This is a genomic window from Pseudomonas sp. B21-015 (assembly GCF_024749285.1).
Taxonomy (GTDB): Bacteria; Pseudomonadota; Gammaproteobacteria; order Pseudomonadales; family Pseudomonadaceae; genus Aquipseudomonas.
Genome location: NZ_CP087196.1, coordinates 1,662,406 through 2,113,684 on the forward strand (window position 1 = coordinate 1,662,406; position 451,279 = coordinate 2,113,684).

Below are 451,279 nucleotides of genomic sequence, written 5' to 3' on the forward strand. Positions count from 1 at the left end.
CCTGTCGCTGGAAGACGTGCTGTGGATTGGCCAAGGCAAGCCGCTGCTGCATGCCGACCGCTACGGCGCTGGCGATACATCCTTGACCGAGGAAGAGAGCAACGCACGATTCACCTATCAGCGCGAAGTGTTCGTACCATGGCTGATCAAGCAATTCAGCGCGCTGTACCCCGATGAAATGCAGAAGCCGGCGGACGAGGAAGGCTGCGACTACACCGACGAAAGCGTTTGGGGTTATTCCAACTGGCACTTCACCGCAAAAGGCCTGTACCTGGGACCGTACTTCGCCCGCATACAACGCAATTGCGATGATCCGGGCTGGTCAGTGCTGCCGTACGCCGTGGTCAAGCAACATCCCGGCGGCGTGGCTGTGCAACTTCCCTGAGGTTGGGTTACATAAGTATTGCGGACTTGGTGCGTATGGCTTCAAGCAGCACCTGGTCATCCCCCACGAGCATGTGCTCGTTTATACAAGGATGATGTTATGTTCAAAGGACTGTTTCGTCTGACCGGCATTGTCGCGCTGGCGTGCACAACTTTTTCTACCGCGCTGTGGGCTGAAAACGGTACTCAGGTCTACACCGGAACCGTGGGCAAATCGCCGATTGTGCTGGAGGTGAACGCCAACGGCGGTGAGGGGCGGTACTTTTATCAGAAGTACCGCAAGGACTTGGTGCTCACCGGCAAAAAAGAAGGCGAAATCCTGGTCCTTGACGAAGGAAACCAGCGGTATGGTGAGGATACAGCCCTCCCGCAAATTCGCTTGCAACCCAAGCCCAACGGCTGGTCCGGCGAATGGACCAGCCCTCAGGGCAAAGTCCTCAAGGTCGAGTTGCAGCAAGCCACTCTCCCGCCAGTGTCCGCCGACACCTTGCCTTATCTCGCAGCACTCCATGAAAACTCGCCTTACGAATATTTGCGGCTTCAAGGCATGAAGCTCAAACCAGGAAAGACTGAAACGTTCAACGGCTACTCACTGCAATGGTGGAGCGAGCCGCAAACAAAGACGACGCTGTTTGAAGTCGTTTCGGGCTACGCCACTGAAGAGCGTCAGCGCATCAATCAACAGTTGATGGGGCGCTTGTGGCAGGAAGTGGTGGGTTATTACGGATGTCTCGCTGGCGGTGGCGTGAACTTCTACTACCAAACGATCAAACCGGTGTTGATGACGCCTTCGGTCATCAGCGTGAACATTGGTACTGAGTACAACTGTGGCGGCGCTTACCCGGATCAGAACGATGTACCGCTTAACCTCGATGCCAAGACCGGCAAGCCCTTGGTGCTTGAGGATATTCTTTGGATAGGGGAGGGCAAACCCCTGCATTACGAAGAACTCTATGGAGAAAGCGACCAATCACCTGACACGTTCACCGCGTTTTCTGCGTACCGTTCCAACGAGCTCGCGCCATGGCTGGTGGCGCAGCTCAGTAAGCTTTATCCAGATCAAATGACCAGTGATGAGGATTGTGCCTACAGTGACGAAGACCGGTGGCGTTACCTGTCTTGGTACTTCACTGAAAACGGTATCAAGCTAGAGCCATCATTTGCTCATGTAGACGCTTCATGTGGGCATGTTGAATGGAGCGTCCTGCCTTACAACCTCATCAAACAACACCCCGGTGGTGTAGCGGTGCAACTGCCTTGAGGCTGGGTTACGTATGGCTTTCAAGCCGCACCTGGCTATCTCCCGCGAGCACGCGTTCATTTATACAAGGATGATTTGATGTTCAAGGGGCTGTGGCGTTTGATCGGCATTGTTGTGCTGGTGTGCTCAACCTTTTCTACTGCGCTGGGGGCCGACGGTGGCAAGCAGGTTTACATCGGAACGTTAGGCCAATCGCCGATAGTGTTGGAGATGAACACCCATAACCCTGATGGCGTGAGTGGGCGTTACTTCTACCAAAAATACCGCAAGGACTTAATGCTCAGTGGCAGTAAGGACGGCGAGACGCTGGTAGTCGATGAGGGTAACGATAGCGATCATGAGGACACGCCGCGCCCGAAAATTCGTCTTCGGCCCACGCCCAATGGCTTGTCTGGGGAATGGACCAGCCCCCAAGGCAAAGCCCTGAAGATAGAATTACTGCAAGCAAAACTACCACCGGTTCCTGCTGGTACTTTGCCTTATCTCGCTATGCTTCATGACGTGACGCCTTATGAGTACTTGCGCCTGCAAGGTATGAAACTCAAACAAGGCAAGACCGAAACCTTCATGGGCTACACACTGCAATGGTGGAGCGAGCCGCAATCCAGGATGTCGATGTTTGAAGTGGTCTCGGGTTACACCGCCGAAGAGCAGCAACGCATCAATCAGCAGTTGATGGGGCGTTTGTGGCAGCAAGTCGTCATCTTCCATGATTGCCTCACCCAGGTCGGCATGAACACCTATAGCCAAACGGCCGATCCGTTGTGGATGTCACCCTCGGTGATCAGCGTGAACATCAGGGCCGAGTCCAACTGTGGCGGGTCTTATTCCGATGAGGACGACATGCCATTCAATCTCGAAGCCAAGACCGGCAAGACCCTGGCGCTGGAAGATGTGCTTTGGATAGGACGGGGCGAGCCGAAGCATTACGAACTAAGCGAGCTCGACGACAAGGCGTCCTATGATGCTTATCTCGCCTATTCCGAATACCGCACCAAAGAATTGGCACCGTGGCTGGTGGGTCAATTGCGTACGCTCTATCCCGAGCAAGTCACCAGCTCGACTGATCGAAATGATGATTGCGTCTACGGTGAAGAGCAGTCGTGGATCTTCCCTTCCTGGTATTTCACCGACAAAGGCATCAAGTTGCTGCCTGCATTTGCCCACAACCAAGCCATGTGCCGAAACGTGGAATGGAGCATCCTGCCGTACAACCTGATCAAACAACACGCTGGGCATGTGGCATTGAAGTTGCCCTGACGCTGAATTACTTATCCGCCAACCCCGGCGCTTCCCGAATAATGAAGTGATCCAGGTTCTCGATATTGGCACTGAACACCCCGAACGTCTGTTCGGGGTTTTTCATGCTCGGCACCTGCTTCAACGCTCTTGTCCGCCGCCACCGTTGGGTTGGGCTGCTTTATTTACTCATACACCGTCACCCGATTGCGCCCGACCTTCTTCGACGCATACAGCGCGTGGTCCGCCCAGGTGATCAGGTCGGTGTAGTTGGTCGAGGGCTGACTCAGATCGGCCACCCCCAGGCTGATGGTGAAACGGATGCTCTGGCCGTTGTGCAGCACTTCCAGTTCTTCGATTGCCTTACGCAGACGCTCGGCGAAATCCCGTGCACCGCTCTTGTCGGTGTCTGAAAGCACCACGGCGAACTCTTCACCGCCATAACGCCCGGCCACATCGGTGTCGCGCACATGCTCACGGACCAGCCTGGCGACTTGCTCGATGACCTTGTCGCCCGCCTGGTGACCATAGGTGTCGTTGACCCGCTTGAAGTGGTCGATATCGAACATCACCAGGCTGGTGGCATTGCCATAGCGCTGGTGCCGGGCATAGGCGACTTTCAGGTTTTCTTCCCAATGACCACGGTTGTACAGCCCCGTCAGCCGATCAGTACTGGAGAGTTGTTGCAGTTGCGCATTGGCGGCCTGGAGCTGATGCCGGTTGGCGGCGACGTCGGTGACGTCATAGATCACCAGGCAGATATGGTTGATTTTGCTGTCGGTGGAGCGCAGCGGGAACAACGTGGTGTTCTGGTACATGAACGCTTCCTGGCCGGTGATCGGCTGGTAGTTCTTGAACCGCACCAAATACGGGCGCTGCTCCCAGACAGTGAACGCTGGCGTGCCCAGGGTCACGACGCTTTCCACCTTGCGGCGGAACCATTGGCGGTCGATTTCGGGAAACAGATTGAAGAAATACTGATTGTGAGCATCCTTGGGCTGTACCCCGGAGCGGTTCTCCATGAAGGCGTTCCAGACCTGCACGCAGTAGTCGCGGTCGAGCACCACCACACCGACGTCGATGCTCTGGACGATCGCCAGCAACCAGTGAAACTCGTTCAGATCGATAGGATCGTTCATGGCTCAATTCATCAAGTAGGCGAGTTTGTGGGTCAACCGCTCGATTGAGTCTTCCGTGAACAGCAACAATAGGTCGAAACGAATGTCATGCCCTTCCAGGCTATAGCTGATTTCCACCGCCAGGGTCTTTTTCCAGCGCTTGTGATTGACCCGGATCAGCTCATCGATGGCCGCGTGCTGGCCGAGGATCTGCGGGTGACCTTGAGAAAACGCCACATCGATCTGTTCGGCAATGCTGCTCAGGCAAGCACCGATCAGAACGCTGGAGAGGTCCAGCAGCATTTCCAGGTCTGAATAGTCGGCGCTCTGGCGTTGCATCAATTGCGCGATGTCAGCGATTTCCGAGTCGTGAAACATCAGCAGGGCTTCGCCGGCAATGCCACTGCCGATAAAACCCTGGCAGATGGCCGTGAGTTGCTTGCGACTGCTGGCATCGGTCAGCGCCATGTGCAACTCGCCGACCTCGAGGATGTTCACGTTCGGTACCGGCAACTGCACAAAGACGCCCAACACCTTGGCGATCAGGGCGGCCGCCCGGCCGATGGCAACGTTGACCGTTTCACGGAACACATCGTGAAAACTGATGACGGTGTTCGCCGCCGGACGACTCCCCAGCGACGCCTGGCCAGATTCCGTCAGTAGCCCTAGCTGACTGAGTGTCTGGCGCAGCTCGTGTTCGTCGAAAGGCTTTTTCAGAAACGCCAGCGCACCCAGCTCACGCACGCGACGCACCGCTTCTTCCTGAACGTCACCAGAGATCACGATGACGTGCGCCTTCAATCCTTCGGCGCGCAAGGCGCTCAACACCTGATAACCATCCATCTTCGGCATGGTCAGGTCGAGCAGCACCACCTGCCCCAACCCCCGGCGTATGGCCTCCATTGCCTGATGACCATTACCGGCCTCGGTGACCGACACCGGCCAATCCGCCGGCAGTGCCCGTAATACTTGCTTACGAGCCATGCTGGAGTCGTCACAGACCAGTAGGGGAATCACTGACACAGATAAGCCACTCATCAGGGAAAATACTAGCGGCATCATGTCACAAGCTTACAAAGGCCACCTAACAAACGAGGTCTTACTAAGGACGACGTCCGGCAGGGTGGGCGAATGACTATTTACTCGCCAACCCCGGCGCTTCACGAATGATGAAGTGGTCCAGGTTCTCGATATTGGCACTGAACACGCCGAACGTCTGCTCGGGGTTTTTCTTGCTCGGCACCTGCTTCAACTCCGGCGTCACGCCATAAAAGAAGCAATACAACTGCGCGTCACTGTCGACGGCGTGCTTGATCTCTTCCAGAAACGCTTTGCGCTTGCGGTAGTTGTCGATCAGCTTCTTGCTCAGATAAACGTTGACCGAATAAGGCTTCTTCTTCGCCTCGCCCGGTTGCTTGACCCAGACCTTTTGTTCGAAATCGATGCGAAAGCTCTGCGTGTAATCCTTGATCTCCTTGATCTTGCCCCAGTAAATCAGCCCCTTGTTGTCCTGCAGGTATTCGATCTTCTTGAAGAACGACCCATAAGGCGCCGTGTGCTCGCCAATCTTCAGCGGCATACGCTTGAGCAGATCCTTGTCCTCGAAGTTCGACACAAAACACTCCACCGGATGGGCGAAGACACTGGTCTTGTCCGGCGCCGACTCCCGGCTCGGATGCTCGACGTTACTGGCCGCTGAAGTGGGTGTTGGGTCATCCCGCATGACATCCGCCGCCACCGCCGGGTTGGACGGCTTGCGCACATACTCACGTCGAGTCAGCAACAACTCCGACGGGAAATGCTCCTCCCGACTGTCATCCGATTCCGCCCCGTCCGCCTCCAGGCCCGACGCCGGCGTTTTCAGGCTGACATAAGGACAACCCTCGACATGCCGGGTGCTGGGGATGTTCTTGAAGTGCGGCGTGCGTACGTAATTCACATTCTTGGCGTTGAATGTTCCCAGCACATTCGCCGCATCAAAGGCCGCCCTGCAATTGTCATTGGGGCACTGGAAATGCTCCTTGGCGGAATCGAACTCCATCGTCTCGTCGAAATTCAAATCACGCACGTCATAGATCGACAGCTTGTCGTCGAGGCTGAGGCAGTAGGCGAGGTCGAATTTCATGGTGGGGCTCTAAGTCCTTTAGGTAAGGCGTCTATTCGAGGTGGGTGGTGAGCATTTGAATTTTTTCTTTGATGCGGTCGAGGTCTTTTAACTCGCACTCCCAAATCACATCCACCCGCCAATCCATCAGCTTTAATCGGTTGATGCATCGCTCGTCACGGCTAGCGTTAGTTCCGAACTTCGTTGCCCAGTAATCGGGGCGGGTTTTAGGCGTCGATGTGTATTTGCACCCGTGTTGATGCCAAAAACAGCCATGAACAAAAAGACATAGCCGATATTTTGGGAACACTAGATCGGGTGTGCCTGGCAGATCTCGCCGATGAAGTCGAAACCTCAGCCCCATCGCGTGGCACAAGGACCGAACGACCATCTCTGGTTTCGTATTCTTGCTCTTTACCTGCGCCATGATCTTGGATCGCTGTTCTGGTGTGACTTTATCAGCGCACATTCAGATTTGCCCTCTCGACTGCCATGCATCTTGGGAGAGCATGCTAACGGTGTCACCGTTAGGTCAAGGCCAGTCTGGAAAACCGCTGGATAGCCTACTCACGAATGAGTCGGCCGATCTTCAAATACAGTGACTCGGTGTAGTCGTCTTTATCGGTCGCATGGTGACAGCGCTGATGGCAATTCGGGCACAGCGCAACAGCATTGGTGGTGCGGTCCGAACCTTTTTTCGCGAGAGGTTTGACGTGGTGGACTTCCAGATAAGGTAGTCCGAGTTTTTGAAACGGAGCGGGCCGATCACAGCCTTCACAATGGCCTTCGGCTACATTTCGAACCCAGGCTCTGACTTCGGGATCACGCACGTACACCGAACCTGAATTTGGAGCGCGTTTCGGTTTCAAAATGCCCTTTGGCGGTTGCTTCATCTTTTGCTTTTGAAGCGCAACGGCGCGGCGTTCTAGCGTGTCATCATCGGCGGTAGGAATGGATTCGTCGCCGGCGAGAATACCTCGGCTGGCAAGGACGTCGCGGATTGAGTTTTCGACATTCGAGCCGACATGAGGTGCTGACTTGTAGCCATTGATGCGCTGCTTGCCCATCCGCTCCAGCACAGTTGAGATGTTAAGCATCCGGAACTCGACGGAGCTTTCGGTGCGCCCAGCCAACGCGCCCGCTCGCAGAGTTCGATTTTCGTGGGCCTTGTTGAGTTTCTGCCCGTTCTCTTCGAGCTTCAGCATCTTCAGATAAGCGTCAACTGCTGCTTCGAGCTCAGTGACACTCCAATCGGTGTTGCTGGTTCCAATATCCATAAGATCGCCGAGGGTTGAAAACCCTCGGACGATACTGAGTGGCCACTACGAATGTCTACGAAATTTCCTACAGAATTAACCGACGCATCGCTCAGTCGATGCCTACGAAAGAGTAATGGCACTAACCCACCGAGTGCCTGGAAAACTGAAATATATCCAGTACTTTTCGCCACCAAGGCTTAACCGTCGGTACTCGCCGCCGCGTACGATTTGGCAGCAGATAAGGCATGTCACGCAATCGAATCCAGCCTTCATCTTGCCAATGCAACAGACTCAACGACATTTCTGGCCAATCCAACAAACTTAACATCGGTCGGTCAGCATTTTTTGACTGCACCGCATCGCGCAATGTTGGGACCACTTGATGGGTCAACCACTCGCGCAATAACCGATTACCCGGTGCGTAGTGGTAGACCAGCAACGCATAGGCTCCGGATTCGCTGAGCATTAGTCGCTTTTCTGATTTCCCATAGTATGTAATCAATAACGTATGTCGCTGATCCTCATCCAGTTTGCTGACAACGCGATCACTCAGATGGAATCCCATTAAGCGACCTAGATCTCGGGCGCAGAACCAAGGTTGGTTTTCCACAAGAAGCGCATGTAGGTGCAGATTTTGGCGTAGAAAAATTGTTGAAATGAAAGGTTCAGGGCCGACCTCCAAAAGTGGAAGGTGGTCATGCGGATTTAATGTGGGCATTTCTATTACCTCTACAGATAAATTTGTAGGAGGCCAGCACCCGACGTAGAGAATCTAAGAAATCCCAACAAGCAGTTTTTTCACCCACGTTTTGCGCATGTCTTTTAACGGCAGCACAAGTTGTATGTGTGAGGAACTCAGCTTTCTACGTTGGGCGTTTCTTAGGCACCTGCGAATAGCGTAGGGAAGCCTGGATACGTCGTCAATCGAGAAAAATCAGTATCTTATGTGAGAGGTTTCTAGTGTTTTTGATAGCTATTAAACGGCGTGTTAAAAAATCAAAAGGGGGAGGGTGGTATGCCCCTCCCCCAGACAAGAAATAACGTATTAGTTTTCTAAGAGTGTCTGTAGTGCTTTGTAGGCATTGTTTCTTATTTGGTTTACTTCAGAGTTGTCCGTTAGTACGCCATCTTCATGCACAATTCCGTTTATAGTGGACAGGTCTTTTTTGAATTTTCCTAATGACAGACTGGCAGCCCGTCTATGATCATTCGGAAGATTTTCTGTGTTTTGCAGTAACCACGTAATCATCTTCTGAAGATTGGGTGAGTAATCTTTTTTTTGCTTGTCAGTAAACGGTCTTCCAGCAAAGTCTTGCTCTGAAAAATATGATTCTTTGATTGTGTTGTAAAATTTATGTCTTATTGCAAACTCGCGTAGCGCACACTCGAATAAGACCCGTAACAGCACAATTGCCGTATATGGATGTTGTTTTATGGAAATCTCTTTCGCTTCCTGCAGTAGGGAGGTGGTGCGTGGCGATGTTGAAATTGTATTGATGTCATAGACGAGGTAGTCCATGTCATTTGTATGTAAGTTGTTTTTTTCATTGTTGGTCGTAACGCCAGCGCCTACTCCAGCGGCAGGTTTCCAATCATTGCTTTTCGGCTTAGAGTTCTGAGAGCCGGACAATGCACTAGGGTCTTTTGGTCGGATAATAGGAGTAGGGTTGGATGCTGGTGCAGCGGCTTTAGTCTTTCTGAGTTTACGGTTGTCGGTTCTGTAGCTGTCAGCAAGGCCTTTCAGTATGGGTAAGCTTTCTTCGTGCGCTTTATTGTTACTGTTTATGCCGGTTTTTTTACTGTCCCATGGTAATAAAGATGGGTCTTCACTTACGTAGTAAGCCCATCCTAGAAACCCATGATATTCATTGTGCCAACTAGTCGTCCAACCAGTGATTTTGGATTTATCTGCAACTAAAATTATTCTATCATTGCAGACAATATACCATCCATACTCTTTAGTTAGTTCGGGTATTCCAGATTTTAACTCCTGGTAGTCATTATCGACACTTCTGATTCGGTAGTCCTGGTGTAGGCCTGATTCCATATATATATTTACACGCGATTGAGAGAATAGCGTTCTCTCCCGCTTTCTTAAAAAAACCGGATCGCGTATTTCAGGGCCAAAGGTGCCAATTGGAACGTCGTTGATCAGGATTTTTAAGTTTTTACTTGTGAATATTCCATAACGCTTTCGAATTTCTTCTGTAGTGGATTTAAGCCAAATGGCAGAGCCCAAATCAGAATAAACCTCACTGTTTATGTCGCTTATTTTTATAAGGTTGAATTTTTTATTTGTTGTTTTTAGTTTAATTGCTTTAATTTCTAAGGTGTTCGCTACGGCTTTTCTAACTTCGCTTTCGGAAAATGTCAGAGAGAATTGGTCAGTTCCGTCGTCTGTTGTAAGGTGAACCCTTGCCCCGAGTTTGAAGATTGCTCGGTTTAAGCCTACGCCATAGTGTCCGATCCCGTAAGGGTGTTGAGAACGGCTTCCTATCGTGAAGGTCTTATTGGAAAGGGTTTGTTCGTCAATACCAGAACAATTATCCAGAATGGTGACGTTTTTATTGTCTATTGAAACTCTGATTTCATAACCGTTGTACGATGCGGGAAGTCCAAATTTATCTTTTTTTGTATCCGTCTTTAAAAGCGAGTTTCGTGCGGCATCTATCGAGTTGTCGATAAGGTCGTAGATGCACTCGATCGTCGTCACGTCAGAAGTTAGTCCTTTGATTACATAGTCAGGGTCGGACGAAAAGCTTACGCGGACTTCACCGGGCTCATTGACTTCATTGTCTATTTTTTTCATTTTATAATTCCGTCAGGCGGCGAGTTTTTGTTCGAGTTTTTTTCGAATGGCTGATAGTAGGCGCGCAGACATTACCGGGGATACGCTATTTCCGATCATTCTAAACGAATGCCAGATAGTTGGATGAAATAGAAACCAGTCCGGAAACCCTTGCAGTCGAGCTGCTTCTCTTACAGTAATAACTCTAGGCTCTATCGGATGTATCGGCCTCATTGCTTGATAGCTTCCCTTGTCGCTCCCAGTTCCCGCTCTAAGAGTCGGACAAAAGCCTTTTGGGTTCAGTCTAGGATATCGACTAATAGGCTCAATTTTTCCTTGTGTTGTATTCAGGAATCGGTCAATCACTATGTCGGTATGTCTGGTCCCCATTAGCCCAGAAACCTTGCCGTTACGTAGGTTTTCAATAGATATTTTGGCACCGAGCCCTGCTGGAGGTAGTTGTCTTAAATACTTTGCATAGTCTGAAATTTGATTTGATTCTGGGTATAGGGCCCACGTGTAGTCTGATTTTGACGCGGGCTTTGACAATATAGGAGAAGGCAAATCGTAAATTGCTTGCTCCACAGTCGTAGGTGGTCGATTTATTTCTTCTAATAACGATAGAAGCTCTATTTTTTCAACATGAGACGGGTCGTAGCCAATAATTACAATCCTCTTGCGGGAAGTTGCCGCGCCGCAGTCAAGAGCATTTATTCGCACAGGGCCCAGGACTATGTAGTTTTTTGGGACGGTTTCTAATCCCGCATAAAGGATTTCTCGATTTCCATCATCAAGTATTCCCTCCACATTTTCCATGATGAAGAAGTATGGTTTTAGCTCTATGACTTGGCGAAAAAAATGTCCGACTAAGTTGTTGCGAGGATCATTGGGCTGCCTCCGTCCTATCCTACTAAACCCCTGACAAGGTGGACCACCCACTATCCCGTCGGGACGTGTATCGCCGATTATTTCTTTCCAGGATTTTCGGTCAAGTAGCCCTACGTCGGCCTGAATAGTTTTGGTATTGGGGAAGTTTAAGCGATAGGCTGATTGAAGGTCTGAATCAATGTCGACAGCCGCTAGCGAGTGGAAACCGGCTAGCTCCGCGCCCAATCCAAGTCCGCCGCAGCCGCAGAATAAATCTATTATGGTTGGTTTTGTCGACAGCATGAATGTCCTTAGTTAGACCTTCGCTTGTTTAGAGTTTTTCTAAAGAAAGCTTTTTGAATATTAAAATCTAGATGTGCAAAGCCTCGCAATAGCGAGGCTTTTTATTTGGGGAAGGTTCAGCTAGGAGTCAATCCCAGCTCAAAGCCCCACCAGTCTGATACTCAATAACCCGAGTCTCAAAGAAATTCTTCTCTTTCTTCAAGTCCATAATTTCACTCATCCAAGGGAACGGGTTAGTCGTCCCTGGATACTCTTCCTTCAAACCAATCTGCGACAGACGACGGTTAGCGATGAACTTCAGATAATCCTCCATCATCGCCGCATTCATGCCCAACACGCCGCGTGGCATGGTATCCCGAGCGTATTCAATCTCCAGCTGAGTCCCCTGCAGAATCATCTGGCTCGCTTCTTCCTTCATTTCAGCGTCCCACAAATGCGGGTTTTCGATTTTGATCTGGTTGATCACGTCGATGCCGAAGTTCAGGTGCATGGATTCGTCGCGCAGGATGTACTGGAACTGCTCGGCGACGCCGGTCATTTTGTTGCGGCGGCCCATGGAGAGGATTTGGGTGAAGCCGCAGTAGAAGAAGATGCCTTCCAGAACGCAGTAGTAGGCGATCAGGTTGCGCAGCAGCTCTTTGTCGGTTTCGACGGTGCCGGTTTCGAACTTCGGATCGGAGATCGAACGGGTGTATTTCAGGCCCCAGGTGGCTTTTTTCGCGACCGATGGGATCTCGTGGTACATGTTGAAGATTTCGCCTTCATCCATGGCCAACGATTCGATGCAGTACTGGTAGGCGTGGGTGTGGATCGCCTCTTCGAAGGCCTGGCGCAGGATGTACTGGCGGCATTCCGGGTTGGTGATCAGGCGGTACACGGCCAGGACCAGGTTGTTGGCAACCAGGGAGTCGGCGGTGGAGAAGAAGCCGAGGTTGCGCATCACGATGCGGCGCTCGTCGTCGGTCAGGCCTTCCGGGTCTTTCCAGAGGGCGATGTCGGCGGTCATGTTGACTTCTTGCGGCATCCAGTGGTTTGCGCAACCGTCCAGGTACTTCTGCCAAGCCCAGTCGTATTTGAATGGCACGAGCTGGTTGAGGTCGGCGCGGCAGTTGATCATGCGCTTTTCATCGACGGCTACACGGGCAGAGGCGCCTTCCAGTTCGGCGAGGCCTTCGGCGACGTCGAGGGAATCCAGGGCAGCCTTGGCGCGGGCGATCGCGGCGGAGTCCGTCGCGGTCACGGCGCGGGCCTCTTGAGCGGCGGCACCACCGGCGCTGTCGAGGCGGTCCATGTTGGCTTCAGAAGCGTGGCCGGCATTGGCGCCTTTTACAGCGACTTCGCCGTCATCTTCTTTGTCGAATTCGTCCCAGCTCAGCATGACGTGTCGTCTCCTGCGTGAGGGCCAGATTGCCCGTGTGAAAACTGATAGGTTGGTTTTTCACACAGCCTTTTCTGGCCGCGTTGGATCTAAAGGAAATCGTTTGTTGCAGCAGTACAACGCAGGCAATAAACAGAATTTTGTACGGGTGTTCCGAAGCCACTGATGGGCGCAGAGAACGTGAGCCGCTCTGCGTGGGCTTCAGACTGGCTTTTCACCCCTGTAAGGGAATATTGCAGGCCCGTTTAAGTGCGCATTATAAGGAAATTTTCAGCCCCGTGGTGCGGCGAAATGGCACCTGGAGCGGTTGGCGAGGGGCGTTTTCTGGTTGGAGCGAGGGTTTACAGGGCTTTGGCGGAGGAAGTTTTTTTTTCGCCTGTTTTGGCTGGTTTTTGACGGTGAGGCCGGGGTGTTCGCGCCGTTACGGGCAGCTGTTGCGGCGCAAGCCAGGTGGGGCGGGGCTTGCAGGGCAATAGACGGGGTTTTGTGGGCGAGATTGTGTGCAATTCTGAGCTGCAAAGGGTCTTGAAAAGCGTTGCTCAAAAAACAACCAAAAAACCATATTTTTCACTACATGTTGTGGTTTTGGTCGATTTTTAACCACTCCAGACACAACTGAGCCCGACCGAAGTCGGGCTGTGAGGTCGCGCTGGGTGTTCAGCTGAAACGAGCGGCCCCCACGCGGTCGGAACCATCGGCAGCAACCTTGGCGGCGCCGGTGTGATCGGAGCCGTCAGCAGCGACTTTGGCAGCGCCGGTACGATCGAAACCGTCAGCCGCGAAAGAGGCAGAGCCGGTGTGGTCGTAACCGTCAGAAGCGACAGCCGCGTCGTTGAAAGCAGCCGAGCCTGTGCGGTCGTAGCCATCGGCGGCGAAGGTGTTGGCGGCCAGGACGGAAAGGGTCAGGGCGAGGATCAGTTTGGTTTTCATGGTAGTGGCTCCAGATTCGTTGGCGTGGTGTGCCTTGGGTGTGGAATTCATACTACGCCAGATAATTAGATTAAAAATCGCAAATAAATGCTTAAAACAATCGATTTCATCGATACAAGGCTCGGCGCTTCATCTGTCTTAAAAAAGGATGGGTCGAGCCTCGGGAGATAAAAGTGGGGGCGGATCAGCCGTTGGAGCAGCCGGTACCCATGACGCTGTAGCGCAGAATGTGCCGCTGGCCTTTGGAGTCGTCGTATTCCATTTTGGCCGGAACCACTTCGCAGACATTCGGGATTTCGCTAATCGAGATCACTTTGGCGATGTCCAGGTGGGTGGAGTAGGTGTATTCCTCGACGACGGGTTGTTGCTGTGCGACATCAGTCGGGACCTCGTCCGCCATGGCGGTTGCGCACAGACTGCTGAGGGCCAGAACTAACAAAGCTTTCATTTCAAATTTACCTTTCTGAGGTCGAATGGGGTCACGCAATCTTTTTGGGATTGCGTGTGGAGCTTTAATAAAGAGTCTTGGATTAACGGCCTTCGTGGGGGCTGCAACTGGGTTAATCACGTTGCCTTGTTGGCGAGACCGATTTTAGGCCTGGGGATGGCGTGCATATAGCCGTGCTTTTGATAAACACTTTTGGCAGATTTGGTAACAATCCTCCGTAAAGATCAAAAGATCGCAGGCTTCGCTAGCGCCTACGGGGGCCCGGAATAGCCGGGTTTGAGCGCCTTGTCGCGATATAGCTACATTCTGTAGGGGCTTGTTACTACCATCGTCGAATGGTTCTATAGGCGCCGCCCGGCTACAACTGGGCCATACAAAAACAACTATTCCACCGAGGTAAGAAAGATGAGTGCGGCTTCTTTGTATCCCGTTCGTCCCGAGGTAGCAGCCAATACGCTGACTGACGAGGCCACTTACAAGGCCATGTACCAGCAGTCGGTCGTCAACCCGGACGGCTTCTGGCGTGAACAAGCCAAGCGACTCGACTGGATCAAGCCTTTCACCACGGTGAAGCAGACGTCCTTCGACGATCACCATGTCGACATCAAGTGGTTCGCCGACGGCACGCTGAACGTTTCCTACAACTGCCTCGACCGTCATCTGGCCGAGCGCGGCGATCAAATCGCGATCATTTGGGAAGGGGATGACCCCGCCGAAAGCCGCAACATCACCTACCGCGAGTTGCATGAAGAAGTCTGCAAGTTCGCCAACGCCTTGCGCGGCCAGGATGTACACCGCGGCGATGTGGTGACGATCTATATGCCGATGATTCCCGAAGCCGTGGTTGCCATGCTGGCCTGCACCCGGATCGGCGCGATTCACTCGGTGGTGTTCGGTGGTTTCTCGCCGGAAGCTTTGGCTGGCCGCATCATCGACTGCAAATCCAAAGTGGTGATCACTGCCGACGAAGGTGTTCGTGCCGGCAAGAAGATCCCGCTCAAGTCCAACGTCGACGACGCGCTGACCAACCCGGAAACCAGCAGCATTCAGAAAGTCATCGTGTGCAAGCGCACCGGTGGCAACATCAAGTGGAACCAGCATCGCGACATCTGGTACGAAGACCTGATGAAAGTGGCGGGCAGTGTGTGCGCGCCGAAAGAAATGGGCGCCGAAGAAGCGCTGTTCATCCTTTATACCTCCGGCTCCACCGGCAAGCCGAAGGGTGTGCAGCACACCACCGGCGGTTACCTGCTGTATGCGGCGATGACCCACGAGCGCGTGTTCGACTACCGCCCGGGCGAGATCTACTGGTGCACCGCCGACGTCGGTTGGGTTACCGGCCACACCTACATCGTCTACGGCCCGCTGGCCAATGGCGCGACCACGTTGCTGTTCGAAGGCGTGCCGAACTACCCGGACATCACCCGGGTGGCGAAGATCGTCGACAAGCACAAGGTCAACATCCTCTACACTGCGCCGACCGCGATCCGCGCGATGATGGCGTCGGGTACCGCCGCTGTCGAAGGCGCCGATGGCAGCAGCCTGCGTCTGTTGGGCTCGGTCGGTGAGCCGATTAACCCGGAAGCGTGGGACTGGTACTACAAGAATGTCGGCCAATCCCGTTGCCCGATCGTGGATACCTGGTGGCAGACCGAAACAGGCGGCAACATGATGAGCCCGCTGCCGGGTGCTCATGGTCTGAAGCCTGGCTCTGCGGCACGGCCGTTTTTCGGCGTGGTGCCGGCGCTGGTGGACAACCTGGGCAACATCATCGAAGGCGTTGCCGAGGGCAACCTGGTGATTCTCGATTCGTGGCCAGGCCAGGCGCGCACGCTGTATGGCGACCATGATCGCTTCGTCGACACCTATTTCAAGACCTTCCGTGGCATGTATTTCACCGGTGACGGTGCGCGTCGTGACGCAGACGGTTACTACTGGATCACCGGTCGCGTGGATGACGTGCTCAACGTTTCCGGGCATCGCATGGGCACCGCCGAGATCGAAAGCGCGATGGTCGCTCACCCGAAAGTCGCTGAGGCGGCGGTGGTGGGTGTGCCGCACGACATTAAAGGGCAGGGCATTTATGTCTACGTCACGTTGATCGCTGGCGAAGAGCCGAGCGAGCAACTGCGCCTGGAGCTGAAGAACTGGGTGCGTAAAGAGATCGGCCCGATTGCCTCGCCGGATGTCATCCAGTGGGCGCCGGGCCTGCCGAAAACCCGTTCGGGCAAAATCATGCGCCGCATTCTGCGCAAGATTGCCACGGCGGAATACGACGGGTTGGGGGATATTTCGACCCTGGCCGATCCGGGTGTGGTGCAGCATTTGATTGATACGCACAAGACCATGAACGTCGCGTAAGCGCCGATTCCTGAGTCATCGAAGCCCCACCAGGTGTTGAGCTTGGTGGGGTTTTTTATGCTTTGGGTTTTTGTGTTGGCCGTTCTGGCCTCATCGCGAGCAGGCTCGCTCCCACATTTGGAATGCGTTCCCCTGTGGGAGCGAGCCTGCTCGCGAAGGCGATCTGACAGGCAACACATAAACAACTACCAATAATTATCGGCTTCCCCCGTCGGCGCTTTCCCAATGTTACCCATCACCCTTCAAGTAACTGAATGTGTAACCGCGCGCCCGACAACGAGGCATTGAGAAACGCTAAGCCCTGTTTCAGGGCCTCTCAACCCTGCCTGAAAAATAAGACACCACGCTGCGCTTGCTGGATTAGAAGGGTTTGCCAATAATGGGCCCGCAATTTGCAATATAGATCGGTTCAAAGTCTTTTGCTCTTGCATGAAATTGCAAGACTGTCAACGCGCTCAAGCGGCTTTTTCGGTGCATCTGTAATTTGTTGTCGCATTGAAGAAATATCGGCTTCGGGCCTGTCGTTAGAATGCCGATCACTCGCTCGTCGTTGTCTGCGTTGAAATCCATCGCAGTCATCCCAGGACGCAGCACCGCTTTCTGTTTAACCCATTCGCATATTGGGCTGTCGCTCACTCTGCCGTTTTTGCCCTTTACCGATGGAGTCCCAAGATGAAGAAACTCGTGCTGCTTGGCGCCCTGGCACTGTCCGTGCTGTCCCTGCCGACATTCGCCGATGAAAAACCTCTGAAAATCGGTATCGAGGCGGCTTACCCTCCGTTCGCCTCCAAAGCACCGGACGGCAGCATCGTGGGTTTCGACTACGACATCGGCAACGCCCTGTGTGAAGAGATGAAGGTCAAGTGCCAGTGGGTCGAGCAAGAGTTCGACGGCCTGATCCCGGCACTCAAGGTGCGCAAGATCGACGCGATTCTGTCGTCCATGTCGATCACAGAAGACCGCAAGAAGTCCGTGGACTTCACCAACAAGTACTACAACACCCCGGCGCGGCTGGCCATGAAGGCCGGCACTCAAGTCAGCGAAAGCCTGGCTGAGCTGAAGGGCAAGAACATCGGCGTGCAACGTGGTTCGATCCACGAGCGCTTCGCCCGCGAAGTCCTGGCCCCACTGGGTGCCGAGATCAAGCCTTACGGTTCGCAGAACGAAATCTACCTCGACGTGGCCGCCGGTCGCCTCGACGGCACCGTGGCAGACGCGACCCTGCTGGATGATGGCTTCCTGAAAACCGACGCCGGCAAAGGCTTCGCCTTCGTTGGCCCGGCGTTCACCGACGAGAAGTACTTCGGCGACGGCATCGGTATCGCCGTACGCAAAGGCGACGCCTTGAAAGACAAGATCAACACCGCGATCACTGCCATTCGCGCGAACGGCAAGTACAAGCAAATCCAGGACAAGTACTTCGCCTTCGATATCTACGGCAAGTAACCGTCCCCGCAACAAGTCCGAAATGGCGCAAGCAACAGGATCTCTGAGGTTTGCGCCATTTTTTCATCCCAACTTTCGAGGACCTGAATCATGTTGAAAGGCTACGGGGCTGTCATCCTCGATGGCGCATGGCTGACGCTTCAGCTCGCCTTGTCGTCCATGGCCCTGGCCATCGTTCTGGGGCTGATCGGCGTTGCGCTACGTCTGTCGCCGGTGCGCTGGCTGGCCTGGCTGGGCGATCTGTATTCCACGGTGATCCGCGGTATTCCCGATCTGGTGCTGATCCTGCTGATTTTCTACGGCGGCCAGGACCTGCTCAACCGCGTCGCGCCGATGCTCGGTTATGACGACTACATCGACCTGAACCCGCTGGCCGCCGGTATCGGCACCCTGGGCTTCATCTTCGGTGCGTACCTGTCCGAAACCTTTCGTGGTGCGTTCATGGCGATTCCCAAAGGCCAGGCAGAAGCCGGCATGGCGTACGGCATGAGCAGTTTCCAGGTGTTTTTCCGGGTGTTGGTACCGCAGATGATTCGCCTGGCGATTCCGGGCTTCACCAACAACTGGCTGGTATTGACCAAGGCGACCGCGCTGATTTCGGTGGTCGGTCTGCAAGACATGATGTTCAAGGCCAAGCAGGCGGCAGACGCTACCCGCGAGCCTTTCACCTTCTTCCTCGCAGTGGCGGCGATGTACCTGGTGATCACCAGTGTCTCGTTGCTGGCATTGCGTCACCTTGAGAAGCGCTACTCGGTAGGCGTAAGGGCGGCTGATCTATGATCTTCGACTACAACGTCATTTGGGAGGCCTTGCCGCTGTACTTCGGCGGCCTGGTGACCACCCTCAAACTGCTCGCACTGTCGCTGTTTTTCGGTCTGCTGGCGGCGTTGCCGCTGGGGCTGATGCGCGTCTCCAAGCAGCCGATCGTCAACATGAGTGCCTGGCTGTTCACCTACGTGATCCGCGGCACGCCGATGCTGGTGCAGCTGTTTTTGATCTACTACGGTCTGGCGCAATTCGAAGCTGTGCGGGAGAGCTTCCTCTGGCCGTGGCTGTCCAGCGCCACGTTCTGTGCGTGCCTGGCCTTCGCCATCAACACCAGCGCCTACACCGCCGAAATCATCGCCGGCAGCCTGCGCGCCACGCCGAACGGCGAGATCGAAGCAGCCAAGGCCATGGGCATGTCACGGATAAAGATGTATAAGCGGATTCTGCTGCCATCGGCCCTGCGCCGGGCACTGCCGCAGTACAGCAACGAAGTGATCATGATGCTGCAGACCACCAGCCTGGCGTCCATCGTGACCCTGATCGACATCACCGGTGCCGCGCGCACGGTCAACGCTCAGTTCTACTTGCCGTTCGAGGCCTACATCACCGCCGGCGTGTTCTACCTGTGCCTGACGTTCATTCTGGTGCGCCTGTTCAAAATGGCCGAACACCGTTGGCTGGGCTATCTGGCCCCGCGGAAGCACTGACATGGAACGCATCGATCATGCATTGCCGTGGAGCCACCTGGGCAGCGAACGCCGGATTTCGGTGTTCCGCTTCGGTGCTGGCGAGCGCAAGGCCTACATTCAGGCCAGCCTGCACGCCGATGAACTGCCGGGGATGCGCACGGCCTGGGAGCTGAAAAAGCGCCTGACCGAACTCGAAGCCCAAGGCTTGCTGAACGGTGTGATCGAATTGGTGCCAGTAGCCAATCCACTGGGCCTCGGCCAGCTGCTTCAGGGGAACCATCAGGGTCGTTTCGAGGCCGGCAGCGGCAAGAACTTCAACCGGGATTTCGTCGAGTTGAGCGAGCCCGTGGCCGCCGAACTCGATGGGCATCTGGGTGATGATCCGCATGCCAATATTCGACTCATCCGTCAGGCTATGAGCGATCACCTGGCGGCTTTGCCAGAGGCGAGCAGCCAGTTGCAAGGCATGCAGCGCATCTTGCTCAGCCATGCCTGCACCGCCGATGTGGTGCTGGATTTGCACTGCGATTGCGAAGCGGCGCTGCACATGTATGCCTTGCCGCAACACTGGCCGCATTGGCGTTCGTTAGCCGCCCACTTGAACGTCAAGGTCGGGCTGCTGGCGGAAGATTCCGGCGGCAGCTCCTTTGACGAAGCGTGTTCGCTGCCATGGTTGCGTCTGTCGCGGCTGTTCCCGGATGCCCAGATTCCATTGGCATGCCTGGCGACTACCATTGAATTGGGTGGTCAGTCGGATACCGGTCGCCCAGAGGCGGTGGCTCACGCCGAAGGCATTCTGGCGTTCCTTGCCGAGCAGGGTTTGATCGGCGGCGAATGGCCAAAGCCTGTGCAAGAGGCTTGCGAAGGCATGCCGTTCGAAGGCACCGAATTGCTGTTCGCGCCGCATCCTGGTGTGGTGAGTTTTCTGCGTAAACCCGGTGAGTGGATTGAAGCCGGCGATGAGATTTTTGAAGTGATCGATCCATTATCGGATCGGGTCAGCACGGTGTGTGCTGGTACGTCCGGGGTGCTGTTTGCCATTGAACGGCTGCGTTATGCCCAACCCGGTTTCTGGCTGGCCAAGGTGGCGGGGCGCGAAGCGCTGCGTCACGGGCGCTTGCTCAACGACTGACTGACTGTTTTTGTGAGAACCGACCGCATGTACAAACTTGAAGTCCAAGACCTGCATAAACGCTATGGCAGTCACGAAGTGCTCAAGGGCGTGTCCCTGAAGGCGGCGGCTGGCGATGTGATCAGCATCATCGGCTCCAGTGGCTCCGGCAAAAGTACCTTCCTGCGCTGCATCAACCTGCTCGAGCAGCCGCACGCGGGCAAGATTCTGCTCAACAACGAAGAGCTGAAACTGGTTGCCAACAAGGACGGTGCGCTCAAGGCCGCCGACCCGAAGCAGCTGCAACGCATGCGTTCGCGCCTGTCGATGGTGTTCCAGCATTTCAACCTGTGGTCGCACATGACCGCGCTGGAAAACATCATGGAAGCGCCGGTCCACGTGCTCGGCATGTCCAAGGCCGAAGCCCGCGAGAAGGCCGAGCACTACCTGAACAAGGTCGGTGTTGCTCATCGCAAAGACGCCTACCCTGGACACATGTCCGGTGGCGAGCAACAGCGTGTGGCGATTGCCCGTGCGCTGGCGATGGAGCCTGAGGTGATGCTGTTCGACGAACCGACCTCGGCCCTCGATCCGGAGCTGGTCGGTGACGTGCTGAAAGTCATGCAGGCCCTGGCGCAGGAAGGCCGGACCATGGTGGTGGTAACGCACGAAATGGGCTTTGCCCGTGAAGTGTCGAACCAACTGGTTTTTCTGCACAAAGGTGTCGTCGAAGAAAGCGGCAACCCGCGTGAAGTGCTGGTGAACCCGCAATCCGAACGTTTGCAACAATTCCTCTCCGGCAGCTTGAAGTAATCAGGACTGCCGTTGTGCACAGGGATAGTGCATGCTTCGCCATTTAGAGGCTGGCCCCGATCCCACATTTGATCTCTGCCGGTGTCGAGATTTGCGTTCATTTACGGGCTAGCATTGGCCCATGCCTTCATCACTGTTTTCGTTTCGGATTGCCCGCCATGACTGCCCATCGAATTGGTTTCCTGATTTGGCCCAGCACTAAAGCTCTGACGCTTGCGCTGGCCGAGGAGGCCTTGCGTGTTGCCCAGCGTGTGCACCCGGACGTTGTTTACGAACTGTCGTTTTTGCAAGCCGAACCGCCAACCGACGGCGCCTGGCAATTGCCGGGTGAGCCCTGGGCCGGCAAGCTCGAAAACTTCCAGAAGCTGTTCCTGCTCGCCGATGAGCCGCCGACCTCACTCGCACCGGCGCTCAGCAGTGCACTGAAACAACTGGTGCGAGCCGGTTGTGTGATCGGCGGTTTGTCGGCCGGTGTTTACCCGTTGGCGCAACTCGGTTTGCTCGACGGTTATCGCGCTGCCGTGCATTGGCGCTGGCAGGACGATTTCGCCGAGCGTTTCCCGAAAGTCATCGCCACCAGCCATCTGTTCGACTGGGATCGCGATCGCTTGAGCGCCTGTGGTGGCTTGTCGGTACTGGACTTGTTGCTGGCGGTGCTGGCCCGTGATCACGGCGCCGAACTGGCCGGTGCGGTGTCGGAAGAACTGGTGGTCGAACGCATTCGTGAAGGCGGCGAACGCCAGCGGATTCCGTTGCAGAACCGCTTGGGCTCCAGCCATCCGAAGCTCACCCAGGCGGTGTTGCTGATGGAAGCCAACATCGAAGAGCCGCTGACCACCGACGAAATCGCCCAGCATGTGTGCGTATCGCGTCGGCAGCTGGAGCGGATCTTCAAGCAGTACCTCAACCGCGTGCCGAGCCAGTATTACCTGGAGCTGCGCCTGAACAAGGCCCGGCAGATGTTGATGCAAACCAGCAAGTCGATCATCCAGATCGGCCTGTCCTGTGGCTTCTCTTCGGGGCCGCATTTCTCCAGCGCCTACCGCAACTTCTTCGGTGCCACGCCGCGGGAAGATCGCAACCAGCGGCGCAGCAGCAGTCCGTTCGAATTGTCGTCGGTGCCGCCCGAGCGCGGCTAGACGTATTGCGACCTTGGCGGTGGCGGCGGCTCATTGCCTATGGAAATGGATGAGACTTCGGGTTCCTCTTGCAGCCTTCGCTGTTCGCTCTGTGCGTTTTCCCTGGCAAGACGTTGACTCGTCACGCGCTGTTCGGCGGTGTCGGAGAGTGAGTTGTCACTGAAGTCGAATTCGGTTGTGCCGGTGCCCAGCAGCTCGATCGGCACCTCGACAATGGCGTTCCCGGAGAGGTCAACGGTTTCAAGCTGGCGGCAGTCGAACAAACCCGTCGGTACTTCACTGAGGCCCGTGTGGCTCAAGTCCAGCCAGGACAATGCGGCCATCTGACCCACATCGGGTGTGCGGCTCAGCGGGTTGCTCCGCAGAATCAGTCTGTTGAGGTTCTTCAGGGCGGCCAGTCCCTCCACCGTTTGTTGAGTCAGGCTGATATGGCAGTTGGGCAGGCTGAGTCTCTTGAGTTTGTCCATGGCCAGCACTGCTTGGGGGATGTCGTCCAGACGATAGCCCTGGATGGCAAGCACCTGCAGATTGGCAAAACGCTCGAGAAATTGACCGACACGCGGGGGCGTGGCGTTGCTGCTGGTCAGGTTCAGTGTCTGTATATGGCCGAAGTCAGCCGATAACGTCGGCAATGCACCCGTGATGGGCAGATCGCAAGTGAACTCGAATTCGCTCTGACCCTCTACGGCTATCCGGCGCCAGCAATATTCCAGAAGTTCTTTGAATTGTTCCCTGCGCTCTTGCTCCAGATGCAGGGAATCGGCGTCCAGTGGTGCGGGGACGTCGCTGTTGATCGGAGCTTCTTTTGTCCATGCTTCGAGATCACGAATCAAGGTCGCGAGCTCAGTCTGTCGACGCACGAGTTCAACTCGACCATCAGCCAGTGTCCCGGGCAAGCCATAGACAATATCGTTGATGTGCGTGTCGCTTGATTGCGGATAAAGCGTACGGGCCAGTTGACTGTCTTCGGGGCTGACCGAAACACCGAAATCTACGCCGCTCGCCTGGCGGTGGGTTTTGATCCGCTCCCGTGTGGTTGATGTCAGCGGGTTGTGGTCGAGGTCAACGCCGGTGCTGAGATCGGGGGGAAGTTGGAAAAGTTCTTCCGGCAGTACGCTGATACGGTTTTCACTGAACAGTGCAATTTTCAGATTGGGCAGTTCGTGCAAACCGGCTGGAAGATGATCGATCCCCGTTCTGGACAGGTCGATGAAGTCCAGTGCTTTCAGCGCTGTAATGTCCGGGACGCTGCCCAACGGGTTGTTGTACATATCCAGCCCGCTCAGTCGGGGCAGGGAGGACAGGGCAGCTTGTCCCGCTTCATCGAACAGGATGCCGCAGCTGCTGAGCACCAGTGTTTTGAGTCTGGTCATTCGGGAAACGGACGGAGGAAATTTGCCGAGGGCAAAGCGGCGCATTTCCAGGGCCTCCAGTCCGGTAAAACAATTCAGGAAGCCCTCGACGCTCGTGAGGAAATCGTTACCCTGCAGCGCCAACCGGGTGACATGACTGAAGTCAGCGGTCAGCGTTGGCAGCTCACCGATGATGGTCAGATCAATGCCTAGAGAATTGACTCTGAGTTCTGTCTTGCCGGTTTGTCTGCTGCGCCAGAACTGTTTCAGAGTGCGGCTGAAGGCTCTGCGGTTGAACCGCTGCGCAGCCCGGTCAACCGCGTTCATGTTCAGTCCTGTCGTGCCGGTCGGCACGCGCTCTGACCAGGCGGCGAGGTCGCTGACCATTTGTGTGATTTCTGTTTCCCAGCGCGCCAACTGAGCGCTGCCGTCTGCCAGCGTTCCTGGCAATCGATAGATCACATGGGTGGCATCTTCGATGTCCAGCTCCGGAAACAGTGTCTGCGCTTTGGTGATGTCGGCCTTGTCGGGCAGTACGCCGAAATCATTTCCAATGCTGGCGTAGTGCACCTTGATGCGATCACGAGCACTCGGGGACAAAGGGTTGTTCGCCAGATCAATGCCATCGGCCAGATCGATATCCACTGCAAAGAAATCTTCTGGCAGATCAGTGATGGCGTTGCCAGTGAGCTGTGCGCTTCTGAGGTTGGGATGCGTGGCAAGGCCATTGGGCAGGCTGGCGATGCCGGTGTTGTACAGGCGGATATCGTTCAGCGTTGGCATGGGTGTCAGATCGGGAATCAGCCCCAGTGGGTTGTTGCTCAGGTCCAGATGCTCAAGATCAGGGAGTGAATGCAGCAGGGTCTGGCCCTCGGCGGTGAGGGTGATGGCGCATCTACCCAGTGTCAGTTCCTTGAGTTCGGTCAGGCGCGCAAGGTTGGCGGGCACTTGGCCCAAGGCGAAGTCATGCATCTCCAGGACATGCAGCCGGGAAAACAATTCGATGAACGGGGCGATGTCACCAATCGCTGAGTTGCCGATGAGGTGCAGCCTTGAAACATGGCTGAAGTCCGCCGTCAGCCGTGGCATGTCCCCCACAAAGTTCAGGTTTGCAATGAAGTGATCATCGCGCATGCCGGACGTGCTCGATCGGCGTTGCCAGAAGCTCTGTAATTGCCGGGCAAATTCAGATCGGTCCTTGTTGTACATCGTGACGGCATCGTTCGCCTCGCCGGTCAGCGGGTCTTGATGCGGTACCTGAACTGCCCAGGTCTGCAGATCTTGCTTGAGTCTGTCGAGTTCCACTTTCCAGGCCTCAAGCTGTACCCGACCGTCCGCCAGGGTGCCGGGCAAGTCGTAAATGAGTTCGCTGGCCTCGACGGTATTCAGGCTAGGGAACAGTTCTCTGGCCAGGGCGATGTCCGCAGGGTCTGCCAGCACGTCGAAATCCTGCCCGGTTCTGCGGTAGTAGCTTTTAATCCGGTTGCGAGCGTCAGCTGAGAGACCCTGGTTGTCAGCCAGATCAATGCCGTCACTGCGCTCGGCCGGCAGATCAAAAAGCGCATCGGGTAGCTCGACGATGTTGTTTTCACTCAACAGCGCGGTTCCCGGATCGGGGCTCTCGGTGATTCCGGGGGGCAGTTCGCGAAGGCCAGTGGCAGACAGATCGAGGTATTCGAGCGAGGGCAGCAGATTCAGATCAAAAAATGATCCGAGAGGGTTGCCGCGCAATTCGAGTGTTTGCAGCTGCGGCATGGCGCAGAGCGCGGCCTGGTTTTCCGGGGTTATCATGACTCCGCAGTTCTTGAGTCGCAGTGTGAGCAGTTTCGTCGTGTTTATCGATGACAGCGTTGCAGGTTCCAGATCAAAAAAACTCAGCTCCAACAGGGTCAGGTCCTGAAACTGCTGCAGGAAGGGCAAGAGCGCCGAAACATGACGGTTGCCATCAAGGGCGATTTCTCGAACATGGCTGAAATCTGCACGCAGCAACGGCATGTCGCCGATGAACCCCACGGAGGCTTGCAGGCGGTTGCTTTGCAGTGTCGGGGGTAACGGCGGTCTTTGACGCCACAACTGTTCCACTTTGTTGCTGAAGGCTTGCCGGACAAGGCGTTCGTTCTCCTGCTCGTTGACAGTCAACAGCTCACCCGTCTCCGGGGAGCGCTCGGGGATGTTGTCGCTCCATTGTGCAAGGTCGTCATGGAGCCGACGGACTTCGGCTTCCCAAGCGGCGAGTTGGGCGCGGCCTTCGACCAGTGTTCCGGGCAGTTGATAAAGCAGATCAGTGGCTTGCTCGCTGTTGAGGCCTGGAAAGAGCTTGCTCGCCCGATTCATGTCCGCCGCTTCCGGCAGAACGCCAAAGTGCTTTCCGCTTCGCTTGTAGTAGACCTTCACCCGCTCCCGGCTGGTTGAGGAAAGGGGATTGTCGGCAAAACTGAAACCGTCACTGAGCGCAGGAGCCAGATCGAAAAACACCTCGGGAATGTCAATGATCTGATTGCCGGAGAATCGGCTCATGACCAGTTGTGGATGATCCAGCAGACCACCTGGCAGCATCGAGATGCCCGTATTGTCGAGATTGATGTAGCGCAACGAGGGCATTGCGTGAACATCGGGCGCCACCTCGAGGCGGTTGCCTTGCAGGTCCAGGAGCATGAGTTCGGACAAGGGCGCAAACATCGACCGGTTGTTGGCAGGCAGAACGAGACCGCAGTCGCGCATGACCAGATTTTGCAGCAGGGGCATTGAGGTAATGGCTGGCGGCAGGCTCGACAAGTTGAGGTTTTGCACGTCCAGGGATCGCAGTTGCGGGAACTGCTGCAAGAATCCATCGATGGCACCGGTATGAGGGCCGCCGTTGATGCCAAGTGAGGCGACGTGACTGAAGTCGGCATCCGGCACGGGCAGGTCACCGATGATCGGCTGTCTTACCTGAAGGGTGTAACCGGCGGAGCTGCGTATTTCCCTGCGCCAGCAGCGTTCGAGGTTTTTTCTGAGTGTTGCGCGGCTTTGCTTTGCCGCGCGAAGTTCAATGGCCGTCAAGGGCAATCCGCTAGCGGGATCGTTTGTGGGAACCTGGGTTTCCCAGAGACGCAGGTTATCCGTGAGGCGGGTGAGTTCGCTCCTCAGGCGCGCCAGTTCGTTTCTCATCGCCGCCGGGTCATTGCCAAATCTCACCGTAAAATCCCGGGCTTCCTGGGCGTTGTAGCCTCGATAGATCAATCGAACAGCATCCAGCGGCGCAGGAAGGGCAGTGGCAGGCGCATTTGTCTCGGGCAAACCGCTGGCCGGCCGGCCTCTGTGCGCCACCAGACGCAGGGTGTCTAGCTGTGGGGCCGGAGTGGAGGGCAGCGCAATCACCACACGTAGCTCATCTCGAGCCAGCGGTCGGGCGCGGATCGCGGTTTTCAGTTGTTCTGCCTGACCGATCTGCAGATTCAAGGCCTGGCGTTCGGCATCCGGCAGGGCGTACAGAATGCTGGAGTAAAAATCAGTAGCCGAATGCAGTTCCTGACCGCGCTCATCAAACGGCCGGTAGCGACCATCGCTCTGCCTGACCAGAACCTTTTGCGCTGGCGCATCGGCGCGACCCGTGCTGTCGAGCATTCTGCCTTCGTAACGCCCGTCGCGAATTTCCAGGTGCACGTCGCCAGTCCAGCCTGGCACGTACCTGAGGCTGTGCAGGGCCAGTGTGTCGGTGTCCGGATTGTTCAGCGAGTCCAGTTCCAGTCCTTCAAAAGCACGCGTGACCCGCACTTCTTCCCTGGCGAACTGAACGAGGGCCTGCTGACGCACCGGTAACTGCCCTTCGCTGATTTGCAGCAGCTCATCGCCGGTGGCGTTGTTGAGCAGTTCTTGAGTGACAGGTGTGGGCAATGACGGTTCGTGCTGTGCAATGCGGGTGATCAACGGGTCGCTGGCGCGGGGAATGGCCCGGTAGTGTGATTCAAACAGCGTGCCGCGCTGATTCTTGGCGTGTTGCAGCAGTTGCTGGCGCAAGTTGCGGGAGCGCACGTCCAATGGCAGGTCCGGACCCGCGAATGCTTCGCCCAGCAGCGCTTTGGCGTCCTGTTCGTTGAGTGCCTGCAGCAGCGTCTTGAGGAGGTCGACTTCGAGCAAATTGTCCAAATGAATATCGGTGACAGGCAGGGTTTCGCTGGCTGAAGACTGCCAGCTGACTTCGCCTCGTTGATCCAGCAGGCGTAGCCGTTTGCCGGCCGGCCAGCGCCCTTGCTCGGTAAGCAATTGCAACAGAATCATCGGGTCGGCGGCGCAATACTGTTCGGGCGACTCGCTGCCCAGTTGTTCGATGAACAGCTGCAAATCCTGATCGATTTTGAAGCGCACGATACTGTCGGCCAGCAATGGCGGCAGCGGTTCCTGGTCGGCATGCATCTGGCGCAAGGCATTGTCGTCGTAGCCGCTGATTTGAAGGAGGCGCTCGCGCTGTGCCGGCGTGAACGATTCGACCGAGTGGCCAATCCGTCGCAGCGTCGTGGGTGTATCCCATTCCAGCGGCTGTTCGAGTTCGCTGTGCCAGGCGCCATCGCCGTTGTGTCGCAGCACCGGTGTGTAGGCGTCCGGTCGGGTTGGGTGATCAATGGTGTACTGGCCCGGAATCCGGCTTTCGCTCACCGCGAAATGCGCGTCATCGAGGCGCAGCAGTTTTTTCCCCTGATGCTGGTGCAAGCCCAGTTCGTTCGGTTTGGACTGGGCGTCAGGTACGCTGTTCTGCTCGTATCGGGTCAGATCCGCTTGCCAATAGCGGGTCTGGCCGTCGGGCATGCGCACGGGATTGAAACGTTCGATAAAGGCGACGATTTCCTTGGGCAGGACTTTGCGGAACTCACCGACGACGATGGCGCCGCCAACGGCAAACCCTCCCAGTTGAATCAGTGAGTCGACGGTGCCGATCAGGTGTTGTATCGCCTCAGCGGTCTGCCCCAATGTCCAGTCGACGATGCCTTCGAACACTTCGTCGAGAAACTGATAGGCCATGTATGCCATTACCATTTCGCCGAGAACCGGGACGAAGGGCGCAATGACGAAGGCGGCGGTCTGTATGATCGTCGAGGCGATACCGACAAAGGAATCCCACAACGCCCAGCGCACCCTCGAATCGACTGTGGCGGTCGCGACGGCGATAACCCGGGCGTCATTCAGGATTTTGTTCAGCTTGCCCTGATAGAGGTGTTCCCACAGTTCACTGCGGATCGGTGTCGAGGCCAGTTGCAGGTCTGGCCGCTCGAATGGCTCTTCTCGCCATGGCGGTTGCGCGCTGCCTGTCACAGGCGCGTGCCAAGCCACGCGACTCAGGCGACTGTTCAGGCTGGAGAAGAAAAAACCGCGTTGCTCGTGATTGATGAAACGGCTGAAGAATTTCTGGTATTCGCCGGAACGCAATTGGCGGGTCAGTTCGACTTCCAGTTCGGTGGACGAGGCGTATTCCTTGATCGGATGCAGCGGGTCATCCGGTACATAGGCCACCACCCGGGCGGCGGTTCGCGGTTCATCCGCAGGCGGGGCGAAGACAATGATGTCGGTGAGGGGCGCGGACATCATCGTCAGGCTGTGGCACAGCAGTGGCTGGCCGTTGATCCGTAAATGCTGCATGCCTACGGCCAGTGCGGAGATCGTGCGGAAATAACCCTCACTGATATCGCCGCTCATGCGGGCAAGCTGCAGGGCGGCTTTCAGCGCAGCCTGCTGGCCTTTGTCGATCTTTTGCCGCAACTGCGCAGCCTTCGCCGGATCGGTAAAGCCGAGATGGTCTTTCAGATACGTCGTGTACTGCGCGCCGATATCCAGCTCTCGGCACAGCTGGGCAAATGCCGCGATGCTCAGCTTTTCCTTGATCGGCGGCAGCGTGTCGAACTGCCCGTTTGCCGAAGGTTGGGTGATGAAAGTCGAAGCGGCATCATAGGCATCGTCCTCGGTTTCCTTTTGCTCGAAGTTATGCAGCGCCGCCTCCAGCAAAGACACCGTCCAGGTGCGGGCGCCAGTCTTGATCGCAAACAGTGGGGTAGTGGTGGGCAGGTACAGGCGCAGGAACGTGGTCCTGACGTCCAGATCCAGATCGAAGCGGGTTTTCAGCGCGGCCTTCAGCAGGGGCTCGGCAAAGGCGCTGGCATCCTTGAAGTGCTCGAGTTGCCGGTCGACATCGTTTTGGGCATTCCAATGTGCGACGTTGAGGGTTTTCAGCAACTGATGCTGGCCCGCCGGCACGGACTGGAGCGTCAGCGGCAGCAAGGGCTGAGTGGCCTTCAACGCCTGGCGTCTGGCTGATGTGGCGTTGCCCAGCCACTGGGGCAGACTGGCCTGCAGATGCAAGTAGTGATCGTCGGGGCGCTGGCTGAGCGCGTCGGCAGTGATGGCAGGTTGCTGTTCTTCGTTGGGGGGCATCGGGCCAATCCTTGGGCGTCTGGAAAGTGCCCAGCAAATCAGAACGATGGGATGCAGGTGCGGTACATATTTATACCAGTGACGCCGACTTGAATTGATATCCTCTCGGGCCTGCCGCAAATCGGCGGCGGCAGTTTAAACTGCGCCTTTGCGACCCTATTTGTCGCATTGCCGTAAACCCGGGCAAAACCTGTGTTTGCGCTATAAGAAGTTGTCGCTTGGCGGCAAGGCCGGGCTGAAAACTGTCCTTACAATCCCCTCATCGCTCGCCAGTTTCAGGCGAGTGTTCCTCATCAGGAGACTCCGATGTCCGTTGAGCACGCTGCGGTAGAACGCGCTGATTTTGACCAGGTAATGGTTCCCAACTACGCGCCAGCCGCCTTCATTCCTGTGCGTGGCGCCGGTTCCCGTGTCTGGGACCAGTCTGGCCGCGAGCTGATCGACTTCGCCGGCGGGATTGCCGTTAACGTATTGGGCCATGCGCACCCGGCGTTGGTTGCTGCATTGACCGAGCAGGCGAACAAGCTGTGGCACGTATCCAACGTGTTCACCAATGAGCCGGCCTTGCGCCTGGCCCATAAGCTGGTCGACGCCACGTTTGCCGAGCGTGTGTTCTTCTGCAACTCCGGCGCCGAAGCCAACGAGGCCGCCTTCAAGCTGGCCCGTCGCGTGGCCCATGACCGTTTCGGTACCGAGAAGTACGAAATCGTCGCTGCGCTCAACAGCTTCCACGGCCGTACCCTGTTCACCGTGAACGTCGGTGGCCAGTCGAAGTACTCCGACGGCTTCGGTCCGAAAATCACCGGCATCACCCACGTGCCTTACAACGATCTGGCCGCGCTGAAAGCCGCTGTTTCCGACAAGACCTGCGCGGTGGTGCTGGAGCCGATCCAGGGTGAAGGCGGCGTACTGCCGGCCGAGCTGTCCTACCTGCAAGGTGCTCGTGAGCTGTGCGACGCGCACAATGCATTGCTGGTCTTCGACGAAGTCCAGACCGGTATGGGCCGTAGCGGCGAGCTGTTCGCCTACATGCATTACGGCGTGACCCCGGACATCCTGACCAGCGCCAAGAGCCTGGGCGGCGGTTTCCCGATCGCAGCGATGCTGACCACCGAAGACCTGGCCAAACACCTGGTCGTTGGCACCCACGGCACCACGTACGGTGGCAACCCGCTGGCGTGTGCTGTCGCTGAGGCAGTAATCGACGTGATCAACACGCCTGAAGTGCTGAACGGCGTCAAAGCCAAGCACGACAAGTTCAAGACCCGTCTTGAGCAGATTGGCGAGAAATACGGCCTCTTCACTCAGGTCCGTGGCCTGGGCCTGTTGCTCGGTTGCGTGCTGAGCGATGCCTGGAAGGGCAAGGCCAAGGACATCTTCAACGCCGCCGAGCGTGAAGGCCTGATGATTCTGCAAGCAGGCCCGGACGTGATTCGTTTCGCCCCAAGCCTGGTGGTTGAAGACGCCGATATCGATGCCGGTCTGGACCGTTTCGAACGCGCCGCGGCCAAGCTGACGCAAGCCTGATAGTCCCTTCGACGCCTGGACTGTTCAGGCGTCGAATCAATTTTTTTGTGCTGGGCACAATACGTGTGGGAGCGGGCTTACCCGCGATGAGGGCCTGACAGCCGACTTCATTGTTATCTGACAGGACGCTATCGCGGGCAAGCCCGCTTCCACATGAGCCGGGCATTTTTCTGATGAATTTTTTCGAGAAAGGAGTGACACCATGCTGGTGATGCGCCCCGCGCAAATGGCTGATCTGGGCGAGGTACAGCGTCTGGCTGCGGACAGCCCGATTGGTGTCACTTCCTTGCCGGATGACGTTGAACGCCTGAGCGACAAGATCGCAGCAAGCGAAGCCTCGTTCGCCGCCGAAGTGAGCTTCAACGGTGAAGAGAGCTATTTCTTCGTGCTCGAAGATACCGCCACCGGCAAGCTGGTCGGTTGTTCGGCCATCGTTGCCTCGGCCGGTTATTCCGAGCCGTTCTACAGCTTCCGTAATGAAACCTTCGTGCACGCTTCCCGCGAGCTGAAGATTCATAACAAGATTCACGTGCTCTCCCAGTGCCACGACCTGACCGGCAACAGCTTGCTGACCAGCTTCTACGTGCAGCGCGAGTTGGTGGGATCGCCTTGGGCTGAACTCAATTCCCGTGGCCGTCTGCTGTTCGTGGCCAGCCACCCGGAGCGCTTTGCCGATTCCGTGGTGACCGAGATCGTCGGCTACAGCGACGAAAATGGCGACTCGCCGTTCTGGGACGCCATCGGTCGCAACTTCTTCGACCTCAACTATGCCGCTGCCGAGCGTCTGTGCGGTCTGAAGAGCCGGACCTTCCTGGCCGAGCTGATGCCGCATTACCCGATCTACGTGCCGCTGCTGCCGGACTCCGCTCAAGAGGCGATGGGCCAGGTGCACCCACGGGCGCAAATCACGTTCGACATCCTGATGCGCGAAGGCTTCGAGACCGATCACTACATCGACATTTTCGACGGTGGCCCGACCCTGCATGCCCGCGTCTCGGGGATCCGTTCGATCGCCCAGAGCCGTGTGGTCCCGGTGAAGATCGGTGAGCCGGTCAAAGGCGCCGGTCGTCAGTACCTGGTGGCCAACGCCCAGTTGCAGGATTACCGCGCCGTTTTGCTCGAGCTCGATTACGCGCCAGGCAAACCCGTGACCCTGGATCTGGAAGCGGCCGAAGCCCTGGGCGTCGGTGAAGGTGCCAGCGTGCGCCTGGTGGCGGTTTAACGCCTGCTTTAATCCTGGAGAGCATCCTGGAAAGCAGCGAAGTTTCACGGGTGGCGTCTGCGGCCCGTTTGAGGAGATAGCATGATCGTTCGTCCCGTACGCAGCAGCGACTTACCCGCTCTGATCGACCTGGCCCGCAGCACCGGCACCGGCCTGACTACCTTGCCGGCCAACGAAGAACGTCTGGCCCATCGGGTCGGCTGGGCCGAGAAAGCCTTCCGCGGCGACGCCGGGCGGGGCGATGCGGACTACCTGTTCGTGCTCGAAGATGACAATGGCCGAGTGGTGGGCATTTCCGCCATTGCTGGCGCCGTCGGTCTGCGTGAGCCCTGGTACAACTTCCGGGTGGGCCTGACAGTCAGCGCCTCGCAAGAGCTGAACATCTACCGCGAAATTCCGACGCTGTTCCTGGCCAATGACCTGACCGGCAACTCTGAATTGTGCTCGTTGTTCCTGCACGCCGATTACCGCAGTGGCCTCAATGGCCGCATGCTGGCCAAGGCGCGTCTGCTGTTCATCGCCGAATTCCCGCAACTGTTCGGCAACAAGATCATCGCCGAGATGCGCGGCATGTCCGACGCAGCAGGGCGTTCGCCGTTCTGGGAAAGCCTGGGCCGGCACTTCTTCAAGATGGAATTCAGCCAGGCCGATTACCTCACTGGCGTAGGCAACAAGGCATTCATCGCCGAACTGATGCCGAAATTCCCGTTGTACACCTGCTTCCTGTCGGAAGATGCGCGCAACGTGATCGGCCAGGTTCATCCGGACACCGAGCCGGCCCTGGCGATGCTCAAGAGCGAAGGCTTCAGTTACCAAGGCTACGTCGACATTTTCGACGCAGGTCCCGCGGTGGAGTGCGAAACCACCAAGATCCGCGCGGTGCGCGACAGCCAGGCGCTGGTGCTGGCCATCGGCACTCCGGGTGATGACGCCACGCCGTTCCTGATTCATAACCGCAAGCGAGAAGACTGCCGGATCACTGCCGCGCCAGCACGCTTCGCTGCCGGTACTTTGGTGGTTGATCCGCTGACTGCCAAACGTCTTCAACTCAACGCTGGCGATCAAGTGCGCGCCGTTCCGTTGTCTGTAGCTCGGGAGTCGAAATAATGAATTCGCTATACATCGCCGGTGAATGGCTGGCCGGCCAGGGTGAAAACTTTCAATCGGTAAACCCGGTGACCCAGCAAGTGCTGTGGGCCGGCGAGGGCGCCACTACCGCTCAGGTCGAGTCGGCTGTGCGAGCCGCGCGTCAGGCGTTCCCGGGCTGGGCCCGTCGTACCCTGGAAGAGCGCATCAGCGTGCTGGAAGCCTTTGCCGCTGCACTGAAGAATCACGCTGACGAACTGGCTCGTACCATCGGTGAAGAAACCGGCAAACCCCTGTGGGAAGCGGCAACCGAAGTCACCAGCATGATCAACAAGATCGCGATCTCGGTGCAGAGCTACCGCGAACGGACTGGCGAGAAGAGCGGCCCGCTGGGCGACGCCACCGCTGTATTGCGTCACAAACCGCACGGCGTGGTGGCGGTGTTCGGTCCTTACAACTTCCCCGGTCACTTGCCGAACGGTCACATTGTGCCGGCGCTGCTGGCCGGCAACAGTGTGCTGTTCAAGCCAAGCGAACTGACCCCGAAAGTCGCCGAGCTGACGGTCAAGTGCTGGATCGAAGCCGGTCTGCCGGCCGGCGTGCTGAACCTGCTGCAAGGCGCTCGCGAAACCGGTATCGCCCTGGCGGCGAACCCGGGCATTGACGGTCTGTTCTTCACCGGTTCCAGCCGTACCGGCAATCACCTGCACAAGCAGTTTTCCGGCCGTCCAGACAAGATTCTCGCGCTGGAAATGGGTGGTAACAACCCGCTGGTGGTGGATCAGGTTGCGGATCTCGATGCTGCCGTTTACACCATCATTCAGTCGGCATTCATTTCTGCCGGCCAGCGTTGCACCTGCGCTCGTCGCTTGCTGGTGCCGCAAGGCGCCTGGGGCGATACGCTGCTGGCGCGTCTGGTGGCGGTCAGCTCGACCCTTTCAGTCGGTGCGTTCGACCAGCAACCGGCGCCGTTCATGGGCTCGGTGATTTCCCTCGGCGCCGCGAAAGCCCTGATGGAAGCGCAAGAACATCTGCTGGCCAACGGCGCAGTGGCGCTGTTGGAAATGACTCAGCCTCAGGCTCAGGCTGCCTTGCTGACCCCTGGCATTCTGGACGTGACAGCGGTTGCCGATCGTCCCGACGAAGAGCTGTTCGGTCCGCTGCTGCAAGTGATCCGCTACGCTGATTTTGAAGCGGCGATCGCTGAAGCCAACGACACCGCCTATGGCCTGGCGGCCGGTCTGCTGTCGGATTCCGAAGCGCGTTATCAGCAGTTCTGGCTGGAAAGCCGGGCCGGTATCGTCAACTGGAACAAGCAGTTGACTGGTGCGGCGAGCAGCGCGCCATTCGGCGGCGTCGGCGCCTCGGGCAACCACCGCGCCAGCGCCTACTACGCCGCAGATTACTGCGCGTACCCGGTGGCCTCGCTGGAGACCCCGAACTTGGTGTTGCCTGCTGCTTTGACGCCTGGCGTGAAGATGGCGTAACGCCAATCGCGGGCAAGCCCGCTCCCACAGGATTTGCGTCGGCCACAACATGTGTGAACACCACCGAACCTGTGGGAGCGGGCTTGCCCGCGAAGGCCGCGACGCGGTCTCAAAGAATAGTTACTGAAGCCTATAACAACAGATTCTCGTGGAGCCTCGCTGATGAAATCCTATGAAGTCAATTTTGACGGTCTAGTGGGGCCGACCCATAACTACGGCGGCCTGTCCTACGGCAACGTCGCGTCCCAGAGCAACAGCCAGCAATCTTCCAATCCGAAGGAAGCCGCGCTGCAAGGCCTGGCGAAGATGAAAGCGCTGATGGAAATGGGCTTTCAGCAAGGCGTGCTGGCACCACAGGAACGTCCGGATGTCGGGGCGCTGCGCCGCCTGGGTTTCAGCGGCACCGATGCGCAAGTGATCGAGCAAGCCGCCAAAGATGCGATGCCACTGCTGGTCGCCAGTTGCTCGGCGTCGAGCATGTGGGTGGCCAACGCCGCCACTGTCAGCCCGAGCGCCGACACCGCGGATGGCCGTGTGCATTTCACCGCCGCCAACCTCAACTGCAAATACCACCGCAGCATCGAACACCCGACCACCAGTCGCGTGCTGGGCGCGATGTTCGCTGACCAGAAACACTTCGCTCACCACGCCGCGTTGCCGGCCGTGGCGCAGTTCGGCGACGAAGGCGCTGCCAACCACACCCGCTTCTGCCGTGACTACGGTGAGGCCGGCGTCGAGTTTTTCGTGTTCGGTCGCAGCGCGTTCGACACCCGTTATCCGGCACCGCAGAAGTACCCGGCGCGCCAGACCCTCGAAGCGTCCCAGGCTGTCGCGCGTCTGCACGGCCTCAGTGATGACGGCGTGGTCTACGCCCAGCAGAATCCTTCGGTGATCGATCAGGGCGTGTTTCACAACGACGTGATCGCAGTGGGCAACGGCGAGGTGCTGTTCTATCACGAGGACGCCTTCCTCGACACCGACCAGATGCTCGCTGAGCTACAAGGCAAACTCGCAAAAGTCGGTGGGAAATTTCAGTCGATCTGCGTACCGCGTTCCGCGGTCACCGTGGAAGACGCCGTTCGTTCCTACCTGTTCAATAGCCAGCTGCTGTCGCGTCCTGACGGCTCCATGTTGTTGATCGTGCCGGAAGAATGCCGTGGCAACGAACGTGTCTGGCAGTACCTGCAAGGCCTGACCAGCTCTGGCGGCCTGATCCGCGAAGTGAAAGTTTTCGATCTCAAGCAGAGCATGCAGAACGGCGGCGGCCCGGCTTGCCTGCGGCTGCGCGTCGCACTCAACGAAACCGAACTGGCGGCCGTCAACCAAGGGGTTATCATGACGGCACCGTTGTACGGCACGTTGACCGAATGGGTCGACAAGCACTACCGCGACCGCATGACCGAAAACGATCTGGCGGACCCGCAATTGCTGCTTGAGTGCCGGACGGCACTGGATGAACTGACGCAAATCCTTAAACTGGGCGCGGTTTATCCATTCCAGATCAATTGATAGCCGGCGCGCCTTGGCTTTTTATATGAACGGCAAGCGCGCCGCTTAATCTCCAGACGAGAGCGTAAATACATGAGCGATACCCTGCAGCTGATCCTTGAAGACACCGATGGCACGCAACTGGAAACGTCCTGCACCCGCGTCGCGGTCATGTGGCAAGGCAAAGAGCTGTGGATCCAGCAGGACGGCCGCGGCCAGTTGCTGATCGGCGTGGACGTCGAAGAAGGTGATGCTGAATACGCCAACCTGCTGTTGCGCCCGTTGGCGACTAATCTGGTAAGTCTGCAACTGGAGATGGAACCGGCCGACCTCAGTGATGATGAGGACCACGTGCACGGCCCGGATTGCAATCACGACCACTAAGGAAACCGCTCTATGCTCGCCCTCGGTAAACTGCTTGAACTGACTCTCGCCGGCCGCGAACCGGCGGAGAAGACTCAACTGACTGTCGAAGGCGTGCGGATGCGCTGGTTGAGCGAAGGTGCGCTGGAAGTCCGGCCACCTGAAGCTCGCGACAACGGCCTGGACCTGCTGCTTTCGGCCGGCATCCATGGCAACGAAACAGCGCCGATCGAGCTGCTCGATCGCCTGTTGCATGACATCGCCCGCGGTGACTTGAAGCCGCGCGCACGTATTCTGTTCCTGTTCGGCAACCCGGAAGCGATTCGCAAAGGCGAGCGTTTCATCGAACAGGACGTCAACCGGCTGTTCAACGGCCGTCACGAACAAAGCAGTGGCTCAGAAGCCTTGCGCGCGTGTGAGCTGGAGCGGCTGGCGGCGAGTTTCTTCAGCCTCCCGGACCGCAACCGTCTGCACTACGACCTGCACACGGCGATTCGCGGCTCGAAGATTGAGCAATTCGCGTTGTACCCCTGGAAAGAAGATCGACAGCATTCCCGTCAGGAGCTGGCTCGCCTGCGTGCCGCTGGCATGGAAGCGGTGCTGCTGCAAAACAAGCCGTCCATCGTGTTCAGCTCGTATACCTATGACAAGCTCGGTGCCGAGTCCTTCACCCTCGAACTGGGCAAGGCAAGACCGTTCGGACAGAACGATGGGGTCAACGTCAGCCTGCTTGAAGCCCGCCTGAAGCAGATCATCGAAGGCACCGAGCCGCCAATGACCGATGAAGGGCTGGAAGGTTTGCAGCTGTTCAGCGTCGCGCGGGAAGTCATCAAGCACAGCGATAGCTTTCGCCTGAACCTGCCGGCGGATATCGAAAACTTTTCGGAGTTGAAGGTGGGGTATGTGCTGGCCGAGGACATCGCCAACACCCGCTGGGTCATCGAAGAGAAGGGCGCCCGGATCATCTTCCCGAACCCCAAGGTCAAGAACGGCCTGCGCGCCGGCATCCTGATCGTGCCGACCACCGACGAAAACCTGGCCTGACCCTGATCTCTGGCTCGACATAAATCCTTGTGGGAGCGGGCTTGCCCGCGATAACGGACTGTCAGTCGATAATTAGGGTGACTGACACACCGCTATCGCGGGCAAGCCCGCTCCCACAGGTTTTTTGTTTAAACGGCTACCGCGCGGGGTTCGCTGCGGCGCAATGCGCGGGTCTTGTGCAGCGTATCCGCGCAAGTCTTCGCCGCTTCCTGACCTTTATGCACGAAATGCTCGAAGAAGAACTTCTGATGTTCTTCGCCGGCATGGAAGTGGTGCGGGGTCAAAACCACTGAGAACACCGGCACTTCGGTTTCCAGCTGAACCTGCATCAGGCCGCTGATCACCGACTGGGCGACGAATTCGTGGCGATAGATGCCGCCGTCGACCACCAGGCCCGCCGCGACGATGCCGGCATAACGACCGGACTTGGCCAGCAGTTTGGCGTGCAGCGGAATTTCAAAGGCGCCGCCGACTTCGAAGAAATCGATGTCCGACTCCTGATAACCCTGGGCAATCATTTCGGTGACGAAGCCTTTACGGCTCTGGTCGACGATTTCCTTGTGCCAGCAGGCCTGGATGAACGCGACGCGCTCGCCCTGATGGTTTTTGCTTTTGCTATCGATTGCGGTGGGTTGCATGTTCTGACTCCTGTTTGTGTGAAAAACAGGGCGTTATGAATCGAATGGGATTTAAGGGTACGCAGGCACAGGTGCCTGCGGACGGCGCTTTGGTATAGAGCCCAGGCGGCGTCAATCCCGTTCTCTCTTCATCCGGACTATGACCGTCGGCCCCGGGATCACACCGGGTCTGCTGACCTTGCCGCCATCACAGCCATTGCCGTGCCTGACGCCAAGCGCTCGCGGGCTATGCGCATTGCGCGCAATTACCGCCGGTGGGGAATTACACCCCGCCCTGAGAACGTTTTGCCGCCCGTTTGTTTGGCGGCGAAGCGTTTTTAACACATATTTACGGGGCGTGCATGCCAATACCCGTCAATCAAAATGCAGAACCTGTGGGAGCGGGCTTGCCCGCGATAGCGAACTGTCAGTCGATAACCAAGGTGACTGACACAACGCTATCGCGGGCAAGCCCACTCCCACATGGATTGCGCTTTTTCGAAGACGTAAAGCGTCTTTTCCTCGCTCAAGGCTTGATTATTTGTCGGCATGACCGCAGTAATTCCATCCTGAAAGGGATTTTCCCTGCTAACCGAGGCCAGATTCATGAGTGTTATCGATCTTCGCAGCGACACCGTCACCCAACCGACCGCAGGGATGCTCGACGCGATGGCCAATGCGGTCACCGGTGACGACGTTTATGGCGAAGATCCGACGGTCAACCATCTGGAAGCCGAACTGGCAACTCGCCTGGGTTTTGCCGCGGCGCTGTTTGTCCCGACGGGCACCATGAGCAATCTTCTAGGCTTGATGGCTCATTGCGAGCGCGGCGACGAGTACATTGTCGGCCAGCAGGCCCATACCTATAAGTACGAAGGTGGCGGCGCGGCAGTGCTCGGTTCGATCCAACCGCAGCCACTGGAAGTACAAGCCGACGGTTCGCTGGACCTGGCGCAGGTCGCCGCCGCGATCAAACCGGATGACTTCCACTTCGCCCGCACCCGCTTGCTGGCACTGGAAAACACTATGCAGGGCAAGGTGCTGCCGTTGGAGTATCTGGCCCAGGCTCGCCGCTTCACTCGTGAGCATGGCTTGGCGCTGCATCTGGATGGCGCGCGGCTCTATAACGCAGCGGTCAAGCTGGGTGTCGATGCCCGGGAGATCACTCAGCATTTCGATTCGGTCTCGGTCTGCCTGTCCAAAGGCCTGGGCGCACCGATTGGTTCGGTCCTGTGCGGCTCGGTCGAGTTGATTGCCAAGGCACGACGTTTGCGCAAGATGGTCGGCGGCGGCATGCGTCAGGCCGGGATTCTCGCGGCGGCGGGGCTGTATGCGCTGGATAATAATGTTCAGCGCCTGGCCGACGACCACGCCAATGCACAGTTGCTGGCCGAAGGCCTGCGAGCGGCGGGCTATGAGGTCGAGCCGGTGCAGACCAACATGGTTTACGTGACAATGGGCGACAAGGCCGAAGCGATCAAGGCCTTCGCCGCGACACGCGGGATCAAACTCAGCGCTGCCGGTCGTCTGCGAATGGTCACGCACATGGACGTCAGCCGTGCGCAAATCGAGCAGGTCGTCGCTACATTCGTCGACTTTTCCCGCAACTGATCGCGTTAGCGGTCCAATTGACTGTTTCTATCGTATAAACACGCTGTACCCCGCGCGCAGGGCCGATATAATGCGGCCCTTTGCCGTCGCTTCGTCTGTTGACGTTTCGCACAGGCCTTTGGCCGCAGCCTCCGTGGAAGAACCTAATGAAAAGCGCAGAAATCCGTGAAGCCTTCCTTCGCTTCTTCGAAGAGCAAGGCCACACCCGTGTAGCCTCCAGCTCTTTGATTCCGGGCAACGACCCAACCCTGCTGTTCACTAACGCGGGGATGAACCAGTTCAAGGACTGCTTCCTGGGCCAGGAAAAGCGCGCGTACACCCGCGCCGTCAGCAGTCAGAAATGCGTGCGCGCCGGCGGCAAGCACAACGACCTGGAAAACGTCGGCTATACCGCCCGTCACCACACCTTCTTCGAAATGCTGGGTAACTTCAGCTTCGGTGATTATTTCAAGCGTGACGCCATCACCTACGCCTGGAACTTCCTGACCTGCGAGAAGTGGCTGAACCTGCCGAAAGAAAAGCTCTGGGTCACCGTCTACGCCAGCGATGACGAGGCGTACGACATCTGGACCAAGGAGATCGGCGTTCCGGCCGAGCGCATGGTTCGCATCGGCGACAACAAGGGTGCGCCATACGCTTCCGACAACTTCTGGACCATGGGCGATACCGGCCCGTGCGGTCCTTGCACCGAGATTTTCTACGATCACGGCGCCGACATCTGGGGTGGCCCGCCGGGCTCGCCGGAAGAAGACGGCGACCGTTACATCGAGATCTGGAACAACGTGTTCATGCAGTTCAACCGCACCGCCGATGGCGTGTTGCACCCGTTGCCTGCGCCGTCGGTGGACACCGGCATGGGCCTGGAGCGGATCAGTGCCGTGCTGCAGCACGTTCACTCGAACTATGAAATCGACCTGTTCCAGAGCCTGCTGAGTGCATCGGCCAAGGCCATCGGTTGCACCAACGACGCTCAGGCATCCCTGAAAGTCGTGGCCGACCACATCCGCTCCTGCGGCTTCCTGATTGCCGACGGCGTGCTGCCGTCCAACGAAGGCCGCGGTTATGTGCTGCGCCGGATCATTCGCCGCGCTTGCCGTCACGGCAACAAACTGGGTGCCAAGGGCAGCTTCTTCTACCAGATCGTTGCGGCGTTGGTCGCCGAGATGGGCGAAGCGTTCCCTGAGCTGAAATCCCAGCAGGCGCACATCGAGCGCGTGCTGAAAGCCGAAGAAGAGCAGTTCGCCAAAACCCTGGAACAGGGCCTGAAGATCCTCGAGCAGGATCTGGCCGAACTCAAAGGCGACGTGGTACCGGGCGACGTGGTGTTCAAGCTTTACGACACTTACGGCTTCCCGATGGACCTGACCGGCGACATCGCGCGTGAGCGCAGCCTGACCATCGACGAAGCAGGCTTTGAGCGCGAAATGGAAGCCCAGCGCGTCCGTGCCCGCTCCGCCAGCTCCTTTGGCATGGACTACAACAGCCTGGTCAAGGTTGATGTGGCCACCGAGTTCACCGGTTACACCGCTCACAGTGGTTCTGCCAAAATCGTTGCTCTCTATAAAGACGGGCAATCGGTTGACGTATTGAGCGAAGGCGAAGAGGGTGTGGTCGTTCTCGATCAGACGCCGTTCTATGCGGAATCCGGTGGTCAGATTGGTGATTGCGGCTTCCTGCAGGCTGGCGCTGCGCGTTTCGACGTACGCGACACCACCAAGACCGGCGGTGCGTTCCTGCACCACGGTGTGCTGGATTCGGGCAGCCTGATCGTGGGCACTCCGGTCGAGACTCATGTGGATGCCGAAGTGCGTCACGCGACTTCGCTGAACCACTCGGCGACTCACTTGCTGCACGCCGCATTGCGCCAGGTGCTGGGCGAGCATGTTCAGCAGAAAGGTTCGTTGGTCGACAGTCAGCGTCTACGCTTTGACTTCAGCCACTTTGAAGCGATCAAGCCTGAACAACTGAAAGCGCTGGAAGAAATCGTCAACGCCGAAATTCGCAAGAACTCCGAAGTTGAAACCGAAGAAACCGATATCGATACCGCCAAGCAAAAAGGCGCCATGGCGCTGTTCGGCGAGAAGTACGGCGATAGCGTGCGCGTACTGAGCATGGGTGACTTCTCTGTCGAGCTGTGCGGTGGTATCCATGCCAATCGCACCGGCGACATCGGCTTGCTGAAAATCATCAGCGAAGGCGGTGTGGCCTCCGGTGTGCGGCGTATCGAGGCTGTGACCGGCGCAGCAGCGCTGGCCTACTTGAACGCGGCTGAAGAACAACTCAAGGAAGCGGCCAACCTGGTCAAGGGCAGCCGCGATAACCTGATCGACAAGCTGTCGGCTGTGCTGGAGCGCAACCGTCTGCTGGAGAAGCAACTCGAGCAGTTGCAGGCTAAGGCGGCCAGCGCGGCGGGCGACGATCTGTCGGCTTCTGCTTTGGACGTCAAAGGCGTGAAAGTGCTGGCCGTGCGTCTGGACGGTCAGGACGGCAAGGCGCTGTTGGCGCTGGTCGATCAACTGAAAAACAAACTCGGCCGCGCAGTGATCCTGCTCGGCAGTGTCCATGAGGAAAAGGTCGTACTGGTTGCAGGCGTGACCAAAGACCTGACTGGCCAACTCAAAGCCGGTGATTTGATGAAGCAGGCTGCTGCGGCAGTGGGCGGGAAGGGCGGCGGTCGTCCAGATATGGCGCAGGGCGGTGGTACTGACGCTGGCGCACTGGATGCTGCATTGGCCCTGACTGTTCCATTTGTAGAGCAGGGTTTATAAGGCAGTGTGTATGGCCCGCGGTCTAGTGGCGGGCCAGAACGCTGTTTGAGTGATTATTGGGCGCCCTTCATGGGCAGAGGCGGCTTTGAAATGGCTTTGATCGTACAGAAATTTGGAGGCACCTCAGTCGGCACTGTCGAGAGAATCGAGCAGGTCGCCGACAAGGTTAAGAAATTCCGCGATGCGGGCGATGACCTGGTGGTTGTGCTGTCTGCAATGAGCGGCGAAACCAACCGTCTGATCGATCTGGCCAAGCAAATCAGTGGCGACGGCCAGCCGGTTCCTCGCGAACTGGATGTGATCGTTTCCACCGGTGAGCAGGTGACGATTGCACTGTTGGCCATGGCGCTGATCAAGCGCGGCGTGCCAGCGGTGTCGTACACCGGCAATCAGGTACGGATTCTGACGGATAGCGCGCACAATAAAGCGCGTATCTTGCAGATTGATGACCAGAAGATTCGCGGTGACCTGAAGGCCGGTCGTGTGGTGGTTGTCGCCGGTTTCCAGGGCGTCGACGAACACGGCAATATCACCACGCTCGGTCGTGGCGGTTCCGACACCACTGGCGTGGCGCTGGCGGCAGCCCTGAAGGCTGACGAGTGCCAGATCTACACCGACGTCGACGGCGTCTACACCACCGACCCGCGTGTGGTGTCCGTGGCTCAGCGTCTGGACAAGATCACCTTTGAAGAGATGCTGGAAATGGCCAGCCTCGGTTCCAAGGTATTGCAGATCCGTGCGGTCGAGTTCGCCGGCAAGTACAACGTTCCGCTGCGCGTACTGCACAGCTTCAAGGAGGGTCCGGGCACCCTCATTACTATTGATGAAGAGGAAACCATGGAACAGCCGATCATTTCCGGCATCGCTTTCAACCGCGATGAAGCCAAGCTGACCATCCGTGGCGTGCCAGACACCCCGGGTGTGGCGTTCAAGATTCTCGGCCCGATCAGTGCCGCGAACATCGAAGTCGATATGATCGTGCAGAACGTCGCGCACGATAACACCACCGACTTCACCTTCACTGTGCACCGCAACGACTACCAGGCGGCGCAAACCGTACTGGAAAACACCGCTCGCGAGATCGGTGCCCGTGAAGTCGTGGGCGACACCAAGATTGCCAAGGTCTCGATCGTCGGCGTCGGCATGCGCTCCCACGCGGGCGTGGCTAGCCGTATGTTCGAATCCCTGGCGAAAGAAAGCATCAACATCCAGATGATCTCGACCTCGGAAATCAAGGTGTCCGTGGTGATCGAAGAGAAGTACCTGGAACTGGCTGTGCGCGCGCTGCACACAGCTTTCGAACTGGACGCGCCGGCCCGACAGGGCGAGTGATGCGTTCCCCGAAGGGCGCGGTCTGACCGCGCCCTTCGTTTTTTGAATGGTGCGTACCAAAGCTGTTCTTTTGCTCGCGCTAGTCAATACTCAGGCATGTAGGGCTACGATCGTTCCGGTTGTAGGTCGAATGCCTTTTTTTTGCAGACTGTTGTCCCTGAAATGAAATGCGTGAGGAGAAAGGTATGCTGATTCTGACTCGTCGGTGCGCAGAAAGCCTGATTATTGGTGATGGCGAAATCACCGTGACCGTGCTCGGCGTTAAAGGAAATCAAGTGCGTATTGGTGTCAATGCCCCGAAAGAGGTTGCTGTGCACCGTGAAGAAATTTACCTGCGTATAAAGAAAGAGAAGGACGAAGAACCAAGCCATTAATTTTTATCGTTTTTTATGTTTGCAAACGGGGAAAAGGTTGGTTAAGATACGCCCCGTGTTGCGGAGAGCTGGCCGAGTGGCCGAAGGCGCTCCCCTGCTAAGGGAGTACACCTCAAAAGGGTGTCGGGGGTTCGAATCCCCCGTTCTCCGCCATTATTTGCTTAGTACGTTGTAATCTGGCTTTTTCGGTAAGTTGTTGAAATTACTAGAAAAAGTGCTTTACAAAAAGATTTAACGGCCTATAATGCGCGGCAACAAATGCACTCGTAGCTCAGCTGGATAGAGTACTCGGCTACGAACCGAGCGGTCACAGGTTCGAATCCTGTCGAGTGCACCATTTAAGAGTTGTTTGCAGCAATGTGAATAACTTGGCTCCAACCAGTTGTGATCTGGTATAAAAACACAAATGCACTCGTAGCTCAGCTGGATAGAGTACTCGGCTACGAACCGAGCGGTCACAGGTTCGAATCCTGTCGAGTGCACCAAACACCAAAAAGCCCGCGTTTAACGCGGGCTTTTTGCCGTCTGCGATTTGGCTTTCCCTTTGGTGCAACCCTTCTCATCGAACTCTACGTGAGCACTACGTCCTCGCTTGTTGTCGTAGCGGTAGCTCGTGGCTGAATTGCGGGTGCTGATCTTGTCGGGCTTGCCGAGAGCGCTTTCGACTTCTTGTTGAGTCATGCCGGCGACGACCCGCTGATTGATGATCGCTATGCGGCGTTCCTTCGCGCTGAGCAGATTTCCACATTTGCCCTCGGGCTGACCAACGACAGTCGGCTCTCTCCTTTGTATTTTCGTACCTGATGTTTCGCGAAACTCGGCTTCTGGCATCAGGGCTGTCGTGCTCCCGGGTATGAAGGTGTGAACGTCCTGAAGTGAAAGGTTTTCTCCGGCCGTACAGCTCAAGGTCGTGAAGGTGATGCGCCCATCAGGGGCTTCACACCGGTGAACGGTCGTAGCAAGCGCCCGGGGCGGCAGGCAGAGCAGGGCGGCAAGCAAAAAATAATGTGCATTCCATGGCATTCGGCGTCCTCCTTGACGGTCCTTATCAAGGGTAGCCGTTACATTTTTCGATGATGGTGTGTTTTCTTTTCAGGATAAGTCGTCGCAGTTCCATGGATCAGCACCGCGCTCAGGTTTGTCTCGCAAGCGCTTGTTTCAGCCGCGATTTTTTAACGTTTAAAACCATCAGGCGGTGTTATCATTGCGCCCGTCAGCCCCGCCGGGGCTTGTGGAATACCTCCATGGACTTACCCAGTAGTTACTCAGTACCCCGTTTTTACAATCATGAATTGACTGATTGATCCTTCCGGCGTGCCCCGCTGCTGGGAGTGGAGTTCGCCTATGTCTGAAGCTGAAGTAAAGAAAACGCAGGAAAGCTTGCAGGACCGCCTCGCTCAAGTCGTTGAGCTGCTGCAACGCCAGCGGGTGGTCGAAGACCTGACTCATCGCCAGGAAGGTCCGCATCACGACCGGGTCGAGAATCTGGTTCACCGGCAAAACCTTGTCGAGTTGCAACGCAAGCTCGATGATCTGCACTCCGCCGACGTTGCCTACATCCTTGAAGCCTTGCCGCTGGACGATCGTCTGACCGTCTGGCAATTGGTCAAGGCCGATCGCGACGGCGACATTCTGCTTGAAGTATCCGATTCGGTTCGTGAAACCCTGATCGCCGACATGGACGATCACGAGCTCCTGGCTGCGGCCAAGGACATGGATGCCGACGAACTGGCTGACCTGGCCTCCGAGCTGCCGCGAGACGTCGTCCACGAGCTGATGGAAACCCTCGATGGCCAACAACGTGAGCGCGTCCGCTCCGCGTTGTCCTATGACGAGGAGCAGGTCGGTGCGCTGATGGACTTCGAGATGGTGACCATCCGTGAGGATGTCAGTCTCGAAGTGGTTTTGCGTTACCTGCGTCGCCTCAAGGAGCTACCGGGTCACACCGACAAACTGTTCGTGGTCGATTACGACGGCGTGCTCAAGGGCGTGTTGCCGATCAAGCGTCTGCTGGTCAACGACCCGGAAAAACAGGTGTCGGAAGTCATGGCCAGCGACCCGGTGAGTTTTCATCCGGACGAAGACGCCTACGAGGCCGCTCAGGCGTTCGAGCGTTACGACTTGATCTCGGCGCCGGTGGTCGACAAGAACGGCAAGCTGATCGGTCGTCTGACCATCGATGAAATGGTCGACCTGATTCGTGAAGAGAGCGAAAACGAAGTTCTCAACATGGCGGGTCTGCGCGAAGAAGAAGATATTTTCGCGTCAGTCTGGAAATCCCTGCGCAACCGTTGGGCCTGGCTGGCGGTGAACCTGATTACCGCGTTCGTTGCATCCCGGGTGATCGGTCTGTTCGAAGGCTCCATTGAAAAACTGGTAGCACTCGCGGCATTGATGCCGATCGTGGCGGGTATCGGCGGCAACTCGGGTAACCAGACGATCACCATGATCGTTCGCGCCATGGCGCTGGATCAGGTCAGCACCGGCAATACGTCGCGGCTGATGCGCAAGGAGTTGGCGGTCGGCTTGATCAATGGCCTGGTCTGGGGTGGGGTGATTGGTGTGGTGTCCTATCTGCTTTATGGCAGTTGGTCCCTGGGCGTGGTAATGACTGCCGCCATGACGCTTAACCTGTTGCTTGCGGCATTAATGGGGGTTTTGATTCCGATGACCCTGGCGCGGCTTGGGCGCGACCCGGCAATGGGCGCCAGCGTGATGATCACTGCCATGACTGACAGTGGTGGCTTTTTCATCTTCCTCGGGTTGGCGACAATTTTCCTGCTCTGACGTCCTGCTTTAAAGGAACCCGCTCAATTGGCAAATGCCAGTCAGTCTAAGTCCTGCGCAAGACACAAGCGGGCTTAACTGACAGACATTAGCCTAATCGGCGGGTTTTTTTTGCCCGAATTTCAGGCAAAAAAAAGCCAGCAATTACGCTGGCTTGAGCTTTCGGGATGAATCAGGAAACGTCTGCGGCCATTTCGGCGTCATGGGCGATCAGCGAAACCAAAGCGTTTTGCTGGCGATGGGAGAGTTGACGGAAGCGTTGCAGCAGTTCACGTTCGTGCAATGACAGCTCGGGGCTGTCCAGGCGCATGCTTAATTCTTCGCCCAACGCGCCTTCCTGAATAAGACTCTGTTCAAGGCGCGCGATGATTTCGGAATTCATGCTGCGATGATGATTGCGAGCCACCTCGGCAATGCGTTCACGCATTCCGTCTGGCAGACGTACGACGAACTTGTCAGCCGTACGGCTGGAATAAATTGCCTGTTTCAATGGGCGCATAAATTTAACCGGTTAGTTCAGGGGAGCGGTTCTCGGGATTGGCCGCAGGATGTCAGATAGGACAAGCGCTCCGACCAAATGTTCAACCTGAATTGATAGAGGCGCGCATCATGCCTCAAATTAGCCAGATCATTGGCGTCAATTCTGTGACAAATATTGATCCGGGTAAAGGCTTAATGCCAGCACCTATTATCAGAAATGCGGACTGGTTTGAAAACAATCCATGAGTCCGTATCGCTGACCGCGTCCTCTTGCCCGACAGATGATGTCCGAAGACCCCTGAAGGTGCATGCTACGCGGATTCGATCCTTGTTCCTTGCCTTTATACAGGATAGTGGCAAATGGCCGATTTACTAGGGCAGACGGATGGTATGGAATGATTTCGGGATGGATGGCAGGCTGATTTACTTGATGGGGCCTTCCGGATCCGGCAAGGACAGCCTTATCGAAACCGCTCGTGAGCCCTTGCGGGCATGCAATTGCGAGGTGGTGCGCCGGGTTATTACGCGCTCGGCTGAGTCCGTGGGTGAAGACGCCATCGAGGTATCCCGCAAAGAGTTCGAACGACGCAGAAGCCAAGGGGATTTTGCGCTGTCGTGGCAAGCCAATGGGCTGGATTACGGTATTCCTGTGCGCATAGACCAATGGCTCAAGGACGGGCGAGATGTGTTGATCAACGGTTCGCGCGGACACCTGGCAGATGCGCAGCAGCGCTATCCCACGCTATTTCCGGTGCTGTTGACGGTCAAGGATGAAGTCCTGCGAGAGCGCCTGCTACGGCGGGGGCGTGAGAGCCCGGCAGAAATTGAAGCAAGACTGCGCCGCAATGCGCTGTTCACGGCTGGCGATTCAGTCGGTGATACGCGGATACATCGACTGGATAACTCCGGCGACCTTGCTGTCACCGTCGCCAATCTTCTGAAGCTGCTGAGCCTCAGCGCAAAACCGGATCGAACTTGATCTTGCGCCCGGCGATCAGCGCCAGCACGAACAGCGTACCAAACATGCCGCAGGCAATCAGGGGCAGGGTGACGACCGTGTCCTGGAACAATGACAGATGAAGAATGCCACTCAGTAAAGCGAGGACGAAAAATCCTGCGGCTGATTTGGACATGCTGTGCTCCTGATGGGGTGATTCAAAATACCAAGCGTTCGAAAGACTGTGTGCGCAGCTGAATACGCTCCTGGCTCACCTCTTGGCTGACAACATCGGGCTGATCGCTCATGACCGCCAATTGAGGCGCTTTTTGCAGCTGCAGGTAATGGGGTATGCGTTGGGCAACCGTCGCCGCATCGTTTTCGGGGAAGAATTGAAAACCCAACAGAACCACCAGGGCGACTGCATTCGCGACTAAAAGAGCGCTGTTCATGGGGCTGATCTCCCTCGTTCATTGAGAACAGTCGAAGCAGCCCGCATGCCAAAAGTTTAGCGGCTATTAAATCCTTTAAAAACAAAGAATTAAGATATTTTCACAAAATACCGGCGTTGCATTTTTACGGCGATGCAATTTGCACGGTAAACAAAGCCACGCTACCGTGAGGCGTCTGCCTACAGTTAAAAAGCCCTACGGATGACATGACAAACGCGGGCCTGCCCGTTAACATGCACGCCGTCCATCGCTGCGCATTCCTTTGCCGGCGACGTGTGTCTCAGTAGCTCAATTGGATAGAGCATCCCCCTCCTAAGGGGAAGGTTGGCAGTTCGAACCTGCCCTGGGACACCACATATTTGAAAGCCCCACACAGAGTGATCTGGTGGGGCTTTTTTGTGGCTGTCCATCGGTGGATAACTGACTAAAAGTTTTCAGCCCCACCTTCGGCCTTGCCAATCGATGTGCTCACTTGTGCGATATGTCGACGTCCGTTGACCGAATAACTGCGTTCCTGGTCTTCAGATCCCGGTTTGCGCAACGTCAGTAGTGCAAACAGTCCGTCCTTGTCGCCGTAGCTCCCGTACCAATTGATCAGTCTTGCGATGAAGCACTCATTCCCGATGACCACCGGCATATCGGCGACGGGTTCGACCGCGTAGTAACTCGCCCCGAAGCTGTAATAGTCATCACTGTCTTGTACTGAAGAGGGGATGGGGCAGATCGGAGTTTTCTGCCGGGCAGTCTCCAAAGCTTCACCTGCATTCACTTTGATCAAGGCTTTCGCGAGTGCCTTTTGCAGGGCGGGCTCCAGTTCGAAAGCGGTGGTGCCGTCCTCCAGATATTGAGTGTGGGGCACTGTCAGTTGATAGCCGTAGCGAACGGTCAGTGTAGGCACTTTGTTATTGATCTTCAGGGGATTGAGAAGAAAGACCTGGTCAACGCCGTAGCTACCGTTTCGGTAGGCGACGTACATTTTTCCGCGAGCCTTGATCCAGTTCACGGATTGGTTGGCGCCGCGTTCATTGGTATAGAAAAGTGGGCCGGATTCATGGGCAGGCCCCGATGTCCTGCTGATGAACCGGCCTTCACTGCGACGGTAGGTTTGCGTGTAACTGAACATCCCGGTGCCGCCGGAATAGGTTTCTACGATAAGGTCACGCTGTCCGTCGCCATCCATATCCATCAGCGTGTATGAGGTGTTCCCGGATTCAGCGGCGTCGTCGATGCCGGACGCTTTCAGCGCCTTCCACTCGTCCTCCGTGACATCTTGGGGAATACTCTTGGGAAAGAGGGATTGCTCATCTTCACCCGGGTCGCCAGGGAATGACGTTGTGCCGCTGTCGAACGCCATAGAGTTGAGTGCCCGCTCCAGCGCAAACTCCGGATTATCCTTGCTCAGGTCCTGGATGCGTTGTTGCAAATCCTCCATCACCTGTTTGTCGACGTCGTCGGGTTGATAGGCAACGGAGTCGACCCATTGCACGTGCAGTGCCTGCAAGCGTTCGCGATAGTGTTGGTCCAGGCAGGCGACGTCTTCGACGCATTCATTGCGCACTTTCAACCACTGGCGCTGAGATCTCTTCAGTTCAACCTGCGCCTGCGAAGCGGCGCTCATCAGCGTTCGATAGGTCGAACCCATTTGCGTATCCAGCTCATACAGCCCTTTGTTTGCGCAAATTGTATTTTCGACAGCGTTTGCCGCTTTTGTGCAGTCCATTCCGGTCGCCAGTGCGTGCTGGAAAAACAGCAGTGTGCAGGCAGATACGATGTAGCGTCCTTTGATGTACACGATGAAATCCTTTTCCAGGGTGGTGCACATTAAACTACGCAGCCCAGAGGTTCATCTAACGCGTTACATCCGCCGGTGAATCAACCAGTCAGGGGGCATGCAGCGTGAGCGAAGGAGTTGAGTAGCCAGATAATGGTTCGACCTGCCCTGGTCTCCACAATCATCAACTGCTCAACTCCAGCCCAATATCACGCCGTCAGCGTATGGTCGGCATCCCCGAACCAGGTGCGCACCAGATCGGGCCCAGGCGTACCCGTGTGGTCAAGCACCGCCACATCGACGAAGTTCTTGCCACTACTTGCACCATCGGTATCCACCTTCACGGTGAGGTCGCTGCCGGTCTGCACCACTTGGACAAAGTCCGACACCTGGCTGGTGCCACTGACAAAGTTGGCCTTGAGCAGTGCGGAGAGGTCGATTGTGTCCCCTTCGGCGAAGTTGTAGTCGAGGATATGGTCGCCGCCTTCATTCACGTTGAGGTAGGCGAACACATCGGCTCCCGCGCCACCGCTGAGGGTGTCTTCGCCGCCACGACCCACGATGATGTCGTTGCCGTCGCCGCCACTGATCGTGTCCGCGAGCATGCTGCCCACCAGCGTGCCGCTGGATTCACCGTGGTAACTGACCTGGGTGCCGGCCTGGCCGTCGTCGGTGACCTGGAAGTCTTCCACCGTGTAGTGCCCCAGCAGGTTAACCTCGGCTCGATGCGCACCGTCGTCCACTGTCAGCAGGCCGCCGGCGCCAGAGGCGTTGGCGTTGTAGCTGAGTTGGGTGTTGGCGCCGAAAGCGAGATCGCCGAACATCAGCAAGTCATTGCTTTCCAGACCGAGGATGCCGACCAGCGAGCCCGCTGTTTCGGCCTGTGCGATCACCAGCGTGCCCGCGCCTTCGCCGTGGAAGGCGACAGACCCGTGTGCGGCACCGGAGAAGGTCAGGGTCGCGTCGCCGTCGATGGTCGCGCTGCCGTCACCGGTCACGTCTGCCAGCAGGCGCAGGTCGCCACCGTTGGCCCACAAGTGGCCGGTGTTTTCGACCGTACTGGCAACCGTCATGCCGCCTGGGCCTGTGGACTCCAGCACCCCGCTGTTGGTGATGGTGTGGGTGCCGGTGTCGAGCACCAGGCTGTTCAGCCCGCTGGCCATGATCAGCCCCGCATTGATCAGCACCATCTGCCCGGCGCCCAACTGGCCGGCGCCGGAAATGCGGTTGTCGATGTTGGTCAGCACGGTGTCCGCACTGCCGCCGAAAATCACGTTTTGTGAGTTGTCGGATAGCAACACCTGGCCGCCACCGCTCAAGGTCGCGCCACGGAACAGAATCTCAAGGCTGGTCGTGCTGCCGGCGGAGCCGAGCTCGATGGTGCCGCTGTTATGGATGCTGCCACCGAACGGCATGATCGCGCCGTCGGCAATGGTTAGGGTACCGGTGTTATTGGTGAGCGGGTCGACATCGAACTGGAAGTTCGCTTCGCTCAAGTTCGCTGCATCGACACCTTTCAGGGTGATCGTCTGGCCGGTGCCTATGCTGACCAGTGCATTGCCGTTTGCGTCGTTAGTGATGCTCAAGTCAGCAAAGCCGGTGACGCCGGTGAAGCCGATCAGGTCGATCTTGTCCGCTGCGGCATCGAAGTTATAGATCTGGTTGTTACCGATCGGCTGGGCGAAGACGAAGGTGTCGGCACCGGACGAGCCGGTCAGGTTGTCGTTGAGGGACAAGGCGAAGATTGGTGAGCCTGGGGCGTAGGCCTCTACGTTGTTCGAGACGATGGCGCTTCCTGTCGTCCCGTCTGTATTGGTCCAGGTCTCCGTTACGAGCAACACCATGGCGCCGACGTAGCTTGCCGTCGTAGTGACGGTGAGTACCGAGGGATCGATAGTGGTGACCGACCAGCTGCCGTCGCCGAGATGCGTGGCGCCGTTCACTATCCAGTCCGCTGGAACACCGGTGATCGTTACCGTGACAGGAAGACTGTGATCCGCCGACGGGTTGGCCAGAGCCAAGTTGATCGGCTCGCCGGCGATGCCTGCCGGGTGGGTGACCGACCATATAACGCTGGTCGTGCTGAACGCGCTGGTACCCCCGCCTGAGCCAGGGTCGACCTTCGTCGCAAACGTGCCCGACGTCTGATCCCACGCCTTGTAGGTTAGATTACCCGCGTTTCCGTTACCGGTCATGCGTACTAAGTCGCCGCTACGCAGCAGCAGCGCCGAGCTCGTACTTACCGTGCCGACATCTGTCCACGTCGATCCACTGTCTGTTGAGTACTGCCACTTGCCATTAGAGCCATTTGTGCGGGTCGCAGCGGTGATCGCGATGCCCTTCAGTGCACCACTGTCCACATCCGTGGAACTCAGGAACGAACTCACCAATACCCCGCTGCTGACGTTGACCGACGTCGGAACTGTCCCGGACAGTACCGGCGCGTCATTGACCGCGGTGATGTTGATGTTGATCGTGTCGCTGTCGCTCAGTGCTCCACCAGTGCCCGTGTTGCCACCGTCATTGGTCAACATGGTCAGGGTGACCGTACCGTTGGCATTGGCAACCGGGGTGTAGGTCGGCTGGTTGGCGACCGTGGCCAGGTAAGTGTTGATGTTGGCGAGGGTACCCGTGAGCACGATGCTACTGGTGCCCGAGCCGCTGACCGTGACACTGCCTGCTGTAGCGGCCGTTAAGGAGCCGCTGCCGACCGTGAGCGTGACCGAGATGCTGCCAGCGCCAGCGTCGACGTCAGCCACCGACAAACCGCTGAGCTTGAATGCGGTGTCTTCATTCGTCGTGTAGCTTGCCGGCAGCGTGTTCACCGGTGTGTCGTTGAGCGCGGTGATGTTGATGTTGATCGTGTCGCTGTCGCTCAGTGCTCCACCAGTGCCCGTGTTGCCACCGTCATTGGTCAGCATGGTCAGGGTGACCGTACCGTTGGCATTGGCAGCCGGGGTGTAGGTCGGCTGGTTGGCGACCGTGGCCAGGTAAGTGTTGATGTTGGCGAGGGTACCCGTGAGCACGATGCTACTGGTGCCCGAGCCGCTGACCGTGACACTGCCTGCTGTAGCGGCCGTTAAGGAGCCGCTGCCGACCGTGAGCGTGACCGAGATGCTGCCAGCGCCAGCGTCGACGTCAGCCACCGACAAACCGCTGAGCTTGAATGCGGTGTCTTCATTCGTCGTGTAGCTTGCCGGCAGCGTGTTCACCGGTGTGTCGTTGAGCGCGGTGATGTTGATGTTGATCGTGTCGCTGTCGCTCAGTGCTCCACCAGTGCCCGTGTTGCCACCGTCATTGGTCAACATGGTCAGGGTGACCGTACCGTTGGCATTGGCAACCGGGGTGTAGGTCGGCTGGTTGGCGACCGTGGCCAGGTAAGTGTTGATGTTGGCGAGGGTACCCGTGAGCACGATGCTACTGGTGCCCGAGCCGCTGACCGTGACACTGCCTGCTGTAGCGGCCGTTAAGGAGCCGCTGCCGACCGTGAGCGTGACCGAGATGCTGCCAGCGCCAGCGTCGACGTCAGCCACCGACAAACCGCTGAGCTTGAATGCGGTGTCTTCATTCGTCGTGTAGCTTGCCGGCAACGTGTTCACCGGTGTGTCGTTGAGCGCGGTGATGCCGATGGTGACGCTGTGCGAGATACTGCTGTCGATGCCGTCGCTGACCAGAACGTTCACCGTCCGATCAGAAGTGGTCGGCGTATCGCTGGAGTTGTTGTAGAGGATACCGTCCAGAATCGTCTGGTAGGTGGCCTTGGTGGCCGAACCGGTGATCGACAGTACGCCGGTGCCGGTGGTGTAGCTGACTGTCAGGCCGGCCGCTGCCGTAGTGGCGCTCGCGTTAAGCGATAGCGACTCGCTGGCGTTGCCGTCGGGGCGCACCGTCAGCGTCGCCGTCATCGAGGTCAGGTTGGCCGAGTCGATGTCGGTGATGGTCGCCGACGGGGCGATCAGCACGGAGGTCTGTTCGGTGAAGGCCGCGGTTGCGTCGTTGCCGGCGCCTCCACCGTTCAGGTCGGTTACCGGTGCATCATTAGTGCCGTTGATGGTGACGCTGACCGAGGTCTCGGTGCCATCAGCACTGAATACCGCGAAGGTGTCGGCCAGGCTGTCACCGACATTGAGTGCGTCGAAGGCCGAATTGGCGGTATAGCTCCAGTTACCCGTGGTATCGATGGCGAAGATCCCGTTTGCGCTGGTGGTGCCAGACTGCGCCTGGAAGCTTTCCGGGCTGTCGATATCGCTGACGGTCAGGCTGCCACCGGTGGTCAGCGGAGCATTGGTTTCGGTCAGCGTGACGCTGGCCGAGGATAGCACTGCGGCGTCGTTGCTGCCGGTGACGGTGACGGTGACCAGTTGGGTGTCGACGCCGCCGAGGCCATCGCTGACCTGTACGCTGAACACTTCGTCGTGACTTTCGCCGGCCTTCAGTGATTGCACGGCACTGGCAACGCCATCGCTGCCATTGGCCAGGGTGTAGGTCCACTGGCCAGTGCTGTCGACGGCGATCGAGCCGTAGCTGCCAGTTGCCGAGCCATTGATGCTCCAGGTCGCGGTGGCATCGTGATCGATGTCGGCCGAACTGAACTGACCGCTGACGCTGAGCGTGCTGTCTTCCTGCACCGCGCCCACATCATTGCCGGTGGCGAAACTGAGCACCGGCGCGTCGTTGCTGCCGCTGACGGTGACGGTGACCAGTTGGGTATCCACGCCGCCGAGGCCGTCGCTGACCTGTACGCTGAACACTTCGTCGTGACTTTCGCCGGCCTTCAGTGACTGCACGGCACTGGCGATGCCATCGCTGCCGTTAGCCAGGGTGTAGGTCCACTGGCCGCTGCTGTCCACGGCGATCGAGCCATAGCTGCCGGTATTGGACCCGGCGATGCTCCAAGTGGCGGTGGCATCGTGGTCGATATCGGTCGAACTGAACTGGCCGCTGACGCTGAGGCTGGTGTCTTCCTGCACCGCGCCGACATCATTACCCGACGCGAAGCTGAGCACCGGCGCGTCGTTGCTGCCGGTGACGGTGATGGTCACGAGTTGGGTGTCCATGCCGCCGAGGCCGTCGCTGATCTGGACGCTGAACACTTCGTCGTGACTCTCGCCCGCCTTCAGTGACTGCACGGCACTGGCGATACCATCGCTGCCGTTGGCCAGGGTGTAGGTCCACTGGCCGCTGCTGTCCACGGTGATCGAGCCGTAGGTTCCAGTTGGCGAGCCATTGATGGACCAGCTGGCGGTGGCATCATGATCGATATCGGTCGAGTTGAACTGGCCGCTGATGCTGAGGCTGGTGTCTTCCTGCACGTTGCCGGCATCATTGCCGGTGGCGAAACTGAGCACCGGCGCGTCGTTGCTACCGGTGACGGTGATGGTCACCAGATGGGTATCCACGCCGCCGAGGCCGTCGCTGACCTGGACGCTGAACACTTCGTCGTGACTCTCGCCCGCCTTCAGTGACTGCACGGCACTGGCAACGCCATCGGTGCCATTGGCCAAGGTGTAGGTCCATTGGCCGCTGCTGTCGACGGCGATCGAGCCGTAACTGCCGGTATTGGACCCGGCAATGCTCCAAGTGGCGGTGGCATCGTGATCGATGTCGGCCGAACTGAACTGACCGCTGACGCTGAGCGTGCTGTCTTCCTGCACCGCGCCCACATCATTGCCGGTGGCGAAACTGAGCACCGGCGCGTCGTTGCTACCGGTGACGGTGATGGTCACCAGATGGGTATCCACGCCGCCGAGGCCGTCGCTGACCTGGACGCTGAACACTTCGTCGTGACTCTCGCCCGCCTTCAGTGACTGCACCGCACTGGCGATGCCATCGCTGCCGTTGGCCAAGGTGTAGGTCCATTGACCGCTGCTGTCGACGGCGATCGAGCCATAAGTGCCGGTATTGGACCCGGCAATGCTCCAGCTGGCGGTGGCATCGTGGTCGATATCGGTCGAACTGAACTGACCGCTGACGCTGAGCGTGCTGTCTTCCTGCACCACGCCCACATCATTGCCGGTGGCGAAACTGAGCACCGGCGCGTCGTTGCTGCCGGTGACGGTGATGGTCACCAGATGGGTATCCACGCCGCCGAGGCCGTCGCTGACCTGGACGCTGAACACTTCGTCGTGACTCTCGCCAGCTTTCAGCGACTGCACGGCACTGGCAACGCCATCGGTGCCATTGGCCAAGGTGTAGGTCCATTGGCCGCTGCTGTCCACGGCGATCGAGCCGTAACTGCCGGTATTGGACCCGGCAATGCTCCAAGTGGCGGTGGCATCGTGATCGATGTCGGCCGAACTGAACTGACCGCTGACGCTGAGCGTGCTGTCTTCCTGCACCGCGCCCACATCATTGCCGGTGGCGAAACTGAGCACCGGCGCGTCGTTGCTACCGGTGACGGTGATGGTCACCAGATGGGTATCCACGCCGCCGAGGCCGTCGCTGACCTGGACGCTGAACACTTCGTCGTGACTCTCGCCCGCCTTCAGTGACTGCACCGCACTGGCGATGCCATCGCTGCCGTTGGCCAAGGTGTAGGTCCATTGACCGCTGCTGTCGACGGCGATCGAGCCATAAGTGCCGGTATTGGACCCGGCAATGCTCCAGCTGGCGGTGGCGTCGTGGTCGATATCGGTCGAACTGAACTGACCGCTGACGCTGAGCGTGCTGTCTTCCTGCACCACGCCCACATCATTGCCGGTGGCGAAACTGAGCACCGGCGCGTCGTTGCTGCCGGTGACGGTGATGGTCACCAGATGGGTATCGACGCCACCGAGGCCATCGCTGACCTGCACACTGAACACTTCGTCGTGACTCTCGCCAGCTTTCAGCGACTGCACGGCACTGGCAACGCCATCGGTGCCATTGGCCAAGGTGTAGGTCCATTGGCCGCTGCTGTCGACGGCGATCGAGCCGTAACTGCCGGTATTGGACCCGGCAATGCTCCAAGTGGCGGTGGCATCGTGGTCGATATCGGTCGAACTGAACTGGCCGCTGACGCTGAGGCTGGTGTCTTCCTGCACCGCGCCGACATCATTACCCGACACGAAGCTGAGCACCGGTGCATCGTTGCTGCCGGTGACGGTGACGGTCACCAGTTGGGTGTCGACGCCGCCGAGGCCATCGCTGACCTGCACGCTGAATACTTCATCATGACTTTCGCCGGCCTTCAGTGATTGCACGGCACTGGCAACGCCATCGGTGCCATTGGCCAAGGTGTAGGTCCACTGGCCAGTGCTGTCGACGGCGATCGAGCCGTAGCTGCCGGTTGCCGAGCCATTGATGGACCAGCTGGCGGTGGCAGCATGATCGATGTCGGCCGAGCTGAACTGGCCACTGACGCTGAGGCTGCTGTCTTCCTGCACCGCGCCCACATCATTACCCGACGCGAAGCTGAGCACCGGGGCGTCGTTGCTGCCGCTGACGGTGACGGTCACCAGCTGGGTATCCACACCGCCGAGACCATCGCTGACCTGGACGCTGAACACCTCGTCGTGACTCTCGCCGGCCTTCAGTGATTGCACGGCACTGGCGATACCATCGCTGCCGTTGGCCAGGGTGTAGGTCCACTGGCCAGTGCTGTCCACGGCGATTGAGCCGTAGCTGCCAGTTGCCGAGCCATTGATGCTCCAGGTCGCGGTGGCATCGTGATCGATGTCGGCCGAGCTGAATTGGCCGCTGACGCTGAAGGTGGTGTCTTCCTGCACCACACCCACATCGTTGCCGGTGGCGAAGCTGAGCACGGGTGCATCATTGCTGCCGGTGACGGTAACGGTCACCAGCTGGGTGTCGACGCCGCCCAGGCCATCGCTGACCTGGACGCTGAACACCTCATCGTGACTCTCGCCGGCCTTCAGTGACTGCACGGCACTGGCGACACCATCAGTGCCATTGGCCAGGGTGTAGGTCCATTGGCCGCTACTGTCGACGGCGATCGAGCCGTAGCTGCCGGTATTGGTTCCGGCAATGCTCCAGGTGGCGGTGGCCGCGTGATCGATATCGGTCGAGTTGAACTGGCCGCTGACGCTGAGGCTGGTGTCTTCCTGCACCGCGCCGGCCTCGTTGCCCGACACGAAGCTGAGCACCGGCGCGTCGTTGCTGCCGGTGACGGTGATGGTCACCAGCTGGGTGTCGACGCTGCCGAGGCCATCGCTGACCTGCACACTGAACACCTCGTCGTGACTCTCGCCGGCTTTCAGCGATTGCACGGCACTGGCGATGCCATCGCTGTCGTTAGCCAGGGTGTAGGTCCACTGACCTGTGCCGTCCACGGCGATCGAACCATAGGCGCCGGTATTGGTTCCGGCAATGCTCCAGGTCGCCGTGGCATCGTGATCAATGTCGGTTGAGCTGAACTGGCCACTGACGCTGAGGCTGGTGTCTTCCTGCACCGCGCCCACATCATTACCCGACGCGAAGCTGAGCACCGGGGCGTCGTTGCTGCCGCTGACGGTGACGGTGACCAGTTGGGTATCCACGCCGCCGAGGCCATCGCTGACCTGCACGCTGAACACCTCGTCGTGACTTTCGCCGGCCTTCAGTGATTGCACGGCACTGGCGATACCATCGCTGCCGTTGGCCAAGGTGTAGGTCCATTGGCCGCTGCTGTCGACGGCGATCGAGCCATAGCTGCCGGTATTGGACCCGGCGATGCTCCAGGTGGCCGTGGCATCGTGATCGATGTCGGCCGAACTGAACTGGCCACTGACGCTGAGGCTGCTGTCTTCCTGCACTGCACCGGTATTGTTGCCGGTGGCGAAGCTGAGCACGGGGGCGTCGTTGCTGCCGCTGACGGTGATGGTGACCAGCTGGGTATCCACGCCGCCGAGGCCATCGCTGACCTGCACGCTGAACACTTCATCATGACTTTCGCCGGCTTTCAGCGATTGCACGGCACTGGCAACGCCATCGCTGCCGTTGGCCAGGGTGTAGGTCCATTGGCCAGTGCTGTCCACGGCGATCGAGCCGTAGATTCCAGTTGGCGAGCCATTGATGGACCAGCTGGCGGTGGCATCGTGGTCGATGTCGGTCGAGCTGAATTGGCCGCTGACGCTGAGGGTGGTGTCTTCCTGCACCGCGCCGGCCTCGTTGCCGGTCGCGAAACTGAGCACCGGTGCATCGTTGCTGCCGCTGACGGTGACAGTCACCAGCTGAGTGTTGACGCCGCCGAGGCCATCGCTGACCTGCACGCTGAACACCTCGTCATGACTCTCGCCGGCCTTCAGTGATTGCACGGCACTGGCGATACCATCGCTGCCGTTGGCCAGGGTGTAGGTCCATTGGCCGCTGCTGTCCACGGCAATCGAGCCGAAGGCGCCGGTATTGGTTCCGGCAATGCTCCAGGTGGCGGTGGCCGCGTGATCGATGTCGGTCGAACTGAACTGGCCGCTGACGCTGAGGGTGGTGTCTTCCTGCACCGCGCCGGCCTCGTTGCCGGTCGCGAAACTGAGCACCGGTGCATCGTTGCTGCCGCTGACGGTGACAGTCACCAGCTGAGTCTTGACGCCGCCGAGGCCATCGCTGACCTGCACGCTGAACACCTCGTCGTGACTCTCGCCGGCCTTCAGCGACTGCACGACACTGGCGATGCCATCGCTGCCGTTGGCCAGGGTGTAGGTCCACTGGCCAGTGCTGTCGACGGCGATCGAGCCGTAGGTTCCAGTTGGCGAACCATTGATGGACCAACTGGCGGTGGCATCGTGGTCGATGTCGGCCGAGCTGAATTGGCCGCTGACGCTGAAGGTGGTGTCTTCCTGCACCACACCCACATCGTTGCCGGTGGCGAAGCTGAGCACCGGTGCATCATTGCTGCCGGTGACGGTAACGGTGACCAGCTGGGTATCCACACCGCCGAGGCCATCGCTGACCTGCACGCTGAACACCTCGTCATGACTCTCGCCGGCCTTCAGTGATTGCACGGCACTGGCGATACCATCGCTGCCGTTGGCCAGGGTGTAGGTCCATTGGCCGCTGCTGTCCACGGCAATCGAGCCGAAGGCGCCGGTATTGGTTCCGGCAATGCTCCAGGTGGCCGTGGCATCGTGATCGATGTCGGCCGAGCTGAACTGGCCACTGACGCTGAGGCTGGTGTCTTCCTGCACCGCGCCCACATCATTGCCGGTCACAAAACTGAGCACCGGCGCGTCGTTGCTGCCGGTGACGGTGACGGTGACCAGCTGGGTATCGACGCCGCCGAGGCCATCGCTGACCTGCACACTGAACACTTCGTCGTGACTCTCGCCAGCCTTCAGCGATTGCACCGCACTGGCGATGCCATCGCTGCCGTTGGCCAGGGTGTAGGTCCATTGGCCAGTGCTGTCCACGGCGATAGAGCCGTAGATTCCAGTTGGCGAGCCATTGATGGACCAACTGGCGGTGGCATCGTGGTCGATGTCGGTCGAGCTGAATTGGCCGCTGACGCTGAGGGTGGTGTCTTCCTGCACCGCGCCGGCCTCGTTGCCGGTCGCGAAACTGAGCACCGGTGCATCGTTGCTGCCGCTGACGGTGACAGTCACCAGCTGAGTCTTGACGCCGCCGAGGCCATCGCTGACCTGCACGCTGAACACCTCGTCATGACTCTCGCCGGCCTTCAGTGATTGCACCGCACTGGCGATGCCATCGCTGCCGTTGGCCAGGGTGTAAGTCCACTGGCCGCTGCTGTCGACGGCGATCGAGCCATAGGTTCCAGTTGGCGAGCCATTGATGGTCCAGGTCGCCGTGGCCGCGTGATCGATATCGGTCGAGCTGAACTGGCCACTGACGCTGAGGCTGGTGTCTTCCTGCACCGCGCCCACATCATTGCCGGTCACAAAACTGAGCACCGGCGCGTCGTTGCTGCCGGTAATGGTGATGCTGACAGTCTGAGTCGCCGAGGCGGCGTTAGCCGCGCCGCTGTCGTCGGTGGCGACTACGGCGTAGGAGAAGGTGATGGTTTCACCCGCGCTGAGGAAATCGAGGTTCTGGCTGCTGCTGTAGTCCCAGCTGTCCTGATCGACCGAGAAACCGGCCACCAGTGCCGAGGCCACGCCCGCATTGAGCGTGCCGCCGCTCCAGGCGATGTCGTTGTTGGCGGTCTGCGACACGGTCACCGTGTCGGTGCTGTCCAGATCGGTAAAACTCAGGGCGCCGCTGTCGCTCAGCGTGGCCGTGCCGTTGCCTTCGTTCATCGCCCCGGTGCTGTCGGCAATCGTCAGCGTCGGCCGGTCGTTGGTACCGGTAATGGTGATGGTCACGGTCTGCACTGCGCCGTCGCCGATCGCCACGTTATAGGTCTGGATGCGGGTCTGGCCTTCGCCGAGGAACTGCAGGGCGGTGTTGTTTACCGCGAAGTTCCAGCCCAGTGAGCCGCTGCCCGTGCCGGTGCTGTCGCTCAGCGGGTTGGTGGTGAAGCTGCCCAGGTAGCCGGAAGCGCCCGGCGTGACGCTGACGCTGTGGGTGTCAATCAGGTCGACATCGGTGAAGGTGATGCTGCCGCTGGCCGCGTAGTCGCCGCTGTCTTCCTTGGCATCGCCGGCCTGTACGCCGCTGGTGATCTGCACCTGGTCGTTGGTGCCGGTAATGGTGATGGTCACGGTCTGCACCGTGCCGTCGCCGATCGCCACGTTATAGGTCTGGATGCGGGTCTGGCCTTCGCCGAGGAACTGCAGGGCGGTGTTGTTTACCGCGAAGTTCCAGCCCAGTGAACCGCTGCCCGTGCCGGTGCTGTCGCTCAGTGGGTTGGTGGTGAAGCTGCCCAGGTAGCCGGAAGCGCCCGGCGTGACGCTGACGCTGTGGGTGTCGATCAGGTCGACGTCGGTGAAGGTGATGCTGCCGCTGGCCGCGTAGTCGCCGCTGTCTTCCTTGGCATCGCCGGCCTGTACGCCGCTGGTGATCTGCACCTGGTCGTTGGTGCCGGTAATGGTGATGGTCACGGTCTGCACCGTGCCGTCGCCGATCGCCGCGTTATAGGTCTGGATGCGGGTCTGGCCTTCGCCGAGGAACTGCAGGGCGGTGTTGTTTACCGCGAAGTTCCAGCCCAGTGAGCCGCTGCCCGTGCCGGTGCTGTCGCTCAGCGGGTTGGTGGTGAAGCTGCCCAGGTAGCCGGAAGCGCCCGGCGTGACGCTGACGCTGTGGGTGTCAATCAGGTCGACATCGGTGAAGGTGATGCTGCCGCTGGCCGCGTAGTGGCCGCTGTCTTCCTCGACATTGCCGGCCTGTACGCCGCTGGTGATCTGTACCTGGTCGTTGGTGCCGGTGATAGTAATGGTCACGGTCTGTACCGTGCCGTCGCCGATCGCCACGTTATAGGTCTGGGTGAGGGTCTGGCCTTCGCCCAGGAACTGCAGGGCGGCGTTGTCTACCGCGAAGTGCCAGCCCAGCGAACCGCTGCCGGTTCCGGTGCTGTCGTGCAGTGGATCTGTAGTGAAGCTGCCCAGGTAGCCGGAAGCGCCCGGCGTGACGGTGACGCTGTGGGTGTCGATCAGGTCGGCGTCGGTGAAGGTGATGCTGCCATTGGCAGCGTAGTCGCCACTGTCTTCCTTGGCATCGCCGGCTTGCACGCCGCTGGTGATGTGCACCTGGTCGTTGGTACCGGTGATGGTGATGGTCACACTCTTCGTTGTCGACGAGCCATGCCCATCATTGACGGTGACCACATAGGTTTCGATAGCCGTCTGACCCTGGGCCAGGTACTGGGCTGCCGCATTATTCACGGTGTAAGTCCAGTTAACGGTGCCGTTGGCCGCATTGGCCGCTTCTATGACAGAGGCAAGGGCGAAGTTGCCCAGCGCTGTGGTATTGCCTCCTGCCGCCGCGAAAGAGGCGGTATGCGTGTCGCTCAGATCTACGTCGTTAAACGCAATCGTACCCGTCGTGCTCAGCGAGTCGGTCGTGCTCGGCGTCGTGGTCGCATCTTCGGTTACGGTGCCGGCCTGTGCGCCGAGGCTCATCGTCACGCTGTCATTCACACCCGCGAATTGCACCTGTGCAGTGGCCCAGCTGAGGGTGCCGTTGCCGAGACGAATCGCATACGTAAAGCTGTCCGTCAGGGACCCTCCAGCCGCAAGCGCCTGAAGTTGGGCCTTGAAAGTCGTCGACAACGTAGCGGCGTCGTAGCCGACCTTGCCATCCGACGTAATCCAGATCTTTGCCCCATTGAGGCTGGTGTCGGTACTCGTCGCCTCAATTCTGCTCGTGTCCTGGACCAGCAGATCGGCCGGAGCATAAACCTTGGTGGCGGTAGAAAGACTGGTCGCATTATCGAGTGACCAGAGTGTCTTTGCGTTGCCACCGAGGTCATTGGACATGACGTTCAGGTACACGACTCCCAGCAGGTTCTCAGTGATGGTCGCGCTGCCCGTGCCAATGACACCGGTAGTGAAAATGTCGTCCTTCGCCTGCGGTGTGTTGGAAAACGAAGTATCGGTGCCGCCGCAAGTTGTGGTGGTGGTAGCCATGTCTTTCTCCCGAGAATTTTTTTTATTTGAATCGCCAGGGACTGCAAACAGGACGAAGTCCCGTGCTTGTGCCGCTCAGGGTGTTCAGGAGCGGTGCGAGGCGACCGCCGGACATCGTCGGCCGTCCGGGCCCGACGGAATAGGCGCTGCGGGCAGAGGGACGCTGGTGTCGCGGGGGTGAAAAAGTTCGCCGCACTTGAGGAGCGAATCGCAGGAGCTGTTGGGCGACCGTGGGCCCAAGCCTGGGGTTGCGTTGCGCATGGCGCGCAATAATCTGAGAGTACCCATATGGCAGGGACCCCTGAAGTGATAGCTGGGTGAGGCCGTGTTTTGGTGCAGCACTGACTCAGGAATACGGCCTTATCTGATATCAGTTTGATGTGTGTTTAGTTGTGGGGTCAGGCTTTGTAAAGGTGTTAACTGAAGGTAACAGGATGAGGTGCCAATATTCCGACGGGTGGGTGTTTTGGTGTCAATATTATGTCGATTTGTTTTTGGCGAAGGGGGCATGGGCACTCAGCACTGGCGGGGCTTGAATGAGCTGAAACCCAAGCGGGGCATGGGCTGGCCGAGTCGCGGGGCTCTTGGAAATCATCAGATTTCAGCGCTCAGCTGTTAAAAGGCTTCGTCAGAGCGTTCTTTCTGGTGGGTTTTTTTCATGCCCGAACCACCCGACGACTGCATGGGAAGCCTGTGATGACAGCCAAATACGCGATTACACGCCCGCCGCTTCAAGGGAACGCGACTACTGGCCGATAACCCGAGCGGTCGTTGTGATTTTCGTCACTGGCGGCTGGCAATCGTCATCACGGGTTTGTGCGAAATTGCTTGATAGCCGATGGCCTCCCGCTATCATCTGCGCGCCAAAAGGACCGCGAAGCTGAGCTCGCCCGTGTCGTGCCTTTGGATTGTTCTTCTTAATTTGTCTGGAAATCTTCGATGCTGTCGTATCACCAAAAAAGCTTTCTGATCGTCGATGATTTCTCGGATTTCCGCAGTTCCGTCAGGTCCATGCTGCGGGAGCTGGGCGTCAAGGACGTCGACACCGCCGATACCGGCGAACAGGCGCTGCGCATGTGCTCGCAGAAGTCCTATGACTTCATTCTGCAGGATTTCCACCTGGGCGATGGCAAGAAGAACGGTCAGCAGGTGCTCGAAGACCTGATGATCGAGAAGCTGATCAGCCATGAAAGTGTGTTTGTCATGGTCACGGCAGAAACCAGCCAGGCCATGGTGCTCAGCGCGTTGGAGCACGAACCCGACGCATACCTGACCAAGCCGTTCAACCGTTCGGGCCTGGCCCAGCGCCTGGAACGACTGGAACAGCGCAAGACCTTGCTCAAACCGATCCTGCAAGCCCTTGACCGGGGCAAGCCGGTTGAAGTGCTCAATGCCTGTATTGCCCTGTGCAAACAGGACATTCGTTATTCGCCGTTGTGCCTGCGTTACCGCGCCGATGCGTTGCGCGACTTGAACCAGAACGAAGCGCTGGAGCGCTTGTACGACAGCATTCTGGCGGATCGTCCTTTGCCGTGGGCGTTTGCCGGGCTGGGCCAGTTGCTGTTCAAGCGCGGCCAGGTCAGCCAGGCCAAAGGCATCTACGAAAAAGCCTTGAAAGTCTTCCCGATGATGCCGGCCCTCTACGACGGCATGGCCGACGTGCTGGTCGCCGAAGGCGACACCAAAGCGGCGCAGAAAGTGTTGGAGGAGGCTATTCGCCTGTCGCCGCTGGCGGTGCGCCGGCAAGCGTTGCTGGGCAAACTGGCAATGACCAACGAAGATTTCGACACCGCCTCCAAAGCCTATCGCCAGGCCGTGAACCAAGGGGCGCAATCGCGTTTCAAGGATGCGGAAAGCAATCTCGGCCTGGCCCATGCCTTGATCAGCAAAGGCAGTGAGAAGGGCCTGGACACCCGGACCCGTCTTGAAATCAATACCACACTGAGTGCGGTGGCGAAGGAGAATCCTTCCGACCCCGGCTTGCAGATTCGTGCGCGCCTGATGAAGGCCACCAGCCTGCTGCTCAACGATGCCGAAACCGCCGAGAAGCTCACCGAGCAAGCGATGATGCGCCTCGATGGCATGGAGCAATTCATGAGTGCCGAAGCGGCGCTGCTGGTGGCCAAGCAGCTGCAAATGCTGGGGCAGGCGAGTGCCGGCGCCTCGATGCTGAAAAACTGCGCGGAAATCTACGGCGACGATCCGACTGTGATGAAGGGCATCGCCAAGCTGACCGACGACCCGACCATCCTCAATTCCGGTAATGCGGCTGCCGACCTCAACCGCCAGGGCGTGCGGGTGTACAAGACCGGCAACCTGGTGGAAGCCCGGGATGTGTTCCGCAAAGCCCTGGCGTTGCAGCCGAAGAACATCAGTATTGCCCTGAACATGGCGCAGTCGCTGCTGCATGGCACCGACACCAGCGTGCCGTCGGCGGAGCTGGAAGAATGCCGGGCATGCTTGAAAACGGTCGGCCTGATGCCCGATACCGACGCGCGTTATCCGCGCTACGAGAAACTGAAAATCAAGGCGTTCGGCGAATGATCGACAGCGAACCGTCACTCGACTTCTCCACGGTGATTGCCTCCACCGTGCATGATATGAAGAACTCTCTGGCCATGCTGATGCAGGCTCACAGCCAATGGCTGGCGCGTTTGCCCGACCCTGAGCGGCATACGCCGGAGCAGGGCGTCATCGAGTTCGAGTTCGCCCACCTCAATGGCATGTTGGTGCAGTTGCTGGGGCTGTACAAACTCGGCGTCAACCAGATGCCGTTGCAGCCGGCCTACCATGAGCTGGATGATTTCATCGAGGCGCAACTGGCGGCTCATCAAGAAGTGTTCGCCAGCCGCGGCATTATCGCGACCTATGAAGTAGACCCGTTGAGCCCGTTGGGTTTCTTCGATCGGGAGCTGATTGCCTCGGTGCTCGCCAACAGCATCAACAACGCCATTCGTTACGCCCGGCATGCCTTGTTGATCACCGTCAGCGATGAGGCGGGGCAACTGGTGCTGACCATCAACGACGATGGCGAGGGTTATCCACCCGAGATGATCGAGCGTCAGGCCGATTATGTGCAGGGCATCAACCACAGCAGTGGCAGCACCGGCCTGGGCCTGTACTTTGCCGGGCGGATTGCCGCCCTGCACCAGCGCAATGGCGTGGGCGGACGCACCGAAATCAGCAACGGCGGCCCATTGGGCGGCGGTGTGTTCAGCCTCTATCTCCCCTGAATCCCTGCGTACGCCATCCCTGACTAGGAATACGCCCCGTAGGAGCTGCCGAAGGCTGCGATCTTTTGACTTTGCTTTTTAAAGGCAAGATCAAAAGATCGCAGCCTTCGGCAGCTCCTGCGGGGGCCGTGTTGTCAGAGCAGATCGAGTTCCCACAGGAGCGCGGTTTTTTGTTGGATGCTGCTTGATATTCCGAACAGCCGGAGCCTATTTTGTACGGGTCGCCGTTCGCGGCTCGTACAACAACAAGGATTGCGTCATGACAACCGATGGCCATCGTTCACTCGCGCAGCGATTGACGGGCATTGATGAGATTGAATGTGTCACGCCGGACCTGAACGGCGTACCCCGCGGAAAGGTGATGACCGCCGAAGGTTTCCTCGAAGGGCGGCGTTTGCAGATGGCGCGGGGAGTGCTGCTGCAATGCATCATGGGCGGCTATCCGCCAGCGCACTTTTACGGCAGCGATGATGGCGACCTGGCGCTGGTGCCTGATCCCGCGCAGATCCATCGCTTGCCCTGGAGCACGCAGCCTCGGGCGCTGGCCATTTGCGATGCGCAGGAGCTGACCGGCGAGAGTTCACGTCTGTCGACCCGCGGCCAACTCAAAGCGGTGATCGCTCGCTACGCTGCCCTGGGGCTGGCGCCGGTGGTGGCGACTGAGTTGGAATTCTTCGTCTTCGCGCCCAATCCCGATCCGACGCAACCCTTTCAGCCGCCGGTAGGCCTGGACGGTCGTCGCGAGGACGGTCATTCGGCGTTCAGCATCAGCTCCAATAACGGCTTGCGGCCATTCTTCACAGAAGTCTACGCAGGCATGGCGGCGCTGGGATTGCCGCGTGATACCTTCATGCACGAGATGGGCGTCAGCCAGTTCGAGATCAACCTGCTGCATGGCGATCCGTTGCTGCTGGCCGACCAGACGTTGCTGTTCAAGCATCTGCTCAAAGAAGTGGCGCTCAAGCATGGCCTGACCGTGGTCTGCATGGCCAAGCCGTTGGCGCACACGCCGGGCAGTTCGATGCATATCCATCAGAGCATCGTTGAGATCGGCACCGGGCGTAACGTGTTCAGTGACAAGGCTGGCGAGCCGACCGCGACCTTCCGTCATTTCATCGGTGGCCAGCAGGCCGGCCTGGCGGATTTCACCGCGCTGTTTGCGCCGAACGTGAACTCTTATCAGCGCCTGTGCCATCCTTTTGCATCGCCGAATAATGCTTGCTGGTCCCACGACAATCGCGCCGCCGGACTGCGCATTCCGGCCAGCTCACCGGTCGCTCGTCGGGTCGAGAATCGCTTGCCGGGGGCCGATGCCAATCCGTATCTGGCGATCGCCGCGAGCCTGGCGTCGGGGCTGTATGGCATCGAGAACAAACTGGAGCCGGGCGAGGCAGTCCAGGGCGAATTCGTAGTGCCGGATAATCTTTCGCTGCCGTGTACCTTGCATGCCGCTCTTGAACGTCTGAAGCGTAGCCAATTGGCAAAGGAACTGTTCGGCAAGGAGTTCATCGAAGGCTACATCGCTTCGAAGACCATGGAATTGACCAGCTTCCTTGATGAAATTACTCCCTGGGAACGGCGTGTTCTAGCAGCCCAGGCCTGACGATCTGTCGCCATCGGGCTATCGTTTGTCGATAGCCCGATACTCACTGCAAGGAGCCGCTCGGAACGCCGATGCGCCAAATCCTGAAATCCTTCCGAGGACTTTATTTCGCCTCGCTGATGATGTTGATCGGCTCGGGCCTGTTGAGTACTTATCTCGCTCTGCGCCTGGCGGCCGATAAAGTCGACAGCCTGTGGGTCGGCGCGTTGATGGCGGCCAACTATTTCGGCCTGGTGCTGGGCGGCAAGATCGGCCATCGGCTGATTGCCCGGGTCGGGCATATTCGGGCCTATTCGGCCTGCGCCGGGATTGTCGGCGCGGCAGTGCTGGGCCATGGCCTGGTGGACTGGTTGCCTGCGTGGCTGTTTCTGCGGGTGATCGTTGGCCTGGGCATGATGTGCCAGTACATGGTGATCGAAAGCTGGCTCAATGAGCAGGCAGAAGCCAATAAACGTGGAGTGGTGTTCAGCGGTTACATGATCGCCTCGTATCTGGGGCTGGTGTTGGGTCAGTTGATTCTGGTCATGCACCCGGGGCTGGGCCTGGAACTGCTGATGCTGGTCGCATTGTGTTTCGCCCTGTGCCTGGTGCCGGTGGCCCTGACGCGGCGGATCCACCCGGCGCCTTTGCACCCGGCACCGATGGAACCGCGCTTCTTCATCAAGCGCGTGCCGCAGTCGCTGAGCACGGTGTTGGGGTCGGGACTGATCGTCGGTTCGTTCTACGGCCTGGCACCGCTGTATGCCTCGCAACAAGGATTGTCCACCGAGCAGGTCGGTCTGTTCATGGGTAGCTGCATTTTTGCGGGCCTGGTGGTGCAGTGGCCGTTGGGTTGGCTGTCGGACCGCTATGACCGGGCGCTGTTGATTCGCAGTTTTGCATTTTGCCTGGCGCTGGCTGCGTTGCCGCTGGCGATCATGCAGCAGGTGCCGCTGGAGGTGCTGTTTGTCGCCGGGTTCCTCTGTTCGTTGGTGCAGTTCTGCCTGTACCCGTTGGCGGTGGCGTTTTCCAATGACCACGTGGAGGGTGATCGCCGGGTGTCGCTGACGGCGATGCTGTTGGTGACCTACGGTGTCGGCGCGAGTATCGGGCCGCTGGTGGCCGGGGTGTTGATGAAGTTGTTCGGCAGTCAGATGCTCTATGCCTTCTTCAGCTTCTTCGCCTTGGTGCTGGTCTGGCGAATCCGTCCGAAAGCGGTCACCAACCTGCATCAGGTGGACGATGCCCCGCTGCATCACGTGGCCATGCCGGACAGTATGGCAAGTTCACCACTGGTCGCTTGCCTTGACCCGCGTGTCGATGAGCAGGTGGTGCATGACCAGATGCAGAATCCGGTCAATCCTGAGGCTGACTTCAATCCAGATGCCGAGCCGGAAACCGAAGCTGCAACAGATTCGGAATCGTCAGACCCTGACGCGGGGCGCGAGCAAAGTTTTACCGAAGCAAGGCCTTGATCAAGGCATAAAAAAACGGGCAGTCACCGCAAGGGACTGCCCGTTTTTTTGGGAATGGCGTATCAGAAGTCGTCTTTGTCGAAGCGACGCGCTTCGCGCTGAAGCTGATAGACGAACCGCTCGACTTGCCGCTGCACCAGGCCACTCATGTTGTGAAAACGCACGCCGGCAAAGGTGGTGTTGATCTTTTCTTCGAAGTGCAGGTAACGCAACTCGACCGGTGCCGTCATGCTGCCGAAGGGCAGGGCGGCGATGAAGCGGTCGTAGACCTGGCCCAGTTGCAGCCTGGTGGTGATGTCGCCTTCGAAGCGCAATTTGCAGCCAGTGGCGGAAATGTCCAGCAGCTTGCCGCCGATGGGCGACTTGAGTTTGTCCCCCCCCAGTTCGACATTCACCAGTTGTGCCAGCTTCAATGCGGCGCGGAAAGCATTGCGGCGCTGGTGGTAAACCACCTCATCGGGCAGTGCGCCACGGTAGCAGCGGCCATCGCCAGATTCGTCGATCGTCAGCGGGCCATTGCTTTCCCAAGCGATGCGCACACCTTCGTGGAAGCCTTCGACCTTGAACGGTTCGCCGGCCAGCAGAAAGCGTTCGCCGTCGCGGGGGATCATTTCGTCCAGGGCAATCATGTTGCTGTCACGGTCAACGTCCACCAGATAGCTCTGGAAGCGCTGGCTGCGCTCGTGGAACGTGATGATCAGCGGGTCATGGCTGTCTTGCAGCTGGCGCAGGTTGCCGGAGATTTCCAGGGGCGTAGTGAGCACCTTGGGTGGCTGCGGAGCATCTTCCGCGCTTAAGGCATTGGACACGGGGTATCAATCTCCAGACAAATATGACTACTGGCTGGCATTCTGCCAGCATGTTTCGCGTCTTGATAGGGCGTGCTCATTGAAAGGCTCAAGCCTGACTGAGCGGGCGTGGCTTGGCGAGCTTGGAGGTTGATCCGCGGGCATCGTAGAGCGCTGGCGGCTCGCCGCCGGTGAGGATTTTCAACTGGTTGGCCGTGGCGGCCTGCTGCACCAGAATCGACTGGCCATTGTTGGCATTGGCGGCCTGGCACTGGGCCAGGAGGTCGGTCAGCACGTCGCTCTGTCCCAGCAACCGTTCGCCAATGCTCGACTGGCTGGCGAGTTGCTCCAGGCCCTGGCGGTTGGTTGGCAGGTTGAGGCTGGCGAGGATTTCACTGCGCTTGCGGCCATGCTGTTCGAGCAAAATGATCAATGCCTGTTTATGCGCCAGAATTTCTTCGAGCAGTGGCATGTCGCGCCCGTGCAAGGCGAGGGACTCGGTTTGCAGGAGCTCCAGCAGTTGTTGTGCCGGGGCAAAGTCGTCGATGATCAATTGCAGTAAATGAGTGTCGTGCATGGCTGGCCTTGGGTTTTAAGCGTCCAAAAGCCTGGCGCGGGCCGTGGCCTAGCGCTGGGCTTCGAAGTTGAGCAGTTTGCTGGCTACACGGTTGCTGTCGACTTTATAGCTGCCATCGGCAATCGCTGCTTTCAACTCGGCCACGCGGGCGTTGTCGACGGCAGGCTGATCGCGCAGCTTGTCAGTGACCTTCTGCAACTGTTGAGCCTCATCACTGAGGTGTACCGATTCCCCGCTTTTGGTGGTACTGGCCTGTTCGGCCGGGGTATTCAGCGGCGTGGATTGGCCGGCTTCGACGGTTTCCTTCGCGGTGCTGGTACGCGTACTGCCCGTAAGTGACGAGGAGCTGTTTAAACGACTGAAATCGATGACCATGATAAAAAAACCTCTGGGAATTTGGACGCTTGCCATGTTTTCGGCGATTCCCCGAAAAACTTTAGGCCCATTTATCAATGAGCTTGCATGCGCCAGCGCGCGTCCTGCATGCGGCACAGTTTAGGCAACAGCTATGGTCAGCGCCACATCTTCACGAACAGAGAGCCCTGCATGGTCGCTCACATAGAAACCTCTACCTGACCGGGCGCGGTGACTTGCGCCTTGATGACCCGCTGGGAGTTAAGGTTCTTCACGCGAATCTGTTCGCGTAGACCGCCGTTGGACAGCGCTTCACCTGGCATGCGCACACTGAGCGTACCACTGCGGGCAGTAATCACCACCTGGTCGCCCTTGCGAATCACTTCCGCCTGTTCGAGGTGCACCAGGGTAATGATCTGATCGGCGACCATTGGTCGGGTAAGTCTTTGTCCGATCGCCTCATCGACAGAGGTCAGAAAACCCTGGTTTATCAGGCTGATATCGCGCTCGCGCAGGGTCACGTCCTGAGGTTCGATAATCCCTGTGCGCTTGAGCGGACGAGTGGTGGTCACGATGTCGCGAAACAGCTTTACTTGAGCGGGCACGAAGACTGTCCAGGGCGAGGCGCCCTCGCAGCGAACCTTGACCGTGACCCGGCCCAGAGGCCTTGCCGGGCTCTCGAGGGTGGCTGTCAATTCCCTGTCGCACATGGGCATGCGCAGGCGCGGATCGAGCTGGTTGACTTGGATTTCGTAGCGGCCTTGCGTTTGACTGGTAGCCAGATAGTCCTCTACGGTGAATTCAAGAAAGCCCTGAGTGACGCCGATAAGCATGTCAGGCAAGGTAACCGTATCAGCAAGGGCAGGGCTGCCAGCGTTGAACAGGCAAACGGCCGACATCGCACAGAGCAATCTGTGGCAGGTTGATGTCAGGCGTCGGAAAAATGTCGGTTCTGTGTTCATAAGAGTTAAAAAGCAAGCGCCGTGCCGTTTAGTGATGAATGGGCGTCGCAACACACTTAGCGTTGGTGTAGGAGTCTGGGCATGGCTGGTGTAATGGATTCGGTGAACCAGCGCACGCAACTGGTAGGGCAGAATCGCCTTGAGCTGTTGTTGTTCCGTCTCGACGGCCAGCAGCTGTATGGGATCAACGTATTCAAGGTTCGTGAGGTGCTGCAATGCCCCAAGCTGACCCTGATGCCCAAGTCCAGTCCTGTCGTGTGCGGTGTGGCGAATATTCGGGGGGCGACCATTCCGATTCTGGATCTGGCGATGGCGACCGGTTCCGGTCGGTTGCTGGATCAAAGCAATCCCTTCGTGATCATCACGGAGTACAACACCAAGACCCAGGGTTTCCTGGTTCGATCGGTGGAGCGCATCGTCAACATGAACTGGGAGGAGATTCATCCGCCACCCAAGGGTACGGGACGCGATCACTACCTGACCGCTGTGACTCGGGTCGACAATCAGTTAGTCGAAATCATCGACGTCGAGAAGGTGCTGGCGGAAGTGGCGCCGACACCGGAATCGATTTCGATGGGCGTGGTGGATGTCGAGACTCAGCACAAGGCATTGTCCTTGCGGGTGTTGACGGTCGATGACTCGTCGGTGGCGCGCAAGCAGGTATCCCGTTGCCTGCAAACGATCGGCGTCGAAGTGGTGGCGTTGAACGACGGTCGGCAAGCGCTGGATTACCTGCGCAAACTGGCTGACGAGGGCAAGAAGCCGGAAGACGAGTTCCTGATGATGATTTCCGACATCGAGATGCCGGAAATGGACGGGTACACCCTGACAGCCGAGATCCGCGCCGACCCGCGCATGCAGAAGCTTCATATCATCCTGCACACTTCGTTGTCGGGTGTGTTCAATCAGGCGATGGTCAAGAAAGTCGGTGCCGATGACTTCCTGGCCAAGTTCCGTCCTGATGACTTGGCATCCCGGGTGGTCGACCGGATCAAAGCAGCAGATATCAGCTAGGGGCGCTTTGCCCCTGGCGGTCAACACGATTTAAGAGGCCGCATCATTGTCTACGGGTAATTTGGATTTCGAACAGTTCCGGGTCTTCCTGGAAAAAGCCTGTGGCATTTTGCTTGGTGAAAACAAGCAATACCTGGTCTCGAGCCGTCTCAACAAACTGATGGAACAGCAGGGCATCAAATCGCTGAGTGAGCTGGTTCAGCGCATCCAGACCCAACCGCGCAGCGGTTTGCGCGAGATGGTGGTGGATGCCATGACCACCAACGAAACCCTGTGGTTTCGTGACACCTATCCGTTTGAAGTCTTGAAGAACAAGGTATTGCCTGAAGCGATCAAGGCAAGCCCCGGTCAACGCCTGAGGATCTGGTCGGCGGCGTGTTCGTCGGGTCAGGAACCGTATTCGCTGTCGATGTCCATCGATGAGTTCGAGCGAGTCAACATGGGCCAGTTGAAGGCGGGGGTGCAGATCGTTGCCACGGATCTGTCCGGCACCATGCTGACCAACTGCAAGACCGGCGAGTACGACAGCCTGGCCATCGGCCGCGGCCTGTCGCCCGAGCGCCTTCAGCGTTACTTCGACCCCAAAGGGCCGGGGCGCTGGGTTATCAAGGCGCCGATAAAGAGTCGGGTGGAGTTTCGCTCGTTCAACCTGCTGGACAGCTACGCGAGCCTGGGCAAGTTCGACATCGTGTTCTGCCGCAACGTACTGATCTACTTCTCCGCCGAGGTGAAGAAAGACATCCTGTTGCGCATTCACAGCACGCTCAAGCCCGGCGGTTATCTGTTCCTTGGCGCGTCCGAAGCGCTGAACGGTTTGCCGGATCATTATCAGATGGTCCAGTGCAGCCCGGGGATCATTTACAAGGCGAAGTGATTCGTTGACGGCATAAAAAAACGGGAGTCCTCAGGGGGCTCCCGTTTTTTTATGCCTGGGACATCACCACGATCCAGTGTGGGAGCGGGCTTGCTCGCGAAGGCGTCGTGTCAGTCGACATCTGCTTTGACTGACATACCGCATTCGCGAGCAAGCCCGCTTCCACAGGGGGATAAGTATTTCCCTTCAGAAGCGGCAGAAAAGCGGCAGGCGGCGGAAATCGGTTGCCGCTTTTCTGGCATTGCCGCCTTGCCTTTACCCGCAAAGCCCCGGTTTACGGGGATATTTGAATTGGCACGCCGCTTGCTATGTCCATCGTACGAAAAATCAGGTCACCCGAAGGTTTCCCGACATGAGCATCAGCTTCGATAAAGCGCTCGGTATCCACGAACAAGCCCTGGGCTTTCGCGCTCAGCGCGCCGAAGTCCTGGCCAACAACATCGCCAACGCCGACACCCCGAACTACAAGGCTCGGGATCTGGACTTCTCGAAAGTGCTCGCCGAGCAAAACGAGAAAACCAAAAACGGCAAGTTCGCCTTGAACATGACCAATAGCCGTCATATCGAAGCTGAAGGTCTGGGCAATGGCGACGAGTCGCTGATGTATCGCACGCCGATGCAGCCGTCGATCGACCAGAACACCGTGGACGCTCAACTGGAACAATCGAACTACGCGGAGAACGCGGTCAACTTCCAGGCCAGCTTCACCCTGCTCAACAGTAAATTCAAAGGGCTGGTGTCAGCCCTGCGCGGAGAGTAATCCATGTCTCTATCCAGTGTTTTCAACATTGCCGGTAGCGGCATGAGTGCCCAGACCACTCGCTTGAACACCGTCGCCAGTAACATCGCCAACGCCGAGACCGTTTCGTCGAGCATCGACCAGACCTACCGCGCCCGTCACCCGGTGTTCGCCACCATGTTCCAGGGCGGTCAGAGCGGCGGCAGTGATTCGCTGTTCCAGAACCAGGATGCGGCCGGTCAAGGCGTGCAAGTGCTGGGCGTGGTCGAAGACCAGAGCAACCTTGAAGCGCGCTACGAGCCGAACCATCCGGCCGCTGATGCCAAGGGCTACGTCTACTACCCGAACGTCAACGTCGTCGAAGAAATGGCCGACATGATTTCCGCGAGCCGTTCGTTCCAGACCAACGCCGAAATGATGAACACCGCCAAAACCATGATGCAGAAGGTCCTGACCCTCGGTCAGTGATAAGGGGCGATTCACATGAGCGTTACCGATACCACCAGTAGTTTGAGCCTCACTGACATCCTGGCCAACTCTTCGGTCAAGACCAGCAGCACCACCGATAGCCTGTCTTCTGCGACCAGTAGCGCGACGGGCAATCAGGCATTGGGCAAGGACGCGTTCCTGCAGTTGCTGGTGACACAGCTCAAGAACCAGAACCCGCTCGATCCTCAGGATAACACCGCGTTCGTGGCACAGCTGGCGCAGTTCAGCAGCCTGGAAGGCATTACCACGCTCAACGACACGGTCACCAGCCTTGCCAGCAGCTACAGCTCGTCGCAAGCCTTGCAGGCTTCTTCGCTGGTGGGCCGTTCGGTTATCGCGCAGACCGACACCGCCGTGGTCGATACCTCCAAGAGTCTCACCGGTACGGTCGTCGTGCCCTCGTCTGTGTCTGGGGTCACCATCAAAATCAACAACGCTGATGGTGAAACCGTTCGCACACTCGATCTGGGCAGCCAGAGTGCGGGCAATTCCAGCTTTACCTGGGACGGCAAGGACGATGCGGGCGCCGTGGCGACGGCGGGCACCTACACCTTCAGCGCGACGAGCACCATCGACAACACCAGCACCTCTCTGATTACTTACCTGCCGGCAACGGTTAACAGCGTGACCATCAGCCAGACCGGCGGTGAGTTGATGCTGAACCTGGCAGGCCTGGGCAGCGTTGCCCTGTCCAAAGTAGAAACCATTGGTATATAGAGCCGACTAACACGGCACAAAGGAGTGGAATATGTCTTTCAATATCGGCCTTAGCGGTCTCTATGCCGCCAACAAACAACTGGACGTGACCGGCAACAACATCGCCAACGTCGCGACCACCGGTTTCAAATCGTCCCGTGCAGAATTCGAAGACGTCTACTCGGCGACCAAACTGGGCACCGGTAGCAAGACCGTCGGCAATGGCGTGCGCCTGGCCAACGTTTCCCAGCAGTTCACCCAGGGCGACGTGAACAACACCGGCAACGTGCTGGACATGGGGATCCAGGGCTCGGGCTTTTTTGTACTGAGTAACAACGGTTCGTTGACCTATACCCGTGCTGGTACGTTCAAGACCGATAAGGATGGTTACATCACCAACAGCGACGGTACCGCTCGCCTGCAAGGTTATGGGGTGGATTCCAACGGCAAGATCGTCAACGGTGTGTTGACCGACCTGCGGATCGACACCTCCAACCTCTCGCCCAAGGCTACTACCGCGGTCAGTTCGACGATCAACCTGAATTCGACTGCGACAGATATCAATCAGGCTACTTCCCCATTCGATCCGACCGACGTTTCGACGTATACCAAGTCGTTCAGTACCTCTATCTATGATACCCAGGGCAACGCGCACACCATGGATCAGTACATGGTCAAGACGGCGGCCAATACCTGGCAGACCTACACCCTGGTCGACGGGCGTAACCCTGACGGTACCGCATACTCTGCGGCGACGCAGCCGTCAGCGACGATGACATTCAACTCCAGCGGCACGCTGACGGGTATCACTGTACCGGCTGCCAGCCCATTCACCGTCAGCGGCACGACGATTACCATGAAGGGGAGCGGGGCTGGCGCATGGGTTCCCGGTACTGTTACCAGTGGCGTGTGGACGGCAAACGGCGCAGCTGCAAACTCTGGGGGTATAGCGATCGATATGACGAATACTACCCAGTACAACGCCGATACCGCCCGTTCGCTGCCGACCCAGGATGGTTACGCCACTGGCCAGATCACCAACCTGACCATTGACGATACCGGTACCCTGTTCGCCAACTTCAGCAACAGCCAGAACAAGGCCATCGGTCAGGTCTCGCTGGCCAGCTTCACCAACGAACAAGGCTTGCAGGCAGTGGGTGGCACCAGCTGGAGGGAAACCTTCGCTTCGGGTATCCCGGGCTACGATGCACCGACTACCGGCACCCTGGGTTCGGTGGTTTCCAACTCTCTGGAAGAGTCCAACGTCAACCTGACCAACGAGCTGGTTGATTTGATCAAGGCCCAGAGTAACTACCAGGCCAACGCCAAGACCATCTCCACCCAGAGCACCATCATGCAGACCATCATTCAGATGACCTGATGCTTGATAGTGCTGCATAAGAAACCCCTCGCAAGAGGGGTTTTTTTGCCTTGCAGAATCAAGATAAAAGACCTTAAAGGCAGGCAAAAGAAAACCCCCGACAAGCCAGAGGCTCATCGGGGGTTTCAGGTAAGCGCCGTGGAGCGCCTACCGGCTCAGCTTACTGGCAAGCTTCGCAATCCGGCTCGTCGATGGCGCACGCCTTCGGCACTGGCGCCGGACCGGCAGGCGCTGCCAGAACCGAATCTTCGCCGTGGTTGCCGCCGCTGGAAACAGCGTTCAGCTTACCGGTGTTGATGGTCGACTTCTCGGTGCTGGTCGCGGCCAGGGCACGGAGGTAGTAAGTGGTTTTCAGGCCACGGTACCAAGCCATGCGGTAGGTCACGTCGAGTTTCTTGCCCGAAGCGCCGGCGATGTACAGGTTCAGGGACTGAGCCTGGTCGATCCACTTCTGACGACGGCTGGCGGCGTCGACGATCCACTTGGTGTCCACTTCGAACGCAGTCGCGTAGAGCTCTTTGAGTTCTTGCGGGATGCGCTCGATCTGCTGCACCGAACCGTCGTAGTACTTCAGGTCGTTGATCATGACCGCGTCCCACAGACCGCGAGCCTTCAGGTCGCGAACCAGGTACGGGTTGATCACGGTGAACTCGCCCGACAGGTTCGATTTCACATAGAGGTTCTGGTAGGTCGGTTCGATCGACTGCGACACGCCAGTGATGTTGGCGATGGTCGCGGTCGGTGCGATGGCCATGATGTTGGAGTTACGAATGCCTTTCTGTACACGGGCACGAACCGGTGCCCAGTCCAGGGTTTCGTTCAGGTCAACGTCGATGTACTTCTGGCCACGCTGCTCGATCAGGATCTGTTGCGAATCCAGCGGCAGGATGCCTTTGGACCACAGCGAACCGTTGAAGGTCTCGTACGAGCCACGCTCGTCAGCCAGGTCGCAGGACGCCTGGATCGCGTAGTAGCTGACCGCTTCCATGGACTTGTCGGCGAACTCGACGGCAGCATCGGAACCGTAAGGGATGTGCTGCAGGTACAAAGCGTCCTGGAAGCCCATGATGCCCAGACCGACCGGACGGTGCTTGAAGTTGGAGTTCTTCGCTTGTGGCACCGAGTAGTAGTTGATGTCGATCACGTTATCGAGCATGCGAACGGCGGTGTTCACGGTGCGTTGCAGCTTGGCGGTGTCCAGCTTGCCGTCGACGATGTGGTTCGGCAGGTTGATCGAGCCCAGGTTGCAAACGGCGATCTCGTCCTTGTTGGTGTTCAAGGTGATCTCGGTGCACAGGTTCGAGCTGTGAACCACGCCCACGTGCTGCTGCGGGCTGCGCAGGTTGCACGGGTCTTTGAAGGTCAGCCATGGGTGGCCGGTTTCAAACAGCATGGACAGCATTTTGCGCCACAGGTCTTTGGCCTGGATGGTCTTGAACAGCTTGATCTTGCCTGGGTACTCGGACAGGGCTTCGTAGTACTCGTAACGCTCTTCGAAGGCCTTGCCGGTCAGGTCGTGCAGGTCCGGCACTTCGGACGGCGAGAACAGGGTCCACTTGCCGTCATCGAAGACGCGCTTCATGAACAGGTCAGGGATCCAGTTGGCGGTGTTCATGTCGTGGGTACGACGGCGATCATCACCGGTGTTCTTGCGCAGTTCGATGAACTCTTCGATGTCCATGTGCCAGGTTTCCAGGTAGGCACAGACAGCGCCTTTGCGCTTGCCACCCTGGTTAACGGCGACGGCGGTGTCGTTCACTACTTTCAGGAACGGCACGACGCCCTGGGATTTGCCGTTGGTGCCCTTGATGTACGAGCCCAGCGCACGAACCGGCGTCCAGTCGTTGCCCAGGCCGCCCGCGAATTTGGACAGCATGGCGTTGTCGTGGATCGCGTGGTAGATGCCCGAAAGGTCATCCGGCACGGTGGTCAGGTAGCAGCTCGACAGCTGTGGACGCAGGGTGCCGGCGTTGAACAGGGTTGGAGTCGAAGACATGTAGTCGAAGGACGACAACAGGTTGTAGAACTCGATCGCACGGTCTTCTTTCTGCTTCTCTTCGATCGCCAGGCCCATGGCCACGCGCATGAAGAAAATCTGTGGCAGTTCGAAGCGGATACCGTCCTTGTGGATGAAGTAACGGTCGTACAGGGTTTGCAGGCCCAGGTAGGTGAACTGCTGATCGCGCTCGTGGTTGATCGCCTTGCCGAGTTTTTCCAGGTCGAAGGACGCCAGAACCGGGTTCAGCAATTCGAATTCGATACCTTTGGCGATGTACGCCGGCAGCGCCTTGGCGTACAGGTCGACCATTTCGTGGTGGGTCGCGCTCTCGGCGACGCCCAGGAAGTTCAGGCCTTCGGCACGCAGGGTGTCCATCAAAAGGCGGGCGGTCACGAACGAGTAGTTCGGCTCACGCTCGACCAGCGTACGGGCGGTCATCACCAGGGCGGTGTTGACGTCGGTCAGGGCCACGCCGTCGTACAGGTTTTTCAGGGTTTCGCGCTGGATCAGGTCGCCGTCGACTTCTTCCAGGCCTTCGCACGCTTCGGTGACGATGGTGTTCAGGCGGCCCATGTCCAGAGGTGCAAGGCTGCCATCGGCGCGGGTGATGCGGATCGACGGGTGAGCGTTGACCGCTTCTTCGGCCGGTGCGTGGGCTGCACGTTCTTTCGAACGACCGTCACGGTAGATCACGTAGTCGCGAGCCACTTTCTGCTCGCCGGCACGCATCAGGGCCAGTTCGACCTGGTCCTGGATTTCTTCGATGTGGATGGTGCCGCCCGATGGCATGCGACGCTTGAAGGTCGCGGTGACCTGTTCGGTCAGGCGGGCAACGGTATCGTGGATTCGCGACGAAGCGGCAGCGGTGCCGCCTTCAACTGCAAGAAACGCTTTGGTGATGGCGACGGTGATTTTGTCATCGGTGTAAGGAACGACAGTCCCGTTACGCTTGATCACGCGCAGCTGGCCAGGCGCGGTGGCGGACAGATCCGAATTCGAATCGGCGGCCTGCGGCAAGGTGCCCTGCGGGTTCTCGCGAGTTGTGTCGGTTTGCATGGGGGGTTGTCTCCACATTCTCTATGTTTGTTTGGGCACCATCACGGTGCCCACCGTTCTGTCCTGAAGCACTACAACCGGCGGGGGCCGGGCATACCAACTTCGGGACAGATCAGGAAGGGGCTATTGGGCGCCGCTTCCATGCCGAAGTCTTTGGTGTCACGCCTTGGGCCTGAAACCGAATTCCGTTTTGGGCGGCAGTAAATGACTGCAACACCCGTACCGTTATCGCCGTTTCGGGCTTAAAAACAGTAGCCATCCGCACGCGCGGTTTGGTCTTTCGAAAATACGTTTGGTTCAACCGGAAAGAGGCAATAAAAGCGCTTGAAATCGGTGTCCGGTTTGTGTTTGGTTTTTGGCATAAAACCCTACATGTAGGGTTTTTTTGGCGACGAGGTACAAGATAATGCGTTTTGGAGGGTGTTGCAATGTACTACCTGTGGATAAACCTGTGCGTAAATTGTGTGTGAAAGAGGGAACAGGCGTGTAGGCCGCGACCTGGCTGGAGCCGACTGTTTTTCACTGATTTTCAGCGACAGAAAACAGTCATCCGGATTTTTAAGGGCGCGAACCCTATCACAAAAAACCGTTGTGTCCGAACGTATTTACCGGCTTGTGTTCCCGCCGTGCGACGTTTATACAATCGGCCAATGCAGATGCATTCTTATCCTCCCCAATCATTACAAAAAGACGGGTGGATCCTTCCCTTTAAAGTGATGTTGGCAAGCAGAGGTCACCGTGGAGCAAGAAGTCTGGCAGGTATTGATTGTCGAGGACGACCAGCGTCTGGCCGAACTGACCCGCGACTACCTCGAAGCCAATGGCCTGCGTGTGTCGATCGAGGGCAACGGCGCCCTTGCCGCGGCACGCATCATCAAGGAGAAACCGGACCTGGTGATCCTCGATCTGATGCTCCCTGGCGAAGATGGCCTAAGCATTTGCCGCAAGGTTCGCGACAAGTATGACGGCCCGATCCTGATGCTCACCGCGCGCACCGATGACACCGATCAAATCCTCGGCCTCGACCTCGGCGCGGATGACTACGTCTGCAAACCGGTTCGCCCACGTCTGCTGCTGGCGCGCATCCAGGCCTTGTTACGGCGCAGTGAAACCCCTGAAACCGCTCCGGAAAAACAACGGCGTCTACAGTTCGGCCCGTTGGTGGTGGACAACGCGCTGCGTGAGGCCTGGCTGCATGACAAAGGCATCGAGTTGACCAGCGCCGAGTTCGATTTGCTCTGGCTGCTGGTGGCCAATGCCGGACGTATTCTGTCTCGCGAAGAAATTTTCACCGCGTTGCGCGGAATCGGTTATGACGGCCAGGACCGTTCCATCGACGTGCGCATTTCGCGCATCCGCCCCAAGATCGGCGATGACCCGGAGCATCCGCGGCTGATCAAAACCATCCGCAGCAAAGGCTATCTGTTCGTTCCCGAAGCCTGCGCAGACCTGTCGCTGTGAACTCGATCTTCCTGCGCATTTATGGCGGCATGTGCGCGGCGCTGATTCTGGTAGCCGTGCTCGGTGTGCTGGCCTTGCACCTGCTTAACCAGGTGCGCAGCGAGCAGTACCGCGAGCGCCTTGCCCACGGCACGTTCTCGCTGATGGCTGACAATCTGCAACCGATGAACGAAACCGAGCGCCACCGGGCCTTGCTAGTGTGGGGGCGCTTGCTCGGGATTCCGCTGGCGCTGAAGACGTTCCCCCAGACCGATCTCGACCTGACCCAGCGCACCCGCGTGCTGCGCGGCCAGGCACTGGTGGAGCAGACCGGCCCGCATGCGGCGAAGGTTTATCGCCTGGTCAGCGACAAGGAACAACTGGTGCTCACGGGGGAAGTCCAGCAGATCAGCGAACAACTGGCGCGGGCTACCATTTACCTGTTGGCCGATGAACTGGTGCGCTACCCGGTGGCCGAGCAGCCCAAGCGCCTGGCGCAGTTAAAGGAAGAGAAGGGGTTCGGCTTTGATCTGCGGCTGGTCACGGTCGATCAGGCCGACATGGACGAAGACCAGAGCCGCCGCGTGTCCGAAGGCGACACGGTGATGGCGCTGGGCAAGGGCGGCGATTCGATCCGGGTGTTTGCCGGCATGGTCGGTACGCCGTGGGTGCTGGAAATCGGCCCGCTGTATCAGATGAATCCTTACCCGCCCGAGTGGCTGGTGCTGATCGCGGCCCTGGGCCTGAGCCTGATCGGTTTGATTGTCTATCTGTTGGTACGGCAACTGGAGCGCCGTTTGCGCGGGCTGGAAGCCGCCGCCACACGCATCGCCAAGGGCAGCCTGGAAACCCGCGTACCGGCACGCGGCGCCGACTCGGTGGGGCGCCTGGCCTCGGCGTTCAACGGCATGGCCGAGCACTTGCAGCAATTGTTGGCGATTCAGCGAGAACTGGTGCGTGCCGTGTCCCATGAATTGCGCACACCGGTGGCGCGGCTGCGCTTTGGCCTGGAGATGATCGGCTCGGCCAGCACGCCTGAGGCGCTGGAGAAATACCGCGAAGGGATGGACCACGACATCGAGGACCTCGATCGGCTGGTCGATGAGATGCTCACTTATGCGCGGCTGGAGCAAGGCTCGCCGGCGCTGAATTTCCAGCGGATCGATCTGGATGCCTTGGTCCACCAGGTGATCGAGGAACTGGCGCCACTGCGCGCCGAGGTCACGGTGCAGCGCGGCTTGTGCCTGTCGGCCGCCGATTGCGACGGCGCCTGGGTCGAAGCCGAGCCGCGTTACCTGCACCGGGCGTTGCAGAACCTGGTGAGCAACGCGATGCGCCACGCCCAGTCACGGGTGACCGTCAGTTATCAGGTGGGGCAGCAGCGCTGTCGGGTGGATGTCGAGGATGACGGGCCGGGCGTGCCGGAAACGGCGTGGGAGAAAATCTTCACCCCGTTCCTGCGCCTCGATGACAGCCGCACCCGCGCCTCGGGTGGGCATGGGTTGGGGTTGTCGATCGTGCGGCGAATCATCCATTGGCATGACGGGCGAGCATTGATCGGCAAGAGCAAAAGCCTGGGCGGGGCCTGTTTCAGTTTGAGCTGGCCGAGGAGTCAGGAGCGGCGTTGAGATTGAGGGTGTCCTTTAGGGCGCCATCGCGGGCAAGCCCGACTCCCACAGGTTATTGGTGTTCTTTCGACTGATACATAACCTGTGGGAGCGGGCTTGCCCGCGATGGGGGCATCCCAAACACTGAAAGCCTTCAGGCCTTGATACTGACCAGACTCAACAAATGCCCATCCATCACTGCAAATTGCGCGTCCAGCTCAGTGCCGCTACGCCATTCACTGGACAGGTCAGTCAGTAACCGCAATCGCACGTCACCACCCTCGCTCCACTCCAGCACTTCGGCATGTTCGAAGTAGAAGCGCTTTTGGACGATCGGGTAGAGCGCCTTGAACAGGCTTTCCTTCACCGAAAACGTCAGCGTCACCCACATTGCCAGTTGATCGCGAGCCCCGACAGCCATGCGCTGCAACTCAGGCCCGGTGAGAATTTCCCCGGCCAGGCGTTCGGCCCGTTCCGCGTCGAGCAGGTTTTCCAGATCCATCCCCAAACCGCGCCAATGGGCCTTGTTCGCGACAATCGCCGCGGCCCGGCCGGTGCTGTGGGTGATCGAACCGGCGATATGCGCTGGCCACACCGGTGCACGGTCCTCACCAATGGCCGGAATGAAACTCAGCCGTTCCAGTTGTTGCAACGCGGCCCGAGCGCAAACCCGTCCGGCGAGAAACTCGGCCTGGCGCTTGGCCACCGAACGCTGGATGCTCGCGGGCGGCTCGATGGCACTGCGCTGAAAATCATCGCTGGCCAGTTGCTTGGGATCGAAGTGAGTCCCCAACAGGACTGTATCGGGCAGCACAAACGGCAGCGGCCAAAGGGCGTCGAGCGGGGTGCAGCAGGCGGGTAGGGCGGGGACGGGATTCATGACGGGCATTTTGCCGGGTTGCCTTGAGGCTGGGTAGTGGCTGAGGGCTTTTGTGGCGAGGGAGCTTGCTCCCGATCGGCTGCGAAGCAGTGGTAAAGGCGGCAAACGCGTTGTACCTGACGAAATACGGTTGCAGGTTTTGGGGGCGCTTCGCTGCCCAGCGGGAGCAAGCTCCCTCGCCACAGGGAGCAATGCTGTCGGTGTGTCAGCCAAAGATCTTCTTGAGAAACGCCTGCATGTCCGCCCACGACTGCTCATCCGCGGCCTTGTTGTAACCAATGTCCGGCCCGCCGTGGTCGCCATGGCTCAGACGATCCGCATCGGGATTGCTGAACCCATGCTTGGCGCCTTCGAGGCTGACAAATTTATAGTCGGCACCGGCCTTGTCCATTTCCGCCTTGAACGCCGCCACGTTATCCGCCGTGACCATGCTGTCCAGCGCGCCATGCTCCACCAGGATTTTCGCCTTCACACTGCCAGGCACAGCCGGCGTATTGGTTGCCAGTGCACCGTGGAAACTCACCACGCCCGCCAGCGGCAAGCCCTGACGTGCAGCATCCAGCACCACCTTGCCGCCGAAGCAATAACCGATGCCTGCCAGTTTGGCCGGATCGGTCTGTGGCTGTTTCTTCAGCAAATCGAGCCCGGCCTGAAACCGCGCGCTGGCTGCTGCGCTGTCCTTCAAGGCTGCTTGCATGAAGGCCATGGCGTCCTTGGCGTGTTCGGTGTTCTTGCCGTCGCCAAACATGTCGATCGCCAGCGCGCTGTAACCCAGACCCGCCAGATCACGGGCGCGACGCTTGGCGTAGTCGTTGAGGCCCCACCATTCATGCACCACCACCACACCCGGGCGTGGGCCTTTAATGGCGTCGTCGTAGGCGTAATAGCTGATCAGCTTCGTACCGTCGGCACTTTGATAGGGAATTTCCTGAGTCTTGATGGCGGCCTGGCTGAGACCGCTCAAGGCCAGCAACACGAGGGCGAGGAATGCGCGCATGGTTGAATCTCCTTATTAAAAAACGTCAAAGCAGCGTAGTCGATTTGATTCAGCTCAGGTTCAGAGTGCGTTCAGGGGCCGTACAGGGTGGGGTCAGTAACCTTGCCCCGTACCCAAAAAGCACATAGCGCATGAGGAAATTCCCCAATGACTACTTTGAAAAAACTGCTGCTGGCTTTCACCGTGATGGGCGCCAGTGTTGCCGCCCACGCCGACACCACCAATTTCGCCGGCCTGACCTTTGGCCAGACCAGCGACAAGGTTAAAAAATCCAACGCCCTGAACGACAACCTCAACCATCCGAACACCGATGGTGTGATCGGCAAGGACAACACCTGGGGCTTGCGTGTGGGCCAGCAAGACAGCCAGGGCCGCTACTACGCCACTTACGACAACGTGTCGGGTTCGCATAATGGCATTAAACTGCGTCAGGAAAACCTGCTGGGCAGCTACGATTTGTTTTACCCGGTGGGTGGCAGCACCAGACTGTTCGGCGGTGCCACCGCTGGTTTGACCAAAATGACCCAGGAATCGCCAGGCTTCAGCCGCGACAGCGACATCGGTTACGCCATCGGTGGCCAGGTCGGTGTATTGCAGCAAGTTTCGCAAAACACCTCGGTCGAGCTGGGTTACCGTTACCTGCGCAGCAATGCCAGCACCGAGATGAGCGAGCGCGGCGGCAGCAAACAGGGTTCGCTGGATTTGACCAGCAGCGCCCAGACGTACCTGTCCGCCAACTACGCTTTCTAAAAAGCGTTTCGCGAGGGTATGCGCCAGTCAGTTAAACGCAATTCCTGTGGGAGCGGGCTTGCCCGCGATAGCGATCTGTCTGACACATCGATGGTGAATGTGCTGCCGTCATCGCGGGCAAGCCCGCTCCCACAGGTTCCGCGGCTTAATTGACTGGCATCGCCCTGTCAGCCATCGAGGTTGTCTTTGGAGATTTTGATTTGCCCAGGAGAGCGTTATGAAATTGCTGGTCGTCGAAGATGAAGCGCTGTTGCGCCATCACCTGCAAACCCGCCTGACGGACAGCGGCCACGTGGTCGAGTCCGTGGCCAATGCCGAGGAGGCGTTGTATCAGGCCGGGCAGTTCAACCATGACCTGGCGGTGATCGACCTCGGTTTGCCGGGCATGGGCGGGCTCGACCTGATTCGTCAGTTGCGTTCCCAAGGCAAAACCTTTCCGATTCTGATCCTCACCGCGCGCGGCAACTGGCAAGACAAGGTCGAAGGCCTCGCCGCCGGCGCCGATGACTACGTGGTCAAGCCGTTCCAGTTCGAAGAGCTGGACGCCCGGCTCAATGCCTTGCTGCGCCGCTCCAGCGGCTTCACCCAGTCGACCATCGTCGCCGGTCCCTTGCTGCTGGACCTCAACCGCAAACAGGCGTCCCTCGATGAACAACCGCTGGCACTGACCGCCTACGAATACCGGATCCTCGAGTACCTGATGCGGCATCACCAGCAAGTGGTGGCCAAGGACCGTTTGATGGAGCAGCTCTACCCGGATGACGACGAGCGCGATCCGAATGTGATCGAAGTGCTGGTCGGCCGCCTGCGCCGCAAACTCGAAGGCCCGGCTGGCTTCAAACCAATCGATACCGTGCGTGGCCTCGGCTACCTGTTCAATGAGCGCTGCACTTGATTCGTTCCCTCCGTGTCCGTTTGATGCTCGCCGCCACGACCCTGGCGGTGTTGTTCATGCTGGCGTTGCTGCCGGCGATGCAGGGCGCGTTCAGCCTGGCGTTGCAGGATTCCATCGAACAGCGCCTGGCGTCGGACGTCACCACGCTGATCTCCGCTGCCCGGGTGGACAACAACAGCTTGCAGATGCCGGCGCAGTTGCCCGATGAGCGCTTCAACCTCACCGACAGCCGTTTGCTTGGCTACATCTATAACCGCGAAGGTCATCTGGTGTGGCGTTCGAAGGCCACCCAGGAAGAGAACATCAACTACAAGCCGCGTTACGACGGGCGCGGTAACGAGTTCGCGAGGATTCGCGAGGCCAATGGTGAAGAGTTCTTCGTTTATGACGTCGAGGTCAAACTGCTGGGCGGCAAAAGCGCGGCGTTCAGCATCGTCGCGCTGCAACCGGTGCGCGAATACGAAATCACCCTCGAAGGCCTGCGGGAAAACCTCTACCTTGGCTTCGGCGCGGCGTTACTGGTGTTGCTCGCCTTGCTGTGGATCGGCCTGACCTGGGGTTTGCAGGCGTTGCGCCGGCTGAGCCAGGAGTTGGACCAGATCGAGGGCGGTACGCGTGAAAGCCTGAGTGAAGAGCACCCTCGGGAACTGCTGCGCCTGACCGGCTCGCTCAACCGCTTGCTGCACAGCGAGCGTGAACAGCGCAGCCGTTATCGCGACTCCCTCGACGACTTGGCCCACAGCCTGAAAACCCCGTTGGCGGTGTTGCAAGGGGTCAGCGAAGACATGGCGCAAAAGCCGCAAGAGCGCGATCAGGCCTGGGTGCTGCAAACCCAGATCGAACGCATGAGCCAGCAGATCGGCTATCAACTGCAACGCGCCAGCCTGCGCAAAAGTGGCCTGGTGCGCCATCAGGTGCGCCTGCGCCCGGTGCTGCAAAGCCTCTGCGACACGCTGGACAAGGTCTACCGCGACAAACGTGTGCGTGTCGCGTTCGACCTGCCGGAGCCGTGCTACGTGCCGATCGAGCAAGGCGCCTTGCTGGAAATGATGGGCAACCTGCTGGAAAACGCCTATCGCCTGTGCCTGAGCGAAGTACGTATCAGCGTGCGCGAAACCCTCAGTGGCATTGAACTCTGCGTCGAAGATGACGGGCCGGGCGTGCCACCGGATCAGCGTGCACGGATTCTGCAGCGGGGCGAGCGGCTGGATCGCCAGCATCCGGGGCAGGGAATCGGGTTGGCGGTGGTCAAGGACATCATCGAAAGCTACAGCGCCAAGCTGACACTGGGGGATTCGCCGATGGGCGGGGCGGCGTTCCGGATTCATTTTCCGGTGGTTTGACCCCTGTCACCGATCGTTCCCACGCTCCGCGTGGGAATGCAGCCCGGGACGCTCCGCGTCCCTGCCGAAGCGGACGCGGAGTGTCCATTGAGGCATTCCCACGCAGAGCGTGGGAACGATCTTTAACAGCGGTGTTTAAAACACATCTCCAGACACTCACTCAGGCTACACATCCTTGCGCCGCTGCCTACGACTACGCCAGAATCCGCCGGCTTGTGCGCCTGGGGTGTGGGCTCTATCGTTTGCCGGTCGCTGACGAATCAGCGATCGGGTTTAGCGATCCGATCCCATACACAGACGCAAAAGCGCCCAAGTTTTGCTTGCAGTTCTTATTGCCTGCAATTCGCGTAATGGTGGCTGTGCGTGGGAGACCTTCGAGTCTACCCGGGGTTTCTGTGACCCGGATCGCTAACCTGCGTACAGCCGCCACCTTTACTTGTTTAGCGATAGGTCGTGGCGGCTCAACCAACCACGGAGCTTCACATGTTCAAGATCACGCCCAACCCACCGGAAACCGACGACGTTTCTCCGTACGAAACCCCCGACTCCAAAAAACTCAACGAAGCCGCCGACCGCGCCCTCGATTACTACCTCAAACCGGTCATTCCCAAAGAAACTCCGCGCAAACCCAGCACCATCTACCATGTCGGCGCCGAGGTCGATAACGAGACCCTGCTGGTCAACGCCTGCGAATCCCTGGCGTCAGCGAGCGTGATGCTCAGTGAGTTCGCCGGGTTGATGGACATACCCCATCGCAACATGATGTTGGGGATTCAACAGGTGGTCATGCTGGGTGAGTTGGCAGTCAATCGGGTGCTGGATAACTACGATCCACAAGGCTAGCGAAAAACCTGTAACCGATCGTTCCCACGCTCTGCGTGGGAATGCCTCAACGGACGCTCCGCGTTCGGCTCTAGATGGGACGCGGAGCGTCCCGGGCTGCATTCCTTTGCTGCGCGTGGGAACGATCAAAAAAATAGCGCTAGAACTCAACTCTCCTGAGCGCGATAGGCTCCCGGCGTCAACCCCGTCCACTTCTTGAACGCCCGGTGAAACGCCGACGGCTCGGAAAACCCCAGCTGCTCGGCAATCTGTTGCAACGACAGATCCGCGCGCCCCAGGTGATAAATCGCAATATCCCGCCGCAACTGGTCCTTCAACTCCTGAAAACTCGTGCCTTCTTCGCGCAAATGCCGACGCAAGGTTTGCGGGCTGATGTGCAGGTGCGCGGCCACCGCTTCCAGGTCCGGCCAGCGCGCACTGTCGCGGCTGAGCAAGCGCCGCAACTGGCTGCTCAGGCTGTCGCCTTCGTCGGGGCGCGATAACAGGTCGGCGGGGGAGCGCTCGAGAAAGTGCTTGAGGGTTCGTTCGTCCTGCAACAGCGGCATGTTCAGGTAGCGACTGTGAAATAACAGACTGCTCTGCGCCGTCGTGCTCTTTACGGTGGAAAAGCTCAGCGGGCAAGAAAACAGCAAATCGTATTCGGCCCCGTGTTCGGGTCTCGGGTAGCTGAACGTCGCCTGCTCCAGACGAATGCGCTGGCCAATCAGCCAGCTGCCGAACCGATGCCAGATCACCAACAGGCTTTCGCTGAGGAAATGGTCCGGGTCCCACAGCGGCGAATCGTCCAGGCTCAGGCGAACCCTGTCGCCTTCGCGGCTCAGCGTCAGACGCGGCGCGCCGGGGAACAGGCTGTAGAACAATAGGCCGCGATTGAGCGCTTTCTCCAGCGTGCGGCAGTGGATCACCGCGTGGCACATCATCGCGAAGCTGCCGGGTTTGCTCGGTGCCTGCCCGAAGCCCAGGTATTCGTCGTCCAGGGTCAGCCACAGTGCCTGGATCAATCGGGCGAATTGCTCAGGTGCGATTCGGGCGCGCGGCTCCTCGAGCAACTCGGGGCTGATCCCCTGTTGCAGTAAAAGACTCGAATAGTCATAGCCACGCCGACGCGCGCCACCGAGGGCGGCACGGGCGAAATGGCTGGCGATGGTGCGTTCGCGCATAGAGGGCAGGTCCGTCCACTGAGCAATGGATGGTAGCGGTGCCTGTCGAGAATCAACAAGGCGGATATCCGCCAAATTGCAGGACGAGGTTTGGCTGATGGGCGGAAATCCGCCACATCGATGTAGCGGGTCAGTGACCCAAAAAAACCTGTAACCCTTGATGTCACGAGGCTGGCAGGGTTTTTTTCGAAGGTGGCACGGGGCTTGCGATACAAGTCGCAGAGGTCTGCCATCGCGCAGCTCGACAAAACAAATCCCTCCAGTGCAGGAGGGTTCGCAAATGAGGTGTCAGGGGCAACAGTTGGATGTTGTTACTGAGGCACTCTTGAGGAACTTTGCAATGACGACTCGTCAGCCACTGTATAAATCCCTGTACTTCCAGGTGATCGTTGCCATCGCTATCGGCATCCTGCTCGGTCACTTCTACCCGCAGACCGGTGTAGCCCTCAAGCCGCTGGGTGACGGGTTCATCAAACTGATCAAAATGGTCATCGCACCGATCATCTTCTGTACCGTTGTCAGCGGCATCGCCGGCATGCAGAACATGAAATCGGTCGGCAAGACCGGCGGCTATGCGCTGCTGTACTTCGAAATCGTCTCCACCATTGCCTTGCTGATCGGTCTGGTCGTGGTCAACGTTGTGCAACCGGGCGCCGGCATGCACATCGACGTGACGACCCTGGACACCAGCAAAATCGCTGGCTTCATCTCGGCCGGCAAAGACCAGAGCATCATTGCCTTTGTCCTCAATGTAATCCCGAACACCATCGTCGGCGCGTTCGCCAACGGCGACATCCTGCAAGTGCTGATGTTCTCGGTGATCTTCGGTTTCGCCCTGCATCGCCTGGGTGCCTACGGCAAACCGGTGCTGGACTTCATCGATCGCTTCGCTCACGTGATGTTCAACATCATCAACATGATCATGAAGCTCGCTCCAGTCGGCGCGTTCGGTGCGATGGCCTTCACCATCGGCGCCTACGGTGTCGGTTCGCTGGTGCAACTCGGTCAGCTGATGATCTGCTTCTACATCACCTGCATCGTATTCGTCGTCGTGGTGTTGGGTGCGATCTGCCGCGCACACGGCTTCAGCGTGCTGAAACTGGTTCGCTACATCCGTGAAGAACTGCTGATCGTACTGGGCACTTCCTCGTCGGAATCGGCTCTGCCACGCATGCTGATCAAGATGGAACGCCTGGGTGCGGATAAATCGGTTGTGGGTCTGGTGATCCCGACTGGCTACTCGTTCAACCTCGACGGTACTTCGATCTACCTGACCATGGCGGCTGTGTTCATCGCTCAGGCGACTGATACCCCGATGGACCTCACTCACCAGATCACCTTGCTGCTGGTGCTGCTGTTGTCCTCCAAAGGTGCGGCGGGTGTGACCGGTAGTGGTTTCATCGTGCTGGCAGCCACCCTGTCGGCCGTGGGCACTCTGCCGGTGGCTGGCCTGGCGCTGATCCTCGGTATCGACCGCTTCATGTCCGAAGCCCGTGCGCTGACCAACCTTGTGGGTAACGCCGTGGCCACCCTCGTGGTCGCCAAGTGGGTGAAAGAGCTGGACGAAGACAAGCTGCAAGTCGAACTGGCTTCCGGCGGTCGCGGTATCTCCGACGAGCGCGAAGTAGACGACCTGGGCGTGGCTGAAGGCCCGGCCCCGGCCAGCGTCAAGTAAGCACTCTGGCTGCATGAAAAAACCCGCTTCGGCGGGTTTTTTCATGCCTGCAATTTGAGCGCAACGGTCACTGCCACTGACGCATCAGGTGATTGCTGCAATGTCCTCGGCTGCCTAGGCTTGGGGAATCGCACGGGAGAACGCTTATGCTCGGTCCACTGGCATCACTCAAGGTTCTGGATTTCTCGACACTGTTGCCGGGGCCGTTCGCCTCGTTGCTGCTGGCAGACATGGGCGCCGAGGTGTTGCGCATCGAATCGCCGACCCGCATGGACCTGCTGCGAGTATTGCCGCCGCACGATCAAGGCGTGTCGGCCAGCCACGCGTACCTCAATCGCAACAAGCGCAGCCTGGCCCTGGACCTCAAGCAGCCCGAGGCGCTGGAGGTGATCAAGCGATTGCTGCAGGATTACGACATCGTGCTGGAGCAGTTTCGTCCCGGCGTGATGGACCGGCTGGGTTTGGGCTATGAAGCCTTGAAGGCGATCAACCCGAAGCTGATTTATGTGTCGATCACCGGTTATGGTCAGACCGGCCCCTACAAGGATCGCGCCGGGCACGACATCAACTACCTGGCGTTGGCGGGCCTGGCGAGCTACACCGGCCGTGCCGACGGCGGCCCGTTGCCATTGGGCATGCAGGTGGCGGATGTCGCGGGTGGCTCGCTGCACGGGGTGATCGGCCTGCTGGCGGCGGTGATCGCGCGGCAGCAGACAGGGCAGGGGCAGCATCTGGATGTAAGCATGACCGATTGCGCTTTCAGCCTGAATGCCATGGCCGGTGCCGGATACCTGGCCTGTGGTGTGGCGCCGGGCAGGGAAGAGCAGATGCTCAATGGTGGCAGCTTCTACGACTACTACCGTTCACGCGATGGGCGCTGGTTGTCAGTGGGCAGCCTGGAGCCGGCGTTCATGCAGCAACTTTGCACGGCGCTGGGCCGGCCGGAATTGGCAGCTCAGGGGCTGTCACCCGAACCGGCCCGGCAACAGGTGCTCAAGGAAGCGTTGAAAGTTGAATTCGAAAAATACGACTTTGCCACGTTGTGTGAGCTGTTTGCCGGGGTCGATGCGTGCGTCGAACCGGTGTTGAGCCTGGGCGAAGCGGTGCGGCATCCGCAGTTGAAGGCACGGGAATTAGTGGTTGAAGTGCCGAGGGGCGATGGAACGACTCAGGCGCAGATGGCTTGTCCGTTGAAATTTTCGGATGGGTTGCCTGAGCCGCGGCATATCGGGGCGGGCTTGGGTGAGCATACCGATCAGGTGTTGGGGGAGTTGGGGTTTAGTGCGCAGCGCATCGAAGAGTTGCGTATGGCGAAAGTAGTGAGCTGATTGATCGTTCCCACGCTCCGCGTGGGAATGCCGCCATGGACGCTCCGCGTCCACTGTGACGCAGAGCGTCACGGGATGCATTCCCACGCGGAGCATGGGAACGATCATGGGGTTATTCGACCCGCATCTCGCCACTGAACACCAACGTACTGCGACAACGCCGGCACAGATACCGCCGCCCCTGTCTCACCAAACCATGACGCTGGGCCGAAAACGGGAAATCGCTGTCGGGGCACGGGCATTTGTAGATGTAGCGGGTCACGCTGCGGCGTTTGACGTCATAGGTATGGCAGCGGTTGGGCGGCAGTTCGTAGACGCCGCGCATGATCAGTTGCCACTCTTCGCCGTGAGGCTGGATGCGGTCGCCGAACAGTTGATGGGCGATCAGGTGCGCGACTTCATGCGCCACGGTCTGTTTGAGGAAGTCTTCGGTGTTTTCCCGGTACAGCTGCGGGTTGAAACGCAGCAGGTTCTCGTGCAGATGCGCGACACCGGCTTTTTGCCCGCGCAGCTTGAGGCTTACCACGGGGCGTTTGAAAGGTCGTTTGAAAAAGGATTCGGCTTGCAGGAAACAGTCTTCGACGCGGGTATTGAGTTGCTCGGGCATGCTTGATGGATCTCCAGAGGCGTCGAGTATGCCGCAACCCTGAGGACTTGCGAATCGCCGAGGGGCCGAATGGTCGTCGCCACGCTCTATTCTTAAGCGCTAGAAGGCCGCCTTGCGGCGGCCTGTATTGGCAAGTCCTGTTTTTGGCCGATGTGTTGCTAATTCGTATAGACCGGTCCCACGCCCAGGCCCCAGACAATCACGGTGAACGCCATGATGGCCACCAGCACCACCAGTCCGACGGCGAGTATCGAACTTGAAAACAGAAATCCCTCGTCCGACGGAATGTTCATGAAGGTCGGCAAGCCTACATACAGCAGGTACACCGTGTAACAGACGGCCGCGGTGCCGACGATCATCCCCAGCCACAGGTGCGGATACAGCGCCGCCAGGCCGCCGACGAACAGTGGGGTCGCGGTGTACGTGGCGAACGCGACACAGCGTGCCAGGTTTGGGTTGGCGTCATAGGTGCGCGCCATCCAGTGAATGAAGGCGCCCATCACCGCGACGCCGCCGAGCATCGCCACGTACGACATGATGGTCATCCACAGCGCGCTTTCCATGGTCAGCATCACCGGCGCTCGACTACCAATGACCCAGCCGACCTGCGTGGTGCCGATAAACGCGGAGACGGCGGGGATCGCCGCCAGAATCAGGGTGTGCGTCAGGTACATGTGGCTGATGCTTTCCTCCTGGTCGCCACGGATTTCCTTCCATTCCTGGTCAGGGTGGGTGAAAAGCCCCACTACGTGATGGATCATGCCAGTCACTCCTCTTGTTGTTGCCATCGCCCCCCAGCGGAGCGCTTACGGGCCAAAGTGGCCAGGTAAGTACAGGTCTGAATACGTGCGCGACCTTATGTCGCAGTATAGAAAGGAGTTACTGGCAATAGTGCGAGGGCTTTAGAGCAAATCGCGCTGTAAACAATCTTGTTAATCGCCGCCGGGTCTGTGCCGAATGAATCCTGTGGCGAGGGAGCAAGCTCCCTCGCCACAGGGGTATGCTCAAGTCATATAAAGCGCAGGCTTCGCCCCGCCAGGGTTTTTGCGTAAAATGCCGGCCTTTCGTCACACCTCACGGATTTCGCGTCATGGGCACTCTTACGGTCAACCAGAACAAACTGCAAAAGCGCCTTCGCCGCCAGGCCGGTGAGGCTGTCGCCGATTTCAACATGATTGAAGACGGCGACAAGGTCATGGTCTGCCTGTCCGGTGGCAAGGATAGCTACACCATGCTCGACGTGCTGATGCATTTGCAGAAGGTCGCCCCGATCAAGTTCGAGATCGTCGCCGTGAACATGGACCAGAAGCAACCGGGCTTCCCTGAGCATGTGCTGCCGGCTTACCTCAAAGAACTGGGCATCGAGTACCACATCGTCGAGAAAGACACCTACTCGGTGGTCAAGGAGCTTATTCCTGAGGGAAAAACCACCTGCTCGCTGTGCTCGCGCCTGCGTCGCGGCACCCTCTATACCTTTGCCGATGAAATCGGCGCGACCAAAATGGCCCTCGGTCACCACCGCGACGACATCGTCGAGACGTTCTTCCTGAACATGTTCTTCAACGGTTCGCTCAAGGCCATGCCGCCGAAACTGCGCGCCGACGACGGGCGCAACGTGGTGATCCGTCCGCTGGCGTACTGCAACGAAAAAGACATCCAGGCCTACTCGGACCTCAAGCAATTCCCGATCATCCCGTGCAACCTCTGCGGCTCCCAGGAAAACCTGCAACGCCAGGTGGTCAAGGAGATGTTGCAGGAGTGGGAACGCAAGACCCCGGGCCGTACCGAAAGCATTTTCCGCAGCTTGCAGAACGTGATCCCGTCGCAACTGGCGGACCGCAACCTGTTCGACTTCACCAGCCTCAAGATCGACGAAACGGCGGCTTCGCGCTTCGTCAACGTGGTCAATCTCTGACACAAATAGTGTGGGAGCGAGCCTGCTCGCGATAGCGTTCTGTCAGACACATCAGTGTTGACTGATACGGCGCCATCGCGAGCAGGCTCGCTCCCACAGTTGGTTTTTCGCTTCATTCCTCAGGAGAGGGCATGCGCGACTACAAGTGGCTGAACGAGTACTGCTTGAACCGCTTCGGTTCGGCGGCTGAACTGGAAGCCCATCTGCCCGTCCCCAAGACCCCGGCGCAATTGCGCAAGATCAGCGACGACCGCTACCTCTCGACCATGGCGTTGCGGGTATTCCGCGCCGGGCTCAAGCACAGCCTGGTGGATGCCAAGTGGCCGGCGTTCGAAGAAGTGTTCTTCAAATTCGACCCGGAAAAAGTCGTGTTGATGAGCGCCGAACATCTGGAGCGCTTGATGCAGGACGCGCGGATCATCCGCCACCTGGGCAAGCTCAAGAGCGTGCCGCGCAATGCGCAGTTCATTCTGGATGTCGCCCATGAGAAAGGCAGTTTTGGTGCCTTGATCGCCGAGTGGCCGGTGACCGATATCGTCGGTTTATGGACCTACCTGAAAAAACACGGCCATCAATTGGGCGGTTTGTCGGCGCCGCGATTCTTGCGAATGGTCGGCAAGGACACCTTCGTGCCGAGCTACGACGTGGTCGCGGCGCTGAGTGCGCAGCAGATCGTCGACAAGGTGCCGAGCAGTTTGCGGGATCTGGCCACAGTGCAGAATACGTTCAACCAGTGGCATGAAGAGAGCGGTGGACGGCCGATGAGCCAGATTTCGATGATGCTGGCGTATACCGTCAATCATTAAGACCGAGTCGCCCGCATCGCGAGCAGGCTCGCTCCCACATTGGATTGGTGTCGTTCACAAATCCCCTGTGGGAGCGAGCCTGCTCGCGATAGCGGTGTGTCAGGCTGCGCAAATCCCGCCTTCCCCCGCCAACTTGCGGTTCAACTGAAACCGCCACCGCACATACAGCAACGCCGAGCAGAACACCGCCAGGCTTGCGCCCATCTCCAGCAAACCGAACAGCTGCCGGTTCGGGTCATACGCGGCCAGTGCGCCCTTGATGAAATACAGGTTCACCACAAAACACATCCACGAATGCCCACGAGCGCTGCCGACAATCATCCCCGGCGCCAGTAACAGCAACGGCACCAGTTCGATCAGCAGAATCACCCACGGCCGCGCGCCATGCAGGTCGGCGAACACCAGGTAGTAGGCGCAAAGCAGCCCCGCCAGCCCGAAAAAGCACAGCAGGCTGATGACGCGCATCGCTCTGACTCGCGGTTCGAGCCATTCGATGGAAGGCAGAATCTTAGGCTTCTTAGCCACTGTGGCTCTCCAGCTTCTGCGCGGTTTTCGCCAGCCGCAGACCCAAAGCCCGGCATAGCGCGACTTCATGTTCATTCAAACCGCTTTTGCCATCGGCCCCGGCGTGATGGCTGGCGCCATACGGCGTGCCGCCGCCGCGGGTTTCCAGCAGCGCGGATTCGCTGTAGGGCAGGCCGGTGATCAACATGCCGTGGTGCAGCAACGGCAGCATCATCGACAGCAGGGTGGTTTCCTGGCCGCCGTGCAGGCTCGCGGTCGAGGTGAAGACCCCGGCCGGTTTGCCCACCAGGGCGCCGGTCAGCCACAGGTTGCTGGTGCCGTCGAGGAAGTACTTGAGCGGAGCGGCCATGTTGCCGAAGCGGGTCGGGCTGCCCAGGGCCAGGCCGGCGCAGTTCTTCAAATCGTCGAGGCTGGCGTACAGCGCGCCTTCATCGGGAATGTCCGGCGCCACGGCTTCGCATTCAGTGGAGATCGCCGGCACCGTGCGCAACCGGGCTTCAAGGCCGGCCTGCTCGACGCCACGGGCAATCTGTCGGGCCATTTCATTGGTCGAGCCGCTGCGGCTGTAATACAGCACCAGAATGTACGGCGCGCTCACGGCAGCAACTCCAGCACATTCTCCGGCGGACGGCCGATGATGGCTTTGTCGCCGACTTCGAGAATCGGGCGCTCCATGAGTTTGGGGTGCGCGGCGATGGCGGCGATCAATTGCGCCTCGCTCAAACCGCTGTCGGCCAGGTTGAGGGTTTTGTACTCCTCCTCGCCGGTGCGCAGCAGTTGTCGGGCGCTGATGCCGAGCTTGCTCAGCAGGCTCTGGATTTGCGCGGCGTCCAGCGGCGTTTCCAGGTAGCGGACCACCGTTGGGGCCAGGCCACGGGCTTCGAGCAGTTCGAGCGCACCGCGGGATTTCGAGCAGCGCGGGTTGTGATAAAGCGTCAGATCGGTCATGTGCGGGTCGCATCTTGCGTAAGGTGGCGGCTATTCTAACTGTGCGGCGCGTAATCCAGAACCTTGGGAGGCGATGGGTCGCAGGTGCATTCTATTTTTGACAAGGATCGAGACATGACAAGGCGACTGGCAGCGGCATTGGCGATCTTGGGGGCGTTATTGCTGGGGGGCTGCGGCAACGACTATGGGACCGACCAGAACGGTCACAAAATCGCCGCCGAACGTCTGGATAAACAATGGCTGGTGCTCAATTACTGGGCTGAATGGTGCGGCCCGTGCCGTACCGAAATCCCGGAGCTGAACGTGCTGGCCGAGCAGCTCAAGGGCAAGAAGATCGGTGTGTTCGGGGTCAACTTCGACAATGTGCAGGGCGAAGAGTTGAAAAGCGCCAGTGAGAAACTGGGGATCAAGTTCACTGTATTGGCCCAGGACCCGGCCGACCTTTTCGAATTGCCGCGCAGTGAAGCGCTGCCGGTGACTTACATCATCGATGACAAGGGCAAGGTGCGGGAACAGTTGATGGGCGAGCAGACGGCGGCGGGGGTGATGGCGAAGCTTGAGGCGTTGCAGGCGACCAACTGATCGAGCACCGACCTGTGGCGAGGGAGCTTGCTCCCGCTGGGCTGCGAAGCAGCCCTAAAACACGTTACCTCGGTTCTTCAGACAGACCGTATGGACCGGTTTACGACTGCTACGCAGCCGAGCGGGAGCAAGCTCCCTCGCCACAGTCATTCACTTGGCTACAACCGAGAGTAATCAACCCTCTTCAAGCCACCAACGCAACGGCTTGCCTTCTGCTGGCCAAAAGCGCATCTGATCGATCGGCGAGACGTCCCAGCGCTGGACGTTTTCCAACACCTGCAGGAAGCGTTTTTCCTGCTCCATCAGCGCCGGCGCACAGAGTTTACGGGTGCTGCCGATCTTGCCGAAGCTCAGCTTTTCGCCTTCCAGGGAATACGGCGCGAACCAGTGGTTGCAGCCACCATTGCCATAAGCCCGACCGTCTTCATCGAGGGTGATGGTCAGGTGGCTGTAGTCCATCAGCGGACGTTCGCCGATCCATTCCAGAATGTAACTGCGGTTCTGTTGCAACTTTACCGGCTCGGCGGCGCAGCCCAGCAGGCTGGCACCGACCATCGTGGTCAGAGCAAGGCGTTTCATCACGCAGGCTCCTGGCATTTCGGGCACAGGTGCTTCTCGGAGGCAGTGGTCCAGCCCAATTCGGCAATTCGCGCGGTGGCAGCCGGTTTTTCGGCCTTGTTGCCCAGCTTGGCGTCGACCGCGAACTCAAAGCTCAGTTCTTTGGCGCAGCTGTCGCAGTTGACTTGCCAGGTGTGAATCGCCAATTCGCCGAACACCGGACCACTGGCCACCGCGACCCATTGGCCGGGCGGGTTGATCAGGTGGCGAACCGTTTCGACGGTCAGGCGCATGGACAAGTCCTTGCTGCCTTTGAGGGTCACTACCAGCACGTCGTTATTACGAATCGAGCCGCCGTTGCCGGTGACTTGATAACGCCCCGGCACGAGGGCGCGGCATTCGGTGAGGGTGTGTTGCGGGTTCATCAGGCTGTAGCGGAAATCGTGTTCGACCATGGGTCCTCCAAATATGCGCGATATGCTAGCACGGGCTTGAACGCAGCATAGCGCGGGCATGTGACCTTCGATCTGGTTCAAATGACTCGCCAACTCATGGCACACTGCCGCTTTTGCATCTCTAAGGAATGGAAATGGCCTTAATCGAATGTTATGAATGCAAGCAGCGCATCAGCTCCACGGCGCCTGCTTGCATTCATTGCGGTGCACCTGCGGCAACGGTGCAAGCGGCCACTTCGACGGCAGCGCCTGTGGAAGCACCGCTTTCTTTCGGGCATTTACCGAGCAATGAGAGTGTGCCTCGGGTAACCCCGGCCGCGTTCGGGCGTAAACGAAAGACCGAAGTTCAGGCCGAGGTTCCGGCACCGGTGCTCAATGGGCCGCGTCCCGTGGAACTCTGGCTGAAACTCATGATTTTCTTTCTGCCGCCGTTTTTTGTCTGGTTCCTGCTGCGTCGCGGACATTCCCTTGGGCAGCGCTTGATCGGCTTCGGCTGGTTGGCGCTGATGATTATTTTGTCCAAGGCCTGAGCCGATCAGCTCTCGACCTGGTTCTGTGGCAAACCTGCCGCCCAGGCCGCGATGTTTTGCAGGGTGATCGCGGCAATCGCGCCCAGGGCTTCGCGGGTCAGGAAGGCCTGGTGCGCGGTGACGATCACGTTCGGAAAGGTCAGCAGGCGCGCCAGCACATCGTCTTGCAGCGGCAGGTCGGAGCGATCCTCGAAGAACAGTTGCGCCTCCTCTTCATACACGTCCAGCCCCAGATAACCCAACTGGCCGTTTTTCAACGCGTCGATCAGCGCCGGCGTGTCGACCAGACCGCCGCGCCCGGTGTTGATCAGCATTGCGCCGGGCTGCATGTGCGCCAGTGACTCGCGGTTGATCAAGTGTTTGCTCTGCTCGTTGAGCGGGCAGTGCAGGCTGATGATCTGCGACTCGGCCAGCAGTTGCGGCAGGCTCAGGTAGCGCGCGCCGAGGGCTTCGACCTGCGGGTTCGGATAAGGGTCATGGGCCAGCAACCGACAGCCGAAGCCGTGCATGATGTTCGCGAAGGTCGCGCCGATCTGCCCGGTGCCGACCACGCCGACGGTCTTGCCCACCAGGTCGAAACCGGTCAACCCGTGCAGGCTGAAGTCGCCTTCTCGCGTGCGGTTGTAGGCACGGTGCAGACGACGGTTGAGCGCCAGGATCAACGCCACCGCATGTTCGGCCACGGCATGAGGCGAGTAGGCCGGGACCCGCACGATCAGCAATCCCAGGCGCTTCGCCGCTGTCAGGTCGACATGGTTGTAACCGGCCGAGCGCAGGGCGATCAGGCGCGTGCCGCCTGCTGCCAGGCGTTCGAGCACCGGGGCGCTGAGGTCATCATTGATGAAGGCGCAGACCACTTCGTGATGTTCGGCCAGTGCCGCCGTGTCGAGACTCAGCCGGGCCGACTGGAACTGCAGCTCGATGCCGGCGGGCAGGTCGGCGGCAAGAAAACTGTCGCGGTCGTAGGTCTGGCTGCTGAAAAGAATCGTGCGCATGCTGTCCTCCTGGAAGTCTCAAACCCCGTAGCAGTCTTCGGCAGCTGCTACAGGCGTTGAGTTTAGCGTTCAGGGCGCTCGGCGTTATTGCGCTGCATCAGGCATTGATGCGCGCGTGGGCCGCGAGGCGATTGATGGCTCGTTCGAGTTCTTCCAGCGCGCCGGGGGCTTTCGGGTCTTGTTGCTTGAGCAGGGTTTCACTGCGCTGGCAGGCGGCGCGCAGTTGCGGTACGCCGCAATAACGGGTTGCCCCATGCAGGCGATGGACCCGCTCGATCAGGGCATTCTGGTCGTTGGCTTCACGGGCGACGCGGATGGCCTCGCGGTCGCCTTCCAGGGAGGCCAGCAACATTGCCAGCATGTCCGCCGCCAGATCGGCCTTGCCGGCCGCCAGGCGCAGGCCTTCTTCGTGATCGAGCACCTGCAACTCATTTCCGTTATGGCGGTCGCTGGAGCGCTCCGGCCCCAGATTACGCAACGCCAGGCCGGTCCATTTCAACACCACTTGCGCCAGTTGCCGTTCGCTGATGGGTTTGGTCAGGTAGTCATCCATGCCGCTTTGCAGCAACGCGCGTTTTTCGTTGGCCATCGCGTGGGCGGTAAGGGCAACGATCGGCAGTGGCGTGCAATGCCGTTCGCTTTCCCACTGGCGGATGGCTTCGGTGCTTTGACGGCCATCCATTCCGGGCATCTGCACGTCCATCAACACCAGGTCGAAGGTCTCGTTCTGCACGGCCTTGACCGCGGCGTAACCGCTTTCCACCGCGAGCACCTTGGCGCCCATGTCCTCGAGCAGGGTTTGCACCAACAGCAGGTTGGCCGGGTTGTCGTCCACGCAAAGGACCTTCGGCGCGCGACTGGAGACCGGCTCGCCGGGGTCGCTGCGTTGCTGGCGCGGGTTGACCAGATCGGACAGGGCCCGGCGCAATTTGCGGGTGCAGGCCGGTTTGGACTGGAGCTGGCTGTGGGGGTTGGGCACCGAGAGGTGGAACAGCGTCAGTTCGGTGGTCGGGCACAGCACCAACACTTTGCAACCCAGGTGTTCGAGGTCCCAGATATGCTGGTTGAGGCGCTCCGGTGGCATGTCGTTGCTGGTGATGCCGAGCACCGCCAGGCCGATCGCCTGATCAGTCTGATGGGCGCCGGTCACGCCATTGGCCAGGCTTTCCAGGGTGTTGAACGGCGTGACGGCCAAGCCGCAGTCTTCCAGTTGATGCTGCAATGCCTGACGGGCCAGTTCATGGTTTTCCAGGACCGCCACCCGATGCCCCAGCAGCGGTGGGCCGGGCAGGTCTTCGGCGTCGTCGCGGGTTTTGGGCAGGCTCAGGCTGATCCAGAATTCCGAGCCTTCGCCCGGTGTGCTGTCGACGCCGATCTCGCCGCCCATCTGCTCGATCAAGCGTTTGGAAATCACCAGCCCCAGGCCAGTGCCGCCAGGTTGCCGGGACAGCGAGTTATCAGCCTGGCTGAAGGCCTGGAACAAGGCGCGCACGTCCTGATTGGACAGACCGATGCCGGTGTCTTGAATACTGATGCGCAGTTGCACGCTGTCTTCATGCTCTTCTTCGAGCATCGCCCGGGCGACGATGGTGCCTTCGCGGGTGAACTTGATCGCATTGCTCACAAGGTTGGTGAGGATCTGCTTGAGTCGCAGCGGATCGCCCACCAGCGACAGTGGCGTATCGCGATAAACCAGGCTCACCAGCTCAAGCTCTTTGGCGTGGGCGGCCGGGGCGAGGATGGTCAAGGTGTCTTGCAGCAGGTCGCGCAGGTTGAACGGAATATGGTCGAGCACCAGTTTGCCGGCCTCGATTTTCGAGAAGTCGAGAATCTCGTTGATGATCCCCAGCAGGCTGTCGGCGGATTTTTCGATGGTGCCCAGGTAATCGAGCTGACGCGGGGTCAACTCGCTTTTTTGCAGCAAATGCGTGAAGCCGAGAATGCCGTTGAGCGGCGTGCGGATTTCATGGCTCATGTTGGCCAGGAATTCGGATTTGATCCGGCTCGCCTCCAGGGCTTCCTTGCGCGCCAGGTCCAGCTCGATGTTCTGGATTTCGATGGTTTCCAGGTTCTGACGCACGTCTTCGGTGGCCTGGTCGACGCTGTTCTGCAATTCTTCCTGAGCGTTCTGCAGGGTGCCGGCCATGCGGTTGATGCCGGACGCCAGTTCATCCAGCTCCTGGCTGCCGAGGGGCGGCAGACGGGTTTCCAGGTGACCGTCCTTGAGCTGCGCCACGGCTTGTTTGATCTGGCTCAGCGGCCGGTTGATGGTCCGGCCCATGCGCAACGCCAATAGCGCCGCACCGGCCAGGCCCCCTCCGATCAACAGCAGGCTGGCGAACAGGCTGCGGTAACCGCGCAGCAACATGCCGCTGTGGGACAGTTCGAGTTCGACCCAGCCCAGCAGGCGGTCGGCTTCACCGGGGATCAGGTCGCCAGCCAGGTTGCGGTGCTTGCCGAACACCGGCAGCAGGTAACGCGTGGCGTCATTGCCACTGCGGCGCAGCAGCTGCGAACCGTTGCCCAAGGGCGCCTGATTGAGCATGGTCGGGCCGGCATGGGCCAGCGTCGTGCGGTCGGGGGCGAGGAAGGTCACCGCGCGCACATCGGTTTGCTCCAGGGAGTGGGTGGCGATGCGCTCCAGCAGCTCGTTGTCTTTGCGGCCCATGGCGGGGGCCACCAATGGCGCCAGCTGTTCGGCGATCATTTCGCCGCGCTGCATGAGTTGGGCTTGCAAGTCCGATAGCTGCATCCAGGTGAAATAGCCGCCCAGGACCAGCGCCATCAGGGTGGTCGGCAACAGGGTCAGCAACAGCACGCGGCCTTTAATTCCCAGTTTCTTGAGCACGCAACTCTCCTGCATCCAGCTGTTTATTGACCTGCACATGCGTCCGGCACGCGCCACCTGCGCAGTGTAGCGATTTGCATGCGGGCAATCTTCGTAAAATTGATGTCGTCATTCGTCGGCCACTTCAGCGCTTTGGTCGCGGGGGGGGCAAACCTTGAGTTGCCCCTGGCGAGGCAATCTTGAATAATCGGCAACTGAGAATTATTTGCAGATACTTATGACTCCCATCTCTGTTGGCCATCCCCGAATTCTCTCCATCGAAGACGATCTGGTGCTCGGTGCTTATGTTCATGAGCATCTGGGGCGCTGCGGTTTTCAGGTGACCTGGTGCCAGAACGGGCGGGAAGGTCTGGCCATTGCGCGCCAACAAGCCTTCGATGTGGTGCTGATGGATATCCTGCTGCCGGGGCTCGATGGCCTGGCGGTGCTGACCCAATTGCGCCAGAGCCACTCCACGCCGGTGGTGCTGATGTCGGCGCTGGGGGCCGAGGCGGATCGCATCAGTGGCTTTCGCCTCGGGGCCGACGATTACTTGCCCAAACCCTTCAGCATCGCCGAGTTGCGGGTGCGCATCGAAGCGATCCTGCGGCGTGTGGCGCTCGATCGCCGACCGGTGCCCGCACCGGTTGCGCCTTCGGTGGGCAGCCTGCGTTTCGACGACGAACTCTGCGAGGTGTCCTTCGGCGAACACGCCGCCGGCCTGACCCGCAGCGAGTACCGATTGCTGGAAACGCTCAATCGCAACGGCGATGAAGTGCTGAGCAAAGCCTTCCTTTATCAGCAAGTCCTGCAACGCGGTTACGCCGCCCATGATCGCAGCCTCGACATGCACATCAGCCAGATCCGCCGCAAACTCAAGGCCATCGGCTACACCGAGCGCGAAGTGCGTACCGTTTGGGGCAAGGGGTATGTATTGAGTGCGGCCGATGAAATGGTCTGACGTACCGGGCAGGCATTCACTGTTCTGGAAGCTGGCTTGTTTGTTGGTGGCGTTCTGTCTGCTGATGATCTGGTTGAGCTGGTCCTGGGGCCGCTACATGGAAAAGCAGAACCTGTTCCTGTCCGACGAGGCCCGGGGCAGCCTGATGCGCTACGCCGCCGAGGCGGAGCAAGCGTGGAGTGAACGGCAGAGTATGGGCGTCGATGCCTGGTTGCGTCGTGTCGGCCATCACGAGACGACGTGGGTCGGTGTCATCGGCGGCGACTTGCAATCCCTGAGCAGTTATCCGCTGACGGAAAAGGAAGTTCAGCGACTGACCTTTTTGCGCGGCCTGGACTGGCCGGTGAGTCGTCGTAACAACGGCCTGCCCTGGCTGAAAATCCCATTCCCCAACGACCCGGCCGCCGGCAGTCTGGTGATCGAACTGCCTCAGCGTTTCATGCCCGGGCGCTACCGGGTGTTCTGGCGGGTGATCACCAATGGGGTGATTCCCGGGTTGCTCACACTGCTGGTGTGTGTGGGGCTGTATCGATTGCTGGTGGTCCCGCTGAACAGCCTGCGCGAACAGGCCAATACCTGGCGCGCTGACCAGCTGACTGTGTGCTTGTCGAGCCGCACCACCAATCGCCCGGATGAGTTGGGCGAACTGGGCAGGGCCTTCGATCACATGGCTGAGCGCCTGCAAAGCACGGTTGTGCTGCAACAGCAATTGCTGCGCGACCTGTCCCACGAAATGCGCACGCCGCTGAGCCGGCTGCGGGTGGCCAGCGAAAGCGAGCAGGAGCTGGGTCAATTGCGCGAACGCATTGGCCGCGAAGTCGACGGCATGCAGCGTCTGGTCGAGGACACCCTGCAACTGGCGTGGCTCGACACCGAGCGCGCGCCGTTGCCTGACGAAGCGATCCAGGTCCAGGCGTTGTGGGACATGCTCACGGAAAACGCCTGCTATGAAAGTGGCTGGCCGGCGAGTCAATTGCACTGTGCGGTGGATGAGTCCTGCTGGGTGCGGGGTCATCTCAATACCCTGGCTCAGGCGCTGGAAAACATTCTGCGCAATGCCATTCGTCATTCACCGAAGGACAGTGTTGTGACGCTCGGCGGTCGGCGCGATGGCGACTTCTGGCACCTTTGGCTGGAGGACGAGGGCGGTGGGGTGGCTGACGAGGCGCTTGAACGGATCTTCTCGCCGTTCATCCGGCTCGACGGTTCGCGGCCGGGGGACGGTGGATTCGGGCTGGGTTTGAGCATCGCGAGGAATGCGGTGCAGCGCCAGGGCGGGCGTCTGTGGGCTGAGAACAGTGGGGCAGGGTTGCGGCTGAATATGCGTCTAGTGGCTGATGAGGGTGGAGCCTGTCAGACCGCTTTGGCGAGCAAGCCCCACACACTGGATTTCGGCTGAACACACAGTTTGTGTACGCCGCAGATTAAATGTGGGAGCGGGCCTGCTCGCGAAGAGGCCCTCCCATCCACCACAAATCCCACCCTTATTCCTATAAGCAATAAGCCCCTTACTTTGCGTGATATGGCCTGCGCACGTTTGCCGGTATGATAGGCGCCCCCGCAGTCTGGATTGCGAATACGCCATGACCTTGCAGTACCCAACCATCGCCGATTGCGTCGGCAACACTCCGCTGGTCCGTTTGCAGCGCCTGCCTGGCGCCACCAGCAACACCCTTTTGCTCAAGCTCGAAGGGAACAACCCGGCGGGTTCGGTCAAGGACCGTCCGGCGCTGTCGATGATCACCCGTGCCGAGCTGCGCGGGCAGATCCACGCCGGCGATACGCTGATCGAAGCGACCTCGGGCAACACCGGGATCGCCCTGGCCATGGCCGCCGCGATCAAGGGTTACAAGATGATCCTGATCATGCCGGACAACTCCAGCGCCGAGCGCAAAGCCGCGATGACAGCCTATGGCGCCGAGCTGATTCTGGTCAGCCAGGAAGAAGGCATGGAAGGCGCTCGCGACCTCGCCCAGCGAATGGAAGCCGAAGGCCGTGGCAAGGTGCTGGATCAGTTCGCCAACGGTGACAACCCCGAGGCGCACTACACCACCACCGGTCCGGAAATCTGGCGCCAGACCCAAGGCACCATCACGCATTTCGTCAGCTCGATGGGCACCACCGGCACCATCATGGGTGTCTCGCGTTACCTGAAAGAACAGAACGACAACGTGCAGATCATCGGGCTGCAGCCGATGGAAGGCTCGGCGATTCCGGGCATCCGTCGCTGGCCGCAGGAATACCTGCCGAAGATTTATCAGGCCGATCGCGTGGACCGGATCGTCGACATGGCGCAGAGCGAAGCCGAAGACGTGACTCGTCGTCTGGCGCGCGAAGAAGGTATCTTCTGTGGCGTGTCTTCGGGCGGTGCCGTGGCGGCGATGCTGCGCCTGTCCAAAGAAGTTGAAAACGCGGTGATCGTCGCGATCATCTGCGACCGTGGCGACCGTTACCTGTCGACCGGCATTTTCGACGCGCCCAACTGATGGCTAGGCAAGAGAGAGGCCTGCGCTTCCAGCCCACGGGCGGCAGCAAGGCCCCGCAAGTCCCGACCGGCAAAAAGCAGCGCTTGACCATCGAGCGCCTGGCCAGTGACGGTCGCGGTATCGCGTTTTTCGAAGGTCGCACCTGGTTCGTCATCGGCGCATTGGCCGGTGAAGACGTCGAGGCGCGGGTCTTGGGTGCCCATGGCAAAGTGGTCGAGGCGCGCACCGAACGCGTGTTCCAGGCCAGTGAATTGCGCCGCCCGGCACCGTGCGCTCATGCTGCTCGCTGCGGCGGTTGCAGCGTGCAGCATTTGCCCCACAACGAACAGCTCGCCCTGAAACAGCGCATGCTCGCCGAGCAATTGTCGCGGGTTGCCGGTGTCGAACCTGATGAGTGGGCAGCGCCGTTGAGCGGTCCGGAATTCGGCTACCGTCGTCGCGCCCGAGTGGCGGTGCGTTGGGACATGAAAGCGAAAAAACTGGAAGTCGGCTTCCGCGCCGCCGGCAGTCAGGACATTGTCGCCATCAACGAATGCCCGGTGCTGGTACAGCCCTTGCAACCGATCATGACCCGCTTGCCGGAGATGCTCCGGCGCTTGAGCAAACCTCAGGCACTGGGGCATGTGGAGTTGTTCAGCGGTTCGTCATTGGCGGTATTGCTGCGGCACATGGTGCCGTTGTCCGAAGCCGACATGACGATCCTCAAGGATTTCTGCGCCTTCCATGAAGCCCAATTGTGGCTGCATGGGGAAGGCGAGCCGCAACCGGTCGAGGCCGATCAGTCGCTGGGCTACCGCCTTGAACAGTGGGACCTGAACCTGGCGTATCGGCCCGGAGATTTCATTCAGGTCAACGCCGGGGTCAACGAAGCGATGGTGGCCCAGGCGCTGGAGTGGTTGGCGCCGAAATCCGATGAGCGGGTTCTGGACCTGTTCTGTGGGCTGGGCAACTTTGCCTTGCCGCTGGCCAAAGCCGTGCGCGAAGTGGTGGCGGTCGAGGGTGTGCAGGCCATGGTCGAGCGGGCGGCCGCGAACGCTGCCAACAACAATTTGCATAATGCGAAGTTTTTTCAGGCCGATTTATCCCAGCCTTTGGCTGATGCCGAATGGGCCAGCGAAGGCTTTTGTGCGGTACTCTTGGACCCACCGCGTGACGGTGCTTTCGAGGTGGTGCGCAAGCTTGCATCCCTGGGTGCCGAACGATTGGTGTATGTGTCGTGCAACCCTGCAACGCTGGCGCGCGACACGGTCGAATTGATCAAGCAGGGCTACCGGTTAAAACGTGCCGGGATTCTCGATATGTTTCCTCAGACGGCACATGTCGAGGCCATGGCGTTATTTGAAGCGAGCTAGGATGGCTCGTCTGGTCCGACTGACCCGCTCGTGCAAAGCGCATTCGTCTTAGCCCCGCGAGTACACACGGGCAGCGAAGGTCAGCGATTTGACGCATTGAATCTGCGTCGTAGGGAAGGTAAAGCAAGATGGTACAGGTGAGAGCACACCAGCCGATCAACACTGACGGCAGTATCAATCTCGAGGCTTGGCTCGATCACGCGGTCAGTGTCGATGCGGCACTGGATCGCGAAGCCTTGAAAGAAGCCTGCGAGTTCGCTCGCGAGGCCGAACAACAAGCCAATGCGGCGAAGAATCTGTGGTCCGAAGGGACCTCGAGTTTCCGCACGGGCCTGGAGATCGCCGAGATTCTCGCCGACCTCAAACTCGATCAGGATTCGTTGGTCGCGGCGGTCTTGTACCGTGGCGTGCGTGAAGGCCAGATCCAATTGCCGGCAGTCAGCCAGCGCTTCGGTCCGGTGGTGGCCAAACTCATCGACGGCGTGCAACGCATGGCGGCGATCAGCGACAGCCTGAGCCCGCGTAAATCCATGGTGATGGGCACTCAGGGTCAGGTCGAAAACCTGCGCAAAATGCTCGTGGCCATGGTCGACGACGTGCGCGTTGCGCTGATCAAACTGGCCGAACGCACCTGCGCGATCCGCGCAGTGAAAACCGCTGACGACGAGAAGCGCAACCGCGTCGCCCGTGAAGTCTTCGACATTTACGCGCCGCTGGCCCACCGCCTCGGTATCGGTCATATCAAGTGGGAGCTGGAGGACTTGTCCTTCCGTTACCTCGAGCCCGACCAGTACAAGCAGATCGCCAAGTTGCTCCACGAGCGGCGGCTGGATCGCGAGCGCTTCATTGCCGACGTGATGAGCCAACTCAAGAACGAGTTGCAGGCCACCGGCGTCGATGCCGACATCAGTGGCCGGGCCAAACACATCTATTCGATCTGGCGCAAAATGCAGCGCAAGGGTCTGGAGTTCAGCCAGATCTACGACGTGCGCGCCGTTCGTGTGCTGGTGCCGGAAATGCGTGATTGCTACACCGCGCTCGGCATCGTCCACACCCTGTGGCGGCACATCCCGAAAGAGTTCGACGACTACATCGCCAACCCGAAAGAGAACGGCTACCGCTCGCTGCACACCGCGGTGATCGGCCCTGAAGGCAAGGTGCTGGAAGTGCAGATCCGCACCCACGCCATGCACGAAGAAGCCGAGTTGGGGGTTTGCGCGCACTGGAAATACAAGGGCACCGACGTCAAGTCCGGCTCGAACCACTACGAAGAGAAAATCTCCTGGCTGCGTCAGGTCCTCGAGTGGCACGAAGAGCTGGGCGATATCGGCGGCCTTGCCGAACAGCTGCGGGTCGATATCGAGCCGGACCGGGTTTATATCTTCACTCCCGACGGTCACGCCATCGACTTGCCGAAGGGTGCGACACCGCTGGACTTCGCCTATCGCGTGCACACCGAAATCGGTCACAACTGCCGCGGCGCCAAGATCAACGGGCGGATCGTGCCGCTCAACTACAGCCTGCAAACCGGTGAACAGGTCGAGATCATCACCAGCAAGCACGGCACCCCGAGCCGCGACTGGCTGAACCCGAACCTGGGTTACGTCACCACCTCGCGGGCGCGGGCGAAGATCGTTCACTGGTTCAAGTTGCAGGCCCGTGATCAGAACGTCGCGGCCGGTAAAACCTTGCTCGAGCGCGAACTCAATCGCCTCGGCCTGCCGCAGGTGGATTTCGACAAGCTGGCCGAAAAGGCCAACATGAAGACCGCCGAGGACATGTTTGCCGCGTTGGGTGCCGGCGATTTGCGTCTGGCACAACTGGTGAACCTGGCGCAGCAACTGGTCGAGCCGGAACGCGGCAACGAACAGCTGGAGCTGATCCCGCGCAAAGCCACCGGCTACAAACCGGGCAAGCGCGGCGATATCCAGATCCAGGGTGTCGGCAACCTGATGACCCAAATGGCCGGCTGCTGCCAGCCGTTGCCGGGGGACGCCATCGTCGGTTACATCACCCAGGGCCGTGGCGTGAGCATTCACCGTCAGGACTGCGCCTCGGTGCTGCAACTGGCCGGGCGCGAGCCGGAGCGGATCATCCAGGTCAGCTGGGGCCCGGTGCCGGTGCTCACCTATCCGGTGGACATCATCATCCGTGCCTACGACCGTTCCGGCCTGCTGCGCGACGTGTCGCAAGTGCTGCTCAACGAGCGGATCAACGTGCTGGCGGTCAACACCCGCTCGAACAAAGAGGACAACACGGCGCTGATGTCCCTGACCATCGAGATTCCGGGGCTGGATGCATTGGGGCGGTTGCTGGGGCGGATTTCCCAGTTGCCGAACATCATCGAAACCCGCCGTAACCGCACGCCTTGATCGCATGTTCAGCGCCGATCCACTGTGGGAGCGAGCCTGCTCGCGATTGCGATTCTTCAGTCGGCCTATGTGTTGCCTGGAAGTCCGCTATCGCGAGCAGGCTCGCTCCCACTAGGGATTTTGCCGTGAGAGAGATTGATGTATTCACTTGAAGACCTGCTGCACCTGATGAACCGCCTGCGCGACCCGCAATACGGTTGCCCGTGGGACATCAAGCAAACCTACGCCACCATCGTTCCACATACCCTGGAAGAAGCCTACGAAGTCGCCGACGCCATCGAGCGCGGCGATTTCGATCACTTGCAGGGTGAGTTGGGCGACTTGTTGTTCCAGGTGGTTTATTACAGCCAACTGGCCCGGGAAGAAGGGCGCTTCGAGTTCGCTGGCGTGGTCGACAGCATCACGCGCAAGTTGATCCGCCGTCATCCTCACGTGTTCCCCACCGGTGATCTGTACGCGCCGCTGGACGTCCCGCGTCTGAATGAAGAGCAGGTCAAGCAACGTTGGGAAGAGATCAAGGCTGAAGAGCGCGCCGAGAAGTCTTCGGCGCCGCAGCAGTTGTCCTTGCTCGATGACGTACCCGCGGCGCTGCCGGCACTGTCCCGTTCGGCAAAACTGCAAAAGCGCGCGGGGCAGGTCGGTTTCGACTGGCCGGACGCCTTGCCGGTGCTCGACAAGGTTCGCGAAGAGCTCGATGAAGTGCTCGAAGCCATGGCCGACAATGACTCGGCAGCGATTGCCGATGAAGTCGGCGACCTGCTGTTTTCCGTGGTCAATCTGGCGCGACACCTCAAGGTCGATCCGGAAACCGCGCTGCGCGGCGCGAACTCAAAATTTGAAAGGCGCTTCCGATTTATCGAACAGGCATTGCGCGACACCCACCGTCCCATAGAAGATTGCACCCTCGAAGAGTTGGACGCCTTATGGGGCGAAGCCAAACGTCAGGAAAAGAATTTGCCCAGCTGCGGCTGAGCTGTTGCCTAAGTGAGTAAGTACCATGAGCCTTTCCCTTCGCGACCAGTTGCTCAAAGCAGGGCTGGTCAACCAAAAGCAGGCCAAACAGGTCGGCAAAGAAAAACAGAAACAACAACGTTTGGCCCACAAAGGCCAGATCGAACTCGATGACTCCCAGCAGCGTGCGGCTCAGGAAGCCATGGCCGAGAAGGTCAAGCGTGACCAGGAACTCAACCGTCAGCAGCAGGAGAAGGCCGAGCAGAAGGCTCGTGCCGCCCAGGTCAAGCAATTGATCGAAGTAACGCGCCTGCCGAAGCTGACCACCGAGGACTACTACAACTTCGTCGACGATAAGAAGGTCAAACGCATCTCCGTCAACACCCTGATGCGCAACAAGCTCAGCAACGGTTCGCTGGCGATCGTGCATCACGCCGGCGGTTACGAAGTGATCCCTCGTGAGGCGGCCCTGAAGATTCAGGAGCGCGATCCACAGCGCATCGTGCAGCTGAATGTGAAGACAGAAGAAGTCAGCGTCGAAGACGATCCGTATGCGGCCTATCAGATCCCTGATGATCTGATGTGGTAAGCCGTTAGAGACTGCAACAACGACAAACCCCGCTCATGGCGGGGTTTGTCGTTTTCAATGCGGTCATTATGCAGAACGCGCTTCGCGTTGCTGCTCCAGTGTTTCCAGTTCGGCCTTGTATTGGTGGGCTTCGGTCTCGGAGTGGAACATCCCGACCAGCAGGTTTTGTTGATGTACATCCCAAATGCGGATACCGGCGGCGATGCCTTCGTGGGACATGTGTGAATCGTCGCGTTCAGTTACTTTTACAGTCATCTGCTAGCTCCAATCTCTGTTATCTGCAGCAAGGCGTGTGCAGGGCTTTGTTATAAGTTTGGTTAGCGGGCTAAGTAAACGACTGAATTCGGTAACGGACTTTTGCAAAATCGGAGAAAGTCCTGGAGGCCGCGAAATGCGCGACATTCGATCGCAGGCCGTTGAGTTCCATGACAAATGTTTCATGTTCGCGAGGAAGAAAACCGCGGTTCGAGCCTGATGGATTGAACACCACAATCCTTGTGGGCGCGGGCTTGCGCCTTAACTGGCTGCTTTATTCAGGCAAAAAAAACGCCCCGAACCAGTCGGGGCGTTTTTGTGTGCAGCGAAACGGCGAGGTATTACTTACCTGCCCAACGCTTCAGCACCAGCGTGGCGTTGGTGCCACCGAAGCCGAAGCTGTTGCTCATCACGGTGTCGATGGTGGCGTTTTCGCGAGTCTTGGTCAGGATTGGCATGTCTGCCACTTCCGGGTCCAGTTCGTCGATGTTGGCGGAACCGGCCATGAAGTTGCCTTCCATCATCAGCAGGCAGTAGATCGCTTCGTGAACACCAGCGGCGCCGAGGGAGTGACCCGACAGGCTCTTGGTGGAGCTGATGGCCGGGGCCTTGTCGCCGAACACTTCACGCACACCTTTCATTTCCATCACGTCGCCGACCGGAGTCGAAGTGCCGTGGGTGTTCAGGTAGTCGATCGGGGTATCAACGGTGGCCATGGCCATCTGCATGCAACGGATGGCGCCTTCACCGCTTGGGGCGACCATGTCGTAGCCGTCGGAGGTCGCGCCGTAGCCAACGATTTCCGCGTAGATCTTCGCGCCGCGGGCCAGAGCGTGTTCCAGCTCTTCGACCACGACCATGCCGCCACCGCCGGCGATGACGAAACCGTCACGCTTGGCGTCGTAGGCACGGGAAGCTTTTTCCGGGGTTTCGTTGTACTGGCTGGACAGGGCGCCCATGGCGTCGAACAGGAACGATTGGCTCCAGTGTTCTTCTTCACCGCCGCCGGCGAAGACGATGTCCTGTTTGCCCAACTGGATCTGCTCCACAGCGTTACCGATGCAGTGAGCACTGGTGGCGCACGCGGAGGAGATCGAGTAGTTCACGCCCTTGATCTTGAATGGCGTGGCCAGGCAGGCCGAAACGGTGCTGCCCATGGTCCGCGTGACGCGGTACGGGCCTACGCGTTTGACGCCTTTCTCGCGCAGGATGTCCAGCGCTTCCATCTGGTTCAAGGTCGACGCGCCACCGGAACCGGCGATCAGGCCGGTACGCACGTTGGAAACCTGCTCTTCGGTCAGACCGGAGTCTGCGATGGCATCTTTCATGGCCAGGTAGGCGTAAGCCGCCGCGTGGCCGACGAAGCGATAGATCTTGCGATCGATCAGTTCTTCGAGGGGAAGGTCAATGGAGCCGGAAACCTGGCTACGCAGACCCATTTCGGCATATTCCGGGTTGAACCGGATGCCAGGGCGGCTTGCACGCAGGTTAGCGGAGACGGTCTCTTTGTCATTGCCCAGGCACGAAACGATGCCCAGACCAGTGATAACGACGCGGCGCATGCGGATAACCCTTAGAAGTTGTCAGTGGAGGTGAAAACGCCGACCCGAAGGCCTTCGGCGGTATAGATTTCGCGGCCGTCGACGGTCACGGAACCATCGGCGATGGCCAGGTTCAGCTTGCCTTTGAGGACGCGCTTGATATGAATGTTATAGGTGACTTTCTTGGCGGTCGGCAGTACCTGGCCAAAGAATTTCACTTCGCCCGAACCCAGGGCGCGACCGCGGCCCGGCAGACCTTGCCAGCCGAGGAAGAAACCGACCAGTTGCCACATGGCGTCAAGGCCCAGGCAGCCCGGCATCACCGGATCACCTTCGAAATGGCAGGCGAAGAACCACAGGTCCGGAGTGATATCCAGCTCGGCGACCAATTCACCTTTGCCGTACTTGCCACCTTCTTCGCTGATCAGGGTGATGCGATCGACCATCAGCATGTTGGGGGCGGGCAGTTGCGCGTTACCTGGGCCGAACAGCTCACCGCGACTGCAGCGCAGCAGGTCTTCCCGAGTAAAGGCGTTTTGTTTGGTCATGCGAGCTCCTCAATAGTCCCATGCGGCAGGGTGGGGCGAATCTTCCCGGCCGATCGAAGCGTTCATGCCTCGAGTCAGCAGCCTACTCATAGACTATTGCGTTGTGGTGAAAGTCACAGCACCAAGGACATGAATGTACACTTGTGCACTGAAATTATTATTCAAGCCCCTTTTCGGGCCTGTTCGGGTGCCTAAGACTGCCGCACTTTCGTCGTTCACGCCAGTCGCAGATAGCCGAAAGGCCTGCACTACTGCACCCATCGCTGCAGAATTTGCTGCAGATCAGTGCGTTTAAAGGGCTTGGCCAGGTAATCGTTCATTCCCGCCGACAGACAGGCTTCGCGGTCGCCCTGCAAGGCGTTGGCCGTCAGGGCGATGATCGGCAAGTCAGCGCAGCCGGGCAGTTGACGGATCTGTCGGGTAGCCTCATAGCCATCGACGACCGGCAGTCGGCAGTCCATCAGAATCGCTTCGAAAATCAGGCTCTCGGCACTGCGCACCGCTTGTGCACCATCGGTGGCGACGCTGACAGTAAAGCCCAGACTGCGCAACATTGCTTCGACGACGGTGCGGTTGACCGGATTGTCCTCCACCAGCAGCACATTGCGACCTTCGCCGTGACCATTGCCGGTGTGTACTCGCGGCGTCAGCACTGGCAACGACTGTTCGTAGATCGCCAGGGGGATTTCCAGGGTGAACACCGAGCCAACGCCTTCTTCACTCTGAGCGCGCAAGGTGCCGCCCATTCGTTCTGCCAGGGTGCGGGCAATCGGCAGCCCCAGCCCGGTGCCACCGTAACGTCTTGAAATGGAACTGTCGGCCTGCTGGAACGCGTTGAACATCAATTCCAGGCTGTCGGCCGGGATGCCGATCCCGCTGTCGCGCACGGTGCAGGTGAACCACAGCAGTTCGTGGTCCAGGGATTGCCACTGCGGTTCGATCGTGACGCGACCCCGTTCGGTGAACTTCAGCGCATTGCCGACCAGATTGACCAGGATCTGCCGGATCCGCGTCGGATCGCCCTGAACCTGCAGCGCACGCATGTCTTCGGGGATCCGCAGTTGCAGGTCAAGCCCGCGTTGCACCGCGCTGTGCTGGAACGACTGAGCGCAACTGCCGATCAGGTCCGCGAGGTTGAACGCAATGTGCTCCAGCTCCAGTTCCGAGCGCTCGATGCGCGAGAAATCCAGAATGTCGTTGATGACTTTGAGCAGGTGTTCAGTGGATTCCGAGGCCAGTGCGGCGTACTCGATCTGCTCCTCGGTCATTTCGGTGGTTTCCAACAGTTGCAGCATCCCCAGCACGCCATTCATCGGCGTGCGCAGTTCATGGCTCATCATCGCCAGGAAATCGGATTTGGCGTTGTTGGCCTTTTCCGCTTCCTCGCGGGTCTGGATCAGTTGCGCCATGGCCTGATGCTGTTCGCGGCTGGCTTGTTCAAGGCCTTGGGCAAGGTTGTTGATGTGTTGCGACAGGGCGCCCAGTTCGGTGTCGTCGACAATCGGCAGGGGTGTTTTGTAGTCGCCTTCCTGGATCGCCTTGACCGCATTGCCGATGTCGTGGATCGGTTGCGACAGGCTGCCGGCCAGGCGCCGAGCCAGCAGAAAGGTAAACAACAGGGCAAACAAGGCCAGGATCCCGGCCTTGAACAGGATTTCTTGTTGGCGCTGATTGAAGGCGTCGTTGGACAGACCGACGATCACCCGGCCCAGATAATCCTCACCTGGCGCTGTGGGGACGGTACGGCTGTTCTGGAAAAAATCGTTGTTGAGCGCGATGCGTTGCAGCCGCACCGGTGCCTGGAACACTTCGACCTGGTGCGCGCGGTTGTGGGTTTGCGACGGTTGTTCGACGTACACCAGAATCCGGTTGGCGCTGTCCTGTACTTCCAGAAAGCGCACATTGGGCGTGGCCAGAGTGGCTTTGAGCAAGCTTTCGAGCACCTCGTTGTTGCCCGAAATCACTCCGTATTCAGTGGCCGGCGCCAGTTGGTTGGCGATCAGCTGACCGGTGTGGTTGAGCTCCTGGCGCAGGTCCTGGATTCGCACGAAGGTGAAGAAGCTGATCAGCAGCAACGTCAGCAGCAGCGCCGGGCCGAGGCTGATGATCTGGGTGCGGGTATTGATGTCCCAACCGCGACGGAAGGTCATGGGCGGTGTTCTCCTTCGGCCAGCCTTGTTGCGACAGAGGCTTCGTCCATCGGTTCAATACTTAATGAACGAGCCACTTGCGGGTTGCTCAAGACCTTGAAGTGCTGCGGATAAAGGGTGCGCGGCCAGGTGTTTGAGGGGCGGTCGAGCAGTTCGTCGAGAATCTTCAGCCAATCGCTCTGGTCGCTGTAGGTGCTGGCGAGGCTGCCGGCCCTGACGAAGGCGGCGTTGGGACCGATCAGCGCCAGTTGCCGGGCATAGCTGCTGAGCAGCAGGTTTTTCACGGTTTTCGGGTTATACAGATTAGGGTCGTCCAGGCCCAGCAGCACGTCACTGTTTTTCAGCAACGCCTGCAAGGGGCGGCTGTCATTGGTGTTGTCCCAACGTTCGGTGACCACTTCAAGGCCCAGGGGCAGGGCGGCCTGATGCAGTTCCTTCAACAGGAACTCACTGTGGCCGTCGAAAAGCACACCGACCCGTCGGACCTCAGGCAGAAGGAGTCGGGTCAGGCGCAATTGTCGATCCAGTGGCGGATCACTCCAGAGCAGGCTCAGATGCGGGGGCAGGTCATTGCCCAGGCGTTGTCGGGCTTGCAGGCGGCTGATGCGCAGCACCAGCGTCGCGGGACCCTGGGCGTCTTGCAGGCGCCACTCGAGGCTTGGCAGGTCGAGCAGAATCAAACGGGTGCCAGCGGGCAGTTGGCCGGGCGCCGGAAGGCTGGCGACAGGCTGGAAACGCACGCTGTCGGTGGGGCGCAACTCGCTCAGGGCCTGGACGAAAGATTGCACGCCGGGGCTGTCTTCGGCGCCGGTCAGCAAAATATCGGCGGCCCGTGCCGGCAGGCAGCACAGCAGTCCGGCAAACACCAGGCACAACCCGGCCAGCAGGCGGCCAAGGGTTGGCGTCTTCCGTGACCGGCGATGCAGCATCTTAAAACTCCAGCTCCGCGCTGAAGTAGAGCACCCGGCGCTCGTCGTAGTTGTTGTCGACGAAAGTGGTGGGCTGATTGTCGAGGCGTTGCTGGAGGATCCCGGCCAGCTCCAGATTGGCCTTGCCCAGGCCAATGCGTTTGGCGATGCGGGTATCGACCCGTTCGAAGCGGTAACCGTTGAGGGCGTCGGCGCCATAGTAGAAGAGCGCGCTGTTCCAGCCGTGGCCCCAGTTACGCAGCCAACCGGCGGAGCCGCTGTTGCGCGCCGTCTGTTGTGCATCCAACGGATTGCTCGCCTCGGCATCGACGTAGGCATAGGTCAGGCGCAGACGGTCAGCGCTGCTGACGCGCCAGTCCAGCTGGGTTTCAGTCCCGGAGTATCTGGAGCTGTTCGAGTTGCTGGCAATGTACTGATTGTTGCGCAGCGGTTCGCTGATCATGCCGTTGATTTCGTCGTAGAACAGCTTTACATCGACCGTCAGCCCCCGCTCTGCGAAGTAGCCGTTGTAGCCCAGCTCCCGGGAGCGCATGCGTTCCTGTTCGAGGTCGCCCGGGCCACGGGTCCTGACGAAATAGCGGGCGCTGGTCTGGCCGTAGGTACTTGGCTGCAGGTTGGTCACCTGGTAGCTCCAGTTGACGTTGTTCTCGAACATGTCTGGTGAGCGTATGGCTTCCGAATACACCGCGCGCAAACCGTGACGCGGGTTGATCAGGTAATTGACCGCCACCCGTGGGGTCAGCGAGCTACCGGTCAACTGCGTGTCTTCGAACATCGCACCGCCTTGCAGCAACCAGTGCTCGGTGGCGCGCCACTCGAGTTGGCCGAACGCTCGCCAGGTGGTGTCGTCGAGCTTGCCATTGAAGTAGGTCTCGGAATCTGCCCGGTCGTAACGATAGTTCATGCCGCTGACCAGCCGCAGACTGTCGGACAGGCTGAGCGTGTCTTGCAGTTCGAGGTCGTAGCGTGATTCCCGGGCGCTCTGGTCAATGTCGCCGCAGAGGGTTTGCCGGGCGCCGTTTTGCCATTGCCTCAGTACCTGATTGCCCAGCGCACGTTCAGCCGCAGTCCCTGCCGGTGCGCCGGAACCGGTGTAGCGCTCCATGTTGCGCGCCAGGCGTTCGGCGTAGTTCGGATTGAGTTGCCACAGTTCGGTCAGTTCCGGGCTGAACGAGACCTCGGCATCGCAGGCACGCCAGGTCTGCTGACGATCCCAGTGCTGCGCCGAGCCTTGAATATAAAGGCTGTGATCGGGATTGATGTCCAGGTTCCAGCGCATCGAGCCGGCGTAGTCCTTGGCGATGACGTCGGAATTATTCCCGGCGGCGGTAATCCCTGAGAATACCGGGCGGTAGGTATACGGCCGCTGGTTGGTCCCGTCCTTGGCATTCAGTTGCCAATCGACGCTCTGGTTTTCGTTGAGCGTCTGGCTGACGGCAAGGCTGAAGCGGTTCAAGCGGCGGCTGTCGCGGTAATCGGCGCCGGTGCGGTTCGAGTCGAAGCCATCATCTTGCTGGCCGGACAGCGACAGACGCAAGTCGCCGCTGCCCCAGCCCTTGCCCTGGCTGGCGTAGAAGTCGTTGATACCGCGCTGGCCACGGGTGAGTTTCAGCCGCGTGCCGTGGCTGTCGGCCGGCTTGCGGGTGATGATATTGACCACTGCCATCAGCGCGTTGGCGCCGTAGCTGACGGTGTTCGGGCCACGAAAAACCTCGATGCGCTCGATGTCTTCCATGGCCACCGGAATATCGCTCCAGTCCACCGTGGCCAGGCCTGCGCGGTACACCGAGCGGCCGTCGATCAGCACTTGCATGCGCCGGGCTTCACTGGCGTTGGTGCCGTGGTAGTTCACCGCCGCCTGATTGCCGCTGATATTGCCGACCATCATCCCCGGCACCAGCCGCAGCAATTCGCTGATGTCCCGCGCGCCACTGGCGGTGATCAGTTCGCTGTCGATCACCGTCATGCTGCCCGGCACCGCGGCCGGCGACTGTTTCAAGCGCGTTGCCGTCAGCACTTGCGGCAACGGATCGTTGTCGAGGAACAGGTCGTCGGCCAGCAATGGCGAGCTGAACATCAGCGCCAGAACCAGCGGCGAGCGAGAGGAGGGAGAGCCAAAAGACACGGCACAGCCTTGATAGTGATTAGTTGGCGCGCATGTTAACCGAGCACAACGACTTTTCCAGTCACGTTGTGGACATTTTCCTCGGTTTTGTTGGTCTTCTTCCTACAAGTGCCGGTATTTGATGCAGGGGCTGGCCGCCACTGGGCCGCTCCGTATAATGCCGGCATCGCCACTGGTATGGATTAACGGATTGCATATGACTGAACAGCGCCCAATTGCGGTCCTGGGAGGCGGAAGTTTTGGTACCGCCGTGGCTAATCTGCTGGCCGAGAACGGGCATCAGGTCCGACTGTGGATGCGTGACCCCGAGCAGGCGGAGGCCATTCGGGTCGATCGCGAGAACCCGCGTTACCTCAAAGGCATCAAGATTCTTGCGGCGGTGGAGGCGGTCACGGACCTGCAAGCCACCCTGGAGGCCTGTGACCTGTGCTTCGTCGCGCTGCCGTCCAGCGCGCTGCGTTCGGTGCTGGCACCCCACGCCCAGCTTTTGAGCGGAAAGCTGCTGGTGAGCCTGACCAAAGGCATCGAAGCCCACACGTTCAAGCTGATGAGCCAAATCCTTGAAGACATCGCCCCGCAAGCGCGCATTGGCGTGCTGTCCGGGCCGAACCTGGCCCGTGAAGTGGCCGAACACGCGCTGACCGCCACGGTGGTCGCCAGCGAAGACGAAGAGCTTTGCCAGCGGGTCCAGGCTGCGTTGCATGGCCGCACCTTTCGCGTGTACGCCAGCGCCGACCGCTTTGGCGTGGAGCTGGGCGGGGCGCTGAAAAACGTCTACGCAATCATCGCCGGCATGGCGGTGGCATTGGGGATGGGTGAAAACACCAAGAGCATGCTGATCACCCGGGCACTGGCGGAAATGACCCGGTTCGCGGTGAACCAGGGCGCGAATCCGATGACTTTCCTGGGCCTGGCGGGCGTCGGCGATTTGATCGTCACCTGCTCGTCGCCGAAAAGCCGCAATTATCAGGTCGGGTTTGCCCTCGGCCAGGGCTTGAGCCTGGAGGACGCGGTGACGCGTCTGGGCGAAGTCGCCGAAGGTGTGAACACCCTCAAGGTGCTCAAGGCCAAGGCGCAGGAAGTAGGTGTGTATATGCCGCTGGTCGCCGGATTGCACGCGATTCTGTTCGAAGGGCGCACGCTTGATCAGGTGATTGGGTTGTTGATGCGTGGTGAACCGAAAACCGACGTGGACTTTATTTCCACCAGTGGTTTCAACTGAGCACTTAACCGAGACGAGCAGGGAGCGAGACAGACATGAACGATCCAAAAGTAGAAGCCAAGTACGAATCCATCCTGCTGCGGGTGCTGTGGATGATTGTCTATGTGCTGGTCTGGCAAGTGGCGCAATTGATCCTCGGCGCAGTGGTGCTGGTGCAGCTGATCTATCGTTTGATATATGGCGCGCCGAGCGCCAGCCTGATGAATTTCGGCGACAGCCTGAGCCAGTTTCTGGCACAGATCGGTCGTTTCGGCAGCTTTCACAGCGACCAGAAGCCCTGGCCGTTCGCCGACTGGCCAGCGCCGCGTACACCGGAAGGTGAAGCCCCGCACGTTGTGGCGCCGACACCGCATCCGGCCCGAGATGAGGAACCGAAACTATGAAACTCTGGGTATTGCGTCATGGTGAAGCCGAACCTCACGGTACTCGCCCGGACTCCGAGCGGGCACTGACCGCCCACGGTCGTGAAGAGGTGTTGCGTGCCGCAGCCGAATTGATCGGCCAGCCGCTCACTGCCATTTATGCCAGCCCTTATCATCGAGCGCAGGAGACGGCAGAAATTGTGCGTACGGCGCTGAATTTCGCGCCGGAGATTCGCACGGTCGACTGGCTCAAGCCCGACAACTATCCGCAAGCGGTGGCGGAGCAGTTGGTGTCCGTGGATCACGCGCTGCTGGTCAGCCATAACCCGCTGGTCGGTAACCTGCTGGGCTATTTGCAGCATGGTCATGTGCAGGCCCCGGAGAAAGTCGGCACAGCCGGGCTGGCGGAGCTCGAGGGCGACGAACTGCTGGTCGGGGCGATGAAGCTCAACGGCATCAAACACCCGTAGACCCTGAAGAAACCGGGCTAATGTGGGAGCGGCTGTGGCTAGGGGCTCACCGAAGATGGCTTCCTGCGCACCGGTGACCAGGGCGAGGAAGATGCCGAAGGCAACCTGCGCCTGACCGGGCGCCTGAAGGAAATCTTCAAAACCAGCAAAGGCAAGTACGTCGCCCCGGTACCGATCGAGAATCGTCTGGCGGTGCACTCGCGGATCGAACAAGTGTGTGTGGTCGGCGATGGCCTGAGCGCACCGCTGGGGTTGTGCGTGTTGTCGACGGTCGGTCAGCGGGACGCCAGCGCAGCGACGAGGGCGGGCCTGCATTCAAGCCTGGAAAAGCTGCTGGAGGAGGTTAACGGCGCCCTTGATAAGCATGAGCGCTTGCACCGACTGGTGGTAGTCAAGGACAGTTGGGCGGTGGAGAACGGCTTCCTGACGCCGACCCTGAAGATCAAGCGCAACATGATCGAAGCCGCTTACGGCGCGCGGTTCGAAGAATGGAGCGAGCGTAGCGAAGCGGTGCTGTGGCAGGATTGAGCGACGAACAACACCCACAAAGGAACGCAACGATGAGTCTGTGGCGCACCATTCCCAACGTCGAGCAGTTGAACGCAATTCAGAAAAATACCATCGGCGAAGTGCTGGATATTCGCTTCGAAGCCTTCGATGACGAGTCCCTGACCGCGAGCATGGTCATCGACCATCGCACGCACCAGCCTTATGGCTTGTTGCATGGTGGTGCTTCGGTGGTGCTGGCCGAAACCGTCGGCTCGATGGCCAGTTATCTGTGCATCGACGCCAGCAAGTTTTATTGCGTAGGCCTGGAAATCAACGCCAACCATTTGCGCGGGCTGCGCAGCGGGCGAGTGACGGCAGTGGCCAAGGCGATTCACATTGGTCGCACCACCCATGTCTGGGATATCCGTTTGAGCAGCGATGAGGGCAAGGCCAGTTGCGTATCGCGGCTGACCATGGCGGTTGTTCCGTTGGGGGAACAACCGCCGTCTCGTTGATAGCGATACAGCCGCTGCGTTCACATGTGTGTCATCTGATGGGGCAGATTGGATCGTGAATAGCTGCGCTGCCTGCGCGTCGTCTCGCTGGTGACGTAGAAAATTTCGGTGGCTGCCGGGTCATCGGTCGCATTGCTTGAAACTGGCACGTTCTCTCGGGTGATACCGGCGCCGACCGTGTTCATTTCCAGATCCCAGGACGTTTGCCCCAGTTCTGCACTCAAGCCGGGTGTCGCGGTGGTCACGAAGGTCGATCGCAAGTCGCCGATGGCATTGCCGACCGCCCGCGTCATCGCAGCTTGAGTGTTTGCGTCCAATGCGCTGTATCCAGGAATCTGTGCGACGGCCAGATTGGCTAACTGTCCCAGGGAGGAAAAGAAATGCCGGCTGCTGAATCCGACGATGGCTTTGTTCGGGTCGAATGTCGGCCCACTGCCTTTGGACGGCTTGGTTGGCGTTCCACGCAATCCCCTCACGGCAGAGGCACCGGCCGCACCGACTGCCGTCGCAGTAGCACCGACCAGGGTCGACTGTAGGGCTTTACCCACGCTTTCATTCCCGAACAGCGTCGCGCCACCATACCCCACTGCTGCTCCGGCGGTGCCCACGGCGCCCATACTGGCCAGTCCGGTTACGAAGTCTGCACGGCCGACAGAGGGATTGCTCGGGCCGGCATTTGCAAAGTATTGGGATGACAGTTCGCGAAACACCGTCCCGAAAGCTCCGCCGATCTGAGCGGCAGCAGCTGTATTGCCTTTTGGATTGAGGGTTCCGAGCAAGGAAGGCGCAGCCCCCAGAGCTGCACCAAGGGCAGCGCCGCCGACTTTCGCCATGAGAGGCCCCCAGCTGGAGGGATCGTCGACGGAAACTCCGGATTGAGCCCAGTTAGCGCTCGCATACCCGCTGATGCCGCCTGAAATCGCGCCCGCTGTGGCGCCGGCAGCAGTCACTGCCACGTTCATGGGCGACATAAGCGTGGTCATTGCATATTGCACGGTGGCGGCGATCAAGGCGCTTGCAAGTTCTCGGGCCGCCGTCGCACCGGCCGCCATGGCGGTGTCGAGCCCAGCCAGGCCCTGAACATCGACAAACCTGACCGGATTGCCGTGCACCATGGCAAACAGATTCCAGCCATCGGCAGTGCCTGCCGGGTCGGGGTTGAGCCAGCGCCCCCACCAGTGGGCGTAGTAACGTTGTCCGTAGTAATACAGTCCGGTGGCATCACGTTCCTGGCCTGAGTATCGCCGGGTCTTATAGCTGGCCTGTACTTTGTCCGGGCCGGCCCACCATGAAGTGCCACCGTAGGGGTAGTACATTTCCTCGCTGATCAGTTCGGCGTGTTGACCGAGTTCCAATGTACTGGAGCCCAAATGATTGCTCAGGCTGTAACGATACTGATCGGCGTTGCCACTGCCTGGCTCCCAATGCAGAACCTGTACCGCGCAGCGTCCGGCCTGGACCAAAATGACATGTAGAACTTCTTCGGGAGATGTACGGATTTCCAGCCCTGGTAAATAGCGCACTTCATGCGTTCGCGTTGATGAACCGCCTTGAGTGACGCGAATTTTGCGCTTGCGCTGACCAGACTCGTCGTAAAGGTAGATTTCGCTGTCATTGGGTGCGTTCTCGCGCACCACTTGATCGACCTGCCGCAGACGGTTGTTCAGGCTCCAGGTCAGATTCTGGCCCGCCATCAACTCCCTTTTGTTGCCGTTGGCATCGAATCCGGCGGTGATTTCACTCTCGTCGGGCAGCCCGCCGTCAGCCTTTTGCGCCAGTCCCCGATTGCTGTATTTCGAAATCGCCGTCTGCTGTGTCCAGCTGTGGCTGGCAGCGTTGTGAACCAGTGTCGTGAGGTTGCCGGCACAATCGTAGGTATAGGTCTGGCGGTAATTTTCCAGCTGCCCCGGGTCGGGAGGGGAAACAAAGACCGGCTCCTGAGGACCGTTCTGGCTATTGACCCGCTGCCAGCCGTTTGCCTCTATCAGTTGATACAAACTGTTGTAGGTGAAAGTGTTGGTCGGTTCGATCTTCTGGTTGCGAAAAAACGGGTGCGCTGAGCCGCATCTTTGATGCTGAGGATATTGCCGGAGCGATTTGTCTTGCGATTGCCCGGCGAGCTTCAAGCGAACCTGACCGAGTTGGCCGGCGATGTTCAGATCTGAATACTGGACGTTGCCTTGTGCATCTTCCTGGCTGACCATGAGCCCCAGAGCATTGTAGAGGGTGCGGGTGGTCGCGCCGCTGCCGGGCTCGCTCAACCGGTTTCTTTCGGCTTCATCAATGGGCCAGTCCGGTTCGCCCAGCTCTTTGAGAAAATGTCGAGTCTGCGAGCTGACTCCGCCCGTCAGCGCGAAGTCAGTGAAGTGCACAGTGCCGGCGCTGTCGTCATGGCGGATCAATTGGCCGCATTGATTGCGCGAGGCAGATTCCGGAGTGTTGCCCCCATAGGTGTAAACCGAGCGGTTTCTTGCGGATGTGCCGTGAGCCTGTTCGACGGTTTTGACCGGGCGCAGCAACAGGTCGTATTCGGTTCGAACCTGAGTGAGCAGACTGTCCCAGCCGATGAGGTTTTGACCGGCTACACCGGTCAGGGTCAGCCGGCTTCCCGCATCCACGCTGTCACTGTAGAGGGGCGTACCCGTGAGGCTGAAAACTGTCGTCAGGTTTGGCCGGGCGTCTGGCTCGGCCTCAAGCAGCTTGAACAGACGAGGGTCGCGGCTGATCGTCGGGCGACCTGCGGCATTATAGGATTGACGGTAAATCCGAGGCTCTGCTGTCTTGCCGGGCGTGTCACGGTAGTAGGACACAGTGGCGACGTTGAGCCCTCGAGGATCTTTCACGGAGACTGTCGGGGTTTTTGTGTGCATGGGAGCAGTCTCCTGAAAGAGCTTCGAATCGGGCATAGTTATTCGTAGTTGCTCCTGAAGTATCAACTGTCAGAAATGACAGGTAAGTGAGGTGTTCGACGAATGCCAGGATTGTTTTTCATCGACGAAACGACGCTGTCATCATTCCTGTCAGTTACGGTCATTGCTGTAGGACACAGTCTTACGGACAATCACCCTCTGTTTTTTGCACATGGATCGCCGGTATGTCGCAACAGGTGTTTTTCGCTCACGCCAACGGTTTCCCTTCGGCCACGTACGGCAAGTTGTTTGCCGCGCTGGCGCCGGAGTACCAAGTGGCGCATTTGGAGCAGCACGCCCATGACCCGCGTTTTCCGGCGGACGACAACTGGAACAATCTGGTGGATGAGCTGATTCATCACCTCAAGCAGCAACCCGGGCCGGTCTGGGGCGTTGGCCACTCCTTCGGCGGCGTGCTGCACCTGCATGCCGCGTTGCGTTGCCCAGAGTTGTATCGCGGCGTGGTCATGCTCGATTCGCCGGTGCTGACCCGCGCCGATCAATGGGTGATCCGTGCCGCCAAACGCTTCGGTTTCATCGATCGCCTGACCCCGGCCGGTCGTACCCTGGGACGGCGGGAAGAGTTCGCCGATCTGGAGGCGGCCCGCCTGTATTTCGCTGGTAAAACCCTGTTTCGCGGCTTCGATCCGGAATGCTTCGAGGCCTATCTTCAACATGGTTTGCAAAAGGTCGGCGACAAGCTGCGTCTGCGGTTCGACCCGGCCACGGAAATCAGCATCTACCGTGGCGTGCCCCATACCAGCCCCGGCAGTGCGCGGCAGCTGAAAGTGCCACTGGCGGTGGTTCGCGGGCACAAGAGCCGCGTGGTGATGCGCCATCACGCCCGTTCTGTCGGGCGCATGCCTCTGGGCGAGTCCTTGACCCTGCCCGGCGGCCACATGTTTCCTCTCGAACGTCCACAGGACACGGCCATGCTGCTGAAGAATCTGTTCAGTCGCTGGGAAGGTCGCCGCCAACAGGAGTGCGCATGAGCAGTGTCGTTGAAGAAGTTCGCCTGAGCCTGCCGCATATCGAGTTGGCGGCGCACCTGTTCGGGCCCGAGGACGGCTTGCCGGTGATCGCCTTGCACGGCTGGCTGGACAACGCCAACAGCTTTGCCCGGCTGGCGCCGAAGCTCAAGGGCTTGCGCATCGTCGCGCTGGACATGGCCGGGCACGGTCACTCGGGGCATCGGCCGAACGGCGCCGGTTATGCGCTGTGGGACTACGCCCACGACGTGTTGCAAGTGGCCGAGCAGTTGGGATGGCAGCGTTTTGCGCTGCTGGGGCATTCCCTGGGGGCGATCGTCTCGCTGGTGGTGGCCGGGTCGTTGCCGGAGCGGGTGACTCACTTGGCGTTGATCGACGGCATCATTCCTCCTACGGACAAAGGCGAAAATGCCGCCGAGCGCATGGGCATGGCCCTGCAAGCGCAGCTGGATCTGCGGGAAAAACGCAAACCGGTCTACAACACCCTCGACCGGGCCATCGAAGCGCGCATGAAAGGCTTGGTGGCGGTCAGTCGCGAAGCCGCCGAATTGCTGGCTCAGCGCGGCTTGATGCCGGTGCCGGGCGGTTACACCTGGCGCACCGACAACCGCCTGACCCTTCCATCGCCGTTACGTCTGACCACTGAACAGGCGATGGCTTTCGTCCAGCGCGTCAGTTGTCCTGCACAGCTGGTGGTCGCGGCTGACGGCATGCTCGCCAAACACCCCGAGTTGCTGGAGCGTCTACCCTTTAGCCGTGAACAGTTGCCTGGCGGCCATCATTTGCACCTGAATGACGAACCCGGTGCCGACCTTGTCGCAGACTGTTTCAATCGGTTCTTCGCCGTTCCTTGACTTGCGCCGGGCAACTGTCGAGGCTGGGCGGGTTGAAATGGGAGACAACCATGATAGATCTGTACACCGCAGCGACCCCGAATGGCCACAAGGTCTCTATCGTGCTCGAGGAACTCGGCCTGCCCTACACGGTGCATGCCTTGAGTTTCGACAAAAAGGAACAGAAGTCCGAGGACTTCCTCAAGATCAATCCCAATGGCCGGATTCCGGCGATTGTCGACCGCGCCCATGGCGATTTCGCTGTGTTCGAATCCGGCGCAATTCTGATTTACCTCGCCGAGATGACCGGCAAACTGCTGCCCCAGGACCCGAAAGGGCGCTCGGTAGTGTTGCAGTGGCTGATGTTCCAGATGGGCGGCATCGGCCCGATGCAGGGCCAGGCCAACGTGTTTTTCCGCTATTTCCCGGAAAAACTCCAGGGTGCCATCGACCGTTATCAACATGAAACCCGGCGCTTGTATGAAGTGCTCGACACGCGTCTGCAAGCCGTGGAGTTTCTGGCGGGAGAGTACAGCATTGCCGACATCGCGACCTTTCCGTGGATCCGTGGCCACGACTGGTCCGGTGTCTCGGTGGACGGCTTGCCGGCCTTGCAACGCTGGATAGCCACCCTGGAGGCGCGCCCTGCGGTGCAGCGTGGTTTGCTGGTGCCCGAGCGCATCGATGATGCCAGCATCATCAAAGGTGCCCAGGCCATGTTGATCCGATGAGCCTATCCATGCGTTCACTCACTCTGCTGGCACTATGCACTTTCAGTCCCTGGTTATTGGCCGCTGATATCCCGGGCAGTCAGGATCTGCCGATCGTGCCGCGCATGACCGATGCACAGATCGTCGACTATCGCCCGACGGTTGAGCTCGAGCGGATTTACCCGCTGGGTTCGATCCGCAAGATCAGCGGTCAGTTGCGCTTCGACGGCCAGGTCACCGCTCGGGGGCAAACCACTTCGGTCACCTACGAATTGCCACCGGAGCATGCCTCCACTGAGGCCTTCACCGCCGCCCGCGAAGCCTTGCAGAAGCAGGGCGCCGAACTGTTGTTCTGGTGCCAGGCCCGGGATTGTGGCGAAAGCAGCCTGTGGGCCAATGAAGTCTTCGGCAACGCCAAGCTGTATGGCGCCGATAATGAACAGGCTTATTTGCTGCTGCGTCTGGCGGCCCCTCAAGACAACACACTGGTGGCGCTTTACAGCATCACTCGCGGTAATCGCAGGGCCTATCTGCACGTCGAGCAGTTCGACGCCGCCGCGCCGCTGGGTAATTTGTTGCCGACGTCCGCGACGTTGCTGCGCCAGCTCAAAAGCACCGGGAAACTCGATTTCCCCAAACTCGGCGGTGACCCTGACGACACCTGGCTGCGTTTGATTTCCCGGGGCCTGAACCTGGACACCACGTTGCGGGTCGGCGTTTCGGGGCCCAATGCCGAAGCCTGGCGCCAGGCGCTGATCGGCCAGGGCGTGCGCACGGCGCGGATGGAAACCGGCAGCGTCGAAGGCTCTGGCCTGCACTTCGAATTGTTGCGATAAGCTCATTCGGCGAACGCGTTCTGCGCGTTCGCCTACGCTTTGCTGACTGACTTTTTCGGCTGACTTTTTTCAGGATCTTACATGCTCAATAATGATCGGCTGTTGGTGCAGATCCTGCTCCTGGTGCTGTTTGGCGCGAGTTTATGGGTGATGGCGCCATTCTGGTCGGCGCTGTTCTGGGGCGCGGTGCTGGCGTTTGCCAGTTGGCCGCTGATGCGTCTGTTGACCCGTTGGCTCAATGGTCGTGAATCCCTGGCGGCGCTATTGCTGACGCTCGGCTGGATGATATTGGTGGCGGTACCGCTGGTATGGCTGGGGTTCAATCTGGCGGATCACGTGCGCGATGCCACGGCGTTCATCAAGGATGTGCAAGTCGATGGTCTGCCTGAAGCACCGGTCTGGCTGGGCGGTATTCCCCTGGTCGGCGAGCGGTTGGTGGGGATCTGGAACAGCATCGATCAGCAAGGCGCGGCGATGATGCTGGCGATCAAGCCTTATCTGGGGCAGGTCGGTAACTGGTTGCTGGCGCGCAGTGCGCAGATTGGCGGCGGGATTCTAGAGCTGACGCTGAGTATTGTTTTCGTGTTCTTTTTCTACCGGGACGGGCCGCGTCTGGCGGTGTTTGTCCATGGGTTGCTGGAGCGGCTGATTGGTGAGCGCGCCGGGTATTACATCGACCTGGTGGCGGGTACCGTGCAGCGGGTGGTCAATGGGGTGATCGGTACAGCGGCGGCTCAGGCGGTGCTGGCGTTGATCGGCTTCCTGATTGCCGGCGTGCCTGGGGCGTTGGTGCTGGGGATTGTGACGTTTTTGCTGAGCCTGATTCCGATGGGACCGCCGCTGGTGTGGATTCCGGCCACGGCCTGGTTGGCCTGGAAGGGCGAGTACGGCATGGCGGTGTTCCTCGGGATTTGGGGGACATTCATTATCAGCGGGGTCGACAACGTGCTTAAGCCGTACCTGATCAGTCGGGGCGGGAATTTGCCGTTGGTGATTGTGTTGCTCGGGGTGTTTGGCGGGTTGATTGCGTTTGGGTTTATCGGGTTGTTCATTGGTCCGACGTTGCTGGCCGTGGCTTACAGCCTGCTGACCGATTGGAGCAAGAGCCAGGCTCGGGTTGAAGATCGCCGGCCCTGAGGTTTTTTGTTGGGGTTTGCGGGCTCTTCGCGGGCAAGCCCGCTCCCACACTGGTTTTGGGTTGGTCACTAACAGTGTGATCAACGCCGATCAACGGTGGGAGCGGGCTTGCCCGCGAAACGGACGACACGGTCTGTCAGACTGAACGCCTGACTCAGGTCGCGACGTTCAGGTGTTTGCCCACGGTCGCCACGTTGTCGAGCGAGTACTGCTTGCTCAGGTTGGCGATCATTTTGTTCAGGGCTTCGGTCACGTTGAACGGGTCGGTGGAGCTGTCGGTGCTTTGCTCACGGCCGGCTTGCAAGGCGGCTTTCAGTTCATCGCTGCTGACGCCATCGCTGCTGTCGCTATCGAGCGCTTTGAGCAGCGCGGCGCTGGTGTCGGTGTTGGTGTTGGTCGATGAGGTGCTGTCGCTGGCCAGGGCGCTGCTCAGTTCCGTGGCCGTGACACTGCCATCGCTGTCGGCATCGAGTTGGCTGAACAGTTCTTCGCTGGACACCTGTTGAGGTGGCGGCGGCGGTGGGGTCAGGCTGGCGGCGAGTTCGTCCTGGCTGACGGTACCGTCTTCGTTCTTGTCCAGGGCCGAGAAGATTTCCGCGCTGTCGGCCGTACTGCCGGCGTTGGTCAGACCGCTGCTCAGTTCATCGCTGCTGATGGCGCCGTCACTGTCTGAGTCCAGGGCGCTGATCAGCGCATCGGCCAGTTCGGTGTTCGGTGCCTGATCGCCCGGCGGCGGTGGTGGAGGGGCCATCGCGGCCATTTCCTCGCTGCTCAGGCTGCCGCTTTCGTCGCTGTCCAGGTCACTGAAGTTCTTGCTCAGGGTGACCAGCAGACCGTCGTCGGATTTCTGTGACAGGGCGCTCTTGAGCTCGTCCTGGTCCACCGCGCCGTTACTGTTGCTGTCGAGTTTGGCGAGCAGTTCTTTCTGGAATTGCTGGCTGCGAGCGCTGTTGGTGGAGGTGGTGCTGCTGGTACTGGTATAGCTCGTGTAGTTGCTGACACTACCGATCATTGTGCTCACTCCTTGGAATGGGAAACCGGTGGGTGCACCGGCCTATGCAGCCTCAAGGGGCAAGTTATCGTGGGTATATGGGATTTGTACCGATTGGTACACACACAAATATCGGGCCGGCATCAAATCCTGTGGGAGTCGTTGTGGCTCAGAGGCGCGGCAGGCGGATGACCGCCGTGAGACCACCGCCGGGGGTTTCTTCCAGGCTCAATTGCCCTCCCAGACGCTCCGCTGCTTCCCTGGCGATGGTCATGCCCAGACCGACGCCGCCGGAGTTGCGATTGCGCGAGCCTTCCAGACGAAAGAACGGTTCGAACACCGCCTCACGTTTATCCGCCGCGATACCCGGGCCATGGTCGATGACCCGGATCACCAGCTCCTCGCGGCTGTCCTCAAGCGTAATCAGCGCGTCCCCGGCATAACGCAGAGCGTTATCCAGCAGGTTGTTGACGCACGAGCGCAAGGCCATCGGCTGCACCTGCAACGGGGCGCAATGACCGCTGCTCTGGACGTCGGCGCCCTGGTCCTGAGCGTTTTCGCTCAGGGATTCGACCAGCGCTTGCACGTCCATCCATTGTGGCGCTTCGCTGGTGCGCTGTTCGTGCAGGTAAGTGAGGGTGGAATCGAGCATGCCGATCATGTCGTCCAGGTCCTGACGCATCTGGCCTTGCAGCTTGTCGTCGTCGATCTGTTCCAGCCGCAGTTTGAGCCGCGACAGCGGCGTGCGCAGGTCATGGGACACTGCGCCGAGCATTCGCGAGCGCTGCTGCATCTGTTCCAGAATGCGTTTCTGCATCAGGTTGAAGGTGTGCGCCGCTTGGCGCGCTTCCCGTGGACCGGACTCATCCAGGGGCGGACTGTCGAGATTTTCACTCAGGCGTTCGGCGGCGTCGCTCAGGCGCTGAATCGGGCGGGTCAACAGCTTGGCGCCGTACCAGGCCGCGATGATCAGCGAGACAAGCTGAAAGGTCAGCGGCACGAGTGGCCCGCCGAACCATGGCCGTGGCGGCCGGTTGTCGAAGCGTGGGGCCATTGGCGGGCGTTGTCCGTCGAAGCGCTCGGAAAACTCCGACGGCGGTGGGGGAGGCGGAGGGGGTGGCCCATAATGTTTGAACCATAAAAACGCTAACAAATGCGCCAGTACGATCGCCAGCAGCAGCACGCCAAACAGGCGGCCGAACAGCGTATCGAAGCGCGCACGCATCAGCCGATGTCTCGTGCGTCGAACAGATAACCCTCGCCGCGAACGGTCTTGATCAGCTGTGGGGCTTTCGGGTCGTCACCGAGTTTCTGGCGCAGGCGCGACACCAGCAAATCGATGCTGCGATCAAACGCTTCGATCGAGCGACCACGAGCGGCGTCCAACAGCTGTTCGCGGCTGAGCACCCGGCGCGGACGTTCGATGAACACCCAGAGCAAGCGGAATTCGGCGTTGGACAGCGGCACCACCAGGCCATCAGCGGCGATCAACTGGCGCAGCACACTGTTCAGCCGCCAGGTGTCGAAGCGAATGTTCGCACGCTGTTCGGTGCGGTCGTCGCGCACCCGACGCAGAATGGTCTGAATCCGCGCGACCAGTTCCCGCGGTTCGAATGGCTTGGCCATGTAGTCGTCGGCACCCAGTTCCAGGCCGATGATCCGGTCGGTGGGTTCGCAGCGGGCGGTGAGCATCAGGATCGGGATGTCCGATTCAGCGCGCAGCCAGCGGCACAGCGACAAACCGTCTTCGCCGGGCAGCATCAGGTCGAGCACCACCACGTCGTAATGCTCGGCTTGCAGCGCCTGACGCATGGCGGCGCCATCGGTGACGCCGCTGGCGTGGATATTGAACCGGGCCAGGTAATCGATCATCAGCTCGCGGATCGGGACGTCATCGTCGACGATCAGGGCGCGAATGCTCCAGCGTTTATCATCGGCCGGCGCTTTTTGATCGTCGTTCAGAGGTGCTGGGGAGTTGTGCATGCGTGCGTTCATCTGCCAGGTAGGCTGCCAACCACAAAGATAGGCTGCGAGGTTGTGGCTTCAGCATAGGCGTCCGGCCGTGAGGCGGGAAGTGCTGTAGGACCTGTTGCGGCTGCCGAGGGTAGCGTTGAAGGGTGTTGTGGGCGTGTCGTGTATGTATCGGGCTCGACACAATTGGTGAAAGGACTAGTCTTGGCTGAGCCGACTCGACGATTTACCGATCATCGGGTCCCGCAGCGTCGCTGGTTCCGCTACAATGCGCGCCGATTTCGACTTGCCTGAGAGCCCACTCATGTCCGCCTGCCAGACGCCTATTATCGTCGCCCTGGATTTCCCCTCCCGTGACGCCGCACTGAAGCTGGCCGATCAACTGGACCCGAAGCTGTGCCGGGTCAAAGTCGGTAAAGAACTGTTCACCAGTTGCGCTTCGGAAATCGTCGGCACCTTGCGCGACAAGGGTTTCGAAGTGTTCCTGGACCTCAAGTTCCACGACATCCCGAACACCACCGCCATGGCCGTCAAGGCCTCCGCGGAAATGGGCGTGTGGATGGTCAACGTGCACTGCTCCGGCGGCCTGCGCATGATGGCTGCGTGCCGCGAGGTGCTCGATCAGCGCACCGGCCCGAAACCGCTGTTGATCGGCGTGACCGTGCTGACCAGTATGGAACGTGAGGATCTGGCGGGTATCGGCCTGGACATCGAGCCGCAGGAGCAGGTGCTGCGCCTGGCCGCGTTGGCAGAAAAAGCCGGGATGGACGGTCTGGTCTGCTCGGCCCTCGAAGCCCAGGCCTTGAAAGCCGCTCACCCGTCGCTGCAACTGGTGACCCCGGGGATTCGCCCGGCGGGCAGTGCTCAGGACGATCAGCGCCGCATCCTGACCCCGCGTCAGGCGCTGGATGCCGGTTCCGACTACCTGGTGATCGGTCGTCCGATCAGCCAGGCGGCGGATCCGGCGAAGGCGTTGGCCGCCGTCGTCGCAGAACTCGCTTAAACGCCACTAAACCTGTGGGAGCGGGCTTGCCCGCGATAGCGGTGTATCAGAAACATTAATGTTGACTGACACGCCCCTATCGCGGGCAAGCCCGCTCCCACAGGGTTTTGTGGTTTTTTCAGATATCGGGTTAAACCTTCAACACCAACTTCCCGAAATTCTCGCCGCTGAACAACTTCATCAGCGTCTCCGGGAAGGTTTCCAGCCCTTCGACGATGTCTTCCTTGCTCTTGAGCTGCCCCTTGGCCATCCAGCCGGCCATTTCCTGCCCGGCAGCGGCGAACTGCGCGGCGTAATCCATCACCACGAAACCTTCCATCCGCGCGCGGTTGACCAGCAACGCCAGGTAGTTGGCCGGGCCTTTGACCGCTTCCTTGTTGTTGTACTGGCTGATGGCGCCGCAAATCACTACCCGCGCCTTCAGGTTCAGACGGCTCAGCACGGCATCGAGAATATCGCCGCCGACGTTATCGAAATACACATCGACGCCTTTCGGGCACTCACGCTTGAGGCCGGCGTGTACGTCTTCGTTTTTGTAGTCGATGGCACCGTCAAAACCCAGCTCATCGATCAGGAACTTGCATTTGTCCGCGCCGCCGGCAATGCCGACCACCCGACAGCCTTTGATCTTGGCGATCTGCCCGGCGATGCTGCCCACCGCACCGGCCGCGCCCGACAGCACGACGGTGTCGCCGGCCTTTGGCGCACCGACATCGAGCAGGGCGAAGTAGGCGGTCATCCCGGTCATGCCGAGCGCGGATAAATAGCGCGGCAGCGGTGCCAGTTTCGGATCGACCTTGTAGAAACCTCGTGGCTCGCCGAGGAAGTAATCCTGCACACCCAAGGCACCGTTGACGTAGTCACCCACTGCAAAGCCCGGATTGTTCGAGGCGATGACTTTGCCGACACCCAATGCACGCATGACTTCGCCAATGCCGACTGGCGGGATGTAGGACTTGCCCTCGTTCATCCAGCCACGCATGGCCGGGTCCAGGGACAGGTATTCGTTCTTGACCAGGATCTGACCCGCCGCCGGTTCGCCGACCGGTACTTCTTGATAGGTGAATGTCTCACGGGTAGCCGCTCCCACGGGACGTTTGGCGAGCAGGAACTGGCGATTGGTCTGGGTAGTCATGACAGGCACTCAAGATGAATGAAGTCTTGTTGATAGACCTTCATGGGCGATGTCGCAAGGTTGGCTGACGCTGCGAATGCACATCGATCCAGTGCAGTGATAGTCAGGTCGCCCGTTCTATCACTGCGACTCATGGGGGCCCAACCGGCCTTTTGATAGTGCTGCCGTGCGACACGCCCCTGTGACTAGACTGGGCACACGCGATCCCCCGCATTCTTGCCTTCGAGGACATAACAATGAGCATGACGTTTTCCGGCCAGGTCGCCGTTGTGACGGGCGCGGCCAATGGTATTGGCCGCGCGACCGCTTTGGCGTTTGCCGCCGAAGGTTTGAAAGTGGTGGTGGCCGATCTGGACGCAGCCGGAGGTGAAGGCACTGTGGCGCTGATTCGCACCGCTGGCGGTGAAGCGACCTTCGTGCGCTGCAACGTCACTGTGGAAAGCGATGTAAAAAATCTGATGGACGAGGTGGTGAATACCTACGGCCGTCTCGATTATGCCTTCAACAATGCCGGCATCGAAATTGAGAAAGGCAAACTGGCCGAGGGTACGGTCGATGAGTTCGACGCGATCATGGGTGTCAACGTCAAAGGCGTCTGGTTGTGCATGAAGTATCAGTTGCCGTTGCTGCTGGCCCAGGGCGGTGGCGCGATCGTCAACACCGCTTCGGTCGCCGGCCTGGGGGCTGCGCCAAAGATGAGCATCTACGCCGCCTCGAAACACGCGGTGATCGGCCTGACCAAGTCGGCGGCCATTGAATACGCCAAGAAAAAGATTCGTGTGAATGCGGTGTGCCCGGCGGTGATCGACACCGACATGTTCCGTCGTGCCTATGAGGCGGACCCGAAGAAAGGCGAATTCGCCAATGCCATGCACCCGGTCGGGCGCATCGGCAAGGTCGAAGAAATTGCCAGCGCGGTGCTGTACCTGTGCAGCGACGGCGCGGCGTTCACCACCGGTCATTCGCTGGCGGTGGATGGGGGTGTTACCGCGTTTTAATGTTTTAGGTCGCGATGCCGGGACCCTGCCTCTTCAGGCATATCTACCTTTGTGGCGAGCGAGCTTGCTCGTGCTGGGCTGCGCAGCAGCCCCAAAGTTCTATGAGTGCTGCGCACTCAAGCGCGAGCAAGCTCCCTCGCCACAGGGGCATCGGTTCCCTGAAGACGCCGGGCAATGTGTTTCAAATGGTTAGAACCGACGGTTTTGGCGGTTTTGTCGCACATCCCCTCGAGCACTCCTGTGATTAACTGTTTCCCGCAAAACAGACAGGAGTTTGCTTGCTCATGGAGTTGAGAATCGATCGACAGGCATTGGTGCCGGTCGTGCAGCAAATCGTCGACGCGTTGGCCGACTGGCTCCGTTGTGACGAGGTGCCGCCGGGGACGCGTTTGCCGTCCGTTCGGCAAATCGCGCGGATCAATCTGCTTAGCCAATCCAGTGTCATCGAGGCTTGCGAACGGCTGGTGGCGCAAGGGGTGCTGGCGACGCGCAATGGGGCGGGTTTCTTTGTCGCGACAACGGCGCTGGCTGATCAGGGGCAACGGGATTTTCCCTGGTTCGAGGGGGCTGAGGAGAATCAGAGCGGCCACGTGGGCAACTGAAGCTGGGCTGCGGCGGCTTACCCGAAAGCTGGCGCGAAACTGACGACCTGAGCTATGCCATGCGCCAGGTCAGCCGCACCGACATGGCCGGACTGTTCAACTACAGCACGCCACTGGGCCTGCTTGCCCTGCGTCAGCAGATCCTCAAACGGTTGAAACAGCTGAATATCGCGGTGGACGAAAGTCGAATCCTGACCACGGCGGGAGCCACTCATGGGCTCGACCTGATCGTGCGCACTTTGTTTAACCCGGGCGATTGTGTGGTGGTAGAGAGCCCCGGTTATTCGATGCTGTTCGATCTGCTCAGGCTGCACGGGGTCAGCATGATCGAGGTGCCACGAACGCCTCACGGACCCGACACCGAAGCACTCCAGACACTGTTGTTGAAGTACAAACCCCGTGGCTTGTTCATCAACAGCTTTTATCACAACCCCACCGGCAGCTGTTTGACCTTGGGCGTGGCTCAGCAGGTTCTGCAACTGGCCAGAAAACATGGCGTGCTGGTGATCGAAGACGATGTCTATGCCGATTTGCACAGCGGCCCCGGTACGCGTCTCGCGGCATTGGGCATCGATGACAACGTGATCTATGTCGGCAGCTACTCCAAAACCCTCAGCAGTTCGTTGCGGGTCGGCTTTGTCGTGGCGGGTGCCGATGTCATATCGCGTCTGGCCAAGGTCAAGATGATCAGCAGCATGGGCGCTTCACGGTTTTGCGAATCGGTGCTGGCGCGTCTGTTGGCCAGCGGCGCCTATCGCAAACTGGTGCAGCGCCAGCGCCAGCGTTTGAGTACCGACAGAGAGGCGGCCTTGCAAGTGCTCGAGGACGCGGGCTGGGAGGTCTTCGGCAAACCTGTGGGTGGCCTGTTCATCTGGGCGCGATCGCGCAAGTCCGATCACACTCAGGTGCGGACACAGGCGCGGCGTTTCGGTGTCCTGCTGTCTTGCCCGACGGCATTCAGCCCCACCGGTGAAACCCATGACTGGCAGCGCATCAACGTTGCCTATGCTTGTGATCCTCGCGCCCGGGCATTTTTTCAGGCCACCGCTCGGGATCGACCTCAAACATTCTGAAAACGACGCGGGCGTAGCTTTTTGCCATTATTCCGACGCCAGAGACTTGTGTTGGCACAAGCCCATTGCGAATCTGCATCAACAGACAATGGCAGGGGACTAAGTGCAATGATTTCGGCCGTGCAAGGACGTTTTGCCAACCTCGGTATGGCGAAAAAACTGGGTGTCGGGTTTGTACTGGTGCTGCTGTTGACCGCCCTGGTGGCGGCCATTGGCGTATGGTCCCTGCAAACCATCAGTCATCGCTTCGACGGGCTCAAGCAGATGTCGTCGCTCAACAGCGGTTTGCTCAAGGTGCGCTTGCTGGAGCAGGACTACGCTTTGCGCGGTGACCCGAAAACCGCGGATGCCCTGCACGCGGGGGTGGACGCGCTGATCGCTCTGGCGACCGAGCTCCAGGCTCAGTCCTCCGCCAACGTGCCGGTCATGAATGACGTCGAACAGTCTCTGGGAGCCTATCGCAAGGCTTTTGACGAGTTCGTCTCGCTGAGCCAGGCCAAGGACCTGGCGCTGGAAATGGCCAGTTGGTCGGTGTCCAGCGTGGCCAATAATCTGGATGTGCTGCAGGCCGGGCTTGCCGACGATGGCGCCTATGCCTTGAAGGAGTCCGAGGGCAAGGACGGCGGGCAATTCATCGAACAGGCGAATCAGGTCAGCCAGGTCTCGCGGCTGATGTTGCAGGCCATGAACGAAGCGCGGGTACGCCTGGACCAGAGCCGCAAGGGCGACGACAGCGCCGGGCAGGGCAAGATCGAGCAGGCCGACCAGGCGTTGACCCAGGCCGAGCAGCTGAAAACCACGGTCAAGGATGAGGGTTACCAGACAGTCCTCAATGAAGTGTCCGGGCACATTGCCAGTTTCAGTGAAAAACTCGCCGAGTACACCGGCCTGTTGGCGCAGGAAAAGACCGTCTCCGAACAACTCCACCAGCGCGCCGCCCATGTGGTGGAGCGGGTGGATCAGGCCTACGTTGCCGAAGACCGGTCGATGCAGGCAGAGCTGAAAAAGAACTCGCTGTTGATCATTGGCTCTTCGGCACTGGCCTTGCTGGTCGGGCTGATTGCCGCGTGGGTGATTACCCGGTTGATCGTCGCACCGCTGCGCAGTGTGATCCGGGTCGCTCAGCAGATCGCCGCGGGCGATTTGAGCGCGACGATTGAAGTGACCCGTCGGGACGAGATCGGCCAGTTGATGCAAGCCATGCAGCAAATGGGCGCGGGCCTGAGCAGCATCGTCAGTGGTTTGCAGGCGGGTATCGAACAGCTGGCAAGCTCTGCTCAATCGCTGTCGGCGGTCACCGAGCAGACCAACCTTGAAGTCAGCAGCCAGAAGGAAGAAACCGAGCAGGTCGCCACCGCGATGAACCAGATGACGGCCACGGTGCATGACGTTGCACGCAACGCGGAGGAGGCCGCCCAGGCGGCGCAGACCGCCGACGGCAAGGTGGAAAGCGGTCAGCAGGTGGTGCGTCAGAGCATGGCGCGGATCGAACAGCTGGCGGATTCGGCGACGTCGGCCAGCTCCAGCATCGAAAGCCTCAGTGCGGAAATCCAGAACATCGGCACGGTGCTCAGCGTGATCAAAAGCGTGGCCGAGCAGACCAACCTGTTGGCGCTCAATGCGGCCATCGAGGCGGCGCGGGCCGGTGAGCAGGGCAGGGGCTTTGCGGTGGTGGCGGATGAGGTCAGGGCACTGGCCAAGCGAACTCAGCAATCGACAGAGGAAATCGAACGGCTGGTCAGCGCCTTGCGCTCGGCGGCGCAGTCGTCGGTGCAGCAGATTCAGAGCAGTGGCGAGTTGGTGAAGATGGCGGTGAGCGATGCGTTGCAGACCGAGAGTGCGTTGGGGAGCATTGCGGCGGCGGTGTCGTTGATTCAGCAGATGAACCAGCAGATTGCGGCGGCGGCCGAGGAGCAGAGTTCGGTGGCCGAGGAGATCAATCGCAGTGTCACCAGTATTCGGGCCAGCGCGGATCAGTCTTCGTTGGCGATGCAGGGGAATGCGGCTTCCAGTAATGAGCTGGCGCAGTTGGGGGTTGAGTTGAAGGGGATGGTGGGGCATTTCAGGCTGTAGAAACTGCCGAAGGCTGTGATCTTATGATCCTGGCGGCTGGATGTACTCGCCCGTCCATCAATCCCAACGCAAAAAAAAGCCACCTGATCCGGTTGATGCCAGTCAGTTAAACGCAATCCATGTGGGAGCGAGCAAGCCCGCTCCCACAGGTTTCGTTCCTTAACTGACAGACATAAACCTGACCCGGCGGCTTTTCAGCATTTGCATGATCAGTCGTAGATCACTTTCTTCTTCCAGTCGGCATCAGCTTCAACGTCTTTGAGGCCTTCAGTCAGTTGGTTCACCTCGCCTTCAACCGGCGCGATCTTGTCCATGACCTGGGCGTTGGCACGGGCCAGGAGTTTTTCCAGGTATTCGAGTTGTTCGCTGTAAACCTGAGGCTCCGGTTGTTTGCGCAGGTATTGCGCGCCGCGTTCGAAGGCCAGGCGGGCCTGGCCTGGCTGATTCTGTTGCAGGGCATGCTGGCCGAGGTTGTTGAAGAATTCGATGTGCAGCAGGACCAGGATGTGGCGCACTTCGCGGATCCAGCGCTTGGCTTCGTTGGGCGGCAGGAAACCGTCCTGTGCGGCGCGGGTGATCTGGCCATGCAGGGCTTCGAGCAGGAAGCGCACGTCTTTGGCTTTGGCTTCGGTCTGGATCGGTGCCGGCGGGTTGTTGACCGGGATCGATTCGCCCTGGGCGGCCAAGGTACTCAGTTCGGCAATCCGTGCCTTTAGCGTGGCGCTGGACTTTTCCAGGTTGAACAGGCGCTGGCAGACGTTCAGTTCCAGGCGGGTCAATAGCAGCTTGAGCGCGGGTGTCATGAACTGACCGGGGAAGGTCTCGGTGATTTCGCCGCAGCGACGCAAGCGGTCGTTGAGTTCAACCTTGGTGCGGGCCTTTTCCAGCTTGTTGTTTTCCACCACATGGTTCATGTAGCCAATGGCGATCAATAGTGCGATCCCGGCTACGACTAGCAGGGTGATCATGAGTGGTGTCACCGGTAAGACCTCTTTATAGGGTTCGCGTGCGAGTCGAGTGTAGTGGCTTGGCATTTGGGCGCATAGGGCCGCTCGACGAGTGAAACGGCTACAGCTCTGCTTATATCGGCCGCAATGCCGCATCTATAAGTAAATAGCGTGCGATGTGCACATTGCCATCATCTCGGCATGGACTATAGCGTCTCGGCGGATGCCAGAATATAGGCGCCAAAGGTCAGGCGACGGAAAAGCCTGAATCTCTGCCGAAAGCAGGGCGAAGTCATTGATTTAAATAAATTTATATCTGGGGGTTGACGACCCCTCAATCCATCCATAGAATGCGCGCCACTTACAGCGTAAAGCACACAGCGAAACGCGGTAGGGAGTGAATGTTGTACGTGTGTCCCCTTCGTCTAGTGGCCTAGGACACCGCCCTTTCACGGCGGTAACAGGGGTTCGAGTCCCCTAGGGGACGCCAATGCGGGAATAGCTCAGTTGGTAGAGCACGACCTTGCCAAGGTCGGGGTCGCGAGTTCGAGTCTCGTTTCCCGCTCCAATTTTAAACAGCGTTGCTTTCGGGCAAAGCTGAGTGAAACCAGAACCAAATCTTCGGATGCGGATCTGGGCACCGAAACACACACCATGTGTTCCGGGCAGCGTGTCCCCTTCGTCTAGTGGCCTAGGACACCGCCCTTTCACGGCGGTAACAGGGGTTCGAGTCCCCTAGGGGACGCCATTTGCGGGAATAGCTCAGTTGGTAGAGCACGACCTTGCCAAGGTCGGGGTCGCGAGTTCGAGTCTCGTTTCCCGCTCCAAATTCAAAAAACGCCGCTCATTTGAGCGGCGTTTTTTTATGCGCGTAAAAAATTGCCTCAATTCCCAAGGCTCTGCACCAGGCTCTCGAGCACGTCAGCGGTTGTATCCTCCATCGCCGGTTGCGCGGCTACCGCTCTGAGTTGGCAGGTCAAACGGTATTCGCTGGGCGTGCAGTTGACGAACTGTTTGAAGGCGCGAGCGAAGTAGGAAGGATCCTTGAAACCGGCCTCATAGCCGATACTGGTAATCGGCATTTGGCTGTTGTCGAGCAGTTGCTTGGCGAAGTTCATGCGCTTGTCCAGGATGTAATCGGTGAAACCAACGCCATTGGCTTCCTTGAACAGGCGGCTGAAGCGAAAGGTCGTCATGCCGCAGCGCTTGGCCAAATCCCTCTGATCGATGCTGTCCCGAAAGTGCTGATCGATGTACAGCATGATATTGCTCAGCGCCTGGTGTTTTTGGTGCCCCGAGGTCAGGCGGATGCTGTCCGGCAGGGTCGGAGAGTGATCGATCAGCGATGTCTGGCCTTGGCCGTTGATGTTTCGGCGCAACTCGCACAGCTGCACCACTGCCGTCAGGTAACGCTTTCTCTCAGTGCCTGAGAGCGGAAGCACCATGTATTCCCAGACACTGGAACGCATGGCCCAGACCGCCAATTCTTCGGAGTGCTGCACGGTGAACATGGTGATCGGGATGGTGGGAGTGGTGCGTTTGATCTCCAGCAACAACCTCAAGCCCGCTGTGTCGGGGCGGTCGAAGTGGATGCAGATCATGTCTGCCTGTTCCCCGTGGGGCAGCACGGAGTTTTTCGTCAATTTGCAGTCGCAGGTACCCTCGAACTGCGCGATGAGTTCCTTCGTGGAACGATCGTGAGTCAGATCGAACCACAGTAGCGATGGCCTTCTGGTCAAGTTGGACGTCATGTCTCTACTCTGCGGTTCTTCGTGCCCCTCTTCGCTGAGTAGTATTGCTAAGGTGCTATCGCTTTGCAGACTAAATGCTGATAAGAAAGTCGAAAGTTAGCTCTATTTGCTCTATGTGTTGCCTGAAGTCGGTCTAGGACAACTGTTTGTTGACGTGGTTTGGCACATGCGGCGTCAACCGCTCGTCGCTTGTGAAGCAATAGCAATCTCCTTTGCCTGCCACCCCTCGTTTTACCCCTCTTTATATCTCTTCAAAGGCCAATGACCCGTATTTGGCACCCCCGCAAAAAAGTCCTAGTGATGTGCAAAATCTTCCTAACGCCTATGCCTTGCCCCTGACTAGTGTTGCATCCAGGCAGAGCAGAACGCACTGCCTCCGAAAAAACAACATTCGAGTGAGGTGGGCAAAATGATCATGCAAACAATCAAGGCTTCGGTAGTGAAGTTCGCCAAAGACGAAGACGGCCTGACCATTGTGGAGTACGCGGTGGCAGGTGGGTTGATCACGGTAGCTGTTGTCGGGGCGTTCACGCTTCTCGGCGGGGTTGTGGATACCAGAATCAGGGCTATTTGTAACGCCATTGTTCCTGGTTCTTGCTAATAACAACTCTGTTAGGGAGATACGCAATGTCCATGGAACAGCTGGTTGCGACCGTTGTGCTGATAGGACTGCTGGGCGTGGCGGTGGTGAGCGACTTGCGTCGCCACCGCATTCCCAACCTGCTGATCCTGGTAGGTCTGGCCTTGGGATTGGCCGGCCAGACTTATTCAGGTGGGATCAACGGGATGGGGGATGGCCTGATGGGCCTCCTGATCGGTTTTGCGCTGTTCATGCCTATGTATGCCCTGGGTGGCATGGCGGCAGGCGACGTCAAGCTGATGGCCATGGTTGGCAGTTTCCTACCCCCCCATTACGCCTTGTGGGCTGTGTTCTTCAGTCTGCTATGGGGAGGCTTGTGCGGTTTCCTGATCGTGCTGATGCGCGGTCAATTATTGCAGACCCTGGGACGTTATCGGTTGATGCTTCGGGCGCGGTCCTATATGGCCCCGAGCTCGGACGAGGTGGCCGGTAAGCCCTTTCCTTATACGGTTGCGATCCTGCTCGGGACGTTGAACAGCGTCTACTGGCAACTCGTTGCCGGTGGATTTGGAGGTTAGTCATGCACGTCATCGTCGATAGTGATGCCTACCCCAGTGATCGAGAAGCGGTGCAACGACTGGCTCCTCAGCCGTGCAGTATTCGCGAAACTGGTCTGTCAGACAGTTTTCTCGGTGAGTTGGTGTGCAAGCATTTGTATGACGCCGGCGTGCTGGACATGCCGCGGCTGGTGGAGCGCCTGGCACTGACCGGCGCTGTACTTGAAGAAGTCCTGGCGTTCTTGCGCAAGGATGGTCGTGTCGAAGTGCTGGGCCAGATGGGGCCGCAAACGACGAGTGGGCAGATGTTGCGTTATGGCCTGACCGAGCGCGGTCGCAGTTCCGCCCGAGATGCCTTGTCGCGCAGTGGCTACATCGGCGCGGCACCCTTCCCGGTGAGTTCTTACCGTTCCTTGATCAAAATCCAGACCATTCACCATGGTCGCATCAACTCCAACGATATGCACAACGCCCTTGCTGGCGTGGTACTTGCCGAAGGGATGCTCGATCAGTTGGGCGTGGCGCTGAACTCCGGACGGGCAATCATGATTTATGGCCCTGCGGGTACCGGCAAGACGTATGTCAGCAGTCGGCTGATTCGTCTGTTCGCCGAGGCCATCTGGGTACCTCATGCCATCGTCATCAACGAATCGGTGATCGAGATCTACGATCCGCAGGTACATCAGCGGCTCGATGAAAGCAGTCAACAGAACAACCTGATGCTCAACGAAGGGATCGACCGTCGACTGCTGTGCTGCAAACGCCCGATCGTTATTACGGGTGGCGAGCTGAGCATGGAACAGCTGGACGTTCGCTATGACCCCTTCACCCGTCAGTACCAGGCCGCCTTGCAGCTCAAGGCCAGCAATGGCCTGTTCATCATCGACGACATGGGACGCCAGCGCATGGCACCCGCCGAGCTGTTGAACCGCTGGATCGTACCGATGGAAGAGAAACGCGACTTCCTCAATCTGGGCGGCGGTCGGCATTGCGAGCTGCCGTTCGATCTGATTCTGGTGTTCTCCACCAACCTCAATCCCCTGGAACTGGCCGATGAGGCCTTCCTCCGCCGGATTGGCTACAAGCTGCAGTTCGGTTACCTGAAGCCTGAGGAGTACGAAAAGATCTGGCGTCAGGAAAGCGAGCGCCTGGGCATTCCTTTTGACCCGCTGCTACTGCGTTATGTGCTGCAAAGGCTTTATGCAAGTGAAGGCATGCCCCTGGTGCCTTGCCATCCCCGCGATCTCCTGAACATGGCGCTCGATCGTCAGCGTTATATGGGTGGTTCCGGACCACTGTCACCGCAAGAGTTGGAATGGGCCTGGCACAACTACTTCGTCCAGCTCGACTTTCTTTGATACGGAGATACTGACATGAGCTCTCGTACTCTTACCCTGGTAGGCGTTTCCCTGGTCATGGGCCTTGGTGCTGCATGGATGGCCGACTCCTGGCTGAGCGCCCGGCTCAATGCCAGCCCGGATGATCACCTTCGAAGCGTGGTAGTCGCCACGGTCGAGATTCCATTCGGGCAGATGGTCGAGGCTCAACAAGTCACGACTATGCGCATGCCCATAGACACGATACCGGACGATGCTTTCGACTCCAGCGAAAAGGCAGTGGGCAAGATCGCAACGTTCGACATCCTGAAGGGCGACATCATGCGCGGCGCGCGTCTGAGTGAGCATTTGGGGGGCAGTACCCTGGCTTCTTTGATTGCGACAGACAAACGTGCCATATCGGTACGCGTGGACGATGTAGTCGGCGTGGGCGGGTTCCTGTTACCGGGTAATCGGGTCGATGTACTGGCAACCAAACGCACAGATGGCACAGGCAACAACGCCGTGTCCAAGACCATCCTCGAGAACTTGCGGGTGTTGGCAGTGGACCAGACCGCAGGTACCGACAAGACCCAGCCGGTGGTGGTGCGCGCAGTGACGCTGGAGATGACGACCGCAGAGGCTGAAACCCTGGTCACGGCGCAAACGGAAGGGAAATTGCAACTGACCCTGCGCAATCCGCTGAACGCCGAGAAAAAAATCGCGCCCGTTGCGCCTGCCGCACCGGTCATGGCGTTGGCTGCTGCCCCAGCGCCAAAACGCGTGGTGCGCCGCGGCAATGGCGAGGTTGGTGGGGTTGTCACCATTATCCGCGGGACCCAAACCAGTGTAGTCAAACGTTGACACGACGGTAAGGGTGCCTGGGCACCAAGATATTGGCGGAGCCGATCCGGATCAGTATCGGCAATGAGGGCTTGATGATGAATCTTCGTATTCGGCAGCCGTTCACTGCGACGCCAAGGCGCCAGGAAGGATCGGTGAGCGTGTTGATGGTAATCGCGTTGGCGGCGATTTTAGTGATGGCGGGTTTGGCGCTCGACGTGAGTCACATGTTGTTGAACAAGACCCGCCTGCAAAACGCTGTAGACGCCGCCGCTCTGAGTGGTGCCAAAACCCTGCTTCAGGTGGAAGGTGGTGTCAACATTGCCAGCGTAACACGCACTGCCGCACTCAATACGCTGACGCAAAATGCCAATGCCACGGGTAATAGCGAATTGGCCACGGCTATCGGTGGCAACGCAGGCACATTTGCGGTGGTGGAACTGGCAAGCAGCGTCTATGGCCCGTTCGCCTATCCTGGGCCGGCGAATGCCAAATACGTTCGGGTATCGGTACCAACCTATAGCCTGACGGGATTTTTCTGGAACTTCGTTCAGACCTTCGGCACTAGCGGCCTGGGGAACAAAGCGGTGTCGGCGATCGCCACCGCAGGCCCGAGCCCTACCAGCCCCTGTGATCTTGCACCTTTAATGGTCTGCGGCGACCCGACTAAATACGACCCGGCCGCCGGCATGTTCTGGGGTTTTCAGTTTGGTGATTTGCAGGTATTGAAGACGGCTGCCGGCAATTCCTCTCCCATTGGCCCTGGCAACTTCCAGTTGCTCGATTTTGGCTCGGGCGGCAGTACGGTCAGGGATGACCTGGCCGGAGGCGGCTCGGTCTGCCGCAATGTGGGAGACAACGTGCAGACCGCCCCTGGCAACAAGGTCGGCCCTACCTCTCAAGGCCTGAATACGCGCTTCGGCATCTACAACGGCCCGGTCAGTGCCTCGGACTATCCGCCAGACCTGGTGACCACGTCCAGCACCCCCGCGATCACTTACGACGCCTCAGTTACCCCGCCAACGAAGTACAAGGGGCAGCCCGTCACATCGAGCAACGGCAATCTCACCGCGGGCAGCAACGCGATACTTGACTACAACGACTGGCGTGCGAGCACTGCCGCGTGTGTGGCAGGCGGCAGTGGTTGCCAGAGCGGTGGGGTGTTCGAGCGCCGGATGCTGAAAATCGTGGTGGGCAACTGCACCGGTAAACAGGGCGGTACCACCTCGGTCCCCGTCCTGGGTTTTGGTTGCTATTTCGTGGTGCAACCAATGAGTAATGGCGGCACGGAAGCGCAGATCTTCGGCCAGTTCGTGAAAGAGTGCGAAGGCGACAACGTGCCCGGTCCTAATCCGACGAGCGATGTCGGCCCGCAGATCATTCAGCTCTACAAAACCTATCTCAACGGCAGCGGCACTCCGAGCACTGACTCATAGGAGGCGTCATGAGACTTCACACGTTTAAACATCCGCGGCGCCAGCAAGGCCTGGCCATGGTGGAGTTCACCCTCGCCCTGCCGGTGTTGCTGTTGCTGTTGCTGGCCTTCGGTGAGTTCGGCCGCATGCTCTATCAGTACAACGTCCTGCTACAGGCCAGTCGTGATGCCGACCGTTTCGTCGCCAGCCAGGCCTGGGACTCGACGCTCGGCGCCATCTCCCTGAGCAATACGCTGCAGACCCAGACGAAAAACGTTGCGGTCTACGGTGTGCCCAGCCAGAGCGGAGCTGCGGTGTTGTCAGGACTGACGGCCAACAACGTGGTCGTCGCCGCCGTGGGCACCGACCATGTGCGAGTCACCATCACTTTTACATTCTGCCCGGTGATTGGCGGTGGCAATTGCACCGGATCGCTTCCCGGGTTTTTCGGTAATCCGATTGCGCTGAGCATTCCGCTGGTCGCCACCACTGTCATGAGGGCACTGTGATGAATCGCAAACGCATGCAAGGCACCTATGTGGTGGAGTTCGCCATCATCGGCGCGCTGATATTCACGCTGTTGTTCGGCGCGTTGGAAATCGGCCGCCTGTACTTCACGATCAATGCGCTAGATGAAGTCGTGCGCCGTGGTGCGCGCCTGGCGTCGGTGTGCAATATCAGTGATCCGGTGGTGTTGCGGCGGGCGATCTTCAATGCCGCGACCGACGCCGGTGCGAGCCAGATCATCACCGATCTGGCCACCACCAACTTGACGTTGACCTATCTGGACGTAAACGGTGCTCAGGTGGCCAACCCCTCCGACACGAGTGGGGTCAACGGCTTTCGTGCCATCCGCTACGTCCGGTTGAGTCTGCAAAACTTCGTTTTCAATCTGTTTATTCCCGGGATTGGCGTGCCCATTACCCTGCCCACATTCAGGGCAACCTTGCCACGCGAAAGCCTCGGGCGTCATTCCGATTCCGGGGAGATCACACCATGCTGAATATGAAGGAAACGCCGGTGTCCAGTTCGACTGGCAAAGCCGGGCTCCGGTTGCTGATCAGCAGCCGTGATGCCACCTCTTTGCGCGATCTGCAGAGCGTCTGCCAACGCATGCCTTGCCTGGAGGTGAGCACTCGCCTGGTGAGTAACGGGCATGTCGACCCGCTCTACGGTCTGGACCGCATGCCCGATCTGTTGCTGTTACGCGTCAGCCACCTGTGGCGTGAGGAGTTGGCGGCGCTGTTGCTGCACCCAGCCCATGAGCGTCCGCCGATGTTGGTCTGCGGCCTGCTGAGCGATCAGGAAGGCATGAGAATGGCGATGCAGGCCGGCGCCCGTGACGTATTGCCCGAACCCATTGCCGAGACAGAACTGGTCGCCGCCTTGAATCGGCTGGTCATGGAGGTTCGGATCGGTAGCGGAGCAGAAGGCAAATTGATCGCCGTGATGAGCGCCAAGGGCGGCTCCGGCGGAACCCTGGTGGCCTGCAACCTGGCCCAGCAGCTCAGTGCCAAGGGCGGCAGTACCCTGTTGCTGGACATGGACCTGCAATTTGGCAGCGTGACGCATTATCTGGATGTGGCGCAGTCGCACAGCCATCTGGAGGTGTTGCACCAGATCGACGGCATGGACAGTGTCGCGCTACGCGGTTTTTGCAGTCACTTCAGCCCCACCTTGCATGTGCTGGGTGGTCGGGCCGGTGAGCTGTGTCTGCCGCAGGATGCCCAACCCGAACAACTTGACGCCCTGTTGAAGTTGGCCCGCGCCAGTTATGACTGGGTGGTGATCGACCTGCCGCGGCAAATCGACCACCTCACCGGCTCCGTGCTGGAACAGGTGGATCGGGTGTACGTGGTGGTGCAACAGAGCGTCAGCCATCTGCGCGATGCCAGCGCCCTGGTGCGGATTCTTCGCGATGACCTGGGCGTGCGCGGGGATCAATTGCAGATTGTGGTCAACCGCTATGACAAGGCGGGAGCGATCAGCCTCAAAGATATCGGCGAGGCGTTGCGCTGCACCAATCTGTCGAAATTACCCAACGACTTCAACCTGGTCAGCCAGAGTCAGAACACTGGCGTGCCGTTGGGGCTGCATGCGCCGAGGGCCGCGATTACTGCTGCCTTGCGCGACATGACCGAGGACCTGGTCGGTCAACACGTGGCCGGGAACAAAGGCTTACTCAAACGCGCCTTCAACCGTTTTTTCGGGGGATGACCCATGATCAGCGACTTTCGTAACCGCTTGCGCAAACAGTCCGGTAAACCCACCGCTGCCCAGCTGAGCGACGACCTGCTGGACCCGGCAGAAGAAATAATGGCGTGGGAGCGTGCAACACCGGACGTTCTTTACGAAACCAGAAGCCAGGTCACCCCGGTGGAAGCCGAATGGCGGGAAAAGATCTACCAGCAGTTGCTCAAGGTCATGGACCTGTCCTTGCTGGACTCCCTGGAACAGGCCGAGGCCACGCGGCAGATTCGCGATATTTGCCTGCGCCTGCTCGATGAGCATTCGGCGCCGGTGAGTACCGCCAGCCGCCAGTTGATCATCAAGCAGATCACTGATGAAGTGCTCGGTCTGGGGCCTCTGGAACCATTACTGGCCGACCACAGCGTGTCCGACATCCTGGTCAACGGCTATGCCTCGGTCTATGTCGAACGCTTCGGCAAACTGCAAAGGACCGATGTGCGTTTTCGCGATGATCAGCATTTGCTGAACATCATCGACCGCATCGTGTCCAGCCTGGGTCGGCGTATCGACGAGTCTTCACCGTTGGTGGACGCCCGGCTCAAGGACGGTTCGCGGGTCAACGCGATTATCCCGCCGCTGGCCATTGACGGTCCGAGCATGTCGATTCGCCGCTTTGCGGTGGACCTGCTCAATACCGACAGCCTGATCCAGGTGGGGACGTTGACTCCGGCCATTGCCCTGCTGCTCAAGGCGATTGTCCGCGGGCGCTTGAACGTGCTGATTTCCGGCGGTACCGGCAGCGGCAAGACCACCATGCTCAATGTGCTGTCCAGTTTCATCCCGCACAACGAGCGGATCGTCACCATCGAAGACTCGGCCGAGCTGCAACTGCAGCAACCTCATGTAGTGCGTCTGGAAACCCGGCCTTCGAATATCGAGGGGCGTGGCGAGGTGAGTCAGCGGGAGTTGGTGCGCAACAGCCTGCGGATGCGCCCGGACCGCATTGTGATCGGCGAAGTGCGCGGCGCCGAGGCGCTGGACATGCTGACCGCCATGAACACGGGCCACGATGGCTCGTTGACCACCATCCACGCCAACACCGCACGCGATGCGTTGGGGCGAATCGAGAACATGGTGTCGATGACCGGGGCGACCTTCCCGATCAAGGCCATGCGTCAGCAGATCGCTTCGGCCATTGATGTGGTGATTCAGCTGGAACGTCAGGAAGACGGCAAGCGTCGCCTGGTCAGCGTGCAGGAGATCAACGGCATGGAGGGCGAGATCATCACCATGACCGAAATCTTCTCTTTCGCGCGCCAAGGCATGGGCGAAAACGGCGAAGTGCTCGGCGACTATCGCCCCAGCGGCATGATCCCGGCTTTCCGTGATGTACTGGCCAAACGCGGCATCGAATTGCCGCTTAATATGTTCAGGCCTGAATGGATGGAGGCACGGCAGCCATGAACCACATTCCCAGTGAATTCATTCTGATGTTCCTCGGCATGGTGTTCATTGCCGTATTCCTCCTGTCCCAGGGCGTGGTGGTGCCGGTGTTCGGCGAGGCCGGCAAGATGCGCAAGCGCATCCGCGGCCGTTTGCATGTACTGGAGAAAGCCAACAATCTGCCCAACATGCAGACGGTGTTGCGGCAGAAATACCTGACACGTTTGTCGCCACTGGAGGCCTGGCTTGAACAGCTGCCCTTTATGGCGAACCTGACACAGATGATCGAGCAGGCTGGCCATGAATATCGTGCCTATCGGGTGATAGTGCTCGGGCTGTTCCTGGGTGCCTGTGCGGGCATCTCGATCTGGATGATTTCGTCGGTCTGGTGGATGGCGCTGCTGGTGGGCTTCGTAGTGTTCTGGGTACCCCTGCTGAAAATTTCTCGTGACCGTGGCAAACGTTTCGCCGAGTTTGAGGAAGGCCTGCCGGATGCACTGGATGCCATGTGCCGTGCCCTGCGCGCCGGGCACCCGTTCAATGAAACCCTGCGCCTGGTCGCCGAGGAACACAAAGGGCCAGTTGCCCATGAGTTCGGCCTGACCTTTGCCGATATCAACTATGGCAACGATGTGCGTCGGGCCATGCTCGGCCTGCTGGAGAGGATGCCGAGCATGACGGTGATGATGCTGGTGACCTCGATCCTTATTCATCGCGAGACCGGCGGTAATCTGACCGAAGTGCTGGAGCGTCTGAGTCGCCTGATCCGCGGGCGCTTTCGCTTCCAGCGCAAGGTCAAGACCCTGTCGGCCGAAGGGCGGATGTCGGCCTGGATACTGGTGGCCATTCCCTTCGTGCTGGCGGCAGTGATCGTGTTCACCAGCCCTAACTATTTGCCGCTGCTGCTCAATGACCCGATCGGCCATAAGCTTATATTCGGGGCTTTTGGTTCCATGTTGATCGGGATTTTCTGGATTCGCAAAATCATCCGGATACAGGTTTAAGCCTTATTCACCATGTGGAGGTGCAGGTCATGGACTATTTGCTGGGGTTGTTCAATCGAGTGACAGGCAATGAGGAGATGGCGCGCCTGTTGTTTGTCGGTGCGATGAGTCTGAGTGCAGTGCTCGCGATCGTTACCGTGGTGCTACTGCTGTTGGGGCTGCAGGACCCCGTACAGCGTCGTCTGGCGCTGATCAAACGCGGTCATTCAGGGAGTACAGCCGGGCAGGACGTACCGGGTAATCTGCAATTATTGCTGGAACGGGTCGGCCAACGCTTTGGCTCGACTGATGGGGCTCAAACGTCTGCCACCCAAACCCTGTTGACGCACGCTGGTTATCGCTCACAATCGGCTGTTCAAATGTACTGGGCGGTGCGTTTGCTGTTGCCATTGATATTGGTAGGCCTTGCGCTATTGGTGTTGCCGATAATCCCCAAACTTTCTCTGATTACGGGGTTGTTGCTAGTGTTAGCGGCTGCTGCTGTCGGTTGGCTGGCACCCGCGCTGTATGTTGGAAAACGCAAGCAGGCTAGACAGGGCAGACTGCGTGCGGCCTTTCCGGATGCCCTGGACCTGATGGTGGTCTGCGTGGAGTCGGGCCTGGCCTTGCCCCTTACGATCGAGCGGGTGGCTGAAGAGATGTCGGTCAGTCAGGTTGAACTGGCTGAAGAGCTGGCCCTGGTCAATGCGCAAATCCGTGCGGGTATTTCCAGTACCGAAGCGCTCAAACAACTGGCTGTGCGCACCGGTCTGGATGACGTCCAAGGGTTAGTCAGTCTATTGGCGCAGAGCATCCGCTTTGGTACCAGCGTGGCCGATACTCTGCGCATCTATGCCGATGAGTTCCGTGACCGGCGTACGCAGGCCGCCGAAGAGGCGGGGGCGAAAATTGGTACCAAACTTATATTCCCGCTGATTTTCTGTCTGTGGCCGAGCTTCTTTTTGATAGCCATAGGCCCCGCCATGATCGGAGTACTCAAGACGTTCGGGAAGTGAGCAGGCATGATTTGCTATTGAACGGGATGGCTGTACTGCATCAGTACGAGGTGGAGCAGGCGAGCGGAGGGGCATTCACTCCCATCGCCTGCTTCACCTCGTACTGATTTGTATTTTTCTGCACGCATGATTAAGCCTGGCTTATTAGCCAGGCCACTCTGGACTACGCCAGAGGCTGATCACCCATTGACGTATCTTAGTTGCTGCTGCTGGTGGCGTCGCCGCCTACATCCTGATCAAAAAACTCTGGAATCGGGTATAGGAAGCTGTTCAGCCAACGCTGCATGGCCAGGTCACGTTCGGTGGCCGAAGCGGTTTGCAGTATAGGGGAGGCAACCACACCACGAATCTGTAGCTGCATCCACTGTTCGGTGCCTTTTTGCGGCGCCGAGGAGGGACCCGGCTCAATAGCCCAGGCACTGGTGGACAGGCAAGCCATGCACACAATCAACAGCCTTTTGGTATTCATCTCGACTCCTCGTACGTTCTACTTGATCGCAGCGCCGGCTGAGGCATCGACGACTGCCTCAGTCTTGCGATTCCCCTCCGAAGCCACCGCTTTTTTGGCAGAGGCCTTGAGTTTTTCCGCGCGGTTTTGAGCCTCTGCGACTTGTTGGGGGCTCAAGCTGGCGCGGTTCGCGAGTTCGGCAGCCGCCTTCCAGTTATCCTGATAGATCAGCAGCGTCACCATATTGAGTGCCGCCAGTGAATCTGACTGCTTGAGCTCCATGGCCGTCATGAACTCGAAGCGTGCCTCAGGGATCCGTCGCTGATTGAGGTAGACCACCCCCAGGTCGTTGCGCATCCTGTCGTCGGTGGGGGCCATCTTCACTGCACGCTCAAGGTGAGTGGTAGCAGTGGCGTAATCATTTTTGGCCGCGGCCAACTGGCCCAGACCATGTTCCCCGTCAGCGGCCAGGCAGGTGCCGAGCAAGCTTTGATACAACGGCTCCGCGTCTTTACGTCCCATCAAGCGCAGTACCCGAGCCTTGCGCAGGCGAACCTGGACCAGGCTGTCGGGCAAACCTTCCAGATTCGCCAGGCTGGCATACAAACGGCCTTCGTTGACCATGTTGTCGGCCAGGTTCAAGGCCAACTCTTGATCCGAACCGGGCTTGGCACACTCAGCCGGTCGCGAAGACAGGCCATTAGTTGCACAACCTGTGAGCATTAATGTCGCTGCTATTGCAATGACTGCTTTCATCGAGTGTCCTCTGGCTACAACACGTTGAACGCCGGGCCAATGGCAGTAAAGCTGGCTTGGCAAGCGCTCAAGATCACCGTTACGAGTGAGGGCGAGGCAAGTCTGATTCAGGCTCTGGCTCATTGCGAGAGCCCGGAACGACTGTCGAAATCGCCATTTTCGAGGAAGAACATACGGTAGAAGTTCGGGTCGTAATTACGCAGCTGCTCGCCAGGCAATGACGGTAGTTGTGCATTGGCAGCCAAGGGCTGGACCAGATGTGGGGTGACGATCATCAGCAGTTCGCGCTCTTCACGGTTGATGGAGTTATCACGGAAGAACGCGCCCAGAATCGGGATATCGCCCAGCCCCGGAAACTTGTTCACCTGGGAATTGTTGCGGGTGCTGATCAGGCCGCTGATGACGAAGCTTTCGCCGTCGGCCAGGGAGATGCTGGTGTCGGTACGGCGTATGGTCAGCGCCGGGACTATGGTGCCGGCGATGCTCACAGCGTTGGTGAAGTCCAGTTCACTGACTTCCGGCGCCACCTTCAGCGCGATACGGTTTTTCCCGACGATGGTTGGCGTCAGGGTCAGGCGGATACCGAATTCCTTGTACTCGATGGACACGTTATCGCTGCCTGAACTGGGCACCGGAATCGGTACTTCACCGCCGGCCAGGAAGCTCGCACTCTGCCCGCTGAGCGCCACCAGGCTTGGCCGCGCCAGGGTATAGGCGAAACCGCTGCCTTCCAGCGCGTTGATCGCCACCAGGGTATTGCCCGTCGCAAAATTGAGGTTGAACGTGCCGTTGTCCACCGGCACCGACGGCGTGACAATGCCGCCGATGGTGGGCAAGGTTCTCGGCGAGCCGAACAGGAAGTTGCCGCGAGTGCCGAAAATAGACGCTGAGGCTTCCTTGAGTTTGGTCCGGCTGACTTCAACGAAGCGGATATCGGTCTGCACCTGGCTTGGCAGCAGCGGGTCTTCGGAAGGCCCCGTCGACACGCTGGTCAGCGCCGCAGTGGCCCGGCCCTTGACGAACACCATGCTTTGGCGCGGCGTTTTCGAACAGGCGGTCCAGACCATCAGGCTGGTGGCTCCCGGTGTCAGACCGGTGAGTATGAAGGCGTTGGTGTTGTTGCCGCTGGGTTGCACGTCGGCAATTTTCGGGTCGCCCACCGCCAGCTGCGTCACTGGAACAGGGGTGCGCAGTTCATTCTGAAGCCCCTGACCGACCTCGAACGTTGTCGGCAAACTGTCCATTTGCGAACAATTTGCCGGCGCGGCCTGAGCCGCATCCACGCTGAGGCCTATCCAGAACAGGCCATGGATAACTCGCTTGAAAGCGGGCACGGTACGATAGCTCATTAAGTGCATCCTCGCTGAATAGGCCATCTTTGAGGCTAACTGAGTTGCCTCGGATCACTACACGGGGCCTGGGTCGGCCCTCTACCCCGCCAGAGCAATGGATTCATGGCCCCGGCAACATTCTTTGGTGCTACGCACAAGCGGGTCCAATACGCTGGCCTGACTGCACAGCGAGCGACCTTCGCTAAAACGGTTTTTAGTGATCCAGATGCCTGGCTTGCCGAGCAGAGCGATAGCCTCGCCTCGACGGCAATAGCAGCTAAGGACGGCATTGTCCGCCGACCTGACTCCCCTAAAAAGCAACCGGCAATCTGCGCACAGCGCCGCAAAACGCTTGTCAGGACCATAGTGAGGTAACTCCTTTTGCCAATCCGCTATCTGATCGCTGAACCTAATGTGGAAATTCAAACTGTTATGACTTCTTCTTGCTTGAAAGGTAGTTCAACCGAAGCAAAGCGCCATGCTTCAAAAAAAACTTTCAGTCAACTACGGGGTTGTTTCTGAAAAAAAACGGGGGGAGGCGACGTAAACATTGGCATGACGCCCGGACGCTGTATGAAACAGTGGGCTATGTGTAGTGCTGCAAGTAATTCTGTGCAATTCATGCTGCATATCTCATCAACATGGCCGGTCATTGAGCGGCGTTCCTGCCTGTATGCCGGTTCGTACGTTTCCAAGGCTGCCCGTCTTGTGACACTTCGGGAGTAGCTGCAATCGATACAAATTTCCTACAGCGAAATAGTAAAAAACAGAAATGTCTGACTGCCAGGGAGCAGATTTTTTGGGATAAAGATGGGCTTGCCGATCTGCACTCTGGCAGTCGCCGGATCTGCAGAAAATCTTTCTAATCCCAAGGATATCCCTCCGATGTCTCACGATTTGCCGCCACGTTCGTTCGTTCAGGAAACCCGCTCCACCGCTGTTCTGGTTCTGCCGTTGGTGATGGGGCATGTGTCGACCGGATTGATTGCCTTCGTGGATAACATCATTGCCGGCCAACATGGAACCGATACGCTGGCAGCGGTCACCGTCGGCACTGCGTTGTTGTGGTTGCCGATGCTGGTGCCGATTGGCACGTTGATCGCCTTGACTGCTTACGTGGCCCGTTTGCACGGGGCCGGTCAATACGAGCAGGTCGGCCCCGTATTTCGCCAGGCAATCTGGCTGGCGCTTGGACTTGGCTTGATCATGTTCGTATTCCTCAGCGTAGTACCGACGTTGCTTGGCGTTGCGGGCATTGCAGAGGAGATCATTCCGGGGGCACAGGCATTTTTGCATGCGGTCCGCTGGGGCAGCCCGGCGCTGACAGTGTTCTTTTGCATGCGTTATCTATGCGAGGGCATGCACTGGATGCGGCCTACCATGCTCTTCGGGTTTGGTGGCCTGCTGGTGCTGGCTCCGTTGGGCTATGTCTTGACCAACGGCAAGCTGGGCTTTCCCGAACTCGGTGCACAGGGGCTGGGTATCGCTTCGGCGATTATGATGTGGCTGCAGGCGCTGGTTTTTGCGCTCTATCTTTGGCGAACGCCCCGCATGGCACATTTGCAATTGTTCGCTTGCTTCGAGCTGCCGAATCGGGCCGCTATCGGCGATTTGCTGAGAGTTGGGCTGCCGATCGGAATCTCGATTCTGATGCAGGGCAGCCTGTTCATTGTCACCTCCTTGCTTATCGGGCGCCTGGGCGCGGCTTCCCTGGCTGCACATCAGATAGCGATCAATGTGGCGCAGTTGTGTTTCATGATCCCGGTTGCCGTAGCGGAAGCAACCACCGTGCGTGTCGGTCATGCCTTGGGTCGTGGTGATCGGCATGGAGTAAGGCGAGCTGCATGGGCGGGGTATGTTCTGGTCGCATTCACTCAAACGTTGTCGACCTTGGCGCTACTGTTGGGACACGAAGCGATAGCCGGTCTTTACAGTCGGGACCTGGCCGTGACGGCGTTGGCCTCGACACTGCTTTTGTACGCCGCCGCACTGCAATTTCCCGATGGTTTGCAGATGCTTTCGGCAGGGGCGTTACGCGGTTTGCAAGATACCCGCGTGCCCATGATGCTGGCGATATTTTCCTACTGGGGGATCGGGCTGCCGCTGGGTGTCAGTTTGGGGTTTGGCCTGGGCTGGGGGCCACAGGGTGTATGGCTGGGGTTGATCACGGCGTTGACGGTTGCCACTCTGTTGATGGGTTGGCGCTTTATTCACAGGAGCAAGACCAACCTGGATCAAGGCGTTCCTTGAAAGGAGACGCGTGCAAAGGTCGAAGCTGTAGTTGAACGGGACGCGGTTGGCCGCTCAACTTGAGCCTGCGCGCATTTACAAAGCGCTATTCCACAAATCCGTTACCAGCATGCAGCCCGGAGCATGAGTGATGCACAAGGGCGGGCGCGAGGCTTGTACTACCGATTGAGGCGTCACGCCACAGGCCCAGAACACCGGAATTTCGTCGGCTTCGACTGGCACGGCATCACCGTAATCCGGTGCGTCCAGCGAGTGGATGCCGATCAGCGATGGGTCACCGATGTGCACGGGGGCGCCGTGGACGTTGGGCATGCGTGCGGTGATCTGAATCGCCTGAATCGCGGCGGCGGCTTTCATCGGCCGCATGCTCACCACCAGTTTGCCGCTCAGGCGAGCGGTAGGGCGGGTGTCTATGTTCGTCTGGTACATGGCGACATTGCGCCCCAGATCGATGTGCTTGAGGGCAATGCCGGCGTCCAGCAGGGGTTGTTCGAAGGAAAACGAGCAGCCGATGGCGAAGGCCACCAGGTCGTCCTGCCAAAGATGCTCGATATCCAGCGGTTCTTCGCTCAGTTCCCCATGGCGATAGACTCTGTATCGGGGCACATCATGGCGAATATCGATGGCGGTGCCGAGGTTGCGAAAAAACGGATCCCCAGGCTCGGTAACGTCGAGCAACGGGCAGGCCTGCCGATTGAGGGTGCAATACCGGAGGAACTCATTCGCCCAATCGTTGGGCAGAATCACGATGTTGGCTTGCACCCGGCCCTGGGCCAGGCCGCTGGTGTGGCCCTGATAGTGTCCGGCGGCGATGTGTTGGCGCAGGGCCTGAGGGGCGCGCTGCTGTAATTGTTCAAAGGACAGGGCTGACTGATTCATCACGGCATCTCCACAGGTTCGTGGGTTCTTTTTAAGAAACCGAGACGCTGGCGTCCAACAAGGAATGTTGTTACCCCCGGACAACTAAAAGTTATTCAAGAGACCGTCGGCCGTTGAGACCGGGTGCCGGAACCATTCGAAGCGGGCCGACATCCGCCGCATATTGGGAGACCACTTGGCGGCTCATGTCGACGATGCTCTCGATCAATTCCAGACCGACTCCGGTGCGCCACGAAGCCACGACATCCAGTTGCGGCAAGCGGGTGCCCGGTTCCAGCTGAATCAGCTCGCCGCTGGCCAAGGGCTTGGCCACCAGCGCGGCCGGCAAGGCACCAATACCGAAGCCGTCACGAATCAGCCGGGTCATGGCCGACACCGAGTTGACGCAACTGACCCGTGGCGTACTGATGCCATGGGCGTGCAGCAGGTTGAGTACGTCCTGATGCGGCCGGGAGTTTTTAACGAAGGTGATGATGCGCTCACTGGCCATGTCGGCCAGTGAGGCATAGGGGCGGGCATAGATCGAATTGCTGGCGGCAATCCAGTGCATGGGATAGTGCGCCAGTTCGAGGTTGCGCACACTTTCGTGGCGGATCAGGTCCGTCTGGAAAACGATGTCCAGATAGCCCTTTTGCAGCTGCTCGCACAGATTGCGTGCGGCGTCGGCCGTGATCTCGATTTCCACGGCGGGGAAGGTCTGCATCAAGGTCGACATCAACGGGCTGAGCCAGGTGTGGATCACCGTATCCATCACGCCGATGCGCACCAGGCCCTGTTGCGGATTGGTGTTGTCCAGCGAGTGTTTCAACGCTCTCTGGACCTCAAGCATCTGCTCGGCGTAGTCGAGCACCTTGAGACCTTCGAGCGTCAGCGACACCCCGCGCGAATCGCGCACGAACAAACGCAGGCCCAACTCTTCTTCCAGCGAGGCAATCCGGCTGGAGATAGCGGCCTGAGTGCTGAACATCTTCTCGGCGGTGAGGCTGAAGCTTTGCAGGCGGGCGACCCAGACGAAGGTTTCGAGGAATTTGAGGTTCATGGCGGTTCTCGTGGCGCTCGTGGAGAGGGGGGCACGGTTTTCCACAGAAAACCATGGTCGGCGCACTGCAATTGTTACTCCAGAGTTCGTCGCCGGGGGTATCAAATTTTCTTATGTATAACCTCGTTTTTTTCCCGTTTGACGCCGTTTGGCCTTGGCGCGAAGAATCCACTCCACGACGCAGCCACTGCGTCTGCCCCCCACGACAACGCCTTCACAAAAAAATAATGAGGCGTGTCCGTCATCTTCGCTTGCTGCCGCAGGAACCCCCATGGAAAAGACCATGACTGACCACGTGCTTTCAGGTTCGGGCCGCACCGGCCCGTTCAGTTGGTACGGCCCCCTGTCGAAAAATGAAAAGCGTACCTTCTGGAGTTGCAAGATCGGCTATGCCCTGGATGGCATGGACACCCAGATGCTGAGTTTCGTCATTCCTACCCTCATCGCCACCTGGGGCATCTCAAAGGGCGATGCCGGGATGATCGGCACCTGCACGCTGCTGGCCTCGGCGGCGGGTGGCTGGATCGCCGGAATACTGTCCGACCGCATCGGCCGGGTGCGCACCTTGCAACTGACGGTGCTGTGGTTCGCCTTCTTCACCTTCCTCTGCGGACTGGCACAGAACTACGAGCAACTGCTGGTGGCCCGGACCTTGATGGGGTTTGGATTCGGAGGTGAATGGACAGCGGGTGCGGTGCTGATCGGCGAGGTGATTCGCTCCCAGGATCGCGGCAAGGCAGTGGGCATGGTGCAGGCCGGATGGGCGCTGGGGTGGGGGCTTACGGCATTGCTCTATGCCGGGTTATTCAGTTTTCTGCCACCGGAAGAGGCCTGGCGGGCGTTGTTCATGATCGGGTTGGTACCAGCGCTGTTTGTATTGGTGGTTCGCCGACTGGTCAAGGAGTCGGACACCTTCGAGCAGGCCTGCATTGAGCGCAAGGCCAAGCCGGAGAAGGATTCGCGTTGGGCCTTCTTCGAAATCTTCGCGCCTCGGATGCTCAGTACCACCTTGCGCGCTTCGTTGCTGACCACGGGCGCGCTGGGTGGTTATTACGCGATCACCACGTGGTTGCCGACTTACCTGAAAACCGAGCGCGGCCTGAGCGTGCTCGGCACTGGCGGCTATCTGGCGATGGTGATCGTCGGCTCCTACATCGGCTATGTGACCAGTGCATTGCTGACCGATGCCATCGGCCGCAAGAAGAACTTCATCCTGTTTGCCATCGGCTCCATGGCGATCGTTCTGGCCTACACCCAACTGCCCATCGACAACACCTGGATGCTCTGGCTGGGCTTTCCGTTGGGTTTTTTCGCCTCGGGCATTTTTGCCGGTATGGGCGCTTTTCTGACCGAGTTGTTTCCGACCCGCATGCGCGGTTCGGGTCAGGGCTTTTGCTATAACGCCGGGCGCTCCATCGCGGCGCTGTTCCCGTTGTTCATTGGATTGTTGAGCGACAGGCTGCCGATGGGTACGGGGATCGGCATCTTCGCTGCCGGTGCCTACGGCGTGGTGATTCTGGCCGCGTTAAGCCTGCCGGAAACCCGTGGTCGACAACTCGAGTCCTGAGCCCCGACACGTCTGGGCAATTGTGCTCAGACGTCGCTGATCCATTGCTAATCGACAACAAACATCGGTTGCGATCGCAACGCCCCCGAGAGGGCTCGCTCGCGTCCGAAACAGGAGCATGGCATGAACTTTTTGTTTTCCACCCAACGGTTATACATCCCGATCGGCACATTGCTCGGCTTGAGCTTGCTCGGCGCACCGGCCGCTCAGGCGGATTTCATTGCTGACAGTAAGGGCAGCCTGGAGGCTCGCAACTTTTACTTCAATCGCGATTTTCGCCAGGAAGGGGCGCGAGACAAAGCCGAGGAATGGGCGCAGGGTTTCCTGTTGCGAATGGAGTCCGGGTATACCGCTGGCACGCTGGGGTTTGGTCTGGATGCACTGGGCATGGCCGGTTTTAAACTGGACTCCGGGGGCGGCACGGCGGGCACCAATCTGTTGCCGCCGGATTTGTCGGGCGGCTCTCAGGATCGCTATGGCGAGTTGGGCCTGACGGCCAAAGTGCGTTTGTCCAACAGCACCCTGAAGCTCGGCACTTTGCAGATCAAGGATCCGGTGGTGAACGCCAACGACACGCGCCTGTTGCCCGGAACGTTCAAGGGGGCACTGGTCAATGTTCAGGAAGTTGACCGATTGAAGCTGACGGCCGGGCAACTCACGCAGATCAACTTCGTCGATTCCACCGACTACCAGGACATGACCGCCAACCGTATCGGCGGGAAAAGCGACAAGTTCCAGTTCGCCGGGGCTGACTATCAGTTCCTGCCGAACCTGACAGCGCAGTACCGCTACGGCAAGCTGGAAAATATTTACCAGCAAAACTACCTGGGTTTGGTGCACCTGCTGGATCTGGGTTCTGGCCAGTCACTCAAGAGCGATGTGCGCTATGCGCGCAGCACCGAAGATGGCAACTTTCGTGCGCTCGATAACCAGGCTTTCGGTGCGTTATTTACCTACAGCCTCGGCGGTCATGCGCTAGGCTTCGGCTACCAGCGCATGAGCGGCGACGATCCGTTTCCGTACATCGGCCGCAGCGATCCGTACCTGGTCAACTTCGTGCAGATCGGGGACTTCGCCAACGTTGACGAACGCTCCTGGCAAACGCGCTATGACTATAACTTCGCTGCATTGGGTGTGCCGGGGTTGAGCTTTATGACCCGCTACATCTCGGGCGATAACGTGCAACGCAGTGCTCCGGGTGAAGGCAAGGAGTGGGAGCGCGACACCGATATCGCTTACGTGGTGCAGGACGGTACCTTGAAAGGCCTGGGCTTCAAATGGCGCAATGCGTCGGTGCGTTCGAACTTTGGCAATGATCTGGATGAGAATCGCTTGATCGTCAGCTATACCCTGGCGCTTTGGTAAAGGCCTGGGCTATCGAGCAATAAATGACACCGACGGCCCGCCAGTCAGACTGTGTGGGCCGTTTGTATTACATCGACAGAATCAACCGACCGGCGAACAGGATCAGAATCACCCCCATGGTTCGTTCGAACCAGTGCCCCATGCGCATGAACAGCAATCGCACCCGCGCGCTGGAAAAGAACAGCGCCACGATCACGAACCACAAGGCGTTCACGAAACACATCCATAGCCCGTACAGCGCCTGAATCTGCAGCGGTGTCGAGGCGCTGATGATGGTCGTGAAAATGGCCAGAAAAAACAGCGTGGCCTTGGGGTTGGTGGCGTTGGTCAGAAAGCCTGTGCTGAAGGCCTTGAACAGGGACTGCTGTTCAGTTGACGCTTCTGCATCCTTATCGCCTTCAATCGCCGATTTGGGTTTGCTGCGCAACAGGCTTACGCCGAGGTACAAGATGTAGGCACCCCCCACGACCTTGGCCGCCGTCAACAACCAGGGCGTGGTGTGCATCAACGCGCCGACGCCGAGCAAGGTGTAAAGCACATGCACGGAAATACCCGCGCCGATGCCCAGAGCCGTGCAGATACCCACCAACCGGCCGAAACGCACGCTTTGGCGGATGGTCACGGCGAAGTCCGGTCCAGGTGCGACTACGGCCAGGAAGTGGATGGTTGCCAGCGCCAGAAACTCGCCCAGATAATTCGAAAACATCTCAACTCCAGAAAGTAAGGGGTGAAGCATTGCCGCGATAGCCGACAAAGAAGGAAAGGCTCAATCGCGGATCGTCCACACCCGGCGTCACCGAGTGCATGCGGCGTGAGTTGAACATGATGAAATCACCCGGCTCAGGGCGAATCTCCAGGGTCGGAGGGCCGAGCAGGGCCGGATCGATGCCGTAACTGTCGCCGCGCATTTCGTCGAACTGGTCCGGGGTAATGTCGTGGTCCCACATCTGCAACGCGCCGCCCTCGGTTGGCATGTTCAGGTAAACATTGCAGGCGAATTGCGCTTCCAGGCTTTTGGCCTGGAAGCTGTCCGGGGCGTCCTTGGCGAAAATGTCGTGATGGGCGAGGAAGCACACCCCGGGTTTGACGACCCGGGACAGCCCCACATACATCTTGCGGCCATAGAGGTTTTCCAGGTGCGCGCCTGCCGGCCAGGACTCGTCGAGCATGCAGCGCAGGGTGTCGACAGGAGAGGAGTAGGGCGCGCAACGGCTGCGCAATTCGGCGATGTTGCCGGTGGCGCGCTCGAAATAGTCCTCGATCAGCAGCGGCTGGTTTTCCGCTTCATAAAACGCCATGCCGATGCGACCGATGCTCGGTGCATTGATGTAGCCTTCGAAGCCCGGGGCGAGAATCTTGTCGCCGATCTGGATCGCCAGCGGCTGAGGCAACAAGCCTTTGACGCGGATGGCGAGGACTTCTTCGTTGGCCAGTTTTTGTATGCACGTCTCATCGAGACGATTGACGTCAAGCATCATGTCTTAGGTCCATCTATCAGATAGTCAACAGAGCCCGCGAACGCAGGCTCCCCCGGCGTCAGGCGATGACGGGGTCGACATCGCCCAAATGCTCAATCCACGTGGTAGTGGACTGACAGCGTTCCCTTTTTCTGCGAAAGGGAAGCAATCGTGACGGTGCCCAAATCCTTCAGGCTCCGTACATGGGTGCCGCCACAGCCGTAGGCGGGCAATTCACCGAAACCGATTTCCCGGGCACCTTCGCGCAACGACGTCAGGCGCGGCAGGTCATGGGCGATCCATTGCTTGATGCCGTACTGAATCGTCTGGGCATCAACGTCCTGCGCACTTTCGCCCGGCTTGAACTGCACACGTCCTTCATCCGGCCAGTGATGGGCCTTGGTCGGCATCCAGCCCAGGGCCTGGACGAAGTGACCAATCAGGTGCCCCGCCGAATGCATGCGCGTATTGAACTGACGGCGTTGCTGATCGACCCGAATCTGGGTCATGCCGAGTCTTACCGGGTGATCGACGAAATGGATGATCCGGTCCGGATCCTGAACCACGCGCAGCACCTGGCTTTCGCCGATCCAGCCGGTATCACAGGGTTGCCCTCCGCCTTGGGGGTGAAACAGTGTGGCGCGCAGCACCACGGCGAACTCGTTCTCGTGGGGGGTGCAATCCAGAACTTCCACATTGGCCTTGAGGTCATCACTATGGAAAAAGAGGCGAAGCGTCATATTCCATGTCCTCATTAAAGTTTCTTTTTTTATTATATGAATCGTGGAATTGCGTGATAATCCGTTCAACCATCAAAGGACTGTTGCGCTGTGAGCATAAATCTTCCCCTGCCGCTGCTCGGTGAAATGGCGATTTTCGTCAAGGTTGTCGAGACCGGCAGTTTCTCCGAAGCCGCTCGCCAGTCAGGCTCTTCGCCCTCGGCGGTCAGTCGCAGCATTTCACGCCTGGAGAAGGCGCTCGCCATGCGTCTGTTGCAACGAACCACGCGCAAGCTGCGTCTGAGCGACGGTGGCGAAGAGGTGTTCAAGCGTTGCCAGGAAATGGTCAGCGCGGCGAAGTCGGTGATGGAAATCAGCGGTCAGTTCACCCAGGAAGCGGAAGGGCTGGTGCGCGTCAGCGTGCCTAAGGCTGTCGGACGGTTCGTGATTCATCCGCATATGCCGGAATTTCTGCGGCGTTATCCCAACGTGGATGTGGAGTTGTTACTCGAGGACCGCCAGGTGGATTTGATCGACGACAACGTCGACCTGGCGATCCGCATTACCGATCGCCCGCCCGCGGGACTGGTGGGGCGGCAGTTGCTGACCATCGATCATCTGCTCTGCGCAACGCCGCAGTATCTGGCCGAGCACGGCACACCGACTCATCCCCACGACTTGCTCAACCATAGCTGCATCTATCTGGGGGAAACCCCAAGCGATGCGCGCTGGAAATTCAAGAAAGGCACCAAAGCCGTGACCGTCGGTGTGCGCGGACGTTATGCCGCCAATCACACGGGTGTACGACTGGGCGCGGTATTGCAACACATCGGGATCGGCAGCCTGCCGTACTTCACCGCCCGTTATGCTCTGGAACAAGGGCTGATCGTGCAGGTACTGCCGGACTGGACCTTTCTGGCCTCCTATCACGGAGGCGCCTGGCTGCTGCATTCGCCAACCCGCTATCTACCACCCAAGTTGCGGGTATTCATCGACTATCTGGTGGAATGCCTGGAGAAGGAGCCGACCTTGAGCAAGCCGGGCAAGCCAAGTGATTCGGGCAAGGTCGCGGCGGAGTATGAGTTGCCCGAGAGTGATGGGTTGCTCTGAAGAGCCCTTTCGCGAGCAAGCCCGCTCCCACAGTGGATTTCTGCCATACACAGAATCTGTGTCCACTGAAGATCAAATGTGGGAGCGGGCTTGCTCGCGAAGACGGTGGCCCAAACACCCCATCACTCGGCAATTGCCACAAAAAAGGCCCGCATGATTAACCATGCGGGCCTTTTGCGTTACTGACCGGGGATCAGTGCTTGCTGTCCTGGTTCGACATCGCCAGCAGCTGTTTTTCCTGATTCCAGTCGAACGGTTCATCGTTCTGTTCGGCTTCGAAGCGACGTTCTTCCAGGGCCTGGTACAGGTCGATTTCATTATCGGGCATGTAATGCAGGCAGTCACCGGCGAAGTACCACAGCAGGTCGCGCGGAACCAGATGAGCGATTTGCGGATAGCGGGTGATGACCTGGCACAGAATGTCCTGGCCCAGGTATTGGCTTTCGATCGGGTCGACCGGCAGCAATGCACGCAGTTCGTCGAAGCGCTCCAGGAACAAGGCATGGCTTTCTTCGGGAACCTGTTCGGCCTCACCCACGGCGACCAGGATGCTGCGCAGGTGGTCGAGCAAGACGAGGTGATCGGCAACGACATTGGACACGAGATAAGTCCTCAAGAGCAAAACGGGCGCAGGAGTATAAAGCTCCTGCGTCCCTTTTACACATGGTAAAGAGCCCCGTGGAAGACCAGGGTACGCTGGATCAGCGGACCTTGCCTTTGCCCAGCACCAACACCTGTTTGTCGAAATCATCGACATCGATCACTTTGCGCCGCGCCACTTCTGCCTCGCGCAAGGTCTGGGCCTCAACCGGTTGCAAGACGCCAGCCTCCAGCGCGGCATCGATGACAGACTCCCCGACAGTGGGTTTGACCTGACGACTTCTCAGTGCCGTATTGAGTTTTTTCTGTAGCGGCTTGGCGGCGTTCAGCAAGTCGCAGGCGTGCTGCAGCGCGCCGACCGGATCCTCTGTCGATTGCGGGCGATAGCAGCCCGCCAATAACTCCTCAAGGGTTGGATCGCCCTTGGCGCGGCCGAGGACTGCGGCGACTTTGGCCGCCAGTCTGTCCGATGGGCCTCTGTGCCAGCGACCGAACGGGAACACCATCACCCGCAGCAGGCAGCCGAGTACCTTGTTCGGGAAGTTGGTCAGCAGTTCGTCCAGCGCACGTTCGGACTGGCCGAGGCTCTCTTCCATGGCCCAGGCGAACAGCGGACGCATATGCTCCGGCGAATCGAGATCGTGATAACGCTTGAGCGCCGCGGAGGCCAGATACAGGTAGCTGAGCACATCGCCCAGACGTGCGGACAAGCGTTCGCGGCGTTTCAGTTCGCCGCCCAGCAGCATCATGCACTGGTCTGCAAGCATGGCAAAAGCCGCGGCCTGCCGGTTGAGGGCACGCACGTAGCGTTGGCTGAGCTTGTCCCCGGGCACGTGTTCGAAATGCCCAAGGCCAAGGTTCAGCACCAGGGTGCTGGCGGCGTTGCTCACGGCAAAACCAATGTGTTTGAGCAGCAGGGCGTCGAATTCGATCAGCGCCTGTTGTTTGTCTTCGCGGTGCACAAGGGCCATTTCCTTGAGCACGAACGGATGGCAGCGAATAGCGCCCTGGCCGAAGATCATCAGGTTGCGTGTCAGGATGTTCGCACCTTCGACCGTGACGGAAATGGGCGCACCTTGCCAGCTACGCGCCAGGTAGTTGTTCGGGCCCATGATGATGGCCTTGCCACCGTGAACATCCATGGCGTGGCTGATGCACTCGCGACCGCGTTCGGAGAGGTGGTATTTGATGATGGCCGAGGGCACCGACGGCTTTTCGCCGAGGTCGACCGCGTTGGCGGTGAGCATTCGTGCGCTGTCCATCAGCCAGGTACTGCCGCCGATCCGCGCCAGTGCTTCCTGAATCCCTTCGAAGGCTGACAGCGGTGCGTTGAATTGCTCGCGAACCTGCGCATATTGGCCCGTCACCAGGCTGCTGAACTTGCCCGCGGCGGTACCGATGGCAGGCAGCGAAATGGAACGCCCGACCGACAGGCAGTTCATCAGCATCATCCAGCCTTCGCCGAGCATCTCCTGACCGCCGATGATGAACTCCAGCGGTATGAACACATCCTTGCCAGCGTTCGGGCCGTTCATGAAGGCGGCGCCCAGCGGCAGGTGACGGCGGCCGATTTCCACACCGGGGGTCTGGGTTGGAATCAGTGCGAGACTGATCCCCAGGTCGACTTTGTCACCCAATAGATGATCCGGGTCATAGGCCTTGAAGGCCAGGCCGATCAAGGTCGCCACCGGACCGAGGGTGATGTAGCGTTTTTCCCAGTTCAGGCGCAGGCCTAGGGTTTCCTTGCCTTCCCATTCACCTTTGCAGATCACTCCGGTGTCGGTCATCCCCCCGACGTTGGAACCCGCCATCGGGCCGGTCAGGGCAAAGCAGGGGATATCGTCGCCACGGGCCAGCCGTGGCAGGTAATGATTGCGTTGTTCGTCGGTGCCGTAATGCAGCAGCAGTTCCGCGGGGCCGAGGGAGTTGGGCACCATGACGGTGGAAGCCAGGTCGCCGCTGCGGGTCGCCAGTTTCATCGCTATCTGGGAGTGCGCATAAGCCGAGAAGCCCTTGCCGCCGTATTCCTTGGGAATGATCAGGGCAAAAAAGCCATGCCGTTTAATGTGATCCCAGGCCTGGGGCGGCAGGTCCATCAACTGGCTGATCTGCCAATCGGTGACCATCGCGCAGAGCTCTTCGGTCGGACCATCGATGAACGCCTGTTCCTCTTCGCTCAGTTGCGCTTTTGGATAGGCCAGCAGCTTGTTCCAGTCCGGACGGCCGGTGAACAGCTCTCCATCCCACCAGACTGTGCCGGCTTCAATGGCTTCACGCTCGGTTTGCGACATGGGCGGCAGGTTTTTTTGAAACCAGTTGAATATGGGCGCCGTGAAGAGTTTTCGGCGCAGGTCCGGCAGTAACAGGAAGGCGGCCACAGCCGCAAGCATCACCCAGAAAATCAGCAGCAGCCAGACGGGTGCATGGCTCGCATGTCTGAAGATGCCCATCGCCAGCAGATAGACAGCGATGATGCCCAAAGCGGGCAGAGGCGCGGTGCGGCGATGTGCCAGATAGGCAATCCCGACCAGCAGAACCAGTATCCACAACAGCAGCATATTCAATTCTCCGTCAAGCCAAGGGCCAAACCACTTTCAGAGCTTAGACGGCATCCATAAAAGTGGGTGGTCAGAGCGATCGGTTTGAGCTTGTAGGAAGCAACGGCTGAAATTCGTCAGTTATTTCGATGCGGACGGTTGAACGCTTCCGTCAACAGGGCGGCAAGCGCTGATATTTGGCCGAAACGTCGTTATCTCTATGCTGAAGGCATCGCTAGACTCGTGGCTTCCCTCAGGAGGTTGTTCTCATGCACGCATGTCTGAGCCCCGGCCGCTTCATCGACAGTGACCATCCCTCGGTGGTGGCGTTCGCCGAAAAACACCGGGGCGCCCGGCGCGATCCGCTTGAACAGGCGATCAATCTCTATTACGCGGTGCGCGAGGCCGTGCGCTACAACCCCTACACCTTCAGCCGTGATCCAGAGACCTTGCGCGGCAGCTATGCGCTGGCGGCAGGGGAGAGTTATTGCGTGCCCAAAGCCACGCTGCTGGCAGGTTGCGCCCGGCATTGCGCGATCCCGGCGCGTATCGGTCTGGCGGACGTGCGTAATCACCTGTCGACGCCGCGCCTGCTCGAACTGCTCAAGAGCGATGTGTTCGCCATGCACGGTTACACCGAGTTGTATCTGAACGATCGCTGGATCAAAGCCACGCCGGCCTTCAATCAACAACTCTGCGAACTGTTCAATGTCGCGCCGCTGGAGTTCGACGGGATCAACGACAGCGTGTTCCATCCCTACAACCGTGATGGCGAGCAATTGATGGAATACCTGGTCGATCATGGTCAGTTCACTGATGTGCCTGAAGCGTTCTTTTTCGAACACCTGGAAAAGTGCTATCCGCATCTGTTCGGCGAGCAATTGCCGCTGCAACTGGGTGACATGCAGAGCGATTTGAGTCGCGCCTGATCCGGCGTATGCTGCCTGCGCATTTATTCAAAAAGAGGCGGTCATGCTGAAGATCTGGGGTCGGAAAAACTCGTCGAATGTCAGAAAGCCGTTGTGGGCCGCCGAAGAACTGGGCCTGGCCTATGAAGCCATCGATGCCGGCGGTGCCTTTGGCGTGGTCGATACGCCTGAGTACCGTGCGATGAATCCCAACGGCCGCGTGCCGGTGATCGAAGACGACGGCTTCGTGCTGTGGGAATCCAACACGATCGTGCGTTACCTGATGGCCCGTCATGCCAGCGGCACTGCCTGGTATCCGACGGACCTGCAGGCCCGTGCTTGTGCCGAAAAGTGGATGGACTGGACCACTTCAAGTTTTGCCGCGCCGTTCCGCACCGTGTTCTGGGGCGTGTTGCGCACCCCGCAAGACCAGCAGGACTGGCCAGCCATCAAGGCCGCGATCAAGGAGTGTGACAACTTGCTGTCGATGGCCGATCAAGCGCTGGCGGCTAAACCGTACCTGTCCGGCGATGAGATCGGCATGGGCGACATTCCCTTGGGCAGTTTCATTTATGCCTGGTTCGAGATGCCGATCGAGCGCGCGTCACAGCCTCATCTCGAAGCCTGGTACGCGCGGTTGAAACAGCGTTCGGCCTATCGCAAAGCCGTCATGACCGCGTTGACTTAATACTCACTATCGACACGCTTGACTGTACTTGTGTGGCGGCGACAAGCACCATTGCGCTCATGCGCCGCGGTTGCATTGTTCGCCGCCCGCTCTTATTTATTCCTTTCTCCCTTCTTGGTGCGTAAATCCGATATGAGTTCCGCTCTGTCCATCCGGCAGCTAACCAAAACCTACGGCAACGGTTTCCAGGCCTTGAGTGGTATCGATCTGGACGTTGCCGAAGGTGACTTTTTCGCCTTGCTCGGCCCCAACGGCGCCGGCAAATCCACAACCATCGGCATTCTCTCGACCCTGGTGAACAAGACCAGCGGAACAGTGAATATCTTTGGTCACGACCTGGACAAGGAACCGGCGGCGCTCAAGCGCTGCATTGGTGTGGTGCCCCAGGAATTCAACTTCAACCAGTTCGAAAAGACGTTCGACATTGTCGTGACCCAGGCCGGTTACTACGGCATCCCGGCGAAAATCGCCAAGGAACGCGCCGAGCAGTACCTGACCCAACTGGGCCTGTGGGACAAGCGCGATGTGCCGTCGCGCTCCCTGTCCGGTGGCATGAAGCGCCGACTGATGATCGCCCGTGCGCTGGTTCACGAACCGCGCCTGCTGATCCTCGATGAACCGACGGCGGGGGTGGACATCGAATTGCGTCGCTCGATGTGGACCTTCCTCACTGAACTGAACAAGAAGGGCATCACCATCATCCTCACCACCCACTACCTGGAAGAGGCTGAGCAGTTGTGCCGCAATATCGGCATCATCGACCACGGCACCATTGTCGAGAACACCAGCATGAAGCAGTTGCTCAGCCAACTGCATGTCGAAACCTTCCTGCTGGATCTGAAGAACACGTTGCAAGTGGCGCCGCAGTTGCTCGGTTACCCGGCCAAACTGATCGACAGCCATACCCTGGAAGTCCAGGTCGACAAGGCCATGGGCATTACCGCGCTGTTTACCCAATTGGCGCAGCAGAACATCGAAGTGTTGAGCCTGCGTAACAAAACCAATCGCCTCGAGGAGTTGTTCGTGTCTCTGGTGGAGAAAAATCTGTCGAAGGTGGCGGTATGAGTTCCGAGCTGCAACCCAACCTCGTTGCCCTCAATACCATCGTTTACCGTGAGGTCAAACGCTTCACCCGGATCTGGCCGCAGACCCTGCTGCCGCCGGCCATCACCATGGTTCTGTACTTCGTGATCTTCGGCAATCTGATCGGTCGGCAGATCGGCGACATGGGTGGCTTCACTTATATGGAGTACATCGTGCCGGGGCTGATCATGATGTCGGTGATCACCAACTCCTACGGCAACGTGGTGTCGAGTTTCTTTGGCAGCAAGTTCCAGCGCTCCATCGAAGAATTGATGGTGTCGCCGGTGTCGCCGCATACGATTCTGATCGGCTACACCCTGGGCGGCGTGCTGCGGGGGTTGATGGTCGGGATCATCGTGACCCTGCTGTCGCTGTTCTTCACCAAGCTGCAGGTGCATCATCTGGGCGTGACCGTTCTGGTGGTGGTGCTGACGGCGACGATCTTCTCGCTGCTGGGCTTCATCAACGCGGTATTTGCGCGCAACTTCGATGACATCTCAATCATCCCGACCTTCGTGCTGACACCGCTGACCTACCTGGGCGGGGTGTTCTACTCGATCAGTTTGCTGCCACTGTTCTGGCAGACCGTGTCGCTGGCCAACCCGGTGCTGCACATGGTCAACGCCTTCCGTTACGGCATCCTCGGTGTGTCGGATATCAAGATCAGCGTGGCGATCACCTTCATGCTCATTGCGACCGTTGTGCTGTACATCGGTTGTGCGCGGCTGCTGGTGAGTGGGCGTGGGATGCGTACCTAGGAGCGACCGCGTCGCCTGCTTCGCGAGCAGGCTCGCTCCCACATTGGTTTTGTGTCGATCGCAAAATAGGTGGGCAACGCCAATCAGTGTGGGAGCGAGCCTGCTCGCGATGGCGTCAGCATAAACACCGCAAAAAGAAACGGCCTCCCAAGCGGAGGCCGTTTTGCTTTCTCACATTCGACTTTGCTTACGCCGCTTCCACTGCCGACTCACCCACCAGCGCCAATACATCATCACCAGGCAATAGGCCAGCGCCCCAAGCACCAACCCCGTTACCACCGAGCCAAGCAAGAACGGTTGCCACAGGCTCGAGAGTTCGCCGCTGATCCATTCCCAGGTCAGTTCGTCCGGCAGGCTCCTGGCGGGGACGTCCATCAGCCAGGCGCCAGTCTGGTATGTGCAGAAGAACACCGCCGGCATGGTGATCGGGTTGGTCAGCCAGACCAAGCTGACGGCAATCGGCATGTTGCCGCGCACCACGATGGAGAGGGTGGCCGCCAGCAGCATTTGCAGCGGGATGGGCAGGAACGCCGCGAACAGTCCGACCGCCATGGCCCGGGCCACGGAATGGCGATTGAGGTGCCAGAGGTTCGGGTCATGCAGCAGGGTGCCGAGAAAGCGTAAGGATTTGTGTTCCCTGATGCTGGTCGGGTCTGGCATGTAACGTTTGAATAAGCGCCGGGGCATAAGGCTTCTCGGTCGGTTAAGGCGGCAAGTATGTCTGGATTCTACGAACCGCCCATTCAGATTTTGTGACAATTGTTAACGACGTACGTGCGGCGCGCCGGCTAAGCCTAGGGAGGGGACTCTCAAGGACGGGCTTATGCGCACAGGGATGATGGCGCTGGCGTTGGGTTTGCTGGCCCTGCGTTTTTTACCGGCGTTACCGCCGGCAGGGTTGTGGCTGTTGTTGCCGGTAGTGGGATTGATGCTGCTGCCGTTTCGCACCTTTCCCCTGGCATTTTTGTTGTTCGGTTTCAGTTGGGCTTGCGCGAACGCCCAGTGGGCGCTGAATGATCGCCTGCCGCTGAATCTCGATGGCGAGACTCGCTGGGTCGAAGGCCGTGTGACGGGTTTGCCGCAGCAGGCCGAGGGCGTGGTGCGTTTCGAGCTGACGGACAGTCAGTCCCGTCGCACCAAGCTGCCTCGGCACCTGCGTCTGGCCTGGTATGGCGGGCCGCCCGTCAACAGTGGCGAGCATTGGCGGCTGGCCGTCAAATTGAAGCGTCCTGCCGGGTTGCTCAACCCGCGTGCGTTCGATTATGACGCCTGGTTACTGGCCCAACGCATCGGCGCCACCGGGACCGTCAAGGACGGCCAGAGGCTAAGGGAGGCGCAATGGGCCTGGCGCGATGGCATCCGTCAGCGCTTGCAAGCAGTGGATGCCCAAGGGCGAACGGGGGCGCTGACGGCGTTGGTGCTGGGGGATGGCGCCGGGCTGAGCCGCGAAGACTGGCAGGTGTTGCAAGACACCGGCACCGTGCATCTGCTGGTGATTTCCGGGCAACACATTGGTTTGCTGGCAGGGTTGGTGTATCTGCTGATCGCCGGGCTGGCTCGTTATGGTGCGTGGCCCAAGGGCTTGCCGTGGCTGCCATGGGCGTGCGGGCTGGCGTTCGTGGCGGCGCTCGGTTATGGGCTGCTGGCCGGCTTCGAGGTGCCGGTGCGTCGGGCCTGCCTGATGATCGGTCTGGTGCTGTTGTGGCGGCTACGGTTTCGTCACCTCGGCGCATGGTGGCCGCTGTTGCTGGCGCTTGACGGCGTTTTGCTGCTGGAGCCGCTGGCGAGCCTGCAACCGGGTTTCTGGTTGTCCTTCGCGGCAGTAGCGGTACTGATCTTCACCTTTGGCGGACGATTGGGGCCGTGGCGTTGGTGGCAAACCTGGACCCGCGCCCAATGGCTGATCGCGATCGGTCTGGGCCCGCTGCTGTTGGTGCTGGGGTTGCCGATCAGTCTCAGCGGGCCGCTGACGAACCTGTTGGCGGTGCCCTGGATCAGTCTGGTGGTGTTGCCGCCGGCCTTGCTCGGAACGCTGTTGTTGCCTGTTCCTTATGTGGGCGAAGGGTTGCTGTGGTTGGCCGGCGGTCTGATCGACCTTCTGTTCAGAGGGTTGGTGTTGGTGGCTGGGCAATTACCGGCGTGGGTGCCGGCGGCGGTCCCGTTGTGGGTATGGGCGCTCGGCACGCTGGGGGCGTTTCTTCTGTTGCTGCCCAGAGGCGTGCCGTTGCGCCCGTTGGGTTGGCCGATGCTGCTGTTGCTGGTTTTTCCGCCCCGGCACACGTTGCCTGAAGGCATGGCCGAGGTCTGGCAGCTGGATGTCGGCCAGGGATTGGCCATCCTGGTGCGTACTCGCGATCACACCCTGCTGTATGACGCCGGGCCACGGTTCGGCGATATCGACCTGGGGGAGCGGGTGGTGTTGCCATCATTGCGCAAACTGGGCGTGGACGGCCTAGATCTGATGCTGATCAGCCATGCCGATGCCGATCATGCCGGCGGTGCGCGAGCGATTGCCAACGCAATACCAGTGAAGCAAGTACTGAGTGGCGATCACCTGGCCCTGCCAGACGAACTGCACGCCGAGGGCTGCGAGAGCGGTCAGCAATGGGCCTGGGACGGCGTGAAGTTCCAACTCTGGCAGTGGCCGTCAGCCAGCGAGAGTAATCAGAAATCCTGCGTGCTGCAGATCGAAGCCAACGGCGAACGGCTGCTGCTGACCGGCGATATTGATAGCGCGGCCGAGCGGGCGCTGCTCGACAGTCCAATGGCGGTGCCGACGGATTGGTTGCAGGCACCGCACCATGGCAGTCGCAGTTCGTCGTCGACGGCATTGCTCAGCGCCTTGCAACCCAAAGCGGTGCTGATTTCCCGTGGCAACGGCAATTCTTTCGGCCATCCCCATCCCACGGTCGTGGCGCGGTATCAAAAGCGCGGTGTGGCGATCTACGACAGCGCTGTGCAGGGTGCCATTCGTCTACAACTGGGACGCTTCGCACCGCCGTGGACGATGCTTCAGGAACGGCGTTTCTGGCGCGATCCGCCACCATTGAGCCAGTAACCCGCGTTATTAAAGCCCGACCGGATGCGACATCGCGGTCTTCGGTGCGTCCACCCCCTATGTTAGAGTGGCGCACTTTTTCGAGGGGACTGTCACTGTGTGGGAATTGGTCAAATCCGGCGGCTGGATGATGCTGCCGATCATTCTGAGTTCCATCGCGGCCATGGCGATCGTCGCCGAGCGTCTGTGGACCCTGCGTGCCAGCCGCGTGACCCCGGAGCACTTGCTCGGGCAGGTGTGGGTCTGGATCAAAGACAAGCAACTCAATAAAGACAAACTCAAGGAACTGCGCGCCAACTCCCCGCTGGGCGAGATCCTGGCCGCCGGTCTGGCGAATTCCAGGCATGGTCGCGAGATCATGAAAGAGTGCATCGAAGAGGCCGCTGCGCGAGTGATCCATGAACTCGAACGCTACATCAATGCCCTCGGCACCATTGCCGCCATGGCCCCGTTGCTGGGTTTGCTGGGTACGGTACTGGGCATGATCGATATTTTCAGTGCGTTCATGGGCACGGGCATGGGCACTAACGCCGCGGTTCTGGCCGGTGGTATTTCCAAAGCGCTGATCACCACCGCTGCTGGCCTGATGGTCGGCATCCCGGCCGTGTTCTTCCACCGCTTCCTGCAACGCCGGATCGATGAGCTGGTGGTGGGCATGGAGCAGGAAGCGATCAAACTGGTCGAGGTAGTGCAGGGCGACCGCGACGTGGATCTGGCCGAGGGTAAAGCGTGAAATTCCGTCGTAAACCGCGGGAAACGGTAGACATCAACCTCGCGTCGCTGATCGACGTGGTGTTTATCCTGCTGCTGTTTTTCGTCGTGACCACCACCTTCACCCGTGAAACCCAAATGCGCGTCGACCTGCCGGAAGCGGTCAGCGGTTCCCCGGCCGAAGACCAGCAGCTCAAGCAACTGGATATCGCCATCAGCGCCGAGGGGGTGTTCTCGGTCAACAACCAGTTGTTACCGAAGAACGACCTGACCAGCCTGATGGAAGCGCTACAGAAAGAATCCAACGGCGACACCAACCTGCCGCTGTCCATCAGCGCCGATGGCAAGACTCCTCATCAGTCCGTCATCACTGCCATGGACGCTGCCGGCAAGCTCGGTTTCAGCCATTTGCGCATGACCACTGTCGAGGCGGCGCCAGCGTCCTGATGGCCATGTCCGACCGATTGCTCGCCGCGTGGTATGCCGGTCATCCGGCCTTGAAGCTTTTACAGCCGCTTGAATGGCTGTATCGGCGTGTGGTCACCGGCAAGCGCAATCGCTTCCTGGCCGGCGAGGGCGAGATCTACCAACCGCCGGTGCCGTTGATCGTGGTCGGCAACATCACGGTGGGCGGCACCGGCAAGACGCCGCTGATTCTGTGGATGATCCAGCATTGCCAGCGCAGTGGTCTGCGGGTCGGCGTGGTCAGCCGTGGCTATGGCGCCAAACCTGCGCAACTGCCGTGGCGGGTCGAGGCGGATCAAGGCGCGGACGTGGCGGGCGATGAGCCGCTGTTGATCGTCCAGCGCACCGGCGTGCCGCTGATGATCGACCCGGACCGCAGCCGTGCGGTCAAGGCCTTGTTGGCGAGTGAGCCGCTGGACCTGATTCTCTCCGACGACGGCATGCAGCATTACCGGTTGGCCCGGGACCTGGAGCTGGTGCTGATCGATGCGGCTCGAGGCCTGGGCAACCAGCGTTGCCTGCCGGCCGGGCCGTTACGCGAACCGATCGAGCGCCTGCAAAGCGTCGATGCAGTGCTGTACAACGGCGCTGTCAATGATCGTGAAGACGGCTTCGCCTTCCAGCTGCAACCCACGGCGCTGGTCAATCTGCACAGCGGCGAACGGCGTCCCCTCGACCACTTTCCTGCTGGCCAGGCCGTGCATGCCGTGGCCGGGATCGGCAACCCCAAGCGTTTCTTCACGACCCTCGAAACGCTACACTGGCGGCCAGTGCCCCATGCATTTGCCGACCACGCCGAGTACAGCGTGCAGGCCTTGAATTTCACACCGTCATTGCCAGTGGTGATGACGGAAAAGGACGCGGTGAAGTGCCGTGCCTTCGCCGCCGCCGATTGGTGGTACCTGGCGGTCGATGCTGTGCCATCGCCGGCCTTCGTGGCCTGGTTCGATACGCAGCTGATGCGCCTGTTGCCGGCTCGTCTTTTGCCTTAAATCCGTTTCTATCCAGGGAATGTTCATGGACACCAAATTGCTCGATATCCTCGCTTGCCCGGTCTGCAAAGGCCCGCTCAAGCTCAGCGCCGACAAAACCGAGCTGATCAGCAAGGGCGCCGGTCTCGCGTACCCGATTCGCGACGGCATCCCGGTGATGCTCGAAACTGAAGCGCGCACCCTGACCACCGACGAGCGTCTGGACAAATGACTACAGCCTTTACCGTTGTCATCCCATCACGTTTTGCCTCCACCCGCCTGCCGGGCAAACCGCTGCTGCTGATCGCCGGCAAGCCGATGATCCAGCACGTTTGGGAACAGGCGAGCAAAAGCAGCGCCCAGCGAATTGTTGTGGCTACCGACGATGCGCGTATCGTCGAGGTCTGCAAAGGTTTTGGTGCCGAAGTGGTGCTGACGCGCGAAGACCACAATTCCGGCACTGACCGTCTGGCCGAAGTCGCGGCGAAACTGGGCCTGGCCCCGGACGCCATTGTGGTCAACGTCCAGGGCGACGAGCCGTTGATTCCGCCGAGCGTGATCGATCAGGTCGCCGCCAACCTGGCCGCCCACACCGAAGCGCGCATGGCCACGTTGGCCGAGACGATCGAAGACGTGGAAACCCTGTTCAACCCCAACGTGGTCAAAGTGGTCAGTGACCTCAATGGCCTGGCACTGACCTTCAGTCGTGCCACCTTGCCATGGGCTCGGGACGCGTTCGCCAAAAGCCGCGAGCAAATGCCGGAAGGTGTGCCGTATCGCCGCCACATCGGCATTTACGCCTATCGCGCAGGTTTCCTGCAGGACTTCGTCACCTGGGGCCCGTGCTGGCTGGAAAACACCGAATCTCTGGAACAGCTGCGGGCGCTCTGGCACGGCGTGCGGATTCACGTCGCCGACGCGCTGATCGCACCACCCACCGGTGTCGATACGATTGAAGACCTCGAGCGCGTTCGTCGCCTGCTGGAGGCCTGATGCGGGTTCTGTTCGTCTGCCTGGGCAACATCTGCCGTTCCCCCACGGCCGAAGGCGTATTGCGGCACAAACTGCATGAGGCGGGGCTGGCCGGGCAAGTCGAAGTGGCTTCTGCCGGCACCGGTGACTGGCACGTCGGCAAGGCCCCGGACAAGCGCAGCCAGGCCGCGGCGAAACTGCGAGGCTACGACCTGTCCGCCCAGCGCGCTCAGCAAGTGACCCGCGCCGACTTCGCCACCTACGACCTGATTCTGGCGATGGACAACAGTAACCTGCGCCACCTCAAGGCCTTGCAACCAGCCAAGGGCAAGGCCGAGCTGGATTTGTTCCTGCGTCGCTATCAGTCGCAAATCGATGAAGTGCCGGATCCTTATTACGACGGCGACCAAGGCTTCGAACAGGTACTGGACCTGATCGAGCGCGCCAGCGATCTACTGGTGATCGAATTGAAGGGACGGTTATGAGTTTGCAGGTACAACCCCAGGTTTCGCTCAAGCCGTTCAACAGCTTTGGCGTGGACGTTCAGGCGCGGTTGTTTGCCGAGGCTCATAGCGACGCCGACGTGCGTGACGCTCTGGCCTATGGGGCGGAACATGAGGTCCCCGTGCTGGTGATCGGTGGCGGCAGCAATTTGCTGCTGACTGCTGATGTCCAGGCACTGGTACTGCGCATGGCCACACGGGGCATTCGTCTGCTGAGCGATGACGGCAATCAGGTGGTGATCGAAGCCGAGGCGGGCGAGCCGTGGCATCCGTTTGTACAACACACGTTGGCGCAAGGGTTGTCGGGACTGGAAAACCTAAGCCTGATTCCCGGCACCGTGGGCGCCGCACCGATGCAGAACATCGGCGCTTACGGCGTCGAGATAAAGGATATTTTTGCCGGCCTGACGGCCCTCGATCGCCAGACCGGCGAGCTGCGGGACTTCACGCTGGCCGAGTGCAACTTCGCCTACCGCGACAGCCTGTTCAAACAGGAACCGGGGCGGTGGGTGATTCTGCGGGTGCGTTTCACCCTCACGCGCACCGCGCACCTGCATCTGGAATACGGCCCGGTTCGCCAGCGCCTGACGTCGCTGGGCATCGATCACCCGACGCCCACCGATGTCAGCCAGGCCATTTGCAGCATTCGCAACGAAAAGCTCCCGGACCCGGCGGTGCTCGGTAATGCCGGCAGCTTCTTCAAGAATCCGTTGGTGTCAGCTGCACTCGTGGCGCGACTCAAGGGTGAATACCCGGATCTGGTGGCGTATGCGCAACCCGACGGGCAAATGAAACTGGCAGCGGGCTGGCTGATCGAGCGGGCCGGCTGGAAAGGCTTTCGCGACGGTGATGCCGGCGTGCATAAATTACAGGCGCTGGTGCTGGTCAACTACGGCACCGCAACGGGCCTGCAATTGCTGAATCTGGCGCAGCATATTCAAAAAGACATTTCAGAACGTTTCCACGTCGACCTGGAAATGGAGCCCAACCGGTATTGAGGCTACGCTTTCAAGGTTGATTCCAAAGCCCTGCACAACGTCCATTGTGCAGGGCTTTTTTGTTAATGCTGGGTTAACTTAGCGATCTAACGATGAAAGCATTTGCTCCACCAAAGGCCCGGTGCAGACGTCACCGTCCGCATAAGAGAGCCTGTTAGCCTGAGTCGATCTGCGTGTAGTGAACCGCCAACCCCAAGCGGCAGATTGCTCGACCCCATAACCTCTATAACTATGCGGGCGTGCCCATGATTACCCTGAAACTCAATGGTCAAGATCATCAACTCGATGTCACCGAGGACATGCCGCTGCTCTGGGCGATCCGTGACGTGGCCGGTTATAACGGCACCAAGTTCGGCTGCGGCATGGGGCTGTGCGGTGCCTGCACCATTCATATCGACGGCGCGCCGGCGCGCAGTTGCATCACACCAATCGGCTCGGTAGTCGGCCAGAACGTCAGCACCATCGACAACCTGCACGCCGACCCGGTTGGCAAAGTCGTCCAGCAGGCCTGGCTCGACAGCGCCGTGGCCCAGTGCGGTTACTGCCAGGGCGGGCAGATCATGTCGGCCACCGCGTTGCTGAAAACCAACCCGAACCCCAGCGACGAGCAGATTGAAGAGGCGATGGTCGGCAACATTTGCCGTTGCGGCACCTACAACCGGATCAAGACCGCCATTCGTCAGGCATCCACTCACCTGAAGGAGGCCAAGGCATGAACCCGCTACCGAATGATTTTGCACTGAGCAACCTCAGCCGCCGCGGTTTCCTGAAAGGTGTGGGCGCCACCGGTGCGCTGGTGCTGGCAGCCAGTTGGGGCTGGCAGGACGCGTTTGCCGCCGAGAAAGAGAAGAAGTTCGGCGCCGATGGCATGCCCAACGGCTGGATCGATGATCCTAAGGTTTACGTCAGCATCGCCGCCGATGGCAGTGTGACCGTGGTTTGCAACCGCTCGGAAATGGGCCAGGGCGTGCGCACCAGCTTGACCATGGTGGTGGCCGATGAGCTGGACGCCGACTGGGCGCAGGTGAAAGTGCAACAGGCACCAGGTGACGAAGTACGCTTCGGCAACCAGGATACCGACGGTTCGCGCAGCATGCGTCACTGGTACGAACCGATGCGCCGTTGTGGTGCTGCCGCACGGACCATGCTTGAGCAAGCCGCTGCCGAGCAATGGAAAGTGCCGGTCAGCGAGTGCCGTGCGCAACTGCATAAAGTCATTCACCAACCGACCGGTCGCGAACTGGGCTACGGCGCGTTGGCCGCCGCTGCCAGTGCGCTGGCGGTGCCGGCCCGCGATAGCCTGCGGCTCAAGCAGCCCTCGGAATTCCGTTACATCGGCAAAGAAGGCACCAAGGCCATCGACGGTGCGGACATCGTCAATGGTCGCGCGGTCTACGGCGCCGATGTGCGTTTCGACGGTATGCTCTTTGCCACCATCGCGCGTCCGGCGGTCTATGGCGGCAAGGTCAAATCCTTCGATGCCAGTGCCGCGATGAAAGTCCCGGGGGTGATCAAGGTCCTGCAAGTCGAAAGTCGTCCGCTGCCGTCCGAGTTTCAGCCCCTGGGTGGTGTGGCCGTGGTGGCCAGCAATACCTGGGCGGCGATCAAGGGCCGCGAAGCGTTGACAATCGAGTGGGATGACGGCCCTCACGCCAGTTACGACTCGATCGCCTACCGCAAGGAACTTGAGGCGGCGTCCCTTGAACCTGGCAAAGTGGTGCGCAACACCGGCAACATTGACCAGGCTTTGAGCGCTGCCGACAGTACCCTGGAAGCATCCTATTACCTGCCGCACCTGACGCAATCGCCGATGGAGCCGATGGTCGCCATTGCCCGTTTCAAGGACGGCGTATGCGAAGCCTGGGCCCCAAGCCAGGCGCCGCAGGTCACCCGCGAACGGATCGGCGAGCGCCTCGGCATTCCATTCGATAACGTCACGTTCAATGTCACCTTGCTCGGCGGCGGTTTCGGTCGCAAATCCAAGCCGGACTTCATCATCGAGGCGGCGATCCTGGCCAAGGAGTTCCCGGGTAAGGCGGTGCGGGTGCAATGGACCCGTGAAGACGACATCCACCACTCGTATTTCCACACCGTGTCTGCCGAGTACCTGAAGGCCAGCCTGAACAAGGACGGCCTGCCATCTGGCTGGCTGCACCGCACGGTGGCGCCGAGCATCACCGCGCTGTTCGCGCCGGGTATGAACCATGAGGCGGCTTTCGAGCTGGGCATGGGCTTTACCAACATGGCGTATGCGATCCCCAACGTGCGCCTGGAGAACCCTGAAGCGGCGGTCCACACGCGGGTCGGCTGGTATCGTTCGGTGTCGAACATTCCCCACGGCTTTGCGATTCAGAGCTTTGTCGATGAACTGGCCCACAAGGCTGGCCAGGATCCGCTCAAGTACCAGATCAAGTTGCTTGGCCCGGACCGTCAGATCGATCCGCGCACCTTGAGTGAAGAATGGAACTACGGCGAATCTCCCGAGCGTTATCCGATCGATACCGCACGGATGCGCACCGTGCTGGAAACTGCTGCCAAAGCCGCCGGTTGGGGGCGTGAGTTGCCCAAGGGGCGAGGCCTGGGCCTGGCGGTGCATTACAGCTTTGTCACTTATGTGGCGGCGGTGATCGAAGTCGAAGTCAAAGACGATGGCACCTTGATCGTGCACAAGGCCGACATCGCCGTGGACTGTGGCCCGCAGATCAATCCCGAGCGGATTCGCTCGCAGTTCGAAGGCGCCTGCGTCATGGGCCTGGGCAACGCGGTGTTGGGGGAAATCAGCTTCAAGGAGGGCAAGGTTCAGCAGGACAACTTCCACATGTACGAGGTGGCGCGCATGTCGCTGGCGCCGAAGGAAGTCGCCGTGCACCTGGTCACGCCACCGGGCAATGTACCGTTGGGCGGAGTCGGTGAGCCGGGCGTGCCGCCGATTGCGCCAGCGCTGTGCAACGCGATATTCGCTGCCACCGGCAAGCGCATCCGTAACCTGCCGGTGCGCTATCAGCTGCAAGGCTGGCAAAAGGCTGAAGCCTGATGGACAGCGTCGATCTGAACGTCCTGCGCAGCGTGCTGCAATGGCGCTGCGCCGGTCAGCGGGTGATGTTGTACAGCGTGGTCCAGACCTGGGGCACCGCGCCCCGGGCACCGGGTGCCATGCTGGCCTTGCGTGAAGACGGCGTGGTGATTGGTTCGGTGTCCGGTGGCTGTGTCGAGGATGACCTGATTGCCCGGCTGCACGATGGCCGTATCCCGGCCGATGGGCCGCCGGTGCAGTTGATTACTTATGGCGTCACCCGTGAGGAGGCTGCACGGTTTGGTTTGCCGTGTGGCGGCACGTTGCGCCTGACCGAGGAGCGCGTGGGCGATCCGGCGTGGGTCGCCGAATTGCTGACACGTTGTGAGGCGCATGAAATCGTTGCACGTGAGCTGAATCTGGCGACCGGTGACGTGGTTTTGCGGCCAGCGAGCAAGACTGATGCGCTGGTGTTTGACGGGAAGACCTTGCGCGCCATCTATGGTCCGCGCTGGCGGCTGTTGCTGATCGGCGCCGGCCAACTGTCGCGCTACGTTGCCGAAATGGCGCGGCTGCTGGATTTCGAAGTGCTGATCTGCGATCCGCGCACCGAGTTCGTCTATGGATGGGAAGAGCAACACGGTCGCTTCGTCCCGGGCATGCCCGACGAAGCGGTGCTGACCATCCAGACCGACGAGCGCACGGCCATTGTCGCCCTGACCCACGATCCACGCCTGGATGACATGGCGCTACTTACCGCGCTGGACTCCAAAGCGTTTTATGTCGGAGCGCTGGGTTCGCGGGTCAACAGCCAGAAGCGCCGGGACAACCTGGCTCAGCTAGGCTTGTCACAACAGGCCATTGAGCGCTTGCACGGGCCGATCGGTTTGCACATCGGCAGCCATACGCCAGCGGAAATCGCCTTGTCGCTGCTGGCCGAGATTGTGGCGATCAAGAACGGCGTCGAGCTGAAACTGAAGAGGCCGTTACAGGAGGACGTATGAGCGACCCCATCGGCGTTATCGTTCTGGCCGCTGGGCAGGGCAGTCGGTTTCGACAGGTAGCGGGTGACGACAAGGACAAACTGCTGGTGGACTGCACGGCCCGTGACGGCGTCACCGTGCATTCGATGATCGAACAGGTGCTGGTGAATCTGCCGGCCGCCCTTGAGAAGCGCGTGCTGGTGACCACGGCGGATCGCCCGCAAGTGATTCGCATGGCGCAGGCCTATGGTTGCGAGATCGTGCGGATCGAGTCGACGGGGCTGGGCGACAGCATTGCGGCGGGTGTGGCGGCATGCTCGCAACTCGATGGCTGGCTGATCATGCTGGGGGATATGCCGTTTATCCTGCCGTCCAGCATTGAGCAGGTTGTTGCGAATATTGCCGATGATGCCATCAGCGTGCCGGTACATGAGGGGCAATATGGGCACCCAGTGGGGTTCGGGCGAAGCTTCGGTCCGGAATTGATGGCGTTGACAGGTGATCAAGGCGCCAAGTCGCTATTCGTACAGGCGAGGGTGGTCGAGGTGGCGGTGGAGGATCCCGGGGTGTTATGGGATGTGGATGTGCCTGAGACGCTGGTTTTTCAATAACGGTTGTCAGCGGGATTGCATTCGCACTTTCCTCGGAATAATCGGCTCTTCCTTTCGCCCATTCGTATTTATCGATGGGTGCCAGATATAAAACTCGTTATTCAGCGGGTTCTATCCGACATACGATCATGTGGTGTGTGGTGTTCACAGTTGGGGTGAACATCCGGTCAGTACTCATTAGAAAAAGAGCCTAGATGATAAAGCACTATATGGATGCGTCGGTCAGTGTCAGTCCTTTGGAGCTGGACAGTGATATTCAGGAGTTGGGGGCATTGGAGCGGGCATTAAGTTCTGCAGATGTTTCTCAACCTGTTCCGCGTTATGTCAAAACACTTCGAGAACTTAGAAAAGCGTCGCAAACAATTAGTTGTCATCGCGACGAGATCAAGTTCGGGGTCACTTTTGGAGAACGTTTGAAAGAACTGGGTGACGACTTCGGTTTGTCCCCGAAGCACTTTTCGGTCAATACCAGTGGCTCACCGCTGCTCATCAAGGAGCAGGTCGGAGAACACCTGATTTCGCCCACTCATTTTGAAAACGGTGCGTATTTCAGCCACCCCCATGCCGATCATCAGCTCGATCACTCGGCGCAGGATTTGCCTTCGATCAAGATTGGACAGTATGTGCGTTTTGGTCGTAACGCTGCGGTCAATGCCGGCGGCGATGTGGATATAGGCGATGGTGTCTGGCTATCGCCGGGAAGTCAGTTACTGCGTCAGGACCATGACCCGTATGGTCGGCTCTCCATCGGCTCGCGGACTGTCGCGATGACGCGCCTGCCACCGGTGCGACTGTGCGATTACGCGTGGGTCGGGCGTGAAGCGATTGTGGGCTGGAACGCGGATTACCTGGGTAAGGCGAGCATCGTCGGAATCCGTTCCTTCCTCAATACATGGGTCGGCGATTATTCCATCGTTGGCGATCAGGGAAAGATCCTGCAATATCTGCCGTTCAAGGCTCACCTCATGGAAACCTACCAGCCGTCGATCGAGCAGGCGCTGCAAGTCAGCGATTGGGCCGCGATCAATTCGGACTGGTTGATGATCTACCGTGACAGCCCGAAGCGCGAGACGCCGACATTGCCGGCACCACTGGCGGAGTATCTCGACACGCCGGGCAAAAAGTCCGTATTGCTGATTGCCCCATCCGATAACGCTCAGCTTCAAGCGTTCGGCCAGCACAGCCTGGATGTCATTTCCAGTTCCCGGCAGCCGTTTGCCCATCACTTGCAGTGGGCTCAGGACTACGGCCATAAGCAGCTCAGGTTGCGCGCCGATCTGGATTTTTCGAGGTTGCCATTCGCCTCGGCCGGCGACTTTCACTATCGCCGTCGATTGGGTTACTCACTGATTGTCGCCAACAGTTCGCCTGTCGAGGCCGAGCCTTGCCGAGTCTATGTCAATGAACTGGCCCGGGTGCTGGCGACGCAGGCACTGTTGTTGGTGCCCATTACGGATGTGTTGCAGACGCAACTGTCTGTGTATCAAGACTTGTTCCATCTGCAAGGGGAAGTCGAGTTCGACGGAGCCTCTTTCATGTTAATGAAGAAGATCTAACGGAGGCGTCAATGCCGTACTTATTACTTTCACTCGCTGCCGTGTTCTGGGGCGGTAATTATGTCGTCGGCAAGTTGATGGTGGTGGACGTTGATCCGGTGCTGCTGTCGCAACTTCGATGGCTGATTACCAGCGCTTTACTACTGCTGGTTAACTATAAAGCCGTGATCGCCAGTTTGCCGGCCGCACGTAAGTCATGGTTGACCCTGGTTATGTTGGCGATCTGTGGCCAAGTTATATTTCCGCTGACCTTATATATCGGTTTGCAATACACCAGTTCGTTGAATGCGGCGATTTACCTGTCGGCCACGCCGTGTCTGGTACTGGCCCTCAACCGTTTCGTTTTCAGTGATTTCATCTCCAGGTCGAATATGCTTGGGGTGGTCATCAGTACGGTGGGTGTGTTCTGGCTGGTGACGATGGGGCATCTGTCCGATTTGAGCTTCCTGGAAGGCTTCAACAAAGGCGATTTCTGGACCATGGCCTCGGCTTCCAGTTGGGCTGTCTATTGCTCCTTTTTGCGGACGAAGCCAAAAAACATCGCCGGCAATGCGTTCGTGACGTATTGCGCGGTGGTGGGGGCGCTGTGCCTGATTCCGTTCAGCCTGGGTATTTGGGTGTTGCACCCTGATCTGACGTTCAACCTGGGGCAGGGCGCTGCACCGTGGCTGGGCCTGGCGTATCTGGTGATCTTCCCGTCCTGGCTGTCGTACTTGTTCTGGAGCAAAGGTATCGGTGAAATCGGTGCCACCCGTGGTGAGATCTTCACTCACTTGGTGCCACTGTCCGGTGGGCTGTTCAGTATCGTGTTCCTCGACGTGCAACTGCACGCCTATCACCTGGTCAGTCTGGTGCTGATTGTATTTGGGGTGATCCTCTGTTCCATTAAAAGGCGGGCACCGGTGGTACTGCGCACGGAGGCGGCTTGATGGACAGAATCATCGATTCGGTCGACCGTCACGGTGTGCGGTGGGTGGGGGTTGTGCAGGGCAAGGGGGCATCGGCTACGGTCTGGCAGGTCGAAGATGCCGAAAGTTCTCAGGTGTTGGCTGTGCGATTCATGCGTAGCAAGCAATCCTGGGAGCAATTCAAAAGCAATTTGTCCTTGGTAGCGGTGCCGCTTGAAGCGCTTTCATTGATGACCTTTAACGTGCCGCTGCGGCCCGCACGGGATGCCGTGTGCATGGTGAGCGGTTTTGGTTACACGCATCGCTCGGTCAATGGTCTGCCCATGCCCCAGAGGTCCTCGCCGGACTGGTACTACAAAGGTAACGGCAAAGGGTTGGTGGCCGCTTCCCGGGCGATCAAGTCACCGTGTCATGCCAGTGGCGCGGGAATCGAGATCGAGTATGCCTGTGTGTACCTCATCGACGACTGCCGAAATCCCCGCTATATCGGTTACACCTTGGCGGTGGACTTTTCTGACCCGGTGCTGCGTCACACTCAACCCGGGCTGGCTGGTCTCTCCAAGTTGCGCAATACCGCGTTGTGCCACGAGCTGGTGATCGCAGAACCACCGCGCTACTCAGTGGTGAGGAGTTCGATTGTCCGGCGTGGTGAAACCGTGTGGGACAAACAGTCGCTATTAGGGCTGGATCAGTTGATGTTTGCCAAACGTGAACTCGAAGCCCTGTTGTTCCAGCATGAAGAGCTTTGCGAGCCCGGTACGGTTCACTATGTTTTGCTCGGTGCCTCGTTAAGCACCGACAAGGATGCCTTCGAGTTGCAGCACGGTGACGTCATTCGGGCGAGCAGCCAGGAGGATGGACTGCAACTGTCCAACCTCTTCGAGGACGAGGTGGTGCGGCAATCGTGTAACTGCTGACGGGGGCCCGGCCCGTTACCTTTCCGTCAGCGGTAAGCGGGCCGGTTTTTCGAAGTCCAGCACCCATTGCGCAAGCGCTCTGGGGGCTGGTTTGCCAGGGTGATCGAAAAACACGAATTCGGTGGTCAGCGAGGCATATGAACCACTCAGGAAATATGTTTGCACCTGGTCACTGCGGCAGCACGAATCGACCAGTGACAACGGCACCAGGGCAACGCCCACGCCGTTGATCACATTAGAAAACAACAGCGGATAAGAGCCACACTCGATGATTTTTTCCGGGGTGATATTGCCCATCATGAATAGTTCGTCGAGATTACGTTGCGAAGCGCTGCGCCGGCTGTTGACCAGGAACACTTGGCCACTGAACGCTTTCAGGTCCTGGATGGCGGGGTGTGCTGCGCTGTAGATCAAGGCCAGCGGATCGTTGAACAGCGTTACCCGGCGATAATGCGAAGGTGCAAAGCCTGCGCCGACAATCACTGCGTCGAGCTTGCCGGCCTCAAGATCCTTGAGCAGCGACTGTGTATTTCCAATGCTGACATCCACTGCCAGCCCGTCGGGATTGGCAACGATGCTTTGCAACAGGCTCTGGCGAGTAATAGTGAGGTTTTCGATGACCCCCAAACGCACCCGTGTTTCGGTTTTTGTCTGGCTCAGGCTGGCTTGAGCGCGAGCAACCAGTTCGAGGATTTGTGAGGCGTAGGCATAGAGCTCCTTGCCTGGCGCCGTCATCGTGATACCGCGACCGGAGCGTTCAAACAGCTTGGTATCGAGCCGTGATTCGAGTGTCTTGATGCGGAAGGAAATACTGGATTGAGCGCGGTTTAACCTGATCGCTGCCTGTGTGACGCTGCCGTAGTCAACAATCGCTTTGAAAGCGTCCAGTTCAGCAATTTCCATAGTCACGCACTCTTTGCTCCATAACGGGCCGAAGGTTTTCGGGCCGTGGCAGGACCTGCTTTGAGCCCTGCACCGCTCTATTCTGCATGTTGTACGGCTATTTCGTAATACTTGCTTACAAGTATTTAAGCGGGTGTTTAGTGAGGAACGCAATCGCCTCGGCAATAAACCGTTGCCAGGTAGCGACAGGCTTCAATTTCTATAAGCAAAAAAAGCCCCGCCTGGATCACCAGGCGGGGCTTTTTAGTGGCCGATGGAATTAGACGAGGGGTTTAGGCTCGTGCTCTTTTTCCTGGGCTTGCTCGTGTTGCTCTACCGCTTCTTGAACGGAGCGCGGTGCTTCGTCGATCACGGATTCAGCCGGTTCGGCAGCGACTTCAGCGGCCGGGGCAGGGACTGCCTCGACGACTTCAGCAACAACCGGTGCTGGCTCGGCAGCGGCCGGAGCAGCAGCGGCAGCCAGTTCGGCTTCTTTCTGCAGACGCTCGGCTTCACGCTTGCGACGACGTACTTCACGCGGGTCGTTCGGCGCACGGCCACTTGGGGTCAGAGCGCTGACAGGGGCGGCTTCAGCCACCGGTGCAGCCTCTTCGGCAACAATCGGCGCTTCAACAACCGCTGGAGCAGGCTCGGCAGCAGCAGCCACAGGCTCGGAGACCATGGCTTCAGCAGCCGGAGCTTCAGCGACTGGCGCTGGAGCTTCGACCGCTACAGGTGGCTCGGCAACCCAGTTGAACGTGGTTTGTTCTTCGCGAGCTTCACGCACCGGTTCAGCCGGCGCTTCAACCACAGGCTCGGTAGCAGCCACTGGTTCAGCGACGACGGCCGGTGCAGCGGCAGCTTCAACTTCAACTTCAGGCTGTGCTTCACGAACCGGTGCCACTTCGATTTCCGGAGCGGCGGTGACGGCTACTGGCGTGGTCGCTTCAACCACTGGCGCTTCAACCGGAGCAGTTTCCAGTGTGGCGGCAGTGGCGCGTTCTGCTTGCTCGTTGGCTTGTGCTTCAGCAGGTGCGCTGATCACGGAGCTGGCAACGGCTGCGGTAACAGCCAGGCCGGCGGCCAGATCGGCAGCGCTTGGCGCTTCGGCGTTTTCAGCCGATTCGGACTCTTCCGAACCTTCGATCACGTTGCCATTGGCATCGCGTTGACGTTCACGACGGTTGCTGCGACGACGCTGGCCACGGGAGCGGCGGCGTGGACGATCGCCTTCGGCGCCTTCCTGACCGTCTTCCTGCAGTTGCTCTTCGTTGGCTGGCAACTCTTCTTCGGCAACGGCGGCAGCGGCTTGTTCGGTGCGTGGTTGACGTTCTTCACGCGGTGGGCGTGGAGCGCGTTCTTCGCGTGGCTGACGGGCCGGACGCTCTTCAGCGTTGGCAGCGGCGGCCGGAGCGGCATCCAGAGGCTCACGCAGTTCACGAACCGGGCGTTCTTCGCGCTCGCCACGAGGCTTGCGATCTTCACGCGGGGCGCGCGGTGCACGTTCTTCACGAGGGGCGCGTGGTGCACGCTCTTCACGTGGAGCGCGTTCTTCGCGGGCGACTGCCGGAGCTTCTTCGCGGGCTTCGCGCGGCTCACGTGGTGCGCGTTCTTCACGCGGTGCACGTTCCTCACGAGGCTTGCGTTCATCATCGCGGCGACCGTTACGGTTGCGGCTCTGCTGACGACCGTTGCGACGCTCTTCGTTGCGAGCAGGGCGTTCGGTGACTGGCTTTTCAACCACAACCGGCGCGGCAGGCTCTTCCTTGGTCGCGAACAGGCTGACCAGCGACTTCACCAGGCCTTTGAACAGGCTTGGCTCAGGCGCGGCGGCCGGTGCAGCCACCGGAGCGGCGACGACTTCGGTTGGAACCGGAGCGTTGGCGCGGGCCGGAGCGGTCTTGACCGCGGCTTCCTGGCGAACCAGGGTGCGGGTCGCGGCGGCTGGCTGGACTTCTTCGACTTCGGCAGCGGCGGCAGCGATTTCGTAGCTGGACTGGTTGATGCTGGCTTCCGGGCTGTCATCGCGCAGACGCTGAACTTCGAAGTGCGGCGTTTCGAGGTGATCGTTCGGCAGAATGACGATGCGGGCACGGGTGCGCAGTTCGATCTTGGTGATCGAGTTGCGTTTTTCGTTGAGCAGGAACGCAGCCACCGGGATTGGCACTTGTGCGCGAACTTCGGCGGTACGGTCTTTCAGGGCTTCTTCTTCGATCAGGCGCAGAATCGCCAGCGACAGCGATTCAACGTCGCGGATGATGCCGGTGCCGTTGCAACGCGGGCAGACGATGCCACTGCTTTCGCCCAGCGATGGACGCAGGCGCTGACGGGACATTTCCAGCAGGCCGAAGCGCGAGATGCGACCGACTTGCACGCGAGCGCGGTCGGCTTCCAGGCATTCGCGGACTTTCTCTTCCACGGCGCGCTGGTTCTTGGCAGGGGTCATGTCGATGAAGTCGATGACGATCAGGCCGCCGATGTCGCGCAGGCGCAACTGACGGGCGATTTCTTCGGCGGCTTCAAGGTTGGTCTGCAGGGCGGTTTCTTCGATGTCGCTGCCTTTGGTGGCGCGCGCCGAGTTGATGTCGATGGACACCAGGGCTTCAGTCGGATCGATGACGATGGAGCCGCCGGAAGGCAGTTCGACGACACGCTGGAAGGCGGTTTCGATCTGGCTTTCGATCTGGAAACGGTTGAACAGCGGAACGCTGTCTTCGTACAGCTTGATCTTGCTGGCGTACTGCGGCATCACCTGGCGAATGAAGGTCAGGGCTTCGTCCTGGGCTTCAACGCTGTCGATCAGCACTTCGCCGATGTCCTGGCGCAGGTAATCGCGGATGGCGCGGATGATCACGTTGCTTTCCTGGTAGATCAGGAATGGCGCGGAACGATCCAGCGAAGCTTCTTTGATGGCGGTCCACAGTTGCAGCAGGTAGTCGAGGTCCCACTGCATTTCTTCGCTGCTGCGGCCAAGGCCGGCAGTGCGAACGATCAGACCCATGTCGGCCGGGGCAACCAGGCCGTTCAGGGCTTCACGCAGTTCGTTGCGCTCTTCACCTTCGATGCGACGGGAGATACCGCCGGCACGCGGGTTGTTCGGCATCAGCACCAGGTAACGACCGGCCAGGCTGATGAAGGTGGTCAGGGCGGCGCCCTTGTTGCCACGTTCTTCTTTTTCGACCTGAACGATGACTTCCTGGCCTTCGCTCAGGACGTCCTTGATGTTGACGCGGCCTTCGGGGGCTTTCTTGAAGTATTCGCGGGAGATTTCTTTGAGGGGCAGGAAGCCGTGGCGCTCAGAGCCGAAATCGACAAAGGCAGCCTCGAGGCTTGGTTCGATGCGAGTAATCCGGCCTTTATAGATGTTGGCCTTCTTCTGCTCGCGTGCACCGGATTCGATGTCCAGGTCGTAGAGGCGCTGGCCATCTACCAGTGCAACACGCAACTCTTCGGGTTGAGTTGCGTTAATCAGCATTCTTTTCATGTAGTACCGTCGGTTTCCGGGCTGCCGGAAACGGCGTTCGGCACACACGACTTCTCACGGTCGGTGTCAGGTGCGTCAGGAGTGGTTGGCCACTCCAGTGTCTAGCGAACCCCGGCCAATTGGGCCGGTGTCGCGACGTACGCGTCCTGCTTGCTGTGGCTACTTAAGCACTCAGTCAGGAGGAGGAATCAACCGGCGGCTGTGGACGAGATGAAGCGTCTTGATAAAGCCTATTGCTACACAGTCCAGCGGTTGTGCATCTCCACCCTACACGTATCCCTGATAATTCGGGTGCTGCCGCGCGCAGAATCCGCAGCGGGTTGGCATTTACCGTGAGCTCCGAAAGGGGAGGTCACGCATCATGGCTAATTTAGGCGTTGTTTCCGAAGCCTTCGCTCGGGGTCGTTCGCAGCTGACTGCACTTTGTGAACTGGCCGTGAATATTTGCTCGGAAGGCGAGTGAAAACTCTGCTTTGCGGCATGATTCAGGCCTTATGTCACCTGCGCTTGTTACAACTGAAAACTCTGCCGTTACGTAGCGAAAGCCCCGTAGGACGGCCTCTCGTCCTCGTGAATTGCGTTGGTCAGGGCCGGTTTTTGACCGTTAGTCCGCTGTCCAGGCCACTTTTGGCGGCGTTCGCGACTATAGCAGCAATGATTAAGTGCTTCAATTCCATAAAAAATTGTTATCATCCGCGCCATGACGACTACTGCCCCTTCGACTCCAGGCGTACAACTGCTTGAGGTCTCGCCGGAATATGCCGGCCAACGTATTGATAATTTCCTTCTCGCTCGGCTCAAAGGCGTGCCCAAGACCTTGATTTACCGCATTTTGCGCAAAGGCGAAGTGCGGGTGAACAAAGGTCGGATCAAGCCCGAATACAAGCTGCAGGCGGGCGATATCGTGCGCGTGCCGCCGGTTCGCGTGCCTGAGCGCGACGAGCCTGTGCCGCTGGCCCAGGGGTTGCTGCAGCGGCTCGAGGCTTCGATTGTGTACGAAGACAAGGCGCTGATCGTGATCAACAAGCCTTGCGGCATCGCGGTTCATGGTGGTAGCGGCCTGACTTACGGGGTGATCGAAGCCTTTCGTCAGCTGCGTCCCGATTGCAAGGAGCTCGAACTGGTTCACCGTCTCGACCGTGATACGTCCGGCCTGTTGATGATCGCCAAGAAGCGCAGCATGTTGCGCCACTTGCACACGGCATTGCGCGGCGATGGCGTCGATAAGCGATATATGGCGCTAGTCCGTGGTAACTGGGCGGCCTCGATCAAGCAGGTCCGTGCGTCGCTGGGCAAGAGTAATCTGCGCTCCGGCGAGCGCATGGTCGAGGTCGACGAGGAGGAGGGGAAGGAGTCCGTGACCGTGTTCAAGGTCCTGCGCCGCTTCGGCGACTTTGCCACCATGGTCGAGGCCAAGCCGATTACCGGCCGGACTCACCAGATCCGCGTCCATACTCTACATGCCGGGCATTGCATTGCCGGTGATACCAAGTACGGCGATGAGGGCTTCAGCAAGGAGATTCGCGATCTGGGTGGCAAGCGCCTGTTCCTGCACGCCTACATGCTGACTGTACCGCTGCCGGACGGCGGAGAGCTGAAATTGCAGGCCCCTGTCGACGAGATGTGGGCCAGGACCGTGGAGCGATTGAGTGCACCCATCTGATTACAAACTGCTGATTTTCGATTGGGACGGTACGCTCGCAGACTCCATTGGTCGGATTGTCGAGGCAATGCACGTGGCGTCCGAGCGCTCCGGCTTCCCGTTACGCGATGATTTTGCCGTCAAAGGCATTATCGGACTCGGATTGCCGGAAGCGATTCGCACCTTGTATCCCGAGATCGGCGATGGCGAGCTGATGGCGTTCCGTGATTATTATGCGGAACACTACATTGCGGCGGAGGCTGTTCCTTCGCCGTTGTTCGAGGGCGTGCTCGAGTCGATGGAAGCGTTTCGTGCTGACGGCTATCACCTGGCGGTTGCCACCGGCAAGGCACGGCGTGGGCTGGACCGGGTGCTGAAAGCCCATGGCTGGGAAGATTATTTTGATGTCACCCGTGCGGCCGATGAAACGGCCAGCAAGCCCCATCCGTTGATGCTTGAGCAAATCCTCGCCCATTGCGAGGTTCGCCCGGAGCAGGCGCTGATGGTCGGGGATTCGTCCTTCGATCTGCAGATGGCGCGCAATGCCGGCATGGATTCGGTGGCGGTCAGCTATGGCGCGCAATCGATTGACGCGTTGAAACTGTTCGAGCCGCGACTGACCATTGATCGTTTTTCAGAATTGCATGCCTGGCTGAGTCAGCGGGCTTAACGGTTTTTTGCTGGGGTAAATGTCATGACCGACGAATGGAAAGCGCCCGCCAAAGCGAGCGCAGAGAGCGGTGAAGAGAAAAGCTGGAAGCTGCTGGAAAAGGCTCTGCTGGCCAGTGTGCAGGAGCATCGCCGGTCCCGTCGCTGGGGGATTTTCTTCAAGCTGCTGACCTTTGCATATGTGTTGGTTGCGTTGTTCTTGTTCACGCCGCTGATGGATGTGGAAAAAAGCGCTACTCGCGGTTCTGGTTACACGGCGCTGATCGATATAACCGGCATGATTGCCGAGAAAGAGCCGGCCAGTGCTGACAATATCGTCGGCAGTCTGCGTGCGGCCTTCGAGGACAAGAAGGTCAAGGGTGTGATCCTGCGGATCAACAGCCCGGGCGGCAGTCCGGTGCAGTCGGGTTATGTCTACGACGAGATCCGTCGTTTGCGCGGCCTGCATCCGGATACCAAGGTTTACGCGGTGATCTCGGATCTGGGGGCTTCCGGTGCCTATTACATCGCCAGCGCGGCGGATCAGATCTACGCCGACAAGGCGAGTCTGGTGGGTTCCATTGGTGTGACGGCGGCGGGTTACGGTTTTGTCGGCACCATGGAGAAGTTGGGTGTCGAGCGTCGTACCTACACCTCCGGTGAGCACAAATCGTTCCTCGATCCGTTCCAGCCTCAGAAACCTGCGGAAACCGAATTCTGGCAGGGCGTGCTCGATACCACTCATCAGCAGTTCATCAGTAGCGTCAAGAAGGGGCGTGGCGATCGTCTCAAGGACAAAGAGCATCCGGAGTTGTTCTCCGGGCTGGTCTGGTCGGGTGAGCAGGCATTGCCGCTTGGCTTGATCGATGGTCTGGGGAATGCCAGTTCGGTGGCGCGTGACGTGATTGGTGAGAAAGAGATGGTGGACTTTACTATCGAGGAGTCGCCGTTTGATCGCTTCTCGAAAAAGCTCGGTGCCAGCGTGGCTGAGCATTTGGCGATGTGGATGGGCTTCCAGGGGCCGTCGTTGCGTTGATCGCTTGGCTGCATATCGAAACCGGCCCTCGTGGCCGGTTTTTTGTGCGAGCGCCAGCTGCTACACGGATACGGTTCAGGGAATCTGCACGCCTTCGGCCAACAACATGTCGACCAGGCGAATCAGCGGCAGGCCGATCAGGCTCGTGGCGTCAGGGCCTTCGGTGTTTTGAAACAGGCTCACCCCCAAACCTTCGGCCTTGAAGCTGCCAGCGCAGTCGTAGGGCTGTTCGGCGCGCAGGTAGCGTTCGATGCGTGCCGGGTCGAGCGCGCGCATGTGCACGGTAAAGGGTACGCAATCGACCTGGCAGTCGCCTGTCTGGCTGTTGAGCAGTGCCAGGCCGGTCAGGAAGGTCACGCTGGCGCCGCTGGATGCCAGCAGTTGTTCGCGGGCCTTTTCGAAGGTGTGAGGTTTGCCGATGATCCGCTCGCCAAGTACTGCGACCTGGTCCGAGCCGATGATCAGATGGGCGGGATGGCTGGCTGCCAGTGCGCGGGCTTTTTCTTCGGCGAGGCGTTTTACCAGTTCGATGGCTGACTCGTCGGGGCGATGGCTTTCGTCGATATCCGGCGAGCTGCAAGTAAACGGCAGCTGCAAGCGGGCCAGCAATTCCCGGCGATAAACCGAGCTTGAAGCGAGTAATAAAGGCAGCATGCGCATCTCCAAAGGGCAGGGGCGAATTCTAGCGAGGCTTCCAAGTGACGGACAGGGCTGAATTTCCTTTGACATGGCCGGGGGCATCCCTATAATGCTGCGCCTATGTTGAATGACCCGATTCCACCTCACGTTGACCCGCGCAAATTGGCTGACCGTGGCACCACCCTTCAAGGTGAAATGCTGCTGGCCGATTTGGAGAGACTCTGCGACCCGCTTTCCGACAATGTCGGTACGGTGCAGGCTAAATTCGTTTTTGAACGAGATGAACGTAAGTCTGTGGTAATCCACAGCTTTATCGACACCGAAGTCAAAATGGTTTGCCAGCGTTGTCTTGAGCTGGTCACCCTGCCGATCCATAGCGAATGCAGTTATGCTGTGGTGAAGGAGGGTGCGAATACCCAGTCGTTGCCGAAAGGTTATGACGTGCTGGAACTGGGCGAAGATCCTTTGGATCTGCAGTCACTGATCGAGGAGGAGCTTCTGCTCGCCTTGCCCATTGTGCCTGCTCATCATCCGGAAGAATGCCAGCAGCCGGCGGGAGCAGATGAGCCCGAACCGAGCGAGGACGAGGTAACGCGGTCCAACCCGTTCAGTGTATTGGCGCAGTTAAAGCGTGACCCAAACGTTTAGGAGTTAATCAATTATGGCTGTTCAGCAGAACAAAAAATCCCGCTCTGCCCGTGACATGCGTCGTTCGCACGACGCTCTCGAGGCTAGCACCCTGTCTGTAGAAAAAACCACCGGTGAAGTTCACCTGCGTCACCACGTATCGCCAGAAGGCGTATACCGTGGCCGTAAAGTGATCGACAAGGGCGCTGACGAGTAATCCTTGTCCGCTCAAGTCATCGCGATTGACGCAATGGGCGGGGACTTCGGTCCCCGCAGCATTGTTCAGGCCAGCCTTGCTTGTCTGTCTGCTACGCCCTCGCTGCACCTGACCCTTGTCGGTCAACCCTCCCTTCTTGAAGAATTGATTGCCAGCCATTCGGCGGTGGATCGCGCGCGCCTGTCGATAGCGCCGGCGTCCGAAGTCATCACCATGGACGAAAAGCCAGCCCAGGCCTTGCGTGGCAAGCCCGACTCGTCAATGCGCGTGGCGCTGGAGTTGCTGCGCGATGGCAAGGTCCAGGCCTGCGTCAGTGCCGGCAATACAGGTGCGCTGATGGCGTTGTCACGGTTCGTGCTCAAGACCTTGCCGGGCATCGATAGGCCGGCGATGATCGCGGCCATACCGACGCAGAAAGGTTACTGCCAATTGCTCGATCTGGGTGCCAACGTTGATTGCAGTGCCGAGCATCTGTTGCAGTTTGCGGTGATGGGGTCGGTCGCGGCAGAAACCCTGGGCGTCGTTCGCCCGCGGGTCGCGCTGCTGAATATCGGCACCGAAGACATCAAAGGCAATCAACAGGTCAAGTTGGCGGCAACCTTGCTGCAGGGCGCACGCGGGCTCAACTACATCGGTTTTGTCGAAGGCGACGGTTTGTACCGTGGCGAGGCGGATGTGGTGGTGTGTGATGGCTTTGTCGGCAATATACTGCTCAAGTCCAGCGAAGGTCTGGCGACCATGATTGCCGGGCGCATCGAGGCCTTGTTCAAGAAAAATTTCGCCTCGAAAGTGGTTGGTGCTTTGGCGTTGCCGTTGATGAAGCGCTTGCAGGCCGAGCTGGCACCGGCGCGGCACAATGGTGCAAGTTTCCTCGGTTTGCAGGGAATTGTCGTGAAAAGTCACGGTTCGGCGGGGGTTCAAGGCTTCCAGAGTGCAATTCAGCGCGCCTTGATCGAGATCCAGGAAAACTTGCCGGAACGGCTTCATGGGCGCCTGGGGGATTTGTTGCCTTAGGCGTTTTCGTCGGACAATGCTTAAATGTGACCGCTCAGTTCAATTGGCCATCCAACTGTCAGTTTCTTGCGTTCCTCAAGCGGGACGTCAATTTTCCGACGACAAGATCATTAGGGGCTTGTTACATGTCTGCTTCCCTCGCATTCGTCTTTCCAGGACAGGGTTCGCAGTCCCTCGGCATGCTGGCCGAGTTGGGCGCGCAACATCCGGTGGTCCTCGAAACATTCAAAGAAGCTTCCGATGCTCTGGGTTACGACCTGTGGGCACTGACCCAGCAAGGGCCGGAAGAGCAACTCAATCAAACCGATAAAACCCAGCCGGCCATTCTGACCGCCTCGATCGCCTTGTGGCGTCTGTGGCTGGCTGAAGGCGGCGCGCGCCCGGCTTACGTTGCCGGTCACAGCCTGGGCGAGTACAGCGCCCTGGTGGCTGCGGGCAGCCTGAGCCTGGGCGACGCAGTGAAACTGGTAGAGCGTCGCGGTCAATTGATGCAGGAAGCCGTTCCGGCCGGGCAGGGTGGCATGGCCGCGATCCTCGGTCTGGACGATGCTGACGTGCTGGCAGCCTGTGCCGAAGCGGCGCAGGGCGAAGTGGTCAGCGCGGTCAACTTCAACTCCCCGGGTCAGGTAGTGATCGCCGGTGCCAAGGCTGCGGTCGAGCGCGCCATCGAAGGCTGCAAGGCTCGTGGTGCCAAGCGCGCCATGCCGTTGCCGGTCAGCGTGCCGTCCCACTGCGAGCTGATGCGCCCGGCCGCCGAGCGGTTCGCCGAGTCGATCGCAGCGATCGACTGGCAAGCGCCGCAGATCCCTGTGGTACAGAACGTCAGTGCTGACGTGCCGGCTGATCTGGAAACCCTCAAGCGCGATTTGCTTGAACAGCTCTACAAGCCTGTACGCTGGGTCGAGTCGGTCCAGGCGCTGGCTGCCAAGGGTGCGACCGAACTGGTCGAGTGCGGCCCTGGCAAAGTACTTGCCGGTCTGAACAAGCGTTGCGCCGAAGGCGTGTCGACCTCTAACCTCAATACCCCAGACGCTTTCGCTGCCGCCCGTGCAGCGCTGGCCTGAACAAGGAGAAGCTTGCATGAGTCTGCAAGGTAAAGTTGCACTGGTCACTGGTGCCAGTCGTGGTATCGGCCAGGCTATCGCCCTGGAGCTGGGTCGTCAGGGTGCCATCGTTGTCGGCACCGCGACCTCCGCTTCGGGTGCCGAGCGTATCGCCGCTACCCTGAAAGAAAACGGTATTCAGGGCACTGGCCTGGAACTCAATGTCACCAGCGACGAGTCCGTGGCGGCCGTACTGGCGAGCATTCAGGAGCAATTCGGTGCGCCGGCGATCCTGGTCAATAATGCCGGCATCACCCGCGATAACCTGATGATGCGGATGAAAGATGACGAATGGCATGACGTCGTCGATACCAACCTGAACAGTCTGTTCCGCCTGTCCAAGGGCGTCTTGCGCGGTATGACCAAAGCCCGTTGGGGACGAATTATCAGTATTGGCTCGGTTGTGGGTGCCATGGGCAACGCAGGCCAAGTAAACTACGCTGCCGCCAAGGCCGGTCTGGAAGGTTTCAGCCGTGCACTGGCGCGTGAAGTCGGTTCGCGTTCGATTACGGTAAACTCGGTGGCCCCAGGGTTCATCGACACCGATATGACCCGCGAACTGCCCGAGGCGCAGCGTGAAGCCTTGCAGTCGCAGATTCCGCTGGGTCGTCTGGGGCAAGCTCAAGAGATCGCGTCTGTGGTCGCTTTTCTTGCATCCGACGGTGCGGCTTACGTTACTGGGGCTACAATCCCGGTGAACGGCGGGATGTACATGAGTTAAATGTGACGGATTGCTTCAAAAAAATGTCATACGAGCTGTCTAAAATCCGTTATAAAGCTGCAATCTATTTATAGGCAGAGGGCCGCGGGGTTTGAGGAGTGAAGCTTTCAGTTGAAAAACTGAAAAGTCTTTCTATACACTTACCCACTGGCCAGCTGCCTGAATTTGTCCATTAGGAGTGAAAACAAGGTATGAGCACCATCGAAGAGCGCGTCAAGAAAATCGTTGCTGAGCAACTGGGCGTTAAAGAAGAAGAAGTGGTCAACACTGCTTCCTTCGTTGAAGACCTGGGTGCCGACTCCCTTGACACCGTTGAGCTGGTGATGGCTCTGGAAGAGGAATTCGAGACCGAAATCCCTGACGAAGAAGCTGAGAAGATCACTACTGTACAAGCAGCAATCGACTACGTTACCAGCCACCAGGCGTAATAGTTTTTAGTCGTCGCTCGCTGTCATGGAAAAACCGCACTGCCATCATGGCGTGCGGTTTTTTCTTTAGGCCTGATGCAAAGTCGTCATTTGAAAAAAGGAGAGTGCTGTGTCGCGTAGACGCGTCGTAGTCACCGGTATGGGTATGTTGTCGCCACTGGGCACGGATGTGCCGAGCAGCTGGCAGGGTATTCTGGCTGGCCGCAGTGGCATTGGTCTGATCGAACACACCGACCTTTCTGCCTATTCCACCCGTTTTGGCGGCTCGGTAAAGGGCTACAATGTCGAGGAATACCTGTCGGTCAAGGAAGCTCGCAAGCTCGACCTGTTTATTCAATACGGTCTGGCTGCAGGTTTTCAGGCTGTGCGTAACGCAGGTCTTGAAGTGACCGACGCCAATCGCGAGCGTATCGGCGTGGCCATGGGTTCGGGTATCGGCGGTCTGACCAATATCGAAGACACCAGCCGCACGCTGCATGATTCTGGCCCACGACGGATTTCTCCGTTTTTCGTGCCTGGCTCGATCATCAATATGATTTCCGGTTTCCTGTCCATCCACCTGGGTGCACAGGGGCCTAACTACGCCATCGCCACGGCGTGTACCACCGGTACGCACTGCATCGGCATGGCGGCACGCAATATCATGTACGACGAAGCCGACGTGATGATTGCCGGTGGTGCCGAAATGGCGGCTTGCGGCCTGGGCATGGGCGGCTTTGGTGCCTCCCGCGCACTGTCGACCCGCAACGACGAGCCGACCCGTGCGAGCCGTCCATGGGACAAGGGCCGTGATGGCTTCGTGCTGTCCGACGGTGCCGGCGCGCTGGTTCTCGAAGAACTGGAGCACGCCAAGGCCCGTGGCGCGACCATCTACGCCGAACTGATCGGTTTCGGCACCAGTGGCGACGCCTACCACATGACCTCGCCACCGGCCGATGGCGCGGGTGCTGCGCGTTGTATCACCAATGCCTTGCGCGATGCGAAGATCAATAGCGATCAGGTTCAGTACATCAACGCTCACGGTACCTCGACCTCGGCCGGTGACCTCGCCGAAGCCTGTGCGATCAAATCCGTGTTCGGCGATCACGCCTACAAGCTGGCAGTCAGTTCGACCAAGTCCATGACCGGTCACTTGCTGGGTGCGGCGGGCGCAGTCGAGGCGATTTTCAGCGTACTGGCCATCAACAGCCAGGTAGCTCCGCCGACCATCAACCTCGATGAGCCGGACGAAGGCTGCGACCTCGACTTCGTACCCCACACCGCGCGCGGCATGGATATCGACGTGGTGCTGTCCAACTCCTTCGGGTTTGGTGGTACCAACGGTTCGCTGGTGTTCCGTCGGTTCGCTGACTGATGGACAGCTGGGTCGACGGTCAACCGGCTGACGCTTTGTCGCTGAAGGATCGCGGCCTGGCTTATGGCGATGGTCTGTTCGAGACCCTCTTAGTCAAGGGCGGGCAACCGTTGCTGCTGGATCGACATCTGTCGCGTCTGGCCGAAGGTTGTTCGCGCCTGGCGATTACCATCGATCGTGAACTGATCCGCGCGGAACTGCTGGCCTATGCTGCCGCATTGGGTGAGGGCGTGCTCAAACTCATCCTCACCCGCGGCGACGGCCTGCGTGGTTACGCCCCCGACCCCTCGGCTCAGGCTCGACGCATTCTGCAAGGCAATCCTCCCGCTGCCTATCCGGTGGTTCATGCGAAGCAGGGCGTTCGTCTGTTTCCTTGTGCGACACGGCTTTCCAAACAGCCATTGCTCGCCGGTCTCAAGCATTTGAATCGTCTGGAGCAGGTCATCGCCCGTTCCGAATGGCAGGATACCGAGCATGCCGAAGGCTTGATGCTGGATCAGGCCGGGCGGGTGATCGAAGGCGTGTTCAGCAATCTGTTCCTGGTGCGCGATGGTGTGCTGGTTACGGCTGATCTCAAACGCTGTGGCGTGGCGGGCGTGATGCGCGCAGAATTATTGTTTCAAGCCGAGTCATTGGGAATTCCCACGCAAGTCACCGATATCACCCTCGATCAGCTGCAATGGGCTGATGAGGTCTTTGTCTGCAATAGCGTGTATGGCGTTTGGCCGGTGCGCGCCTATGCCGCGCTGAGCTGGCCGGTTGGCCCGCTCACCCGTAAACTCCAAACCATTGCCCGTGCGCTACTGGATGCTTGATTCGTGAGACGTAAATTCTTGCTGCTGCTGGAAACCGGGCTGGTTCTGGCGGGGCTGTTGGCGGGCGCTAGTGCCTGGAAAATTCATTCGGCGCTGGAACAGCCGCTGAACATCACCCAGGGAGAGCTGCTGGAAGTGCCCAGGGGCACTACACCGAACCGCACTTTCATTCGACTTGAAGCCGATGGCGTCATCAAGGACGCTTTCTGGCTGCGCGTGTACTGGCGCTTCAACCTGGCGGGTCAACCGCTGCACAGTGGCGAATACCGCATGGTTCCCGGCATGACCGTCAACGGGCTGATCGACCTGTGGAAGCGCGGGGAAATGGTGCAATACAGCCTGACGTTGGTCGAAGGCTGGAATTTCCATCAGGTTCGCGCGGCCCTGGCCAAGGATGAAAAACTCGAGCAGACCCTCAACGGGCTGAGCGACAGCCAAGTGATGGACAAGCTCGGGCACAGAGGGATTTTCCCCGAAGGGCGATTCTTCCCCGACACGTATCGTTTTGTGCGGGGCATGACCGACGTCGATCTGCTCAAGAAAGCCTACGACCGCCTCGACGAGGTCCTCGCCAAGGAATGGAACCAGCGCGCTGCCGATGTTCCCTACACCGAGCCCTATCAGGCACTGATCATGGCCTCGTTGGTGGAAAAGGAAACCGGTGTACCGCAGGAGCGTCGGCAGATTGCCGGTGTGTTCGTGCGGCGCATGGAGATGGGCATGCTGTTGCAGACCGATCCGACTGTGATTTATGGACTGGGTGATCGTTACAACGGCAAGTTGACCCGCGCTCATCTCAAGGAGCCGACGCCGTATAACACTTACATGATTGCTGGCCTGCCGCCCACACCCATCGCGATGGTGGGCCGCGAAGCGATCCATGCGGCATTGAATCCGGCGGACGGCAACAGCCTGTATTTTGTCGCGCGCGGTGATGGCAGCCACGTGTTCTCCGATGATCTGGACGCCCACAATAATGCGGTGCGCGAGTTCCAGATCAACCGACGTGCCGATTACCGTTCCAGCCCTGCGCCGACTGTTACGCCGCAAACGGAGGACGCTCAGGCGCCTATCCCGGCGGCTTCACCCGATACGGCGCCTGAAGACATGCCGCCCGTAGCGCCGCAAGATCCCGTGCAAGACTCTGTAGAAGAGCCTGCACAAGAACCTGCGCCAGCACCCGAAGCGGATGCGCCCGTGCCGCAAAGCCCGCAATGACTCTGACTAAGGACTGCCTGTGACTGGCTTGTTTGTTACCCTGGAAGGCCCGGAAGGTGCCGGCAAGAGCACCAACCGCGAATACCTGGCCGAGCGTCTGCGCGCTGCCGGGATCGAGGTGGTGTTGACCCGGGAGCCCGGCGGCACACCTCTGGCCGAACGGATCCGTGACGTGCTGTTGGCACCGGTCGATGAGGTCATGAACCCCGACACCGAGCTGCTGTTGGTGTTCGCCGCGCGAGCCCAGCATCTGGCCGAGGTGATCCGTCCGGCGCTGGCCCGTGGCGCGGTGGTCCTGTGCGATCGCTTTACCGATTCGACCTACGCTTATCAGGGCGGTGGTCGTGGATTGTCACTGGAGCGCATTGCGACCCTCGAAACGTTCGTCCAGGGTGATCTGCGCCCGGACTTGACGCTGATTTTCGATCTGCCGGTAGAAGTAGGGTTGGCCCGCGCCAGCGCCCGCGGTCGGCTGGACCGCTTCGAGCTCGAAGGCCGAGGTTTTTTTGATGCGGTGCGCACTGCCTTCCTCGAGCGCGCCAAAGCGGATCCTGCGCGTTATGTCTTGGTGGATGCCGCTCAGCCGCTGGCGCAGGTTCAGCAGTCTCTGGATGCCTTGCTGCCACGCCTGCTGGAGTTGACCCGTGGCTGAAGCCTATCCGTGGCAGGACAGTCTCTGGCAGCAATTGGCCGGCCGTGCCCAGCACGCCCACGCCTATTTGCTGCATGGCCCGGCCGGGATCGGCAAGCGTGCGCTGGCCGAGCGCTTGATGGCCAGTTTGTTGTGCCAGCGTCCGACCGCCCAGGATGCTTGCGGCGAGTGCAAGTCCTGCCTGCTGTTGAAGGCTGGCAGCCACCCCGACAACTACATTCTGGAGCCGGAAGAGGCGGACAAGGCGATCAAGGTCGATCAGGTGCGCGATCTGGTCAGCTTCGTGGTTCAGACCTCGCAGATGGGCGGTCGCAAAGTGGTGCTGATCGAGCCGGTCGAGTCGATGAACATCAACGCCGCCAACGCCTTGCTCAAAAGCCTTGAAGAGCCGTCCGGCGACACCGTACTGCTGTTGGTCAGCCACCAGACCAGCCGTCTGCTGCCGACCATCAAGAGTCGTTGCGTGCAGCAGGCCTGTCCATTGCCGAGCGAAGCCATGAGCCTGGCGTGGCTGGCCAAGGCGTTGCCGGACTGCTCGGAAGAGGAACGCATTGAACTGCTGACCCTCGCCGCCGGTTCGCCACTGGCCGCAGTCAAATTGCAGGCACAGGGCGTGCGTGAACAGCGGGCGCTGGTGGTCGAGGGCGTGAAGAAGTTGCTCAAGCAACAGCAATCGCCGACCCAGTTGGCCGAGGAGTGGAAAACCATTCCCATGTTGCTGCTGTTCGACTGGTTCTGTGACTGGTCGAGCCTGATTCTGCGTTATCAGTTGACTCAGGATGAAGCAGGGCTGGGGCTGGCGGACATGCGCAAGGTGATTCAATACCTGGCGCAAAAAGCCGCTCAGGATAAAGTCCTGAATATCCAGGACTGGATTCTCGCCCAGCGCCAGAAAGTCATGAGCAAAGCCAACCTCAATCCGGCGCTGTTGCTGGAGGCGCTGTTGGTGCAATGGGTATCCTTGCCTACCCAGAAGTGACCTAGACTCCGATCATCAGACAGTGGAGGTCAGCATGAACGAACCCGTCAGTCCGGGGCCAGGGCCGCGCAATGGTATTTTGTCCTTGACCATCAAGGACAGGTCCGTGCTCTATGCGGCCTACATGCCATTCATCAAGAACGGCGGCCTGTTTATCCCGACCAACAAGAGCTACAAGTTGGGCGATGAGGTCTTCATGTTGCTGCACCTGATGGACGAACCGGAAAAGATCCCGGTCGCCGGCAAGGTGACCTGGATCACCCCGAAAGGTGCCCAGGGCAACCGGGCCGCCGGGGTCGGCGTGCAGTTCAACGAAGGCGACAACACCGCGCGCAGTCGAATCGAAACCCATTTGGCCGGAGCCCTGAAGTCCGACCGTCCCACTCATACGATGTAAGTTGCAGCCCTTTTATGCTCGTAGATTCCCATTGCCACCTTGACCGCCTCGACCTCACCGCCCACGACGGCTCCCTGGATGCCGCGCTCGATGCGGCTCGCGAGCGTGGGGTAGGGCACTTTCTGTGCATTGGCGTCAGCGTCGAGAACGCCGCCGACGTCAAAGCCCTGGCCGAACGTTATGACGATGTCGATTGTTCGGTCGGTGTGCATCCACTCGATGTACAGCCGGGTGCCGCTCCGGCGCTGGACTGGCTGTTGCGCGAACTCAATCATCCGCGGGTGGTGGCGATCGGTGAAACCGGCCTGGATTACCACTACGAGCCAGAAGCGGCAGAGTTGCAGCAGGAATCGTTCCGTCTGCACCTGCAAGCGGCCGGGCAGACCGGAAAACCGGTGATCATCCATACCCGTGGCGCCCGGGCCGACACCCTTCAACTGTTACGCGAGGCGGCACTGCCTCAGGCGGGGGTGCTGCATTGCTTCACCGAAGACTGGGAGATGGCCAAGGCTGCGCTGGACATGGGGTATTACATTTCCTTGTCCGGTATTGTCACTTTTCGCAATGCCGATGCCCTGCGTGATGTGGCCAGCAGGGTGCCAGCTGACCGGTTGCTGGTAGAAACCGACTCACCTTACCTGGCGCCGATCCCTCATCGCGGCAAACCGAACCTGCCGCAATACGTGCGTGAGGTAGCGGAATTTCTGGCAATGTTGCGAGGAGAGTCCTACGAGCGATTTGCCGAGCAGACTACCGAGAATTTCAAGCGGTTATTTCCGTTGGCGCATGTCAGGACATCGGCGTAACGTTGGGAAAGATCGCAGCCTGCGGCAGCTCCTACGGGCTTTGGTCCTTGAATCGCAGGCAAAAAAAACCCGGGTTCTGGGGGGTGAATCCGGGTTAAGACCATTAGGAGTAAAACGAAAGGTACGCGGTCCTTTGGTACCTTCATCGGCGCGACACTTGGGGGAGATGTCTCGCCGACAGTTGAAGTATTGATCAGTATCGCGCCGAGTCCAGTTTAGCTGGTCGGGTTTTTAAACAAATTTGGAATACGGGCGCTTCGGTTGAGTTCTCATCAATCGGCGAGGCTGCGCGAATTCATCAAGAAACACATATATGGTCGGATGATCCGTGCATTTTTGCGCAAGTTAGGCATAATACGCGGCTTCGAATTTTGACCCCTACAGACCTTTTCTTATGCATAAAGAACCTCGTAAGGTCCGTGAGTTTCGTCGCCGCGAGCAAGAAATTCTCGATACCGCGCTCAAGCTGTTCCTCGAACAAGGTGAAGACAGTGTCACCGTCGAGATGATTGCTGATGCCGTAGGTATCGGCAAAGGCACGATCTACAAGCACTTCAAATCCAAGGCGGAGATCTATCTGCGCCTGATGCTCGATTACGAGCGCGATTTGAACGAGCTGTTGCATTCCGCCGATGTCGATAAGGACAAGGAAGCCCTGTCCCGGGCCTACTTCGAATTTCGCATGCGCGATCCGCAACGCTATCGGTTGTTCGATCGCCTGGAAGAGAAGGTGGTCAAGGGCAATCAGGTGCCGGAGATGGTCGAGGAACTGCACAAGATCCGCGCCTCGAACTTTGAACGCCTGACCCTGCTGATCAAGGGCCGGATCAGCGAAGGCAAGCTCGAAGACGTGCCGCCTTATTTCCATTACTGCGCGGCCTGGGCGCTGGTACACGGCGCCGTGGCGCTGTACCACTCGCCGTTCTGGAGCAATGTGCTGGAAGATCAGGAAGGTTTCTTCCAGTTCCTGATGGACATCGGCGTGCGCATGGGCAACAAGCGCAAACGCGATACCGACACGCCAAGCAGCTGAACCATTCAGTTGCCTTATTGCGCCATGATTTAGCTACATGGCGCAGTACCGCAGGAATATACTCAGGCATAGGGCTTGCTAAAACTTGATTTGTGAGTCAAGTTTTGCGCGTTCGAATCTTCTTTCGCCGGAGTGATCCATGATCGTTGACCGTCAAGGCAGGCGTTTTCGCAATTTGCGGATCAGTCTGACCTCCGCCTGCAACTACGCTTGTACCTACTGCGTGCCCAACGGCAAGCGGCTGGTGGCTGCGCAGGATGAGTTGTCGGCCGAGGCGATGGCACGCGGCGTGGCCTATCTGATCGAAGCGGCGGGGATCGAGCGCTTGCGCATAACCGGTGGCGAGCCACTGGTCAGCCCCAAACTCGAAGCCTTCATGACCGCTGTCGGGCAAATGGGCCTGGCGGACATCAGCTTGACCACCAATGGCCAGTTGTTGGCGAAGAAGCTGCCGCTGCTGGTGGATGCCGGTATTCGGCGCATCAACGTTTCCCTCGATACCCTGGATGCCGGTGCTTTCCGCAGCATTGCGCGGGGCGGTGATCTGGCGACCGTCCTCGACGGTATGGACCAGGCTGCGGCGGCCGGCATGAAGATCAAAGTCAATATGGTGCCGCTGCGTGGGCAGAACCTCGATCAGGTGATGCCGTTGCTCGACTATTGCCTGGAGCGCGGTTACGAGTTGCGCTTCATCGAGTTGATGCGCATGGGCCACCTAGCCAGCGATTCCAACGCTTTCCTGCAACAGTTCGTCAGCCTTCAGCAGTTGCTGAGCCTGATCGGCGAGCGCTACGAGTACCTTCAGGCCGATGCGCCGGTCGATGCCACGGCAGTGCGTTACGAGATTCCGGGGCTGGGCCACTTCGGCGTGATTGCCAACGAAAGCGTTCCGTTCTGTCGCACCTGCTCGCGTCTACGCTTGTCGTCCACTGGCTGGCTGCATGGCTGCCTTTCGTCGAGCAATCGCCACTACGTCGGCGACCTGTTGGACAAGCCCCGTCATCAGGCATTGCCGGCGTTGCAGCGACTGCTGGTCAAAGCGCTGGGGGACAAGCAGGAAGTGGCGTTTTCCGGTGGCGCGACTGTCATGAAGATTATTGGCGGCTGATCGGGCCCTGTGGTGAGGGGAGCTTGCTGTGGCGAGGGAGCTTGCTCCCGCTGGGGCGCGAAGCGGCCCTGAAATTATCAAGCGCATCGTATTCCTTGGAACTTACGACTGCTACGCAGCCGAGCGGGAGCAAGCTCCCTCGCCACAGGTCTGTATTCTCAGCCTGAAAATGCACATGGTCTGAGCTGGCGCGGAAGCTGCATCCAATGGCCATTCGCCGGTTTTCCGTCACCGGCTTCTGGAGGGTAGGATGCGTAGCCTGGTTTTGCTGCTGGCCGTTTTGGCGCTTGGTGGCTGCATGAATGTCAGCGATATGGCCGAAGAGACTCGCTACCACATGAGCGACGTGGGGCTGCTGGACCACAGCGACAGCCGTCGCGTGAATAACTTCCGCATTCAGCCCGACTCGTTCATCTACATCGCTCAGGGTTCTTTTGCACCGCCGGGCAGTGCCTACCCGCGACCTAACGTGGTGGCCGAAGAAGCCTTCAACGGCTTTATCGAATATTTCCCGATGGTTCGCCGCGCCCGCGTGCCGGAAGGCCTCGACGCTGCCATGGGTGAAGCCCGTGCCGCCGGTGCTCACTATCTGCTCTATACGCGTTTTGCCAAGGCCGACGACCGCATCGGCAACTCGGACGATTTGATAGACCAGGAGCGCGCGGATCGCTTCGGAATCGACAGTGGCGTAATTCAGATCATGTTAATCGAGACCAGCACCCAGTATTTGATCGATACTGCACGTATCAAGAGTCGTGGCGGTTTACTGACGTTCTACGACAACAGGCCAGAAGACCTGCTGGGCCCCCCGCTGGAGCAATACGCTCGTAGTCTGTTGGGGCTCCGCGACCAGTAATTCAAAGGAGAACGCCATGAGTGGCCCGCAAAAAGCCAACGACTTGTTGGGGCAAATCCCCAAAACCAAAGGCTTGCCGCCGGTCCACTTATGGAACCCCGACTTCTGCGGCGACATCGACATGCGCATCGCCCGCGACGGCACCTGGTATTACCTGGGCACGCCGATCGGGCGCAAGCCGATGGTCAAGCTGTTCTCCACCATCATTCGCCGTGACGGCGATGATTACTTTCTGATTACCCCGGTCGAAAAGGTGGGCATCAAGGTCGACGACGCGCCGTTCGTGGCGATTGCCGTGGAGGTTGAAGGCGAGGGCGAGGCCCAGGTCTTGCGCTTTACCACCAACGTCGACGAAACGGCCGATGCCGGCGCTGAGCACCCCATGCGGGTAGTGATCGATCCGGTGACTCAGGAGCCCGCGCCGTACGTGCATGTACGCACCAACCTTGAAGCATTGATTCACCGTAATGTGTTCTACCAACTGGTGGAGCTGGCGGTGACCCGTGAGATCGACGGGCAAAGTTGGCTGGGCGTGTGGAGCGGTGGCGAATTCTTCCCTATCGGGCTTGAGCCGTAACACGTTGTGCTTCTGTGCTGTGAAAAACGGCCCGTTATTTCAACGGGCCGTTTTTTATGGGCTTACAAACCCTTGCTCTTGAGCCGGGCGGCATGTTCAAGGTAGAGCCTGACCGGGCTCACGTTCCAACTGTTGATCCCGGCCATCTGATTGACTGCGTCAAAGTGGTCCATCGGGTAATCCGAGCGAATCACTTTCCCCAGGTGCGAGCTGTAGCGGCCAACCAGCCCATCGTTGGCGTGCTTCTCTTTATAAAATAACTGCGACAGCACTTTACAGTTCAAATGGGTCGGATCGAGGAGTTGCAGGCTTTGAAAGTTCTGCACGATCCCGCTCCAGGAGTAGTAATACACGCCGTTTTCAATTTCGTTGCCTTCACCACCCCAAACCTTCGGCACCCCTTGCGGGTACTTGCGGTTGAAGGCGGCCAAGCCTGCGCTGGTCAGCGATTCGAAAGCCGCTTGAGGATCCACGGGATTTTCCGGGTGGCCGCTGATCAACGAAATGAAGGTGCCAACGGCGCTTAGCAGGGCCAGTACAAACGCTTCGGGCAACTCTCCGGGTGTCAGCGCTTTGTGCAGTTGGTCGGCAATCTCGGAGCCGTGGTTGGGGCAACTGACCGAGGTGACCGACGCGACCTTTTCCGGGTGCAGGGCGGCTACGTAGCGTGCAGCCAGGGGACCTTGGCTATGGCCGATCAGATTGACCTTGGCGGCTCCCGTTTCCAGCAAAATGCGGTTGACGTGTTCGAGCAGTTTTTCACCGCGTTCCTCATTCCCGTTGACGGTTGGAATATTGACGGCAAACACCTGAGCGCCGGCGCGTTCCAGGACTTCCTCGATTTCGAAGAAGTAGGGATAACCGGCGATTTTATCGAAGCCGAAAAGACCGTGAACCAACACAATGGGGTACTGCGTAGACGCATCCATGTCCATGTTCATACCTGTCGATAGTGGATTTGAAGGGGAAACAGATTGCTGACGGCCTGATCTGTTGCGGCTAACCGTAGTTTACAAAGTGGATGGGCTCAAAGCTTCGAGCAGGATTCGGACGAACAGCCCTGTTCGTATTGGCAGGGCCTGCTAAAAATCCAATTGACACTCAATCGTATGATGATTAGCGTGGACATCCATCGCGAACGGCTTTGTGCCGTGTCGTTTTTTATCACCGTTCGACGAGGTACCCATGTCCAGCAGTTTCCATGCGTCGACGGTTGATTGGCTGGGGTGCTGGATTGCCGCTGGCCAGGTGAAGCCCGGCGAAACCATCAAGGTTGAAGCCGACCTGGGCGAGCAGCTCGGGGTCAGCCGTACGGTTATCCGTGAAGCCATCAAAACCCTGGTGGCCAAAGGCATGCTCGAAGTCGGGCCGAAGGTCGGCACACGGGTGTTGCCGGTGCGGCGCTGGAACCTTTTCGACCCGCAAGTCGTTGGCTGGCTGTCGCGTAGCGGATTGCCGGAAAATTTTGTCGACGACCTGCTCGACCTGCGTCGCACCATCGAACCCATGGCAGTGCGCTGGGCCTGCGAACGTGCGACGGTCGAGCAGGTTCAGGCCGTACTCCAGGCCTACAACGCGCTGGAACGAGCCGTGGACAGCGGCATCGATTACAACCGCGCCGACCAGTTCTTCCACGAATGCATCCTTGCCGCCAGCCACAATCAATTCATCGAACAAATGGTCCCGGCCCTCGGCGCACTGCTGGCAGTGTCTTTCGAAGTCTCTGCCGCCGACCCGGATGAACTGCGTCGAACGTTGCCGATTCACAAAGACATGGCCAACGCCATCGCCGCCCGGGATGCCGCGCGGGGTGTGTGGGCTTGCATGACTCTGATCGATAACGCGGACCTGGCCATCAAGCGCTTCTACCCCCAAGTCATGGCCGACAAGAAGGCCAGCTAACAATAAAGAACCCCTTGTGGGAGCGAGCCTGCTCGCGAAAGCGGTGGTTCAGTCGACATCTATGCCGAATGTGGCTCAGTCATCGCGAGCAGGCTCGCTCCCACACAAAGCAAAAAGGAGGCTTCATGACGTGGACAGCGGTTACCGGACACCGTGCGCAACTCGGCGAAGGCCCGTTCTGGGATGCACCGACCCAGGCGCTGTATTGGGTAGACATCGCGGGTAAACAAGCGCTGAGGCTGATCGGCGCCAATGTGGAAATCTGGCAGATGCCGGAGCACGTGTCCGCGTTCATCCCCTGCGAAAGCGGCGATGCCCTGGTGACATTGAGCAGCGGGGTTTATCGGTTGGACCTGGATTCCCCTGGCCTGGAACCTCGGTTGACCTTGCTCTGCGTGGCCGATCCGCAACCCGGCAATCGCGCCAACGAAGCCCGCTGTGATGCCCAGGGCCAGCTCTGGCTGGGCACCATGCAAAACAACATCGGTGAACAGGGCGAGGATCTACCCATCGTGCGCCGCTCCGGTGGCCTGTTTCGCATCGACCGCGATGCCCGGGTCACGCCGCTGCTTCGAGGGTTGGGCATCCCTAATACATTGCTGTGGAGCGACGACGGCACAACCCTGTATTTCGCCGACAGTCTCGACAGCACGCTTTACCGGCATTTCATCCATACCGACGGCAACCTCGACACCGCCTATGTCTGGTTTGGCCCCCATGAACGTGGCGGCCCCGACGGTTCGGCGATGGATGCCGAGGGCTATATATGGAACGCCCGCTGGGATGGCAGTTGTCTGCTCAGGTTGAGCCCGGACGGGCATGTTGATCGGGTGATCGAACTGCCGGTCAGCCGTCCCACCAGTTGCGTGTTCGGTGGCGAAGACTTCAAAACCCTGTACATCACCAGTGCTGCGAGCCCGCTCAACCACCCGCTGGATGGCGCGTTGTTGTCGGTTCGAGTCGATGTGCCTGGAAAACGCTGTCAGCGATTTGCCGGTTAAATCCCTAAATATGGGATGTAAAATTATATATTGAGATTGTTCGGCGGCCGGGTTTATAGTCGGCTCCATCAGTTACACGCACTCACACTTAAAAAAACAAAACAGGTGAAGTGATGCAGCGATATTCCACCGCACTCCCTTACGGAGTCAGCGCTTCAGGCCGCCTCGACGCCCGGGCGTTTTCACGTCTGCCTGCCTATTCTCAAAAGCCTTTTGACCGGACATCGACAGATGTCCGGTTTTCGTCGTGCCTTCGAACAGGAGTGTTGATCCATGGCTGAACCTCTTTCCTTGCCACCGGTACCCGAACCGCCCAAGGGTGAGCGCCTGAAAAACAAGGTCGTGCTGCTGACCGGCGCGGCTCAGGGTATTGGCGAAGCGATTGTCGCGACCTTCGCCTCCCAGCAGGCCAGGCTGATCATCAGCGATATCCAGGCCGAAAAAGTCGAAAAAGTCGCGGCGCATTGGCGCGAACAAGGTGCGGATGTCGTGGCGATCAAGGCCGACGTCTCGCGCCAGCAAGACCTGCACGCCATGGCCAAACTGGCCATTGAGCTTCATGGCCGGATCGACGTGCTGGTCAACTGCGCCGGGGTCAATGTGTTCCGCGATCCGCTGCAAATGACCGAGGAAGACTGGCGTCGCTGCTTCGCCATCGACCTGGACGGCGCCTGGTATGGCTGCAAAGCTGTGCTGCCGCAAATGATCGAGCAGGGCATCGGCAGCATCATCAACATCGCCTCGACCCATTCCACCCACATTATTCCAGGTTGCTTCCCTTATCCGGTGGCCAAGCATGGCTTGCTCGGGCTGACCCGTGCCTTGGGCATCGAATACGCACCCAAGGGCATTCGCGTTAACGCCATCGCGCCGGGCTACATCGAAACCCAACTGAACGTCGATTACTGGAACGGTTTTGCCGACCCCCACGCCGAACGTCAGCGCGCCTTCGACCTGCATCCACCACGACGCATCGGCCAGCCGATTGAAGTGGCGATGACGGCTGTGTTTCTGGCCAGCGATGAAGCACCGTTCATCAACGCCTCGTGCATCACCATCGATGGTGGGCGTTCGGTGATGTACCACGACTGAATAACGCGGGTTTCAGGCGCGAAACTACGTCTGAAATCCAATCATCATACGATATGACTATTGGCTGCATGCTTCGACCGCTGTATTGGCTTTCAAATAACGCTCAAAAAAAAATAACAAGGAGTCAGCTTATGAAACGTCGTCGTGGGATCCGTTCCCTGTGCTGTGCCGCTTTGGCGGTCACCGCGGTCAGCCTGAGCAGCACGTTACTGGCGGCCGAGGAAGTGAAGATCGGTTTTCTGGTCAAGCAAGCCGAAGAGCCCTGGTTCCAGACCGAATGGGCCTTCGCCGAAAAGGCCGGCAAAGACAAGGGCTTCACCGTCATCAAGATCGCCGTGCCTGACGGCGAGAAAACCCTTTCGGCCATCGACAGCCTGGCGGCCAACGGCGCCAAGGGCTTCGTGATCTGCCCGCCGGACGTATCCCTGGGGCCTGCGATCATGGCCAAGGCCAAGCTCAATGGTTTGAAAGTGATCGCCGTCGATGACCGCTTTGTCGATGCCGGCGGCAAGTTCATGGAAGATGTGCCGTACCTCGGCATGGCGGCCTTCGAAGTCGGCCAGAAGCAGGGCGCCGCCATGGCTGCCGAAGCGAAAAAACGCGGCTGGGACTGGAAAGAAACCTATGCGGTGATCAACACCTTCAACGAACTCGACACCGGCAAGAAACGCACCGACGGTTCGGTTAAAGCCCTGGAAGATGCCGGGATGCCGAAAGACCACATCCTGTTCTCGGCCCTCAAAACCCTCGACGTACCGGGCAGCATGGACGCCACCAACTCGGCGCTGGTGAAACTGCCGGGCGCGGCGAAAAACCTGATCATCGGCGGCATGAACGACAACACCGTGCTGGGTGGCGTGCGCGCCACCGAAAGCGCCGGTTTTGCCGCCGCCAACGTGATTGGCATCGGCATCAACGGCACCGATGCCATCGGCGAATTGAAAAAAGCCAACAGCGGCTTCTTCGGCTCGATGCTGCCGAGCCCGCACATCGAGGGTTACAACACCGCCAGCATGATGCATGAGTGGGTCACCACCGGCAAAGAACCGCCTAAATACACCGCCATGGACGACGTGACACTGATCACGCGTGACAACTTCAAGCAGGAACTGGAAAAGATCGGCCTGTGGAATTGAGGGTCGGTTGATTTCATCGGCGGCCCTGGCAACGGGGCTGCCTGATCGGTGTGAAGAGGTGGGTTATGCACGCACAAGTACAGACACACGGACACAGCGTTGGCGGCAGCTTGCGCTTCAACGGGATCGGCAAAACCTTTCCCGGGGTGAAGGCGCTGGACGGCATCAGCTTCGTCGCCCATCCGGGGCAGGTTCACGCCTTGATGGGTGAGAACGGCGCCGGTAAATCGACGTTGCTGAAAATCCTTGGCGGTGCTTACACGCCGAGCAGTGGTGACCTGCGGATCGGCGAGCAGACGAGGGTCTTCAAGTCCACTGCCGACAGCATTGGCAGCGGGGTCGCGGTGATTCATCAGGAGCTGCACCTGGTGCCGGAAATGACCGTGGCCGAGAACCTGTTTCTCGGCCATTTGCCGGCGAGTTTCGGCCTGATCAATCGCGGCGCTTTGCGTCAGCAAGCGCTGGCCTGCCTCAAAGGTCTGGCCGATGAAATCGATCCGCAAGAGAAGGTCGGGCGCTTGTCCCTCGGCCAGCGGCAACTGGTGGAAATCGCCAAGGCACTGTCCCGTGGCGCGCATGTGATCGCGTTCGACGAACCCACCAGCAGCCTGTCGGCGCGGGAGATCGATCGCTTGATGGCGATCATCGGTCGCCTGCGGGACGAAGGCAAAGTGGTGCTTTACGTCTCTCATCGCATGGAAGAAGTGTTCCGCATCTGCAACGCGGTGACGGTATTCAAGGACGGCCGCTTCGTGCGCACCTTCGAGGACATGAGCGCGCTGAGCCATGACCAGTTGGTGACGTGCATGGTCGGTCGCGACATTCAGGACATCTACGATTACCGCAGTCGTCCCCGTGGCGCGGTGGCGCTCAAGGTCGACGGTTTACTGGGGCCGGGCTTGCGTGAGCCGGTGAGTTTCGAGGTGCACAAGGGTGAAGTCCTCGGGCTGTTTGGCCTGGTCGGGGCCGGGCGCACCGAGCTGTTCCGGATGCTCAGCGGGCTTACGCGCAACACGGCGGGGCGCCTGGAACTGCGCGGTCATGAACTGAAATTGCACTCACCACGAGATGCCATCGCGGCGGGGATTCTGCTGTGCCCCGAGGACCGCAAGAAGGAGGGCATCCTGCCGCTCGCCAGCGTCGCCGAGAACATCAATATCAGCGCACGCGGCGCTCATTCCACCTTCGGTTGCCTGTTACGTGGGTTGTGGGAAAAGGGCAACGCCGACAAGCAGATCAAGGCGCTGAAGGTGAAGACGCCCAACGCGGCGCAGAAAATCATGTACCTGTCTGGTGGCAATCAGCAGAAGGCGATTCTCGGTCGCTGGCTGTCGATGCCGATGAAAGTCCTGCTGCTCGACGAGCCGACCCGGGGCATCGACATCGGCGCAAAAGCGGAGATCTACCAGATCATCCATAACCTGGCCGCCAGCGGCATCGCGGTGATTGTGGTGTCCAGCGACCTGATGGAAGTCATGGGCATTTCCGACCGCATCCTGGTGCTTTGCGAAGGCGTCATGCGCGGCGAACTGACCCGCGAACAAGCCAATGAATCCAACCTGCTGCAATTGGCGTTGCCACGCCAACGCGCTGCCGACGTGGCGAACTGAGAGGTGACTATGACCATCCAAAACAACGCTCTGCCAACCCCGCGCAAACCTCTGGACTTGCGGCGCTTTCTCGATGATTGGGTGATGCTGCTGGCGGCCATCGGGATCTTCGTGCTCTGCACCTTGCTGATCGATAACTTCCTTTCGCCGCTGAACATGCGTGGCCTGGGCCTGGCGATTTCCACCACCGGGATTGCCGCGTGCACCATGTTGTATTGCCTGGCGTCCGGGCATTTCGACTTGTCGGTGGGCTCGGTGATTGCTTGCGCCGGCGTGGTCGCGGCGGTGGTGATGCGTGACACCGACAGCGTGTTCCTTGGCGTGAGCGCGGCGCTGGTGATGGGGCTGATTGTCGGGCTGATCAACGGGATCGTGATCGCCAAGCTACGGGTCAATGCGTTGATCACCACGCTGGCGACGATGCAGATCGTTCGTGGCCTGGCTTACATTTTTGCTAACGGCAAAGCGGTGGGCGTGTCCCAGGAGCAGTTTTTCGTGTTCGGTAACGGCCAGTTGTTTGGGGTGCCGGTGCCGATTCTGATCACCATCGTCTGCTTCCTGTTTTTCGGTTGGTTGCTGAATTACACCACCTACGGGCGCAACACCATGGCCATCGGCGGCAACCAGGAAGCGGCGTTGCTGGCCGGGGTCAATGTTGACCGGACCAAGATCATCATCTTCGCCGTGCACGGTGTGATCGGTGCGTTGGCCGGGGTGATTCTGGCGTCGCGGATGACGTCCGGTCAGCCGATGATTGGCCAGGGTTTCGAGCTGACGGTGATCTCCGCTTGCGTGCTGGGTGGGGTGTCGCTGAGCGGCGGGATCGGGATGATTCGGCATGTGATTGCCGGGGTGCTGATTCTGGCGATCATCGAGAATGCGATGAACCTGAAGAACATCGATACGTTTTATCAGTACGTGATTCGCGGTTCGATCCTGTTGCTGGCGGTGGTGATCGACCGATTGAAACAACGCTGACTTACCCTTGTGGGAGCGAGCAAGCCCGCTCCCACAGTTGGTCTGTGTCGTCCTCGAGCTGTGTGTACGTGGAATCGAATGTGGCGATCCGACGATTGACCGCGCAGCGGTCGATGTTGAGCCCGCATCCTTCACCCACTTTCACAAAATATTCCTTGCTCGCCCCAACCCGTTTCAGCTATGACGGTACACCCGAGGTGTACATGATTAGACCGCTACGAATTGACAAGAAACAACAGGTGAGCGACGAGCTCATCCGGCGCATCGAAAGCGGCCTCATGGAGGACGGTATTCTATTGCCGGGCGAACATCGATTGGCTCAAGCCTTCAAGGTCAGCCACGGCACATTGCGTGAAGCGCTGGTCGAACTGAAACGACGCCACAACCTCGCCACGCAAAGCGCGGTGGGCTCCATCGTCACTTACGACGGGGTGGTGCTCGATCAACGCAACGGCTGGGGCAAGGCACTGGCCGACAGCGGGGCGTTGATCAACACTGAAGTGCTGCGGCTGGAGGCAGTGTCCCGTCCTGACCTGCTACCACGTTTGGGCATCGATCAGTTCATCACCCTCGACCGTCGCCGCCGCGGCACCGATGGCACGCTGGTGTCCCTTGAACGCTCATTGATGCCTGCCACCGGAGGCTTGGAAGGCCTGCCGCGAGTCGGTCTGATCGATGACTCCCTGACCATCACGTTGGCCGCCTACGGTTACATTGGCGACCACGGGGATCAATGGATCGGTGCCGAACCCTTGAATGCCGAAGATGCCAAGTTGCTCGGGCGCCCGGAGGGCACGGTGTTCCTCAAGGCCCTGCGCACCACTTACGACCGTCAGAACCGCTTCATGGAACAAGTCGAAAGCCTGCTCGATCCGGTGCATTTTCGTCTGCACCTGCAAATTGGAACTGCAAAATGATCGCGCTCGACCATGCCCTCGGCGCGTTTTACGGACTGGCCCTGGGTGATGCGTTGGGCATGCCGACACAATCCCTGAGCCGCGCCGAGATCAAGGCGCGCTTTGGCGAAATCACGGAGCTGCACGACGCAGGCCCCGATCAACCGATCGCCGCGAACATGCCCAAAGGCTCGATCACTGACGATACCGAACAGGCGATCCTGATCGGCCAGTTGTTGATTGACGGCGAGGGCCGGATCGAACCGACGGTGCTTGCCCAACGATTGATCGAATGGGAAGCCGGGATGCGGGCCAAGGGTTCGCAGGATTTACTCGGCCCCTCGACCAAGCGCGCGATCGAGATGATCCTCGCCGGCTACTCGCCAGAGGAGGCGGGACGCTACGGCACCACCAATGGCGCGGCAATGCGCATCACGCCGGTGGGGATTGCCGCCGATGTGACCGATCCCGAGCGTTTCATCCGCGCCGTGGTGCTAGCCTGTCAGGTCACCCACAACACCTCGCTGGGAATTTCCAGCGCGGCGGCGGTGGCGGCGGTGGTTTCTGCCGGGATCAACGGCATGGACCTGGGGGAGGCGTTGAACCTCGGCCAGCAGATTGCGCAGCAAGCCGAAGGTCATGGCCACTGGGTTGCCGGCGGGCGTATTGCCTCGCGCATCCGTTGGGCGCGCAGCATCAGCATCGACAGCGACAAGGCGTTGCTGGCGGACTTGCTCTACGATGTGATCGGCACTTCGGTGGCCTCACAGGAATCGGTGGTGGTGTCGTTTGCGCTGGCTCAGCAAGTAGCCATTGATGAGATGAGTGCCTTCGAAGCGTTGTGCATGGCGGCCAGTCTGGGCGGAGATACCGACACCATCGCGGCGATTCTCGGCGCCATGCTCGGCGCTTGTCTGGGGCTTGAGAGTTGGCCTGTGGCGATGATCGAGCAGGTTAAAGCGGTAAATGATTTGCAGCTGGAACCGTTGGTGCAGGGGCTGTTGGCTCTGCGTTGACTGGACTGGCGTCTTCGCGGGCAAGCCCGCTCCCACAGGGATAGTACAAACCTTGAGATGCACGCCGTACCTGTGGGAGCGGGCTTGCCCGCGATGGACGCATCACATACTTGAATTTTTCACTCGCAATGGAGCGCACAAACATGGCCAGGATCGCCGGAAAGTTATATCGACTTCCGAATTGCCCACAACTACAACAATGGCAACAGGAGCAGTTTTCATGAGTTCATCGAAAGCCGGGCAAAGTGCCGGGCAACTGGAAACCCGTGGCATCGAACCGGTGCCGGAAGGCGAGTGCAACGGTCATCCGCTGCAACTGTTCTGGGTCTGGTTCGCGGCGAACATTTCCATCCTCGGCCTGCCGTTGGGCGCCACGCTGGTGGCCTTCCGCGGCCTGGCGATCTGGCAGGCGATCATCGTCGCCATCCTCGGTGCCGCCGGTTCTTTCGCGGTGGTGGGGATCATCTCCATTGCCGGTCGTCGTGGTCGCGCACCGAGCCTGACGCTGTCGCGGGCGATCTTCGGTGTGCGCGGCAATATCGGCCCGACGCTGGTCTCGCTGATGTCGCGTCTGGGTTGGGAAACCGTTAACACCACCACCGCCGCATTCGTCTTGCTGTCGCTGTGCTCGATTTTGTTCGGCTCGCCGGTGGAAGCCAAAAGCGCGCCGCTGCTGACCTTGGTGTTCATCGCGATGTTCGTGCTGCTGACGTTGTCGGTGTCCGGCCTCGGTCACGCCACGTTGCTGGTGATCCAGAAATGGGCGACCTACGTGTTCGGTGCACTGAATATCCTGGTGGGCGGTTTCCTTTGCGCGACCATCGACTGGAGCGCCGTGTTCAACGCCACGCCAGCGCCCTTGAGCGCGATGATCATTGGCATCGGTACCATGGCCGCCGGCACCGGGATCGGTTGGGCCAACGCCGGTGCGGACATGTCGCGCTACCAGCACCGCAGTGTCAAAGCCGTGCGTCTGGTGGCGTCGGCGGCCTTCGGGGCGGGGATTCCGCTGGTGCTGCTGATCACCCTCGGCGGCCTGCTGTCAGTGGGCAACAATGATCTGGCCTCGGCCACTGACCCGATAGTCGCGATCCGCGACATGCTGCCAACCTGGATGGCCGTGCCGTACCTGATCACCGCGTTCGGCGGGCTGCTGCTGTCGAACAACCTGTCGGTGTACTCCGCCGGTTTGACCACCTTGACCCTCGGCCTGAAGGTCAAACGCGTGTATGCGGTGGTGGTCGATATCATTGCGATCTTTGCTGGTTCCATCTACTTCATGCTGATCGCCGAGAGCTTTTACGGCCCGTTTATCACCTTCATTTCCTTGCTGGCGGTGCCGATCACGGCGTGGGTCGGGATCTTCGTGGTCGACCTGATCCATCGTCATTACTACAGCCCCAAAGACCTGCTGGACGTCAGCCCGGGTAGCGCCTACTGGTATCGCGGTGGCGTCGAGTGGCGCGCGTTTGGTGCATGGGCGGTGGCGATTGTGCTGGGGTTCAGTTTCACCACCATTGGCACCACCGAACAGGATGTCTGGTTCCGGGGCTTTCTGTCCGACTCCTGGCTGGGGCACAACGGCCTGGGCTGGATCGTGACGTTCGTGGTGGCCGGTGGCATTTACCGGGTACTCGGCGGCGCCAGGGACCGCCGCGCCGCGTTGTTCGAGCCGGCTCATGCCTAAACTATTGCACACCGGCCAGGTCATCATCGACCTGGTCATGGCCGTGGATGAACTGCCTCATTCGGGTGGCGACGTGCTGGCGCAATCGGCCCGTTTCGAGGCCGGCGGCGGCTTCAATGTAATGGCTGCGGCCCAGCGAAATGGCTTGCCGGTGGTCTACCTCGGGCGCCATGGCAAGGGCCGTTTCGGCGACCTGGCCCGGGAGGCGATGAAGGCTGAAGGGATTCGGATTGGCCTCGATCAGAGCACCGAGCGCGACACCGGAGTGTGCGTCGCGCTGACCGAAGCCTCGGCCGAGCGCACGTTCATTTCCTACATCGGTGCCGAAGGCGAATTGACCGCTGAAGACCTGGCGAGTGTGCCGGCCGAGGCGGGTGACTTTGTCTATGTCAGCGGCTATAGCCTGCTGCAGGGCGGCAAGGCGCAGGTGCTGGTGGATTGGGTGGTGGCTTTGCCGGACGGGACCAAGGTGGTGTTCGATCCGGGCCCGCTGGTGGATTCGCCGGACGCGCCGCTGATGAAGGCGTTGTTGCCACGCATCGATCTGTGGACCAGCAACCGTGTCGAGGCGCTGCGGTTTACCGGGGCGAAGGATATCGACGAGGCATTGAATCGGCTGGCGGATCATCTGCCGACCGAGGTGTTGACGGTGGTACGCGATGGGCCGCAAGGGTGCTGGATCAGCCAGCGCGGCGATCACCAGCATGTGCCGGGATTCAAGGTCGTGGCGGTGGACAGCAACGGCGCAGGGGATGCTCACGCGGGAGTTTTTGTCACCGGGTTGGCGCACGGATTATCGGCAGTCGAAGCGGCTTTGCGGGCGAATGCGGCTGCGGCGTTGGCGGTCACTCGCTGGGGGCCGGCGACTTCGCCGGGGACGGCTGAGGTGGATGCGTTGATTCGCGAGACCTATGGCGCCTGATTGACCGCTATCGCGAGCAGGCTTGCTCCCACATTGGATATCTATGTCAGCCGACAATATCTCGGCCAACAGCGATCAACTGTGGGAGCGAGCCTGCTCGCGAAGGGGCCCTCAAACTCACCCTCAAATCCGGACGCTTATCCGGCCTTGCGCAACGCCTCGATCAACGCCTGCTTGCGCATGCTCGAGCGCCCCGGAATCTTCTTCGCCCGGGCTTCTTTCATCAGGCTGTCCACCGTCTGCGTCTCGCGCGAAGCCTTGCTGTTGCGCGGCTTGCCTTCACGGGTGGCCACCGCACGACGGGCTGATTCCTTGCGATCTGCAGACTTGGCGCTGGCCGGCTTCTTGCGCCCGGAACCGCCGGCGCGTTCACCGCCACCCGACTGCTTGTTCACCGTGGCCCAGGCGCGAGCTTCGGCTTCATCTTTGGACACGCCTTTGTGCTCGTAGCTCTCTTCGATGTGTTCGGCTTTGCGTTTTTGCTCGGCGGTGTATTTGTCTTTGCTTCCACGAGGCATGGGATTTCTCCTTGCTTCAGGTGTGTATCCGTAGGCGCTGGCGAAGGCTTGGGTCGCGTTCGGACGATCTTTTGATCTTCGAATCCAAAGATCGCAGCCTGCGGCAGCTCCTACACGGTCAGACGTCCAGCTTGCGCGCCGCCTCAACCCCTGCGGCGCTGAGTTTGATCGGCAGGTTCAGCGAGTGCTCGCCGGTTTCGTTGCAGATCACATGACCGTGCTGGATCAGCCCGCGCTCCTGCAGCGTGGCGAGGGTGCTGGCCACGACTTTCTCCCCCCGGTAATTGTCCAGAACCTCCTTGCCCAAGCCACTTGGGTGGGCGTGCAGCAGGCGGGTCAGGACTTCTTTCTCCAGGTTTTTATCGACGTTCATGGTTACCTCTTGGTTGGGATGGACGGGTATTGCACCAGGCTCGCATCGGCGAGCCCTTACCCGATATTGGTCCATCCCCGACCTGGATTGGTGCCTGAGGAACGACGAGCGGTGCCGTTCTGGCTGATCAGTCGACGCCTATTTCTTCTTTGAACTGCTCCATGAACCCCTTCAGACGCTGATGGCGAATCTGCGCCAGACGCTGGCCGGCGGTTGTCTGGAACCCGTCCGCCAGGTGCAGCAGCTTGGTCTGGAAATGATCCAGGCAAAAGCGTTTGTCGTCGTAGTCCCGTTCTTTTGCCTCTGGGTCCAAAGGGTCGTACAACGCACTGCCCATGCGCCCGGCGATGTAGAAGGTACGCGCCACACCGAGCATGCCAAGGGAGTCGAGGCGGTCGGCGTCCTGGATGATTTTCGCTTCGAGGGTGATGGGCGTGATGTTGGCGCTAAAGCTATGGGCTTCGATGGCATGGACGACCGCTGTGATTTTTGCGCCAGGCCAATCCATTGCCATCAGCACTGTCGACGCTTTCTGCGCCGCCAGCCGTGAAGCCTGGGAGCGCCGCGGCGAGTTCTTTTCCACCGCCACGCAATCGTGCAACAGCACGGCTGCCAGCAGCACCTCAAGATCACCACCTGCTTCGGCGTGAAGCGTGCGCACGTTGTGCCACACCCGCTGCAAGTGCGACAGATCATGAGCGCCGTCCTCGCCTGGTTCCAGCGCATGAGGCAGCAGTTCAGAAGCCAGATGGTGCAGAGGCGCGAAAGCAGTGGTGGTCATAAAAGTCCCTTAGTGTAGAAACGCTTTTGTGGCGAGGGAGCTTGCTCCCGCTGGGCTGCGCAGCAGCCCCGACTCCAGACGCCACGGTATTTCAGTTACAACAGCGTCGCCAGTTTTTACGACTGCTTTGCAGCCGAACGGGAGCAAGCTCCCTCGCCACATTGCTTTCAAATGTGACGAGCGCCGCGTGCGGACTTAGTATGGCGTTTTCAACTTTTGACAAGGCACGTCCATGACGATCGACATCCGCCCGGCGACCCCCAGCGATGCTCCGCAAATCCTCGCGTTCATCACTGAACTGGCCGACTTCGAACGTGCCCGTCACGAAGTCATCGCCAGCGTCGCCGACATCGAGCGCAGCCTGTTCAGCGAAGGCGCCACCGCCCATGGCCTGATCTGCCTGCGCGATGGCTTGCCGATCGGCTTTGCAGTGTTCTTCTTCAGCTATTCCACCTGGCTGGGCAGCAATTGCCTGTACCTCGAAGACCTCTATATCACCCCGGAGCAACGAGGCGGCGGGGCCGGTAAAACTTTACTGCGCCACCTGGCAAAAATCGCCTGCGCCAATGACTGCGGCCGTTTCGAATGGAGTGTGCTGGACTGGAACAAACCGGCGATCGAATTCTACAAATCCCTCGGCGCACAGCCACAGGAAGAGTGGGTGCGGTATCGGATGGATGGGGTGGTGTTGCGCGAGTTTGCCGAGGGACGTTGATCGCTGCTGGCAATCTGATACGAATCTGTTGTTCGCACCGCTCTAGTCCGGCATTCTGTGCGCCCTTTGCGCGCTCACGGACGACACCTGCAATGCCTTTGGCACTCTTTCTCCACGCCCGTGGAGCCTTCGCTGCGTCAATGAGTGGCCGGCGATGAGCGGACTTCGGGCGACTATGCGTTTGTATGGCCTGGTGAAAAACCTCGGCTCCACGGACGATCTCCATCGCCAATCGGTGGATATCCTTTGCACCCTCGACCGCGCGGGCGGTAAGGCGATCCGGGCGTTCGTTTCGCGTCTGGACGCCGAGTTGATGACGCGCGGTCGCGGTCTTGAGGAGTATCGCGTCGTACCGCTTCGCACGTTCGATCCGAATCCTTTTATCCAGGAGCATCAGGGCTGGCTGAAGCTGCATGTCTGCTGTGGCTTCGTTGTCCCGGCGGATCAATCGCTATTGAATGACGGCATGCTGTCGCCCATGGGTTGGTACGTCTATTCCGACATCGGCCAATGGACCGCAAAGCATTACATCGATTTCGGCCCGCAGATGGCCAGCCTGCTGCAAACGTCCTATGACCGGATCGGTCTGCGCGACTACAACGCCGTGCTCAACGACCTCGACAGCGCCTCGGATGCAGATCTGAAATGGCAAGTCGCCGAAGCCTGGCAAACCCTTCACACCGCTTCATCCCCCGACAGCCATGAGGATTGCCATGCGCTGTTCGACCCGGTCGATAACCGCTGGTGCTTAGTCGAGACCGACGTCGATATCTATCAGCCTCACCCTGAACCTCAGAAGCAAGGAGCTTTGAGTTGAGTGGAAAACCTGCTGCGCGCATCACCGACCCGACGGCGTGCCCGTTGCCAGGCCATGGCACCAACCCGATCGCATCCGGTTCCCCGGACGTGTTCTTCGACGGCCTCGGCGCTGCGCGCATGACGGACAAATCCGCCTGTGGCAGCCCGATCACCGGCGCCGTCTCTGGCACGGTATTTATCAATGGCCTCAACGCCGCAATGCTCGACAGTACGGGCGGTCACGGCAACGTGGTGGTTGGCGGCTCTGGAACCGTGATTATTGGTCAGAGTGGCGGAGGGGCGGCGTTTAGTGGGTTGTTGCCGATGCCGGTGCATTTTACGGACAGGTTGCAGGTGGTTAACGAGGCGACCGGAGAGCCTGTTCCCTATCACCCCTACACCATTCAGCGTGGTGACGGCAGCGAAGAGCATGGCATCACCGATGCGTCGGGGTTTACCCATACCGTCAGTTCTCATTTGGCTGAAACCATTAAATTGTTTGTGGAGTAATCAGGTATGGCTGATGAAGGCGCGACAGTAGAAGCACCCTTGGCGAAAAGAGAGGTGAAAACGCGTACGCTGACATGTAAGACGGATCAGTCCGTCAAGCAGGTTTCTGTTTCTCTACGAAATTTTGTTGTGTTTTTTATAGGTGGTGCTGGGGATCAGGAGAGCTACTATCTGAGTGGGCCGAATAATAATGTGGATGATGTGCGTGAGATATTTATAAGAGATGCAAAGCAGCTAGAATTTCCGAAAGGAAAGTTTGAGTCTTGGCCTCTTGGTTATAATGATTTTATTACTGACAAAGATTTATCAGAGCATGTGCTGAAAAAAATACCTGATTGCTCTACAGCGGTATATATCATCGGTCATAGTCTTGGGGGGTGGAATGGCGCGCACCTGTCCAGTGTTCTGACCGATAAAGGCTACAAGGTAAGAATGTTGATAACCATTGACCCGGTTGGTGAAGGTAAGGTTGTTTGGAGTATTTCGAATATATATAGATTGCAACCTAAGCCGAAAGCTGAGTACTGGGTTAATATTCGAGCTGCTGCTGCACCTGAAAAGCGCAATTTGTCTGACAGGGTCGCAGATTTTGGCGGGCAGTGGGAAGTTGTCGAAGGGCCGGATGTGATGGGGCGGGTTGACGTAAATCACGCCGATGCACATATCATGTACATTCGGCCATTGAATAATGGAAAAACAGCTCGGCAAATACTGAATGAGTCAATTTTGAACTATTTTAAGGAATAACATTTGATATTTCGATGCGTTTTATTGGTCGCTATTGCCTTGTGCGCTTCGTGTTCTCTGAATCACGGGAAGCCGATAGCGACGCTGATATATTCCGATGTTGAGGAGTTAAGAGATGCTGGGATATATCAGGTGCGCTTTACTTCGGATGTTGCGATTCTTGATCTATTCAAGTCCAGCATCGGTCAAGGATTGATCTGCGCAGTTGATGATGATCTCGATTTTGCCGTGGCTCATCAGATAAAACGTTCTGGCTATGGTCTGGTGGAACGCATTGAAGATGACTCGGTGTACAAATACAAGGCCGATGTTATTTTCAGGGAGTCAACTGGAGAAAAAGGCGCAGAGATTTTTCCGGAGGGCGAGGTGTTGAGTCGTTGGTTAACTAATCGAAGCTACATTTCCTGTGTGTTTCGGGTTCATACTACAACCTATAAGACTTATTTTTCAAATGTTATGCGTGTTCCAACAGGCGATTTGGTGCGAGCTATCGATAAAAAATAAAATCCAGCGCTTGGTGAGGCCTCTTGTCAGGAAACAAAGAGCCTCGGGACTTTTCATGTCTACTCCGTCGCTTTCCAATCACCGCTTAGCAAACCATCTAGAGCCTGCCTCACGGTTGGTGACACTGGACCCCGCTGGTAATGGAGCGATGGTGGGAGCTATTTCAAACATTTATCCAGAAAAACCAAAGCTAAAGCAGGGTTGGAAGAAGGGCCTAATGTGAATAGTAAAATGGATGTAAATCATGAAGAGACGGATGTTGTGTTTACGACGGTTTTGGCGGATGAGAAGTCTGCTCTTGCGTACGTGATTCAATCTATTAATAAACATTTCAGAGGTTGATGTGAATATCCCGAAATTTTTTTTGCTTGTCACTGTTTTTGTTTTGGGTGGGTGTTCCTTCAATCAAGATAAAGCCCTTGCTAATCTTGATTTCTCAAGAATAGCAAGGGTGCGCGATACACCTGTCTATAATCTATATTTTTCAGCAGATATCGATATTCTCGGTTCATACAAGTCGCGTGTTGGTGAAAAATTAATGTGTGCCTTGGCAGATGATGTCGATTTCAATCTGGATCATCGGATGAAGTATTTCGCTCAGGGTGCCGTTGCTCGGGATAAAACTCAACCAGGATTTAAGTTTGTCTCACAGATTATTTTTAATGAGTCTATTTCCGCTGGTGCTAGCGAGAGGGCTTTGGGGGTACCGGAATTGAAAGGTCTCCTGTCGAATAAAGAGTATGTGGCTTGTCGGTTTCTGGTTAGCGCAACGATGACGAATACCTATTTTTCGAATGTGATGTACGTCCCGGTTGTAAGAATAAAACAAGCCGTGGATGGTAAATGAGTCTGATGTCAAAGCATTTATTGTTTTGTAGTTGGATTTGCCATTGGCTAGTGTTGTTTTGTCGTTTTTTTTTATTTTTTGGGCGAAAAATGAAAAAGTTTCTGTTGGTTTTTGCGTTTTTTATGTGCTCGTCGTGCATGCATTTGGACGTGCCTGCACCACGAATCGAATTTGCATCAATTGAGTATGATTCAGGGCTCTATAACCTGCGCTTTAGGTCCGACAGAGATCTGGTTAATTTGTATAAGGCACATGGCATAAGCGCGCAGGTAGGGACTTGGCTGAACTGCTCTCTGGATGGGGACGTTGATTTTTCTATCCTGCATCATATTCAACTGTCAGGGCGTGCCGTTGTCGACGAAGTGCGCATTGTTGAGGGGGATCGTCGTTATGAATTCAACAGCAAATTGATGTTTGAAGAAGATGAAGATAAGGGGAGTAGTTCTCGGCCTATCCGCAAAGAAGTGTTGCTGTCGTTATTGAAAAAACAGGAATATATTCCGTGCAAGGCAACAGTTACCGCGTTTTTGTACAAGGCGTATTACTCCAAGGTTATGTACATTCCAACGTCACGGATTATTGTCGAAGTTGAGAAAGAGATTACGGCTCCTGAGTATGTGATTTTACCACCAGAAGATCGACAACTGTCATGGTTGCAATTTGAACAGATCTGCATCAACGAGACGCGCTACTACGCGGGCGAGATCATCGTTCATGGGGGAGTGTGCAGCGGTTTGCCCTACAGTGGGCTGTTGAGTTCATTCGCGCCGTTGAAAGGTAAATTTCGCATTGTGGACATCAAAACCATGCAGCCTAAAGCGAACGTCGGTTACACCATCAAGCGCGCCGATGGACGCGAAGAAGGCGGTTTAAGTGATGCTCGGGGCGAAACGCACATGTTCGGTGCGGAGCATTATGAAACCTTCAAGCTTTTTGTGTCTGAAGAGGGGGTTGGAGGTATTCCAATATAAAAGCGTTATAATCCCAAAATATGGGAAGCAAAATTACATATTGAGATCTTCCCTCTGGGAGGCCTATAGTCCAGCTCACTCACTGCCAAAAAACAAAACAGGTGAAGCGATGCTGGCGCAATTGATCGCGCTCGATTGGGGGACAACCTCATTACGTGCTTACAAACTCGGTTTCGGTGGCCAGGTGCTGGAACAGCGTGCGCTCTCGTCCGGGATCATGCAGCTGCCCAAGACGCCGCGAATCATCGCTGGCCAGGAATGTGCCGACGGTTTTGAATTGGCCTTCGATGAGGCGTGCGGTGACTGGCTCGACGCACAGCCTGATTTGCCGGTGATTGCTTGCGGCATGGTCGGCAGTGCTCAGGGCTGGCGCGAAGCGGCCTACTGCGACACGCCGGCGAACGTCGCCAATCTCGGAACTTCCCTACAAACCGTTCGCAGCCTTCGCGGTGTCGATGTGCACATCGTGCCGGGCGTGATTCAGCGTTCGCGCTTGCCGAACGTGATGCGTGGCGAGGAAACCCAGGTCCTCGGTGTGTTGCAGAATCTGCCGAGCGGGGCGGGCAACGATCTGTTGATCGGCTTGCCGGGCAGCCATTCGAAATGGGTGGAAGTGGCCGATGGCTGCATCGTGCATTTCGATACTTTCATGACCGGCGAAGTCTTCGCCGTGCTCAGCGAACACAGCATTCTCGGGCGCACTCAGCAGCGCGGTGCATCTTTTGATGGCGAAGCGTTTGACCGTGGCGTGCAAGTGGCGCTGTCGGCGGACGGCGAGATCGGGCCGCTGTCGACGCTGTTCAGTGCCCGCAGTCTGGGGCTGACCGGCGAACTGAGTTGCGCCGCGCAACCGGACTATCTGTCCGGCCTGTTGATCGGTCATGAACTGTCGGCCCTGGCCAATGTTCAGCGGCACCGGCACAACAGCGTGCACCTGCCTTCGATCATCCTCATCGGCAACGCCCAACTCTGCACCCGCTACAGCCGGGCACTCGAAGCCTGTGGTTTTGCCCGGGTGGCCCTGGCCGAACAGGCCACCGAGCGCGGGTTGTGGCAGTTGGCGGTCGCCGCCGGACTGATCACTGCAAACCCATCCCGTTAAACCTGACTGGAGGTCTGACATGTTCAAGCAAGCACTGGCACAAAACGGTCTGATCGCGATCCTGCGTGGCCTGCGCCCGCAAGAGGCGGCAGCCGTCGGCGAAGTCCTGTACTCGGCCGGATTTCGCGTCATCGAAGTGCCGCTTAATTCCCCCGAACCGTACGAGAGCATCCGCATCCTGCGCCGTACGTTACCCGCCGATTGCCTGATCGGTGCGGGCACGGTGTTGACGCCGGAACAGGTCGAGCAAGTGAAAGTGGCGGGCGGCCAAGTGATCGTCATGCCTCACAGCGATGCCAAGGTGTTGCGCGCGGCGAAGGCCGCCGGGCTGTTCCTGTCGCCGGGCGTGGCGACGCCGACCGAAGCCTTTGCGGCGCTCGCCGAAGGGGCGGATGTGCTGAAGATGTTCCCGGCCGAACAGATGGGCCCAGCCGTTGTGAAAGCCTGGTTGGCGGTATTGCCGGCGGGGACGGTGCTGGTGCCGGTGGGCGGGATTACGCCGGACAACATGCAGGTGTTTGTCGAGGCCGGCGTCAAAGGTTTCGGCCTCGGTTCCGGGTTGTTCAAACCGGGTATGACGGCTGACGAAGTAGCGGTGTGCGCCAAGGCGTATGTCGCTGCATGGAACGCTCTGCGTTAAGACTTTTTGGCGCCGAGCGCGCTACATCTATAAGAGAGATAAAAAGATGAAAATCACCAAACTCAGTACCTTCATCGTTCCGCCGCGCTGGTGCTTCCTCAAGGTCGAAACCGACGAGGGCGTGACCGGTTGGGGTGAGCCCGTGGTCGAAGGCCGCGCGCACACCGTCGCCGCTGCGGTTGAGGAATTGTCCGACTACCTGATCGGCAAAGACCCACGCAACATCGAAGACATCTGGACCGTGCTCTACCGTGGCGGTTTCTACCGGGGCGGGGCGATCCACATGAGTGCCCTGGCCGGTATCGACCAGGCGTTGTGGGACATCAAAGGCAAGGCCTTGGGTGTGTCGGTCAGCGACTTGCTGGGCGGCCAGGTGCGGGACAAGATCCGCGTCTACTCGTGGATCGGGGGTGATCGCCCGGCGGACGCCGCTCGCGCTGCGAAAGAAGCGGTCAGCCGTGGTTTCACGGCGGTGAAAATGAACGGCACCGAAGAACTGCAATTCCTCGATTCCTTCGAGAAGGTCGACCTGGCGCTGGCCAACGTTGCCGCCGTGCGCGATGCGGTCGGCCCGAATGTCGGCATCGGCGTGGACTTCCATGGTCGGGTGCACAAGCCCATGGCCAAGGTGCTGATGAAGGAACTCGACCCGTACAAACTGATGTTCATCGAAGAGCCGGTGCTCAGTGAAAACTACGAAGCGCTGAAAGAACTGGCTCCGCTGACCAGCACGCCGATTGCCCTCGGCGAGCGGTTGTTTTCGCGTTGGGACTTCAAGCGTGTGCTCAGCGAAGGCTACGTCGACATCATCCAGCCCGATGCCTCCCACGCTGGCGGCATCACCGAAACCCGCAAGATCGCCAACATGGCCGAAGCCTACGACGTGGCCCTGGCGCTGCATTGCCCGTTGGGCCCGATTGCCCTGGCGGCGTGCCTGCAACTGGACGCGGTTTGCTACAACGCGTTCATCCAGGAACAGAGCCTGGGCATCCATTACAACGAGAGCAACGACCTGCTCGATTATGTGAAAGATCCGCGGGTGTTCGACTACGACAAAGGCTTCGTGAAGATCCCCAATGGCCCGGGCCTGGGCATCGAGATCAACGAGGAATACGTGATCGAACGCGCGGCGGTCGGCCACCGCTGGCGCAACCCGATCTGGCGCCATGCCGATGGCAGCTTTGCCGAGTGGTGAGCTCCTCCTGACTCAACACAAATCCCTGTGGGAGCGGGCTTGCCCGCGATGGCGGCAGCCTATTCGGCATTGATGTGACTGACAGGGCGCTATCGCGGGCAAGCCCGCTCCCACAGGGTACAGCGCAAGTCTTCAACTTGACCTCAATAAACATAAGAAGAGGCACCCCCCAATGCAACCGCAAACCCTCACCGGGCAAGCATCGTTGGTGACGCCCAGTCGCAAGCGTTTTTTCATCATGGTCCTGTTGTTCATCACCGTGGTGATCAACTACCTCGACCGCAGCAACCTGTCGATTGCCGCCCCGGCGCTGACCAGCGATCTGGGCATCGATCCGATTCATGTGGGGCTGATCTTCTCCGCGTTCGGCTGGACCTACGCCGCCATGCAAATCCCCGGCGGCTGGTTGGTGGACCGGGTACCGCCGCGCATTCTCTATAGCGTCGCCTTGCTGCTGTGGTCGCTGGCCACGGTGATGCTCGGCTTCGCCGCCAGTTTCATCGCGCTGTTCGTGCTGCGCATGGCGGTCGGTGCCCTGGAGGCGCCGGCCTATCCGATCAACAGCCGCGTGGTGACGACCTGGTTCCCCGAGCGCGAACGCGCCACCGCCATTGGCTTCTACACCTCCGGGCAGTTCGTCGGCCTGGCGTTCCTGACGCCGGTACTCGCCTGGCTGCAACACCAATATGGCTGGCACATGGTGTTTGTCAGCACCGGCGTGGTGGGCATTATTTGGGCGGTGATCTGGTACGCGGTGTATCGCGAACCACGGGATTTCAAGGGCGCCAATGACGCTGAAATCGAGCTGATCCGCGAGGGCGGCGGGCTGGTGGATATCCAGGTTGAAACCGCGAAGGCCAAGGCGAAATTCAGCTGGGTCGATCTCGGGATTGTCCTGAGTAAACGCAAGTTGTGGGGCATTTACCTCGGCCAGTTTTGCCTCAATTCGACCTTGTGGTTTTTTCTGACGTGGTTCCCGACTTACTTGGTGAAATATCGCGGCATGGACTTCATCAAGTCTGGCTTGCTGGCGTCGCTACCGTTTCTGGCGGCTTTCGTTGGCGTGCTGTGTTCGGGGTTCTTCTCGGACTTTTTGATCCGTCGCGGCTATACGGTGGGTTTCGCCCGCAAGTTGCCGATCATTGGCGGCCTGCTGATTTCCACCTCGATCATCGGTGCCAACTTCGTCGAGTCGACGCCGCTGGTGATTGCCTTCCTCGCGCTGGCCTTCTTCGGCAATGGCCTGGCCTCGATCACCTGGTCGCTGGTGTCGACCCTGGCCCCGGCACGCTTGCTTGGATTGACCGGTGGCGTGTTCAATTTCATCGGTAACCTGGCGGCGATTACCACGCCCATCGTCATCGGTTTCCTCGCCTCCGGCGATTCGTTTGCCCCGGCGATCACCTATATCTCGGTGCTGGCGTTGCTGGGTGCGCTTTCCTATGTGTTGCTGGTGGGTAAGGTCGAGCGTATCAAGTTGTAGTCGCGGCCATCGGGCGACCATAATGCCGCCCGTTCACTCGCTCAACGGTAAAGGCTGGATATGCAGGAAGACGCCCCAAAAATCGCCAAGGACGCCGCACCGACCGGCACCCAGACACTGCTTCGTGGCCTGGGTGTGGTTCAGGCCGTGGCCAGTGGCGCCCGCGATCTCAAGGAAATCGCCCGGCTGATCGGCACGACGCGCAGCACCACTCATCGTCTGGCCAGTTGCCTGGTGGACGAGCGTTATCTGCGGGTGGTGCCGCAAGTTGGTTACCTACTGGGGCCGAAACTGATCGAGCTGGGTTTCCAGGCGCGGGAAGAACTGCCGCTGGTAACGTTGGCCGGGCCGTATCTGGATGAGTTGTCGGCGTTGACCGGCGACACCATTCACCTGGCGATTCGTGAGGGCGACGAGGTGCTGTACCTGCTCAAGAATCCAGGGCGCAACGGCCCGGAAATGCGCTCGCGGGTCGGCCATCGCATGCCATTGGCGCGTACCGGCATCGGTAAGGCGTTGATGCTCGATGACACGCAGGAAGAATGGCAACGGCTGTACGAAATCAGCTTGCCGGTGGGCGGGAAGAATCAGTTCTGGCCGCAGCACCCGGAGCAATCCTGGGAGCAGTTTCAGCAGCGCATGATCGAGTACGTGGCCGGCGGTTACGCCTTCGACCTGGAAGACAACGAACCGTCGATCCGCTGCGTGGCGGCGCCGATCCGCGATGCCAGCAAGCGCATCGTCGCCGGTATCAGCATCGCCAGCACCGTGCCGTACATGCCGCTGGAAAAAATGGCCGAGCTGATTCCCCTGATCAAAGGGGTCACAGCCCGGCTGTCGGCGGAGCTTGGCTTGAAGGTTTAAACCTTCAGCGTCGCCATATCGATCACGAAGCGGTACTTCACGTCACCGGCAATCATGCGGGTGTAAGCCTCGTTGATCTGGCGGATGTCGAGCATTTCGATGTCGCAGGTGATGCCGTGCTCGGCGCAGAAATCCAGCACTTCCTGGGTTTCGGCGATACCGCCAATCAGGGAGCCTGCCAACACGCGACGACCCAATACCAGTTTGGCAGCGTGGACCGGTGGATCGATCGGTTCAATCAGGCCCACCAGAATGTGTACGCCGTCGAAACGCAGCGTATCGAGGTAGGGATTGAGGTCGTGCTGCACCGGAATGGTGTCCAGCAGGAAGTCGAAATGTCCGGCGGCAGCTTTCATCTGTTCAGCATCGGTGGACACGATCACGTGGTCCGCGCCTTGACGACGACCTTCTTCAGCCTTGCTCGCCGAGCGGGTGAACAACGTCACTTCAGCGCCCATCGCCTTGGCGAACTTGATGCCCATGTGACCGAGGCCACCCATGCCGAGAATCCCGACCTTGTCGCCGGCCTTGACGCCGTAGTGCTTGAGCGGCGAGTAGGTGGTGATGCCGGCACATAGAATCGGTGCGGCGCTGGCCGGGTCGAGTTTCTCCGGGATACGCACGACAAAGTGCTCGCTGACCACGATGCTGTCGGAGTAACCGCCCATGGTGTTGCTGCCATCGACCCGGTCCGGGGTGGCGTACGTCATGGTCGGACCTTCGAGGCAGTATTGCTCCAGATCCGCTTGGCAGGCTTCGCAGTGGCGGCACGAGTCGACCATGCAGCCGACGCCGACCAGATCGCCGACTTTGTGTTGGGTAACATTCGCACCGACGGCGGTCACTTTTCCGACGATCTCGTGACCAGGCATCAGTGGGTAAACCGCAATGCCCCACTCGTTGCGTGCCTGATGGATGTCGGAATGGCAGACGCCGCAGTAGAGAATGTCGATCGCAACGTCGTCGGCGCGCGGGCTGCGGCGTTCGAATTTCATCGGGGCGAGGGGAGTGGTGGCTGACTGAGCGGCGTATCCGATGGCGGTGTACATGGTGAACCTCGCAAAAGCTGTGACGGGTGAGGCGAGCAATTCTGGGCGCCGCACGGGGCACCGGCCATGGCGATTCCTTCGGGTGTCATGCCTAATCCTCCGGCATGCGCCTTTGATGGGGCGCATTGGCGTTCAGACCTGCGATGATGCTTTCATCCCTTTTTCGCGACTTTTTTTGTGAAGAGCTCCTCATGTTGTTGACCCGTCATCTCGATGCCAATGCCACCCTGGTTTCGCTGATCCAGCCGCTGACTGTTCGCGATGGTTTCGCTCCCACCGCATTGCCAGGGGTACAGGTTTTGCGGGCCAGTTGTGATGTGGCCCGTGGCCCGCAAATCTACGAGCCAAGCCTGGTCATCATCGCCCAAGGCAGCAAGTTGGCGTATCTGGGCCCGCGTACGCTTGAGTATGGTGCCGGGCATTACCTGATTCAGGCGCTGCCGGTACCCTTCGAGTGCGAGACGTTTTCGGCTCCAGATGGCCCGATGCTGGGCGTTTCCATCGCCATTGACCGGGTGTTGCTCAGTGAGTTGGTGCTGGCCATGGGATTGTCGCCGGGGCGCACTGTTGCCGCGCAGACACCCGAATCCATGACCTCGGCGGTGCTCGACGATGCCATGCGCGGTTGTGTGGAACGGTTGTTGCGCTGCCTGCACGATCCGCTGGAATGTCAGGTCATGGGCCCGGCGCGCTTGCGTGAATTGTTGTTCGTGGCGTTGCGTGGGCCGCAAGCCGATGTATTGCGGGCGTTGGTGGAGCAACAGGGGCAGTTCGCCCGGATCGCGGCGTCCCTGAGCCATCTGCATGCGCATTACACCGAGCCGCTGAACGTCGAGACCCTGGCCAGTTGCGCGAACATGAGCGCGTCGACGTTTCATGAGCATTTCAAACGCAGCACCTTGTTGTCGCCGGTGCAGTATTTGAAGCGTTTGCGTTTGCTCAGGGCGCAGCAGTTGTTGCTGGGCGAAGGACTGGGCGTGGCTCAGGTGGCGCATCGGGTGGGGTATCAGAGCACGTCGCAGTTCAGCCGCGAGTACAAGCGCTACTTTGAGCGTAGTCCTGGGGATGAGCGCGCTGCTTGAGACAGCACCAATCCCTGTGGGAGCGGGCTTGCCCGCGATTGCGGTGGGTCAGTCGACTTTGATGTTGGATGATAAACCGTCATCGCGGGCAAGCCCGCTCCCACAGAGTTTTGTGTTGACGCTTGAATTGCAGGCAACAAAAAGGCCCCCATTTCGGGAGCCTTGATGTTCAGCGATTCGACTTACATGTTCGGATAAGTCGGGCCGCCAGAGCCTTCCGGCGCCACCCAGGTGATGTTCTGTGCAGGGTCCTTGATGTCGCAGGTCTTGCAGTGAACGCAGTTCTGGGCGTTGATCTGGAAGCGCTTCTCGCCGTCTTCCTGGGTTACCACTTCGTATACGCCGGCCGGGCAGTAACGCTGGGCGGGCTCATCGTACAGCGGCAGGTTCTTGCCGATCGGGATACTTGGATCGGTCAGCTTCAGGTGGCACGGCTGCTCTTCTTCGTGGTTGGTACCGGAGATGAACACCGAGCTGAGTTTGTCGAAGCTGATCTTGCCGTCCGGTTTCGGGTAGTCGATCTTCTTGCAGTCGGCCGCCAGTTTCAGGCAAGCATAATCCGGCTTGGTGTCGTGCAGGGTGAACGGCAGTTTGCCGCCGAACCAGTTCTGGTCGATGTAGTTGAACGCCGCGCCGAGTATCGGGCCGAATTTGTGCATCGCCGGGCCGAAGTTGCGGCTGGCGAACAGTTCGTCATAGAGCCAGCTCTTCTTGAAGGCGTCGACGTAAGTGGTCAGCTCTTGCGTGCCGTCCAGATCGGCGAACAGCGCGTCGGCCACGGCGTCAGCGGCGAGCATGCCGGACTTCATCGCGGTGTGGCTGCCCTTGATCTTGGCCACGTTCATGGTACCCAGGTCGCAACCGATCAGTGCACCACCCTTGAAGACCATCTTCGGCAGCGAATTGATACCACCCTTGGCCAATGCACGAGCGCCGTAGCTGATGCGCTTGCCGCCTTCCAGGTATTGCTTGAGCACCGGGTGATGCTTGAGGCGCTGGAACTCGTCGAACGGTGACAGGAAGGTGTTGCTGTAGGAAAGGTCGACGATCAGACCGACGACCACCTGGTTGTTTTCCAGGTGATAGAGGAACGAACCACCGGTGTTCTCGGTGCCCATGATGTCCAGCGGCCAGCCGGCGGTGTGGACCACCAGGCCTGGCTGATGCTTGGCCGGGTCGATTTCCCAGATTTCTTTCAGGCCGATGCCGTAATGCTGGGCGTCGGCCTCGCTGTCGAGGTTGAAGCGCTTGATCAGCTGCTTTCCGATGTGGCCGCGGCAACCTTCGGCGAACAGCGTGTACTTGGCACGCAGCTCCATGCCCGGGGTGTACAGGCCTTCTTTCGGATTGCCTTCGCGATCGACACCCAGGTCGCCGGTGATGATTCCGCGAACCACGCCGTTCTCGTCGAACAGCGCTTCCTGGGCGGCGAAGCCCGGGTAGATTTCCACGCCCAGGTTCTCGGCCTGCTGGGCCAGCCAGCGGCACAGGTTGCCCAGGGAGATGATGTAGTTGCCTTCGTTGTGCATGGTCTTGGGCACAAAGAGGTCAGGAATCTTCTGCGCGCTGTCGGCGTTTTTCAGAACGAAGATGTCATCGCGTGTGACGGGCGTATTCAGCGGTGCGCCGAGTTCTTTCCAGTCCGGGAACAGTTCGTTCAGCGCCCGTGGCTCGAACACCGCACCGGACAGGATGTGAGCGCCGACTTCGGAGCCTTTTTCGACCACGCAGACGCTGATTTCCTTACCGGCTTCGGCGGCCTTCTGCTTCAAACGGCAGGCGGCGGACAGGCCAGCGGGGCCGGCACCGACGATGACCACGTCGAATTCCATGTATTCGCGTTCCACAGGCTATCTCCTACTCAAGGCTCAACAGTTTTTTTCTAATTGGAGGTTTGGCGTTGCATCCATTATTTCCTTCGATCAGGCGTCGAAAGCGACAATGGATGACCCACCTTTCTCTCTAGGTGGCGCATTATATCTACACCACTCCTAGCGTCCAATACAAACGTTTGTTTGAATTGGCTCAAAGCCAGATAAATCAAAGTCACGCGGCTTATGACTGGCCATTTTGCCGTATTGACCGGAATAGGTGTTCCGGTCAAGATACGGGCGGTTTTGCGCTCGCCGTAGGCTGACTGTTGGTTTCAAGAGCACCTCTAAAGACAGGGCGATGGCAGTACCAGGTGATGCGCCGCGAAGGTTTGGCGCGCAGTTTACACGCCGCGATAATGAATGACTCGTCGGTCACCACTGACGAACGGTTATCTGCCTCGTGAGCAAGGCTCACCCGATACACCTGCCAGCGTTTTTAGAGGTGCCCTTGCGCCGATGAGCATCAACCGCCAGGTTCGCCTAGGCGACTTTCTTTTCACCGGAGAGTAACGAGGAATCCATGAAGGTTCTTGTAGCTGTCAAACGCGTTGTGGATTACAACGTCAAGGTTCGTGTCAAGGCGGACAATTCCGGCGTCGACCTCGCCAACGTCAAGATGTCGATGAACCCGTTCTGCGAAATCGCAGTGGAAGAAGCCGTACGTCTGAAAGAGAAAGGCGTTGCGACTGAAATCGTCGTCGTCTCCATCGGCCCGTCCACCGCTCAAGAGCAACTGCGCACCGCGCTGGCTCTGGGTGCCGACCGCGCCATCCTCGTCGAATCCGCTGAAGATCTGACTTCCCTGGCCGTTGCCAAATTGTTGAAAGCGGTTGTCGACAAGGAACAGCCTCAGCTGGTGATCCTCGGCAAACAAGCCATCGACAGCGACAACAACCAGACTGGCCAGATGCTTGCGGCATTGAGCGGCTACGGCCAGGGCACGTTCGCGTCCAAAGTCGAAGTGTCCGGCGACACGGTTGCCGTGACTCGCGAAATCGACGGCGGCGCGCAGACTGTTTCGCTGAAACTGCCGGCCATCGTCACCACCGACCTGCGTTTGAACGAGCCACGCTACGCGTCGCTGCCAAACATCATGAAAGCCAAGAAGAAGCCGCTTGAAGTGCTGACTCCGGACGCTTTGGGCGTTTCCACCGCCTCCACCAACAAGACCCTGAAAGTCGAAGCGCCAGCTGCACGCAGCGCGGGTATCAAGGTCAAGTCGGTGGCTGAACTGGTCGAGAAACTGAAAAACGAAGCGAAGGTAATCTAAATGACTATCTTGGTTATTGCTGAACACGACAACAAAGTACTGGCCCCGGCCACGCTGAATACTGTGGCTGCTGCTGCCAAGATCGGTGGCGACATCCACGTACTGGTTGCAGGTCAGGGCGCTGGCGCCGTGGCTGAAGCCGCTGCGAAAATCGCTGGCGTGGCGAAAGTGCTGCTGGCCGACAACGCCGCTTACGCTCATCAACTGCCGGAAAACGTTGCCCCACTGGTAACTGAGTTGGGCGCTGGCTACAGCCACATCCTGGCTGCCGCGACTTCCAACGGCAAAAACATCCTGCCGCGCGTTGCCGCGCAGCTGGACGTTGACCAGATCTCCGAGATCATCTCGGTCGAAAGCGCAGACACCTTCAAGCGCCCGATCTACGCCGGTAACGCCATCGCGACCGTTCAATCGAACGCTGCGGTCAAAGTGATCACCGTGCGTGCGACCGGTTTCGACCCGGTTGCCGCTGAAGGTGGTTCGGCATCGGTTGAAGCCGTTGCCGCTGCTCACGATGCGGGCACTTCCAGCTTCGTCGGTGAAGAACTGGCCAAGTCCGATCGTCCGGAACTGACCGCTGCCAAGATCGTCGTTTCCGGCGGTCGCGGCATGCAGAACGGCGACAACTTCAAACACCTGTACGCCCTGGCCGACAAGCTGGGCGCTGCCGTTGGTGCTTCCCGTGCCGCGGTCGACGCCGGTTTCGTACCCAACGACATGCAAGTCGGTCAGACCGGCAAGATCGTTGCGCCACAGCTGTACATCGCCGTCGGTATCTCTGGCGCGATCCAGCACCTGGCCGGCATGAAAGACTCCAAAGTGATCGTGGCGATCAACAAGGACGAAGAAGCACCGATCTTCCAGGTGGCCGATTACGGCCTGGTGGCGGATCTGTTCGAAGCCATCCCTGAGTTCGAGAAGCTGGTCTAATCCGGCGGCTTGACTTATAAAGAGCCCGGCCTTTTGGTCGGGCTTTTTTTTGTTCTGTATGGAGTCGCCATGGATTTGCGCCGCGTGTGTGGCTGGTCATTACTGCTGGGGCTGGCGCTGATGCCGGGGCTGTCTGCTGCCGCGGGCAAATGCGAGCGCTTGATCGTGACCGGCAGCCCGGACGCACCGCCGTACCTGTGGCAAGATCCGCAAAACCCCAAGTATCTGATTGGCGCCAGCGCCGACCTGTTGCAGCACGTGGCGGGGGAGTTGGGCATCAAGGTCGAGCTGCTTTACGCCGGCAAACGCTCCCAGGCCCTGGATGAGGTGCGCAGCGGGCGTATGGACATGCTGGCCGATGCGCCGTTGACGGTCAGAGAGTTGGAAAGTCTGGATTACATTCATCCACCGCTGCTGGAAAACGATTACCTGCTCTGGACCCGCAACGACTCGTTACTGGTCTACAACGAAGCGCAGGACCTTCACGGCCATTCCGGTGCCATGTCGGAAAAGGCTCGAGTGACCCTGTCATTTGGCACGTTCGCCGAGCAGCAATTGACCCTTGTGCGCACACCCAACCTGACCCAGGCCTTTCAGAAATTGCTGCTGGGCGAAGTGGAATTTGTCCTCGCCGGCCGCTACTCGGGCATGGCCATGGCGCAAACGCTGGGGATGGCCAATGACTTGATGGCCCACCCACAACCCGTCGACAAACCGGGTCTGTATCTCGCCATTTCCCATAACTCGGCCTGCAACGATCCCTGGTTGCGCGGACAGCTGGCCAAAAAGATGACAGAATTGCCCGCGTCCGGACTGACGGAAGCCGCGCTGCTGCGCAATATCGAGCGTTGGAAAGCGCAAAGCTCACAACCGCAGCAACAACCTGTCAGTACCCCAAATCAGTAGGGATTTTTAGTGAGTATTCGACCTCTTTTCGCTGCCCTGGCCGTTCTGGCTCTGGCGGGTTGTGCAGCCGATCCGGCGCCGAATGAACAAATGCGCCTGACCGAACAGGCCCTCGAGCAAGCCAAGGCCGTGGGTGCTACCGCCGATGAAGTGCCGGAGCTGAAACTGGCCCAGGACAAGTTCAACCGTGCCAAGGGCAACATGACCGACCAGTCCTTCAAGAACGCGCGCATGTGGGCCGAGCAGGCCGAGCTGGACGCGCGCCTGGCCGAAGCCCGGGTCCTGACCCTCAAGAGCGAGGAGCAGTTGAACGTGCTCAATACCCGCATCACTCGCCTGCGCAAGCAACTGGGAGATGCCCAATGAGCCTCAAGACCCAAGTACTCGGCGGCTTGATCCTGGCTGGTTGCGCAAGCCTTTATGGCTGCGCCGGTCAACACAGCGAAGCCGCGTTACAGCAGGCTGGCGTCGACTTCCAGAAGGTCAAGGAAGACTCCAATGTGCTGCGCATCGCGCCCAAAGACGTGATCCGTGCCGGTGAGTCCCTTGCCCGCGCCGATCGTTTGTCCAGTTACTGGGGCAGCGGTTCGGACGTGTTGCATTACGCTTACCTGAGCCAGCGCTACAGTGAAATCGCCCGGGAACACACCAACCAGGTGCTCAATGAGGAGCGCGCGGCGAAGCTCGAACTCGAGCGTCAGCGCCTGCAACTGGCCCTGCGTGAGTCCAAGTTGCTCAGCGTGCAGCAACAGGGCAAGTGGATCGAAGAGCAGATCGTGGCGTTGGCGACCACCCAGACCGACCGTGGTCTGGTGATGACCTTGGGCGATGTGTTGTTCGATACCGGTGAAGCGGAGCTGAAAACCTCGGCGAACCGCGTGGTGCTGAAGATCGTCCAGTTCCTGCAGCTCAACCCCAAGCGTGTGGTGCGGATTGAGGGCTACACCGACAGCACTGGCGGTAAACAGGAAAACCTCAAGCTGTCCCGTGACCGTGCGCAGTCGGTGGCTGACGTGCTGATGGACCTGGGCATCGACGACAAACGCATCCAGGTCGAAGGTTATGGCGATGAATACCCGGTGGACGCCAACGCGTCCGAGCGCGGTCGTGCACAGAACCGTCGGGTGGAAATTGTGTTCTCCGACGAAAAAGGCCAGCTTGGCGCCGCCCGCTAAGGGCTGCGTCACTGGATAAACGTCAGAAATCCTGTACAGCTCCTATGGCCCGGCCTGTTCAGCAGTGCCGGGTTTTTTGTGCTTGCCGTGCCAATAAAAGCAGTACAGTTTTTGCTGACACTGCACTGTATGGTCGACTATTGTAGTAACTGTCCCAGTACACTTCTAAACTGTTCCGGTATTGTTCCACACAAGAATAAAATGCCCGTGAAATCGAGTGCTGCGTCATGACCAATCTCTTGCTCTATCAACGTATTGCTCAGCAACTGGCCGAAGACATCCGCCGTGGTGTCTATCAACCGGGGGAGCGCGTGCCTTCGGTGCGCAAGATGAGCTCGCAGCTCAACGTCAGCCATGCGACGGTGTTGCAGGCCTATGCCAACCTTGAGGATCAGGGGCTGATCCGCGCCCGGCCGCAATCCGGTTATTACGTGCACCAGACGCCGGCCCTGACGGCGCCCACCCCGGACATCGCCCGGGTCGAGCGCCCCGGCCTTGTCACCCGCAGCAGCATCATTCAGCAAGTCCTGGTCGAATCCCGTCGCGAAGGTGTTTTTCCGTTGGGCGCGGCTGTGCCGAGTGTCGATTATCTGCCGGTGCGGGCGCTGCATCAGCAACTGGCCAAAGTCACTCGTTTCCATAGCCCGCGGGCATTCAGCTACATGTTCAGCCCCGGTTTCGAGCCGTTGCGTCGGCAAGTGGCGATCCGCATGCGCGATGCCGGCGTGGTGGTCGACCCGTCGGAAGTGGTCATCACCCACGGCTGTGTCGATGCGTTGCAGATGTCTTTGCGCGTGTTGACCCGGCCGGGCGATTTGATCGCCGCCGAATCGCCAACCTATTACGGTTTGCTGCAACTGGCCGACCTGCTGGGGTTGAAAGTCATCGAGATTCCCAGCGATCCGGCCACCGGCATGAGCCTCGAGGCTCTGCAACTGGCGGCCAACCAGTGGTCGATCAAGGCGTTGGTGCTGACCACGCGTCTGAGCAACCCCTTGGGCGGCACCATGCCCGAAGAACGGCAAAAACAATTGCTGCGTCTGGCCTCGGATTTCGATATCCAGGTCGTTGAAGACGATATTTACGGCGAACTGATGTTCGAACAGGGTCGCACCAAATCGCTCAAGGCCTACGACCGGCTGGATCGGGTGATCTATTGCTCCAGCTTCTCCAAAACCCTGTCACCGGGCGTGCGGATCGGCTGGATGATTGCCGGCAAGTACCAACAGGAAATCCAGCGCTTGCAGACCTTCAGCACGCATTCGGCTTGCAGCGTCACGCAAATGGGCATTGCGGCTTACCTGGAGAACGGTGGCTACGACCGGCATTTGCGCTATATCCGTCAGGAGTACCGCAAGAACCTCAGCGCTTTCCAGCTGGGGGTGCAGCAGTACTTCCCGGAAGGCACGCAGATGACCCGGCCCACTGGCGGTTTCATTCTGTGGGTCAGCCTGCCGGGGCGGGTCAACACGCAGGAGCTGCATGTGCGTGCATTGCAGCAGGGCATCAGCATTGCGCCGGGGCTGATTTTCAGTAACACCGAGCAGTTCAATCACTGCATTCGCCTGAACTGTGGCATCCCCTGGAACCGCGAGGCTGAGCGTGCATTGATGACGCTGGGGTTGCTGGCGACGCAACTTTGTCAGGAGACGGCGAGCGGTTTTTGACCTGCCGGGCAGTTGTGAACTGCCCGCTTGTCTTGTTGTCGCCAACAGGCGAGCATATGAGCCTCTGCCGTTCGTGTCGTTGGGTCCATGAAACCGATTTTTCCTGTCGCATGGCTGTTGATCTGCCTGTTGATGACCTGTCACGCGCAAGGTGTCATGGCGGCTTCCGTTCAGGAAAAAACGACAGCCAGCACAACCGCGAAAAAACCGGCCCCGGTCAAAAAAGCCGCACCGGTCAATAAGAAGGCTGCTGCGGTCAAAAAACGCCCCCCCATTGCTTCCAAGTCGAAACCGGCCAGTGAAGTCGTGAAAGCCAAACTCCCTCCCGCCAGTCTCGACTTGAGCTTGCCCAAGGACATGGTCGAAGAACTGAAACCGGTCGGCACAGTACCGTTGCCCCGACACGATGCGGTGTTGCCGCAAATGTTCGGTGACAAGAGCAGTCCGTTCCAGCTTAACGGTCGCCTGATCAGCAATGAAATGAAACTGCAACTGCGCAATGAAGAGCGCCGGGAAGTTGAAGGCGCGGCGCTGGAATTCGAATTCAAGCAGTAAATTTCCCCCATTCGTGACCCGCGGACCAGACGCTTTGTCGGAGACTGGCCAGTCACATTCGTTTGAGTGAAAAAACCCGGGCTCTGGTAATTTTAAACAGCCGTTTTAGCCGTTACTCTGTGCCACGTCCCTTTAACACATTGCCCGTCGCGAGGAGCTTGTCGTCATGAGATGCCGTGAAGGCTGTGGCGCCTGTTGCATTGCCCCTTCCATCAGTTCGCCGATTCCCGGCATGCCCAATGGCAAAGCCGCCGGAGAACGTTGCGTACAACTGTCTGCCGATAACCTGTGCAGTATTTTTGGCAAGCCGGAACGTCCTGCGGTGTGTTCAGCGTTTGAAGCCGATGTCGAGGTCTGTGGAAGCAGCCGCGACGAGGCGATCAAGTTGCTGGGCTGGTGGGAGAAAATGACGGTCGCGTGATGTGTTCAACGAACGGAACTTCAACAATAAGGAATAAGATTATGGGTTCGCTGCATCGTATGGCTGTGCTGTGTGGTTTGACTGTTTTGCTGGCCTCCACGGCTCAGGCCGAAGACTGGAAAACCGCCAAGGACGAAGACGGTATAAAAGTGTCCTTGAGTGAAGTGGCCGGTTCCCAATACAAGGCTTACCGCGGCGTAACCGTCATGAAGACCACCATGGCCAAACTGCGTGCATTGCAGGAAGACGTTCCAGGTGCCTGTGCCTGGATTCACGAGTGCAAGACCCAGAAGCTGCTCAAACACGAAGGCAATCAGAGTTGGACTTACACCCAGTTCAATACCCCCTGGCCGGTCACTGCTCGCGATTCGGTGATGCATGTCACCACCGTTGAAGGCGCCGATGGCAGTCTGACCCGCGAACTGGAAGGGCAGCCGAAGTACCTTGCGGAAGAAAAGGGCTTTGTACGGGTCGCCCAGGTCAAAGGTTTCTGGAAGCTCGTGCCTAAAGGCGATCAAGTTGAAGTGACTTATCAGGTTCACACCGATCCGGGCGGCAGCGTGCCGTCGTGGCTGGCCAACAAGTTCGTGGTCGACGCGCCGTTCAATACCCTTAAAGCCTTGAAAGAACGCGCCGAGAAGTAATCGCGTACTCTTTTGATACGGCCCGTTCAACAACGCCCCGACTGGTTCGGGGCGTTTGCGTTTCTTACTGAGGGCGGGGCGTTATTTTGTTACCGGATATGCGTTGCACGAAATTTTCACAAGGCCTCCAAGACAATTCACCCGCGCCCCAACGAGTCAACCCCGCAACTTTGCGCCACGCTGCTTGTCCCAGAGCGCTAAGTAATCAATGGTAATGCCGCGGTTGATCGTGCAACATTTGCGCACCGCGCACGCCCCGGGGCCGAGAATGGCCAACAGAGGGCAAGACGCCTAATGCCAGTTCAGTCAACCCCGCTCCCACAGGTTGACCGATCAGCATTAGGCAAGGCGCTGCTGTATTTTTGAAACTTCAACTTCCAATGGGTCCTAAAACGACATGGCAAACCCGGACGCCCTGAGTCAGCAGCGAGCTTCTAGTCGCCTGCTGCAACCGACCGTCAAATCGCATCTGGCCTACACGCTGTTGTGTGCCCTGATCATGATGGTCATGTTCAGCCTGCTGCGCGTCGCGCTGCTGGTCTACAACCGCTCGATGATCCTCGACACACCGGCTTCGACCTTCCTGGAAGCGTTCGCCAACGGCCTGCGTTTCGACTTGCGTCTGGTGGTTTACCTCAGCGTTCCGCTGCTGCTGGCCCTGTTCAGCGCCCGGGCCATGGCGGCCCGCGGGTTCTTCCGGTTCTGGCTGACCGTTGCCTCGAGCATCGCGCTGTTCCTCGGCCTGATGGAGATGGACTTCTACCGCGAGTTCCACCAGCGCCTCAACGGCCTGGTCTTCCAGTACGTGAAAGAAGACCCGAAAACCGTGATGAGCATGCTCTGGTATGGTTTTCCGGTGGTTCGCTATCTGTTGGCCTGGGCCGTGGGCACGCTGATTCTGACTCTCGCGCTCAAGGGCGCCGACCGCGCCACGCGTCCTCGCGGGCCGTTCAGCGGTGGCAGCATTGGCACGCGCCAGGTCGCGCCGTGGTATGCGCGCGGCGTGGTGTTCGTGGTCTGCCTGCTGGTCTGCGTGGTCGCGGCTCGTGGCACCCTGCGTCAGGGCCCGCCCCTGCGCTGGGGTGACGTTTACACCACCGACTCCAACTTCGCCAACCAGTTGGGCCTCAACGGTACGCTGTCGCTGATCGCGGCGGCCAAGAGCCGGATGTCCGAAGAACGCGACAATATCTGGAAAGCCACACTGGAACAGCCTCTGGCTCAGCAGACCGTGCGCGATATGTTGCTGACCCCGAGCGACAAGCTGGTCGATTCCGAGACCGCCGCGGTGCGCCGCAACTACAGCCCCGATACCAACAAGACACTGCCGATCAAGAACGTCGTGGTGATCCTGATGGAAAGCTTCGCCGGTCACTCGGTGGGCGCTCTGGGACGTCCGGGCGAGGTCACGCCGTACTTTGACAAACTGTCGAAAGAAGGCCTGTTGTTCGACCGTTTCTTCTCCAACGGTACCCATACCCACCAGGGCATGTTCGCTACCATGGCCTGCTTCCCGAACCTGCCAGGTTTCGAATACCTGATGCAGACCCCGGAAGGCAGCCACAAACTGTCCGGCCTGCCGCAGTTGCTCAGCGCTCGTGACTACGACGATGTGTACGTCTACAACGGCGACTTCTCTTGGGACAACCAGTCGGGCTTCTTCAGCAACCAGGGCATGACCAACTTCATCGGGCGCAATGACTTCGTCAACCCGGTGTTCTCCGACCCTACCTGGGGTGTGTCTGACCAGGACATGTTCAACCGTGGCCTGGAAGAACTGAAAACCCGTGACGGCAAGGACAAGAAACCGTTCTATGCCTTGCTGCAAACCCTGTCCAACCACACGCCATACGCCTTGCCGACGCCATTGCCGGTGGAGCGCGTGACCGATCGTGGCAGCCTCAATGAACACTTGACCGCCATGCGCTACTCCGACTGGGCGTTGGGTCAGTTCTTTGAAAAGGCCCGTAAAGAGCCGTATTTCAAGGAAACCCTGTTTGTGATCGTCGGCGACCACGGTTTTGGCAACGAACAGCAGATCACCGAAATGGACCTGGGCCGCTTCAACGTGCCGATGCTGATGATCGGCCCGGGCATCCAGGAAAAATTCGGTCAGGTCGACCACACCGTGGGCACCCAGATCGACATCGTGCCGACCATCATGGGCCGCATTGGTGGCGACGTGGTTCATCAATGCTGGGGGCGCGATTTGCTGAACCTGCCGGAAGGTGACAAAGGCTTCGGCATGATCAAGCCGTCAGGCAGCGATCAGACGGTCGCGTTGCTCACGGCTGATCGCGTGCTGGTACTGCCTAAAGAGATGCCGCCGAGGTTGTATCAATACGAACTGGGCGCTAACCCGAAAGGTGAATTGATCCCGGCATCGGCTGACGAAGCTGCGCTGAAGCAGAAGCTCGAGTCGTTCATCCAGACGGCCACCAAGAGCCTGCTGGACAACACCGCCGGTGTGGTTGACGGCAAGCCGGACTAAGTTCTCCGGACATAAAAAGAGGCCCTTCGCAGGGCCTCTTTTTTTTGCCGGTAAAATCTTTATATCTTGCCAAGCAGCAACAGGATCAACAACACCACCAACACTACGCCGATGATACCAGACGGGCCGTAACCCCAACTTCTGGAATGCGGGAAGACCGGCAAACCACCTATCAACAACAGAATAAGAATAACGATAAGAATTGTGCCCATGTCTATTTCCTTGTTGGAAGCGTTGTGGATTGACCTAGGGTTTTAGCCATCAGCTGGACTTGTATTAATCCTAGCTGCTTACAAAATCCGACTCATGGATATGAGAAAAAATTCCAGGTTTTTTTAATGTATTTGGAAAGCACGCTTATTTCTTTTACTGCGTCTCAAAGTTGAAACAGCCGTACCGCGCCGCGGTTCATCGTTGGCCATTCAGCACTCTGATGGAGCGTGGGTCGCGCATTATCCTTCGCTACACTCGGTGCATCTTCCCCGGAACAACAAGGCTGTTTGCTATGCAAAATCGCATGATGATCACTGGCGCGGGCTCAGGCCTGGGTCGCGAAGTCGCTCTGCGCTGGGCGCGTGAAGGCTGGCAGCTGGCCTTGTCGGATGTCAGTGAACCCGGCCTGCAAGAAACCCTGAAGCGGGTGCGCGAAGCCGGCGGCGACGGTTTCATCCTGCGTTGCGATGTGCGCGACTACAGTCAGCTGACCGCCTTCGCCCAAGCCTGCGAAGAGAAACTCGGCGGCATCGATGTCATCGTCAACAACGCGGGTGTGGCCTCGGGCGGTTTCTTCAGTGAACTGTCGCTGGAGGATTGGGACTGGCAGATCGCGATCAACCTGATGGGCGTGGTCAAGGGCTGCAAGGCCTTCCTGCCGCTGCTGGAGAAAAGTAAAGGCAAGATCATCAACATCGCCTCGATGGCGGCCCTGATGCAAGGCCCGGCCATGAGCAACTACAACGTGGCCAAGGCGGGCGTAGTGGCGTTGTCCGAAAGCCTGTTGATCGAACTGGCCCACGAGGAAGTCAGCGTGCATGTGGTCTGCCCGTCGTTCTTCCAGACCAACCTGCTGGACTCTTTCCGCGGCCCGACCCCGGCCATGAAAGCCCAGGTCGGCAAATTGCTGGAAAGCTCGCCGATTACCGCTGCCGACATTGCCGACTACATCTATCAGCAGGTCGCCGCCGGCGAATTCTTGATCCTGCCTCACGAACAGGGGCGCATGGCCTGGGCGATCAAGCAGAAAACCCCGCAATTGCTCTACAACGAAATGACCGTGATGGCCGACAAAATGCGCGCCAAGGCCAAACAAAACGCAAGCTGAACTTGCCCGTGCGCAACAGCGTCGTTAGGGTGGCCGCAACCGGCCATCCTCACGAGACCTCTGCATGCTCAATTACCTGTGGTTTTTCCTCGCCGCGCTGTTTGAAATCGCCGGCTGCTTCGCCTTCTGGATGTGGCTGCGCCAAGGTAAAAGCGTCTTGTGGGTCATTCCTGCGTTGCTCAGCCTGATCTTGTTCGCGGTGTTGCTGACCCGGGTCGAAGCGAGCTACGCCGGCCGCGCCTATGCCGCCTACGGTGGCATCTACATCATTGCGTCGATTGGCTGGCTGGCGGTGGTCGAGCGGATTCGTCCACTGGGCTCGGACTGGATTGGCGTGGCGCTGTGTGTGCTTGGGGCGAGTGTCATCCTGTTTGGTCCGCGCTTCTCTGCTTCCTGAAGGATCGGTCCTTCATTCAACCGGTTTGTCGGACGCGTCCGTCAGGGCGATGCATCTTGCGCTGTAGGGCGGGACTGTTTTGCTGCTGTTGCATTGAAGACCCGCCACGCGCCGGGCATCTTCAAGGGCCGGTCATCCAGAAGGACGAATGCCATGCTTGTACTCAGTCGCGTTGTGGGCGAGTTGATATCCATTGGTGACAACATTTCCGTGCGGGTTCTTGCCGTCAACGGAAGCAGCGTGCGCTTCGGTGTTGAAGCGCCGCAGCAGGTCAACGTACACCGCGCCGAAGTCTATGAGCGCATCCAGATCAAACAGGCAAAAGCCAAAGCTCGTTAGGGGGCGTTTTCAAGGGCCTCAGTCGAACAGGTGCTTGGGCACGTCGTGCTTGAGCATCAACTGGCATTGCTCGCTTTCCGGATCGAAGACGATCAGTGCCTGGCCCTTGGTCAATGCCTGACGGACACGCAAGACACGGGTTTCCAGCGGTGTGTCATCGCCGTTGTCCGTGCCGTCACGGGTCACGAAATCCTCGATCAGACGGGTCAGCGTATCGACTTCAAGTTGGTCGTGTGGGATCAGCATAGGCACCTCGGCTAAACAATGGCGCGATGCTACGGCGGTTATGAACGCATCACCAGTAGGAGCTGCCGAAGGCTGCGATCTTTTGATCTTTGCACCTGTTGCATCGCTGCAGATCAAGATTCAAAGATCGCAGCCTTCGGCAGCTCCTACAGTTCGCCTTAGCTGTCTGTGCGCTGCCCAATCAAACTATCGACCGACGGCACTCGTGTATCGCTTTCCATCTGTGTCTCGTGTTCTATCTGGTGACTGAACCGGTCCAGCGATCCCGTGGCCGGTTGTGCATCGCTGGCGAACACCGGTGGGCTGAGGATGTAGGCACCGAGCAAACGGCTGAGGGCGGCGAGGCTGTCGATGTGGGTGCGTTCATAGCCGTGGGTGGCGTCGCAACCGAAGGCCAGCAGGGCGGTGCGAATGTCGTGGCCGGCAGTGACGGCCGAGTGAGCATCGCTGAAGTAATAGCGGAACAGGTCCCGACGCGCCGGCAGTTCGTTGTCGCTGGCCAGACGCAGCAGGTGCCGCGACAGGTGATAGTCATAAGGCCCGCCGGAATCCTGCATCGCCACGCTCACCGCGTGTTCGCTGGAGTGTTGGCCGGGCGCGACCGGCGCAATGTCGATGCCGACGAATTCGCTGACGTCCCAGGGCAGGGCCGCCGCCGCACCGCTGCCGGTTTCTTCGGTGATGGTGAACAGCGGATGGCAGTCGATCATCAACTCTTCGCCGCTGTCGACAATCGCTTTCAGCGCCGCCAGCAGTGCGGCAACGCCGGCCTTGTCATCGAGGTGACGGGCGCTGATGTGGCCGCTTTCTGTGAACTCCGGCAACGGGTCGAAGGCGACGAAATCGCCGACGCTGATCCCCAGCGAGTCGCAATCGGCGCGGGTGGCGCAATAGGCGTCCAGGCGCAATTCGATGTGATCCCAGCTGATCGGCATTTCATCCACGGCGGTGTTGAATGCGTGCCCGGAGGCCATCAACGGCAACACGCTGCCGCGGATCACGCCGTTGTCGGTGAACAGACTGACGCGGCTGCCCTCGGCAAAACGGCTGGACCAGCAACCGACTGGCGCCAGGGTCAGGCGGCCGTTGTCCTTGATCGCGCGAACCGCCGCGCCAATGGTATCCAGGTGGGCGGAAACCGCGCGGTCCGGGCTGTTCTTCTTGCCCTTGAGGGTGGCACGGATGGTGCCGCGACGGGTCATTTCAAAGGGAATACCCAGCTCTTCAAGACGCTCGGCGACGTACCGCACAATGGTGTCGGTGAACCCGGTCGGGCTGGGAATGGCGAGCATTTCCAGCAGGACTTTTTGCAGGTAATTGAGATCTGGTTCGGGAATTTTGCGGGTCATGGAAACTCCTGATGAAGTGAGAGCATCGATGGTTTCGATGAAGGGGGAGAATCTACGTTGCCTGTCAGGCCGCCATCGCGGGCAAGCCCGCTCCCACAGGGCGCGCGGTCAACTGTGGGAGCGGGCTTGCCCGCGATGGCGTCAGATCAGGCTGCACACATTTATGAAACCGCCGGCTGACTATGCGGAAACAACAAATCCACAAACCGCTCGGCCGTCGGCTGCGGTTCATGGTTGGCCAGCCCCGCGCGCTCGTTGGCTTCGATAAACACATACTCCGGCTGGTCGGCGGCCGGCACCATCAGATCGAGCCCGACCATCGGAATATCCAGCGCCCGCGCCGCGCGCACTGCCGCGTCCACCAGGGTTGGATGCAGGATCGCCGTGACGTCTTCAAGAATGCCGCCGGTATGAAGGTTCGCCGTGCGCCGTACGAACAGATGCTCGCCGGCCGGCAGAATGCTGCTGTAGTCATAACCCGCCGCCTGCAACGTGCGCTGGGTCTCATGGTCCAGCGGGATTTTGCTTTCACCGCTGGTGGCGGCCTGACGGCGACGGCTCTGGGCCTCGATCAGCGCCCCGATGGAATACTGACCATCACCCACCACTTCCGCCGGCCGGCGAATGGCGGCCGCGACGACCTCGAATCCGATCACCAGAATCCGCAAATCGAGGCCTTCGTGAAAACTTTCCAGCAGCACTCGACTGTCGAATGCGCGGGCGTTTTCGATGGCTTGCTGGACCTCTTCGATGCTACGTAAATCCACCGCCACCCCTTGGCCCTGTTCACCGTCCAGCGGTTTGACCACCACCCGTTGGTGCTCGTCGAGAAACGCCAGATTGTCGTCCGCGCTCCCCGCCCGTTGTTGGGCTGGCAGTTTAAGACCGGCATTTTTCAGCGCCTTGTGGGTCAGGCTCTTGTCCTGACACAAGGTCATGCTGATGGCGCTCGTCAGATCGCTCAGGGATTCGCGACAACGCACGCGGCGAGTACCGTGCGTCAAGGTGAACAGACCGGCTTGCGCATCGTCCACTTGCACATCAATGCCGCGGCGATGAGCCTCCTCGACGATGATTCGCGCATACGGATTGAACTCGGCCTCGGGGCCCGGGCCAAGAAACAACGGCTGATTGATGCCGTTCTTGCGCTTGATGGCGAAGGTCGACAAGTTGCGAAAACCGAGCTTGGCGTAAAGACTTTTCGCCTGACGGTTGTCGTGCAACACGGACAGGTCCAGGTAGCTCAGGCCACGACTCATGAAGTGTTCGATCAAGTGCCGCACCAACACCTCACCGACACCTGGACGGGAGCATTGCGGATCGACCGCCAGGCACCAGAGGCTGCTGCCGTTTTCCGGGTCGTTGAATGCCTTGTGATGATTGAGGCCCATGACGCTGCCGATGATTGCGCCGCTGTCCTCATCTTCGGCCAGCCAATACACCGGGCCGCCCTGATGGCGTGGGGTCAGCAAGCTGGCGTCGATCGGCAGCATGCCGCGGGCCTGATACAGCTGATTGGTCGCCTGCCAGTCCGCCTCGCTTTGCGCCCGACGGATGCGGAAACCGCGAAATACCCGGGTGGCCTGTCGGTAATCGCTGAACCACAGGCGCAAGGTGTCGGACGGGTCGAGAAACAACTGGGCAGGCTCCAGCCCCAGCACTTGCTGGGGAGCGGCGACGTACAAGGCGATGTCCCGTTCACCGGGCTGCTCATTGAGCAACTCTTGGGCGAGGCTCGCGGCATCGGGAAAGGTATGGCCGATCAGCAACCGACCCCAACCGCAATGCACGGCTATCGGCGCAGCACCGAGTTCACTGCCGTCTTCGGCCAGGCGTGCCTGCAAGCGTTCGTAGGAGGGGGCCTGACCGCGCAACAAGCGTTGGCTGTAAGCCGTGGCGTTGGGTTTCATCGATCAGATTCCTTGTTCGCTGAGCCACAGGTTCAGGGCCGCCAATTGCCACAGCCTGGAGCCGCGCAACGGGGTCAGTTGACCTTGCGGATCGGTCAGCAGGCGGTCGAGCATGGCGGGGTTGAACAGGCCGCGATCCTGACTCGGGTCGAGCAGCAATTCACGCACCCAATTCAGCGTGTCGCCCAGCAAATGTTTGAGTCCCGGCACTGGGAAGTAGCCTTTTTTACGGTCGATCACCTCACTCGGAATGACCAGTCGCGCCGCCTCTTTCAACACCTGCTTGCCGCCATCTGGCAGTTTGAATTTACCCGGCACCCGCGCCGATAATTCCACCAGGCGATAGTCGAGAAACGGCGTACGCGCTTCCAGACCCCAGGCCATGGTCATGTTGTCGACCCGTTTGACCGGGTCGTCCACCAGCATCACGGTGCTGTCCAGACGCAGGGCTTTGTCCACCGCCGCGTCGGCACCGGGCTGGGCGAAATGTTCCTTCACGAAGTCACCGGCCGCGTCGTTGGCCGTCAGCCATTTCGGCTGCACCGTGGCGGTGTAGTCGGCGTAGCTGCGGTCAAAAAACGCATCGCGGTACGCTGTGTACGGATCGCTGGCGCCGTCCACCTGCGGATACCAGTGATAACCGGCGAACAACTCGTCCGCGCCCTGACCGCTCTGCACCACCTTGCAGTGCTTGGCCACTTCCCGGGACAGCAGGTAGAAGGCGATACAGTCGTGGCTGACCATCGGCTCGCTCATGGCGCGGAACGCTGCGGGCAGCTGATCGATGATCTCTTTTTCGTCGATGCGCAGTTGATGGTGCCGGGTGCCGTAGTGTTTGGCGATCAGGTCCGAATACTGGAACTCGTCACCGCGCTCGCCGCCAGCATCCTGAAAGCCGATGGAAAAGGTCGACAAGTCTTCGACCCCGACTTCGCGCAACAGCCCCACCAGCAAGCTCGAATCGACGCCACCCGAGAGCAGCACACCGACATCCACCGCTGCCCGTTGACGGATCGCCACCGCATCACGGGTGCTGTCGAGCACGCGATCGCGCCAGTCTTCGAGGGTCAGATTCAGCTCGTCGGCGTGTGGGCCGTAGGGCAGGGTCCACCAGGTTTTCTGCTCGGTGGTGCCGTCCGCTTCGATGCGCATCCAGCTCGCCGGGGGCAGTTTCTCGATGCCCGCCAACAAGGTGCGCGGGGCCGGGACCACTGCGTGGAAGTTCAGGTAATGATTGAGCGCCACCGGATCGAGGATCGGGTTGATGTCGCCGCCCTTGAGCAATGCCGGCAGGGCCGAGGCAAAGCGCAGGCGCTGGCCGGTACGCGACAGGTACAGCGGCTTCACGCCGAGACGGTCACGGGCAATGAACAGACGTTTGGCATCGCGCTCCCAAATGGCGAAGGCGAACATGCCGTTGAGCTTGGGCAACAGGGCTTCGCCCCAGGCGTGATAACCCTTGAGCAGCACTTCGGTGTCGCCACCGGAATAGAAGGTGTAACCGAGGCTTTCCAGCTCGGTACGCAGTTCCGGGAAGTTGTAGATCGCGCCGTTGAAAGCCAGGGACAGGCCCAACTGGTTGTCGATCATCGGCTGCGCCGAGCCGTCCGACAGGTCCATGATTTTCAGGCGCCGATGACCGAGGGCAATCGGGCCTTGGCTGTGGAAGCCCCACGCATCAGGGCCGCGAGGGGCCAGGTGATGGGTGATTCGTTCAATGGCTGCGAGGTCCGCAGGTTGATGGTCGAAACGTAATTCTCCAGCTAATCCGCACATAAGTCCTTACCGGTTTTTCCGTTGGGGAGGGTCAATCGATACCCGCCAAAAACGGCAGGTACTCAGAAACTGACCCGGCTGAATCCCCGGAGTTTTAGACCGATAAGTTATAAGCGGGCGCGTCAGACTTTTCCGCGGATCAACTGGCGCAACGCAAAACGGTTGGGATGGCAAGCCTCGGCCACCACTTTGGGCAAGGGCAGCGGCTCGTTCTCAAGCCATGCCGCCAACAGCTCGCCAGACAATGGCGCGGTGATCAAACCGCGAGAACCATGGCCGCTGTTGACGTAAAAACCCTCGAGCCATGGGCAGGGGACGTCGGGCACTTGCCGGGCATCTTTGCTCAGCGCGGCATAGGCAGTGGCGAAGGTGGCCTGGTCGGCCAGTGGTCCGACGATCGGCAGGTAGTCGGGGCTGGTGCAGCGGAACGCCGCGCGCCCTTCTAGCTGCAGCGGCTCCAGGTCTTGAACATGCAGACGGGCGACCAGGTCGGTGGATATTTCTTCGAGCAACGCCAGGTTGCCGAGGTGCTCGGCGACGGTCGGGGCCAGATCATCGCTCTTGAAATCGAAGCTGGCGCCAAGGGTGTGTTCGCCCAGACGCGCGGGCGCCACGTAGCCTTCGGCGCAGACGACGGTCGCCAGGCTCTGGCTTTCAGGGGTTTGCGCCAGTCGGGTGATCTGGCCGCGAATGCGTTTGAGGGGCAGCTCGGCGCTCTGGGGAAACCGCTTGATCTCGGCGGCGCCGGCCAGAATCACCACGGGCGCGCTGGCCAGCAGTGCATCGCCGTCCCAGGCCTGCCATTGTTCATCGACCTTGCGCAGTTCCAGCACCTCGCGATGGGGCAGCCACTGGATGTTCGTTGAAGACGCCTGCCACTGGCACAACGCAGGCGGATGAACCCAGCCACCTTCAGGGAAGAACAGGCCGCCGTGCTCCAGTTCGATGCCGGCCTGGGCCTGAGCCTGGAGTTGATCGAGCAGGTGCACCAGGCCTGGCGAAAAAGCTGCGGCCAACTGCGCCTGACGCTCGGCTTCCTTGGCATTGAAGGCCAATTGCAAGACCCCGCAATCGTCCCAGTCGACGCCGCGCTGTAAGTGTTCCAGCAGGCGTCGGGTGTAACCGAAACCGCTGACGATCAATTGCGACAACGCGGTGCCATGGGCCGAAAGCTTGAGGTAAAGCACGCCTTGAGGATTGCCCGAAGCTTCCTGCGCCAGTGCCTCGTGGCGTTCCAGCAGGCTCACTTGCCAGCCCCGTGCGGCGAGGCTGGCGGCACTGGCGCAACCGGCCAGCCCGGCGCCGATCACCAGGGCGCGGCGTTCGCCGGTCAGCGGTTGTGGGCGAGCGAACCAGGGTTTTGCCGAGACTGGTTTAGCAGCCTCTTCAGGCCAGCCGAGGAATGTGCCCCGTAGAATTTCCCACTTGTGGCCGATGCCGGGCGTGCGTTTCATCTTGAAGCCCGCCGCGTTCAGCAGGCGGCGCACCCAACCGGTGCTGGTGAAGGTGCTGATGGTCGAGCCGGGTGCCGCCAGGCGAGCCAGTTCGGCAAACAGTTCGGCGGTCCACATGTCGGGGTTTTTCGCCGGGGCGAAACCGTCGAGAAACCAGGCATCGATCTGCGCATCCAGTTGGGGCAACTGCTCCAGCGCATCGCCGACCAGTAAGGTCAGAGTGACGCGGCCATTGTCCAGCACCAGGCGCTGGAAACCTTGATGGATCGCCACGTATTGCGCCAGCAGTTGATCGGCGAACGGCTTGAGATCTGGCCATAACGCCAGGGCCCGTTGCAGGTCGGGGGCGCTCAGCGGGTACTTTTCGACACTGACAAAATGCAGCCGTGCACCGGTCACCGCGTGTTGTTCGAACAACTGCCAGGCACAGAGAAAATTCAGCCCGGTGCCGAACCCGGTCTCGCCAATCACCAGTCGACCATTCACCGGCAATGCGGCGAAACGGTCACGCAAATCGTTTTGCTCCAGAAACACGTAGCGAGTTTCTTCAAGGCCCGACTGGTCGGAAAAATACACATCATCGAACACCCGCGAGCGCGGGCGACCTTGGTCGTCCCAGTCGAGCTGGGCGTGGGGCAATACAGGTTTCATGGCAGGCTCGGCAACGGCAAGGAGGCCATTCTAGCCGATCGCCGCAGCGGTGCTTGATCCATGGCAAGACACGTTCGACCTGTCGCTGAAATTCTGTAGCAGCTGCCGAAGGCTGCGTTTGATCGCGAAGCGGTCGCAAAGTCAGACAACGTGGTTTTCCGGTAATGCATTGTCGCCGGTTTGGCGACCGCTTCGCGATCGAACGCAGGCTGCGCCAGCTGCTACAAGGCTGCGATCTTTTGATCTTTTTTTGCTTCACCGCAAACCCCCATCTTCCGCTAGTCTTGCTCAATCCTGGAAGGAGCCGCGCCATGTTCGAATCTGCCGAAATCGGTCATGTCATCGACAAAGAAACCTATGAAGCCGAAGTGCCGGCGTTGCGTGAAGCCTTGCTCGAAGCGCAGTTCGAACTTCGGCAGCAACACCGCTTTCCGGTCATCATTTTGATCAACGGCATCGAAGGGGCCGGCAAGGGCGAGACGGTCAAGTTGCTCAACGAATGGATGGACCCGCGCTTGATCGAGGTCCGCACCTTCGACCAGCAGACCGACGAAGAGCTGGCGCGACCGCCCGCCTGGCGTTACTGGCGGATGCTTCCGGCCAAGGGCCGCATGGGGATTTTCTTCGGCAACTGGTACAGCCAGATGCTGCAGGGACGGGTTCATGGCCTGTTCAAGGATCCGCGACTTGATCAAAGCATTAACGGGGCCGAGCGGTTGGAGAAGATGCTCTGCGACGAAGGCGCGCTGATCTTCAAGTTCTGGTTTCACCTCTCCAAAAAACAAATGAAAGCGCGGCTCAAGGCGCTGGCTGACGATCCGCTGCACAGTTGGCGCATCAGCCCGCTGGACTGGCAACAGTCCCAAACGTACGACAAGTTTGTGAAGTACGGCGAACGTGTATTGCGCCGCACCAGCCGCGACTATGCGCCATGGCATGTGATCGCTGGCGTGGACACGCACTACCGCAGTCTGACGGTTGGCAAGATCCTGCTCGAGGGCCTGCAGAGCGCGCTGAAGAGACCGAGGATTCACCCGCATAAAGTCAGCGCCGCGCCCTTGTTCCCCAGCGTCGATCAAGTGAATCTGCTCGATAGCCTGGACCTGACCCTGAACCTGGACAAGGACGATTACGAAGAGCAACTGATTACCGAGCAGGCGCGGTTTTCCGGGCTGATGCGCGACAAGCGAATGCGTCGCCACGCGTTGATCGCGTTGTTCGAAGGCAACGACGCGGCAGGCAAGGGCGGGGCAATTCGTCGGGTGGCCGCGGCGCTTGACCCACGCCAGTACGACATCGTGCCGATCGCCGCGCCTACCGAGGAAGAACGGGCGCAGCCGTATCTCTGGCGTTTCTGGCGGCATATTCCGGCGCGGGGCAAATTCACTGTGTTCGACCGCTCCTGGTATGGCCGGGTGTTGGTGGAGCGCGTCGAAGGTTTTTGCAGCAAGGCGGACTGGATGCGCGCCTATGGCGAGATCAACGACTTCGAAGAGCAGATCGCCGATGCCGGGGTGATCGTGGCCAAGTTCTGGCTGGCCATCGATAAACAGACTCAGATGGAACGCTTTCAGGAGCGCGAACAGATCCCCTTCAAGCGCTTCAAGATCACTGAAGATGACTGGCGCAATCGCGATAAATGGGATGACTATCGCACCGCCGTTGGCGACATGGTCGATCGCACCAGCACTGAGATATCGCCCTGGACCCTGGTGGAAGCCAACGACAAGCGCTGGGCGCGGGTCAAGGTCCTGCGCACCATTAACCATGCGCTGGAAGAAGCCTTCGAAAAGTCCGACAAACGCGAGAAGAAACTGCAGAAAAACAAGCGCTGAACCGATGGCTACGCATACGCGGGGTGAATGATTGTCGCGGTCAGTCATGGGCTGGACTTATGCTCGTTCCAACTCCTGACTGACAACAACAATGAGGTGTATGCCATGCGTGAAGTGGTGATCGTCGACAGCGTGCGGACCGGCCTGGCCAAATCCTTTCGCGGCAAGTTCAACATGACCCGTCCGGACGACATGGCGGCCCACTGCGTCAATGCGCTGCTCACGCGCAATGACGTCGACCCGGCCAGTGTCGAGGATTGCATCGTCGGCGCCGGCTCCAACGAAGGCGCCCAGGGCTACAACATCGGTCGCAACGTCGCGGTGCTCTCGCACTTGGGTATCGGCACGGGAGGCATGACCCTTAACCGCTTCTGTTCGTCGGGCTTGCAGGCCATTGCCATTGCCGCCAACCAGATCGCTTCGGGTTGCAGCGACATCATTGTCGCCGGTGGCGTCGAATCCATCAGCCTGACCATGAAAAGCGTCAACACCGACAACCTGATCAACCCGCTGCTGAAAGAACAGGTGCCGGGCATCTATTTCCCCATGGGCCAGACCGCCGAGATCGTCGCGCGTCGTTACAACGTCAGCCGCGAAGAGCAGGACTTGTATGCCCTGCAAAGCCAGCAGCGTACCGCCCAGGCGCAGGCCGCCGGGTTGTTCAACGATGAAATCGTGCCAATGGCAGTGAAGTATCGCGTTGAAGACAAGACCACCGCTCAGGTGCAGATCCTCGACGGCATCGTCGATCATGACGACTGCAACCGCCCCGACACCACCCTTCAAAGTCTGGCCGGATTGAAACCGGTGTTTGCCGAAGACGGCTCGGTAACCGCCGGCAACTCGTCGCAATTGTCCGACGGCGCCTCGATGACCCTGGTGATGAGCCTGGAAAAAGCCCTGGCGCTGGGGCTCAAGCCCAAAGCCTTCTTTCGCGGTTTCGCCGTGGCCGGGTGCCAGCCGGACGAGATGGGCATCGGCCCGGTGTTCTCGGTGCCGAAGTTGCTCAAGGCCAAGGGGTTGCAGATTGCCGACATTGATCTGTGGGAGCTCAACGAAGCGTTCGCGTCCCAGTGCTTGTACAGCCGCAATCGGCTGGAAATCGATAACGACAAATACAACGTCAATGGCGGCTCGATTTCCATCGGCCATCCGTTCGGCATGACGGGGTCGCGTCAGGTCGGGCACATCGTGCGTGAGTTGCAGCGGCGTAACCTGCGTTACGGCATCGTCACCATGTGCGTGGGGGGCGGGATGGGGGCTACGGGGTTGTTTGAGGCGGTGCGGTAAGTACCCTGATTATGTAGAGACTGTTGCATTGCTATCGCGGGCAAGCCCGCTCCCACAGTAATTGGCGGCGATCACAAATACAGCGAACGCCACAAACCCTGTGGGAGCGGGCTTGCCCGCGATGCAGGCGCCACGGTTTACCGGCTTATGCACAAGAACTGCATCCGCTCGACATACGCCTGAATTTCACGCATCGCTGCCTCCCGGTTTTCAAACGGCCCCTCCAGCGTGTGCTCCCGGGTGGTGAAATACAACTCGCCATTGACACGACACAACCGGTCACAGCGAAAGTGCGTGGCGGGGGCGTTGTCCTGGGCGCGCATGCCGTACATGAGCGATCTCCTGCGGATGTCGGTTTCAATGAGCTTATGCATGAACCACTTGCAACGCCTGGCCACCTGATCGACGGCATATCGTCAACGTTATGGTGCGACCTGCACAGTTTCATTTGCGGCCCGCCGGCAACGGTCCCTGTGTCGCGCTCTGGTCTGAGCCTAGAATGACCGTTCTTGCCAATGGGCTTCGGGGTCAGCATGCATATTTCATCGGGTCGCTGGGTGTACGGTTTGTTCCTGGCCTTGCTGACTGCGTTGCTGTGGGGAATCCTGCCGATCAAGCTCAAGCAAGTGCTGCTGGTGATGGACCCGGTGACGGTGACCTGGTTTCGCCTGCTGGTGTCCGGTGGTTGCCTGTTCGTTTATCTGGCGGCGACCAAACGCCTGCCGAGTCGCAAAGTGCTTGGCCCGCGCGGTGGCTGTCTGGTGTTGATGGCGGTACTCGGACTGGTCGGCAACTACGTGCTGTACCTGATGGGCTTGAACCTGCTCAGCCCCGGCACCGCGCAACTGGTGGTGCAGATGGGCCCGATCATGTTGTTGATCGCCAGTCTGTTCGTGTTCAAGGAGCGGTTCAGCGTGGGGCAGGGGATTGGCCTGTTGGTGCTGTTGATCGGCTTTGGGCTGTTCTTCAATCAGCGCTTGAGCGAGTTGCTCACCTCCCTCACCGATTACACCGCAGGCGTGCTGATGGTGCTGTTGGCGTCCACGGTCTGGACCTTCTATGCCTTGGGTCAGAAGCAGTTGCTCACGGTGTGGAATTCGTTGCAGGTAATGATGGTGATTTACCTGTTCTGCGCACTGTTGCTGACGCCGTGGGTGCATCCACTGAAAGCGCTGCAACTGAGCCCGCTGCAAGGCTGGCTGCTGCTGGCGTGCTGTTTGAACACGCTGATCGCTTACGGCGCCTTTGCCGAAGCGCTGGCCCATTGGGAGGCTTCGCGGGTCAGTGCGACGCTGGCGATCACGCCGCTGGTGACCTTTGCCGCTGTGGCTGTGGCCGCGTGGTTATGGCCGGAGTATGTGCATGCCGAGCAGATCAATGGCCTGGGTTATGGCGGGGCGGTGTTGGTAGTGGTGGGCTCGGCGCTGGTGGCGTTGGGGCCATCGTTGATGGCGGGGCTTCGTGCCAGAAAGACCAAAATGGCGGTTGAATGATCGTTCCCACGCTCTGCGTGGGAACGATCACGGGCGGTGGTGATTCACCCCTGCTTACCGGCCTCCAGCATATTCTCCGGCCTCACCCACGCATCGAACTCTTCATTGGTCAGATAGCCCAGCTGCAACGCCGCCTCACGCAAGGTCAGCCCCTCGCCATAAGCCTTCTTGGCAATCTCCGCCGATTTGTCGTAGCCGATATGCGGATTCAGCGCCGTCACCAGCATCAAGCCTCGTTCCAGATGCTCGGCCATTTTCTCGGCATCCGGTTCCAGCCCGGCGATGCAATGCTGTTGGAAGTTGCTACAGCCGTCGCCCAGCAAGCGGATTGATTGCAGCAGGTTGTGAATGATCACCGGTTTGAACACGTTCAATTGCAGGTGCCCCTGACTGGCGGCAAAACCGATGGCGACGTCGTTGCCCAACACCTGACAGGCCAGCATCGACAGCGCTTCGCATTGGGTCGGATTGACCTTGCCGGGCATGATCGAGCTGCCCGGCTCGTTGGCCGGCAGTTTCACTTCAGCGAACCCGGCTCGAGGTCCGGAGCCCAGCACGCGCAGGTCGTTGGCGATTTTCATCAGGGTCACGGCGAGGGTTTTCAGGGCGCCGGATAGGGTGACCAACGGCTCGTGACCGGCCAGGGCGGCGAATTTGTTGTGGGCGGTGACGAACGGCAGGCCGGAGAGGGCGGCCAGTTCGGCGGCGATCGCTTCGCCAAAACCGTGGGGCGAGTTCAACCCGGTGCCGACCGCGGTGCCGCCCTGAGCCAGTTCACAGACCGCCGGCAGTGCGCTGCGGATCGCCCGTTCGGCGTAATCCAGTTGTGCGATGAACGCCGAGAGTTCCTGGCCGAAGGTAATCGGCGTGGCGTCCATCATGTGGGTACGACCGGTCTTGACCAGTTTCATGTGCCGCGCGGACAGCTCCGCCAGCCCGCCAGACAACTCGCTGATCGCCGGCAGCAAATGCTGTTGCACCGCCTGAACCGTCGCGATGTGCATGGCCGTGGGGAAGCAGTCGTTGGAACTCTGGGAGCGATTGACGTGATCGTTGGGGTGCACCGGGGTCTTGCCGCCACGCGGGTTGCCGGCCAGTTCGTTGGCGCGACCGGCGATCACTTCGTTGACGTTCATGTTGCTCTGGGTGCCGCTGCCGGTCTGCCAGACCACCAGCGGGAACTGATCGTCATGGTTGCCGTCGAGCACTTCGTCGGCGGCCTGTTCGATCAGGCGGGCGATGTCGGCGGGCAGGTCGCCATTGCGATCATTGACGCGCGCCGCGGCTTTCTTGATCAGGGCCAGGGCGTGCAGCACCGCCAGCGGCATGCGTTCGTTGCCGATGGCGAAGTTGATCAGCGAGCGTTGTGTCTGAGCGCCCCAGTAAGCTTCGTCCGGGACTTCCACCTGGCCCAGGCTGTCGGTTTCGATACGGCTCATCATGCACACTCCTGTAGGTCGATAGCGCAGTTTAGGCCGTGATCGCCGGTCGTGGTTCCATCAGTCGATATTTTGACCGTTCAACCCCTCTAAATCAGGCCCGACAAGGCTTGGGGTTGAGCGACACACTTTTTTAGGCGCAGAATGGACGCCCTTGGGGTTTTACCTCGCCTGCTAGAAAAGGAAACTCGATGACTCGTCTTCGTGCCATCTGTACCGCGGTTGCACTGGTTTGCGCCAGCGGCCAGGTTTTTGCCGATACCGCCAGCCACAACGCCAGTGCCGAAGCTTTCCTGACCCTGGCGCACGCTGACAAACTGGGCACTCCGGTGTACATGCAAGTGCAGCAAATGTTCGCTCAGCGCTTTGAACAGACCAAAGCCCCTGAATCGAAAAAAGCCCTGCTGGAAACCTACCAGGCCAAGGCCAACGCCGCTCTGGACGCAGCCATTGGCTGGAACAAGCTGAAGCCGGACATGGTCAAGCTCTACACCACCAATTTCAGTGAATCCGAGCTCAAGGACCTGGTTGCGTTCTACAAGTCGCCACTGGGCAAGAAAGTCCTGGAAAAAATGCCGCAGCTGACTCAGCAATCGGCCCAGATGACTCAAGCCAAGCTGGAAAGCGCGGTGCCTGTGGTCAACAAACTGTTGGCTGACATGACCAACGAACTGGATCCTAAGGCTGCAGCTACTGCACCTGCTCCTGCCAAGAAAAAGCCTTAAGCGGAGTTCGGTATGACCATGCAACAACGCATCGAATCGACCCTGGGGCTGTTGCAGCCCGAGCATCTGCAAGTGCTGGATGAAAGCCACATGCACAGCCGTGGGTTGCAGACCCACTTCAAGGCGGTGGTGGTCAGCCAGCAGTTCGAAGGGCTCAATCGCGTCAAGCGTCACCAGAAGGTGTACGGCACTTTGGGCGAACTGATGGGCGAGTTCCATGCGTTGGCGCTGCATACCTACACGCCGCAAGAATGGGCACAGATCGACGCGGCTCCGGCTTCGCCGACCTGTGCTGGCGGCAGTAAGCATTAATGTGAAGGGCTGAAGCGCTGTTGTGGCGAGGGAGCTTGCTCCCGCTGGGCTGCGAAGCAGTCCCAAAACCTGCAACAGCGTTCTGTCTGAAAGAGTGCAGTCGCCAGCATTACGACTGCTTCGCAGCCGAGCGGGAGCAAGCTCCCTCGCCACAAAGGCATTCTCGCAGTCCTAAAATCACGCCGTTTTTGCTAGAATCCGCAACGCGCCGCTCACCCGGCGCGTTTTTTTTCGTATCCGGTTCACCCCTTACGAGGGTAGCCACCTGGAGAATTACCCATGACACAACAGATTGTCGTGGCGGCACTGTATAAGTTCGTCACCCTGGAAAATTACGTCGACCTGCGCGAGCCACTGCTGCAAGCGATGGTCGACAATGGCATCAAGGGCACCCTGCTGATCGCCGAAGAAGGCATCAACGGCACCGTGTCCGGCAGCCGCGAAGGCATTGACGGGCTGATGGCCTGGCTCAAGAACGACCCACGCATGGACGACATCGACCACAAAGAGTCGTACTGCGACGAGCAGCCGTTCTATCGCACCAAAGTCAAACTCAAAAAAGAGATCGTCACCCTCGGCGTCGAAGGCGTGGACCCGAACAAAAAAGTCGGCACTTACGTCGATCCAGAAAACTGGAACGCCCTGATCAGCGACCCGGAAGTACTGTTGATCGACACCCGCAACGACTATGAAGTCTCGATCGGCACCTTCGAAGGCGCCATCGATCCGAAGACCACCAGTTTTCGCGAATTCCCCGACTACATCAAAGCCAATTTCGACCCGGCCGTGCACAAGAAAGTCGCGATGTTCTGCACCGGCGGCATTCGCTGCGAGAAGGCCTCGAGCTACATGCTCAGCCAGGGTTTCGATGAGGTCTATCACCTCAAGGGTGGCATTCTGAAGTACCTCGAAGAGGTGCCGCAGGAAGAAACCAAATGGCAGGGCGACTGTTTCGTGTTCGATAACCGCGTGACCGTTCGTCACGACCTCAGCGAAGGCGACTACGATCAATGTCATGCCTGTCGTACGCCCGTCAGCGTGGAAGACCGCGCATCCGAGCACTATGTGGCCGGCATCAGTTGCCCGCATTGCTGGGATAAGCTGAGCGAGAAAACCCGTCGCAGTGCCATCGACCGGCAGAAGCAGATCGAACTGGCCAAGGCACGCAACATGCCGCACCCGATCGGTTACAACTACAAGCAATCCGCTTCCGAGGCTTGAACCATGTCTGCGCGCCTGCTCTATGTGATGGATCCGATGTGTTCCTGGTGCTGGGGCTTCGCTCCGGTAGCCAAAGCGCTGGTTGAGCAGGCGCAGGCAGCGGGTGTGGAGTTACATCTGGTGGTGGGTGGTTTGCGCACCGGCAGTGGCGCGGCACTGGAGCCGACCACCCGGCGCTACATCCTTGAGCACTGGCAGGCGGTCAGCGAGGCCACCGGCCAACCGTTCAAGTTTGAGGGCGCATTGCCCGACGGGCTTGTCTACGACACCGAGCCTGCCTGTCGGGCACTGGTGACCGCGCGCAGCCTGGCACCGGATTGCGCCTGGACACTGCTCGGGCTGATCCAGCAGGCGTTCTACGTCGAAGGTCGCGACGTCACCCACGCCAGCGTGTTGGTGGAGCTGGCGGAGCAGGCCGGTTTGCCGCGCATCGAGTTCGCCTCCGCGTTCGATCGTGCCGATCAGCACGCCGCGACCGCTGCCGATTTCACCTGGGTCCAGGACCTGGGCATTGCCGGTTTCCCGACCTTGCTGGCGGAGCGTGATGGTCAATTGGCGCTGCTGACCAATGGTTATCAGCCCCTGAGCGAGTTGTCACCGTTGCTCGGCCGCTGGCTGGAGCGCGCAGCCTGTGCATGATCTGCCCGATGATGCAGCGGCTCCCAAACGTGTCGATCGGCTGAGCTGGGCGGAAATCCGTCGTCTGGCCCTGCACCATAAAAAATCCCTGTGGATCGCCAATGGCGTAGCGGTATTGGCAACGCTGTGCAGCGTGCCGATCCCGTTGCTGTTGCCGTTGCTGGTGGACGAAGTGCTGCTGGGCCACGGTGACGCCGCACTGAAAATCATGAACCACGCGCTGCCCGAAGGCTGGCAGAAAGCCGCGGGTTACATTGGTCTGATGCTGCTGGTGACCCTGGTGCTGCGCTGCACCGCCTTGATGCTCAACGTGGTGCAGGCGAAATTGTTTGCGGCGCTGGCCAAGGACATCGTGTATCGGATTCGGGTGCGGCTGATCGAACGGCTCAAGCGCATCTCGCTGGGGGAATACGAAAGCCTGGGCAGCGGCACGGTGACCACTCACCTGGTCACTGACCTGGACACGCTGGACAAATTCGTCGGTGAAACCCTCAGTCGTTTCCTCGTGGCCATGCTGACGTTGGTGGGCACCGCCTCCATCCTGATGTGGATGCACTGGAAACTCGCGCTGCTGATTCTGTTGTTCAACCCGCTGGTGATCTACGCCACGGTGCAGCTGGGCAAGCGCGTCAAACATCTGAAGAAGCTCGAGAACGACAGCACCTCGCGTTTCACTCAGGCCTTGACCGAAACCCTGGACGCCATCCAGGAAGTGCGCGCCGGTAACCGTCAGGGTTTTTTCCTCGGACGGTTGGGGCAGCGAGCGCGGGAAGTACGCGATTACGCGGTGAACTCGCAGTGGAAAACCGATGCATCGAACCGGGCCAGCGGTTTGCTGTTCCAGTTCGGCATCGATATTTTTCGCGCCGCGGCCATGCTCACCGTGCTGTTTTCCGACCTGTCCATTGGCCAGATGCTGGCGGTGTTCAGTTACCTGTGGTTCATGATCGGTCCGGTGGAACAGCTGCTTAACCTGCAGTACGCCTTTTACGCCGCCGGCGGTGCGCTGTCGCGGATCAACGAGCTGCTGGCCCGTGCCGACGAGCCGCAATACACCGGCACTGTTGACCCGTTTCAGGGGCGCGACACGGTGGGCATCGAAGTTCAAGGGCTGAGTTTCGGCTACGGCGATGAACTGGTGCTGAACCAAATGAACCTGTCGATTGCCCCCGGTGAAAAAGTCGCGATTGTCGGCGCCAGCGGTGGTGGCAAAAGCACGCTGGTGCAGTTGCTGCTGGGCTTGTACACGCCGCTGGCCGGCACCATCCGTTTCGGTGGTTCGACTCAGCAAGAGATCGGCCTGGAAACCGTGCGTGAGAATGTCGCCGTGGTCTTGCAGCATCCCGCCCTGTTCAATGACACCGTGCGGGCTAACCTGACCATGGGCCGCGAACGCAGCGACGAAGCCTGCTGGCAGGCATTGGAAATTGCTCAGCTGCACCACACGGTGCGTGCATTGCCCAATGGCCTGGACAGCATCGTCGGGCGTTCCGGCGTGCGTTTATCCGGCGGGCAGCGTCAGCGTCTGGCCATTGCGCGGATGGTGCTGGCCGAACCCAAGGTGGTGATCCTCGACGAGGCCACGTCCGCCCTGGACGCCGCCACTGAATACAACCTGCACCAGGCGCTGGCGCGGTTCTTGAGCCATCGCACCACGTTGATCATTGCGCACCGGTTGTCGGCCGTGAAGCAGGCTGACCGGGTATTGGTATTCGACGGCGGGCAGGTTGCCGAGGATGGCGACCACCAGCAGCTGATTGCCGATGGTGGTTTGTACGCCAAGCTTTACGGGCATTTGCAGCAAATTCAACGACCTTGAACGTCGTGCGATTTACTGTACTTAGTGTTTGAGCTGTCCCGGGGGAAATCCGACATTGGCGTTTTCATGCTCTGTCTGATCAGACCATCGGGTTTTAGCTGCGTGCCCGATCATTCGAAGTGTCGAAAATTAGCCTAGTCTGTGCTGTCGGGTGCGGGACTTATTCGGGTGTTCATCAGGCTGTGCTGATGCAAGGGACCTCATGAAGCAAAAGCGGACTCTCGGAACGCCTCGGCTGTTGGGCATCGTCTGGCCATTTATCGCCGTCGTGTTGTTTCAGGCACTGTTGGGCGGCGTCAGTCTTTACGTTCTTTCGGCGGTTCGCGGCTACGTCGGCGGTGAAAGCCTGTGGTCCAAGGGCCAGAAAGACGCCATCTATTACCTCAATCTCTACGCCGACAGCCGCGACGAGACGATCTTTCTCAAATACCAGAATGCGATTGCCGTGCCTCAGGGTGGCCATGAGTTGCGTATGGCGCTGGATCATCAGCCACCGAATATCGAGGCCGCGCGGCTCGCGATTCTCAAAGGCGGCAATCACCCGGACGACGTCTCCAGCCTGATTTGGCTGTACCTCAATTTCCGGCACTTCAGTTACCTTGAAAAAGCCATCGAGCTCTGGACGGTCGGTGACGCGTACCTGGTGCGGCTCGATGATGTCGCGCGGGAGATGCATCAGCGTATTGTCGATGGCCAGGCCAGCGATGCCGACATCAAGCGCTGGAAGGAGCAGATTTTAGTCATCAACGATGGCGTGACGCCCCCTGCCAAAGCGTTCAGCGATGCCTTGGGCGAGGGCTCACGCATGATTCTCCGGCTGCTGCTGGTGACGAACCTCGCCACGGCGCTGGGCCTGATCGTGCTGGCCTTGCTGCGCACCCACAAGCTGCTCAAGCAGCGCCATGCTTTCGCCGATGCCTTGCAGTTGGAGAAAGACCGGGCGCAGATCACTTTGCAATCGATTGGCGACGGGGTGATCACCACGGACGTCGAGGGCGCGATCGCCTACATGAACCCGGCCGCCGAGGCCTTGACGCACTGGAAAGCCGAACAGGCGGCGGGGTTGCCATTGGCGGCGCTGTTCAACCTGCTGGACGAGAACGCTCAGGCCGACGGTTTTACCTTGATCGAGCACATTTTGAGCGGGCAGTTCAGCGGTGGCAGCGAACATTCCAGACTGATCCAGCGGCTGGATGGCAGTACGGTCTCGGTCACTCTGGTCGGCGCGCCGATCCGCAACACGGGTAAGGTCAGTGGCACCGTGCTGGTGCTGCATGACATGACCCAGGAGCGGCAGTACATCGCCAATCTGTCCTGGCAAGCGACCCATGACGCCTTGACCGGGCTGGCCAACCGCCGCGAATTCGAATATCGCCTGGAGCAAGCCCTGCATCACCTGACGCGACAGGTGGGGCGTCACGCCTTGATGTTCCTCGATCTGGATCAATTCAAGCTGGTCAACGATACCTGCGGTCATGCCGCGGGCGATGAGCTGTTGCGGCATATTTGTGCGTTGCTGCAATCAGGTTTGCGCGAAGGCGACACCCTGGCCCGGTTAGGGGGCGACGAGTTCGGTATTTTGCTGGAAAACTGTGCGCCGGAAGCGGCCGAGAAAATTGCCGAAGGCCTGCGGCTGACCGTGCAGAACCTGCATTTTGTCTGGAAAGGCCGGCCGTTCGTGACCACGGTGAGTATCGGTCTGGTGCATGTGGCCCAGAGTCCGGCCACCCTCGAGGCTTCGCTGCGTGCGGCTGACATGGCCTGTTATATGGCCAAGGAAAAGGGTCGCAACCGGGTTCAGGTCTATCACGCCGACGACTCGGAGCTGTCTCTGCGCTTTGGCGAGATGGCCTGGGTGCAGCGCTTGCACATGGCATTGGAAGAAGACCGCTTTTGCCTGTATGCCCAGGAAATCGCGCCCCTTGGCCCTGGCGAGCAGGGCGGCGGGCATATCGAAATCCTGCTGCGCCTGCATGACGAAGCCGGGCGCATGATTCTGCCGGACAGTTTCATTCCGGCCGCTGAGCGTTATGGTTTGATGACGTCGCTTGATCGCTGGGTGGTGGAGAACGTTTTCAAGGTCATTGCCCAAGCCATCACTGAAGAACGCCAAGGGCCGTTGGCCATGTGTGCGATAAATCTGTCAGGTATTACGATCGGAGACGAGGCGTTTCTGGACTTCCTTCGTGAACAGTTTGTTACCTATTCAATTCCGCCTGAAATGATTTGTTTTGAAATTACAGAAACCAGCGCGATTTCCAATTTAGGAAGCGCAATTAGATTTATCAATGAACTCAAAGGTTTAGGTTGCCACTTTTCATTAGATGACTTCTGCGCCGGTATGTCCTCATTCGCTTACTTGAAACATTTACCTGTAGACTTCCTGAAGATCGACGGGAGTTTCGTAAAGGATATGCTGGACGACCCGATTAACCGCGCCATGGTCGAAGTGATCAACCACATCGGCCATGTCATGGGTAAGCGCACGATTGCCGAGTTCGTTGAAACACCTCAGATCGAGCAGGCATTGCTGGAGATCGGGGTGGATTACGCTCAAGGGTATGTGATTGAACGCCCGCATCTGTTTACCTGCGATAGTTTGCAAAGTCGTCCTGCCAGGCCACAACCTTTGTTATTCAAGGCGCCCGGCACGTTCCGTTGAAATCTCTTGCTGATCTTAAAATCACAATCAAAAGGAGCCGACAGTGATCGACACATTCAACCGAACCGGACCACTCATGGAAGCTGCAAGTTACCCCGCCTGGGCTCAGCAATTGATTCAGGATTGCAGCGAGAGCAAGCGCCGGGTTGTCGAACACGAACTGTATCAGCGCATGCGTGATAACAGACTCAGCGCAAAAACCATGCGTCAGTACCTCATTGGTGGCTGGCCAGTGGTCGAACAGTTCGCGTTATACATGGCACAGAACCTGACAAAAACCCGATTTGCGCGCCACCCTGGCGAAGACATGGCGCGTCGTTGGCTGATGCGCAACATTCGCGTCGAATTGAACCATGCCGACTACTGGGTGCACTGGAGTCGTGCTCACGGCGTCAGCCTGGAAGATCTGCGAGCGCAGCAGGTTACCCCTGAACTTCACGCCTTGAGCCACTGGTGTTGGCACACCAGTTCGTCGGATTCGTTGATCGTGGCCATCGCCGCCACCAACTACGCCATCGAGGGTGCAACCGGGGAGTGGTCGGCAGTGGTCTGTTCCAATGGCGTCTATGCGGCCTCGTTTCCCGAGGAAGATCGCAAACGGGCCATGAAGTGGTTGAAGATGCACGCCCAGTACGACGATGCCCATCCATGGGAAGCGCTGGAAATCATCTGCACCCTGGCGGGCATGAACCCGAGCAAATCCCTTCAGGTGGAATTGCGCCAGGCTGTCTGCAAAAGTTACGACTACATGTACCTGTTCCTGGAACGTTGCATGCAGTTGGAACTGGCAGGAAGAACCCCGGTAGCCCGTGAGCGGATGGCGTTGGCCGAAAGCTGATCCTCTGTAAGCGACACAAACCAAATGTGGAAGCTGCTCGCGAAGACGGCTTAACATTCAACACAGATGCTGAATGTCAAACCGCTTTCGCGAGCAAACCCGCTCCTGCATGGGTTATGCAGTGTTGCTGAAATTTCAGCCAGCCATCGCCAACCGGTTACGCCCCTCGCGCTTGGCCACATACAGCGCACTGTCAGCCCGTCGTAACAGGCTTTCGGCAGACTCGCCGGGCAGCAGGGTCGAGCAACCCAGGCTGACCGTCAGCGCGATCACCTTGCCATCGGCCACATAGTCCTGAGTCTGCGCCGCAAAGCGCAGACGTTCACCGACCATGGCCGCGGCTTCCCGACTGGTGTTGGAGAGCAGGATCATGAATTCTTCGCCACCAAACCGGAACACCATGTCCACGTTGCGCAACTGGTTTTTGATCGAGGCTGCGACCGCCTTGAGTACTTCATCGCCAGCACTGTGCCCGTAGGTGTCGTTGATGTGTTTGAAGTGATCGATGTCCAGCATCAGCAGCGACAGAGGTTGCGAGTGTCGCCGTGACATCTCGATTTCCCGTTGCAGCGTCTGATCCATAGCGATGCGGTTGCCGGTATCGGTCAGCGGATCACGCAACGCACTTTGGGTCGCCGCTCGATAGAGCAGGGCGTTTCGCATGGGGAAGAGCAGGGTGGACAGCAGTGATTCCAGAGAGCCCTGTTCCTGCTCGCTGAAACGCTGATTGCGACGGAACACCAGTTCACCCAACGGCTCGCCTTCATGGCTGAGGTTGTAGGTGATTGAATGATGACCCCGCAGGCCGAATTGCAGGCGCAAGTCGCTGGGCTGATGCTCATAGCTCAAGGCATCCAGTGGCACAAGGCGCTGAATTTCGCGGAAGAAAAGCCCGAGAATGCGTTGCGGCTCAAGACTGGTTTGCAGCTTCAGGCCCAGCACCTGGCGCAACTGCGCAAGACTGACGGGCCGCCCCTGGAGAGGAGGCTGCTGACCAAAGCCCAGGCGTTGCAATTTGGCACTGTCGAAGTCAATTGCGTTGGTCTGGGGAGGTGATTTCATATGGCGTGAGCCCCTAAGCAGTAAGGCTGTCTTACAGGCTGGGTGAGAGCGGCTTTGGGCTGCGCGTCATACTGGTCCATCAGTCCCGTAGGACATTTGGCACGAGTTTAGTCCGCTTTACCGAAGATTAGTAACCTATCGGCTCACGCTCCGCCCCGTTTGCTTTCACTCGGCGTGTCTGAGCAAAATTAGAGCGAAAGTCGTGCCATTCGGTTCAGTTGGATAAAAAACGTTCTAAATCAAAAAGGTGAAAGGTTGTGCGAGAGGGGCTGCTGAGTGCGTTGACGTTTATTTGACTTGAAGTGGCTGCAATTAATACCTGTTTTGCGTGCCGCGTCGGGAAACCGTCGCGACACAAAAGCGATGCACGGGCATTACTGAGCGTTGAACGCCTGGCCATTGATGCCGGTGCTGTCCGGACCCATCAGGTAAAGGTAGACCGGCATGATTTCCTCGGGCGTCGGGTTGTTCAGCGGATTTTCCCCAGGGTAGGCCTGAGCGCGCATGCTGGTACGGGTGGCGCCGGGGTTGATGCTGTTGGAGCGCACCGGTGCCACGGTATCGACTTCGTCGGCCAGGGTTTGCATCAGGCCTTCGGTCGCAAACTTGGAAACGCCGTAAGCACCCCAGTACGCACGACCCTTGCGACCGACACTGCTGGAGGTGAACACCACCGAGGCGTCCTGCGACAGCTTGAGCAGCGGCAGCAGGGTGCTGGTGAGCATGAACATGGCGTTGACGTTGACGTGCATGACGCGCATGAAGTTCTCGCCGGACAACTGCTCGATGGGTGTGCGGGGACCGATGATCGACGCGTTGTGCAGCAGGCCATCGAGGTGGCCGAATTCGGTCTCGATCATGGCCGCCAGTTCATCGTATTGATGGGGCAGGGCGGTTTCCAGATTGAACGGGATCACGACCGGTTGTGGATGCCCGGCCGCTTCGATTTCGTCATAGGCCTGCGTCAGGTTGGCTTCGGTCTTGCCCAGCAACAGCACGGTGGCACCATGAGCGGCGTAGGCTTTTGCGGCGGCAGCACCGATGCCACGGCCAGCGCCGGTGACCAGTATGACCCGGTCCTTGAGCAATTCGGGGCGGGCGGAATAATCAAACATAAAAAACCTCACAAAAACAGAAGACAGATCGCGGCGCGGCCAATCGCGGGCAAGCCCGCTCCCACAAGGACTGAGAGTGTTCACACATTTTCTCCCGGCAACGTGATCCTGTGGGAGCGGGCTTGCCCGCGAAGGCGTCAGCATTCACGCCACATCCCCGGAGCCTGAAAACGGGTCTCAGCAGCTACAGAGGGCGCTATCCAGCACCTGGCGCAACTCCAGCGGATGATCGACCACCACATCCGCACCCCAATGCCGCGGGTTATCGTCCGGATGAATATAGCCATAGGTCACGGCGGCTGTTTTGGTGCCGGCATCTCGCCCGGACTCGATATCGCGCAGGTCATCGCCGACAAACAGCACACTGGCCGGGTCGAGGTCGAGCATCTTGCACGCCAGGATCAACGGCTCCGGGTCCGGCTTGCTGTTCTTCACATGATCCGGGCAGATCAGCAGCGCCGAACGCTCGGCCAGCCCCAGTTGCTGCATGATCGGTTCGGCGAAGCGCAGCGGTTTATTGGTGACCACGCCCCAGATCAGGTTGGCCTTCTCGATGTCGGCCAATAATTCGCCCATGCCGTCAAAGAGCTTGCTGTGCACCGCACAACCTTTGACATAGCGCTCCAGAAATTCCAGGCGCAGCGCTTCGAAGCCCGGCGATTCCGGGTCCATGGAAAAGGTCACAGCGACCATCGCCCTGGCGCCGCCGGAGATCTCGTCGCGGATGTGCTTGTCGTTCATTGGCGGCAAACCACGCTCGGCGCGCATCGCCTGGCAGATGGCAATGAAGTCCGGCGCGGTGTCGAGCAGGGTGCCGTCCATGTCGAAAAGAACTGCTCTGATACGCATCGGCTTACTCCTCGCGCAGGGTCTGGATCATGTAATTGACGTCGACATCGGCCGCCAGTTTGTAGTGCTTGGTCAGCGGGTTGTAGGTCAGGCCAATGATGTCCTTGACGGTCAGGCCGGCCATGCGGCTCCAGGCACCCAGCTCGGAAGGGCGGATGAATTTCTTGAAGTCGTGGGTGCCGCGCGGCAGCAGCTTCATGATGTATTCGGCGCCGACGATGGCGAACAGATAGGCCTTCGGGTTGCGGTTGATGGTGGAGAAGAACACCTGGCCGCCAGGTTTGACCATGCGGAAGCAGGCGCGGATGACCGAAGACGGATCCGGTACGTGTTCGAGCATTTCCAGGCAGGTGACCACATCGAACTGTTCAGGCAGTTCCTCGGCCAGTGCTTCGGCGGTGATTTGGCGATACTCGACATTCACGCCGGATTCCAGCTGATGCAACTGTGCGACCGCCAGTGGCGCTTCGCCCATGTCGATGCCCATGACGGTGGCGCCGCGCTGGGCCATGGCTTCGCTGAGGATGCCGCCGCCGCAACCGACGTCGAGAACTTTCTTGCCGGCCAGATTGACGCGCTCGTCGATCCAGTTGACCCGTAGCGGGTTGATGTCGTGCAGCGGTTTGAACTCGCTTTCGCGGTCCCACCAGCGATGGGCCAGGGCTTCGAATTTGGCGATTTCGGCGTGGTCGACGTTGCTCATGGTGTCAGTCCTCTAAAACTTGAAAAATCCTGTTGCCCCGGTTTTGGTCCAGGGTGCTTACGATTCGGTATGGCCGCTGATGCGCTGGCCCCAGGCCTTGGCCATGGCGCACAGTTGCGCTTCATCCAGGCGGGTCAGGCGGCCGTCGTCGAGCAGTTGCTTGCCAGCGACCCAAAGGTGTTTCGCGCAGTCGCGGCCAGTGGCATAAATCAGTTGCGAAACCGGGTCGTAGACCGGTTGCTGCGCCAGGCCCGACAGGTCGAACGCGACGATGTCCGCCGCTTTGCCGACTTCCAGCGAACCCGTTTCAGCTTCGATTCCCAGTGCGCGGGCGCCATTGAGCGTGGCCATGCGCAGGGCGCGATGGGCGTCCAGCGCGGTGGCCGAGCCGGCGACCGCTTTGGCCAGCAACGCGGCGGTGCGGGTTTCGCCGAGCAGGTCCAGGTCATTATTGCTGGCCGCGCCATCGGTGCCGACCGCCACATTGACCCCGGCCTGCCACAAGCGCTCGACCGGGCAGAAACCGCTGGCCAGCTTCAGGTTCGACTCCGGGCAATGAATCACATTGGTGTTACTTTCTACCAGCAGCGCCAGGTCTTCATCGCTGATCTGGGTCATGTGAACGGCCTGGAAGCGCGGCCCGAGCAGGCCCAGGCGGCCGAGGCGGGCCAGTGGCCGTTCGCCGCGTTGTTCCACTGATTGCTGCACTTCGAAGGCGGTTTCGTGGACGTGCATATGAATCGAGGCGTCCAGCTCTTCGGCGATCACCCGGATTTTTTCCAGGTTTTCGTCGCCCACGGTGTAGGGGGCATGGGGGCCGAAGGTGACTTTTATTCGCTCGTGATGCTTGAGATCGCCGAATAATTCGACGCCCTGACGAATGGCTTCATCCGCCGTGCTGGCGCCTGGAATCGGGAAATCGAGGATCGGAATGGCGATCTGGGCGCGAATGCCGCTGTTATGTACGCGTTCGCTGGCGACCTTCGGGAAGAAATACATGTCAGAGAAGCAGGTGATGCCACCTTTGATCTGCTCGGCGATGGCCAGGTCAGTGCCGTCGCGTACGAAAGCCTCGTCGACCCACTTCGCTTCAGCGGGCCAGATATGGTTTTCCAACCAGGTCATCAGCGGCAGATCGTCGGCCAGGCCGCGGAACAGCGTCATTGCCGCATGCCCGTGGGCATTGATCAGGCCGGGGCTGAGCAGCATGCCCGGCAATTCGCGGACTTCGGTTGCGTTAAGCTTCAAGGCTGCTGCGCGCGGGCCGATAAATACGATGCGACCGTCGCGGATGCCCAGGGCATGCTCTTTAAGGACCACGCCAGCCGGTTCGACGGGTACCAGCCAGGTCGGCAGCAATAATAGGTCGAGCGCAGCGGTGGGGGTCGGCATCGAGAGTCGGTTCCAGTGCTTTTGTAGAGGATGGCGAAGTATACCCGAGCGTCTTCGCGGGGGGATCGCTATAATCGGCGGCTTTTGTTCATGAGTGCGGGGTGTGGGGATGCGCGATCGACTGTTGGCTGCGGAGAAGGTGAAGGCCATCGATTGGCGTGATGGCGCACTGTACCTGCTGGATCAGCGTATTTTGCCGTTCGAGGAAACCTGGATCGCCTACACCAGCGCCGCGGGTGTGGCCGAAGCCATTCGCTCGATGGTGGTGCGCGGCGCGCCAGCGATTGGCATCAGTGCGGCGTATGCCATGGTGCTGTCAGCCCGCGCCCGAATTGCCGAGGGCGGTGACTGGCAGGCTGCGTGGGAAGAGGATTACGCGTTACTGGCCGATTCCCGTCCAACAGCGGTTAACCTGTTCTGGGCCTTGAGTCGCATGCGTGACCGCCTGGACCGTCTCAAGGAGGACGCAGACCCTCTGGCGGCACTGGAGGCGGAGGCTATCGCCATTCACGAAAGCGATCGCGAAGCCAACCTGACCATGGCCCAGCTGGGTGTCGATCTGATCCGCAAGCATCAGGGCAACGCCCAGGCGATCCTCACGCACTGCAACACCGGCGCACTGGCCACCGGTGGCTTCGGCACGGCGCTGGGGGTCATTCGCGGAGCCTTCATCGAAGGCATGGTCGAGCGCGTCTACGCCGACGAAACCCGACCATGGCTGCAAGGTTCGCGGTTGACCGCATGGGAATTGGCCAATGAAGGCATTCCCGTGACCCTCAATGCCGATTCCGCCGCCGCGCATATCATGAAAACCAAGGGCGTAACCTGGGTGATCGTCGGCGCCGACCGGATCACTGCCAATGGCGACGTGGCGAACAAGATCGGCACCTATCAATTGGCGGTCAACGCCATGCACCACGGCGTGCGCTTCATGGTGGTGGCGCCGAGTTCGACCATCGACATGAACCTGGCCAGTGGCGACGAGATTCCTATCGAAGAACGTGATGGTCGCGAGTTGCTGGAAGTCGGCGGCAAGCGGGTGGGGGCGGATGTCGATGCCTTCAACCCGGTGTTCGACGTGACCCCGGCCGATCTCATCGATGCAATCGTCACCGAAAAGGGCATTGTCGAGCGTCCGGATACGGCGAAAATGGCGCAGTTGATGTGCCGTAAGCGCTTGCATTGACGGTCTCTGGCGCCTGATCAATCGCTATCGCGGGCAAGCCCGCTCCCACAGGTTTTGTGAGCGCTGCAAAACTCTGTGGGAGCGGGCTTGCCCGTGATTAGGCCCTGAAAATCAATGAGGCAAGCTGAATCTGCCCTGAATTCTCCATTCAACACGGCTCTAAGCCCCTCTCGTCCCCTTTAAGCCTGTCACCGGTCAACTAACTATGCTCCATGCGCATCTGGGGGATAGGTGCGTGGCGGCTCTTGTGATAACATCCGGCGGTTTCCAGGGTAGCCTGATGTGGCTGCCTTTACTGCGCAGATCCATGGCATAACTCGTTGATTTGTCGTAAGTCGGTGCATGGCACTCAGTCTGCATCGGCGAGCTTCGTTCGTCCCATATGGATGTGACGAAGTTTCACCAAAAAAAGGAATCAGGCTTCTCATGGGCGAACTGGCCAAAGAAATCCTCCCGGTCAATATCGAAGACGAGCTGAAGCAGTCCTACCTCGACTACGCGATGAGCGTAATTGTCGGGCGGGCACTGCCGGATGCGCGCGATGGCTTGAAGCCCGTGCACCGGCGTGTGCTGTTCGCGATGAGCGAGCTGGGCAACGACTTCAACAAGCCGTACAAGAAATCTGCCCGTGTTGTCGGTGACGTGATCGGTAAGTATCACCCTCACGGTGATACCGCGGTGTACGACACCATCGTTCGGATGGCGCAGCCATTCTCGCTGCGTTACCTGCTGGTAGACGGTCAGGGCAACTTCGGTTCGGTGGACGGCGACAACGCCGCGGCCATGCGATACACCGAAGTGCGCATGACCAAGCTGGCACACGAGCTGCTGGCCGACCTGCACAAAGAAACCGTGGACTGGGTGCCGAACTACGACGGCACCGAAATGATCCCGGCGGTCATGCCGACCCGCATTCCCAACCTGCTGGTCAACGGCTCCAGCGGTATCGCCGTGGGCATGGCGACCAACATCCCGCCGCACAACCTCGGTGAAGTCATCGACGGTTGCCTGGCGCTCATCGACAACCCTGAGCTGACCGTCGATGAGCTGATGCAATACATCCCCGGTCCGGACTTCCCGACCGCCGCGATCATCAATGGTCGCGCCGGCATCATCGAAGCCTACCGCACTGGTCGTGGGCGCATTTACATGCGCGCCCGCTCGATGATCGAAGACATCGACAAGGTCGGTGGCCGTCAGCAGATCGTCATCACCGAACTCCCTTACCAGCTGAACAAGGCCCGTCTGATCGAGAAGATCGCCGAGCTGGTGAAAGAGAAGAAGCTCGAAGGCATCACCGAACTGCGTGACGAGTCCGACAAGGACGGTATGCGCGTCGTGATCGAACTGCGTCGCGGCGAAGTGCCTGAGGTCATCCTCAACAACCTCTACGCCCAGACTCAGCTGCAAGCGGTCTTCGGTATCAACATCGTCGCGCTGATCGACGGTCGTCCGCGGATCCTGAACCTCAAGGATCTGCTGGAAGCCTTCGTTCGTCACCGTCGCGAAGTCGTCACCCGTCGTACCGTGTTCGAGCTGCGTAAAGCGCGCGAGCGTGGTCACATTCTGGAAGGTCAAGCGGTTGCCCTGTCGAACATCGACCCGGTCATCGCTCTGATCAAGGCCTCGCCAACGCCGTCGGAAGCCAAGGAAGCGCTGATCAGCACGCCGTGGGAATCGACTGCCGTAGTGGCGATGGTCGAGCGTGCCGGTGCCGATTCGTGCCGTCCGGAAAACCTCGATCCGCAATACGGTCTGCGCGACGGCAAGTACTTCCTGTCGCCAGAGCAGGCACAAGCCATTCTGGAACTGCGTCTGCACCGTCTGACCGGTCTGGAGCACGAAAAGCTGCTGGCCGAGTATCAAGAGATCCTCAACCAGATCGGCGAGCTGATCCGCATCCTCAACAGCGCCACGCGCCTGATGGAAGTGATTCGCGAAGAGCTGGAAGTGATCCGTGCCGAATATGGCGATGTGCGCCGCACCGAGATTCTCGATGCCCGTCTCGACCTGACCCTGGGTGACATGATCCCGGAAGAAGAGCGCGTCGTGACTATTTCCCACGGTGGCTACGCCAAGACCCAGCCGTTGGCTGCGTACCAGGCTCAGCGTCGCGGCGGTAAAGGCAAGTCGGCCACCGGCGTCAAGGATGAGGACTACATCGCTCACCTGTTGGTCGCCAACAGCCACACCACGCTGTTGCTGTTCTCCAGCAAAGGTAAAGTGTACTGGCTGAAAACCTACGAAATTCCGGAAGCGTCCCGTGCTGCCCGTGGTCGTCCGCTGGTCAACCTGCTGCCGCTGGACAGTGATGAATACATCACCACCATGCTGCCGGTCGAGGAGTACACCGAAGGTCACTTCATCTTCATGGCCACTGCTAAAGGCACGGTGAAGAAGACCCCGCTGGAATCCTTCAGTCGTCAACGCAGTGTCGGTCTGATCGCGCTGGAGCTGGATGAAGGCGACGTACTGATCTCTGCCGCCATTACCGATGGCGAGCGCGAAGTCATGCTGTTCTCCGACGGCGGCAAGGTCACTCGCTTCAAGGAAACCGACGTTCGCGCCATGGGCCGTACCGCTCGCGGTGTCCGCGGCATGCGTCTGCCGGAAGGCCAGAAGCTGATTTCCATGCTGATCCCGGAAGAAGGCAGCCAGATCCTCACCGCTTCGGCGCGTGGTTTCGGCAAGCGCACCGCGATCACCGAGTTCCCTGAGTACAAGCGTGGCGGTCAGGGCGTTATCGCCATGGTCAGCAACGAGCGTAACGGCCGTCTGGTCGGCGCAGTCCAGGTGCTCGATGGCGAGGAAATCATGCTGATTTCCGACCAGGGTACTTTGGTTCGTACCCGTGTCGACGAAGTGTCCAGCCTGGGTCGTAACACCCAGGGCGTGACCCTGATCAAGCTGGCCAACGATGAAACGCTGGTGGGCCTGGAGCGGGTGCAGGAGCCGTCGGAAGTCGAGGGCGAAGAGCTTGAAGGTGAAGAGGGTGCAGTGTTCGACGGTGAAGTCGTGATCGACGACGTTGCCGACGACCAGCAACTCGACGCTGCCGCCGACGAAGAACCGCAAGAGTAAGCGGGCAAGCAGGGGGCGGATGAAGATTCGCCCCCTTGTTGTTTGTTCTGTTTGAAAATTTGCGACACTGCGCAGGATCGTTCCCACGCTCTGCGTGGGAATGCCGCTCGGGACGCTCCGCGTCCCATGACGCAGAGCGTCATTGGATGCATTCCCACGCAAAGCATGGGAACGATCATCCGCAGACCGAAAGATTTAAGTGACCACCAAATCAGAGCGAGATTGGATGTGAGCAAGAGAGCCTATAACTTCTGTGCCGGCCCTGCGGCGCTTCCCGAAGCTGTCCTGAAGCGCGCCCAGGCTGAACTCCTTGATTGGCATGGCAAGGGCCTGTCGGTCATGGAAATGAGCCATCGCAGCGATGAGTTCGTGTCCATTGCCACCAAGGCCGAGCAGGATCTGCGTGATCTGCTGAATATCCCCTCGAACTATAAAGTGCTGTTTCTGCAAGGTGGCGCGAGCCAGCAATTTGCTCAGATTCCTCTGAACCTGTTGCCGGAAAGCGGCACCGCCGACTATATCGACACCGGTATCTGGTCGCAGAAAGCTATCGAAGAAGCCTCGCGCTACGGCCACGTCAACGTTGCCGCCACCGCCAAGCCTTACGACTATTTCGCTATTCCCGGTCAGAACGAATGGAACCTGTCGAAAGACGCGGCCTACGTTCACTACGCGCCGAACGAAACCATTGGCGGCCTGGAATTCCAATGGATCCCGGAAACCGGTGATGTGCCGCTGGTCGCAGACATGTCCTCGGACATTCTTTCGCGCCCGGTGGACGTCTCGCGCTTCGGCATGATCTACGCCGGCGCCCAGAAAAACATCGGTCCGAGCGGCATCGTCGTGAACATCGTTCGCGAAGACCTGCTGGGTCATGCCCGTTCCATTTGCCCGACCATGCTCAACTACAAGGTCGCGGCCGATAATGGCTCGATGTACAACACTCCACCCACCCTGGCCTGGTACTTGTCCGGTCTGGTGTTCGAGTGGCTGAAAGAGCAGGGTGGCGTCGAAGCCATCGGCAAGCTCAATGACGTGAAGCAGCGCACGCTGTACGACTTCATCGACGCCAGCGGCTTGTATAGCAACCCGATCAACAAGTCGGACCGCTCGTGGATGAACGTGCCGTTCCGTCTGGCCGACGATCGTCTCGACAAGCCGTTCCTGGCCGGTGCCGACGAACGTGGCCTGCTGAACCTCAAAGGCCACCGTTCCGTGGGCGGCATGCGTGCCTCCATCTATAACGCCGTCGATATCGTTGGGGTCAACGCACTGGTTTCGTACATGGCAGAGTTCGAGAAGGAACACGGTTAATGTCTGAGCAAGAACTCAAGGCACTGCGCCTGCGCATTGACGCTCTGGACGAAAAAGTCCTGGAGCTGATCAGTGAGCGCGCACGCTGCGCCCAGGAAGTTGCGCGAGTAAAGATGGCCTCGCTGGCCGAAGGCGAAGTGCCGGTGTTCTATCGTCCTGAGCGTGAGGCTCAGGTGCTCAAGCGCGTGATGGAGCGTAACCAGGGGCCGCTGGGCAACGAAGAGATGGCGCGGCTGTTTCGCGAAATCATGTCCTCGTGCCTGGCGCTCGAGCAGCCGCTGAAGGTGGCTTACCTTGGCCCTGAAGGTACATTCACTCAGGCTGCGGCCATGAAACACTTCGGCCATGCGGTGATCAGCAAGCCGATGGCGGCGATCGACGAAGTGTTCCGTGAAGTGGCGGCTGGCGCGGTGAACTTTGGCGTGGTCCCGGTGGAAAACTCCACCGAGGGCGCGGTCAACCACACCCTCGACAGCTTCCTCGAACACGACATGGTGATCTGTGGCGAAGTCGAGTTGCGGATTCACCATCACCTGTTGGTCGGTGAAAACACCAAGACCGACAGTATCAGCCGCATCTATTCCCACGCTCAGTCCCTGGCCCAGTGCCGCAAGTGGCTGGACGCCCATTACCCGAATGTCGAGCGCGTGGCGGTGTCCAGCAACGCCGAAGCGGCCAAGCGGGTCAAGGGTGAGTGGAACTCGGCGGCGATTGCCGGCGACATGGCGGCAGGCTTGTACGGGTTGACCCGTCTGGCCGAGAAAATCGAGGATCGCCCGGACAACTCCACGCGATTCCTGATGATCGGCAGCCAGGAAGTGCCGCCAACCGGCGACGACAAGACCTCGATCATCGTTTCCATGAGCAACAAACCCGGCGCGCTCCACGAATTGCTGGTGCCGTTCCACGACAATGGCATCGATCTGACACGGATCGAGACCCGTCCGTCGCGCAGCGGTAAATGGACCTACGTGTTCTTCATCGACTTCGTCGGCCACCACCGCGACCCGCTGGTCAAAGGTGTGCTGGAAAAGATCAGTCAGGAAGCAGTGGCACTCAAAGTGCTGGGTTCCTACCCGAAAGCAGTTCTCTAAGGGCGGTAGCAAATGAGTGGCAACTTCCTCGCTCTGGCACAGCCGGGCGTGCAACAACTTTCGCCTTACGTTCCGGGCAAGCCTGTGGACGAACTGGCCCGTGAGCTGGACCTCGATCCGGCCAGCATCGTCAAACTGGCGAGCAACGAGAACCCGTTGGGCGCCAGTCCCAAGGCGCTGGCAGCGATTCGCGAAGCGCTGGCCGAGCTGACCCGCTATCCGGATGGCAATGGCTTTGCGCTCAAGACCCTGCTGGCCGAGCAGTGCCGCGTCGAGCTGAGCCAGGTGACGCTGGGCAACGGCTCCAACGACATTCTGGAGCTGGTGGCGCGTGCCTATCTGGCGCCGGGCCTGAACGCGGTGTTCAGCGAGCATGCGTTTGCGGTCTATCCGATCGTGACCCAGGCCGTTGGCGCCCAGGCAAAAGTGATTCCGGCCAAAGATTGGGGGCATGATCTGCCGGCCATGCTGGCCGCGATCGATGCCGATACCCGCGTGGTGTTCATCGCCAACCCGAACAACCCGACCGGGACCTGGTTCGACGCCGAAGCGCTGGATGAATTCCTGCAGGACGTACCGGAGCATGTGCTGGTGGTGCTGGACGAGGCCTACATCGAGTACGCCGAAGGCGGTGACTTGCCGGATGGTCTGGATTATCTGGCGGCCTATCCGAACCTGTTGGTGTCGCGCACCTTCTCCAAGGCCTATGGTCTGGCATCGCTGCGGGTCGGTTATGGCTTGTCCACTGTCGTGGTCGCGGATGTGCTGAATCGCGTGCGGCAGCCGTTCAACGTCAACAGCCTCGCATTGGCCGCTGCTTGCGCGGCGCTGCAAGACACCGATTACCTGGCAGAAAGCCGTCGTCTGAACGAATCCGGCATGCTGCAGCTGGAAGCGGGTTTCCGTGAGTTGGGGCTGAGCTGGATTCCATCCAGAGGCAACTTCATCTGTGTCGATCTGGGTCGCGTTGCTGCTCCGGTATTCCAGGGGTTGCTGCGTGAAGGTGTGATCGTGCGTCCGGTGGCCAACTATGGCATGCCGAACCACCTGCGCATCACCATCGGTTTGCCAGCGGAAAACAGCCGCTTCCTTGAGGCGCTGACCAAGGTTATGGCTCGTGGTTGATGTCACTGCACTGCAATCTGCTGAACCTATGATCGGTCGCCTGGTGGTGGTCGGTCTGGGGTTGATCGGCGGTTCGTTTGCCAAGGGCTTGCGCGAAAGCGGTTTGTGCCGCGAAGTGGTCGGGGTCGATCTCGACCCGCAGTCGCGCAAGCTGGCGGTCGAGTTGGGTGTGGTGGATCGCTGCGAAGATGATCTGGCGAAGGCTTGCCAGGGCGCTGATGTGATTCAGCTGGCGGTACCGATCCTGGCCATGGAGAAGTTGCTCGCGTTGTTGGCGGGCATGGATCTGGGGCAAGCGATTCTGACCGACGTCGGTAGCGCCAAGGGCAATGTGGTGCGCGCGGCGATCGAAGCGTTTGGCGGCATGCCGACGCGTTTCGTGCCGGGGCATCCGATTGCCGGTTCCGAGCAGAGCGGGGTGGAGGCCTCCAATGCCGAACTGTTCCGTCGCCATAAGGTGATTCTGACGCCGCTGGATCAGACTGATCCGGACGCCCTTGCCGTGGTCGACCGGCTGTGGCGCGAATTGGGTGCCGACGTCGAGCACATGCAGGTCGAGCGTCACGACGAAGTGTTGGCGGCAACCAGCCATTTGCCGCACTTGCTGGCGTTCGGTTTGGTCGATTCGTTGGCCAAACGCAATGAAAATCTTGAGATCTTCCGTTACGCTGCGGGCGGTTTCCGCGATTTCACAAGAATCGCCGGTAGCGACCCGGTCATGTGGCACGACATCTTCCTCGCCAACCGCGAAGCTGTCCTGCGCACACTCGATACATTTCGCAGCGACCTCGACGCCTTGCGCGACGCGGTCGATGCAGGGGATGGGCACCAATTGTTGGGCGTGTTCACACGCGCCCGGGTTGCCCGCGAGCATTTCAGTAAAATCCTGGCCCGCCGGGCCTATGTGGACGCTATGAATTCCAACGATCTGATTTTCCTGGCACAACCTGGTGGCCGCCTGACTGGGCGGATTCGTGTACCGGGCGACAAATCGATTTCCCACCGCTCGATCATGCTCGGTTCCCTGGCCGAAGGCGTCACCGAAGTGGAAGGTTTCCTCGAGGGCGAAGACGCCCTGGCGACCCTGCAAGCTTTCCGAGACATGGGCGTGGTCATCGAAGGTCCGCACCACGGTCGTGTGACCATTCACGGCGTCGGTCTGCATGGCCTGAAGCCTGCGCCGGGCCCAATCTATCTGGGCAACTCCGGCACCTCGATGCGTCTGCTGTCTGGCCTGTTGGCTGCGCAGAACTTCGACAGCACCCTGACTGGCGACGCATCGCTGTCCAACCGTCCGATGAATCGCGTGGCCAATCCGCTGCGTGAAATGGGTGCAGTCATCGAGACCGCCGCTGAAGGCCGTCCACCGATGACCATTCGTGGTGGCAACAAGCTCAAGGGGCTGACTTACACCATGCCGATGGCCAGTGCCCAGGTTAAATCCTGCCTGCTGCTGGCAGGTCTGTACGCCGAAGGCAAGACCACCGTCACCGAGCCGGCCCCGACCCGCGACCACACCGAGCGCATGCTGCGCGGCTTTGGCTACCCGGTGACCGTCAACGGCGCCACCGCCTCGGTCGAGTCCGGCCACAAGTTGACCGCGACCCACATTGAGGTGCCGGGCGATATCTCGTCGTCGGCGTTCTTCCTGGTGGCGGCGTCGATCGCCGAAGGTTCGGAACTGGTGCTTGAGCACGTCGGCATCAACCCGACCCGTACCGGCGTGATCGACATCCTGCGCCTGATGGGCGCTGACATCACCCTGGAAAACCAGCGTGAAGTGGGCGGCGAACCAGTAGCGGATCTGCGCGTACGGGCAGCTAAACTCAAAGGTATCGAGATCCCTGAGGCACTGGTGCCGCTGGCCATCGACGAATTCCCGGTGCTGTTCGTGGCCGCTGCGTGTGCCGAAGGGCGCACCGTGCTGCGTGGCGCCGAAGAGCTGCGCGTGAAGGAGTCGGACCGGATCCAGGTGATGGCGGATGGTTTGCTGGCGTTGGGCGTCAAGTGCGAGCCAACCCCGGATGGCATCATCATCGATGGCGGCCAGATCGGCGGCGGCGAAGTGCACGGTCACGGCGATCACCGGATTGCCATGGCCTTCAGTGTGGCTTCGCTGCGCGCGAGCGCACCGATTCGCATCCATGATTGCGCCAACGTTGCGACCTCGTTCCCGAACTTCCTCGCGCTGTGTGCGCAGGTCGGTATCCGTGTTGCACAAGAGGCTCAGTCGTGATCAGCATCGCACCGGTCATCACCATTGATGGGCCAAGCGGCTCTGGCAAGGGTACTGTCGCCGGGATGCTGGCCAAGCGCCTGGGTTGGAACCTGCTGGATTCCGGTGCGCTTTATCGATTGCTGGCTTTCGCGGCGCATAACCATGGCGTCGATCTGACCAATGAGGAATTGCTCAAGAAGCTCGCCGCTCATCTGGATGTGCAATTCATTGCGGCGACCGACGGTCAACTGCAGCGCATTATTCTGGAAGGTGATGAAGTCAGTGATGTCATTCGTACCGAAAGTATCGGCTCGGGTGCCTCGCAGGTCGCGGCGTTGCCCGCCGTTCGTGAGGCGTTGCTGCAGCGCCAGCGGGCCTTTCGAGAATCACCGGGTCTGGTGGCTGATGGCCGCGACATGGGTACGGTGGTATTTCCCGACGCGCCATTGAAGATTTTCCTCACGGCCAGTGCCGAGGAGCGTGCGCGCCGCCGATACTTGCAGTTGAAGGGCAAAGTCGATGGTGTTAGTCTGTCGAGTCTGCTAGATGAGATACGTGCGCGCGATGAGCGTGACACCCAGCGAGCGGTAGCCCCGCTCAAGCCGGCGGCTGACGCCATACAGCTGGATTCCACGGAATTGTCCATCGATCAGGTGCTGGAACGCATCATGAGCGAGATCGCCATTCGCGATATCGCCGGGTGACCAAGAAGCGACCCAGGGGACCAGTCATAGTCCTGCGTTGTTTCTTTAAATGAACGTAACCCACATCGTCTGGGATGTGGAGATGGGCGTATCCTTCGCCCTTATTCAACAGGAATTAAAATGAGCGAAAGCTTTGCGGAACTCTTTGAAGAAAGCCTAAAAACCCTGAACCTTCAGGCAGGCTCCATCATCACCGGTGTTATCGTTGATATCGATTACCAGGCTCGCTGGGTAACCGTTCACGCTGGCCTGAAGTCTGAAGCACTCATCCCGCTTGAGCAGTTCTACAACGACGCTGGCGATCTGACTATCAATGTCGGTGACGAAGTTCACGTTGCTCTGGACTCGGTTGAAGACGGCTTTGGTGAAACCAAGCTGTCCCGTGAAAAAGCCAAGCGCGCTGAATGCTGGATTGTTCTGGAAGCAGCCTTCGCAGCCGAAGAAGTGGTCAAGGGCGTTATCAACGGTAAGGTTAAAGGCGGCTTCACTGTCGACGTTAACGGCATCCGTGCGTTCCTGCCAGGTTCTCTGGTTGACGTCCGTCCAGTGCGCGACACCACGCACCTGGAAGGCAAAGAGCTGGAATTCAAGGTCATCAAACTCGACCAGAAACGCAACAACGTTGTCGTTTCCCGTCGCAGCGTCCTCGAAGCCGAGAACTCCGCCGAGCGTGAAGCTCTGCTGGAATCCCTGCAGGAAGGCCAACAAGTCAAAGGTATCGTCAAGAACCTCACCGATTACGGCGCATTCGTCGATCTGGGTGGCGTCGATGGCCTGCTGCACATTACCGACATGGCTTGGAAGCGTATCAAGCATCCTTCCGAAATCGTCAACGTTGGCGACGAGATCGATGTCAAGGTTCTGAAGTACGATCGCGAGCGCAATCGTGTTTCCCTGGGCCTCAAGCAGCTGGGCGAAGATCCATGGGTCGCTATCAAAGCCCGTTACCCAGAAAGCACTCGCGTTACCGCTCGTGTAACCAACCTGACCGACTACGGCTGCTTCGCTGAGCTGGAAGAAGGCGTTGAAGGTCTGGTACACGTTTCCGAAATGGACTGGACCAACAAGAACATCCACCCTTCGAAAGTCGTACAAGTCGGCGACGAAGTGGAAGTCATGGTTCTGGACATCGACGAAGAGCGTCGTCGTATCTCCCTCGGCATCAAGCAGTGCAAATCTAACCCATGGGAAGATTTCTCTGGCCAGTTCAACAAGGGCGATAAAATCTCCGGCACCATCAAGTCGATCACCGATTTCGGTATCTTCATTGGTCTGGACGGCGGCATCGACGGTCTGGTTCACCTGTCCGACATCTCCTGGAACGAAGTGGGCGAAGAAGCCGTTCGCCGCTTCAAGAAGGGCGACGAGCTGGACACCGTTATCCTGTCGGTTGACCCAGAGCGCGAGCGCATCTCCCTGGGTATCAAGCAACTGGAAAGCGATCCGTTCTCCGAGTACGTTCAAGAGAACGACAAAGGCGCCATCGTTAAAGGCATCGTGAAAGAAGTTGACGCTAAAGGCGCCATCATCACTCTGGCCGACGATATCGAAGCGACTCTGAAAGCCTCTGAAATCAGCCGTGACCGCGTTGAAGACGCGCGCAACGTTCTGAAAGAAGGCGAAGAAGTAGAAGCCAAGATCATCAGCGTTGACCGCAAGAGCCGCGTAATCCAGCTCTCGATCAAGTCGAAAGACGTTGAAGACGAGAAAGAAGCCATCCAGAGCTTGAAAGACAAGCCTTCGGATAGCATCGCTGCTGGTCCTACCACTCTGGGCGACCTGTTGCGTGCACAAATGGAAAAACAGAACTGAGTTCTGTCAGGCCATAGAAAAAGGGCGACTTCGGTCGCCCTTTTTTGTGTCTGTGATTTGGTTAATCCCAAGCTTGTTGATGCTGCAATATTTCTTCGTGAAACCAATGATATGCATGAGTTGTCTGTTTCTTTATACAGGTTAATCGTCTATTCAGGGCTAGGCTTAGTCTGAAGTGAACGACCGCTGGGTAATGCTCCCGGCATAAGGAAGTGAATGAACAAGCTCATTGTCGTGATAGCAGTAATGACATTGGCGGGCTGTACCACCAGCGCGAAGACTCATGCGGTGCGTGGCGTCAGTGGCATAGAGATCGATTGTTCGGGATTGGGCTCGGGATGGGAGAGGTGTCACAAGCGAGCGGCCAGGGAGTGCAAGGGCGCAGGTTATAAAGTCGTCGTAAGGTCCGATGATGCGAAGGAGGAGGATGAATTTCCTTTCGGCTTCAATCCCGCGGGTTATCTGACGCGCACCATGCTGGTTATCTGCAGGTGAATGCGGGGTTTGAGCGGTGTTCCGGTGCTCTGAAATTGGGCATCTCATTGCCGGGAAAGATATGTCAAGAACTCGGGCTGTTCAAATTCCTCCGGGCATGCTAAAACCTTTGAAGCGCTGATCTAGCTGCTTGAAAAAGAAGGGAAAAATATGACGAAGTCGGAGTTGATCGAACGAATTGTCACCCATCAAGGGCTACTCTCATCCAAGGATGTGGAGCTGGCCATCAAGACCATGCTTGAGCAAATGTCCCAATGTCTGGCCACTGGTGATCGAATCGAGATCCGTGGTTTTGGCAGCTTTTCCTTGCACTATCGCGCGCCGCGCGTAGGTCGCAATCCGAAAACCGGTCAGTCCGTCAGTCTCGACGGCAAGTTCGTACCTCATTTCAAGCCGGGCAAAGAACTGCGTGATCGCGTGAACGAGGAAGAGGAGGAGGGGTTTTGACAGCTGCTGCACTTCAAGGAGTCGCTGATGCGTAACCTCAAGCGCGTACTTCTCGCTATATTTGTCCTGTTGCTCGTTCTGGCGATCCTGGCGTTCGTTCTTGAGAACCAGCAAGGTGTGTCGCTGTTGTTCCTGGGGTGGTCGGGCCCACAGTTGCCGGTGTCGCTGATCATGGTGATCGCGCTGCTGGTCGGCATGGTGATCGGGCCGATTCTCGGCTGGTTTCTGGGGCGTACATCCAGAGCCTCACGCAAGCGCCTTACCTGATTGTGACAAACCCTTTGTGTGTATCGAATTTGTGTCGCAGCTTGTCCATATCCATTAGTAAAACCTTCATTAAGCTGTAAAATGCTGCGCTTGATCGATAGGGCATTCCCTAATCGGTTCAGACTGACTCTGTCAGAAGCCTCGGCGAACTTGATGGCTTTTGCATTCATGGATTCGACAGTGCGCGGTTGGCGGCCCTGTCAGTAACTTAAGGGTATGGTTTCGCGTGAAAATTCTAGTAACCGGCGGCGCCGGATTTATCGGCTCGGCAGTCATTCGTCATATCATCTCCAGCACTGCCGACTCTGTCGTTAACGTCGATAAACTGACTTATGCCGGTAACCTTGAGTCGCTGGCTGAAGTCAGCCAGAACTCGCGTTACGTGTTCGAGCGCGTCGACATCTGCGACCGTGATCAAGTGGACCGTGTCCTGCGTGAGCATCAACCGGATGCCATCATGCACCTGGCCGCAGAGTCCCACGTTGACCGCTCGATCTCCGGTCCGTCTGAATTCATCCAGACCAATATCATCGGTACTTACACCTTGCTGGAAGCTGCACGCCATTATTGGGCTGCACTGGATGATGCGCGTAAAGCCAACTTCCGCTTCCACCATATTTCCACCGACGAAGTCTACGGAGACCTCGAAGGTCCGGAAGACCTCTTCACCGAAACCACGCCGTATCAGCCAAGCTCGCCGTACTCGGCCAGCAAGGCCAGTTCCGATCACCTGGTTCGCGCCTGGGCTCGTACTTACGGCCTGCCGACCCTGGTCACCAATTGCTCGAACAACTATGGCCCATGCCATTTCCCTGAGAAGTTGATCCCGCTGATCATTCTCAATGCGCTGGAAGGCAAGCCGCTGCCGGTCTACGGCAAAGGTAACCAGGTCCGTGATTGGCTTTACGTCGAAGACCATGCCCGTGCACTGTACAAAGTCGTGACCGAAGGCGTGATCGGCGAGACCTACAACATCGGCGGCCATAATGAGAAGCAAAACATCGAAGTGGTGCATACCCTTTGCGCACTGCTCGACGAACTGCGTCCAGACTCCGCTCATCGTCCACACGCCAGCCTGATCACCTACGTTCAGGATCGCCCGGGCCACGACCAGCGTTACGCGATCGACGCCAGCAAAATCCAGCGCGAGCTGGGTTGGACACCGGAAGAGACCTTTGAAACCGGCATCCGCAAGACCGTCGAGTGGTACCTCAACAACACTGAGTGGGTGGCTCACGTGAAGAGCGGTAGCTACCAGCAATGGATCGACCAGAACTACGCGGATCGTTCGGACAACGCATGAAAATCCTCCTGTTGGGAAAAAACGGCCAGGTAGGCTGGGAGCTACAGCGCTCCCTGGCGCCGCTTGGCGAGTTGATCGCCCTGGACCGTCACTCGGTCGATGGTTTGAGCGGCGACCTGTCTGACCTTGATGCCTTGCGTGCGACGATTCGTCAGGTCAAGCCCGATGTCATCGTCAACGCTGCGGCCTACACTGCGGTCGATAAAGCTGAATCCGAGACTGAGCTGGCCGACCGCGTGAACGGTCAAGCCAGCCGGGTCATGGCTGAAGAGGCTGCATCCCTGGGTGCCTGGCTGATTCACTATTCGACCGACTACGTGTTCAGCGGTGAAGGCTTGAAACCATGGCAGGAGGCAGATGCTGTCGCCCCGGTGAATCACTACGGCGCCAGCAAACTGGCCGGCGAGCAAGCGATTACTACCTCGGGCTGCAAGCACCTGATCTTCCGTACCAGCTGGGTCTATGGCGCGCGCGGCAACAACTTTGCCAAGACCATGCTGCGTCTGGCCAAGGACCGCGACACCCTGAGCGTCATCGCCGACCAGATAGGCGCCCCGACCGGCGCAGATTTGATTGCCGATGTGACGGCGCTGGCCATTCAGCAAGTCATGCAGCGTCCTGCACTGGCGGGCCTGTATCACCTGGCAGCCGCTGGCGAAGTGTCCTGGCACGGCTATGCCAGTCATGTGATTGGTTTTGCCAAGGCCAGCGGTGAAGAGCTCGCCGTCACGACGATCAATCCGATAGACACAACCGCCTACCCAACACCGGCGCGCCGCCCTCTGAATTCCCGATTGAATACTCAGAAGCTGCGCGACAATTTTTCTCTACACTTGCCGGATTGGCAAAGTGGTGTCACCCGAATGCTTAGGGAAGTTCTGAATAAATGACCACGACAAATCGTAAAGGCATCATCCTCGCTGGTGGTTCGGGCACTCGTCTGCACCCGTTGACCCTCGGTGTGTCCAAGCAGATGCTGCCGATCTACGACAAGCCGATGATCTTCTATCCGCTGTCGGTGCTGATGCTCGCCGGTATGCGCGAAATCCTGATTATCTCCACCCCTGAAGACTTGCCGTGCTTCCGTAAGTTGTTGGGTGACGGCAGCCTGTACGGCATCAAGCTGACGTATGCCGAGCAGCCTAGCCCGGACGGCTTGGCACAAGCCTTCATCATTGGCGAAGAGTTCATTGGCAAGGATCCTTGCTGCCTGATCCTGGGCGACAACATCTTTTACGGTCAGCACTTCTCGGACAACCTGCGTTCCGCCAGTGCTCAAGAGCACGGCGCGACTGTATTTGGTTACCACGTGTCGGATCCGGAGCGTTTCGGTGTGGTTGAGTTCGACGCTTCCGGCCGTGCCTTGAGCATCGAGGAAAAGCCGCTGAAGCCTAAATCCAGCTATGCGGTGACTGGCTTGTACTTCTACGACAACCAGGTCGTCGAGATCGCCAAGAACATCAAGCCATCCGAACGTGGCGAGCTGGAAATCACTGACGTTAACCGCGCGTACCTTGAGCAGAAAACCCTCAACGTTGAAATGCTCGGCCGAGGCTTCGCCTGGCTGGATACCGGTACCCATGATTCACTGCTGGAAGCCAGTCACTTCGTGCATACCATTGAGCAGCGCCAAGGCCTGAAAGTGGCGTGCCTCGAAGAGATCGCCTATCACAATGGCTGGATCACAGCCGAGCAGTTGAGTACTCAGGCTGATGCCCTGAAGAAGACGGGCTACGGTCAGTATCTACAGAAACTCCTGGACTCGCCTTCCCACTGATTCGACGGCACAAACCTTTCGAACAGTAGCGATTAACCGGTTCAGGCAGGAATGGCATGCCAGTAAAACATCCCAAGGTTGCAGTTTTGCTGGCTGCCTACAATGGCATGCAGTGGATCGAGGAGCAGTTGGCCTCGATCCTCAGTCAGTCAGCTGTCGACGTAACCGTTCATATCAGTATCGACCCTTCCACCGATGGTACCGAGGCTTGGTGCGCGGCTTATGCCGCTCAGCACCCAAGCGTTATCGTGCTGCCCGCTGCTGGCACATTCGGTGGTGCTTCGCGCAACTTCTTCAGGTTGATCCGCGATGTTGATTTTGATGAGTACGAGTTTGTCGCCTTTGCCGATCAGGATGACGTATGGCACGCGGATAAGCTTCAGCGCGCGACCGATGCGATTCAGGCTCGTAAGGTAGATGCCTACTCCAGCAACGTCACCGCTTTTTGGTCGAACGGCAGGACACAGTTGCTGGACAAGGCTCAGCCTCAGGTTGCCTGGGACTTCTTGTTTGAAGCGGCTGGGCCAGGTTGCACGTATGTGATGAGCCAGAAAATGGTGGTGCTTTTAAAGGCGTCCATGTTGGTTAATTGGGCTGGCTTGCAAGGTGTGAGTTTGCATGACTGGTACTTCTATGCCTTTGCGCGCAGCCGTGGCTTCAAGTGGTTTATCGACCCGCAGCCGTCCATGCAATATCGCCAACACGAGCGAAATCAGGTTGGGGCCAACACGGGTCTCAGTCCTTTGATTGCACGCTACAAGACGATTCATGACGGCTGGTGGTTCTCCCAGGTCCGGCTAATTGCATGTCAGGTAGGGCTGGATGCTGATCCTTTCGTTCGGCGTTGGCTGCGTCTGGGGCGCAGGCAGTTATTGAGGCTCTCTTTAAGTGCCTGGAAGTGTCGCCGGCGCGCGCGGGATAAAGTGTTCTTCTTTTTGATTTGTTGGACTACTGCATTGATCGGAAGTAAATCCAAATGAGCGGTCCGCGGGTTTTAGTGACAGGCGCGACGGGGTTTGTCGGCGAGGCCGTGGTCTTCAGGTTGTTGCTCGATAAGAAGTTCACTCCCGTCGCCGCTGTTCGCGCAAGCACACGATTGAGCGGTTTGTGCCGGGTCGTTCCCTTCGATCTCGATCTGCCGACTGCTCTACCTGTACTGGAGGGCGTTGCTGTCGTCATTCATTGTGCGGCCAGAGTGCACGTCATGAGCGAAACGGCTGTGGACAGCCTCGCAGCGTTTCGTAAAGCCAACGTCGAGGGGACTGTCCGGCTGGCCAGGCGTGCGGCGGAGTCCGGCGTGAAACGTTTTATTTTTATCAGCTCGATCAAGGTGAGTGGCGAAAGTACAGGTCGCAACATGCCTTTCAAGGCGACGGATTTGCCTGCGCCAATCGATCCTTATGGGGTGTCCAAGCACGAGGCAGAGATTGCGTTACGGCAAATCAGCCTGGAAACCGGGATGGAGGTTGTTGTTATCCGTCCGCCTCTCGTTTACGGGCCGGGTGTCAAAGCCAATTTCCTCAGCATGATGCGTTGGCTGGATCGCGGCGTGCCTTTGCCATTGGGCGCCATTGATAATCAGCGCAGTTTGGTTGCACTCGGAAATCTCACGGACCTCGTGGTGGCCTGCATCGACAGCCCTGCCGCCGCCGGTCAGGTCTTTCTGGTTAGCGATGGCGAAGACCTGTCCACTACCCAGTTGCTGCGCCGTATGGCGTTTGCGTTGGGCAAAGTCGCGAGACTGCTGCCAGTGCCCGTGGGGTTGTTGAGAGTGGTGGCCTCGATGATGGGCAAGTCAGGGGTTGTCGAGCGGTTGTGTGGTTCTTTGCAGGTGGATATCCGGCACACGCGTGAGGTGCTTGGGTGGCATCCGCCTGTCAGTGCAGAAAGGGCTTTGCGTCAGGCGGCCGATCATTATCGGGATAAACAGACAAGATGATTTTTGCGTTATTGGTGGTGGTGTTTGCCGTTTCATGGGGGTTGACCCGGGTTTTGCGCCGGTATGCCTTGTCCCGAAGCCTCATGGATATTCCGAACGAGCGTAGTGCTCATTCGGTTCCCACGCCTCGCGGTGGCGGCGTATCAATCGTTGTCGCTTTTTTGCTCGCGCTTCCGGTCCTGTCGTTGTTGGGGGTGTTGCCCCTGCCTGCGCTGATGGCATTGGTTGGGGCGGGCGTTCTGATTGCGGTGATTGGTTTTGCCGACGACCATGGCCATATCGCTGCGAGGTGGCGGTTGCTGGGGCACTTTATCGCGGCGGCCTGGGTGTTGTTCTGGCTCAATGGGCTCGCACCCATTGCTTTGTTGGGCGTTTCGCTGGATCTGGGGTGGGTCGGTTCCATCCTCGGGGCGATTTATCTGGTCTGGATGCTCAATCTCTATAACTTCATGGACGGCATCGATGGTTTGGCAAGCGTTGAAGCCATCACCGTGTGCCTGGGAATATGTCTGGTTTATGGGGTTGCTGACGCGGCTGAGCTGGTATGGGCGCCGTTGATGCTGGTTGTGGCCGTTGCAGGCTTCCTGTGCTGGAATTTTCCACCTGCCCGGATCTTCATGGGCGATGCGGGGAGCGGCTTTCTCGGCATCATTCTCGGAGCAATGGCGCTTCAGGCGGCCTGGAGCAAGCCGGAACTGATCTGGAGCTGGTTGATTCTGCTGGGGGTTTTTATTGTCGATGCGACATGGACGCTCATTCGGCGCCTGATCGGCGGAGATAAGGTGTATCAGGCCCATAGCAGCCATGCCTATCAGAAAGCGGCACGTCGCTGGGGTCATAAAGCGGTGACGATAAGTGTGGCTGTCATCAATGTTGTTTTTCTGCTGCCGCTTTCGATCCTGGTTGTACTCGGTCATTTGAATGTCGTGGCGGGGATGTGTATGGCGTATGCGCCACTTGTTTGTGCTGCGTATTTGTTAAAGGCGGGCAGGGCGTAAGCATAGGTTATGCGGCGTATGGGTATTGTCTCATTAGTGATCGAGACGGATCAGAACTCGGCTCGTTAAAACGGGTGGGCTGGCGGGTTGGGGAGGGGATGGGCTTGGGAATTGCGAGCGGTGCAGGCTGATGAATAGTTCAGTCGTGTGGTCGGGATCCTCTGTATGGCAGGGTGTGATCATGCTCGCTTTTTGGGCAGTGTTTCCTTATACTCCCGCGCTTGTGAATATTTGAACTGGATATTTTTTGTATCCTTTTTTGGGGTTTTTATGAAGTTCGCAGAGTGCTTTAGGCTAGCATGGGATTTGGCAAGACGCGACTTGCAGGCTAAATACAAAAGATCTTTTCTGGGTATCTTTTGGATGGTTTTGACGCCGCTATGTTTGTTGTTTGTTTATACTGTTGTCTTTGGCGGCATATTAAAAGTAAGTTGGACTGAGCCTGGCTCTAATGTTTCTGTTGGTTTTGTATTGCCATTTTTTATTGGCTTGTCGATCTATTTGCTGATCTCCGATGTTGTCAATTCATCTACCGTGATTTACGCAAGTAAAAGAACTTATGTCGTCAAGTCACCCTTTCCTTTGTGGGTGCTCTGGCTTGCGAACCTCATGCGTGCCTATGTCCACGGTGTGATATACGCTGCAATGGTGCTGGTTTTGTGCTTGGCATTTTCTGTTGTCAGCTTGAACGGCGTCGCCTGGGCGGTGGTCTTGTTAGCGCTGTCGTTGGCTATTATTTCCGCGGTTTCTTTGATTTTATCGATGATTGGGCCTTTTATAGGGGATATTTCAGAGGCCGTAAGGCTGTTGATGCGCGTGCTTTTTTACGCTGCTCCTATCTCGTATCCAGTCAGTCTTGCACCTGAAGCGTATCGTTTCATTCTTTGGCTTAATCCGTTGACCGTTATAGTCGAACCCATAAGGGAAGCCTTGGTATTTGGTAAGGGGCCTTCTCTGGTTGTGTTTCTTTCTCTTATGTCGTCGGCGCTTGTTTTAAGTATGTTTTCTGTCTGGCTATTTAACAGAATCAAAGGGGTGGTCGCCGATGTCGTCTAATGTTGAGCGCAATCGCCTGCTTCTTGAAGCGTCAAACATAAGCAAAAGCTATGCAAGTTCCTTGCGCCCAATGGCTGTCTTTCTCGATGCGCTGCTGAAGCGAACGTCATCGGGGGTGGGTGGTAAAAAGGTTCTTGATGGCATTAGTCTCGATGTCCGCAGTGGCGAAACGGTGGGTATCATCGGGCGCAACGGTGCCGGCAAGTCGACGTTGCTTGGTATTTTGGGCAATGTGATCGAGCCCACTGAGGGGCAGGTATCCCGCTACGGCCGTATCGCCACATTGCTTGGCCTCACTGCCGGCTTTAACATGAGTTTTACCGGTAGAGAAAACGCCTATCTTTTTTGCAGTATTCAAGGCATCAACAAGCAAGGCACTGATCGCAGGATAGCTGACATCATAGCGTTTGCCGATTTGGGTGAGTACTTTGATCAGCCTATGCGAACCTATTCGTCTGGGATGCAGTCTCGCCTTGCTTTCGCTTGCGCGGTTCATGTTGATGCGGACCTGATCATTATCGATGAGACGTTGGCTGTCGGCGATGCAAACTTTCGTATGAAGTGCTATGACCGTATCAGGCAAATGCGTGATTCGGGTCAGACCTTCCTGCTGGTGACGCATAACCAGAATTTGCTAGCGAATTTTTGTACCCGGGCTGTCGTCATTGAGGGCGGTAAAAAAATCCACGATGGATCCGTCTTTGAGGCCATTGAGGTGTACAAGAGTGTGCGAAGCGAACAGCACCCGAAAGCTCGGCCGGTGGGCAAGTCGGCGAACAGCAAGGGCTCCTCGGCTCCTGAAATGATTAAGGATTTTTCCTTGGAATATAAGGCTCATACAAATCAGTATGTGTTCAAGGCTAAATTTTCAGCTACCAGCTCGGCGGAGTGTATAGCTTTTAACTTTGGTATCAGAAACAGTTCTGGTATTACTGTTTGTTCAATTGATGGGGCGGAGTGCGGTCCACTTCTGCGTGATGTGGTTGAAGGGGATGAGTACCACTTGGAGTTTTCATTTAATAACTACTTGCTCGGTGGGAAGTATTTCTTGAGCTATATTGTCAATGAAGTGGTAGGGGATGCCGCGGTGCCGCTAGAGATGTCGCAAAACTTTTTTAATTTCGATGTTGCTTCGGTGTCAGGCCAGACTGGCATCGTTGACTTGGGCTTGGCCCTTTCCAGTTCGAGGGTATAAAAATGTCCAATAACGGTACCGTGAAGAAAAAGAAGCTTAAATTCAATGCTTCGCTTGAGTTTCCGCATGTTCCGCCATTTCCCGATGTTTTTTTCGAGCGGGTTCCTGTGCTTCATGGCTTTCAAATAGCCATTGCCAATTTTCTCCGCAGTGAAAAGCAGAAAAAGAAAGGCAATCCCTGGGGTGATTTTTTCTGGAATAAAGGTGTCCGCAGGCTCTCCAGGTTCAATGCAGTGGAATGCGGTGTATTTACAGGTAGCAGCCTTGTGGCGTGCGCAAAATATGCGCATGAGAGCGGTATACCTTTTAAAATGCTGGGCCTGGATACATTCACCGGCCTGCCACCTCTTTCGGATCAAGACAAGCTGTTCGCGCCGACTGATGCGGGTTATCTGAATAAGACTGTATTTACCGAGACCTCTCTTGCCGGGGTTCAAGCTCTGATAGATCGGGCTGGCTTGGGGAGCTCCGTCGAGTTACACGAAGGCCTTTTCAGTCACTCACTGCCGTTGCTGGAAGAACAGCGATATCACTTCGTTAATATCGATTGTGATTTGTTCGAGCCACACATTGAGTGTTTGGAGTACTTCTACCCTCGTATGGTTCGGGGTGGCGTGATCTTTTTTGATGACTGCAACTCTGTAGAGTACCCGATGGCGGGCAAGGCTATCGATCAGTTTTTTAAAGATAAGCCTGAGACACTCGCTCAAATCCGATACGGGGATGATGCGCCAAACAGGACGAAAGCATACGTAGTAAAATATTGATGAACAGCATTCTGTCCAAGATAAGGCGGTTCTTTTCTTCCTCAAGTAAAATTGAGGAGGAAGCATCCGTCTCATTTGCTGAAGGTGTTCAGGTTGCGCCGGATGCTTTTTTTGACGGGTGCCTTTCAAATATCGTGATTGGAAAGAGGGTGGTCATAAAGTCCGGCGCGCGACTGATTTGCACCAACGCTGATTCAGCCATTGTTATAGGCGACGGAAGCATACTCCACCACGGCGCTATTCTGGACACCGGACCAGGGGGGCGAATAGAGTTGGGTAAATCCAATTCGGTTAACCCCTATTGCGTACTTTATGGCCATGGCGGGCTGAAAACCGGGGACTATGTGCGGATTGCCGCGCATACCGTTGTCATTCCTGCCAATCACATTTTTGACGATCCTACAGTGCCTATCGCCAAGCAGGGCCTCACTCGAAAAGGCATTCAGATGGGCAGTGACATATGGATCGGGACAGGGTGTCGTATTCTGGATGGGGTCACGGTTCATGATGGTTCCGTTATCGCTGCGGGATCGGTTGTCAATAAAACCGTTGATCGGGGGGCCATCGTGGGTGGTGTGCCTGCAAAAGTGATCAAATATCGTCCTGGCTTTGATAAGCCGGATTGACAAAAACTGTCAGCATCCCATAGGCCCCATCTATTCAAAAATAGTTGGTGTGCCACGTCAGGCTATACTGATGAGCAATTCCTCGGCCGCAAGGTTCCTGGTCTTCGGCCGACGCCGCCTATCGTGGGCGGTAAAAGGCGTGTCAGTCGCACATAGAGTTCTTGGTCGTTGGCTCTGGCCTTGTCGAGCAAGCTGGTCTGTTTGACGCATGTCATGATCTGCGGATGAATATCGTTCAGAATGCCTTGCGTCAAAAAAAGCCCGCGAATCGGTAGGTGTTCGGTAGAATGCGCGGTTATGACTCGCGTCCGGATTGAGCTTGCGCTGCATGGGCAGACCCTCTGATTCAGGTCGTGAGCGTGGCACTGCGGGCCCGTATTTATGCGTGGGCGCGGATAGCCGTGTCTCTTTTTCATCGGTTTTTTTGTTTTTATTTATTAGCCGGTCCGTTTGTTATTGCATTGACCGAAGGGCGGGGAAGTGTTCAGAGATGGGAAGTCTTATGGATAGACGTCAGATAAACGTGGGCTGGTGCGTTGCCTCACTGTCGCTCGACATGGCCAGTGTGCGCTACCGGGCATTGCTTCCTTTGTTGGCGCTCGAAGCGCAAGGCTTTATCTGCAGTCTGTTTACCAGTCGAGGTCCTGTCAATTTTGAAAGCCTTGATGCCCTTGTCGTCGTCAAAGCCTTTTCTCTTGAAAGCCTGGCATTGGTTCAGCGTGCCCGGGCACTGGACATGCCCGTCATCATCGATCTGTGTGACAACGTTTTTGTGCCTGGTTATGGCAAGGGGCCATTGGGCACGCATGGCGAAATGTTCACCAGAATGGCCCAACTCGCAACTGCCGTCGTGACAACCACCGAACCTTTGGCAGACGTTATAAGGGCTCATGTACCGGGCGTTGTCGTGCACGTCATTCCTGATGGTCTGGCTTCGGAAACGGTAACGGACGCAGGCAGCAAGCTCATCGAAGACGCCAGGGCGATTGAAAAATCCATGGCTTCATCCTTGTGGCGCAGCCGGTTGAAGAAGTTGTCGAATGAATTCAAGGATTCAGGAGTCATCTACACACTCAAGCGCTTGCTGGAAAAGCAACTGCAACGCGTCAGAAAAAAGCGTGGCAGGGATGGTTCGGTCGCGACGGTCATGGCCATCGCGGGGGCACTCTTGCGCCCGTTCCGGAAACAAATGGCCGGCTTAAAAAAGGCCCCGGTCGTCGCTGCTCCCGCGCTGCGCCCCGTCATTTCAGATGCGCTGCCCCGCGATCCGTCGAGCACCATGTATTTGCTGTGGTTCGGTAATCACGGCGCCGATTACGCCGACTTCGGCATGCTGGACTTGCTTCTCATCCAGGATGCACTGGAAGCAATCGCGCTGGAATATCCGGTTGAGCTTGTGGTGATCAGCAACAATGCTGCCAAGTACGAGCGCTTTATCAAGCCGATGGCAATTGCATCACGCTATGTGGAGTGGTCGATCAACGTTGTAGACGATTGGATGGCTGTTTCACGGGTTGTTCTGATCCCCAACTCTTGCGATCCATTCAGCGTCTGCAAGTCCGCCAATCGAACGGTTCATGCCCTGACCCAAGGCATTCCTGTCGTCGCTACCGCAACGCCTGCACTGTCGCCGCTGGCTGGCAGCATCATGACCGGTGATTTTTTGCAGGGGCTGCGTCGTTATCTGTCGAGCACCGAAAATGGTCGCAAGGACATAGCACTCGCAAGGACGCTGATTGAGCAGCACTTCAGCTCTGCTGTCATTGGCTCTCTGTGGCGGGATGCGCTGCAATCGGTCATCGCCCAAGGCTCTGGCGCAGCAGACGTCCACGAAGCGGAGGTCCTTGTGGTACTGCACCTGGTCCAGGATCTGGATCTTGCGCTGCCCATCATTCTTGAACTCAAACAGCGCGAGATAGCAGTACAAGTAGTGTGCAGCCACGCATTGCTCAAGGCTTCTCCGCGAGTAATGAAAACCCTGTCACTTCATCAGATCAATGTCCGGGTGGTGTCGGCTGCCGAGCCATTGTCTTCATTCCGCTTCGGTTCCCGGACCAGAGCGCTGCTGACGGTGTCGGAAACCAATCTCAGTCCTCATCTATTCAGTCGCACGCTTACCGAAGCGGCGAAGGCCGCCGGCATCATGACCGCGACCTTGCAACATGGGCTCGAGAATGTGGGGTTGACCTACAGCGACGAGATCCATTCGATAGACCGGATCAATTTCGCCGCCGACAGGATCTACCTTTGGGGCGGGCTGGACACGTTGCACGCAGATATCAGCGCAGCCACTCGCGCAAAATGCGTTGCGATAGGTTGCTCCAAGGTTGGCCGGGATGAACGCGCCGATCTGGATGCGTTGATCGCTCCCGAGGCCTGTGTGATCGGTGTCTTCGAAAACCTGCACTGGCATCGGTACTCTGAAGAGTATCGACAATTTTTTCTTGAGGGAGTGACCGCGCTGGCGGAGCAATTCCCTTCTGTCACCTTTTTGATCAAGCCTCATCATGCGGGCCTGTGGCTGACTTCCCGTTACAAAGGAGACAAGCCCGTCGGCTCGAACCTGATCATCGCCGATCCCAAGCAGGCTGAATGGGAGCGTTATACCGCTGGCGGCCTGTTGGGTCGAATGAAAGCGGTCATTACCAGCCCCTCTACCGTGGCCCTCGATGCTGCAGCGCGGGGGTTGCCGGTTGCGGTGGTCAAGGGAGATCTCGACACTGAAACCTATGCCCCGCTTTATACCATCGAGCAGATGGCGAACTGGTCCGCGTTCATCGAACGCGTTCTGGATGAAAGCCAAGCGCCAGAGCTCAAGCATCTTTCCGAGTGCTTTGTAAACCGTATGGTCTTGGAAGGCGATGCCGCCGCCCGATTGGTTGACGACTTGCTCTCTACGTCAATTCTTAATGAAGTCAGTTCTTGAAGGTAGCAGCCGATGCGCATCTCGGGAATAAATGACAGCTTCTATAAAATAACCGGACAACTTCGAGCCGGTGATATTCGCTATGCGTGCTCCAGCAACGTCACCCCTGCAGAGCCTTGGACCAGAGCTTCAAATGAGTATCCGGTCCGCTATAGGCATCTTGTACGATGGTCGATAGTTGATTTTCAGAGTGCTAACGTTTTAAGAGGAATTTCCCATGGTTGATGGTGACGAAGTAATACGGGTATATGTAGGTGTCGATCGTTCGCAATTGCTCGCCGTTCCTGTTCTTGAATACTCCATCAAACGCCACACGACTGCAAATGTTGAAGTCATTCCGATGTTGGATCTCCCGGTTCCCGAGCCACTGGATCCGCGCAATGGTCAACGTACCGGTTTTTCATTCAGTCGTTTCTGCATTCCAAAGCTTTGTGGCTACAAGGGCAAGGCCATCTACATGGACGCAGACATGTTGGTGTTTCGCGATATTCGTGAGTTGTGGAACATTCCGTTCGACGGTGCGAAAATTATAATCCAGCAAGAAGTCAAGTTTGCCGAAGCGTCGACCGACAAGGTCGGGGCGCCGAAAACTCGCAAGAAACAATGCGCCGTCATGCTGCTTGACTGCGAAAAGCTGGACTGGGAAATTGAAACCATCGTTCAAGAAATGGATGAGGGCAAGTACAATTATGACCAGCTAATGTGGGAGTTGATCATTCTCGAGGAAAAATACGTCAAGTATGGCGTGCCTTTTGAGTGGAACAGCCTCGAGCATTTGGATAAAGATACTCGGTTGATTCATTACACCGACGTTTATACTCAGCCTTGGTCTGCTTGTGCAAATAAAAATGCCTGGCCGTGGTTCGCGGAAGTTCGGTTGATGCTTAAAAATGGGGCGTTGACCGAGGCGGAAATCCAAAAAGAGATCGATCTTGGTTATTTCCGACCTTCATTGATTCGTGATATCAAATATCGTCATCTTATTCCCTCGTTTCTCCATAGTCTTTGGGATAAGAAGAATGCGGCTCGGGACAAGCTTGCCGGCTATGTTCCTCATAAAGCCGTTTACGAAGCCAAGCGGCGCCGTCAGCAGGTTATCAAGGACTACGAAGCCAGGCTCCCAGCCAGCGACTCTAACGGGCAAAAGGCTTCAAACGCATGATTACGTTGCTCAAGGCGCTTTTCAAAAAGCGCCATATCATCGCGCCGAATGAGTTTGATGTCCTCCTCGACGGGAACCCGAAGGGGAGGAATATTCTTATATTCACAGAGCAGGTGAATGCCACGTATTTCATTAGCTTTGATATCCCTCTGCGCGAGATGCATCAGCGAGGAGAGGTCAATGTCGCTGTGGTGTCGCAAAAACTGGTTTCGCAAAAGGGGGCTGGTTGCTGGGAACAGTGGAACGATAGCTTTAAACCTGAGCTGGTCATATTTACTCGATATGGTCAACCGTTTGGTGTGGATATACTCAAGTTCTTTAAAGCACTGAATGTTCCCGTTATCTATCACATTGATGATAACTTGCTTGAACTGCCCCCTTCTCTAGGGGCCGAAATTCAGAAACGTCAAGGCGCTAAAGACGTCATTGATGCGCGTCGAAATCTGCTGGCGCAATGTGACCTGATTTATGCGTCGACCCCTCACCTTGCCGAACTGCTCAAAAGTCTGTTTCCGATGCAGCATGTTTTTACTGGAGAATATTTTCCGTACATGGGGCAGCGGGTGACGGTTAATCGACAAGAGCGGCAGTACCAGACTATTGGGTATATGGGATCAAAAGGGCACCAGGAAGATCTGAATTTGGTGGTTCCGGTGCTGGAACGATTACTCGAAGAGCGGCCGGAATTGCACTTTGAAGTATTCGGGACGATACAGATGCCCGATCGTCTTTTGCGCTTTGGAGATAGGGTGAAAAGCCATAAAGTCAACAAGTCTTATACTGAGTTTTTATCAGTCCTGGCTGGGTTGAATTGGGATATCGGTCTCGCTCCATTGGTCAATGAGGAGTTCAACCTTTGCAAGGCTCCCACGAAGTTTCTTGAATACACTGCCGCCGGTATTCCCGTGGTGGCTTCGAACATTCCGGTTTACAGCATGATCATTCCGGAAGGTGCTGGGGTCTTGGTAAATGAAGATTGGTATTCAACGTTGGCACTCTATCTTGACTCGGAAGGCGCTAGAAAACGGGTGGTTGAGATAGCTCAGGCTTATTGTTCTGAGCGCTATTCGCTTCATAAGCTCGAACAACAATTAACCACGATTTTTGATACGGTCAGCGTATGTTGAGGTCTCATGGAATTTTTTGAGGCGGTTGCAGGCGTTGAATAGTTTTAGGGCGTAGGAATAATTGAGGCGCCGAATGGTTGAATTGGGGGTTTGGCGCCGCGTTGTATTGAGTGCTTTTTAATTTGTAGTTTTGCAAGGTGTTGTGAGAATGGGAAATCGGACCGCTGTCGCACCTGTACGGGTTTTTGTAGCCGCCACTCCGGCGGAATGGCTGCCAATGCGGGTGCTGGAATTCTCGATCCGGGAGCGGTCTTCCCTGCCGGTCGAACTGTCGGCGATTTATAGCCATCAGCGACCAATACCGCAGCCTAAAGGTACGGAAAACCGGGCGCGTACACCGTTTTCGTTTCAGCGGTTCCTTATCCCGGAGTTGTGTCAGTTCAAGGGGCGAGCCATTTACATGGACGCCGACATGCAAGTCTTTGAGGATATTGAAGGGCTTTGGAATCAGCCGTTCGGCGACAATCATCTGTTGACGGTGGCAAGCGGCACCCAGGGGCGCCGTTCGCAATTCAGCGTCATGGTCCTGGACTGTGAGCAGCTGGCCTGGAATATCGAAGACATCGTTGCGGATCTGGACAGCGGGGCGCTTGAGTACCGCTCATTGATGTTCGAGATGAGCGTCGCGAAACAGGTTGGCTACTCGGTGCCGGTGACGTGGAACTCTCTGGAGCACTACTCGGCCGGACAGACGTCATTGCTGCATTACACCGACATGAACACTCAGCCATGGGTGTCTCTTGAGAATCCCAATGGCCATGTCTGGATGGCATGCCTTAGAAGAGCCATCGCAAGCGGCTTTATCAGCCGTGCCGAGGTTGCCAGGGAGGTTGCCCAGCATCATGTAAGGCCTACGCTGTTGGCCCAGATCGACGCAGGCATGGATCGTACTTCTGAGTTGAGCGTCACTGCGGTGATTCGTGATCTTGCATTTCAGGCGCCTTATCACAAGTTGGGCAAGAAATGGCTGGGTCGACTCAGAACCCGCACGTTGTATTACGTACGTCTGTGCCGATACATCATTAAAAAATTGTAAGCAGTGCGGGCCGCGCTTTTTTGAAGAGGGCACCTTGTATCGGTGCCCTTTGTGTCGATTTAAATCTTGTTCAGGCCAATGGCCAGAATGAGGCTGATGTTGCCCGCCAGGGTCTGGCGATAAACACCTGATTTTTTCATGAGGCGAAACCTCTTGAAAATAGAGCTTTGACGCCCTTGTTTGAAGTCATTCAATGTCTGCCTATTCACCGGGGTCAGCTCCCCTTCAAGCAACTCAAGAATCTGCACATTCGAATCACTCCAGCGGCTGAAGCGTCCGTCGATCAACTTACCGATACGTATCATGCGTTCTTTGAAGCCGGAGTTGGCACCGATGACATTGCCACCGTGCTGGCGATAGTCCAGCGTCGGCTCTGAATCGTAGATGACGTTTCCACCACAGGCTGTCGTCAAAAGATAGGTAAGCCAGTCGTGCGCAACGATGGTCATGGCGCGTGGAATCTTGTTCAAGAGGTCCCGTGCTGCACCATTGAGGAGCATAGTATTGGCACCGGCGATGCTTTGGATCAGCGCATTCTGGAAGACCGGGGTTCGTTTGAAGTCGGGTGAAAAACCAATGATTTTCCGGTTTTCATCGATCAGGCGAGTGCGGGAGCAGTACAGGGCCGGCAGATGGGTGGGCAACGACTCCAATTGTCGGATGCTTCTTTCCAGCTTGTTATTGAACCAGATATCGTCCTGATCGCTGAATGCGAAAAAGTCTGCTTTTATATTCTCGTTTCTTACCAGCGACATGAAGTTTTCAGCAAAACCGGCGCGTGGACCGCTGAACACTTGTATGCGTTGCGTGTTGATCAGGTCCTGGTAATTTTCCAGCAGTGCAAGGGTTCCATCGGTAGAGCCATCATCAGAAATGTATAGCGTCCATTTTTGATGGGTCTGGGCAATGAAAGAATCAATTTGCTCTTTGAGAAATGTGTATCCGTTAAACGTGCACAGAAGTATCGCTACTTCAGGAGAGGTCGGTGAATTCCTTGAGTTTTCGACGAATAGCTCAGCGTCTGATCTACCGGACAGGGGCGGTTGCTGGTCCATGCGTCCTCGCATCGTGGGTTTAAAAATAGCATTGTCAATGTGTAAAAAAAGACTGATGCCTACTTGACATCATCCCGAGTGATAGAACCGGCATCGGGGATGCGTACAGGACGTGCATTTTATCTGTCTGGAAGGTTTAATCTCTACTCTTTTACGCTCTACTAGCGACTAGAGTGAATGCGCGAAGCGCGCCCGGGCACTTGGCGCCTGCTTCGCTTGTCGAAGGAATTGTTCTGTGACTGTGGTGCAATCCCTGCATGGTTTGGACTAACTGAGATCAAAAATGGAAGGAAGGGGAATGGACAGACTGCGGATATTCCTTTTGGGAATGCCTCGTCAGAGAAAGCGACTGATTCAGGTGATCATGGACGTGTTCCTGGTCTGGATCTCGCTGTGGGGTTCGTTCGTGGTTCGTTTGGGTATAGACGACCTGCTTGAGCCTCTGAGGGCTCACCTGTGGTTGTTTCTCAGCGCGCCGGTGATTGCGATTCCTCTGTTCATTCGGTTTGGCATGTATCGGGCAGTCATGCGCTACTTTGGCAATGATGCGCTGATTGCCATTATCAAGGCGGTCAGCCTTTCTGCGCTCATCCTGGCGGTGGTCGTTTTCTGGTATAGCAACCACCAGGCCGTCGTCCCGCGTTCCATCATCTTCAATTACTGGTGGTTAAGCCTCGTCATCATCGGCGGCCTGCGCCTGTGCATGCGCCAATACTTCATGGGCGACTGGTTCACCGCCGCCCAGCACGTACCGTTCACCAATCGCGAGGATGGTCTGACGAAAGTCGCCATCTATGGTGCGGGCGTCGCAGGTAACCAGCTCGTAGCGGCGCTTCGCATGGGCCGGGTGATGCGCCCAGTGGCCTTTATCGACGACGACCCCAGCATCGCTGATCGCTCTATTTCGGGTTTGCAAGTCTACAAACCCAGACACATCCAACAAATGATCGACGTCACCGGCGCCCAGGAAATCCTCTTGGCTCTGCCGTCATCTACCCGCGCACGACGCCGGGAAATTCTCAATCTGCTGGAGGCTTACCCCCTTCACGTGCGAAGTGTTCCGAACTTCACCGATCTGGCCAGCGGTCGGGTCAAGGTTGAAGACATTCAGGAAGTGGATATTGCCGATTTGCTGGGCCGGGATGCCGTGCCAGCCCAGGCCGATTTGCTCGAGCGCTGTATCAAAGGCAAGACAGTGATGGTCACTGGCGCTGGCGGATCGATCGGTTCGGAGCTGTGCCGGCAGATTTTCTCCCTTGGCCCGACCACGCTTATTCTGTTCGAACACGGCGAGTTCAACCTCTACAGCATCCTGTCGGAACTGGAGCAGCGCGGCTGCCGTGATTCGGTGTCGGTCAAGTTGCTGCCCATCCTCGGCTCCATCCGTCACCCGCACAAACTGCTCGATGTGATGAAGACCTGGCGCGTGGATACCGTTTATCACGCGGCCGCTTATAAACATGTGCCAATGGTCGAGCACAATATCGCTGAAGGCGTGCTCAACAATGTCATGGGTACCTTGAACACCGCTCAGGCTGCCTTGCAGTCGGGTGTGGCCAACTTCGTGCTGATCTCCACCGACAAGGCCGTACGCCCGACCAACATCATGGGCAGCACCAAGCGTCTGGCGGAGTTGACCCTTCAGGCCCTCAGTCGTGAAATCGCCCCGGTACTGTTCGGCGATAAGGCTAACGTATCCAGGGTCAACAAAACCCGTTTCACGATGGTCCGCTTTGGCAACGTGTTGGGATCGTCCGGTTCGGTGATCCCGTTGTTCCACAGCCAGATCAAGTCCGGTGGGCCATTGACGGTCACGCACCCGAAAATCACCCGCTACTTCATGACCATTCCCGAAGCCGCGCAGCTGGTGATCCAGGCCGGTTCCATGGGGCAGGGCGGCGACGTGTTCGTGCTGGACATGGGCGAACCGGTGAAGATTGTCGAACTGGCGGAGAAGATGATTCACCTGTCCGGTTTGAGCATCCGTTCCGAGCGAAATCCCCAAGGCGATATTTCGATCGAGTTTACGGGCCTGCGTCCGGGAGAGAAGCTCTACGAAGAGTTACTGATCGGCGATAACGTTGCGGCGACGCCACATCCGATGATCATGACCGCCAACGAAGACCATTTGCCCTGGGACGTGCTCAAGGGCCGTTTGACTGAGCTGTTGTTGGCTGTCGAGGAGGATGATTACTCCCGCGTGCGCCAGCTCCTGCGCGAAACGGTCAGCGGCTACACCCCCGACGGTGAGATCGTCGACTGGATCCACCAGCAACGTCGCCTCGAGCCCTGATTGTTTCACATCCTGTAACGGACACATTTTTGACAGCTCCATCACATCGCCTAAGTTTGGGAGGCAGCTTCGGAAAAGCTGCTTCTTCCAATTGATGTCATGGAGCTTCATTTATGCGTACTGGCTATTTCTACTCTCTGGTTTTTGCCCTGCTCACCAGCGCCTCCATTGCGGCCATCGCTGCGCCGACGGCTGCGCCAGAGGCTGCCAAGGCCCCCTTGATGCTGGACGTTGCCGCCAAGGCTCAAACCGCCAAGGTCGATCTCAATGGGGCCGATGCGTCGACCCTGCAACGTGAGTTGTCCGGGATCGGTGAGGCGAAGGCCAAGGCGATTGTTGCTTATCGTGAGAGTAATGGGCCATTTTCGTCTGTCGACGAATTGCTGGAAGTGAAAGGGATCGGCAAAGCCATTCTGGACAAGAATCGCGAGAGGCTGGAAGTGAACTAAGCTTGTAGATCCACACCAAGAGGCCGGTCATTGACCGGCCTTTTTGCATAGTGTCGTTGGGGGGATCCGGCACCTTTCATCGGGGAGGCAAAAAATTACGGCTATCATATGGCTCTTGAATTATGCCTATAATAAATTCGTCATTCGCTGAAGCGCCCTGACACTCGGCGCTCGCCTTCCTCAAGCATCCTCCCAGGAGCACTGTCATGAATGCTGTCCAGACCCAAGGTACGGCCCTTGTTACCGGCGCTTCTTCCGGCATCGGTGCGGTTTATGCGCAGCGCTTGGCGGCGCGTGGTTTTGATTTGTTGCTGGTGGCCCGTGATCAGGAACGACTGGAGGCCGCGGCGAGCAAGCTGCGCGCCGCGCATGGTGTTGTGGTGGAGGTGCTCAAGGCGGATCTGACGCAAAAGGATGATGTGCTGAAGATTGAGCAGCGTCTGCGCAGTGATTCGAGCATCAGCCTGTTGCTGAACAACGCCGGTATCGCGGCGGATGGTTTGCTCGCCAACGCCGACATGGATCAACTGGAGCGCCTGATTCAGCTGAACGTCACCACGGTGACGCGGCTGGCTTCGGCGGCGGCAGCCAGTTTTGCCAAGGCGGGTCGCGGGACGATCATCAATATTGCGTCGGTGGTGGCGTTGTTTCCTGAGCGATTCAATGCGACGTACAGCGCGAGCAAGGCTTATGTGTTGAGCCTGACTCAGTCGTTGAGCGCTGAGCTTGCGGGCACCGGGGTTCAGGTTCAAGCGGTGTTGCCGGGCGTAACACGCACCGAGATCTGGGAGCGTTCCGGTATCGATGCGTCCCAGATTCCGGCGGAGATGGTCATGGACGCGGGGGAGATGGTCGATGCGGCGTTGTCGGGGCTGGATCAGGGTGAGTTGATCACCATTCCTTCCTTGCCGAATCTCTCTGAGTGGGAGTCCTATGTAGCGGCGCGTCATGCGATGGCGCCGAATCTGTCCAGAAGCACCGCCGCCGCGCGTTACAAGTGAGGCGCCATGAATCGGCTTGAGGTATTCGCGTTATGAGTAATCGTCGAGTGGTGGTCACGGGCATGGGCCTGGTGTCGCCGTTGGGTAGTGGCGTCGAAGCAGTTTGGGCGCGTTTGCTGGCCGGGCGTTCGGGGTTGCGGGCGTTGCCGGACGAGGTGGTTGCTGATCTGTCGACCAAGGTCGGTGGCGCGGTGCAAACCCTGGCGGAAGATCCCGAGTCGGGTTTTGATCCGGACCGGGCGACGCCGCCCAAAGAGCAGAAGAAGATGGACCGCTTCATTCTGTTTGCCATGGAGGCGGCGCGGCAGGCACTGGAGCAGGCCGGTTGGCAACCGCAGGACGCCAATGCCCAGGAGCGCACGGCCACCATTATTGGCTCTGGCGTGGGTGGTTTCGGCGCGATTGCCGACGCGGTGCGTACCACCGACAGCCGTGGCCCGCGACGTTTGTCGCCGTTCACCATCCCTTCGTTTCTGGTCAACCTCGCGGCGGGGCATGTGTCGATCCAGCACGGTTTCAAAGGCCCGTTGGGGGCTCCGGTAACGGCGTGCGCGGCCGGGGTTCAGGCGATTGGTGACGCGGCGCGGTTGATTCGATGTGGCGAGGCGGACATTGCGGTGTGTGGCGGTGCGGAGGCGGCGATCGATCGTGTCAGCCTCGCCGGGTTTGCGGCGGCTCGAGCCTTGTCCAGCGGTTACAACGACACACCGGAGCGCGCCTCGCGGCCGTTCGACAGTGGCCGCGATGGCTTTGTGATGGGCGAGGGCTCGGGCCTTCTGGTGATCGAATCCCTGGAGCATGCCCTGGCGCGGGGGGCTCAGCCATTGGCCGAGCTGGTCGGTTACGGCACCAGCGCCGATGCCTATCACCTGACCGCGGGGCCGGAGGATGGCAGTGGCGCGCGTCGGGCGATGTCGCTGGCGTTGGCCCAGGCGGGCATTTCGCCGGCGCAGGTGCAGCATCTCAACGCTCATGCGACCTCGACCCCGGTTGGGGATTTGGGGGAGTTGGCGGCCATCAAGTCGTTGTTCGGCTCGGACAACAAGATAGCCGTGACGTCGACCAAGTCCGCGACCGGGCATTTGCTCGGCGCTGCTGGCGGGATCGAGGCGATCTTTACCCTGTTGGCGATCCGCGATCAGGTGGCGCCGGCGACGCTCAATTTCGATAACCCGGATCCGGCGGCGCTAGGGGTGGACATCGTTCACGGTCAGGCACGTCCGATGGCCATCGAGTACGCGTTGTCCAACGGCTTCGGATTTGGCGGCGTGAACGCCAGTGTGTTGTTCAAACGCTGGGAGGGCTAGTTCACAGGGATGGCACGAATAGTGATTACTCATTCGCTGACGATTGTTGAACAATCACGAGGCATTGAGTATGAGCAGCGGACTGTCCCTGGCCGACCACATCACATTGGAGTTACGCGCTGACATCATCGGTGGTCGTTTGCTGCCTGGCATGGCGCTGGTGGAAAACGATCTGGTGTCGGCTTATAACGCCTCGCGAAACACGATTCGCGAGGCGTTGCACCGTCTGGGGCAGGAAGGGCTGACCCGTTATGTCCGCAACAAGGGCGTGATGGTGCGCAGGCTGGGAGTCGATGATGTGCGCGATCTGTTCAAGGTCCGTCGCACTCTGGAACTGCAAGCCATCAGCGCCAGTCAGCCACTGCGTGAGTATCAGTCCGACCGGATGCTCGAAGCCCTGGAGGCCACCGAGCTGGCCCGGGAGCGTGAGGACTGGCGCGCCGTCGGCACCCACAGCCTGGCGTTTCATCAACACATCGTCGGGTTGCTGCGCAGCCCGTTGTTCGATGAGTTCTTCACCAACGTCGTTGCGCAATTGCGCCTGGTGTTTTGCACCGCTCCCGATGAATCACGTTTTCAAGCGCCCTGGCTGGCTCGCGACCGGCAAATACATGAGTTGCTGGCCGACGGCGATAAGCGCGCGGCCGGGGATGCCATGAGCCTGTATCTCGATGACTCCGAACACCTCCTGTTGCAGATGCTTGCCCCTTCTTCCCATCACTGATCGAGGATTTGTGCCATGTACAAAGACTATCCGGCGGCCTACCAAGTCAGCAAAGGCTCGGCCTTGCAGGTGGACACAGCCTTCTACGAAAGGATCCGCGACAAAACAGAGGGGCGCACGCTGATTGAGCAGTTTGAAGTGCCGATCCGCACCGGCCGCGCCTGGAATGTGCCGGCGGGGCATGCGTTCAGGGTCACGACCCCTGTCGGCCCGCAAGTCGGAGACTTCAATGTCTGGAATGCCCACGACCCGCGCGAACGCTTGTGGGCCGCGCGGACCCGGCAGTTGCAAGGGGCGCATGTCAGTACTCATGACCGGCTCTGGTCAAACCTGCCTTTCTTACGGCCGCTGGTGACCATTACCGACGACAGCCTGGCGGGTTACGGCATCGACGAACATGGTGGGCGTTTGCACGATTTGCTGGGGACGCGCTGCGATCCCTATGTGAACAAAATGCTCACGGGCGAGGATTTCCATCATCACTGCCACTCCAATCTGACTCGCGCAGTGTTGCCCCATGGCCTGACCGAGTTCGACGTGCATGATGTGCTGAACATTTTTCAGTGCACCGGCCTGAATCACGACGACATGTACTTCATGAAAGCCTGCCCGGCACAGAAGGGCGATTACCTGGAGTTCTTTGCCGAGATTGATTTGCTGTGCGCGCTCTCGACTTGCCCGGGTGGCGATTTGTCACTGGCCATGTGGGGACCGGATGCACAGGACCCGCTGAGCGTGTGTCGCCCGCTGGGGGTGGAGATTTATCGGTTGGAGGATTCGTTGCTTGAGGGCTGGAGCCAGCCGGAGCGTGCGGCTTACAAAGGGTTGCATGGCTTGCACATTGCCAAGGCCGATTGGGAAAAATAAGAGCTAATAGCAAGAGCAAAAAGATCGCAGCCTTCGGCAGCTCCTACAGGGAAACGCATATTCCGCGTAGGAGCTGCCGAAGGCTGCGATCTTTTGATCTAGCGGTCCTGCGCATCCTTGGCATCCGCTTCCGCGTTTCGTTCGGCGACGCGTTTACGTTGCTCTTCAGTCAATTCGACCTTGTCGGCGGTGTCGCGCAGCATCATCAAACCGCCAACGATCGAGCCTATGGCAACGATCAGAATCAACCAGGCATACCAAGGCATAGGAGTTCTCCTTAAGGGTAAACCGGTAGGCAAGGGTTTCGCCAACCGATCGTGCTTACCGCTTTTGAGCGATCAATTTTCGCAGTGGTTCCATTCTATGCCTGATATGCCGTAGCCGCAGCACAACCTTGACACGGCGACTGTTTAAAGTCCCGTCAACATCGCATCCGCCGGCGCATCGGCACGCAATTGCGCGGTGAGCATGAAGTACACGAAACCCACTGCCATGAAGCCGAGGAAGATCAACCCGATCAAAATGTTGAACCAGGCCATCGCCACCAGGCAAACCACCGCCAGCACCAGCGCAATGAGTGGCAGTAACGGGTAGCAGGGCGCGCGGAAAGTGCGTTCCAGGTTCGGTTCGGTTTTGCGCAGTTTGAACAGGCTGAGCATGCTCATGATGTACATCACGATCGCGCCGAATACCGCCATAGTGATCATCGCCGCCGTCAGCGTCATGCCGCCGAGGTTGATCAGGCCGTCGCTGTAGATCGCCGCGATGCCGATCACGCCACCGGCGATGATTGCCCGGTGCGGGGTCTGGAAGCGCGACAGTTTGGCCAGGGAGGCCGGCAGGTAACCGGCCCGGGCCAGCGCAAAGAACTGCCGCGAGTAGCCGAGGATGATCCCGTGGAAACTCGCCACCAGGCCAAACAGGCCGATCCACACCAGCATGTGCAACCAGCCGGAGCTTTCGCCGACCACGGCTTTCATGGCTTGTGGCAGCGGATCGTTGATGTTCGACAGGGTGCGCCAGTCGCCGACACCACCGGCAAAGAACATCACGCCCATCGCCAGTAGCACCAAAGTCAGAATGCCGCTGATGTAGGCCTTGGGAATTGTGCGTTTCGGGTCCTTGGCTTCTTCGGCGGCCATGGCGGCGCCTTCGATGGCCAGGAAGAACCAGATGGCAAACGGAATCGCCGCGAACATCCCGGCAATCGCTGGCGCACCGAACACATCAGAACCGGCCCAGCCGTTGAGGGCGAAGTTACTGAAGCTGAACGCCGGGGCGACCACGCCCATGAACACCAGCAATTCGGCGACCGCCAATACGCAGACCACCAGTTCGAAGGTCGCGGCCAGTTTCACGCCGAGGATGTTCAGGCCCATGAACACGATGTAGGCACCGACCGCCGCATGTTTCGGATCGAGGGCCGGAAACTGCACGTTCAGGTAGGCACCGATGGCCAGGGCAATCGCCGGTGGGGCGAAGACGAATTCAATCAGCGTCGCCAGCCCGGCAATCAATCCACCTTTTTCGCCAAAGGCGCGGCGGCTGTAGGCAAAGGGACCGCCGGCATGGGGGATCGCCGTGGTCAGTTCGGTGAAACTGAAGATGAAGCAGGTGTACATCGTGGCGACCATGAACGAGGTCACCAGAAAACCGAGTGTGCCGGCCACGCCCCAGCCGTAACTCCAGCCGAAGTACTCACCGGAAATCACCAGCCCGACCGCGATACCCCACAGGTGCAGCGTGCCCAGCGTGGGTTTGAGTTGTGTGTTCATGTGTTGCCCCCTGAACGGTTTGGAAAAGCTCGGGGGAGGGCGTGTGCAGCGGGCGTGCCATTTTTCAGATGGGCGTCGTAAAGCGCTGGAAGCTGTCGTATCGAGGATGTTCGCGGCTGGATGGGCGCTTTTTGTGCGCCAGTTGGGGGCGTTGTCGGCCGTTATGCCGTCTTCGCGGGCAAGCCCGCTCCCACAATGGAATGCGTTTGCCCGGAAATCACAAAAACCTGTGGGAGCGGGCTTGCCCGCGATGAGGCCCCCCCGGACACCGCTGTAACAAAGCCATAAAACCCACTCTTTACGCATTCTTTATGCCCCGTCACCTCCCTCGATCTCGCGCCTTTACAGCCTCCCTGCAGACAATCACTCCACACGCGGCAATACGCCGTAACACGGAGAACTTCCATGAGCGTTCTGGACGGGGTGTCACTGCTGTTGGCAGTGGGGCTGTTCATTTATCTATTGGTTGCGCTGTTGCGCGCGGACCGGAACTAGGAGCGGCTATGCACAGTTATGACTATTGGCTGATCCTCGCCTTCTTCGCCGTGGTGTTGATCCCGGCGCCGTTTCTGGGGCGCTTCTACTACAAGGTGATGGAAGGACAGCGCACCTGGCTTTCACCGATCCTCGGGCCGGTGGAGCGCGGTTGTTATCGGGCGGCCGGCGTCGATCCGCAGGTCGAACAGAGCTGGCAGAAATACACCCTGGCCTTGCTCGCGTTCAACCTCGCGGGCTTTTTGCTGTTGTTCGCGATCCTGCTGTTCCAGGACCACTTGCCGCTGAACCCGCAAAACCTGCCGGGTCAGGAATGGACGCAAGCGTTCAACACCGCCGTCAGCTTCATGACCAATACCAACTGGCAGTCCTACAGTGGCGAAGCATCCCTGAGCTACCTGAGTCAGATGGTCGGCCTCACCGTGCAGAACTTCGTCAGCGCCGCCACTGGTCTGGCGGTGTTGGTTGCGCTGTGTCGCGGCATCGGTCGCAAGTCGACCAAAACCCTGGGCAACTTCTGGGTCGACATGACTCGCGCCACTCTCTACGGGCTGTTGCCATTGTGCTTGCTGCTGGCGCTGTACCTGGTGTGGCAGGGTGTGCCGCAAACCTTCGCTCATTACGTGAATGCCGTGACCATGCAGGGCGTCGATCAGGTGATCCCGCTCGGCCCGGCTGCCAGCCAAATCGCGATCAAGCAACTGGGCACCAACGGCGGTGGCTTCTTCGGCGTCAACTCGGCGCACCCGTTCGAGAACCCGACGGCGTGGAGCAACCTGTTCGAAGTCGCCTCGATCATTCTGATCCCGGTGGCGCTGGTGTTCACTTTTGGCCATTACGTGAAAGACCTGCGTCAGAGCCGCGCGATCATCGCCTGCATGCTGGCGTTGTTTTTGATCGGCGGTGCGACGTCGTTGTGGGCTGAATATCAACCCAATCCGACCCTGGCCAACGTCGCCGTCGAACAGACCGCGCCGCTGGAAGGCAAGGAAGCGCGCTTTGGCACCACCGCCACCGTGCTGTGGTCGGTCACCACTACCGCGGCGTCGAACGGCTCGGTCAACGGCATGCACGACAGCCTCAACCCGCTGAGCGGCATGGTCGCGATGGTCAACATGATGGTCGGCGAAGTGATCTTCGGCGGCGTCGGCGCCGGGCTCTACGGCATGTTGCTTAACGTGCTGATCGCGGTGTTCCTCGCCGGGCTGATGATCGGCCGCACCCCGGAATACCTCGGCAAGAAACTGCAAGCGAAGGAAGTTCAGTTGCTGGTGGTGACCTTGCTGGTGATGCCGGTGGGCGTGCTGGTGCTGGGGGCGATTGCCGCCAGCTTGCCTGGCCCGGTGGCGGCGGTGAGCAACCCCGGCGCTCACGGTTTTAGCCAGTTGCTTTATGCCTACACCTCGGCCAGTGCCAACAACGGTTCGGCGTTTGGTGGCTTCGGGGCGAACACCGCGTTCCACAATCTGATGCTGGGGCTGGGCATGTTGATCGGGCGCTTCGGCTACATCCTTCCGGTACTGGCCCTGGCCGGCAGCCTGGCGATGAAGAAAACCGCCCCTATCGGTCAGAACAGCTTCCCGACCCATGGTCCGCTGTTCGTGACCTTGCTGACCGTGACCATTTTGCTGGTGGGTGGTTTGACCTTCCTGCCGACTTTGGCGCTGGGTCCTATTGCTGAACACCTGAGCCTGGGCTTCTAAGGAGTCAATGATGAATATGCCCGCAACGAAAGCCGCCGTCGTCAAGGCGCCGGAACAACCGAAAACTGCGATCTCGGCCCTCTGGCGCCCGGCGCTGGTGCAAGCGTTCGTCAAGCTCGACCCACGGCAATTGCAGCGTGCGCCGGTGATGCTGGTGGTGGAACTGACCGCGATCCTCACCACCGTGCTGTGCTTCATTCCCGACACCGCCGTGCCGACCTTCGTCGCCGCGCAAATCGCGTTGTGGCTGTGGTTCACCGTGCTGTTCGCCAACTTCGCCGAAGCACTGGCCGAAGGTCGCGGCAAGGCCCGCGCCGACAGCCTCAAGGCCGGCAGCGAAGGCTTGAGCGCCCGGCGCAAAAATGCCAATGGCAGCTTCCAGGTGGTGCCCGCCACCAGCCTGCGCAAGGGCGATGTGGTGCGCGTCGAAGCGGGGGAGATGATTCCCGGTGACGGCGAGGTGATCGAGGGCATCGCGGCGGTCAATGAAGCGGCGATTACCGGTGAATCGGCCCCCGTGATTCGCGAGTCCGGCGGCGACCGCTCGGCCGTCACCGGCAACACTCGATTGGTGTCCGATTGGCTGCTGGTGCGCATCACCGCTAACCCCGGTGAGTCGACCCTGGACCGCATGATCGCGCTGGTCGAAGGCGCCAAACGCCAGAAAACCCCGAACGAAGTGGCGCTGGATATCCTGCTGATCGGCCTGACCCTGATCTTTCTGCTGGTGGTAGTGACCCTGCAACCGTTCGCCCACTTCGCCAACGGCAACCTGCCGCTGGTGTTCCTGGTGGCGCTATTGGTGACGCTGATTCCGACCACCATCGGTGGCTTGCTGTCGGCCATCGGGATTGCCGGGATGGATCGCCTGGTGCGACTGAACGTGATCGCCAAATCCGGTCGCGCCGTGGAAGCGGCGGGTGACGTACACGTCCTGCTGCTGGACAAGACCGGCACCATCACCTTCGGCAATCGTCGCTGCTCCGCGGTCTATGCCGCGCCTGGCGTCAGCGCCAGGGAACTGGCCGAAGGCGCGTTGTTCGCTTCCCTGGCCGATGACACGGCTGAAGGCAAATCCATCGTCGACTACCTGCGCGGCCTTCACCCGCAACCCGAGCCGTCCGCCGAGCTGCTGACCGCTGTGCCGTTCAGCGCGGAAACCCGCCTGTCCGGTGTCGACTATCAGGGCCGGGTCTATCGCAAGGGCGCGGTGGATTCGCTGCTGGCCTTCGTCGGCCTGAAACGCGCCGATCTGGCAGCACCTCTGTCCCGGGAAATCGACAAGATCGCTCAGAGCGGTGGTACGCCGTTGCTGGTGTGCGCCGACGGCAAATTGCTCGGTGTCATTCACCTCAAGGACGTGGTTAAACCCGGTATTCGTGAGCGTTTCGCCGAGCTGCGCAAGCTGGGGATTCGCACCGTCATGGTGACCGGCGACAACCCGCTGACCGCCGCCGCGATTGCCGCCGAAGCGGGCGTGGATGATGTGCTGGCCGAAGCCACGCCGGAGAAAAAACTGGCGCGCATTCGCCATGAGCAGAACGACGGTCGGCTGGTTGCCATGTGCGGCGACGGCGCCAACGACGCCCCGGCCCTGGCCCAGGCGGACGTCGGTATGGCGATGAACGACGGTACGCAAGCGGCGCGCGAGGCGGCCAACATGGTCGACCTCGACAGCGACCCGACCAAGCTGCTGGATGTGGTGCAAATCGGCAAGGAGTTGCTGGTGACCCGCGGTGCGCTCACCACCTTTTCCATCGCCAACGATGTGGCCAAGTACTTCGCGATCCTGCCCGCGCTGTTCGCCTCGATCTATCCGCAACTGGGTGTGCTCAATGTCATGCACCTGAGCAGTCCGCAGAGCGCGATTCTCTCGGCGATTGTGTTCAACGCCTTGATCATCGTCGTGCTGATTCCATTGGCGCTGCGGGGGGTGCGAGTTCAAGCGGCGAGTGCGGCGGCGTTGCTGCGGCGCAATCTGCTGATCTATGGACTGGGCGGGATTCTGGTGCCGTTCGTGGGCATCAAGGCGATCGACATGCTGTTGACGGCGTTGCATCTGGTTTAGCGGTTGCTGCTCAGAGCAGAGGCTTTTGTGGCGAGGGAGCTTGCTCCCGCTGGGCTGCGAAGCGGCCCCACCTCAGGCCACCGTGTTTATTCAGGCACAGCGCATTCACCGGGTTTACGACTGCTGCGCAGCCGAGCGGGAGCAAGCTCCCTCGCCACAGGTGATGTGTGCCTTCCGAGTGATGAGTATTCTTCGAATCGAGGATTTTGAAATGTCCACACTGATACGTCCGGCCCTGAGCCTGCTAGTGCTGATGACCCTGATCACCGGCGTCGCCTATCCCTTGGTGGTGACCGGCGTCGCCCAGGTCGCCTTCCCGGACCAGGCCAATGGCAGCCTGGTGCGCGACGCTGACGGCAAGGTCCGCGGCTCGTCGCTGATCGCCCAGGATTTCGTCGGCGACGCCTGGTTCCATCCACGGCCATCGGCCGGTGCCTTTGCCACCGTGTCGAGCAGCGCCAGCAACTTCTCGCCGAGCAATCCGGCGCTGGCCACTCGGGTTATCGACGAGGCCAATAAATTGCAGGTGCCAGGGCAGGGCCCGGTGCCGTTGGCCTTGCTGACCACCTCCGGCAGCGGTCTCGATCCGCACTTGCCACCGGCCGCGATTGCCTATCAACTGGCGCGTGTCGCGGCGGCACGCAATCTGCCGGTGACTACGCTTGAACAACTGCTGGACGCGCACATCGAGCAGCCGTTGGTGGGGCCGCCGGTGGTGAATGTGCTTGAGTTGAATGCGGCGCTGGAAAAGCTGTAAATCGGTGGCGCTGCCAATCGCGGGCAAGCCCGCTCCCACAGGAGGCAATGGTGGATACAGAATTTGTGACCACCATCGATCCCTGTGGGAGCGGGCTTGCCCGCGAAGAGGCCCTGACAGTCACTGTATCAACATCAGAATGAGAGAGAGCTTCAAGCATGAGTGACTCCGGCCGCGCCGACGCGCTGTTAGCAGACCTGCCCCGCGATGGCCGTGGCCGGCTCAAGGTGTTCCTTGGCGCGGCCCCGGGCGTCGGCAAGACCTACGCCATGCTGCAAGCTGCCCACACTCAACTGCGTCAGGGCGTGAAAGTCATGGCCGGGGTGGTTGAAACCCACGGCCGCGCCGAAACCGAAGCGCTACTCGCGGGTTTACCGCAGCAACCGTTGGTGCGCTCGGAATACCGCGGTGTGATGCTCGAAGAAATGGACCTCGACGGCTTGCTCGCCGCCAAACCGAAACTGGTGCTGGTCGACGAACTGGCCCACAGCAATGCCCCCGGCAGTCGTCACACCAAACGCTGGCAAGACATCCAGGAGCTACTGGCCGCCGGCATCGACGTGTTCACCACGGTCAACGTCCAGCATCTGGAAAGCCTCAACGATCAGGTGCGCGGTATCACCGGCGTACAGGTGCGCGAAACCCTGCCGGACTGGGTGTTGCAAGAAGCCTACGAACTGCTGTTGATCGACCTGCCGCCGCGTGAGTTGCTGGAGCGTCTGCGCGACGGCAAAGTCTACGTGCCGGAGCAGGCGCGGGCGGCCATCGATGCATTCTTCACCCAGACCAACCTCACCGCCCTGCGCGAACTGGCGATGCAAACCGCTGCGGCTCAAGTCGATGACGATCTGGCCCAGGGTTATCGCCAGTTGGGGCAGGCCGCACCGGCCGTGCGCGGTCGTTTGCTGGTGGGGGTCGATGGCGATGCTCAGGCCGAGCGTCTGGTGCGTCACGCCAGTCGCGTCGCCCAGCGCCGGCATCTGCCGTGGAGCCTGGTGCATGTGGACAACGGCCGCGTGCGCGACGAGCAGTCGCGCCTGCGCCTGCAAAACGCTCAGCAACTGGCCGAACGCCTCGGGGGGGAAGTGGTGTTGCTGCGCGCCGGTGAGGTGGTGAAAACCTTGATCCAGCACGCCGCCGAACGTCGCGCCAGTCTGATATTGGTGGGGCAGTCACGCCAGCGTTTACGTCGACGGTTGTTCGGCGGCGGTCTGGCCTCACGTTTGCTGCGTGATGCCCGCGGGCTGGAAATCAACGTGCTCGACAGCGATCACGAACAGCATCAGCCACGCCAACGCTCGGCGCAATCGCTGGTCTGGTTCGACTACGCGTTGGCGCTGGTGGCGACGGTGCTCGCCAGTGCCCTGGCCTGGGCGGTGTCGAGCGTCTTGCCGTTGCCCAACATTTCGCTGGTGTTCCTCGCGGCGGTGTTGCTGGTGGCGGTGCGCAGCAGCCTCGGCCCGGCGCTGGCCTGCGCGGCGCTGTCGTTTCTGACCTATGACTTTCTGTTCATTCCACCGAAATTCTCATTTGCCATCCAGCGCGAAGAAGACGTGCTGACCTTGCTGTTCTTCCTGTTGATGGCGGCCCTCACCGGCAACCTGGCGGCGCGACAACGGCGGCAATTGCAGGCGTTGCGCGACACTCAGGAAGAAACCAGCGAACTGCTCGACCTGTCGCGCAAACTCACCGCCGCCACCGACCGTCAGGCGGTGGTCAGCGCTGCGGCGCAGCACCTCAATGGCTGGACCGACCTGAAACTGTGCCTGCTCAATCGCGATGGACAGAGCGGCTGGAAAGTCGAAACCGGTGGGCCGCTGGAGTTTTCCGAAGCCGAGCGCGCCGCCGCCGATTGGGCCTGGCAACACGACCAACCGGCCGGCGCGGGCACCGGCACATTGCCGTTCGGGCGCTGGTGGTGGTGGCCGTTGTCGGTGGACGACGGGCCGCTGGCGCTGCTCGGCGTGTGTGCCAAAGAGGGCCAGACCCTGAGTGGCCAGCGTCGGCGTTTGCTGACCGCGCTGAGCCAACCGCTGGCCCAGGCGTTGGCCCGGGCGCAACTGGCCGATGACCTTGAGGCGGCGCGCTTGCATGGCGAAACCGAGCAACTGCGCAGTGCGCTGCTGGCCTCGGTGTCCCACGATTTGCGTACACCGCTGACTTCCATGCGCGGCAGCATCGACAGCCTACTGGCGCTGGGCGAAGCGATTCCGCTTGCGGACCGCCGCGAACTGCTCGAAGGCACCCGCGATGAAGCCGAACGGCTGGATCGCTACATTCAAAACCTGCTGGACATGACTCGCCTCGGTCACGGCGCCCTGAAGCTGGCGCGGGACTGGGTGTCGCCGGCAGACATCGTCGGCAGTTCGCTCAATCGTCTGCGCGCGGTGCTGGCGTCGTTGCAAGTCATTACCGAAGTGCCGGCCGAGCTGCCGCTGCTCTATGTGCATGCCGCGTTGATCGAACAAGCACTGGTCAACGTGCTGGAAAACGCCGCGCGTTTCTCACCGCCCCACGGGCGTCTTGAATTGCGTGCCGGCACCACTGACAGCGAATTGTTTTTTTCGGTGAGCGATGAGGGGCCGGGGATTCCGGAGGAGGAACGGGCGAAGGTTTTCGACATGTTCTACACCGCCGCGCGCGGCGATCGCGGCGGGCAGGGCACCGGGCTGGGGCTGGCGATCTGTCAGGGCATGGTCGGTGCCCATGGCGGGCGGATCAGCATCGCCGACGGTATCGAAGGGCGCGGCACCTGCATCACGCTGCACCTGCCGTTGCAGACTCAGCCGGGATTGGACAGTGAAGCCTGAACCCGCCTGCGCTACTCTCTTGCCACCTCTTTGTGTTGATGTGAATTCATGAGCCAGACCGCGACCATTTTGGTCATCGACGACGAACCGCAGATCCGCAAATTCCTGCGCATCAGCCTGGCCTCCCAAGGCTACAAAGTGCTGGAAGCCGGCACCGGCACGGAAGGCCTGGCCCAGGCCGCGTTGAACAAACCCGACCTGCTGGTGCTCGACCTCGGCCTCCCGGACATGGACGGCCAACAGGTGCTGCGCGAGTTTCGCGAATGGTCGACGGTGCCGGTGCTGGTGCTCTCGGTGCGCGCCAGCGAAGGGCAGAAAGTCCAAGCGCTGGACGGTGGCGCCAACGACTACGTGACCAAGCCGTTCGGCATCCAGGAATTTCTGGCCCGAGTGCGCGCCTTGTTGCGTCAGGCACCGACGGGAGAGGCCCAGGAAGCGGCGCTCAATTTCGGCCCGCTCACCGTGGACCTGGCTTATCGCCGGGTGCTATTGGACGGCGCCGAAGTGGCGCTGACGCGCAAGGAATACGCCGTGCTGGCGCAACTGGCACGGCACCCGGGGCGGGTCATCACCCAGCAGCAATTGCTCAAGGACATCTGGGGGCCGACCCACACAGAAGACAGCCACTATCTGCGGATAGTGGTGGGGCACTTGCGACAGAAACTGGCGGACGATCCGACTCAGCCACGGTTCATCGTCACCGAGGCCGGGGTTGGGTATCGGTTGTTGAGTGAAGGCAGCCTTTAGGTTTTGTGATGCCTGATCCTGCGCCATCGCGGGCAAGCCCGCTCCCACAAGTTTTTGTGGCGGTCACATGATTTGTGAACACCCGGGACACTGTGGGAGCGGGCTTGCCCGCGATGGCGCAGGATCATTCACCGCCAATCTTCATTTCGCTCATTCTCATACCGATCCAGCGTATCGCGCGCGATCTCGCGCCCCAGCGCGATCAACTCCGGCGCCTTGTAAAACTCGAAAAACCGGCACACCCGCTTGGGCACGTTGATCAGGATATCCGGCGGATACCCGGCAATCTTGTACTGCGCCAATGACGTCTGCATCACCTCGAAACTCTGGTTGATCAGGTCCAGCAAGGACGCCGGCCCCACGTTGTCGATGATGATCGACCCGGTGGCGGACTTTGGTGCGCCATTGCTTTCCGGGGCCGCCGCCGGTTGCTGGGCTTGGGGCTCGGCGGATTCGATCCACGGGTTGATCTCGGCGGCTTCTGCCATCAACGCTTCCTTTTCCAGCAGCAGCAATTGTTCCGCCTGTTTGCGGCGGAAGGGCATTTTCGAGCCCAGCGAATTGATCAGGCTGTCGAACCGGGACCTGAACGCAGCCGGGCGCTGGATCACTGGCAGTTGATAATGACGCTGGTTGGTAGAGTTGAGGTTGACCGCGATGATCAGGTCGCAATGGCTCGACACCACCGGCACGATTGGCAACGGGTTGAGGATACCGCCGTCCACCAGCATTCGATTGCCCTGCATCACCGGCGTGAACAGGCTGGGGATCGCCGCCGAGGCGCGCATGGCCTGGTGCAGGCAACCTTCCTGGAACCAGATTTCCTGCTGGTTGGTCAGGTCTGTGGCCACGGCCGTGTAGGGGATGCGCAGGTCTTCGATATTGATCTCGCCGACGATCTTGCGGATCTGCCCGAAGACCTTCTCCCCGCGAATCGCGCCCAGGCGAAAGCTGACGTCTACGAGACGCAACACGTCGAGGTAATCCAGGCTCTCGATCCAGTCGCGATAATCGTTGAGTTTACCGGCGGCATAGATCCCGCCGACCACCGCGCCCATGGAACAACCGGCGATGCAGGCGATGTCGTAGCCGCGCCGTTCGATTTCTTCAATGACGCCAATATGGGCGTAGCCCCGGGCGCCACCCGAGCCCAACACCAGTGCGACACGCTTTTTCATGAATCGACCTCTCTGACAAGGCTCAACAATGCACCCATCGAGGGGCACGCTTCAATCGCTATGGTCGTTCGACAGGGCCAGTGCGTCGTTATTTGATACTCCGGGAAGGCGAATGGGTGTTCTCGCGAGCGCTATAGTTTCCACTACAGGTACAAGGCACTTTTCCCGCGCCAGAGCGGTCTTACCTGCACGACTGTTTACCTATTTTTGAGGTGTGAGTGATGAAAGCCTGGATCTGTGTGCCGATGATTGCCCTGGCACTGGCCGGTTGTGCCGGTAAGACCGCTTACCGTGACAGCTGCGGTAGCCAGCTCGACGCCGCCTGGCATGAACTGGACCTGGCCAAGGTCGAGGGCTTCGCCGGGACCGTCAGCTACTCCAAGGCGCTGTCGTTGCTGACCGGTGCCAAGACCCAGCAGCAATTCGAAGCCTACGAGGGCTGCTCCAGGAAGGCCGAGAAGGCCCGTTTCTACATTCGTGAGTCCCGCGCCGGCCGTTGAGGCATGATGGAGCGCACTTGGGGCAATTCGATTCAGGGAGCACGCGATGTCGGCCTTGGTTGATCGGTTGGTGGCTCATGTAGTGGGCCTGGAAGTCCGTTTGCTGGCCTGTCAGGCTCGCTTGAGTGTCCGTACCGACTCGGAAGCGCTGCACGACCTGCGCACCACTGTGCGCCGGTTGCGCAGCCTGCTGCGGCCCTTGCGCGGTTTGCCCGGGGTCGAACAGCTGGAGGCGGCGTCGTCCCGGGTCGGCCAACTGACCACACCGTTGCGCGATCGTGAAGTGCTGGCGGCGTACTTGCTCCAGCACGATCAACCCGAGGCTGCGCACCGGCGCATGGCGCGGATGGCCGAGGCTTATCCAGCAGTGGCGACGAGCCCGGAGCTGGCACAGTTGCTGATGATCCTTGACGCGTTTCCGCGTTTCCTGCGGGCCTCTCAGCGCCAGGGCTTGCTCAAGGGCTTGCGCAAACGCATCGAAAAACGCTTGGCCAAACAATGGAAGAAACTCGATCAGGCCCTGCATGACCCGGCCCATGACCGCCATCGTCTACGTCTGCTGATCAAGCGCGTGCGCTATGGCATCGAAGCCTACCCCGAACTGGATCGTTTGCCGGAAGCGGCCCTGCCCAGACTGAAGTCGGCCCAGGCGGCGTTGGGCGATTGGCACGACAGCTGGCAGTGGCTGGCCCGCGCCCGGGAAGAGCCCGATTTGCAGCCGTGTGTTGCTACCTGGAAAACCACCATGGCCAACGCCGAAGAGCGCGCCGACCGCGTCCTCGACAAACTCAGCGCCGCCTGCTTCAAATCCTGAAACCCCCACAAATCCAATGTGGGCTTGCTCGCGAAAGCGGTCTGACATTCAACATAGGCGTTGAATGTTGTGCCCTCTTCGCGAGCAAGCCCGCTTCCACATTAGTTTGTGTGTTCCTGCCAGGTACGGCTCATCTGTCAGTGATTTTGGCCGGAATAAGCGCTGTGCCTGCCTTGCGGGCTGGTTAAGATCGCTCCATCCATTTCCCTGTCTCTGAGGTTCCCATGCGCTTTTCCGATCTGCTCGACGCTGTTCGCAGCCAGCCGCAGGAAGTGTCTATTCCGGCCGAATGGGGCCAGGGGCGGGCGAGTTTTGGGGGGCTGATAGCCGCCTTGCAATACGAAGCCATGCGCGCAAAAGTCCCGGCGGATCGCCCGGTGCGCTCGCTGGCAATCACCTTTGTCGGCCCGGTCGAGCCCGATGTGCCGGTCAGTTTTGAAGTCGATGTATTGCGTGAAGGCAAAGCCGTCAGCCAGGTGCTGGGCCGGGCGCTGCAGAAGGGGCAAGTGGTGACGTTGGTCCAGGGTAGCTTCGGTGCCTCGCGACCGTCCGAAGTGGTCGTCACGGCCAACCCGGCTCCCGAGATGAAGCACTGGGACGACTGCCAGGAACTGCCGTACCTCAAAGGCGTGACCCCGGAATTCATGCGTTACCTGGCCATGCGCTGGAGTGTTGGTGGCATGCCGTTCACCGGTAACAAATCACGGGACATGGGGGGATGGGTGCGCTTGCGTGGGGATGGGGAGGGCGAGGCGGTCAGCGAGGCGCATATTCTTGTTCAGGACTGAGATAAATATCTAGGAATGGTTGAGATAATCATGGGATATGAGGGGCCATAGTGGGCGTTGCTGGGATCGAAACTGCAAAACCGTTGCACTCTATGCAACGGGATTGCGGGCCGAGTCAGTGGTCTGAATCCATTCTATGAGATCCTCAGCCAGTCCCAACAACTCACGCTGATCCCTCCCCTCGTAAAGCGTAGAAGCAATCTCCAGGCAGCGAAAACGAACAGACTCTTCGTTTTGTATGGCCTTCTTCCATTCGACCGAATCTTCAAGGTGTGGATACTTCATGGCCGCCATATACCGATGAAGTGACAACCTGGATACGGTATGACCTTGCTCTGCTAGCCAAGCTACGTGGTCATCTAGGCTCGAATACCGTTGCTCGAAATACTTCCTTGTCAGCTCGGTCAAAATGTCTTCGGGTAGCGCTTCCATAGTAGAGCGTGACACTGTGTTCTCCATTACGAGTCCGTTTGACCAAACATATCACCCTGACGGCGCGCTATCTCGTCCTTTCGAACTGCCTTGACGATCTTGTAGATCCACTGGAGCGACACGGCGTACTTGCGCGCCAGCTCGCTGTGGTTGGTGCCATTGAATTCGTCATAGATCTGGCGATCACGGCGGCTCAACTTTACCGATAGCCCCATCGGAAAATACAGGTTCTGGCCGCCCCAGTGCGCCGCCATGCGGTCAGAGACTTCCTGAGCAACATGGCGAGCGGCTGCTTCCTCCATCGACACCAGCTCAACGAGCGCAACCGCGATGTGCTCGGTGAGATCCGTCAGCAGTTCGGGGCCTTTGCTTCTGAACTCAGTCATATACCCTCCTTTGCGGTGGCAGGCGCCAGCTCGATACGTTGCTGCCATTGCTTCAGGTTTTCGATTACGCGACTTGCCTGCGAGCCCTTGAGCCATTGCAGCGCGGCGACACCAGTCATATTCAAAACGAACTTTGCCAGCGCCTCCTCGGACGGGTCGCGCACCGCACCGAGGTCGTGCAGGGTCAACCACATCGACCGGATCTTCCGCGACTGCCCGTCGGCCGCCTTCGGGCGCTGTTGCGCCTTATTTGGACGAACCGTGAAGCCGCGCAACTTGAGCTGTTCCAAAACCCGGTGCAGGTTTGGAACGCTCAAGTCAGCGGTGGACGTCACGCCGTCCAATCCCTTCATGCCGGCCAGCATCAGGCGGTAGGTGTCGTCATCCATGCGCAGCTCGCGCCGCGCAACGTGAATCAGCTTGATCAATGGCAGGCGGTTTGGGTTGGTAGGCGCTTTTTTCACTGGGCACCTCCAGACCGTGAGCGCGAGCCGACTTGCCGCTCATTCTGGGTCGCGTGGATCTGCTGCCGGATCTTGCTGCATTTCACATGGCTACCGACAACTCGCGGACGGTTGCATTGATCGCAAATCGCCTGGAACTCCAATACGCCGGATGTGAGCTTGCCTGTGCTGGTAGAGAGCGACGCCAGTACCTTCTTGTTCATGCCCATTGCATGCGCTCCATCAGATCGATAGCAGCCTGCTGCGGGTCTTCGAATCCACCCACGGATAGATCACGAATGAAGTTTTCAAGTTCGTTTCTATCGTCGAGGACATGACCCGAAGACCATGCGGCTACACGAAGTCCTCCAATTTCCCGAGGTATGGCGCCGGTCATGCCTTCAATAACAAGTGTGTCGAACTTGGTTTCAGCCCCTTGGCCGTTGTCCATCTCACTGCTCCTCCGGGGTGATTCGCCATTTGCTGTGCAAGCGGCCGATCTGCACGCACTCCAGACGTTCAATGCTCGCGGACCGGTCAGGGAACAACTTTTCAGCGAGGCGTTTAACCGGATACTCGTAATCATGGGTACAGGTCACACGTTTTCCACGCACAGTACTGGTGGCGTAACCATCGCCGTCCATGCGTACAGAAACCTCGACAGGCTCCAGTGGCTGCAACGACTGAACCGCGTACTTCACGCTGCCGACGAGGCCGCGCATTTTATATTCCACCGGACCGCCGGCCCTGAGAGTGGCCAGGTTGGTGACCGTCAGCCCGCGCCAGATATCGGTCTGATATGGCCAACTTTTGAGAACGACGCCGGCTTCGTCGACTGTCCAGATCAAGAAGTCCTGCTGGTGATCCTGAAATTCGATAAGGGTCTTGCTCATGTCACACCCCCGCTAAATCAAGGCTAATCGCTTCATAACGGTCGGTATCGCCAACGCGCTCGTACAGTCGGATATAGCTGCGGCTGCCCGCGACCTGGATCGCGTCGCCGATAGCCTCCATTGCCCGCTTCCAGCGCGAGTCATCAATGTCGTGGCGGCGTAGCGACAGGATTCGGGATGTCCGCAGTTCACCGTTGCGGTCGGCCCGGAATGCGTCATTGATCAGCACGCGGACGCCGGGGTGTGAGTTGGCCGTCCACTCATGGGCACACTCATCAAGCAGGGCCTTGGCGGACTGAAGGTGTTCGTTGAACTCAATCTGATCCTGGTTAGCGCGCATCAGCTTGTAGCGGCCGTCGTAACTGGTCAGGGTCAAATTGCCCTTCGTGCCCCGCGAGACAACGCCGTACTGCTCTTTGCTGATCTGTTCCAGGGCGTCGATATCGCCGAAAACGCGTTCTTTGAAATTGAGTAACATCGCGCTGATAGCCTTGGCCTGATCAATGGCCTCCATCACCAGTTTGTCGCGCAACAGATCCGTAGGCTTGATTGAGGCCTCGGGCACCATTCGGCCGAGCGCATCGACGCGGTAACCCGCCGGAACTTGCAGAATGTCATTGGTCGCCATTGGTTTTTCCCTCAAGTATTTGGCGGAGCTGTTGCGCAGCGCGCCGGCAAGTTTCGTCAGCGCCCAAGCCGCTGACCTGTAAAGACACGCGCTTGGCGCCGCCGGCCTTGTCGTAAATCGTGACTTCCCAATCGCTGATCCGGTTGTAGCCAATCTCCAGCAACAGAAAGGGCATCACCAACAGGGCTTGGTCGAAGGCATCTAATAGTTCAGCCTGTCGAACAACCCGTTCACCGGAACGAACATCGAGACAGATCAGCGCCCGCCGGAGATGGCGGCCCGCGTCGTGAAACCGGTTTTCAGCTATCGCGGCGCTGGCCGACGCCAAATGGTCAGAAGCCACGGATGGGCGGTGAACATGTTCAAGCACCACCGCCACATGCCTCATGGCATCGGCCCAAGACATGGTTGGCAGTTCGCACCAAACGGCGTCCTGCAGAGCTTCAATTGAGTTATCCAGTGGCTGGTTCATTTGTCCTGCTCCTTGACCAAGGTGAACCAGACGACGCCAACGCCCCGGATCGTCGCCGTGTTGCGGGCGAATCGCCCGTCAGCGCTGCAACGCATGCCGCGAAGCTCATGGCCAAACCGACGCGACAGCAGGTCGAGGCTGTGGTGGTCGACAAAGATTTTGTTGTCCGACAGCACCAACGCCTTGATGGCTATCCCCGCTTCACGCATGTCGCGGGTCAGGCCGTTGAAGGCTGCCAGTTTTTCCGGGAATTCCTCGGCGAGAATGCTCAAAGGCTGATCTGGCGGCGGTGCTACGAGATATAGACCGGCCATGTCACACCCCCTTGACTACGTCGGCGGTGACAATGGGTACGCCGAGGTGGGCGGCCAGATTCAGCGCCGCGATCATCAGGTTGCCGATGGCTAGCGGGTAAAGCAGCGACACGGTTTCGTCACGGCCGCCGCTACGTTTCGGCTGGGACAGGCGCGCAGCGAGTGCCTGAATACCGCCCTCGTCAATCACCTCGGCGAGCGCCTTGCCGGCCCGGTCGAAGCGGAATTTCAGGAACTCTTCCAGCCGGGAAGTTTCAATCGGGGTCAGCGTGACCCGCTCACAGCGCTGCACAACCTCGCGCACATCGGCGTTGCGCTCGCTCAGCTTCACGCCCAGCTCGGGCTGGCCGATCATGATGATGCTGACCAGTTTGGTGAAACCGACCTCCAGCTCCAGGATGCGCTTGAGGTGCTTGAGGGTAGGAATCGGTAGGCTGTGGGCCTCTTCAATGACGAGGCAGTGGCGATAGCCGGCCGCGTGCGATTCCTTCAGCGCCTTGTGCAACTGGGCAAACCGCGCCTCCGGGCTGCTTTTGGGTTTGGCGAGGGGCGCCACGGCGGCCATCATCGACTCGGCGATGTGCGTGCTTTTCAGCGATTTGCCCTTGGTATCGTTGTCCTCGGACGCCAGTACATAGGGCTCAATGATGATGACCGGGTCGTTGTTCTCGGCGAGTCGGTTCACCAGGTCGCGACGAAGCGTGCTTTTTCCGGCCCCTGATTCCCCCTCAACCGCAAGGAAGCCGCCGTGGCGTGCGGTCTGGTACATAACCTCGCGGACATAGCGAATATCAGGGCTTACCCACATGTCTTGGGCGCACTGCAACTCATCAAAGGGGTCGCGGAACAAGCCAAACGCTTTACGGGTATTTGGCTGAATAGTCTGTTTTGGCAGTAACATAGGTTCGTCCTCCCCGGACGGCTCTTTTTTAAGGGCCGGATCTGCCGTGTTGGCGCACGGCAGATCCACTTCTTCAAATGCGTTGGCGATATCGGCGTCATTGGCGCCGGACTCGGTCAGGAACACGCGAATGCGCCCCTGTAGTTCGTCACTGTCCAGGCTGCGCGGCCAATGGCCGTGGTTCAGCAGCTGGGCGACAGTGGCGCCGCTGAGACTCAGCGACTCGGCTAAGGCCGATTGCGGGCGGCCCACCTCCTGTAGAATTTTTTTCAGCTTCAACATCACTCACCTCCAACCGCAGCCAGCACCAGGCTGAACGGCTTGCGCATGACCTCAACAGGTCGTTTCAGCTCGGCCTCAACGGCGTCGAGCTGCTCTTCGGGAACTCCTTCCGGGTAACGCTGCTGCAGCCAGCCGAACGTTTCAGCCGTCCAGAGGTTGCCAAGGCGCGGGCGTAGCAGCTTCGCTGCTTCAACGTGACTGAGTGGGGCAAGCTCAACGGTTGGCGCGTTGACGTTAAGGCTGGTGCCGCGCCGTGGCAGGTAGGCCGGCAGCACGGTGTCGTTGACGTGTTTGTGCGGATCGATCAGGCCGCCGAATGGCACGGCCTTGGCCTTGCGGGCAACTTCCGCGTCCGCTTGATTGCTGGTTCCGGTCGCGATCTGTTCCAGCACTTTGCGCGACACTTGGGCCGGCGTTTCGGCGTGGCGTTTGTACTGCTCGCCGATGGTGGCGGAGGTTTCGGCAAAGCCAAACTCATCGACCCCGATTCGCTCGATGACGTGATAATTTTCACGCCCGTCGTCCCCCACCAACACTGCGATAGCTGCGTCCTTATCGCGCCAGCAATTGCGGGTGATCAGCAGCTTTTCACCGACCATCACGCCCGGTACCGAGCTGACGTCAAACTGCGCGCCCCGGAACGAAACCCGCAGTAGATTGCTGACTTTGCGGTATTCCGGCGTGCTGACCGCCAGTTCGCGGCAGACCTCAACGCTTGGCGCGAGGCGCAGTTGGGCCGGCTGGATCAATTGCCAAACGCCGTACCGGGTACGCCGGGTGCGGGTATGAATTGAGGTGGCATTGAAATAGCGCATCCACTTGCCGGCCCACGCGTTGATCTGTTCCAGGCTGTCCGCCGCCTGGAACTTGAGGGCACTTTCAAACTCCCGCTCAACGATGTTATGCGCCTGCTCAACCTGACCCTTCGCCCGGGCATTGCCGACCTGGTTGATGATCAGATCGATGGACATGGCGCGGCAAAGGTTGCGAAAGATGCCGCTGGTCATTGCCGCGCCGGGGTCCGTCATCAGCATCCAAGGCACCCCGTGGAACGGGTCGGATTCGCTGCGCTTCTGCATTGCATTGATCAAGACATTGCAAAGGTTTTCGGCGGACTCGGCGCCGAGGACGTACTCCACGTACAGCGTGCCGCTGGTATGGTCAGTGATCACGTACCGCCACAGCCGCTGACGCTCAATTTTCTTCAGGTTGCCGGGCTTGCCGTCGTAAAACTCGGCCTTGTTCATCATCCGCGCCCCGTCATCTGCCAGATAGAACTGAGTCGAGATCGACGCGTCCACCTGCCAAACGTGGTTGGGGTGCTTGCTGGCCAACGACACCGCCGGGGCGTCGTGCAGCAGCTGATCGGGATGCAATTTGTAGGCGCGCAGCGCCCGGCTGATTGCGCCGCTGGTCAACGGGCGGAACACCCCCGTTTGTTCATCCACGCGGCCGGCAACGATCATGTTGTTACTGCGCAGCCGCTCTAACGCCCGCTCGATGGTGGACAACTGTTTGTTGTTGGCGCGGATCGACTCCAGCAGCACGGCGGATATCTTCCGGGCTTCTTCAATTGGCAGCGCGCTGCACCCGGCGTCATTACGGCGCTTGCGGGGTTTCGCCACGCGGATCTCCTTCAGCTTGCGCTGCAGGGTTTGAAGGGACACACCCAGTTCGGCCGCGCCCGCTTGGTAGACGGCGGTACGCTGGCCGTGCGGGGCGTTTTCGGCGCGTTGGGCGATTTGAGCCAACTGCTGGATCTGTACCGGGTTCATGGCTTAGGCCTCGGCCGGCGTCATCCACACCGGGGCGCTGCCCTCAGCGTGTTCGGGCAGGTTGAATTCGCTGCGGACAGTGGCGAGGGTGACCTCTAATTGGCGGATCAGCTCCGCCTGATAACCCCGATGGTCTTCCCCGTTTGCGGCGCCGTGTTCGGCCATCTGAGAGAACCCATTACGCAGTTCGCCAAGGATCTTGGCCTCGACCTCAAACTGGATGCCCGCGACCTCAGCGCGCAGATCTTTGATGACATCGTCCGGGGTAGCGGCTTGGATGCGTTTGCGGTTTTTTTCCAGCTCCTGCTTGGCGGTGTCCAGCTCCTTGGTTTTCTTCGCCATGACTTCGCCCTGGGCTTCATAGTCGGCATTGACGTCGTCGAGCCGCTGAGTCAGCGCCTCTTTTTCCTTGGCGTTTTTTGAGATGATTTCTTCGGCGAGATCGAGAAATGCCTCTTTGTCGCCGGCCTTTGCAACTTCAATGAGCGCGGCTTGCTCGTCTTCTGGAAGGCGGCGATATTGGCGCAGCTCGCGGTAGCCGATGCCCATGCGAGACATTGAATCAAGCGCTTCCTCACCGAATGCCCGCAGGTTCGCAATGTCCCGGTCTACCTGATCAACCGAGCGGCCCAGCAAGGCGCAGAACTCGTCCCATGTGCCGTTCATTATTTCCGCACCGTGCGGACTTTTACGCCCGGCAATGGCCCGGTAAAGCTTGTTTTCTTTGACGAAAGCCAGTTTGGAAGTCCGCACCGTGCGGGAAAATTCCTCAAAGGCGCCGGCCATTTGAGCTTGGCCCAGCAACTGATTGACCATGTCCCGTTCATCGCTGTGGGACGCCTGGAGGGTGGCCATTGCGTTCTGGTTGGCGGTCAACATTTCGCCGTCCAGAACGGGCAACTCGGGGCCATCTGCGGGTTGGATTTTTGTACGTGCCATGGGGTTCTCCTTAGATCTGCGAGCCAGCGGCGACCCGCTGATTGATTTCATGTAGGCGCCCGGTCAGGCGGGCCATGTGTTCGGCGTGCGATTGGGCGATTTGCAGCATTGCGATGGAGTGGGCGAACCGGCCGTTATCCAGCTTCACCGCGAGGCCTTCCTCGATCAGGGTTTGCACCGCCCGAGTGACGTTGCTCGGGCTGTCCCCGGCCAGCTGAGCCAGCTCGGCATTGCTCAACCCCGTTACCGTATGGCCCTTCAATGCTTTGAGAACGCGCAGGACACGCCCCGCGCTTGATGCCGTGCGCGTCATGGCCGCTCCTCCAGTTCAAGTTGAGGGGTTTGGGTCTGGCTAACGTTGCCCCTGTGCCAGGCGAGGCCCTCCATTGCGGCCTGAATGGCGGCCAGGGTTTCCTCGGCTTCGCTGTTCTTGGCGTAGAAGGCCAGCAGCTTTCCGGCCGCCGTCGTAAGTAGCTCTTGCAGAGCCTGCATATCCTGCGCGGCGCAGTGCCGGCCGGTTGGGATATCAATGGTCAACCGGCCGGCACTCGCCGCTATCCAGCGGGTGACGTAATCGCAGCCGCAAGCGCGCTCATAAGGCCGAATCAGGTTGGCCGGCATGCGGCCAGTTTGTAACCATTTGTAGACTGACCAGTGATCCGCGACCCCCATTTCGTCCGCAATCCGATCCACACTTTTGTTGTGGATTTCCCTCGCAAAGTCCTTGCACAGCTCAAGGGCGTGGCGCAGGGACGTCGGCTGTAGGTTTTTCCAGCGGCGGCGGCTCATTGGAGTTCCTCGGCGCGGGCGTCTTCCAAACAAATGTCCGTTTTGCACATAGGCAAAAGGATTACTGCGGGTGCAATGTTTTCGGGTACATTCGCAAACTTGGACATGAGAAATGACCGACCGAATTGAAAGGCTGGAGGCACAAGTGAACGCGCTGGCACAGGGCTGGTTACGCCTTGCCGCGATTCTTGAGGTTGAGGGGCTTGTAGCGCCGGGGCGTATTGACCGAGCGTTAAAGCCCGTTCAATGGCCGGGTCAACCGATTGAGGCCGAGGCAACAAAAACACTTGCCTGGCTGTGTGATCAGTTGGCCGAAGCGCGTGATGCCCGCCGGACTTCCGCTGGAGGGTAACCATCACGCGGCCATCGCTGCTGATGGTTTAAGGCCGAGCTTTACGGCGATTTCATGCGCCTTGCCGTAGTTGGCTTTTGCTTGGCCATTGAGGACGCGGTACACCTCGTTACGGGTGTACCCGTTTTCGGTAGCCCATTCGGTGATGGTTTTTCCGACCTGACGAAAGTTTTCTTTCACCTGGTCGGAGGTTAGGGCTTTGGCATGGGTGGCCATGGTGGTGGCTCCTGTGATGCAAAGATAATTGCTGTATGTGCGAATGATTGTGTGATCTATAGATCACATAGTCAAGGATATTTTGTGATAGATAGATCACCTTTTTTGCGACTCAAAGAAGAGCGCAAACGCCTCAAGCTCACCCAGGCAGCGGCTAGCGCCATTGCAGGGGTTAGCCGTGAGACCTGGAGTCGATATGAAGGGGGGGCTGTATCTCCGGGAATGGAGGTGCTGGAAGCTTTCGCTTTAGCAGGCGCGGATGTTCAGTACGTCCTGACGGGACAACACGACTCCATTCCTCCGACAATGAAGGAGAGGTTGTTTCTGGATCAGTTCAGGCGTAGCACCGAGGCCCAGCAAGACGAAGCCTTGCGTGTACTTCTTGGTGGGAAAGAAACGACAGCGACACATACGTTCGAAGAGGTCGGCCAGTACATCCATGGATCGGTTAATCAGACGGGCCTCACGCTTAATGTCGGTGGCAGTAAAAGGAAGAAGTAACCATGAGTCAGGACTTCCATGGTGGTGTTGGCCAGGTGGCCGAAGGTGATATCAACAATTACGGCATCAATATCAATCTGACGGAGAAGCACGAGCCCAAGGGGTTGGTGTCAGCTCAGCGAATGGAGCTGCATGCACTACGTGCCAAATGCGAAGAACTGGGTGATGACCCCCGCGATGTTTGGCGAAGGGTGCACGCACAGCTTGGGGTGACGACGATTGGGGAAATCACCGCAGAGCAATTTACTCAGGCCCTCAACGTATTGCAGGCGCGACTTGAGCACCTTCAGGATGATGCCGATAAGCGCCGCCTGGTAGGCAAAGTGCTGCGAGCCGTGGCTGAGAAGGATGCGAAGGCTGAAATGAACAACTTTTGCGAGTTGGCTTTTGGCCGCACTCAGCTCAACAATCTTCAGAAGTCACAGCTCCAAAAGACCTTGGAGTTTATCCAGCGCTTTGAGCCAAATACGCAACTGGCGCAGTCTGCGCCCAGAGCCCTGACGCTTAAAGAGTTTCTGATGCTTCATCGACAGAACGCCGCCGCATTGTTCTTTCTCGGCGTGCTCATTGGCGGGATCTGCTTTTAGTCAAGGAGACTGAATTGAATACAAGGATTTTAGTTTTAGCGGGACTCTCTTTGCTGCATTTGACCGGCTGCGGAAAAGAAGCCCCGCCGTCAGTATTCACCGTGGCTTCCAACGTCGAATTAGTCGTAAAAACCTTACCGGCAATACGCGAAGCCTGCCCAGGCTTGGACAAATACGCTCATTCGCTTGAGAACGTTCGTGTCGGGGGGAATTTCCGAACGGCGATTCTGTTCGATGTTCCCGAATCGACCACAATTCCCGCAACCTATCAGGCCGGCGGACACACGTGCTATCTAGAAATTGATTCCGACGGGAAAACCATCTACGTCGAAAAGCTCGCCTGCAAGTCTATCTGCCTAGATCAGCTGAACACACCAGACGGCCAACTCAAAATCGGACTGGCTCAGGAGAACCGCTAATGAAACAAGAGTTTTATAACAGCGTCGGCCAGGTCGCTGGCGGCGATATTCACAATTACATGCTCAACGATCTCTCCAGCCAGAGTCGTGAAGAAATCGCCGCGCTGCTGGTACGTCTGCGTGGGCGGTTATCCGATGCGCGTAGACGAATTTTGATGAATCCCATTGTTGGCTGGATGGCCCTGGGCTTTCTTGCCTTTGTTATTGAGCTTATATCAGGCGTTGCCTTCAGCTACTCATGGCTGCTTTTTGCAACTCTATTTTTTGGCATCGTGGTGCCGTACCTGTTCTTTATCCCGATTCAAAAAAAGTACGGCCCTTTGGTGTATGTGTACCGGGAAAGCATCAGCACGGTCGAAATATTTCAACACAGCCGTGGCTGGAGCTGAGGGATTCATGGGGCATCAAGTATTTAACGGCAGTATCGGTCAGGTCGCAGGCAAGAACATCATCAACCACCCGAAATGGGATCAGCTCACCAGCGACGAACTGAAGCGGGTCATGACCGAGTACAAGAGAGAGCGGCGCGGCGCGTTCTTTAGGCAATGGATTAACTTAGCCGCACTGCTGCTCCTGCTGACCTGCACCGCATTTGGTGTCTGGGGCTGGTACATGCTCAGGATCGATGGCCTGAGTGGCGAAATCAGTATCGCCAAATGGGTTGTTTTTGGTTGTTTTGTAACGGTGATCAGCGGCTCCGCTTTGTGGTTGCACTTGATCAGGCAAACTGCAGCCACGACGATCTCCGAGTTGGATGCGGATCTAAAAGAAATCAGCAGCGTGCTACGTTTTAGAAAAGCCAAGCGCTAGAGTGGTTGATCTGGCTGTTCAAGGTGTATCCAGCTAGTCTCGGTTGTTTTGTACTGCTAACACTAAGAAAACTAAATACGGCCAATCACCGGGTGATAGAGCTAGGAGCGTTCAAAAATGAAACAAAACAATAATGATAATGGCCGAAAGTCCGGTGGAAGTGAAAAGCATCGGGTAACCAATGATCAAGGAAGTAAAAAGGGCGAAATTCACCGTAAGCCCGGCTTCCCTGGCGTAGTCGACACTGTTGCTCCACCTTCCAAGAAACCTGATAGCGGAGGTGGAAATAGTGAGCAATGCTGATCTCCAAACACGCTGGGAAAAAATGCTCTTCGGGGTTCGTAGATCCTCTCGTTACCATCAGTGCAGACGCGGCTTTTTTGATCGGATTGACCGACTCTCCAATATTGCGTCGTTAGTCTTTGGATCAGCTGCATTTTATGGTGTGCTTCAAGGGCCGGACACCAAAGTCCTTGCTCTTTGGACATCCGCTGGCGTCGCCTTTCTTGGGGTTGTAAATCTGGTGTGGGGTTGCGCAATTCGCGCTCGCGATCACAGCGACTTCATGCGTAGGTATGTAGCTCTTGAGCAGCGAATGTTGCAACCCGCCTCCGAAGACCTTTTGCTATCTATTACAGCTGACAGATTGAGTATCGAAGCGGACGAGCCACCCGCCCTACGTGTACTCGACTGCATCTGTCACAACGAACAAGTGCGGGCAGACGCTGGCCCTCCAGATGAGTACGTAACCATAGGATTTTTCCAACGATTGTTTTCTCCGTTTTTTGACTTTTTTGCACACTCGCTTAAGAAGGTCGGGGATAAACCCAAACCCTGATACTGACCTCTTTAAACTCGATTAAAAGCCCTCCTGTACCACGCCGCCCATGATGGCGGCGTGTGTATTTCTGGCGCCCGAAACCTGCGGCGCCGTTACAGGAGGCGCCCATGCGACCCGAAATCCCTCGCGGCATCCGCAACTTCAATCCCGGCAACATCCGTCATGCCAAGGGCGTGCGCTGGCAAGGCATGGCCGTTGCTCAGTCTGATACCAACTTCGTTCAGTTCAATGGCCCACGCTGGGGTATTCGGGCTATTGCCCGCGTTCTGATCACCTACCAGGACAAGCGTCTGGCCGCTGATGGCAGCCGGATCGACAGCGTGCGCGAAATCATTGAACGCTGGGCTCCAGCCTCTGAAAACAACACTGAGGCCTATACGCTCACCGTCGCCCGCGCCATGGGTCTTGATCCCGACTACGAAGGCTTGGACGTCTACCACTACGACACCATGCGCGTCCTGGTGATGGCGATCATTCGTCACGAAAACGGCCCAGGCCCATTGCCTGTTGGCCAGTGGTACGGCGAGTCGGTTATTGCCGATGGCTTGGCCCTGGCTGGCGTTGAACGTGGTGTCCAGCACGGCAAGGGTGAGGTGGCAGTATGAAGCTGATCTGTGATTGGCGGTGCTGCTACAGGCTCTACAGCGTCCAACTCGGCGTGCTGATTGCCTTGTTTGGCTTCGCTCAACTTGAGCTGCTGCCGATGTGGCAGGCACAGCTTTCGCCCAGGGCTTATGCCGCGCTCAATAGTGGTCTGGGCTTGCTGCTGTTTGTCGCTCGCCTGATCAAACAAGGTCCTGCTCAGGAGGTTCAGCCATGAGGTTGAACCTGTTTGGTAGCACCTTCACGGCGCTGATGGCGGGCTTGTTCGGGGTCTGGCGCTGGCCCATCCCCAGTACCGCCGCTGGTACCTGGATCAGATCCAGCGTCATGCCTCCTTGTAACCATGGCAAGACCGGCATCACAGCGGCCAAACGCCGCGCACGTAAATCACGCAATCGCTTGAGGCATCGTCATGGGCGCGCTTGAACAGCTCGTCTGGCCGATACCGGCCCGCCTGGCTGTGGTGGCCTTGGCTTGCATCCTCAGTGCAGCTGCAGCGGGTTCAGTGGCCTATGGCTTTGGTTTTCGGTACGCCGCATCACTGGGTGACACCGAATTGGCCAACCTCAAGGCCGAGCACGCGGAACAAGCGCGAATCGCCGAGAGTGCCAACCGCCTGCAGCTGCTGCAACAGGTCACCCGTGCCAATAAAACCGAGGATTTATTGCTCGATGTCATGACCCGTCACGCCGAAGAAAAACGCCAGCTCCAGGAGCGCATTCCCCATGTCACCACCCAATACATTGCAGCGCCTGGCGCTGCTGCTAAGCCTATCCCTCATTGCGTGTTCACTGCTGGTTGGTTGCGCGACTACAACACCGCCCTCGGTGTGCCCACCCCAAGACCAGGCACCGTTGCCCCCACTGCTGAAAAAGCGGCCTGGCCCGCCACCGGCACTGAAGCCGAGCTACTGGAAAGCGGCGTCACTCCGGCCGACATCCTTGCCCACGCCCAGGACTACGGCGTGTGGGCCCGATCCAACCTTGCCCAGCTCAATGCCCTGCTTGATCTCCAGGAAAAGGACTGACGCCCTATGGATGTAGCTGAACACGCTACAGATGAAGACGACGCTGATGAGGCAGTACTGCGCGCCCACACCAGCGGGTTGCAGCGGCGCTCAGGCCGCTCGGCCTATCGCTGTGAGGAATGCGGTGATGCCATTCCTGAAGATCGTCGCCAGGCCGAGCCTGGTACTGAACATTGTCTTGATTGCTTAGACGCCTTGGAATACTTGGCTACGCGGGGTTTTCAATGAACCTGAATGAAATGAACTTCGGCTTCCAGACCGTGCAGTGGCTGATCCTGACGGTACTCGGCATTTACACCTGGATGACCAAACGCCAAGCGGCGAGCGCCCAAGAGCTGCTGGAGCTGCGTACCCGGATTGTCGCCCTGGAGGAACACGTCCGGCACCTTCCAGACCAGACAGCCGTGACCGATCTGCTGGGCGATATGAAGGCCGTGCGCGCCGAACTATCGGGGGTCAAGGATGCGCTTGGCCCTTTAGCCCGTTCGCTGGATCGGATCAATGACTACCTGCTGCGAGAGAAGACATGACTCAATATTCCGATTTTCTGCGCCAAGACGTGCGGCTTGTGATCCTGCGCCTTCTGGTGGAAATGCCAGGCTACCGCGCCAATAGTTCGGTGCTGAACACTGCGCTTGATAACTTCGGCCATACCGCCAGCCGCGACCAGGTGAAAACCGAACTGCAATGGCTGGCTGAGCAAGGCGCCATCAGCATTTCTGACGTCGGCCCTGTGCTGGTAGCGACCCTCACCGAGCGCGGGCAAGACATCGCCGCCGGCCGCGCCCGCGTTCCCGGCATCAAACGGCCGGGGGCCTGACCATGGCGGGCAAGTCCTCTATCAACCGCCTGCCGCCGATGGTCAAGGCGTACATCCAGAAGTTGTTGCGCGATGACCGCATGACGCTTGACGACATGCTGGACGACATTCGGGCGCGCTTCCCCAACGAGAAAGCCCCGAGCCGCAGCGCCTTGGGCCGCTTCAAAGTGGGCTTCGATGAACTGATCGACAAGGCCCGCCAGCAGCGCGAAATGGCCGAGGCGTTTGTAGGCGCGCTCGGCGAGGACTCTTCGGACAAGACCGGCGCGTTGCTGGTGGAAGCCATATCGACGCTGACCTATCAGGCTGCCTTGGGCGCTCATGAAAAGGACGATGTCACCATTGCCGAAGTCAACGCACTTGCCCGCGCCGCCAAGGCCACCATGGAGGCCCGGACGATGAGCGTGAAGGAGCGCCAGACCATCGAGCGTGCCGCCCGCGAACGCCTGCTCCGCGAGCAAGCCGCCGAACTGGATAACGCTGTGAAAGCCAAAGGCATGACCGAAGATCAGGCCATGTTCTGGCGCCAGAAATTCCTGGGCGTGAAGCAATGAAACCCTCGTCCAGCACACTGCGCGTCGTCGAATGGGACGAACTTCCGCCGAGCGTTCGGCAGATCCCTGAGGGCTACAACCCCATTGCCGAAGGGATTCTAATGGCACACCAGGTGGACTGGCTGCGCATCCAGGCACAGATCAAGCTCTGCGAAAAAGGCCGTCGTACGGGTATCACTTTCGCTGAAGCTCTGGATTCCGTGATCACCGCTGCTTCGCAAAAGTCTGCGGGTGGTATGGACTGCTTTTACATCGGTGACACGAAGGAAAAAGGCCTGGAGTTCATTGGCTACTGCGCCAAGTTCAGTCGGGTTATGGCCGAGGCTCAGGCATCGGGCGTCAGCGAGATCGAGGAGTTTCTGTTCGAAGACCAGGACGACACGGGCAACACCCGGCAGATCAACGCCTACCGCATCCGTTACGCCTCCGGCTTCAAGATCGTTGCGTTGTCTAGTAACCCGGCCGGCGTTCGCGGCCTGCAGGGAAAGGTCATCATCGACGAAGCAGCGTTTCACCGAGATGTATCCGCCGTGCTCGATGCCGCTACCGCGCTCCTGATCTGGGGCGGTCGGATCGTCATCATCAGTACCCACAACGGCAAGGGCAACGCGTTCAACCAGATGGTCAACGACATCCGGGACAAACGTTACGGCGACAGCGCCGAAGTCTACCGGGCCACCTTTGACGACGCCGTGGCCAACGGTTTGTTTGAGCGCGTGTGCTTCATGGCCGGCAAGGAAGCCACCGCCGAGGACAAGGAAGCCTGGTACAAGAAGATCCGCAATGCCTACGGCCCCCGCAAGGCACAAATGCGGGAAGAATTGGACGCTGTTCCCCGCGACGGCAACGGCGTGTGCATCCCCGGCGTGTGGATCGATGAGGCCATGCGCCCCGGCCGAATCGTTCTGCGCCTGGCGCTGCAAGATGACTTTACCCAGCAACCCGTTCAACGCCGCGATGCCTATGTTGAGGACTGGATAGAGCGGAATCTGGCGCCGCTTGTAATCCAACTCGCTCCAGATCTGCGCCACTACCTGGGCATGGACTACGCCCGCCATCGTGACTTTTCCATCGCCTGCCCGATGTCGGTTGACCAGTCTCGTCACCGGGACGTGCCCTTTGTCATAGAGATGCACCGTGTCCCCGCACGTCAGCAGAAGCTGGTGTTGTTCTATACCCTGCGCCGGTTGCCTCGTTTTAGCGGCGCGGCGCTCGATGCCTCGGGCAACGGCGAAACGCTTGCCGAAGAGACCGCCGACGAGTTCGGCCACAACCTCATCAAACAGGTCAAAATCAGCCGGGCCTGGTACGGCGCCTGGATGCCGAAGTTCGTCGGATTGTTTGAAGACAACACCATCACCATGCCCCAGGACGACAACCTGCACCAGGACGTGCGCGCCATCGAGACAGTGGATGGCATCCCGATGATCGTGAAAGCCCGTTCACAAGACCTCAAAGACCCGGATCTCTACCGCCACGGTGACTTCGCGGGAGCTGGCGCACTGGCCAACTTCGCCACGCTGGAAGTCACCTCCGGCCCGGTATCGGTCAAATCACGCCGCCCTCGTCAGGGCAAACGAATGACTCAGGGGTACGCATGAACAAGAGAGGCCTGTGGGTCAGCCCCACCGAATTCGTCAGCTTTGCCGACGCCAAGCGCAGCTCCACACTTGACCAACACATTGCCACCCGTGGGCGCTCCAGCGCGAGCGGCTCTAGTGGCGTCAACCTGCCCAACCCAGACCCAATCCTCAAGGCTCAGGGCAAAGACATTACGGTCTACCGCGACCTGCGCAGTTCGGCATTGGTCGGCGGCAACGTTCGGCGCCGCAAGGCCTCGGTGCTGTCGCTGGAGCGCGGCATCAAGCGCGGCGACGCGTCCACCAAAGTCGAGCGCTTTATCCGTGATTGGCTGGCCGACCTCGATCTTGATCGCATCATTCGCGAGCTGCTCGATGCGCCGCTGTTTGGGTATCAACCCGTAGAGCTGATGTGGAAGCCGGTGGGCATGAATCTGACGCCGGAAGATCTGCTCGGCAAGCCGGCCGAATGGTTCTTTTACGACAAGGACAACGAACTGCGTTTTCGCTCCAAGGACGCGGGCCAAGACGGCGAGCTGTGCGACCCGCAGCGCTTTATCGTTGCCCGGCAGGACGCGACCTACGCCAACCCTTATGGCTTCCCGGACCTCAGCATGTGCTTCTGGCCGGCGACCTTCATGAAGGGCGGCCTGAAGTTTTGGGTTCAGTTCACCGAGAAGTACGGTAGCCCGTGGGTCATCGGCAAACACCCACGCGGCGCTACGGATGGCGAAACTGATTTGCTGCTCGATAGCCTTGAGGCCATGGTGCAAGACGCTGTGGCGGCCATCCCGGACGATTCCAGCGTGCAAATCATCGAAGCCGCCGGCAAAGCCGGCAGCGCCGAGGTGTACCGCGAGCTGTTGGAGTATTGCCGCAGCGAAATCAACGTCGCCATGCTCGGGCAAAACCAGACCACCGAAAAGGACAGCAATCGCGCCAGCGCGACAGCCGGCGCCGAAGTCACTAAGGACATTCGCGACGGCGATGCCGGCATTGTTGCCGCCTCATTAAATGCGTGCATTCGCCTGGTCGTCGATCTCAACTTCGGCACCGACGTCGTGGCGCCTCTGTACGAGTTGTGGGAACAGGAGGAAATCGACAAGACCCTGGCCCAGCGCGACAAGGCCCTGACCGAGTCCGGCGTGAAGTTCACTGACGCGTACTGGAAGCGCACCTACAACCTGCAGGACGGCGATCTCGCATCGGCGGCGGCCCCCGTCGATTCGCCAGAGTTCGCCGAGCCGACCGTGCGGCCACTGCTGGATCAGATCGCCCTCGACCAAGCCATCGACAGCTTGCCCGCCGAAGCGCTGCAACAACAGGCCGAGCAGGCCATGGCCCCGTTCATCGAAGCACTTCAACGCGCCCGCGATGACTCAGAGGCCCTCGGCCTGTTGGCCGAGGCGTTTCCGCAGATGGACGGCGAGGCGCTTCAGCAACAGCTCGCCAACCTGTTGTTCATCGCCGACACCTGGGGCCGGCTGAGCGCCAGCGCCGACCGGGAGGATTGATATGGCCGCCTCGGAAAAGCGCCTCAGCCCGACCGACCTCAAAGCCATCTTTGGCCTTGAGCCCGCGAAGGCCATCGCCTACCTCAAGTTCAAGGGCTACGCGGTCACCTGGAACTGGCAGGACATGCTCGACCAGGCGCACGACCAGGCTTTCACCGTCGCCAAGGCCATGCGCCTCGATCTGCTGTCTGATATTCGGGCGGCGCTGGAAACCGCGCTGCAGGACGGCCAAACGCTCAAGCAGTTCATCACGAACATGCAGCCGACGCTGGAAGCCCAAGGCTGGTGGGGGCAACAGGTCATTGTCGACAGCGAAGGCGTCGGCGAACTGGTGCAACTGGGAAGCCCGCGCCGGCTCAAGACGATCTATCAGACCAACCTGCAAAGCGCCTACATGGCTGGCCGTAAGGCCGAGATGGAACAAACCACCGAGACGCACCCGTACTGGATGTACGTGGCCATCCTGGACGGCAAGACGCGGCCGAGTCACCGTGCGCTCCACGGCCAGGTGTTCCGCCACGATGACCCCATCTGGTCGGCGATCTTCCCGCCCAACGGATTCAACTGCCGCTGCCGCGTAGTTGCGTTGAGTGAGGCGGCCGTCAAGCGCCGGGGCCTGACCGTCGTATCGAGCGCGGGGCGGTCGTTCACCGAAACCGTCGAGACTGGAACGGACAAGCGCACCGGCGAAATCAGAAAGGCCACGGTCACCGGCCTTCGCACCACCGATGCCGAAGGCCGGGCTATCACCTTCCGCACAGATCCGGGCTTCAATCACGCGCCAGGCACTGGCCTGGTCGAGGCGTTGAAACGCAAAGAGGCGGCCGCTTAGGAGGCGCACCATGTTCACCGTTGAAATGGATCACCAGCGTCTGCAGGACGCTTTGCGGAAAGTTGAGTGGGCCGTCGGAGATCTCGCACCGCTGATGCGCAGCACTGCCACCGAGTTGCTGAGCCAGACAGAAGAAAACTTCGAAAGTGAGGGGCGGCCCGACTGGACTGACCTATCCGATACCACGACGGAGCGACGGGAAAAAAGCGGCAACTGGCCCGGTCAGATATTGCAGATCAGTGCGGCGGGGCTGGCGGCCTCGGTCATCAGCCTTGCAACCGACAGCTCCGCGCTAGTCGGCAGTAACAAATCCTATGCGGCGATGATGCACTTCGGCGGGGAAAAATCGGAGTTCCCGCACCTGTGGGGTGATATTCCGAGCCGGCCGTGGTTGCCTATGGACGCCGAGGGTGTCATCCAGCCTGAAGCAGAGGAAGCAATTCTCGGGCTCGCGCTGCGTCACTTAGAAAAAGCCGCACGCCTGTAACCCCCTCAGAAGCGTTTGCATCGCCATTTGGCTGCGGTTCATCGAACCGCATTGGTCTCAAACGCTGTAAACGCTTTATAAAGCCGCCCAGCTATCCTGTCCGTGGGGATCTGGCTTACCAATCCCAATCATCATCATGATCTGGGTACTGGCCAAATGGATCGACGTCGTTACCCGTGTGCCCTTCGTCATCAAATTTATAATCGACTTCTTTGATCTTGTGCCGAACAAGAGTTTCAGGAACGTACTCAATACCACGAGTCGGTTTGTTCGGATCGTGTGGTGGCCGCAATACCTCGCCAGCCGATTCCATCGAGATCACATGAGCAAACAAAACAATGTTCAGCCCACCACTATTTTGAGCGGAAGAAAAGATCACTCCATCGAATCGAGGTGTGTGCTGCGTAGAGAGATACTCAGCGATCACTTGTGTCGTTAGATACTCATGCTCTTGGTTCGGTAGAACGGGGCTTTTAATTTTCTGGTGAAACGTGCGCAGAAACCTGCGGCGCTCCATTTTTAACCGGCACTCAGGGTCAAATAGGCTCAAGGGAGCATGTTCGTAAGCGTCCTCAAGTCGTTGGAAATCAAGAACCCTCAAGTCTCGCGTTAATCTGAACTGCCCACTTATGACACTTCCACCGATTGCTGGTCGCAGCTCTGCAACGCAGGTTTTCCGATCAAAGGCGCCGTAAAAAACTGGAACACCTTCGGGGTTCATTCGGCCCGCGCGCGCTTTCTCCTTTGGTGGGGCAGCTAACTTTTCAGCAGGATTGATTGCTATCACCCGTGCATCATCTAGTGACTTGCATTCGCGGGCACGAAACAGTTCTCTGCAATCACTAGCCTTGAGCGTACGCACCACAGCGTCTTCATTCAGGTCAGACGTCCTGAGGTTTCGGAACGAGTCAATACTCCCGAAAAGCCATTCCAAAAACTGTTTACCGCTCTGATTAAAGAAGCGGCTTTTGTGCATGATGCCGGTTCGAAAGTCTTGCCACTTGCGCTCGGCTTCTATCGGTCGTAACTGGCGGGGCATGTACAGACCGAACTCTTCAAATCGGGCTTCGCCGCCTTGCCTTATGTCCCAATGGGAACAAGTCACCAACTCACCACATACATCGCCGACCAAGGCGTCATCGGTGTCGTCGCAACCTAACATTTCAGCAACATGAAAATTGAGTTCGTCACCTCTCTCCCAAACGGAGGTGTTTTCGAAGAATGACCACATTGCATCGGCTACCCAATCTGAAAGCAGCTCTATCGTGATGGCTTTCCGTTTTTTCTTGCAGTAGAAGCATTTGGCCGAGGCCCCCTCATTTTTGATGAGTGCTTTCAGGTACTCATCGCCAACACATCCGTAACAAACCACTGCGTCCTGATCATCCATACCAAACCCCTGCTAACAGTGCGAAGCGTATTGAGCCTCCCCGGATCATCGCATTGGCGCCGGGCCGCTCCAAGCTTTGACGCCCGCACTCTTTAAACCCGATTAAAAGTCCTGGTCCACTCGTTGGCCCAGGCTGTGCGCATCACCTCCACGCAGCACACAGCCATGAAACCACTGCACATCTTCAAACCCGGCACGCATACCGCTATGAATGGCGTCAGTTTCGACTTTAGCGAGTCCGATCTGGCCGCCACAGTGAAAGCGTATGACCCGGCTCTGCACGAAGCCCCGATGGTCATCGGGCACCCCCAGCATGACGCCCCGGCCGCTGGCTGGGTCAAGTCACTGACGGCCACCGCCCAAGGCCTGATCGCCGAGCCGCAACAGGTCGATGTCTCGTTCGCCGAGCAGGTAGCCAAGGGCAGCTACAAGAAAATTTCCGCCTCCTTCTATCACCCCAGCGCCGCCAATAACCCGGTACCGGGCGTGTATTACCTGCGCCACGTTGGTTTCCTCGGCGCTCAGCCGCCAGCCGTGAAAGGCCTTCGGCCCATCGAACTGGCCGACGGCGAGGAAGGCGTTGTCGAGTTCGGCGACTACGGCCACGAACTCAACTCCGACATGTGGCGCCGTTTCCGTGAATGGCTCATCGGCAAATTCGATAAAGACACCGCCGACCAGGTGGTCCCGTCGTGGGCCATCGACAGCCTCGCCGAAATCGCCCGACAGCCCGAGCCGGGCAATCAACCCGCTTTCTCCGAACCCACCCGATCCACCGAGGTAACCAGCATGTCCGACAAAGACCCAGCCGCCCTTGAGGCGGAGAACAAACGCCTGAAGGCCGATATCGCCAAACGCGACAAAGCCGCTCGTACCGCCGCGCAGGAAGCCATCCACGGGGCGAACGTCGAGTTCGCCGAAAAGCTGGTGGCGGCGGGCATGAAGCCGGTGCACTCCCCGGCGGTGATTGCCGCGCTGGATTACGCCGACTCCAGCGAAACCCCGCTGGAGTTCGGCGAAGAAGACGCCCGCGAGCCGTTGAGCGACGGCCTGAAAGCGATCTTCAGTGACCTGGCCGGCGGCGTCAGCTTCGCGGAAGTCGCCACCAAAACCCGCGCCGGCAAGACCGTTCCCCAAACCACCAACCCACTGCTGGCGGACGCCGAAGCCCGCGCTAAACGATAGGAGGCCCCATGGCCACGTTTACTCAACCGAAAGATCCGGGCGACTTGCTGCTGGTCGAAGTCTGCCCCGGCTGGACGAAGGACAAAGTCACGCTGCTGGGCGGGGTGAATTACGCGTTCGGCCAGGTGCTGGCGAAAGTCTCCGGCAAGTACCAGGTGGTCGACCTCGCCGGCACCGGCGCGGCCAAAAAATCGGTAGCGGTTTTGATTGAAGCCGTGGACGCAACAGCCAGCGACCAGCCGGGTGTGGTGATCTCACGCGGCGCCGTCGTCGATCTCGCCGAATTGACCTGGCCGGTAGGCATCACCGAAGCCCAGAAGGCCACCGCCCTGGACGAACTCAACGCCCTGGGCATCGTTGCCCGTACGGCCCTCTGATCTGGAGTACTCCATGAATCTGCAAGACATGTTCAGCGTCGCCAACCTCACCGCCGCCGTGAACAAGCTCCCCGCAATTCCCGGCAAAGTCGGCGCGATGGGGCTGTTCGATGAAAAAGGCGTCACCAGCACCAGCGTCGTTATCGATGAACGCGAAGGCCGCCTGGTGCTGGTGCCCAACACCTCGCGCAATGACGACCCGGCCCCGATCAAGGGCAGCAAACGTAAACGCAAAACGTTTGAAACGCTGCACCTGCCGCTCAACCGTCCGATCCTGCCAAGCCAATTGCAGGGCGTTGCCGCGTTCGGCCAGGAGGACACCACCGCGCCTGTGGCGACGGTAATCAACGACAACCTGCAGGAGCTGAAAAACAGCATCGAAGCCACCCGTGAATTCCAGCGTGTGGGCGCTCTTCGCGGCAAGCTGCTGGATGCGGACGGTGAAATCATCACCGACCTATTCAAAGAGTTTGAAGTCACCCAGAAGAAAATCCCGGTGGCGCTGAGCAATGCCGGCACCAACGTACGCAAGGCCTGCCTCGACGCAAAACGCTATTCCGAATCCAAACTGGGCGGCGTGATGGTCACGGGTTTCCGCGCACTGTGCGGGCCGGATTGGTTCGACGCCTTTATCGACCATGAAAAAGTCAAAGCCGCATTTGCCAACTATCAAGAGGCGCAGGATCGCCTCGGCGGCGATGTGCGCTCGGGCTTCACCTTCGGCGGCATTGAGTTCATCGAGTACGACGTCACCGTCAGCGGGCAGCGTTTCATTCCGGCCGACATCGCCCAGGTGTTCCCGGTGGCCCGTGGCGTGTTCCGCATGTTCAATGCCCCGGCGAACTACAACGAAACCGTCAACACAATTGGCCAGCCGTTCTACAGCAAGGCCGAAGAACGGAAAATGGGCAAAGGCTGGGATCTGGAAGCCCAGGCGAACCCGTTGGCCATGTGCCTGTTCCCTGAAGCCCTGGTCGAGCTGAAGGCGGGTTAACCCATGCGCTACTGCACCCGTGCTGATATCGGCAATGCCATCCCGGAGATGACGCTGATCCAGCTCTCCAACGATGACCCCGCCGCCGGGCTGCCCAACGAGACCGTTATTGAGGACGGCGTGCGGCAGGCAGAAGAGTTGGTGGATGGCTACCTTCGCGGGCGGTACAACCTGCCGCTCGACCCGGTGCCGACCGTGCTGCGGGATGCTGTGGTGTATCTGGCGCGGCATTGGCTGTATCAGCGCCGGCCCGAGGGCGCGTTGCCTGATGCGGTGAAGGACAGCCGTAAGGACACCATCAAGCTGCTGGAAAGCATTCGCGACGGAGTGGTCACTCTGGGCATGCCCACAGGCCACGCCGCGCCCGAGCCGGGAGAGATCCGTGTGCGGGCACGTTCTCAACAGTTTGGCGCTGATACATGGGAGCGCTATTGATGAGCGTCGTCCTGCCTAAAACCCAAACCGAGCAACTGCTGGAGGCAACGTGTGCTCGTTTGCAGGAACACTTCAGCAAGGAATTGATGGTCGAGCTATTTCCCGAAAATCCAGCCGGGTACCGGCTCAACCATCCACGCGGTTCGATCTTGCTGGCATACGGAAAATCAACCTTTGGTGGTTCAGAGGCCGGCGATTCGATGTTCCAGGCGCGCAACATCGTTATCCGATTGACCCTGGTATTCCGCCAACTCAATGGCAAGGATGGCGTGATCAGCTACCTCGATCAGATCCGTGCATGCCTGACTGGCTGGTTTGCACCACATTGCGATCAGGCCTGCCGTCCCGTCGCAGAGCAGTTTATCGGGCAAATGACCGGCCTCTGGCAATACGGCCAGGACTTCGCACTTCGTGCCACTCAGATACAGGCCCCGCTCCCAAGCGGTCCACCTTTACCGCCCAATCTCCAATTTGAGGAAACCCCATGAAGCTCACCGGCTACACCTACACCTACACCTACACCGGCCCGCGAAGCGCTGCCTCTCTGCGGGTTGGCGAACCCCACGAATTGCTTGAAGTGCAGCTGCTCCCCGGTAAACCCGTCGAGCTGCCGGCCGATCACGAGTACACCCTGGTGTTGTTGGAACTCAAGCACCTGGTTTTATTGCCGTCTACCGCAAAATCCGCCGGTAAGACGCCAGTCGCGCCTCAGACAATTGAACAGGAGTGACGCCCGATGGCAGCTAACTATTTGCACGGTATTGAAACCACTGAGGTCGAGCGCGGCCCTCGGGCCATTCGGGTGGTCAAATCGGCGGTGATTGCTTTGGTAGGTACCGCACCTATTGGCCCGGTGAATGAGCTGACGTTGTGCTTAAACGATAAGGACGCGGCTCAGTTCGGCTCACATCTCACTGGCTTCAGCATTCCCGAAGCGCTGGAAGGTATTTACGACTTCGGCACCGGTACAGTGCTGGTGGTCAATGTACTCGATCCAGCCATCCACCGCACCAATGTGGCTGATCAAGCGAAACAGTTCGGGGATAACGACCTGCTTCAGCTGGAGCACGGCGCATTGCAACAGCTGCAGTTGAAGTCTGCGGATAGTGCGACTTCTTACGTGCTCGACACTGACTACACGGTGACCATGCTCACCGGTCGTGTGAAGCGCATGGCGATGGGTAGCATTCCTGCAAACGGCCAAGTGAAAGCCAGCTACACCCATGCCGATCCGAGCAAAGTCACGCCAGCCGACATAATTGGTGGGGTTACCGTCGCCGGACGTCGCACTGGTCTGAAAGCCTTCCAGGACAGCTACAACCTGCTGGGTTTTTTCCCGAAAATCTTCATCGCACCAGGCTTCAGCACTTTGAATTCTGTGAGTGTCGACTTAACGGCCTCGGCTACTCAGGTCGGTGCGGTTACATACGTTGATGCGCCCATCGGCACCACGGTGCAACAGGTAATCGCAGGGCGCGGGCCAGCCGGCGCAATCAACTTCAACACCAGCAGCGACCGCGTGCGTCTGTGCTATCCGCACGTGAAGGTGTATGACGCAGCAACCAACGGCGAGCGGCTGCAACCGCTCTCGATTCGAGCAGCAGGTCTGCGGGCCAAAGTCGACAACGACAAGGGCTATTGGTGGAGTAGCTCCAACCAGGAACTGGTGGGCGTGATCGGTCTGGAGCGGCCATTGACCGCTCGCGTGGACGATGCGAGTAGCGAGGTCAACCTGCTCAATGAAAACGGCATCACCACCGTCTTCAACTCCTTCGGTACCGGGCTGCGCCTGTGGGGCAACCGTACCGCCGCCTGGCCGACAGTGACGCACATGCGCAACTTTGAAAACGTGCGGCGCACCAAGGACGTGGTGGACGAATCAATTCGTTACAGCTCGCTGCAATTCGTCGACATGCCCTTCACCAGCTCGCTGATCACCAGCATCACGGAAAGCGTCAACCTGTTCCTGCGCAAGCTGATCGGCGACGGGGCGTTAATCGGCGGCGAGTGCTGGTACGACCCTGCACGTAACCCGCAGACGGAGCTGGAACAGGGCCATGCACTGTTCAACTACAAGCTGACGGTGCCGCTGCCATTTGAGCGAGGCACCTTCGAAACTGAAATCACCGGGGAATACCTGGTTAACCTGGGAGCCGCATAAATGGCAGGCTTTAGTGCACACCGCATTGCCAACGCCGCCATCTATCTGGATGGCGCAAGCTTCTTCGGCCGGGCCGAAGAGATCGATCTGGGCTCAATCAAAACCGTAACCAGTGACTTCCAGGGATTGGGCATGGTTGGCCTGATCGAACTGCCTGATGGAGTCGATAAGCTGGAAGGCAAAATCACCTGGAACAGTCTGTACTACGACGCGGCCGTCAAACTGGTCACGCCATTCAAAAGCGTTCAGTTGCAATGCCGCTCCAACGTCCAGGTCTTCAACAACGGCGGCTTGGTGAACGAAATCGCGTTGGTGACCATGATGACCATTACCGGCAAGGAATATCAGCTGGGCAGTCACAAGCCGCGAGATCCGACCAAGTACGAAACGCCATTCTCAGCGACGTATGTGCGGCAGGTGATTGATGGACAGGAGGTGGTTCTGCTGGATTACCTGGCCAACATTTTCCGCGTCGGCGGTGAGGATCAGTTGGCTAAGTACAGGCAGAACATTGGGCAAGCGTAATAAAAAAGGCCGCTGATCTCAGCGGCCTTTTTTTTGTTAGCGGTAGTAAAGAGAGGTAAGGCAGCGTGGGGTCGCGTTCATAAGGGTGAACGCTTTCTGTGTCAGCGTCACGTTACCAAAGCTACCAAACCTCTTGTTCGTTCCTCTCAGATACTCCTCTGTGTACAACCAAGTGACGCAATGGTCAAAAAACTTCTCGTCAGTGCTCGGCTCCTGTTCGGTTATCTGTCCCGCTCCGCCTATCGTCTCGGGTTCCGGCTGAGGGATTTCCTGAGTAGGACCGAGGTCCGACCAGGCTAAGTCCAACGGCTCTGGAAACGACTCCAATAACCGGGCAAAAATTGCACTAACAACGTCATCGAATTTTTTTGAGTTCGTGATCTGCATACTGGCTCATCCTTGTGAATCGATTGTTTGAAGGCATTAACAATTGAGTATCTGTAATCAATGGCTACAGATACTCCTGACATATGACCTCAGGTGAACCATCGCTGTGCTTTCGGAAGCATTCAGCTTCCCGTTCAGGACTGTCGACCGAGTCTCACCATTAGGCAAGTAGACAGTTAACGTGTCCCCATGCACAGCATATTGAGCGGTGTATTCGACACCATCATGCTGTATCGAAATTTCTTCTTCCATCGATGTACTCCCGATTCCACCTCAAAATACTCTCTTTAAACCCGATTAAAAGCCAGCGCTACGGCCGAATGCGATGCTCAGGGCTCTCTCATAGCAGTCGATCAGACCGACAACCTGGAGCAACGAAGATGGCCGAAGCAATCAGCTTGACCCTCAAATTCCCTTTCAAGAGTGCCAGCGGCGAGATGATCTCGAAGCTGCCTATCAAGCGCCTCAAACGCAAAGACATCAGCGCCGCGCAGGCCGTAACCAAAGACGAAGGCGCGCTGGAAGACATGCTGGTGGCCAAGATGCTGGGCATCACCCTGGAGGACCTCGGTGAGTTCGATATCGCTGACTCTAAGTCAGCCACCGAGGTGTTGCGGGAAATGTCCAATGGAGGAGACCTTGCTGCAGTCTTGGGACGAGGCACTGTTGCTCGTACTGAGGATGCAGCCGTCTGAGATCATCCGACTGGACATGGTGGACTACTGGCGGTGGGTTGAGACATGTAAGCGCGAGATCAATCGTCGTATCGAACTCGCCGAGCAGATGAATGGCTAATCACTGCCACTAGCCCGACCACCACTCCCGCCAACAACGCGCCGCCCGCTGCAATAGGGGCGGCCGCTAGGGCCAGCAACGGCAAGCCCAGGCAGAACATCAAAACCGCCGCCCACACTGGCAGGTTCGTCAGGCAGAGCCAGGCAAGCCAGATCACACCGACGCCTATGGTCAGTGCATAGAGGGTTTTAGCGGTGCGTAAAGCGGTCATCTCAAACATGCTCACAGCGTAGCAAATTATGGCTAATGAAGTTCTGGTTGGACTAAAGATCGGAGCCGCTGTTTCAGGCAGCCTGAGTGCTGCATTCGGTTCGGCCAAGTCGACCGTGCAGCAGCTTGGTCGTGCCACTGATGGATTGACGGCCAAACAGAAACTCATCGGCACCGAGCTTGCAACGTCCATAGCTCGCGGTGGTACCGGCATCGAGCGCATGCGTCGGCAGTACGACCAGGTCGGCCGTACGATTGATCAACTCAAGGTCAAGCAAGAGCGCCTCAACACCAGTATCGCCAGGGGCGAAACCCTCAAAAATAAACGTGGCGAGTTGCGTGGCCAGACCATGGAAACTGCCGGTACAACAGCTGTATTGGGCGCACCAATTGTCCAGTCGATGCGCACTGCTATCGACTTCAAAGACCAGACAAACGACATCGCCATTACGGGTGGCTTTGATGCTGCTGAAGAAGAGCAGCTCAGCAAGGTAATGCGTGGCTCGGCGCTGAAGTGGAATCAGACCCAAGCGGATGTGGCTAAAGGCACCGCGGTACTGATTGCGGGCGGGATCTCCAGTGCCAAGGAGTTGGCCGCCTATGCTCCCGTGATGTCCAAAACTGCTACAGCTACCCGGGCCAGCATGGACGATCTCGGTTCGGTGGCCATCGCACTGAATGACAACCTCGGTATCGGCGCTGCTGGGCTTGAACGCTCAATGAACATGCTGGCGTTCGCTGGCAAAAGTGGCCAGTTTGAATTGGCGGACATGGCCAAATGGTTGCCGCAGTTAACACCTCAGTTTGCAGCTTTGGGTGTCACCGGTGAGCGCGCCGTCGCTGAGATCGGGGCATCTTTGCAGATCGCCCGCCGTGGTGCCGGCAGCAACGACGAAGCTGCTAACAACTTCAAAAATTTCCTATCCAAACTTACCGCGAAGGACACCCTGAAGTCCTTTGAAGGCGCAGGGATCGACCTCACTACGTCGATGAAAAATCTCGTTGGAAAAGGTCTTACCCCGGTCCAGGCGATGCTGGAAGTCATCACCCAATATGTAGGAAGCAAGGGGCCGGAAGCTGCAGGCAAGTTCCAGAAAGCCATGGCCATCAAAGACGACGAGGAGCGCCAGATTGCCCTCAATCGTTTGAATGAAGCCTACAAGCTGGGCGAGTTGTTTGCGGATCAGCAAGTGCTGTCATTCGTTCGTCCGGCCATGGCGAACAGAAAGGATCTTGCCAGTATCCAAAAAGGCAGCATGGACGCAGCTGACAAAGGAGGGCTTGATACGGACTGGAAAAGGCGGATGGAGAGTCCTAAAGAGCAGTTAAAGTTACTGAATACCAACCTCGCCGATATTGGTTTAACAGTTGGTAGTTTTCTTATCCCAGCGCTCGTCGACGTAACGCAAGCCGTCATTCCAGTGATGCAATCATTCGCCACCTGGGCAGGTGAAAACCCCAGAATCATCAAGGGTGTCGTGGGCATGGTCGGTGGCCTATTACTTGGCAAGCTGGCCTTCATTGGCATCGCTTACGGCATCAACCTGGTGATGTCTCCCTTCGTGGCCCTGACCACCACCGTCACAACACTATCTTCAAAATGGACGTTGCTACGTGGGCTGTGGCAGATGGGCAAGTTCGCGCCACTGATCTCTGGTCTGTCCCGCATCGGCGCTGGCTTACTCACTGTTGCCAGGTACAGCGGCGTGTTCTTGCGCGGTGTAACCATGGCCCTGGGCGCCCCGTTGATGATGGTGGCGCGAGGCGGCTTGTTCCTGGGCAAGATCCTCGGTAGCACGTTGCTATTCGGGTTGAAACTTGCCGGGCAGGCCGTCCTCTGGCTCGGCAGGGCCTTGATGATGAACCCTATTGGCTTGCTGATCACCGGCATTGCACTGGCGGCGTACCTGATCTACCGCTACTGGGAACCCATCAAGGGATTCTTCAGCAGCCTTTGGACAGAGATCAAGACCGGTTTTAGTGGCGGGCTTTCAGGCATCGTCGCATTGATGGCCAACTTCTCACCGGTCGGTCTGTTCTACCGTGCGTTCGCTGCCGTGATGAGTTACTTCGGCGTCGAGCTGCCGGGCAAATTCAGCGAGTTCGGCGGCATGATTGTCACCGGCTTGGTCAACGGCATCAGCAACATGGCCAGCGCTTTGAAGGACAGCGTGATAGGCATCGGCTCATCGGTAAAAGGCTGGTTCACCGAGACACTTGGCATCCAGTCGCCAAGCCGGGTGTTCATAGGGTACGGCGCCAACATCAGCGAAGGCGCCGCCATCGGTATCAGCGCGCAGTCCGGCCTGGTTCGCAAAGCAGCGCTCGGTATGGCTGCACAATCGGGTGTGGATCTGGCGCCACCGAACCCGGCTGATGTCTCCAGGGCGAGCACGATAGGGAGTGTCGGAGGCGCCGCTGGCGGAATGGCTCCAGGCATGGGCGCGGGTCCAAGCTTCACTTTTTCACCTCAGATTACCGTACCCGGTGGGGCCGACATACAGCAGCAAGTTCAACAAGGATTGCAGGCTGGCTACGTGGAGTGGATGCGAATGATGGAGCGCTACATGCACGACAAGCGTCGTCGTAGCTATGGCCCCTCCGATGAGGGGGCTATCTGATGTTTGCGATCCTGGGCGATATCGAATTCACCGTCGCGGGCGGCATCAGCGGCATGGAACAAAGTGGTTCGGCCGACTGGGTAGAACACGCGCGCATCCAGGGCAAACCGTTGTTGGAGTGGATCGGTGAAGGGTTGGATCAATGCAATCTGACCATTGAACTGCATCCAGTATTGGGTGACCCCGAAGAGCGTTTGCGGGCACTGCGCCTGGCCAAAAGCAAGCACGAACCGTTGGCCTTTGTGATGGGTAGCGGCGAGTACCTGGGCGCCTACGTCATCAAAGACATCAGCAATAACATTCGCCGCTCTACCGCAACTGGGCAGATCAAGGCGGCTACCGTACAGGTCAGCCTCGCTGAATACACGGGGACCTTTACGCGCAAAGTTGTACGACCGGGCTTACTCGACTCAGCCGTTAGCGGCACGCCAGCCGCCACCTCGGGGTCGCCTGGGCTTGTTTCCCGGCTGACCCCATCGCCTAGCACGACTCAGATGGTCATCGGCCATGCCAAGACAGCCGGCAACATGCTGAAAGCCGGACAAAACCTCTACGAGACGATCAAAAGCGGCAATGCGTCAATGATCCTGGGGCAGGTTCCGCAGTTGCTAGGCATAACGGCGCGGGCCATCGAACCCTTGCAAGGATTGGCCACGGCCGCAGGGTTGCTCGACAACGGCTCAGATCTGGCACGCCTGGGCGAGGATGTGCTGGGTAACGTCATGGGAGCCCGTGCCAGTTTGAACCCGGTCGACCTGGGCAACATCGTCGACCGATTCTCTGCATCGCGGGACTCCCTTGATCAGGCGCTCACCAAGATGGACGGCGCCGGTACCCGCTTGGCCGGCCTGGCCGCGCAAGTCTTGACCAGGAGGGCTTGATGTTTATTCTCCATGTCACCACCGAAGGCGAGCGCTGGGATCAGTTGGCTTGGCGTTACTACGGTGACGCCCATCGGTATCTGCTCATCGTTGAAGCCAACAAGCATGTGCCGATTACCGCCGCGTTGCCTGCAGGATTGACCTTGGCCATCCCGATGCTGGAATCGGTGGCTACCACGGAGGATTTGCCGCCATGGATGCGATGACTCCAGCACGGGTACCGGAAGCGCGCTTCGTACTGACTTATCAACAGCGCAACATCACCCGCAATATCAGCGAGCATTTGCTCTCACTGACTTACTCGGACTTTCTGACCGGCGAGGCCGACAGCCTGGATGTCGAACTGGAGGATACCGAGGGCAAATGGCGCGATGCCTGGTATCCAGGGCATGGCGACTCATTGACCTTGGCTATCGGCTGGGAGGGAATGTCGCTACGAACCGTTGGCCGTTTTGAGATCGACGAGATCGAACTGAACTGCCCGCCGTCGACAATCAATATCCGTGCGCTCGCTACCGGCATCAACGCCGCCTTGCGCACGACTGAGCATCACGCCTATGAAAACACCACGCTCGACGCGGTAGCCAAACAGATCGCCACCCGACAGGGGCTGGAGTTGGTCGGCAGCATCGAGCCGATCAAGCTGGATCGATTGACGCAACAAGAGTCCGATCTGACCTTCCTGCGCAACCTTGCCGGTGAGTATGACTACGCGTTCAAGGTCACCGGCAATCGGTTGGTCTTCCATGCCATCAGCGAACTGGCCGACGGTGCTCCGGTCGCCACGCACGTGCTCCAGGACCTATCGAACGTCAGGCTCCGCGATCAGATCAGGGACGTACCAAAGGCCATCGAGGTCAAGCACAAAGACCCAGCGAAGAAAAAACTGGTCGCCTACAAGATTGAAAATGGCGAGACCGTTGCTGTGCCCAGCAGTGCCAGTAAGGCCACGACCAGCGGTGACACCAAGAAAAAACGCAAACGCAGTGCATCGGCGGAGGAGTCCAAAGCAAAAGCCAAGGCCGAGCTGGCCAAAGCCAATCGCGAGCGCACCCAGGGTAGTTGGACAGCCATGGGACGGCCTAACCTGGTTAGCGGAAATGTGGTGACTTTGTCAGCGGCCGGCAAGTTGGGCGGCAACTACTTGATCACATCATCCCAACATCGAATGACCCGGAGTGGCGGCTATATCGTGGATAAAACGCTCTGCCGCATCTCCGCGACCTCGATCTCCATGACCCTGGAAAACACCAAGCCAGACCTGGCTCTGTCGACTTACGGCATCCAGCATGAAGCGGTGGCCTGACAATGGAGATGAATGCATATGGGCGTTGAGCTGGAGTACGGGGACGTCAGCGCGGTGGATTACCAGACTTGTCGCATTCGGGTCAGGCTGGATGATCGGGACGGCGTCGAGAGCTACTGGCTCAACGTCCCGCAGCGCAACACACAGGGCACCCAGCGGCGACCGTTGATGCCCGAGCTAGGGGAGCAAGTCGCGGTGTTACTCGATTCTGATGGCGTTGGCGGTGTGTACCTGGGTGGGGTCTATTCATCAGCGGAGCCGCCGCCAGTAGTGGATGAGGATACGGATTATGTGCGGTTCAGCGATGGGACTGTTTCGACTTACGACCGTGCGGCCGGGGTGATGACGTTGGACTGCGTGGGGGCACTGCTTTTGAAGTGTGGCCGGAACATCACGGTTGAGGCGGGTGAGCCGGTGACGGTGAAGGCACCTTCAGCAATTTTGGATGTTCCACAGGTCACATTGAATGGAAATCTGCAGGTGAATGGAAATGTGAACGCAACAGGGACGGTGATGGATGCTCTTGGCAACTCAAACCATCATTCTCATTGAACGGGCATCAAGAGATCACGACACCAGTTCGACAACGAATGGCAAAACATCCTTCCATGGAGTTTCCCCCCACTATCGTTCTCTTCGGACCGATATCAAGTCCAATGCTCTTCGCCCGAAAGGTAACCTCCACGGCAGTAAGTGGTGTTTTGATTTGAAATAGCTCTTCAGGAGCCTCCGCATATTGCTTTCTGAGTGCTTCCTCGCTGGTCAACTCCAAGAACTTCACAGAGCAGGAGTCGCCATTAGGGTATTTCACGGAGAGCATTTTACCGGAGGGCGGACATTCAACATCCTCTTGGTTGCCGTGAACTGTCCAGAAACTCTCTTCCATTGAAAATCTTGGCTCACCGTCGACGGTTGTTTCGGCGACGTTAAGGAGAAGATATCCTTCATCGTCGCGACTAAGCCAAATCAGCGGATTACCTTGGTAACGTATTGCCTCATAGGTTTCCACAAAATAACTGCCACCAACGACCATCAACAACTCGTTTCTCATCCAGTTGAACCTTCCCTCAACGTGTCCTGTTCCCTCCTTTGGCTTCTTTAATTTTTTGAGCTGGTCAACGGTAAAGGCTCCCCCGTCTGCCTGAGCATGATGCTCAACACACAAAGCAATCATCCCTTCAGGGTTATGGTGATTCAGTTCACGCCAAGGGGGATCAAAGTGGTGCCACTCTAGAAAAGGGCTCCCGCAACCGAGTATAGGGCAGCCAAAGCCGACTTCTTTACGAAGTTGCCTACGCACGTCTATTTTGGGTTTCCTATCCATCTCTCATTTCCTCCAGTGTTAGGTTCGGCCTGTGCATCTTTAAACTCGATTAAAAGTCGAGCTTAGACTAAATCATCACCATGGGCGCATGACGACGCCCACTCCCTACACCAGCATCACCGCTGCCCACTGGCAGCCCGCCCTCGGTACATCCGGCGAGGTAGTCGAGGGTCTGCGCGACATCGACCAGGCCATCCGCATCGTCCTGACCACACCCAAAGGCAGCGACGCCCATCGGCCGGAGTTTGGTAGCGACATTCATTTGTACATCGACTGGCCCGTCAATCGTGTGACCCCGCACCTGGTGCGTGAAGCGGTCGACGCCATCCGTCGCTGGGAAACCCGAGTCTCGGTCGTCCAGGTGCTGGTGCTCATTGAGGACTCGCGCATCATTTTGCGCGTGCAGTGGCGTGTTGCGGATGGTGTCACCCAGTTGACCGAGGTGCCCTATGCGCGAGCTGCCTAAACCGGTATTCATCCAGATCGATCCGGCTGCCACTGAGGCGGATTTGATTGCTCGGTACGAGTCCAAGGCAAACAAAACCCTTTATCCAGCCCAAGTTGAGCGGCTGTATATCGACCAGATCGCCTACGCCGTGACCCGTCTGCAGATGGGTATTCAGAGCGCGGGTGAGCAGCTGTTGGTCCGGTTTGCGAAAGGGCCGATCCTCGACTATCTCGGTGAGTTGGTCGCCACTCCTAGGCTGTTGGCTGTTCCAGCGCGTTGCCCGCTTCGATTCAGCATGCCGATAGTGGTGCAGCAACCATTACTGATTCGGGCCGGAACTCGGGTCAGCACCCAAGACGCCAAGCTCACTTTTCTCACGGACCAAGACGCCATCATCCCGGCTGGCCAGACCCAGATGAACGTCCCAGCTACCTGTCTGATTGCTGGTGAGCTTGGCAACGGCTGGGCTGTTGGCCAGATCAGCAGCATTGGTAATCCGCCAGCAGCTGGCCTAACCGCGACAAATACCAGCATTACCGCTGATGGCGCCGAGGACGAAGAGGACGAGCGCTATCGCGAGCGGATCATCCTGGCACCTGAAGCCTTCAGCAATGCCGGTAGCCGTGGGGCCTATCGCTACCATGCTCTGGCAGTGCATCAGTCGATCATTGATGTCGCCGTACATGGACCGGACGAAGGGCAACCGGATGGCCACGTAGCACTGTTCCCGCTTACCAACACCGGATTGCCCTCGGAGGACCTGCTCCAGCAGGTCAAGAGCCGGGTCAGCGGTGAAAAGCTGCGTCCAATGTGCGACACCGTTCACGCCTATGCACCCACCGAAGTCATCTACCAGATCAAGGCACGCATCACCTTTTATGACACTGCAGATCGTGCTGAAGCCATGAAAGCGGTCGAGGCCGCAGCCGAGGCCTACGCCGTTGAACGGCGTGCGGGACTCGGTCGGGATCTGGTCCAGGAGCAACTGACCGCGCTGCTGCAGGTGAATGGCGTCTATCGGGCTGACCTGGAGTTCCCGAGCGCCCTACGTGAGCTGATCGGAAATGAGTGGGCCAACTGCACCTCAATCCAACTGGAAGATGCGGGTGTGGCTTATGGCTGATCAACAGCTACCGCCAGCCCTGGCGGGTGACGAACGTTTCGCATTGCTGTGCGAACTGCTCAACGAGACCCTGGACAGTCTCGATATCAACGCGATGTTGGTGTACCTGGTCGACCTGGTGAAGCCCCAGTTACTGCCGAACCTGGCTGACCAATTTTCGCTCCTCGATGAGGCGGCTTGGTTGTTGGCTGAGTCAGAGGACGCCAAACGCAACCTGATCAAGTACTCAGCCCAACTCCATCGCTACAAGGGCACGCCTTGGGCAATTCGTGAGGTCATTCGCCTACTTGGCTTCGGAGAAGTGGTACTCCAGGAGGGCCTGAACAACCAGGTACGTGACGGCTCGATCATTCGGGACGGAAATCACGTTCATGGAGACCCCAACGCTTGGCCGCTCTATCGAGTTTTTCTCAAGCGCGCCATCACCAATGATCAGGCAGCGCTTTTGCGCCGCCTTCTACTTTCCGTCGCACCGGCTCGATGCCGCTTGGTGTCACTCGACTATCAGTCAGTCGCCATCCGGCATAACGGGTTTGCACGTCGTGACGGCCAATTCAACCATGGGAGCAGCTAATGGCCGATCTACCCGAATTAAATGAATGGATAGAGGGCATCTACCAGCTTGAGACGTCCGACCCCGTATTGGGTGGTCCTGAGGGTATCGACAACCTGCAAGGTAAGCAGCTGGCGAGTCGAACGAAGTGGCTCAAGGGGGTGATAGACAAGATCATAGATGGCACGACCTCCATCGGTAAGGCTGCTCGGCTAGAGACCGCCCGCGCCGTGAAATTCAAGGGCGCGGCTACCGGCAGCGGCGATTTTGATGGGAGTGCTGATATAGATATCACCCTGGCCTTGGCAAACAGCGGCGTGGTCGCTGGTACCTTTGACAAGGTGACTGTGAATGCAAAAGGTCTAGTAACAGGAGGCAGCAATACTCCTGTTGTCGCAGTTTCAGCGTCCAGAACGTTGACTTCTGACGAGCTGGGATTAGTTCTGATCGACTCAAGCGCAGCACCGTTAACCATTCAACTACCACCAGCTAACTCTGCGTTGGGTGTATGCGATGTGATTGTTCGCCGCGCCGACAATAGTGGTAATCGCCTGGTGGTGAAGGCCGGAGGCACTGACAAAATCAAATTCCATACCCATCTACGGACAGAAGGTTATTCGTTCTTTGTACTGATGGGCGCAGGGGATTACTGGCATCTACGCAGCGACGGGGCAGGAAACTGGTTCCCCATTTCCCGTTGCGATAGCACACCGCTAGGTCGACCCGTTTTTGAAACCACAACGGCATTTTTCCCCGGAGGATGGGGTTCAATTAATAGTTGGGTGTACAACCGCGTCGAATGGCCGTGGCTCTGGGATCACGCGCAACAGTCGGGAATGCTGACCACCGAAGCGGCTCGGGTCGGAATGGAGGGTGGGTGGACATCTGGAGACGGCGTTTCGACGTTTCGCAGCCCTGAAGCTCGGGCCGAGTTCTTTCGGGTGCTTGATGAAAACCGGGGGGTCGATGTCAGTCGTGTGGCTGGTTCATGGGCTACCGACCTGATCAGAGCTCACAGCCATAACATCGACTCGCCAAGCAACCCGACCGGTTTGGGCACAGGGAAAATTGCTCGGGGTAATCGTTCCGACATTTCCGGGTTTCCTGGATCGGAACTATATGGCGGCGTTGAAACTCGCCCACGCAGCATTGCCTATCCAGGTCGTTTGAAACTTATCTGAGGTGTTCATGGCTACTTATTTAATTGACAGTGCGGGAGCGCTGAATGGCCCGGTCGAGCTTCCCGTAATTCCCGGATTGGGTGTGCAGCTACCCAGCAATTCAGTCGAACTGCCGAACGTGTTGCCTGCTCCAGGAGAAGACAGCACATGGACCTTAATCGATGGACAGCCTCGAAAAACACCGGACCATCGTGGAACTGTCTATCGAATTGACACTGGGGTATCTCTGGAGTGGACTGAGCTGGGAGCGCTTCCAGATGGTTACGTCGCTACTCCATGGCCAGGGGCTCACTACGTCTGGCTTGAAGGTGCGTGGAAGCTCGACGTATCGGCGCAACTCGCGGCCAAAGCGTTGGAGGTTCGTGATGAGCGAGATGTTCTTCTTCGGGAAGCAACCCTTCGTATTGCGCCGCTGCAGTACGCCCATGATGAAGGAGACTCGACCGAAGAAGAGGAAGTGGCTTTGATCGGTTGGAAGCGTTACAGCGTCGCTTTAAGTCGGATTGAGCAGCAAGCCGGTTACCCACAGGCCGTTGATTGGCCTGTACAACCCAACCGCGCTGAATAAAAGAAAGAGGGCTGTCAGCCAAAGTGTTGGAGCACTTGGGCTGACAACCTACCAGCAGACCTAGCTGCAAGTCGGCCAAGGCCCTCTGCTCACGCGCGAGCGGCAGGGAGCCTACCAGAAGCGCAAAAGGTTTGCAGATGATGCAAGAGATACGTTGTGGCCAGTGCGGCCGGAAACTAGCGGCTGTCCGTGGTTTCCTTGAGTTACAGATCAAGTGTCCGCGTTGCCGGACACTCAACCACCTGAAGGCCGAGAGCCTCCTGACATCGCCATCGAGCGCCACCAGCCATCAGGAGGCACCATGTCTGCGCAACCCATCATCCCATGGTTAGGGGGCAAACGCCGTCTTGCCGACCGCATCTTCCCTCTGTTTCCAGCCCATAGCTGCTACGTCGAACCTTTCGCGGGTGGTGCCGCGCTGTTCTTCCTTCGGCCGGTACCGGCCGAAGTGGAAGTGCTTAACGACGTGAACGGCGATCTGATCAACCTTTACCGGGTGGTGCAGAACCATCTGGAAGAGTTTGTCAGACAGTTCAAGTGGGCCCTATCGAGCCGACAGGTGTTCAAGTGGCTGCAGATGACTCGACCTGAGACACTCACCGATATTCAACGCGCTGCCAGGTTTTACTACCTACAGCAGTCCGCTTTTGGCGGGCGTGTTGATGGCCAGACCTTCGGTACTGCAACCACCACACCCCCAGGCCTCAATCTGCTGCGCTTGGAGGAAACACTCTCTGCAGCTCACCTGCGGCTCAGCAGCACTTACATAGAGCATCTTGGCTGGCAGGAGGTGATTAAGAAGTATGATCGCGAACATACGCTGTTCTACTGCGATCCCCCTTACTGGAAGACCGAAGGCTATGGTGTCCCGTTTGAGTTTGAGCAGTATGAAGCGATGGCCAAGCTACTGGGCGAGATCAAAGGTAAAGCCATCATCAGCCTGAATGATCACCCAGACATCCGCAGAGTGTTTGCCGGCTATCACATGGAGACCACTGACATTAAATACACGGTCGGTGGTGGGAAAGGGAGTGAGGCAAAGGAGGTGCTGATCTTCAGCTGGGATATTCAGGCCGAACCGGCCGGCCTGTTTTGATATTCTGTTGCAATGGATGCAAAAGAATCAAAAGCGATTTATCTCACATTTGGGCGCGGATTTTTCGCGCCCGGCATCATATTCTGGCGCTGGTAGACGCCTGGCCGCCGGCCTTGTTGTCGCACCTGAAGAAACCGGCGGCGGGCAGCACGCTGACCTGGACCATCGAATTCGTCCAGCCGTTGCTTGCGTTGAGCACGCTGGACTGGTGCAAGTACCTGGTGGACATCGAGCATGCCACAGACGGCTACGGACACGCCGCCGCGAAACTGTGGAGCGAAGACGGTCAGTTGATCGCCATGAGTCGGCAGACCGTCACGATTTTCGCCTGATCAGCGATGGCGACGGTGCCGCTCACGCCAGGCGCGCCACCAGCCGCCACTGAAGAAAAATCGTGGGAAGGTCAGGAACTGCTCGACCAGCAGGCGTGATACGGCGTCTTTGCGATCACTGAATGGTTCGGAGGCTTGCGCCTCCAGGCTGTGACCGTGACGCTGCAGGCCCAGGGCGGCGAGCAGGCCGATGACACCGATCGCGACGCTCGCCAGATCCAGGCTGAACACCCCCGAGACCATCAGCAAAAACGCCACGATGAACAACGGCACGGCAATCAGGTGCAACACCAGATTGGTCGGGTGCTGGTGATTGTGCGGGTACGCTCGCCATTGCCAGGCGGGAAGGTTGGGGTGACGTTTACCCATGATGCTTATCCTTGGTTCGTTGAGGCTCATGAACAAAGGATAGGTCGGGCGAAAGCCGTCGGCGAATCAAGGCTGGCTATCGAAGTGATAGGGGTCATGGTCAATATTGATGTTGACCGGGCTGACGCCTTCGCGGGCAAGCCCGCTCCCACAGGTAATGCGCAAATTTTGAAATAGCGCTAATCCTGTGGGAGCGGGCTTGCCCGCGATGGGGCCGTCACAGTTTCAGCTGCCCGATGGCCTTGCTCAATTCCCCGGCCAACATCGCCAACTCATTGCTGGTGATCGCCGAATTCACGGTCTGCTGCACGGTGTTCTCGGTCACGTCGCGAATGCTCACCACCGCCCGATTCATTTCTTCGGCCACATGACTCTGCTGCTCGGCCGCCACAGCGATCTGCGTATTGCTTTCACGCATCTGCGCCACCGCACCGGTGATTTCGGCCAGGGCCACACTGGCTTCCTGAGCCTGCTGCATGCAGTCGTCCGCCTTGTACGAACTTTCCTGCATAAAGTCCACTGCGTCCCGAGTGCCGGCCTGCAGCGCTGAAACCATGGTGGTGATCTCGTCGGTGGACGCCTGGACGCGTTTGGCCAGGTTGCGCACTTCATCGGCGACCACCGCAAAGCCGCGCCCCATCTCACCGGCCCGGGCCGCTTCGATGGCGGCGTTAAGGGCCAGCAGGTTGGTCTGTTCCGCGATGCTGTGGATCACGCTGACCACGCCGTTGATCTTCTGGCTGTCTTCGGCCAGTCGCTGAATCATCTCGGCCGTTTGCTGCACGCCGGTGGACAACCCGCCAATTGATTTCTGTACCCGCGTGACCACTTCCTGGCCGCTGCCGGCCAGGGTGTCGGCGGTTTGCGAGAGGTCGCGGGTGGCGCTGGCGTGCTGGGCGATGTGATGGACAGTGGCGGTCATTTCGTTGATCGCCGTGGCGGCTTGATCGGTTTCGCTTTGCTGACCGAGCATGCCGTGACGCACTTCGTTCATGCTCGAGGCCAGCCGCGCGGCGCCGACATCCAGTTGCCGGGCGGTGCTGGCGACGGTGTTGACCACTCGTTGGTAACCGGCCTGCATGGCATTGAAGGCGTTGGCCATCTGCCCGACTTCATCTTTGCAAGCCAGTGGCACACGGGCCGACAGGTCACCGCTTTTCTCGACGTGGAGCATCACGTCTTTCAAGGTGTTGAGCTGGCTGAGCAGGAAGCGGATCAACAGTTGCGACGCGCCGAGCATTGCCAGCATCAGGATGAACACCGCCACTGCGTAGTGAGTGAAGCGTTCGCTGAACACCTGGCTCAGGCTTGGACCGTAGGCAATCACCGCGACCTGTTGACCGTCGGGGCGAGTGAACACCTCGGCGCCCATCAACGGATTTTCCCCGAACAGCGGCATGGCATTGATCTCGACCCAACCGTGGGTATCGGTCAGCTCCAGCAGCGGTTGTCCGTTCAGCAACGGCGCCTGCCCGCGACTGAAAGCCAGCAGGTTGTCGGCCTTGGGCAGCGGCTGCCCGGCAGGCCAGGCGTTGAGCAATCGCGCTTGGGCCTGGGCCGAAGCCTGGGCGGCGTGGCTGCGGGCCTGTTGTTCGAGCTGCACGGCGTACAGCACCAGCAACAGGGTGGTGACGAAGGCGACGGCGTTGACCGCCCAGAATTTGTATTTCAGCGAGATATTGCTAAGCCAGGCACCCATGGAGGTCTTCTCTGATAGCGGAAACAGTTTTGGCAAGGTGCCATTATTGTGCCGCTACTCAGGGATTCAGATGTTGATGCAGGTCAACGAGCGCAGCCTATCCAAATGTGGGAGCGAGCCTGCTCGCGATAGCGGTCTGTCAGCAACATGAATGCTGCAGGTGCCACCATCGCGAGCAGGGGGATGTGTGGTTATTGGGGGATTGAGGGCAGACCGAAGAATGCTCGTGCACAGGCAGTACTGTGAGCAGCCAAATCTTCCACCGTTTCACCGCGATGCAACGCGACTTCACGCAACACTTCGGTCAGATACGCCGGCTCGTTGCGACCGTTCTTCGGCTTGGGTCGCAGACTGCGCGGCAGCAGATACGGCGCATCGCTCTCCAGCATCAAGCGCCCGCGTTTAATCTCTTTGACCAACGGATGCAGGTGCGTGCCCCGGCGCTCGTCGCAGATCCAGCCGGTGATGCCGACGTGCAAATCCAGGTCGAGATAGCTGAACAGCGCCTTTTTTTCGCCGGTGAAGCAGTGCACCACGGCAGCCGGCAATTGATCGCGATAGTCGCGCAGGATCTCCAGCAACCGTTGGCTGGCGTCGCGCTCGTGCAGGAACACCGGCAGTTGCAGCTCGACCGCCATCGCCAGATGCTCTTCGAGGACTTTTTCCTGCTGCGGGCGGGGCGAGAAATCACGATTGAAATCGAGGCCGCATTCACCCACGGCCACCATGTTCGGTTCCTTGAGCAAACTGCGCAGACGCTGGGCGCTGTCGGCGTTCCAGTCACTGGCCGAGTGTGGATGAATGCCGGCCGTGGCGAACAGCCGCTGAGCGCTTTCGTCCAGTTGCAGGCACAGCTCCAGGGCCTGTTCGCTGCCCTCGACGCTGGTCCCGGTGAGCACCAGTTGGCAGACCCCGGCAGCATAGGCGCGGTCGAGTACAGCCCGGTGTTTGTCGGCAAAACTGGGGTTGGTCAGGTTGACGCCGATATCGATGAGTTGCATGGTGCTACCTCGGACCAAAGGCCGGAAAGCATATCAGAGCTGTAGATTTATAAGAAAAACCAAGAACTACAACGAGTTAAAGCTGTCTGTTGAGGCCGCGAGACAGGTTGGGTTGGTAGAAATGCCATCACTGTGCCACTCTCTCGCACTTTGCCAGCGCTTCCAGCGCTCTGTTTCTGTCGCCCGACATCATGAAATCACCATGAAGTTGGCCAGTATTCTTTCCGGAGAGTGGATGACACGTCCCTCGGTTTTGCTACTGCTGTGTTGTTCGTTGCTGCTGCCGATGCCGGTGGTTGCGCGTCTGGCCGGGCCGTTGCAAGCCGTGCCCGCGGCCAAGGTCCGCGACCTGTCGGAGATTCGCAGCAGTCGCGTGCTGCGGGTACTGGTCAACCAGAGCCGCAACAGCTCCGGCGAAGTCCAGGGCCAGACCATCGGCGTCGAATACCATCGCCTGCGGGCTTTCGAGCAATACCTCAATGGCCATGCCCGTGACGGCCAGGAGATCACCCTCAAAATCATTCCCAAAGCCAAGGATCAACTGCTCGGCGCGTTGCAGCGCGGGGAGGGGGATCTGGTCGCGCCGGGGGAATTGCTCGATCCGCAATCAGGCCACGCGGTCAGCGCCAGTGAACCGATTGCCAGCAATGTGCCGTTGCTGTTGGTGGGGATCAAAGGCGAACGACATTACACCCGTCTCGAACAACTCTCGGGCAAAACCCTCGCGCTGCCCACCGGCAGTGCCGCCGGGGATGCGGTCAGTCAGATCAATCAGAAGCTCGCATTGCACAAATTGCCCCCGGTGAAGATCGAGTGGGTCGATCCAAGTCTGGCCGTCGAGGACGTGCTGGAAATGGTTCAGGGCGGAATCTTTCATCTGACCATCGTCGAGCAACCGATTGCCGAGCGCTGGGGCAAGATCCTGCCCAAGTTGCGCTTCGATCGACAGGTCCTCATCAGCGAGCCGGGCGAGGAATACTGGTTCGTGCGCCGCGATGCCTCAATGCTGCGGGCGAGCATCGATCGCTTCCTGACCACCTACAAGAAGCCGTCGGACCAGGATGCAGCGTTCCTGCGGATCTACCGGCGCCTGTATCAAGTGCACTATCCCCTGGCCAAGGCCGATCGGCAGCGTCTGGAGAAACTTCGACCGGTGCTGCAAAAGCACGCTGAAGCCGAGGGCATGGACTGGCTCAATCTGGCGGCGCTGGCCTTCAAGGAATCGGCGTTGCAACCCAACGCCAGAAGCGGCAGCGGCCCCACTGGCCTGATGCAAATCACCCCGTCCGCTGCCCAGCGGGTTGGCGTCAGTAACATCCAGAGTCTCGACGCCAATGTGCAGGCCGGGGCCAAGTACCTGGCGATGATTCGCCGCAAGTTTTTTGCCAGCCCCAAACTCAACGAGCGCGAGCGTATGGCGTTTGTGCTGGCGGCCTACAACATGGGGCCGGAGCGGGTCCAGGGCATGCGCGCCGAGGCTCGGCGGCGGGGCTTGAATCCTAACCAGTGGTTCTTCCAGGTCGAGCGTATTGCCATGGAGCAAGTGGGAATGGGCGCCGTCAGCTATGTTAATAGCGTGAACAAGTATTACCTGGCGTTCGATCGGGAGCGGGAGTCGTTGGAGCCCCAGGGGCAGAAAGTTGCCTCACGGAAATGATCGGCTAAACTGATTGTTATGGTGCGTTTTTTGCGCTTTTAACATGAAATTATCTGATTAATATGGCGGCCAACCAACACACACTCACAATGGATGACACAGCATGAGCACACTGATCAACAAGGTACTGTCTACCCGCGCGGGCTACGGCCTGACGATTCTGCGGATCTTCGTCGGCATCATCTTCGCGGCCCACGGCTCACAGAAACTCTTTGGCATGTTCGGCGGTTATGGCATTGCCGGTACCGCGCAGTACATGGAAAGCATCGGATTGGCGCCGGGTCACCTGATGGCGATCCTGGCGGGTGGTACCGAGTTCTTCGGTGGTCTGGCACTGATCATCGGCCTGCTGACGCGCCCGGCGGCGCTGGGGCTGAGCTTCCTCTCGCTGGTTGCGATCTTTTCGGTGCATATCAGCAACGGTCTGTTCATGGCCAACAACGGTTATGAATTCGCCCTGGCCTTGCTCGGCGGCAGCCTCGCGGTACTGATCGAAGGTGCAGGCAAGCTGTCGGTAGACCGCGCCATCACCAACTGACCGCTCTGGTTCAACGAAAAGGCCTGCATTGTGCGACGCACGTGCAGGCCTTTTTTGTTGCTGGTGATTCTTGACACTGTCCGGTCAGCTTCTCTAGGATGCTGCCCATGCGCCGATTTAAACAGCTACTTGCGGGGCGCCAGGTGACTCATTCAGTTGCCGATAGAAGCTTGGAACAGGCTTCGAAATACCGCTAAAGCGCTGGTTCGGTGTTGCCTCTCACCTGCCATGCAGACTTTTGAGGCAGAGACACGACACAATGAATGCATTAAGCCCTGTTGTACGCCCCGCGCCGATCACGGCACACCTCACCCAACGCAATCCAAAAATCCTGCTTGGCGGTAAACATCAGCCGACGCTGTTGCGTTACCTCGATGGCTGGCCACGTCGCACCGGCGGGCCCGCAGCCTTCCTCATTCAGTTTGTCGACGACGGCGAGTCACTGGCACGGTTTGCCAATGACAGCTTCGATCTGGCGGTGATTCAGGCGCCCAGCGCCGAAGATGCGCCTGAAGTGATCAGGCAGCTCACTCGCGTCGCGCGCCAAGGGCTGATTGCCCGCCGTTGAGGCTCAGAGCGCCGCGGCTCAAAAATACTCGATCGCCACGATATACACGCACTGCTCACCGGTTGGCGTCTGCACGCGCACTTCGGCGTCCAGCGCCTTGCCGATCAAGGCGCGGGCCAGCGGCGAGTCGATGCTGATCAGGTTCTGTTTCAAATCCAGCTCATCCGGGCCGACGATGCGATAGCGCGACTCTTTGCCGTCCTCATCTTCAATCGTGACCCAGGCGCCAAAGTAGACCTTGTTCGGATCGCTGGGCTTCTCGCTGACGACCTTGAGGGCTTCCAGGCGTTTGGTCAGAAAGCGCACGCGACTGTCGATCTCGCGCAACATCTTTTTGCCGTAGGTGTACTCGGCGTTTTCCGAGCGATCGCCCTGTGCCGCCGCCTCGCTGACCGACTGCGTCACTTGCGGTCGGCGTACATGCCATAGCTCATGAAACTCGGCCCGCATCCGCGCTTCACCTTCGGGGGTGATCAGCGCGGTGCCAGCGGTGCGGGGAGGGCGATAACGGCTCATGGCAACTTCTTGTGGTTGAGTACTTGGGTCTGAGTTTATCAACCCTCGCGCAAGACTGTCAGCGGGCTGGCGTTCAAGGCGCGGCGGGTGCCGAACACACCGGCACCGCCGATCAGCACGGCGCCGATCAGCGGCAACACCAACAGCCATGGATGCGGATGCCAGGGCAGGTCGAAGGCGTAGCGGTAGAGCACCAGGCTCACCAGTTCCGATCCCAGTGCAGCCAATAACCCGCTGACCGCGCCGAGCAAACCGAACTCGATCCTCCGGGCAGTGACCAGCAACTGCCGCTCGGCGCCTAGTGCTCGCAGCAACGCGCCTTGGCGAATGCGTTCATCGAGGGTTGCCTGCAAGCCGGAGAACAACACCGCCATCCCCGCCGCCAACACGAACAACAGCACGTATTCCACCGCCAGGGTCACTTGGGCGAGGATGCTTCGCAGCTGCTCCAGCAAGGCTTCGACTTGCAGAATGGTCACTGCCGGAAAGCTGCGGGACAGGTCGACGATCTGCTGATCGTGGCCGGCTGCCAGATAGAAGCTGGTCAGGTAGGTCGCCGGCAAGTCCTTCAGGGTGCCAGGCTGGAAAATCATGAAAAAGTTAGGCTGGAAGTTGTCCCAGTTGATCTCCCGCAGGCTGGTGACTTTCGCCTCCCGATTGACCCCGCCGACGGTAAACACCATGTGGTCGCCAAGCTTGAGTTTGAGGCTTTCGGCGACTTTACCTTCCACCGATACACCGGGTATTTCATCCGTCGGTTGCTGCTCCCACCAGTTGCCGGCGGTGAGTTTATTGCCGGCCGGCAGGTCTGCCGCCCAGGTCAGGCTCAGGTCGCGTTGAATGGCTCGATCACCGGCCGAGTCCTTGCTGACGATGTCTTGCACCGGTTCGCCATTGATGCTGATCAGCCGTCCCGGCACTACCGGGTACAGCGGCGCCGATTGGGCCGACAACGCCATCAGTCGATCGGTAAAGGCCTGTTTGTCCGCCGGCAGAATGTTCAGGGCGAAATAGTTCGGGGCATTTTTCGGCAACTGGTTTTGCCAGGTGTCGAGCAACTCGCCGCGCAGCAAAGCGATCAATGCCATGGACAGCAGAATCAAGCCGAAAGCCAGGGACTGACCCGCCGCCGCCAGTGGATGACGCAGCAATTGACCCAGCCCCAGACGCCATGGCAATGAGGCGCGCGCGAGCATCCGGCGCAGGCTCTTCAGTAGCAGCAAGAGCAAACCGCCCAGCACCAGCGCCGCGATCACACCGCCGCCCAGCAGGGCGAAGGTCAGTACCAGATCGAGGCTCAGGCGCCACATGATCAGGCCGAGGGCGCCCAATGCCGCGCCATAGACCATCCAGGTGCTGGACGGAATCGGCAGCATGTCGCGACGCAACACCCGTAACGGCGGCACTCGACCCAGAGCGGCGAGTGGCGGCAGGGCGAAACCGGCGAGCGCGACCAGCCCGGTGCCGATCCCGGCGATTGCGGGGAACAGGCCTCCCGGTGGAACATCGGTCGGTAGTAAATCACGTAGCAGCGCAAACAGCCCGAGCTGTGCCAGCCAGCCAAGCAGGGCGCCGCTGATGCTGGCGAGCAGTCCGAGTACCGTCAGTTGCAGGCTGAACAGCACCATGGTTTCCCGACGGGACAGGCCCAGGCAACGCAGCAACGCGCTGGCATCGAATCGGCGGGTGGCGAAGCGTGTCGCCGATAACGCTACCGCCACACCGGACAGCAGCACCGCCACCAGACTGGCCATGTTCAAATAACGTTCGGCCTTGCCCAGGGCGCCGCCGATCTGCCGATTGCCATCGCGGGCATCCTGGATGCGCTGGTTGGCGGCCAGGCCGGGCTTGATCAGTTGACGATAGGTTTCCAGCGCCTGGGCGTTGCCGCGCCAGAGTTCGCGGTAACTGACCCGGCTGCCGGGTTGCACCACGCCGGTCGCCTCAAGGTCGCTAAGGTTGATCAGCACCCGTGGCGTCAAACTGTAGAAGTTGCCGGCGCGATCCGGTTCGTAGGTCAGCACCCGCATCAGTTTCAGGGTTTTCATGCCAACGTCGATGCTGTCACCGATCTTCAAGTCCAGCGCGGTCAGCAGTCGTGCTTCGACCCAGGCTTCGCCGGGTTTCGGACCGCCACCGGGCTCTTGCGGCGCGAAGGGTGCGGGGGCGCTTTTCAGTTCGCCACGCAACGGGTAGACGTCGTCGGCGGCTTTGATGCTGGACAGCTGAATGCCGTTGTCGGTGGCGATGACGCTGGAAAACTCCACCACCTGAGCGTGCTCAAGGCCCAGCTCTGTGCCACTCCTTACCTGTTCCGGTCGTGCCGGTGAGCTGCCTTCGAGTACCAGGTCGGCACCGAGAAACTCGGTGGCGCGTAGCATCATCGCGCCGTTCAGGCGGGCACCGAAGTAACCGATGGCGGTACTCGCCGCCACGGCCACCAGCAAGGCGAAAAACAACACGCGCAACTCACCGGCGCGGGCATCGCGCAGCAGTTGGCGAATGGCGAGACTGAAAAGGCGCAACAGCGGCAAGCGTGCCATCAAGGCTCCAGAGGGGCGACCAGCAGGCCGGCTTCAAGGCGGATCAGGCGCCGGCAGCGATGAGCCAGGCGTTCGTCGTGGGTTACCAGCACCAGGGTCGTGCCGCTTTCCTGGTTGAGTTCGAACAGCAGATCGCTGATGCGCTCGCCGGTGTGGCTGTCGAGGTTGCCGGTGGGTTCATCGGCGAACAGCACGTCGGGTTCTGCGGCAAATGCACGGGCAATCGCTACGCGTTGCTGCTCGCCACCGGAGAGCTGGCGTGGCGAATGGGTAAGGCGTTGACCCAGGCCGACCCGTTGCAGCAGTTCGGTGGCGCGCTCACGGGCGTCTTTGCGGCCATCGAGTTCCAGCGGCAGCATGACGTTTTCCAGGGCGTTGAGGCTGTCGAGCAGTTGAAAGGACTGGAAGACAAAACCCACATGCTCGGCGCGGATGCGCGCGCGCTGGTCTTCGTCGAGATTGCTCAGGCCTTGGCCGGCGAGAGTGACTTCGCCGCTGCTCGGCAGGTCGAGACCGGCCAGCAGGCCGAGGAGGGTGGATTTGCCGGAACCGGAGGCGCCAACGATGGCCAGGCTGTCGCCCTTGTTCAGTTCCAGGCTGAGTTCGTGCAGGATAGTCAGTTCACCTTCCGCGCTGGGAACCACTTTGCTGAGGTTCTTCGCGGTGAGAATGCTTGCGCCCATGGAGAATCCGATGCGTGTGTGGTTTTTGAGTGCTGGCCTGGCCTTGATGTGCATGGCCCAGAGCGCAGCGGCGGGTACCGTCCTGATCGTTGGCGATAGTATCAGCGCCGGTTTCGGCCTGGATACCCGGGTGGGGTGGGTGTCGTTGCTCGAGCAACGGCTCAAGCGCGAAGGTTTCGACGATAAGGTGGTCAATGCGTCCATCAGCGGCGACACCAGTGCCGGAGGCCGGGCGCGCCTGCCGGCGCTGCTTGCAGAGCATAAGCCTGAGCTCGTTATCCTCGAATTGGGGGGCAACGATGGGCTGCGCGGAATGCTGCCAACACAATTGCAACAAAATCTTGCGTCGATGATCGACAGCTCCCGCGCCAGTGGCGCCAAGGTGTTGTTGCTCGGCATGCAATTGCCGCCCAATTACGGTGTGCGTTACACCCGGGCCTTTGCCGAGGCCTACACCAAAGTGGCCGACGAGAAAAAAATCCCGCTGGTGCCGTTTTTTCTCGACGGCGTGGGCGGTCATCCGGACCTGATGCAATCCGACGGCCTGCACCCGGCGGTGGGGGCTCAGGGCAAGTTGCTGGAAAATGTCTGGCCGACACTGAAACCGCTGCTTTGACGCTTTTCTAGCGGCGGTGTTTCGGCTAAGGTGGCGCCCCCGATTTGGAGCCCCCGATGCCGCGTCCTGCCTGGTCCCTTTTTGCTTATCAACTGATCGAGCCTGACGAACAGCTGGATCTGTTCGCCTGCCAGGAAGTGCGGGTACATCTGGTGACCCGTCAGCTGGAACTGGGCGGCTCGGCGGACCGAACCTTGTGCGGCAGCCTGTTGCCGGCGCAACCGCGCTGGTCGAGCGTCGACCGTACTGTGTTCCAGGACCAGCGCCTGTGCTCGCTGTGCCGGGCCATTCTGGAATCGCAAAAACGCGGCACCTCGCCGATCTGGCCTGAGTTGCGGTTCGAGCTTTAGGCCCTGTAGCGAGGGGGCTCCTGTGGCGAGGGAGCTTGCTCCCGCTGGACTGTGAAGCAGGCCTGAATTCCGATCACCGAGGTTCTACAGTAAAAACGCATTTACCGGTTTCACGACGGCTACGCCGCCGAACGGGAGCAAGCTCCCTCGCCACAGACAAGCCCCCCCCACAGGCAAGCCCCTCACCGCAGGTCCCCCAACCACAGGTCTTTACGTCTCCCCGAAATAACGGGCGGCGGTGTACAATCCTGTTTTTATACCCTTGTCGATCATGCGAAGGATTTTCCGGATGTTGCCGCGCTTTCCCGCCGTCACCCGCTGCCTGTCTCTTGCCGCCCTCTGCGTGGCGGGTCCCGTTGCAGCATTGGAGCTACCCCTGCCACCGCCCGGTGAAGACATCATCGGCCAGGTGCAAGTGATCAAGGCCAAGTACGAAGACACCTTCGCCGACCTTGGCACCACCTACGATCTGGGCTATTTGGAAATGGTCGCGGCCAACCCCGGTGTCGATCCATGGTTGCCGGGCGCAGGTACCGAAATCGTGCTGCCGACCCGCTTCATCCTGCCGCCGGGCCCCCGTGAAGGCATCGTCATCAACCTGGCTGAATACCGCCTCTACTACTACCCGAAAGGCCGGAACGTGGTGTACACCTTCCCGCTGGGTATCGGCCGTGAAGGCTGGGGTTCGCCGATTGCCCACACCAGTATCATCGCCAAGACGCCGAACCCGAGCTGGACACCTCCAGCGTCGATCAAGGCCGAGCACGCGGCCGATGGCGACCCACTGCCGAACGTGGTGCCGGCTGGCCCGGACAACCCGCTGGGGCCGTTCAAATTCACCCTGGGCACTCCCGGTTACCTGATCCACGGTTCGAACAAGAAATTCGGCATCGGTATGCGCACCAGCCACGGCTGCTTCCGCATGTTCAACAACAACGTGCTGGAAATGGCCAGCATGGTGCCGGTCGGGACGTCGGTGCGCATCCTCAGCGACCCGTACAAGTTTGGTCTCAGTGGCGGCAAGGTCTATCTGGAGGCGCACACACCGCTGGATGACAAGGGCAACCCGTCGGTGGTCGACAAGCACACCGCAGTGATCAATGCGATGCTCAAGCGTGAGGACATCACCAACAACTTGCGCATGAACTGGGATGTGGTGCGTGATGTGGTGGCCGCTGAAGATGGCCTGCCGGTGGAAATCGCCGTGCCGAATACGTCGGTACCGATGGTATCGAGCGCGCCAATCGACCTGCAGCAGTAACGTGTTAAAGCAACCCGCCGATGCAGGCCGCATCGGCGGGTTTTTTATGGCCGGCAGAAACTGCGGGCCATAAAAAAGCCGACCCATAAAATGGGTCGGCTTGATAACAATCCCGAAGGATTATTACTTGCGGCTAGCTTTTTCCAGCATGCGCAGAGCACGCTCGTTAGCTTCGTCAGCAGTCTGTTGTGCTTTTTGAGCAGCAGCCAGAGCTTCATCAGCTTTACGGTAAGCTTCGTCTGCACGAGCCTGGGAGCGAGCTGCTGCGTCTTCAGTAGCAGTCAGACGTGCTTCGGTTTCTTTCGATACGCTGCTGCAACCGGTAGCCAGAACTGCGGCCAGAGCCAGAGCAGAGAATTTCAGAACGTTGTTCATCGTGTTCCCCTTCAAGGACTTTCTATTAAGTAGCTATCTCCTCAGAGTGAGGAAATAGCCGGCGTACATACTACCCATTACTTGTAGTAAGTAAACTGACGTAGCGCAAGAAGCAAAAAAAATTGTAGGCGTTGATTCTTTTTCGAGCAACTTTTAACTGCATTGTATAAAAAATACCCAGCTGCGAGGCCCGAACTGAACGAGCCGCCGGGGAAAAGTTCCCCGCGTCGGCAGCTGTTTTTCAGTCTTGGCTAAAGTCTGTCTAGATGGAATCGTCCACACTTTTGTTCGAATTTTGCGCAGCCGCTCTCATATCTTTATCCATGTTGAGGTGACTTAAACAAAGGGCGCTCGTCTTAAGTCTCAATATCCGGCAATGTTCAGGCTTCGACCCGGCAAGACACCGGTCGAGTCGTCCCATCACCCGGAGCAGCACCCGCCTGCCAGCATGACGAGTGTCCCTTGAGCATTTCTGCCAATGGTGCCTACTATTTGATACGTGCCTGGTTGTGCGAGATTGGTGCGGCTTTTCTCGGTGTCCATTCAGGCACGGGGTGGCGTAGATGTTCCTTCGCCGGAAAAACATCGGTAAGGTAGGGGTCAGAATTAAAGACCCGCGAGGAGTAGTAATGAGCGAGGCGTTGTCCATCCACCATGACCAGGCTGGTCATCAGTTCGAGACCACTGTGGACGGTTATCGTGCCTACCTGACCTATATGGATCTGGGGAAACAGACCCTGGATATCTATCGCACCTTCGTGCCCAACGCACTGCGTGGTCGCGGCATTGCGGCGGCATTGACCGAACAGGCACTGCAATACGCTGATGAAATGGGCTACACCGTCATTCCATCGTGCTCCTACGTGGAGCGCTACATGGAGCGTCACCAGCGGCATGCCGCCAAGCTGTGAACAAAACGAACGCATAAAAAAACGCCAGGTTTAAGCCTGGCGTTTTTTTATGCGTGAAACGGCGATCAGCTGCGATTGCGTTTGGGCAGCACGTCCTTGAGCTTGGTGTGCATGCTGCGCAAGGTGTTTTCGGTGGCGGTCCAATCGATGCAGGCATCGGTGATCGATACGCCGTATTGCAGGTCGGCGAGGTCTTTAGGGATCGCCTGGCAGCCCCAGTTCAGGTGACTTTCGACCATCAGGCCGATGATCGACTGGTTGCCTTCGAGGATCTGGTTGGCGACGTTCTCCATCACCAGCGGTTGCAGGGCCGGGTCTTTGTTGGAGTTGGCGTGGCTGCAATCGACCATGATGTTCGGTTTGATCTTCGCCTTGTTCAGCGCTTGCTCGCAGAGGGCGACGCTGACCGAATCGTAGTTCGGCTTGCCGTTACCGCCACGCAATACCACGTGACCGTAGGCATTGCCCTTGGTGGTGACGATCGACACACCACCTTCCTGGTTGATGCCCAGGAAACGGTGCGGGCTGGAAACCGATTGCAGGGCGTTGATTGCCACCGTCAGGCCGCCATCGGTGCCGTTCTTGAAGCCGACGGCCGAGGACAGGCCGGAAGCCATTTCACGGTGAGTCTGGGATTCGGTGGTGCGCGCGCCAATCGCCGACCAACTGATCAGGTCCTGCAAGTATTGCGGGGAGATCGGATCGAGGGCTTCGGTGGCGGTTGGCAGGCCCATCTCGGCCAGGTCCAGCAGCAACTGACGACCGATGTGCAGGCCATCCTGAATCTTGAACGAGTCGTCCAGGTACGGATCGTTGATCAAGCCTTTCCAGCCGACGGTGGTGCGTGGCTTCTCGAAATACACGCGCATGACCAGATACAGGGTATCGGACACTTCGGCTGCGAGTACCTTCAGGCGTTCGGCGTATTCGTGGGCAGCCTTGATGTCATGGATCGAGCACGGCCCGATCACGACGAACAGGCGGTGGTCGGTGCCATCAAGAATGTTGCGAATGACTTCGCGGCCCTTGGTGACGGTGCGCAGGGCAGTGTCGCTCAGAGGGATATCACGCTTGAGCTGATCGGGAGTGATCAGGGTCTCGTTGGAGGCGACGTTAAGGTCGTTGATCGGTAAATCAGCCATCGTTTACTCGTCAGGTCACGGGTGCCGGCCGCCAGCGATCCCCGCGCGGCGGAGCACAGCAAATTTAAGCGCGTCGGGGAGTCGAACCTTAGCGCGTTACACCGTGGCTCGACAATGGGCAGACACTGGTTTAGGGGGCATTCTCAGTGAGTTTCCCCGCCGGGGAAACAAATTGAGAACGCCCCCTAACCCAGCACTGGCTGTGCAAATGCCTGGTGAACCGTGTCGTGGGAGAACTCGTCGGCGTGCTGCTGGACCCATTCGAGCGCCAGGCTCTCATTGCTCTGCTGTTCGCTTTGGAGTTCATGCTGACGGCAGTAACGTTCGATCTGGCAGACCTGTTCACCCATCCGCGCGCAAAATAGCGTCTGTTCGTCGATGAAGGCGATCCCCACCAGATAGCCGCGTTTTCGTCGCAGACACCACGCCACATAGCCCAGATAACAGACTGTGGTGCTCAGGGTCGGCATGCGCACTTCGAGTGCCGTACCCCGTCGCCACGCGCGGTGGTAATTGCAAGCCATGCCGCCGAGGCTGATAGTGTGCAGCTCTTGCCGCGAAATACACTCATGTTTGAGCAACGTTAATTCGACGGGCACATCGTCAGGATGAGGAAGATAACGTCTCATGAACACGGACTCCCTGTGTCGGCCATCTGACATCGTTTCTCCCAGTATAGTGGTCGAATCGGAACTGACCGATTTCGACGCCGACCAACGGTTGCTGGCGATGAGCGGCATTTCACTGGTGATTTTTACCAGCGTCGGCTGCGCCAGTTGCCGTTTTGCCCGTGAGCAGTTGCCCGGGCTCGATCTGATGGTCGATCGGCTGTGCTGGATCGATGCAGGGAACAATGGCGGGGTGGTCGAGCGTTATCGGGTCTTTCATTTGCCGGCGCTGTTTGTGGTGCGCGACGGTGAGTTCTTCGGGGCGCTACAGTCGCGTCTGACCCGCACGGCACTCAACGAGGCCCTGGGTCAGGCGCTGAGTCGACAAGCAGAGGAGTTGCCATGACAGGCACAGTGGCCAGGCCGACGATCGGCATTATCGGGACCGGCGCTATCGGTGGTTTCTACGGGCTGATGCTGGCGCGTGCCGGCTTCGATGTGCATTTTCTGTTGCGCAGTGAGTTTTCTGCGGTGGCCGAACGCGGCTTGCATCTCGACCATGCGTCGTTGGGCCCGCTGACCCTGAACCCGGTCCAGGCCTATTCGTCGGCTGCCGACATGCCGCCCTGTGACTGGCTGCTGGTGGGCGCCAAGACCACCAGCAATGCAGGCCTGGCGCCGGCCATTATTCAAGCCGCGGCGCCTGATGCCAAAGTGCTGCTGCTGCAAAATGGCCTGGAGGTCGAAGACAGCCTGCGTGCGTTGCTCCCCGATTCGCTGCACCTGCTCGGCGGACTTTGTCTGATCTGCGTGCATCGCGCCGGCCCTGGTGTCATCACCCATCAGGCGCTCGGTGCCGTGAATGTCGGCTACCACAGCGGCCCCGCCGCCAATGAACAGGCGCGCATGAGCATCGTCGAGGAGGGCGCCGGGTTGTTCCACGCTGCCGGCATCGACGCCCAGGCCATGCCGAACCTGCACCAGGCGCGCTGGCAGAAACTGGTCTGGAATATCCCCTACAACGGTCTGTCGGTGCTGCTCGGGGCCAGCACCACACCGTTGATGGCGGATGTCGGCAGCCGCGCGCTGATTCAGGCCTTGATGGCCGAAGTGGTTCAGGGGGCCAAGGCCTGCGGCCATGACATGCCGCCGGATTACGCCGACTATCTGTTCATGATGACCGAGAAAATGCCCGACTACTGGCCGAGCATGTACCACGACTTTTTGCACAAGCGGCCGCTGGAGCTGGACGCGATCTACGCTCGGCCACTGGCTGCGGCGAAGACGGCGGGATGCGAGTTGCCGCGAATCGAAGCTTTGTATCGCAGCTTGAGTTTTATCGACCGACGTAATCACTGAGTCGGTCAAAAGAAAGGGGAAGGGCATGGCAAATGTCATAGACGACAAACTGGTGCTGGCGATTTCTTCGCGAGCGCTGTTCGATTTGAGCGAGAGCCACAAGGTCTATCTGTCGAGCGGCGTCGAGGCCTATCGGCAGTACCAGATCGAACACGAAGACGAAATTCTCGAGCCCGGCGATGCATTCCCGTTGGTGGAAAAACTCCTGAACCTGAACGCCAGTCTCGGCCGTGCCCGGGTCGAGGTGATCCTGGTGTCGCGCAACAGCGCCGACACCGGCCTGCGGGTTTTCAACTCGATTCATCACTATGGCCTGGCGATCTCGCGCGCGGCATTTGTCGGCGGGCGCAGTCCTTATCCCTACCTCAAGGCCTTTGACTGCGACCTGTTTCTTTCGACCCACGCCGACGATGTGCGCAGTGCGCTGGATGCCGGTTTCGCCGCAGCGACTATTCTGTCGGGCGGTGCCAGTCGCGCCGCCAGCGATGAGCTGCGCATTGCTTTCGACGGTGACGCGGTGCTGTTTTCCGACGAGTCGGAGCGGGTTTATCAGTCGGGAGGTCTTGCGGCGTTTCAGGCGAGCGAGCGTGAGGCAGCCCGCGAGCCTTTGCGTGGAGGGCCGTTCAAAGGCTTCCTGGCAGCCCTCAATTTGTTGCAGCGCGAGTTTCCCGATGACGCCTGTCCGATCCGCACCGCACTGGTGACCGCACGATCAGCGCCGGCCCATGAACGGGTGATCCGTACCTTGCGCGAGTGGGACATCCGTCTGGACGAATCGCTGTTCCTCGGCGGCCTGACCAAATCGGCTTTTCTCGAAGCCTTTGCCGCCGACGTATTTTTCGACGATCAGGCCGGCCATTGCGAGCTGGCCCGCGAAGTGGTCGCCACCGGGCACGTGCCCCATGGCATCAGTAACGAACCGTCGGTTTAAAGCCCTTCGGTTCAATGGGTTTGCGCCGGGCGCCGCACTCGCCACGGCACTGCTAAGCTGAATCAATCTCCGCCATGTTGGCATTTGAGGAGGTCATATGATTCGTTCGATGCTGTACGCCACTGACTTGGGTCTGTACGCACCATTGGTGATGCAGCATGCCTTGGAACTGGCTCGAACATTCAATGCCGACTTGTACGTGGTGCACGCGGTAGAGCCTATGGGGCTGTTTGCTGAATCCGTGTTGCAGAGTTACCTCGACGAGAAGTCCTTGAACGAATTTCACAGTCAGGGTCTGAACACGGTGATCGCCAATATCCAGCAACGAGTGCTCGACAACTTTCGCGAAGAACTGGGGGATGAAGGAGAGCAGGATTTGCAGCGGATTCAAGCGGTGCGGGTGCTGCAGGGCGATCCGTCACAGGTGATTCTCGATCAGGCGCAGAAACTCTCTGTCGATTTGCTGATCGTAGGAAGCCACAGTCATGGCGCCGGGGCGGAAACACCGTTGGGCCGGACCGCTGCGCGCGTGTTGCAACTGGCCAGGGTGCCGGTCTATCTGGTGCCGCTGGTGGAGCGTCGCCGCAAAGAGGATCGCTAGAACTCGAATAATGGCATTTTGATAAAAAGTTCTAGATTTATTCATCAAACCATTAATATAGTTATATACCGTCGCTGATGCCCGTGGCGTCTACCTGCTTTGAGGGATTCATATGAAGCTTCAACAATTGCGCTACATCTGGGAAGTGGCGCACCACGACCTCAACGTTTCCGCTACAGCCCAAAGCCTCTACACCTCGCAACCGGGCATCAGCAAGCAGATCCGTCTGCTGGAAGACGAATTGGGGGTCGAGGTTTTCGCCCGCAGCGGTAAACACCTGACTCGTGTAACCCCGGCGGGTGAGCGCATCATCACCACCGCCGGTGAGATCCTGCGTAAGGTTGAAAGCATCAAGCAGATCGCCCAGGAGTTCTCCAACGAGAAAAAGGGCACTCTGTCGATCGCCACCACTCACACTCAGGCGCGTTATGCATTACCGCCGGTGATCAGCAATTTCATCAAGCAATATCCGGACGTTGCCCTGCACATGCACCAAGGGTCGCCGATGCAGATCGCCGAGATGGCCGCTGACGGCACCGTCGATTTCGCCATCGCCACCGAAGCCCTGGAGTTGTTCGGTGACCTGGTGATGATGCCGTGCTACCGCTGGAACCGCTGCGTGGTTGTGCCTCAGGGCCACCCGCTGACCAAGCTGTCGAAGCTGACCCTCGAAGCCCTGGCTGAATACCCGATCGTGACCTACGTGTTCGGTTTCACCGGCCGTTCGAAACTCGACGAAGCCTTCAGTCATCGCGGCCTGACACCAAAAGTGGTGTTCACCGCCGCCGACGCCGACGTGATCAAGACGTATGTTCGCCTGGGTCTGGGCGTGGGTATCGTGGCGAAAATGGCGGTCGACACCAAGCTCGATAGTGATCTGGTGGTGCTCGATGCCAGCGAGTTGTTCGAATCCAGCATTACCAAAATCGGTTTCCGTCGTGGCACGTTCCTGCGTGGCTTCATGTGCGACTTCATCGAGAAGTTCGCGCCGCACCTGACCCGCGAAGTCATGGCCAAGGCCATTCAGTGCCACAACAAGCAGGAACTGGAAGAACTGTTCGACGGTGTCGAACTGCCGGTCCATTAATCCTCAACAGACCTCGGTAACAGCAAATTGTTGCCGAGCGCCCGCCACCAGAATCTCCACTTCATCCCCTTCGAACTTGCCCAGCAGGCTTTTGCCCAGCGGCGAGCGAGGGGTGATGACGGTAATCAGTTGCCCCACCAGATCAACCTTCAGCCCGGCCGCGTCGGGGGCCAGGAACAGCCATTGTTCGCGACCCTTTTCGTCTTCCAGGCCGAGCAGGGCGCCGACTTCGATACCGCGCCGGTCGTCATAAGGCCGCAATGTCAGGTTCTGGCAAAGGCTCAATGACTGCCTGATTTCTTCCACCCGTCTGGCCTGTCCGGCCGCCAGATAAGACGCCTCCAGCCCCAGAGTGTCGTACTTGTTCTCGGCGATGTTTTCTTCGTGGGTCGCGGTTTCGTAAGCGGTTTGCGCGGCACGCTCGGCGATGTCGAGATCGATCCGCAGCTTGTCGATGATCAGTTGGTGGACGGTCGGCTTGTGCATAGAGAGCTTCATGATCAATCGCAGAATTGCACGACGTTGGCGCGGCTTTTTTCGCTCGGCGCGGTCTGGTCCTGTTGCAGCCAGAACTGGCATTTTGGATTGGCCAGATTGTGTTTGCTGCTTCTGGCCTGTTCCACCATTTGCTGCTGCTCGTTCCTGCGCAGGTGTTCCTCGTACTGTTCGAACATCGGGTTTTGCGGGGCGGGTTGCTCAATCACCGGCGGCTTGGCCAGTTGCTCCACCGCTTGGGCCAAGGGCGCCAATTGCTCGTTGAACAACAGGCGCCAGGCGAGCCAGCAAGTCAGTGCGATTGCGATGAATCCCAGCCACAAGCCAAGGGCAATGCTGCCGGTCAGTCGCAGCGCATTAAACTGGATCGGCAAGGGACGGCGCGGGTTGGGACGGTAGGGCATTACTGCCTCCTGGCGGGTGGTCGCGGGGGAGTGCGATTGTCGCACGAAGATTAATCGTCGTCGGCTCTTCTGCACGGGGTAATTTATGCGGACAATCGGCGCCTTTGCCAACGGGAGCCTGGAATGCCTGAAATGAAAACCCGCTGGGATATTTTTTGCACCGTGGTCGACAACTTTGGTGATATTGGTGTGACCTGGCGCCTGGCCCGACAATTGGTGGCCGAACATTCAGTGGCGGTACGCCTGTGGGTCGACGACCTGCGGGCCTTCGAACGGTTGTGTCCAGAAATCGACATCCACGCCGCGCAGCAGTGGCAGCAGGGTGTCGAGGTGCGACAGTGGTCAGCGGACTGGCAGCCCACCGAAGCCGCAGATGTCGTCATCGCCGCGTTCGCCTGCCAGTTGCCGAGTGTTTACATGGAGGCCATGGCCGAACGGGAAAAGCCGCCGCTGTGGATGAACCTCGATTATCTGAGCGCCGAAGACTGGGTCGTCGGTTGTCACGGCTTGCCGTCGGTGAAGTACAAGAATGTGCAGAAGTTCTTTTTCTTCCCGGGCTTTCGCAAGGGTACGGGTGGCTTGCTGCGTGAAAGCGGATTGCTCGAGCGGCGTCGGCAATTTCAGCAAAGTCCGCAAGCTCAGCGAGCATTCCTGCAAGGCTTGGGTATTGATCGCGCGTCAAACGCGCAGCTGATCTCGTTATTTGCCTACGAAAATACCGGGCTGGCCAGTTGGCTCGACGCCATGGCTGCCGATTCGGCGCCGACTCATCTGCTGGTGCCCGAAGGGCGGATTCTCGGCGACGTCGAACGCTGGCTCGGGGTCAACGGGCTGACAGTCGGTGCGGTGCATGTGCGCGATGCCTTGACCGTGCAAGTGCTGCCGTTCGTCCGACAGGATCAATACGACCTGCTGCTGTGGAGCTGCGATTTCAACGCTGTGCGCGGCGAAGATTCTTTTGTTCGCGCGCAATGGGCAGGCCGGCCACTGCTCTGGCACATCTATCAGCAGGACGAAGATATCCACCTGGACAAGCTCGACGCCTTCCTCAACCTGTACACCCAAGGCCTGTCCAAGCCTGCCGGCGAGGCGATCAGCGGTCTATGGCGGGCATGGAATGCAGGTGAGACAATGACCGAGCACTGGAAATCAACCCGCAAACACTGGCCGGAACTGGAAAAACATGCCGAGACATGGTGTCTGGAACAAGCCTTGCAGGCAGATCTTGCCGCAGCGCTGGTACAGTTTTACCTAAATTGGATATGATACGCGGCCTAGATTTTTGTAAATCCCATCCAAATTCGGATATTCGCAATGAAAACTGGTAAAGAACTGAAACCCGGGATGGTGATCCGTCTCGAAAACGATCCTTGGTTGGTTCAGAAAGCTGAATTCACCAAGTCGGGTCGTAACAGCGCGATCATGAAGACCAAGCTGAAGAACCTGCTGACCGGTTACAAGACCGAGATCGTTTACAGCGCCGACGACAAACTGGACGACGTAATCCTCGACCGCAAAGAAGCGACCCTGTCCTTCATCAGCGGCGACTCCTACACGTTCATGGACACCACCGACTACACCATGTACGAGCTGAACGCTGAAGACATCGAAGCCGTTCTGCCTTTCGTTGAAGAAGGCATGACCGATGTTTGCGAAGCGATCTTCTTCGAAGAGCGTCTGGTTTCCGTAGAACTGCCGACCACTATCGTGCGCGTAGTTGACTACACCGAAGGTTCCGCTCGCGGCGACACTTCCGGCAAGGTGATGAAGCCTGCCAAGCTGAGCAACGGTACTGAGATGCAAGTTGCTGACTTCATCGAGATCGGTGACAAGATCGAGATCGATACCCGCGAAGGCGGTTCCTACAAAGGCCGTGCTAAATAAGCACAGCCTCAGGAATGAAAAAGCCCGACCATTGAGTCGGGCTTTTTTGTGCCAGTTGAAATGCAGCTTCAAGAACAACGATGAACCCTTGTGGGAGCAAGCCTGCTCGCGATGGCGGCTTCACATTCAACAAAGATGTTGACTGATCTACCGCTACCGCTATCGCGAGCAGGCTCGCTCCCACAGGTTTTTTATTTCAAGTGTTGCTTGAGCTCTTCGGACGCTTGAAGCATCGCCGAACGCACCGCGGGCACCTGGCTCACCACGTTGAGCAAACCGTAGTCGTGGATCATGCCGTTGTAGCGAACCGCGGTGACTGGTACGCCAGCCTCGTCGAGTTTGCGGGCGTAAGCTTCACCTTCATCGCGCAAAACATCGGCGCTGGCCGTCTGCACCAGAGCGGGTGGCAGACCCTTGAGTTGCGTGGTGGTTGCCCGCAGCGGTGAGGCGTAGATCTCGTTCCGCTGTTTGGCATCAGTGGTGTAGTTGTCCCAGAACCACTTCATCATGTTTTTGGTGAGGAAATGCCCCTCGGCGAACTGGTTATAGGACGCCGTTTCAAAGCTGGCGTCAGTCACTGGCCACAACAACACCTGGAACCTGATCACCGGCGTGCCCTTGTCTTTGGCCATCAGGGCAACCACGGCCGCCATGTTGCCGCCGACGCTGTTGCCGGCCACGGCCAGGCGTTTGCCGTCGACGTTGATCTCTTTACCGTGCTCGGCCACCCACTTCGTCGCGGCGTAGGCCTGGTTGATCGCCACCGGGTAATGCGCCTCCGGCGACGGGGTGTAATTGACGAACACCGCCGCCGCGCCCGAACCCGTCACCAGGTCCCGCACCAGCCGTTCGTGGGTCGGGAAGTCCCCCAGCACCCAGCCACCGCCGTGGAAGAACATGAACACTGGCAGCTCGGCCTTGACCCCGGCCGGCCGAACGATGGTCAGGCTGATCGGTTGGCCGTCGACCTGGATGGTCTTCTCACGGACATCGGCTTTTGGCAGCGTCAGCTTCACCCCGGCCTGCGCACCCACCAATACCGCACGGGCATCGGCAGGGCTGAGCTGTTCCATCGGTTTGCCGGTGCCAGCATTCAACACGTCGAGGAACGCCTGGGTGTGGTGTTCAACCCCGTCGCTTGCAAACGCGCTGTTGATGGACAGGGCGAGAAGGGTGCCGGTCAATACTTTGCTCAAAGTGCTCACGTTCGTCTCCTGGTTCGGGCCTGGAAATCAGCGGTTAGACGGTAACGTGCAGGCGCACATCGACGTTGCCACGGGTGGCGTTGGAGTACGGGCAGACCTGATGGGCGGCTTCGACCAGGCTTTGTGCGTCGGCTTGTTCAAGACCCGGCAGGCTGATGTGCAAGTCGATGTCCAGACCGAAACCGCCAGGGATCTGGCCGATGCCGACATGGGCGGTGATCGAGGCGTCGTCCGGGATTTTGCGTTTGGTCTGGCTGGCGACGAATTTCAGTGCGCCGATGAAGCAAGCGGAGTAACCGGCGGCAAACAGTTGTTCAGGGTTGGTCGCCGCGCCGCCGGCACCACCGAGTTCTTTCGGGGTAGCGAGTTTGACGTCGAGGACGTTGTCGCTGGAGATTGCACGACCGTCACGGCCGCCGGTGGAGGTTGCGATTGCGGTATAGAGCGTTTGCATGGTGTGAGCCTCGTTCTGGATTTGAATTTTTGCGCTAAATGTTTGCGCGCTAAGTAAGTGCGAAGTGAATGTAGCTCGCAAATATTTAGTGCGCAATATAAATTTTGAAGAAAATTTGACCCGAAATAGGCGCGCGCGATTAAAAGTCTTGAGTTAGAGCTGTCGAGGCGGGATTTTTGCGGGGAATTTTTTTCGAGGACCGGGTTGGAGAAACGGATTTTTGAGAGCGCTACAAAACAAATGTGGGAGCGAGCCTGCTCGCGATAGCGGTGTGCCAATCAACATCAATGCTGAATGTCACTCCGCTATCGCGAGCAGGCTCGCTCCCACAAGGGGTTCGTGGTGTTTTGGAGGTTAGAGGCTGTCTTGCAGGTGATTGCGCAGCGCTTGAAGATCCGCTTGCAGCTTCTTCAACTGTTCCAGTGTTTGTCCGCTGGCACCGAGAATGCACTGGGGAATGCCACGGGCCTTGTCTCGCAACGCATGGCCTTGCTCGGTGAGCTCGACAATCACCACCCGTTCGTCTTCACGGCTGCGGGTGCGGCTCAGCAGGCCTTCGGCTTCCAGGCGCTTGAGCAACGGGGTGAGGGAGCCAGGATCGGTCAACAGCCGGGTGCTGATTTCGCCGACCGTCAACCCATCCTTTTCCCACAACACCATCATCGCCAGGTACTGCGGATACGTCAGGCCCAGCGCTTGCAGCAGCGGCTTGTAGACCTTGGTCATCAGCAGCGAGGTGGAGTGCAGGGCGAAGCAGACCTGATTGTCCAGCAGCAGGTCGTCACAGTTGTCCGGGTTGTTGCGCTCGGTGTTCATTTCAAAGCCTTGATCAGTGATCGTCATGAATCTAGCGGGCGAATCTTTAATGCGCCAGATAATTCTGGACTAGTGGCGGTCCAGATTGGTTTGCAGCGCCAGATCCCACGGTGGGATGGGGCTGAAACGGGTCTTCAGGTATTCCAGCAACAAGCGGCTGCGCGAACTGGGTTGCTGCTCCAGGCGCAACGCATAAATGCCGGTGCTTTCCGGTTTTGGCAGGCCGTTTTCGCAGAACAGCGGCAGCAGTTCGCCGCGTAATAAGTATTCGCTGGCCAGCCAGGTCGGCAGGTGCGCGATGCCCAACCCGGCCAGTGCGCCGCAGACCAGCGCCTCGGCATTGTTGGCGCTCATGCGGATTCGTGCAGGCCGGTGCAAGTGCATCTGCCCGTCCCGCTCGAAGCGCCAGGCGAACGGCGGAGCCAAGCCTTCCCAGTCGAGACCATCGTGGTCGACCAACTGCGCCGGATCGGTCGGCACCCCACGGCGTTGCAGATAATCGGGGCTGGCGCAGGCGATGCGCACCATGCTCGCCAGCGGGGTGGCCACCAGCCGAGTGTCGGCCATTTGCCCGGCACGCAGCACCAGATCGACCTTGCCCAGGTTCGAGCCCTGCATGTCGACAAAGCTGTCGATCAGGTGCAATTGCACGTCGAGCCCTGGGTAAAACGTCAGGAAATCGGCAATCGCCGGCGCCAGGTGTCGTCGTCCGAACGCTGCCGGTGCGTCAACCCGAATCAAGCCTTCCGGCGCGTTGCTCAGGGACACCGCTTCCGCCCGGGCCAGCCGCAGTTCTGCGACGATCCGCCGCGCGCGCTCGGCAAAGGCCAAACCGGCCGGAGTAGCCCGTACCGCGTGGGTGCTGCGAATGAACAACTGGCTGCCAACGGCGCTTTCCAGGCTGTCGATGCGTCGCGCCACCGCCGATGGCGTCAGTGGATGGCGGCGGGACGCGGCGGAAAAGCTGCCACTTTCCAGCACATCGAGAAACAGGCCGAGTTGTTCAGTCAATTGATTGGGATTCATGGCTTCGTCAACGCTTGTGCGAATTTGGCACAGCCATTGTGCGTTGCTGTGCGTTTCCCCGCCAGAGCCGACTGCGTAGGATGAACGGCCTGACAAGAGGAAAATCGCCTGTGATTGAGTTCGTGATGTATCTGGTTTTTGGTGCTGCCTTGGGAACCCTCGGCGGGCTCTTCGGCATTGGTGGCGGGTTGGTCGCAATCCCGCTGCTGGGTGTGTGGTGCGGTCTTGATCAACAGATTGCCCAAGGCACGGCGTTGGTGATGGTGGTGCCGAACGTGATGCTGGCGCTGTGGCGCTATCACCAGCGCAATCGCATCGAATTGCGGCATGCGCTGCCACTGGCCTCGATGGGGTTTTGCTTCGCCTGGATCGGTTCGATCTGGGCGGTGGGTATCGATGCGCAAACCATGCGCTTGGGCTTCGTCGCTTTCCTGATCGCTCTGTCCGCCTACAACCTGATGCGAATGTTCACCACCAACGCACCGGCCTCTTCGCAGATGCGCTATTCCTGGCCGTGGCTGGGCGTGCTCGGCGCGGCTTCCGGGACGATGGGCGGACTGTTTGGAGTGGGCGGGGCAGTGGTGGCAACGCCGGTGTTGACCAGCCTGTTTGGTACCACTCAAGTGGTTGCCCAGGGCTTGTCCCTGGCACTGGCATTGCCAAGTACGGGCGTCACCTTGATGACCTACGCGGTGCATCATCAGGTGAACTGGACGATCGGTCTGCCATTGGCGGTCGGCGGATTGATGAGCATCAGTTGGGGCGTGAGAATTGCCCACGCATTGCCGGAGCGGCTACTGCGCGGGCTGTTCTGTGGTTTTCTGGTGTTCTGTGCGGTGATGCTCGCTTTTAAAGTTTGAAACCTTCGACGATGTGCTCGGCCAGGCATTCGGTGATCGGCGAAGGGTTGTTCAGGTTGCGGATCAGCATGATGCTGCCTTCCGGCAACAGGGGCAGGCCCTGATCGGCGCCGAGGATGCGCATATCCGGCGTGATCAGGCTTTCCAGTTGCGCGGTGATGGCCAGGCCCGCGCTGACCACCGCCATCAATGCCGACAGGCTGGAGCTATTGTAGGCAATGCGGTAATCGCGGCCCATGGCGTCCAGAGCATTGCACGCCCAGGCGCGGCAGAAACAATCGCTGTTGAACATCGCCAGCGGCAACGGTGTTTGCTCGTGGGCGCTGAAGCATTGGGCCTCGGCCCAGACAAAACGCTCCTTGCGCAACAATTGGCCGATCTCGTTACCTGGTTCGCGGGTGACGATGGACAGGTCCAGGTCTTGGCGTTGCAACAGTTGCCGGGTCGATTCGCAATGAACTTCGATCTGGATCAGTGGGTAAAACTGCGCGAAGCGCGACAGGATGCCTGGCAGAAAGCGCATGACGTAATCGTCGGGGGTGCCGATTCGTACTGTGCCGACCATGTGCGGCTCGCGCAGGGTATTGAAGACTTCGCTGTGGAGTTTGAGGATACGCCGCGCATAGCCCAGCAATACCTGGCCTTCGGCGGTCAACTTGACCTGGCGTCCGTCGCGTTCGAACAGCTGGCGCTGCAATACGTCCTCTTCGAGGCGCTTCATCTGCATGCTCACCGCGGACTGGGTGCGGTTGACCATTTCACCAGCGCGGGTGAAGCCGCCCTGGTCGGCGATCGCGACGAAGGTGCGCAGAACATCGGTGTCGATACTGGGGTAAGCGGACATCCATCAATCTCCGAGATGTATTCCATCAGAAACATTCGTTGGATTGATCTTATCGCTAGCGCGAGACTTGAGCCATCCCTAAAGGAGGGCTACACGATGAAAGGTCACAATGAGCATGTAACGCAAGAAAAATTCTCAATCCACGCGGTATCCGATCTGCTGCACAAGTTTAGTCGCTGGTACGAACTTCACCGTGAACGTGAATTGCTGGCGGGCTTGAGCGACGAAGCACTGAAGGACATCGGCGTGACCCGTGCAGATGTTGAACATGAGGTGGTAAGACCATTCTGGGATGATCCGATGCATAAATGATCATTCCATCGCTACACAAACCGCTTCCGGGTGAGGTAGGTTGCGAGCAGACAAGGAGATGCTCATGCCCGCCACACTGTCCTTTTCCCTCAAACAGGCTCGGCGTCTGGCGCTGGCCGCCCAAGGGTTCAACGGGCGCCAGCCGCTGGCGGCGATCAAACCGGTTCAGCTCAACCGGTTGATCGAGCGCCTCGGCATTCTACAGATCGATTCGGTCAATGCGTTGGTGCGTTCGCACTACCTTCCGTTGTTTTCCCGTCTTGGCAATTACTCACCCGACTTGCTCGATCAGGCTGCCTGGAGTCAGGGGCGTCGGCGCACGTTATTCGAGTATTGGGGTCACGAAGCGTCGTTGCTGCCCTTGTCGATGTTTCCCCTGATGCGTTGGCGCATGCAGCGCGCGACCCGCGGCGAAGACATCTATCAGCAACTGGCGCGTTTCGGTCGTGAACGGCAGGACACGATTCGCCGCGTGCTGGCGTCGGTTCAGGAACTCGGTGCGCTGGGTGCGGGCAGTTTGTCGACCCGTCAGGAGCGGGCAGGGCCTTGGTGGGACTGGAGCGCCGAAAAGCATGCGCTGGAATGGCTGTTCGCCGCCGGCGAAGTGACCGTGGCCGGCCGGCGTGGGTTCGAACGGCTTTATGATTTGCCGGAGCGGGTCATTCCCTCGGCGATTCTCCAGCAGCCTTTGCTCAGTGAGGCGCAGGCCCAGCGCGGGCTGTTGCTGCATGCCGCCACGGCGTTGGGCGTCGGTACGGAAAAGGACCTGCGGGATTATTTTCGCTTTAGCCCGGCAGACAGCCGACCGCGGCTGGCGGAGTTGGTCGAGGAGGGCGATCTGCTGGTGTGTGAGGTTGAAGGCTGGCGGCAACCAGTCTATTGCCCGGCTGAGCCGAAGGTGCCGCGCAAGGTCGAGGCCAGTGCGCTGCTTTCACCGTTCGACTCGCTGATCTGGGAACGCAGCCGTACCGAGCGATTGTTCGATTTCCGTTATCGGCTGGAGATTTATACCCCGCAGCACAAGCGTATCTACGGCTATTACGTATTGCCGTTTTTGCACCATGAGCGGATTGCCGCACGGGTCGACTTGCGCGCCGAGCGAGCGTTGGGTCGGCTGGCGGTGCACGCCGTGCATGTGGAAGCGCCGGGGCTGGATGAGGCGGGGATGCTGGCGTTAGCGGTCAATCTGCGGCAGATGGCCGATTGGTTGGGGCTGGCGCAGGTTCAGTTGAATTGCCCGCGGGCGAGTGCGGCAAGATTGCGGGTGGCATTGGCACAGATTGAGGGCGATTGAACCGACGCTATCGCGGGCAAGCCCGCTCCCACAGGAGTCGCGCCAGACACATGATTTGTGAACGACGCGGTCATTGTGGGAGCGGGCTTGCCCGCGATGGTGGTCTGTCAGGCAATAAAAAACCTAATGACTCACCGCCGAACCTGCTTCAGGGTTTCAGCAATCAAAAACGCCAATTCCAGCGACTGATCGGCATTCATCCGTGGGTCGCAGTGGGTGTGGTAGCGATCTGACAACCCATCCTCGGTAATCGGCCGCGCGCCGCCGATGCATTCGGTGACGTTCTGCCCGGTCATTTCGATGTGGATGCCGCCGGCATAACTGCCTTCCGCTTCGTGAACCTGGAAGAACTGTTTCACCTCGCCAAGAATCTGCGCGAAGTCGCGGGTCTTGTAGCCGCTGCTGGCCTTGATGGTGTTGCCGTGCATCGGGTCGGAACTCCAAAGCACCTGCTTGCCTTCGCGTTGCACTGCGCGAATCAGTTGCGGCAAGTGATCGCCAACCTTGTTCGCCCCCATCCGCGCAATCAGGTTCAGGCGACCCGGGTCGTTGTCCGGGTTGAGCACGTCGATCAAACGAATCAGGTCTTCAGGGTTCGTGCTCGGACCGACCTTCACGCCGATCGGGTTGTGCACCCCGCGCAGGAATTCGACGTGAGCACCGTCCAGTTGACGGGTACGGTCGCCGATCCACAGCATGTGGGCCGAGCAGTCGTAGTAGTCGTTGGTCAGGCTGTCGCGACGTACGAAGGCTTCTTCGTAGTTCAGCAGCAACGCTTCGTGGGCGGTGAAGAAACTGGTTTCACGCAGTTGCGGCGAACTGTCCATGCCGCAGGCGCGCATGAAGGCCAGGGTTTCATCGATGCGATCAGCCAGGTGGCTGTATTTTTCGGCCAGCGCCGAGTTGGCGATGAAGTCCAGGTTCCACTTGTGCACCTGATGCAGGTCGGCAAAACCGCCCTGGGCAAAGGCGCGCAACAGGTTCAGGGTCGCGGTGGACTGGTGATAAGACTGCAACAGGCGGTCCGGGTCCGGCACACGGCTTTTTTCGTCGAACCCGATGCCGTTGACGATGTCGCCACGGTAGGCCGGCAGCGTCACGCCGTTGATGGTTTCATCGTTGGCCGAACGGGGTTTGGCGAACTGGCCGGCCATGCGTCCGACTTTGACCACCGGGCAACCGGCGGCGAAGGTCATGACGATCGCCATTTGCAGCAACACTTTAAACGTGTCGCGAATTTTCGCGGCGGAGAACTCGGCGAAGCTTTCGGCGCAGTCGCCGCCCTGTAACAGAAACGCCCGGCCCTGGGTCACTTCGGCAAACTGACGGCGCAACTCCCGGGCTTCACCGGCAAACACCAGCGGCGGATAGCTCGCCAGGGTTTGCTCGACGTGCAGCAAATGCGCCGCGTCGGGGTATTGAGGTTGTTGCTGGATCGGCAGGGCGCGCCAGCTGTCAGGGCTCCAGGGTTGGCTCATTGCAGTCTCTAGTGTTTTACGCTCGGACGGTTATGTTATCAGCAATTAGTGCGTGACCTGTTCCCGTCGCTTCGCGGACAATCGTGCCTTTGCCGCTTTATGTTGCGGTTTATTGCGTTGCCGGGGCCGGTAACGATCAGGAGACGAAATGACTGAGGAGCGCGTCGAGCATCTGCTCGCCGAGGTACAGGATGAGTTCGGCGTGATTCGCGTGCTGGAAGTGGCCGATTACCGTTTTCTGGAGTTCGGTGACGCCATCGAACAGAGCTGCGTGTTCACCGCCGACCCGAGCTGGCTCGAGTACGATTACACCCGGGCGATGCTGATTGGCGCGCTGTGCCACGAACAGCCGGACAGCGCGCTGTTCCTCGGGCTTGGCGCCGGCACACTGACCCAGGCCTGCCTGAAGTTCCTGCCGCTGGAAGATGTCGAAGCCATCGAGCTGCGTCCCGACGTGCCGCGGCTGGCCATCGAATACCTCGGCCTGGATGATGATCCGCGGCTGTATATCCGCGTCGGCGATGCGCTGGAGTTGCTCGATACGGCTGAACCGGCCGATCTGATTTTCGTCGATCTCTATACCGATGTCGGGCCCGGTGTCGGGCATCTGGCCTGGAGCTTTCTGGAAAACTGTCAGAAACGCTTGAATCCGGGTGGCTGGCTGGTGATCAACCAGTGGGCCACCGACGACGGCAAACCGCTGGGGGCGGCGTTGTTGCGCGGCCTCTATCATCGGCATTACTGGGAACTGCCGGTGAAGGAGGGCAACGTGATTCTGATCGTGCCATCGGAGCTGGACCAGGCGCTGGACATGGACGGGCTGATCGCTCGCGCTGAAGGTCTGGCGCCGCGATTGGGGTATTCGTTGCAGTCGTTGATCAAGGATATTCGGCCGGCGACATAAGGCGTTGCCTGTTCGGGCCCCTTCGCGAGCAAGTCCGCTCTCACAGTTGACCGAGTAGAAGCGCAAATTTGCGACCGACGAAGATCGAATGTGGGGGCGGGCTTGCTCGCGAAAGCATCCTGCTCGTCAATACATGCCTCAAAGCCCTTTGAATACGCCCGGCCGCTTCTCGATCATCGTACGCACACCCTCCTTGGCATCCTCGCTATTCAGCAGTTTCTTCACCAGCGCCGGCAATGCCTGGGCCGCCGCCGTCTCACCCTCATAGCGCGCCTGCCGGGCAGACATCAACGTTGCCTGAACCCCCAGCGGCGCCTGTCGGGCAATCCGCTCCGCCAACTCGACCGCCCGTGGCAACAAGCCCTCGCTGGCCATGACTTCCTGCACCAGGCCCAGATGCAAGGCGTCATGCGCGTCGAATTCATCGCCGGTCAGCAACCAGCGCATGGCATTGCCCCAGCCAGCGACCTGATGCAGACGCAAGGTGGCGCCACCGAACGGGAAGATCCCGCGCTGCACTTCCTTCTGGGCAAAGCGGGTGTTGCTGGCGCACAGGTTGATGTCGGAGGCCAGCATCAACTCGATACCTACGGTCAGGCAGTAGCCTTGCGCCGCGACAATCACCGGTTTGCTGGCTCGGGGGCCGGTGAACACGCCCCATGGATCGCAGCCACCGGGCGGTGGCTGCCAGCCTTCGGCCAGGGCCGTGCCGGTGCTGACCAGATCGAGCCCCGCAGTGAAATGCTCGCCATGGCCGAACACCACCGCCACCCGCGCTTCACTGTCAGCCTCGAACTCGCCATAGGCCAGGCTGAGTTCGTTGAGCAGGTCGAGGTCGAAGGCATTGCGTTTGGCCACCCGATCCAGGCCGATCATCAGGACATGACCGTGCCGTTCACGGGTTACACGACTGGGGCTGGGCTGATTCATGGAGCGTTTCCTCGGTGGGGAGGGGGGATATGAGACCGAAGGTCTGCGTCACCACGGTGAACCGTTTTAGCGCCATCGCCAGCAGGGCCGGGCCTTTGCAAAATGGACTGTCGCACGATAATCCGCAAAGCCTGTGACACAACGGTGTACGCGGGTTTTTTCCGATAAAAAAAGCTCCCTTTTTTGGCGAATTCCGGTATAGTGCGCGCCGGCCTTTAACCGGGCCGCGTTTAGGTAGCGCAATTCCCCGAAGCCAGCTTCGGCTGCACGTCCCCAGCGGACTCTTCCTTGACGATTCTTTTCATTCATTCGTTTTCGCAAATCCCCGCCGACAAAGCTGCCAGGGCGACTCTTGAGTCTCAACACGGCATGTGCAGCTTTGGAGCATGGGTCTTTGCGGATGCACTTAGAGGCAGACCCATGACCCAGGAAATCGGCGGCTTCGCCGCTCTTGAACTTCACCCTAATATTGTCGCTGCAGTAGTCGCTACCGGCTATGAAGAGCCTTCGGCCATTCAGCAGCAGTCGATCCCGATCATTCTCGCCGGTCACGATATGATTGGCCAGGCGCAAACCGGTACCGGTAAAACCGCTGCCTTTGCCCTGCCGATCCTGCACCGCATTGATCCGTCCAAGCGCGAGCCGCAAGCTCTGATCCTGGCCCCAACTCGTGAGTTGGCGCTACAAGTTGCAACCGCTTTCGAAACCTACGCCAAGCAAATGCCGGGTGTAACTGTTGTGGCTGTCTACGGCGGCGCGCCGATGGGCCCACAATTGAAAGCAATCCGTAATGGCGCACAGATCGTTGTCGCCACTCCGGGTCGTCTGTGCGACCACCTGCGTCGCGACGAAAAAGTCCTGGCTACCGTGAACCACCTGGTTCTCGACGAAGCGGACGAAATGCTCAAGCTGGGCTTCATGGACGACCTGGAAGTTATCTTCAAGGCCATGCCGGAAACCCGTCAGACCGTATTGTTCTCGGCCACCTTGCCGCAATCGATCCGTGCCATCGCCGAGCGCCACCTGCGCGATCCGAAGCACGTGAAGATCCAGAGCAAGACTCAGACCGTTACCGCGATCGAACAGGCTCACCTGTTGGTTCACGCTGACCAGAAGACCTCTGCCGTTCTCAGCTTGCTGGAAGTGGAAGATTTCGACGCCCTGATCATGTTCGTGCGCACCAAGCAAGCGACCCTGGACCTGGCCAGTGCCCTGGAAGCCAAAGGCTACAAAGCCGCTGCGCTGAACGGTGACATTGCTCAGAACCAGCGTGAGCGCGTGATCGAATCCCTCAAGGATGGCCGTCTGGACATCGTTGTGGCGACCGACGTTGCCGCTCGTGGCCTGGACGTTCCGCGTATCACTCACGTGTTCAACGTTGATATGCCGTACGACCCGGAATCCTACGTTCACCGTATCGGCCGTACCGGCCGTGCCGGTCGCGAAGGTCGCGCACTGCTGCTGGTGACTCCTCGTGAGCGCCGCATGCTGCAAGTGATCGAGCGTGTTACCGGTCAGAAAGTGGCCGAAGTTCGCCTGCCGGACGCTCAGGCCGTTCTCGATGCCCGCATCAAGAAACTGACCAACAGCCTGTCGCCACTGGTCGCTGATGCCGAATCGACTCACGGTGATCTGCTGGATCGTCTGACTGCCGACATCGGTTGCAGCCCGCGTGCCCTGGCCGCAGCCCTGCTGCGCAAGGCTACCAACGGTCAAGCGCTGACCCTGGCCGCGATCGAAAAAGAACGTCCACTGGTGCCGAACAATGCACCGCGTGGCGATCGTCCAGAGCGTTCCGGTGATCGTCCGGACCGTGGTGACCGCGAGCGTCGTGCTCCGATCCCGCTGGCTGAAGGCCGTGCTCGTTGCCGTACCGCGCTGGGTGCGCGTGATGGTATCGCTGCCAAGAACCTGCTGGGCGCCATCCTCAACGAAGGTGGTCTGGCGCGTGAAGCTATCGGTCGCATCCAGGTGCGTGACAGCTTCAGCCTCGTCGAGCTGCCGGAAGATGGTCTGGAGCGTCTGCTGACCAAGCTGAAGGACACTCGCGTTGCCGGTAAGCAGTTGAAGCTGCGTCGCTATCGCGAAGATTGATCCGCTCTCGGGCTGATTGATCGCACATAAAAAATCCCCGACAGGTTCGGGGATTTTTTTGTCTGCTGTTTTGTTCATGGCTGTTGAGCGGCGTCGTCCCCATCGCGAGCAGGCTCGCTCCCACAGGGAAACGCATTCCAATGTGGGAGCGAGCCTGCTCGCGATGAGGACGCCTCGGTCTACCTGTCAGCCAAAGCGATAAATGTCCATACCCAACGCCCCCATGGTGAACCCCTGATGCGCAATGCTGAACTCACCCCCGGCCGCGCGGGCAAAGTACAGCGGCAGCAGATGCTCGTCGCTCGGGTGGTTGCGCACAGCGTTCGGCGCTTGCTGACGATAGTCGTGCAACGCGGCTTCGTCGTTCGCTTCGAGTTTTTCGATCATCCAGTCGCGGAACGCCTTGGCCCAGGGTTCGACGCTTTCCGGGCCGGCGTGCCAGTCCAGTTCCCGCAGGTTGTGGGTGATGCTGCCGGAGCCGATCAACAGCACACCGTGTTCGCGCAGGCTGGCCAGGGCATGGCCGATGCGGGTTTGCAGGGCCGGGCCACCACGAGTGGGCAGTGAGACCTGCACCACCGGGATATCGGCCTGCGGATACATCAACGACAAGGGTACCCAAGCGCCATGGTCGAACGGTCGCTGGGTGTCGATGCGTGCAGGCAGGCCGTCGGCCTTCAGCAGCTCGACAACCTGCGCCGCCAGTTGTGGATTGCCGGGTGCCGGGTACTGCACCTCGAACAAGGCCTGGGGAAATCCGCCGAAGTCGTGCCAGGTTTCAGGCTGGGGATTGCCGCTGACCAACAGTTCGCTGCTTTCCCAGTGCGCGGAAACCATCACGATGGCCTTGGGTTTCGGCAATGCGACGGCCAGACGAGCGAGGGCCGGTCCGCTGGCGCCGGGTTCCAGGGCTAGCATGGGGGAGCCATGAGAGATATACAGACTGGGGAACATGAATGAGCTCCTGAGAGTAAGATGGCACCATCTTCAGTCAGATCATTGATCTAAATCTAATATAAGTTTTAGGGTCTTTTGATCGAGTTTTTCGGGGTTAATTATGCAGCCGGAGTTTTGGCACAAACGATGGGCGTCGAATCAGATCGGCTTTCATCTGCCGGAAGTGAATCCTTATCTGCAACGGTTCTGGCCAGCGTTGAGCCTGGAAGAGGGCGCTCGCGTGCTGGTGCCGCTGTGTGGGAAAAGTCTGGATCTGTTGTGGCTGGCGCACCGAGGTCATGAGGTCTTGGGGATTGAACTGTCGGAAAAGGCCGTGGAGGACTTCTTCAATGAGCATCAATTTGACCCGGACGTCAGTGAGCAGGGGCCGTTCAAGGTCTATCGGGCGGGGTCGATCGAGCTGTGGTGCGGTGATTTCTTCGAGTTGACGGCAGGCGATGTCGCCGATTGCAGCGCGCTGTACGACCGCGCGGCGTTGATCGCCTTGCCGCCGGCGATGCGTGAGCGATATGCCGAGCATCTGAAGCGGATTCTTCCGAAGGATTCTCTGGGGCTATTGATTACCCTGGATTACGACCAGACGCAGATGGATGGGCCGCCCTTCGCAGTGCTGGATGATGAGGTGCAACGGTTGTTCGGCGATGTGTGGGCGCTGAAGATTCTGGAAGACCAGGACGTCCTGGGTGAGAGCGGGAAGTTTCTCGACGCCGGTGTCACGCGGCTTGAAGAGCGGGTTTATCGGGTTTCCAGCCATTAAGGTGTGTTGAGTTTGTTGGCCTCTTCGCGGGCAAGCCCGCTCCCACAGTTACCGAGTGATCTGAATAGACGCGGTCCACTGTGGGAGCGAGGCTTGCCCGCGAAGAGGCCCTGATGAACACCGCATTAATCAAACAGAAAAAAAAGGCCCGCATTCACTGCGGGCCTTTTCTTTTAGTGCGGAGCCTGTCAGCCCCGACGACGCAGTGCGTCGATGCGTTCTTCCAGCGGTGGGTGGCTCATGAACATACGGGCAAACCCTTGTTTGAGGCCACCGTTGATGCCGAAGGCATTCAGGGTGTCCGGCATGTGCACCGGTAGCCCTTGCTCTGCACGCAGACGCTGCAGGGCACCGATCATTGCGCTGGTGCCGGCCAGGCTTGCGCCGGCTTCGTCGGCGCGGAATTCGCGTTTGCGCGAGAACCACATGACGATGGCGCTGGCCAGGATGCCCAGAACCAGTTCGGCGAAGATGGTCGCCACGTAATAGGCGATGCCCTGGCCTTCTTCGTTCTTGAAGATCACCTTGTCGACAAAGTTGCCGATGATCCGGGCGAAGAACATCACGAAGGTGTTCACCACGCCCTGGATCAACGCCAGGGTGACCATGTCGCCATTGGCCACATGGCCGATTTCGTGGGCCAGAACGGCTTTCACTTCATCCGGCGAGAAGCGCTCGAGCAAGCCCTGGCTGACTGCGACCAGTGCATCGTTCTTGTTCCAGCCGGTGGCGAAGGCATTGGCTTCATAGGCCGGGAAAATACCGACTTCGGGCATCTTGATTCCGGCTTCGCGGGACAGTTGCTCGACGGTTTGCAGCAGCCATTGCTCGTGCCGGGTGCGCGGCTGGCTGATGATCTGGGTGCTGGTACTCATCTTCGCCATCCACTTGGAGATGAACAGCGAGAACAGGGAACCGGCGAAACCAAAGACCGCACAGAAAATCAGCAGCTGATTGAGGTTGAGATCAACCCCGTTGGCCGCCATGAACCCGTTGAAGCCGAAAAGGCTCAGGGTGATGCTGGCAATCAGCACGACCGCCAGGTTAGTGGCCAAAAACAGCAAAATGCGCATCATGGTTGTAGAAATCTCCTCGTGCTAAAGATGTAGCGTACTGCGGGGTATATAAGGTGCTGCACCGGGCTATTCAACAGGGTGACTATTTCAAACTGTGTCCTACGGCAACAGTTTAGCCGCATGAAGGGCATTTCCGACGTCGGCATGGGAAGTGTTTGTCAGCCGATTAACCTCGCAGGCCCCGTCGTTGTTAGACGCGGTCACGAGTCAAGTCGCCAGTCAGGGCTTGAAGCAACAATGTTCGGCAGGGTGCAAAGATATGTTGCTGAATTAATCACCGTGCGACTTTCGCAAGCGTCGCACGGTGACAGGTCACTTACTGGCGGTAGGACTTGAGGAAGTTACCGATCCGGCCAATGGCCTGATCCAGGTCGTCGACCCGTGGCAGGGTGACCACGCGGAAGTGGTCCGGCCATGGCCAGTTGAAGGCCGTGCCTTGTACCACCAGCAGCTTCTCCGAGAGCAGCAGGTCAAGCACGAATTTCTCGTCGTTGTGGATCGGGCAGACTTTCGGGTCGATCCGCGGGAAGGCATACAGCGCGCCCATTGGCTTGACGCAGCTCACGCCCGGAATGTCGTTCAGCAATTCCCAGGTACGATTGCGCTGTTCCAGCAGACGCCCCTGAGGCAATACCAGGTCATTGATGCTCTGGTAGCCGCCCAGTGCGGTCTGAATCGCGTGCTGGCTCGGCACGTTGGCACACAGGCGCATGTTGGCCAGTATATCGATGCCTTCGATGTAGCTCTGGGCGTGGTGTTTCGGGCCGGAAATGGCGACCCAGCCGGAACGGAAACCGGCCACGCGATAGGACTTGGACAGACCGTTGAAGGTCATGCACAGCAGGTCCGGCGCCAGCGAGGCGGTGCAGATGTGCACGGCGTCGTCGTACAGGATCTTGTCGTAGATTTCGTCGGAGAACACCACCAGATTGTGCTGACGGGCCAGTTCCAGCATGCCCAGCAGCACTTCTTTGGAATACACCGAACCGGTGGGGTTGTTCGGGTTGATGATCACCAGAGCCTTGGTGTTCGGGGTGATCTTGGCCTTGATGTCAGCCAGGTCCGGCCACCAGTTGGCCTGTTCATCGCACAGGTAATGCACCGGGTTGCCGCCCGCCAGGCTCACTGCGGCGGTCCACAGCGGATAGTCGGGAGCTGGCACCAGTACTTCGTCGCCGTTGTTGAGCAAGGCCTGCATCGACATCACGATCAGCTCGGAAACGCCGTTGCCCAGATAAATGTCTTCAATGCCGACGCCTTCCACCTGCTTTTGCTGGTAGTACTGCATCACGGCCTTGCGGGCACTGAACAGCCCCTTGGAGTCGCTATAGCCCTGGGCGGTCGGCAGATTGCGGATCACGTCCTGAAGGATTTCATCCGGTGCTTCGAAACCAAAGGGGGCCGGGTTGCCGATGTTCAGCTTGAGGATGCGATGGCCTTCCTCTTCCAGGCGTTTGGCGTGCTTGAGCACTGGGCCGCGAATGTCGTAGCAGACGTTGGCGAGCTTGTTCGATTTGCTGACCTGCATGGCGATGTATTCCCGAAAATGAACGATCCAGGCGGCGTATGAACGACCGTGCTGGGAATCCTGCGTATTCACACAGGCCTGACGCCGTGGGTGACGGCACTCATAAATCCGTTTGAATGCGCGTGGTCTGGCTGCCAGACTGGCGTTTGACGAGGCGCAATCATACGTGCCGCCCGATCCGTGGAAAAGATACAGATCGGGCTTTTTCAGCTGCTGAGGTGTGATGATGGAAAAGTTGGAAAAAACCCTGGAAGAATGGCGGGCCATGCTCGATCCGGAGCAGTACAACGTTTGCCGCCTCAAGGGCACCGAACGACCGTTCTCCGGTAAGTACAACGACAGCAAAGTCGACGGTGTTTACCACTGCATTTGTTGCACCGCACCGCTGTTCGACTCAAAGACCAAATTCGATTCCGGCTGCGGCTGGCCGAGCTTCTACGCGCCGATCGGCGACAGCGCGATGGTCGAGATCCGTGATGTCAGCCACGGCATGATCCGCACTGAAGTGGTCTGCGCCAAATGCGATGCGCACCTTGGGCATGTGTTCCCGGACGGTCCGCCGCCCACTGGCCTGCGTTATTGCATCAACTCGGTGTGCCTGGACCTCGTTCCCCGCGGGTAGTCCACTTCTGCGTAGGAGCTGCCGAAGGCTGCTCCTACCTCGATGGGGGCGTTTCAGGTATCGATCGATTTATTAAATTGCACGCAATTCAATTGCTCGCTATGTTTGGCCTTTCTTCTTCCTCTCGGAGTTCGTGCCATGAGCGACAGCCTGCTGAGCATCCCTTGCACCACCATCAAGGGTGAGCAAAAGACCCTGGCCGACTTCGCCGGCAAAGCGGTACTGGTGGTCAATACTGCGAGCAAATGCGGTTTCACCCCACAGTACAAAGGCCTCGAAGAGCTCTGGCAGACTTACAAGGATCAAGGCCTGGTGGTGCTCGGCTTTCCCTGCAACCAGTTCGGCAAGCAGGAGCCAGGCAACGAGGGGGCGATTTCCGAGTTCTGCGAATTGAATTACGGGGTGAGTTTCCCGCTGTTCAAGAAGATCGAAGTCAACGGTGCCGGCGCTCATCCTCTGTTCGTTCAGCTGAAAAAACGCGCACCGGGCGTGCTGGGTTCCCAAGGCATCAAGTGGAACTTCACCAAGTTCCTGATCGGCAAGGACGGCCAGCTGGTCAAGCGCTTTGCTCCGGCGACCAAGCCGCAGGACCTGAGCCGCGAGATCGAAGCCCTGCTCAAATGAACACGTTGTCAGTCGATTCCCTGAAGCTCGACAGTCAGCTCTGCTTCAAGCTGTACGCCGCTTCTCGGGCGGTAATCCGCGCTTACAAGCCGATGCTCGATCAGTTGGGCCTGACCTACCCGCAATACCTGGCGATGCTGGTGTTGTGGGAATGGCAGGAAGTGGCGCCAGAGCAACCGACGGTCAAGGCGCTGGGCGAACGCCTGGCGCTGGATTCCGGGACCCTGACGCCGCTGCTCAAGCGTCTTGAGCAGCTGCAGCTGGTACAGCGTCAGCGTTCGGCGCGCGATGAGCGTGAGGTGCATCTGAGCCTGTCGCTCACCGGCAAGGCCTTGCGTGATCAGGTCGGGCCGCTCAAGGCTCGTCTGTTGTGCGATAGCGGCGTGGATCTGGATCGCCTGAATGATCTGCGCGATGGCCTCGATCACCTGTTGGGGCAAATCAAAGCGCTGTCGTAGTGGGTATCCACAAGTCGAGCAGGGCCGCCAGTTCTTCCCGGCGGAAGGGTTTGGCCAGGTAGTCGCTCATGCCCGCCGCACGGCAGCGTTCGCGTTCTTCGGACATGGCGTTGGCGGTCAGGGCGACGATGGGCAGTTGAGGCCAGCGCCCGCTGCGACGGATTTGCCGACTGGCTTCATAGCCGTCCATCACCGGCATGTTGCAGTCCATCAACACCAGATCGAATTCGCTGTGCTCAAGCTGATCCAGTGCTTCGGCACCGTGGGCCGCGACGCTCACCTCGCAACCGAGTTTTCCGAGCATGCCCTTGGCCACCAACTGATTGACCGGGTTGTCCTCCACCAGCAGGATGCGCCCGCGTCGCTGGGGCGAAAGGACTTCGACCCGGGCGCCGTTGATCGCCTGGAGTTCCGGCTGCAAGATCCGTCGCAATGTCTGGTAAAGCGCGTTGCGCGCCAAAGGCCGCGCCTGCTGTTGCAAAGGCGCCAGAGCATTGGTTTGCTCACTGGGCAGGAAACTGCCGTAAGCGGTCACCAGCAGAATCGGCGCGGTGAAGGTAGGGCGCAGGCCAAACAGGCATTCGGGACAGTCGGTGATCAGCACGTCCGGCTCCAGACCGATCAACCGGTCATCAATGGAACGCTGTTGATAGTCGAGCCCCCATTCGGGCAACAGACTCTTCAACAGTTCCGCCAGACCGCTGCTGGCGGCGGTAATCGCGATGATGTTGCCTTGCAGAAGTGCCGGGGCGATGGCCTGGGTGTGGCAGGGCAGCGGCAGGTCGGCGCAGAACTGGCTGCCGAAGCCTGGTTCCGAGCTGATCGTCAGACGCCCTTGCATGGCTTCGCAAAGGTTGTAGGTCAGCGCCAGGCCCAGGCCGGTACCGCCGAATTGCCGGGTAATGCCGGCACCGGCCTGGGTGAACGGCTGGAAGATTTTGACTTGCGCGTCCTGGGCGATACCGATGCCCGTGTCGCAGACTTCGATTCGCACGCCATCCTCGAACGTTGAAAGACGCACATCGACCCGCCCGAAGCGGGTGAACTTGAGGGCATTGGACAACAGGTTGCTGACGATCTGGCGGACCCGGGTCGGATCACCGAGCACCAGTGCAGGAAACTTCGGATCGATCAGGCACGCCAGTTCGACGCTGGGCGCGGCGTTCTGGGACAGCAGGTTGGCGGTGTCTTCGATCAGCGAGCCGAGGTCGAATGGAATGTGTTCGAGTTCGAGCTGGCCAGCATCGAACTTCGACAGGTCGAGAATATCGTTGAGCAGTTCCACCAGCACTTTGCCCGAGTCGTGGGCGATGGACAGCTGTTGCTGCTGTTCGGCATTGAGCGGGCCGTCCAGCGAGAGCGCGATCATCCCCAGCAGACCGTTGAGGGGCGTGCGGATTTCATGGCTCATGTTGGCCAGGAACACCGAACGTGCTTCGGCCATGTCCAGGGCGGTCCTGCGGGCGACTTCCAGTTCATCGTTGGACTGGCTGAGTCGAGTGTTGATCGCCTTGAGTTCCGCAGTGCGAGCCGAGACGATGTTTTCCAGTTGCGAGAGGTAGTCGGTCAGGCGATTTTCAGCGTTGCGCCGTTGCTGGATTTCGGTGGCGATGTTTTCAAATTGCTGATTGGCGACCTTGACCAGGACCCCGATTTCATCGTTTTCATGCCCCGTCGGACACTCCAGCCACGTCGGTTCCGCGCTGCGCGGGTCACGGCCACTGAGCTCGCGGATGACCCGCACCAGCGGTTTGGTCAGCATTACGTAAAACAGCGCCAGCAAAATGCCCGTGAGGATCAGGCTGCGTGCGAAGCCATTGAGCAGGGTCACTTCAGCCCGGCGCAGGAAGCGGCTGCCGAAGGTGTAGGTATCGACTTCCAGGTGCAAGGTCCCGAGGGATTCGTCCGGCAAGTGGTCGAGGTACAGGCGGTCTTCGAACTGTCGGTTGGCGCCGAACAGGAAGTCGCTGAGCATCCTGTAATTGTTTTCCAGGCCCGGGCGTTTGACGCTGGCCAGCACGGTATTGTTGTTGTCGGTCAATTGCACGCTGATGATCGCCGGAGAGCGCAGTAGCCCCATGGTCAGCTCCTGGGCGAGTTCGGCGTCGATGTTGTAGGCGATGCGGGACGCGGGGTTATGGCTGATTTCCAGCAAAGACAGTATTTCGCGGTTGATGGAGGCGTCTTCGCTGGCATAATCGATGCCAATTTGCACCAGGCTGAGCAGCGTGCCCAGTATGAAACCGACCAGCACCGTAAGCCGGGCTTGCTTGTACGACAGCCGGTGGCTGAACTTGATATCCATGGGATGTTGAACCACTTCCGTTTCCCTTCGCTGCTCAAGCATAGTCGATCATCACTGGATACCGATGTTCTCGCGAAATACCTGTACGGGGTGCAGGCCGGGCATCGGCCCCTGCGTTTCGTCGCTGTACCGCCATCATTACTGTGAACGTGCCCGAGGAGAAGACGTGGATTCCCGATTGAATGCTTTTCTTGAACGCGCCGATGCCGTTCTGGCCCGTATCGAACCGCTGCTGCCCGCGCCGCGGCAGGCCATCGACTGGACGCACTGCCTGGCCGCGCGCTGGCAACGCGAGGGGCGCAACGGTTTTCTGTTGCCGTTGCAAGTCAGCCTCGATATGCGCCTGTCCGACCTGATTGGCGTTGACCGGCAACTTGAGCAACTGGGCCGAAACACTCAACAGTTTCTCGATGGCATGCCCGCCAACCACGCTTTGCTCTGGGGCGCGCGAGGCACCGGTAAATCGTCGCTGGTGCGCGCCTTGCTGTCGGAACACGCCAAGAGCGGCCTGCGGCTGATCGAGATCGAGCGCGATCACCTGGCGGACTTGCCGCGCGTGGTCGAGCAGATCGCCAGGCTGCCCCAGCGTTTCGTGCTGTTCTGTGATGACCTGTCGTTCGAGTCGGGCGAGGGCGATTATCGCGTGCTCAAAAGCGTACTCGATGGCTCCCTCGAGCAGGCACCGGACAACGTTCTGCTGTACGCCACTTCCAACCGCCGCCATCTGGTGCCGGAAAAGGAAAGCGATAACGAAAACTGGAAAAGGGTCGATGGCGAGCTCCATCCCAATGAGGCGGTGGAGGACAAGATTGCGCTGTCGGACCGTTTTGGTCTGTGGCTGTCGTTCTATCCGTTTACTCAGGAGCATTTCCTCAACGTTGTCGAGCACTGGATCGGCCAACTGGCCGACAAGGCCGGCCTTGAGTGGCAGCGTGACGAAGCGCTGGACATCCTCGCGGTGCGCTGGGCCACGGGCCGGGGTAATCGTAACGGACGTTGCGCGTATCAATTTGCCCGCTATTGGGTCGGGCTAAAGTTGTTGGAGCATAAGGCATGATCGATCTGCAAAAGAGCGGCCAGGGCCTTGAGGGCTATGGCATGCTGTGTGCGCAGCTGGAATCGTTGCTGGCGGACGAGCGTGATTTTATCGCCAACGCCGCGCAATTTTCGGCGTTTCTGTTCAACCAGCTCGATGACCTGAACTGGGCTGGTTTCTACCTTAATCGCAACGAAGAACTGGTGCTTGGCCCGTTTCAGGGGCAGATCGCCTGCGTACGGATTCCGTACGGTCGCGGCGTGTGCGGGGCGGCGGCGGCCACCTTGCAGACTCAACGGGTCGAAGACGTACACGCATTTCCCGGGCACATCGCCTGCGACAGCGCCTCGAACAGCGAGCTGGTGGTGCCGCTGGTCAAGGACGGTCGACTGATCGGCGTGCTGGACCTCGATAGCCCGAGACTCGCGCGTTTTACCGCTGACGATCAGGCCGGGATCGAGCAGCTGGCGGCGATTTTCCTGCGCCTGACCGATTTCTGATCAGGCCGTCAAGCCGGCCTTGATCAGCAGGCTTGACGGGTCGACGGCATCGATCTGTCGTGGATCGAGGAAGCGACTGGCGTACTGCAAGTAAACTTCGTCGTTGATGAACAGCCCGAACAACTCGGGGTCGATGTGAGCGTCGCGGCACATGGTGGCCATGATGCTCAGCGCTTCGCTCAAGGACTTGGCCTTTTTGTAGGGGCGATCGGCGGCGGTCAACGCTTCGAAAATATCGGCAATCGCCATCATCCGCGCCGGCAGGCTCATGTCTTCGCGCTTCAACCGTTTCGGATAACCGGAACCGTCCATTTTTTCGTGGTGGCCACCGGCGATCTCCGAAACGTTGTTGAGGTGGCCGGGGAAGGGCAGGTGGCTGAGCATCAGGATCGTCTGCACCATGTGGTGATTGATGACGTAACGCTCCTCGCGGGTCAGGGTGCCTCGGGTGATGCTCAGGTTATAGAGTTCGCCCCGGTTGTACTTGTAGCGCGGCACGTCGAGCTTGAACCCCCAAGGGTTGTCGGCCGGGATCAGTTCGCTGTCGGCGCGCTCAAGCAGATGCTCGGGTTTATCCGCCAACAGCGGCTCGCTGACCGGCAGGGGCGCCGCCGGGGTCCGGGCCTGGCGCCGGTTCTCTTCCCACGAAACACCAAGCCGATCATCCAGGGTTCGGGTCCAGGTGCGTTGGGCGATGGTGTTCAGCCGTTGCAGATCGGCCTCGGCCATGGCCTCGCTGCCCTGGTTGCAGCGGGCTACGAACGCGAAATCATCGTCCAGCGCCGCCAGGTTCGCATTGCGCAATTGCCCCAGATGCGGCTCGTCACCCCCCAGGGCGATGGCCTGCCAATAGTTGATCCAGGCGTCACGCTTGAGGACTTCGAAGCGGGTGCGAATTTCATGGATGCGGTCGTTCAGGGTCTCAAGCTTCGTGGCTTTGTCGACCACGTATTCAGGGGTAGTGACTTTGCCGCAGTCATGCAGCCAGGCGGCGATATGCAGGGCTTCCCACTCATCTTCGGTGGGCTGATAGCTACTGAAAGCCGGGTCCTGACTGGCCGCGGCAGCCTGTGCCAACATCAGCGTCAGTGCCGGCACCCGCTGGCAGTGCCCGCCGGTATAGGGACTCTTGGCATCGATTGCGCCGGCCAGCAATTGAATGAAGGAGTCCAGCAGTTGTTTCTGTCTGGCTTGCAGACGCTGACTTTCTATGCTCACGGCGGCTGCACCGGAAACCGCCTGGAGAAACGCGATGCGATCGGGGCGAAGTTTATCCAGGTCATCCTGCGTGCCGCTGTCGGTCAGCAGCAGGACCAGCAGGCCCACGGTTTCGTTATGACGATTGTGCAGCCGAATACCGATCAGATGAACCCGTGGGCACTCCAGCGCGAGCAAAACCTTCTGCAAATCCCCCGCCTGTTCGAAACCCAGAGTGGTGACAACATTGTCGGCGGTTGACAGCGTCTGCATCCATTGAGGGCTCTGCGGCTCCTGAGGACTGTGTCCTTGAAGGTCGAATGACGGCAATGCCTGTGAGCTACCGTTGATAACCAGAGCATGAGGCTCCACACGATCGTCATCATTTTCACGCAGGTAGAGCAGACCGGCCTGGGCCTGGGCGATCTGCACGGTTTCAAACAACACCCGTTGCAGCAAGGGGGCGAAACGGGTCTCGGCGCTCAGGCTGTCGGTGATCCGGAAAAAGCTCGCCAGGGTGTCTTTCATGCGCGCCATCGACACGCTCAGTTGGTCGACTTCAAGCACCGGCGAGCGACGGGTGGCCGGAAAATTGAAATCGAAACTGCGAATCGCATCGGCTTCCTGCACCAGGGCATGCAAGGGTTTGACAAGGATTCTCGAGGTCAGCCAACCCATGGGCAGGCACAACAGCAGTGTCGCCAGGGTAATCAGCGCGCCTTGCCAACGCATGCGGTAGGCGTCGACGAGCAATTCGTCCTCCGGCACCAGTAGCGCCAGCTGCAGTCCCTGCGGGCCACCCTCCTGCATGCTGCTGCGCGCCACGATCCATTGACGACTCGCGGCGTTCAGGCGATTGACCTCGGGGGGGCTGCTGAGCAGGGCCGCGAGGCTGGGGCTCAGGTCAGCGGCTTTGATCAGCCGGGCAGTCTGGTCGTCGACGATCAGTTTGCTGCTGTCGGGGTAGGCAATGGCATCTCCCTCGGCGTCGAACAGAACAATTTCGGTACTGGGGGTCACCACATGTTTGGCCAAGGTCGCCGACAGTTCAGCCAGCGTAAGGTCGGCCCCCATCACCGCATGCTCGCCACTGCGCCGGGCCAGAGTGGTGCCGACGTTGTGGGTGGAGAAAAAAAGATAGGGTTCGGTGGTGATCTGATCACGCTCGCCGCGGGCGCTGGAGAACCAGGCGCGGCTACGGGGATCGTAGGTTTCGTCGGGGTTGTCCTGGCGGCTGATGAGGGCCAGGTTCTGATCGAAAAACAATGATTGGGAGTGGGCCTGACCGCTGCTTGGGTGCTCGATGCTCCATACCTGATACGCCGCGGTGTCCGGTGCCTTGACTTGCGTTTTCAGGGCGTCGGTGCGCAGGGGACGCACCATGAAAAAGTCACCATTGCCGTAGCCCAGGTACAGCGAGGCCAGATCGGGGTTGTCCTGGAGCGATTGGCTGAAGGGCTTGAGCAACACCAGGCGCTGCTCAAGGTCGGGCGCCTGGGTCGCCGGATTGTCCGCCAGCAAGCTCAGCAGATGACGAATCGGCTCATAGGTGCGATGCAGGTCCAGACGGACATCCTGCTCGATGCGGTTGAAGAGCTTTTCGCTGCTGGAAAGAATGATCTGGGTGGTTTGCCGATAATTGAAAATGCCCAACACCACCCCGGTCAGCAACAACAGGAAGGTGAACATCACACTGATATGGATGTGCAGGGGAAACCGGCGTTGATCCGGGCGCAGTGGGTTGGGCATTGCAGCTTTCTCCATGATGATGAACACACTGCTCAGCCTTCAAGCATAGTTAACGCTCTGTCATTGTGCTTTTGTCGTGGTGCCCCATCTGTTGGTGCAATGCTTGCTCCAGTTCGAGCATGGCACGCACCATGGACTTGCTGCAATCGGCCACTTCGTCGTAGTGGAGCCTGTTATTGCAAGCCTTTTCGAGTGCCTCGCAGCTGTCGATCAGTCGGGAGGCCTGGACGATTCTGGCTGCACCTTTGATTTTGTGGGCGATGTCCAGGAGTGACTGCCGGTCCTTTGATTGGGACAACGCCAGCAGAGTTTGCCGGTCCAGGCGGTTGCTGCTCAGCAGCTCGGTCAACAATCGTCGGTTCAGTGTCGGGTTGCCTCCGGTCAACAGGTGCAGCCCTTCCAGACTGAAGGCCGGGTTGCGGACCGTCGGCGCAATGCCTTCGATCCATTGGTTCAAGGTTGTCAGGCTGAGGGGTTTGAACAGGCAATCGTCCATCCCGGCTTGTTTGCAGCGTTGTTTTTCCTCTGGCTGCGCGTTGGCGGTAAAACCCAGAACGGTACAGGGAGGGCGCTGCATGTGCTGTTCGTGTTGGCGAATGGCACGGGCCATGTCATATCCATTCATGATCGGCATGTTGCAATCGGCAATCACCAGGTCGAATGGCTGAGCCTTCCATGCCTCGAGCCCCGCCTGACCATCCGCTGCGACGTTGAACCGATGCCCCAGAAATTCCAGTTGCTGGCACATGAGCAAGCGATTGGCCGGGTGATCATCGACCACCAGAACGTTCAAGGGGGCAGTGCTGGGGTGAATGTGCGGCTCGGCAATTTCCGGCATCCGTTCAGGTGGCAGGGTTGCCAGATTCAGCGAAACCCGGACCTGCGTGCCGACTCCCGGCTGGCTGCTCAATTGCAGGCTACCGCCCATCATTTCGCACAGATTACGGCTGATCACCAGGCCCAACCCCGTACCGCCTCTGGGTAACTGTCCGGCGTTTTCGGCCTGAGCGAAAGGCTCGAATAGCCGTTGTTGATCCTGCTCGCCGATCCCCGCGCCACTGTCCTCAACCTGCAACTGCAACAGAACCCGGTCGGGCTCGTCGGTCGGTTGCAGCTCGACGCTGATCCTGACCTGACCCTGTTGCGTAAACTTGATGGCATTGCTGACCAGGTTGGACAGCACCTGCTTGAAGCGCATCGGGTCCAACAGGACATCGGTCGCCGGTTTGGCTGGGTTGAATTCCAGTCGCAGTTCGAGATTTTTCTGCCGGGCCAGTCCGTCGAAGATCCGCACCACCGAGGCTACGCTTTCAGCCAGATTGACGCGTTCCGGGCTCAGGCTCAGACGCCCGGATTCGATACGCGCAATGTCGAGAATGTCCCCGATCAGCTCCAGCAGATCTTTCGCCGAGTTGTACGCGACCTCGATGGCCGGTCGATCCGCATGGCTATGATCAATCCGTTTGAGTGTCAGTTCGAGCATGCCGATGATTGCATTCATCGGCGTGCGGATCTCATGACTCATGGTCGCCAGAAAGGTACTTTTGGCTCGGTTGGCTTCATCGGCACGCTCTTTCGCCGCCTGCCGCTGTTTTATCTGGCGTCTCATACAGGCGTTCCAGGCAACGGATATCAGCAATAACACGCCGGCACCGGTAACGATCTGATAGAACACTCGGTGATAGTTGCGCCAGGTACTTTGCGAGGCCGCCGAATAACCACGCCAGCGGTTGTTGATGATGCCCAGCTCTTCCGGTGCGATGCTCAGCAGTGCCTTGTCGAGGATGGCATTCAGCTCTTTGGCGTCGCGCCCGGTAGCCAGGGAAAACGCCGCCTGTTGGGTGCCGATGGTGGTGCTGATCTGAAGTGCCTGCTCGAAGATTCGCGATGAGATGAAGTAGTTGGCGATCACCAGTGAGTTCACCGCACCTTCTGCCTGTCCTTCGACGAGCAACTCCACGGCACTGAACGTGTCCGGGGTTTCAATCAGGTGGATTCGCGGAAACTCGCTGCGCAGGTAATCCACCAGTGGATTGCCCTGGGCAATGGCCAGACGTTTGTCTTGTAGTTGCGTGAGGTTTGTCGGGCTGTCGGCCGCTTTGCGTGTCAGCAGGACAAAGGAGTTTTCCAGATAAGGGCGGCTGAAGTTCAACATCGTTTCACGCTGTGCGCTGGGGAGCAGGGCGGCGATCAGGTCGGCCTGATGGTTGCCGATTTGCTCGATCATCTCGTCATCGCTTCGGCTGCGCTGGATCTCGAAGCGTAAACCGGTACGCAACCTGATCAGCTCGAGCAGGTCGGCCGTGACACCCCGAAAGTTGCCGTCACTGTCGAAAAACGTCAGGGGCGCAAACGCTTCATTGACCACCACCCGCACGACCGGATGTTGCGCCAGCCAGCGTTCTTCGCGGTGGCTGAGTTGCAGTTTGTGATCGGTGAGAAGAATGTCGCTGCCGGCACTCCAGCGTTTGGCGATGTTTTCTCGCTCGCTGGTGGGGATGGCCTTGAGTACCGCGTTGATGATCCCGAGCAGATCCGGGTTGTCCTTTTGCACGGCAAAGCTGAAGCCATGGGCTTCGTGTTTACCGAAGTTGGCCATGCGGATGTTGTTCAGATACCCCTTGTTGATCATGTAATGGGTGGAAATGGTGTCACCGAGAAAAACGTCGGCCTGGTCGAAGGCAACCGCGTTGATTGCATTCTGGTAGGACGGGTAGGACGTGATGATTGCCTTCGGATACAGCGCCCTGACCTCATCCAGAGGCAGGTAGTGATACACCATGCTAAGCCGCAGGCCGGCAAGACCATCGGTCAGCGACCTGGTTTCTCCTTCTCGTGTCACCAGTACGGGTTGATCCGCCGCATAAGGTATGGACAGCGCAATGTCGGCATTGTCGGCCTCGAACCCATTGGCGGTGCCGAGCATGTCGACCTGGCCTTTTTCCAGCGCCTCGATCGCGGCCCCTCGGGACGCGAAGCGCTGAACTTTAATGGGCAACCCCGTAACGTTGCCGAGGATGCCTGCGTAATCGGCGGTGAAACCTTCGTAGTCTTGGCCACTGAGGGTCAGGTCGAAAGGAGGATAATCCGGGGCCGACGTACCCAGGATCAATTCACGTTTGTCTTTAACCCATTGTCGTTGTGAAATATCCAGTTGGACTTCCATGTGCCCGGCCGTTGAGCGACTGAGCAAGGTGTAGTTTTCGCTGGTCGTCTGCGCCGCGAGCACCGAGGTGCTCAGGCATAAACCCGCGACCGTGAGTTTTAGATAATCCTTCAAACGACTGGGCATCCTGTTTCTCACACTAACGCGTTACGTTTTGCCATGTCGATGAGTTCAACCAGGGATTTGGCTTTGAGTTTCTGCATGAGTCGTTTTTTATAGGTGCTGACAGTCTTGTTACTGAGAAACATGCCCTTGGCAATTTCCTTGTTGGTACGACCTTGGGCAAAAAGTTGTAATACCATCAGCTCTCGATCGTTAACGGATTTGAATAGTTCCAGGTCAGCCCACCTTGCGTCGTCACTACGAACAGGGTTCAAGGCCTGGCTGGGGAAATAGTTGTAACCTGATAAGACCGCTTTGATCGCACTCACCAGTTCACTGAGTTCTTCCTGTTTGCATACATACCCCGACGCACCGGATTGCATGCAGCGAATACCGAAAAGTTTTGGGCATTGTGCGGTTAATATCAGTGTTTTTAATGGTGTACTCATTGCGTTGAAACGGGAGAGCACTTCCAGCCCATCCAGTTTGGGGATACTGATGTCGAGGATGATCAGGTCGGGCATGCATTCGCGCACCATCTGCATGGCATCGACGCCATTGTCAGTTTCGCCCACGACTTTGTAACCTTCATGTTCCAGCAGCATTCGAACGGCAAGGCGGATGACAGGGTGATCGTCGACAATAAAAACGGAGTTCATAATCAAATCCCATACGTGCACAAATAAAGCGCGCACCTTAGCTCAGTAGTTGAGGGGCCGCATGAGCTGACAGGCCTGTAGCAGCAATATAGGAAAAATCCTACAGTCGAAGAAGAATGGGGCTACGTGTCAACTAGGTTTTGCATGAGGAAGGGTGAAAGTTTGCTAGAGGCAGTCAAGAGGCAGGAAGCGTTGGGCTATAAGTTTTAATCTGTATGCTGGTCATGGTTTTAGTGTGTGTGAGTTTTGGTGTTTTTATCATGAGGCCAAGGTCAACAAGTTTCTAAAGTCTGATTGTTTCAATGGCTTGATCAAGTAACCCAGCAAGGGCAATCCATGTTCGTTGGCCATGGTTTTAAGTTTGTCCAGCTCAACGGATGTCAGGCTGCTCAAAAGTATGGCCTGTCTGATCATTCCCCGGTGACTGGCGAACTCGATCAAGTCAAGGCCTGGAAGGTCGGGCAGGCATTGGTCGCACAGAAGAATATCGAACGGCTGCGCAGCCTTGAGCATTTGTTGCAAGGCGCCTTCGGCACTGTCAGTGGTGGTCAGTTGGGTGAAGCCGTAACTCTCGAGCAGGTATTGAGTCGCTCTCAGCTGAAATGGATGATCTTCCACCAGCAATATGTGCCAATCGTGTTTGAACGTAGGAGTTTTCATGCTTCATCTGTCGAGCAGTGGGTGTGCAATTGTTTCGCGAGACGGCCGAACAATCGATCAGTCAGCTCTGCACAAGGTGTAGGGCGATTCTGTCGATGTTGAAATACAGATGAATGTCGAGACATTCGATCAGCCGTTCAGACGTCGCTGACGCGGCTGATCGATGCACTGTTATCCGTGGCTTGAACGACCGGTCATTTCCAGCGCCATTTCACTGGCATAGCTGTCGGTCATGCCGGCGATGAAATCAATCATGCGTAAGAACGAGGTATGTAAAGGGCCATGGGGATCGGGCGCATTGTTGCCCAGCAGGTCGAGTATGCGGCGGTTCTTGAAGGATGGCGTACGACCGTTGTGCTGCTCAAGTGCTGCACCGCAAAAGGCGTTGAGCAGGATTTCCAGGGTGGTGTAGGCGCCGATTTCGTGGAGCGTCTTGCGTTTGTCCTGGAAGATTTTTTTGCGCGCCATGTCCTTGGCATTCAAGACGCAGCGTTTGGCGGGGCCATGCATGTGTTCCACAAGGTCGCCCGGCAGCGTGCCGGCCAGCAGCGCATCCTGTTGCTCGACGAAGGCTCGGGCCGCTGCGTTGGTCAGGTGTTCGATGGCTTTGCCTCGCAGGATCGCCAGTTTGCGCCGACGCGAATCCTGTGGACCGAGCTGGCGATAGGTTTCCGGGAGATCGTCACCCACCAGATCCAGCAGCAGGGACTCGACTTCGGCGTACTCCAGCAACTCCATCTCCAGGCCGTCTTCCAGATCGATCAGCGCGTAGCAGATGTCGTCGGCGGCCTCCATCAGATACACCAGCGGATGGCGCGCCCAGCGCTGTTCCTCCAGTTGGGGCAGGCCGAGTTTTTGAGCGATCTGTTCCAGCAGCGGCAATTCGCTCTGATAACAGCCGAACTTGTGCTTCTTGTACCCCAGTGAGTCGGCGTGCCGAGCAGTCCACGGGTATTTCAGGTAGGTGCCCAGGGTGGCGTAGGTCAGCCGGGTACCCCCTTCGAACTGATGGTATTCAAGCTGGGTGAGCACCCGGAAACCTTGGGCATTGCCTTCGAAATTCAGGAAGTCATTGCGTTCGGCTTCGCTCATTGCGTCTAGCCAGCCACGGCCTGCGGCCTGCTGGAACCAATGGCGGATCGCGTCTTCGCCGGAGTGGCCGAAGGGTGGATTGCCGATGTCGTGGGCCAGGCAAGCCGATTGCACCACCATCCCCAGGTCGCTCGGCTCGCACCAGTCGGGCAGGGCGCCGCGGATGGTTTCACCGACGCGCATGCCCAGCGAACGACCGACGCAGCTGACTTCCAGCGAGTGGGTCAGGCGCGTGTGGATGTGATCGTTGCTGGAGACCGGATGGACCTGGGTCTTGCGCCCGAGACGGCGAAACGCGCCCGAGAAAATGATCCGGTCGTGGTCTTTATGGAAAGGACTGCGGCCGAGCTCTTGCGGGCTGTGCACAGGTTTTCCGAGGCGTTCGCGGGTAAGCAGGGTGTGCCAATCCAAGGCTGGTTTCTCCGTCAGGTGACTGATCTCCTAGCTTCCCGGTTCGCGCCAGTACCTGCAAGGAGAACCAGGGGGGCGTTCTCAATTAGTTTCCACACCGAGGCAACGCCCCCCTAGAGCCCTGCGGCGTCGATATCGATGAGCAGCAGCCGTTCGCCGTTATCGAAAAACTGCCCTGCAGTGAGGCAGTACTGATTGCTGGTGGCGTCGCGGTAGGTGTTGGAAAGCGTCAGACGACGCTCATCCCAACCCTCGGCCAGCAAGTGATAAAAATAGGGGCGCCACGACCAGTTATGGCCCAGGTAGCGGCTATCGGCTTCCCAGCCGTTGTTGCGCCATTCCAGGTTGGGGGTCAACTGCGTGCCGTGGCGGTCGCATTGATAAAATCGCAACAGCCAGGGAAACGCCTCCAGTTGCGGCAAGGCACTGAGGGGCGCGCTGGCCTGAGCCCAGGCTTGCAGGATGGCCATCAGTTCACTGAGTTGCTGGCGCATGATCATCAGGCGAGCGCGCTCAGCCAGTTTTTGCTGAACATAACGTTGGCGCAGTTGCGCGAAGCGCTCGACAAAGGCGTCTGTGGCGAAGAAGTCCGCTTGCGCCCGGGCGAACAGAAAACCCTGTACGTAGCGTGAACCACACTCCAGGGCAAAATTCAGTTGAGCTTCGGTTTCCACGCCTTCGGCGATGATCCAGCAACCGGTTTTTTCCGCCATTTGCGCCAGCGCCTTCACCACCTCGCTGCTGGGACCGCCCAACGCGGCGGCCTGGAACAGCCGCATGTCGAGCTTGAGGATGTCCGGTTGCAGAGCCAGTACGCGATCGAGCTGAGAGTAACCTGCGCCGAAATCATCAATGGCGATCCGCGCCCCGGCTTGGCGATAGCGGGCCACGACTTCGGCCAGCCGCTGGCTGTCGCCGCCCAGTTCGGTGATCTCGAAGACGATTCGCTGCACGTCGACGCCATGCCTGCTCAGTTGCTTGAGGCTCGGCAGTGCCTGGTCCCGGCGCAAGCGGCTGATCCAGCGCGGGGAGATGTTCAGGCTCAGAAACCAGTCCGAGGGCGCTTCATGCAGACGGCTCAGGGCGTTATCGCGTATCTGGCGATCGAGACGACGCAGGGCGATGGCGGGAGTTCGCGGGTCAGCGAACAGCGGCCCCACCGAGGTCAGTTGACCGTCGGCCTGACGCAGTCGACCCAACGCTTCGACGCCAGCGATTCGGCCTGTGGCGGTATCGATGAACGGCTGAAAGCAGGCGAGCGGTTGCCCGTCGATCACGAGGCCTCCTTAGTAAGGTCTTGTTCTGGATAAACCTGGTCACCCGGTAGGCACGCAGGATCAACCTCTCGATAAAGAGGTTAATCCCGGTGGTATTGCAAGAATGCAGCCAGACAGGGCTGATTTAGTCTTTGCGCGAAGAACTCTGCATGATCAGCTTGATCAGAGGCCCCAGCGTGGCGCCCAGGCGAACCAGCCGAGTCAGGCTGCCGATACCGCCGCCCTTGGCACCCTTGCCGGTCAGAAAGCCCAACCCGATCACGGCCGCGATGCCCCAGAGCGGAGCGTGTTTGATGCCGAAGCCGTCTTGCAGGTTCTGCGTCATGTCACGCACCCGTTGCAGGGGCTGCAACAGTTGTTGGGATTCGTGGCGAATTTCCTGGCGATGCATTTCCATGCGCAGGCGGATCAGCGCCTTGCGCATTTCCGTGCGTGAACTGTTGCGGGGGAGTTCTGGCAGGCTCATGGCAACAGGCGCTCCCGATCATTGGCCAACTCTTCCAGGGTGCCATGGAAGGGCGAGGACTCATCGAAAATCGCTGCTCTCAAACGCATCGCACAGAACAACGCTGCGAGGGTATAGAACACACAGAGCCCGATAATTGCTGCCAGGCGATAGGTGTCCCAAAACAGGATCAACACCAGCGTTGACAAGCCCACCAGCAACAACAAGGTAAAGACCAGCGTCAGGCCTGCAAACAGCAACAGGCTTACGGTGCGTGCTTTCTGCTCCTGCAGTTCGATGCCGAACAGTTCGACATGGCTGTGCAGCAATCCAAGAAACGCGGCACCCAGACGCCGCGATGAAGAGCGGGTGCCCGTCGCGGACGAGCCGGATTCATCGATCGCCATATCAGCGCCGAGTGGCCAGCAGACCAATCAGGAAACCCACGCCGGCCGCGATTCCGACCGATTGCCATGGGTTGGCCTGGACATAATCTTCCGTGGCGGTGACAGCCGCTTTGCCGCGCTCGCGCAGGGAGTCTTCGGTCAGCTTCAGGGTTTCCCTGGCACGCAACAGGCTGTCGCGGATCTGCTCACGCAGCTCATCGGCCTGATCACCGGCCAGTGAGGCGGTGTGTTCCAGCAACCGCTCGGTGTCGTTGACCAGTGTCTGAAAATCTTCCATCAGAATTTCTTGAGCAGTCTTTGCCTTGATGCGTGCCATTGGTGATCTCCGTAAGTGGCTTCTGAAGCGTTCGAGTATGAGCCTTGCGCGAAGGTTCAGTACAAATGACTGGTACATCTTTTGCTACGTCGTGGTGCGTCAGCCGGCGCCGTTGCGCTGTTGCCGGGCATGATTTCAGGAAAACCCTAACTCAAACAATCAAAACTCGCGCAGAGGCGGCGGTCTTGTGCGCCAAAGCGGTTCATTCGGATCAGCACTGCGATCTGGTTGAGCTGCAACTTGGTGCGCCGGCCATTTGTGCGAACTGCTTTGGTGCTTTTTTCAGCCTTCAGGTCTGCCAATCCATGGAAAATCTGCAAAGTGCTGTGGACAGTCTGGTCCATAGCTCCAACACGTTGTTCGTCCTTATCGGCGCGGTCATGGTTCTGGCCATGCACGCCGGTTTCGCTTTTCTCGAGGTCGGTACGGTTCGACAAAAGAACCAGGTCAACGCCTTGTCGAAGATCCTCAGCGACTTCGCCATTTCGACCCTGGCCTACTTCTTTATAGGCTATTGGATTTCCTACGGGGTCAGTTTCATGCAACCGGCGGCGGTGATCACTGCCAACCATGGCTATGGGCTGGTGAAGTTCTTCTTTCTGCTGACTTTTGCGGCGGCGATACCGGCGATCATTTCCGGAGGCATCGCCGAGCGCGCCCGGTTTGTCCCGCAGTTGTGTGCGACGGCGCTGATCGTGGCGTTCATCTATCCCTTCTTCGAAGGCGTGGTCTGGAACGGCAACTTCGGTCTGCAAGCCTGGTTGCTGGAACGCTTCGGCGCCAGTTTCCATGACTTCGCCGGCTCCGTGGTGGTTCACGCCATGGGTGGCTGGCTGGCACTCGCGGCGGTGCTGTTGCTCGGGCCGAGGCAAGGTCGTTATCGCGACGGACGACTGGTGGCATTCGCACCGTCGAGCATTCCCTTTCTGGCGTTGGGGTCGTGGATCCTGATCGTCGGCTGGTTCGGCTTCAACGTAATGAGCGCCCAGACCCTGCAAGGGGTCAGCGGGCTGGTGGCGGTGAATTCGTTGATGGCCATGGTCGGCGGCACGGTGGCGGCTCTCATCGTCGGGCGTAATGACCCGGGCTTCCTGCATAACGGCCCGTTGGCCGGGTTGGTGGCGATCTGCGCCGGCTCCGATCTGATGCACCCGGTGGGCGCGTTGGTGACCGGTGCCATCGCCGGGGCACTGTTTGTCTGGTGTTTTACCGCGGCTCAAGGCAAATGGCATATCGACGATGTGCTGGGTGTCTGGCCTTTGCATGGTCTGTGTGGCGTCTGGGGCGGGATCGCTTGCGGCATTTTCGGTCAAACCGCTTTGGGTGGTTTGGGGGGCGTGAGCCTGACCAGCCAGTTGATCGGCACCTCTTTGGGGGTAGTCGTGGCGCTGGCCGGCGGCTTCGCGGTATACGGCGCGATCAAGGCGCTCCATGGTCTGCGCCTGAGCCAGGAAGAGGAGTACTACGGCGCGGACTTGTCGGTGCACAAGATCGGTGCCGTGAGTCAGGATTGAGTCACCGTTCTTCATCGTCGGCGCCGGGGTAAAAACCGTGCAGCAGGCGATAGCGGTCATGCCGTACCTGATCGACCCGGTCTTGCACCTGCTGGCCGGGTATGCCCAGCATGATCAGCGCATGGGAGGCGAGCATCAGGCTCGACTCCAGCAACTCGGGCACGACTTCGCTGGCGCCGGCCGCCTTCAACTCGGCCAACTGACTGTCGTCCCGGGTGCGCACCAGGATCGGCACGGTCGGGTTGAACCGGCGTGCTTCCTTGAGTATCAGCAGGGCAATGTCCGTCTTGTCCACGGCGACCACCAGCAATCTGGCGCGCTCCAACCCTATTGCGATCAGCAATTCGCCGCGGCGTGAGTCGCCGTAATGAACACCGCTTTCATTGACGGCAGCTTCCTGAACCCGCACCGGGTCGGTGTCCAGCGCAATGTAAGGTTGATGGACATGACGCAGGAAGCGCCCGATGGACTGACCTACGCGACCGTAACCACAGATCACTACGTGATTGTGCAAGCCGGCGTTGAGCGCGCTGACTTCTTCGAGTTCGGCTTCTTCGTTGGGCTTGCGGTGCAGGCGGGCGGCGACGTAGGGAGCGGCGCGCAGGAGTAAAGGCGTTATCAGCATCGAGCAGAAAGTGGCGGCCAGTAGCAGGCCGCCGAGGTCGGCGGGCATCAGTTTGTTCTGCTGCATCTGCGCCATCAGGGCAAAGCAGAATTCGCCGCCCTGAGCCAATGCCAGGCCGCTGCGCCAGGCGGTTTCGAGATCGCTGCCGCGCCATTTGACCAGCAGCGCGACCAGGGTGCCTTTGATCAGCAGCAACCCCAGCGTCAGACCGAGAATCAGCAGGCCGTGGCTGGCAAACAACTGCAAGTCGATCAGCATGCCGATACTGACGAAGAATACCCCGAGCAGGATGTCGCGGAACGGACGGATGTCCGCCTCGATCTGATGCCGATAGTGGCTTTCCCCCAGCAGCATGCCGGCGAGAAAGGCGCCCAGGGCAGGGGAGAGGCCGAGCAGGTGAGTCAGCCAGGCTGTCAGCAGAACGATCACCAGCGCCAACAGCACGAACAATTCCGCGGACCGGGCCGCGGCGACTTCATGGAACAGCCGTGGCAGGCACCAGCGACTGACCAGCAGCAGACCGGCGAATAGCACTATCGTCTTGCCCAGCGTCAATGGCAGAGCCCAATACCAGGCCTGGTCGCTGCTGCCGGCGAACACCGGAACCAGGGTCAACAGCAGCACCGCGACCACGTCCTGGAACAACAGCACGGCAATGGCATTCTGGCCGTGACGGCTGAAAATCTCGCCCAGGCTGCTCAACTCCTTGCTGACAATGGCGGTAGACGACAGCGCCAGACCGGCGCCGAGTAACAGGGCCGGCGTGGTGGGCATGCCGAACAGCATCAGCAAAGCCCCCAGCACGATCCCGGAACCCAGCACTTGCAGGCTGCCCAGGCCAAATACCACCTGGCGCAGTGCGAGCATTTTCGACAGGGAAAACTCAAGCCCCAGGGAGAACAGCAAGAACACCACGCCCAATTCGGCCAGGTCGGGCAACTCTTCGCTTTCATTTACCCAGTTGAAGGCTGTCGGCCCGATCATCAGTCCCACGCACAGATAGCCCAACACCGGTGGCAATCGCAGGCGCTGGAACAGTGCAATCACTACCAGGGAGGAGGCGAGGATGATCAACAGGTTGGCAAACACAAAAAACTCCGGTGAGGGTTCTGGCCACTCAAGCGTAGAGGCAAAAAAGACGCGAGCATCGTGCAAATGACAGTCGAGGTGAATGATGTGCGTCAGGAGTTTGCCAAAATCTCTTGAAATCAGCCATTGCTCAGACACTTGGGCCATCGACTCGACGGCTTTTGATCGCGGGCCTAGAATGAGCGCTTACTTCGTTTGGTCTTGTCGTCATGCTTCCTGAATGTCGTCTGTTCGGCACCCTTGGTTGCCATCTTTGTGAAGTCGCCGAAGCACTTCTGATGCCCTTTGTCGAAAACGGTTTGCTGGTGGAGCTGGTGGATATCGCTGGCGACGAAACGTGGTTCGAAGCTTACAGTCTGCGTATTCCGGTGTTACGGCGGGTCGATACCGGCGCTGAGTTGGGCTGGCCGTTCGATGCCGACCAGGTGGTGGCGTTCCTGCGCTAACCCTGACGCTGCTGGCGATGCCCCACCCGTCGCGGTCTTGTTTCATCCATTGGCGAAAGGTTGGTTATTCGGTTACTGTATGTTCATACAGTAGCTCGGATTGCCTGCCATGCTTTTCTCTGTTTCGGGTTTGGCAGCCGATCCCGGAAGTCAGAGGGATGAACCTTGGTCAATGTCGAACAATTGAAGAACAGCGTGAACCGGATGTCGGCGGACGTGGTACGCGAGGCTGTCCTCGAATTACGTCTGGATGGTCTGGTCACGGAAGGAAAAACGCCCTTCAACAAACTGCATTTCAATACCTGTTTCGCCGAAATCGAAGCCTTGTTCCAGCGTGCGGGTTATCACCGACAACTGGATGTCGTGGGCTATCAGGGGTTGCTGTATGCGCTTTATGATCCGGGGCGCTGGGAAGCGGTCGATGTGCTGCGCTGGCTCAAGGAGTTCACCGAAGCGGCTGCCCGGACGCAGTCGATACCGGCCTGAAGATTCTCTTCTAGGTTCGTTCCGGCCACTGTTGGATAATGCCGCCCTGCATTGAGGGTTAGAGCTTTTCGTATGTCCACTTCATCTTTTTCGGCTGCGCACAACCAGGCCAGTACGCTCTATCTGCCACCCGGTCCGTGGCAGACCGTATTCGATTGCCTGTGCGAACATTTCAGCGCCATCGGTCGTGAACAATGGCTGGACAGAATCGCTCGCGGCCGCGTCCTCGATGGGCAAGGTTTGCCGATCGGTCTGGACCTGGCTTACAAGGAAGGTCTGCGGATTCATTATTTCCGTGAGGTACCGGACGAAAAACCGATCCCGGTGGTGGAGTCGATTCTCTACGCCGATGAGCATCTGGTGGTGGCGGACAAGCCGCACTTTCTGCCGGTGACTCCGGCAGGGGAATACGTGGAGCAGACATTGCTGCGACGGCTGATCCGTCGTCTGGATAACCCGCATCTGGTGCCTTTGCATCGCATTGACCGGCATACGGCGGGGCTGGTGCTGTTTTCAGCCAACCCCCAGAGTCGTTCAGCGTATCAGTCATTGTTCCCTACACGGCAGATTGAAAAACGCTACGAAGCAATTGCCCGGGCGTTGCCTGAACTTTCCTTTCCATTGGTCCATAAAAGTCGACTCATCGATGGCGAGCCGTTCTTTCGCATGCAGGAAGGTCCGGGAGCGAGCAATACCGAGACTGCCGTCGAGGTCAGGGAAAAAAACGGTGAGCTCTGGCGTTATGCGCTTTACCCGGTGACGGGCAAGAAACATCAGTTGCGAGTGCACATGGCTGCCCTGGGTGCCGGCATCTGCAATGACCCGTTCTATCCGCAAGTGCTCAAGGATGTAGCAGACGACTATGCCAACCCCTTGAAGCTGCTGGCTCAGGGATTGCGATTTGTCGATCCGGTCACTGGGCAGGAAAGAGAATTCGAGAGCACCATCACCTTGCAGTGGTGATCACAGGAGCTGGCGATCCTGCTTTTCTTCAGCCACGAAAAAGCCCGCTTTTATAAGCGGGCTTTTCTGTATCCGGTATCCGGTTGTCGTCGCAAAGATTACAACTCTTTAACGGTACGAACCTGATCCTTATTGACGCGGGTGTGTTTGCCATCCAGCTGTTCGAACTCGTAAAAGCCCGACTCTTTATCGTACTTCGGCGCGTCGACGGCCTGGATTTCTCGACCGTCATTCAAGGTGATCACTGCAGGCGATGCGCAACCGGCGAGGGTTGCAAGGCCCAGTGCAAGCATGAAAGTGGCGAGGGTCCGTTGGGTCATGGGTGTGTCTCCGAATGGAAATTCTTTTGGTTACCGAGCTTGAGACGTATACAACGCGCGCAAGTTCCTTCGAGTGTCAGTCTGACACAGTGCGGTGTGTGCTTAACAGTTCCGGCGTGTTGAGGTTGGCCAGGCGTGGGTCATTGTCGGGGCACAGCAGGGCTGTGGCGCCCAATTTGCGCATAAGGCGGCCCGGGCTGCGCTCGCCTTCGCTCCAGGCGGTCTCGAAAGCCGCTGAAAGAGCGACGGGAATTATGCACAGCAAGGGTTCCCAGTGTTCGCCATGGCGCAGCATCAGTGGTTTGTCCGGATGCTGCGCGGCGGTTTCACGCATGCTCTGGAGCAGTGCGGCATCGATGCGTGGCACATCGCAGGGCAGTACCAGCAGGTGAGTGTGGCGGGCAGCCTTCAGACCTGCGCGAATACCCGCCAATGGCCCGGGAAAATCGCCTTCGTCGTCATGGACCAACTGATCCGCATAAAGCGCATATTTCTCCAGGTTTCTGTTGCAGGAGATGATCAGGTCATCACTCAGCGAGCGCGTCTTGAGGTGCAAATGTGCAATCAGCGGCTCGCCGTGCCATTCCAGCAAACCCTTGTCCTGACCGCCCATGCGTTGGCCTCGCCCGCCGGCCAGGAGCAGAATGGAACAAGGCGGCAGAGGTGTATTCGAGGTCATCGCACTTCTCCATGGGGGCGGCGAAAAAATGAGGTGCTGTGATATAACACCGGGCTGTTTCTCCTACAACTGGACGAGCCTATGAAAGCCAAGGCTGATGTACCTTTCGCACCGCTCAACATTGCGGTGCTGACGGTCAGCGATACCCGTACCCTGGAAACCGATACCTCAGGCCAGGTCTTCGTCGACCGCTTGAGCGCTGCCGGTCATTACCTGGCGGCTCGGGTACTGCTCAAAGATGACCTCTACAAAATTCGCGCGCAAGTCGCCAACTGGATTGCCGATGAGGTCGTGCAAGTGGTGTTGATCACCGGTGGTACCGGGTTCACCGGTCGCGACAGCACGCCCGAAGCCGTGAGTTGCCTGCTGGATAAGCAGGTCGATGGTTTTGGTGAGTTGTTTCGGCAGATATCGGTGGCGGATATCGGCACCTCGACGGTTCAGTCCCGGGCTTTGGCTGGTCTGGCCAATGGCACGCTGGTTTGCTGCTTGCCGGGCTCGACCAATGCTGTGCGTACCGGCTGGGATGGCATTCTCGCCGAGCAACTGGATTCCCGGCACCGTCCGTGCAATTTCGTGGCCCATCTGAAACAGGCGGCACCCTGTGAATCCCGCGGGTAAGCCAGGCAAGACGGGCAGTCTGATGGCTGTCGAGGTGGCACTGGCGCGTTTGCTGGAGTTGGCCGATGCATCGAGGGTGCGCGAGCACGAACGCTTGCCGTTGGCACGGATTCAGGGGCGCGTACTGGCCGCTGATCTGGTCTCGACACTTGATTTACCACCCTGGCCCAACAGTGCCATGGACGGTTATGCCTTGCGCCTGGCTGACTGGACAGAAGAGCCGTTGGTGGTCAGTCAGAAGATTTTTGCAGGCCAGGCTCCGGAGCCCTTGAAGCCGGGTACCTGTGCGCGGATTTTCACCGGCGCGCCTGTGCCCGCAGGTGCCGACTGTGTCGAGATGCAGGAGAACGCCGAGGTTCAGGCGGATGAGCGGGTACGTTTCACCGAAACCATGACCCTAGGGCAGAACATCCGCCCACAAGGTCAGGAAACTACCGTCGGTGAGCTGATCTTGCCCGCAGGAACGCGCCTGGGGCCCATCGAGCAGGGGCTGGCGGCATCACTGGGGTGCGCTGAACTGGACGTGGTTCGCAAGGTTCGTGTTGCAGTCCTGTCTACCGGGGATGAATTGGTTGAGCCGGGTCAGGCCCTTGGGCCAGGACAGATCTACAACAGCAATCGAGTGTTGCTCTGCAACTGGTTGCAGCGCTTGGGCTGTGAGGTGATCGATGCCGGCATTCTTCCCGATGATTTGGCGACCACTCGTGCCCGCCTTGGTGAGCTGAAGGAAGTCGACCTGATTCTCTCGACAGGGGGGGTATCGGTGGGAGAAGCCGACTTTCTGGGCATTGCCTTGCGGGAAGAGGGCGAGCTGACCCTGTGGAAGCTGGCCATCAAACCAGGCAAACCGCTGACGTTCGGGCATTTTCGCGGCGTGCCTGTGATTGGTTTACCCGGCAATCCGGCGTCGACCCTGGTGACTTTTGCTCTGTTGGCAAGGCCCTACCTCTTGCGTCGCCAAGGCGTAAAAGAGGTTGAGCCCCTGAAGTTTCAGGTGCCTGCGGGTTTTGTCTGGCCAAAGGCTGGTAACCGACGTGAGTACTTGCGCGGACGTCTGGAGAATGGCCGGGCAATCATCTACAAGAATCAGAGCTCTGGCGTACTGCGTAGTGCTGCCTGGGCTGACGGTCTGGTTGAAGTGCTGGAGGGCCGTACGCTGATCGAGGGCGATTGGGTGAGCTTCATCCCGCTGAGCGAAGTCTTGAGCTGATACCTGCCTTGGTTTTGCCACGCAAGTCCGGTTGATCGAGGGGGGCTTGCGTGCATCGCTACTCCTTAATGAGCCAGAAGTGTCACCACCTGGTCGAAGCGACTGTTGGCGACCCAGGCCAAAAGTCCCAGGACAACGGCTGTTCCGCCAGCTGAATAGGCGAGCCTGTGTTTGATGGCTTTGACGTCTCCGCGGACTTCATCCATGTCTCTTCGGATGTATTTGAGGTGTGTCTCCAGTTCAATGATGCGAGGTTCCATATCGACTTCTCCGGTGGGCTTTGCGCTGTTTTTGAGTTCAGCCTGATGATTGGCGCGATTGTCTGTGAACGGCGCGACCGGAGTGACCGGTAGTCTGATGTCATGGCTTTGCATGGAGTGAATGGCTCCTTGCGTTAAAACCATTCAAGTGGCCGATGCCGTTGTTACTTGCGCTTTCCGAGGCCCTTAAGGGTTTTCCATTCATTGTTTGCACGTCCTTGTGTAATTCCTTGGTGATGACTGATAACCGCTGACACAACGGTGTACCAATCGCCTTGGTGGGTCAATTGAGCCGATTCCTCATGTTTTGTAAGAAAAAATACCGCCCTGTAGGACTCAAGTTTTCTTCCCCCGGAAATAATTGAAATCCTTGCGACTTTTATGAAGGGCTGTGAGGTCAACATATCGCATACGGATTCCAGATAGGGGAGTGGCAAAAATGAGCGAACGCAAGGCGCTGTTGATTCTGCATGGCAAGCAGGCACTCAATGAGCAGGTCCGTGCAGCCGTTGAAGGCAAGCGTCAGCAGGGCTGGGAACTGGCTGTTCGACTGACCTGGGAGGCAGGTGACGCACAGCGGCTGGTGGAAGAAGCGCTGACGGCAGGCTATACGCAGCTGATTGCCGGTGGCGGTGACGGCACCTTGCGTGATATCGCCGAAGCCATGGCGGCGCACCCGACGCAGGCCAGTCTGGTGCTTCTACCTTTGGGCACCGCCAACGATTTTGCTCGCGCCGCCGGTGTGCCACTGGAGCCCGCTCAGGCGCTGGAACTGTTGGAGACTGCCCCGCAACTCATTGATCTGGGGGAGGTCGGTGGGCAGGTTTTCCTGAACATGGCCACGGGCGGTTTTGGCAGTCAGGTCACGGCCAACACTTCCGAGGATCTGAAAAGAATCCTTGGGGGTGCGGCTTATCTATTCACGGGTTTGTCGCGTTTCAGTGAGTTGCATGCTGCCTGGGGCGAGCTGCAGGGACCGGATTTTCACTGGCGCGGCGAGCTGTTGGCATTGGGCATCGGTAACGGTCGACAGGCTGGCGGTGGTCATGTGTTGTGCCCGCAGGCACTGGCTGACGATGGTCTGCTGGATATCAGTATTTTGCCCGCCCCCCAGGAAGTGGTCGGTACCTTGAAAGATCTGCTGACCGATGGCTTCGGAATCGACAACATGTTTGTGAGAGCCCGTTTGCCATGGGTCGAGATCAAAGTCTCGGAGGGCCTCTATATCAACCTTGATGGCGAGCCCCTGGAGGGCGATAGCCTGCGCTTCTCTGCGCGTGCAGCGGCATTGCGTGTGCATTTGCCAGAGAACTCGCCACTGCTGAGCACTTCGCAAACGGCTAGTCGTCGAGACTGATGATCTGCTCACGCACGGCGAACAACACCAGGCCGGCCACATCGTAGATCTGCAAGCGCTTCATGATCTGCGAACGGTGGGTTTCAACAGTCTTGATGCTCAGGCCCAGGCCATTGGCGATTTCCCGGGTGGATTTTCCGCGAACAATCAGTCGCAGGATTTCCAGCTGACGTGCCGTCAGGTTGTGCGAGTCCTGGGTTGGCACCTGATTTTTCTGGGTTCGGGTCAGCGCCTGGTTGATGACAGTGTGGGCGATGGCCGGGCTCAGGTAGCGTTCGTTGTTGCGCAAGGCTTCCAGGGCATGTTCGAGCTCGGTGGCCGTGGTGTCTTTGAGCAGGTAGCCATGAGCCCCTGATTCCAATGCCTGCATGATCAGCGCAGGGTCGGTGTGCATCGACAGGATGAGCACTTTGCACTGCGGGCGTACTCGTTTGAGCCGCTGCAAGGCTTCAAGGCCGCCAGTTTCCTTCATGGAAATATCCAGCAGGATGATATCTGGGGACAGTTGCTCGACCATCTCGACTAACTGCGAGCCGTCATTGGCCTCGCCGATGACCGCATAGCCGGGAATATCCAGCACCAGAGCGCGTACGCCAGCCCTGATAAGTGAGTGGTCGTCCACCAGAAGTAAGTTACAAGTCAATGCATAACCTTATTGGTACTGGCCCGTTCAAGCGAACGGGGCGCCCAGGGGAAGAGTGCTTCGATTTGAGTGCCTTTGCCCAGCTCGCTGGTCACGGTCAGTGTGCCGCCTAACTGATCGATCCGTTCTGACATCCCGGCCATTCCGCGTTGCCCCTCACGACCGGGGTCTGCCGCTGGCGCGAAACCCAGGCCATCGTCGCTGATCAACAGTGCCAGGCCTTGGGGCAGGCGTTGCAGGCGGACCAACAGATTTCTGGCTTCGGCATGGCGCAGTATATTGGTAACCGCTTCTTGAGTGATTCGAAAGGCTGCCACCGCCATTTCCTCTGGTATGCCTGTCAAGCGTTGATGGCATTCCAGGCTCCAGTGCAATGACGTATTGGCCAGGGTCCTGAGTAAATGCGCGCGCAGACTGGCTTCCAGCCCGAGACTGGTCAGCTGCCGTGGATTCAGGATGGCCGACACGTCACGAACCTTGGTCAGGGTTTCGTCCAGCGTATCGCAGAGTACCGAACACTGATCCTGTAGTTCTTCGGGCAATCGACGTTTGAGCCATTCGCTTTGAAGTTTTGCGGCGGTCAGCAACTGGCCGATGTCATCATGCAGTTCCCGACTGAGCCGGTGGCGTTCGTTTTCCTGAACTTCCAGCAGACGGTCAGCGAGTTCTTGAGGCTGAAACTTTATCGATTTGCGCGAGAGGCGATGCCTTACCCAGACGCAGGCCAGTGCCGCACAATTGAGCACCAGCAGACTTACCGGTAGAGGCATGGACAAGCTGTAGACCAGCAGGCTGCCAAGCGCTGAGCAGGTACACACTAAAAGCGTGAACCGGCGCGCGTTTTTCCGGGAGGGTGGCCACAGTGTGATCGACTTGAGGCTGGCGTACATAGCGGATGGAGCCAATGGATGTTCGCTGCGGGCAGACCGGCCATAAGGGCTGACGGGTCTCTGTGTGGAAATCTGTTGTATGAGTCGCCTTCAATGGCCGCGAAGCAGTGCTCGAAATACAGCCTTCAACGTTATCGGGCTGTTTTCGTCTGGAGCCAGTCTGCCATTAATTGACGTCAATGAATGGGCGGCATAATACCACTTAAGATACCGTTGGTCGCGTTCGGTATATAGGTCTGCACAGTCGGGAAATAACGTTTTTGGACGGTGGTTCCATAATGGATGGACTTTTGTTTCTTACCTTCGAAAGATATCGAGTGTGCCAGGTGTTTTGTTTTTATTGACAGGCACTATCTGAAGTCGAGGCTGGGGTAACTATTTGTTTCGAGCAGCCGTCGACAGGGATGAAATATTCAATGGCGGCCTGAACACCCTCAAGTTAAAGGGCGGCATTATGGTAATAAAAATACCCGCGGGCTGGTGAGTTTAAGCTTGCCGTTCCGAGAACGAAACGAGCCTGAACGGCTTGAAATGGCAGAGCGGCTGAAACTGGCTTTGTCCCACTTGAAATGCAAACGCTTCAATCAGGGAGGTCTGTTCACTGTCATCAAGGCTGAGTTGGCCGGTAGTTTGGTCGATGAGTTCGAGTTGCCAGGCCATTAATGTGAAGCAATCCTTGAGCGCATCCAGGGCCTCATCGTGCAGGTCCATCTGGTTCTGGGCGTGGCTCAGCAATCCATGAATATGCAGCGAGAATTCCGAAACCGCTGCCAGTGCCAGTGCCTCGGCCTTGCTGGCCAGTTTGAGAAGGCTGCTGAGCATGCAATCGATAGCGTCCTTGTCATTGCTGATCAACTGCAAATGACTCAGGCATTCCTCGGATTTGGCCAGGAGTGTTTCAGCCTCGACGAGAAACTCTGGAAATTGCTCAGCCCACTCTTTAGGGTCAATCGGCATGCTTATCTCCACAACGTCATGTCAGATGAGGGAATGTCGTGTGTGTCGACGAAAACGTTACGTGTCCGGTGCTGCAAAGCCTTCGTGAGATCACGCTCCGGCAGGCTTGGGCATCGGCTGGGGAACTTGAGAGGGTGGATGGCCACTGACCTTCGATCGCACACAAAAGCCTGACTCCGTTCATGCAATGAGAATGGCGTCACATTAATGGCTATTGGATATTGCGAATATCAGGTTGGGCCTGATTGTGCATAGGGGAATCCCTTACGCAGGGGAACCTAACGTGCAGACCTAGGTCGCGTCGCCGGGGATGAAGCAGATGTAATCACGAAGCCAGTAAAGCATGATGTTAATGTGACATCAATGCTTGATCGTGGCATTTTGTCTGGGGGTCAAGATCCGGCAAGAACAGCCGATAACTCCCTTTAGTGAATTCATCAGAACAAGCCCAGGAGTCATTAATGGCCGGCATTCTCGACACGGTAGACCAACGCACGCAACTGGTGGGTGAGAATCGCCTGGAAATTCTCATGTTCCGGCTGGCCGGACGGCAATTGTTCGCGATCAACGTCTTCAAGGTCCAGGAAGTACTGCAGCTGCCGAAGCTGACCCTGATGCCGCAGCGCCATCCCTTTGTCTGCGGTGTGGTCAACCTGCGTGGCCAGACGCTGCCAGTGATCGACCTGTCCCAGGCCATCGGCATGCGTCCGCTGGTGCCGAGCCCTACCAGTACGATCATCGTCACCGAGTACAATCGCTCGGTGCAGGCGTTCCTGGTCGGTGGCGTGGACCGCATCGTCAACATGAACTGGGAAGCCATTCTGCCGCCGCCGACCAGCGCCGGCCGCCAGCATTACCTGACCGCCATCAGCAAGGTCGACGATCAGTTGGTGGAAATCATCGATGTCGAAAAAGTCCTGGCCGAAATCGTTCCGTACAACGCCAAGGTATCGCGCGACAAACTCGACGATCCGGTTCTGGAGCGCGCTCGTGGTCGTGAAGTGCTGTTGGTGGATGACTCGAACGTCGCCCTGTCGCAATTGCGCGACACCCTGGGGCAGTTGGGCGTGAAGATGCACATCGCCAGCGATGGCTTGAAGGCTCTGAACATGCTCAAGGCCTGGGCTGATACCGGCGTGAACATGACCGACAAGCTGCTGATGATTTTCACCGATGCGGAAATGCCGGAGATGGACGGCTACCGCCTGACCACCGAAATCCGTAACGACCCCCGTTTGCGCGGCCTTTATGTGGTCCTGCACACCTCGCTGTCGGGTAGCTTCAACGACTCGATGGTCAAGAAGGTCGGCTGCGACAACTTCCTTTCCAAGTTCCAGCCCGACAAACTCGTCGACGTGGTGCGTCAGCGCCTGATGCTCGACGAAGTGCCTGCCTGATAGCGATCTGGAAGAGCGCGGTGGCAGGGTTTGGGGCTGCTGCGCAGCCCAACGGGGGCAAGCCCTCGACACGGGCCCTTTGATTCGGTAATCAAGCTCGTATAGGGTGGCGTTCTTTACACATCAGGGAGCTGGCCATGCGTCTGAGCGCGCTTTATCGTTTTCCGTTGAAATCCGGCAAGGGCGAGACCCTCAATCAGGTCAGCCTGGACAAACTGGGACTGGACGGCGATCGACGCTGGATGTTGGTGGACGAGGCCAGCGGGCGCTTTCTGACCCAGCGCGCGGTCGCGAAAATGAGTCAGCTGTCGGCGTTATGGAATGCCGATGGCGGCTTGACCCTCAGTGCCCCGGGCCATTCACCGATCGATATTGCGTTGCCTGCTGGCGACGCAGAGCTGCGCGGTGTGACCATCTGGCGCGACACCTTGCGCGTTCCTGATGCCGGCTTTGCTGCCGCTGCCTGGGTCAGTGAGTTCGTCGGCAAGCCGACGCGTCTGGTGCAAGTGCCGATTGATCGCGCCCGGACTACTCAGGCCGGCTATGGCAAGGACGATGATCAGGTGGCTTTTGCCGACGGCTTTCCGTTGTTGCTGATTGGTCAGGCGTCGCTGGAAGACTTGTCGAGCAAGGTCGGGCGGCCGCTGGAGATGTTGCGTTTTCGGCCCAATCTGGTGATCGAGGGCAGCGAGGCATATGCCGAAGATAGCTGGAAGCGCATCCGTATTGGTGAAGTCGAGTTTCGCGTGGTCAAGTCCTGCTCACGCTGCATTCTGACCACTATCGACCCGCAGACCGGTGAACGCAGTGACGACCGTGAACCGCTGGCGACCTTACAGAAATACCGGGCCCAGGAAGACGGCGCGATGTTTGGTCAGAATCTGGTCAATGATGGCAATGGCCGGCTCGAAGTCGGCATGCCGGTGACGATCCTCGAATAAAAGCCCTTCAAAATGAAAAATGCCCGTGTCCAAGGACACGGGCATTTTTTTGTCGCTGTGAAAACCCAGGATTTTAGCCGCGGTATTCGCACAGGTAAGCGGTGTCGACGGCTACTTTCAGCTGGAACTTGCTGTTGGCGGGCACGTTGAATTGGCTGCCGGCGGCGAAAGTTTCCCAGTCGCTGCTCTCAGGCAGTTTGACAGTCAGGGCGCCGGACACCACATGCATGATTTCACGCTGGCTGGTGCCGAATTCGTATTCGCCCGGTGCCATGACGCCGATGGTCGCCGGACCTTCAGCGGTACCAAAGGCGATCGACTTGACGGTGCCGTCGAAGTACTCGTTGACTTTAAACATGGGCGATTCCTCGAAAAGGGCTAAAAATGGCTAAAAAGGGCCGGCCAGTATGCACAAGGTGTCGATAGGCGTCACCTCCTGCACTCAAGGAATAGCCGGGAAAATCAGCGGTAACAAGCGCGCCGTATTGCGCGCGTCCTCAAGAGCCCGATGCTGTTGACCATTGAATTGCAGGCCCGCCAGTTGCAGGGCTCCATTAAGCCCCAGCGGGCGCTCCAGGCGACGGGCCTTGGCGAAGCGTTGCTTGAGGTTCATGTGCGGCACCCGGCTCAGGGCGCTGTCGAGTTGCAGGCGCTGCCAGTCCTGAAGCAGTTGTTTGCGGTCGTAATCGCCCCAACTGGCCCAGCCTTCCAGGCGCGCGTGATGTTGGCCGAGCCAGCATTCGAACAACGGCCAGACGTCGGTGAGCGGCTGTGCGGCATCGACATTGGCCTGGGTGATGTGGGTCAGTTCCCGGCAAAACGGCGTCAGCAACGGACGACGCAACGGGCGCACGAAGCACTGGAAGTGATCCAGTTCCCGGCCCTTGCGGTCCACGAGGGTGGCGCCGATTTCGATGATTTCCATTTCCGTTACTGGCCAGCCGCCCTCATCGGTGGTGGCTTCCAGATCAATGACCAACCAGTGAGGCATCGCAGGGTTCCTGGTATCCGCGTCCTGATAGGGCTTGAGGGTAGCCAAACCCGGCGGATCCGCCTAGCGGCTTATTCGACCTCCAACAAAATCTGACGATTTTTCACCTGATCGCCGACCTTGACCTGCAAGCGTTTGAGCACCCCGTCGATACCTGATTTGAGCGGATGCTCCATTTTCATCGCTTCAAGCACCACCAGCAGCTGACCTTTGCTGACCGGGCTGCCCTCATTGACCAATACATCGATAATCGCCCCGTCCATCGGCGCCTTGAGCGTGCCGGAACTGACACTGACCTGACCACTGACCAGCGCCTGGGTCCGATCGACCAGCCGCAGGCTGCCGGGGCGCGTGAGCAACCAGAGTTGCCCGGCTTCGAGGCGGTAGGCATGGCGTTGGCGGATGCCGTCGATTTCCAGGGTGGCCCAGCGTCCGTCGCACCCGATGATCTTCAGCTCAAGGGCACGGGCGCCAACCTGGACACGGAAGGGCTCGCCAGGTTCCGCGTGCAGTTCTACCGGCCAATCCTGATCCTCCAGGCCGATTCGGTAGTGCAAAGGTACGCTGGCGTTATTGCGCCAACCGGCCAGCGGGGCACGGTGAGCCTGGGCTGAAGCTTGATAAAACAGCGTCGCCGCGATGGCCAGTTCCTCGGCGCTTGGCACATGGGGGTGCAGGCAGGGATGGTCGGCGAAGTACGTGGGGATGAACCCGGTGCTGAACTCGCCGCTGATGAACTGCGGATGCTCCAGCAGACTGGCGAGCAAGCGCTGATTGCTCTGCACGCCCAGCAGTACGCTGTCCTGCACCGCCCGCAGCAATTTGCGCCGGGCTTCTTCACGGGTGGCGCCGTGGGCGATGAGCTTGCCCAGCATCGGGTCATAGAACGGGCTGACAGACTGACCCTCGATCAGGCCATGATCGATCCGCGTGCCGGACTGCAACGCAGGTTCCCAGGCCACGATTCGCCCGGTTTGCGGCACAAATCCCTGGACCGGATCTTCGGCATACAGGCGCACCTCCATGGCGTGCCCGTTGAGCTGCACCTGTTCCTGTCGCAGCGGCAGCGGTTGCCCTTCGGCGATGTGTAACTGCCAGGCCACCAGATCGAGGCCGGTGATCAGCTCGGTCACCGGGTGTTCCACTTGCAACCGAGTGTTCATCTCCAGGAAGTAGAACTGCCCGCGAGCGTCGAGCAGGAACTCCACAGTGCCAGCCCCCACGTAATTCACCGCACGACCCGCCTTGAGCGCCGCTTCGCCCATGGCCTGGCGCAACTCGGCGGTCATGACCGGGCAGGGGGCTTCTTCGATGATCTTCTGGTGGCGGCGCTGGATCGAACAATCGCGCTCGCCGAGGTAGATCAGGTTGCCGTGCTGGTCGCCGAACACCTGAATTTCAACGTGACGCGGATCGATCAAGGCTTGTTCGAGGATCAATTCGTCGCTGCCAAACCCGTGCAGCGCCTCGGAGCGTGCGGTACGGAGTTGCTCCAGCAATTCTCCAGCGCTGTGCACCAGACGCATGCCACGACCGCCACCGCCGGCACTGGCCTTGATCATCAGCGGGTAGCCGATACGTTCGGCTTCGTGGCTCAGGGTCGTGTCGTCTTGTTCGCTGCCCTGATAGCCTTTGATGCAGGGCACGCCCGCTTTGATCATGGCGAGTTTCGACAGACGTTTGCTGCCCATCAGTTCGATGGCCTCGGGGCTCGGACCGATGAAGATGATGCCGGCCTGTTGGCAGGCGATGGCGAATTCTGCGTTTTCCGAGAGGAAGCCGTAACCGGGATGGATCGCATCGGCACCGGTGCGCCGGGCGGCATCGATGATCGCCGCAATGTTCAGATATGACTGCTGCACCGGGGCCGGGCCGATGTTCACCGCTTCGTCGGCCATCTGCACGTGCAATGCATCGGCGTCGGCATCGCTGAACACTGCGACGGTGCGGTAGCCCAGCGCTTGCGCGGTGCGCTGGATGCGGCAGGCGATTTCACCGCGGTTGGCGATCAGGATTTTGCTGAAGGCGGGCATGGGTTGTTTCCTTTGTATTGCGGTGAATGTGATGGCCCCATCGCGAGCAGGCTCGCTCCCACATTTGAAATGCATTCCCCTGTGGGAGCGAGCCTGCTCGCGATGCTTTTAAGGCGCCCAACCCGGTTTACGCTTTTGCATAAAGGCCATCGTCCCCTCGACACCTTCGGCCCCGGTCAGCGCTTCGCTGAACCACTCGGCCGCCTGATCCAGCAGGCCATCGGAGGGTTGTCCGGCACTTGCCAGCAAGAGTTTTTTGGTCGCCGCATTCGCCCCCGGCGCGCAACACAACACATGGGCCAGCACTTCATCGAGGCGCTCGGCCAAGGCTTGCCGGTCATGCTCGACAAAATGCACCAGCCCCATGCGCCGCGCCTGGGTGCCATCGAAACGCGCCGCCGTCAGGGCCAGTCGACGGGCCTGGGTCAGACCGATGCGCTGCACCACGAACGGCGCGATCTGCGCGGGCAACAGGCCGAGGCTGGTTTCCGGCAGGCCGAATTGCGCCTGATGATCGGCCATCGCGATATCGCTGACGCAGGCCAGACCGAAGCCGCCGCCAAGCACCGCGCCTTGCAGCACGGTGATGACCACTTGCGGCGCGTGCTGGGTTTCTTCCAGCAAGGCGCCAAACACGCGATTCAATTCGCGGTAGGCCGTCTTGCCTTGAGCGCGGGCGTTGGCCATGTCCTTGATGTCGGCACCGGCACAAAAATGCCCGCCAGCACCGCCGATCACCAGCGCGCGAACCTGCCGGTCATCCCGCACCGCCGCCAGCACCGCCCGCAGTTCAGCGACCATCTGCAAGCTCATGGCATTACGGCTGTCGGGACGATTGAGGGTGATGTGCAGGACACTGTTATGCAGCTCGAGCAACAGGGTCTGACAAGCAGGAAGGGTGCTCATTTCTTTTTCCCCGGCAGGATGCCCATGAGTTTGCAGATGATCCCCAGCATGATTTCGTCGGCACCGCCGCCGATCGATACCAACCGCACGTCGCGGTAAGCCCGGGCCACCGGGTTGTCCCACATGAAGCCCATGCCGCCCCAATATTGCAGGCAACTGTCGCTGACCTCCCGGCCCAGTCGCCCGGCCTTGAGTTTGGCCATGGACGCCAGGCGGGTAACGTCCTGGCCCGTGATGTATTGCTCGGTGGCCTGATAGACCAGTGCCCGCAGGCATTCGATTTCGGTTTGCAGTTCGGCCAGGCGAAAGTGGATGACCTGGTTGTCGATCAGCGCATTGCCGAAGGTTTTGCGCTCCTTGCAGTACTCGATGGTGCTGTCGACGCAGTACTCCAGGCCTTTGATCATGTTCGCCGCGCCGAACAGCCGTTCTTCCTGGAACTGCAGCATCTGCATCATGAACCCCGCGCCTTCATGGCCGATGCGGTAGCGTTGCGGCACGCGCACGTTGTCGAAAAACACCTGGGCGGTTTCCGAACTGCGCATGCCGAGCTTGTCCAGGTGTGAACTGAGGCTGATGCCGGGGCTGTTCATCGGCACCATGATCAGCGACTTGTTGATGTGCGGTTTGTCGTCCGAGGTGTTGGCCAGCAGACAGATGAAATCGGCGCTCGGCGAATTGGTGATCCACATCTTGCTGCCGTTGATCACGTAGTCATTGCCGTCCTTGCGGGCGGTGGTTTTCAAACCTGCCACGTCGGAGCCGGCACCGACTTCGGAGACGCCAATGCAGCCGACCTGCTCGCCGGTGATCGCGGGGCGGAGGAATTCTTCGCGCAGTTCATCGGAGCCGAAACGCGCCAGGGCCGGGGTGCACATGTCGGTCTGCACGCCGATGGACATCGGAATGCCGCCGCAATGAATCGTGCCGAACTCTTCGGCCGCCACAATCGAGTAGCTGTAATCGAGCCCCATGCCGCCGAACTTTTCCGGTTTGGAAATCCCCAGCAGACCGAGCTCACCGGCCTTGCGGAAGATCTCATGGATCGGAAAACGCCCGGCCTTTTCCCATTCATCGACGTGAGGATTGATCTCGTGATCGACGAATTGGCGGACGGTGCGGCGCAGTGCTTCGTGTTCTCGGGTGAAGATCATTTTTATTGTTCTCCTGATCGCCCTTAGAAGCGGGCTACACCAAAACTGTTGGGTTGCAGTCCACGAACCTCGGCCTCGTGGCAGATGTCCAGCAAGTACCCGAGCAGCGTGCGGGTATCCCGCGGATCAATCAGCCCGTCGTCCCACAGATTGGCGCTGCCATACAGCGCGGTGGATTGGCTGTCGAGTTTCTGCGCGGTGACCTGTTCCAGCGTGTCGAGCATTTTCGGGTCGGGCACCAACCCGTCCTTGAGCTGTTTGGCTTCGGTGACGATCCGCAGCACTTTGCCGGCCTGGGCACCGCCCATCACCGCGGTGCGGCTGTTGGGCCAGGCGAAGATGAAGCGTGGGTCGAGGCCGCGGCCGCACATCGCGTAGTTGCCGGCACCGTAGGAACCGCCGACGACGATCGTCAGTTTGGGCACTCGGGCATTGGCCACCGCTTGAATCATTTTCGCGCCGTGCTTGATCACGCCTTGCTGTTCCGACTCGGTGCCAACCATGAAGCCGGTGGTGTTGTGGAAAAACAGCAGCGGCGTCTGGCTCTGGTCGCAGAGCTGAATGAACTGCGCGGCCTTGCTCGCACCCTTGGGGGTAATCGGGCCATTATTGCCGATGAAACCGCAGGCTCGCCCCTGGATGTGCAAATGCCCACAAACCGTCTGCTGATCGAACTCGCCCTTGAATTCGAGGAAGTTCGAAGCGTCGGCAATCCGGGCGACGATTTCGCGCACGTCGTAGGGTTTTTTCGGGTCATCCGGGATCAGCCCCAGCAGTTCGTCGATGGGGTAGAGCGGTTCTTCCCACCGACGCTCGGGTAACCATGGCAGCTGATCGTTCCACGGCAACAGGCTGATGATCTCGCGCACCTGGCGCACGCCATCGGCATCGTTCTCGGCCAGGTATTCGGCGGTGCCGGCGGTTTGCGCGTGCATCTCGGCGCCGCCCAGCGCTTCATCGGTGGCGACTTCACCGGTGGCGGCCTTGAGCAGTGGCGGTCCGGCCAGAAACAGCTTGGCCTTGCCGCGCACCACCACCACGTAATCCGACAACCCCGGCTGATAAGCGCCGCCCGCCGTGGCCGAGCCATGGACCACGGTAATTTGCGGCAAGCCCATGGCCGACATCCGCGCCTGATTGGCAAAGCTGCGCGCGCCTTCGACGAAAATCTCCGCCGCGTAATTGAGGTTGGCGCCCCCGCTCTCGGCGAGGGTGATCACCGGCAGTTTGTTTTCCATGGCGATCTGTTGCAGGCGCAGCGTTTTTTTCAAACCGCTGGGGGAAATGGTTCCGCCCTTGATCGCGCTGTTGTTCGCCACCACCAGCACCCGCACGCCGGACACGTAACCGATCCCGGCGATCAAACCGCCGCCGGCCGAGGTGCCGTCCTTGTCGTCGTGCAATTTATAGCCGGCCAGGCTCGCCAGTTCGAGGAACGGTGCGCCGGGGTCGAGCAGCAGGTTCAGTCGCTCCCGGGGCAGCAGTTGTCCACGCTTGTCGAACCTGGCCTTGGCTTCGGCGGCTTTGCTTAGCAGGTTCTGCTCGAGCTGGCGAACCTGTTCGATGCCGGCCAGCATGGCCGCTCGGTTGCGGGCGAACGGTTCGCTGAACGGGTCGACTTGGGACTGGATCACCGGCATGGGTTATTCCTTGTCCTTGAGCTCGTCTGGTTCGGAGACGTCTGGTTTGAGCACGTCAGGTCGGAGTACCTCGGGTAGATAGGCGCGGTGAAAGCCGTTGTACGAGTGACTGTTCTGCGCCTTGTGCATCGGCCAGGCCCGCCCGCCGAGGCTGGCGGCACCGTCGATGCGCAATGTACTGCCGCTGACAAACCCCGCTGCCGGGCTGAGCAGGAAAACAATCGCCGCGCTGATTTCCGATTCGGTGCCGATGCGTTTGAGCGGTACGTGTTCGCACAAGGTCGGGATCACGGCCCGGAACGCGCCTTCGTAGGTGTCCATGCCGCTGGAGGCGACCCAGCCCGGCGCGACGGCGTTGACCCGCACGCCGGCATAGCCCCATTCGAACGCGGCGGTCTTGGTGAAGTTGTCCATGCCCGAGCGCGCCGCGCCCGAGTGACCCATGCCGGGCATGCCGCCCCACATGTCGGCGAGCATGTTGACGATGGCACCACCGTGCTTGCTCATGGACTGATTGAACACCTCCCTGGCCATCAGAAAACCGCCCACCAGGTTGGTGCGCAATATGGTTTCGAAACCTTTCTGATTGATCGACGCCAGCGGCGAGGGGTACTGCCCGCCGGCATTGTTGACCAGCCCATGGATCGGCCCGTGTTTGCGGATCAGCTCGCTGACCAGTCGCGTGACGGCGTCTTCGTCGCGGATATCGCAGACCTGCCAACTGGCTTTACCGCCGTCTTCGGTGATTTCAGCAGCGACCTTTTTCAGTTTCTCGGCATTGCGCCCCACCAGCAGCACGTGTGCGCCGAGGGCCGCTAGCTCATGGGCGGTGCAACGACCGATGCCGCTGCCGCCACCGGTAACGATGATGTTTTGGCCGGCGAACAGGTCGGGTTTGAAAATCGAGTCATAAGCCATGGCGACGGTCCTCTAGTTGATCGGCGATGCGCTGCGGCACCGGAATCTGGATCTCCAGCAGTTGTTGGGCGAATGCCTTGCCTTGCGGATCGATCCGCAGGCTGGCCACGCCACCGCCGCCGAGTGCGTTCTCCAGAAGAAAATTAAAGCTCTGAGTGCCGGGTAAATACCAGCGTTCGACACGCCCGTGGATCGGGTCGAGGACATGGCTCATCCAGTCGACCATCACCTCGGGTGTCAGCGCTTCGGCGATCCACGGCAGGTAGTCGGGGTGGCGGGCCATGACGCCGATATTGCTGTGATTACCCTTGTCGCCGGAGCGCGCCACGGCGAGTTTGATCAGGGCCACGCTGGCGTCAGCGCGTTCTGTGGTTTTGGGCGGATCGAAGGGTAGGGGCAGGTCAGCGCTATTGAGCGCATCAAGGGCGGGCAGGGGGCACGGATGGCGCTTACCGGCGAGGTCGATTTCCAGGGTGCAGGCGGTTTTATCGATCAGGAACGAAAACAGCCGGATCAACGGGTACACCGTCGGCCGTCCGCCGACGATTCCGGTCAGCCCCGGTGCCATGCCGGTGGCAGCCTGGGCGATTTCCCGGGAGAACAGAATCAAGGCCTGTTTGCTCGCATGGCGCACGGCGAGTTTGATCACCACTTCACGGCTGTCCTGGCGCTGGCCGTGGGGGCCGTAAGTGGCCTCGCTGCCCAGCAGTTCGATGTTCACTTCGCTGTAGGGCGCCCAGCCGCGCTGGCTGAAGATTTCCGAGGTCTTGTTGATGATCGCCTGGCTGACTCGTCGGGCCTTGGCCACCGCATCGATCCCGGCGATCAGGCAACTGGCGGTGCAGCGGAAACCGTCCGGATACGTGGCGCTGACCTTGTACTGGGCGGTCGGCGGCAAGCCTGTTGCGCCATGCACCTGCACCGCGTTCTTGCCTTGTTGCACGAGTTTGACCTGACTGAAGTCGCATACCACGTCGGGCAACAGATAGGCCTGCGGGTCGCCGATTTCATAGAGCATCTGCTCGCCCACCGTCAGGGGCGTGACCAGGCCGCCGGAGCCGTCGGGTTTGCTGACGATAAACTGGCCGTCGGCACCGACTTCGACGATGGGAAAGCCGATGTGTTCATAGTCGGGCACCTCGCGCCAATCGGTGAAATTGCCGCCGGTGCACTGGGCGCCACATTCGATGAGGTGCCCGGCCAATGCGGCTTGGGCGAGTTTGTCGTAGTCGTGCCACGACCAGCCAAACTCATGCACCAGCGCTGCGCTGACCACGGCGCTGTCGACCACGCGCCCGGTAATCACGATGTCGGCGCCCAGGCGCAGGGCTTCGACGATGCCCGGCGCGCCGAGGTAGGCGTTGGTCGACACGCACATCGGCGGCAGGGGCGCGCCACTGAACATCTCATGCAGGCCAAGGCTGCTCAGGTGTTTGAACCGGGGTTGAAGGTCGTCACCCGACAGCACGGCGATCTTCAGCGCTACCCCGGCCTTATTGCAGGCCGCTTGCAAAGCAGCGGCGCAAGCCTGTGGATTGACGCCGCCGGCGTTGCTGATGACGCGGATCTTCTGTTCCGCGAGCTGATTGAGGAGGGGGCTGAGGACTTCGATGAAGTCGCTGGCGTAGCCGGTTGCGGGATCTTTCATCCGCGCCCCGGCCATGATCGACAGGGTGATTTCGGCCAGATAATCGAACACCAGATAGTCCAGCCGCCCGCCTTCCACCAGTTGCGCGGCGGCGGTCGAGGTGTCGCCCCAGAATGCGCTGGCGCAACCGATGCGGATTGTTTTAGACACAGTCAACTCCATGGCACCTGCGACAGAAGTGCTTCGAGGCTACCAAGCAAGCGCTTGGTTTGTAAACGACTGAACTATCTTCAGCCCAAGCGCTTGCTTGGTCGCCCTCGCCAGCTTAAATTGCCCGCGCAACCCCACTGTTTTAGCGGGCAGCGGCGCAATTGATTGATCGACTGTAGGAGAGAACGGGTGGACGAGCAAAAAGCCCTGAGGGTGATGCGCGAATTGGTCGACAGCGGCCAATTGACCGACCCGGACAGCGCTCGCGGCAAACTGCTGCAAGTGGCCGCTCACCTGTTTCGCAACAAAGGTTATGAACGTACCACCGTGCGTGATCTGGCCAGTGCGGTGGGCATTCAGTCAGGCAGTATTTTTCATCACTTCAAAAGCAAGGACGAGATCCTGCGGGCAGTGATGGAGGAGACCATTCGCTACAACACCGCGTTGATGCGCGCAGCCCTGGCCGAGGCCGGCAGCGTGCGCGAGCGGGTGCTGGCGCTGATTCGTTGCGAATTGCAGTCGATCATGGGCGGCAGTGGCGAGGCGATGGCGGTGCTGGTGTATGAGTGGCGTTCGCTGTCCGAGGAAGGCCAGGCGCAGGTTCTGGCGCTGCGCGATATTTATGAAGCCATCTGGCTGCAGGTGCTGGGTGAAGCCAGGGACGCCGGTTTTATCCGTGGCGATGTGTTCATCACCCGCCGTTTCCTGACGGGCGCGTTGTCCTGGACCACTACCTGGTTTCGTGCCGATGGCAGCATGAGCCTCGATCAATTGGCCGATGAGGCGTTGATTCTGGTACTTGAAGAACGGCAGTGAACCGTCTATCTGGGTAAGAAACTGGCTAAGTCGGCGAAACCGCCTAGCTTGAATGCATTGATGAGCTTTTTTTTCGGGGAGTGGCTGTTTGATGTCTTCGCCAATTCGAGTGGCGTCGCGGCTTTTGCTGGCGGCGCTTGCGGTGTGCTGGGTGTTACCGTCTCAGGCCGCGCAACTGGTGCGGGTCGGTGCCGCCCATTTTCCACCCTATACCGTGCGCCCGGAGTCCGGTGCCGACACCGGTCTGCTGCCACAGCTGGTGGAAGCGCTGAATCAGTTGCAAACCGATTATCGGTTTGTGCTGGTGCCCACCTCCATTCCCAGGCGTTTCAACGACTTCAAGGAAGGCCGGGTCGATATGGCGATTTTCGAGAACCCGGACTGGGGCTGGAAGGACATTGCGCATACCGACGTCGATATGGGCCTGGAAGATGCAGAAATCTTTGTCGCGCAGAAGAAACCCGACCGCGATGAGAATTACTTCAAGGACCTGACGGGCAAGCGCCTGGCGCTGTACAGCGGCTATCACTACGAGTTTGCCAATTTCAACGCCGATCCCAAGTATCTGGCCGACACCTACAACGCCACGCTGACCTATTCCCACGACAGCAACCTGCTGATGGTGTTACGCGCACGAGCGGACATTGCCTTGGTAACGCGCTCCTACCTGAGCGATTACCTGCTGCGCAACGAGAAAGTCGGCGAGCAGTTGCTGGTGTCGCAACGCATCGATCAGGTCTATCACCATTACGCGCTGATTCGCCCGCAGGCGCCGATTACAGGCGAAGCATTCGGCAAGTTGCTGCAAGGCCTGCGAAACAACGGCCAGATGCTGAAGATTTTCGATCCTTACAAAATTGCCCTGGTGCCGGTGGGCAAGCACTGAAGCGTGCCATGGGTTGCGTATTTGGCGACGGCGCTTAAATTTTCCGCCCCGGCTCACGTCACATCGTTGAACTGTCGACGATTACCGTGAGCCCGACCCATGTCCAATCTGAATGACCTGACTGCCCTGGCCTTGCCATCAGGCAACCGTCTTGTAGCCGATGAAACCGCAAGCCGCCTGAGCCTCAGCCTGGAAGGGCAGCCGCTGATCGAACTGCGGCTGACCCGCGAGCCCGCGTTGCATTTGCGGCTGGAGGAGCGCTTTGGCCGTCCTGACG

Annotated in this window: 434 protein-coding genes, 8 tRNA genes, 5 pseudogenes and 1 riboswitch (2 of these 448 running past the window's edge); of the genes and pseudogenes, 295 read left to right on the forward strand and 152 right to left on the reverse strand. The window is 59.0% G+C overall.

The annotated features are described in order from the left end of the window. The 3 genes from LOY38_RS07580 to LOY38_RS07590 form a co-directional block, all read left to right on the forward strand. Positions 1-385, forward strand: partial view of a hypothetical protein gene (locus LOY38_RS07580; RefSeq protein ID WP_258699476.1) — the 3' end only. It extends 800 nt beyond the left edge of the window; the window shows 385 of its 1,185 coding nt (coding positions 801-1,185); its start codon lies beyond the left edge, outside the window; it ends in the stop codon at positions 383-385. Between the two features lie 99 nt (positions 386-484). Continuing rightward, positions 485-1,645: a hypothetical protein gene (locus LOY38_RS07585; protein ID WP_258699477.1), complete on the forward strand. Its 1,161-nt coding sequence runs from the start codon at positions 485-487 to the stop codon at positions 1,643-1,645. A 78-nt stretch (positions 1,646-1,723) separates the two neighbouring features. Beyond that, positions 1,724-2,905, forward strand: coding sequence for a hypothetical protein (locus LOY38_RS07590; protein ID WP_258699478.1), 1,182 nt, complete (start codon positions 1,724-1,726; stop codon positions 2,903-2,905). Between the two features lie 164 nt (positions 2,906-3,069). On the opposite strand, the gene LOY38_RS07595 is transcribed toward LOY38_RS07590, so the two are convergent. From LOY38_RS07595 to LOY38_RS07645, 11 genes are all read right to left on the reverse strand, one after another. Beyond that, entirely contained in the window at positions 3,070-4,023 is a 954-nt protein-coding gene (locus tag LOY38_RS07595) for a diguanylate cyclase (RefSeq protein ID WP_258699479.1), read from the reverse strand. Between the two features lie 3 nt (positions 4,024-4,026). Beyond that, positions 4,027-5,040, reverse strand: coding sequence for a response regulator (locus tag LOY38_RS07600; protein WP_258699480.1), 1,014 nt, complete (start codon positions 5,038-5,040; stop codon positions 4,027-4,029). A gap of 97 nt (positions 5,041-5,137) precedes the next feature. After that, on the reverse strand, positions 5,138-6,127 hold the full coding sequence (locus LOY38_RS07605) for a hypothetical protein (protein WP_258699481.1): 990 nt from the start codon (positions 6,125-6,127) through the stop codon (positions 5,138-5,140). A gap of 31 nt (positions 6,128-6,158) precedes the next feature. After that, positions 6,159-6,575, reverse strand: coding sequence for a very short patch repair endonuclease (locus LOY38_RS07610; protein ID WP_258699482.1), 417 nt, complete (start codon positions 6,573-6,575; stop codon positions 6,159-6,161). Positions 6,576-6,669: 94 nt separating this feature from the next. Then, positions 6,670-7,383, reverse strand: a complete 714-nt coding sequence (locus LOY38_RS07615; RefSeq protein WP_258699483.1) for an HNH endonuclease signature motif containing protein — start codon at positions 7,381-7,383, stop codon at positions 6,670-6,672. Between the two features lie 121 nt (positions 7,384-7,504). Further along, positions 7,505-8,083 carry a Bro-N domain-containing protein gene (locus LOY38_RS07620; protein WP_258699484.1) on the reverse strand — a complete coding sequence of 193 codons (579 nt, stop codon included), beginning with the start codon at positions 8,081-8,083 and terminating at the stop codon, positions 7,505-7,507. 327 nt (positions 8,084-8,410) lie between these two features. Continuing rightward, positions 8,411-10,174: an ATP-binding protein gene (locus LOY38_RS07625; protein WP_258699485.1), complete on the reverse strand. Its 1,764-nt coding sequence runs from the start codon at positions 10,172-10,174 to the stop codon at positions 8,411-8,413. A 12-nt stretch (positions 10,175-10,186) separates the two neighbouring features. Then, positions 10,187-11,323, reverse strand: a complete 1,137-nt coding sequence (locus LOY38_RS07630; RefSeq protein WP_258699486.1) for a DNA cytosine methyltransferase — start codon at positions 11,321-11,323, stop codon at positions 10,187-10,189. 127 nt (positions 11,324-11,450) lie between these two features. After that, positions 11,451-12,701, reverse strand: coding sequence for a ribonucleotide-diphosphate reductase subunit beta (locus tag LOY38_RS07635; RefSeq protein ID WP_258616658.1), 1,251 nt, complete (start codon positions 12,699-12,701; stop codon positions 11,451-11,453). A 657-nt stretch (positions 12,702-13,358) separates the two neighbouring features. Further along, positions 13,359-13,631: a hypothetical protein gene (locus LOY38_RS07640; protein ID WP_258699487.1), complete on the reverse strand. Its 273-nt coding sequence runs from the start codon at positions 13,629-13,631 to the stop codon at positions 13,359-13,361. A 184-nt stretch (positions 13,632-13,815) separates the two neighbouring features. Next, positions 13,816-14,079 (reverse strand): DUF2790 domain-containing protein, encoded by a 264-nt coding sequence (locus LOY38_RS07645; protein WP_258699488.1) that lies wholly within the window; start codon positions 14,077-14,079, stop codon positions 13,816-13,818. Between the two features lie 405 nt (positions 14,080-14,484). Between LOY38_RS07645 and acs the strand changes: the two genes are divergently transcribed. Continuing rightward, positions 14,485-16,440, forward strand: coding sequence for an acetate--CoA ligase (gene acs, locus LOY38_RS07650; protein WP_258699489.1), 1,956 nt, complete (start codon positions 14,485-14,487; stop codon positions 16,438-16,440). Between the two features lie 360 nt (positions 16,441-16,800). Here the strand turns inward: acs and LOY38_RS07655 are convergent, their stop codons facing one another. Next, positions 16,801-17,076, reverse strand: coding sequence for a hypothetical protein (locus LOY38_RS07655; RefSeq protein WP_258699490.1), 276 nt, complete (start codon positions 17,074-17,076; stop codon positions 16,801-16,803). Positions 17,077-17,112: 36 nt separating this feature from the next. Between LOY38_RS07655 and LOY38_RS07660 the strand changes: the two genes are divergently transcribed. The 6 genes from LOY38_RS07660 to LOY38_RS07685 all read left to right on the forward strand — a co-directional run bounded on the left by LOY38_RS07660 (position 17,113) and on the right by LOY38_RS07685 (position 22,406). Then, positions 17,113-17,886 carry an ABC transporter substrate-binding protein gene (locus LOY38_RS07660; RefSeq protein WP_258699491.1) on the forward strand — a complete coding sequence of 258 codons (774 nt, stop codon included), beginning with the start codon at positions 17,113-17,115 and terminating at the stop codon, positions 17,884-17,886. A 90-nt stretch (positions 17,887-17,976) separates the two neighbouring features. Then, positions 17,977-18,666 carry an ABC transporter permease gene (locus tag LOY38_RS07665; protein ID WP_007951063.1) on the forward strand — a complete coding sequence of 230 codons (690 nt, stop codon included), beginning with the start codon at positions 17,977-17,979 and terminating at the stop codon, positions 18,664-18,666. Continuing rightward, complete coding sequence (locus LOY38_RS07670) at positions 18,663-19,361, forward strand: ABC transporter permease (protein WP_258699492.1); 699 nt, start codon at positions 18,663-18,665, stop codon at positions 19,359-19,361. Before LOY38_RS07665 ends, LOY38_RS07670 begins: the two co-directional genes overlap by 4 nt. Position 19,362: 1 nt before the next feature. Continuing rightward, entirely contained in the window at positions 19,363-20,475 is a 1,113-nt protein-coding gene (locus LOY38_RS07675; protein ID WP_258699493.1) for a M14 family metallopeptidase, read from the forward strand. A gap of 27 nt (positions 20,476-20,502) precedes the next feature. Further along, on the forward strand, positions 20,503-21,267 hold the full coding sequence (locus tag LOY38_RS07680) for an ABC transporter ATP-binding protein (RefSeq protein WP_046042317.1): 765 nt from the start codon (positions 20,503-20,505) through the stop codon (positions 21,265-21,267). A gap of 158 nt (positions 21,268-21,425) precedes the next feature. Continuing rightward, complete coding sequence (locus tag LOY38_RS07685) at positions 21,426-22,406, forward strand: GlxA family transcriptional regulator (protein WP_258699494.1); 981 nt, start codon at positions 21,426-21,428, stop codon at positions 22,404-22,406. On the opposite strand, the gene LOY38_RS07690 is transcribed toward LOY38_RS07685, so the two are convergent. Further along, positions 22,403-30,160 (reverse strand): dermonecrotic toxin domain-containing protein, encoded by a 7,758-nt coding sequence (locus LOY38_RS07690; RefSeq protein WP_258699495.1) that lies wholly within the window; start codon positions 30,158-30,160, stop codon positions 22,403-22,405. The genes LOY38_RS07685 and LOY38_RS07690 overlap by 4 nt on opposite strands. A gap of 306 nt (positions 30,161-30,466) precedes the next feature. On the opposite strand from LOY38_RS07690, the gene LOY38_RS07695 reads away from it, so the two are divergent. From LOY38_RS07695 to astE, 7 genes are all read left to right on the forward strand, one after another. Beyond that, positions 30,467-31,687 carry an aspartate aminotransferase family protein gene (locus tag LOY38_RS07695; RefSeq protein ID WP_258699496.1) on the forward strand — a complete coding sequence of 407 codons (1,221 nt, stop codon included), beginning with the start codon at positions 30,467-30,469 and terminating at the stop codon, positions 31,685-31,687. A 202-nt stretch (positions 31,688-31,889) separates the two neighbouring features. Continuing rightward, positions 31,890-32,909 carry an arginine/ornithine succinyltransferase subunit alpha gene (gene aruF / locus LOY38_RS07700; RefSeq protein WP_258699497.1) on the forward strand — a complete coding sequence of 340 codons (1,020 nt, stop codon included), beginning with the start codon at positions 31,890-31,892 and terminating at the stop codon, positions 32,907-32,909. An 81-nt stretch (positions 32,910-32,990) separates the two neighbouring features. Further along, positions 32,991-34,016: an arginine N-succinyltransferase gene (gene astA, locus LOY38_RS07705; protein WP_258699498.1), complete on the forward strand. Its 1,026-nt coding sequence runs from the start codon at positions 32,991-32,993 to the stop codon at positions 34,014-34,016. Further along, entirely contained in the window at positions 34,013-35,482 is a 1,470-nt protein-coding gene (gene astD / locus LOY38_RS07710; protein ID WP_258700681.1) for a succinylglutamate-semialdehyde dehydrogenase, read from the forward strand. The genes astA and astD overlap by 4 nt, the downstream gene beginning before the upstream one ends. Before the next feature lie 162 nt (positions 35,483-35,644). Next, on the forward strand, positions 35,645-36,991 hold the full coding sequence (astB, locus tag LOY38_RS07715; protein ID WP_258699499.1) for an N-succinylarginine dihydrolase: 1,347 nt from the start codon (positions 35,645-35,647) through the stop codon (positions 36,989-36,991). Between the two features lie 72 nt (positions 36,992-37,063). Then, positions 37,064-37,354 (forward strand): topoisomerase II, encoded by a 291-nt coding sequence (locus LOY38_RS07720; RefSeq protein ID WP_258699500.1) that lies wholly within the window; start codon positions 37,064-37,066, stop codon positions 37,352-37,354. Between the two features lie 12 nt (positions 37,355-37,366). After that, positions 37,367-38,377, forward strand: a complete 1,011-nt coding sequence (gene astE, locus LOY38_RS07725) for a succinylglutamate desuccinylase (RefSeq protein WP_258699501.1) — start codon at positions 37,367-37,369, stop codon at positions 38,375-38,377. A 128-nt stretch (positions 38,378-38,505) separates the two neighbouring features. On the opposite strand, the gene LOY38_RS07730 is transcribed toward astE, so the two are convergent. Beyond that, positions 38,506-39,015, reverse strand: a complete 510-nt coding sequence (locus tag LOY38_RS07730) for a 6,7-dimethyl-8-ribityllumazine synthase (protein ID WP_258699502.1) — start codon at positions 39,013-39,015, stop codon at positions 38,506-38,508. 115 nt (positions 39,016-39,130) lie between these two features. Beyond that, a riboswitch (FMN riboswitch) is annotated at positions 39,131-39,301 on the reverse strand. 299 nt (positions 39,302-39,600) lie between these two features. Here LOY38_RS07730 and ltaE point away from each other — a divergent pair. The 7 genes from ltaE (at position 39,601) to LOY38_RS07765 (ending at position 45,564) form a co-directional block, all read left to right on the forward strand. Beyond that, the gene (ltaE, locus tag LOY38_RS07735; RefSeq protein WP_258699503.1) at positions 39,601-40,605 is read left to right on the forward strand and encodes a low-specificity L-threonine aldolase; all 1,005 of its coding nucleotides are present in this window, start codon (positions 39,601-39,603) and stop codon (positions 40,603-40,605) included. Between the two features lie 146 nt (positions 40,606-40,751). Then, positions 40,752-43,373 (forward strand): alanine--tRNA ligase, encoded by a 2,622-nt coding sequence (gene alaS / locus LOY38_RS07740; RefSeq protein WP_258699504.1) that lies wholly within the window; start codon positions 40,752-40,754, stop codon positions 43,371-43,373. A gap of 90 nt (positions 43,374-43,463) precedes the next feature. Then, a complete protein-coding gene (locus LOY38_RS07745) occupies positions 43,464-44,705 on the forward strand; it encodes an aspartate kinase (protein WP_105346344.1) in 1,242 nt (413 codons plus the stop codon). Positions 44,706-44,890: 185 nt separating this feature from the next. Further along, the gene (gene csrA, locus LOY38_RS07750; protein WP_002554426.1) at positions 44,891-45,079 is read left to right on the forward strand and encodes a carbon storage regulator CsrA; all 189 of its coding nucleotides are present in this window, start codon (positions 44,891-44,893) and stop codon (positions 45,077-45,079) included. 62 nt (positions 45,080-45,141) lie between these two features. Next, positions 45,142-45,232: transfer RNA gene (locus LOY38_RS07755), tRNA-Ser, on the forward strand. Between the two features lie 107 nt (positions 45,233-45,339). Beyond that, positions 45,340-45,416: transfer RNA gene (locus tag LOY38_RS07760), tRNA-Arg, on the forward strand. 71 nt (positions 45,417-45,487) lie between these two features. Then, positions 45,488-45,564, forward strand: a tRNA-Arg gene (locus tag LOY38_RS07765). 19 nt (positions 45,565-45,583) lie between these two features. On the opposite strand, the gene LOY38_RS07770 is transcribed toward LOY38_RS07765, so the two are convergent. Beyond that, a complete protein-coding gene (locus LOY38_RS07770) occupies positions 45,584-46,102 on the reverse strand; it encodes a cell envelope protein SmpA (protein WP_258699505.1) in 519 nt (172 codons plus the stop codon). Positions 46,103-46,423: 321 nt separating this feature from the next. Here LOY38_RS07770 and mgtE point away from each other — a divergent pair, with 321 nt between their 5' ends. After that, the gene (gene mgtE, locus LOY38_RS07775) at positions 46,424-47,866 is read left to right on the forward strand and encodes a magnesium transporter (RefSeq protein ID WP_258699506.1); all 1,443 of its coding nucleotides are present in this window, start codon (positions 46,424-46,426) and stop codon (positions 47,864-47,866) included. A 172-nt stretch (positions 47,867-48,038) separates the two neighbouring features. Here the strand turns inward: mgtE and LOY38_RS07780 are convergent, their stop codons facing one another. Continuing rightward, positions 48,039-48,365 (reverse strand): Arc family DNA-binding protein, encoded by a 327-nt coding sequence (locus LOY38_RS07780; protein WP_018926380.1) that lies wholly within the window; start codon positions 48,363-48,365, stop codon positions 48,039-48,041. A 387-nt stretch (positions 48,366-48,752) separates the two neighbouring features. Here LOY38_RS07780 and phnN point away from each other — a divergent pair, with 387 nt between their 5' ends. Beyond that, positions 48,753-49,325 carry a phosphonate metabolism protein/1,5-bisphosphokinase (PRPP-forming) PhnN gene (gene phnN, locus LOY38_RS07785; protein WP_258700682.1) on the forward strand — a complete coding sequence of 191 codons (573 nt, stop codon included), beginning with the start codon at positions 48,753-48,755 and terminating at the stop codon, positions 49,323-49,325. Here the strand turns inward: phnN and LOY38_RS07790 are convergent. Beyond that, positions 49,300-49,479 (reverse strand): PA3371 family protein, encoded by a 180-nt coding sequence (locus LOY38_RS07790; RefSeq protein ID WP_258699507.1) that lies wholly within the window; start codon positions 49,477-49,479, stop codon positions 49,300-49,302. The genes phnN and LOY38_RS07790 overlap by 26 nt on opposite strands. A gap of 22 nt (positions 49,480-49,501) precedes the next feature. Beyond that, positions 49,502-49,735 carry a hypothetical protein gene (locus LOY38_RS07795; RefSeq protein ID WP_258699508.1) on the reverse strand — a complete coding sequence of 78 codons (234 nt, stop codon included), beginning with the start codon at positions 49,733-49,735 and terminating at the stop codon, positions 49,502-49,504. 277 nt (positions 49,736-50,012) lie between these two features. Here LOY38_RS07795 and LOY38_RS07800 point away from each other — a divergent pair. Beyond that, positions 50,013-50,089: transfer RNA gene (locus LOY38_RS07800), tRNA-Arg, on the forward strand. 70 nt (positions 50,090-50,159) lie between these two features. Here LOY38_RS07800 and LOY38_RS07805 read toward each other — a convergent pair. Together LOY38_RS07805 and LOY38_RS07810 are read right to left on the reverse strand one after the other, a co-directional pair. Further along, positions 50,160-51,527, reverse strand: coding sequence for a lysozyme inhibitor LprI family protein (locus tag LOY38_RS07805; protein ID WP_258699509.1), 1,368 nt, complete (start codon positions 51,525-51,527; stop codon positions 50,160-50,162). Between the two features lie 188 nt (positions 51,528-51,715). After that, the gene (locus tag LOY38_RS07810) at positions 51,716-64,939 is read right to left on the reverse strand and encodes a VCBS domain-containing protein (protein WP_258699510.1); all 13,224 of its coding nucleotides are present in this window, start codon (positions 64,937-64,939) and stop codon (positions 51,716-51,718) included. A gap of 939 nt (positions 64,940-65,878) precedes the next feature. On the opposite strand from LOY38_RS07810, the gene LOY38_RS07815 reads away from it, so the two are divergent. The 4 genes from LOY38_RS07815 to LOY38_RS07830 all read left to right on the forward strand — a co-directional run bounded on the left by LOY38_RS07815 (position 65,879) and on the right by LOY38_RS07830 (position 71,229). Next, positions 65,879-67,483 (forward strand): tetratricopeptide repeat-containing response regulator, encoded by a 1,605-nt coding sequence (locus tag LOY38_RS07815; protein WP_258699511.1) that lies wholly within the window; start codon positions 65,879-65,881, stop codon positions 67,481-67,483. Then, the gene (locus LOY38_RS07820) at positions 67,480-68,172 is read left to right on the forward strand and encodes a sensor histidine kinase KdpD (protein ID WP_258699512.1); all 693 of its coding nucleotides are present in this window, start codon (positions 67,480-67,482) and stop codon (positions 68,170-68,172) included. The genes LOY38_RS07815 and LOY38_RS07820 overlap by 4 nt, the downstream gene beginning before the upstream one ends. Before the next feature lie 361 nt (positions 68,173-68,533). Then, entirely contained in the window at positions 68,534-69,775 is a 1,242-nt protein-coding gene (locus tag LOY38_RS07825) for a glutamine synthetase family protein (RefSeq protein ID WP_258700683.1), read from the forward strand. Between the two features lie 71 nt (positions 69,776-69,846). After that, a complete protein-coding gene (locus tag LOY38_RS07830) occupies positions 69,847-71,229 on the forward strand; it encodes an MFS transporter (RefSeq protein ID WP_258699513.1) in 1,383 nt (460 codons plus the stop codon). 62 nt (positions 71,230-71,291) lie between these two features. Here LOY38_RS07830 and LOY38_RS07835 read toward each other — a convergent pair whose 3' ends face one another. From LOY38_RS07835 to flgA, 4 genes are all read right to left on the reverse strand, one after another. Further along, positions 71,292-72,038, reverse strand: coding sequence for a flagellar brake protein (locus LOY38_RS07835; RefSeq protein WP_258699514.1), 747 nt, complete (start codon positions 72,036-72,038; stop codon positions 71,292-71,294). Between the two features lie 88 nt (positions 72,039-72,126). Then, positions 72,127-72,594, reverse strand: a complete 468-nt coding sequence (locus LOY38_RS07840) for a flagella synthesis protein FlgN (protein ID WP_018926324.1) — start codon at positions 72,592-72,594, stop codon at positions 72,127-72,129. A gap of 48 nt (positions 72,595-72,642) precedes the next feature. Continuing rightward, positions 72,643-72,969, reverse strand: a complete 327-nt coding sequence (gene flgM / locus LOY38_RS07845) for a flagellar biosynthesis anti-sigma factor FlgM (protein WP_258699515.1) — start codon at positions 72,967-72,969, stop codon at positions 72,643-72,645. 179 nt (positions 72,970-73,148) lie between these two features. Further along, positions 73,149-73,910, reverse strand: a complete 762-nt coding sequence (gene flgA / locus LOY38_RS07850) for a flagellar basal body P-ring formation chaperone FlgA (RefSeq protein ID WP_258699516.1) — start codon at positions 73,908-73,910, stop codon at positions 73,149-73,151. A gap of 81 nt (positions 73,911-73,991) precedes the next feature. Here flgA and LOY38_RS07855 point away from each other — a divergent pair, with 81 nt between their 5' ends. The 6 genes from LOY38_RS07855 (at position 73,992) to flgE (ending at position 79,103) form a co-directional block, all read left to right on the forward strand. After that, on the forward strand, positions 73,992-74,924 hold the full coding sequence (locus LOY38_RS07855; protein WP_258699517.1) for a chemotaxis protein CheV: 933 nt from the start codon (positions 73,992-73,994) through the stop codon (positions 74,922-74,924). A gap of 46 nt (positions 74,925-74,970) precedes the next feature. Further along, positions 74,971-75,798 (forward strand): protein-glutamate O-methyltransferase CheR, encoded by an 828-nt coding sequence (cheR, locus tag LOY38_RS07860; protein ID WP_258699518.1) that lies wholly within the window; start codon positions 74,971-74,973, stop codon positions 75,796-75,798. 352 nt (positions 75,799-76,150) lie between these two features. Further along, on the forward strand, positions 76,151-76,558 hold the full coding sequence (gene flgB, locus LOY38_RS07870; RefSeq protein ID WP_007899124.1) for a flagellar basal body rod protein FlgB: 408 nt from the start codon (positions 76,151-76,153) through the stop codon (positions 76,556-76,558). Positions 76,559-76,561: 3 nt separating this feature from the next. Then, positions 76,562-77,005, forward strand: a complete 444-nt coding sequence (gene flgC / locus LOY38_RS07875; protein WP_007937507.1) for a flagellar basal body rod protein FlgC — start codon at positions 76,562-76,564, stop codon at positions 77,003-77,005. Positions 77,006-77,020: 15 nt separating this feature from the next. Beyond that, positions 77,021-77,743, forward strand: coding sequence for a flagellar hook assembly protein FlgD (gene flgD, locus LOY38_RS07880; protein WP_258699519.1), 723 nt, complete (start codon positions 77,021-77,023; stop codon positions 77,741-77,743). Between the two features lie 31 nt (positions 77,744-77,774). Further along, a complete protein-coding gene (gene flgE / locus LOY38_RS07885) occupies positions 77,775-79,103 on the forward strand; it encodes a flagellar hook protein FlgE (RefSeq protein ID WP_258699520.1) in 1,329 nt (442 codons plus the stop codon). A 160-nt stretch (positions 79,104-79,263) separates the two neighbouring features. Here flgE and LOY38_RS07890 read toward each other — a convergent pair whose 3' ends face one another. Then, entirely contained in the window at positions 79,264-82,158 is a 2,895-nt protein-coding gene (locus LOY38_RS07890) for a ribonucleoside-diphosphate reductase subunit alpha (protein WP_258699521.1), read from the reverse strand. A 738-nt stretch (positions 82,159-82,896) separates the two neighbouring features. Between LOY38_RS07890 and LOY38_RS07895 the strand changes: the two genes are divergently transcribed. Continuing rightward, positions 82,897-83,619 (forward strand): response regulator, encoded by a 723-nt coding sequence (locus tag LOY38_RS07895; protein ID WP_095051649.1) that lies wholly within the window; start codon positions 82,897-82,899, stop codon positions 83,617-83,619. After that, positions 83,616-85,226 carry an ATP-binding protein gene (locus LOY38_RS07900; RefSeq protein ID WP_258699522.1) on the forward strand — a complete coding sequence of 537 codons (1,611 nt, stop codon included), beginning with the start codon at positions 83,616-83,618 and terminating at the stop codon, positions 85,224-85,226. Before LOY38_RS07895 ends, LOY38_RS07900 begins: the two co-directional genes overlap by 4 nt. Positions 85,227-85,359: 133 nt before the next feature. Here the strand turns inward: LOY38_RS07900 and LOY38_RS07905 are convergent, their stop codons facing one another. Both LOY38_RS07905 and LOY38_RS07910 read right to left on the reverse strand, forming a co-directional pair. Further along, a complete protein-coding gene (locus LOY38_RS07905) occupies positions 85,360-86,085 on the reverse strand; it encodes a 4'-phosphopantetheinyl transferase (RefSeq protein ID WP_258699523.1) in 726 nt (241 codons plus the stop codon). A 205-nt stretch (positions 86,086-86,290) separates the two neighbouring features. Next, positions 86,291-87,082, reverse strand: coding sequence for a dienelactone hydrolase family protein (locus tag LOY38_RS07910; RefSeq protein ID WP_258699524.1), 792 nt, complete (start codon positions 87,080-87,082; stop codon positions 86,291-86,293). A 147-nt stretch (positions 87,083-87,229) separates the two neighbouring features. Between LOY38_RS07910 and LOY38_RS07915 the strand changes: the two genes are divergently transcribed. The 4 genes from LOY38_RS07915 (at position 87,230) to LOY38_RS07930 (ending at position 90,913) form a co-directional block, all read left to right on the forward strand. Then, entirely contained in the window at positions 87,230-87,832 is a 603-nt protein-coding gene (locus tag LOY38_RS07915) for a porin family protein (RefSeq protein WP_258699525.1), read from the forward strand. Positions 87,833-88,049: 217 nt separating this feature from the next. After that, a complete protein-coding gene (locus LOY38_RS07920) occupies positions 88,050-88,727 on the forward strand; it encodes a response regulator (protein WP_030131106.1) in 678 nt (225 codons plus the stop codon). Further along, entirely contained in the window at positions 88,724-90,070 is a 1,347-nt protein-coding gene (locus LOY38_RS07925) for an ATP-binding protein (protein WP_258699526.1), read from the forward strand. Before LOY38_RS07920 ends, LOY38_RS07925 begins: the two co-directional genes overlap by 4 nt. Before the next feature lie 483 nt (positions 90,071-90,553). Next, entirely contained in the window at positions 90,554-90,913 is a 360-nt protein-coding gene (locus tag LOY38_RS07930; protein ID WP_258699527.1) for a DUF6124 family protein, read from the forward strand. A 146-nt stretch (positions 90,914-91,059) separates the two neighbouring features. On the opposite strand, the gene LOY38_RS07935 is transcribed toward LOY38_RS07930, so the two are convergent. Continuing rightward, the gene (locus LOY38_RS07935; RefSeq protein WP_258699528.1) at positions 91,060-92,073 is read right to left on the reverse strand and encodes an AraC family transcriptional regulator; all 1,014 of its coding nucleotides are present in this window, start codon (positions 92,071-92,073) and stop codon (positions 91,060-91,062) included. Positions 92,074-92,413: 340 nt separating this feature from the next. On the opposite strand from LOY38_RS07935, the gene LOY38_RS07940 reads away from it, so the two are divergent. Together LOY38_RS07940 and LOY38_RS07945 are read left to right on the forward strand one after the other, a co-directional pair. Next, positions 92,414-93,748: a dicarboxylate/amino acid:cation symporter gene (locus LOY38_RS07940; RefSeq protein ID WP_258699529.1), complete on the forward strand. Its 1,335-nt coding sequence runs from the start codon at positions 92,414-92,416 to the stop codon at positions 93,746-93,748. Positions 93,749-93,894: 146 nt separating this feature from the next. Then, the gene (locus LOY38_RS07945) at positions 93,895-95,076 is read left to right on the forward strand and encodes a CaiB/BaiF CoA-transferase family protein (RefSeq protein WP_258699530.1); all 1,182 of its coding nucleotides are present in this window, start codon (positions 93,895-93,897) and stop codon (positions 95,074-95,076) included. Positions 95,077-95,188: 112 nt separating this feature from the next. On the opposite strand, the gene LOY38_RS07950 is transcribed toward LOY38_RS07945, so the two are convergent. Next, complete coding sequence (locus LOY38_RS07950; protein ID WP_095051660.1) at positions 95,189-95,683, reverse strand: SprT family zinc-dependent metalloprotease; 495 nt, start codon at positions 95,681-95,683, stop codon at positions 95,189-95,191. Positions 95,684-95,841: 158 nt separating this feature from the next. After that, positions 95,842-96,444 (reverse strand): Yip1 family protein, encoded by a 603-nt coding sequence (locus tag LOY38_RS07955; RefSeq protein WP_258699531.1) that lies wholly within the window; start codon positions 96,442-96,444, stop codon positions 95,842-95,844. A 329-nt stretch (positions 96,445-96,773) separates the two neighbouring features. On the opposite strand from LOY38_RS07955, the gene ttcA reads away from it, so the two are divergent. Both ttcA and LOY38_RS07965 read left to right on the forward strand, forming a co-directional pair. Beyond that, entirely contained in the window at positions 96,774-97,598 is an 825-nt protein-coding gene (gene ttcA / locus LOY38_RS07960; RefSeq protein WP_258699532.1) for a tRNA 2-thiocytidine(32) synthetase TtcA, read from the forward strand. A 131-nt stretch (positions 97,599-97,729) separates the two neighbouring features. After that, positions 97,730-98,404 carry a DNA-3-methyladenine glycosylase I gene (locus LOY38_RS07965; protein ID WP_258699533.1) on the forward strand — a complete coding sequence of 225 codons (675 nt, stop codon included), beginning with the start codon at positions 97,730-97,732 and terminating at the stop codon, positions 98,402-98,404. A 99-nt stretch (positions 98,405-98,503) separates the two neighbouring features. Here LOY38_RS07965 and LOY38_RS07970 read toward each other — a convergent pair whose 3' ends face one another. The 3 genes from LOY38_RS07970 to arsC are packed head-to-tail and all read right to left on the reverse strand — an operon-like array spanning position 98,504 to position 99,877. Then, complete coding sequence (locus LOY38_RS07970; RefSeq protein ID WP_258699534.1) at positions 98,504-98,929, reverse strand: DUF2069 domain-containing protein; 426 nt, start codon at positions 98,927-98,929, stop codon at positions 98,504-98,506. Further along, entirely contained in the window at positions 98,922-99,527 is a 606-nt protein-coding gene (gene wrbA, locus LOY38_RS07975) for an NAD(P)H:quinone oxidoreductase (RefSeq protein WP_258699535.1), read from the reverse strand. The genes LOY38_RS07970 and wrbA overlap by 8 nt, the downstream gene beginning before the upstream one ends. Continuing rightward, positions 99,524-99,877 carry an arsenate reductase (glutaredoxin) gene (arsC, locus tag LOY38_RS07980; RefSeq protein ID WP_258699536.1) on the reverse strand — a complete coding sequence of 118 codons (354 nt, stop codon included), beginning with the start codon at positions 99,875-99,877 and terminating at the stop codon, positions 99,524-99,526. The genes wrbA and arsC overlap by 4 nt, the downstream gene beginning before the upstream one ends. A 114-nt stretch (positions 99,878-99,991) precedes the next feature. Here arsC and LOY38_RS07985 point away from each other — a divergent pair, with 114 nt between their 5' ends. Next, positions 99,992-100,459, forward strand: coding sequence for a TlpA disulfide reductase family protein (locus LOY38_RS07985; RefSeq protein ID WP_258699537.1), 468 nt, complete (start codon positions 99,992-99,994; stop codon positions 100,457-100,459). Between the two features lie 174 nt (positions 100,460-100,633). Here LOY38_RS07985 and LOY38_RS07990 read toward each other — a convergent pair whose 3' ends face one another. Then, the gene (locus tag LOY38_RS07990) at positions 100,634-101,038 is read right to left on the reverse strand and encodes an META domain-containing protein (RefSeq protein ID WP_258699538.1); all 405 of its coding nucleotides are present in this window, start codon (positions 101,036-101,038) and stop codon (positions 100,634-100,636) included. Then, entirely contained in the window at positions 101,038-101,472 is a 435-nt protein-coding gene (locus tag LOY38_RS07995; protein WP_258699539.1) for a hypothetical protein, read from the reverse strand. The genes LOY38_RS07990 and LOY38_RS07995 overlap by 1 nt, the downstream gene beginning before the upstream one ends. 134 nt (positions 101,473-101,606) lie before the next feature. On the opposite strand from LOY38_RS07995, the gene LOY38_RS08000 reads away from it, so the two are divergent. After that, positions 101,607-102,002 carry a hypothetical protein gene (locus LOY38_RS08000; protein ID WP_258699540.1) on the forward strand — a complete coding sequence of 132 codons (396 nt, stop codon included), beginning with the start codon at positions 101,607-101,609 and terminating at the stop codon, positions 102,000-102,002. A 5-nt stretch (positions 102,003-102,007) separates the two neighbouring features. Here the strand turns inward: LOY38_RS08000 and LOY38_RS08005 are convergent, their stop codons facing one another. Continuing rightward, on the reverse strand, positions 102,008-102,997 hold the full coding sequence (locus LOY38_RS08005) for a 2-hydroxyacid dehydrogenase (RefSeq protein WP_258699541.1): 990 nt from the start codon (positions 102,995-102,997) through the stop codon (positions 102,008-102,010). A gap of 97 nt (positions 102,998-103,094) precedes the next feature. Next, the gene (locus LOY38_RS08010; RefSeq protein WP_258699542.1) at positions 103,095-105,845 is read right to left on the reverse strand and encodes a response regulator; all 2,751 of its coding nucleotides are present in this window, start codon (positions 105,843-105,845) and stop codon (positions 103,095-103,097) included. 217 nt (positions 105,846-106,062) lie between these two features. Between LOY38_RS08010 and LOY38_RS08015 the strand changes: the two genes are divergently transcribed. The 7 genes from LOY38_RS08015 to LOY38_RS08045 all read left to right on the forward strand — a co-directional run bounded on the left by LOY38_RS08015 (position 106,063) and on the right by LOY38_RS08045 (position 114,535). Beyond that, on the forward strand, positions 106,063-106,785 hold the full coding sequence (locus LOY38_RS08015; RefSeq protein ID WP_258699543.1) for a response regulator transcription factor: 723 nt from the start codon (positions 106,063-106,065) through the stop codon (positions 106,783-106,785). Next, on the forward strand, positions 106,772-108,184 hold the full coding sequence (locus LOY38_RS08020; protein ID WP_258699544.1) for a sensor histidine kinase: 1,413 nt from the start codon (positions 106,772-106,774) through the stop codon (positions 108,182-108,184). Before LOY38_RS08015 ends, LOY38_RS08020 begins: the two co-directional genes overlap by 14 nt. 184 nt (positions 108,185-108,368) lie before the next feature. Continuing rightward, the gene (gene cysM / locus LOY38_RS08025) at positions 108,369-109,271 is read left to right on the forward strand and encodes a cysteine synthase CysM (protein WP_258699545.1); all 903 of its coding nucleotides are present in this window, start codon (positions 108,369-108,371) and stop codon (positions 109,269-109,271) included. Further along, positions 109,271-110,623 (forward strand): 23S rRNA (uracil(1939)-C(5))-methyltransferase RlmD, encoded by a 1,353-nt coding sequence (gene rlmD, locus LOY38_RS08030; protein WP_258699546.1) that lies wholly within the window; start codon positions 109,271-109,273, stop codon positions 110,621-110,623. Before cysM ends, rlmD begins: the two co-directional genes overlap by 1 nt. Before the next feature lie 128 nt (positions 110,624-110,751). Next, positions 110,752-112,995, forward strand: a complete 2,244-nt coding sequence (relA, locus tag LOY38_RS08035) for a GTP diphosphokinase (protein WP_258699547.1) — start codon at positions 110,752-110,754, stop codon at positions 112,993-112,995. A 138-nt stretch (positions 112,996-113,133) separates the two neighbouring features. Further along, positions 113,134-113,967: a nucleoside triphosphate pyrophosphohydrolase gene (mazG, locus tag LOY38_RS08040; protein ID WP_258699548.1), complete on the forward strand. Its 834-nt coding sequence runs from the start codon at positions 113,134-113,136 to the stop codon at positions 113,965-113,967. A gap of 25 nt (positions 113,968-113,992) precedes the next feature. After that, positions 113,993-114,535, forward strand: a complete 543-nt coding sequence (locus LOY38_RS08045; protein ID WP_258699549.1) for a DUF2058 domain-containing protein — start codon at positions 113,993-113,995, stop codon at positions 114,533-114,535. Positions 114,536-114,601: 66 nt separating this feature from the next. On the opposite strand, the gene LOY38_RS08050 is transcribed toward LOY38_RS08045, so the two are convergent. The 6 genes from LOY38_RS08050 to LOY38_RS08075 form a co-directional block, all read right to left on the reverse strand. Then, positions 114,602-114,790 (reverse strand): hypothetical protein, encoded by a 189-nt coding sequence (locus LOY38_RS08050; RefSeq protein WP_007937567.1) that lies wholly within the window; start codon positions 114,788-114,790, stop codon positions 114,602-114,604. Positions 114,791-115,131: 341 nt separating this feature from the next. Then, positions 115,132-116,352, reverse strand: coding sequence for a beta-ketoacyl-ACP synthase I (gene fabB, locus LOY38_RS08055; RefSeq protein WP_258699550.1), 1,221 nt, complete (start codon positions 116,350-116,352; stop codon positions 115,132-115,134). Positions 116,353-116,363: 11 nt separating this feature from the next. Continuing rightward, entirely contained in the window at positions 116,364-116,879 is a 516-nt protein-coding gene (gene fabA / locus LOY38_RS08060) for a 3-hydroxyacyl-[acyl-carrier-protein] dehydratase FabA (protein ID WP_003179264.1), read from the reverse strand. Positions 116,880-117,127: 248 nt separating this feature from the next. Next, positions 117,128-119,029 (reverse strand): ATP-binding protein, encoded by a 1,902-nt coding sequence (locus LOY38_RS08065; protein ID WP_258699551.1) that lies wholly within the window; start codon positions 119,027-119,029, stop codon positions 117,128-117,130. After that, positions 119,026-119,958: an ABC transporter substrate-binding protein gene (locus tag LOY38_RS08070; RefSeq protein ID WP_258699552.1), complete on the reverse strand. Its 933-nt coding sequence runs from the start codon at positions 119,956-119,958 to the stop codon at positions 119,026-119,028. Before LOY38_RS08070 ends, LOY38_RS08065 begins: the two co-directional genes overlap by 4 nt. A gap of 1 nt (position 119,959) precedes the next feature. Next, positions 119,960-122,083 (reverse strand): TonB-dependent siderophore receptor, encoded by a 2,124-nt coding sequence (locus LOY38_RS08075; RefSeq protein ID WP_258699553.1) that lies wholly within the window; start codon positions 122,081-122,083, stop codon positions 119,960-119,962. Between the two features lie 196 nt (positions 122,084-122,279). On the opposite strand from LOY38_RS08075, the gene LOY38_RS08080 reads away from it, so the two are divergent. From LOY38_RS08080 to LOY38_RS08100, 5 genes and pseudogenes are all read left to right on the forward strand, one after another. Then, positions 122,280-123,305 carry an NAD(P)H-dependent glycerol-3-phosphate dehydrogenase gene (locus LOY38_RS08080; RefSeq protein ID WP_258699554.1) on the forward strand — a complete coding sequence of 342 codons (1,026 nt, stop codon included), beginning with the start codon at positions 122,280-122,282 and terminating at the stop codon, positions 123,303-123,305. A 35-nt stretch (positions 123,306-123,340) separates the two neighbouring features. Beyond that, entirely contained in the window at positions 123,341-123,688 is a 348-nt protein-coding gene (locus LOY38_RS08085) for a DUF4389 domain-containing protein (RefSeq protein ID WP_258699555.1), read from the forward strand. Continuing rightward, entirely contained in the window at positions 123,685-124,137 is a 453-nt protein-coding gene (gene sixA, locus LOY38_RS08090) for a phosphohistidine phosphatase SixA (protein WP_258699556.1), read from the forward strand. The genes LOY38_RS08085 and sixA overlap by 4 nt, the downstream gene beginning before the upstream one ends. 45 nt (positions 124,138-124,182) lie before the next feature. Next, positions 124,183-124,665, forward strand: a pseudogene (locus LOY38_RS08095) (AMP-binding protein); the annotation flags it as partial. Between the two features lie 32 nt (positions 124,666-124,697). Next, positions 124,698-125,141, forward strand: coding sequence for a hotdog fold thioesterase (locus LOY38_RS08100; RefSeq protein ID WP_258699557.1), 444 nt, complete (start codon positions 124,698-124,700; stop codon positions 125,139-125,141). 20 nt (positions 125,142-125,161) lie between these two features. Here the strand turns inward: LOY38_RS08100 and LOY38_RS08105 are convergent, their stop codons facing one another. Next, complete coding sequence (locus LOY38_RS08105; protein ID WP_258699558.1) at positions 125,162-128,011, reverse strand: RHS repeat-associated core domain-containing protein; 2,850 nt, start codon at positions 128,009-128,011, stop codon at positions 125,162-125,164. Between the two features lie 224 nt (positions 128,012-128,235). Between LOY38_RS08105 and LOY38_RS08110 the strand changes: the two genes are divergently transcribed. The 5 genes from LOY38_RS08110 (at position 128,236) to LOY38_RS08130 (ending at position 132,555) form a co-directional block, all read left to right on the forward strand. Beyond that, the gene (locus LOY38_RS08110; protein WP_258699559.1) at positions 128,236-129,042 is read left to right on the forward strand and encodes an alpha/beta fold hydrolase; all 807 of its coding nucleotides are present in this window, start codon (positions 128,236-128,238) and stop codon (positions 129,040-129,042) included. Beyond that, positions 129,039-129,893, forward strand: coding sequence for an alpha/beta hydrolase (locus tag LOY38_RS08115; RefSeq protein ID WP_258699560.1), 855 nt, complete (start codon positions 129,039-129,041; stop codon positions 129,891-129,893). The genes LOY38_RS08110 and LOY38_RS08115 overlap by 4 nt, the downstream gene beginning before the upstream one ends. Positions 129,894-129,943: 50 nt before the next feature. Continuing rightward, positions 129,944-130,603 carry a glutathione S-transferase family protein gene (locus LOY38_RS08120; RefSeq protein ID WP_258699561.1) on the forward strand — a complete coding sequence of 220 codons (660 nt, stop codon included), beginning with the start codon at positions 129,944-129,946 and terminating at the stop codon, positions 130,601-130,603. An 8-nt stretch (positions 130,604-130,611) separates the two neighbouring features. Further along, positions 130,612-131,418 carry a DUF4892 domain-containing protein gene (locus LOY38_RS08125; RefSeq protein WP_258699562.1) on the forward strand — a complete coding sequence of 269 codons (807 nt, stop codon included), beginning with the start codon at positions 130,612-130,614 and terminating at the stop codon, positions 131,416-131,418. A gap of 81 nt (positions 131,419-131,499) precedes the next feature. Continuing rightward, positions 131,500-132,555, forward strand: coding sequence for an AI-2E family transporter (locus tag LOY38_RS08130; RefSeq protein ID WP_258699563.1), 1,056 nt, complete (start codon positions 131,500-131,502; stop codon positions 132,553-132,555). A 154-nt stretch (positions 132,556-132,709) separates the two neighbouring features. Here the strand turns inward: LOY38_RS08130 and xopAW are convergent, their stop codons facing one another. The 3 genes from xopAW to LOY38_RS08145 form a co-directional block, all read right to left on the reverse strand. Further along, entirely contained in the window at positions 132,710-133,567 is an 858-nt protein-coding gene (xopAW, locus tag LOY38_RS08135; RefSeq protein WP_258699564.1) for a XopAW family type III secretion system calcium-binding effector, read from the reverse strand. A gap of 148 nt (positions 133,568-133,715) precedes the next feature. Next, positions 133,716-134,771, reverse strand: coding sequence for a HAMP domain-containing sensor histidine kinase (locus LOY38_RS08140; protein ID WP_258699565.1), 1,056 nt, complete (start codon positions 134,769-134,771; stop codon positions 133,716-133,718). Next, on the reverse strand, positions 134,771-135,529 hold the full coding sequence (locus LOY38_RS08145; protein WP_258699566.1) for a response regulator: 759 nt from the start codon (positions 135,527-135,529) through the stop codon (positions 134,771-134,773). Before LOY38_RS08145 ends, LOY38_RS08140 begins: the two co-directional genes overlap by 1 nt. A gap of 292 nt (positions 135,530-135,821) precedes the next feature. Between LOY38_RS08145 and pyrF the strand changes: the two genes are divergently transcribed. Continuing rightward, positions 135,822-136,520 (forward strand): orotidine-5'-phosphate decarboxylase, encoded by a 699-nt coding sequence (pyrF, locus tag LOY38_RS08150; RefSeq protein ID WP_258699567.1) that lies wholly within the window; start codon positions 135,822-135,824, stop codon positions 136,518-136,520. 130 nt (positions 136,521-136,650) lie between these two features. On the opposite strand, the gene LOY38_RS08155 is transcribed toward pyrF, so the two are convergent. Then, the gene (locus LOY38_RS08155) at positions 136,651-137,655 is read right to left on the reverse strand and encodes an NADP-dependent oxidoreductase (RefSeq protein WP_258699568.1); all 1,005 of its coding nucleotides are present in this window, start codon (positions 137,653-137,655) and stop codon (positions 136,651-136,653) included. A 236-nt stretch (positions 137,656-137,891) separates the two neighbouring features. On the opposite strand from LOY38_RS08155, the gene LOY38_RS08160 reads away from it, so the two are divergent. From LOY38_RS08160 to LOY38_RS30290, 4 genes and pseudogenes are all read left to right on the forward strand, one after another. Beyond that, entirely contained in the window at positions 137,892-138,653 is a 762-nt protein-coding gene (locus LOY38_RS08160; protein WP_030131915.1) for an SDR family oxidoreductase, read from the forward strand. Between the two features lie 284 nt (positions 138,654-138,937). Next, positions 138,938-140,328, forward strand: a pseudogene (locus tag LOY38_RS08165) (PLP-dependent aminotransferase family protein). A 264-nt stretch (positions 140,329-140,592) separates the two neighbouring features. After that, positions 140,593-141,492 (forward strand): annotated as a pseudogene (locus LOY38_RS30285) (HAMP domain-containing protein); the annotation flags it as partial. Positions 141,493-141,696: 204 nt separating this feature from the next. Next, positions 141,697-142,401, forward strand: a complete 705-nt coding sequence (locus tag LOY38_RS30290) for a methyl-accepting chemotaxis protein (protein ID WP_408980620.1) — start codon at positions 141,697-141,699, stop codon at positions 142,399-142,401. 209 nt (positions 142,402-142,610) lie between these two features. Here LOY38_RS30290 and LOY38_RS08175 read toward each other — a convergent pair whose 3' ends face one another. Further along, entirely contained in the window at positions 142,611-143,369 is a 759-nt protein-coding gene (locus tag LOY38_RS08175; protein WP_258699570.1) for a hypothetical protein, read from the reverse strand. A gap of 393 nt (positions 143,370-143,762) precedes the next feature. Here LOY38_RS08175 and LOY38_RS08180 point away from each other — a divergent pair. From LOY38_RS08180 to LOY38_RS08195, 4 genes are all read left to right on the forward strand, one after another. Beyond that, positions 143,763-143,838, forward strand: a tRNA-Glu gene (locus LOY38_RS08180). A 2-nt stretch (positions 143,839-143,840) separates the two neighbouring features. Then, positions 143,841-143,916, forward strand: a tRNA-Gly gene (locus LOY38_RS08185). A gap of 104 nt (positions 143,917-144,020) precedes the next feature. After that, positions 144,021-144,096, forward strand: a tRNA-Glu gene (locus tag LOY38_RS08190). Between the two features lie 3 nt (positions 144,097-144,099). After that, positions 144,100-144,175, forward strand: a tRNA-Gly gene (locus tag LOY38_RS08195). A 57-nt stretch (positions 144,176-144,232) separates the two neighbouring features. Here the strand turns inward: LOY38_RS08195 and LOY38_RS08200 are convergent. Next, complete coding sequence (locus LOY38_RS08200) at positions 144,233-145,099, reverse strand: DNA-binding response regulator (protein WP_258699571.1); 867 nt, start codon at positions 145,097-145,099, stop codon at positions 144,233-144,235. Positions 145,100-145,508: 409 nt separating this feature from the next. On the opposite strand from LOY38_RS08200, the gene LOY38_RS08205 reads away from it, so the two are divergent. From LOY38_RS08205 to LOY38_RS08255, 11 genes are all read left to right on the forward strand, one after another. Continuing rightward, positions 145,509-145,700, forward strand: coding sequence for a Flp family type IVb pilin (locus LOY38_RS08205; RefSeq protein ID WP_123723044.1), 192 nt, complete (start codon positions 145,509-145,511; stop codon positions 145,698-145,700). Between the two features lie 26 nt (positions 145,701-145,726). Continuing rightward, positions 145,727-146,257 (forward strand): prepilin peptidase, encoded by a 531-nt coding sequence (locus LOY38_RS08210; protein WP_258699572.1) that lies wholly within the window; start codon positions 145,727-145,729, stop codon positions 146,255-146,257. Positions 146,258-146,259: 2 nt separating this feature from the next. Further along, positions 146,260-147,594, forward strand: coding sequence for an AAA family ATPase (locus tag LOY38_RS08215; protein ID WP_258699573.1), 1,335 nt, complete (start codon positions 146,260-146,262; stop codon positions 147,592-147,594). Positions 147,595-147,609: 15 nt separating this feature from the next. Further along, a complete protein-coding gene (cpaB, locus tag LOY38_RS08220; protein WP_258699574.1) occupies positions 147,610-148,416 on the forward strand; it encodes a Flp pilus assembly protein CpaB in 807 nt (268 codons plus the stop codon). A gap of 74 nt (positions 148,417-148,490) precedes the next feature. Next, a complete protein-coding gene (locus LOY38_RS08225; protein WP_258699575.1) occupies positions 148,491-149,831 on the forward strand; it encodes a Tad domain-containing protein in 1,341 nt (446 codons plus the stop codon). A gap of 8 nt (positions 149,832-149,839) precedes the next feature. Then, positions 149,840-150,319: a TadE/TadG family type IV pilus assembly protein gene (locus LOY38_RS08230; RefSeq protein WP_258699576.1), complete on the forward strand. Its 480-nt coding sequence runs from the start codon at positions 149,840-149,842 to the stop codon at positions 150,317-150,319. Beyond that, positions 150,319-150,813 (forward strand): TadE/TadG family type IV pilus assembly protein, encoded by a 495-nt coding sequence (locus LOY38_RS08235; protein WP_258699577.1) that lies wholly within the window; start codon positions 150,319-150,321, stop codon positions 150,811-150,813. Before LOY38_RS08230 ends, LOY38_RS08235 begins: the two co-directional genes overlap by 1 nt. Continuing rightward, complete coding sequence (locus LOY38_RS08240; RefSeq protein ID WP_258699578.1) at positions 150,807-152,027, forward strand: AAA family ATPase; 1,221 nt, start codon at positions 150,807-150,809, stop codon at positions 152,025-152,027. The genes LOY38_RS08235 and LOY38_RS08240 overlap by 7 nt, the downstream gene beginning before the upstream one ends. Before the next feature lie 3 nt (positions 152,028-152,030). After that, on the forward strand, positions 152,031-153,464 hold the full coding sequence (locus LOY38_RS08245) for a CpaF family protein (protein ID WP_258699579.1): 1,434 nt from the start codon (positions 152,031-152,033) through the stop codon (positions 153,462-153,464). Continuing rightward, positions 153,461-154,447 carry a type II secretion system F family protein gene (locus tag LOY38_RS08250; RefSeq protein WP_258699580.1) on the forward strand — a complete coding sequence of 329 codons (987 nt, stop codon included), beginning with the start codon at positions 153,461-153,463 and terminating at the stop codon, positions 154,445-154,447. The genes LOY38_RS08245 and LOY38_RS08250 overlap by 4 nt, the downstream gene beginning before the upstream one ends. A gap of 29 nt (positions 154,448-154,476) precedes the next feature. Next, positions 154,477-155,442 carry a type II secretion system F family protein gene (locus LOY38_RS08255; RefSeq protein WP_258699581.1) on the forward strand — a complete coding sequence of 322 codons (966 nt, stop codon included), beginning with the start codon at positions 154,477-154,479 and terminating at the stop codon, positions 155,440-155,442. Between the two features lie 196 nt (positions 155,443-155,638). On the opposite strand, the gene LOY38_RS08260 is transcribed toward LOY38_RS08255, so the two are convergent. The 3 genes from LOY38_RS08260 to LOY38_RS08270 all read right to left on the reverse strand — a co-directional run bounded on the left by LOY38_RS08260 (position 155,639) and on the right by LOY38_RS08270 (position 157,995). Next, positions 155,639-155,911: a DUF3613 domain-containing protein gene (locus LOY38_RS08260; RefSeq protein ID WP_258699582.1), complete on the reverse strand. Its 273-nt coding sequence runs from the start codon at positions 155,909-155,911 to the stop codon at positions 155,639-155,641. A gap of 18 nt (positions 155,912-155,929) precedes the next feature. Next, positions 155,930-156,646: a tetratricopeptide repeat protein gene (locus LOY38_RS08265; RefSeq protein ID WP_258699583.1), complete on the reverse strand. Its 717-nt coding sequence runs from the start codon at positions 156,644-156,646 to the stop codon at positions 155,930-155,932. 119 nt (positions 156,647-156,765) lie between these two features. Next, positions 156,766-157,995, reverse strand: coding sequence for a type II and III secretion system protein family protein (locus LOY38_RS08270; protein WP_258699584.1), 1,230 nt, complete (start codon positions 157,993-157,995; stop codon positions 156,766-156,768). Between the two features lie 867 nt (positions 157,996-158,862). Between LOY38_RS08270 and LOY38_RS08275 the strand changes: the two genes are divergently transcribed. Then, positions 158,863-160,227 (forward strand): MATE family efflux transporter, encoded by a 1,365-nt coding sequence (locus tag LOY38_RS08275; RefSeq protein ID WP_258699585.1) that lies wholly within the window; start codon positions 158,863-158,865, stop codon positions 160,225-160,227. A gap of 75 nt (positions 160,228-160,302) precedes the next feature. Here the strand turns inward: LOY38_RS08275 and LOY38_RS08280 are convergent, their stop codons facing one another. Together LOY38_RS08280 and LOY38_RS08285 are read right to left on the reverse strand one after the other, a co-directional pair. After that, positions 160,303-161,106, reverse strand: coding sequence for a putative hydro-lyase (locus LOY38_RS08280; protein WP_258699586.1), 804 nt, complete (start codon positions 161,104-161,106; stop codon positions 160,303-160,305). A 91-nt stretch (positions 161,107-161,197) separates the two neighbouring features. Further along, entirely contained in the window at positions 161,198-162,145 is a 948-nt protein-coding gene (locus LOY38_RS08285; protein WP_258699587.1) for a LysR family transcriptional regulator, read from the reverse strand. Positions 162,146-162,428: 283 nt separating this feature from the next. On the opposite strand from LOY38_RS08285, the gene LOY38_RS08290 reads away from it, so the two are divergent. Then, entirely contained in the window at positions 162,429-163,712 is a 1,284-nt protein-coding gene (locus tag LOY38_RS08290) for an MFS transporter (RefSeq protein WP_258699588.1), read from the forward strand. A gap of 123 nt (positions 163,713-163,835) precedes the next feature. Further along, complete coding sequence (locus LOY38_RS08295) at positions 163,836-165,077, forward strand: OprD family porin (protein ID WP_258699589.1); 1,242 nt, start codon at positions 163,836-163,838, stop codon at positions 165,075-165,077. Between the two features lie 67 nt (positions 165,078-165,144). On the opposite strand, the gene LOY38_RS08300 is transcribed toward LOY38_RS08295, so the two are convergent. From LOY38_RS08300 to LOY38_RS08310, 3 genes are all read right to left on the reverse strand, one after another. After that, entirely contained in the window at positions 165,145-165,783 is a 639-nt protein-coding gene (locus tag LOY38_RS08300) for a LysE family translocator (protein WP_258699590.1), read from the reverse strand. Position 165,784: 1 nt separating this feature from the next. Continuing rightward, positions 165,785-166,555 carry a 2OG-Fe(II) oxygenase gene (locus tag LOY38_RS08305; protein WP_258699591.1) on the reverse strand — a complete coding sequence of 257 codons (771 nt, stop codon included), beginning with the start codon at positions 166,553-166,555 and terminating at the stop codon, positions 165,785-165,787. 92 nt (positions 166,556-166,647) lie between these two features. Then, on the reverse strand, positions 166,648-167,274 hold the full coding sequence (locus LOY38_RS08310) for an alanyl-tRNA editing protein (RefSeq protein WP_258699592.1): 627 nt from the start codon (positions 167,272-167,274) through the stop codon (positions 166,648-166,650). 90 nt (positions 167,275-167,364) lie between these two features. Here LOY38_RS08310 and LOY38_RS08315 point away from each other — a divergent pair, with 90 nt between their 5' ends. Then, complete coding sequence (locus LOY38_RS08315) at positions 167,365-168,363, forward strand: LysR family transcriptional regulator (protein ID WP_258699593.1); 999 nt, start codon at positions 167,365-167,367, stop codon at positions 168,361-168,363. 193 nt (positions 168,364-168,556) lie between these two features. On the opposite strand, the gene LOY38_RS08320 is transcribed toward LOY38_RS08315, so the two are convergent. Both LOY38_RS08320 and LOY38_RS08325 read right to left on the reverse strand, forming a co-directional pair. Then, positions 168,557-168,964 (reverse strand): PA2817 family protein, encoded by a 408-nt coding sequence (locus tag LOY38_RS08320; protein WP_258699594.1) that lies wholly within the window; start codon positions 168,962-168,964, stop codon positions 168,557-168,559. A gap of 100 nt (positions 168,965-169,064) precedes the next feature. After that, complete coding sequence (locus tag LOY38_RS08325; RefSeq protein ID WP_258699595.1) at positions 169,065-171,521, reverse strand: acyl-CoA dehydrogenase; 2,457 nt, start codon at positions 171,519-171,521, stop codon at positions 169,065-169,067. A gap of 248 nt (positions 171,522-171,769) precedes the next feature. Between LOY38_RS08325 and LOY38_RS08330 the strand changes: the two genes are divergently transcribed. From LOY38_RS08330 to LOY38_RS08345, 4 genes are all read left to right on the forward strand, one after another. Beyond that, positions 171,770-172,429 (forward strand): transglutaminase family protein, encoded by a 660-nt coding sequence (locus LOY38_RS08330; RefSeq protein WP_258699596.1) that lies wholly within the window; start codon positions 171,770-171,772, stop codon positions 172,427-172,429. Positions 172,430-172,472: 43 nt separating this feature from the next. After that, entirely contained in the window at positions 172,473-173,096 is a 624-nt protein-coding gene (locus LOY38_RS08335; RefSeq protein ID WP_258699597.1) for a glutathione S-transferase family protein, read from the forward strand. Positions 173,097-173,228: 132 nt separating this feature from the next. Next, the gene (locus LOY38_RS08340; RefSeq protein WP_095634883.1) at positions 173,229-174,161 is read left to right on the forward strand and encodes an ABC transporter ATP-binding protein; all 933 of its coding nucleotides are present in this window, start codon (positions 173,229-173,231) and stop codon (positions 174,159-174,161) included. Beyond that, the gene (locus LOY38_RS08345) at positions 174,158-174,937 is read left to right on the forward strand and encodes an ABC transporter permease (protein ID WP_258699598.1); all 780 of its coding nucleotides are present in this window, start codon (positions 174,158-174,160) and stop codon (positions 174,935-174,937) included. Before LOY38_RS08340 ends, LOY38_RS08345 begins: the two co-directional genes overlap by 4 nt. 171 nt (positions 174,938-175,108) lie before the next feature. On the opposite strand, the gene LOY38_RS08350 is transcribed toward LOY38_RS08345, so the two are convergent. Beyond that, positions 175,109-175,624: a DUF2062 domain-containing protein gene (locus LOY38_RS08350; protein ID WP_258699599.1), complete on the reverse strand. Its 516-nt coding sequence runs from the start codon at positions 175,622-175,624 to the stop codon at positions 175,109-175,111. 136 nt (positions 175,625-175,760) lie between these two features. Here LOY38_RS08350 and LOY38_RS08355 point away from each other — a divergent pair, with 136 nt between their 5' ends. From LOY38_RS08355 to LOY38_RS08425, 15 genes are all read left to right on the forward strand, one after another. Next, positions 175,761-177,995, forward strand: coding sequence for a DNA internalization-related competence protein ComEC/Rec2 (locus LOY38_RS08355; protein WP_258699600.1), 2,235 nt, complete (start codon positions 175,761-175,763; stop codon positions 177,993-177,995). Between the two features lie 97 nt (positions 177,996-178,092). After that, on the forward strand, positions 178,093-178,728 hold the full coding sequence (locus tag LOY38_RS08360; protein WP_258699601.1) for a MotA/TolQ/ExbB proton channel family protein: 636 nt from the start codon (positions 178,093-178,095) through the stop codon (positions 178,726-178,728). After that, on the forward strand, positions 178,725-179,153 hold the full coding sequence (locus tag LOY38_RS08365; protein ID WP_258699602.1) for a biopolymer transporter ExbD: 429 nt from the start codon (positions 178,725-178,727) through the stop codon (positions 179,151-179,153). The genes LOY38_RS08360 and LOY38_RS08365 overlap by 4 nt, the downstream gene beginning before the upstream one ends. Continuing rightward, complete coding sequence (gene lpxK / locus LOY38_RS08370) at positions 179,153-180,163, forward strand: tetraacyldisaccharide 4'-kinase (RefSeq protein ID WP_258699603.1); 1,011 nt, start codon at positions 179,153-179,155, stop codon at positions 180,161-180,163. Before LOY38_RS08365 ends, lpxK begins: the two co-directional genes overlap by 1 nt. 25 nt (positions 180,164-180,188) lie before the next feature. Continuing rightward, the gene (locus tag LOY38_RS08375; protein ID WP_007945752.1) at positions 180,189-180,374 is read left to right on the forward strand and encodes a Trm112 family protein; all 186 of its coding nucleotides are present in this window, start codon (positions 180,189-180,191) and stop codon (positions 180,372-180,374) included. Next, the gene (gene kdsB / locus LOY38_RS08380; RefSeq protein WP_258699604.1) at positions 180,371-181,135 is read left to right on the forward strand and encodes a 3-deoxy-manno-octulosonate cytidylyltransferase; all 765 of its coding nucleotides are present in this window, start codon (positions 180,371-180,373) and stop codon (positions 181,133-181,135) included. The genes LOY38_RS08375 and kdsB overlap by 4 nt, the downstream gene beginning before the upstream one ends. Continuing rightward, a complete protein-coding gene (locus tag LOY38_RS08385) occupies positions 181,135-181,599 on the forward strand; it encodes a low molecular weight protein-tyrosine-phosphatase (protein WP_258699605.1) in 465 nt (154 codons plus the stop codon). The genes kdsB and LOY38_RS08385 overlap by 1 nt, the downstream gene beginning before the upstream one ends. Next, positions 181,596-182,615 carry a UDP-N-acetylmuramate dehydrogenase gene (murB, locus tag LOY38_RS08390; protein WP_258699606.1) on the forward strand — a complete coding sequence of 340 codons (1,020 nt, stop codon included), beginning with the start codon at positions 181,596-181,598 and terminating at the stop codon, positions 182,613-182,615. Before LOY38_RS08385 ends, murB begins: the two co-directional genes overlap by 4 nt. A 245-nt stretch (positions 182,616-182,860) precedes the next feature. Further along, positions 182,861-183,331, forward strand: coding sequence for a (2Fe-2S)-binding protein (locus LOY38_RS08395; protein WP_007941956.1), 471 nt, complete (start codon positions 182,861-182,863; stop codon positions 183,329-183,331). Next, on the forward strand, positions 183,328-185,649 hold the full coding sequence (locus tag LOY38_RS08400; RefSeq protein WP_258699607.1) for a xanthine dehydrogenase family protein molybdopterin-binding subunit: 2,322 nt from the start codon (positions 183,328-183,330) through the stop codon (positions 185,647-185,649). The genes LOY38_RS08395 and LOY38_RS08400 overlap by 4 nt, the downstream gene beginning before the upstream one ends. Then, positions 185,649-186,632, forward strand: coding sequence for an XdhC family protein (locus LOY38_RS08405; RefSeq protein ID WP_258699608.1), 984 nt, complete (start codon positions 185,649-185,651; stop codon positions 186,630-186,632). Before LOY38_RS08400 ends, LOY38_RS08405 begins: the two co-directional genes overlap by 1 nt. Next, the gene (locus LOY38_RS08410; protein ID WP_258699609.1) at positions 186,629-187,222 is read left to right on the forward strand and encodes an NTP transferase domain-containing protein; all 594 of its coding nucleotides are present in this window, start codon (positions 186,629-186,631) and stop codon (positions 187,220-187,222) included. The genes LOY38_RS08405 and LOY38_RS08410 overlap by 4 nt, the downstream gene beginning before the upstream one ends. 209 nt (positions 187,223-187,431) lie before the next feature. Further along, positions 187,432-188,778, forward strand: a complete 1,347-nt coding sequence (locus LOY38_RS08415) for a hypothetical protein (RefSeq protein ID WP_258699610.1) — start codon at positions 187,432-187,434, stop codon at positions 188,776-188,778. Positions 188,779-188,789: 11 nt separating this feature from the next. After that, entirely contained in the window at positions 188,790-189,707 is a 918-nt protein-coding gene (locus LOY38_RS08420; protein ID WP_258699611.1) for a DMT family transporter, read from the forward strand. Then, a complete protein-coding gene (locus tag LOY38_RS08425) occupies positions 189,707-190,603 on the forward strand; it encodes a hypothetical protein (RefSeq protein ID WP_258699612.1) in 897 nt (298 codons plus the stop codon). Before LOY38_RS08420 ends, LOY38_RS08425 begins: the two co-directional genes overlap by 1 nt. A gap of 15 nt (positions 190,604-190,618) precedes the next feature. Here the strand turns inward: LOY38_RS08425 and LOY38_RS08430 are convergent, their stop codons facing one another. Then, on the reverse strand, positions 190,619-191,506 hold the full coding sequence (locus LOY38_RS08430) for a LysR family transcriptional regulator (protein WP_258699613.1): 888 nt from the start codon (positions 191,504-191,506) through the stop codon (positions 190,619-190,621). A 259-nt stretch (positions 191,507-191,765) separates the two neighbouring features. Beyond that, the gene (rne, locus tag LOY38_RS08435; protein WP_258699614.1) at positions 191,766-194,969 is read right to left on the reverse strand and encodes a ribonuclease E; all 3,204 of its coding nucleotides are present in this window, start codon (positions 194,967-194,969) and stop codon (positions 191,766-191,768) included. A 700-nt stretch (positions 194,970-195,669) separates the two neighbouring features. Between rne and rluC the strand changes: the two genes are divergently transcribed. The 3 genes from rluC to LOY38_RS08450 are packed head-to-tail and all read left to right on the forward strand — an operon-like array spanning position 195,670 to position 198,295. Further along, positions 195,670-196,632, forward strand: coding sequence for a 23S rRNA pseudouridine(955/2504/2580) synthase RluC (gene rluC, locus LOY38_RS08440; protein WP_258699615.1), 963 nt, complete (start codon positions 195,670-195,672; stop codon positions 196,630-196,632). Further along, the gene (locus LOY38_RS08445; protein WP_258699616.1) at positions 196,619-197,281 is read left to right on the forward strand and encodes an HAD-IA family hydrolase; all 663 of its coding nucleotides are present in this window, start codon (positions 196,619-196,621) and stop codon (positions 197,279-197,281) included. Before rluC ends, LOY38_RS08445 begins: the two co-directional genes overlap by 14 nt. 24 nt (positions 197,282-197,305) lie before the next feature. Beyond that, complete coding sequence (locus LOY38_RS08450) at positions 197,306-198,295, forward strand: S49 family peptidase (RefSeq protein WP_258699617.1); 990 nt, start codon at positions 197,306-197,308, stop codon at positions 198,293-198,295. A 75-nt stretch (positions 198,296-198,370) separates the two neighbouring features. Here the strand turns inward: LOY38_RS08450 and LOY38_RS08455 are convergent, their stop codons facing one another. After that, positions 198,371-198,949: a nucleoside triphosphate pyrophosphatase gene (locus LOY38_RS08455; RefSeq protein ID WP_258699618.1), complete on the reverse strand. Its 579-nt coding sequence runs from the start codon at positions 198,947-198,949 to the stop codon at positions 198,371-198,373. 105 nt (positions 198,950-199,054) lie between these two features. On the opposite strand from LOY38_RS08455, the gene LOY38_RS08460 reads away from it, so the two are divergent. From LOY38_RS08460 to LOY38_RS08540, 17 genes are all read left to right on the forward strand, one after another. Beyond that, positions 199,055-199,582 (forward strand): YceD family protein, encoded by a 528-nt coding sequence (locus LOY38_RS08460; protein WP_007942001.1) that lies wholly within the window; start codon positions 199,055-199,057, stop codon positions 199,580-199,582. 13 nt (positions 199,583-199,595) lie between these two features. Next, on the forward strand, positions 199,596-199,778 hold the full coding sequence (gene rpmF / locus LOY38_RS08465; RefSeq protein ID WP_003179396.1) for a 50S ribosomal protein L32: 183 nt from the start codon (positions 199,596-199,598) through the stop codon (positions 199,776-199,778). Positions 199,779-199,781: 3 nt separating this feature from the next. Then, a complete protein-coding gene (plsX, locus tag LOY38_RS08470) occupies positions 199,782-200,792 on the forward strand; it encodes a phosphate acyltransferase PlsX (RefSeq protein ID WP_258699619.1) in 1,011 nt (336 codons plus the stop codon). Between the two features lie 125 nt (positions 200,793-200,917). Beyond that, on the forward strand, positions 200,918-201,856 hold the full coding sequence (fabD, locus tag LOY38_RS08475; RefSeq protein WP_258699620.1) for an ACP S-malonyltransferase: 939 nt from the start codon (positions 200,918-200,920) through the stop codon (positions 201,854-201,856). A 16-nt stretch (positions 201,857-201,872) separates the two neighbouring features. After that, complete coding sequence (gene fabG, locus LOY38_RS08480) at positions 201,873-202,616, forward strand: 3-oxoacyl-ACP reductase FabG (protein ID WP_150717479.1); 744 nt, start codon at positions 201,873-201,875, stop codon at positions 202,614-202,616. Between the two features lie 191 nt (positions 202,617-202,807). Next, complete coding sequence (acpP, locus tag LOY38_RS08485; RefSeq protein WP_003175607.1) at positions 202,808-203,044, forward strand: acyl carrier protein; 237 nt, start codon at positions 202,808-202,810, stop codon at positions 203,042-203,044. A gap of 109 nt (positions 203,045-203,153) precedes the next feature. Then, on the forward strand, positions 203,154-204,398 hold the full coding sequence (fabF, locus tag LOY38_RS08490; protein WP_258699621.1) for a beta-ketoacyl-ACP synthase II: 1,245 nt from the start codon (positions 203,154-203,156) through the stop codon (positions 204,396-204,398). Next, positions 204,398-205,213, forward strand: coding sequence for an aminodeoxychorismate lyase (gene pabC, locus LOY38_RS08495; protein ID WP_258699622.1), 816 nt, complete (start codon positions 204,398-204,400; stop codon positions 205,211-205,213). The genes fabF (LOY38_RS08490) and pabC overlap by 1 nt, the downstream gene beginning before the upstream one ends. A gap of 3 nt (positions 205,214-205,216) precedes the next feature. Then, on the forward strand, positions 205,217-206,431 hold the full coding sequence (gene mltG, locus LOY38_RS08500; RefSeq protein WP_258699623.1) for an endolytic transglycosylase MltG: 1,215 nt from the start codon (positions 205,217-205,219) through the stop codon (positions 206,429-206,431). A gap of 19 nt (positions 206,432-206,450) precedes the next feature. Next, positions 206,451-207,083: a dTMP kinase gene (gene tmk, locus LOY38_RS08505; RefSeq protein WP_258699624.1), complete on the forward strand. Its 633-nt coding sequence runs from the start codon at positions 206,451-206,453 to the stop codon at positions 207,081-207,083. Next, positions 207,076-208,062, forward strand: coding sequence for a DNA polymerase III subunit delta' (locus LOY38_RS08510; protein WP_258699625.1), 987 nt, complete (start codon positions 207,076-207,078; stop codon positions 208,060-208,062). The genes tmk and LOY38_RS08510 overlap by 8 nt, the downstream gene beginning before the upstream one ends. A 34-nt stretch (positions 208,063-208,096) precedes the next feature. Next, positions 208,097-208,459 carry a PilZ domain-containing protein gene (locus tag LOY38_RS08515; RefSeq protein WP_258699626.1) on the forward strand — a complete coding sequence of 121 codons (363 nt, stop codon included), beginning with the start codon at positions 208,097-208,099 and terminating at the stop codon, positions 208,457-208,459. A 14-nt stretch (positions 208,460-208,473) separates the two neighbouring features. Beyond that, positions 208,474-209,265, forward strand: a complete 792-nt coding sequence (locus LOY38_RS08520) for a TatD family hydrolase (protein ID WP_258699627.1) — start codon at positions 208,474-208,476, stop codon at positions 209,263-209,265. 394 nt (positions 209,266-209,659) lie between these two features. Continuing rightward, positions 209,660-210,298: a TetR/AcrR family transcriptional regulator gene (locus tag LOY38_RS08525; RefSeq protein WP_007942012.1), complete on the forward strand. Its 639-nt coding sequence runs from the start codon at positions 209,660-209,662 to the stop codon at positions 210,296-210,298. Positions 210,299-210,437: 139 nt separating this feature from the next. After that, positions 210,438-211,406, forward strand: coding sequence for a GTP 3',8-cyclase MoaA (locus LOY38_RS08530; RefSeq protein WP_258699628.1), 969 nt, complete (start codon positions 210,438-210,440; stop codon positions 211,404-211,406). Between the two features lie 250 nt (positions 211,407-211,656). Next, positions 211,657-212,262, forward strand: coding sequence for a DUF4823 domain-containing protein (locus tag LOY38_RS08535; protein WP_258699629.1), 606 nt, complete (start codon positions 211,657-211,659; stop codon positions 212,260-212,262). Between the two features lie 16 nt (positions 212,263-212,278). Next, on the forward strand, positions 212,279-212,839 hold the full coding sequence (locus LOY38_RS08540) for a DUF1285 domain-containing protein (RefSeq protein WP_223487302.1): 561 nt from the start codon (positions 212,279-212,281) through the stop codon (positions 212,837-212,839). 62 nt (positions 212,840-212,901) lie between these two features. On the opposite strand, the gene LOY38_RS08545 is transcribed toward LOY38_RS08540, so the two are convergent. Next, on the reverse strand, positions 212,902-213,774 hold the full coding sequence (locus LOY38_RS08545; protein ID WP_258699630.1) for a triacylglycerol lipase: 873 nt from the start codon (positions 213,772-213,774) through the stop codon (positions 212,902-212,904). A gap of 250 nt (positions 213,775-214,024) precedes the next feature. Here LOY38_RS08545 and LOY38_RS08550 point away from each other — a divergent pair, with 250 nt between their 5' ends. The 10 genes from LOY38_RS08550 to LOY38_RS08595 all read left to right on the forward strand — a co-directional run bounded on the left by LOY38_RS08550 (position 214,025) and on the right by LOY38_RS08595 (position 225,079). After that, entirely contained in the window at positions 214,025-214,741 is a 717-nt protein-coding gene (locus LOY38_RS08550) for a FadR/GntR family transcriptional regulator (RefSeq protein WP_258699631.1), read from the forward strand. 125 nt (positions 214,742-214,866) lie between these two features. Beyond that, a complete protein-coding gene (locus LOY38_RS08555) occupies positions 214,867-215,742 on the forward strand; it encodes an SMP-30/gluconolactonase/LRE family protein (protein WP_258699632.1) in 876 nt (291 codons plus the stop codon). 273 nt (positions 215,743-216,015) lie between these two features. Next, positions 216,016-216,834, forward strand: a complete 819-nt coding sequence (locus tag LOY38_RS08560; RefSeq protein ID WP_258699633.1) for an SDR family oxidoreductase — start codon at positions 216,016-216,018, stop codon at positions 216,832-216,834. Between the two features lie 131 nt (positions 216,835-216,965). Further along, positions 216,966-217,970 (forward strand): substrate-binding domain-containing protein, encoded by a 1,005-nt coding sequence (locus tag LOY38_RS08565; RefSeq protein ID WP_258699634.1) that lies wholly within the window; start codon positions 216,966-216,968, stop codon positions 217,968-217,970. Between the two features lie 65 nt (positions 217,971-218,035). Further along, entirely contained in the window at positions 218,036-219,580 is a 1,545-nt protein-coding gene (araG, locus tag LOY38_RS08570) for an L-arabinose ABC transporter ATP-binding protein AraG (protein ID WP_258699635.1), read from the forward strand. A gap of 9 nt (positions 219,581-219,589) precedes the next feature. After that, positions 219,590-220,558 (forward strand): L-arabinose ABC transporter permease AraH, encoded by a 969-nt coding sequence (gene araH, locus LOY38_RS08575; RefSeq protein ID WP_258699636.1) that lies wholly within the window; start codon positions 219,590-219,592, stop codon positions 220,556-220,558. A gap of 203 nt (positions 220,559-220,761) precedes the next feature. Continuing rightward, entirely contained in the window at positions 220,762-221,475 is a 714-nt protein-coding gene (locus LOY38_RS08580) for a GntR family transcriptional regulator (RefSeq protein ID WP_258699637.1), read from the forward strand. After that, positions 221,472-222,470 carry an ADP-ribosylglycohydrolase family protein gene (locus LOY38_RS08585; RefSeq protein ID WP_258699638.1) on the forward strand — a complete coding sequence of 333 codons (999 nt, stop codon included), beginning with the start codon at positions 221,472-221,474 and terminating at the stop codon, positions 222,468-222,470. Before LOY38_RS08580 ends, LOY38_RS08585 begins: the two co-directional genes overlap by 4 nt. Positions 222,471-222,690: 220 nt before the next feature. Then, entirely contained in the window at positions 222,691-224,157 is a 1,467-nt protein-coding gene (locus LOY38_RS08590; RefSeq protein WP_258699639.1) for a cytosine permease, read from the forward strand. Beyond that, a complete protein-coding gene (locus tag LOY38_RS08595; RefSeq protein WP_258699640.1) occupies positions 224,150-225,079 on the forward strand; it encodes a PfkB family carbohydrate kinase in 930 nt (309 codons plus the stop codon). The genes LOY38_RS08590 and LOY38_RS08595 overlap by 8 nt, the downstream gene beginning before the upstream one ends. 137 nt (positions 225,080-225,216) lie before the next feature. On the opposite strand, the gene LOY38_RS08600 is transcribed toward LOY38_RS08595, so the two are convergent. The 3 genes from LOY38_RS08600 to LOY38_RS08610 form a co-directional block, all read right to left on the reverse strand. Then, positions 225,217-225,597 (reverse strand): Rho termination factor N-terminal domain-containing protein, encoded by a 381-nt coding sequence (locus tag LOY38_RS08600; protein ID WP_258699641.1) that lies wholly within the window; start codon positions 225,595-225,597, stop codon positions 225,217-225,219. Positions 225,598-225,715: 118 nt separating this feature from the next. Then, a complete protein-coding gene (locus tag LOY38_RS08605; protein ID WP_258699642.1) occupies positions 225,716-225,970 on the reverse strand; it encodes a hypothetical protein in 255 nt (84 codons plus the stop codon). Between the two features lie 127 nt (positions 225,971-226,097). Further along, positions 226,098-226,751 (reverse strand): HD domain-containing protein, encoded by a 654-nt coding sequence (locus LOY38_RS08610; protein WP_258699643.1) that lies wholly within the window; start codon positions 226,749-226,751, stop codon positions 226,098-226,100. A gap of 232 nt (positions 226,752-226,983) precedes the next feature. Here LOY38_RS08610 and LOY38_RS08615 point away from each other — a divergent pair, with 232 nt between their 5' ends. The 12 genes from LOY38_RS08615 to LOY38_RS08670 all read left to right on the forward strand — a co-directional run bounded on the left by LOY38_RS08615 (position 226,984) and on the right by LOY38_RS08670 (position 237,127). After that, a complete protein-coding gene (locus LOY38_RS08615; protein WP_258699644.1) occupies positions 226,984-227,466 on the forward strand; it encodes a GNAT family N-acetyltransferase in 483 nt (160 codons plus the stop codon). Positions 227,467-227,620: 154 nt separating this feature from the next. Then, on the forward strand, positions 227,621-228,283 hold the full coding sequence (locus LOY38_RS08620; RefSeq protein WP_258699645.1) for a hypothetical protein: 663 nt from the start codon (positions 227,621-227,623) through the stop codon (positions 228,281-228,283). After that, a complete protein-coding gene (locus tag LOY38_RS08625) occupies positions 228,280-228,774 on the forward strand; it encodes a PAAR domain-containing protein (RefSeq protein WP_258699646.1) in 495 nt (164 codons plus the stop codon). Before LOY38_RS08620 ends, LOY38_RS08625 begins: the two co-directional genes overlap by 4 nt. A 6-nt stretch (positions 228,775-228,780) precedes the next feature. Continuing rightward, positions 228,781-229,521 carry an alpha/beta hydrolase gene (locus LOY38_RS08630; RefSeq protein ID WP_258699647.1) on the forward strand — a complete coding sequence of 247 codons (741 nt, stop codon included), beginning with the start codon at positions 228,781-228,783 and terminating at the stop codon, positions 229,519-229,521. Between the two features lie 132 nt (positions 229,522-229,653). After that, complete coding sequence (locus LOY38_RS08635) at positions 229,654-230,025, forward strand: hypothetical protein (RefSeq protein ID WP_258699648.1); 372 nt, start codon at positions 229,654-229,656, stop codon at positions 230,023-230,025. 343 nt (positions 230,026-230,368) lie between these two features. Further along, a complete protein-coding gene (locus LOY38_RS08640) occupies positions 230,369-230,872 on the forward strand; it encodes a hypothetical protein (protein ID WP_258699649.1) in 504 nt (167 codons plus the stop codon). Between the two features lie 89 nt (positions 230,873-230,961). Beyond that, positions 230,962-231,843, forward strand: a complete 882-nt coding sequence (locus LOY38_RS08645; protein WP_258699650.1) for a hypothetical protein — start codon at positions 230,962-230,964, stop codon at positions 231,841-231,843. A gap of 109 nt (positions 231,844-231,952) precedes the next feature. Continuing rightward, positions 231,953-232,945, forward strand: coding sequence for a 2-dehydro-3-deoxygalactonokinase (locus LOY38_RS08650; protein WP_258699651.1), 993 nt, complete (start codon positions 231,953-231,955; stop codon positions 232,943-232,945). Positions 232,946-232,964: 19 nt separating this feature from the next. Beyond that, a complete protein-coding gene (locus tag LOY38_RS08655; protein WP_258699652.1) occupies positions 232,965-233,585 on the forward strand; it encodes a 2-dehydro-3-deoxy-6-phosphogalactonate aldolase in 621 nt (206 codons plus the stop codon). Positions 233,586-233,631: 46 nt separating this feature from the next. Further along, positions 233,632-234,780: a galactonate dehydratase gene (gene dgoD / locus LOY38_RS08660; protein WP_258699653.1), complete on the forward strand. Its 1,149-nt coding sequence runs from the start codon at positions 233,632-233,634 to the stop codon at positions 234,778-234,780. A gap of 172 nt (positions 234,781-234,952) precedes the next feature. Next, positions 234,953-236,263, forward strand: coding sequence for an MFS transporter (locus LOY38_RS08665; protein WP_258699654.1), 1,311 nt, complete (start codon positions 234,953-234,955; stop codon positions 236,261-236,263). Positions 236,264-236,323: 60 nt separating this feature from the next. After that, positions 236,324-237,127 (forward strand): IclR family transcriptional regulator, encoded by an 804-nt coding sequence (locus LOY38_RS08670; protein WP_258699655.1) that lies wholly within the window; start codon positions 236,324-236,326, stop codon positions 237,125-237,127. Here LOY38_RS08670 and LOY38_RS08675 read toward each other — a convergent pair. Continuing rightward, the gene (locus tag LOY38_RS08675; RefSeq protein ID WP_052964829.1) at positions 237,124-238,176 is read right to left on the reverse strand and encodes an NAD(P)-dependent alcohol dehydrogenase; all 1,053 of its coding nucleotides are present in this window, start codon (positions 238,174-238,176) and stop codon (positions 237,124-237,126) included. The two genes, LOY38_RS08670 and LOY38_RS08675, sit on opposite strands and share 4 nt — an antisense overlap. A gap of 191 nt (positions 238,177-238,367) precedes the next feature. Here LOY38_RS08675 and LOY38_RS08680 point away from each other — a divergent pair, with 191 nt between their 5' ends. Further along, entirely contained in the window at positions 238,368-239,258 is an 891-nt protein-coding gene (locus tag LOY38_RS08680) for an AraC family transcriptional regulator (protein ID WP_258699656.1), read from the forward strand. Between the two features lie 182 nt (positions 239,259-239,440). Here LOY38_RS08680 and LOY38_RS08685 read toward each other — a convergent pair whose 3' ends face one another. Then, positions 239,441-241,105: an electron transfer flavoprotein-ubiquinone oxidoreductase gene (locus tag LOY38_RS08685; protein WP_258699657.1), complete on the reverse strand. Its 1,665-nt coding sequence runs from the start codon at positions 241,103-241,105 to the stop codon at positions 239,441-239,443. Between the two features lie 547 nt (positions 241,106-241,652). Between LOY38_RS08685 and LOY38_RS08690 the strand changes: the two genes are divergently transcribed. The 10 genes from LOY38_RS08690 (at position 241,653) to LOY38_RS08735 (ending at position 251,191) form a co-directional block, all read left to right on the forward strand. Continuing rightward, entirely contained in the window at positions 241,653-242,402 is a 750-nt protein-coding gene (locus LOY38_RS08690; protein ID WP_007903904.1) for an electron transfer flavoprotein subunit beta/FixA family protein, read from the forward strand. Further along, positions 242,403-243,332, forward strand: a complete 930-nt coding sequence (locus tag LOY38_RS08695) for an electron transfer flavoprotein subunit alpha/FixB family protein (RefSeq protein WP_258699658.1) — start codon at positions 242,403-242,405, stop codon at positions 243,330-243,332. A 69-nt stretch (positions 243,333-243,401) separates the two neighbouring features. Continuing rightward, a complete protein-coding gene (locus tag LOY38_RS08700) occupies positions 243,402-244,238 on the forward strand; it encodes an ABC transporter substrate-binding protein (RefSeq protein ID WP_258699659.1) in 837 nt (278 codons plus the stop codon). Between the two features lie 9 nt (positions 244,239-244,247). After that, positions 244,248-244,604 carry a DUF4398 domain-containing protein gene (locus LOY38_RS08705; RefSeq protein ID WP_258699660.1) on the forward strand — a complete coding sequence of 119 codons (357 nt, stop codon included), beginning with the start codon at positions 244,248-244,250 and terminating at the stop codon, positions 244,602-244,604. Then, positions 244,601-245,413, forward strand: a complete 813-nt coding sequence (locus LOY38_RS08710; protein WP_258699661.1) for an OmpA family protein — start codon at positions 244,601-244,603, stop codon at positions 245,411-245,413. The genes LOY38_RS08705 and LOY38_RS08710 overlap by 4 nt, the downstream gene beginning before the upstream one ends. Positions 245,414-245,640: 227 nt before the next feature. Further along, on the forward strand, positions 245,641-247,080 hold the full coding sequence (locus tag LOY38_RS08715; RefSeq protein WP_258699662.1) for a PLP-dependent aminotransferase family protein: 1,440 nt from the start codon (positions 245,641-245,643) through the stop codon (positions 247,078-247,080). An 87-nt stretch (positions 247,081-247,167) separates the two neighbouring features. Next, on the forward strand, positions 247,168-247,635 hold the full coding sequence (locus tag LOY38_RS08720; protein ID WP_258699663.1) for a translation initiation factor 2: 468 nt from the start codon (positions 247,168-247,170) through the stop codon (positions 247,633-247,635). 166 nt (positions 247,636-247,801) lie between these two features. Next, positions 247,802-248,056 (forward strand): YkgJ family cysteine cluster protein, encoded by a 255-nt coding sequence (locus LOY38_RS08725; protein WP_258699664.1) that lies wholly within the window; start codon positions 247,802-247,804, stop codon positions 248,054-248,056. A 41-nt stretch (positions 248,057-248,097) separates the two neighbouring features. Beyond that, positions 248,098-248,700, forward strand: a complete 603-nt coding sequence (locus tag LOY38_RS08730) for an START domain-containing protein (protein WP_258699665.1) — start codon at positions 248,098-248,100, stop codon at positions 248,698-248,700. 397 nt (positions 248,701-249,097) lie between these two features. Then, a complete protein-coding gene (locus tag LOY38_RS08735) occupies positions 249,098-251,191 on the forward strand; it encodes an LTA synthase family protein (protein ID WP_258699666.1) in 2,094 nt (697 codons plus the stop codon). A 59-nt stretch (positions 251,192-251,250) separates the two neighbouring features. Here LOY38_RS08735 and LOY38_RS08740 read toward each other — a convergent pair whose 3' ends face one another. Next, positions 251,251-251,409 (reverse strand): DUF3309 family protein, encoded by a 159-nt coding sequence (locus tag LOY38_RS08740; RefSeq protein WP_172901242.1) that lies wholly within the window; start codon positions 251,407-251,409, stop codon positions 251,251-251,253. A 287-nt stretch (positions 251,410-251,696) separates the two neighbouring features. On the opposite strand from LOY38_RS08740, the gene LOY38_RS08745 reads away from it, so the two are divergent. The 3 genes from LOY38_RS08745 (at position 251,697) to csrA (LOY38_RS08755) (ending at position 253,248) form a co-directional block, all read left to right on the forward strand. Next, positions 251,697-252,512, forward strand: coding sequence for an SDR family oxidoreductase (locus LOY38_RS08745; RefSeq protein ID WP_258699667.1), 816 nt, complete (start codon positions 251,697-251,699; stop codon positions 252,510-252,512). A 64-nt stretch (positions 252,513-252,576) separates the two neighbouring features. Further along, positions 252,577-252,909, forward strand: a complete 333-nt coding sequence (locus LOY38_RS08750; RefSeq protein ID WP_258699668.1) for a YnfA family protein — start codon at positions 252,577-252,579, stop codon at positions 252,907-252,909. Between the two features lie 153 nt (positions 252,910-253,062). After that, positions 253,063-253,248 (forward strand): carbon storage regulator CsrA, encoded by a 186-nt coding sequence (csrA, locus tag LOY38_RS08755; protein WP_064616631.1) that lies wholly within the window; start codon positions 253,063-253,065, stop codon positions 253,246-253,248. A gap of 18 nt (positions 253,249-253,266) precedes the next feature. Here the strand turns inward: csrA (LOY38_RS08755) and LOY38_RS08760 are convergent, their stop codons facing one another. The 5 genes from LOY38_RS08760 to mnmC all read right to left on the reverse strand — a co-directional run bounded on the left by LOY38_RS08760 (position 253,267) and on the right by mnmC (position 260,634). Further along, on the reverse strand, positions 253,267-253,494 hold the full coding sequence (locus LOY38_RS08760) for a YheU family protein (protein WP_003199186.1): 228 nt from the start codon (positions 253,492-253,494) through the stop codon (positions 253,267-253,269). A gap of 158 nt (positions 253,495-253,652) precedes the next feature. Continuing rightward, positions 253,653-254,843, reverse strand: a complete 1,191-nt coding sequence (locus LOY38_RS08765; RefSeq protein WP_258699669.1) for an osmoprotectant NAGGN system M42 family peptidase — start codon at positions 254,841-254,843, stop codon at positions 253,653-253,655. Between the two features lie 161 nt (positions 254,844-255,004). Next, complete coding sequence (ngg, locus tag LOY38_RS08770) at positions 255,005-256,753, reverse strand: N-acetylglutaminylglutamine synthetase (RefSeq protein ID WP_258699670.1); 1,749 nt, start codon at positions 256,751-256,753, stop codon at positions 255,005-255,007. Positions 256,754-256,756: 3 nt separating this feature from the next. Continuing rightward, a complete protein-coding gene (locus LOY38_RS08775) occupies positions 256,757-258,529 on the reverse strand; it encodes an N-acetylglutaminylglutamine amidotransferase (RefSeq protein WP_258699671.1) in 1,773 nt (590 codons plus the stop codon). 122 nt (positions 258,530-258,651) lie between these two features. Beyond that, positions 258,652-260,634, reverse strand: coding sequence for a bifunctional tRNA (5-methylaminomethyl-2-thiouridine)(34)-methyltransferase MnmD/FAD-dependent 5-carboxymethylaminomethyl-2-thiouridine(34) oxidoreductase MnmC (gene mnmC / locus LOY38_RS08780; protein ID WP_258699672.1), 1,983 nt, complete (start codon positions 260,632-260,634; stop codon positions 258,652-258,654). Between the two features lie 311 nt (positions 260,635-260,945). Here mnmC and pap point away from each other — a divergent pair, with 311 nt between their 5' ends. Next, positions 260,946-262,469, forward strand: a complete 1,524-nt coding sequence (gene pap, locus LOY38_RS08785; RefSeq protein WP_258699673.1) for a polyphosphate:AMP phosphotransferase — start codon at positions 260,946-260,948, stop codon at positions 262,467-262,469. A 105-nt stretch (positions 262,470-262,574) separates the two neighbouring features. Further along, the gene (locus tag LOY38_RS08790) at positions 262,575-263,759 is read left to right on the forward strand and encodes a thiolase family protein (protein ID WP_258699674.1); all 1,185 of its coding nucleotides are present in this window, start codon (positions 262,575-262,577) and stop codon (positions 263,757-263,759) included. 137 nt (positions 263,760-263,896) lie between these two features. Here LOY38_RS08790 and LOY38_RS08795 read toward each other — a convergent pair whose 3' ends face one another. Then, positions 263,897-264,091 carry a DUF6316 family protein gene (locus LOY38_RS08795; protein ID WP_258699675.1) on the reverse strand — a complete coding sequence of 65 codons (195 nt, stop codon included), beginning with the start codon at positions 264,089-264,091 and terminating at the stop codon, positions 263,897-263,899. A 201-nt stretch (positions 264,092-264,292) separates the two neighbouring features. Here LOY38_RS08795 and LOY38_RS08800 point away from each other — a divergent pair, with 201 nt between their 5' ends. Further along, positions 264,293-265,252 (forward strand): DMT family transporter, encoded by a 960-nt coding sequence (locus tag LOY38_RS08800; RefSeq protein WP_258699676.1) that lies wholly within the window; start codon positions 264,293-264,295, stop codon positions 265,250-265,252. A 44-nt stretch (positions 265,253-265,296) separates the two neighbouring features. Here LOY38_RS08800 and LOY38_RS08805 read toward each other — a convergent pair whose 3' ends face one another. Next, positions 265,297-266,691, reverse strand: coding sequence for a class II fumarate hydratase (locus LOY38_RS08805; RefSeq protein ID WP_258700684.1), 1,395 nt, complete (start codon positions 266,689-266,691; stop codon positions 265,297-265,299). Between the two features lie 191 nt (positions 266,692-266,882). Here LOY38_RS08805 and LOY38_RS08810 point away from each other — a divergent pair, with 191 nt between their 5' ends. From LOY38_RS08810 to LOY38_RS08840, 7 genes are all read left to right on the forward strand, one after another. Continuing rightward, positions 266,883-267,416 carry a DUF2059 domain-containing protein gene (locus tag LOY38_RS08810; RefSeq protein WP_258699677.1) on the forward strand — a complete coding sequence of 178 codons (534 nt, stop codon included), beginning with the start codon at positions 266,883-266,885 and terminating at the stop codon, positions 267,414-267,416. A 12-nt stretch (positions 267,417-267,428) separates the two neighbouring features. After that, positions 267,429-267,728: a BolA family transcriptional regulator gene (locus tag LOY38_RS08815; protein ID WP_008005913.1), complete on the forward strand. Its 300-nt coding sequence runs from the start codon at positions 267,429-267,431 to the stop codon at positions 267,726-267,728. A 279-nt stretch (positions 267,729-268,007) separates the two neighbouring features. After that, a complete protein-coding gene (locus LOY38_RS08820) occupies positions 268,008-268,949 on the forward strand; it encodes a rhodanese-related sulfurtransferase (RefSeq protein WP_258699678.1) in 942 nt (313 codons plus the stop codon). Between the two features lie 36 nt (positions 268,950-268,985). Next, positions 268,986-269,588: a DsbA family protein gene (locus tag LOY38_RS08825; protein WP_258700685.1), complete on the forward strand. Its 603-nt coding sequence runs from the start codon at positions 268,986-268,988 to the stop codon at positions 269,586-269,588. Continuing rightward, positions 269,581-271,407: an ABC transporter ATP-binding protein gene (locus tag LOY38_RS08830; RefSeq protein WP_258699679.1), complete on the forward strand. Its 1,827-nt coding sequence runs from the start codon at positions 269,581-269,583 to the stop codon at positions 271,405-271,407. Before LOY38_RS08825 ends, LOY38_RS08830 begins: the two co-directional genes overlap by 8 nt. Positions 271,408-271,609: 202 nt before the next feature. Further along, on the forward strand, positions 271,610-274,069 hold the full coding sequence (locus tag LOY38_RS08835) for an EAL domain-containing protein (RefSeq protein WP_258699680.1): 2,460 nt from the start codon (positions 271,610-271,612) through the stop codon (positions 274,067-274,069). Between the two features lie 76 nt (positions 274,070-274,145). After that, the gene (locus tag LOY38_RS08840) at positions 274,146-274,907 is read left to right on the forward strand and encodes a TenA family transcriptional regulator (RefSeq protein WP_408980574.1); all 762 of its coding nucleotides are present in this window, start codon (positions 274,146-274,148) and stop codon (positions 274,905-274,907) included. Between the two features lie 135 nt (positions 274,908-275,042). On the opposite strand, the gene LOY38_RS08845 is transcribed toward LOY38_RS08840, so the two are convergent. The 5 genes from LOY38_RS08845 to LOY38_RS08865 form a co-directional block, all read right to left on the reverse strand. Continuing rightward, the gene (locus LOY38_RS08845; RefSeq protein WP_258699682.1) at positions 275,043-275,969 is read right to left on the reverse strand and encodes a GGDEF domain-containing protein; all 927 of its coding nucleotides are present in this window, start codon (positions 275,967-275,969) and stop codon (positions 275,043-275,045) included. Between the two features lie 374 nt (positions 275,970-276,343). After that, positions 276,344-277,084, reverse strand: a complete 741-nt coding sequence (locus LOY38_RS08850) for a YciK family oxidoreductase (protein ID WP_258699683.1) — start codon at positions 277,082-277,084, stop codon at positions 276,344-276,346. Between the two features lie 177 nt (positions 277,085-277,261). Beyond that, on the reverse strand, positions 277,262-277,933 hold the full coding sequence (mupP, locus tag LOY38_RS08855; protein WP_258699684.1) for an N-acetylmuramic acid 6-phosphate phosphatase MupP: 672 nt from the start codon (positions 277,931-277,933) through the stop codon (positions 277,262-277,264). Positions 277,934-277,937: 4 nt separating this feature from the next. Further along, entirely contained in the window at positions 277,938-278,636 is a 699-nt protein-coding gene (gene ubiG, locus LOY38_RS08860) for a bifunctional 2-polyprenyl-6-hydroxyphenol methylase/3-demethylubiquinol 3-O-methyltransferase UbiG (protein ID WP_258699685.1), read from the reverse strand. 57 nt (positions 278,637-278,693) lie between these two features. Then, a complete protein-coding gene (locus LOY38_RS08865) occupies positions 278,694-280,028 on the reverse strand; it encodes a TRZ/ATZ family hydrolase (protein WP_258699686.1) in 1,335 nt (444 codons plus the stop codon). A 109-nt stretch (positions 280,029-280,137) separates the two neighbouring features. Here LOY38_RS08865 and mtnA point away from each other — a divergent pair, with 109 nt between their 5' ends. From mtnA to LOY38_RS08990, 25 genes are all read left to right on the forward strand, one after another. Next, a complete protein-coding gene (gene mtnA / locus LOY38_RS08870) occupies positions 280,138-281,214 on the forward strand; it encodes an S-methyl-5-thioribose-1-phosphate isomerase (protein ID WP_123357749.1) in 1,077 nt (358 codons plus the stop codon). A gap of 426 nt (positions 281,215-281,640) precedes the next feature. Beyond that, the gene (gyrA, locus tag LOY38_RS08875) at positions 281,641-284,295 is read left to right on the forward strand and encodes a DNA gyrase subunit A (RefSeq protein WP_258699687.1); all 2,655 of its coding nucleotides are present in this window, start codon (positions 281,641-281,643) and stop codon (positions 284,293-284,295) included. A gap of 228 nt (positions 284,296-284,523) precedes the next feature. Next, the gene (gene serC / locus LOY38_RS08880) at positions 284,524-285,609 is read left to right on the forward strand and encodes a 3-phosphoserine/phosphohydroxythreonine transaminase (RefSeq protein WP_258699688.1); all 1,086 of its coding nucleotides are present in this window, start codon (positions 284,524-284,526) and stop codon (positions 285,607-285,609) included. Beyond that, a complete protein-coding gene (pheA, locus tag LOY38_RS08885; RefSeq protein ID WP_007899727.1) occupies positions 285,609-286,703 on the forward strand; it encodes a prephenate dehydratase in 1,095 nt (364 codons plus the stop codon). Before serC ends, pheA begins: the two co-directional genes overlap by 1 nt. 12 nt (positions 286,704-286,715) lie before the next feature. Then, positions 286,716-287,828 (forward strand): histidinol-phosphate transaminase, encoded by a 1,113-nt coding sequence (gene hisC / locus LOY38_RS08890; protein WP_258699689.1) that lies wholly within the window; start codon positions 286,716-286,718, stop codon positions 287,826-287,828. A gap of 28 nt (positions 287,829-287,856) precedes the next feature. Next, the gene (locus LOY38_RS08895; protein ID WP_258700686.1) at positions 287,857-290,064 is read left to right on the forward strand and encodes a bifunctional prephenate dehydrogenase/3-phosphoshikimate 1-carboxyvinyltransferase; all 2,208 of its coding nucleotides are present in this window, start codon (positions 287,857-287,859) and stop codon (positions 290,062-290,064) included. After that, positions 290,061-290,750: a (d)CMP kinase gene (gene cmk / locus LOY38_RS08900; RefSeq protein WP_258699690.1), complete on the forward strand. Its 690-nt coding sequence runs from the start codon at positions 290,061-290,063 to the stop codon at positions 290,748-290,750. Before LOY38_RS08895 ends, cmk begins: the two co-directional genes overlap by 4 nt. Positions 290,751-290,870: 120 nt before the next feature. Continuing rightward, a complete protein-coding gene (rpsA, locus tag LOY38_RS08905) occupies positions 290,871-292,562 on the forward strand; it encodes a 30S ribosomal protein S1 (protein ID WP_258699691.1) in 1,692 nt (563 codons plus the stop codon). A 216-nt stretch (positions 292,563-292,778) separates the two neighbouring features. Beyond that, the gene (locus LOY38_RS08910; protein ID WP_258699692.1) at positions 292,779-293,057 is read left to right on the forward strand and encodes a hypothetical protein; all 279 of its coding nucleotides are present in this window, start codon (positions 292,779-292,781) and stop codon (positions 293,055-293,057) included. A 150-nt stretch (positions 293,058-293,207) separates the two neighbouring features. Then, entirely contained in the window at positions 293,208-293,504 is a 297-nt protein-coding gene (ihfB, locus tag LOY38_RS08915) for an integration host factor subunit beta (RefSeq protein ID WP_020299643.1), read from the forward strand. 27 nt (positions 293,505-293,531) lie between these two features. Continuing rightward, on the forward strand, positions 293,532-293,771 hold the full coding sequence (locus LOY38_RS08920) for a LapA family protein (RefSeq protein WP_258699693.1): 240 nt from the start codon (positions 293,532-293,534) through the stop codon (positions 293,769-293,771). Between the two features lie 226 nt (positions 293,772-293,997). Further along, positions 293,998-295,074 carry a dTDP-glucose 4,6-dehydratase gene (gene rfbB / locus LOY38_RS08925; RefSeq protein ID WP_258699694.1) on the forward strand — a complete coding sequence of 359 codons (1,077 nt, stop codon included), beginning with the start codon at positions 293,998-294,000 and terminating at the stop codon, positions 295,072-295,074. After that, on the forward strand, positions 295,071-295,964 hold the full coding sequence (gene rfbD, locus LOY38_RS08930; RefSeq protein ID WP_258699695.1) for a dTDP-4-dehydrorhamnose reductase: 894 nt from the start codon (positions 295,071-295,073) through the stop codon (positions 295,962-295,964). The genes rfbB and rfbD overlap by 4 nt, the downstream gene beginning before the upstream one ends. Further along, a complete protein-coding gene (gene rfbA, locus LOY38_RS08935) occupies positions 295,961-296,851 on the forward strand; it encodes a glucose-1-phosphate thymidylyltransferase RfbA (RefSeq protein WP_258699696.1) in 891 nt (296 codons plus the stop codon). Before rfbD ends, rfbA begins: the two co-directional genes overlap by 4 nt. Positions 296,852-296,907: 56 nt before the next feature. Next, positions 296,908-297,831, forward strand: a complete 924-nt coding sequence (locus LOY38_RS08940) for a glycosyltransferase (RefSeq protein ID WP_258699697.1) — start codon at positions 296,908-296,910, stop codon at positions 297,829-297,831. Further along, positions 297,828-298,790 carry an SDR family oxidoreductase gene (locus LOY38_RS08945; protein ID WP_258699698.1) on the forward strand — a complete coding sequence of 321 codons (963 nt, stop codon included), beginning with the start codon at positions 297,828-297,830 and terminating at the stop codon, positions 298,788-298,790. Before LOY38_RS08940 ends, LOY38_RS08945 begins: the two co-directional genes overlap by 4 nt. Beyond that, on the forward strand, positions 298,787-299,788 hold the full coding sequence (locus tag LOY38_RS08950) for a glycosyltransferase family 4 protein (RefSeq protein ID WP_258699699.1): 1,002 nt from the start codon (positions 298,787-298,789) through the stop codon (positions 299,786-299,788). The genes LOY38_RS08945 and LOY38_RS08950 overlap by 4 nt, the downstream gene beginning before the upstream one ends. 270 nt (positions 299,789-300,058) lie before the next feature. Next, positions 300,059-300,844: an ABC transporter permease gene (locus LOY38_RS08955; RefSeq protein ID WP_258699700.1), complete on the forward strand. Its 786-nt coding sequence runs from the start codon at positions 300,059-300,061 to the stop codon at positions 300,842-300,844. After that, positions 300,834-302,039 (forward strand): ABC transporter ATP-binding protein, encoded by a 1,206-nt coding sequence (locus LOY38_RS08960; protein ID WP_258699701.1) that lies wholly within the window; start codon positions 300,834-300,836, stop codon positions 302,037-302,039. The genes LOY38_RS08955 and LOY38_RS08960 overlap by 11 nt, the downstream gene beginning before the upstream one ends. A gap of 2 nt (positions 302,040-302,041) precedes the next feature. Next, the gene (locus LOY38_RS08965) at positions 302,042-302,806 is read left to right on the forward strand and encodes a TylF/MycF family methyltransferase (RefSeq protein ID WP_258699702.1); all 765 of its coding nucleotides are present in this window, start codon (positions 302,042-302,044) and stop codon (positions 302,804-302,806) included. Next, positions 302,806-303,432: an acyltransferase gene (locus tag LOY38_RS08970; RefSeq protein WP_258699703.1), complete on the forward strand. Its 627-nt coding sequence runs from the start codon at positions 302,806-302,808 to the stop codon at positions 303,430-303,432. Before LOY38_RS08965 ends, LOY38_RS08970 begins: the two co-directional genes overlap by 1 nt. Positions 303,433-303,934: 502 nt before the next feature. Further along, on the forward strand, positions 303,935-306,358 hold the full coding sequence (locus LOY38_RS08975) for a glycosyltransferase (RefSeq protein ID WP_258699704.1): 2,424 nt from the start codon (positions 303,935-303,937) through the stop codon (positions 306,356-306,358). Between the two features lie 217 nt (positions 306,359-306,575). Beyond that, positions 306,576-307,520, forward strand: coding sequence for a glycosyltransferase (locus tag LOY38_RS08980; protein ID WP_258699705.1), 945 nt, complete (start codon positions 306,576-306,578; stop codon positions 307,518-307,520). Beyond that, positions 307,517-308,647, forward strand: coding sequence for a glycosyltransferase (locus LOY38_RS08985; RefSeq protein ID WP_258699706.1), 1,131 nt, complete (start codon positions 307,517-307,519; stop codon positions 308,645-308,647). Before LOY38_RS08980 ends, LOY38_RS08985 begins: the two co-directional genes overlap by 4 nt. A gap of 148 nt (positions 308,648-308,795) precedes the next feature. Then, complete coding sequence (locus tag LOY38_RS08990) at positions 308,796-309,683, forward strand: glycosyltransferase (protein WP_258699707.1); 888 nt, start codon at positions 308,796-308,798, stop codon at positions 309,681-309,683. 59 nt (positions 309,684-309,742) lie between these two features. On the opposite strand, the gene LOY38_RS08995 is transcribed toward LOY38_RS08990, so the two are convergent. Continuing rightward, entirely contained in the window at positions 309,743-310,738 is a 996-nt protein-coding gene (locus tag LOY38_RS08995; RefSeq protein ID WP_258699708.1) for a glycosyltransferase family 2 protein, read from the reverse strand. A 298-nt stretch (positions 310,739-311,036) separates the two neighbouring features. Here LOY38_RS08995 and LOY38_RS09000 point away from each other — a divergent pair, with 298 nt between their 5' ends. The 6 genes from LOY38_RS09000 to LOY38_RS09025 all read left to right on the forward strand — a co-directional run bounded on the left by LOY38_RS09000 (position 311,037) and on the right by LOY38_RS09025 (position 317,379). Beyond that, the gene (locus tag LOY38_RS09000) at positions 311,037-313,031 is read left to right on the forward strand and encodes a nucleoside-diphosphate sugar epimerase/dehydratase (RefSeq protein WP_258699709.1); all 1,995 of its coding nucleotides are present in this window, start codon (positions 311,037-311,039) and stop codon (positions 313,029-313,031) included. 113 nt (positions 313,032-313,144) lie between these two features. Further along, on the forward strand, positions 313,145-313,480 hold the full coding sequence (locus LOY38_RS09005) for a helix-hairpin-helix domain-containing protein (RefSeq protein ID WP_258699710.1): 336 nt from the start codon (positions 313,145-313,147) through the stop codon (positions 313,478-313,480). Positions 313,481-313,686: 206 nt separating this feature from the next. Then, positions 313,687-314,481 (forward strand): SDR family oxidoreductase, encoded by a 795-nt coding sequence (locus LOY38_RS09010; protein ID WP_258699711.1) that lies wholly within the window; start codon positions 313,687-313,689, stop codon positions 314,479-314,481. Between the two features lie 32 nt (positions 314,482-314,513). Further along, positions 314,514-315,788: a beta-ketoacyl-ACP synthase II gene (gene fabF / locus LOY38_RS09015; RefSeq protein WP_258699712.1), complete on the forward strand. Its 1,275-nt coding sequence runs from the start codon at positions 314,514-314,516 to the stop codon at positions 315,786-315,788. A gap of 70 nt (positions 315,789-315,858) precedes the next feature. Continuing rightward, positions 315,859-316,512, forward strand: a complete 654-nt coding sequence (locus LOY38_RS09020) for a GntR family transcriptional regulator (RefSeq protein ID WP_258699713.1) — start codon at positions 315,859-315,861, stop codon at positions 316,510-316,512. Between the two features lie 15 nt (positions 316,513-316,527). Then, positions 316,528-317,379, forward strand: coding sequence for a DUF1989 domain-containing protein (locus tag LOY38_RS09025; RefSeq protein ID WP_258699714.1), 852 nt, complete (start codon positions 316,528-316,530; stop codon positions 317,377-317,379). Positions 317,380-317,477: 98 nt separating this feature from the next. On the opposite strand, the gene LOY38_RS09030 is transcribed toward LOY38_RS09025, so the two are convergent. Beyond that, entirely contained in the window at positions 317,478-317,645 is a 168-nt protein-coding gene (locus LOY38_RS09030; protein ID WP_080932608.1) for a DUF2897 family protein, read from the reverse strand. Between the two features lie 144 nt (positions 317,646-317,789). Continuing rightward, entirely contained in the window at positions 317,790-319,154 is a 1,365-nt protein-coding gene (gene eat / locus LOY38_RS09035) for an ethanolamine permease (protein ID WP_258699715.1), read from the reverse strand. A 405-nt stretch (positions 319,155-319,559) separates the two neighbouring features. On the opposite strand from eat, the gene kdpF reads away from it, so the two are divergent. The 6 genes from kdpF to LOY38_RS09065 all read left to right on the forward strand — a co-directional run bounded on the left by kdpF (position 319,560) and on the right by LOY38_RS09065 (position 327,734). Further along, on the forward strand, positions 319,560-319,649 hold the full coding sequence (gene kdpF / locus LOY38_RS09040) for a K(+)-transporting ATPase subunit F (RefSeq protein ID WP_007899818.1): 90 nt from the start codon (positions 319,560-319,562) through the stop codon (positions 319,647-319,649). A gap of 8 nt (positions 319,650-319,657) precedes the next feature. Continuing rightward, on the forward strand, positions 319,658-321,352 hold the full coding sequence (gene kdpA / locus LOY38_RS09045; protein WP_258699716.1) for a potassium-transporting ATPase subunit KdpA: 1,695 nt from the start codon (positions 319,658-319,660) through the stop codon (positions 321,350-321,352). A gap of 10 nt (positions 321,353-321,362) precedes the next feature. After that, positions 321,363-323,420, forward strand: coding sequence for a potassium-transporting ATPase subunit KdpB (kdpB, locus tag LOY38_RS09050; protein ID WP_258699717.1), 2,058 nt, complete (start codon positions 321,363-321,365; stop codon positions 323,418-323,420). A gap of 211 nt (positions 323,421-323,631) precedes the next feature. Beyond that, a complete protein-coding gene (gene kdpC, locus LOY38_RS09055; RefSeq protein ID WP_258699718.1) occupies positions 323,632-324,177 on the forward strand; it encodes a potassium-transporting ATPase subunit KdpC in 546 nt (181 codons plus the stop codon). 158 nt (positions 324,178-324,335) lie between these two features. Beyond that, positions 324,336-326,987 (forward strand): sensor histidine kinase KdpD, encoded by a 2,652-nt coding sequence (locus LOY38_RS09060; RefSeq protein WP_258699719.1) that lies wholly within the window; start codon positions 324,336-324,338, stop codon positions 326,985-326,987. Between the two features lie 48 nt (positions 326,988-327,035). Next, the gene (locus LOY38_RS09065; protein WP_258699720.1) at positions 327,036-327,734 is read left to right on the forward strand and encodes a response regulator; all 699 of its coding nucleotides are present in this window, start codon (positions 327,036-327,038) and stop codon (positions 327,732-327,734) included. Positions 327,735-327,862: 128 nt separating this feature from the next. Here the strand turns inward: LOY38_RS09065 and LOY38_RS09070 are convergent, their stop codons facing one another. After that, the gene (locus LOY38_RS09070) at positions 327,863-328,912 is read right to left on the reverse strand and encodes a patatin-like phospholipase family protein (RefSeq protein WP_258699721.1); all 1,050 of its coding nucleotides are present in this window, start codon (positions 328,910-328,912) and stop codon (positions 327,863-327,865) included. Between the two features lie 221 nt (positions 328,913-329,133). On the opposite strand from LOY38_RS09070, the gene LOY38_RS09075 reads away from it, so the two are divergent. The 3 genes and pseudogenes from LOY38_RS09075 to LOY38_RS09085 all read left to right on the forward strand — a co-directional run. After that, positions 329,134-329,412, forward strand: coding sequence for a hypothetical protein (locus LOY38_RS09075; protein WP_258699722.1), 279 nt, complete (start codon positions 329,134-329,136; stop codon positions 329,410-329,412). A 46-nt stretch (positions 329,413-329,458) separates the two neighbouring features. Continuing rightward, entirely contained in the window at positions 329,459-330,226 is a 768-nt protein-coding gene (locus tag LOY38_RS09080) for a CHAD domain-containing protein (RefSeq protein ID WP_258699723.1), read from the forward strand. Positions 330,227-330,450: 224 nt separating this feature from the next. Then, positions 330,451-331,002 (forward strand): annotated as a pseudogene (locus LOY38_RS09085) (acyl-CoA thioesterase); the annotation flags it as partial. Between the two features lie 102 nt (positions 331,003-331,104). On the opposite strand, the gene LOY38_RS09090 reads toward LOY38_RS09085, so the two are convergent. Genes LOY38_RS09090 through LOY38_RS09155 form a run of 14 tightly spaced genes read right to left on the reverse strand, consistent with a single transcriptional unit; the run spans position 331,105 to position 339,268 of the window. Then, positions 331,105-331,461 carry a DUF3486 family protein gene (locus tag LOY38_RS09090; protein ID WP_258699724.1) on the reverse strand — a complete coding sequence of 119 codons (357 nt, stop codon included), beginning with the start codon at positions 331,459-331,461 and terminating at the stop codon, positions 331,105-331,107. Positions 331,462-331,472: 11 nt separating this feature from the next. Further along, a complete protein-coding gene (locus LOY38_RS09095) occupies positions 331,473-331,832 on the reverse strand; it encodes a Mor transcription activator family protein (protein ID WP_258699725.1) in 360 nt (119 codons plus the stop codon). Next, positions 331,829-332,296, reverse strand: coding sequence for a gp16 family protein (locus LOY38_RS09100; protein WP_258699726.1), 468 nt, complete (start codon positions 332,294-332,296; stop codon positions 331,829-331,831). Before LOY38_RS09100 ends, LOY38_RS09095 begins: the two co-directional genes overlap by 4 nt. Next, a complete protein-coding gene (locus tag LOY38_RS09105; protein WP_258699727.1) occupies positions 332,293-332,499 on the reverse strand; it encodes a hypothetical protein in 207 nt (68 codons plus the stop codon). The genes LOY38_RS09100 and LOY38_RS09105 overlap by 4 nt, the downstream gene beginning before the upstream one ends. After that, on the reverse strand, positions 332,496-332,726 hold the full coding sequence (locus LOY38_RS09110; protein WP_258699728.1) for a hypothetical protein: 231 nt from the start codon (positions 332,724-332,726) through the stop codon (positions 332,496-332,498). The genes LOY38_RS09105 and LOY38_RS09110 overlap by 4 nt, the downstream gene beginning before the upstream one ends. Before the next feature lies 1 nt (position 332,727). Then, complete coding sequence (locus LOY38_RS09115; protein ID WP_258699729.1) at positions 332,728-333,168, reverse strand: hypothetical protein; 441 nt, start codon at positions 333,166-333,168, stop codon at positions 332,728-332,730. A gap of 1 nt (position 333,169) precedes the next feature. Further along, positions 333,170-333,796 (reverse strand): DUF3164 family protein, encoded by a 627-nt coding sequence (locus LOY38_RS09120; RefSeq protein ID WP_258699730.1) that lies wholly within the window; start codon positions 333,794-333,796, stop codon positions 333,170-333,172. Continuing rightward, positions 333,783-334,268: a hypothetical protein gene (locus LOY38_RS09125; protein WP_258699731.1), complete on the reverse strand. Its 486-nt coding sequence runs from the start codon at positions 334,266-334,268 to the stop codon at positions 333,783-333,785. Before LOY38_RS09125 ends, LOY38_RS09120 begins: the two co-directional genes overlap by 14 nt. Beyond that, complete coding sequence (locus LOY38_RS09130) at positions 334,265-334,582, reverse strand: hypothetical protein (protein ID WP_258699732.1); 318 nt, start codon at positions 334,580-334,582, stop codon at positions 334,265-334,267. Before LOY38_RS09130 ends, LOY38_RS09125 begins: the two co-directional genes overlap by 4 nt. 1 nt (position 334,583) lies before the next feature. Beyond that, the gene (locus tag LOY38_RS09135; protein WP_258699733.1) at positions 334,584-335,765 is read right to left on the reverse strand and encodes an ExeA family protein; all 1,182 of its coding nucleotides are present in this window, start codon (positions 335,763-335,765) and stop codon (positions 334,584-334,586) included. Next, the gene (locus tag LOY38_RS09140) at positions 335,765-337,540 is read right to left on the reverse strand and encodes a DDE-type integrase/transposase/recombinase (RefSeq protein ID WP_258699734.1); all 1,776 of its coding nucleotides are present in this window, start codon (positions 337,538-337,540) and stop codon (positions 335,765-335,767) included. The genes LOY38_RS09135 and LOY38_RS09140 overlap by 1 nt, the downstream gene beginning before the upstream one ends. A gap of 3 nt (positions 337,541-337,543) precedes the next feature. Beyond that, positions 337,544-338,479, reverse strand: coding sequence for a hypothetical protein (locus LOY38_RS09145; RefSeq protein WP_258699735.1), 936 nt, complete (start codon positions 338,477-338,479; stop codon positions 337,544-337,546). Positions 338,480-338,489: 10 nt separating this feature from the next. Continuing rightward, positions 338,490-338,792 carry a helix-turn-helix domain-containing protein gene (locus LOY38_RS09150; protein WP_258699736.1) on the reverse strand — a complete coding sequence of 101 codons (303 nt, stop codon included), beginning with the start codon at positions 338,790-338,792 and terminating at the stop codon, positions 338,490-338,492. Beyond that, positions 338,789-339,268, reverse strand: coding sequence for a hypothetical protein (locus LOY38_RS09155; RefSeq protein ID WP_258699737.1), 480 nt, complete (start codon positions 339,266-339,268; stop codon positions 338,789-338,791). Before LOY38_RS09155 ends, LOY38_RS09150 begins: the two co-directional genes overlap by 4 nt. A gap of 112 nt (positions 339,269-339,380) precedes the next feature. Between LOY38_RS09155 and LOY38_RS09160 the strand changes: the two genes are divergently transcribed. After that, positions 339,381-339,620 carry a hypothetical protein gene (locus tag LOY38_RS09160; protein ID WP_258699738.1) on the forward strand — a complete coding sequence of 80 codons (240 nt, stop codon included), beginning with the start codon at positions 339,381-339,383 and terminating at the stop codon, positions 339,618-339,620. A 3-nt stretch (positions 339,621-339,623) separates the two neighbouring features. Here the strand turns inward: LOY38_RS09160 and LOY38_RS09165 are convergent, their stop codons facing one another. After that, positions 339,624-339,836 carry a DNA-binding protein gene (locus LOY38_RS09165; RefSeq protein ID WP_258699739.1) on the reverse strand — a complete coding sequence of 71 codons (213 nt, stop codon included), beginning with the start codon at positions 339,834-339,836 and terminating at the stop codon, positions 339,624-339,626. Between the two features lie 105 nt (positions 339,837-339,941). On the opposite strand from LOY38_RS09165, the gene LOY38_RS09170 reads away from it, so the two are divergent. The 19 genes from LOY38_RS09170 (at position 339,942) to LOY38_RS09260 (ending at position 350,411) form a co-directional block, all read left to right on the forward strand. Continuing rightward, a complete protein-coding gene (locus LOY38_RS09170; RefSeq protein WP_258699740.1) occupies positions 339,942-340,337 on the forward strand; it encodes a helix-turn-helix domain-containing protein in 396 nt (131 codons plus the stop codon). 2 nt (positions 340,338-340,339) lie between these two features. After that, entirely contained in the window at positions 340,340-340,924 is a 585-nt protein-coding gene (locus tag LOY38_RS09175) for a hypothetical protein (RefSeq protein WP_258699741.1), read from the forward strand. A gap of 14 nt (positions 340,925-340,938) precedes the next feature. Continuing rightward, positions 340,939-341,343 (forward strand): hypothetical protein, encoded by a 405-nt coding sequence (locus LOY38_RS09180; protein ID WP_258699742.1) that lies wholly within the window; start codon positions 340,939-340,941, stop codon positions 341,341-341,343. Further along, positions 341,343-341,732, forward strand: a complete 390-nt coding sequence (locus LOY38_RS09185) for a hypothetical protein (RefSeq protein ID WP_258699743.1) — start codon at positions 341,343-341,345, stop codon at positions 341,730-341,732. Before LOY38_RS09180 ends, LOY38_RS09185 begins: the two co-directional genes overlap by 1 nt. A 7-nt stretch (positions 341,733-341,739) precedes the next feature. Continuing rightward, positions 341,740-342,153, forward strand: coding sequence for a hypothetical protein (locus tag LOY38_RS09190; protein ID WP_258699744.1), 414 nt, complete (start codon positions 341,740-341,742; stop codon positions 342,151-342,153). A gap of 117 nt (positions 342,154-342,270) precedes the next feature. Continuing rightward, positions 342,271-342,456, forward strand: a complete 186-nt coding sequence (locus tag LOY38_RS09195) for a hypothetical protein (RefSeq protein WP_258699745.1) — start codon at positions 342,271-342,273, stop codon at positions 342,454-342,456. Beyond that, positions 342,443-342,991, forward strand: coding sequence for a hypothetical protein (locus tag LOY38_RS09200; RefSeq protein ID WP_258699746.1), 549 nt, complete (start codon positions 342,443-342,445; stop codon positions 342,989-342,991). The genes LOY38_RS09195 and LOY38_RS09200 overlap by 14 nt, the downstream gene beginning before the upstream one ends. A gap of 110 nt (positions 342,992-343,101) precedes the next feature. Beyond that, positions 343,102-343,599 carry a structural protein gene (locus tag LOY38_RS09205; protein WP_258699747.1) on the forward strand — a complete coding sequence of 166 codons (498 nt, stop codon included), beginning with the start codon at positions 343,102-343,104 and terminating at the stop codon, positions 343,597-343,599. Then, a complete protein-coding gene (locus LOY38_RS09210; protein WP_258699748.1) occupies positions 343,596-343,814 on the forward strand; it encodes a hypothetical protein in 219 nt (72 codons plus the stop codon). Before LOY38_RS09205 ends, LOY38_RS09210 begins: the two co-directional genes overlap by 4 nt. Beyond that, a complete protein-coding gene (locus LOY38_RS09215; RefSeq protein ID WP_258699749.1) occupies positions 343,811-344,023 on the forward strand; it encodes a hypothetical protein in 213 nt (70 codons plus the stop codon). Before LOY38_RS09210 ends, LOY38_RS09215 begins: the two co-directional genes overlap by 4 nt. Next, positions 344,010-344,624, forward strand: a complete 615-nt coding sequence (locus tag LOY38_RS09220) for a lysis protein (RefSeq protein ID WP_258699750.1) — start codon at positions 344,010-344,012, stop codon at positions 344,622-344,624. The genes LOY38_RS09215 and LOY38_RS09220 overlap by 14 nt, the downstream gene beginning before the upstream one ends. A gap of 6 nt (positions 344,625-344,630) precedes the next feature. After that, positions 344,631-344,852 (forward strand): TraR/DksA C4-type zinc finger protein, encoded by a 222-nt coding sequence (locus LOY38_RS09225; RefSeq protein WP_258699751.1) that lies wholly within the window; start codon positions 344,631-344,633, stop codon positions 344,850-344,852. Beyond that, positions 344,849-345,154 carry a DUF2730 domain-containing protein gene (locus LOY38_RS09230; protein WP_258699752.1) on the forward strand — a complete coding sequence of 102 codons (306 nt, stop codon included), beginning with the start codon at positions 344,849-344,851 and terminating at the stop codon, positions 345,152-345,154. Before LOY38_RS09225 ends, LOY38_RS09230 begins: the two co-directional genes overlap by 4 nt. Continuing rightward, a complete protein-coding gene (locus LOY38_RS09235; RefSeq protein ID WP_258699753.1) occupies positions 345,151-345,444 on the forward strand; it encodes an ArsR family transcriptional regulator in 294 nt (97 codons plus the stop codon). The genes LOY38_RS09230 and LOY38_RS09235 overlap by 4 nt, the downstream gene beginning before the upstream one ends. A 2-nt stretch (positions 345,445-345,446) precedes the next feature. Then, the gene (locus LOY38_RS09240; protein WP_258699754.1) at positions 345,447-345,998 is read left to right on the forward strand and encodes a DUF3486 family protein; all 552 of its coding nucleotides are present in this window, start codon (positions 345,447-345,449) and stop codon (positions 345,996-345,998) included. Next, positions 345,995-347,599: a hypothetical protein gene (locus LOY38_RS09245; protein WP_258699755.1), complete on the forward strand. Its 1,605-nt coding sequence runs from the start codon at positions 345,995-345,997 to the stop codon at positions 347,597-347,599. Before LOY38_RS09240 ends, LOY38_RS09245 begins: the two co-directional genes overlap by 4 nt. Then, complete coding sequence (locus LOY38_RS09250) at positions 347,596-349,092, forward strand: DUF935 domain-containing protein (RefSeq protein ID WP_258699756.1); 1,497 nt, start codon at positions 347,596-347,598, stop codon at positions 349,090-349,092. The genes LOY38_RS09245 and LOY38_RS09250 overlap by 4 nt, the downstream gene beginning before the upstream one ends. Before the next feature lies 1 nt (position 349,093). After that, positions 349,094-349,924 (forward strand): phage minor head protein, encoded by an 831-nt coding sequence (locus tag LOY38_RS09255; RefSeq protein ID WP_258699757.1) that lies wholly within the window; start codon positions 349,094-349,096, stop codon positions 349,922-349,924. A 10-nt stretch (positions 349,925-349,934) separates the two neighbouring features. Next, entirely contained in the window at positions 349,935-350,411 is a 477-nt protein-coding gene (locus LOY38_RS09260; RefSeq protein WP_258699758.1) for a phage virion morphogenesis protein, read from the forward strand. Positions 350,412-350,526: 115 nt separating this feature from the next. Here LOY38_RS09260 and LOY38_RS09265 read toward each other — a convergent pair whose 3' ends face one another. Next, positions 350,527-351,801 carry an RES family NAD+ phosphorylase gene (locus LOY38_RS09265; protein WP_258699759.1) on the reverse strand — a complete coding sequence of 425 codons (1,275 nt, stop codon included), beginning with the start codon at positions 351,799-351,801 and terminating at the stop codon, positions 350,527-350,529. A 165-nt stretch (positions 351,802-351,966) separates the two neighbouring features. Here LOY38_RS09265 and LOY38_RS09270 point away from each other — a divergent pair, with 165 nt between their 5' ends. The 8 genes from LOY38_RS09270 to LOY38_RS09305 are packed head-to-tail and all read left to right on the forward strand — an operon-like array spanning position 351,967 to position 357,478. Then, positions 351,967-352,986, forward strand: coding sequence for a phage protease (locus LOY38_RS09270; protein ID WP_258699760.1), 1,020 nt, complete (start codon positions 351,967-351,969; stop codon positions 352,984-352,986). Between the two features lie 8 nt (positions 352,987-352,994). Then, positions 352,995-353,363: a head decoration protein gene (locus LOY38_RS09275; protein WP_258699761.1), complete on the forward strand. Its 369-nt coding sequence runs from the start codon at positions 352,995-352,997 to the stop codon at positions 353,361-353,363. Between the two features lie 13 nt (positions 353,364-353,376). Continuing rightward, on the forward strand, positions 353,377-354,357 hold the full coding sequence (locus LOY38_RS09280; protein ID WP_258699762.1) for a major capsid protein: 981 nt from the start codon (positions 353,377-353,379) through the stop codon (positions 354,355-354,357). Positions 354,358-354,360: 3 nt separating this feature from the next. After that, a complete protein-coding gene (locus tag LOY38_RS09285; protein WP_258699763.1) occupies positions 354,361-354,792 on the forward strand; it encodes a gp436 family protein in 432 nt (143 codons plus the stop codon). Further along, complete coding sequence (locus tag LOY38_RS09290; RefSeq protein ID WP_258699764.1) at positions 354,792-355,280, forward strand: Gp37 family protein; 489 nt, start codon at positions 354,792-354,794, stop codon at positions 355,278-355,280. Before LOY38_RS09285 ends, LOY38_RS09290 begins: the two co-directional genes overlap by 1 nt. Then, positions 355,277-355,522 carry a hypothetical protein gene (locus tag LOY38_RS09295; RefSeq protein WP_258699765.1) on the forward strand — a complete coding sequence of 82 codons (246 nt, stop codon included), beginning with the start codon at positions 355,277-355,279 and terminating at the stop codon, positions 355,520-355,522. Before LOY38_RS09290 ends, LOY38_RS09295 begins: the two co-directional genes overlap by 4 nt. A gap of 6 nt (positions 355,523-355,528) precedes the next feature. Continuing rightward, a complete protein-coding gene (locus tag LOY38_RS09300; protein ID WP_258699766.1) occupies positions 355,529-356,953 on the forward strand; it encodes a phage tail sheath subtilisin-like domain-containing protein in 1,425 nt (474 codons plus the stop codon). Next, positions 356,954-357,478 (forward strand): phage major tail tube protein, encoded by a 525-nt coding sequence (locus LOY38_RS09305; RefSeq protein ID WP_258699767.1) that lies wholly within the window; start codon positions 356,954-356,956, stop codon positions 357,476-357,478. Positions 357,479-357,514: 36 nt separating this feature from the next. Here LOY38_RS09305 and LOY38_RS09310 read toward each other — a convergent pair whose 3' ends face one another. Beyond that, the gene (locus LOY38_RS09310; RefSeq protein WP_258699768.1) at positions 357,515-357,865 is read right to left on the reverse strand and encodes a hypothetical protein; all 351 of its coding nucleotides are present in this window, start codon (positions 357,863-357,865) and stop codon (positions 357,515-357,517) included. A 380-nt stretch (positions 357,866-358,245) separates the two neighbouring features. On the opposite strand from LOY38_RS09310, the gene LOY38_RS09315 reads away from it, so the two are divergent. Next, on the forward strand, positions 358,246-358,560 hold the full coding sequence (locus tag LOY38_RS09315) for a phage tail assembly protein (protein ID WP_258699769.1): 315 nt from the start codon (positions 358,246-358,248) through the stop codon (positions 358,558-358,560). Between the two features lie 59 nt (positions 358,561-358,619). Here LOY38_RS09315 and LOY38_RS09320 read toward each other — a convergent pair whose 3' ends face one another. Next, a complete protein-coding gene (locus LOY38_RS09320) occupies positions 358,620-358,880 on the reverse strand; it encodes a hypothetical protein (RefSeq protein WP_258699770.1) in 261 nt (86 codons plus the stop codon). Between the two features lie 19 nt (positions 358,881-358,899). On the opposite strand from LOY38_RS09320, the gene LOY38_RS09325 reads away from it, so the two are divergent. The 5 genes from LOY38_RS09325 to LOY38_RS09345 are packed head-to-tail and all read left to right on the forward strand — an operon-like array spanning position 358,900 to position 364,230. Continuing rightward, entirely contained in the window at positions 358,900-361,491 is a 2,592-nt protein-coding gene (locus LOY38_RS09325; RefSeq protein ID WP_258699771.1) for a phage tail tape measure protein, read from the forward strand. Then, a complete protein-coding gene (locus tag LOY38_RS09330) occupies positions 361,491-362,372 on the forward strand; it encodes a phage tail protein (protein WP_258699772.1) in 882 nt (293 codons plus the stop codon). The genes LOY38_RS09325 and LOY38_RS09330 overlap by 1 nt, the downstream gene beginning before the upstream one ends. After that, entirely contained in the window at positions 362,372-362,578 is a 207-nt protein-coding gene (locus LOY38_RS09335) for a tail protein X (protein ID WP_258699773.1), read from the forward strand. The genes LOY38_RS09330 and LOY38_RS09335 overlap by 1 nt, the downstream gene beginning before the upstream one ends. Continuing rightward, a complete protein-coding gene (locus LOY38_RS09340) occupies positions 362,566-363,678 on the forward strand; it encodes a phage late control D family protein (protein ID WP_258699774.1) in 1,113 nt (370 codons plus the stop codon). Before LOY38_RS09335 ends, LOY38_RS09340 begins: the two co-directional genes overlap by 13 nt. An 18-nt stretch (positions 363,679-363,696) precedes the next feature. Further along, complete coding sequence (locus tag LOY38_RS09345) at positions 363,697-364,230, forward strand: phage baseplate assembly protein V (RefSeq protein WP_258700687.1); 534 nt, start codon at positions 363,697-363,699, stop codon at positions 364,228-364,230. 7 nt (positions 364,231-364,237) lie between these two features. Here the strand turns inward: LOY38_RS09345 and LOY38_RS09350 are convergent, their stop codons facing one another. Continuing rightward, positions 364,238-365,002 carry an HNH endonuclease gene (locus LOY38_RS09350; RefSeq protein ID WP_258699775.1) on the reverse strand — a complete coding sequence of 255 codons (765 nt, stop codon included), beginning with the start codon at positions 365,000-365,002 and terminating at the stop codon, positions 364,238-364,240. An 88-nt stretch (positions 365,003-365,090) separates the two neighbouring features. On the opposite strand from LOY38_RS09350, the gene LOY38_RS09355 reads away from it, so the two are divergent. The 8 genes from LOY38_RS09355 (at position 365,091) to LOY38_RS09390 (ending at position 370,303) form a co-directional block, all read left to right on the forward strand. Then, positions 365,091-365,468, forward strand: a complete 378-nt coding sequence (locus tag LOY38_RS09355) for a GPW/gp25 family protein (RefSeq protein WP_258699776.1) — start codon at positions 365,091-365,093, stop codon at positions 365,466-365,468. Next, positions 365,452-366,573 (forward strand): baseplate J/gp47 family protein, encoded by a 1,122-nt coding sequence (locus tag LOY38_RS09360; protein ID WP_258699777.1) that lies wholly within the window; start codon positions 365,452-365,454, stop codon positions 366,571-366,573. Before LOY38_RS09355 ends, LOY38_RS09360 begins: the two co-directional genes overlap by 17 nt. After that, entirely contained in the window at positions 366,566-367,147 is a 582-nt protein-coding gene (locus LOY38_RS09365; protein WP_258699778.1) for a phage tail protein, read from the forward strand. Before LOY38_RS09360 ends, LOY38_RS09365 begins: the two co-directional genes overlap by 8 nt. Beyond that, on the forward strand, positions 367,147-368,307 hold the full coding sequence (locus LOY38_RS09370) for a phage tail protein (RefSeq protein ID WP_258699779.1): 1,161 nt from the start codon (positions 367,147-367,149) through the stop codon (positions 368,305-368,307). Before LOY38_RS09365 ends, LOY38_RS09370 begins: the two co-directional genes overlap by 1 nt. Before the next feature lie 7 nt (positions 368,308-368,314). Continuing rightward, positions 368,315-368,875, forward strand: a complete 561-nt coding sequence (locus tag LOY38_RS09375) for a tail fiber assembly protein (protein WP_258699780.1) — start codon at positions 368,315-368,317, stop codon at positions 368,873-368,875. 140 nt (positions 368,876-369,015) lie between these two features. Then, complete coding sequence (locus LOY38_RS09380) at positions 369,016-369,207, forward strand: Com family DNA-binding transcriptional regulator (protein ID WP_408980621.1); 192 nt, start codon at positions 369,016-369,018, stop codon at positions 369,205-369,207. Continuing rightward, positions 369,177-369,971: a DNA adenine methylase gene (locus LOY38_RS09385; RefSeq protein ID WP_258699782.1), complete on the forward strand. Its 795-nt coding sequence runs from the start codon at positions 369,177-369,179 to the stop codon at positions 369,969-369,971. The genes LOY38_RS09380 and LOY38_RS09385 overlap by 31 nt, the downstream gene beginning before the upstream one ends. Positions 369,972-369,997: 26 nt before the next feature. Further along, a complete protein-coding gene (locus LOY38_RS09390; protein ID WP_408980622.1) occupies positions 369,998-370,303 on the forward strand; it encodes an acyl-CoA thioesterase in 306 nt (101 codons plus the stop codon). Here LOY38_RS09390 and LOY38_RS09395 read toward each other — a convergent pair whose 3' ends face one another. Beyond that, positions 370,304-370,672 (reverse strand): terminase, encoded by a 369-nt coding sequence (locus tag LOY38_RS09395; RefSeq protein ID WP_258699783.1) that lies wholly within the window; start codon positions 370,670-370,672, stop codon positions 370,304-370,306. Here LOY38_RS09395 and LOY38_RS09400 point away from each other — a divergent pair. Beyond that, positions 370,658-370,849, forward strand: a complete 192-nt coding sequence (locus LOY38_RS09400; RefSeq protein WP_258699784.1) for a hypothetical protein — start codon at positions 370,658-370,660, stop codon at positions 370,847-370,849. The two genes, LOY38_RS09395 and LOY38_RS09400, sit on opposite strands and share 15 nt — an antisense overlap. Before the next feature lie 40 nt (positions 370,850-370,889). Here LOY38_RS09400 and LOY38_RS09405 read toward each other — a convergent pair whose 3' ends face one another. Both LOY38_RS09405 and LOY38_RS09410 read right to left on the reverse strand, forming a co-directional pair. Further along, entirely contained in the window at positions 370,890-372,371 is a 1,482-nt protein-coding gene (locus LOY38_RS09405; RefSeq protein ID WP_258699785.1) for a methyl-accepting chemotaxis protein, read from the reverse strand. A gap of 191 nt (positions 372,372-372,562) precedes the next feature. After that, positions 372,563-373,372, reverse strand: a complete 810-nt coding sequence (locus LOY38_RS09410; protein ID WP_258699786.1) for a TatD family hydrolase — start codon at positions 373,370-373,372, stop codon at positions 372,563-372,565. A gap of 235 nt (positions 373,373-373,607) precedes the next feature. Here LOY38_RS09410 and LOY38_RS09415 point away from each other — a divergent pair, with 235 nt between their 5' ends. The 3 genes from LOY38_RS09415 to LOY38_RS09425 all read left to right on the forward strand — a co-directional run bounded on the left by LOY38_RS09415 (position 373,608) and on the right by LOY38_RS09425 (position 376,135). Next, positions 373,608-375,029, forward strand: coding sequence for a transglycosylase SLT domain-containing protein (locus LOY38_RS09415; RefSeq protein WP_258699787.1), 1,422 nt, complete (start codon positions 373,608-373,610; stop codon positions 375,027-375,029). A 103-nt stretch (positions 375,030-375,132) separates the two neighbouring features. Continuing rightward, positions 375,133-375,567, forward strand: a complete 435-nt coding sequence (locus LOY38_RS09420; protein ID WP_258699788.1) for a DoxX family protein — start codon at positions 375,133-375,135, stop codon at positions 375,565-375,567. Positions 375,568-375,826: 259 nt separating this feature from the next. After that, positions 375,827-376,135, forward strand: a complete 309-nt coding sequence (locus LOY38_RS09425; protein ID WP_258699789.1) for a class I SAM-dependent methyltransferase — start codon at positions 375,827-375,829, stop codon at positions 376,133-376,135. 18 nt (positions 376,136-376,153) lie between these two features. On the opposite strand, the gene greB is transcribed toward LOY38_RS09425, so the two are convergent. From greB to LOY38_RS09440, 3 genes are read right to left on the reverse strand one after another with little or no spacing between them, the layout of a single operon-like run. Further along, positions 376,154-376,651, reverse strand: a complete 498-nt coding sequence (gene greB / locus LOY38_RS09430) for a transcription elongation factor GreB (RefSeq protein WP_258699790.1) — start codon at positions 376,649-376,651, stop codon at positions 376,154-376,156. A gap of 38 nt (positions 376,652-376,689) precedes the next feature. Further along, positions 376,690-379,194 (reverse strand): ABC transporter permease, encoded by a 2,505-nt coding sequence (locus tag LOY38_RS09435; protein WP_258699791.1) that lies wholly within the window; start codon positions 379,192-379,194, stop codon positions 376,690-376,692. Beyond that, positions 379,194-379,877 carry an ABC transporter ATP-binding protein gene (locus tag LOY38_RS09440; protein ID WP_007899869.1) on the reverse strand — a complete coding sequence of 228 codons (684 nt, stop codon included), beginning with the start codon at positions 379,875-379,877 and terminating at the stop codon, positions 379,194-379,196. Before LOY38_RS09440 ends, LOY38_RS09435 begins: the two co-directional genes overlap by 1 nt. A 10-nt stretch (positions 379,878-379,887) precedes the next feature. On the opposite strand from LOY38_RS09440, the gene LOY38_RS09445 reads away from it, so the two are divergent. The 3 genes from LOY38_RS09445 (at position 379,888) to LOY38_RS09455 (ending at position 382,104) form a co-directional block, all read left to right on the forward strand. Then, on the forward strand, positions 379,888-380,493 hold the full coding sequence (locus LOY38_RS09445; RefSeq protein ID WP_258699792.1) for an arylesterase: 606 nt from the start codon (positions 379,888-379,890) through the stop codon (positions 380,491-380,493). Between the two features lie 56 nt (positions 380,494-380,549). Further along, positions 380,550-380,843, forward strand: coding sequence for a hypothetical protein (locus LOY38_RS09450; RefSeq protein WP_007899882.1), 294 nt, complete (start codon positions 380,550-380,552; stop codon positions 380,841-380,843). Between the two features lie 289 nt (positions 380,844-381,132). Beyond that, positions 381,133-382,104 carry a L,D-transpeptidase family protein gene (locus tag LOY38_RS09455; RefSeq protein WP_258699793.1) on the forward strand — a complete coding sequence of 324 codons (972 nt, stop codon included), beginning with the start codon at positions 381,133-381,135 and terminating at the stop codon, positions 382,102-382,104. A gap of 123 nt (positions 382,105-382,227) precedes the next feature. Here the strand turns inward: LOY38_RS09455 and oprI are convergent, their stop codons facing one another. Beyond that, positions 382,228-382,479, reverse strand: coding sequence for an outer membrane lipoprotei OprI (gene oprI, locus LOY38_RS09460; RefSeq protein ID WP_003172710.1), 252 nt, complete (start codon positions 382,477-382,479; stop codon positions 382,228-382,230). 629 nt (positions 382,480-383,108) lie between these two features. Here oprI and LOY38_RS09465 point away from each other — a divergent pair. Next, positions 383,109-383,390, forward strand: a complete 282-nt coding sequence (locus tag LOY38_RS09465; protein WP_007939987.1) for a GNAT family N-acetyltransferase — start codon at positions 383,109-383,111, stop codon at positions 383,388-383,390. A gap of 65 nt (positions 383,391-383,455) precedes the next feature. Here the strand turns inward: LOY38_RS09465 and LOY38_RS09470 are convergent, their stop codons facing one another. Both LOY38_RS09470 and LOY38_RS09475 read right to left on the reverse strand, forming a co-directional pair. Beyond that, positions 383,456-384,532, reverse strand: a complete 1,077-nt coding sequence (locus LOY38_RS09470; RefSeq protein ID WP_258699794.1) for a 3-deoxy-7-phosphoheptulonate synthase — start codon at positions 384,530-384,532, stop codon at positions 383,456-383,458. A 185-nt stretch (positions 384,533-384,717) separates the two neighbouring features. After that, on the reverse strand, positions 384,718-385,161 hold the full coding sequence (locus tag LOY38_RS09475; RefSeq protein ID WP_258699795.1) for a PilZ domain-containing protein: 444 nt from the start codon (positions 385,159-385,161) through the stop codon (positions 384,718-384,720). Here LOY38_RS09475 and LOY38_RS09480 point away from each other — a divergent pair. The 5 genes from LOY38_RS09480 (at position 385,160) to cysB (ending at position 389,118) form a co-directional block, all read left to right on the forward strand. Further along, positions 385,160-385,546: a co-chaperone YbbN gene (locus LOY38_RS09480; RefSeq protein ID WP_258699796.1), complete on the forward strand. Its 387-nt coding sequence runs from the start codon at positions 385,160-385,162 to the stop codon at positions 385,544-385,546. The two genes, LOY38_RS09475 and LOY38_RS09480, sit on opposite strands and share 2 nt — an antisense overlap. Then, on the forward strand, positions 385,543-386,499 hold the full coding sequence (locus LOY38_RS09485; RefSeq protein ID WP_258699797.1) for a putative 2-dehydropantoate 2-reductase: 957 nt from the start codon (positions 385,543-385,545) through the stop codon (positions 386,497-386,499). Before LOY38_RS09480 ends, LOY38_RS09485 begins: the two co-directional genes overlap by 4 nt. A 25-nt stretch (positions 386,500-386,524) precedes the next feature. Next, positions 386,525-387,430, forward strand: a complete 906-nt coding sequence (locus LOY38_RS09490) for a 5'-nucleotidase (RefSeq protein ID WP_258699798.1) — start codon at positions 386,525-386,527, stop codon at positions 387,428-387,430. A 97-nt stretch (positions 387,431-387,527) separates the two neighbouring features. Continuing rightward, positions 387,528-388,031, forward strand: a complete 504-nt coding sequence (locus tag LOY38_RS09495) for a universal stress protein (RefSeq protein WP_258699799.1) — start codon at positions 387,528-387,530, stop codon at positions 388,029-388,031. 112 nt (positions 388,032-388,143) lie between these two features. After that, the gene (gene cysB / locus LOY38_RS09500; RefSeq protein WP_007899921.1) at positions 388,144-389,118 is read left to right on the forward strand and encodes an HTH-type transcriptional regulator CysB; all 975 of its coding nucleotides are present in this window, start codon (positions 388,144-388,146) and stop codon (positions 389,116-389,118) included. A 3-nt stretch (positions 389,119-389,121) separates the two neighbouring features. Here the strand turns inward: cysB and LOY38_RS09505 are convergent, their stop codons facing one another. Further along, positions 389,122-389,604, reverse strand: a complete 483-nt coding sequence (locus tag LOY38_RS09505) for a transcription elongation factor GreAB (protein ID WP_258699800.1) — start codon at positions 389,602-389,604, stop codon at positions 389,122-389,124. A gap of 14 nt (positions 389,605-389,618) precedes the next feature. Further along, positions 389,619-390,017: a hypothetical protein gene (locus LOY38_RS09510; protein ID WP_258699801.1), complete on the reverse strand. Its 399-nt coding sequence runs from the start codon at positions 390,015-390,017 to the stop codon at positions 389,619-389,621. 123 nt (positions 390,018-390,140) lie between these two features. On the opposite strand from LOY38_RS09510, the gene earP reads away from it, so the two are divergent. Continuing rightward, on the forward strand, positions 390,141-391,283 hold the full coding sequence (gene earP / locus LOY38_RS09515; RefSeq protein ID WP_258699802.1) for an elongation factor P maturation arginine rhamnosyltransferase EarP: 1,143 nt from the start codon (positions 390,141-390,143) through the stop codon (positions 391,281-391,283). 48 nt (positions 391,284-391,331) lie between these two features. Further along, positions 391,332-391,901: an elongation factor P gene (locus LOY38_RS09520; protein WP_258699803.1), complete on the forward strand. Its 570-nt coding sequence runs from the start codon at positions 391,332-391,334 to the stop codon at positions 391,899-391,901. 191 nt (positions 391,902-392,092) lie between these two features. Here LOY38_RS09520 and LOY38_RS09525 read toward each other — a convergent pair whose 3' ends face one another. The 4 genes from LOY38_RS09525 to LOY38_RS09540 all read right to left on the reverse strand — a co-directional run bounded on the left by LOY38_RS09525 (position 392,093) and on the right by LOY38_RS09540 (position 395,402). Further along, positions 392,093-393,106 carry an alpha/beta hydrolase gene (locus LOY38_RS09525; protein WP_258699804.1) on the reverse strand — a complete coding sequence of 338 codons (1,014 nt, stop codon included), beginning with the start codon at positions 393,104-393,106 and terminating at the stop codon, positions 392,093-392,095. Positions 393,107-393,140: 34 nt separating this feature from the next. Continuing rightward, positions 393,141-393,560: an organic hydroperoxide resistance protein gene (locus LOY38_RS09530; protein WP_008009416.1), complete on the reverse strand. Its 420-nt coding sequence runs from the start codon at positions 393,558-393,560 to the stop codon at positions 393,141-393,143. 354 nt (positions 393,561-393,914) lie between these two features. Continuing rightward, entirely contained in the window at positions 393,915-394,376 is a 462-nt protein-coding gene (locus LOY38_RS09535; RefSeq protein WP_258700688.1) for a MarR family winged helix-turn-helix transcriptional regulator, read from the reverse strand. Between the two features lie 69 nt (positions 394,377-394,445). Beyond that, positions 394,446-395,402: a LysR family transcriptional regulator gene (locus LOY38_RS09540; protein WP_258699805.1), complete on the reverse strand. Its 957-nt coding sequence runs from the start codon at positions 395,400-395,402 to the stop codon at positions 394,446-394,448. 125 nt (positions 395,403-395,527) lie between these two features. Between LOY38_RS09540 and LOY38_RS09545 the strand changes: the two genes are divergently transcribed. Further along, the gene (locus LOY38_RS09545; protein WP_258700689.1) at positions 395,528-396,262 is read left to right on the forward strand and encodes a sulfite exporter TauE/SafE family protein; all 735 of its coding nucleotides are present in this window, start codon (positions 395,528-395,530) and stop codon (positions 396,260-396,262) included. On the opposite strand, the gene LOY38_RS09550 is transcribed toward LOY38_RS09545, so the two are convergent. Continuing rightward, on the reverse strand, positions 396,252-397,106 hold the full coding sequence (locus LOY38_RS09550) for a LysR substrate-binding domain-containing protein (RefSeq protein WP_258699806.1): 855 nt from the start codon (positions 397,104-397,106) through the stop codon (positions 396,252-396,254). The genes LOY38_RS09545 and LOY38_RS09550 overlap by 11 nt on opposite strands. Before the next feature lie 96 nt (positions 397,107-397,202). Here LOY38_RS09550 and LOY38_RS09555 point away from each other — a divergent pair, with 96 nt between their 5' ends. Further along, positions 397,203-397,418: a DUF1127 domain-containing protein gene (locus tag LOY38_RS09555; RefSeq protein WP_258699807.1), complete on the forward strand. Its 216-nt coding sequence runs from the start codon at positions 397,203-397,205 to the stop codon at positions 397,416-397,418. A gap of 64 nt (positions 397,419-397,482) precedes the next feature. Then, on the forward strand, positions 397,483-398,712 hold the full coding sequence (locus LOY38_RS09560) for a winged helix-turn-helix domain-containing protein (protein WP_258699808.1): 1,230 nt from the start codon (positions 397,483-397,485) through the stop codon (positions 398,710-398,712). Between the two features lie 131 nt (positions 398,713-398,843). Here LOY38_RS09560 and LOY38_RS09565 read toward each other — a convergent pair whose 3' ends face one another. Next, positions 398,844-400,190, reverse strand: coding sequence for a class II 3-deoxy-7-phosphoheptulonate synthase (locus LOY38_RS09565; RefSeq protein ID WP_258699809.1), 1,347 nt, complete (start codon positions 400,188-400,190; stop codon positions 398,844-398,846). Positions 400,191-400,338: 148 nt separating this feature from the next. On the opposite strand from LOY38_RS09565, the gene LOY38_RS09570 reads away from it, so the two are divergent. Beyond that, a complete protein-coding gene (locus tag LOY38_RS09570) occupies positions 400,339-401,094 on the forward strand; it encodes a spermidine synthase (RefSeq protein WP_258699810.1) in 756 nt (251 codons plus the stop codon). 138 nt (positions 401,095-401,232) lie between these two features. On the opposite strand, the gene LOY38_RS09575 is transcribed toward LOY38_RS09570, so the two are convergent. Then, a complete protein-coding gene (locus tag LOY38_RS09575; RefSeq protein WP_258699811.1) occupies positions 401,233-402,024 on the reverse strand; it encodes a crotonase/enoyl-CoA hydratase family protein in 792 nt (263 codons plus the stop codon). A 386-nt stretch (positions 402,025-402,410) separates the two neighbouring features. Between LOY38_RS09575 and LOY38_RS09580 the strand changes: the two are divergent. Further along, a pseudogene (locus tag LOY38_RS09580) lies at positions 402,411-404,118 on the forward strand (DEAD/DEAH box helicase). A 186-nt stretch (positions 404,119-404,304) separates the two neighbouring features. Here LOY38_RS09580 and LOY38_RS09585 read toward each other — a convergent pair. Next, the gene (locus LOY38_RS09585) at positions 404,305-405,072 is read right to left on the reverse strand and encodes a class III extradiol ring-cleavage dioxygenase (protein ID WP_258699812.1); all 768 of its coding nucleotides are present in this window, start codon (positions 405,070-405,072) and stop codon (positions 404,305-404,307) included. Between the two features lie 103 nt (positions 405,073-405,175). On the opposite strand from LOY38_RS09585, the gene LOY38_RS09590 reads away from it, so the two are divergent. Beyond that, on the forward strand, positions 405,176-405,832 hold the full coding sequence (locus LOY38_RS09590; RefSeq protein ID WP_258699813.1) for a thiopurine S-methyltransferase: 657 nt from the start codon (positions 405,176-405,178) through the stop codon (positions 405,830-405,832). A 188-nt stretch (positions 405,833-406,020) separates the two neighbouring features. Here LOY38_RS09590 and htpX read toward each other — a convergent pair whose 3' ends face one another. Further along, positions 406,021-406,908 carry a protease HtpX gene (gene htpX, locus LOY38_RS09595; protein WP_007940016.1) on the reverse strand — a complete coding sequence of 296 codons (888 nt, stop codon included), beginning with the start codon at positions 406,906-406,908 and terminating at the stop codon, positions 406,021-406,023. 316 nt (positions 406,909-407,224) lie between these two features. Beyond that, on the reverse strand, positions 407,225-408,436 hold the full coding sequence (locus LOY38_RS09600; protein ID WP_258700690.1) for a pyridoxal phosphate-dependent aminotransferase: 1,212 nt from the start codon (positions 408,434-408,436) through the stop codon (positions 407,225-407,227). Positions 408,437-408,662: 226 nt separating this feature from the next. On the opposite strand from LOY38_RS09600, the gene msrB reads away from it, so the two are divergent. The 3 genes from msrB to LOY38_RS09615 all read left to right on the forward strand — a co-directional run bounded on the left by msrB (position 408,663) and on the right by LOY38_RS09615 (position 410,140). Next, the gene (gene msrB / locus LOY38_RS09605; RefSeq protein WP_258699814.1) at positions 408,663-409,058 is read left to right on the forward strand and encodes a peptide-methionine (R)-S-oxide reductase MsrB; all 396 of its coding nucleotides are present in this window, start codon (positions 408,663-408,665) and stop codon (positions 409,056-409,058) included. 138 nt (positions 409,059-409,196) lie between these two features. After that, the gene (locus LOY38_RS09610; RefSeq protein ID WP_258699815.1) at positions 409,197-409,682 is read left to right on the forward strand and encodes a glutathione peroxidase; all 486 of its coding nucleotides are present in this window, start codon (positions 409,197-409,199) and stop codon (positions 409,680-409,682) included. Next, positions 409,679-410,140, forward strand: coding sequence for a MarR family winged helix-turn-helix transcriptional regulator (locus LOY38_RS09615; RefSeq protein WP_258699816.1), 462 nt, complete (start codon positions 409,679-409,681; stop codon positions 410,138-410,140). The genes LOY38_RS09610 and LOY38_RS09615 overlap by 4 nt, the downstream gene beginning before the upstream one ends. Here LOY38_RS09615 and LOY38_RS09620 read toward each other — a convergent pair. After that, positions 410,124-412,445 (reverse strand): response regulator, encoded by a 2,322-nt coding sequence (locus LOY38_RS09620; RefSeq protein WP_258699817.1) that lies wholly within the window; start codon positions 412,443-412,445, stop codon positions 410,124-410,126. The two genes, LOY38_RS09615 and LOY38_RS09620, sit on opposite strands and share 17 nt — an antisense overlap. A 166-nt stretch (positions 412,446-412,611) precedes the next feature. Here LOY38_RS09620 and LOY38_RS09625 point away from each other — a divergent pair, with 166 nt between their 5' ends. Together LOY38_RS09625 and LOY38_RS09630 are read left to right on the forward strand one after the other, a co-directional pair. Then, positions 412,612-413,502 carry an ATP-binding protein gene (locus tag LOY38_RS09625; RefSeq protein ID WP_258699818.1) on the forward strand — a complete coding sequence of 297 codons (891 nt, stop codon included), beginning with the start codon at positions 412,612-412,614 and terminating at the stop codon, positions 413,500-413,502. Then, positions 413,499-413,981 (forward strand): GAF domain-containing protein, encoded by a 483-nt coding sequence (locus tag LOY38_RS09630; RefSeq protein ID WP_258699819.1) that lies wholly within the window; start codon positions 413,499-413,501, stop codon positions 413,979-413,981. The genes LOY38_RS09625 and LOY38_RS09630 overlap by 4 nt, the downstream gene beginning before the upstream one ends. Here the strand turns inward: LOY38_RS09630 and LOY38_RS09635 are convergent, their stop codons facing one another. The 9 genes from LOY38_RS09635 to LOY38_RS09675 form a co-directional block, all read right to left on the reverse strand. Next, the gene (locus LOY38_RS09635; RefSeq protein WP_258699820.1) at positions 413,982-416,927 is read right to left on the reverse strand and encodes an HD domain-containing phosphohydrolase; all 2,946 of its coding nucleotides are present in this window, start codon (positions 416,925-416,927) and stop codon (positions 413,982-413,984) included. 49 nt (positions 416,928-416,976) lie between these two features. Continuing rightward, a complete protein-coding gene (locus LOY38_RS09640; protein WP_258699821.1) occupies positions 416,977-420,219 on the reverse strand; it encodes a transporter substrate-binding domain-containing protein in 3,243 nt (1,080 codons plus the stop codon). 8 nt (positions 420,220-420,227) lie between these two features. After that, the gene (locus LOY38_RS09645; RefSeq protein ID WP_258699822.1) at positions 420,228-420,854 is read right to left on the reverse strand and encodes a response regulator transcription factor; all 627 of its coding nucleotides are present in this window, start codon (positions 420,852-420,854) and stop codon (positions 420,228-420,230) included. Positions 420,855-421,112: 258 nt separating this feature from the next. Then, positions 421,113-421,514 (reverse strand): response regulator, encoded by a 402-nt coding sequence (locus LOY38_RS09650; protein ID WP_258699823.1) that lies wholly within the window; start codon positions 421,512-421,514, stop codon positions 421,113-421,115. 171 nt (positions 421,515-421,685) lie between these two features. Further along, a complete protein-coding gene (locus LOY38_RS09655) occupies positions 421,686-423,017 on the reverse strand; it encodes a deoxyguanosinetriphosphate triphosphohydrolase (protein WP_258699824.1) in 1,332 nt (443 codons plus the stop codon). A gap of 113 nt (positions 423,018-423,130) precedes the next feature. Next, the gene (locus LOY38_RS09660; RefSeq protein WP_258699825.1) at positions 423,131-424,294 is read right to left on the reverse strand and encodes an EAL domain-containing protein; all 1,164 of its coding nucleotides are present in this window, start codon (positions 424,292-424,294) and stop codon (positions 423,131-423,133) included. 124 nt (positions 424,295-424,418) lie between these two features. After that, positions 424,419-424,760 (reverse strand): hypothetical protein, encoded by a 342-nt coding sequence (locus LOY38_RS09665; protein ID WP_258699826.1) that lies wholly within the window; start codon positions 424,758-424,760, stop codon positions 424,419-424,421. Further along, positions 424,757-425,146, reverse strand: coding sequence for a phage holin family protein (locus tag LOY38_RS09670; protein WP_258699827.1), 390 nt, complete (start codon positions 425,144-425,146; stop codon positions 424,757-424,759). Before LOY38_RS09670 ends, LOY38_RS09665 begins: the two co-directional genes overlap by 4 nt. 1 nt (position 425,147) lies before the next feature. Further along, on the reverse strand, positions 425,148-425,462 hold the full coding sequence (locus tag LOY38_RS09675; RefSeq protein WP_258699828.1) for a YqjD family protein: 315 nt from the start codon (positions 425,460-425,462) through the stop codon (positions 425,148-425,150). A gap of 305 nt (positions 425,463-425,767) precedes the next feature. Here LOY38_RS09675 and LOY38_RS09680 point away from each other — a divergent pair, with 305 nt between their 5' ends. Beyond that, positions 425,768-426,976, forward strand: coding sequence for an ammonium transporter (locus LOY38_RS09680; RefSeq protein WP_258699829.1), 1,209 nt, complete (start codon positions 425,768-425,770; stop codon positions 426,974-426,976). 1 nt (position 426,977) lies between these two features. Here the strand turns inward: LOY38_RS09680 and LOY38_RS09685 are convergent, their stop codons facing one another. Then, the gene (locus LOY38_RS09685; RefSeq protein ID WP_258699830.1) at positions 426,978-428,690 is read right to left on the reverse strand and encodes a monovalent cation:proton antiporter-2 (CPA2) family protein; all 1,713 of its coding nucleotides are present in this window, start codon (positions 428,688-428,690) and stop codon (positions 426,978-426,980) included. A 209-nt stretch (positions 428,691-428,899) separates the two neighbouring features. Between LOY38_RS09685 and LOY38_RS09690 the strand changes: the two genes are divergently transcribed. From LOY38_RS09690 to LOY38_RS09700, 3 genes are all read left to right on the forward strand, one after another. After that, the gene (locus tag LOY38_RS09690; RefSeq protein ID WP_258699831.1) at positions 428,900-429,136 is read left to right on the forward strand and encodes a glutaredoxin family protein; all 237 of its coding nucleotides are present in this window, start codon (positions 428,900-428,902) and stop codon (positions 429,134-429,136) included. Positions 429,137-429,301: 165 nt separating this feature from the next. Beyond that, positions 429,302-429,622 carry a hypothetical protein gene (locus tag LOY38_RS09695; RefSeq protein ID WP_007895054.1) on the forward strand — a complete coding sequence of 107 codons (321 nt, stop codon included), beginning with the start codon at positions 429,302-429,304 and terminating at the stop codon, positions 429,620-429,622. Between the two features lie 72 nt (positions 429,623-429,694). Next, complete coding sequence (locus LOY38_RS09700; RefSeq protein WP_258699832.1) at positions 429,695-430,585, forward strand: pseudouridine synthase; 891 nt, start codon at positions 429,695-429,697, stop codon at positions 430,583-430,585. Positions 430,586-430,683: 98 nt separating this feature from the next. On the opposite strand, the gene LOY38_RS09705 is transcribed toward LOY38_RS09700, so the two are convergent. Then, positions 430,684-430,905, reverse strand: coding sequence for a YgdI/YgdR family lipoprotein (locus LOY38_RS09705; RefSeq protein WP_258699833.1), 222 nt, complete (start codon positions 430,903-430,905; stop codon positions 430,684-430,686). 76 nt (positions 430,906-430,981) lie between these two features. Continuing rightward, complete coding sequence (gene mobA, locus LOY38_RS09710; RefSeq protein WP_258699834.1) at positions 430,982-431,584, reverse strand: molybdenum cofactor guanylyltransferase MobA; 603 nt, start codon at positions 431,582-431,584, stop codon at positions 430,982-430,984. An 81-nt stretch (positions 431,585-431,665) separates the two neighbouring features. Here mobA and moaB point away from each other — a divergent pair, with 81 nt between their 5' ends. Continuing rightward, the gene (gene moaB, locus LOY38_RS09715; RefSeq protein ID WP_258699835.1) at positions 431,666-432,205 is read left to right on the forward strand and encodes a molybdenum cofactor biosynthesis protein B; all 540 of its coding nucleotides are present in this window, start codon (positions 431,666-431,668) and stop codon (positions 432,203-432,205) included. Continuing rightward, entirely contained in the window at positions 432,189-433,415 is a 1,227-nt protein-coding gene (gene glp / locus LOY38_RS09720) for a gephyrin-like molybdotransferase Glp (protein WP_258699836.1), read from the forward strand. Before moaB ends, glp begins: the two co-directional genes overlap by 17 nt. 65 nt (positions 433,416-433,480) lie before the next feature. Here the strand turns inward: glp and LOY38_RS09725 are convergent, their stop codons facing one another. Next, on the reverse strand, positions 433,481-433,789 hold the full coding sequence (locus tag LOY38_RS09725; protein WP_258699837.1) for a hypothetical protein: 309 nt from the start codon (positions 433,787-433,789) through the stop codon (positions 433,481-433,483). Between the two features lie 325 nt (positions 433,790-434,114). On the opposite strand from LOY38_RS09725, the gene yegS reads away from it, so the two are divergent. Next, positions 434,115-435,032: a lipid kinase YegS gene (gene yegS / locus LOY38_RS09730; protein WP_258699838.1), complete on the forward strand. Its 918-nt coding sequence runs from the start codon at positions 434,115-434,117 to the stop codon at positions 435,030-435,032. Here yegS and LOY38_RS09735 read toward each other — a convergent pair. The 3 genes from LOY38_RS09735 to LOY38_RS09745 form a co-directional block, all read right to left on the reverse strand. Continuing rightward, on the reverse strand, positions 435,016-435,675 hold the full coding sequence (locus LOY38_RS09735) for a response regulator transcription factor (protein WP_258699839.1): 660 nt from the start codon (positions 435,673-435,675) through the stop codon (positions 435,016-435,018). The two genes, yegS and LOY38_RS09735, sit on opposite strands and share 17 nt — an antisense overlap. Further along, positions 435,672-436,565 carry a sensor histidine kinase gene (locus LOY38_RS09740; protein WP_258700691.1) on the reverse strand — a complete coding sequence of 298 codons (894 nt, stop codon included), beginning with the start codon at positions 436,563-436,565 and terminating at the stop codon, positions 435,672-435,674. Before LOY38_RS09740 ends, LOY38_RS09735 begins: the two co-directional genes overlap by 4 nt. A 486-nt stretch (positions 436,566-437,051) precedes the next feature. Continuing rightward, positions 437,052-437,522 (reverse strand): hypothetical protein, encoded by a 471-nt coding sequence (locus LOY38_RS09745; protein WP_258699840.1) that lies wholly within the window; start codon positions 437,520-437,522, stop codon positions 437,052-437,054. A 461-nt stretch (positions 437,523-437,983) separates the two neighbouring features. On the opposite strand from LOY38_RS09745, the gene LOY38_RS09750 reads away from it, so the two are divergent. Both LOY38_RS09750 and LOY38_RS09755 read left to right on the forward strand, forming a co-directional pair. Further along, positions 437,984-438,919 carry a chemotaxis protein CheV gene (locus tag LOY38_RS09750; protein WP_018929995.1) on the forward strand — a complete coding sequence of 312 codons (936 nt, stop codon included), beginning with the start codon at positions 437,984-437,986 and terminating at the stop codon, positions 438,917-438,919. 137 nt (positions 438,920-439,056) lie between these two features. Further along, a complete protein-coding gene (locus LOY38_RS09755; protein ID WP_258699841.1) occupies positions 439,057-439,860 on the forward strand; it encodes an MOSC domain-containing protein in 804 nt (267 codons plus the stop codon). A gap of 73 nt (positions 439,861-439,933) precedes the next feature. On the opposite strand, the gene LOY38_RS09760 is transcribed toward LOY38_RS09755, so the two are convergent. The 8 genes from LOY38_RS09760 to LOY38_RS09795 all read right to left on the reverse strand — a co-directional run bounded on the left by LOY38_RS09760 (position 439,934) and on the right by LOY38_RS09795 (position 449,300). Beyond that, positions 439,934-440,218 (reverse strand): pyrimidine/purine nucleoside phosphorylase, encoded by a 285-nt coding sequence (locus LOY38_RS09760; RefSeq protein WP_258699842.1) that lies wholly within the window; start codon positions 440,216-440,218, stop codon positions 439,934-439,936. An 84-nt stretch (positions 440,219-440,302) separates the two neighbouring features. Next, positions 440,303-440,851, reverse strand: a complete 549-nt coding sequence (locus LOY38_RS09765; RefSeq protein WP_258699843.1) for an exonuclease domain-containing protein — start codon at positions 440,849-440,851, stop codon at positions 440,303-440,305. A 71-nt stretch (positions 440,852-440,922) separates the two neighbouring features. Continuing rightward, complete coding sequence (locus LOY38_RS09770; RefSeq protein WP_258699844.1) at positions 440,923-442,884, reverse strand: acetyl/propionyl/methylcrotonyl-CoA carboxylase subunit alpha; 1,962 nt, start codon at positions 442,882-442,884, stop codon at positions 440,923-440,925. A gap of 108 nt (positions 442,885-442,992) precedes the next feature. Next, positions 442,993-443,790 carry an enoyl-CoA hydratase/isomerase family protein gene (locus tag LOY38_RS09775; protein WP_258699845.1) on the reverse strand — a complete coding sequence of 266 codons (798 nt, stop codon included), beginning with the start codon at positions 443,788-443,790 and terminating at the stop codon, positions 442,993-442,995. Next, the gene (gene atuD, locus LOY38_RS09780) at positions 443,787-444,944 is read right to left on the reverse strand and encodes a citronellyl-CoA dehydrogenase (RefSeq protein WP_258699846.1); all 1,158 of its coding nucleotides are present in this window, start codon (positions 444,942-444,944) and stop codon (positions 443,787-443,789) included. The genes LOY38_RS09775 and atuD overlap by 4 nt, the downstream gene beginning before the upstream one ends. Positions 444,945-444,967: 23 nt before the next feature. After that, positions 444,968-446,584 (reverse strand): geranyl-CoA carboxylase subunit beta, encoded by a 1,617-nt coding sequence (gene atuC / locus LOY38_RS09785; RefSeq protein ID WP_258699847.1) that lies wholly within the window; start codon positions 446,582-446,584, stop codon positions 444,968-444,970. Positions 446,585-446,587: 3 nt separating this feature from the next. After that, positions 446,588-447,502: an SDR family oxidoreductase gene (locus LOY38_RS09790; RefSeq protein WP_258699848.1), complete on the reverse strand. Its 915-nt coding sequence runs from the start codon at positions 447,500-447,502 to the stop codon at positions 446,588-446,590. Continuing rightward, positions 447,492-449,300 carry an acyclic terpene utilization AtuA family protein gene (locus LOY38_RS09795; protein WP_258699849.1) on the reverse strand — a complete coding sequence of 603 codons (1,809 nt, stop codon included), beginning with the start codon at positions 449,298-449,300 and terminating at the stop codon, positions 447,492-447,494. Before LOY38_RS09795 ends, LOY38_RS09790 begins: the two co-directional genes overlap by 11 nt. Before the next feature lie 189 nt (positions 449,301-449,489). Here LOY38_RS09795 and LOY38_RS09800 point away from each other — a divergent pair, with 189 nt between their 5' ends. The 3 genes from LOY38_RS09800 to LOY38_RS09810 form a co-directional block, all read left to right on the forward strand. Next, entirely contained in the window at positions 449,490-450,116 is a 627-nt protein-coding gene (locus LOY38_RS09800; RefSeq protein WP_258699850.1) for a TetR/AcrR family transcriptional regulator, read from the forward strand. 91 nt (positions 450,117-450,207) lie between these two features. Beyond that, positions 450,208-451,002 carry an ABC transporter substrate-binding protein gene (locus LOY38_RS09805; protein ID WP_258699851.1) on the forward strand — a complete coding sequence of 265 codons (795 nt, stop codon included), beginning with the start codon at positions 450,208-450,210 and terminating at the stop codon, positions 451,000-451,002. 99 nt (positions 451,003-451,101) lie between these two features. Next, on the forward strand, positions 451,102-451,279 hold the start of the coding sequence (locus tag LOY38_RS09810) for a GNAT family N-acetyltransferase (RefSeq protein WP_258699852.1). It continues 836 nt past the right edge of the window; the window shows 178 of its 1,014 coding nt (coding positions 1-178); it begins with the start codon at positions 451,102-451,104; the stop codon falls past the right edge of the window.

Bases quoted from the DNA above. Each gene is read 5' to 3' on its own strand.
- LOY38_RS07585 (WP_258699477.1), top strand. From the start codon at position 485: ATGTTCAAAGGACTGTTTCGTCTGACCGGCATTGTCGCGCTGGCGTGC.
- LOY38_RS07590 (WP_258699478.1), top strand. From the start codon at position 1,724: ATGTTCAAGGGGCTGTGGCGTTTGATCGGCATTGTTGTGCTGGTGTGC.
- LOY38_RS07595 (WP_258699479.1), bottom strand. From the start codon at position 4,023: ATGAACGATCCTATCGATCTGAACGAGTTTCACTGGTTGCTGGCGATC.
- LOY38_RS07600 (WP_258699480.1), bottom strand. From the start codon at position 5,040: ATGAGTGGCTTATCTGTGTCAGTGATTCCCCTACTGGTCTGTGACGAC.
- LOY38_RS07605 (WP_258699481.1), bottom strand. From the start codon at position 6,127: ATGAAATTCGACCTCGCCTACTGCCTCAGCCTCGACGACAAGCTGTCG.
- LOY38_RS07610 (WP_258699482.1), bottom strand. From the start codon at position 6,575: ATGTGCGCTGATAAAGTCACACCAGAACAGCGATCCAAGATCATGGCG.
- LOY38_RS07615 (WP_258699483.1), bottom strand. From the start codon at position 7,383: ATGGATATTGGAACCAGCAACACCGATTGGAGTGTCACTGAGCTCGAA.
- LOY38_RS07620 (WP_258699484.1), bottom strand. From the start codon at position 8,083: ATGCCCACATTAAATCCGCATGACCACCTTCCACTTTTGGAGGTCGGC.
- LOY38_RS07625 (WP_258699485.1), bottom strand. From the start codon at position 10,174: ATGAAAAAAATAGACAATGAAGTCAATGAGCCCGGTGAAGTCCGCGTA.
- LOY38_RS07630 (WP_258699486.1), bottom strand. From the start codon at position 11,323: ATGCTGTCGACAAAACCAACCATAATAGATTTATTCTGCGGCTGCGGC.
- LOY38_RS07635 (WP_258616658.1), bottom strand. From the start codon at position 12,701: ATGCTGAGCTGGGACGAATTCGACAAAGAAGATGACGGCGAAGTCGCT.
- LOY38_RS07640 (WP_258699487.1), bottom strand. From the start codon at position 13,631: ATGAAAACCAAACTGATCCTCGCCCTGACCCTTTCCGTCCTGGCCGCC.
- LOY38_RS07645 (WP_258699488.1), bottom strand. From the start codon at position 14,079: ATGAAAGCTTTGTTAGTTCTGGCCCTCAGCAGTCTGTGCGCAACCGCC.
- acs (WP_258699489.1), top strand. From the start codon at position 14,485: ATGAGTGCGGCTTCTTTGTATCCCGTTCGTCCCGAGGTAGCAGCCAAT.
- LOY38_RS07660 (WP_258699491.1), top strand. From the start codon at position 17,113: ATGAAGAAACTCGTGCTGCTTGGCGCCCTGGCACTGTCCGTGCTGTCC.
- LOY38_RS07665 (WP_007951063.1), top strand. From the start codon at position 17,977: ATGTTGAAAGGCTACGGGGCTGTCATCCTCGATGGCGCATGGCTGACG.
- LOY38_RS07670 (WP_258699492.1), top strand. From the start codon at position 18,663: ATGATCTTCGACTACAACGTCATTTGGGAGGCCTTGCCGCTGTACTTC.
- LOY38_RS07675 (WP_258699493.1), top strand. From the start codon at position 19,363: ATGGAACGCATCGATCATGCATTGCCGTGGAGCCACCTGGGCAGCGAA.
- LOY38_RS07680 (WP_046042317.1), top strand. From the start codon at position 20,503: ATGTACAAACTTGAAGTCCAAGACCTGCATAAACGCTATGGCAGTCAC.
- LOY38_RS07685 (WP_258699494.1), top strand. From the start codon at position 21,426: ATGACTGCCCATCGAATTGGTTTCCTGATTTGGCCCAGCACTAAAGCT.
- LOY38_RS07690 (WP_258699495.1), bottom strand. From the start codon at position 30,160: ATGCCCCCCAACGAAGAACAGCAACCTGCCATCACTGCCGACGCGCTC.
- LOY38_RS07695 (WP_258699496.1), top strand. From the start codon at position 30,467: ATGTCCGTTGAGCACGCTGCGGTAGAACGCGCTGATTTTGACCAGGTA.
- aruF (WP_258699497.1), top strand. From the start codon at position 31,890: ATGCTGGTGATGCGCCCCGCGCAAATGGCTGATCTGGGCGAGGTACAG.
- astA (WP_258699498.1), top strand. From the start codon at position 32,991: ATGATCGTTCGTCCCGTACGCAGCAGCGACTTACCCGCTCTGATCGAC.
- astB (WP_258699499.1), top strand. From the start codon at position 35,645: ATGAAATCCTATGAAGTCAATTTTGACGGTCTAGTGGGGCCGACCCAT.
- LOY38_RS07720 (WP_258699500.1), top strand. From the start codon at position 37,064: ATGAGCGATACCCTGCAGCTGATCCTTGAAGACACCGATGGCACGCAA.
- astE (WP_258699501.1), top strand. From the start codon at position 37,367: ATGCTCGCCCTCGGTAAACTGCTTGAACTGACTCTCGCCGGCCGCGAA.
- LOY38_RS07730 (WP_258699502.1), bottom strand. From the start codon at position 39,015: ATGCAACCCACCGCAATCGATAGCAAAAGCAAAAACCATCAGGGCGAG.
- ltaE (WP_258699503.1), top strand. From the start codon at position 39,601: ATGAGTGTTATCGATCTTCGCAGCGACACCGTCACCCAACCGACCGCA.
- alaS (WP_258699504.1), top strand. From the start codon at position 40,752: ATGAAAAGCGCAGAAATCCGTGAAGCCTTCCTTCGCTTCTTCGAAGAG.
- LOY38_RS07745 (WP_105346344.1), top strand. From the start codon at position 43,464: ATGGCTTTGATCGTACAGAAATTTGGAGGCACCTCAGTCGGCACTGTC.
- csrA (WP_002554426.1), top strand. From the start codon at position 44,891: ATGCTGATTCTGACTCGTCGGTGCGCAGAAAGCCTGATTATTGGTGAT.
- LOY38_RS07770 (WP_258699505.1), bottom strand. From the start codon at position 46,102: ATGCCATGGAATGCACATTATTTTTTGCTTGCCGCCCTGCTCTGCCTG.
- mgtE (WP_258699506.1), top strand. From the start codon at position 46,424: ATGTCTGAAGCTGAAGTAAAGAAAACGCAGGAAAGCTTGCAGGACCGC.
- LOY38_RS07780 (WP_018926380.1), bottom strand. From the start codon at position 48,365: ATGCGCCCATTGAAACAGGCAATTTATTCCAGCCGTACGGCTGACAAG.
- phnN (WP_258700682.1), top strand. From the start codon at position 48,753: ATGGATGGCAGGCTGATTTACTTGATGGGGCCTTCCGGATCCGGCAAG.
- LOY38_RS07790 (WP_258699507.1), bottom strand. From the start codon at position 49,479: ATGTCCAAATCAGCCGCAGGATTTTTCGTCCTCGCTTTACTGAGTGGC.
- LOY38_RS07795 (WP_258699508.1), bottom strand. From the start codon at position 49,735: ATGAACAGCGCTCTTTTAGTCGCGAATGCAGTCGCCCTGGTGGTTCTG.
- LOY38_RS07810 (WP_258699510.1), bottom strand. From the start codon at position 64,939: ATGGCTACCACCACCACAACTTGCGGCGGCACCGATACTTCGTTTTCC.
- LOY38_RS07815 (WP_258699511.1), top strand. From the start codon at position 65,879: ATGCTGTCGTATCACCAAAAAAGCTTTCTGATCGTCGATGATTTCTCG.
- LOY38_RS07820 (WP_258699512.1), top strand. From the start codon at position 67,480: ATGATCGACAGCGAACCGTCACTCGACTTCTCCACGGTGATTGCCTCC.
- LOY38_RS07825 (WP_258700683.1), top strand. From the start codon at position 68,534: ATGACCGCCGAAGGTTTCCTCGAAGGGCGGCGTTTGCAGATGGCGCGG.
- LOY38_RS07830 (WP_258699513.1), top strand. From the start codon at position 69,847: ATGCGCCAAATCCTGAAATCCTTCCGAGGACTTTATTTCGCCTCGCTG.
- LOY38_RS07840 (WP_018926324.1), bottom strand. From the start codon at position 72,594: ATGCACGACACTCATTTACTGCAATTGATCATCGACGACTTTGCCCCG.
- flgM (WP_258699515.1), bottom strand. From the start codon at position 72,969: ATGGTCATCGATTTCAGTCGTTTAAACAGCTCCTCGTCACTTACGGGC.
- flgA (WP_258699516.1), bottom strand. From the start codon at position 73,910: ATGAACACAGAACCGACATTTTTCCGACGCCTGACATCAACCTGCCAC.
- LOY38_RS07855 (WP_258699517.1), top strand. From the start codon at position 73,992: ATGGCTGGTGTAATGGATTCGGTGAACCAGCGCACGCAACTGGTAGGG.
- flgB (WP_007899124.1), top strand. From the start codon at position 76,151: ATGAGCATCAGCTTCGATAAAGCGCTCGGTATCCACGAACAAGCCCTG.
- flgC (WP_007937507.1), top strand. From the start codon at position 76,562: ATGTCTCTATCCAGTGTTTTCAACATTGCCGGTAGCGGCATGAGTGCC.
- flgD (WP_258699519.1), top strand. From the start codon at position 77,021: ATGAGCGTTACCGATACCACCAGTAGTTTGAGCCTCACTGACATCCTG.
- flgE (WP_258699520.1), top strand. From the start codon at position 77,775: ATGTCTTTCAATATCGGCCTTAGCGGTCTCTATGCCGCCAACAAACAA.
- LOY38_RS07890 (WP_258699521.1), bottom strand. From the start codon at position 82,158: ATGCAAACCGACACAACTCGCGAGAACCCGCAGGGCACCTTGCCGCAG.
- LOY38_RS07905 (WP_258699523.1), bottom strand. From the start codon at position 86,085: ATGAATCCCGTCCCCGCCCTACCCGCCTGCTGCACCCCGCTCGACGCC.
- LOY38_RS07910 (WP_258699524.1), bottom strand. From the start codon at position 87,082: ATGCGCGCATTCCTCGCCCTCGTGTTGCTGGCCTTGAGCGGTCTCAGC.
- LOY38_RS07915 (WP_258699525.1), top strand. From the start codon at position 87,230: ATGACTACTTTGAAAAAACTGCTGCTGGCTTTCACCGTGATGGGCGCC.
- LOY38_RS07920 (WP_030131106.1), top strand. From the start codon at position 88,050: ATGAAATTGCTGGTCGTCGAAGATGAAGCGCTGTTGCGCCATCACCTG.
- LOY38_RS07930 (WP_258699527.1), top strand. From the start codon at position 90,554: ATGTTCAAGATCACGCCCAACCCACCGGAAACCGACGACGTTTCTCCG.
- LOY38_RS07935 (WP_258699528.1), bottom strand. From the start codon at position 92,073: ATGCGCGAACGCACCATCGCCAGCCATTTCGCCCGTGCCGCCCTCGGT.
- LOY38_RS07940 (WP_258699529.1), top strand. From the start codon at position 92,414: ATGACGACTCGTCAGCCACTGTATAAATCCCTGTACTTCCAGGTGATC.
- LOY38_RS07945 (WP_258699530.1), top strand. From the start codon at position 93,895: ATGCTCGGTCCACTGGCATCACTCAAGGTTCTGGATTTCTCGACACTG.
- LOY38_RS07950 (WP_095051660.1), bottom strand. From the start codon at position 95,683: ATGCCCGAGCAACTCAATACCCGCGTCGAAGACTGTTTCCTGCAAGCC.
- LOY38_RS07955 (WP_258699531.1), bottom strand. From the start codon at position 96,444: ATGATCCATCACGTAGTGGGGCTTTTCACCCACCCTGACCAGGAATGG.
- ttcA (WP_258699532.1), top strand. From the start codon at position 96,774: ATGGGCACTCTTACGGTCAACCAGAACAAACTGCAAAAGCGCCTTCGC.
- LOY38_RS07965 (WP_258699533.1), top strand. From the start codon at position 97,730: ATGCGCGACTACAAGTGGCTGAACGAGTACTGCTTGAACCGCTTCGGT.
- arsC (WP_258699536.1), bottom strand. From the start codon at position 99,877: ATGACCGATCTGACGCTTTATCACAACCCGCGCTGCTCGAAATCCCGC.
- LOY38_RS07985 (WP_258699537.1), top strand. From the start codon at position 99,992: ATGACAAGGCGACTGGCAGCGGCATTGGCGATCTTGGGGGCGTTATTG.
- LOY38_RS07990 (WP_258699538.1), bottom strand. From the start codon at position 101,038: ATGAAACGCCTTGCTCTGACCACGATGGTCGGTGCCAGCCTGCTGGGC.
- LOY38_RS07995 (WP_258699539.1), bottom strand. From the start codon at position 101,472: ATGGTCGAACACGATTTCCGCTACAGCCTGATGAACCCGCAACACACC.
- LOY38_RS08000 (WP_258699540.1), top strand. From the start codon at position 101,607: ATGGCCTTAATCGAATGTTATGAATGCAAGCAGCGCATCAGCTCCACG.
- LOY38_RS08005 (WP_258699541.1), bottom strand. From the start codon at position 102,997: ATGCGCACGATTCTTTTCAGCAGCCAGACCTACGACCGCGACAGTTTT.
- LOY38_RS08015 (WP_258699543.1), top strand. From the start codon at position 106,063: ATGACTCCCATCTCTGTTGGCCATCCCCGAATTCTCTCCATCGAAGAC.
- LOY38_RS08020 (WP_258699544.1), top strand. From the start codon at position 106,772: ATGAAATGGTCTGACGTACCGGGCAGGCATTCACTGTTCTGGAAGCTG.
- cysM (WP_258699545.1), top strand. From the start codon at position 108,369: ATGACCTTGCAGTACCCAACCATCGCCGATTGCGTCGGCAACACTCCG.
- rlmD (WP_258699546.1), top strand. From the start codon at position 109,271: ATGGCTAGGCAAGAGAGAGGCCTGCGCTTCCAGCCCACGGGCGGCAGC.
- relA (WP_258699547.1), top strand. From the start codon at position 110,752: ATGGTACAGGTGAGAGCACACCAGCCGATCAACACTGACGGCAGTATC.
- mazG (WP_258699548.1), top strand. From the start codon at position 113,134: ATGTATTCACTTGAAGACCTGCTGCACCTGATGAACCGCCTGCGCGAC.
- LOY38_RS08045 (WP_258699549.1), top strand. From the start codon at position 113,993: ATGAGCCTTTCCCTTCGCGACCAGTTGCTCAAAGCAGGGCTGGTCAAC.
- LOY38_RS08050 (WP_007937567.1), bottom strand. From the start codon at position 114,790: ATGACTGTAAAAGTAACTGAACGCGACGATTCACACATGTCCCACGAA.
- fabB (WP_258699550.1), bottom strand. From the start codon at position 116,352: ATGCGCCGCGTCGTTATCACTGGTCTGGGCATCGTTTCGTGCCTGGGC.
- fabA (WP_003179264.1), bottom strand. From the start codon at position 116,879: ATGACCAAACAAAACGCCTTTACTCGGGAAGACCTGCTGCGCTGCAGT.
- LOY38_RS08065 (WP_258699551.1), bottom strand. From the start codon at position 119,029: ATGACCTTCCGTCGCGGTTGGGACATCAATACCCGCACCCAGATCATC.
- LOY38_RS08070 (WP_258699552.1), bottom strand. From the start codon at position 119,958: ATGCTGCATCGCCGGTCACGGAAGACGCCAACCCTTGGCCGCCTGCTG.
- LOY38_RS08080 (WP_258699554.1), top strand. From the start codon at position 122,280: ATGACTGAACAGCGCCCAATTGCGGTCCTGGGAGGCGGAAGTTTTGGT.
- LOY38_RS08085 (WP_258699555.1), top strand. From the start codon at position 123,341: ATGAACGATCCAAAAGTAGAAGCCAAGTACGAATCCATCCTGCTGCGG.
- sixA (WP_258699556.1), top strand. From the start codon at position 123,685: ATGAAACTCTGGGTATTGCGTCATGGTGAAGCCGAACCTCACGGTACT.
- LOY38_RS08100 (WP_258699557.1), top strand. From the start codon at position 124,698: ATGAGTCTGTGGCGCACCATTCCCAACGTCGAGCAGTTGAACGCAATT.
- LOY38_RS08105 (WP_258699558.1), bottom strand. From the start codon at position 128,011: ATGCACACAAAAACCCCGACAGTCTCCGTGAAAGATCCTCGAGGGCTC.
- LOY38_RS08110 (WP_258699559.1), top strand. From the start codon at position 128,236: ATGTCGCAACAGGTGTTTTTCGCTCACGCCAACGGTTTCCCTTCGGCC.
- LOY38_RS08115 (WP_258699560.1), top strand. From the start codon at position 129,039: ATGAGCAGTGTCGTTGAAGAAGTTCGCCTGAGCCTGCCGCATATCGAG.
- LOY38_RS08120 (WP_258699561.1), top strand. From the start codon at position 129,944: ATGATAGATCTGTACACCGCAGCGACCCCGAATGGCCACAAGGTCTCT.
- LOY38_RS08125 (WP_258699562.1), top strand. From the start codon at position 130,612: ATGCGTTCACTCACTCTGCTGGCACTATGCACTTTCAGTCCCTGGTTA.
- LOY38_RS08130 (WP_258699563.1), top strand. From the start codon at position 131,500: ATGCTCAATAATGATCGGCTGTTGGTGCAGATCCTGCTCCTGGTGCTG.
- xopAW (WP_258699564.1), bottom strand. From the start codon at position 133,567: ATGATCGGTAGTGTCAGCAACTACACGAGCTATACCAGTACCAGCAGC.
- LOY38_RS08140 (WP_258699565.1), bottom strand. From the start codon at position 134,771: ATGCGTGCGCGCTTCGATACGCTGTTCGGCCGCCTGTTTGGCGTGCTG.
- LOY38_RS08145 (WP_258699566.1), bottom strand. From the start codon at position 135,529: ATGCACAACTCCCCAGCACCTCTGAACGACGATCAAAAAGCGCCGGCC.
- pyrF (WP_258699567.1), top strand. From the start codon at position 135,822: ATGTCCGCCTGCCAGACGCCTATTATCGTCGCCCTGGATTTCCCCTCC.
- LOY38_RS08155 (WP_258699568.1), bottom strand. From the start codon at position 137,655: ATGACTACCCAGACCAATCGCCAGTTCCTGCTCGCCAAACGTCCCGTG.
- LOY38_RS08160 (WP_030131915.1), top strand. From the start codon at position 137,892: ATGAGCATGACGTTTTCCGGCCAGGTCGCCGTTGTGACGGGCGCGGCC.
- LOY38_RS30290 (WP_408980620.1), top strand. From the start codon at position 141,697: ATGACGGCCACGGTGCATGACGTTGCACGCAACGCGGAGGAGGCCGCC.
- LOY38_RS08175 (WP_258699570.1), bottom strand. From the start codon at position 143,369: ATGATCACCCTGCTAGTCGTAGCCGGGATCGCACTATTGATCGCCATT.
- LOY38_RS08200 (WP_258699571.1), bottom strand. From the start codon at position 145,099: ATGACGTCCAACTTGACCAGAAGGCCATCGCTACTGTGGTTCGATCTG.
- LOY38_RS08205 (WP_123723044.1), top strand. From the start codon at position 145,509: ATGATCATGCAAACAATCAAGGCTTCGGTAGTGAAGTTCGCCAAAGAC.
- LOY38_RS08210 (WP_258699572.1), top strand. From the start codon at position 145,727: ATGTCCATGGAACAGCTGGTTGCGACCGTTGTGCTGATAGGACTGCTG.
- LOY38_RS08215 (WP_258699573.1), top strand. From the start codon at position 146,260: ATGCACGTCATCGTCGATAGTGATGCCTACCCCAGTGATCGAGAAGCG.
- cpaB (WP_258699574.1), top strand. From the start codon at position 147,610: ATGAGCTCTCGTACTCTTACCCTGGTAGGCGTTTCCCTGGTCATGGGC.
- LOY38_RS08225 (WP_258699575.1), top strand. From the start codon at position 148,491: ATGATGAATCTTCGTATTCGGCAGCCGTTCACTGCGACGCCAAGGCGC.
- LOY38_RS08230 (WP_258699576.1), top strand. From the start codon at position 149,840: ATGAGACTTCACACGTTTAAACATCCGCGGCGCCAGCAAGGCCTGGCC.
- LOY38_RS08235 (WP_258699577.1), top strand. From the start codon at position 150,319: ATGAATCGCAAACGCATGCAAGGCACCTATGTGGTGGAGTTCGCCATC.
- LOY38_RS08240 (WP_258699578.1), top strand. From the start codon at position 150,807: ATGCTGAATATGAAGGAAACGCCGGTGTCCAGTTCGACTGGCAAAGCC.
- LOY38_RS08245 (WP_258699579.1), top strand. From the start codon at position 152,031: ATGATCAGCGACTTTCGTAACCGCTTGCGCAAACAGTCCGGTAAACCC.
- LOY38_RS08250 (WP_258699580.1), top strand. From the start codon at position 153,461: ATGAACCACATTCCCAGTGAATTCATTCTGATGTTCCTCGGCATGGTG.
- LOY38_RS08255 (WP_258699581.1), top strand. From the start codon at position 154,477: ATGGACTATTTGCTGGGGTTGTTCAATCGAGTGACAGGCAATGAGGAG.
- LOY38_RS08260 (WP_258699582.1), bottom strand. From the start codon at position 155,911: ATGAATACCAAAAGGCTGTTGATTGTGTGCATGGCTTGCCTGTCCACC.
- LOY38_RS08265 (WP_258699583.1), bottom strand. From the start codon at position 156,646: ATGAAAGCAGTCATTGCAATAGCAGCGACATTAATGCTCACAGGTTGT.
- LOY38_RS08270 (WP_258699584.1), bottom strand. From the start codon at position 157,995: ATGAGCTATCGTACCGTGCCCGCTTTCAAGCGAGTTATCCATGGCCTG.
- LOY38_RS08275 (WP_258699585.1), top strand. From the start codon at position 158,863: ATGTCTCACGATTTGCCGCCACGTTCGTTCGTTCAGGAAACCCGCTCC.
- LOY38_RS08280 (WP_258699586.1), bottom strand. From the start codon at position 161,106: ATGAATCAGTCAGCCCTGTCCTTTGAACAATTACAGCAGCGCGCCCCT.
- LOY38_RS08285 (WP_258699587.1), bottom strand. From the start codon at position 162,145: ATGAACCTCAAATTCCTCGAAACCTTCGTCTGGGTCGCCCGCCTGCAA.
- LOY38_RS08290 (WP_258699588.1), top strand. From the start codon at position 162,429: ATGACTGACCACGTGCTTTCAGGTTCGGGCCGCACCGGCCCGTTCAGT.
- LOY38_RS08295 (WP_258699589.1), top strand. From the start codon at position 163,836: ATGAACTTTTTGTTTTCCACCCAACGGTTATACATCCCGATCGGCACA.
- LOY38_RS08300 (WP_258699590.1), bottom strand. From the start codon at position 165,783: ATGTTTTCGAATTATCTGGGCGAGTTTCTGGCGCTGGCAACCATCCAC.
- LOY38_RS08305 (WP_258699591.1), bottom strand. From the start codon at position 166,555: ATGATGCTTGACGTCAATCGTCTCGATGAGACGTGCATACAAAAACTG.
- LOY38_RS08310 (WP_258699592.1), bottom strand. From the start codon at position 167,274: ATGACGCTTCGCCTCTTTTTCCATAGTGATGACCTCAAGGCCAATGTG.
- LOY38_RS08325 (WP_258699595.1), bottom strand. From the start codon at position 171,521: ATGCTGCTGTTGTGGATACTGGTTCTGCTGGTCGGGATTGCCTATCTG.
- LOY38_RS08330 (WP_258699596.1), top strand. From the start codon at position 171,770: ATGCACGCATGTCTGAGCCCCGGCCGCTTCATCGACAGTGACCATCCC.
- LOY38_RS08335 (WP_258699597.1), top strand. From the start codon at position 172,473: ATGCTGAAGATCTGGGGTCGGAAAAACTCGTCGAATGTCAGAAAGCCG.
- LOY38_RS08340 (WP_095634883.1), top strand. From the start codon at position 173,229: ATGAGTTCCGCTCTGTCCATCCGGCAGCTAACCAAAACCTACGGCAAC.
- LOY38_RS08345 (WP_258699598.1), top strand. From the start codon at position 174,158: ATGAGTTCCGAGCTGCAACCCAACCTCGTTGCCCTCAATACCATCGTT.
- LOY38_RS08350 (WP_258699599.1), bottom strand. From the start codon at position 175,624: ATGCCCCGGCGCTTATTCAAACGTTACATGCCAGACCCGACCAGCATC.
- LOY38_RS08355 (WP_258699600.1), top strand. From the start codon at position 175,761: ATGCGCACAGGGATGATGGCGCTGGCGTTGGGTTTGCTGGCCCTGCGT.
- lpxK (WP_258699603.1), top strand. From the start codon at position 179,153: ATGGCCATGTCCGACCGATTGCTCGCCGCGTGGTATGCCGGTCATCCG.
- LOY38_RS08375 (WP_007945752.1), top strand. From the start codon at position 180,189: ATGGACACCAAATTGCTCGATATCCTCGCTTGCCCGGTCTGCAAAGGC.
- kdsB (WP_258699604.1), top strand. From the start codon at position 180,371: ATGACTACAGCCTTTACCGTTGTCATCCCATCACGTTTTGCCTCCACC.
- LOY38_RS08385 (WP_258699605.1), top strand. From the start codon at position 181,135: ATGCGGGTTCTGTTCGTCTGCCTGGGCAACATCTGCCGTTCCCCCACG.
- murB (WP_258699606.1), top strand. From the start codon at position 181,596: ATGAGTTTGCAGGTACAACCCCAGGTTTCGCTCAAGCCGTTCAACAGC.
- LOY38_RS08395 (WP_007941956.1), top strand. From the start codon at position 182,861: ATGATTACCCTGAAACTCAATGGTCAAGATCATCAACTCGATGTCACC.
- LOY38_RS08400 (WP_258699607.1), top strand. From the start codon at position 183,328: ATGAACCCGCTACCGAATGATTTTGCACTGAGCAACCTCAGCCGCCGC.
- LOY38_RS08405 (WP_258699608.1), top strand. From the start codon at position 185,649: ATGGACAGCGTCGATCTGAACGTCCTGCGCAGCGTGCTGCAATGGCGC.
- LOY38_RS08410 (WP_258699609.1), top strand. From the start codon at position 186,629: ATGAGCGACCCCATCGGCGTTATCGTTCTGGCCGCTGGGCAGGGCAGT.
- LOY38_RS08415 (WP_258699610.1), top strand. From the start codon at position 187,432: ATGGATGCGTCGGTCAGTGTCAGTCCTTTGGAGCTGGACAGTGATATT.
- LOY38_RS08420 (WP_258699611.1), top strand. From the start codon at position 188,790: ATGCCGTACTTATTACTTTCACTCGCTGCCGTGTTCTGGGGCGGTAAT.
- LOY38_RS08425 (WP_258699612.1), top strand. From the start codon at position 189,707: ATGGACAGAATCATCGATTCGGTCGACCGTCACGGTGTGCGGTGGGTG.
- LOY38_RS08430 (WP_258699613.1), bottom strand. From the start codon at position 191,506: ATGGAAATTGCTGAACTGGACGCTTTCAAAGCGATTGTTGACTACGGC.
- rne (WP_258699614.1), bottom strand. From the start codon at position 194,969: ATGAAAAGAATGCTGATTAACGCAACTCAACCCGAAGAGTTGCGTGTT.
- rluC (WP_258699615.1), top strand. From the start codon at position 195,670: ATGACGACTACTGCCCCTTCGACTCCAGGCGTACAACTGCTTGAGGTC.
- LOY38_RS08450 (WP_258699617.1), top strand. From the start codon at position 197,306: ATGACCGACGAATGGAAAGCGCCCGCCAAAGCGAGCGCAGAGAGCGGT.
- LOY38_RS08455 (WP_258699618.1), bottom strand. From the start codon at position 198,949: ATGCTGCCTTTATTACTCGCTTCAAGCTCGGTTTATCGCCGGGAATTG.
- LOY38_RS08460 (WP_007942001.1), top strand. From the start codon at position 199,055: ATGTTGAATGACCCGATTCCACCTCACGTTGACCCGCGCAAATTGGCT.
- rpmF (WP_003179396.1), top strand. From the start codon at position 199,596: ATGGCTGTTCAGCAGAACAAAAAATCCCGCTCTGCCCGTGACATGCGT.
- fabD (WP_258699620.1), top strand. From the start codon at position 200,918: ATGTCTGCTTCCCTCGCATTCGTCTTTCCAGGACAGGGTTCGCAGTCC.
- fabG (WP_150717479.1), top strand. From the start codon at position 201,873: ATGAGTCTGCAAGGTAAAGTTGCACTGGTCACTGGTGCCAGTCGTGGT.
- acpP (WP_003175607.1), top strand. From the start codon at position 202,808: ATGAGCACCATCGAAGAGCGCGTCAAGAAAATCGTTGCTGAGCAACTG.
- pabC (WP_258699622.1), top strand. From the start codon at position 204,398: ATGGACAGCTGGGTCGACGGTCAACCGGCTGACGCTTTGTCGCTGAAG.
- LOY38_RS08515 (WP_258699626.1), top strand. From the start codon at position 208,097: ATGAACGAACCCGTCAGTCCGGGGCCAGGGCCGCGCAATGGTATTTTG.
- LOY38_RS08520 (WP_258699627.1), top strand. From the start codon at position 208,474: ATGCTCGTAGATTCCCATTGCCACCTTGACCGCCTCGACCTCACCGCC.
- LOY38_RS08525 (WP_007942012.1), top strand. From the start codon at position 209,660: ATGCATAAAGAACCTCGTAAGGTCCGTGAGTTTCGTCGCCGCGAGCAA.
- LOY38_RS08530 (WP_258699628.1), top strand. From the start codon at position 210,438: ATGATCGTTGACCGTCAAGGCAGGCGTTTTCGCAATTTGCGGATCAGT.
- LOY38_RS08535 (WP_258699629.1), top strand. From the start codon at position 211,657: ATGCGTAGCCTGGTTTTGCTGCTGGCCGTTTTGGCGCTTGGTGGCTGC.
- LOY38_RS08540 (WP_223487302.1), top strand. From the start codon at position 212,279: ATGAGTGGCCCGCAAAAAGCCAACGACTTGTTGGGGCAAATCCCCAAA.
- LOY38_RS08545 (WP_258699630.1), bottom strand. From the start codon at position 213,774: ATGGACATGGATGCGTCTACGCAGTACCCCATTGTGTTGGTTCACGGT.
- LOY38_RS08550 (WP_258699631.1), top strand. From the start codon at position 214,025: ATGTCCAGCAGTTTCCATGCGTCGACGGTTGATTGGCTGGGGTGCTGG.
- LOY38_RS08555 (WP_258699632.1), top strand. From the start codon at position 214,867: ATGACGTGGACAGCGGTTACCGGACACCGTGCGCAACTCGGCGAAGGC.
- LOY38_RS08560 (WP_258699633.1), top strand. From the start codon at position 216,016: ATGGCTGAACCTCTTTCCTTGCCACCGGTACCCGAACCGCCCAAGGGT.
- LOY38_RS08565 (WP_258699634.1), top strand. From the start codon at position 216,966: ATGAAACGTCGTCGTGGGATCCGTTCCCTGTGCTGTGCCGCTTTGGCG.
- araG (WP_258699635.1), top strand. From the start codon at position 218,036: ATGCACGCACAAGTACAGACACACGGACACAGCGTTGGCGGCAGCTTG.
- araH (WP_258699636.1), top strand. From the start codon at position 219,590: ATGACCATCCAAAACAACGCTCTGCCAACCCCGCGCAAACCTCTGGAC.
- LOY38_RS08580 (WP_258699637.1), top strand. From the start codon at position 220,762: ATGATTAGACCGCTACGAATTGACAAGAAACAACAGGTGAGCGACGAG.
- LOY38_RS08585 (WP_258699638.1), top strand. From the start codon at position 221,472: ATGATCGCGCTCGACCATGCCCTCGGCGCGTTTTACGGACTGGCCCTG.
- LOY38_RS08590 (WP_258699639.1), top strand. From the start codon at position 222,691: ATGAGTTCATCGAAAGCCGGGCAAAGTGCCGGGCAACTGGAAACCCGT.
- LOY38_RS08595 (WP_258699640.1), top strand. From the start codon at position 224,150: ATGCCTAAACTATTGCACACCGGCCAGGTCATCATCGACCTGGTCATG.
- LOY38_RS08600 (WP_258699641.1), bottom strand. From the start codon at position 225,597: ATGCCTCGTGGAAGCAAAGACAAATACACCGCCGAGCAAAAACGCAAA.
- LOY38_RS08605 (WP_258699642.1), bottom strand. From the start codon at position 225,970: ATGAACGTCGATAAAAACCTGGAGAAAGAAGTCCTGACCCGCCTGCTG.
- LOY38_RS08610 (WP_258699643.1), bottom strand. From the start codon at position 226,751: ATGACCACCACTGCTTTCGCGCCTCTGCACCATCTGGCTTCTGAACTG.
- LOY38_RS08615 (WP_258699644.1), top strand. From the start codon at position 226,984: ATGACGATCGACATCCGCCCGGCGACCCCCAGCGATGCTCCGCAAATC.
- LOY38_RS08620 (WP_258699645.1), top strand. From the start codon at position 227,621: ATGAGCGGACTTCGGGCGACTATGCGTTTGTATGGCCTGGTGAAAAAC.
- LOY38_RS08630 (WP_258699647.1), top strand. From the start codon at position 228,781: ATGGCTGATGAAGGCGCGACAGTAGAAGCACCCTTGGCGAAAAGAGAG.
- LOY38_RS08645 (WP_258699650.1), top strand. From the start codon at position 230,962: ATGAAAAAGTTTCTGTTGGTTTTTGCGTTTTTTATGTGCTCGTCGTGC.
- LOY38_RS08650 (WP_258699651.1), top strand. From the start codon at position 231,953: ATGCTGGCGCAATTGATCGCGCTCGATTGGGGGACAACCTCATTACGT.
- LOY38_RS08655 (WP_258699652.1), top strand. From the start codon at position 232,965: ATGTTCAAGCAAGCACTGGCACAAAACGGTCTGATCGCGATCCTGCGT.
- dgoD (WP_258699653.1), top strand. From the start codon at position 233,632: ATGAAAATCACCAAACTCAGTACCTTCATCGTTCCGCCGCGCTGGTGC.
- LOY38_RS08665 (WP_258699654.1), top strand. From the start codon at position 234,953: ATGCAACCGCAAACCCTCACCGGGCAAGCATCGTTGGTGACGCCCAGT.
- LOY38_RS08670 (WP_258699655.1), top strand. From the start codon at position 236,324: ATGCAGGAAGACGCCCCAAAAATCGCCAAGGACGCCGCACCGACCGGC.
- LOY38_RS08675 (WP_052964829.1), bottom strand. From the start codon at position 238,176: ATGTACACCGCCATCGGATACGCCGCTCAGTCAGCCACCACTCCCCTC.
- LOY38_RS08680 (WP_258699656.1), top strand. From the start codon at position 238,368: ATGTTGTTGACCCGTCATCTCGATGCCAATGCCACCCTGGTTTCGCTG.
- LOY38_RS08690 (WP_007903904.1), top strand. From the start codon at position 241,653: ATGAAGGTTCTTGTAGCTGTCAAACGCGTTGTGGATTACAACGTCAAG.
- LOY38_RS08695 (WP_258699658.1), top strand. From the start codon at position 242,403: ATGACTATCTTGGTTATTGCTGAACACGACAACAAAGTACTGGCCCCG.
- LOY38_RS08700 (WP_258699659.1), top strand. From the start codon at position 243,402: ATGGATTTGCGCCGCGTGTGTGGCTGGTCATTACTGCTGGGGCTGGCG.
- LOY38_RS08710 (WP_258699661.1), top strand. From the start codon at position 244,601: ATGAGCCTCAAGACCCAAGTACTCGGCGGCTTGATCCTGGCTGGTTGC.
- LOY38_RS08715 (WP_258699662.1), top strand. From the start codon at position 245,641: ATGACCAATCTCTTGCTCTATCAACGTATTGCTCAGCAACTGGCCGAA.
- LOY38_RS08720 (WP_258699663.1), top strand. From the start codon at position 247,168: ATGAAACCGATTTTTCCTGTCGCATGGCTGTTGATCTGCCTGTTGATG.
- LOY38_RS08725 (WP_258699664.1), top strand. From the start codon at position 247,802: ATGAGATGCCGTGAAGGCTGTGGCGCCTGTTGCATTGCCCCTTCCATC.
- LOY38_RS08730 (WP_258699665.1), top strand. From the start codon at position 248,098: ATGGGTTCGCTGCATCGTATGGCTGTGCTGTGTGGTTTGACTGTTTTG.
- LOY38_RS08735 (WP_258699666.1), top strand. From the start codon at position 249,098: ATGGCAAACCCGGACGCCCTGAGTCAGCAGCGAGCTTCTAGTCGCCTG.
- LOY38_RS08745 (WP_258699667.1), top strand. From the start codon at position 251,697: ATGCAAAATCGCATGATGATCACTGGCGCGGGCTCAGGCCTGGGTCGC.
- LOY38_RS08750 (WP_258699668.1), top strand. From the start codon at position 252,577: ATGCTCAATTACCTGTGGTTTTTCCTCGCCGCGCTGTTTGAAATCGCC.
- csrA (WP_064616631.1), top strand. From the start codon at position 253,063: ATGCTTGTACTCAGTCGCGTTGTGGGCGAGTTGATATCCATTGGTGAC.
- LOY38_RS08760 (WP_003199186.1), bottom strand. From the start codon at position 253,494: ATGCTGATCCCACACGACCAACTTGAAGTCGATACGCTGACCCGTCTG.
- LOY38_RS08765 (WP_258699669.1), bottom strand. From the start codon at position 254,843: ATGACCCGCAAAATTCCCGAACCAGATCTCAATTACCTGCAAAAAGTC.
- ngg (WP_258699670.1), bottom strand. From the start codon at position 256,753: ATGAAACCCAACGCCACGGCTTACAGCCAACGCTTGTTGCGCGGTCAG.
- LOY38_RS08775 (WP_258699671.1), bottom strand. From the start codon at position 258,529: ATGTGCGGATTAGCTGGAGAATTACGTTTCGACCATCAACCTGCGGAC.
- mnmC (WP_258699672.1), bottom strand. From the start codon at position 260,634: ATGAAACCTGTATTGCCCCACGCCCAGCTCGACTGGGACGACCAAGGT.
- pap (WP_258699673.1), top strand. From the start codon at position 260,946: ATGTTCGAATCTGCCGAAATCGGTCATGTCATCGACAAAGAAACCTAT.
- LOY38_RS08790 (WP_258699674.1), top strand. From the start codon at position 262,575: ATGCGTGAAGTGGTGATCGTCGACAGCGTGCGGACCGGCCTGGCCAAA.
- LOY38_RS08795 (WP_258699675.1), bottom strand. From the start codon at position 264,091: ATGTACGGCATGCGCGCCCAGGACAACGCCCCCGCCACGCACTTTCGC.
- LOY38_RS08800 (WP_258699676.1), top strand. From the start codon at position 264,293: ATGCATATTTCATCGGGTCGCTGGGTGTACGGTTTGTTCCTGGCCTTG.
- LOY38_RS08805 (WP_258700684.1), bottom strand. From the start codon at position 266,691: ATGAGCCGTATCGAAACCGACAGCCTGGGCCAGGTGGAAGTCCCGGAC.
- LOY38_RS08810 (WP_258699677.1), top strand. From the start codon at position 266,883: ATGACTCGTCTTCGTGCCATCTGTACCGCGGTTGCACTGGTTTGCGCC.
- LOY38_RS08815 (WP_008005913.1), top strand. From the start codon at position 267,429: ATGACCATGCAACAACGCATCGAATCGACCCTGGGGCTGTTGCAGCCC.
- LOY38_RS08820 (WP_258699678.1), top strand. From the start codon at position 268,008: ATGACACAACAGATTGTCGTGGCGGCACTGTATAAGTTCGTCACCCTG.
- LOY38_RS08825 (WP_258700685.1), top strand. From the start codon at position 268,986: ATGTGTTCCTGGTGCTGGGGCTTCGCTCCGGTAGCCAAAGCGCTGGTT.
- LOY38_RS08835 (WP_258699680.1), top strand. From the start codon at position 271,610: ATGAAGCAAAAGCGGACTCTCGGAACGCCTCGGCTGTTGGGCATCGTC.
- LOY38_RS08840 (WP_408980574.1), top strand. From the start codon at position 274,146: ATGGAAGCTGCAAGTTACCCCGCCTGGGCTCAGCAATTGATTCAGGAT.
- LOY38_RS08845 (WP_258699682.1), bottom strand. From the start codon at position 275,969: ATGAAATCACCTCCCCAGACCAACGCAATTGACTTCGACAGTGCCAAA.
- LOY38_RS08850 (WP_258699683.1), bottom strand. From the start codon at position 277,084: ATGTTTGATTATTCCGCCCGCCCCGAATTGCTCAAGGACCGGGTCATA.
- mupP (WP_258699684.1), bottom strand. From the start codon at position 277,933: ATGCGTATCAGAGCAGTTCTTTTCGACATGGACGGCACCCTGCTCGAC.
- ubiG (WP_258699685.1), bottom strand. From the start codon at position 278,636: ATGAGCAACGTCGACCACGCCGAAATCGCCAAATTCGAAGCCCTGGCC.
- LOY38_RS08865 (WP_258699686.1), bottom strand. From the start codon at position 280,028: ATGCCGACCCCCACCGCTGCGCTCGACCTATTATTGCTGCCGACCTGG.
- mtnA (WP_123357749.1), top strand. From the start codon at position 280,138: ATGCGCGATCGACTGTTGGCTGCGGAGAAGGTGAAGGCCATCGATTGG.
- gyrA (WP_258699687.1), top strand. From the start codon at position 281,641: ATGGGCGAACTGGCCAAAGAAATCCTCCCGGTCAATATCGAAGACGAG.
- pheA (WP_007899727.1), top strand. From the start codon at position 285,609: ATGTCTGAGCAAGAACTCAAGGCACTGCGCCTGCGCATTGACGCTCTG.
- hisC (WP_258699689.1), top strand. From the start codon at position 286,716: ATGAGTGGCAACTTCCTCGCTCTGGCACAGCCGGGCGTGCAACAACTT.
- LOY38_RS08895 (WP_258700686.1), top strand. From the start codon at position 287,857: ATGATCGGTCGCCTGGTGGTGGTCGGTCTGGGGTTGATCGGCGGTTCG.
- rpsA (WP_258699691.1), top strand. From the start codon at position 290,871: ATGAGCGAAAGCTTTGCGGAACTCTTTGAAGAAAGCCTAAAAACCCTG.
- LOY38_RS08910 (WP_258699692.1), top strand. From the start codon at position 292,779: ATGAACAAGCTCATTGTCGTGATAGCAGTAATGACATTGGCGGGCTGT.
- ihfB (WP_020299643.1), top strand. From the start codon at position 293,208: ATGACGAAGTCGGAGTTGATCGAACGAATTGTCACCCATCAAGGGCTA.
- LOY38_RS08920 (WP_258699693.1), top strand. From the start codon at position 293,532: ATGCGTAACCTCAAGCGCGTACTTCTCGCTATATTTGTCCTGTTGCTC.
- rfbD (WP_258699695.1), top strand. From the start codon at position 295,071: ATGAAAATCCTCCTGTTGGGAAAAAACGGCCAGGTAGGCTGGGAGCTA.
- rfbA (WP_258699696.1), top strand. From the start codon at position 295,961: ATGACCACGACAAATCGTAAAGGCATCATCCTCGCTGGTGGTTCGGGC.
- LOY38_RS08940 (WP_258699697.1), top strand. From the start codon at position 296,908: ATGCCAGTAAAACATCCCAAGGTTGCAGTTTTGCTGGCTGCCTACAAT.
- LOY38_RS08945 (WP_258699698.1), top strand. From the start codon at position 297,828: ATGAGCGGTCCGCGGGTTTTAGTGACAGGCGCGACGGGGTTTGTCGGC.
- LOY38_RS08950 (WP_258699699.1), top strand. From the start codon at position 298,787: ATGATTTTTGCGTTATTGGTGGTGGTGTTTGCCGTTTCATGGGGGTTG.
- LOY38_RS08955 (WP_258699700.1), top strand. From the start codon at position 300,059: ATGAAGTTCGCAGAGTGCTTTAGGCTAGCATGGGATTTGGCAAGACGC.
- LOY38_RS08960 (WP_258699701.1), top strand. From the start codon at position 300,834: ATGTCGTCTAATGTTGAGCGCAATCGCCTGCTTCTTGAAGCGTCAAAC.
- LOY38_RS08965 (WP_258699702.1), top strand. From the start codon at position 302,042: ATGTCCAATAACGGTACCGTGAAGAAAAAGAAGCTTAAATTCAATGCT.
- LOY38_RS08970 (WP_258699703.1), top strand. From the start codon at position 302,806: ATGAACAGCATTCTGTCCAAGATAAGGCGGTTCTTTTCTTCCTCAAGT.
- LOY38_RS08975 (WP_258699704.1), top strand. From the start codon at position 303,935: ATGGATAGACGTCAGATAAACGTGGGCTGGTGCGTTGCCTCACTGTCG.
- LOY38_RS08980 (WP_258699705.1), top strand. From the start codon at position 306,576: ATGGTTGATGGTGACGAAGTAATACGGGTATATGTAGGTGTCGATCGT.
- LOY38_RS08985 (WP_258699706.1), top strand. From the start codon at position 307,517: ATGATTACGTTGCTCAAGGCGCTTTTCAAAAAGCGCCATATCATCGCG.
- LOY38_RS08990 (WP_258699707.1), top strand. From the start codon at position 308,796: ATGGGAAATCGGACCGCTGTCGCACCTGTACGGGTTTTTGTAGCCGCC.
- LOY38_RS08995 (WP_258699708.1), bottom strand. From the start codon at position 310,738: ATGGACCAGCAACCGCCCCTGTCCGGTAGATCAGACGCTGAGCTATTC.
- LOY38_RS09000 (WP_258699709.1), top strand. From the start codon at position 311,037: ATGGACAGACTGCGGATATTCCTTTTGGGAATGCCTCGTCAGAGAAAG.
- LOY38_RS09005 (WP_258699710.1), top strand. From the start codon at position 313,145: ATGCGTACTGGCTATTTCTACTCTCTGGTTTTTGCCCTGCTCACCAGC.
- LOY38_RS09010 (WP_258699711.1), top strand. From the start codon at position 313,687: ATGAATGCTGTCCAGACCCAAGGTACGGCCCTTGTTACCGGCGCTTCT.
- fabF (WP_258699712.1), top strand. From the start codon at position 314,514: ATGAGTAATCGTCGAGTGGTGGTCACGGGCATGGGCCTGGTGTCGCCG.
- LOY38_RS09020 (WP_258699713.1), top strand. From the start codon at position 315,859: ATGAGCAGCGGACTGTCCCTGGCCGACCACATCACATTGGAGTTACGC.
- LOY38_RS09025 (WP_258699714.1), top strand. From the start codon at position 316,528: ATGTACAAAGACTATCCGGCGGCCTACCAAGTCAGCAAAGGCTCGGCC.
- LOY38_RS09030 (WP_080932608.1), bottom strand. From the start codon at position 317,645: ATGCCTTGGTATGCCTGGTTGATTCTGATCGTTGCCATAGGCTCGATC.
- eat (WP_258699715.1), bottom strand. From the start codon at position 319,154: ATGAACACACAACTCAAACCCACGCTGGGCACGCTGCACCTGTGGGGT.
- kdpF (WP_007899818.1), top strand. From the start codon at position 319,560: ATGAGCGTTCTGGACGGGGTGTCACTGCTGTTGGCAGTGGGGCTGTTC.
- kdpA (WP_258699716.1), top strand. From the start codon at position 319,658: ATGCACAGTTATGACTATTGGCTGATCCTCGCCTTCTTCGCCGTGGTG.
- kdpB (WP_258699717.1), top strand. From the start codon at position 321,363: ATGAATATGCCCGCAACGAAAGCCGCCGTCGTCAAGGCGCCGGAACAA.
- kdpC (WP_258699718.1), top strand. From the start codon at position 323,632: ATGTCCACACTGATACGTCCGGCCCTGAGCCTGCTAGTGCTGATGACC.
- LOY38_RS09060 (WP_258699719.1), top strand. From the start codon at position 324,336: ATGAGTGACTCCGGCCGCGCCGACGCGCTGTTAGCAGACCTGCCCCGC.
- LOY38_RS09065 (WP_258699720.1), top strand. From the start codon at position 327,036: ATGAGCCAGACCGCGACCATTTTGGTCATCGACGACGAACCGCAGATC.
- LOY38_RS09070 (WP_258699721.1), bottom strand. From the start codon at position 328,912: ATGAAAAAGCGTGTCGCACTGGTGTTGGGCTCGGGTGGCGCCCGGGGC.
- LOY38_RS09075 (WP_258699722.1), top strand. From the start codon at position 329,134: ATGAAAGCCTGGATCTGTGTGCCGATGATTGCCCTGGCACTGGCCGGT.
- LOY38_RS09080 (WP_258699723.1), top strand. From the start codon at position 329,459: ATGTCGGCCTTGGTTGATCGGTTGGTGGCTCATGTAGTGGGCCTGGAA.
- LOY38_RS09095 (WP_258699725.1), bottom strand. From the start codon at position 331,832: ATGACTGAGTTCAGAAGCAAAGGCCCCGAACTGCTGACGGATCTCACC.
- LOY38_RS09105 (WP_258699727.1), bottom strand. From the start codon at position 332,499: ATGAACAAGAAGGTACTGGCGTCGCTCTCTACCAGCACAGGCAAGCTC.
- LOY38_RS09110 (WP_258699728.1), bottom strand. From the start codon at position 332,726: ATGGACAACGGCCAAGGGGCTGAAACCAAGTTCGACACACTTGTTATT.
- LOY38_RS09115 (WP_258699729.1), bottom strand. From the start codon at position 333,168: ATGAGCAAGACCCTTATCGAATTTCAGGATCACCAGCAGGACTTCTTG.
- LOY38_RS09120 (WP_258699730.1), bottom strand. From the start codon at position 333,796: ATGGCGACCAATGACATTCTGCAAGTTCCGGCGGGTTACCGCGTCGAT.
- LOY38_RS09125 (WP_258699731.1), bottom strand. From the start codon at position 334,268: ATGAACCAGCCACTGGATAACTCAATTGAAGCTCTGCAGGACGCCGTT.
- LOY38_RS09130 (WP_258699732.1), bottom strand. From the start codon at position 334,582: ATGGCCGGTCTATATCTCGTAGCACCGCCGCCAGATCAGCCTTTGAGC.
- LOY38_RS09135 (WP_258699733.1), bottom strand. From the start codon at position 335,765: ATGTTGAAGCTGAAAAAAATTCTACAGGAGGTGGGCCGCCCGCAATCG.
- LOY38_RS09140 (WP_258699734.1), bottom strand. From the start codon at position 337,540: ATGAACCCGGTACAGATCCAGCAGTTGGCTCAAATCGCCCAACGCGCC.
- LOY38_RS09145 (WP_258699735.1), bottom strand. From the start codon at position 338,479: ATGGCACGTACAAAAATCCAACCCGCAGATGGCCCCGAGTTGCCCGTT.
- LOY38_RS09150 (WP_258699736.1), bottom strand. From the start codon at position 338,792: ATGACGCGCACGGCATCAAGCGCGGGGCGTGTCCTGCGCGTTCTCAAA.
- LOY38_RS09155 (WP_258699737.1), bottom strand. From the start codon at position 339,268: ATGAGCCGCCGCCGCTGGAAAAACCTACAGCCGACGTCCCTGCGCCAC.
- LOY38_RS09160 (WP_258699738.1), top strand. From the start codon at position 339,381: ATGACCGACCGAATTGAAAGGCTGGAGGCACAAGTGAACGCGCTGGCA.
- LOY38_RS09165 (WP_258699739.1), bottom strand. From the start codon at position 339,836: ATGGCCACCCATGCCAAAGCCCTAACCTCCGACCAGGTGAAAGAAAAC.
- LOY38_RS09175 (WP_258699741.1), top strand. From the start codon at position 340,340: ATGAGTCAGGACTTCCATGGTGGTGTTGGCCAGGTGGCCGAAGGTGAT.
- LOY38_RS09185 (WP_258699743.1), top strand. From the start codon at position 341,343: ATGAAACAAGAGTTTTATAACAGCGTCGGCCAGGTCGCTGGCGGCGAT.
- LOY38_RS09190 (WP_258699744.1), top strand. From the start codon at position 341,740: ATGGGGCATCAAGTATTTAACGGCAGTATCGGTCAGGTCGCAGGCAAG.
- LOY38_RS09195 (WP_258699745.1), top strand. From the start codon at position 342,271: ATGAAACAAAACAATAATGATAATGGCCGAAAGTCCGGTGGAAGTGAA.
- LOY38_RS09205 (WP_258699747.1), top strand. From the start codon at position 343,102: ATGCGACCCGAAATCCCTCGCGGCATCCGCAACTTCAATCCCGGCAAC.
- LOY38_RS09210 (WP_258699748.1), top strand. From the start codon at position 343,596: ATGAAGCTGATCTGTGATTGGCGGTGCTGCTACAGGCTCTACAGCGTC.
- LOY38_RS09215 (WP_258699749.1), top strand. From the start codon at position 343,811: ATGAGGTTGAACCTGTTTGGTAGCACCTTCACGGCGCTGATGGCGGGC.
- LOY38_RS09220 (WP_258699750.1), top strand. From the start codon at position 344,010: ATGGGCGCGCTTGAACAGCTCGTCTGGCCGATACCGGCCCGCCTGGCT.
- LOY38_RS09225 (WP_258699751.1), top strand. From the start codon at position 344,631: ATGGATGTAGCTGAACACGCTACAGATGAAGACGACGCTGATGAGGCA.
- LOY38_RS09230 (WP_258699752.1), top strand. From the start codon at position 344,849: ATGAACCTGAATGAAATGAACTTCGGCTTCCAGACCGTGCAGTGGCTG.
- LOY38_RS09235 (WP_258699753.1), top strand. From the start codon at position 345,151: ATGACTCAATATTCCGATTTTCTGCGCCAAGACGTGCGGCTTGTGATC.
- LOY38_RS09240 (WP_258699754.1), top strand. From the start codon at position 345,447: ATGGCGGGCAAGTCCTCTATCAACCGCCTGCCGCCGATGGTCAAGGCG.
- LOY38_RS09245 (WP_258699755.1), top strand. From the start codon at position 345,995: ATGAAACCCTCGTCCAGCACACTGCGCGTCGTCGAATGGGACGAACTT.
- LOY38_RS09250 (WP_258699756.1), top strand. From the start codon at position 347,596: ATGAACAAGAGAGGCCTGTGGGTCAGCCCCACCGAATTCGTCAGCTTT.
- LOY38_RS09255 (WP_258699757.1), top strand. From the start codon at position 349,094: ATGGCCGCCTCGGAAAAGCGCCTCAGCCCGACCGACCTCAAAGCCATC.
- LOY38_RS09260 (WP_258699758.1), top strand. From the start codon at position 349,935: ATGTTCACCGTTGAAATGGATCACCAGCGTCTGCAGGACGCTTTGCGG.
- LOY38_RS09265 (WP_258699759.1), bottom strand. From the start codon at position 351,801: ATGGATGATCAGGACGCAGTGGTTTGTTACGGATGTGTTGGCGATGAG.
- LOY38_RS09270 (WP_258699760.1), top strand. From the start codon at position 351,967: ATGAAACCACTGCACATCTTCAAACCCGGCACGCATACCGCTATGAAT.
- LOY38_RS09275 (WP_258699761.1), top strand. From the start codon at position 352,995: ATGGCCACGTTTACTCAACCGAAAGATCCGGGCGACTTGCTGCTGGTC.
- LOY38_RS09280 (WP_258699762.1), top strand. From the start codon at position 353,377: ATGAATCTGCAAGACATGTTCAGCGTCGCCAACCTCACCGCCGCCGTG.
- LOY38_RS09285 (WP_258699763.1), top strand. From the start codon at position 354,361: ATGCGCTACTGCACCCGTGCTGATATCGGCAATGCCATCCCGGAGATG.
- LOY38_RS09290 (WP_258699764.1), top strand. From the start codon at position 354,792: ATGAGCGTCGTCCTGCCTAAAACCCAAACCGAGCAACTGCTGGAGGCA.
- LOY38_RS09295 (WP_258699765.1), top strand. From the start codon at position 355,277: ATGAAGCTCACCGGCTACACCTACACCTACACCTACACCGGCCCGCGA.
- LOY38_RS09300 (WP_258699766.1), top strand. From the start codon at position 355,529: ATGGCAGCTAACTATTTGCACGGTATTGAAACCACTGAGGTCGAGCGC.
- LOY38_RS09305 (WP_258699767.1), top strand. From the start codon at position 356,954: ATGGCAGGCTTTAGTGCACACCGCATTGCCAACGCCGCCATCTATCTG.
- LOY38_RS09310 (WP_258699768.1), bottom strand. From the start codon at position 357,865: ATGCAGATCACGAACTCAAAAAAATTCGATGACGTTGTTAGTGCAATT.
- LOY38_RS09315 (WP_258699769.1), top strand. From the start codon at position 358,246: ATGGCCGAAGCAATCAGCTTGACCCTCAAATTCCCTTTCAAGAGTGCC.
- LOY38_RS09320 (WP_258699770.1), bottom strand. From the start codon at position 358,880: ATGTTTGAGATGACCGCTTTACGCACCGCTAAAACCCTCTATGCACTG.
- LOY38_RS09325 (WP_258699771.1), top strand. From the start codon at position 358,900: ATGGCTAATGAAGTTCTGGTTGGACTAAAGATCGGAGCCGCTGTTTCA.
- LOY38_RS09330 (WP_258699772.1), top strand. From the start codon at position 361,491: ATGTTTGCGATCCTGGGCGATATCGAATTCACCGTCGCGGGCGGCATC.
- LOY38_RS09335 (WP_258699773.1), top strand. From the start codon at position 362,372: ATGTTTATTCTCCATGTCACCACCGAAGGCGAGCGCTGGGATCAGTTG.
- LOY38_RS09340 (WP_258699774.1), top strand. From the start codon at position 362,566: ATGGATGCGATGACTCCAGCACGGGTACCGGAAGCGCGCTTCGTACTG.
- LOY38_RS09345 (WP_258700687.1), top strand. From the start codon at position 363,697: ATGGGCGTTGAGCTGGAGTACGGGGACGTCAGCGCGGTGGATTACCAG.
- LOY38_RS09350 (WP_258699775.1), bottom strand. From the start codon at position 365,002: ATGGATAGGAAACCCAAAATAGACGTGCGTAGGCAACTTCGTAAAGAA.
- LOY38_RS09355 (WP_258699776.1), top strand. From the start codon at position 365,091: ATGACGACGCCCACTCCCTACACCAGCATCACCGCTGCCCACTGGCAG.
- LOY38_RS09360 (WP_258699777.1), top strand. From the start codon at position 365,452: ATGCGCGAGCTGCCTAAACCGGTATTCATCCAGATCGATCCGGCTGCC.
- LOY38_RS09365 (WP_258699778.1), top strand. From the start codon at position 366,566: ATGGCTGATCAACAGCTACCGCCAGCCCTGGCGGGTGACGAACGTTTC.
- LOY38_RS09370 (WP_258699779.1), top strand. From the start codon at position 367,147: ATGGCCGATCTACCCGAATTAAATGAATGGATAGAGGGCATCTACCAG.
- LOY38_RS09375 (WP_258699780.1), top strand. From the start codon at position 368,315: ATGGCTACTTATTTAATTGACAGTGCGGGAGCGCTGAATGGCCCGGTC.
- LOY38_RS09380 (WP_408980621.1), top strand. From the start codon at position 369,016: ATGCAAGAGATACGTTGTGGCCAGTGCGGCCGGAAACTAGCGGCTGTC.
- LOY38_RS09385 (WP_258699782.1), top strand. From the start codon at position 369,177: ATGTCTGCGCAACCCATCATCCCATGGTTAGGGGGCAAACGCCGTCTT.
- LOY38_RS09395 (WP_258699783.1), bottom strand. From the start codon at position 370,672: ATGGGTAAACGTCACCCCAACCTTCCCGCCTGGCAATGGCGAGCGTAC.
- LOY38_RS09405 (WP_258699785.1), bottom strand. From the start codon at position 372,371: ATGGGTGCCTGGCTTAGCAATATCTCGCTGAAATACAAATTCTGGGCG.
- LOY38_RS09410 (WP_258699786.1), bottom strand. From the start codon at position 373,372: ATGCAACTCATCGATATCGGCGTCAACCTGACCAACCCCAGTTTTGCC.
- LOY38_RS09415 (WP_258699787.1), top strand. From the start codon at position 373,608: ATGACACGTCCCTCGGTTTTGCTACTGCTGTGTTGTTCGTTGCTGCTG.
- LOY38_RS09420 (WP_258699788.1), top strand. From the start codon at position 375,133: ATGAGCACACTGATCAACAAGGTACTGTCTACCCGCGCGGGCTACGGC.
- LOY38_RS09425 (WP_258699789.1), top strand. From the start codon at position 375,827: ATGAATGCATTAAGCCCTGTTGTACGCCCCGCGCCGATCACGGCACAC.
- greB (WP_258699790.1), bottom strand. From the start codon at position 376,651: ATGAGCCGTTATCGCCCTCCCCGCACCGCTGGCACCGCGCTGATCACC.
- LOY38_RS09435 (WP_258699791.1), bottom strand. From the start codon at position 379,194: ATGGCACGCTTGCCGCTGTTGCGCCTTTTCAGTCTCGCCATTCGCCAA.
- LOY38_RS09440 (WP_007899869.1), bottom strand. From the start codon at position 379,877: ATGGGCGCAAGCATTCTCACCGCGAAGAACCTCAGCAAAGTGGTTCCC.
- LOY38_RS09445 (WP_258699792.1), top strand. From the start codon at position 379,888: ATGCGTGTGTGGTTTTTGAGTGCTGGCCTGGCCTTGATGTGCATGGCC.
- LOY38_RS09450 (WP_007899882.1), top strand. From the start codon at position 380,550: ATGCCGCGTCCTGCCTGGTCCCTTTTTGCTTATCAACTGATCGAGCCT.
- LOY38_RS09455 (WP_258699793.1), top strand. From the start codon at position 381,133: ATGTTGCCGCGCTTTCCCGCCGTCACCCGCTGCCTGTCTCTTGCCGCC.
- oprI (WP_003172710.1), bottom strand. From the start codon at position 382,479: ATGAACAACGTTCTGAAATTCTCTGCTCTGGCTCTGGCCGCAGTTCTG.
- LOY38_RS09465 (WP_007939987.1), top strand. From the start codon at position 383,109: ATGAGCGAGGCGTTGTCCATCCACCATGACCAGGCTGGTCATCAGTTC.
- LOY38_RS09470 (WP_258699794.1), bottom strand. From the start codon at position 384,532: ATGGCTGATTTACCGATCAACGACCTTAACGTCGCCTCCAACGAGACC.
- LOY38_RS09480 (WP_258699796.1), top strand. From the start codon at position 385,160: ATGAACACGGACTCCCTGTGTCGGCCATCTGACATCGTTTCTCCCAGT.
- LOY38_RS09475 (WP_258699795.1), bottom strand. From the start codon at position 385,161: ATGAGACGTTATCTTCCTCATCCTGACGATGTGCCCGTCGAATTAACG.
- LOY38_RS09485 (WP_258699797.1), top strand. From the start codon at position 385,543: ATGACAGGCACAGTGGCCAGGCCGACGATCGGCATTATCGGGACCGGC.
- LOY38_RS09490 (WP_258699798.1), top strand. From the start codon at position 386,525: ATGGCAAATGTCATAGACGACAAACTGGTGCTGGCGATTTCTTCGCGA.
- LOY38_RS09495 (WP_258699799.1), top strand. From the start codon at position 387,528: ATGATTCGTTCGATGCTGTACGCCACTGACTTGGGTCTGTACGCACCA.
- cysB (WP_007899921.1), top strand. From the start codon at position 388,144: ATGAAGCTTCAACAATTGCGCTACATCTGGGAAGTGGCGCACCACGAC.
- LOY38_RS09505 (WP_258699800.1), bottom strand. From the start codon at position 389,604: ATGCACAAGCCGACCGTCCACCAACTGATCATCGACAAGCTGCGGATC.
- LOY38_RS09510 (WP_258699801.1), bottom strand. From the start codon at position 390,017: ATGCCCTACCGTCCCAACCCGCGCCGTCCCTTGCCGATCCAGTTTAAT.
- earP (WP_258699802.1), top strand. From the start codon at position 390,141: ATGCCTGAAATGAAAACCCGCTGGGATATTTTTTGCACCGTGGTCGAC.
- LOY38_RS09520 (WP_258699803.1), top strand. From the start codon at position 391,332: ATGAAAACTGGTAAAGAACTGAAACCCGGGATGGTGATCCGTCTCGAA.
- LOY38_RS09530 (WP_008009416.1), bottom strand. From the start codon at position 393,560: ATGCAAACGCTCTATACCGCAATCGCAACCTCCACCGGCGGCCGTGAC.
- LOY38_RS09535 (WP_258700688.1), bottom strand. From the start codon at position 394,376: ATGAACACCGAGCGCAACAACCCGGACAACTGTGACGACCTGCTGCTG.
- LOY38_RS09540 (WP_258699805.1), bottom strand. From the start codon at position 395,402: ATGAATCCCAATCAATTGACTGAACAACTCGGCCTGTTTCTCGATGTG.
- LOY38_RS09545 (WP_258700689.1), top strand. From the start codon at position 395,528: ATGTATCTGGTTTTTGGTGCTGCCTTGGGAACCCTCGGCGGGCTCTTC.
- LOY38_RS09550 (WP_258699806.1), bottom strand. From the start codon at position 397,106: ATGTCCGCTTACCCCAGTATCGACACCGATGTTCTGCGCACCTTCGTC.
- LOY38_RS09555 (WP_258699807.1), top strand. From the start codon at position 397,203: ATGAAAGGTCACAATGAGCATGTAACGCAAGAAAAATTCTCAATCCAC.
- LOY38_RS09560 (WP_258699808.1), top strand. From the start codon at position 397,483: ATGCCCGCCACACTGTCCTTTTCCCTCAAACAGGCTCGGCGTCTGGCG.
- LOY38_RS09565 (WP_258699809.1), bottom strand. From the start codon at position 400,190: ATGAGCCAACCCTGGAGCCCTGACAGCTGGCGCGCCCTGCCGATCCAG.
- LOY38_RS09570 (WP_258699810.1), top strand. From the start codon at position 400,339: ATGACTGAGGAGCGCGTCGAGCATCTGCTCGCCGAGGTACAGGATGAG.
- LOY38_RS09575 (WP_258699811.1), bottom strand. From the start codon at position 402,024: ATGAATCAGCCCAGCCCCAGTCGTGTAACCCGTGAACGGCACGGTCAT.
- LOY38_RS09585 (WP_258699812.1), bottom strand. From the start codon at position 405,072: ATGTTCCCCAGTCTGTATATCTCTCATGGCTCCCCCATGCTAGCCCTG.
- LOY38_RS09590 (WP_258699813.1), top strand. From the start codon at position 405,176: ATGCAGCCGGAGTTTTGGCACAAACGATGGGCGTCGAATCAGATCGGC.
- htpX (WP_007940016.1), bottom strand. From the start codon at position 406,908: ATGATGCGCATTTTGCTGTTTTTGGCCACTAACCTGGCGGTCGTGCTG.
- LOY38_RS09600 (WP_258700690.1), bottom strand. From the start codon at position 408,436: ATGCAGGTCAGCAAATCGAACAAGCTCGCCAACGTCTGCTACGACATT.
- msrB (WP_258699814.1), top strand. From the start codon at position 408,663: ATGGAAAAGTTGGAAAAAACCCTGGAAGAATGGCGGGCCATGCTCGAT.
- LOY38_RS09610 (WP_258699815.1), top strand. From the start codon at position 409,197: ATGAGCGACAGCCTGCTGAGCATCCCTTGCACCACCATCAAGGGTGAG.
- LOY38_RS09615 (WP_258699816.1), top strand. From the start codon at position 409,679: ATGAACACGTTGTCAGTCGATTCCCTGAAGCTCGACAGTCAGCTCTGC.
- LOY38_RS09620 (WP_258699817.1), bottom strand. From the start codon at position 412,445: ATGGATATCAAGTTCAGCCACCGGCTGTCGTACAAGCAAGCCCGGCTT.
- LOY38_RS09630 (WP_258699819.1), top strand. From the start codon at position 413,499: ATGATCGATCTGCAAAAGAGCGGCCAGGGCCTTGAGGGCTATGGCATG.
- LOY38_RS09635 (WP_258699820.1), bottom strand. From the start codon at position 416,927: ATGCCCAACCCACTGCGCCCGGATCAACGCCGGTTTCCCCTGCACATC.
- LOY38_RS09640 (WP_258699821.1), bottom strand. From the start codon at position 420,219: ATGCCCAGTCGTTTGAAGGATTATCTAAAACTCACGGTCGCGGGTTTA.
- LOY38_RS09645 (WP_258699822.1), bottom strand. From the start codon at position 420,854: ATGAACTCCGTTTTTATTGTCGACGATCACCCTGTCATCCGCCTTGCC.
- LOY38_RS09650 (WP_258699823.1), bottom strand. From the start codon at position 421,514: ATGAAAACTCCTACGTTCAAACACGATTGGCACATATTGCTGGTGGAA.
- LOY38_RS09665 (WP_258699826.1), bottom strand. From the start codon at position 424,760: ATGAGCCTGCCAGAACTCCCCCGCAACAGTTCACGCACGGAAATGCGC.
- LOY38_RS09670 (WP_258699827.1), bottom strand. From the start codon at position 425,146: ATGGCGATCGATGAATCCGGCTCGTCCGCGACGGGCACCCGCTCTTCA.
- LOY38_RS09675 (WP_258699828.1), bottom strand. From the start codon at position 425,462: ATGGCACGCATCAAGGCAAAGACTGCTCAAGAAATTCTGATGGAAGAT.
- LOY38_RS09680 (WP_258699829.1), top strand. From the start codon at position 425,768: ATGGAAAATCTGCAAAGTGCTGTGGACAGTCTGGTCCATAGCTCCAAC.
- LOY38_RS09690 (WP_258699831.1), top strand. From the start codon at position 428,900: ATGCTTCCTGAATGTCGTCTGTTCGGCACCCTTGGTTGCCATCTTTGT.
- LOY38_RS09700 (WP_258699832.1), top strand. From the start codon at position 429,695: ATGTCCACTTCATCTTTTTCGGCTGCGCACAACCAGGCCAGTACGCTC.
- LOY38_RS09705 (WP_258699833.1), bottom strand. From the start codon at position 430,905: ATGACCCAACGGACCCTCGCCACTTTCATGCTTGCACTGGGCCTTGCA.
- mobA (WP_258699834.1), bottom strand. From the start codon at position 431,584: ATGACCTCGAATACACCTCTGCCGCCTTGTTCCATTCTGCTCCTGGCC.
- moaB (WP_258699835.1), top strand. From the start codon at position 431,666: ATGAAAGCCAAGGCTGATGTACCTTTCGCACCGCTCAACATTGCGGTG.
- LOY38_RS09725 (WP_258699837.1), bottom strand. From the start codon at position 433,789: ATGCAAAGCCATGACATCAGACTACCGGTCACTCCGGTCGCGCCGTTC.
- yegS (WP_258699838.1), top strand. From the start codon at position 434,115: ATGAGCGAACGCAAGGCGCTGTTGATTCTGCATGGCAAGCAGGCACTC.
- LOY38_RS09740 (WP_258700691.1), bottom strand. From the start codon at position 436,565: ATGTACGCCAGCCTCAAGTCGATCACACTGTGGCCACCCTCCCGGAAA.
- LOY38_RS09745 (WP_258699840.1), bottom strand. From the start codon at position 437,522: ATGCCGATTGACCCTAAAGAGTGGGCTGAGCAATTTCCAGAGTTTCTC.
- LOY38_RS09750 (WP_018929995.1), top strand. From the start codon at position 437,984: ATGGCCGGCATTCTCGACACGGTAGACCAACGCACGCAACTGGTGGGT.
- LOY38_RS09755 (WP_258699841.1), top strand. From the start codon at position 439,057: ATGCGTCTGAGCGCGCTTTATCGTTTTCCGTTGAAATCCGGCAAGGGC.
- LOY38_RS09760 (WP_258699842.1), bottom strand. From the start codon at position 440,218: ATGTTTAAAGTCAACGAGTACTTCGACGGCACCGTCAAGTCGATCGCC.
- LOY38_RS09765 (WP_258699843.1), bottom strand. From the start codon at position 440,851: ATGCCTCACTGGTTGGTCATTGATCTGGAAGCCACCACCGATGAGGGC.
- LOY38_RS09770 (WP_258699844.1), bottom strand. From the start codon at position 442,884: ATGCCCGCCTTCAGCAAAATCCTGATCGCCAACCGCGGTGAAATCGCC.
- LOY38_RS09775 (WP_258699845.1), bottom strand. From the start codon at position 443,790: ATGAGCACCCTTCCTGCTTGTCAGACCCTGTTGCTCGAGCTGCATAAC.
- atuD (WP_258699846.1), bottom strand. From the start codon at position 444,944: ATGATCTTCACCCGAGAACACGAAGCACTGCGCCGCACCGTCCGCCAA.
- atuC (WP_258699847.1), bottom strand. From the start codon at position 446,584: ATGCCGGTGATCCAGTCCCAAGTCGACCCGTTCAGCGAACCGTTCGCC.
- LOY38_RS09790 (WP_258699848.1), bottom strand. From the start codon at position 447,502: ATGGCTTATGACTCGATTTTCAAACCCGACCTGTTCGCCGGCCAAAAC.
- LOY38_RS09805 (WP_258699851.1), top strand. From the start codon at position 450,208: ATGTCTTCGCCAATTCGAGTGGCGTCGCGGCTTTTGCTGGCGGCGCTT.